Annotated in this window: 425 protein-coding genes, 1 tRNA gene, 6 pseudogenes and 2 riboswitches (2 of these 434 only partly in view); of the genes and pseudogenes, 218 read left to right on the top strand and 214 right to left on the bottom strand. The window is 66.1% G+C overall.

What is annotated here, in order from left to right:
* On the bottom strand, window positions 1–48 hold the 5' end (the start) of the coding sequence (locus tag OHA42_RS03355; RefSeq protein ID WP_406234465.1) for an aldehyde dehydrogenase. 1398 nt of this gene lie to the left of the window's left edge; only the first 48 of its 1446 coding nucleotides appear in the window; its start codon is at window positions 46–48; its stop codon lies off the left edge, out of view.
* On the opposite strand from OHA42_RS03355, the gene OHA42_RS03350 reads away from it, so the two are divergent.
* Window positions 47–565: a hypothetical protein gene (locus OHA42_RS03350; protein ID WP_406234464.1), complete on the top strand. Its 519-nt coding sequence runs from the start codon at window positions 47–49 to the stop codon at window positions 563–565. The genes OHA42_RS03355 and OHA42_RS03350 overlap by 2 nt on opposite strands.
* On the opposite strand, the gene OHA42_RS03345 is transcribed toward OHA42_RS03350, so the two are convergent.
* A complete protein-coding gene (locus OHA42_RS03345; protein ID WP_406234462.1) occupies window positions 562–1275 on the bottom strand; it encodes a class I SAM-dependent methyltransferase in 714 nt (237 codons plus the stop codon). The genes OHA42_RS03350 and OHA42_RS03345 overlap by 4 nt on opposite strands.
* A 277-nt stretch (window positions 1276–1552) precedes the next feature.
* On the opposite strand from OHA42_RS03345, the gene OHA42_RS03340 reads away from it, so the two are divergent.
* Entirely contained in the window at window positions 1553–2719 is a 1167-nt protein-coding gene (locus OHA42_RS03340; RefSeq protein ID WP_406234460.1) for a glycosyltransferase family 4 protein, read from the top strand.
* A 325-nt stretch (window positions 2720–3044) separates the two neighbouring features.
* On the opposite strand, the gene OHA42_RS03335 is transcribed toward OHA42_RS03340, so the two are convergent.
* Entirely contained in the window at window positions 3045–5237 is a 2193-nt protein-coding gene (locus OHA42_RS03335; RefSeq protein ID WP_406234459.1) for a hypothetical protein, read from the bottom strand.
* 350 nt (window positions 5238–5587) lie between these two features.
* Between OHA42_RS03335 and OHA42_RS03330 the strand changes: the two genes are divergently transcribed.
* Window positions 5588–6835, top strand: coding sequence for a polysaccharide biosynthesis protein (locus tag OHA42_RS03330; RefSeq protein ID WP_406234457.1), 1248 nt, complete (start codon window positions 5588–5590; stop codon window positions 6833–6835).
* Between the two features lie 38 nt (window positions 6836–6873).
* Window positions 6874–7239, top strand: coding sequence for a VOC family protein (locus OHA42_RS03325; RefSeq protein ID WP_406234455.1), 366 nt, complete (start codon window positions 6874–6876; stop codon window positions 7237–7239).
* 74 nt (window positions 7240–7313) lie between these two features.
* On the opposite strand, the gene OHA42_RS03320 is transcribed toward OHA42_RS03325, so the two are convergent.
* Window positions 7314–8489: a DUF3068 domain-containing protein gene (locus tag OHA42_RS03320; RefSeq protein WP_406234454.1), complete on the bottom strand. Its 1176-nt coding sequence runs from the start codon at window positions 8487–8489 to the stop codon at window positions 7314–7316.
* A gap of 205 nt (window positions 8490–8694) precedes the next feature.
* On the opposite strand from OHA42_RS03320, the gene OHA42_RS03315 reads away from it, so the two are divergent.
* Complete coding sequence (locus OHA42_RS03315) at window positions 8695–9885, top strand: acyltransferase family protein (RefSeq protein WP_406234452.1); 1191 nt, start codon at window positions 8695–8697, stop codon at window positions 9883–9885.
* Here the strand turns inward: OHA42_RS03315 and OHA42_RS03310 are convergent.
* From OHA42_RS03310 to OHA42_RS03290, 5 genes are all read right to left on the bottom strand, one after another.
* Window positions 9870–10328, bottom strand: a complete 459-nt coding sequence (locus OHA42_RS03310) for a DinB family protein (RefSeq protein WP_406239046.1) — start codon at window positions 10326–10328, stop codon at window positions 9870–9872. The genes OHA42_RS03315 and OHA42_RS03310 overlap by 16 nt on opposite strands.
* A 297-nt stretch (window positions 10329–10625) precedes the next feature.
* The gene (locus OHA42_RS03305) at window positions 10626–15374 is read right to left on the bottom strand and encodes an alpha-(1->3)-arabinofuranosyltransferase (RefSeq protein WP_406239044.1); all 4749 of its coding nucleotides are present in this window, start codon (window positions 15372–15374) and stop codon (window positions 10626–10628) included.
* An 83-nt stretch (window positions 15375–15457) separates the two neighbouring features.
* Complete coding sequence (locus OHA42_RS03300) at window positions 15458–15628, bottom strand: DUF2613 domain-containing protein (protein ID WP_328407234.1); 171 nt, start codon at window positions 15626–15628, stop codon at window positions 15458–15460.
* Between the two features lie 299 nt (window positions 15629–15927).
* Complete coding sequence (locus OHA42_RS03295; protein ID WP_406234450.1) at window positions 15928–17022, bottom strand: isochorismate synthase MenF; 1095 nt, start codon at window positions 17020–17022, stop codon at window positions 15928–15930.
* Between the two features lie 314 nt (window positions 17023–17336).
* Window positions 17337–17816: a universal stress protein gene (locus OHA42_RS03290; protein WP_379059578.1), complete on the bottom strand. Its 480-nt coding sequence runs from the start codon at window positions 17814–17816 to the stop codon at window positions 17337–17339.
* Between the two features lie 307 nt (window positions 17817–18123).
* Here OHA42_RS03290 and OHA42_RS03285 point away from each other — a divergent pair, with 307 nt between their 5' ends.
* The 3 genes from OHA42_RS03285 (at window position 18124) to OHA42_RS03275 (ending at window position 21491) form a co-directional block, all read left to right on the top strand.
* Entirely contained in the window at window positions 18124–19293 is a 1170-nt protein-coding gene (locus tag OHA42_RS03285) for a glycoside hydrolase family 3 N-terminal domain-containing protein (protein WP_406234448.1), read from the top strand.
* Between the two features lie 300 nt (window positions 19294–19593).
* On the top strand, window positions 19594–20193 hold the full coding sequence (locus tag OHA42_RS03280) for a TetR/AcrR family transcriptional regulator (RefSeq protein ID WP_328407226.1): 600 nt from the start codon (window positions 19594–19596) through the stop codon (window positions 20191–20193).
* 131 nt (window positions 20194–20324) lie between these two features.
* Window positions 20325–21491, top strand: a complete 1167-nt coding sequence (locus tag OHA42_RS03275; protein ID WP_406234446.1) for a DUF5685 family protein — start codon at window positions 20325–20327, stop codon at window positions 21489–21491.
* A gap of 76 nt (window positions 21492–21567) precedes the next feature.
* Here OHA42_RS03275 and OHA42_RS03270 read toward each other — a convergent pair whose 3' ends face one another.
* Window positions 21568–22461, bottom strand: coding sequence for a MaoC/PaaZ C-terminal domain-containing protein (locus tag OHA42_RS03270; protein ID WP_406239042.1), 894 nt, complete (start codon window positions 22459–22461; stop codon window positions 21568–21570).
* Entirely contained in the window at window positions 22461–23819 is a 1359-nt protein-coding gene (locus OHA42_RS03265) for a 3-oxoacyl-ACP reductase (protein WP_406234444.1), read from the bottom strand. The genes OHA42_RS03270 and OHA42_RS03265 overlap by 1 nt, the downstream gene beginning before the upstream one ends.
* 242 nt (window positions 23820–24061) lie before the next feature.
* On the opposite strand from OHA42_RS03265, the gene OHA42_RS03260 reads away from it, so the two are divergent.
* From OHA42_RS03260 to OHA42_RS03250, 3 genes are all read left to right on the top strand, one after another.
* Window positions 24062–25378: an acetyl-CoA C-acetyltransferase gene (locus OHA42_RS03260; protein ID WP_406234442.1), complete on the top strand. Its 1317-nt coding sequence runs from the start codon at window positions 24062–24064 to the stop codon at window positions 25376–25378.
* A 320-nt stretch (window positions 25379–25698) separates the two neighbouring features.
* Window positions 25699–27120 carry an SMI1/KNR4 family protein gene (locus tag OHA42_RS03255; protein WP_406234440.1) on the top strand — a complete coding sequence of 474 codons (1422 nt, stop codon included), beginning with the start codon at window positions 25699–25701 and terminating at the stop codon, window positions 27118–27120.
* A gap of 4 nt (window positions 27121–27124) precedes the next feature.
* The gene (locus OHA42_RS03250) at window positions 27125–27295 is read left to right on the top strand and encodes a hypothetical protein (protein ID WP_406234438.1); all 171 of its coding nucleotides are present in this window, start codon (window positions 27125–27127) and stop codon (window positions 27293–27295) included.
* Window positions 27296–27491: 196 nt separating this feature from the next.
* Here the strand turns inward: OHA42_RS03250 and OHA42_RS03245 are convergent, their stop codons facing one another.
* The 6 genes and pseudogenes from OHA42_RS03245 to gnd form a co-directional block, all read right to left on the bottom strand.
* The gene (locus OHA42_RS03245; protein WP_406234436.1) at window positions 27492–27824 is read right to left on the bottom strand and encodes a hypothetical protein; all 333 of its coding nucleotides are present in this window, start codon (window positions 27822–27824) and stop codon (window positions 27492–27494) included.
* Window positions 27825–27972: 148 nt separating this feature from the next.
* A pseudogene (locus tag OHA42_RS03240) lies at window positions 27973–28236 on the bottom strand (NUDIX hydrolase); the annotation flags it as partial.
* Between the two features lie 270 nt (window positions 28237–28506).
* The gene (locus OHA42_RS03235; RefSeq protein WP_406239040.1) at window positions 28507–28740 is read right to left on the bottom strand and encodes a carbohydrate-binding module family 14 protein; all 234 of its coding nucleotides are present in this window, start codon (window positions 28738–28740) and stop codon (window positions 28507–28509) included.
* A gap of 286 nt (window positions 28741–29026) precedes the next feature.
* The gene (locus OHA42_RS03230) at window positions 29027–29227 is read right to left on the bottom strand and encodes a helix-turn-helix transcriptional regulator (RefSeq protein WP_406234434.1); all 201 of its coding nucleotides are present in this window, start codon (window positions 29225–29227) and stop codon (window positions 29027–29029) included.
* A 253-nt stretch (window positions 29228–29480) separates the two neighbouring features.
* The gene (locus OHA42_RS03225) at window positions 29481–31235 is read right to left on the bottom strand and encodes an SDR family oxidoreductase (RefSeq protein WP_406234432.1); all 1755 of its coding nucleotides are present in this window, start codon (window positions 31233–31235) and stop codon (window positions 29481–29483) included.
* A 233-nt stretch (window positions 31236–31468) separates the two neighbouring features.
* Window positions 31469–32500 carry a phosphogluconate dehydrogenase (NAD(+)-dependent, decarboxylating) gene (gene gnd, locus OHA42_RS03220; RefSeq protein WP_406239038.1) on the bottom strand — a complete coding sequence of 344 codons (1032 nt, stop codon included), beginning with the start codon at window positions 32498–32500 and terminating at the stop codon, window positions 31469–31471.
* A 318-nt stretch (window positions 32501–32818) separates the two neighbouring features.
* Between gnd and OHA42_RS03215 the strand changes: the two genes are divergently transcribed.
* The 3 genes from OHA42_RS03215 (at window position 32819) to OHA42_RS03205 (ending at window position 36192) form a co-directional block, all read left to right on the top strand.
* Entirely contained in the window at window positions 32819–34756 is a 1938-nt protein-coding gene (locus OHA42_RS03215) for a VanW family protein (protein WP_406234430.1), read from the top strand.
* Between the two features lie 653 nt (window positions 34757–35409).
* On the top strand, window positions 35410–35640 hold the full coding sequence (locus tag OHA42_RS03210; protein ID WP_406234428.1) for a hypothetical protein: 231 nt from the start codon (window positions 35410–35412) through the stop codon (window positions 35638–35640).
* 351 nt (window positions 35641–35991) lie between these two features.
* Window positions 35992–36192 (top strand): hypothetical protein, encoded by a 201-nt coding sequence (locus tag OHA42_RS03205; RefSeq protein ID WP_406234426.1) that lies wholly within the window; start codon window positions 35992–35994, stop codon window positions 36190–36192.
* Between the two features lie 73 nt (window positions 36193–36265).
* Here OHA42_RS03205 and OHA42_RS03200 read toward each other — a convergent pair whose 3' ends face one another.
* Window positions 36266–37354: a DUF4185 domain-containing protein gene (locus OHA42_RS03200; protein ID WP_406234424.1), complete on the bottom strand. Its 1089-nt coding sequence runs from the start codon at window positions 37352–37354 to the stop codon at window positions 36266–36268.
* Window positions 37355–37471: 117 nt separating this feature from the next.
* Between OHA42_RS03200 and OHA42_RS03195 the strand changes: the two genes are divergently transcribed.
* Window positions 37472–37675: a hypothetical protein gene (locus tag OHA42_RS03195; protein WP_406234422.1), complete on the top strand. Its 204-nt coding sequence runs from the start codon at window positions 37472–37474 to the stop codon at window positions 37673–37675.
* 84 nt (window positions 37676–37759) lie between these two features.
* Here OHA42_RS03195 and OHA42_RS03190 read toward each other — a convergent pair whose 3' ends face one another.
* Window positions 37760–39595, bottom strand: a complete 1836-nt coding sequence (locus OHA42_RS03190) for an acyl-CoA dehydrogenase (protein WP_406234421.1) — start codon at window positions 39593–39595, stop codon at window positions 37760–37762.
* Between the two features lie 301 nt (window positions 39596–39896).
* On the opposite strand from OHA42_RS03190, the gene OHA42_RS03185 reads away from it, so the two are divergent.
* Complete coding sequence (locus OHA42_RS03185; RefSeq protein WP_406234419.1) at window positions 39897–40502, top strand: alpha/beta family hydrolase; 606 nt, start codon at window positions 39897–39899, stop codon at window positions 40500–40502.
* A gap of 216 nt (window positions 40503–40718) precedes the next feature.
* Here the strand turns inward: OHA42_RS03185 and OHA42_RS03180 are convergent, their stop codons facing one another.
* The 4 genes from OHA42_RS03180 to OHA42_RS03165 form a co-directional block, all read right to left on the bottom strand.
* A complete protein-coding gene (locus OHA42_RS03180) occupies window positions 40719–41423 on the bottom strand; it encodes a class I SAM-dependent methyltransferase (protein WP_406234417.1) in 705 nt (234 codons plus the stop codon).
* A gap of 58 nt (window positions 41424–41481) precedes the next feature.
* Complete coding sequence (locus OHA42_RS03175) at window positions 41482–42738, bottom strand: erythromycin esterase family protein (protein ID WP_406234415.1); 1257 nt, start codon at window positions 42736–42738, stop codon at window positions 41482–41484.
* Window positions 42739–42866: 128 nt separating this feature from the next.
* The gene (locus OHA42_RS03170) at window positions 42867–43973 is read right to left on the bottom strand and encodes a DUF4185 domain-containing protein (protein ID WP_406234413.1); all 1107 of its coding nucleotides are present in this window, start codon (window positions 43971–43973) and stop codon (window positions 42867–42869) included.
* Window positions 43974–44136: 163 nt separating this feature from the next.
* On the bottom strand, window positions 44137–44886 hold the full coding sequence (locus OHA42_RS03165) for a crotonase/enoyl-CoA hydratase family protein (protein ID WP_406239036.1): 750 nt from the start codon (window positions 44884–44886) through the stop codon (window positions 44137–44139).
* A gap of 139 nt (window positions 44887–45025) precedes the next feature.
* Here OHA42_RS03165 and OHA42_RS03160 point away from each other — a divergent pair, with 139 nt between their 5' ends.
* From OHA42_RS03160 to OHA42_RS03150, 3 genes are read left to right on the top strand one after another with little or no spacing between them, the layout of a single operon-like run.
* Window positions 45026–46558, top strand: coding sequence for a thiolase C-terminal domain-containing protein (locus tag OHA42_RS03160; protein ID WP_406234411.1), 1533 nt, complete (start codon window positions 45026–45028; stop codon window positions 46556–46558).
* Complete coding sequence (locus tag OHA42_RS03155) at window positions 46555–47319, top strand: crotonase/enoyl-CoA hydratase family protein (RefSeq protein WP_406234409.1); 765 nt, start codon at window positions 46555–46557, stop codon at window positions 47317–47319. Before OHA42_RS03160 ends, OHA42_RS03155 begins: the two co-directional genes overlap by 4 nt.
* A 4-nt stretch (window positions 47320–47323) precedes the next feature.
* Window positions 47324–47968 carry a TetR/AcrR family transcriptional regulator gene (locus tag OHA42_RS03150; protein WP_406234407.1) on the top strand — a complete coding sequence of 215 codons (645 nt, stop codon included), beginning with the start codon at window positions 47324–47326 and terminating at the stop codon, window positions 47966–47968.
* Window positions 47969–47972: 4 nt separating this feature from the next.
* Here the strand turns inward: OHA42_RS03150 and OHA42_RS03145 are convergent, their stop codons facing one another.
* Window positions 47973–48761: an alpha/beta fold hydrolase gene (locus OHA42_RS03145; protein ID WP_406234405.1), complete on the bottom strand. Its 789-nt coding sequence runs from the start codon at window positions 48759–48761 to the stop codon at window positions 47973–47975.
* Between the two features lie 162 nt (window positions 48762–48923).
* On the opposite strand from OHA42_RS03145, the gene OHA42_RS03140 reads away from it, so the two are divergent.
* The 3 genes from OHA42_RS03140 (at window position 48924) to OHA42_RS03130 (ending at window position 49889) form a co-directional block, all read left to right on the top strand.
* Complete coding sequence (locus tag OHA42_RS03140) at window positions 48924–49148, top strand: hypothetical protein (protein WP_328407184.1); 225 nt, start codon at window positions 48924–48926, stop codon at window positions 49146–49148.
* Window positions 49135–49434 carry a hypothetical protein gene (locus OHA42_RS03135; RefSeq protein ID WP_379059607.1) on the top strand — a complete coding sequence of 100 codons (300 nt, stop codon included), beginning with the start codon at window positions 49135–49137 and terminating at the stop codon, window positions 49432–49434. The genes OHA42_RS03140 and OHA42_RS03135 overlap by 14 nt, the downstream gene beginning before the upstream one ends.
* Window positions 49435–49556: 122 nt before the next feature.
* A complete protein-coding gene (locus tag OHA42_RS03130) occupies window positions 49557–49889 on the top strand; it encodes a hypothetical protein (protein ID WP_406234403.1) in 333 nt (110 codons plus the stop codon).
* Between the two features lie 29 nt (window positions 49890–49918).
* Here the strand turns inward: OHA42_RS03130 and OHA42_RS03125 are convergent, their stop codons facing one another.
* The 3 genes from OHA42_RS03125 to OHA42_RS03115 all read right to left on the bottom strand — a co-directional run bounded on the left by OHA42_RS03125 (window position 49919) and on the right by OHA42_RS03115 (window position 52356).
* On the bottom strand, window positions 49919–50221 hold the full coding sequence (locus tag OHA42_RS03125) for a DUF1905 domain-containing protein (protein ID WP_328407178.1): 303 nt from the start codon (window positions 50219–50221) through the stop codon (window positions 49919–49921).
* A gap of 267 nt (window positions 50222–50488) precedes the next feature.
* The gene (locus OHA42_RS03120; protein WP_406234401.1) at window positions 50489–51781 is read right to left on the bottom strand and encodes an alpha/beta hydrolase; all 1293 of its coding nucleotides are present in this window, start codon (window positions 51779–51781) and stop codon (window positions 50489–50491) included.
* Window positions 51782–52282: 501 nt separating this feature from the next.
* A tRNA-Gly gene (locus tag OHA42_RS03115) sits at window positions 52283–52356 on the bottom strand.
* 462 nt (window positions 52357–52818) lie between these two features.
* Here OHA42_RS03115 and OHA42_RS03110 point away from each other — a divergent pair.
* A complete protein-coding gene (locus OHA42_RS03110; protein WP_406234399.1) occupies window positions 52819–53160 on the top strand; it encodes a hypothetical protein in 342 nt (113 codons plus the stop codon).
* A 29-nt stretch (window positions 53161–53189) separates the two neighbouring features.
* Here OHA42_RS03110 and OHA42_RS03105 read toward each other — a convergent pair whose 3' ends face one another.
* Window positions 53190–54518 carry a cytochrome P450 gene (locus OHA42_RS03105; RefSeq protein ID WP_406234398.1) on the bottom strand — a complete coding sequence of 443 codons (1329 nt, stop codon included), beginning with the start codon at window positions 54516–54518 and terminating at the stop codon, window positions 53190–53192.
* A 297-nt stretch (window positions 54519–54815) separates the two neighbouring features.
* Between OHA42_RS03105 and OHA42_RS03100 the strand changes: the two genes are divergently transcribed.
* From OHA42_RS03100 to dcd, 3 genes are all read left to right on the top strand, one after another.
* Window positions 54816–55598, top strand: coding sequence for a helix-turn-helix domain-containing protein (locus tag OHA42_RS03100; RefSeq protein WP_406234396.1), 783 nt, complete (start codon window positions 54816–54818; stop codon window positions 55596–55598).
* 294 nt (window positions 55599–55892) lie between these two features.
* Entirely contained in the window at window positions 55893–56663 is a 771-nt protein-coding gene (locus OHA42_RS03095; protein ID WP_406234394.1) for an alpha/beta fold hydrolase, read from the top strand.
* 181 nt (window positions 56664–56844) lie between these two features.
* On the top strand, window positions 56845–57417 hold the full coding sequence (dcd, locus tag OHA42_RS03090) for a dCTP deaminase (RefSeq protein ID WP_406234393.1): 573 nt from the start codon (window positions 56845–56847) through the stop codon (window positions 57415–57417).
* Window positions 57418–57629: 212 nt separating this feature from the next.
* Here the strand turns inward: dcd and OHA42_RS03085 are convergent, their stop codons facing one another.
* Both OHA42_RS03085 and OHA42_RS03080 read right to left on the bottom strand, forming a co-directional pair.
* Window positions 57630–58085, bottom strand: a complete 456-nt coding sequence (locus OHA42_RS03085) for a hypothetical protein (protein WP_328412497.1) — start codon at window positions 58083–58085, stop codon at window positions 57630–57632.
* A 222-nt stretch (window positions 58086–58307) separates the two neighbouring features.
* Window positions 58308–58562: a hypothetical protein gene (locus OHA42_RS03080; protein ID WP_406234391.1), complete on the bottom strand. Its 255-nt coding sequence runs from the start codon at window positions 58560–58562 to the stop codon at window positions 58308–58310.
* Between the two features lie 114 nt (window positions 58563–58676).
* Between OHA42_RS03080 and OHA42_RS03075 the strand changes: the two genes are divergently transcribed.
* From OHA42_RS03075 to OHA42_RS03065, 3 genes are all read left to right on the top strand, one after another.
* Complete coding sequence (locus tag OHA42_RS03075) at window positions 58677–59687, top strand: XRE family transcriptional regulator (RefSeq protein WP_406234389.1); 1011 nt, start codon at window positions 58677–58679, stop codon at window positions 59685–59687.
* A gap of 107 nt (window positions 59688–59794) precedes the next feature.
* Complete coding sequence (locus OHA42_RS03070) at window positions 59795–61051, top strand: pyridoxal phosphate-dependent aminotransferase (RefSeq protein ID WP_406239033.1); 1257 nt, start codon at window positions 59795–59797, stop codon at window positions 61049–61051.
* A 436-nt stretch (window positions 61052–61487) separates the two neighbouring features.
* A complete protein-coding gene (locus tag OHA42_RS03065; protein ID WP_406234387.1) occupies window positions 61488–62768 on the top strand; it encodes a YibE/F family protein in 1281 nt (426 codons plus the stop codon).
* A gap of 15 nt (window positions 62769–62783) precedes the next feature.
* Here the strand turns inward: OHA42_RS03065 and OHA42_RS03060 are convergent, their stop codons facing one another.
* Both OHA42_RS03060 and OHA42_RS03055 read right to left on the bottom strand, forming a co-directional pair.
* The gene (locus tag OHA42_RS03060; RefSeq protein WP_406234385.1) at window positions 62784–64094 is read right to left on the bottom strand and encodes an Hsp70 family protein; all 1311 of its coding nucleotides are present in this window, start codon (window positions 64092–64094) and stop codon (window positions 62784–62786) included.
* Between the two features lie 151 nt (window positions 64095–64245).
* Window positions 64246–65568, bottom strand: coding sequence for a UDP-glucose dehydrogenase family protein (locus OHA42_RS03055; RefSeq protein ID WP_406234384.1), 1323 nt, complete (start codon window positions 65566–65568; stop codon window positions 64246–64248).
* A gap of 149 nt (window positions 65569–65717) precedes the next feature.
* Here OHA42_RS03055 and OHA42_RS03050 point away from each other — a divergent pair, with 149 nt between their 5' ends.
* The 8 genes from OHA42_RS03050 (at window position 65718) to OHA42_RS03015 (ending at window position 71236) form a co-directional block, all read left to right on the top strand.
* Entirely contained in the window at window positions 65718–66254 is a 537-nt protein-coding gene (locus OHA42_RS03050; protein ID WP_406234382.1) for a YdcF family protein, read from the top strand.
* A 216-nt stretch (window positions 66255–66470) separates the two neighbouring features.
* Window positions 66471–67700 (top strand): acyl-CoA dehydrogenase family protein, encoded by a 1230-nt coding sequence (locus OHA42_RS03045; protein WP_406234381.1) that lies wholly within the window; start codon window positions 66471–66473, stop codon window positions 67698–67700.
* Window positions 67700–68854, top strand: coding sequence for an acyl-CoA dehydrogenase family protein (locus OHA42_RS03040; protein WP_406234379.1), 1155 nt, complete (start codon window positions 67700–67702; stop codon window positions 68852–68854). The genes OHA42_RS03045 and OHA42_RS03040 overlap by 1 nt, the downstream gene beginning before the upstream one ends.
* Before the next feature lie 2 nt (window positions 68855–68856).
* The gene (locus OHA42_RS03035; protein ID WP_406234377.1) at window positions 68857–69483 is read left to right on the top strand and encodes a QsdR family transcriptional regulator; all 627 of its coding nucleotides are present in this window, start codon (window positions 68857–68859) and stop codon (window positions 69481–69483) included.
* A 50-nt stretch (window positions 69484–69533) separates the two neighbouring features.
* On the top strand, window positions 69534–70358 hold the full coding sequence (locus tag OHA42_RS03030) for an enoyl-CoA hydratase-related protein (RefSeq protein ID WP_406234375.1): 825 nt from the start codon (window positions 69534–69536) through the stop codon (window positions 70356–70358).
* Between the two features lie 92 nt (window positions 70359–70450).
* A complete protein-coding gene (locus OHA42_RS03025) occupies window positions 70451–70723 on the top strand; it encodes a type II toxin-antitoxin system Phd/YefM family antitoxin (protein ID WP_406234373.1) in 273 nt (90 codons plus the stop codon).
* 14 nt (window positions 70724–70737) lie between these two features.
* Complete coding sequence (locus OHA42_RS03020) at window positions 70738–70974, top strand: hypothetical protein (protein ID WP_406234371.1); 237 nt, start codon at window positions 70738–70740, stop codon at window positions 70972–70974.
* Window positions 70967–71236, top strand: coding sequence for a Txe/YoeB family addiction module toxin (locus OHA42_RS03015; protein ID WP_328407121.1), 270 nt, complete (start codon window positions 70967–70969; stop codon window positions 71234–71236). The genes OHA42_RS03020 and OHA42_RS03015 overlap by 8 nt, the downstream gene beginning before the upstream one ends.
* Window positions 71237–71346: 110 nt before the next feature.
* Here the strand turns inward: OHA42_RS03015 and OHA42_RS03010 are convergent, their stop codons facing one another.
* Window positions 71347–74439: a (Fe-S)-binding protein gene (locus OHA42_RS03010; protein WP_406234368.1), complete on the bottom strand. Its 3093-nt coding sequence runs from the start codon at window positions 74437–74439 to the stop codon at window positions 71347–71349.
* Between the two features lie 470 nt (window positions 74440–74909).
* On the opposite strand from OHA42_RS03010, the gene OHA42_RS03005 reads away from it, so the two are divergent.
* On the top strand, window positions 74910–75644 hold the full coding sequence (locus OHA42_RS03005; RefSeq protein WP_406234367.1) for a hypothetical protein: 735 nt from the start codon (window positions 74910–74912) through the stop codon (window positions 75642–75644).
* Window positions 75645–75698: 54 nt separating this feature from the next.
* Here OHA42_RS03005 and OHA42_RS03000 read toward each other — a convergent pair whose 3' ends face one another.
* From OHA42_RS03000 to OHA42_RS02975, 6 genes are all read right to left on the bottom strand, one after another.
* Window positions 75699–76592 (bottom strand): NRDE family protein, encoded by an 894-nt coding sequence (locus tag OHA42_RS03000; protein ID WP_406234365.1) that lies wholly within the window; start codon window positions 76590–76592, stop codon window positions 75699–75701.
* Between the two features lie 128 nt (window positions 76593–76720).
* Entirely contained in the window at window positions 76721–78049 is a 1329-nt protein-coding gene (locus OHA42_RS02995; protein WP_406234363.1) for a S1 family peptidase, read from the bottom strand.
* 278 nt (window positions 78050–78327) lie between these two features.
* Window positions 78328–79683 carry a S1 family peptidase gene (locus OHA42_RS02990; RefSeq protein ID WP_406234361.1) on the bottom strand — a complete coding sequence of 452 codons (1356 nt, stop codon included), beginning with the start codon at window positions 79681–79683 and terminating at the stop codon, window positions 78328–78330.
* 167 nt (window positions 79684–79850) lie between these two features.
* On the bottom strand, window positions 79851–81002 hold the full coding sequence (locus OHA42_RS02985) for a hypothetical protein (RefSeq protein ID WP_406234359.1): 1152 nt from the start codon (window positions 81000–81002) through the stop codon (window positions 79851–79853).
* 35 nt (window positions 81003–81037) lie between these two features.
* Window positions 81038–83701 (bottom strand): LuxR C-terminal-related transcriptional regulator, encoded by a 2664-nt coding sequence (locus OHA42_RS02980; RefSeq protein ID WP_406234357.1) that lies wholly within the window; start codon window positions 83699–83701, stop codon window positions 81038–81040.
* The gene (locus OHA42_RS02975; protein ID WP_406234356.1) at window positions 83694–85514 is read right to left on the bottom strand and encodes an Hsp70 family protein; all 1821 of its coding nucleotides are present in this window, start codon (window positions 85512–85514) and stop codon (window positions 83694–83696) included. Before OHA42_RS02975 ends, OHA42_RS02980 begins: the two co-directional genes overlap by 8 nt.
* Before the next feature lie 301 nt (window positions 85515–85815).
* Between OHA42_RS02975 and OHA42_RS02970 the strand changes: the two genes are divergently transcribed.
* From OHA42_RS02970 to OHA42_RS02945, 6 genes are all read left to right on the top strand, one after another.
* Window positions 85816–87537, top strand: a complete 1722-nt coding sequence (locus OHA42_RS02970; protein ID WP_406234354.1) for an IniB N-terminal domain-containing protein — start codon at window positions 85816–85818, stop codon at window positions 87535–87537.
* Between the two features lie 17 nt (window positions 87538–87554).
* A complete protein-coding gene (locus OHA42_RS02965) occupies window positions 87555–89432 on the top strand; it encodes a dynamin family protein (RefSeq protein ID WP_406234352.1) in 1878 nt (625 codons plus the stop codon).
* 14 nt (window positions 89433–89446) lie between these two features.
* The gene (locus tag OHA42_RS02960; protein WP_406239031.1) at window positions 89447–90973 is read left to right on the top strand and encodes a dynamin family protein; all 1527 of its coding nucleotides are present in this window, start codon (window positions 89447–89449) and stop codon (window positions 90971–90973) included.
* 107 nt (window positions 90974–91080) lie between these two features.
* Window positions 91081–91407, top strand: coding sequence for a hypothetical protein (locus OHA42_RS02955; protein ID WP_406234351.1), 327 nt, complete (start codon window positions 91081–91083; stop codon window positions 91405–91407).
* 380 nt (window positions 91408–91787) lie between these two features.
* A complete protein-coding gene (locus OHA42_RS02950; RefSeq protein WP_406234349.1) occupies window positions 91788–92321 on the top strand; it encodes an NUDIX domain-containing protein in 534 nt (177 codons plus the stop codon).
* Between the two features lie 122 nt (window positions 92322–92443).
* Complete coding sequence (locus OHA42_RS02945; protein ID WP_406239029.1) at window positions 92444–93634, top strand: IS701 family transposase; 1191 nt, start codon at window positions 92444–92446, stop codon at window positions 93632–93634.
* A 229-nt stretch (window positions 93635–93863) separates the two neighbouring features.
* On the opposite strand, the gene OHA42_RS02940 is transcribed toward OHA42_RS02945, so the two are convergent.
* The 3 genes from OHA42_RS02940 to OHA42_RS02930 form a co-directional block, all read right to left on the bottom strand.
* Window positions 93864–94226 (bottom strand): hypothetical protein, encoded by a 363-nt coding sequence (locus OHA42_RS02940; protein ID WP_406234347.1) that lies wholly within the window; start codon window positions 94224–94226, stop codon window positions 93864–93866.
* A 150-nt stretch (window positions 94227–94376) separates the two neighbouring features.
* The gene (locus tag OHA42_RS02935; RefSeq protein ID WP_406234345.1) at window positions 94377–94652 is read right to left on the bottom strand and encodes a hypothetical protein; all 276 of its coding nucleotides are present in this window, start codon (window positions 94650–94652) and stop codon (window positions 94377–94379) included.
* Complete coding sequence (locus OHA42_RS02930) at window positions 94649–95092, bottom strand: winged helix-turn-helix transcriptional regulator (protein WP_378686947.1); 444 nt, start codon at window positions 95090–95092, stop codon at window positions 94649–94651. Before OHA42_RS02930 ends, OHA42_RS02935 begins: the two co-directional genes overlap by 4 nt.
* 87 nt (window positions 95093–95179) lie before the next feature.
* Here OHA42_RS02930 and OHA42_RS02925 point away from each other — a divergent pair, with 87 nt between their 5' ends.
* The 3 genes from OHA42_RS02925 to OHA42_RS02915 all read left to right on the top strand — a co-directional run bounded on the left by OHA42_RS02925 (window position 95180) and on the right by OHA42_RS02915 (window position 98174).
* A complete protein-coding gene (locus OHA42_RS02925; protein WP_406234342.1) occupies window positions 95180–96625 on the top strand; it encodes an MFS transporter in 1446 nt (481 codons plus the stop codon).
* A 14-nt stretch (window positions 96626–96639) separates the two neighbouring features.
* A complete protein-coding gene (locus OHA42_RS02920; protein WP_406234340.1) occupies window positions 96640–97131 on the top strand; it encodes a pyridoxamine 5'-phosphate oxidase family protein in 492 nt (163 codons plus the stop codon).
* 416 nt (window positions 97132–97547) lie between these two features.
* Window positions 97548–98174 (top strand): hypothetical protein, encoded by a 627-nt coding sequence (locus OHA42_RS02915; protein ID WP_406234338.1) that lies wholly within the window; start codon window positions 97548–97550, stop codon window positions 98172–98174.
* 145 nt (window positions 98175–98319) lie between these two features.
* On the opposite strand, the gene OHA42_RS02910 is transcribed toward OHA42_RS02915, so the two are convergent.
* Entirely contained in the window at window positions 98320–98613 is a 294-nt protein-coding gene (locus tag OHA42_RS02910; RefSeq protein ID WP_406234336.1) for a hypothetical protein, read from the bottom strand.
* A 1-nt stretch (window position 98614) separates the two neighbouring features.
* Window positions 98615–100330 (bottom strand): MFS transporter, encoded by a 1716-nt coding sequence (locus OHA42_RS02905; RefSeq protein ID WP_406234335.1) that lies wholly within the window; start codon window positions 100328–100330, stop codon window positions 98615–98617.
* Between the two features lie 111 nt (window positions 100331–100441).
* Between OHA42_RS02905 and OHA42_RS02900 the strand changes: the two genes are divergently transcribed.
* Both OHA42_RS02900 and OHA42_RS02895 read left to right on the top strand, forming a co-directional pair.
* The gene (locus tag OHA42_RS02900; RefSeq protein WP_406234333.1) at window positions 100442–100930 is read left to right on the top strand and encodes a MarR family winged helix-turn-helix transcriptional regulator; all 489 of its coding nucleotides are present in this window, start codon (window positions 100442–100444) and stop codon (window positions 100928–100930) included.
* Window positions 100931–101281: 351 nt separating this feature from the next.
* On the top strand, window positions 101282–102223 hold the full coding sequence (locus tag OHA42_RS02895; protein ID WP_406234331.1) for an acyl-ACP desaturase: 942 nt from the start codon (window positions 101282–101284) through the stop codon (window positions 102221–102223).
* 150 nt (window positions 102224–102373) lie between these two features.
* Here OHA42_RS02895 and OHA42_RS02890 read toward each other — a convergent pair whose 3' ends face one another.
* Both OHA42_RS02890 and OHA42_RS02885 read right to left on the bottom strand, forming a co-directional pair.
* The gene (locus tag OHA42_RS02890) at window positions 102374–104005 is read right to left on the bottom strand and encodes an FAD-binding oxidoreductase (protein ID WP_406239027.1); all 1632 of its coding nucleotides are present in this window, start codon (window positions 104003–104005) and stop codon (window positions 102374–102376) included.
* A 374-nt stretch (window positions 104006–104379) separates the two neighbouring features.
* The gene (locus OHA42_RS02885) at window positions 104380–104859 is read right to left on the bottom strand and encodes a MarR family winged helix-turn-helix transcriptional regulator (RefSeq protein ID WP_406234329.1); all 480 of its coding nucleotides are present in this window, start codon (window positions 104857–104859) and stop codon (window positions 104380–104382) included.
* 91 nt (window positions 104860–104950) lie between these two features.
* Between OHA42_RS02885 and OHA42_RS02880 the strand changes: the two genes are divergently transcribed.
* A complete protein-coding gene (locus OHA42_RS02880) occupies window positions 104951–106558 on the top strand; it encodes an MFS transporter (protein WP_406234327.1) in 1608 nt (535 codons plus the stop codon).
* Between the two features lie 148 nt (window positions 106559–106706).
* Window positions 106707–107366 carry a hypothetical protein gene (locus OHA42_RS02875; RefSeq protein ID WP_406234325.1) on the top strand — a complete coding sequence of 220 codons (660 nt, stop codon included), beginning with the start codon at window positions 106707–106709 and terminating at the stop codon, window positions 107364–107366.
* Window positions 107367–107540: 174 nt separating this feature from the next.
* Here the strand turns inward: OHA42_RS02875 and OHA42_RS02870 are convergent, their stop codons facing one another.
* Window positions 107541–108191 (bottom strand): hypothetical protein, encoded by a 651-nt coding sequence (locus tag OHA42_RS02870; protein ID WP_406234323.1) that lies wholly within the window; start codon window positions 108189–108191, stop codon window positions 107541–107543.
* A gap of 146 nt (window positions 108192–108337) precedes the next feature.
* Here OHA42_RS02870 and OHA42_RS02865 point away from each other — a divergent pair, with 146 nt between their 5' ends.
* Entirely contained in the window at window positions 108338–108502 is a 165-nt protein-coding gene (locus tag OHA42_RS02865) for a hypothetical protein (protein WP_406234321.1), read from the top strand.
* Here the strand turns inward: OHA42_RS02865 and OHA42_RS02860 are convergent.
* Window positions 108481–108852 (bottom strand): hypothetical protein, encoded by a 372-nt coding sequence (locus tag OHA42_RS02860; RefSeq protein WP_406234320.1) that lies wholly within the window; start codon window positions 108850–108852, stop codon window positions 108481–108483. The genes OHA42_RS02865 and OHA42_RS02860 overlap by 22 nt on opposite strands.
* Before the next feature lie 379 nt (window positions 108853–109231).
* Between OHA42_RS02860 and OHA42_RS02855 the strand changes: the two genes are divergently transcribed.
* Window positions 109232–109543, top strand: coding sequence for a hypothetical protein (locus OHA42_RS02855; RefSeq protein ID WP_406234318.1), 312 nt, complete (start codon window positions 109232–109234; stop codon window positions 109541–109543).
* 85 nt (window positions 109544–109628) lie between these two features.
* Here OHA42_RS02855 and OHA42_RS02850 read toward each other — a convergent pair whose 3' ends face one another.
* Both OHA42_RS02850 and OHA42_RS02845 read right to left on the bottom strand, forming a co-directional pair.
* Window positions 109629–109823, bottom strand: a complete 195-nt coding sequence (locus OHA42_RS02850; RefSeq protein WP_406234317.1) for a cytochrome P450 — start codon at window positions 109821–109823, stop codon at window positions 109629–109631.
* Between the two features lie 88 nt (window positions 109824–109911).
* Window positions 109912–110160 (bottom strand): hypothetical protein, encoded by a 249-nt coding sequence (locus tag OHA42_RS02845; protein ID WP_406239025.1) that lies wholly within the window; start codon window positions 110158–110160, stop codon window positions 109912–109914.
* Window positions 110161–110538: 378 nt separating this feature from the next.
* Between OHA42_RS02845 and OHA42_RS02840 the strand changes: the two genes are divergently transcribed.
* Together OHA42_RS02840 and OHA42_RS02835 are read left to right on the top strand one after the other, a co-directional pair.
* Window positions 110539–110745 (top strand): hypothetical protein, encoded by a 207-nt coding sequence (locus OHA42_RS02840; protein ID WP_406234315.1) that lies wholly within the window; start codon window positions 110539–110541, stop codon window positions 110743–110745.
* Between the two features lie 9 nt (window positions 110746–110754).
* Window positions 110755–118296 carry a nucleotidyl transferase AbiEii/AbiGii toxin family protein gene (locus OHA42_RS02835; RefSeq protein ID WP_406234313.1) on the top strand — a complete coding sequence of 2514 codons (7542 nt, stop codon included), beginning with the start codon at window positions 110755–110757 and terminating at the stop codon, window positions 118294–118296.
* 11 nt (window positions 118297–118307) lie between these two features.
* Here OHA42_RS02835 and OHA42_RS02830 read toward each other — a convergent pair whose 3' ends face one another.
* Window positions 118308–119066: a hypothetical protein gene (locus OHA42_RS02830; RefSeq protein WP_406234312.1), complete on the bottom strand. Its 759-nt coding sequence runs from the start codon at window positions 119064–119066 to the stop codon at window positions 118308–118310.
* 505 nt (window positions 119067–119571) lie between these two features.
* Here OHA42_RS02830 and OHA42_RS02825 point away from each other — a divergent pair.
* Window positions 119572–120522, top strand: a pseudogene (locus tag OHA42_RS02825) (IS481 family transposase); the annotation flags it as partial.
* A gap of 93 nt (window positions 120523–120615) precedes the next feature.
* Here the strand turns inward: OHA42_RS02825 and OHA42_RS02820 are convergent.
* Window positions 120616–120780: a hypothetical protein gene (locus tag OHA42_RS02820; RefSeq protein ID WP_406239937.1), complete on the bottom strand. Its 165-nt coding sequence runs from the start codon at window positions 120778–120780 to the stop codon at window positions 120616–120618.
* A gap of 715 nt (window positions 120781–121495) precedes the next feature.
* Here OHA42_RS02820 and OHA42_RS02815 point away from each other — a divergent pair.
* Window positions 121496–122737, top strand: a complete 1242-nt coding sequence (locus OHA42_RS02815; protein ID WP_406234311.1) for a lipase family protein — start codon at window positions 121496–121498, stop codon at window positions 122735–122737.
* A 581-nt stretch (window positions 122738–123318) separates the two neighbouring features.
* Here OHA42_RS02815 and OHA42_RS02810 read toward each other — a convergent pair.
* The 5 genes from OHA42_RS02810 to OHA42_RS02790 form a co-directional block, all read right to left on the bottom strand.
* A complete protein-coding gene (locus OHA42_RS02810) occupies window positions 123319–124545 on the bottom strand; it encodes a cytochrome P450 (RefSeq protein ID WP_406234309.1) in 1227 nt (408 codons plus the stop codon).
* A 10-nt stretch (window positions 124546–124555) separates the two neighbouring features.
* Window positions 124556–125788 (bottom strand): cytochrome P450, encoded by a 1233-nt coding sequence (locus OHA42_RS02805; protein ID WP_406234307.1) that lies wholly within the window; start codon window positions 125786–125788, stop codon window positions 124556–124558.
* A gap of 451 nt (window positions 125789–126239) precedes the next feature.
* On the bottom strand, window positions 126240–126587 hold the full coding sequence (locus OHA42_RS02800; RefSeq protein ID WP_406234306.1) for a DUF397 domain-containing protein: 348 nt from the start codon (window positions 126585–126587) through the stop codon (window positions 126240–126242).
* Between the two features lie 56 nt (window positions 126588–126643).
* The gene (locus tag OHA42_RS02795; protein ID WP_406234305.1) at window positions 126644–126850 is read right to left on the bottom strand and encodes a DUF397 domain-containing protein; all 207 of its coding nucleotides are present in this window, start codon (window positions 126848–126850) and stop codon (window positions 126644–126646) included.
* Window positions 126847–127731 (bottom strand): helix-turn-helix domain-containing protein, encoded by an 885-nt coding sequence (locus tag OHA42_RS02790; protein WP_406234304.1) that lies wholly within the window; start codon window positions 127729–127731, stop codon window positions 126847–126849. Before OHA42_RS02790 ends, OHA42_RS02795 begins: the two co-directional genes overlap by 4 nt.
* 261 nt (window positions 127732–127992) lie before the next feature.
* Here OHA42_RS02790 and OHA42_RS02785 point away from each other — a divergent pair, with 261 nt between their 5' ends.
* From OHA42_RS02785 to OHA42_RS02755, 7 genes are all read left to right on the top strand, one after another.
* Complete coding sequence (locus tag OHA42_RS02785; protein ID WP_406234303.1) at window positions 127993–128454, top strand: DNA-directed RNA polymerase subunit beta; 462 nt, start codon at window positions 127993–127995, stop codon at window positions 128452–128454.
* A complete protein-coding gene (locus OHA42_RS02780; protein ID WP_406234302.1) occupies window positions 128451–128882 on the top strand; it encodes a DUF4254 domain-containing protein in 432 nt (143 codons plus the stop codon). Before OHA42_RS02785 ends, OHA42_RS02780 begins: the two co-directional genes overlap by 4 nt.
* A gap of 376 nt (window positions 128883–129258) precedes the next feature.
* Complete coding sequence (locus OHA42_RS02775) at window positions 129259–129840, top strand: DUF3558 domain-containing protein (RefSeq protein ID WP_406234301.1); 582 nt, start codon at window positions 129259–129261, stop codon at window positions 129838–129840.
* Between the two features lie 8 nt (window positions 129841–129848).
* A complete protein-coding gene (locus OHA42_RS02770; protein WP_406234300.1) occupies window positions 129849–130229 on the top strand; it encodes a hypothetical protein in 381 nt (126 codons plus the stop codon).
* Window positions 130226–131536 (top strand): hypothetical protein, encoded by a 1311-nt coding sequence (locus tag OHA42_RS02765; protein WP_406234299.1) that lies wholly within the window; start codon window positions 130226–130228, stop codon window positions 131534–131536. Before OHA42_RS02770 ends, OHA42_RS02765 begins: the two co-directional genes overlap by 4 nt.
* On the top strand, window positions 131529–132308 hold the full coding sequence (locus OHA42_RS02760) for an ESX secretion-associated protein EspG (RefSeq protein WP_406234298.1): 780 nt from the start codon (window positions 131529–131531) through the stop codon (window positions 132306–132308). The genes OHA42_RS02765 and OHA42_RS02760 overlap by 8 nt, the downstream gene beginning before the upstream one ends.
* Window positions 132309–132674: 366 nt before the next feature.
* Window positions 132675–133910, top strand: a complete 1236-nt coding sequence (locus tag OHA42_RS02755; RefSeq protein ID WP_406230349.1) for an IS256 family transposase — start codon at window positions 132675–132677, stop codon at window positions 133908–133910.
* A 906-nt stretch (window positions 133911–134816) separates the two neighbouring features.
* On the opposite strand, the gene OHA42_RS02750 is transcribed toward OHA42_RS02755, so the two are convergent.
* On the bottom strand, window positions 134817–135740 hold the full coding sequence (locus tag OHA42_RS02750) for an AMP-binding protein (RefSeq protein WP_406234296.1): 924 nt from the start codon (window positions 135738–135740) through the stop codon (window positions 134817–134819).
* A gap of 173 nt (window positions 135741–135913) precedes the next feature.
* Between OHA42_RS02750 and OHA42_RS02745 the strand changes: the two genes are divergently transcribed.
* Window positions 135914–137203, top strand: a complete 1290-nt coding sequence (locus OHA42_RS02745; RefSeq protein ID WP_406234294.1) for a PucR family transcriptional regulator — start codon at window positions 135914–135916, stop codon at window positions 137201–137203.
* 350 nt (window positions 137204–137553) lie between these two features.
* Here the strand turns inward: OHA42_RS02745 and OHA42_RS02740 are convergent, their stop codons facing one another.
* The 3 genes from OHA42_RS02740 to OHA42_RS02730 form a co-directional block, all read right to left on the bottom strand.
* A complete protein-coding gene (locus OHA42_RS02740; RefSeq protein ID WP_406234293.1) occupies window positions 137554–139692 on the bottom strand; it encodes a hypothetical protein in 2139 nt (712 codons plus the stop codon).
* A gap of 579 nt (window positions 139693–140271) precedes the next feature.
* Window positions 140272–140856 (bottom strand): TetR/AcrR family transcriptional regulator, encoded by a 585-nt coding sequence (locus tag OHA42_RS02735; protein WP_406234291.1) that lies wholly within the window; start codon window positions 140854–140856, stop codon window positions 140272–140274.
* Complete coding sequence (locus OHA42_RS02730; RefSeq protein WP_406234289.1) at window positions 140844–142361, bottom strand: FAD-dependent oxidoreductase; 1518 nt, start codon at window positions 142359–142361, stop codon at window positions 140844–140846. Before OHA42_RS02730 ends, OHA42_RS02735 begins: the two co-directional genes overlap by 13 nt.
* Window positions 142362–142839: 478 nt before the next feature.
* Here OHA42_RS02730 and dnaK point away from each other — a divergent pair, with 478 nt between their 5' ends.
* The 5 genes from dnaK (at window position 142840) to OHA42_RS02705 (ending at window position 148734) form a co-directional block, all read left to right on the top strand.
* Window positions 142840–144687 carry a molecular chaperone DnaK gene (gene dnaK, locus OHA42_RS02725; protein ID WP_406234287.1) on the top strand — a complete coding sequence of 616 codons (1848 nt, stop codon included), beginning with the start codon at window positions 142840–142842 and terminating at the stop codon, window positions 144685–144687.
* On the top strand, window positions 144684–145355 hold the full coding sequence (gene grpE / locus OHA42_RS02720; RefSeq protein ID WP_406234285.1) for a nucleotide exchange factor GrpE: 672 nt from the start codon (window positions 144684–144686) through the stop codon (window positions 145353–145355). The genes dnaK and grpE overlap by 4 nt, the downstream gene beginning before the upstream one ends.
* 93 nt (window positions 145356–145448) lie before the next feature.
* Complete coding sequence (gene dnaJ / locus OHA42_RS02715) at window positions 145449–146621, top strand: molecular chaperone DnaJ (protein ID WP_406234284.1); 1173 nt, start codon at window positions 145449–145451, stop codon at window positions 146619–146621.
* Window positions 146621–147034: a heat shock protein transcriptional repressor HspR gene (locus OHA42_RS02710; RefSeq protein WP_406234282.1), complete on the top strand. Its 414-nt coding sequence runs from the start codon at window positions 146621–146623 to the stop codon at window positions 147032–147034. Before dnaJ ends, OHA42_RS02710 begins: the two co-directional genes overlap by 1 nt.
* 530 nt (window positions 147035–147564) lie before the next feature.
* Window positions 147565–148734: an FAD-binding oxidoreductase gene (locus OHA42_RS02705; protein WP_406234280.1), complete on the top strand. Its 1170-nt coding sequence runs from the start codon at window positions 147565–147567 to the stop codon at window positions 148732–148734.
* A 273-nt stretch (window positions 148735–149007) separates the two neighbouring features.
* On the opposite strand, the gene OHA42_RS02700 is transcribed toward OHA42_RS02705, so the two are convergent.
* The 3 genes from OHA42_RS02700 to OHA42_RS02690 all read right to left on the bottom strand — a co-directional run bounded on the left by OHA42_RS02700 (window position 149008) and on the right by OHA42_RS02690 (window position 152233).
* Complete coding sequence (locus OHA42_RS02700) at window positions 149008–149709, bottom strand: FAD-binding oxidoreductase (protein WP_406239023.1); 702 nt, start codon at window positions 149707–149709, stop codon at window positions 149008–149010.
* A gap of 117 nt (window positions 149710–149826) precedes the next feature.
* Window positions 149827–150990 carry an FAD-binding oxidoreductase gene (locus OHA42_RS02695; protein WP_406234279.1) on the bottom strand — a complete coding sequence of 388 codons (1164 nt, stop codon included), beginning with the start codon at window positions 150988–150990 and terminating at the stop codon, window positions 149827–149829.
* A gap of 307 nt (window positions 150991–151297) precedes the next feature.
* Entirely contained in the window at window positions 151298–152233 is a 936-nt protein-coding gene (locus OHA42_RS02690) for an NADP-dependent oxidoreductase (protein WP_406234277.1), read from the bottom strand.
* A gap of 284 nt (window positions 152234–152517) precedes the next feature.
* Between OHA42_RS02690 and clpB the strand changes: the two genes are divergently transcribed.
* The gene (gene clpB / locus OHA42_RS02685; RefSeq protein ID WP_406234275.1) at window positions 152518–155073 is read left to right on the top strand and encodes an ATP-dependent chaperone ClpB; all 2556 of its coding nucleotides are present in this window, start codon (window positions 152518–152520) and stop codon (window positions 155071–155073) included.
* 22 nt (window positions 155074–155095) lie between these two features.
* Here clpB and OHA42_RS02680 read toward each other — a convergent pair whose 3' ends face one another.
* The 4 genes from OHA42_RS02680 to OHA42_RS02665 all read right to left on the bottom strand — a co-directional run bounded on the left by OHA42_RS02680 (window position 155096) and on the right by OHA42_RS02665 (window position 160902).
* A complete protein-coding gene (locus tag OHA42_RS02680) occupies window positions 155096–156334 on the bottom strand; it encodes an MFS transporter (protein WP_406234273.1) in 1239 nt (412 codons plus the stop codon).
* A gap of 10 nt (window positions 156335–156344) precedes the next feature.
* Entirely contained in the window at window positions 156345–157556 is a 1212-nt protein-coding gene (locus OHA42_RS02675) for an FxsB family cyclophane-forming radical SAM/SPASM peptide maturase (RefSeq protein ID WP_406234271.1), read from the bottom strand.
* A gap of 104 nt (window positions 157557–157660) precedes the next feature.
* The gene (locus tag OHA42_RS02670; protein ID WP_406234269.1) at window positions 157661–158098 is read right to left on the bottom strand and encodes a hypothetical protein; all 438 of its coding nucleotides are present in this window, start codon (window positions 158096–158098) and stop codon (window positions 157661–157663) included.
* A gap of 209 nt (window positions 158099–158307) precedes the next feature.
* Complete coding sequence (locus OHA42_RS02665; protein ID WP_406234267.1) at window positions 158308–160902, bottom strand: LuxR C-terminal-related transcriptional regulator; 2595 nt, start codon at window positions 160900–160902, stop codon at window positions 158308–158310.
* Between the two features lie 160 nt (window positions 160903–161062).
* Between OHA42_RS02665 and OHA42_RS02660 the strand changes: the two genes are divergently transcribed.
* The 6 genes from OHA42_RS02660 to OHA42_RS02635 all read left to right on the top strand — a co-directional run bounded on the left by OHA42_RS02660 (window position 161063) and on the right by OHA42_RS02635 (window position 166496).
* A complete protein-coding gene (locus OHA42_RS02660; RefSeq protein WP_406234265.1) occupies window positions 161063–161863 on the top strand; it encodes a DUF5666 domain-containing protein in 801 nt (266 codons plus the stop codon).
* A gap of 95 nt (window positions 161864–161958) precedes the next feature.
* Window positions 161959–163050 carry a hypothetical protein gene (locus OHA42_RS02655; RefSeq protein WP_406234263.1) on the top strand — a complete coding sequence of 364 codons (1092 nt, stop codon included), beginning with the start codon at window positions 161959–161961 and terminating at the stop codon, window positions 163048–163050.
* 24 nt (window positions 163051–163074) lie between these two features.
* The gene (locus OHA42_RS02650) at window positions 163075–163887 is read left to right on the top strand and encodes an SDR family NAD(P)-dependent oxidoreductase (RefSeq protein WP_406234261.1); all 813 of its coding nucleotides are present in this window, start codon (window positions 163075–163077) and stop codon (window positions 163885–163887) included.
* Window positions 163888–163966: 79 nt separating this feature from the next.
* Window positions 163967–164545: an orotate phosphoribosyltransferase gene (pyrE, locus tag OHA42_RS02645; protein WP_406234260.1), complete on the top strand. Its 579-nt coding sequence runs from the start codon at window positions 163967–163969 to the stop codon at window positions 164543–164545.
* A gap of 147 nt (window positions 164546–164692) precedes the next feature.
* Window positions 164693–165757: a beta-ketoacyl-ACP synthase 3 gene (locus tag OHA42_RS02640; RefSeq protein ID WP_406234259.1), complete on the top strand. Its 1065-nt coding sequence runs from the start codon at window positions 164693–164695 to the stop codon at window positions 165755–165757.
* Between the two features lie 31 nt (window positions 165758–165788).
* Window positions 165789–166496, top strand: coding sequence for a lysoplasmalogenase family protein (locus OHA42_RS02635; RefSeq protein ID WP_406239021.1), 708 nt, complete (start codon window positions 165789–165791; stop codon window positions 166494–166496).
* 1 nt (window position 166497) lies between these two features.
* On the opposite strand, the gene OHA42_RS02630 is transcribed toward OHA42_RS02635, so the two are convergent.
* The 3 genes from OHA42_RS02630 to OHA42_RS02620 all read right to left on the bottom strand — a co-directional run bounded on the left by OHA42_RS02630 (window position 166498) and on the right by OHA42_RS02620 (window position 169205).
* Window positions 166498–166944: a hypothetical protein gene (locus tag OHA42_RS02630; RefSeq protein WP_406234257.1), complete on the bottom strand. Its 447-nt coding sequence runs from the start codon at window positions 166942–166944 to the stop codon at window positions 166498–166500.
* A 219-nt stretch (window positions 166945–167163) separates the two neighbouring features.
* Window positions 167164–167832 (bottom strand): LuxR C-terminal-related transcriptional regulator, encoded by a 669-nt coding sequence (locus OHA42_RS02625; protein ID WP_406234256.1) that lies wholly within the window; start codon window positions 167830–167832, stop codon window positions 167164–167166.
* Window positions 167829–169205: a sensor histidine kinase gene (locus OHA42_RS02620; protein ID WP_406234254.1), complete on the bottom strand. Its 1377-nt coding sequence runs from the start codon at window positions 169203–169205 to the stop codon at window positions 167829–167831. The genes OHA42_RS02625 and OHA42_RS02620 overlap by 4 nt, the downstream gene beginning before the upstream one ends.
* A 90-nt stretch (window positions 169206–169295) precedes the next feature.
* On the opposite strand from OHA42_RS02620, the gene OHA42_RS02615 reads away from it, so the two are divergent.
* The 3 genes from OHA42_RS02615 (at window position 169296) to OHA42_RS02605 (ending at window position 171600) form a co-directional block, all read left to right on the top strand.
* Window positions 169296–169631, top strand: a complete 336-nt coding sequence (locus OHA42_RS02615; RefSeq protein ID WP_406234252.1) for a DUF4190 domain-containing protein — start codon at window positions 169296–169298, stop codon at window positions 169629–169631.
* Window positions 169632–169692: 61 nt separating this feature from the next.
* On the top strand, window positions 169693–170379 hold the full coding sequence (locus OHA42_RS02610; RefSeq protein ID WP_406234251.1) for a TrmH family RNA methyltransferase: 687 nt from the start codon (window positions 169693–169695) through the stop codon (window positions 170377–170379).
* A 132-nt stretch (window positions 170380–170511) separates the two neighbouring features.
* Complete coding sequence (locus OHA42_RS02605) at window positions 170512–171600, top strand: glycoside hydrolase family 76 protein (RefSeq protein ID WP_406239019.1); 1089 nt, start codon at window positions 170512–170514, stop codon at window positions 171598–171600.
* Between the two features lie 52 nt (window positions 171601–171652).
* On the opposite strand, the gene OHA42_RS02600 is transcribed toward OHA42_RS02605, so the two are convergent.
* On the bottom strand, window positions 171653–172336 hold the full coding sequence (locus OHA42_RS02600; protein ID WP_406239017.1) for a DedA family protein: 684 nt from the start codon (window positions 172334–172336) through the stop codon (window positions 171653–171655).
* 19 nt (window positions 172337–172355) lie between these two features.
* A complete protein-coding gene (locus OHA42_RS02595) occupies window positions 172356–173006 on the bottom strand; it encodes a DedA family protein (RefSeq protein ID WP_406239015.1) in 651 nt (216 codons plus the stop codon).
* Window positions 173007–173562: 556 nt separating this feature from the next.
* Between OHA42_RS02595 and fbaA the strand changes: the two genes are divergently transcribed.
* Window positions 173563–174597 (top strand): class II fructose-bisphosphate aldolase, encoded by a 1035-nt coding sequence (gene fbaA / locus OHA42_RS02590; RefSeq protein ID WP_406239013.1) that lies wholly within the window; start codon window positions 173563–173565, stop codon window positions 174595–174597.
* 30 nt (window positions 174598–174627) lie between these two features.
* Complete coding sequence (locus OHA42_RS02585) at window positions 174628–175746, top strand: BTAD domain-containing putative transcriptional regulator (protein ID WP_406234249.1); 1119 nt, start codon at window positions 174628–174630, stop codon at window positions 175744–175746.
* Here the strand turns inward: OHA42_RS02585 and OHA42_RS02580 are convergent.
* The gene (locus tag OHA42_RS02580; protein WP_406234248.1) at window positions 175740–176075 is read right to left on the bottom strand and encodes an excalibur calcium-binding domain-containing protein; all 336 of its coding nucleotides are present in this window, start codon (window positions 176073–176075) and stop codon (window positions 175740–175742) included. The genes OHA42_RS02585 and OHA42_RS02580 overlap by 7 nt on opposite strands.
* Window positions 176076–176210: 135 nt before the next feature.
* The gene (locus OHA42_RS02575) at window positions 176211–176666 is read right to left on the bottom strand and encodes a MarR family winged helix-turn-helix transcriptional regulator (protein WP_406234246.1); all 456 of its coding nucleotides are present in this window, start codon (window positions 176664–176666) and stop codon (window positions 176211–176213) included.
* 88 nt (window positions 176667–176754) lie between these two features.
* On the opposite strand from OHA42_RS02575, the gene OHA42_RS02570 reads away from it, so the two are divergent.
* A complete protein-coding gene (locus tag OHA42_RS02570) occupies window positions 176755–177702 on the top strand; it encodes a zinc-binding alcohol dehydrogenase family protein (RefSeq protein WP_406234244.1) in 948 nt (315 codons plus the stop codon).
* 175 nt (window positions 177703–177877) lie between these two features.
* Window positions 177878–179335, top strand: a complete 1458-nt coding sequence (locus OHA42_RS02565) for a DUF4185 domain-containing protein (protein ID WP_406234243.1) — start codon at window positions 177878–177880, stop codon at window positions 179333–179335.
* Between the two features lie 22 nt (window positions 179336–179357).
* Here the strand turns inward: OHA42_RS02565 and OHA42_RS02560 are convergent, their stop codons facing one another.
* Together OHA42_RS02560 and OHA42_RS02555 are read right to left on the bottom strand one after the other, a co-directional pair.
* Window positions 179358–180419 (bottom strand): fused (3R)-hydroxyacyl-ACP dehydratase subunits HadA/HadB, encoded by a 1062-nt coding sequence (locus OHA42_RS02560; RefSeq protein ID WP_406234241.1) that lies wholly within the window; start codon window positions 180417–180419, stop codon window positions 179358–179360.
* A 78-nt stretch (window positions 180420–180497) separates the two neighbouring features.
* Complete coding sequence (locus OHA42_RS02555; RefSeq protein WP_406234239.1) at window positions 180498–181958, bottom strand: hypothetical protein; 1461 nt, start codon at window positions 181956–181958, stop codon at window positions 180498–180500.
* Here OHA42_RS02555 and OHA42_RS02550 point away from each other — a divergent pair.
* From OHA42_RS02550 to OHA42_RS02535, 4 genes are all read left to right on the top strand, one after another.
* Window positions 181939–182358 carry a hypothetical protein gene (locus OHA42_RS02550; RefSeq protein ID WP_406234237.1) on the top strand — a complete coding sequence of 140 codons (420 nt, stop codon included), beginning with the start codon at window positions 181939–181941 and terminating at the stop codon, window positions 182356–182358. The genes OHA42_RS02555 and OHA42_RS02550 overlap by 20 nt on opposite strands.
* 186 nt (window positions 182359–182544) lie before the next feature.
* On the top strand, window positions 182545–182886 hold the full coding sequence (locus OHA42_RS02545) for a hypothetical protein (protein WP_406234235.1): 342 nt from the start codon (window positions 182545–182547) through the stop codon (window positions 182884–182886).
* Between the two features lie 152 nt (window positions 182887–183038).
* A complete protein-coding gene (locus tag OHA42_RS02540) occupies window positions 183039–183488 on the top strand; it encodes a DUF3151 domain-containing protein (protein ID WP_328406975.1) in 450 nt (149 codons plus the stop codon).
* 43 nt (window positions 183489–183531) lie between these two features.
* The gene (locus OHA42_RS02535; protein WP_406234233.1) at window positions 183532–184644 is read left to right on the top strand and encodes an FUSC family protein; all 1113 of its coding nucleotides are present in this window, start codon (window positions 183532–183534) and stop codon (window positions 184642–184644) included.
* A gap of 315 nt (window positions 184645–184959) precedes the next feature.
* Here the strand turns inward: OHA42_RS02535 and OHA42_RS02530 are convergent, their stop codons facing one another.
* Both OHA42_RS02530 and OHA42_RS02525 read right to left on the bottom strand, forming a co-directional pair.
* Window positions 184960–185748, bottom strand: coding sequence for a site-2 protease family protein (locus OHA42_RS02530; protein WP_406234231.1), 789 nt, complete (start codon window positions 185746–185748; stop codon window positions 184960–184962).
* Window positions 185745–186404, bottom strand: a complete 660-nt coding sequence (locus OHA42_RS02525; protein WP_406234229.1) for a hypothetical protein — start codon at window positions 186402–186404, stop codon at window positions 185745–185747. Before OHA42_RS02525 ends, OHA42_RS02530 begins: the two co-directional genes overlap by 4 nt.
* Window positions 186405–186691: 287 nt before the next feature.
* On the opposite strand from OHA42_RS02525, the gene OHA42_RS02520 reads away from it, so the two are divergent.
* A complete protein-coding gene (locus OHA42_RS02520; protein WP_406234227.1) occupies window positions 186692–187981 on the top strand; it encodes an adenylosuccinate synthase in 1290 nt (429 codons plus the stop codon).
* A 147-nt stretch (window positions 187982–188128) separates the two neighbouring features.
* Entirely contained in the window at window positions 188129–190732 is a 2604-nt protein-coding gene (locus tag OHA42_RS02515; RefSeq protein WP_406234225.1) for a LuxR C-terminal-related transcriptional regulator, read from the top strand.
* A 231-nt stretch (window positions 190733–190963) separates the two neighbouring features.
* Here the strand turns inward: OHA42_RS02515 and OHA42_RS02510 are convergent, their stop codons facing one another.
* Window positions 190964–191398: a MarR family winged helix-turn-helix transcriptional regulator gene (locus OHA42_RS02510; RefSeq protein ID WP_406234223.1), complete on the bottom strand. Its 435-nt coding sequence runs from the start codon at window positions 191396–191398 to the stop codon at window positions 190964–190966.
* A gap of 82 nt (window positions 191399–191480) precedes the next feature.
* On the opposite strand from OHA42_RS02510, the gene OHA42_RS02505 reads away from it, so the two are divergent.
* Window positions 191481–192650 (top strand): MFS transporter, encoded by a 1170-nt coding sequence (locus tag OHA42_RS02505; protein ID WP_406234221.1) that lies wholly within the window; start codon window positions 191481–191483, stop codon window positions 192648–192650.
* Between the two features lie 46 nt (window positions 192651–192696).
* Here the strand turns inward: OHA42_RS02505 and OHA42_RS02500 are convergent, their stop codons facing one another.
* From OHA42_RS02500 to OHA42_RS02490, 3 genes are all read right to left on the bottom strand, one after another.
* Complete coding sequence (locus OHA42_RS02500) at window positions 192697–193530, bottom strand: alpha/beta fold hydrolase (RefSeq protein WP_406234219.1); 834 nt, start codon at window positions 193528–193530, stop codon at window positions 192697–192699.
* Between the two features lie 78 nt (window positions 193531–193608).
* On the bottom strand, window positions 193609–194178 hold the full coding sequence (locus OHA42_RS02495; protein WP_406234217.1) for a methylated-DNA--[protein]-cysteine S-methyltransferase: 570 nt from the start codon (window positions 194176–194178) through the stop codon (window positions 193609–193611).
* On the bottom strand, window positions 194175–194525 hold the full coding sequence (locus OHA42_RS02490) for a hypothetical protein (RefSeq protein ID WP_406234215.1): 351 nt from the start codon (window positions 194523–194525) through the stop codon (window positions 194175–194177). Before OHA42_RS02490 ends, OHA42_RS02495 begins: the two co-directional genes overlap by 4 nt.
* A gap of 62 nt (window positions 194526–194587) precedes the next feature.
* Here OHA42_RS02490 and OHA42_RS02485 point away from each other — a divergent pair, with 62 nt between their 5' ends.
* Both OHA42_RS02485 and OHA42_RS02480 read left to right on the top strand, forming a co-directional pair.
* Complete coding sequence (locus OHA42_RS02485; RefSeq protein ID WP_406234213.1) at window positions 194588–196093, top strand: PLP-dependent aminotransferase family protein; 1506 nt, start codon at window positions 194588–194590, stop codon at window positions 196091–196093.
* A 401-nt stretch (window positions 196094–196494) separates the two neighbouring features.
* A complete protein-coding gene (locus OHA42_RS02480) occupies window positions 196495–197310 on the top strand; it encodes a hypothetical protein (protein ID WP_406234211.1) in 816 nt (271 codons plus the stop codon).
* A 263-nt stretch (window positions 197311–197573) separates the two neighbouring features.
* Here OHA42_RS02480 and OHA42_RS02475 read toward each other — a convergent pair whose 3' ends face one another.
* From OHA42_RS02475 to OHA42_RS02465, 3 genes are all read right to left on the bottom strand, one after another.
* The gene (locus tag OHA42_RS02475) at window positions 197574–198260 is read right to left on the bottom strand and encodes a DUF3558 domain-containing protein (RefSeq protein ID WP_406234209.1); all 687 of its coding nucleotides are present in this window, start codon (window positions 198258–198260) and stop codon (window positions 197574–197576) included.
* Between the two features lie 343 nt (window positions 198261–198603).
* The gene (locus OHA42_RS02470) at window positions 198604–199527 is read right to left on the bottom strand and encodes an NADP-dependent oxidoreductase (protein ID WP_406234207.1); all 924 of its coding nucleotides are present in this window, start codon (window positions 199525–199527) and stop codon (window positions 198604–198606) included.
* Window positions 199528–199599: 72 nt separating this feature from the next.
* Entirely contained in the window at window positions 199600–200325 is a 726-nt protein-coding gene (locus OHA42_RS02465) for an SDR family oxidoreductase (protein ID WP_406234205.1), read from the bottom strand.
* Between the two features lie 105 nt (window positions 200326–200430).
* On the opposite strand from OHA42_RS02465, the gene OHA42_RS02460 reads away from it, so the two are divergent.
* The 3 genes from OHA42_RS02460 (at window position 200431) to OHA42_RS02450 (ending at window position 204537) form a co-directional block, all read left to right on the top strand.
* Window positions 200431–201270, top strand: a complete 840-nt coding sequence (locus OHA42_RS02460) for a LysR family transcriptional regulator (protein WP_406234203.1) — start codon at window positions 200431–200433, stop codon at window positions 201268–201270.
* A gap of 648 nt (window positions 201271–201918) precedes the next feature.
* Window positions 201919–203946 carry a DNA topoisomerase (ATP-hydrolyzing) subunit B gene (gene gyrB / locus OHA42_RS02455; protein ID WP_406234201.1) on the top strand — a complete coding sequence of 676 codons (2028 nt, stop codon included), beginning with the start codon at window positions 201919–201921 and terminating at the stop codon, window positions 203944–203946.
* A gap of 294 nt (window positions 203947–204240) precedes the next feature.
* Window positions 204241–204537 carry a hypothetical protein gene (locus OHA42_RS02450; protein WP_406234199.1) on the top strand — a complete coding sequence of 99 codons (297 nt, stop codon included), beginning with the start codon at window positions 204241–204243 and terminating at the stop codon, window positions 204535–204537.
* Here OHA42_RS02450 and OHA42_RS02445 read toward each other — a convergent pair.
* Complete coding sequence (locus tag OHA42_RS02445) at window positions 204512–205096, bottom strand: TetR/AcrR family transcriptional regulator (RefSeq protein WP_406234197.1); 585 nt, start codon at window positions 205094–205096, stop codon at window positions 204512–204514. The two genes, OHA42_RS02450 and OHA42_RS02445, sit on opposite strands and share 26 nt — an antisense overlap.
* 132 nt (window positions 205097–205228) lie before the next feature.
* Between OHA42_RS02445 and OHA42_RS02440 the strand changes: the two genes are divergently transcribed.
* Window positions 205229–206047, top strand: coding sequence for an SDR family NAD(P)-dependent oxidoreductase (locus OHA42_RS02440; protein WP_406234195.1), 819 nt, complete (start codon window positions 205229–205231; stop codon window positions 206045–206047).
* 361 nt (window positions 206048–206408) lie between these two features.
* Entirely contained in the window at window positions 206409–207113 is a 705-nt protein-coding gene (locus OHA42_RS02435) for an NUDIX hydrolase (protein ID WP_406234193.1), read from the top strand.
* Window positions 207114–207512: 399 nt separating this feature from the next.
* Here the strand turns inward: OHA42_RS02435 and OHA42_RS02430 are convergent, their stop codons facing one another.
* A complete protein-coding gene (locus tag OHA42_RS02430) occupies window positions 207513–208613 on the bottom strand; it encodes a CaiB/BaiF CoA transferase family protein (RefSeq protein WP_406234191.1) in 1101 nt (366 codons plus the stop codon).
* Window positions 208614–208966: 353 nt separating this feature from the next.
* A complete protein-coding gene (locus OHA42_RS02425; protein WP_406234189.1) occupies window positions 208967–209908 on the bottom strand; it encodes a hypothetical protein in 942 nt (313 codons plus the stop codon).
* Between the two features lie 98 nt (window positions 209909–210006).
* Between OHA42_RS02425 and OHA42_RS02420 the strand changes: the two genes are divergently transcribed.
* Together OHA42_RS02420 and OHA42_RS02415 are read left to right on the top strand one after the other, a co-directional pair.
* Window positions 210007–210180 carry a hypothetical protein gene (locus OHA42_RS02420; RefSeq protein ID WP_406234187.1) on the top strand — a complete coding sequence of 58 codons (174 nt, stop codon included), beginning with the start codon at window positions 210007–210009 and terminating at the stop codon, window positions 210178–210180.
* 211 nt (window positions 210181–210391) lie between these two features.
* Window positions 210392–210955, top strand: a complete 564-nt coding sequence (locus tag OHA42_RS02415; RefSeq protein WP_406234185.1) for a hypothetical protein — start codon at window positions 210392–210394, stop codon at window positions 210953–210955.
* A gap of 40 nt (window positions 210956–210995) precedes the next feature.
* Here OHA42_RS02415 and OHA42_RS02410 read toward each other — a convergent pair.
* Window positions 210996–211413, bottom strand: a pseudogene (locus OHA42_RS02410) (transposase); the annotation flags it as partial.
* 379 nt (window positions 211414–211792) lie between these two features.
* Between OHA42_RS02410 and OHA42_RS02405 the strand changes: the two are divergent.
* On the top strand, window positions 211793–212290 hold the full coding sequence (locus tag OHA42_RS02405; RefSeq protein WP_406234183.1) for a DUF456 domain-containing protein: 498 nt from the start codon (window positions 211793–211795) through the stop codon (window positions 212288–212290).
* Between the two features lie 189 nt (window positions 212291–212479).
* Here OHA42_RS02405 and OHA42_RS02400 read toward each other — a convergent pair whose 3' ends face one another.
* Window positions 212480–213673, bottom strand: a complete 1194-nt coding sequence (locus tag OHA42_RS02400) for a helix-turn-helix domain-containing protein (protein WP_406234181.1) — start codon at window positions 213671–213673, stop codon at window positions 212480–212482.
* Between the two features lie 257 nt (window positions 213674–213930).
* Here OHA42_RS02400 and OHA42_RS02395 point away from each other — a divergent pair, with 257 nt between their 5' ends.
* The gene (locus OHA42_RS02395) at window positions 213931–214263 is read left to right on the top strand and encodes a hypothetical protein (protein ID WP_406234179.1); all 333 of its coding nucleotides are present in this window, start codon (window positions 213931–213933) and stop codon (window positions 214261–214263) included.
* 556 nt (window positions 214264–214819) lie between these two features.
* On the opposite strand, the gene OHA42_RS02390 is transcribed toward OHA42_RS02395, so the two are convergent.
* Both OHA42_RS02390 and OHA42_RS02385 read right to left on the bottom strand, forming a co-directional pair.
* A complete protein-coding gene (locus OHA42_RS02390) occupies window positions 214820–214990 on the bottom strand; it encodes a hypothetical protein (RefSeq protein WP_406234177.1) in 171 nt (56 codons plus the stop codon).
* Window positions 214991–215261: 271 nt separating this feature from the next.
* Window positions 215262–216284 (bottom strand): YncE family protein, encoded by a 1023-nt coding sequence (locus OHA42_RS02385; protein ID WP_406234175.1) that lies wholly within the window; start codon window positions 216282–216284, stop codon window positions 215262–215264.
* Window positions 216285–216808: 524 nt separating this feature from the next.
* On the opposite strand from OHA42_RS02385, the gene OHA42_RS02380 reads away from it, so the two are divergent.
* The gene (locus tag OHA42_RS02380; RefSeq protein ID WP_406234173.1) at window positions 216809–217174 is read left to right on the top strand and encodes a DUF6188 family protein; all 366 of its coding nucleotides are present in this window, start codon (window positions 216809–216811) and stop codon (window positions 217172–217174) included.
* A gap of 92 nt (window positions 217175–217266) precedes the next feature.
* On the opposite strand, the gene OHA42_RS02375 is transcribed toward OHA42_RS02380, so the two are convergent.
* The 3 genes from OHA42_RS02375 to OHA42_RS02365 form a co-directional block, all read right to left on the bottom strand.
* Window positions 217267–217872 carry an SMI1/KNR4 family protein gene (locus tag OHA42_RS02375; protein ID WP_406234171.1) on the bottom strand — a complete coding sequence of 202 codons (606 nt, stop codon included), beginning with the start codon at window positions 217870–217872 and terminating at the stop codon, window positions 217267–217269.
* A gap of 169 nt (window positions 217873–218041) precedes the next feature.
* On the bottom strand, window positions 218042–218929 hold the full coding sequence (locus OHA42_RS02370) for an amidohydrolase family protein (RefSeq protein WP_406234169.1): 888 nt from the start codon (window positions 218927–218929) through the stop codon (window positions 218042–218044).
* A 101-nt stretch (window positions 218930–219030) separates the two neighbouring features.
* Window positions 219031–220419: an FAD-dependent oxidoreductase gene (locus OHA42_RS02365; RefSeq protein ID WP_406234167.1), complete on the bottom strand. Its 1389-nt coding sequence runs from the start codon at window positions 220417–220419 to the stop codon at window positions 219031–219033.
* Between the two features lie 340 nt (window positions 220420–220759).
* On the opposite strand from OHA42_RS02365, the gene OHA42_RS02360 reads away from it, so the two are divergent.
* The 6 genes from OHA42_RS02360 (at window position 220760) to OHA42_RS02335 (ending at window position 225018) form a co-directional block, all read left to right on the top strand.
* On the top strand, window positions 220760–221215 hold the full coding sequence (locus tag OHA42_RS02360; protein ID WP_328406942.1) for a hypothetical protein: 456 nt from the start codon (window positions 220760–220762) through the stop codon (window positions 221213–221215).
* Between the two features lie 62 nt (window positions 221216–221277).
* Window positions 221278–221394, top strand: a riboswitch (SAM riboswitch).
* A gap of 14 nt (window positions 221395–221408) precedes the next feature.
* Complete coding sequence (locus OHA42_RS02355) at window positions 221409–221825, top strand: rhodanese-like domain-containing protein (RefSeq protein ID WP_406234165.1); 417 nt, start codon at window positions 221409–221411, stop codon at window positions 221823–221825.
* On the top strand, window positions 221822–223036 hold the full coding sequence (locus tag OHA42_RS02350) for an O-succinylhomoserine sulfhydrylase (protein ID WP_406239011.1): 1215 nt from the start codon (window positions 221822–221824) through the stop codon (window positions 223034–223036). Before OHA42_RS02355 ends, OHA42_RS02350 begins: the two co-directional genes overlap by 4 nt.
* A 95-nt stretch (window positions 223037–223131) precedes the next feature.
* Window positions 223132–223578 carry an RpiB/LacA/LacB family sugar-phosphate isomerase gene (locus OHA42_RS02345; RefSeq protein ID WP_406234164.1) on the top strand — a complete coding sequence of 149 codons (447 nt, stop codon included), beginning with the start codon at window positions 223132–223134 and terminating at the stop codon, window positions 223576–223578.
* A 234-nt stretch (window positions 223579–223812) separates the two neighbouring features.
* Window positions 223813–224454 (top strand): type 1 glutamine amidotransferase family protein, encoded by a 642-nt coding sequence (locus OHA42_RS02340; RefSeq protein WP_406234162.1) that lies wholly within the window; start codon window positions 223813–223815, stop codon window positions 224452–224454.
* Window positions 224455–224562: 108 nt separating this feature from the next.
* Window positions 224563–225018 carry a MarR family winged helix-turn-helix transcriptional regulator gene (locus OHA42_RS02335; protein WP_406234160.1) on the top strand — a complete coding sequence of 152 codons (456 nt, stop codon included), beginning with the start codon at window positions 224563–224565 and terminating at the stop codon, window positions 225016–225018.
* A 306-nt stretch (window positions 225019–225324) separates the two neighbouring features.
* On the opposite strand, the gene OHA42_RS02330 is transcribed toward OHA42_RS02335, so the two are convergent.
* Window positions 225325–226083, bottom strand: coding sequence for an HAD-IIA family hydrolase (locus OHA42_RS02330; protein WP_406239009.1), 759 nt, complete (start codon window positions 226081–226083; stop codon window positions 225325–225327).
* 440 nt (window positions 226084–226523) lie between these two features.
* Here OHA42_RS02330 and fgd point away from each other — a divergent pair, with 440 nt between their 5' ends.
* Both fgd and OHA42_RS02320 read left to right on the top strand, forming a co-directional pair.
* Window positions 226524–227534, top strand: coding sequence for a glucose-6-phosphate dehydrogenase (coenzyme-F420) (gene fgd / locus OHA42_RS02325; protein WP_406234158.1), 1011 nt, complete (start codon window positions 226524–226526; stop codon window positions 227532–227534).
* A 147-nt stretch (window positions 227535–227681) separates the two neighbouring features.
* A complete protein-coding gene (locus OHA42_RS02320) occupies window positions 227682–228101 on the top strand; it encodes a hypothetical protein (RefSeq protein ID WP_406234156.1) in 420 nt (139 codons plus the stop codon).
* 99 nt (window positions 228102–228200) lie between these two features.
* Here OHA42_RS02320 and OHA42_RS02315 read toward each other — a convergent pair whose 3' ends face one another.
* Window positions 228201–228707, bottom strand: coding sequence for a nitroreductase family deazaflavin-dependent oxidoreductase (locus tag OHA42_RS02315; protein WP_406234154.1), 507 nt, complete (start codon window positions 228705–228707; stop codon window positions 228201–228203).
* Between the two features lie 82 nt (window positions 228708–228789).
* Between OHA42_RS02315 and pta the strand changes: the two genes are divergently transcribed.
* The 4 genes from pta to OHA42_RS02295 all read left to right on the top strand — a co-directional run bounded on the left by pta (window position 228790) and on the right by OHA42_RS02295 (window position 234788).
* On the top strand, window positions 228790–230862 hold the full coding sequence (gene pta / locus OHA42_RS02310) for a phosphate acetyltransferase (RefSeq protein WP_406234152.1): 2073 nt from the start codon (window positions 228790–228792) through the stop codon (window positions 230860–230862).
* A gap of 126 nt (window positions 230863–230988) precedes the next feature.
* Window positions 230989–232206, top strand: a complete 1218-nt coding sequence (locus tag OHA42_RS02305) for an acetate kinase (protein WP_406234150.1) — start codon at window positions 230989–230991, stop codon at window positions 232204–232206.
* Window positions 232207–232558: 352 nt separating this feature from the next.
* Window positions 232559–233425, top strand: coding sequence for an alpha/beta fold hydrolase (locus tag OHA42_RS02300; protein ID WP_406234148.1), 867 nt, complete (start codon window positions 232559–232561; stop codon window positions 233423–233425).
* Between the two features lie 343 nt (window positions 233426–233768).
* Window positions 233769–234788: an AraC family transcriptional regulator gene (locus OHA42_RS02295; RefSeq protein WP_406234146.1), complete on the top strand. Its 1020-nt coding sequence runs from the start codon at window positions 233769–233771 to the stop codon at window positions 234786–234788.
* Here OHA42_RS02295 and OHA42_RS02290 read toward each other — a convergent pair.
* The 4 genes from OHA42_RS02290 to OHA42_RS02275 all read right to left on the bottom strand — a co-directional run bounded on the left by OHA42_RS02290 (window position 234785) and on the right by OHA42_RS02275 (window position 241258).
* Window positions 234785–235984, bottom strand: coding sequence for a cytochrome P450 (locus OHA42_RS02290; protein ID WP_406234144.1), 1200 nt, complete (start codon window positions 235982–235984; stop codon window positions 234785–234787). The genes OHA42_RS02295 and OHA42_RS02290 overlap by 4 nt on opposite strands.
* 307 nt (window positions 235985–236291) lie before the next feature.
* Window positions 236292–238910 (bottom strand): tetratricopeptide repeat protein, encoded by a 2619-nt coding sequence (locus tag OHA42_RS02285; RefSeq protein ID WP_406234142.1) that lies wholly within the window; start codon window positions 238908–238910, stop codon window positions 236292–236294.
* Window positions 238911–238916: 6 nt separating this feature from the next.
* A complete protein-coding gene (locus tag OHA42_RS02280; protein ID WP_406234140.1) occupies window positions 238917–239894 on the bottom strand; it encodes a glutamate ABC transporter substrate-binding protein in 978 nt (325 codons plus the stop codon).
* Window positions 239891–241258 carry a hypothetical protein gene (locus OHA42_RS02275; RefSeq protein ID WP_406234138.1) on the bottom strand — a complete coding sequence of 456 codons (1368 nt, stop codon included), beginning with the start codon at window positions 241256–241258 and terminating at the stop codon, window positions 239891–239893. Before OHA42_RS02275 ends, OHA42_RS02280 begins: the two co-directional genes overlap by 4 nt.
* Window positions 241259–241375: 117 nt before the next feature.
* On the opposite strand from OHA42_RS02275, the gene OHA42_RS02270 reads away from it, so the two are divergent.
* A complete protein-coding gene (locus OHA42_RS02270) occupies window positions 241376–242098 on the top strand; it encodes an NUDIX hydrolase (RefSeq protein ID WP_406234136.1) in 723 nt (240 codons plus the stop codon).
* Window positions 242099–242206: 108 nt separating this feature from the next.
* Here the strand turns inward: OHA42_RS02270 and thiE are convergent, their stop codons facing one another.
* The gene (gene thiE / locus OHA42_RS02265; RefSeq protein ID WP_406234134.1) at window positions 242207–242905 is read right to left on the bottom strand and encodes a thiamine phosphate synthase; all 699 of its coding nucleotides are present in this window, start codon (window positions 242903–242905) and stop codon (window positions 242207–242209) included.
* Window positions 242906–242961: 56 nt separating this feature from the next.
* Between thiE and thiO the strand changes: the two genes are divergently transcribed.
* From thiO to OHA42_RS02235, 6 genes are all read left to right on the top strand, one after another.
* A complete protein-coding gene (gene thiO / locus OHA42_RS02260) occupies window positions 242962–244059 on the top strand; it encodes a glycine oxidase ThiO (protein ID WP_406234132.1) in 1098 nt (365 codons plus the stop codon).
* Complete coding sequence (thiS, locus tag OHA42_RS02255; RefSeq protein WP_406234131.1) at window positions 244056–244268, top strand: sulfur carrier protein ThiS; 213 nt, start codon at window positions 244056–244058, stop codon at window positions 244266–244268. Before thiO ends, thiS begins: the two co-directional genes overlap by 4 nt.
* Before the next feature lie 43 nt (window positions 244269–244311).
* Window positions 244312–245016, top strand: a complete 705-nt coding sequence (locus OHA42_RS02250; RefSeq protein ID WP_406239007.1) for a thiazole synthase — start codon at window positions 244312–244314, stop codon at window positions 245014–245016.
* Window positions 245017–245121: 105 nt separating this feature from the next.
* Window positions 245122–246066, top strand: a complete 945-nt coding sequence (locus OHA42_RS02245; protein WP_406234129.1) for an ABC transporter ATP-binding protein — start codon at window positions 245122–245124, stop codon at window positions 246064–246066.
* Window positions 246066–246827, top strand: a complete 762-nt coding sequence (locus tag OHA42_RS02240; protein ID WP_406234127.1) for an ABC transporter permease — start codon at window positions 246066–246068, stop codon at window positions 246825–246827. The genes OHA42_RS02245 and OHA42_RS02240 overlap by 1 nt, the downstream gene beginning before the upstream one ends.
* Before the next feature lie 533 nt (window positions 246828–247360).
* The gene (locus OHA42_RS02235) at window positions 247361–248119 is read left to right on the top strand and encodes an adenylate/guanylate cyclase domain-containing protein (RefSeq protein WP_406239005.1); all 759 of its coding nucleotides are present in this window, start codon (window positions 247361–247363) and stop codon (window positions 248117–248119) included.
* Between the two features lie 361 nt (window positions 248120–248480).
* Here OHA42_RS02235 and OHA42_RS02230 read toward each other — a convergent pair whose 3' ends face one another.
* Window positions 248481–248624, bottom strand: a complete 144-nt coding sequence (locus OHA42_RS02230) for a hypothetical protein (protein WP_406234125.1) — start codon at window positions 248622–248624, stop codon at window positions 248481–248483.
* 177 nt (window positions 248625–248801) lie between these two features.
* On the opposite strand from OHA42_RS02230, the gene OHA42_RS02225 reads away from it, so the two are divergent.
* From OHA42_RS02225 to OHA42_RS02195, 7 genes are all read left to right on the top strand, one after another.
* The gene (locus OHA42_RS02225; protein WP_406234123.1) at window positions 248802–250517 is read left to right on the top strand and encodes an acyclic terpene utilization AtuA family protein; all 1716 of its coding nucleotides are present in this window, start codon (window positions 248802–248804) and stop codon (window positions 250515–250517) included.
* Between the two features lie 79 nt (window positions 250518–250596).
* Window positions 250597–251745 (top strand): acyl-CoA dehydrogenase family protein, encoded by a 1149-nt coding sequence (locus tag OHA42_RS02220; protein WP_406239003.1) that lies wholly within the window; start codon window positions 250597–250599, stop codon window positions 251743–251745.
* Complete coding sequence (locus OHA42_RS02215) at window positions 251742–253340, top strand: carboxyl transferase domain-containing protein (RefSeq protein WP_328406910.1); 1599 nt, start codon at window positions 251742–251744, stop codon at window positions 253338–253340. The genes OHA42_RS02220 and OHA42_RS02215 overlap by 4 nt, the downstream gene beginning before the upstream one ends.
* 8 nt (window positions 253341–253348) lie before the next feature.
* Window positions 253349–255352: an acetyl/propionyl/methylcrotonyl-CoA carboxylase subunit alpha gene (locus OHA42_RS02210; protein ID WP_406234121.1), complete on the top strand. Its 2004-nt coding sequence runs from the start codon at window positions 253349–253351 to the stop codon at window positions 255350–255352.
* Between the two features lie 222 nt (window positions 255353–255574).
* Entirely contained in the window at window positions 255575–256735 is a 1161-nt protein-coding gene (locus tag OHA42_RS02205; RefSeq protein ID WP_406234119.1) for an acyl-CoA dehydrogenase family protein, read from the top strand.
* A 162-nt stretch (window positions 256736–256897) separates the two neighbouring features.
* Window positions 256898–257680, top strand: a complete 783-nt coding sequence (locus OHA42_RS02200) for an enoyl-CoA hydratase family protein (protein ID WP_406234117.1) — start codon at window positions 256898–256900, stop codon at window positions 257678–257680.
* Window positions 257681–257684: 4 nt separating this feature from the next.
* Entirely contained in the window at window positions 257685–258299 is a 615-nt protein-coding gene (locus tag OHA42_RS02195; protein WP_406234115.1) for a TetR/AcrR family transcriptional regulator, read from the top strand.
* A 42-nt stretch (window positions 258300–258341) separates the two neighbouring features.
* Here the strand turns inward: OHA42_RS02195 and OHA42_RS02190 are convergent, their stop codons facing one another.
* On the bottom strand, window positions 258342–259370 hold the full coding sequence (locus OHA42_RS02190; RefSeq protein WP_406234113.1) for a hypothetical protein: 1029 nt from the start codon (window positions 259368–259370) through the stop codon (window positions 258342–258344).
* A 212-nt stretch (window positions 259371–259582) separates the two neighbouring features.
* Between OHA42_RS02190 and OHA42_RS02185 the strand changes: the two genes are divergently transcribed.
* Complete coding sequence (locus tag OHA42_RS02185) at window positions 259583–260365, top strand: SDR family oxidoreductase (protein WP_406234111.1); 783 nt, start codon at window positions 259583–259585, stop codon at window positions 260363–260365.
* Window positions 260366–260520: 155 nt separating this feature from the next.
* Here the strand turns inward: OHA42_RS02185 and OHA42_RS02180 are convergent, their stop codons facing one another.
* The 4 genes from OHA42_RS02180 to OHA42_RS02165 form a co-directional block, all read right to left on the bottom strand.
* Complete coding sequence (locus OHA42_RS02180) at window positions 260521–260886, bottom strand: hypothetical protein (protein ID WP_406234109.1); 366 nt, start codon at window positions 260884–260886, stop codon at window positions 260521–260523.
* Window positions 260887–261081: 195 nt separating this feature from the next.
* A complete protein-coding gene (locus OHA42_RS02175) occupies window positions 261082–261249 on the bottom strand; it encodes a DUF397 domain-containing protein (protein ID WP_406239001.1) in 168 nt (55 codons plus the stop codon).
* Window positions 261250–261365: 116 nt separating this feature from the next.
* Window positions 261366–261572, bottom strand: a complete 207-nt coding sequence (locus OHA42_RS02170) for a DUF397 domain-containing protein (RefSeq protein WP_406234108.1) — start codon at window positions 261570–261572, stop codon at window positions 261366–261368.
* Complete coding sequence (locus tag OHA42_RS02165) at window positions 261569–262447, bottom strand: helix-turn-helix transcriptional regulator (protein ID WP_328406897.1); 879 nt, start codon at window positions 262445–262447, stop codon at window positions 261569–261571. Before OHA42_RS02165 ends, OHA42_RS02170 begins: the two co-directional genes overlap by 4 nt.
* A gap of 489 nt (window positions 262448–262936) precedes the next feature.
* Between OHA42_RS02165 and OHA42_RS02160 the strand changes: the two genes are divergently transcribed.
* From OHA42_RS02160 to OHA42_RS02150, 3 genes are all read left to right on the top strand, one after another.
* Window positions 262937–263404, top strand: a complete 468-nt coding sequence (locus OHA42_RS02160; RefSeq protein ID WP_406234106.1) for a DNA-directed RNA polymerase subunit beta — start codon at window positions 262937–262939, stop codon at window positions 263402–263404.
* Window positions 263405–263670: 266 nt separating this feature from the next.
* Complete coding sequence (locus OHA42_RS02155) at window positions 263671–263925, top strand: hypothetical protein (protein ID WP_406234104.1); 255 nt, start codon at window positions 263671–263673, stop codon at window positions 263923–263925.
* Window positions 263922–264152: a hypothetical protein gene (locus OHA42_RS02150; protein ID WP_406234102.1), complete on the top strand. Its 231-nt coding sequence runs from the start codon at window positions 263922–263924 to the stop codon at window positions 264150–264152. The genes OHA42_RS02155 and OHA42_RS02150 overlap by 4 nt, the downstream gene beginning before the upstream one ends.
* A 348-nt stretch (window positions 264153–264500) precedes the next feature.
* On the opposite strand, the gene OHA42_RS02145 is transcribed toward OHA42_RS02150, so the two are convergent.
* Both OHA42_RS02145 and OHA42_RS02140 read right to left on the bottom strand, forming a co-directional pair.
* Window positions 264501–264845 (bottom strand): hypothetical protein, encoded by a 345-nt coding sequence (locus OHA42_RS02145; protein ID WP_406234100.1) that lies wholly within the window; start codon window positions 264843–264845, stop codon window positions 264501–264503.
* On the bottom strand, window positions 264838–265347 hold the full coding sequence (locus OHA42_RS02140) for a hypothetical protein (protein ID WP_406234099.1): 510 nt from the start codon (window positions 265345–265347) through the stop codon (window positions 264838–264840). The genes OHA42_RS02145 and OHA42_RS02140 overlap by 8 nt, the downstream gene beginning before the upstream one ends.
* A 191-nt stretch (window positions 265348–265538) precedes the next feature.
* Between OHA42_RS02140 and OHA42_RS02135 the strand changes: the two genes are divergently transcribed.
* Window positions 265539–266618, top strand: a complete 1080-nt coding sequence (locus OHA42_RS02135; protein ID WP_406234097.1) for a hypothetical protein — start codon at window positions 265539–265541, stop codon at window positions 266616–266618.
* A gap of 173 nt (window positions 266619–266791) precedes the next feature.
* Here the strand turns inward: OHA42_RS02135 and OHA42_RS02130 are convergent, their stop codons facing one another.
* Entirely contained in the window at window positions 266792–267667 is an 876-nt protein-coding gene (locus tag OHA42_RS02130; RefSeq protein ID WP_406234095.1) for a helix-turn-helix domain-containing protein, read from the bottom strand.
* Between the two features lie 215 nt (window positions 267668–267882).
* Between OHA42_RS02130 and OHA42_RS02125 the strand changes: the two genes are divergently transcribed.
* The 3 genes and pseudogenes from OHA42_RS02125 (at window position 267883) to OHA42_RS02115 (ending at window position 269679) form a co-directional block, all read left to right on the top strand.
* Window positions 267883–268941, top strand: coding sequence for a serine hydrolase domain-containing protein (locus tag OHA42_RS02125; RefSeq protein ID WP_406234094.1), 1059 nt, complete (start codon window positions 267883–267885; stop codon window positions 268939–268941).
* A gap of 77 nt (window positions 268942–269018) precedes the next feature.
* Window positions 269019–269117, top strand: a pseudogene (locus OHA42_RS02120) (TetR/AcrR family transcriptional regulator); the annotation flags it as partial.
* 52 nt (window positions 269118–269169) lie between these two features.
* Window positions 269170–269679 carry a TetR/AcrR family transcriptional regulator C-terminal domain-containing protein gene (locus OHA42_RS02115; protein WP_406234092.1) on the top strand — a complete coding sequence of 170 codons (510 nt, stop codon included), beginning with the start codon at window positions 269170–269172 and terminating at the stop codon, window positions 269677–269679.
* Window positions 269680–269815: 136 nt separating this feature from the next.
* On the opposite strand, the gene OHA42_RS02110 is transcribed toward OHA42_RS02115, so the two are convergent.
* Window positions 269816–270244: an IPT/TIG domain-containing protein gene (locus OHA42_RS02110; RefSeq protein WP_406234090.1), complete on the bottom strand. Its 429-nt coding sequence runs from the start codon at window positions 270242–270244 to the stop codon at window positions 269816–269818.
* A gap of 209 nt (window positions 270245–270453) precedes the next feature.
* Window positions 270454–271089, bottom strand: coding sequence for a histidine phosphatase family protein (locus OHA42_RS02105; RefSeq protein ID WP_406234088.1), 636 nt, complete (start codon window positions 271087–271089; stop codon window positions 270454–270456).
* Between the two features lie 164 nt (window positions 271090–271253).
* On the opposite strand from OHA42_RS02105, the gene OHA42_RS02100 reads away from it, so the two are divergent.
* The 4 genes and pseudogenes from OHA42_RS02100 to OHA42_RS02085 all read left to right on the top strand — a co-directional run bounded on the left by OHA42_RS02100 (window position 271254) and on the right by OHA42_RS02085 (window position 274250).
* Window positions 271254–272126: an SDR family oxidoreductase gene (locus OHA42_RS02100; protein ID WP_406234086.1), complete on the top strand. Its 873-nt coding sequence runs from the start codon at window positions 271254–271256 to the stop codon at window positions 272124–272126.
* Window positions 272127–272519: 393 nt separating this feature from the next.
* A complete protein-coding gene (locus OHA42_RS02095) occupies window positions 272520–272924 on the top strand; it encodes a hypothetical protein (RefSeq protein WP_406234084.1) in 405 nt (134 codons plus the stop codon).
* Between the two features lie 146 nt (window positions 272925–273070).
* Window positions 273071–273358: pseudogene (locus OHA42_RS02090) on the top strand (hypothetical protein); the annotation flags it as partial.
* Window positions 273359–273854: 496 nt separating this feature from the next.
* On the top strand, window positions 273855–274250 hold the full coding sequence (locus tag OHA42_RS02085) for a hypothetical protein (protein ID WP_406234082.1): 396 nt from the start codon (window positions 273855–273857) through the stop codon (window positions 274248–274250).
* A 113-nt stretch (window positions 274251–274363) separates the two neighbouring features.
* Here the strand turns inward: OHA42_RS02085 and OHA42_RS02080 are convergent, their stop codons facing one another.
* The 4 genes from OHA42_RS02080 to OHA42_RS02065 form a co-directional block, all read right to left on the bottom strand.
* Window positions 274364–275278: a D-alanyl-D-alanine carboxypeptidase family protein gene (locus OHA42_RS02080; RefSeq protein ID WP_406234080.1), complete on the bottom strand. Its 915-nt coding sequence runs from the start codon at window positions 275276–275278 to the stop codon at window positions 274364–274366.
* Between the two features lie 1467 nt (window positions 275279–276745).
* Entirely contained in the window at window positions 276746–278956 is a 2211-nt protein-coding gene (locus OHA42_RS02075) for a glycosyltransferase family 39 protein (protein WP_406238999.1), read from the bottom strand.
* Window positions 278956–280221, bottom strand: a complete 1266-nt coding sequence (locus tag OHA42_RS02070) for a glycosyltransferase (protein ID WP_406234078.1) — start codon at window positions 280219–280221, stop codon at window positions 278956–278958. Before OHA42_RS02070 ends, OHA42_RS02075 begins: the two co-directional genes overlap by 1 nt.
* 71 nt (window positions 280222–280292) lie before the next feature.
* Window positions 280293–280943: an SAM-dependent methyltransferase gene (locus OHA42_RS02065; RefSeq protein WP_406234076.1), complete on the bottom strand. Its 651-nt coding sequence runs from the start codon at window positions 280941–280943 to the stop codon at window positions 280293–280295.
* 237 nt (window positions 280944–281180) lie between these two features.
* Here OHA42_RS02065 and OHA42_RS02060 point away from each other — a divergent pair, with 237 nt between their 5' ends.
* Window positions 281181–281942 (top strand): SDR family oxidoreductase, encoded by a 762-nt coding sequence (locus tag OHA42_RS02060; protein WP_406234074.1) that lies wholly within the window; start codon window positions 281181–281183, stop codon window positions 281940–281942.
* 97 nt (window positions 281943–282039) lie between these two features.
* Entirely contained in the window at window positions 282040–282174 is a 135-nt protein-coding gene (locus OHA42_RS02055; RefSeq protein ID WP_328406876.1) for a hypothetical protein, read from the top strand.
* A gap of 22 nt (window positions 282175–282196) precedes the next feature.
* Here OHA42_RS02055 and OHA42_RS02050 read toward each other — a convergent pair.
* The 4 genes and pseudogenes from OHA42_RS02050 to OHA42_RS02035 form a co-directional block, all read right to left on the bottom strand.
* Window positions 282197–282718: pseudogene (locus OHA42_RS02050) on the bottom strand (flavin reductase family protein); the annotation flags it as partial.
* 43 nt (window positions 282719–282761) lie between these two features.
* Window positions 282762–283610 (bottom strand): SDR family NAD(P)-dependent oxidoreductase, encoded by an 849-nt coding sequence (locus OHA42_RS02045; protein WP_406234072.1) that lies wholly within the window; start codon window positions 283608–283610, stop codon window positions 282762–282764.
* A 14-nt stretch (window positions 283611–283624) separates the two neighbouring features.
* Window positions 283625–285172: a flavin-containing monooxygenase gene (locus tag OHA42_RS02040; RefSeq protein ID WP_406238997.1), complete on the bottom strand. Its 1548-nt coding sequence runs from the start codon at window positions 285170–285172 to the stop codon at window positions 283625–283627.
* A 2-nt stretch (window positions 285173–285174) separates the two neighbouring features.
* On the bottom strand, window positions 285175–285504 hold the full coding sequence (locus tag OHA42_RS02035) for a diiron oxygenase (RefSeq protein ID WP_406234070.1): 330 nt from the start codon (window positions 285502–285504) through the stop codon (window positions 285175–285177).
* 229 nt (window positions 285505–285733) lie between these two features.
* On the opposite strand from OHA42_RS02035, the gene OHA42_RS02030 reads away from it, so the two are divergent.
* Window positions 285734–286069, top strand: coding sequence for a DUF4873 domain-containing protein (locus OHA42_RS02030; RefSeq protein WP_406234068.1), 336 nt, complete (start codon window positions 285734–285736; stop codon window positions 286067–286069).
* A 21-nt stretch (window positions 286070–286090) separates the two neighbouring features.
* Window positions 286091–286816 carry a TetR family transcriptional regulator gene (locus OHA42_RS02025; protein ID WP_406234066.1) on the top strand — a complete coding sequence of 242 codons (726 nt, stop codon included), beginning with the start codon at window positions 286091–286093 and terminating at the stop codon, window positions 286814–286816.
* A gap of 284 nt (window positions 286817–287100) precedes the next feature.
* Here the strand turns inward: OHA42_RS02025 and OHA42_RS02020 are convergent, their stop codons facing one another.
* A complete protein-coding gene (locus OHA42_RS02020; RefSeq protein WP_406234064.1) occupies window positions 287101–287625 on the bottom strand; it encodes an RICIN domain-containing protein in 525 nt (174 codons plus the stop codon).
* Window positions 287626–287988: 363 nt separating this feature from the next.
* Between OHA42_RS02020 and OHA42_RS02015 the strand changes: the two genes are divergently transcribed.
* A complete protein-coding gene (locus OHA42_RS02015) occupies window positions 287989–288675 on the top strand; it encodes a formylglycine-generating enzyme family protein (RefSeq protein WP_406234062.1) in 687 nt (228 codons plus the stop codon).
* Between the two features lie 27 nt (window positions 288676–288702).
* Here the strand turns inward: OHA42_RS02015 and thiD are convergent, their stop codons facing one another.
* Window positions 288703–289548: a bifunctional hydroxymethylpyrimidine kinase/phosphomethylpyrimidine kinase gene (gene thiD, locus OHA42_RS02010; RefSeq protein WP_406234060.1), complete on the bottom strand. Its 846-nt coding sequence runs from the start codon at window positions 289546–289548 to the stop codon at window positions 288703–288705.
* A 79-nt stretch (window positions 289549–289627) separates the two neighbouring features.
* Here thiD and OHA42_RS02005 point away from each other — a divergent pair, with 79 nt between their 5' ends.
* Window positions 289628–290776, top strand: coding sequence for a GTP-binding protein (locus OHA42_RS02005; RefSeq protein ID WP_406234058.1), 1149 nt, complete (start codon window positions 289628–289630; stop codon window positions 290774–290776).
* Between the two features lie 317 nt (window positions 290777–291093).
* Here the strand turns inward: OHA42_RS02005 and OHA42_RS02000 are convergent, their stop codons facing one another.
* The 3 genes from OHA42_RS02000 to OHA42_RS01990 all read right to left on the bottom strand — a co-directional run bounded on the left by OHA42_RS02000 (window position 291094) and on the right by OHA42_RS01990 (window position 294170).
* Entirely contained in the window at window positions 291094–292107 is a 1014-nt protein-coding gene (locus OHA42_RS02000; RefSeq protein ID WP_406234056.1) for an alpha/beta fold hydrolase, read from the bottom strand.
* A gap of 124 nt (window positions 292108–292231) precedes the next feature.
* Window positions 292232–292855: an NAD(P)-dependent oxidoreductase gene (locus OHA42_RS01995; protein ID WP_406234055.1), complete on the bottom strand. Its 624-nt coding sequence runs from the start codon at window positions 292853–292855 to the stop codon at window positions 292232–292234.
* A gap of 178 nt (window positions 292856–293033) precedes the next feature.
* Window positions 293034–294170 carry an epoxide hydrolase family protein gene (locus tag OHA42_RS01990; protein ID WP_406234053.1) on the bottom strand — a complete coding sequence of 379 codons (1137 nt, stop codon included), beginning with the start codon at window positions 294168–294170 and terminating at the stop codon, window positions 293034–293036.
* A gap of 86 nt (window positions 294171–294256) precedes the next feature.
* Here OHA42_RS01990 and OHA42_RS01985 point away from each other — a divergent pair, with 86 nt between their 5' ends.
* Together OHA42_RS01985 and OHA42_RS01980 are read left to right on the top strand one after the other, a co-directional pair.
* Window positions 294257–294904, top strand: coding sequence for a TetR/AcrR family transcriptional regulator (locus OHA42_RS01985; protein ID WP_406234051.1), 648 nt, complete (start codon window positions 294257–294259; stop codon window positions 294902–294904).
* An 86-nt stretch (window positions 294905–294990) separates the two neighbouring features.
* The gene (locus tag OHA42_RS01980) at window positions 294991–295398 is read left to right on the top strand and encodes a VOC family protein (protein ID WP_406234049.1); all 408 of its coding nucleotides are present in this window, start codon (window positions 294991–294993) and stop codon (window positions 295396–295398) included.
* Here OHA42_RS01980 and OHA42_RS01975 read toward each other — a convergent pair.
* From OHA42_RS01975 to OHA42_RS01965, 3 genes are all read right to left on the bottom strand, one after another.
* The gene (locus OHA42_RS01975; protein WP_406234047.1) at window positions 295395–296561 is read right to left on the bottom strand and encodes a serine hydrolase domain-containing protein; all 1167 of its coding nucleotides are present in this window, start codon (window positions 296559–296561) and stop codon (window positions 295395–295397) included. The genes OHA42_RS01980 and OHA42_RS01975 overlap by 4 nt on opposite strands.
* Before the next feature lie 430 nt (window positions 296562–296991).
* Window positions 296992–297786, bottom strand: coding sequence for a thioesterase family protein (locus OHA42_RS01970; protein ID WP_406234045.1), 795 nt, complete (start codon window positions 297784–297786; stop codon window positions 296992–296994).
* Window positions 297787–297891: 105 nt separating this feature from the next.
* The gene (locus tag OHA42_RS01965; protein ID WP_406234043.1) at window positions 297892–299148 is read right to left on the bottom strand and encodes a KasA/KasB family beta-ketoacyl-ACP synthase; all 1257 of its coding nucleotides are present in this window, start codon (window positions 299146–299148) and stop codon (window positions 297892–297894) included.
* A gap of 39 nt (window positions 299149–299187) precedes the next feature.
* Between OHA42_RS01965 and OHA42_RS01960 the strand changes: the two genes are divergently transcribed.
* Entirely contained in the window at window positions 299188–299745 is a 558-nt protein-coding gene (locus tag OHA42_RS01960) for a TetR family transcriptional regulator (protein WP_406234041.1), read from the top strand.
* Between the two features lie 381 nt (window positions 299746–300126).
* Here OHA42_RS01960 and OHA42_RS01955 read toward each other — a convergent pair whose 3' ends face one another.
* Complete coding sequence (locus OHA42_RS01955) at window positions 300127–300603, bottom strand: DUF1772 domain-containing protein (RefSeq protein ID WP_406234039.1); 477 nt, start codon at window positions 300601–300603, stop codon at window positions 300127–300129.
* A 347-nt stretch (window positions 300604–300950) separates the two neighbouring features.
* Window positions 300951–301526, bottom strand: a complete 576-nt coding sequence (locus OHA42_RS01950; protein WP_406234037.1) for a TetR/AcrR family transcriptional regulator — start codon at window positions 301524–301526, stop codon at window positions 300951–300953.
* A 109-nt stretch (window positions 301527–301635) separates the two neighbouring features.
* Between OHA42_RS01950 and OHA42_RS01945 the strand changes: the two genes are divergently transcribed.
* Complete coding sequence (locus tag OHA42_RS01945) at window positions 301636–303123, top strand: MDR family MFS transporter (RefSeq protein ID WP_406234035.1); 1488 nt, start codon at window positions 301636–301638, stop codon at window positions 303121–303123.
* A 28-nt stretch (window positions 303124–303151) separates the two neighbouring features.
* On the opposite strand, the gene OHA42_RS01940 is transcribed toward OHA42_RS01945, so the two are convergent.
* Window positions 303152–304072, bottom strand: coding sequence for an NAD-dependent epimerase/dehydratase family protein (locus tag OHA42_RS01940; protein ID WP_406234033.1), 921 nt, complete (start codon window positions 304070–304072; stop codon window positions 303152–303154).
* 211 nt (window positions 304073–304283) lie between these two features.
* Window positions 304284–305912 carry a phosphomethylpyrimidine synthase ThiC gene (gene thiC, locus OHA42_RS01935; protein WP_328406849.1) on the bottom strand — a complete coding sequence of 543 codons (1629 nt, stop codon included), beginning with the start codon at window positions 305910–305912 and terminating at the stop codon, window positions 304284–304286.
* A riboswitch (TPP riboswitch) is annotated at window positions 305904–306028 on the bottom strand. It overlaps the preceding gene by 9 nt.
* A 110-nt stretch (window positions 306029–306138) precedes the next feature.
* On the opposite strand from thiC, the gene OHA42_RS01930 reads away from it, so the two are divergent.
* Window positions 306139–306333: a hypothetical protein gene (locus tag OHA42_RS01930; protein ID WP_406234031.1), complete on the top strand. Its 195-nt coding sequence runs from the start codon at window positions 306139–306141 to the stop codon at window positions 306331–306333.
* Here OHA42_RS01930 and OHA42_RS01925 read toward each other — a convergent pair.
* Complete coding sequence (locus OHA42_RS01925; RefSeq protein ID WP_406234029.1) at window positions 306330–306806, bottom strand: VOC family protein; 477 nt, start codon at window positions 306804–306806, stop codon at window positions 306330–306332. The genes OHA42_RS01930 and OHA42_RS01925 overlap by 4 nt on opposite strands.
* 135 nt (window positions 306807–306941) lie before the next feature.
* Window positions 306942–308351, bottom strand: a complete 1410-nt coding sequence (locus OHA42_RS01920; protein ID WP_406234027.1) for a lipase family protein — start codon at window positions 308349–308351, stop codon at window positions 306942–306944.
* A gap of 96 nt (window positions 308352–308447) precedes the next feature.
* On the opposite strand from OHA42_RS01920, the gene OHA42_RS01915 reads away from it, so the two are divergent.
* Complete coding sequence (locus tag OHA42_RS01915; protein WP_406234025.1) at window positions 308448–309131, top strand: TetR/AcrR family transcriptional regulator; 684 nt, start codon at window positions 308448–308450, stop codon at window positions 309129–309131.
* A gap of 452 nt (window positions 309132–309583) precedes the next feature.
* Here OHA42_RS01915 and fahA read toward each other — a convergent pair whose 3' ends face one another.
* The 3 genes from fahA to OHA42_RS01900 all read right to left on the bottom strand — a co-directional run bounded on the left by fahA (window position 309584) and on the right by OHA42_RS01900 (window position 312806).
* Entirely contained in the window at window positions 309584–310762 is a 1179-nt protein-coding gene (gene fahA / locus OHA42_RS01910; RefSeq protein WP_406234023.1) for a fumarylacetoacetase, read from the bottom strand.
* Window positions 310759–311958, bottom strand: coding sequence for a homogentisate 1,2-dioxygenase (locus tag OHA42_RS01905; protein WP_406234021.1), 1200 nt, complete (start codon window positions 311956–311958; stop codon window positions 310759–310761). Before OHA42_RS01905 ends, fahA begins: the two co-directional genes overlap by 4 nt.
* A gap of 221 nt (window positions 311959–312179) precedes the next feature.
* A complete protein-coding gene (locus OHA42_RS01900; protein WP_406234019.1) occupies window positions 312180–312806 on the bottom strand; it encodes a TetR/AcrR family transcriptional regulator in 627 nt (208 codons plus the stop codon).
* 129 nt (window positions 312807–312935) lie between these two features.
* On the opposite strand from OHA42_RS01900, the gene OHA42_RS01895 reads away from it, so the two are divergent.
* Both OHA42_RS01895 and OHA42_RS01890 read left to right on the top strand, forming a co-directional pair.
* A complete protein-coding gene (locus OHA42_RS01895; protein ID WP_406234017.1) occupies window positions 312936–314858 on the top strand; it encodes an acyl-CoA dehydrogenase family protein in 1923 nt (640 codons plus the stop codon).
* Window positions 314859–315101: 243 nt separating this feature from the next.
* On the top strand, window positions 315102–315683 hold the full coding sequence (locus tag OHA42_RS01890; protein WP_406234015.1) for a Uma2 family endonuclease: 582 nt from the start codon (window positions 315102–315104) through the stop codon (window positions 315681–315683).
* Between the two features lie 13 nt (window positions 315684–315696).
* Here the strand turns inward: OHA42_RS01890 and OHA42_RS01885 are convergent, their stop codons facing one another.
* Genes OHA42_RS01885 through OHA42_RS01875 form a run of 3 tightly spaced genes read right to left on the bottom strand, consistent with a single transcriptional unit; the run spans window position 315697 to window position 318131 of the window.
* Complete coding sequence (locus tag OHA42_RS01885) at window positions 315697–316512, bottom strand: exodeoxyribonuclease III (RefSeq protein ID WP_406234013.1); 816 nt, start codon at window positions 316510–316512, stop codon at window positions 315697–315699.
* 55 nt (window positions 316513–316567) lie between these two features.
* A complete protein-coding gene (locus OHA42_RS01880; RefSeq protein ID WP_406234011.1) occupies window positions 316568–317548 on the bottom strand; it encodes a GNAT family N-acetyltransferase in 981 nt (326 codons plus the stop codon).
* Window positions 317541–318131: a peptide deformylase gene (locus tag OHA42_RS01875; RefSeq protein ID WP_406234009.1), complete on the bottom strand. Its 591-nt coding sequence runs from the start codon at window positions 318129–318131 to the stop codon at window positions 317541–317543. Before OHA42_RS01875 ends, OHA42_RS01880 begins: the two co-directional genes overlap by 8 nt.
* 187 nt (window positions 318132–318318) lie before the next feature.
* On the opposite strand from OHA42_RS01875, the gene OHA42_RS01870 reads away from it, so the two are divergent.
* The 5 genes from OHA42_RS01870 (at window position 318319) to OHA42_RS01850 (ending at window position 322709) form a co-directional block, all read left to right on the top strand.
* A complete protein-coding gene (locus OHA42_RS01870; RefSeq protein ID WP_328406834.1) occupies window positions 318319–318675 on the top strand; it encodes a DUF3263 domain-containing protein in 357 nt (118 codons plus the stop codon).
* Window positions 318676–318709: 34 nt separating this feature from the next.
* The gene (locus OHA42_RS01865) at window positions 318710–319300 is read left to right on the top strand and encodes a LytR C-terminal domain-containing protein (protein WP_406234007.1); all 591 of its coding nucleotides are present in this window, start codon (window positions 318710–318712) and stop codon (window positions 319298–319300) included.
* A 129-nt stretch (window positions 319301–319429) separates the two neighbouring features.
* A complete protein-coding gene (gene sodC, locus OHA42_RS01860; RefSeq protein WP_406234005.1) occupies window positions 319430–320113 on the top strand; it encodes a superoxide dismutase[Cu-Zn] in 684 nt (227 codons plus the stop codon).
* An 11-nt stretch (window positions 320114–320124) separates the two neighbouring features.
* The gene (locus tag OHA42_RS01855; RefSeq protein ID WP_406234003.1) at window positions 320125–321270 is read left to right on the top strand and encodes a glutamate--cysteine ligase; all 1146 of its coding nucleotides are present in this window, start codon (window positions 320125–320127) and stop codon (window positions 321268–321270) included.
* A gap of 146 nt (window positions 321271–321416) precedes the next feature.
* On the top strand, window positions 321417–322709 hold the full coding sequence (locus tag OHA42_RS01850) for a DUF5933 domain-containing protein (RefSeq protein WP_406238995.1): 1293 nt from the start codon (window positions 321417–321419) through the stop codon (window positions 322707–322709).
* Between the two features lie 46 nt (window positions 322710–322755).
* Here the strand turns inward: OHA42_RS01850 and mnhG are convergent, their stop codons facing one another.
* From mnhG to OHA42_RS01810, 8 genes are all read right to left on the bottom strand, one after another.
* Window positions 322756–323094, bottom strand: coding sequence for a monovalent cation/H(+) antiporter subunit G (gene mnhG, locus OHA42_RS01845; protein ID WP_406234001.1), 339 nt, complete (start codon window positions 323092–323094; stop codon window positions 322756–322758).
* 19 nt (window positions 323095–323113) lie between these two features.
* Entirely contained in the window at window positions 323114–323374 is a 261-nt protein-coding gene (locus OHA42_RS01840; protein ID WP_406233999.1) for a monovalent cation/H+ antiporter complex subunit F, read from the bottom strand.
* A complete protein-coding gene (locus OHA42_RS01835; protein WP_406238993.1) occupies window positions 323371–323910 on the bottom strand; it encodes a Na+/H+ antiporter subunit E in 540 nt (179 codons plus the stop codon). The genes OHA42_RS01840 and OHA42_RS01835 overlap by 4 nt, the downstream gene beginning before the upstream one ends.
* A 17-nt stretch (window positions 323911–323927) precedes the next feature.
* Entirely contained in the window at window positions 323928–325544 is a 1617-nt protein-coding gene (locus OHA42_RS01830) for a Na+/H+ antiporter subunit D (RefSeq protein ID WP_406233997.1), read from the bottom strand.
* On the bottom strand, window positions 325541–325936 hold the full coding sequence (locus tag OHA42_RS01825; protein WP_406233995.1) for a Na(+)/H(+) antiporter subunit C: 396 nt from the start codon (window positions 325934–325936) through the stop codon (window positions 325541–325543). The genes OHA42_RS01830 and OHA42_RS01825 overlap by 4 nt, the downstream gene beginning before the upstream one ends.
* Window positions 325933–328818, bottom strand: coding sequence for a Na+/H+ antiporter subunit A (locus tag OHA42_RS01820; RefSeq protein WP_406233994.1), 2886 nt, complete (start codon window positions 328816–328818; stop codon window positions 325933–325935). Before OHA42_RS01820 ends, OHA42_RS01825 begins: the two co-directional genes overlap by 4 nt.
* 111 nt (window positions 328819–328929) lie before the next feature.
* Window positions 328930–330219, bottom strand: coding sequence for a hypothetical protein (locus OHA42_RS01815; protein ID WP_406233992.1), 1290 nt, complete (start codon window positions 330217–330219; stop codon window positions 328930–328932).
* Between the two features lie 127 nt (window positions 330220–330346).
* The gene (locus tag OHA42_RS01810; RefSeq protein WP_406233990.1) at window positions 330347–332614 is read right to left on the bottom strand and encodes an AAA family ATPase; all 2268 of its coding nucleotides are present in this window, start codon (window positions 332612–332614) and stop codon (window positions 330347–330349) included.
* A 465-nt stretch (window positions 332615–333079) separates the two neighbouring features.
* On the opposite strand from OHA42_RS01810, the gene OHA42_RS01805 reads away from it, so the two are divergent.
* On the top strand, window positions 333080–333688 hold the full coding sequence (locus OHA42_RS01805; RefSeq protein WP_328406823.1) for a hypothetical protein: 609 nt from the start codon (window positions 333080–333082) through the stop codon (window positions 333686–333688).
* Between the two features lie 75 nt (window positions 333689–333763).
* Here the strand turns inward: OHA42_RS01805 and OHA42_RS01800 are convergent, their stop codons facing one another.
* The 5 genes from OHA42_RS01800 to OHA42_RS01780 all read right to left on the bottom strand — a co-directional run bounded on the left by OHA42_RS01800 (window position 333764) and on the right by OHA42_RS01780 (window position 338161).
* Entirely contained in the window at window positions 333764–334204 is a 441-nt protein-coding gene (locus OHA42_RS01800; protein WP_406233988.1) for a hypothetical protein, read from the bottom strand.
* A 182-nt stretch (window positions 334205–334386) separates the two neighbouring features.
* Entirely contained in the window at window positions 334387–334743 is a 357-nt protein-coding gene (locus tag OHA42_RS01795) for a UBP-type zinc finger domain-containing protein (protein WP_406233987.1), read from the bottom strand.
* Window positions 334740–336266, bottom strand: coding sequence for an ATP-binding protein (locus tag OHA42_RS01790; RefSeq protein WP_406233985.1), 1527 nt, complete (start codon window positions 336264–336266; stop codon window positions 334740–334742). Before OHA42_RS01790 ends, OHA42_RS01795 begins: the two co-directional genes overlap by 4 nt.
* Window positions 336267–336279: 13 nt before the next feature.
* The gene (locus OHA42_RS01785) at window positions 336280–337947 is read right to left on the bottom strand and encodes an FAD-dependent oxidoreductase (RefSeq protein ID WP_406233983.1); all 1668 of its coding nucleotides are present in this window, start codon (window positions 337945–337947) and stop codon (window positions 336280–336282) included.
* 52 nt (window positions 337948–337999) lie between these two features.
* Window positions 338000–338161: a hypothetical protein gene (locus tag OHA42_RS01780; protein WP_406233981.1), complete on the bottom strand. Its 162-nt coding sequence runs from the start codon at window positions 338159–338161 to the stop codon at window positions 338000–338002.
* A 381-nt stretch (window positions 338162–338542) separates the two neighbouring features.
* On the opposite strand from OHA42_RS01780, the gene OHA42_RS01775 reads away from it, so the two are divergent.
* A complete protein-coding gene (locus OHA42_RS01775) occupies window positions 338543–338998 on the top strand; it encodes an SRPBCC family protein (RefSeq protein ID WP_406233979.1) in 456 nt (151 codons plus the stop codon).
* Between the two features lie 11 nt (window positions 338999–339009).
* Window positions 339010–339720, top strand: a complete 711-nt coding sequence (locus OHA42_RS01770; RefSeq protein ID WP_406233978.1) for an SIMPL domain-containing protein — start codon at window positions 339010–339012, stop codon at window positions 339718–339720.
* A gap of 12 nt (window positions 339721–339732) precedes the next feature.
* Here the strand turns inward: OHA42_RS01770 and OHA42_RS01765 are convergent, their stop codons facing one another.
* The gene (locus tag OHA42_RS01765; protein ID WP_328406816.1) at window positions 339733–340761 is read right to left on the bottom strand and encodes a beta-ketoacyl-ACP synthase III; all 1029 of its coding nucleotides are present in this window, start codon (window positions 340759–340761) and stop codon (window positions 339733–339735) included.
* A 225-nt stretch (window positions 340762–340986) separates the two neighbouring features.
* On the opposite strand from OHA42_RS01765, the gene OHA42_RS01760 reads away from it, so the two are divergent.
* The 6 genes from OHA42_RS01760 to OHA42_RS01735 all read left to right on the top strand — a co-directional run bounded on the left by OHA42_RS01760 (window position 340987) and on the right by OHA42_RS01735 (window position 345377).
* A complete protein-coding gene (locus OHA42_RS01760; RefSeq protein ID WP_406233976.1) occupies window positions 340987–341253 on the top strand; it encodes a GlsB/YeaQ/YmgE family stress response membrane protein in 267 nt (88 codons plus the stop codon).
* 173 nt (window positions 341254–341426) lie between these two features.
* On the top strand, window positions 341427–342158 hold the full coding sequence (locus tag OHA42_RS01755; protein ID WP_406233975.1) for a phosphatidylserine decarboxylase: 732 nt from the start codon (window positions 341427–341429) through the stop codon (window positions 342156–342158).
* Window positions 342158–343057: a CDP-alcohol phosphatidyltransferase family protein gene (locus OHA42_RS01750; protein WP_406238991.1), complete on the top strand. Its 900-nt coding sequence runs from the start codon at window positions 342158–342160 to the stop codon at window positions 343055–343057. The genes OHA42_RS01755 and OHA42_RS01750 overlap by 1 nt, the downstream gene beginning before the upstream one ends.
* A gap of 66 nt (window positions 343058–343123) precedes the next feature.
* Window positions 343124–344167, top strand: a complete 1044-nt coding sequence (locus OHA42_RS01745) for an RNA polymerase sigma-70 factor (RefSeq protein ID WP_406233973.1) — start codon at window positions 343124–343126, stop codon at window positions 344165–344167.
* 25 nt (window positions 344168–344192) lie between these two features.
* Window positions 344193–344540, top strand: coding sequence for a hypothetical protein (locus OHA42_RS01740; RefSeq protein ID WP_406233971.1), 348 nt, complete (start codon window positions 344193–344195; stop codon window positions 344538–344540).
* A gap of 108 nt (window positions 344541–344648) precedes the next feature.
* A complete protein-coding gene (locus tag OHA42_RS01735; RefSeq protein WP_406233969.1) occupies window positions 344649–345377 on the top strand; it encodes a Clp protease N-terminal domain-containing protein in 729 nt (242 codons plus the stop codon).
* Between the two features lie 267 nt (window positions 345378–345644).
* Here the strand turns inward: OHA42_RS01735 and OHA42_RS01730 are convergent, their stop codons facing one another.
* A complete protein-coding gene (locus OHA42_RS01730; RefSeq protein ID WP_406233967.1) occupies window positions 345645–347708 on the bottom strand; it encodes an NAD(+) synthase in 2064 nt (687 codons plus the stop codon).
* Window positions 347709–347776: 68 nt separating this feature from the next.
* Window positions 347777–348451, bottom strand: coding sequence for a suppressor of fused domain protein (locus OHA42_RS01725; RefSeq protein ID WP_406233965.1), 675 nt, complete (start codon window positions 348449–348451; stop codon window positions 347777–347779).
* Window positions 348452–348648: 197 nt separating this feature from the next.
* Here OHA42_RS01725 and OHA42_RS01720 point away from each other — a divergent pair, with 197 nt between their 5' ends.
* Both OHA42_RS01720 and groL read left to right on the top strand, forming a co-directional pair.
* Window positions 348649–348942, top strand: coding sequence for a hypothetical protein (locus tag OHA42_RS01720; RefSeq protein ID WP_328406807.1), 294 nt, complete (start codon window positions 348649–348651; stop codon window positions 348940–348942).
* A 220-nt stretch (window positions 348943–349162) separates the two neighbouring features.
* A complete protein-coding gene (groL, locus tag OHA42_RS01715; protein ID WP_328406806.1) occupies window positions 349163–350788 on the top strand; it encodes a chaperonin GroEL in 1626 nt (541 codons plus the stop codon).
* 107 nt (window positions 350789–350895) lie between these two features.
* Here the strand turns inward: groL and OHA42_RS01710 are convergent, their stop codons facing one another.
* From OHA42_RS01710 to OHA42_RS01700, 3 genes are all read right to left on the bottom strand, one after another.
* Complete coding sequence (locus tag OHA42_RS01710; RefSeq protein ID WP_406233962.1) at window positions 350896–352026, bottom strand: DUF6585 family protein; 1131 nt, start codon at window positions 352024–352026, stop codon at window positions 350896–350898.
* Window positions 352027–352122: 96 nt separating this feature from the next.
* A complete protein-coding gene (locus tag OHA42_RS01705; RefSeq protein ID WP_406233960.1) occupies window positions 352123–353424 on the bottom strand; it encodes a PepSY-associated TM helix domain-containing protein in 1302 nt (433 codons plus the stop codon).
* Between the two features lie 132 nt (window positions 353425–353556).
* Window positions 353557–354582 carry an SMP-30/gluconolactonase/LRE family protein gene (locus OHA42_RS01700; RefSeq protein ID WP_406233958.1) on the bottom strand — a complete coding sequence of 342 codons (1026 nt, stop codon included), beginning with the start codon at window positions 354580–354582 and terminating at the stop codon, window positions 353557–353559.
* A 124-nt stretch (window positions 354583–354706) separates the two neighbouring features.
* On the opposite strand from OHA42_RS01700, the gene OHA42_RS01695 reads away from it, so the two are divergent.
* Entirely contained in the window at window positions 354707–355150 is a 444-nt protein-coding gene (locus tag OHA42_RS01695) for a MarR family winged helix-turn-helix transcriptional regulator (protein ID WP_406233957.1), read from the top strand.
* A 30-nt stretch (window positions 355151–355180) separates the two neighbouring features.
* Here OHA42_RS01695 and OHA42_RS01690 read toward each other — a convergent pair whose 3' ends face one another.
* Window positions 355181–355342 carry a hypothetical protein gene (locus OHA42_RS01690; protein ID WP_406233956.1) on the bottom strand — a complete coding sequence of 54 codons (162 nt, stop codon included), beginning with the start codon at window positions 355340–355342 and terminating at the stop codon, window positions 355181–355183.
* Window positions 355343–355486: 144 nt separating this feature from the next.
* Here OHA42_RS01690 and OHA42_RS01685 point away from each other — a divergent pair, with 144 nt between their 5' ends.
* The gene (locus tag OHA42_RS01685; protein ID WP_406233954.1) at window positions 355487–358297 is read left to right on the top strand and encodes an ATP-binding protein; all 2811 of its coding nucleotides are present in this window, start codon (window positions 355487–355489) and stop codon (window positions 358295–358297) included.
* Window positions 358298–358556: 259 nt separating this feature from the next.
* Here the strand turns inward: OHA42_RS01685 and OHA42_RS01680 are convergent, their stop codons facing one another.
* The gene (locus tag OHA42_RS01680; RefSeq protein ID WP_406233952.1) at window positions 358557–359735 is read right to left on the bottom strand and encodes an MFS transporter; all 1179 of its coding nucleotides are present in this window, start codon (window positions 359733–359735) and stop codon (window positions 358557–358559) included.
* Between the two features lie 46 nt (window positions 359736–359781).
* Here OHA42_RS01680 and OHA42_RS01675 point away from each other — a divergent pair, with 46 nt between their 5' ends.
* The 3 genes from OHA42_RS01675 to OHA42_RS01665 all read left to right on the top strand — a co-directional run bounded on the left by OHA42_RS01675 (window position 359782) and on the right by OHA42_RS01665 (window position 362217).
* Entirely contained in the window at window positions 359782–360102 is a 321-nt protein-coding gene (locus OHA42_RS01675) for an ArsR/SmtB family transcription factor (protein ID WP_406233950.1), read from the top strand.
* A gap of 573 nt (window positions 360103–360675) precedes the next feature.
* On the top strand, window positions 360676–361308 hold the full coding sequence (locus OHA42_RS01670; RefSeq protein WP_328406798.1) for a TetR/AcrR family transcriptional regulator: 633 nt from the start codon (window positions 360676–360678) through the stop codon (window positions 361306–361308).
* Between the two features lie 48 nt (window positions 361309–361356).
* Window positions 361357–362217, top strand: coding sequence for an alpha/beta fold hydrolase (locus OHA42_RS01665; protein ID WP_406233947.1), 861 nt, complete (start codon window positions 361357–361359; stop codon window positions 362215–362217).
* Here the strand turns inward: OHA42_RS01665 and OHA42_RS01660 are convergent.
* The 4 genes from OHA42_RS01660 to OHA42_RS01645 form a co-directional block, all read right to left on the bottom strand.
* Window positions 362214–362651: a nitroreductase family deazaflavin-dependent oxidoreductase gene (locus tag OHA42_RS01660; protein ID WP_406233945.1), complete on the bottom strand. Its 438-nt coding sequence runs from the start codon at window positions 362649–362651 to the stop codon at window positions 362214–362216. The two genes, OHA42_RS01665 and OHA42_RS01660, sit on opposite strands and share 4 nt — an antisense overlap.
* 54 nt (window positions 362652–362705) lie before the next feature.
* Window positions 362706–363341, bottom strand: a complete 636-nt coding sequence (locus OHA42_RS01655; protein WP_406233943.1) for a TetR/AcrR family transcriptional regulator C-terminal domain-containing protein — start codon at window positions 363339–363341, stop codon at window positions 362706–362708.
* 168 nt (window positions 363342–363509) lie between these two features.
* The gene (locus OHA42_RS01650) at window positions 363510–365573 is read right to left on the bottom strand and encodes a prolyl oligopeptidase family protein (RefSeq protein ID WP_406233941.1); all 2064 of its coding nucleotides are present in this window, start codon (window positions 365571–365573) and stop codon (window positions 363510–363512) included.
* A gap of 41 nt (window positions 365574–365614) precedes the next feature.
* Window positions 365615–366028: a hypothetical protein gene (locus tag OHA42_RS01645; RefSeq protein ID WP_406233939.1), complete on the bottom strand. Its 414-nt coding sequence runs from the start codon at window positions 366026–366028 to the stop codon at window positions 365615–365617.
* 278 nt (window positions 366029–366306) lie between these two features.
* On the opposite strand from OHA42_RS01645, the gene OHA42_RS01640 reads away from it, so the two are divergent.
* A complete protein-coding gene (locus OHA42_RS01640) occupies window positions 366307–367284 on the top strand; it encodes a dipeptidase (RefSeq protein WP_406233937.1) in 978 nt (325 codons plus the stop codon).
* Window positions 367285–367346: 62 nt separating this feature from the next.
* Here OHA42_RS01640 and OHA42_RS01635 read toward each other — a convergent pair whose 3' ends face one another.
* Together OHA42_RS01635 and OHA42_RS01630 are read right to left on the bottom strand one after the other, a co-directional pair.
* Window positions 367347–368384, bottom strand: coding sequence for an NADP-dependent oxidoreductase (locus OHA42_RS01635; RefSeq protein ID WP_406233935.1), 1038 nt, complete (start codon window positions 368382–368384; stop codon window positions 367347–367349).
* Window positions 368385–368534: 150 nt separating this feature from the next.
* Window positions 368535–369617: an AraC family transcriptional regulator ligand-binding domain-containing protein gene (locus tag OHA42_RS01630; RefSeq protein ID WP_406233933.1), complete on the bottom strand. Its 1083-nt coding sequence runs from the start codon at window positions 369615–369617 to the stop codon at window positions 368535–368537.
* Window positions 369618–369802: 185 nt separating this feature from the next.
* On the opposite strand from OHA42_RS01630, the gene lpdA reads away from it, so the two are divergent.
* The gene (gene lpdA / locus OHA42_RS01625; protein WP_406233931.1) at window positions 369803–371203 is read left to right on the top strand and encodes a dihydrolipoyl dehydrogenase; all 1401 of its coding nucleotides are present in this window, start codon (window positions 369803–369805) and stop codon (window positions 371201–371203) included.
* Window positions 371204–371341: 138 nt separating this feature from the next.
* On the opposite strand, the gene OHA42_RS01620 is transcribed toward lpdA, so the two are convergent.
* The 4 genes from OHA42_RS01620 to OHA42_RS01605 all read right to left on the bottom strand — a co-directional run bounded on the left by OHA42_RS01620 (window position 371342) and on the right by OHA42_RS01605 (window position 373114).
* On the bottom strand, window positions 371342–371494 hold the full coding sequence (locus OHA42_RS01620) for a hypothetical protein (protein ID WP_406233929.1): 153 nt from the start codon (window positions 371492–371494) through the stop codon (window positions 371342–371344).
* Between the two features lie 201 nt (window positions 371495–371695).
* Window positions 371696–372163 carry a hypothetical protein gene (locus OHA42_RS01615; protein WP_406233927.1) on the bottom strand — a complete coding sequence of 156 codons (468 nt, stop codon included), beginning with the start codon at window positions 372161–372163 and terminating at the stop codon, window positions 371696–371698.
* Between the two features lie 43 nt (window positions 372164–372206).
* Window positions 372207–372623: a PPOX class F420-dependent oxidoreductase gene (locus tag OHA42_RS01610; protein ID WP_406233925.1), complete on the bottom strand. Its 417-nt coding sequence runs from the start codon at window positions 372621–372623 to the stop codon at window positions 372207–372209.
* Window positions 372624–372715: 92 nt separating this feature from the next.
* Complete coding sequence (locus OHA42_RS01605; RefSeq protein WP_406233923.1) at window positions 372716–373114, bottom strand: winged helix-turn-helix transcriptional regulator; 399 nt, start codon at window positions 373112–373114, stop codon at window positions 372716–372718.
* A 99-nt stretch (window positions 373115–373213) separates the two neighbouring features.
* Between OHA42_RS01605 and OHA42_RS01600 the strand changes: the two genes are divergently transcribed.
* Window positions 373214–374065, top strand: coding sequence for an SDR family oxidoreductase (locus tag OHA42_RS01600; protein ID WP_406233921.1), 852 nt, complete (start codon window positions 373214–373216; stop codon window positions 374063–374065).
* A 98-nt stretch (window positions 374066–374163) separates the two neighbouring features.
* Here the strand turns inward: OHA42_RS01600 and OHA42_RS01595 are convergent, their stop codons facing one another.
* Complete coding sequence (locus OHA42_RS01595) at window positions 374164–374541, bottom strand: VOC family protein (RefSeq protein WP_406233919.1); 378 nt, start codon at window positions 374539–374541, stop codon at window positions 374164–374166.
* A gap of 143 nt (window positions 374542–374684) precedes the next feature.
* On the opposite strand from OHA42_RS01595, the gene OHA42_RS01590 reads away from it, so the two are divergent.
* Complete coding sequence (locus OHA42_RS01590; RefSeq protein WP_406233917.1) at window positions 374685–375461, top strand: TetR/AcrR family transcriptional regulator C-terminal domain-containing protein; 777 nt, start codon at window positions 374685–374687, stop codon at window positions 375459–375461.
* Between the two features lie 54 nt (window positions 375462–375515).
* Here the strand turns inward: OHA42_RS01590 and OHA42_RS01585 are convergent, their stop codons facing one another.
* Complete coding sequence (locus OHA42_RS01585; RefSeq protein ID WP_406233915.1) at window positions 375516–376061, bottom strand: carboxymuconolactone decarboxylase family protein; 546 nt, start codon at window positions 376059–376061, stop codon at window positions 375516–375518.
* 349 nt (window positions 376062–376410) lie between these two features.
* On the opposite strand from OHA42_RS01585, the gene OHA42_RS01580 reads away from it, so the two are divergent.
* Complete coding sequence (locus tag OHA42_RS01580; RefSeq protein WP_406233914.1) at window positions 376411–377298, top strand: nuclease-related domain-containing protein; 888 nt, start codon at window positions 376411–376413, stop codon at window positions 377296–377298.
* Between the two features lie 35 nt (window positions 377299–377333).
* On the opposite strand, the gene OHA42_RS01575 is transcribed toward OHA42_RS01580, so the two are convergent.
* The 6 genes from OHA42_RS01575 to urtA form a co-directional block, all read right to left on the bottom strand.
* On the bottom strand, window positions 377334–378065 hold the full coding sequence (locus tag OHA42_RS01575) for a GntR family transcriptional regulator (RefSeq protein WP_406233912.1): 732 nt from the start codon (window positions 378063–378065) through the stop codon (window positions 377334–377336).
* 10 nt (window positions 378066–378075) lie between these two features.
* Window positions 378076–378768, bottom strand: a complete 693-nt coding sequence (urtE, locus tag OHA42_RS01570; protein ID WP_406233911.1) for an urea ABC transporter ATP-binding subunit UrtE — start codon at window positions 378766–378768, stop codon at window positions 378076–378078.
* Window positions 378761–379606, bottom strand: coding sequence for an urea ABC transporter ATP-binding protein UrtD (gene urtD / locus OHA42_RS01565; RefSeq protein ID WP_406233910.1), 846 nt, complete (start codon window positions 379604–379606; stop codon window positions 378761–378763). The genes urtE and urtD overlap by 8 nt, the downstream gene beginning before the upstream one ends.
* Window positions 379606–380769, bottom strand: a complete 1164-nt coding sequence (gene urtC, locus OHA42_RS01560; RefSeq protein ID WP_406233909.1) for an urea ABC transporter permease subunit UrtC — start codon at window positions 380767–380769, stop codon at window positions 379606–379608. Before urtC ends, urtD begins: the two co-directional genes overlap by 1 nt.
* A complete protein-coding gene (urtB, locus tag OHA42_RS01555) occupies window positions 380766–381650 on the bottom strand; it encodes an urea ABC transporter permease subunit UrtB (RefSeq protein WP_379060190.1) in 885 nt (294 codons plus the stop codon). Before urtB ends, urtC begins: the two co-directional genes overlap by 4 nt.
* A gap of 70 nt (window positions 381651–381720) precedes the next feature.
* Window positions 381721–383001 carry an urea ABC transporter substrate-binding protein gene (urtA, locus tag OHA42_RS01550; RefSeq protein ID WP_406233906.1) on the bottom strand — a complete coding sequence of 427 codons (1281 nt, stop codon included), beginning with the start codon at window positions 382999–383001 and terminating at the stop codon, window positions 381721–381723.
* 356 nt (window positions 383002–383357) lie between these two features.
* On the opposite strand from urtA, the gene OHA42_RS01545 reads away from it, so the two are divergent.
* On the top strand, window positions 383358–385187 hold the full coding sequence (locus tag OHA42_RS01545) for an acyl-CoA dehydrogenase (protein ID WP_406233904.1): 1830 nt from the start codon (window positions 383358–383360) through the stop codon (window positions 385185–385187).
* Window positions 385188–385245: 58 nt separating this feature from the next.
* Here OHA42_RS01545 and OHA42_RS01540 read toward each other — a convergent pair whose 3' ends face one another.
* On the bottom strand, window positions 385246–386172 hold the full coding sequence (locus tag OHA42_RS01540) for a TetR/AcrR family transcriptional regulator (protein WP_406233902.1): 927 nt from the start codon (window positions 386170–386172) through the stop codon (window positions 385246–385248).
* A gap of 74 nt (window positions 386173–386246) precedes the next feature.
* Here OHA42_RS01540 and OHA42_RS01535 point away from each other — a divergent pair, with 74 nt between their 5' ends.
* The 4 genes from OHA42_RS01535 to OHA42_RS01520 all read left to right on the top strand — a co-directional run bounded on the left by OHA42_RS01535 (window position 386247) and on the right by OHA42_RS01520 (window position 391106).
* Window positions 386247–387509 carry an MFS transporter gene (locus OHA42_RS01535; protein ID WP_406233900.1) on the top strand — a complete coding sequence of 421 codons (1263 nt, stop codon included), beginning with the start codon at window positions 386247–386249 and terminating at the stop codon, window positions 387507–387509.
* Between the two features lie 756 nt (window positions 387510–388265).
* Window positions 388266–389258: a substrate-binding domain-containing protein gene (locus OHA42_RS01530; RefSeq protein WP_406233898.1), complete on the top strand. Its 993-nt coding sequence runs from the start codon at window positions 388266–388268 to the stop codon at window positions 389256–389258.
* A 19-nt stretch (window positions 389259–389277) separates the two neighbouring features.
* Window positions 389278–390330 (top strand): ABC transporter permease, encoded by a 1053-nt coding sequence (locus tag OHA42_RS01525; protein ID WP_406233896.1) that lies wholly within the window; start codon window positions 389278–389280, stop codon window positions 390328–390330.
* Window positions 390327–391106 carry an ATP-binding cassette domain-containing protein gene (locus tag OHA42_RS01520; RefSeq protein ID WP_406233894.1) on the top strand — a complete coding sequence of 260 codons (780 nt, stop codon included), beginning with the start codon at window positions 390327–390329 and terminating at the stop codon, window positions 391104–391106. The genes OHA42_RS01525 and OHA42_RS01520 overlap by 4 nt, the downstream gene beginning before the upstream one ends.
* 143 nt (window positions 391107–391249) lie before the next feature.
* Here OHA42_RS01520 and OHA42_RS01515 read toward each other — a convergent pair whose 3' ends face one another.
* Window positions 391250–391918: a class I SAM-dependent methyltransferase gene (locus tag OHA42_RS01515; RefSeq protein ID WP_406233892.1), complete on the bottom strand. Its 669-nt coding sequence runs from the start codon at window positions 391916–391918 to the stop codon at window positions 391250–391252.
* Between the two features lie 165 nt (window positions 391919–392083).
* Window positions 392084–393490 carry an acetate metabolism transcriptional regulator RamB gene (gene ramB / locus OHA42_RS01510; RefSeq protein WP_328406762.1) on the bottom strand — a complete coding sequence of 469 codons (1407 nt, stop codon included), beginning with the start codon at window positions 393488–393490 and terminating at the stop codon, window positions 392084–392086.
* 93 nt (window positions 393491–393583) lie between these two features.
* Between ramB and OHA42_RS01505 the strand changes: the two genes are divergently transcribed.
* The 6 genes from OHA42_RS01505 to OHA42_RS01480 all read left to right on the top strand — a co-directional run bounded on the left by OHA42_RS01505 (window position 393584) and on the right by OHA42_RS01480 (window position 398381).
* A complete protein-coding gene (locus OHA42_RS01505) occupies window positions 393584–395095 on the top strand; it encodes an ATP-dependent DNA ligase (protein ID WP_406233889.1) in 1512 nt (503 codons plus the stop codon).
* Window positions 395096–395283: 188 nt separating this feature from the next.
* Window positions 395284–396672 (top strand): anion permease, encoded by a 1389-nt coding sequence (locus tag OHA42_RS01500; protein WP_406233887.1) that lies wholly within the window; start codon window positions 395284–395286, stop codon window positions 396670–396672.
* Between the two features lie 112 nt (window positions 396673–396784).
* A complete protein-coding gene (locus OHA42_RS01495) occupies window positions 396785–397069 on the top strand; it encodes a hypothetical protein (RefSeq protein WP_328406759.1) in 285 nt (94 codons plus the stop codon).
* Window positions 397070–397080: 11 nt separating this feature from the next.
* The gene (locus tag OHA42_RS01490) at window positions 397081–397416 is read left to right on the top strand and encodes a DUF3349 domain-containing protein (RefSeq protein WP_406233885.1); all 336 of its coding nucleotides are present in this window, start codon (window positions 397081–397083) and stop codon (window positions 397414–397416) included.
* 10 nt (window positions 397417–397426) lie between these two features.
* Entirely contained in the window at window positions 397427–397720 is a 294-nt protein-coding gene (locus OHA42_RS01485) for a DUF3349 domain-containing protein (RefSeq protein WP_406233883.1), read from the top strand.
* A 202-nt stretch (window positions 397721–397922) separates the two neighbouring features.
* Complete coding sequence (locus OHA42_RS01480) at window positions 397923–398381, top strand: hypothetical protein (protein WP_406233882.1); 459 nt, start codon at window positions 397923–397925, stop codon at window positions 398379–398381.
* Here the strand turns inward: OHA42_RS01480 and OHA42_RS01475 are convergent.
* Window positions 398366–398824, bottom strand: coding sequence for a DUF4254 domain-containing protein (locus tag OHA42_RS01475; RefSeq protein WP_406233881.1), 459 nt, complete (start codon window positions 398822–398824; stop codon window positions 398366–398368). The genes OHA42_RS01480 and OHA42_RS01475 overlap by 16 nt on opposite strands.
* Before the next feature lie 556 nt (window positions 398825–399380).
* Here OHA42_RS01475 and OHA42_RS01470 point away from each other — a divergent pair.
* From OHA42_RS01470 to OHA42_RS01460, 3 genes are all read left to right on the top strand, one after another.
* A complete protein-coding gene (locus tag OHA42_RS01470) occupies window positions 399381–400241 on the top strand; it encodes a helix-turn-helix domain-containing protein (RefSeq protein WP_406233879.1) in 861 nt (286 codons plus the stop codon).
* Window positions 400242–400252: 11 nt separating this feature from the next.
* Entirely contained in the window at window positions 400253–400453 is a 201-nt protein-coding gene (locus OHA42_RS01465) for a DUF397 domain-containing protein (protein ID WP_406233878.1), read from the top strand.
* Window positions 400454–400574: 121 nt separating this feature from the next.
* A complete protein-coding gene (locus OHA42_RS01460; RefSeq protein WP_406233876.1) occupies window positions 400575–400718 on the top strand; it encodes a hypothetical protein in 144 nt (47 codons plus the stop codon).
* 9 nt (window positions 400719–400727) lie between these two features.
* Here the strand turns inward: OHA42_RS01460 and OHA42_RS01455 are convergent, their stop codons facing one another.
* From OHA42_RS01455 to OHA42_RS01445, 3 genes are read right to left on the bottom strand one after another with little or no spacing between them, the layout of a single operon-like run.
* Window positions 400728–401249 carry a hypothetical protein gene (locus OHA42_RS01455; protein ID WP_406233875.1) on the bottom strand — a complete coding sequence of 174 codons (522 nt, stop codon included), beginning with the start codon at window positions 401247–401249 and terminating at the stop codon, window positions 400728–400730.
* Between the two features lie 35 nt (window positions 401250–401284).
* Window positions 401285–401476: a hypothetical protein gene (locus OHA42_RS01450; RefSeq protein WP_406233873.1), complete on the bottom strand. Its 192-nt coding sequence runs from the start codon at window positions 401474–401476 to the stop codon at window positions 401285–401287.
* Complete coding sequence (locus tag OHA42_RS01445) at window positions 401473–401790, bottom strand: hypothetical protein (protein ID WP_406233871.1); 318 nt, start codon at window positions 401788–401790, stop codon at window positions 401473–401475. The genes OHA42_RS01450 and OHA42_RS01445 overlap by 4 nt, the downstream gene beginning before the upstream one ends.
* A gap of 1359 nt (window positions 401791–403149) precedes the next feature.
* Here OHA42_RS01445 and OHA42_RS01440 point away from each other — a divergent pair.
* Entirely contained in the window at window positions 403150–404166 is a 1017-nt protein-coding gene (locus OHA42_RS01440) for a hypothetical protein (protein WP_406233870.1), read from the top strand.
* Between the two features lie 17 nt (window positions 404167–404183).
* Here the strand turns inward: OHA42_RS01440 and OHA42_RS01435 are convergent, their stop codons facing one another.
* The 8 genes from OHA42_RS01435 to OHA42_RS01400 all read right to left on the bottom strand — a co-directional run bounded on the left by OHA42_RS01435 (window position 404184) and on the right by OHA42_RS01400 (window position 413433).
* Complete coding sequence (locus OHA42_RS01435; protein WP_406233869.1) at window positions 404184–404693, bottom strand: putative immunity protein; 510 nt, start codon at window positions 404691–404693, stop codon at window positions 404184–404186.
* Window positions 404690–405301 carry a putative immunity protein gene (locus OHA42_RS01430; protein WP_406233867.1) on the bottom strand — a complete coding sequence of 204 codons (612 nt, stop codon included), beginning with the start codon at window positions 405299–405301 and terminating at the stop codon, window positions 404690–404692. Before OHA42_RS01430 ends, OHA42_RS01435 begins: the two co-directional genes overlap by 4 nt.
* Window positions 405302–406340: 1039 nt before the next feature.
* Window positions 406341–407642, bottom strand: coding sequence for a glycosyltransferase 87 family protein (locus tag OHA42_RS01425; RefSeq protein ID WP_406233865.1), 1302 nt, complete (start codon window positions 407640–407642; stop codon window positions 406341–406343).
* A gap of 341 nt (window positions 407643–407983) precedes the next feature.
* Window positions 407984–408811, bottom strand: a complete 828-nt coding sequence (locus tag OHA42_RS01420) for a class II fructose-bisphosphate aldolase (RefSeq protein ID WP_406233863.1) — start codon at window positions 408809–408811, stop codon at window positions 407984–407986.
* A gap of 271 nt (window positions 408812–409082) precedes the next feature.
* On the bottom strand, window positions 409083–410036 hold the full coding sequence (locus OHA42_RS01415; protein WP_406233861.1) for a 1-phosphofructokinase family hexose kinase: 954 nt from the start codon (window positions 410034–410036) through the stop codon (window positions 409083–409085).
* Complete coding sequence (locus OHA42_RS01410; protein ID WP_406233859.1) at window positions 410033–411202, bottom strand: N-acetylglucosamine-6-phosphate deacetylase; 1170 nt, start codon at window positions 411200–411202, stop codon at window positions 410033–410035. The genes OHA42_RS01415 and OHA42_RS01410 overlap by 4 nt, the downstream gene beginning before the upstream one ends.
* Before the next feature lie 127 nt (window positions 411203–411329).
* Window positions 411330–412475: an ROK family protein gene (locus OHA42_RS01405; protein WP_406233857.1), complete on the bottom strand. Its 1146-nt coding sequence runs from the start codon at window positions 412473–412475 to the stop codon at window positions 411330–411332.
* 13 nt (window positions 412476–412488) lie between these two features.
* Window positions 412489–413433 carry an SIS domain-containing protein gene (locus tag OHA42_RS01400; RefSeq protein WP_406233855.1) on the bottom strand — a complete coding sequence of 315 codons (945 nt, stop codon included), beginning with the start codon at window positions 413431–413433 and terminating at the stop codon, window positions 412489–412491.
* 126 nt (window positions 413434–413559) lie between these two features.
* Here OHA42_RS01400 and OHA42_RS01395 point away from each other — a divergent pair, with 126 nt between their 5' ends.
* From OHA42_RS01395 to OHA42_RS01380, 4 genes are all read left to right on the top strand, one after another.
* Window positions 413560–414810 (top strand): extracellular solute-binding protein, encoded by a 1251-nt coding sequence (locus tag OHA42_RS01395; protein WP_406233853.1) that lies wholly within the window; start codon window positions 413560–413562, stop codon window positions 414808–414810.
* A 22-nt stretch (window positions 414811–414832) separates the two neighbouring features.
* On the top strand, window positions 414833–415720 hold the full coding sequence (locus tag OHA42_RS01390; RefSeq protein ID WP_406233851.1) for a carbohydrate ABC transporter permease: 888 nt from the start codon (window positions 414833–414835) through the stop codon (window positions 415718–415720).
* Window positions 415721–415752: 32 nt separating this feature from the next.
* A complete protein-coding gene (locus OHA42_RS01385) occupies window positions 415753–416652 on the top strand; it encodes a carbohydrate ABC transporter permease (RefSeq protein WP_406233850.1) in 900 nt (299 codons plus the stop codon).
* A 112-nt stretch (window positions 416653–416764) separates the two neighbouring features.
* Entirely contained in the window at window positions 416765–417193 is a 429-nt protein-coding gene (locus tag OHA42_RS01380; protein ID WP_406233848.1) for a glyoxalase, read from the top strand.
* Window positions 417194–417445: 252 nt separating this feature from the next.
* Here the strand turns inward: OHA42_RS01380 and OHA42_RS01375 are convergent, their stop codons facing one another.
* The 3 genes from OHA42_RS01375 to OHA42_RS01365 all read right to left on the bottom strand — a co-directional run bounded on the left by OHA42_RS01375 (window position 417446) and on the right by OHA42_RS01365 (window position 419879).
* Window positions 417446–417673, bottom strand: a complete 228-nt coding sequence (locus OHA42_RS01375) for a hypothetical protein (RefSeq protein ID WP_406233846.1) — start codon at window positions 417671–417673, stop codon at window positions 417446–417448.
* 179 nt (window positions 417674–417852) lie between these two features.
* Window positions 417853–419454, bottom strand: coding sequence for an SMI1/KNR4 family protein (locus OHA42_RS01370; RefSeq protein WP_406233845.1), 1602 nt, complete (start codon window positions 419452–419454; stop codon window positions 417853–417855).
* Between the two features lie 71 nt (window positions 419455–419525).
* Window positions 419526–419879: a winged helix-turn-helix transcriptional regulator gene (locus tag OHA42_RS01365; protein WP_406233843.1), complete on the bottom strand. Its 354-nt coding sequence runs from the start codon at window positions 419877–419879 to the stop codon at window positions 419526–419528.
* Window positions 419880–419962: 83 nt separating this feature from the next.
* Here OHA42_RS01365 and OHA42_RS01360 point away from each other — a divergent pair, with 83 nt between their 5' ends.
* Genes OHA42_RS01360 through OHA42_RS01350 form a run of 3 tightly spaced genes read left to right on the top strand, consistent with a single transcriptional unit; the run spans window position 419963 to window position 422271 of the window.
* Window positions 419963–420547: a carboxymuconolactone decarboxylase family protein gene (locus OHA42_RS01360; protein ID WP_406233841.1), complete on the top strand. Its 585-nt coding sequence runs from the start codon at window positions 419963–419965 to the stop codon at window positions 420545–420547.
* Window positions 420544–421941, top strand: a complete 1398-nt coding sequence (locus OHA42_RS01355; protein ID WP_406233839.1) for an MFS transporter — start codon at window positions 420544–420546, stop codon at window positions 421939–421941. The genes OHA42_RS01360 and OHA42_RS01355 overlap by 4 nt, the downstream gene beginning before the upstream one ends.
* A 33-nt stretch (window positions 421942–421974) precedes the next feature.
* Window positions 421975–422271: a DUF1330 domain-containing protein gene (locus OHA42_RS01350; protein WP_406233837.1), complete on the top strand. Its 297-nt coding sequence runs from the start codon at window positions 421975–421977 to the stop codon at window positions 422269–422271.
* Window positions 422272–422544: 273 nt separating this feature from the next.
* Here OHA42_RS01350 and OHA42_RS01345 read toward each other — a convergent pair whose 3' ends face one another.
* The 4 genes from OHA42_RS01345 to OHA42_RS01330 all read right to left on the bottom strand — a co-directional run bounded on the left by OHA42_RS01345 (window position 422545) and on the right by OHA42_RS01330 (window position 427612).
* Window positions 422545–425064, bottom strand: a complete 2520-nt coding sequence (locus OHA42_RS01345) for a hypothetical protein (protein ID WP_406233835.1) — start codon at window positions 425062–425064, stop codon at window positions 422545–422547.
* Entirely contained in the window at window positions 425061–425357 is a 297-nt protein-coding gene (locus OHA42_RS01340; protein ID WP_406238989.1) for a helix-turn-helix domain-containing protein, read from the bottom strand. The genes OHA42_RS01345 and OHA42_RS01340 overlap by 4 nt, the downstream gene beginning before the upstream one ends.
* Before the next feature lie 38 nt (window positions 425358–425395).
* Window positions 425396–426418 (bottom strand): tyrosine-type recombinase/integrase, encoded by a 1023-nt coding sequence (locus tag OHA42_RS01335; protein WP_406238987.1) that lies wholly within the window; start codon window positions 426416–426418, stop codon window positions 425396–425398.
* Between the two features lie 606 nt (window positions 426419–427024).
* Complete coding sequence (locus tag OHA42_RS01330; protein WP_406233834.1) at window positions 427025–427612, bottom strand: TetR/AcrR family transcriptional regulator; 588 nt, start codon at window positions 427610–427612, stop codon at window positions 427025–427027.
* 114 nt (window positions 427613–427726) lie between these two features.
* On the opposite strand from OHA42_RS01330, the gene OHA42_RS01325 reads away from it, so the two are divergent.
* A complete protein-coding gene (locus OHA42_RS01325) occupies window positions 427727–428806 on the top strand; it encodes a Gfo/Idh/MocA family protein (protein WP_406233832.1) in 1080 nt (359 codons plus the stop codon).
* A gap of 10 nt (window positions 428807–428816) precedes the next feature.
* Here the strand turns inward: OHA42_RS01325 and OHA42_RS01320 are convergent, their stop codons facing one another.
* Window positions 428817–429263 carry a dihydrofolate reductase family protein gene (locus OHA42_RS01320; protein ID WP_406233830.1) on the bottom strand — a complete coding sequence of 149 codons (447 nt, stop codon included), beginning with the start codon at window positions 429261–429263 and terminating at the stop codon, window positions 428817–428819.
* 270 nt (window positions 429264–429533) lie between these two features.
* On the opposite strand from OHA42_RS01320, the gene OHA42_RS01315 reads away from it, so the two are divergent.
* Window positions 429534–430256 (top strand): TetR/AcrR family transcriptional regulator, encoded by a 723-nt coding sequence (locus OHA42_RS01315; protein WP_406233829.1) that lies wholly within the window; start codon window positions 429534–429536, stop codon window positions 430254–430256.
* Between the two features lie 17 nt (window positions 430257–430273).
* On the opposite strand, the gene OHA42_RS01310 is transcribed toward OHA42_RS01315, so the two are convergent.
* A complete protein-coding gene (locus OHA42_RS01310; RefSeq protein WP_406233827.1) occupies window positions 430274–431422 on the bottom strand; it encodes an FAD-dependent monooxygenase in 1149 nt (382 codons plus the stop codon).
* 88 nt (window positions 431423–431510) lie between these two features.
* Between OHA42_RS01310 and OHA42_RS01305 the strand changes: the two genes are divergently transcribed.
* Together OHA42_RS01305 and OHA42_RS01300 are read left to right on the top strand one after the other, a co-directional pair.
* The gene (locus tag OHA42_RS01305; protein WP_406233826.1) at window positions 431511–432095 is read left to right on the top strand and encodes a TetR/AcrR family transcriptional regulator; all 585 of its coding nucleotides are present in this window, start codon (window positions 431511–431513) and stop codon (window positions 432093–432095) included.
* A gap of 133 nt (window positions 432096–432228) precedes the next feature.
* The gene (locus OHA42_RS01300) at window positions 432229–433020 is read left to right on the top strand and encodes a DeoR/GlpR family DNA-binding transcription regulator (RefSeq protein WP_406233825.1); all 792 of its coding nucleotides are present in this window, start codon (window positions 432229–432231) and stop codon (window positions 433018–433020) included.
* A gap of 342 nt (window positions 433021–433362) precedes the next feature.
* Here the strand turns inward: OHA42_RS01300 and OHA42_RS01295 are convergent, their stop codons facing one another.
* The 3 genes from OHA42_RS01295 to OHA42_RS01285 all read right to left on the bottom strand — a co-directional run bounded on the left by OHA42_RS01295 (window position 433363) and on the right by OHA42_RS01285 (window position 435522).
* Complete coding sequence (locus OHA42_RS01295) at window positions 433363–434484, bottom strand: hypothetical protein (RefSeq protein WP_406233824.1); 1122 nt, start codon at window positions 434482–434484, stop codon at window positions 433363–433365.
* 26 nt (window positions 434485–434510) lie between these two features.
* Complete coding sequence (locus OHA42_RS01290; RefSeq protein WP_406233822.1) at window positions 434511–434987, bottom strand: hypothetical protein; 477 nt, start codon at window positions 434985–434987, stop codon at window positions 434511–434513.
* Window positions 434988–435204: 217 nt separating this feature from the next.
* Window positions 435205–435522 (bottom strand): hypothetical protein, encoded by a 318-nt coding sequence (locus OHA42_RS01285; RefSeq protein WP_328406723.1) that lies wholly within the window; start codon window positions 435520–435522, stop codon window positions 435205–435207.
* 1356 nt (window positions 435523–436878) lie between these two features.
* On the opposite strand from OHA42_RS01285, the gene OHA42_RS01280 reads away from it, so the two are divergent.
* The gene (locus OHA42_RS01280; RefSeq protein ID WP_328406720.1) at window positions 436879–438228 is read left to right on the top strand and encodes a hypothetical protein; all 1350 of its coding nucleotides are present in this window, start codon (window positions 436879–436881) and stop codon (window positions 438226–438228) included.
* Here OHA42_RS01280 and OHA42_RS01275 read toward each other — a convergent pair.
* The 4 genes from OHA42_RS01275 to OHA42_RS01260 all read right to left on the bottom strand — a co-directional run bounded on the left by OHA42_RS01275 (window position 438201) and on the right by OHA42_RS01260 (window position 442353).
* Window positions 438201–438761, bottom strand: coding sequence for a GNAT family N-acetyltransferase (locus OHA42_RS01275; RefSeq protein WP_328406719.1), 561 nt, complete (start codon window positions 438759–438761; stop codon window positions 438201–438203). The two genes, OHA42_RS01280 and OHA42_RS01275, sit on opposite strands and share 28 nt — an antisense overlap.
* A gap of 289 nt (window positions 438762–439050) precedes the next feature.
* Complete coding sequence (locus OHA42_RS01270; RefSeq protein ID WP_406233820.1) at window positions 439051–440016, bottom strand: sigma-70 family RNA polymerase sigma factor; 966 nt, start codon at window positions 440014–440016, stop codon at window positions 439051–439053.
* Between the two features lie 50 nt (window positions 440017–440066).
* Window positions 440067–441545, bottom strand: a complete 1479-nt coding sequence (locus tag OHA42_RS01265; RefSeq protein WP_406233818.1) for an MFS transporter — start codon at window positions 441543–441545, stop codon at window positions 440067–440069.
* Window positions 441546–441654: 109 nt separating this feature from the next.
* A complete protein-coding gene (locus tag OHA42_RS01260) occupies window positions 441655–442353 on the bottom strand; it encodes a nicotinamide riboside transporter PnuC (protein WP_406238985.1) in 699 nt (232 codons plus the stop codon).
* 163 nt (window positions 442354–442516) lie between these two features.
* Here OHA42_RS01260 and OHA42_RS01255 point away from each other — a divergent pair, with 163 nt between their 5' ends.
* The 4 genes from OHA42_RS01255 (at window position 442517) to OHA42_RS01240 (ending at window position 446141) form a co-directional block, all read left to right on the top strand.
* Window positions 442517–443335 carry an ABC transporter ATP-binding protein gene (locus OHA42_RS01255; RefSeq protein ID WP_406233816.1) on the top strand — a complete coding sequence of 273 codons (819 nt, stop codon included), beginning with the start codon at window positions 442517–442519 and terminating at the stop codon, window positions 443333–443335.
* Entirely contained in the window at window positions 443332–444078 is a 747-nt protein-coding gene (locus tag OHA42_RS01250; RefSeq protein WP_406233814.1) for an ABC transporter permease, read from the top strand. Before OHA42_RS01255 ends, OHA42_RS01250 begins: the two co-directional genes overlap by 4 nt.
* Window positions 444079–444173: 95 nt before the next feature.
* Window positions 444174–444971: an ABC transporter permease gene (locus OHA42_RS01245; RefSeq protein WP_406238983.1), complete on the top strand. Its 798-nt coding sequence runs from the start codon at window positions 444174–444176 to the stop codon at window positions 444969–444971.
* 75 nt (window positions 444972–445046) lie between these two features.
* Window positions 445047–446141, top strand: coding sequence for an ABC transporter substrate-binding protein (locus OHA42_RS01240; RefSeq protein WP_406233813.1), 1095 nt, complete (start codon window positions 445047–445049; stop codon window positions 446139–446141).
* 404 nt (window positions 446142–446545) lie between these two features.
* On the opposite strand, the gene OHA42_RS01235 is transcribed toward OHA42_RS01240, so the two are convergent.
* Window positions 446546–447565 (bottom strand): XdhC family protein, encoded by a 1020-nt coding sequence (locus tag OHA42_RS01235; protein WP_406233811.1) that lies wholly within the window; start codon window positions 447563–447565, stop codon window positions 446546–446548.
* 13 nt (window positions 447566–447578) lie between these two features.
* Window positions 447579–448097, bottom strand: coding sequence for an NTP transferase domain-containing protein (locus tag OHA42_RS01230; protein WP_406238981.1), 519 nt, complete (start codon window positions 448095–448097; stop codon window positions 447579–447581).
* Window positions 448098–448373: 276 nt separating this feature from the next.
* On the opposite strand from OHA42_RS01230, the gene uraD reads away from it, so the two are divergent.
* The 6 genes from uraD to OHA42_RS01200 all read left to right on the top strand — a co-directional run.
* Complete coding sequence (gene uraD / locus OHA42_RS01225) at window positions 448374–448877, top strand: 2-oxo-4-hydroxy-4-carboxy-5-ureidoimidazoline decarboxylase (RefSeq protein ID WP_406233809.1); 504 nt, start codon at window positions 448374–448376, stop codon at window positions 448875–448877.
* Entirely contained in the window at window positions 448874–449191 is a 318-nt protein-coding gene (gene uraH, locus OHA42_RS01220; protein WP_406233807.1) for a hydroxyisourate hydrolase, read from the top strand. Before uraD ends, uraH begins: the two co-directional genes overlap by 4 nt.
* A gap of 7 nt (window positions 449192–449198) precedes the next feature.
* A complete protein-coding gene (pucL, locus tag OHA42_RS01215) occupies window positions 449199–450104 on the top strand; it encodes a factor-independent urate hydroxylase (protein WP_406233805.1) in 906 nt (301 codons plus the stop codon).
* Window positions 450101–451462 (top strand): 8-oxoguanine deaminase, encoded by a 1362-nt coding sequence (locus OHA42_RS01210; protein WP_406233803.1) that lies wholly within the window; start codon window positions 450101–450103, stop codon window positions 451460–451462. Before pucL ends, OHA42_RS01210 begins: the two co-directional genes overlap by 4 nt.
* Before the next feature lie 976 nt (window positions 451463–452438).
* A complete protein-coding gene (locus OHA42_RS01205; protein ID WP_406233802.1) occupies window positions 452439–453272 on the top strand; it encodes an FAD binding domain-containing protein in 834 nt (277 codons plus the stop codon).
* Window positions 453269–455539: the 5' portion of a molybdopterin-dependent oxidoreductase gene (locus OHA42_RS01200; RefSeq protein WP_406233800.1), read on the top strand. Its footprint extends 606 nt past the window's final position; only the first 2271 of its 2877 coding nucleotides appear in the window; it begins with the start codon at window positions 453269–453271; the stop codon falls past the right edge of the window. Before OHA42_RS01205 ends, OHA42_RS01200 begins: the two co-directional genes overlap by 4 nt.

Genomic DNA, 455539 nt, shown 5'->3' with positions numbered 1-455539 from the left:
GGCTGGCGCGGTCCATTGGCCGCCGATGAACAAGCTGTCGTAGTGCATGAGAACACGTTACAGTTTTGTGGCTCACTTGTCTGTAACCTGTTCCAGTTTTCTCGTCGACCATCGCGCTGAGCAGCGCGAATTCCAACCTGTCGGTTCGCTTTTCAGAGAACGCACTATTGCGTTCTGTTGCTGGAAAGAGGATGCTTTAGCTACTGATCAGCTCGCTCGATTCATGAACCGATATCGCAGTTGGGGAGTCAGAGCCATGGCGGTGCAAGTGATCGGGCGGTCGCTGATGACGAGCGATCAAACCGAGCATCAAGCTAAAAGCGTCGGTGCAGGTGGCTGGGTCGTTTCGTTCCTGCCGGGCCGCACGCTGACAATCGAACAGGCCACCGCGGCCATACAGGCGGCGGAGGCGGTGGCAACTGTGGAGATGCTGGCCGACCTACTCGCGCTCACCACGCTGGAGACTGTCGGCCTCGCCATTCAGGAATCGCCCTGGGTCGAGTCGTCGTACGGAACCTGCGGCAGGCGCAGCTGGCGGCGCGGCTGGCTGGAGCGGCAGCCTTAGCGGCTCTTGGTGGCGACGACCACCAGGTTGCTCACCAACAGCTCGCGCAGCAACGGTATGCGGACCAGCCACCAGGCCCAGCGCGGGTGATAGCGCGGGAAGATCGTCCGGACGTCGGCGGGAGTGCTTGCCGCCCAACGTAATCCGTCCACGGCTGGGACGGCGAACATCGACTTGCCGAATCGATTCTTCGGCTCCCGCCGGTGCTTGCGCCGATACCGGCGTGCCGCGTACTCCCCACCCAGGTAGTGCCACGGTCCGGTCTCGTGCCCACCGAACGGTCCGAGCCACACCGTGTAGGAGAGCACGATCAACCCGCCGGGCCGGGTCACCCGCACCATTTCGTCGGCCATCACCCACGGGTGCGGCACATGCTCGGCCACATTCGAGGAAAAGCAGATGTCCACCGCGTCATCGCGAAACGGCAGCGCCATCCCCGAACCGCGGACCGCACCCGGCACCGACAACCCGGCGGCGTGCATCTCCGACGGATCCGGCTCTACCGGGATGTACCGCGCGCCGGTCTTGATGAACTCGTCGGCGAAATAGCCGGGACCGCCGCCCACATCGAGAATGGTCGCGTCCTGCAACCCGCGTCCGGTGACGTCGGCATAGAAGTCGCCGATCATCGCCGCACTGTCAGCGGCCAGCTCGCCGTAGAACAGCGCGGGATCGCTCTGCTCGAACCGGAAGCTGCTGAGTAACCGCATGGACCGCCGCAATGTTGCCCGCCGCGCAAACCGGGATATGGCCCGCCCGGCCTGCCGCGGCGAGCCTGCCGCCGCGGCTTCCGCTGGCGTACTTTCAGCTCTCGGCACGGCGGTGAGTCTCGCATAACGCCCGCAATTCGCTCCAACCACTGCCACCGGAGGAGGCAATACGCGATACCAGGGCCGGTGGGCAGGATGTGGACGCCTGCACAGGTTAGGGTGTTGGGCGATATCCGACGTCCCCGATCGGGACCTGCCGACCGAGAGAAGCTCTACAGTGCGCGAAGTCCTCCTGCTGTGCTGGCGTGACACCGGGCACCCGCAGGGCGGCGGCAGCGAACGGTATCTGGAGCAGGTCGGCGCGCAGCTGGCCGCGCGCGGAGTCAAGGTCACATTGCGAACCGCCCGTTATCCCGGAGCGCCGAAGCGGGAACGCATCGACGGCATCGACATCAGTCGGGCCGGTGGGCGCTACTCCGTGTATCCGCGGGCCCTGGCCGCCATCGCGCTCGGCAGGCTCGGTGTCGGGTCGCTGCGCGGGCTGCGACCCGACGCGGTGATCGACACCCAGAACGGAATCCCGTTCTTCGCGGCCGCCGCGACCAACGCGCCGTCGGTTGTGCTCGTCCATCACGGGCATCGCGAGCAATGGCCGGTTGCCGGTCGCCTTGTCGGCCGGATCGGTTGGTTCATCGAGTCGCGGCTGTCTCCGCGGGCGCATCGTCGCAACCAATACCTGACCGTCTCGCTGCCTTCGGCCGAGGAACTCGCCACGCTCGGGGTCGACCGGTCGCGCATCGCGGTGGTCCGCAACGGCGCCGAGCCCGTCCCCGCGGACGCGCCGACCGGTGTCGCGGCGACACGCACCCCGAACCCCCGCATCGTGGTGCTCTCCCGCCTGGTGCCGCACAAACAGATCGAAGACGCGTTGGCCGTCGTCGCCCGGCTGCGCACCCGCATTCCCGGCCTGCACCTGGACGTGATCGGCGACGGCTGGTGGGCCGACAACCTGAAGACCAACGCCGCTGACCTCGGCATCGCCGACGCGGTCACCTTCCACGGCCACGTCGACGAACGCCGCAAGCACGAGCTGCTCGCCCACGCCTGGGTGCATGTCCTGCCCTCCCGCAAAGAAGGTTGGGGCCTGGCCGTCATCGAAGCCGCCCAACACGGCGTCCCCACCATCGGCTACCGCAGCTCCCGCGGCCTCACCGACTCCATCGTCGATGGCGTGACCGGTCTGCTCGTCGACGACGTCGCCCAACTCGCCGACTCCGTCGGTGACCTCATCGACGACACCGAAGCCCGCACCGTCATGGGCGAAAAAGCCCGCGCCCGCGCCAACGAATTCTCCTGGGAACAAACAGGAAACGGCGTCTACCAAGTCCTCGCCGCGGCCGCGAGAGGTCAACACACCTCCGGCCTCTTCCCGCCTGGTCCCTAACCGTCCAGCTGGTCGCCGACAGTCTTGTGGACCGTGACTGTCCCGCTCGGCCTGGCCGCGCCTCGGGCTGAACGCTTGGCCTGACGTCAGATCTTCGGCGTGCTGGTTCCCGCTCCAACCCTGATTTCCCCAGGCGGCCGGTGTTCTGGCTCATCCCATTCTCGGGCGACGCCCATCGGTGAGCGGCACAAGGGCGGTGGCGATGCGCTGAGAAGCGCCTCCAAGGTGTGCCACTCATCGAGTCTCGCCGGGTAGTTCGATGTGACTCGAAGGTATGGCCTGTCGAGGTGCATCTCGTCGGATGACGCGGGTGATGCCGGGTCGGCTACTGGTGCTGTGGTGTTCGAGGTGACCGGGATGCGAGGAGCAGGCCGCCGATGAGTAAGGCGGCCCACAAGAGGTGAGCGGCCGCAGAGATGGTGCGGCGTGTGGAGTGGGATTCGGTGTCCCGGTCGGCGGCTTCGGGCACTCGGTACAGCGCGAGATGGGTGTCGCTGTAGACCGGATCGAGCTGGGCAAGAGCGTTTTTCGACTCGCCGAGCGGGCCGGGGGTGGTGCGCTCCAGCAAGACCCAGCCGACGCCCAGTTTTGCCAGTTCTGTTGCTGTCCCGCCGTGCAGCAGCACACTTTCCACCTCCCGCGCGCGTGCACCTTCGCCCGCGACGGTGCGGCCGTGCACCGGAAGCTCGCCGGTTTGCAGGACATCGTGGGGCAGCATCCGTGGCGCCGGATCCAAAACCGGTGCGCGACCGCTATACGGAAACCGGCGGAACATGCCGCCGGGCAGCACCGCGACATCGCCGGACCCAACGATCCGCTCCGCGACCCGCTGCCACCCGATCGGATAGTGCACGGGCCGGATCGCGCCACTCACGCCCCATCCGAGGTCGAACATCGGCAGGGTCAGCAGCGCGATGAATATCATTGCGGTCAGCGATATTACGGCCGCAGTCTTGCGCCCTTCCGGCGACCTCGTCACCGTGCTCGTCGATGCTGGTTCCGATGCTGGTTCCGATGCTGGTTCCGATGCTGGTTCCGATGCTGGTTCCGATGCTGGTTCCGATGCTGGTTCCGATGCTGGTTCCGATGCTGGTTCCGATGCTGGTTCCGATGCTGGTTCCGTCCGAGATACCGCTACGGCTGTAGTTGAGGAGCGCAGCAGGGATGCGGCCCTTGGCATCTCATCCGTTGACTGGCAATACGGCTGTGCCAGTGTGGTATTCGTCGATGCGCGGTCTTTCGATGCGAACAACTGGGTGACGGCATTGCATCCGGCCGCCGCGCACAGCGCGTATGCGGGCATCGCGAGCGCTACGTATTTCTGGGTGTCGCGAAGCAGACCCGCGCCGGGGACCGAGGTGACGAGCCACTCCAGCACATCCCTGCCCCACGCTGTCGCGCCCAACGCGGGCAGCGCGATGGCGACGGCGGCCAGGACCAGCAGTCGCCGCCGCGTTTGTAAGCTTGCGCGTTGGCTGTCGGCGATGAAATAGATTCCCGCAGAGGTATTTCCGGCAACAACGGCGCGGATGCCCGTCGCGACAACTGCGAGCAGGAAAAAGGTGCCGACGAGGGCGAGCAGTGTGGTGCGGGAGTTCGGAACGGCATCCGAGTTCCAGATGCCGCCGAGCCCGGCCAAGCTGCCGAGTGTGCCGAGGCCTGGTTCGGCGCGGGCGGCGAAGGCGGCAATGCCTGCCGGGTCGGAGGGTTCGGAACCGGCCGCGGACAGCGCTGTCGCCGTCAACCATGGCGCGGACGCGGCCAGCAGCAGCACCACCGTTCCCACTATGTTTCGGCGCCCAACCAGCACAAGTGCCACGAACCCGGCCAGCAACGCGCCCGTCGGTGTGAGTCCAGCAGCGGCGAGGCACGCGGCCAACGCCCCCCAGTGCCCGAACGCCGTTCGCCCTCCGCCCTCTGCCAGGCGAACCCCCGCAGCATCGCCGTGGCCATTGGAATCGTGTGGGAGATCGCCTTCAGGATGATGGGTCGGGAGTTCGAGGCCGTCGGGTCGGCGGGTGCCGCGCGCTCGGCGGAGATGCGTGGATGACCGAATCCGGTAGGCGGCCAACGCTGTCCAAGGGAGTGCCGCGTATCCGGCCAGCAGACTCCAGTGACCCTGCAGCAGGCGTTCGGCTACGAAGGGGTTCCACAGCGCGACGGTGGTCGCCACCAGTTGCGGGCCCGTGGTCACCTGCAGCAGCTCGCGGGCCAGGATCGCAGCGCCGTATCCGGCGGCCCACAGCGCGACGAGCAGTATTGCCTTGACGATCAGGCCGCCGTCGACGATCGGTGACAGCACCGCGATCAGCGCGTCCTGCGGAACGGCCCGCGGAGCGGCGTCGCCGAGACCGAGAGCGGAGTCCGTCGGATAGGAGCGCGGCGTGCTCACCGCATCGCGCAGCAGCAGATAGCCGGAGCCGAGCAGCGGACCGGTGATGAGCAGCGCCAATATCGCGCTGTAGCCGGCGGGGACCAACCATGCCCACCGGTCGTGCCGAGCCTGCCCGTCACTCACGGTTGTCGACCCTACGTCCCGGTCGCGAACTCCGGCGTTGCCGGGGCAAGTCCATGTACGGGCAGCGTTGTGGACGGACTGTGGTGAACTGCCCACGACTGGCTGACGCTGACGGTGTGTGTCGTTGTGGCTGAGGGTGTGGGCGTGTGGCTGAGGGTGTGGGCGTGTGGCTGAGGGCGTGTGTCGTTGTGGCTGAGGGTGGCTGTGGCTGTGGCTGCGAGTGCCGAGTGCGAGGGCTCGGGCAGGTGTGGGCTGGGGGCCGATGCTTCGCCACCGCCGAGTTGGGTGTGTGGGTGGCGACGACCGGGGCGGGGCGGACGTGATGGCCGGTGAAATGGGACGATGGCTGCGTGCCTGATGTCCGTCGCCTACCCGTTGTGGCGGATCTGACGTTGGTGACAGCGGGAGCGATGACCGCCAATGTGGCGGGGTATCTGCTGCAGCTGCTGGCCGGGCGGTGGCTGGGGGTTACCGGCTACAGCGAGTTCGCGAGTCTGCTCGCGGTGCAGTTGTTGTGTGCGGTGCCTGCGCTGGCTTTGCAGAATGTGGTGGCACGAGAGTTGGTGCGGGGCGCGAGTGTCGCGGCGCTGCGCGGATTGCAGTGGCGCTGCGCGGTGATCGTTGCGGTCGTCGCTGCGGTGCTGGTGCCGTTGGTGACGGTGGCACTGAGTGTCGGAGTCGCGGCGTCGGCCGCCGCGCTCGGTGCGGCGCCCGCGTTGGTGGTGCTGTCCGGTGAGCAAGGCATGCTGCAGGGCGGCAGGCGGTTTCGGGCGTTGGCTGTCGTCCTCGGCACGGCAGGCGTGGCACGGGTCGCACCCGCGCTCGCGGTGCTCGGGTTGGGTGGCGGTGCGGCTGCTGCCTTGTGCGCGGCGGCGCTCGGGATCGCCACGGCGGCGGTTTTCGCGCGGTGTGTAGTCGGATCACCGCCCGCGCCGTCGGGTACCGACCGCGAGGCACTCGACGCTGTCGACCGCGGTCCGAGCTTCGTCGGCGTACTCCCGGTGCTGCGGGCCGCGCAGGCGCAGGCGGCATTGATGGCGCTGTCGTCGGCCGATCTGATCGTTGCGCGGATCGTCCTGGGCGAGGAGGACGCCAGCCGATACGCCCTGGGCGCCATCGCAGCGAAGATCGCCTTCTGGTTGCCGCAGGCGGTCGGTGTGGTGCTGTACCCGCGGATGGCGCAGCCGACGCATTCGGCGCGTGCGATCCGGGATGCGCTCGCGGTGCTGTCCGGCATCGGGGTGGTCGCGGTGCTCGGCGCGGCCGTCGCGGCACCGCTGGCACCGTTGTTCGCGGGGCAGGACTATGCGCCGATCGAGGGCCTGCTGTGGGTTTTCGCACTGCAAGGCGCCATCCTCGCGGTGCTGCAAGGAGCGCTGTTGTCGGCGATCGCGGTGGACCGCACCTCGCTTGCCGCGGCGACCTGGGTCGGTCTCGCGGTCGAGGTGACGCTCATGCTGTCGCTGGCGCGCTCGGTGCCGTCGCTGATCACCATCGCCGTGTGCATCGCGGTCGCAACGACACTCGTTGTCGCTCTGGTCGTCTTGCGCACCGCCGATCATCCGGGGCCGGCCGAGCCGCAGCACCTCGCTGGTTGAGCCACGGACACCGGCCGCGCTCACCTACGATCAGCCCCATGATCACCGCTGTGCACACCCTGGTCTACGCGGAAGATCCCGACGCGGCACGCGCGTTCTTCCGCGATGTGCTGCGCTGGCCGAATGTCGATGCCAACGCTGGCTGGCTCATCTTCGGAACCGGGCCGAGTGAGCTGGGGGTGCATCCGGCCGATGGCCCACCCACGCACGAGATTTCGCTCATGTGCGACGACCTGGACCGCACCATTGCCGAATTGGCGGAGCGCGGAGCGCAATTCGAGGGCGATATCGCGGAGCGGGCCTTCGGCCGCTGCATCGACATGCGCATTCCAGGCGCCGGGACGATGCTGCTCTATCAACCCCGGCACCCGGTCGCCTATCCCTTGGGTGCGCCGCTGCCCTGAACGGAAACGAACTCGGCCCCCGGCGGGAAGCCGGGGGCCGAGTTCGACAATGCTTGCTGTCAGCGCTTTCGCTGTCAGGGGCGCTTGTTGATATTGATCTGCTCGGTGGGTGCGTCGTCCGCGCCGCGATGCGGGTGCACAGCGGTCGCCGCGGCATCGTCGCCACGCTGGGCCGGAGTGCCACCGCGCGGAGCCTGGGTGCCGCCGCGCGGAGCGGTGGCGGGGCTCGCGCCGCCGCGGATGCCGAGGACGATACCGGCGATCAGGGCGATCGCACCGAGAACACCGAAGATGATCGGCAAAATGCGGCCGAACAGCGACAGCTTGTCGATGTTCTCCTTGGCCACCGAGATCTGCGACTCGACGGTGTTCTCATCGAAGATCAGGTTCGACTTCAGCGCGGTGACCTCGGGCTTGTCGCCGCTGCGCGCGTAGAACAGGTGCGGCTGCTCGCCACCCTTGATCACGGTGCCGGTGTCGGGCTCGATCCACAGGTCGCGGATGTTGGTGTACCACCGGGTCATGGTGACCGGGGTTTCGCCACCTTCGACGCCCCACTTGGCGGCGGGCAGGCTCAGCCTGTTGGTCGGCGCCTGCACCACGTCCCACATGCTCGTCACCGGGACGTGCTGCTGGAAGTGGTAGACCTTCATGCTGTTGATCTCGGTCTCTTCGACGAAGTTGGCGTCGTAGGACTTGCGCGCGTTGATGTCGAAGTACGGGTAGGTCTTCTTCTCGGTGCCGATGGGGAATCGGTACTGCAGACCGGTGTGCTGAACCGGGTCCGCGATGCTCTGGCCCTCCTTGTTCACCGAGACCGCGATGGAGCCATTGGGATCCTTGTCGACCGGCATGCCGTTCTTGCGGTCGATGGTGACCCGGTCGACGGTCGCGGTGAGCAGCCCGGTGTCGGCCTGCTTATCGATGCGGCGCAGCGTCTGACCAGCCTGGATGGTCATCTCGCTGGCATCGGAGGGATCTTCGACCGTGAGGAACCGCTGCGAAACCAGCGGCACATTGGTGTCGACCTTGGCCGAGCCTTCGGGTGCCGTGAGCGACTTGGAGTCGAGCACAAGGCTTTCCGAGCCGGGCTGGCTGGTGGCGATGGTCGTGATCTCGAGGTCGAGCGGAGTCTTTGCCAGTTTGCTGACGGTGTACGTCGGGATCATCACCGCTGCGACAATCAGCAACGCGCCGAGACCCACGAGCAGGCAGGCCACCGTCCTTCTGGTTCCGGCACTCAGTGCCATGCAAACTCTCCTCGTCGTAGAACACCGGTCATTCCGGCGAGTACTGCGGGCACGCCACGGCACTCGTGAGCCCCGACACTAACAGTCCGGTGTCGTACCATGCGGTGTCGAGGCCGGAATCGACCCTGAAATCGCCCGAGTTTAGCGTGAAGTGTGAAACGGGGGGTTCTCACCTGGGCGAGTGCACAAGGCAGACTGGAGCTCGATGACCGCAACCAAGCCCGCGCCGACCGCCGCAGCCACTGCGACGGCCGCACCCGCCCGACCCCGCGGCTTCCTGCCCGCGCTGGAAGGCATGCGCGGCATGGCGGCGCTCGGCGTCGTCGTCACCCACGTCGCCTTCCAGACCGGTGCCGCGGGAACGCCGGTGCTCGGCCGGATCTGGGAACGCTTCGATATGGCAGTCGCGATTTTCTTCGCGCTCTCCGGTTTTCTGCTCTGGCGTCCGCATGCCGCGGCGGCGCGCGGCCACGGCGACGCGTCCACCGTCGGCTACTACCTGCGGCATCGCGCGGCGCGCATTCTGCCCGCGTACTGGGTGGTGGTGTGCGTGGCATTGCTGCTGCTGCCCAGTGCGGCAAGCACTGCAGGCCTGCGGGTGTGGGTGGCGAACCTCGGTTTGTTGCAGGTCTTCGTGCCATTGACGCTCACCGACGGGCTCACGCAGATGTGGAGCCTGTCGGTCGAGGTGGCCTTCTATCTTGTGTTGCCGCTGCTGGCGTTCGCGTTGGTCCGGTTGCGCGGCGCCGCCGCCCGCTGGCGCATCCCCGCGATCCTCACCTTGGCGGTGGTGACGCTCAGCTGGAACTTCATTCCGGTGCCGACTCCCGACGCGATTCACTCCGACAACTGGCTGCCCGGTTATCTGCCGTGGTTCGCGGCAGGCATGCTGCTCGCCGAGCTCGTCGATAATGCAGATTCGCTATCGCGCTGGCGTCGGATCGCGGGCAACAAACCGATGATGTGGACCGTCGCGCTCGCCGCTTTCCTGTTCTCCGCCACCGATCTCGGCGGCCCCGCCGGCCTGACCCGCGCCGAACCCTGGCAGTACGCGGCGAAAATGGGCCTCGGCACCATCATCGGCTTCGCCCTGCTCGCGCCCTTGGTGCTGCGACCGCCGACCGCACGACCACACCGGTGGCTGGAATCTTCCGTCGCCGCGACTATCGGCCGCTGGTCCTACGGCATTTTCCTCTGGCATCTCGTCGTGCTGTCGGTCGTCTTCCCGGTCTTCGGAATCCTCCCGTTCCACGGCAATTTCGCCTACGTCCTTGCACTCACCGTCGCCCTCACGCTGCCTGTCGCCGCGGCCGGCTACGCCCTCGTCGAGGAACCGGCACGCCGTTTCGCTCGCCGCCGCGATCGCGCTCGATCGGCCGGTCAGTTCTCGAGTTGACGGCGCATGTCGAGCAGGTGGTGGCGTAGTTCGTGCAGTGTGTGCACGGCGACCCAGCGCACCGAACGTTCCTGCGGTTCGGGGAAAAGGTAGATGATCGTGCGATCCCAGTCCACAGGCGCCAACCGGTCGAGCACGTTGGCGAACAGCAGGGCCGCGTCGCCGAGTTGACGGGCCACGTCCGCCGGTTGCTGTTCGGCGTACCCCTCGTGCTCGACGCGCGCGTCCCGGCCCATGTTCTGTGCCGTCGGCGTGTCCTCTCGGCGGGTGAGCAGCACCCGCTCACGTTGTGCGAGCAGAACATCCCGCATGTGGCAGGCGTATTCCAGCGGTGACCACACCTCCGGCCGCGATCGTCGTCGCAGTTCCTCGTGGTCGCCGCGCAGCAGGGTCGCGTACTCCGCGGCATGGCCGCGAGCCAATTCCGGTACCGCGCGGGCCATGGCGAGGTCGTACACGAAGCCGCATTCCGCACAGTCGGTCACGCCCTCGAACCTAGCAACTGCGTCGCCCGGCCACTCGAAACGCACAACGACGCCGGAATAGTCGGCAGGCTACCGGAACGTCGATGGTGCCGGGGTGGCCAGTGGTGGTCCCTCGATTCCGCTCGGCAGCAGCCGGGCGCACCGAACTCATGGCCCTGCCAACGGCGCTCGACAGATCGAGGTAGCGCACGTCGAATCAGTCGCAGCGTCGGATTCGTTCGTTCGTACGCGGCGCGGCAGCGGCCTGTCCGTGTGTCAGTCGTTCTTACGCGGTGTGAGCGCGGCGACTCCCACCGCGATCACGGCGATCAGCGCGGGCACCTGCACCCACAGCGAGCCGCCCATGTATCCGCCGGGGGCACGCCACGGTCCGGTGGACAGCGCCGCTGCGGCGACAGCGGTCCCCAGACCAGCCACGGCGGCAAGGCTTTTCGGCACCACCCGGGGGGCGAATCGGGCCCCTGCGATACCCGCGATCGTCAAAACGGTTCCGACCGGTCCTGCGATCACGGTGATGGCGGCGCTCAGCCCGATCTCCCCGAGCAGGCGATTGCTCCGGTTGACAGCAGTGGACCGATCCTCGGTGCCAGGGGTCTGGCCCGTGGCGAAGCTGGAGTGCGCGGCGTCCGAAGCGGTGGGGTTTTTGCTGGATTCGGCGTTTTCGCCGGTGTGGTTGTCGCGCAAGTCGGTGAGGTTGACGTTCGCTGTGGTGTGGTTGTCGTTCGAGCCGGTGGGATCGACGTCCGAGGCGGCGTGGTCGGCGTGCGAGTCCGTGCGGTCGATATCCGAGCAGTTGCGTGCCACGTCCGAGTCCGTGGGGACGGCCGCATCAGGTGATGTCCCGATGGCGATCGGCTTCCGATGCTTGCGTGGTCGAAGCGGGATCGCGAGTGCGACAAGGGGGATCAGGAGCAGCAGCCCACCGAAGATGCCGAGCCGGTACCAGCGATCTGCGGGGAACTCGATGGTGAACGGGCCCTTGGCAGCTGCGGGAACAAGCCAGGCCTGCTGCCAGCCGTCGACGATGACAGGGTCGAGGATGCGGCCGTCCGCTGTTTGCGCCCGCCAGCCGACGTTGTTGCTGAGCGGCAGCACCAGCAGTCGGGTGCCGGGCGTCGAATCTTCTCGACGCTGCGTGTCGGCCTCGGACTCGGGTAACTGCTGGGCGGCCGGCTCGAGCGGGGCATTCGAGCCGGTCTGTGCCGGGTTTTCGGCGTCGGTCCTCGCCTCGGTGGTGAGGTCGGTTCGGTCCAGGCGTAGTCGGTCGACGAAGAAGAGATCGGTGGGTGCGACGGTGACGTCCGCTCGGCCGGGTGCGACGGCGATGTCGGAACTCTCGGAATCAGGCTGGGGTAGTTCGGAATTCGGGCAGACCCGGGCGGCGATCGGTGCGCCGGAGCGTAGCTCGTCGACGGTCGCGGTGAGAGTGGTGTGGACGAAGCGTCCGCGGAGGGCGATCGTGGGTCCATCCGTGCACGCAATCGTGATCTGCTGATCGAGCGCGGCCGGTGCGGGGTAGTCCGGCCCCAGCACCGTGACCTCTGCGAGCCCGGGCGGCTGGGTGACGACGAAGCCGAGCGCGGTGCGGTCGAGCACGTCTTGCCACGTCTGCACACTGAGTTCGATGCGGTCGGTGACGCTGGGGTGTAGCGAGATTCGGACGGGTGCGCCCGGCTCTCGCCGCTCGATTTCACGCACCTGCGGCCCGTCACCCAGATTGACCACCACCGCGGTGGGTGCGGCGGGCAGTCCGCCCGCGGAGGAGGTCAGTTCCAGCCCGGTCACGAGGGCAGGCTCCGGCAGCTCGATCGTCAGTGTCGGCTTGCCGCCGGTGAGGTTGCGGACCGAACCCTCCGGTGCGGTCCAGCTGGTGCGCGGATCGCCGTCGGTGGCCGCGAACGCGGAGCCGCGCAGATCACCGACATCGGCTCGGCCGCGGGCCACCGGTCGGGTGTGGTCGGTGAGCAGTGCCGCCAAAGCGGGACCTTGCCTGGTGCGGACGGTCAGCTGCGGGGTGACCGTCACAGGTGCGGGAACCGAGATCGTGCGTTCGAAAGTGCCGGGTTCCTCCGGGGCGAGGGCGAGCCCCTTGCTGCACCGCACTCGATCCGGCGCGTCGAAACAGGCACTGCGGCCGGGGAATTCCTGCCCGAGATCCCATGCCTGCACCTGGGCGCCGGACGGCGGCGGCGGCAGCACGGTCTGATGCCGGATGTCGACGCGCACCGGTTTGTCACGGACGGTGTAGTCGTCCAGTGTGAGTTCACTGATGCCGAACTGTCCACCCCGCGTGCCGGTTTCGGTTCGGATGGCGGTGATGGACAGCCAGTTCGTCCGTCCGGCGGGCAGCGAGATGGACACCGGCGCACCGGGTTCGGATATCCGGGCCGAGACGCTGCCGTTCGCGGTGCGCACCTCCACCCATTTCACCGGGTCCCCGATCGCGGCGGCACTGGTGGACAGGTGCAGCAGTCCGGAGCTGATCGGCTGGTCGAGGTCGAGTCGAAGCCATTGTCCGAGTGCGCGTTCGATGCCGTTGCTGATCCACGCGGTCGACGGGTCGTCGTCGACCACCGCCGCGGTGGAGCTGCCCGGTGCCGCGCCGCCGAGCTGGGTGGCATCGCCCGCCGAGCTGGACGCGGTGATCGTCGCTCCCGACCATTCCCCGCGCACCAACTCAGCACCGGGCACCGGGTAGTCCGGCACCAGATTGTGGGTGCGGCGGGCGTCGTCGGCGGCGCGCAGCGCGGAATTATGGTTGTCGACCCTGCCGAAATCGGCCTCTCGGTCCATCGGGGTATCAGTCACGGTCAACGGACCGATCGGCAGCCCGGCTTTGCTCGCGTCGGACGCGAGAAGTACCGGTGTATCGGCCTTTCCACGGTCGCGCCGCAGCCGTTCCAGCACTTCGGGCCCGCCTTGGACCACCGGCACCGTCGCCAGCGGCACGGTGTAGGCGCCGGGAAAAGATTTCGGGGCACCCGGCCCGCTGCGGACGTCGGCGGGAGTTCCCGGCGGCGGCACGTCGACCCGGTAGATCTCGATGGCCGGGTACGCGGGTCGCAGGTCGCCATCCGCGACCAGGTCCTCGGCGATGACGGCCGTCTCGATGGGAGCGCCGAATTCGGTCACCTTCGTCAGCCCCGGCGAGCCGTCGAGCGCCTGGTGTGCCAGCATCGGCCGGGTCGAGCGGGAGGTTTCCGGGTCGAGATCGTTGCGCAGCACCAGGATTCCGATGCCCTGATCGGCGAGTGTCGCGGCGAGTCCGGTCGATGGCCTGCCGTCGGCGATCAGCCGCTGCACCGAATCCATCGCGCGGATGGTGCCGGGCGGGTTCAGCGGCACAGCGTCCCGTACCGCCCACGGCGTGCTCGCGAGCGCCTGCAGCGGTTCGTCGCGGGTCAGACCCCATACCTGACTGCCGAACGGTGCGCCGGGCACGATCAGCGCGCGGGTATCGGAGGCGTTGTGCACCAGCCAGTCCGCGGTGTGCTGCCAATACTCGGGGACGTGCTCGTAGGAACCACGTGGCGCCAACTTCCCTGTCCACGCCAGCGAGGTGGACAGCACCAGCGCAGTGAGAATCAGCGCGGCCACCGCCACCGACCGATCCCGCTCCGGATGCGCGAACGCACTGCGCCATACCGGCATCGGCACCGCAGCGGGCAGCGGCACCCTGGCAAGCAGATGCGCGAGGCCGAGCACAAGCGGAAGCCGGATCAACGGCTCCAGCTTGTGCACATTGCGCAGTGGTGCACCGCCGGAATCCAGGAAGGTCCGCACCGACTCCGCGAACGGTCCGCTCAACTCGCCCGCGTAACCAGCGCAAATCCCGACAAGGCCGACGATCAGAATGAGTGCGAGCCGGCCCCGAAACGGCATCGACCGCATGGCAAGCCCTGCCATCCCCGCCGCCGCGAGCAGCCCGGTCGCGAGTACGGCCGCGGGCTGGGTGACCAGCACCGCGCCCGCGATGCGTTCCGGTGACACGAACGGCGTCCAGCTGTCGGTGCCGCGCAGCACCTCACCGAGCGACGCCCACTGCGTGGTCACCCCCGAGGATTCGATGTAATCCAAAAATGGCGGGCTCACCTTGCCGAGCAGCAGCAGTGGCACCGCCCACCAGAACGTGGCGAGCATGAGCAGTGGAATCCACGCCCGGGTGAACCGCCACCAGTCGCGATTCGCCTGATGGGGCGCCGAACGAGCACGCTCGATGCCAGTTCCGCCCGGGTGTTGCGCTTGCCTGGGTAGCGGTGCGCCGCTCGTCGCTGATGCGCTGCCGGGCCGGGTTCGGTCCGAGCTTTGCGCCGGAGCTGAGGTAGCCGCTGCTGATGCGCTGCCCGGTGTGCTCCGCCGAGACGTGCGTGCCGGGTTGAACAGTGGCGAGGCAGCCGCCCACCACAACAGTGCGGGCAGGAAGGCGGCGACGGTCGCCACCGCGTTGACCGAACCCATCAGCGCGAGCGCGAGCGCGCTGCCTGCGGGGGAGGTCGCGCCGCGGCGGCGGTATGCGGTGCCCAGCGCGGCGGGACCGAGCAGGACCCACGGTGCGAGCATCATCGGCAGCGTCTCCGAGGAGATCGAGCCGAGGGTGGTCAGTACGCGCGGCGACAGCGCGAAGGCGACGGCCGCGATAATGCGTGACCCGCGGCTGCCGATGCCGAGTGTCTCGCAGAGCCGGATGATGCCCCAGAACCCGGCGAGCAGCAGCAATGCCCACCAGATCCGTTGTGTCACCCAGGCGGGCAGACCGAGCACATGCCCTGCGGAGAAGAACGCGCCGTGCGGAAAGAAGTACCCGTACGCCTGGTTCTGCACCTGGCCCATCGGGGCCTGACTGCTCCACAGGTGGGCGGCGCGTTCGAGGAAACCCAGCGGATTCTGCGCCAGGTCGTACTTGGTGTCGGCGACCGTGTGGCCGGGCGCCTGCAGAAACGTCAGCAGGAACGCCGCGACCACGGTCCCGACGAACCACCGTCTACCGAGCGGGGCGGCGCCGATCTCGCGACCCGAGCCGTGCGGCCCGCCGTCTCGGCTGGGCGCCGCTGCGGAGGAGCCGAGCGAGTCGGCGGATGAAGCGGAGGTCAGCGGCTGCCGTACTCGACGCTGTTGAGCAGCGAGGAGTCGGAATCACCGGTGTGGTCGATGTCCGGACGCGTGTTCTGCTGCACAGCCACGGTGATGATCAACACCGCGATCGCGCCCAGCACGGCGCCGGCGACCGCACTCGCAACACCAGGGACAGCAAACTTCATCGCGGCACTCCAATACATCGATGCAGGCACATTCCGGGTCAACCTAGCAGTAACACTGCGCTTCGCGTGCGTTCAGCCCGTCGGTAACCGACATCAACCGGCACAGCCGCTGACATCCACCGATTGCGACCGCTCGACAAACGATCCATCCGGCGCGGTTACGGCCCGGAGCCGATGGGCAAGCTTGTCGATCTGCACGGCGCTGTACTCCGTCATGGATGTCGCCGTGGTAGCTGTGACTCCGGGTCGAACGAGCACGTTCTCGGGCCGCCGTCAGCGGACCGCTTGTTGGAACCGGATCAGCCTTCCGGGATCGCGCAGTGCAGGCTGCCGAGCAGGGTGCGGAGTTTGGCGGTGGTCTCGTCGAGTTCGGCGTGTGGATCGGAGGCGGCGACGATGCCGCCGCCCGCGAAGGCGCGCACCGAGCGGCCGTCGGCCGAGAGTTCCGCACAGCGGATGGCGACAACCCACTCGCCATCGCCGTACTCGTCGCACCAGCCCACCGCGCCGCCGTAGAAGCCGCGGTCCTCTTCCATGTGAGTGATCGTGTCGAGCGCCAAGTCGGTCGGCGTCCCGCAGACCGCCGGTGTGGGATGCAGCAGCAGCGCCAGATCCAGGGCGGTGGTCGCGGGGTCGCGCAGTCGGCCGGTGATGGGCGTCGCGAGGTGCCAGACCTCGTGGGTGTTGATCAGCTCCGGACCGTCGGGGACGCTCAGCTCCGCGCAGACCGGGGTGAGTTTCTCCCGGATCCAGTCGACGACGAAGGCATGCTCGTCACGATTCTTGTTGCTGGCCAACAATTCGCGTGCCTGCGCCGCGTCCGCCTCGGGATCGGCGAGCCGTGGCAGCGTGCCTGCGAGCGGCCGCAGCGTGACGGTGGTGCCATGGCGCGCGACCAGAACTTCCGGCGTAGCGCCGACCAGCGTGACATCTGCTCGTCCCGCGGGTGTCAGGTCGACCGCGAACACATTGGCGTGCGGATGCCTGGTGAGCAGATGTCCGGCCACCAACTCCGGATCGAGTACATCCTGTGCCTGCGCCAGTACCGATCTGGCGGCAACGACCTTGCGCAGCCGCTGCCCCGGATCCTGCAACTGCTCGACCAGCTTCGTCACCCGCGCGACATGCTCTGCCGGACTGGGTATCTCGGTGACCACAGCCACCGCGGGTAGCTCGGGCAGGGCGGCGGGCCGCCATGGTCCCGCAGTGTGCTGTGCCCGTTCCGGGACGCTCAGCGCGGCGGGCCGCCGCGGATCGAACGGCAGCGCGCCGACCACCAGCTTCGCGGTGCCGTCGCGCAGTGCCGCCACCGCTCGCGTGGGTTCGTCGAACGCGATCCGCCTACCGGACGCGCGAACAACACCACCTGGCTGAGCGAGCAGAAAACCGTCCATGATCCCTCGACCCTAATAGCACTGCCGGACGGAGTCCGTCGCCAGTCGCGCCGGTCCGAGCGAGGCGAGGCAGCCGCAGTAGCGCCGGGCCGAGCGAAGGCGACGCAGCCGCAGTAGCGCCGGGCCGAGCGAAGGCGACGCAGCCGCAGTAGCGCCGGGCCGAGCGAAGGCGAGGCAGCCGCCTAACGCCGCCACCCCGCACGCACCGCCCCTCAGCGACCCATATCTCACCGCTGCGGTCGCGCCGCCGAGTCGGTGGCGCATGGCCGCTGCGCCATGCCGCGGAGTCTCTCCACGAGGTGCCACTCGTCGGGCTAGCGGCGGGGCTCCTTGCCCGGCGGCACCATCAGGACGGGCCGGTGGCAGTGCTTGAGGACGGCGTCGGCGACGCTGCTATGCAGCAGGGCGCGGATGCCGGTGGCGCCACGAGTGCCTGCGACGATGATGTCGACGTCGAGGTCGTCGGCGCATTCGACAATGGCGTTCCAGATCGTCGTGGTGCATTCGGCGGTGCGCGCCTCGGCATTCAGGCCGGCGAGCTTGGCCAGCCGGACGCCCTCGGTGTTCACGTTGCGGGCGTCGACGTAGGCGATGTCCTCGACCTCTTCGTCGGGCACCCATTCCGGCTGCATCACTCCGGACAGGCCGGACAGGCGCGCGGCTTGGCGCACCATCGGTTCCCATGCGGTCAGCACCACGGCTCGGTTCGCGGAAAGGAACCGTCCGGCGTATTCGATGGCCCGCTTGGCATTCTCGGAGCCGTCATAAGCAATGAGCATCAGATCGCAGGGCACGATGACCTCCTGGTCGGAGTCACATGGCTACGCAATCAGGCTACTCCGGGAGGTCACTGTGGCGGCCGCGCCGCGCGCGGGCAATCGGCCGCACGAAATGGGTGAATGGACGATGTAGGCCGGCGTCCGGCGCCCCGATTGCTGGAATACTGTTCGGGGCCAAGCGAATCCCTGCACCGGACCGACCAGCTGCGCGATCGGTCGCCCAACACCACAGCTGGTCACCGTAAACGTAGGGCGCTCGTCCGCTGCGGCGGATCGCACCCAGACGCATCAGGGTTCTGCGCTGCGATTACCGTTGGCACTCATGCGGAAGACGCCTCTCGTTCTGCTCGCTATCCTCGCCGCCGTCGCGACCTCGTGCTCGAGCGGTGACACCACTACCGCCACGACAACCTCGCGGGCGCAGCCGACCGACGCGCTGCCGGGATCCGCGTCGGGGGTACCCGGCACTGCATCGGCAAAACCGGATTGCGCGGCCGACTATCTCGCGCGATTCACGCCACGTCAGAAGCTGGCGCAGCTGTTGACCGTCGGGGTCACCGGCGCCGCCGATGCCACGAATGTGGTGCGCACCGAACAGGTGGGCGGCATCTTCGTCGGCGGCTGGACGGAGCAGGCACTGCTGGCCGACGGTCAAATCGGCCAGGTCACGGCCGCGGCCAAGGTCCCGCTGATGGTGACCATCGATGAGGAAGGCGGCCGCGTCTCTCGAGTCAAGGACTTGATCGGCGTTGCGCCCTCGGCACGGGTGACCGCGCAGACCATGACGCCCGAACAGTTCTACGACGCCACGCTGACCAGGGGCAAGGCGTTGAAGGACCTCGGCGTGACGGTGGATTTCGCGCCCGACGTGGACGTGAGCAGCCAGCCCGACGATTCCGTCATCGGTGACCGTTCGTTCTCCGACGATCCGGCCGTGGTGACCCGCTACGCGGACGCCTACATCCGCGCCATGCGCGAGGTCGGTGTCGGCACGGTGATGAAGCACTTCCCGGGCCACGGCTCCGGCTCCGGTGACTCCCACACCGGCGCGGTTCGCACCCCGCCGCTGGACCAACTGCAGACCGTCGACCTCGCTCCGTTCCGCGCCCTGATCAACTCCGGTGCTGCGGTCATGGTCGGTCACCTCGACGTGCCCGGCCTCACCACCCCCGGCATCCCCGCCAGTATCAGTCCCGAGGTCATGTCGCTGCTGCGGGACGGCACCGGATACGGCGCCGCGCCTTTCCCCGGCGTCATCTTCACCGACGATCTCGGCGGCATGGCCGCGATCACCAGCCGGATGAGTATCGAGGAGGCGGTCGAGGCGGCGTTGGTCGCGGGCGCCGACAACGCCCTGTGGATAACCACCGACGCGGTACCGCAGGTGCTTGATCGTCTCGAGGAGGCGGTGTCGAGCGGTCGCCTGCCTGCCGCCCGCGTCGATGCCTCTGTGCTGCGTATTGCGCGCTACAAGGGCGCGCTGACCTGCTGAGCTGACGCTCGAGCCTTTTTTGTCGGAGGCCGCCGCTCACAGTGATCGGCGACGGCGGTTGTCGTGTGTGCGGAGCTGGCTCGATCCGTGATCGCCCGGCGTTCCCAGCGATGTACAGAGTCAGGTGACGGGACGCGTCGAGTCCGGCATGATCACCGGGCCGATCAACTCCGGGTCGGCGGATCGTCCCTGGCGTTGTGACATCTCATCACCGCGATATCGGGCGACTGGTGAGCAAATCCAACCCACGGAACTTACCTAGGAGTAATATAGGAACTTCACCATGCGGTAGGAGAGTGGATGGCTGGCGGGACGAAGCGACTTCCTCGGGCGGTTCGTGAGCAGCAGATGCTCGACGCCGCGGTCGAGGTTTTCTCGCGCAAAGGCTTCCACGACACCTCGATGGATGCGATCGCCGCCGAGGCCAAGATCTCCAAGCCGATGCTGTATCTGTACTACGGCTCCAAGGACGAGTTGTTCCGCGCCTGTATCCAGCGCGAGGGGCTGCGATTCATCGAGTCGGTGGCACCGGCAGGCAACCCGCAGTTGTCCCCGCACGAGCAGGTCCGTACGGCGCTGGAGGGTTTCCTCGGTTTCGTCGACAGCAACCGTCGCTCCTGGCAGGTCCTCTACCGCCAGGCGATCGGGCAGCAAGCCTTCGCCTCGGAGATCGAGAACGCCCGCGAGCGTGTCATCGAGCTCACCGCCAAACTGCTCGAGTCCAGCGCCAAGCACGCCGAGCCGGGCACCAACTTCGACGTGGTGGCCGTAGCGGTCATCGGCGCGGGCGAAGCGATCGCCGACCGCGTGGCCGCCGGAGGGATCGAAGTCGGCGAAGCCGTAGACCTCCTCGACGACCTCGCCTGGCGCGGCCTCGCAGGTCGCAAGAAAGCCGAGTAGCTCGGCCCTAGCGAGATGATTGCCGCTCGGCTTGCCACGTCGTCGACGGGCTGACAGAGTGCGGGAGTTCATCGAGTAAGGACCGGCTGATTCGGTGGCAGCCGGGGAGGGACGGGGCGGAATTGTTCGGGATGTTGCGGCCGTGTTCGCATGGCGCAGAGAAGTACGGCATCGACACGACGGAGTGGCGCACCCATATGTGTGGGCTGTGTCTGGGATTGCGCGACGGGCACGGGCAGTTGGCGCGGACGGCGACCAATACCGATGCGATCGTGCTGAGCGTGCTGACCGAGGCTCAGCTCTCCGGGCCGATGGCGCGGACCGCCGCGGGGCCGTGCGCGTTGCGCGGCATGCAGCGGGCCACGGTTGCCGCTGCCGACTCGCCGGGGGTGCTGCTGGCATCGACGGCATCACTGTTGTTGGGCGCGGCCAAGATTCGCGATCATGTCCAGGACGGTGACAGTTCGGCGCTGACCAGACGGCCGATGGCCAAGGTTTCCGGCCGGTGGGCCGAGCGGGCACGTTCGCAGGCGAGCCTGATCGGTCTGAACGTGGAACCTCTTGTCGCTGCGATAGATTCGCAGGTCGAACTCGAACGGCGGGCGGGCGGTGCGCAGTCGATGCGCGCACGGCCGACCCTGGATCAGCTGACCGCGCCGACCCAGATCTGTGCCTCGGAATTGTTCGGGCACACCGCGGTGCTGGCCGACCGTCCGGAGAACATCGCCGCATTGCGTGAGGCGGGTAGACATTTCGGCCGTATCGCGCATCTCGCCGACGCTGTCGAGGATTTCGATGCGGACAGCACGCGCGGTCGCTTCAACCCGCTCGCGGCCACCGGAACGACCATGCCGGAGGCCTATGACCTACTGCGGCAATCGGATTCGCAGGTCCGCTCGGCCGTCTCCGCGGCCGGGCTGGATCAGGTGCCAACCGTCCGCTGGATGCTGCTGGACCCGCTGCACGCCCTGGTGCGCAAGGTGGGCCGCGGCGTCGGCGCAACTGCTAACGCCTGCAACGCATCCCGCGACAAGGTGACCTTGCAGTACCCCGGTCCGCCCAACACCGGGCACCGCCCGCCGACGCGCCGCCCCGGCCTAGGCGAAGCTCTCGCCTTGGTTCTCGGTGTCTACTGCACCGGCTACGCCTGCTGCGCCGACCACACCAGCCCGTGCTCCGGCCAGCGCAAAGATGCCTGGATCAAGAATTGCGACTGCGGTAGCTGCTGCGATTGTGGTGACTGCTGTGGCAATTGCTGTGACTGCGGCAATTGCTGTGACTGCGGCTGCGACTGCTGAGACACTTCGTCGACAGCGTGCCGGAAAAGCCGGAGCCGCACCTGCATTCGAGGTGCGGCTCCGGCTCCAGCTTTGTTCAGCGCAACGTGGCAGTCAGGTGCGGGTAACCCTTCTTCGGGTTGCGCAACGCCAGATCCCAGCCACCGTCGACCTGATCCGCGTACACGTTCACCGTGGAAGGCAGCAGAATCGGCTTGCCGAACTTGACCGCGTAGGTCGTCTGCTCCGGAATGCGGCCCTCGATATTGCCGAGGATGTTCGCTGCCGACCACATGCCATGCGCGATCGCCTTCGGGAAGCCGAAAGCCTTGGCGCCCAACGCGGAAGTGTGGATCGGATTGTGATCACCGGACGCGGACGCGTACCGGGTGATCGTCTTCTGATCCACCCGCATCGTGCGCAGCGGCGGCGGCGGAACCTCGTCCGGCTTCGGCTCCGGCTTCGGTCCACCCGACAGCGAGGTGCGCTGCTGGTGCAGGAAGGTGGTGACCTGACGCCACACCAGCTCCCTGCCGACGTTGACCTCGGTCACCGCATCGACGAGCAGCCCCTTCGGGTGCTCGCGCAGGTTCTCGATGTGCGTCGTGAAGTCCAGCGGCTCACTCACCGAGATCTCGCGGGTGCGCTCGATCAGGTTCTGCGCGTGCACCGCACCCACCGCGACGAACGGAAAGTCGCGCGCCACCACCAGCTGCATGGCAAGCGGGAAGCTCAGGATGAACGGGTAGGTCAGCGGCAGCGAGTCGTTGAACCGCAGTCCGGTCGCCCGGCAGTACGCGGCAAGGTGGTCCGGGTCCACCTTGAAGCCCTCGAGCCGGACGGTCCGATCCGGCAGGGTGGACTTGCGTGCCGAGCCCAGCGGCACCGGGACCGCGCCGAGCGCGGCCTTGACGAACAGGCTGCTGTTCTTCGGAGGTTCGGTAAGTGTGATCAACTGCGTCTTCTCCCGACCTGTTCCGGCCCGCGCCATCATGCTCCGATCAGGCTCTGTCCGCAGACCCGAACCACGTTGCCGCTCACCGCGTTCGACGCCGGGCTCGCAAAGTAGGCGATGGTCTCGGCCACATCGACGGTCTCGCCGCCCTGCAACAGCGAGCTCATCAGGCGGCCCGCCTCACGGGTCGCCAGCGGGATGGCGGCGGTCATCGCGGTCTCGATGAAGCCGGGCGCGACCGCATTGATGGTGATGCCCTTCTCAGCCAGCTTCGGCGCCTCGGCGTTGACCATGCCGATGACACCGGCCTTGGAGGCGCCGTAGTTGGTCTGACCGCGGTTGCCCGCGATGCCCGCGATGGAGGACACGTCGATCACGCGGCCACCTTCCTTCAGCGCGCCGCGGGCGACCAGGCCCTCGGTAATGCGGTGCGGCGCAGCGAGGTTCACGTTGATGACCGAGTTCCAGCGGCCCTCGTCCATATTGGCGAGCAGCTTGTCACGGGTAATGCCCGCGTTGTGCACGACGATGTCGATGCCGCCGAAACGCTCGGTGGCGAATTCGGCCAGCTTTTCCGCGGCATCGGGCGCGGTGACATCCAGTGCGAGCGCGGTGCCGCCGACCTTGTTGGCGGTGGCCGAGAGCGCCTCGCCCGCGGCCGGGATGTCGGCGACGATCACGGTGGCGCCGTCACGGGCGAACACCTCGGCGATGGTCGCGCCGATGCCGCGGGCCGCGCCGGTGACCACGGCGACCTTGCCCTCGAGCGGGCGATCCCAGCTGGCGGGCGCGGCCGCGTCGTCCTTGCCGACCCGGATGACCTGGCCGTCGACGAACGCCGACTTGGCCGAAAGCAGAAAGCGCAGGGTGGATTCCAGGCCGGTCGCGGTCGGGGCCGCCTCCGGGTGCAGGTACACCAGTTGGGCGGTGGCGCCGCGCAGCAGTTCCTTCGCGACGCTGCGGGTGAAGCCTTCCAGCGCGCGCTGGGCGATCTGCTCGTCGACGCTCGCGGTGAGCTCGGGGGTGGTGCCGATCACCACGATGCGGCCCGACGCGGCAACACTGCGCATGGCGGGCTGGAAGAACTCGTACAGCTGCGAAAGGTCCTCGATCGAGCCGATGCCGGTGGCGTCGAAGACCAGCGCGCCGTACTTCGCGCCCTGGCTCGGTGCATCGGCGAAGGTGTAGTCCGACAGCAGGGTGCGCACCGGCTCTGCAACGCGGCCCTTGCCGCCGAGCAGCACCGGGCCGGGCAGCGGCGGCTCGCCCTTGGTGTAGCGGCGCAGGGTCTGCGGCTGCGGCAGGCCCAGCTTGCTCGCCAGGAACTGTCCGGGGGCAGAGTGTACGAACGATCCGTAGAGGTTGGGAGCACCCTTGCTCTTGTTCGCTGCCACTGTTTCTCCCTTTTCTGTGTCGTGTGTGTGCTCGACTCGCCGGTGGCTGCCGGCCGACCGGTGCTGCTCGTTCACTGCACGTCCCCAGGCGAAATTACGCACTTGCGCGGGGTACGGTGTCGACAACAAACTTACTCCAGAGTAAGTTTAAAGTAAACCAACGCGACGGTGCGCCGATCCGCGCGGAATTTCCGTGCGAGCACCGGGGCGCCGGCCAACCCCGACGAGACCTGGAGACTCGAGTGACAACCAAAGCCCGTTCGGCGAAGAGCACGGCCAAGAAGGCTCCCCGCCCGGTTGCGATCGTGGGCGGCAACCGGATTCCGTTCGCCCGCTCCGACAAGGCCTACGCCCACGCCTCCAACCAGGACATGTTCACTGCCGCGCTCGACGGCCTTGTCAGCCGGTTCAACCTGCAGGGCGAGCGCCTCGGCATGGTTGCCGGCGGCGCGGTGCTCAAGCGCGTCGGCGAGCACGGCATGATCCGCGAGAGCGTGCTCGGCAGCAAGCTCAGCCCCTACACCCCGGCCCACGACCTGCAGCTCGCCTGCGGTACCGGCCTGCAGGCGATCGTCACCGTCGGTGATGCGATCGCGGCCGGTCGCATCGACGCGGGTGTCGGCGGCGGCACCGACACCACCTCCGACGCTCCGATCGGCGTCAGCGAAGGCATGCGCGAGTGGATGCTCGACGCCAACCGCGCCAAGAGCAACAAGGACCGGCTCAAGCTGGTCGGCCAGCTGCGTCCGGGCATGCTCGGCATCGAGATCCCGCGCAACGCCGAGCCGCGCACCGGGCTGTCCATGGGTGAGCACGCCGCCATCACCGCCAAGGAGTTCGGCGTCGCCCGCGAGGCGCAGGACGAGCTGGCCTACCTGTCGCACAAGAACATGGCGGCCGCCTACGACCGTGGCTTCTTCGACGACCTGATCACCCCGTTCCTCGGCCTGACCCGCGACGACAACCTGCGCCCCGGCTCGACCGTCGAGAAGCTGGCCACCCTGAAGCCGGTCTTCGGTGTGAAGGCGGGCGAGGCCACCATGACCGCGGGCAACTCCACCCCGCTGACCGACGGCGCCTCCGCGGTGCTGTTGTCCAGCGATGAATGGGCCGCCGAGCGCAACCTGCCGGTACTCGCGCACCTGGTGGACAGCGAGGTCGCCGCCGTCGATTACATCCACGGCCCCGACGGCCTGCTGATGGCCCCGACCTACGCGGTGCCCCGCATGCTGGCCCGCAACGGCCTGACTCTGCAGGACTTCGACTACTACGAAATCCACGAGGCCTTCGCCTCCGTGGTGCTCGCGACCCTGCAGGCCTGGGAGTCCGACGCCTACTGCAAGGAGCGCCTCGGCCTCGACGGCGCGCTCGGCTCGATCGACCGCAGCAAGCTCAATGTCAACGGCTCCTCGCTCGCCGCGGGCCACCCGTTCGCCGCCACCGGCGGCCGCATCGTCGCCTCCGCCGCGAAGATGCTGGCGGAGAAGGGATCCGGCCGCGCGCTGATCTCCATCTGCGCTGCGGGCGGCCAGGGCGTTGTCGCCATCCTGGAGCGCTGAATAATCCTCAGCTGAGCCCTGGAGGCGCGAAAGCGGCTGATAAAGGGTGGCATTCGGTCGAGTGCCACCCTTATCGCAGGTCTGATGACAGCGGGATCCTGTCGATTCCGCGGCGATCCAGCCGAACCCACCGGAGGCCGGCGGAGCAAGAACGCGAAGAGTGAGCAGCCCAAATCCGCAGGCGCACAACAGCTTCTGGCGTTACGGTGCGGCATGGACCTCACCTTAAACGCCCAGGCAGTTCGGCACGGCTGTCGGTGACGGCCGGTACGGTCTTTCGGACGGCCACCCATAACCGCCGCACCGTTTGGAGGACGCCTGTGCCCGCAATCCACGACTTCGCCACCTGGGAGCCACTACTGACGCTCCTTGGGGCCGAGCACCCCGACCGGCTCGTCGCCGATACCGGCCACGTGGCGGGAAGCATAAGTTCGACGGGGTGGAGCCTGCCCCTGAGTCATCGGCTCCCACCGCGGGGGCAGTCGATCGTGCCCCATGACCAGCAGGCCGTTACTCGGGCCGCAGCGCCAGTGCAGCGCGCGCTCGCGGAGGCAGGCATCCGCGAGGTGCTGTTTGCAGCGGACGTCTCGCCGAACGGGCAAACGGTACTGCACGTGTTCGGCACCAGCCCCGCCGTAGAGTCCGCGTCGGGCTTTCAGAGCCCGAGCCCAGGCACGCTCGTCCTGGTTGACGGCGTCGTCGCCGAACCCTGGCGGCGCCTGCCCGAACCGGTGCCCGGGGCAGTGGTGGCGCCGTCCTCGGACCCGGCCCTGCTGGAACGGACGCTCCGCGAGAGGCTCCCCGACGCCGTCGGCGCGACCGAGGAGGAGATCGCCGCCGCCGAGGAACGGCTCGGCGTCACACTGACCGAGGAGCTCAAAGCGCTCTACCGTGCGACCAGGGTGGGTCCGGCCGGACCGGACGGATCGGGGGACTGGGAGGCCGACTTCGCGGAGCTGCAGGCCGCCGAGTCCGCAGTCGGCTGCGAACTCGCCTCCCTGGACGGGCTGTTCGTAGCCGACGCGTCCCGGCGACCGTGCCCGTGGCAGTACGCGGCGACCGAGGCGGTCGTCACCCCGTCCGACGCCGCCGTCCAGGGCCTGGTCGGCTCGCCCGGTTGGATCGCCTTCGGCAGCAACGGCGGTGACACTTTTGCCATCGACCTGACGCCCGGACCGCGGGGCCACCTTGGCCAGGTCATTCTCATCGATCACGAGCAGAGCATCGGCGCCGAACTGTACGGCGAATCCCTGACGGAGCTGGTCCTGAACCTCTTCGAGAGCAGCGACCGCGCCAGCCGCCAAACGCAGCGGTTGCCGGTCACGGCTCGGGTCGGCGACGGGCACGACCTGGTCGACGTCGCGTCCGCTGTACACCCCGATCTGGAGGTCGTGCGGATCTTCCGTCGGAGCGGCACACCCCTCAGCCTTGCCCCCATCGCCGGGCTGCCGCGGGTACGCACCCTCACCGCGCACCCCGGCACGCTCGCCGACCCGATGGAGATCACCGGCTTGACCGGGCTGGAATATCTTGCGCTCGGGCCGGACGAGTGGCGTGTCCTCCTCGACGCCGGGGCGGTCCCGCGGGGGCTGTTCGCCGCCTGCGTTGAGGTGCGGGGTGACGAGCACCCGCTGGCGGTCGTGGACGTGGCCAACGACCTCCTCGCTCTCTGGGACCGCCCGCTGATCGCCCACACCACCGTCACGGGGCACATCGGCCACTCAGGACTGTCTGATAGTTGATCGTGTGGGTTTCCGAGAGTGGTTGGTGCGCAAGGACAACGGAATCCAGATGGACGAGGATGTCGCGCGGTTCATCGACCCATACGACGACGCCGACAGGATCGAAGACGCAGGAGCCGTCGCGGTGGATGTGGGTGCGGTGCTGGACAAGACCAGGTGGTCATGGAACGCATAGAGATGGCGCGTCGGAGGAAGCTCCGGCTCGACAGCATCACCAGCGTGGAGACCTGGTACGCGGTCGTACAGGCCGGGCTCGCGCCGATGGTGGTCTCCCACATCGCCAGGGCTTCTTCAGGTACCGACAGCAGTAGTCCCGCCCACTCAGGGGCGGGACCGAGTAGTCCATTCAGCTGTGTGGTTCGTTGATGGGGCTAGGACTCTGCGAGACAGGATCGAATGATCTTTCCGGCGATCTGGTCGAGAAGCTCCGTGGGAACAGCGTCGGGGAGCGCTCGGAGCCAGTCATCGCTCGGTTTTGACGGCATGACCTTGGCACCGTTCAACAGCGAATTCAGTTTGGTTTGTTGATCAGACGGCAGGATCAGCGGCGCGGTCGGCAGCAAAGGGTCTACGACGTTCTTGATCTCCGCCCAGTGCGTCTTGGCGCACTGCAGCGTGCTGTCGCTTTGCCAGTGGATATCTTGCGCGGCAGCTGTCCCCCCGCCACACCACAGCCCCGCGCACACCATCACCGTTACCAACACCCCACCTAGTGCACGACCATGAACTCCCACTACGGGTTTCCTCCTATCGCGACGGCAACGACTAGGAACTTTTGGCTGGTAGACACACTATCCGCTCCACGTCCCTGCTCGTGGCACCAACACCACGCCCTTCTGCGCGGGCCGCAGTTCAGGGCGTCGCGGGGTCGATGTCGGGCTCGGACGACCCACGCAATGCCCAGTCGAGACGCTTGCGCTGGCTGGGGTCCATCTTCAACGTCGGGAGCTTGCCGAGCGGCACCCATTCGACGTGTGTGCTTTCGCTGCTCGGTGTCGGCTCGCCGCCGATCGGCTCGGCGCGATAGATGATGGTGAACTCTTGGCGCACTTCGTCGTTGCTTGTGTAGTGGATGACGTGGGTGGGGTCGGTGAAGATTCCGACGATGCCGGTTAGTCGTACGTCGACGCCGGTTTCTTCTTGTGTCTCCCGGACGGTGGTGCGACTGAGTGATTCGCGAGATCACAGCAAGGCAGATGGAAAACGGTTCGACGCAGGGCGATCTCGTGCAGATCGGGGTTTCGAGGCCGCGACCGGCAACGAGATCGCCAGCACGCCGATGGCGCGCGCCAGACCGGGTTCAAGCACTACCCACGCAAGCAGGATCTGCTCCGGGCTCGAGTCGAACAGCGCGCTCCGTTGGTCTCTCCACGGATATCGCGACGCTCATTCTCGGCGAGCCGCCGCACCCGCGCTGGTAGGCCAGTCGCAGTACCCGCCAGTGCGATTCCAGATCAGGCCCGAAGAACATGATCGAATGGTTGCGGTATTGCCCCTGCACTCAATGTATTTGCTTCGATCGTTCGGATACTCGAAGGACCCGTCCGGCTTGGGGCAGGTGTAATCTGCAACGCTGTCTGCATACCTTTCGGCCTGAGCCGGAGATGCTGCGGCAAGCATCAACCCCGAACCGGCCAGCAACGTCGCAGCGGGCAAAACGAGGACACGCACGAATCTCACGATCGTCTCCTTCGGTTGTTGTCGCAGACCTTGCATCATGACATAGGGGCCGCCCGATCATGATCCGCTCAGTCGATTCGACGTAGCGCGCGAATCGCAAGCAGTGCGTCCTCGCGGTCCTTGTGTGACCGGACCCGGGTGCCGCGCCGCTGGCGTCAGGGCACCAGACTGCCGTGCGCGGCGGCGAACCGTACCAGACCCGGGGCGATGGGGTCTTCGAAGCTGGTCAACTGATGACCCCCAGTGTGAGACCCACGGCGTCCGCCACTGCGACAACGGTTGCGATGCTTGTCGGTCCGCTCCCGTGCTCGATCTCGCGGACTGTCCGAGTCGACGTGCCTACGAGTTCCGCGAGTTGCTCCTGAGTCAATCGGTGCCGGCGTCTTGCTGTTCGGATCGCCCGCCCGATGCTGATGGTCGCTGCCATCCAGCCTCCGATGGCGGCAGGATTCTGCCGATTCTGTAGTGATGCGGCCGACGCTACCGGAGGTCGAAAGAATTCGGCAGAATCTCGTCGGTTGGAATGCCGAACCGGCGATCTGGTGTGATGAGTTAGCGGAATCGGCAAAATCATGCCGGTTTAGTCGGCGCCCCGGCGCCTCTCCGCGCCTGCCTGCTGTACTTGCTTGGGTGCCGCGATGGTGGCGTTGGTCCGTCGGTGTTATTCGAACCCCGTGGTGTCAGCGCACCAGCCTGACGCGGGCGGCGGCGAAGCGGACCAGGCCGGGAGCGAGTCGTCCGATGATGTACTGCAACCGTGCTTCTGGCGTCACCGGAACGACTTGCCGGTCCTTCTGCACCGCTCGCACGATCTGCCGGGCCACTTTCTCCGGCCCGTAGCCGCGCCGTTGGTAGAGGCGGTCGTAGCGCTGCTGCCTGCGTGCCTCCTCTTCGGGCGAGACGCCCGACATCCTGGTGTTGCGCACGATATTGGTGTGCACGATGCCGGGGCAGATGGTGCTGACGCCGATGCTGTGCTTTGCCAGTTCGGCGCGTAGGCAGTCGGAGAACATGAAAACGGCTGCCTTGCTTGTGGAGTAGGCGGTGAATCCCTGCTGTGGCATATAACCGGCCATGCTGGAGAGGTTCACGATGTGTCCGCCGAGTCCGCGCTCGATCATGTGGCCGGCGAAGGCGCGGCAGCCGTTGACTACTCCGTTGAGGTTCACATTCAGCACGCGCTGGAAATCCTCGGTGGAGGTGTCGAGGAAGCGTCCGGCCTGGCCGATGCCCGCATTGTTGATCAACACATCCGGCACGCCGTGCTCGGCGATCACACCCTCGGCATGTTTGCCCACCGCCGCCTCATCGGAGACATCCAGTTCATAGGCGTGGCCGCGCCCGCCCGACCGGGATATCAGCGCGACCGTCGCCTCGGCGGCGGTGAGGTCGATATCCGACACCACGATCTCCGCGCCGTCCTCGGCGAAGGCGAGTGCGGTTTCCCGCCCGATCCCGCTGCCACCACCGGTGATCACCACGAGTTGGTCCTCGAACCGCTTGCGCGGCACACCCATTCGCGTGCGCCGAAAGGTGCGCGACTGCGGCCCGCCTGCCACCGCGTCGATCAATTCGACGGCCGCCGAGGCGAGCAGTCGCGGATGGGAGAACGGCAGCCAATGCCCGCCCCGCACCACGCGCAACCACACCGCGTCGACCCAGTGGTCCTCATCGGAGTAACTCGACTGCCGCACCGCGGGATCGCGGGTGCCGACAATGATCTGCACCGGAACCGAGGTGTGCTGCGCGCGGGCAGCCAGTGGATTGGTGGCCCAGGTCGATCGATAGATGCGCAGGCCGCTCGCCATGTCCTGCTTGAACGTGGGGGCCAGGTGGATCTGGTCGGGGGCCGCTCCCTCCGCGCGGGAAAGCCAAGTCCGCCAACGCTCTTCGCTCACCCCCGCCGCGATCACCGCTTGCGGAAGCACCGGCAGTGAGAAAACGCCCGAATAGGCGAACGAGCCCAGTTGTGCCAGCGGGAGCGCGATATTGCGCGGCGTCGGCCTGGCCAGTCTGCTGCGGGCCCAGCTCGCGGTGTGCGCGAGGCTGGGGCCGGAGACCGAGGTGAACGACGCGACAAGTCGATGCGCGTCGGGCCGCGCGACCACCTCCCACATCGCTATGCTGCCCCAGTCGTGCGCGAGGACGTGGACAGGCTCACCCTTGCCCAGCGCCTCGATCACCGTGACGTAGTCCGCGGCGAAATTCGCCACCGAAATGGCCTTGGTGCCCGGCGGGTTGGATGACTCGCCGTGCCCGCGGTTGTCCACGCTCAGCACCCGGAACCGCTCGGTGAGTTCCGGCACGATGTTGTTCCACAGGTGGTGGGTGTCGGGCCAGCCGTGCAGCAACAGGACCGTCGGGCCCGCCGGATTGCCCTGCTCGAAGACGGCGATATCCACTCCGTCGTTGCGCACCACATGTTTCTCGACCATGGAGTAGACCCACCCTTCCGGACCGTTGGCAGCGGGCGTCGCCGTCGGATCCATTGTGTCTGAGACGGCGAGTTTCGGGTAGCCCCTCGGTGCCGGCGACATTGCCGCCGGTCCGGCATTACGGCCTTGTGAGTTATGCCATCGGCGCTGTTACGCGCTTTTTGGCCGATGTCTGTGCCGAATTGACCGGCTGGAGATGGCGCTGGACTCGACGCTGAACCCGGCCGGGCTCGCTAGTTCTCCGGCAGCTCGTTGTGCCCGCCGAAAGCCTGGCGCATAGCCGAAAGCATCTTGTCCGCGTACAGCGATTCGCCGCGCGAGGAGAATCGCGCGAACAGCGACGCCGCGAGGACGGGCGCGGGGACTCCGGTGTCGATCGCGGCGTCGAGGGTCCACCGGCCCTCGCCCGAATCCGAGACCCGGCCGTCGAACGAATCGAGGTTCGGATCGGCGTAGAGCGCGCCCGCGGTCAGGTCCAGCAACCAGGAGGCGACTACCGAGCCGCGCCGCCACACCTCGGTGACCTCGGGGATATCGATCGCGTACCGGTAGTACTCGGGATGCTCGAGCGGCGTCTCCTCGGCGGAGAACCGAGCGTCGTGGTCCGCGCCGATATTCGCCTTGTGCAGGATGTTCAGCCCCTCGGCATAGGCCTGCATGGCGCCGTACTCGATGCCGTTGTGCACCATCTTCACGAAGTGGCCCGCACCGGCCGGGCCGCAGTGCAGGTAGCCCTGCTCGGCCGCGGACGGTTCGCCGGTGCGTCCCGGTGTCCGCTCGGCGGCCTCGACACCGGGAGCGATGGATTTCAGGAGTGGATCGAGGTACTTCACCTGTTCGGCCTCGCCGCCGATCATCAGGCAGAAGCCGCGCTCGAGGCCGAAGACGCCCCCCGAGGTGCCGATGTCCACGTAGTGAATTCCCTTGGGCCGCAACTGCTCGGCGCGTACGAGGTCCTCGTGGTAGCGGCTGTTGCCGCCGTCGATGATGATGTCGCCCGGTTCGAGCACCTCGGCCAGTTGATCGATGACCGCACCGGTGGCGCCTGCAGGGATCATCACCCAGACCACGCGCGGTGTCTCCAGCTTGCCGACGAAGTCCGCAAGTTCGGTGGCGCCCTGGAATTTCACAGTGCCCAGCTCGGCCGTCAGTTCGTCGATGCGCTTGGGCTTGCGTTCGTAGCCGACGGCGGTGTGCCCGTCCTTGACGATGCGACGCACGATATTGCCGCCCATCCGGCCTAGACCGATCATTCCCAGCTGCATACCCATCCATCTCCCTCGTGTATTCGAGCCCTGATAGCGAGAGTCGTGTCCTCGATTGTCCCGCGCCGGTCGGCCACGGTCGCGTCCAGCCGGTGTAACGGTCTGGTTCGGGGCGGCGATATTCCAATCGGCTCCGCGTAGTTGCCAGACCCCCGACCCGGCAACTACGCGGGGCCCTTCCATGTTCTACGCGGGCCCTTTGCGCAAGGTTTGCTGCAGATCTGTGCTCTGCGGACCATGTCGGTAGCGGCCACTATGGTTGGCGGAGACTCGCAACCGTGCGAGGTCCCTTTTCATCTCGAGCGGGGAGGACGGTTCGTGACGAGCGAATCGAGCGCCGGGCGTGACGGTCACGGCAGACACGAAAACGGCGAAGTCGGACTGCGTCAGCTCCTCGAATCGACCCGTTCTCCGGTACCGGACGCGTCCACCGGCTGGGCTGACGACTCGACGCCCACCCAACCCCTGCGGACGACCGCCGGGGTGCAGCCACCCCGTCACCCTCCGGTCAGCGAAGCCGCTACCGAGCGCTGGTCTCGGCGCCAGGAACCGCAGCCGCCGTCGCAACCCGAGGTGAGCGGGTCACCGAAGGCGCCCCTCGTCAAGAAGATCGGCATCGGGATCGGCGCCTTCATCGCGGTGGCCGGATCTGTCTATGTGGCTGACCTGCTGTTGTCCGCTGGGGAAGTGCCGCGCGGCGTCGAGGTCGCCGGCGTCAGCGTGGGCGGCCTCGACACCGCCACCGCGGACACCAGGCTGCGTGCCGTGCTCGGCCCGCGTTCCGGGCACGAACTGCCCGTGCAGATCGCCGACATGCAGACCAAGCTGCTGCCGAGCACCGCGGGGCTGGAAGTGGACTGGGCGACCACCTGGGAACGTATCGGCTCGCAGCCGCTGAATCCGGTCACCCGGCTGACATCACTGTTCACCACCCGCGCGGTGCCGATCGCCAGTGTGGTCGACAACTCGGCGCTGGATCGCCAGCTCACCGCCTTGCGGGTGCACGACCGGCCGACGGTCGAAGGCACCATCAGATTCGAGGGTGGCAGACCGGTAGCTGTGCCGCCGGTGCCAGGGCGGGTGCTCGACGAGCCCGCGGCGCGCGCAGCGCTGATCGACAACTGGATCTACGGCACGCTGATCGATCTGCCGGAGACGGCCGCGCCCATGACCGTCCGTCCCGAAGCGGTCGATCAGGCGTTGCGTGAGGTCGCGGAGCCCGCGGTGCGCGCACCGATCACCTTTACGGGCAAGGGTGCACCGGCCAAGCTGGAGCCGGAGCAGATCGCGACCATCTTGTCTTTCGCGCCCGATGGGAATGGCGGACTCGCTGCGACCTTCAACCAGGAGGTCGCGACCGGTTTGCTGGCGCCCCAGCTCGCCACCTCCGAAGTGGAGGCGAAGGACGCGACATTCAGTCTGGCCGGTGGCGCGGCGAAGGTCGTTCCGGCGATTGTCGGCGACAAGATCAACTGGCCGAAGACGCTCGAGCAGTTGCCGAATCTCGTTGCCATGCCACAAGGACGTACCGCTGAGGCTGTCTACGAGAAGGTCGAGCCCAAGCTCACCACCGAGGCCGCACAGGGCCTCGGCGTCACCGATGTCATGGGCCAATTCACCACCAACGGCTTCAGCGGCCCCTCCGGGGTGAATATCCGGGTGGTCGCGCGGAAGGTGAACGGCGCCATCGTCAAACCTGGAGATACGTTCTCGCTCAACGACTTCACCGGCCCGCGCGGCACGGCCGAAGGCTACGTCGAATCCGGCATCATCGATCACGGTCGACCGAGCACCGCCGTCGGCGGCGGAATCAGCCAATTCGCCACCACCCTCTACAACGCCTCCTACTTCGCGGGCCTCGAGGACGCGGGCCACACCGAGCACAGCTACTACATCTCGCGCTACCCCGCCGCTCGCGAGGCCACCGTCTTCGACGGCGCCATCGACCTGCGCTTCCGCAACAACACCCCCAACGGCGTGTACATCGAGACTCTCACCACCGACTCCGACGTCACCGTCCGGCTCTGGGGCACCAAGACCGTCGATGTCGAGTCCATCACCGGCGAACGAGACAAGCCGACCGAACCCAAGACGGTCACCCTCCCGAAGGGCAAGGACTGCATCGCCTCCGAGGGCGCCCCCGGGTTCACCGTGTCCGATACCCGCGTCATCACCGATCACAAAACCGGCCGGGAAGTCTCGCGTGCGACTCGGACCGTGAAGTACGACCCGATCCCTGTCGTCAAGTGCGAGTAGGTCGGGCTTCGCGCGTCAGCACCGGGGGAGTTGCCGAGGAACCCGCGGAGGCCGCCTCGAGCCCGCTTTCCCGCCCGGACGAGATCTGAGGTTGCGGTCGGCGGCGCTACCCGTACAGTTCCGGAGGCGGGGCTGTACGGGAATGGTCTGCCGATCACCAAGTGCGCGTTTGCTGTTCGGCTCGAGCGGATAAAGGCGAATCACCTCACCATCTCCGCGAGCTCGGAAATGTTACAGATAATTCCTGTGAAATACTTCTCAACATAACTTGTGGGTAGCTGGGTACACCACAGTTCTATGGGCTTGCCTCTCGGTTCTCTCGAGATTCGCCCAATTGACCCATTGTGCAAGGTCATTGGTGTGATCTCGACGTGTGCTCGATGCTGTGCGGCCATCGTGCCAGCTACAGCCTCGCCGGATGACTTGTCGGCGGTGAAGTTTATGAGGGCGGGTGCGGGGCGGGCCGCCCGGTAGCTCGGCTCGAGTCCGATTCCCGTGGATTTCATTTCGAATGACTCGCAACGGTCCGGCAACTTCTTGCCGGCGGAAGGGTCGCGTAGCTGCTCGCTGGCAGTTGAAGCGTTGTGATAGAACATCTTTCGTTGATAACAAACGTGTTATCGGCGACAGACATTTCTAGGGGTAGATATTCAATGAGCAAGCTTCGCGTGTTCGGTGTCGTCTTTATCGCTGCTGCTGCTGTGATCGGCGCGGGCTCGGGCCTGGCGTCCGCCACCGTCGACCAGGGCATCGTCCTGCAGGAAATCGACACCATCGCCCCCGGTGAGCCGGCCCCGGGCGGCACCGGCTCGGCAGCGCTGCTTCCGGCACTTCTCAAGGCGCTGGCGTCCGGCTCGGCGGCCACCACTCCCACGACCCCGTAATTCGCGATACCGAAATTGCCCCACCTCGCATGAGGTGGGGCAATTCTTGTTTCTTGCCTTCGACACCTGCTGCTGCGCAACGGTTCCCGAGCGGCCGATGACTTAATCGGCGCGGGGCCGGTTCGCATATCACGAGCCACGAGGCGGTGGCCAGCATTCTTCCGCCGCTGATTATTTGTTCCGACGGCGAGCTGCGTCTCCTCGCAGCGAACTACCAGGTCGTGTGCAGAACTGGTAACTATCCGTTTGCATGGTGTTCATAGTCACGACCCTGATCGAAAATCTACCGTGATAGAAATGCGCAGGCGATCGCAAACGCGGTCGGATGAGGAATAAGGAAGAAGAGTTTTCATGCGCAAGATTCGTCTGTTCGGTGCCGCCGTCGCCGCTGCCGGTATCGTCCTCGCTGGTTCGGGTATCGCCGCCGCCGAGACCCCCGCCCCCGTCCCGGCTCCCACCGGCTCGGGCAACCTCGCCGCCGGCCTTGCGAAGCTGCTGGCGACCGGTTCGGGTGGCGTCAAGCCGCTGCCGACCGCCGCCACGGCAGGCTGATAAGCGCTCGACTGCGCGTCGATCCACAAGCGGCCCGGAGAAATCCGGGCCGCTTGTGTTGTATCGCCGCCCGTCACAATGGAGTTCGCAGCAGGATCACGTTGTACTGGGTGTGCACGGTCAGCATGAAGTAGAGGTCCCGCCCGGTCTGGTACGGAAAGATCATGGGCGCGTAGGCAGTCGGTAATGAGGGCCCGGTGACGAGCACCTGCGGATCGCCCCAGGGGCCCTCTGGAGCCGACGCGGTGCGCATGACAACGGAATTGGCCGGGTCGGTGGTGAGCATGACGAACTTGCCGAGATAGTTGTTCCACATCACCGACAGCTCGGCGACATCGCCGACGATCGGCGCTGCGGTCTTCGCGTCACCGGGCTGCCATGCGCCGCCGTCCCAATACTCATAAGCCTCGATATTCGCGATATCGGCTTCTTTTGCCCTGGAGACGAATCCGGGGTTGTTGCGGCCACCGGGCGTGCCGTAGCGGTAGATATATCCCGCGTCCTTCAAGAAGGCGTTCTGCTGAAACTTTTCGTGGCCGTCGACATTCGCGCGCCGGGTGTTGGTCAACTGAGCCCAGGTCTGACCGCCGTCGCCGGAGGCCGCGAGGGTGGCGAAGTTGGTGGCCCACTTGCCGTGGTCGCCCCATTCGCGCACCGACATCATGCTCATGAACTGCACGCCGCCCACCGAGATGCCCGCGGTCGGAATGAAGCTGATCTCGATGCCCGGAATCTTCGGGCTCGGCAGCGGGTTGGGCACCGCGCTGTCGAAGATGATGCCGTTGGCCGGATCCTTGGTGGTGCTGCGGAACAGGACGTTGCTGTTCCAAGCCCAGATGCTGCCCGCGAGCAGGTTGGGCACGCCGAGCCCGGCGCTGTCACCGAAGGCGGTGATCATCCGGCCGCCGCCGTCGTCCCACATGATGCCGAGATCGGTGCCGAGCACGTTGACGTTCTGGGTGTGATTGGGGCTATCGATTCCGGTCACCTGGAAGATCGCCTGGGCCGGCCCCGGCAGCCGCGGTAGTCCGCGCGGCTGGCCGTTGAGCCCGGGAATCGGATTGACATTGTTCGGATCGGCGCAGGCCGGACCCGCGAACGCGACAGCGAAAGCGACGGCGAGTACGCCGATTCTGGCAAGAGCGGGCAGCGAGCGGTTCATCCAAACGGTCCCTTCGTCGGCACACGCGCGGCTTGCCCGATCATTGTGCCCGCTGTCGCGTCGGATGTCCGGCGGCCGGTGTTGTGCCGGCGGACCACACCGGATAACGGCAGCGAAATGCGGCCCCACGTGCCGCATCGCCTCCCCCTTCGAGGCGATCCGGCACGCGGCGCCCGCAGAGAATCGTTGCTTTACGCGCTGACCGAGCGCGGCCAGAGCCTGTCCCTCCCGATCTTCGGGCTGGTCGAATGGTCACGCGATAACCACGACGCAATCCTGCGCTCGCAGGCCGAATTCGACGCCGAGCACCGGATCGACTAGCGCACACAGCGAAAAGCACAGCGGCCCGGAGAATCTCCGGGCCGCTGTGTTGTGTTCGGTGTGTGATAGCAGTCAGCTACCGCATCAGAACGCCGCTTCGTCGAGCTCCATGATGTCGTTGTCCAGGTTCGCCAGGATGGCGCGGGTGGCGGTCAGCTCCGGCAGCACGTTGCGGGCGAAGAACTGCGCGACACCGACCTTGCCGGTGTAGAACGCCTCGTCGGCACCGGTGGCGCCATTGTCGAGGGCCTTGATGGCAACCTCGGCGTGACGCAGCAGCTGCCAGCCGATGAGCAGGTCACCGACGGCGAGCAGGAAGCGCACCGAGCCGAGACCGACCTTGTAGAGCTCCTTCTGGTCGGCCTGCGCGCCCATCAGGTGGCCGGTGAGCGTGGCGGCCATGGCCTGCACGTCCTCCAGCGCGGTGGCGAGCAGCTTGCGCTCGGCCTTCAGACGACCGTTGCCTGCCTCCGACTCGATGAACTTCTGCACCTGGCCGGCCACGTGGGCCAGCGCGACGCCGCGGTCACGGGCGATCTTGCGGAAGAAGAAGTCCTGCGCCTGGATGGCGGTGGTGCCCTCGTACAGCGAGTCGATCTTGGCGTCGCGGATGTACTGCTCGATCGGGTAGTCCTGCAGGAAGCCGGAGCCACCGAAGGTCTGCAGCGATTCGGTCAGGTACTGGTAGGCCCGCTCGGAGCCGACACCCTTGACGATCGGCAGCAGCAGATCGTTGACGCGGAAGGCCACGTCCTCGTCGGCGCCGGAAACCAGCTGCGCGATATCGGCATCCTGGTGCGCGGCGGTGTAGAGGTAGATGGCGCGCAGGCCCTCGGCGTATGCCTTCTGCAGGGCCAGCGAACGACGCACGTCCGGGTGGTGGGTGATGGTGACGCGGGGAGCGGCCTTGTCGGTCATCTGGGTCAGGTCCGCACCCTGGACGCGCTGCTTGGCGTAGTCGAGCGCGTTGAGGTAACCGGTCGAGAGGGTCGCGATGGCCTTGGTGCCCACCATCATGCGCGCGTTCTCGATGACGTCGAACATCTGCGCGATGCCGTTGTGCACCTCGCCGACCAGCCAGCCCTTGGCGGGGATGCCGTGGCCGCCGAAGGTGACCTCACAGGTGGCCGAAACCTTGATGCCCATCTTGTGCTCGACATTGGTGACGAAGGCACCGTTGCGGTCGCCGATGGTCTCGGTCTCGAAGTCGAAGTGGAACTTCGGCACGTAGAACAGCGAAAGACCCTTGGTGCCCGGCCCTGCGCCCTCGGGGCGGGCCAGCACCAGGTGCATGATGTTCTCGAACAGGTCGTCGGAGTCACCCGAGGTGATGAAGCGCTTGACGCCCTCGATGTGCCAGGTGCCGTCTTCCTGCTTGATCGCCTTGGTGCGGCCGGCGCCGACGTCGGAGCCGGCATCCGGCTCGGTCAGCACCATGGTGGCGCCCCAGTTACGGTCGGCGATGATCTGAGCCCACTTCTTCTGCTCATCGGTGCCGTTGTTGTAGAAGACCTGCGCGAAGCCCGCGCCCGCTGCGTACATCTGGGCAGGCGGGTTGGCGCCGAGGATCATTTCGCTCAGCGCCCAGGTGACGGCGCTCGGCGCGCCGAGACCGCCCAGCTCCTCACGGACGCCGACCTTGGCCCAGCCCGCGTCTTCGAGCGCGCGGTAGGACTTCTTGAAAGGCTCGGGGAGAGTGACGGTGTGGGTCTCGGGGTCGAAGGTCGGCGGGTTGCGGTCACCGTCGACGAACGAGTCGGCCAGCGGACCTTCGGCCAGGCGGCGCACCTCGTTGAGCATCTCCTTGACGGTCTCGGAGTCGAGATCGCCGTATGCTTCGCCGTCGAGGAGCGCACCGAGGCCGAGTACCTCGAAGAGGTTGAACTCCAGGTCGCGGACGTTGCTCTTGTAGTGGCCCATGTCTGTCTACTCACTCTCCGTTGAGTTGGTGCGGTCGGTTGCTTGCCGTTCCCGCCCGTTGTCGCCACCGGGTAGCCATCCGGGTTTCCGCATGCTACTCGCGGGTAACTTATGAAACATATTACCGGCCGGTAATGGGGAGGCAAAGGCTCGAGCGGGCAATGTGACGCGGAAAACACCGGAAGGCGTTGCCGCGCCGCCGCGGCTCGAGTAAGAGGCGGGTTGCCGACCTGGCTCGACTGCCGAACGAAAGCCCTGTTGCGCTCGATGTTTCCTGGTTGCTGGAGCGCTACCGTTGGGTGTGCGAATCGAGACGAGCGCAGGGCCTGCCGAGATCGAGCTCGACAAGCCGCGTGCTCCTGCCTTCCTGCTGCTGCTCACGCACGGCTCTGGTGGTGGCGTCGACGCGAAAGACCTGCTCACGGTGCGCGATCGTGCGCTCGAGCTCGGCGGCGCGGTGGCCAGGGTCGTGCAGCCCTATCGGGTCGCGGGGCGACGCGCGCCGGGCTCGGCGGTGAAGCAGGACGAAGCCTGGCTCGAGATCGTCGCGGACCTGCGTAAGCGGGTCGCGAAGGTCCCGTTGATCCAGGGTGGTCGCAGCAATGGCGCCCGGGTGGCCTGCCGCACCGCGACCGCCGCAGGGGCAAGCGGGGTGATCGCACTGTCCTTTCCGCTGCATCCCCCGGGAAAGCCGGAGAACACCCGCGTCGAGGAGCTGCGGTCGACCGGCGATATCGAGGTGGTGGTGATCAACGGTGCGCGCGACCCGTTCGGCGTGCCCGATGCCGCCGACGCGACGCTGGTGGAAACCATTGCTGGACAACCGCATTCGTTCCGCAGCGGCTTCGCCGAGATCGCCGACATCGTGACGCCGCCGCTGCGGCGATGGGCCGGACTCGCAGTCTGATAACCACTGCTTCTGGTTCTGAGCAGAACTATCTGTTGGACTTCTGATTTTGGCTCGATGACGCTGAAAAGCGCTCGAGTCGATGTCGGTAGTGCGCTTGCCTGCCGATCGACGCCGTGACCGCACCGGACGGGCTGCCGGCAATTCTGCTCGCGGACGGGTGAGCCGAGCGGAGCGGAACCGGGTCTGCTCGGCGCGGCGCAGGCGGATCGTCGGTCACTCGACGGTCTGGGACTCGAGTGCTGGCTGGTCGGGTACTGCTGCCGATCTGGTCGCGACGACCAGTGCATCGATGGCATCGCGGTCTTCGGTGGGGCGCAGGACGCGGTCGGCGATGCGGACCTGGAGGTGTTCGGATTTCGGGCCGAGGTCGGCGACGATGTCGTCGGGGGTGAAGAGGATGGACGGGTCCTGAGGACCGCCGTAACCGTCGGTGAGATTGGTGGTGTCGTGTCCGAGGATCAGCAGGGTGCCCTCGGGGGCGAGCAGGTCCGCACAGCGACGGAGCAGGGTGCGGCGCTGCTCGGCGGGCAGGTGCAGGAAGACCAGCAGGACCAGCTCGTACGGGCCGGTGATACCCGCCGCGTCGAGGTCGGTGACATCGGCGCACTGCCAGGTGATGCGGCTGCGCACGGAGCGCGACAAGCGGGTCGCGACGGTGCGGCCCTTGTCGACCCCCACCTGTGAGTAGTCGACCGCGTGCACCTGCCAGCCGTGCGTTGCCAGCCACAATGCGTTTCGACCCTCGCCGCAGGCGAGGTCGAGGGCGCGCGGCAGCCTCGGCACACCGCCGTCCGGGGTGTCGTGCTGCGGGGTGCGCCGCTCCAGCCCGTAGACGTGCTCGACCACCGTGCTGTTCGGCGGTGCGCCCCAGACCAATTCACCTTGCGCATACCGCGCGTCCCAATCGGCCGCCTCCATACCCGTCAGTCTATGGACCGGCCGCGGCCGCATCGCAGCGCTGTGCCCGCGGGCCGGGTCATGTCGACGGTGCGAACTCCGGCAGCCAGCGCAGCGGCGTGGTTTCCCGAATGTGGATCAGCACGTCGAACGCATCGATCAACGAGCCGACCAGCATGTTCGCGTCGGCGTCCTGCGTTGGGTCGTAGATCCCGCTGATGGTGCGCAGCTTCGCCGGTGCGAGTCGCCACCGGAGCACCGAGTCGGGGGCCGCCGCGTGCAGGTCGACGGCGAAGGCGGGCAGGTTCACCGCGCCGAGCGTTGCGTCGATGAGATCGGGCGCGGGATCAGGGGCTATCGCCATGCCCAGGTCGCCGTGATGGAAGCCGATAGCCACCGACGCGTAGTCCGTGCCGAAGTGGCGGCGCAGGTGGCTGCCCGCACCGCGGAATGTGCTCTGCTCGGGTTGGGCACCGAGGGCGAGCGCCGAGGTGTGGGCGATGCCGTCCCAATAGGCGATCCTGGCGCCGGTCGCACGGTGCCATTCGATGACGCGGTCGGCCGACGGCTGCTCGTTGCGGTCGAAACTGCCTTGTCCCGCAACGCTATTCGAATGGAAAGAAAGGATGAGGCGCGCGTGGGCGAGTGCGGTCGAGCGCTCGGTCGATTCGGGGAGTCCGTCGAGCAATGCGAGCGCGTCGCGTGCCTCGTCGACGAAGGGGCGACCAGGGTGAATGCCCTGGTGACGCTGGACGTGTTCGTCCACCTGGTGCGCGGTCCTGATGAGAGTGAGATGAGATTCGAGCGCCGTGAGCCGTTGCGGCGCCGCGTGCCGGATGTAGTCGAGCACCACGTCGTAATCGGCGGGTTCGGCATGCGGCGGCTCGACGCCGAAGATACGAACCTGATCATCCGGATGTTCCTGATTGAAAGCCCGAATCCAGGTCAGCGCTTCGGCGGTCTCGGCGCTGCGCCACGGTCGCCACGCACCCGCGAGCACGGATTCGGGATCGCCCACCCCGATCCGGACGTAATCGTCCCAGCGCTCACCGGAACGTGCGCTGTCCTGAATCGCCAGTGCACGGAAGCCGTGCCGCTCGACCAGCGTGCGGAAGATGCGCGAGCGCACGCCGAAGGTCTGCCGGGAGAAGCGGGTCGATTCGCCGAGCCCGACCACTGTCGCGGCAGCCAGCCGGTCGGTCAATGGTTCGAGGTCGGTGCCGAGGTAGTCGGCGTCGGTGCTGGTCACCGGATGGGCATTGGCGCGCAACCAGTCACGCACTGCGGAAGTCTCGGCGGATGCGCTGGCATCGGATGCGGGAGCGGTAGTAGTCATGCCGCAAGCCTCATACGTGAAGTCCACTCGAGGTCAAGGCGCGCACTGAGGGCTGTGTGACAGCGAAGCCGGGATCCATTGCTGGACCCCGGCTGCTGTCGAGCGCTGCGTCCGAGCGCGGGCCGTGGTCACAACGTGGTGCGCATCAGGATCACGTTGTACTGGCTGTGGACCGTCGTGAGGAAGTACAGGTCACGACCGGTCTGGTACGGGAAGATCGACGGCGCGTATGCGGAGGGCAGTTCCCTGGTGTCGATCAACACCTCGGGATCGCTCCACGGACCAGACGGTGAGGGTGCGCGGCGCATCACCACGGAATTGAACGGATCGGTCGTCAGCGCGACGTACTGGCCGAGGTACTGGTTGTACATGACCGACAGCTCGCCGACGCCGAACATGATCGGCGCGGCCGCGTTGACGTCGTCCTTCTTCCACCGCTCGCCGTCCCAGTACTCGTATTCGGCGATGTTGGCGATGTCGTTGGCCCGCACGCGGGCGACGAACGCCGCACGGTTGCGCCCGGAGCGAGTGCCGTATTCGTAGACATACCCGCCGTCTTTCATGAAGGCGTTCATCTGGAAGTTGGCGTTGGCCCCTTCATTGGGCCTGCGGGTCTCCGGCAGCTCGGCCCACGTCTCGCCATTGTCGCCGGAGGCGGCGAGGCCGGAGTAGTTCGTGGTCCACTGCCCGACGTCATCCCAGCTGTGCACCGACATGAGGCTCATGTACTGGACGCCATTGACCGCGATGCCCGCGGTGGGGATGCGGCTTATCTCGATGAAAGGAATCTTCGGGCTGGGGATAAGGTCGCGCGCCTGCCCGAATACATCGCGCACGACACTGTCGAAGAATATGCCGTTGGCCGGGTCCTGAGTATGGCTGCGCACGAGAATATTGCTGCGCCACGCCCACACGCTACCGGCGAGCAAATTGGGGAAACCGAGTCCGGCAGTGTCGCCGAACGCGGTCAGCATTTCGCCGCTTCCGTTATCCCACATGATGCCGAGATCGGTGCCGAGTACGTTGTAGCTCTGGGTGTTGTTCGGGCTGGCCATGCCGGTCACCTGGAAAACGGCCTGGGTCCGTCCAGTCAGGTTGGGTAGCCCATTTGAGCCGTTCAGCACGGGAAACGGGTTGATTGCGTTTGGGTTTGCCGAGGCTGGGGTAGTCGCTGTGAGGAGCAAGGCCGTGGCACCCGCCAGCGCGGACAGCAGGATGGATCCGGTTTTGGTCAAAGTCTTTGAGCCCTCCGGTTTCTCGCCGAAGCGTGCTCGATCCACCGCCCCCTGGTCGTGTGTTTCGAGGCACATTTCGACTGGCTGGCAAATCGTTGGAAATGCTAACAGCCAATCCGGAGGAATTGGTGGGGTTGCGCCATTGATTGGTGAAAGTTGACTACTACTTCGGTGGTTTGTTGGCCCGGGAGGTCGCCTTCCGCACGATCAGCGGCAGCTGAATGGCCCGCTCGATCGCGAAGGTGCGGCGCGCGGAAGCCTGCCAGGACCGATCGAACAGCCGCTTGGCTCCTGCGACGGCGTGCGGGGAGCGGGTCGCGATGCGGTCGGCGAGTTCTTCCGCGGTCGCCACCGGGTCCGCGGTGACCTCGGTGATCAGGCCGATGCGCTCGGCATAGGCGGCGTCGACGAGGTCGGCGGTCATGGTCAGCAGCAGCGCCTTGTCGATGCCGATCAGGCGCGACAGCGTCGCGGCGCCGGTCATGTCCGGCACCAGGCCGTGCTTGGTTTCCATCACCGAGAATTCCGCGTCCGGCGTGGCGAATCGGACGTCCGCGGCCAATGCGAGCTGTAGGCCGCCGCCGTAGCAGCGACCGTGCACCGCCGCGATCACCGGGACCTGGAGTCGACGCCACGCCCAGCAGGCTTGCTGGAAGGTGTTGGTGCCGCGCCAGGGCCGCGGGACGAAGCCGCGCACGACGGCCAGTGGGTCGCTGGTGGCCTCGGCGACATCGAGGCCGCTGCTGAAGCTCGGGCCGTTGCCGGACAGGATGACCGCCCGGAGGTCTTTGCGGTCGGCGATGGTGTGTGCGGCATCGGCCAGCCCGCGCAGCATCTCGAGGGTGAGGCCGTTGTGCTTGTCGGGTCGGTCCAGCGTGACGTAGGCGCGGTCGCCGGCGAACCGCAGCGCGATGTTAGTGCCCATTCTCGAATCTTACCCGTGGGTCAGTTCGCGCCATCGGCCATTGCCTGCCCGGGGTGCCACCTGTTCTAATCGGAACTGTAGTTACCGTCAATGTTGACGGTAACTGGAGCACGATGCGGAGGAACACATGCTGCCAGCGGGAATGGACCCACGAACGCCGGTGCTCGTCGGCGCCGGGCAGATCGTGCACCGGGCGGGCGAGCCCGGACTGCCCGGACCTGTCGAACTCGCCGCCGAATCCCTGCGTCGAGCGGGATCCGACAGCGGCACGGGCGACCGACTGCTCCGAGCGGCCGACCTGATCGCCACGGCGGCACCGGTCAGTCGTCCCTACCCGGACCTCGGCGCACTCGTCGCCGCGGAACTCGGCGCTGCCCCGAAGCGGACGGTGCAATCCGCACGGTTCGGTGGCGACGCACCGCTACGGCTGCTCAACTTCGTCGCGCAGGCGATCGCCGAGGGGAACTCCGACGTCGCGCTGCTCACCGGCGCAGAGGCGGTCGCCTCCTGGAACGTCGCGACCCGCGGCGGTGGCACGCTCGACTGGCCCGAGCAGCCGGAAGGTGCGCGACCGACCGACGTCATCGGCTCCGAGCGCGGACCCAACACCGAAATGGAGACCGCGGCCGGACTGTGGGGCCCGGTCTATTTCTATGCACTGATGGAAACTGCCCTGCGCGGACGGCTCGGCCTGAGCGAACAGGAACATCGGGAGCGGATCGGCGGGCTGTGGTCGCGGCTGTCCGGGGTGGCGGCGCGAAACCCGTATGCCTGGCAGCCCACCGAGCGTTCGATCGCGGAGTTGGTGACGCCGAGCCCGGCCAACCGGCTGGTGTCGACCCCGTATCCGAAGCTGCTCGTCGCGAATCTGTCCGTGGATCAGGGCGCCGGTCTGATCGTGTGCAGCGCCGCCGCTGCCGACGCGGCGGGCGTCCCGCACGACCGCTGGGTCTTCCCGCACGGTGGTGCGACGGCCACCGATGAATGGTTCGTCTCGGAGCGGACGGATCTGGCCGCCTCGCCGGCCATCGCCGCTGCCGGGCAGGCCGCATTGGCGGCCGCAGGCATCGCCATCGACGAGGTGGCGCACCTCGACCTGTACTCCTGCTTCCCGGTTGCGGTGCAGGTCGCGGCCGAGGCGCTCGGCCTGCCGATCGATGATCCCGCCCGGCCGCTCTCGGTCACCGGCGGACTCACCTTCGGCGGCGGGCCGGGCAACAACTACACCACCCATGCCCTCGCGACACTGGTCGGCCTGCTGCGCGCGGACTCCGGGTCCTACGGTCTGGCGACCGCTCTGGGCTGGTACATCACCAAACACGGTGTCGGCGTGTACTCGGCGCGCCCGCCCGCGCAACTGTTTCGGGCCGTCGAGGCAGAAGTGCCTGTCGCACGGCGTGATACAGCGCCCGGCTACACCGGGCCCGCCATCGTCGAGTCCTACACCGTCGCTTATCGCAAGGGCAGCGGGCCCGACCGTGCCGATGAACCGGAGGCCGTGGTGATCAGCGCGCTCAACCCGAACGGCGCACGCATACTGTTGCGGGTGTCCGATGCCGAGACCATCGCGGCGTTCACCGACGGCGATCCGCTCGGTGGCGCCGTCGACATCACAGCCGCAGACCAGCTCACCCTGCTCACCGAGAGGACCGCCCGATGACCGACCTGATCCTTGTCGAACGGCGCGACGCCATCACGCTGCTGACCGTCAACCGTCCCGAGGCCCGCAACGCCATCAACCTGGCCACCGCGCAGGCCATCGAGGCCGCCGTCGACGAGTTCGAAGCCGACGATTCCGCCCGCGTGCTCGTGCTCACCGGTGCGGGCGGAACATTCAGTGCCGGAATGGATCTCGTTGCGGCCGCCAAGGGCGAGATGCCGATGACGCAGCGCCGCGGTCCGCTCGGCATCGCCGCGAAACCACCTGTCAAACCGATGATTTCGGCGGTCGAGGGGTTCGCGCTCGCCGGTGGTTTCGAGTTGGCGCTCGCCGGTGATCTGATTGTCGCGGCGAGCGACGCGCAGTTCGGCATTCCGGAGGTGAAGCGCGGCCTTGTCGCCGCGGGTGGCGGTGTGCTGCGCCTGACCCAGCGCCTGCCGCGGCCGATGGCCGCCGAGCTCGCGTTGACCGGCGGCCGGATCGGCGCCGAGCGGCTCTACCAGCTCGGGCTGGTCAACCGGGTCACCGAACCCGGTGGCGCGTTGGCGGGTGCGTTGGCGTTGGCGGCAGAAATTGTTGCGGCCGCACCGCTCTCGGTCGCCGCGAGCAAGCGGATCATCGACGAGTCGCCGGACTGGAGCCTTGCGGAGGGTTTCGCCAAGCAGGGCGAAATCGCTTTGCCCGCACTGTTTTCCAAGGATGCTGCCGAGGGTGCACTGGCCTTCGCGCAGAAGCGTGAACCGCAGTGGCAGGGACGCTGACACCATGACCGAACGCGTCCGGGAGACGCAGGCGCAGCGCAGGGCACGCATGCGCACCCGCCTCCTGGACGCGGCGGTGGAGAGCCTGGTCGCGGTCGGCTATGCGGGCACGACCACACTCGAAGTGCAGAAGCGGGCCGGTGTCCCGCGCGGCACGCTGCAGCACTATTTTCCGACCAGGGCGGATCTGCTCGCCGGTGCTGTCGAGCATGTTGCCCAACGTCGATTCCTCCAGCTGACAAGGGAATTCGAGGCGATACCCGCAGAATCCGATCGGCTGGAGACGGCGGTCGAGCTGACCATGCGGATGCTCAGCGGCCCGACCTTCCTGGCCGCGCTGGAAATGTGGGTCGGCGCCCGCACCGATCCGGAACTGCTCGCGGCCTTCCTGCCGCTGGAGCACCGCCTGTTCGATCTGATGCACAACAGCATTCGCGACCTCTTCCGCGCGGAGTTCCCCGACGATCCCCGGGTGCCGACGATTACCGAATTCACCATCGAGATCATGACCGGGCTCGCGCTGCGCGCGCTGCTGACCGGTGATCTCGATCGGAACCGAATCATCCAGCATCGCTGGCGAAATGCGGTGCGCATCCTGCTCGGTACCGCGGAGCCGAGCACCCTCACCGCACCACGGTCGGACCGATAGGGCGCTACGGGCAACCGGCGATCGTGCCCCGCAGCACCTTCGCGCAGGCGGCCGGGTCGTCGTAGAACGGGGTGTGCCCGCTGCCGTGCAGGGTGACGTGCCCGGCGTTCGGCAATGCAGCGCGGGCGCGGCGGCTCTGCGTGGCGTAGGTCAGCAGGATATCGCGATTGCCCCACGCGATCGTGACGGGAATGTCTGCGAGACTGCCGATTTCGTGCAGTCGCGCCTCGGCGAAGGAGGCGAGTGCGTCGTCGAAGGCGGGGGCGTCGACCGCACCGCCCGCGGTGTCGATGGCGATCTGAGCGGACACCGCCCACGGCTTGCCGAAGACGAGGCCGAGAAAGGCGGTCCGGCCTGCGGCGGTCCCGAGGATCGTCGGCAACGCGGATCCGAGCGGGCCCGCCAACGCTTTGGACTTGCCGAGTGACTGCTGGCACCAGACACGGCCCGCGGTCTCCCAGAATCCGATCGGGGAGAAGGCGGTCACCGATCGAGCAAGCCCGCGGGCGCCGAGGTTCAGCGTGATGAGCCCGCCCATCGAGTTGCCGGCGAGGTGCGGCCGTTGGATGCCTTCGGCGGCGAGGAAATCGGCCAGCGCATCGGTGAGTGTGTCGACGGTGGTGTGTGCCAGCGGCGCGGAACCGGCGAACCCGGGCAGGTCGACGGCGATGACCTCGAAAGATTCGGCGAGGTTGTCGATGATCGGTTCCCACACCTGCCACCTGCTGCCGATCCCGTGCACGAGGACCAGCGGTTCCCCGGCGCCGACCCGGTGATGATTCAGCGCCGTCATCCTCGTGATCCCCAGTTCTTCGCGATCGGCCGAATGCGATCACACTAACAGCAGTCACCAGCCATCAGTTTGTATCGGCGTCGCCATAGGATCCCGGTTGCAGCGCAAACTGCACTCGTCGATGACGAGCCGAAACGGGCTCGGGTCGGTACGATAAAAGGTATGGCAACGCGTAAGGTCACCCTTTCGCTGGACGAGGCCGCCTGGTCATTCGCCGAACAGGCCGCGGCCAGAGCTGGTATGTCGCCCTCGGCATGGATATCGAAGGCAGCGCGCCGCGAAGCCGTTCGCACCGGAGTCGGTCCGGTGCTGGATGTGACGGCCGATGCTGCGGCGGACGAGGCGGAGCTGGCCGCCGCCGAGGAGGCGATGCGTGCGCAGGGGTGAACTGTGGACCTACTACCCCCATGGTTCGCCGCCGCGGCGCCGCACCGTTGTGCTCATCAGCAGCGATGGCATCAACGAGTCGACCAGGCAGTGGCTGATCGCCGCCGAGATACTCGATCAGGATCCGCAGGACATCCTCGCGGTGCCGGTATCGCGGCACGGGTGGGTGCACGCGGGCAATATCGGTCGCATCTACCGTGGCTGGCTCGCCGAGCGAGTCGATGAAATGGAAACCGAAGAGCTCGAACGGCTGGACACCGCATTGCGGGCGGCCATGGATCTGTGACTGCTTCCCCGGGCCGGGAATTTCGGCTCGAGCAGCCACCGGGGCCTCGGTGCGGCATTATCGTTGCGGCGTCTACCAAGTGGCCGCCCTAATGTCACAAGCTTACTGAGAAGAGGAGTCAGGTGCGGATTTTCCTGATCGCCGCGGCCGCTGTCGCGCTGCCGATGCTGGCGGCGTGCGGTAACGACACGGACGCGGCGCCGCCCGCGATAACCCAGGCGGATCTCTCGAAGTCGCTGCAGGACAAGGGCCTGCAGGACCCGAAGCTTGCCGAATGCGCGGCGAAGCTCTATGTGGAGCAGGGTATTTCGCAGGAGGGCCTGCGCAAGATGACAGGCAGCGAGTACGACACCAAGGTTGTCGACCCGACAACCCTCGGTATGAGCAAGGAAGACGCCGACAAGGCCCGCCAGGCCACCGGCAAGATCGTCAGCGAATGCCTCGCACAGCACTGACCCGATCATGAGTCGAGCCGGTGCGCGGATCAGAGGATGACGACGAGTTCGATGTGCGCCTCGGATCCGGCCGAGAGCTGCTCGGCAATCCGCACCGGCTTCTTCACCGGAAGCACGTAGGTGGCCCGGGACTTGTCCGGGAACAGCGAGGTCGACCAACGGCTACCGCCGATGGTCACCTCCACCTTCACCGCGCCGAACCCACCGGCCCGGTGCGAATACCTCTCCTCGATCTCATCGGCGATGCTCTCGGGCAGATTCACGAAATGCCACGACCCCTGCCCACTGTGTTCCCAGACCTCCGCCGAGAACGAGTACCGCGCTACCGCCACCGCGTGACTGTAGCGAGCGGCGCCGACAACTGGCCGATCGATCGTTGGGCCGTACCCCGCGCCCGCGTTCTGTTGCCGACCCGAGAAGCGAACTTCAGTCCCTACGACGGGGGCGGGGAACGCGGTCGAATTCGCTGAGTTCAGCCAACGCCATGACCACGATCTGCTCGCTCGGGCCGCCGCCGTCCGGGACGAACGCGAACCGATTCGAGTCTCCGATTCGTGTCTGCGATATCGGACTGGACGAAGTCCGCGGTATGTACCAGGTCAGGCGGGCGCGCAACTAGGTGTACTCGGCAGTGTCAGGGTGGTCAGGAATTGGTCGGCCGCGGTGGTGGTGCAGGGGGTGCGGTTGTAGACGCCGTGGCCCCAGCCGGTGTAGGTCAGGAGAGTTGCGCGTGGGGTTCGGGCGGCTACTTGGGTTGCCCATTCGTGGGGGGTTGCGGGGTCGTGCAGGGAGTTGACGATCAGGATCGGTGGGCCGTCTTCGATCTGCGGGCGGTGTTGCGGGTTCTGCGGTGAGGTCGGCCAGCCGGAGCAGAGAGTGCCTGCGGCCCAGGCGAAATGGGCGCGCAGGGTGGGGGCGTTGGCATTCTGTTCGCGCCAGAGGCCCAGCCAGTCGTTGTGATCGGTGATGTCGAAGCGCCAGTCGGAGCACAGGATGATTTCCGGCATTGTCGTCGGCTTGCCGGACCGCTCGGTCGGGGCAGTCGGCATCGGGAGGCCGGCCGGTTGGTCGGTCAGTGTTCGAAGTTCGGCCGCCAGGCGCGGCCATTCGGGCGCATAGAGTCGCTGGGTGACCGTGCGGCTCAATTCGAGTGGGCCCAGCGGGGTTTCGGGCTTTTCCGCATCTCGCAGCTCGCCGCGCTCGGCGCTGGCGAACAGTTCGCCATAAACGCGATGGGTGTCGGCGCCGTGCAGGACGCACTGCTCGTCCCGCATACACCAGGATGCGAATTCATTGAAAGTGTCCTGGCCCGCACGTGCTTCGCTGGCCAGGAACCCGCGACCGTCCAGGCTGTGATCGTCCACGCTGTCCATCAGCGAGGCACGCAATCGCTTCGGGAACAGCTCCGCGTACGCCTGCGCGGGCATGGTGCCGTAGGAGCGGCTGTAGAGCGTTAGCTGATCCTCGCCGAGCGCCGACCGCAGCGCCTCGACATCCCGCGCGACGCTCACCGCATCGAGGTGGTCGATCAGCGGCCCGGTGTACTGGCGGCAGCTTTCCGCGAGATCTCGTGTGTACGAATGAATATCGTCGAACCGCCCGCCGGTGTCCGGCACCATGTTCGGGCGGCTCGCTGCGAGTCCGGAATCGCACTGCACCGAATGGCTGCGCTTGACCCCGCGCGGATCAATGCTGACGATGTCGAACCGCGACTGCAGCTCCGGCGAGAACTTTCCGCCCCGCAGGATCTCGTCCACCCCCGAAGAGCCGGGCCCACCAGGTAGCGAAACCAGCGTTCCGATCTTCCCTGCCGCATCGTCGGCCCGATCCCGCACCACGGCAATGTCGATTGTCGAACCATTTCGGTCCGACCAGTCGATGGGCACAGTCACTGTCGCACAGTCGAATTCGGCCTTTTCGGCACAAGGTTGCCAGTGCAGTGCTTGCGCTGGACTCGCGGCGGAAGTGCAGGCGGTCGATGCCACCGCGGTCAGTGCGGAAGCCAAGGTAACACCGAGTATCTTGCGACGGAAGTGCATACGGATGATCGTCGCCGCGACCCTCGACCGACCACATCACTCCAGCGAGCGATCCCGCCTCACCCTCCGGTACTGCCGCGCGGCACACATCTGCGAACGGCCGGATCTCTCCAGCCAACCGCGTTGGCATCGATAACACTCGCCAGTGAGGTCGCTACCGTCGATGCCCATCCCCGCGCAGGACGACGCTGATACAGGAACCCTGTTCTGGTAGGAAAGCATGGGGTGCTGGTGGTATCGCGACGACGGCCAGGAATTGCGGAAGGAGTGGGATTGGCTGCACTTTTGGCTGCACCGCAGAACGGGGCCAATCGGCCTGAAAACGAAATGTCCTGGTAATCGGGCCTTTTCGTGTGGAGCCGATGACGGGAATCGAACCCGCGCTGTCTGCTTGGGAAGCAGAAGTTCTACCATTGAACTACATCGGCGAACCCCGAAGGGTACTTCCGAGACTGTAGCAGAAGCGGCACCCAGGCGGGAAAACTCCTGGTAGATGCCTCTGACCTGCATCGATGCCACATCTAGTTGCCGGTAGGACGTGCTGGCGTGGTCCAGCCCAACCCAGACGTTCGGGCGCATTCAGTGGCGTTCGGGAGCGCTCAACGCTCAAAACCCTGCCAGAATCCTGCCAAAAATCCTGCCAAAACGAGGCCGCGGTCAAAGATGAGCGGGACAAGACGGTTCACTACCGGAGCAGCCAAGTGGGAGAGTCCTACGGGTGACACGCCTAACCTGCGTGGTCGTCGCCCGTCAGAGGGGCAAATGCACTCCTGTCCAATCAACAGCGCCCCACCAGAGCGGCACACGTCGAGCGGACCGCATGTGCGCCCGCTGCTTGTAGCTTCAAGATAAAGTAGATGCGGATGCGAGACCGCACCTTTGGAGGGGCCTTGACTTTCACCAGGACACATGGGCAAACGATCCACACCGACCACCACACCCCGATGTTGCTGGAGACCGGCCATACATCGGATGGGAGCCTGGCTGTGCGGGTGAAGCGGATGGACGGCACGGTTGTGCCGTTTACGCGCGAACAGGCACGGCGTGCGCTACAGGCCATCGATGAAATTCAGCACGCGGCCGAGAAGGCGAAATACAACGCTGTGATGCAGATCATTGGCGACGAACATGCTGTCAGCGAAAGCGAAGAGGCCCTGCTCGATGCGCTCGATCGACTGCCACCAGGCGCGGCGGTGTTTACCTGGGGACAGGAGATCTCGCCCGACCATTGACCGGGTCGGTGAGCTGTTCGGTGCTGCAGCTACACCCGACGTCGATACCTCACGATGCATTGGCCGGCGGGGTATTTCGCTGCGAAGCCGTCGGAGGGTCGGGGAGTGCCGATCAGTTGCATGTCGTAGGTGGTGGCCAGATGTGCCACCACAATCTGCATGACGATCGTGGCGAAGTTTTGGCCGAGGCAGCGATGCGTGCCGGAGCCGAACCCGATCAGCGCCTGGTACAGCGGTTTCGCGGCCGGGCCGAGGAATCGGGTCGGCTGATAGGTGTCCGGCCTGACGAAAATGTTCGGATCTCTCTGGGATATTGCTGGGGAGGCGAGGACTTGCGCGCCCTGCGGAATGGTGTATTCGCCAACCTTGAAATCGGTAGTGACGCTGCGGCTGAGCATGTGTGCGGGGGCGCGCAGTCGTCCGGTCTCCTGGATGCAGGCGGTGGTTCGTGACATGCGCTGTAGCCCGCCTAGGCTGACGCCCTCGCTGATGACCCGCTCGGACTCTTCGCGGACGAGGGCCATTTCGTCGGGATGCCCGAGCAGGTCGACGAGCAGCCAAGCAAGGTGCGCGGTGGTGGTGTCCTGACCGGACCAGATGAGCAGGAGAATCAGGCCGACAAGCTCGTGATCGGGGACGGGATCACCATTGAGGTCTCGATGGTCGACGAGGCTTTGCAGGAAGTCTGAGTCCTCGGCCCGTTCTTCGGCGCGCCGCTTTCGGATCAAGGTCATCAACGCATTCCGGAGGCGTTCGCGGGCACGCCTGGATCGGATGACGACCGGCAGCGGCAACCACGCGGGCAGGCTGAAGCCGACTCCACCGGAAAGGATGTCGAGGTCGGCGAGAAGTTCGGCGGGCAACGATCTGGTGAAGGCATCGCCAACGAAGCATCGGGCACTTATCCGTCTGATCATCGGCCCGAGTGGTGCCATGAGTTCGAAATCGCCGCTGGCGCCGAGCTGCTGGACTAGTTGCTGCGCCTCGTCGTTGATCACGGAGACGTAGGTGGCCAGCTGGCGACCTGCGAAGCGGGGATGAACGAAACCTTTCTGCCGCAGATAGTCTTCGTGGGGCGCAAGAAAGTAGACGCGGTCGCCGAGTATGCGAGGCAAAAAGGTGTATCCGCCGCGGATACTCAGCTCGGACGCCTTGAAGAATTGTTTGGTGTGCTCGCCGAGTAACACCACTGTCGTAGGCGTAGCTGGCATCTTGAACCGGAAGATCTCGCCGCACTCGTCGTATCCCCGTTGGATCAATCGATTGTGGTCCCGCTTGAACTCCAAGAGGTGACCGATCACCGGCGCGGCTCCGGATACCAGCGGTGGCAGGGGTTGGGTAGGGTGGGCCGTCGTCATCACGTCCTCTAGTTGGCGGATCCGTGTGCAACGCCGAATAGACTTGAGGGAGAGGACAATTGGGAGGACGGGCAGAACGACTTGTGACGACAGGTGCGGCGGCCCGCGCAGGTGCAGCTGCACTGCTGCACTGCGCCGGCCGCCGCTGGCCGCCTCCCCCGTACCGGTGTGCCACTCGGTCCCCTCCGGGCATCCATATTCAATCAACGGCACGTCGGCTGTACAACATGACCAGCTAGCCCAGATTGGTGATAGTCGGGCGAGATGGCTATGACCTTGCGACAGAGAGAGATTGGGATGGGATTGCGTAACAGCGATCGACCGCGACTACCGTCTATCGGAGAGTTCGTCAAGTCTCGGCGGCTGCGTCTGATCGACCCGAACACTCAGAAGCCGTGGACGCAAGTTGAGCTTGGAAGCGCGATCAACCTCTACCCCAATACGTATGCCCGTCTCGAGCGGAACAAGTATCAGCCGGGGCCGCAGGTGCTCGACGCCCTTGCCAGGGTGTTCGACCTTACGGCCGACGAGCGGGCACACATGGGTGTTCTCGCCGGCAGGGAGGTTCCGACTGCGGCCGTCTTTCAGTTGCCTGCCGAGCTGGAGCAAGCTGTGCTGTCAGCCTTCGAATCACGTACGCCGGCGGCCTGGGTCGAGGACTGGCGAATTGTCGCTGCGAACCTTCGTTTTCGGGAGCTCTGGCCAGGTTTGGCGGACTCTGACAACATCATTCGCTGGTGGCTCACCTCTGAGCACGCCAGGAAGGTGACTCCGAATCACGAGGAAGAGGCTCGGATTCAGGTCAGTCAGTTCAGGGCCTTCGCAGCTGATGAGTCCAACCGTGAGCGTGCCCTCGAAATGCTCGAGCAGCTTGGCGATGAGCCTGAGTTCTCGAGGTTGTGGAATTCCGGAACGGTGCAGTTGGGTCGGCCAGGTCCGCGTTATGTCTGGTGTCCGCGGGAGGACAGATTCATCGAATTGGCTGATGTGTTGGTTCTCGCCGGGAGTGCAAGCATGTGGGGGCGTGGACTCTACATCGGGCTGCCGGGCGCGCCGACGCTTTCCCCGCCGTCGGACTAGTTCCGCTATCACCATATTGGGCTGGTCGATCATGTTGTCCCAGTTACGACTCTACGAGACCCGGGGGACATCGGGGTCTCCAACCAGACCGGGACGGTTCAGAACGCGTACACACAGTCCTCGACCGACGCCCTGCATCATCCGTAACTCCTGTCGAAATCCCTTGTGGCACAACACTCATCGAGGTCCGGCATTCGCGTTTGCGTCGAGCGATAGTGGCCGGGCTACTGGGTTAGACAATTGTCTTATACATATGTGTTGCACAAACGTCTAAATCTCTGTAGTGTTTCGTGCATGCACAGAAACGAACTCACCATCGATGGCCGCCGGATCTCCTATCTCGATGCCGGCGGGGACGGCAAGCCACTGCTTGCCATGCACGGCCACCTCGAAGAGGCGGCGACCTGGGCGCAGCTCGCCGCCGATCTCGCGCCGCAGTGGCGGGTCATCGCGCCTGATCAGCGTGGGCACGGCGACTCCGATCGCGGACCCGACTACTCGCTGGAGGGATATGTGGCAGACGCTGTCGCGGTGATCGAGCACCTAGGAGTCGGCCCCGTCGCGATTCTCGGCCACTCGGGCCGCGGGATCACGGCCATGCGCGTGGCCGCCCAACGTCCGGACCTGGTCTCCGCGCTGATCGTCGAGGAGATCGGCGCGGTCCATGTGAGCACCGGTGCGCTCGATTTCGTACTCGGCTGGCCGCAGCAGGCGCCGACCAGGCAGGAACTGCTCGATGCGCTCGGGTTCGCGGCACCGATGTTCGCCGAGGTGCTGCGTGAGAATCCGGACGGCAGCTGGCGGCTGCCGTTCGTCCCGCAGGACATGGTCGACTCCGAAAACCTTGTCACCGGGGACTATTGGGCCGACTGGCTCGGCAGCACGTGCCCGGCCCTGCTCATCGTCGGCAACAAGCGGCCATGCGTCGATCCGGCGCTCGCTCAGGCGATGGTCACCAAAGGTGCGAACACAACGCTGGTTACCCTCGATACCGACCACTTCGCGCACAAGGGCGATCCGGCCGGATTCGCAGCGGCCGTACGCAATTTTCTCCAGGCGCAGTAGTTCGACTGCCGTTATCGACGGTAGTCAAATGGCGGTTGATCTGTGGTTTTGAGCCGCCATTCGACGGCGCTCGGTTGGTGGGGCGCCATGTGGACTGCGCTCGGGGGGTGCTGTTTCTGTGGTTGCGGTGGGTGGTGTGTGCGGCTGAAGGGGGAGATCTGGGAGGCAGTAGTCTCGTCGCGTGCTGCTTTCCGATCGTGACATCCGTGCGGAGATCGCCGCTGGGCGTCTCGGCGTCGAGCCGCTCCTGGAAACCCTGATCCAGCCGTCGAGCATCGACGTGCGACTGGATCGGATGTTCCGGGTGTTCGATAACACCCGCTACACCCATATCGATCCGGCGCAGCGTCAGGACGAGCTGACCAGTCTGGTCGAGCCCGGCCAGGGCGAGCCGTTCGTGCTGCACCCGGGTGAGTTCGTGCTCGGCTCCACCCTCGAGGTGTGCACGCTGCCCGACGACCTGGCCGGACGACTGGAAGGCAAGTCGAGCCTCGGCAGGCTCGGCCTGTTGACGCATTCGACGGCGGGCTTCATCGATCCGGGTTTCAGCGGCCACATCACCCTCGAGCTGTCCAACGTGGCGAACCTGCCGATCACGCTGTGGCCCGGCATGAAGATCGGTCAGCTGTGCCTGCTCCGGCTGACGAGCCCGGCCGAAAACCCTTATGGCAGTGCGAGCACCGGGTCGAAATATCAGGGTCAGCGCGGTCCGACACCGTCGAAGTCCTACCTGAACTTCCCGCTGCCGACCTAGGGCTGCTCGGCGAGCCTTCCTCGATGCGTCGCCGAGCATTGCGCCCTAGTCGAAGCCGAATGCCTTCGGCTCCAGCCGGATTCCGCCGCGGGTGTCACGGCTCGTACTTCGATGTCTCGGCCCCGGGCCGGGTCCACCCCTGTCGACTGCCGGAAATAGGGGTGGGCCCGGCCCGGGTCGGCGCCGGCGACAGCGGGGATTGATGACGCAAATCAATCCCCGCCGCCCGCTCCGACCGCGAGTGCCGTCGTGATGATGACGGAAAGCGGTGGGAGCGTGTCGCCCCGATTCGGCAGGCTGACCCAGAAGCACCCTTCCCGGGTCCAGCGGCCGAGTCCGGTCGGCAACATCACGGCGCTGCCGATGGCAGGTATGCCTATGTCGAGACGGTTCAACACCTCCAATACCTGTGTCCCCGGCCGGCTGTCCGGCTCGGCAAGGAAGCTCCATCGGATCTGCCTGGCCAGCATGGGGCCCCTCGTCCCCTGCTGTTCCAAAGCCGCCATGACCTTTTCGGCCCTTGCGGTCGGCAGATGTACGACGCACACTCGCCCGGTGATCGGCAGCATCACGAACCCGCCTCGCTCACTGACCGGTAGCCCGAACTCGTGCCGGTAGTAGGCCACCCAATCGTCGACTGTTCTGATCCTGTCCACGTTCACGGCCATACTCCTCGCCTCCTGCTTCAAGGGTCGCGGCAACGGCGGCGGTTCGGTATTGCCCGCGCGCCCGCCTTCCACTGCCATTCCGCTGCCCCTCACGCGGCTGCTCCGGCGCCGATTGCCTTGTCTGATAGCGAATTGCCTTTGACTGTGGCCGCACTCACAAACCCCTCGTACCCTGGATAGGAGTTGTTCGTTCGAAGGGATGACATCGTGGTCCGGCAATGGTCAGGTAAAGAGGCCCGTGCCCTTCGCGATGCCAAGCGGATGAGTCTCCGGGAGTTCGCGGCGCATCTGGGTGTGCACGAACGCCTGGTGTCGAAGTGGGAGGCCGGCGGCGCCCGGGTACACCCACGTCCGATCAATCAAGCCGCTCTCGATACGTCCCTGGCCAGGTCCGACGACGTTGTGCGGGCGAGGTTTGCGGCGCTGATCGATCAACCCCTTGTTGATCGTGCTGCCGCGCCAGGATTCGATGCGCATGCCGACGCCGCGGCGCGCGCCAATTATTCGAGCGACGCGGACCTGCTGGCTCTCATAGATGCCGGTGCGATGAGAGGTGATGCGTTAGCAGCGATTTCGGAGAGGGATCTGATCATGGCGGCTGCCCATGAGGCCAGCGAGCACGCTGGCCAGGCCGAGAGCACCAATGTGGGTGCAACCACTTTGGAACAGCTCGACGCCGATGTCACGCGCATCGCGAACGACTATGTGCACATTCCGCCGGTTCCGATGATGGTGGAGATGCTGCGGGTGCGTCGCCGGGTGTACCGACTACTGGAGGGCCATCAGCGGCCCGCCGACACCAGTCACCTATATCTGTTGGCAGGCACTCTCTCTGGTCTGCTCGCCAACGCGAGCACCGACCTCGGCTACTACGACGCGGCCGGTGAACAGGCCAGAGCCGCATGGGCCTATTCGGAACTGTGCGGCCACAACGGGTTACGTGCCTGGACCCGCGGCATGCACGCGCTCATCGAATACTGGTCGGAGCGGCCGCGCCGCGCGGTGCTGCTCGCGCAGAGCGGGCAGGAGTTCGCGGAGTCGGCCACCGCCCGGGTGCGCCTGCTCAATATCGAGGCCAGGATCTGGTCTCGGCTCGGCAGCGCCGCCGATACCGATCGGTGCATCCGTGCCGCGGACGATGCGCGCGAGACCGGCGAGACCGACACGTTGCACGATGAGATCGGCGGCGTATTCGGCTTCAACGAGGCGAAGGCCAGCTACTACGCGGGCGCCACCTATATCCACCTCGGCCAGGCGGCCCCCGCGTTGGCCGCCACCGAGCGAACCATCGAGCTGTATGCGAACGGTCCGACCGAGCAGCGCTCCTACGGCGCCGAATCCCTGGCCCGGGTGGACAGCGCCGCGGCGCACCTGATCAACGGCAGCCTGGACGGTGCGGCCGAGGCCCTGCATCCGGTGCTCGGTTTGGCCGAGGACAAGCGCATCGCCCAATTGGAGGAGCGACTCACCGGTGTACGGCGGCGCATCGCCGGTCCCGCCTTCCGTGATGCGGTGGAGGCGCGGTTCCTCGACGAACGCATCGAGGAATTCTGCGGCATCACCGCCGCCAAAGGCATTCCGCCGGGCAATTCGTCGGCCTGAGCCCGCGACCTCGGTTTTCTCCTGCATCCTTGCGCGTGCCGGGTTGGTAGTGGCGCAGGTCTCCTCGCGCCGATAAGGCCGATAAGTGCTTGCGGCGGGATGGCACCATTGGACAGGTGAGCCCGAGTCATCTACCGCATCATCCGCCGCGCGTTCTGGAACAGTCGACAAAGCTGCAGGACGTTCTCTATGAAATTCGTGGTCCGGTACATGCGCACGCGGCACGGCTCGAGGCGGAGGGTCACCGGATCCTCAAACTCAATATCGGCAATCCCGCGCCGTTCGGCTTCGAGGCTCCCGATGTGATCATGCGTGACATCATCGCCGCGCTGCCGTATGCCCAGGGCTATTCGGAATCGAAGGGCATCCTGTCGGCGCGGCGCGCCATCGTCACCCGCTACGAGCTGGTCGCGGGCTTCCCCGAGCTCGATGTCGACGACGTGTATCTCGGCAACGGCGTCTCCGAGCTGATCACCATCACCATGCAGGCGCTGCTCGACAATGGCGACGAGGTGCTGATCCCGGCGCCCGACTATCCGCTGTGGACGGCGATGACCAGCCTCGCCGGTGGCACCCCGGTGCATTACCTGTGTGACGAGTCCAACGGCTGGCAGCCCGATATCGCCGATATCGAGTCGAAGATCACCGACAAGACCAAGGCCCTGTTGGTGATCAACCCGAACAACCCGACCGGCGCGGTGTACTCCGCCGAGGTTTTGCAGCAGCTGGTCGATATCGCGCGTAAGCATCGGCTGCTGCTGCTCGCCGACGAGATCTACGACAAGATTCTCTACGACGACGCCAAGCACATTTCGCTGGCGACGCTCGCGCCCGACCTGCTGTGTCTGACGTTCAACGGATTGTCCAAGGCCTACCGGGTCGCGGGCTACCGGTCGGGCTGGCTGGCGATCACCGGGCCGAAGGAACATGCCGCGGGCTTCCTGGAGGGCATCGACCTGCTCGCCTCGACGCGGCTGTGCCCGAATGTGCCTGCGCAGCATGCGATTCAGGTGGCGCTCGGGGGGCACCAGAGCATCGAGGATTTGATCCTGCCCGGCGGGCGGCTGCTCGAGCAGCGCGATGTCGCGTGGGAGCGGCTCAACATGATCCCCGGCGTCTCGTGTGTGAAACCGAAGGGTGCGCTGTACGCGTTCCCGCGGCTGGATCCGAACGTCTATGAGATCCACGATGATTCGAAGCTGATCTTGGATCTGTTGTTGCAGGAGAAGATCCTGATGGTGCAGGGCACCGGCTTCAACTGGCCCGATCACGATCATCTGCGGATCGTGACGCTGCCGTGGGCCCGGGATCTCGCGGTGGCCATCGAGCGCTTCGGCAATTTCCTGTCCAGCTACCGTCAGTGAGTGGCTGATTAGGGACTCAGCGTGTTCGGGGCAACCAAACCGCCCCGCTTACGCGGTAAAAAACCGACTCACCGTATGGATATTGGCGAGTTTTCAAGACTAGCTAGCGCAAAAGAAGACCTTTTGTGTACAGTGGCTCTTGGCACTTTAGAGTGCCCGGTCGGGTTGTCTACCCCCCCTGGACGATCCGACCTCGAGTTCGGCCGCCTACCCCCCTGGGCGCCAGCTCGCGGGCGGCGGAGACATCCCCCTGCTCTCCGCCGCCCCCTCCCACTTTCTCCGTTCCGGATTTCGCCTCGAACGTCGCTCCGGTCCGTCGCGCCGACTTGAAAATGAAATCCTTTAAGCTCGGCACCGGACAAGCACACGTCCGACAGGCAGGAGCCCGGTAAGTGAGCGCAGCAAGCGCACCGTCACCACAGCGCACGGTGGTGTCATGACCGACCACCATCACCACCACCACGACCATTCCGAACCGATCGCGATCGGCACCAATGCCGCCCGCGTCGTGATCGGGCTACTCACCGCCATCGGTGTGCTGGTCGTGATCGCCGCGATCGTCCTGTGGCCGAGCGCCCAGCACGTCGACATCCCGCTGCCGATGCAGAATGCGGGCGGCGGCGCGGTGGAGACCGAGGCCGGGACGGTGGTGCTACAGGACGTCGGCGCGTGCGGCAGCCCCTCGATCGGCAAGGTCTTCGTCGACAAGCCGGAAGCACCACGCAATAACGCCTACACCTGCCAGCGCAGTCTGATCACCATCGACTCCGGGCCGCACAAGGGCAATCACACGCTGCTCGAAATCGCGCCGGGCCCAGGACAACCCGACCTGCGCGCCGGTGACCACATCCGGCTGGTCCGGCAGACCGATCCGAACGGCACGCCGATGTACTCCTTCGAGGACTACTCGCGCGGGCTGCCGCTGACGCTGATCGTGCTCGCCTTCGTGGTGGTGATCATCGTGGTGGCGCGCTGGCGCGGGCTGCGCGCGCTGGTCGGGCTGGTGTTCGCCTTCGCTGTGCTGGTGATGTTCCTGCTGCCCGCGCTGTTGGACGGAAAACCCGCGATCCCCGTCGCGCTTGTCTCGGGGGCGCTGATTCTCTATGCCGTGCTGTATCTCGCACACGGGGTGAACCTGCGGACCAGCTCGGCGCTGCTCGGCACACTGACATCGATGGTGCTCGCCGCGGTGCTGTCCTGGGTCGCGATCGAGACGACGCACCTGACCGGGCTGTCGGAGGAACAGAACACCAACGTCGCCACCTACATTCAGCACGTCAGCATTACCGGACTGTTGTTGGCCGGCTTCATCATCGGCTCGCTCGGTGTGCTCAACGATGTCACCATCACCCAGGCCTCCACTGCGTTCGAACTGGCCGCCCTCGACGAATCGGCGTCGCGCCGCGAGGTTTTCGCTGCCGCTATGCGAGTGGGCCGCGACCACATCGCCAGCACCGTCTACACCCTGGTGCTCGCCTACGCCGGTGGCGCGCTGCCGTTGTTGCTGCTGTTCAGCGTCGCGGGCCGCTCCATCCGCGATGTGCTGACCGGCGACGCGGTGGCCATCGAGATCGCGCGCTCGGCGGTCGGCGGCATCGCGCTCGCGCTGTCGGTTCCGCTGACGACCGCAATCGCGGTCATGCTCGCGCGCCCGTTCGGCGGCAAGCAGCAGGCGCCGTCTGCGCCTTCGCGTCGTGCGCGGCACGCGAAGAACTGAGGGTGGGCTCGACGGTTACCGCGGTGGCGGCGGGAACGGGAAGACCTCGGTCGGAATTGTCGGCAGCACGATCGTCGGAAGCCCCGGCACGACAATCGTATTCGGGCCCGGCGTCGTGGTCGGTGGCGTCGTTGTCGTCTGCCGTCGTGGTGGCGGTGCGGCGACCGATTCCTCGGTCTCGGTCGTCGTGCCAGGGGCGACCGCGATCTGTGGGTCGAGCGTGGTGGTGCGCGGCGCGCTGGTCGGGGAGACCGAGGTGGGCCGCTCGCTGCTCTGCGAATCGCGTTCGAGCACCTGCGGTCCGTAACCCAGTCCGAGACCGATCGCGGCGACAACCGCCAGCGCGCTGACGGTCAGGACCGCGCCGTTGATCTCACGCTTGCGACGACGCTTGGGCGGCGCGGATAACCAGGCGGGCGACAGCTCATCGTCGAGCATCCTGCCGGGGGGAGTGGAAGCCCGGATCGGACGGACCGGACGGGCCAGCAGTGCCGCCCCGCGGGTGATCACCGTTTCCGGGCTGTCCGGCACGATCACCGGCACACCCATCCACCGCTCGAGCACCTTGGCTATCAGCGGAATTCGCGCGCAACCACCGATCAGCAGCACACCGTGTACCGGGCGATCGGACCGCACGATCACATCGCGCGCCATCCGCGCCGACGATTCGATCGCCAGCATGATCAGCGATTCGAAGTTTTCCTGGGCCAGCAGCACCAGACCCTGTTCGCTCGGCAGGGCGACAGCGGTGTTCGAGGACAGCTGTTCCTTGGCCTCGCGACATAGCGCGTCGAGTGCGGCCAAGCCCGCCGGATCCGCAGGGTGCGCGATCCGACCCGAGGCGATCTGCTGCTCGCGGATGAGTGAGTCGAGGTAGTCGCCGCTGATATCGCTGGTGCGTTCGCTGTGGCGGACCTCACGGGTCTGGGCATCGACGACGCTGACCGAAAGTCCCGAGCTGCCGAGGTCGTAGACCACCAGCGAGGAGATGCCGCGAATATCGCCGGTGGAGTGGGCGAATTCGAGCGCGGCGATGATCTCGGGCACGAGTTCGTAATTGGTGAGCTGCTGACGGGCCATCGACGCGCGGATCGCCCTGGCGTGCTGTTCGCTGCGGTAGGCGATTGCAGTGGCTTCGATACCCGGGGTCGCTTCCAGCGTCACGCCGATCGCCTCGGCGGCCAGCTCTTCCACCTGATACTCGCCGACCGGGATGGACTGCAGGTCGAACGAGTGTGGCGCGATGTGTCCGTGAGGGCTTGCGGCGTGCGGCCGCGCCATACGGACTGCGCCGGCCCCCACCGAAACTCCCAGAACCGAACTCATCAGCTACCCATCTCGTTCACACTCCACGACATGCGAGCCTTGTGCCGCCCGCCGGTGGATAGGCCGCTCATGCCGACCCTACCGCCGACGATCGGCAATGACTAAGGCAGGACTGGTTGTCCGACAGTCGCTCCCGCCTCGCCAGGCAACTCTACGGTGTGCCGAGTCCGGCGTACACCCATCCGGCGGCTCTCCAGATGGCACGATTGAGACAGTTCCTGCCGTCGATGATCGAGCGGCCGCGGACCACCGGGTCCAGATCTTGCGGTCGCAATGCGACGAACTCATCCCATTCGGTGAGGACGAGTACCACATCGGCGCGCTCGCACGCCTCGGCGACCGAGGTCGCGTAGTTCAGCGTGGGGAACACGCGTCGCGAATTCTCCAGTGCCTTGGGGTCATACACCGTCACCACCGCGCCGTGCAGCTGGATCATGCCCGCCACATTCAATGCGGGGGAGTCGCGCACGTCGTCGGATTCGGGTTTGAACGCCGCGCCGAGCACCGCCACATTGGCGCCGAGCAGCGAACCGCCGCAGGCCCGCGCGGCCATGTCCACCATCTTGGTGCGACGGCGCATATTGATGTTGTCGACCTCGCGGAGGAAGGCGACGGCATGATCGGCGCCGAGCTCACCGGCGCGGGCCATGAACGCGCGAATGTCCTTCGGCAGACAGCCGCCACCGAAACCTAGTCCGGCATTGAGGAATCGGCGGCCGATGCGGGCGTCGTAGCCGAGCGCGTCGGCGAGCATGGTCACGTCGGCGCCCGTCGCCTCGCAGACTTCCGAGACCGCGTTGATGAATGAAATCTTTGTTGCGAGAAAGGCGTTCGCCGATACTTTGACCAGCTCGGCGGTGGCCAGATCGGTCAGCAGGAACGGCACATCGGCCGCGATCAGATCGGCGTAGATTTCCCGCACCAGGTCCTCGACCCAGGCCGCGGCGTCGCGCTGGTTGTCGACCCCGAGCACCAGCCGGTCCGGGCGTAGCGTGTCCTTCACCGCGAAGCCCTCGCGTAGGAACTCCGGATTCCAGGCCACCTCGACCGCGGTGTCGGTGAGCTTGCGGGCCCGCGCCCCCAATGCCGCCGCGGTCCCGACCGGCACCGTCGACTTTCCGATGATCACCGAGGGCCGCTCCAGCATCGGTGCGAGCGTATCGACCACGGCGTGAACGTATTTCAGGTCGGCGGCGTACTCACCCTTCTTCTGCGGTGTCCCGACGCCGAGGAAATGCATGTCCGCGTGCGCCGCCGCTTCCGCGTAGGAAGTGGTGAACCGCAGCCTGCCCGCATCCAGATTCCGCCGCAGCACCTCCTCCAAGCCCGGCTCGTAGAACGGCACGACCCCATCGGACAGCTTCGCGACCTTGCCGGGGTCGACGTCCACCCCGATCACGTCATGCCCGAGTTCGGCCATGCACGCTGCGTGCGTGGCCCCGAGGTACCCGGTTCCGAAGACTGTGCATCGCATGATCGATTGATAGGCCTCGCCCATGGCCACGCCACGTCAGCGAGGCAAGAGTCGCGGCAACAGCAGGTGTACAGGTGGCGACATGAATCCCGAATATTGCGCTGACCTGCAAATTTCTTGTCCGCGACACCCCAGCTACCATCGACCGGGTGCGCCGCCGAAGAATACTTTGGTTCCTGTCGAGCCTTGTCGCGGCCGTCGTCGTCCTGACTGCCGCGCTCTGGCCGGTGTACGTCGACCCCCGCACCGATCAGCCGGGAAAAGCCGACGCCATCCTTGTTCTCGGCGGCGCCCACGACGGCCGCGAACAACTGGCCCTACGCCTGGCCCACGAAGGCTACGCGCCCCGAGTCTTTTTCTCCGACCCCTACGAAAACAGCCCCCTGATCAACCGAATCTGCCACGGCGGCTACAGCTTCGAAGTCATCTGCTTCGACCCGTCCCCCCGTACCACCCGAGGTGAGGGCCGCGAACTGGCTGCGCTGGCCCGCGCCGAGAACTGGCGCCGAGTCATCGTCATAACCTTCACCCCCCACCTCTCGCGAGCCCGCCACATCCTCGAAAAGTGCTGGGACGGAGACCTCCTCTTCCTGGACCCCCGCCCCCGCCTATCGCTCGCCCGCTGGGCCTATAACTACGTCTACCAATCCGCCGGCTATCTCAAAGCCGTCATCGAACCCTGCTGACTCTTCCGAATTCACCCGACTGTCGGCGAGCGGTACATAGCCGAGTCGAACGTCGAGCAGACCTCTCCGCCCTGTACCGCCTATTGCGCGGGTCGTCCGAATTGAAACTGCTGGCGGGTGGCTTCAGTTTGATTCGGCCGTGAGACAGACGTATGTTGTGTCTCGTGGGCCTAGTGGCTCGCGGTGCGGCAATGACGCATACCTCTGGGAGGGCAGATGGAATACGACTGGTCAGCGGCGGATCTGGCCTTTCGCGACGAGGTGCGGGAATTCCTCGACGCGAAGCTGACGCCCGAACTGCGCAAGGCCGGGCGCTTGGCGACGAGTGTCTATCCGGACCACGAGGCGAGCATGCAGTGGCAGCGCATCCTGCATGAGCGAGGGTGGGCGGCGCCGGCATGGCCGGTCGAGCACGGTGGGTGCGACTGGAGCCTGACCCAGCACTACATCTTCAACCGGGAGGCGACGCTGGCGGGCGCGCCGACGCTGTCGCCGATGGGGATCAGGATGGTGGCGCCCGCGATCGTCGCATTCGGCACCCCGCAGCAGCAGGCGTTCTATCTGCCGCGCATCCTGACCGGCGAAATCTTCTTCTGCCAAGGGTATTCGGAGCCCGAGGCCGGGTCCGACCTGGCCTCGCTCACCATGGCGGCGGTTGAAGACGGCGAAGACTTCCTCTGCACCGGCAGCAAGATCTGGACCACCCATGCGACCGAGGCCAATTGGATCTTCTGCCTCGTGCACACCTCGCGCGCGGGAAAGAAGCAGCAGGGCATCACATTCCTGCTGATCGATATGACCACGCCGGGCATCGAGGTGCGCCCGCTGGTGATGACCTCCGGTGAGGAGGTGCAGAACCAGGTCTTCTTCGACAATGTGCGGGTGCCCAAGGGCAACGTGCTCGGCCAGATCGACGACGGCTGGACGGTGGCGAAGTACCTGCTCGTGCACGAACGCGGCGGCGCGGCGTCACCGTGGCTGCAGGTGATGGCGCAGGATGTGGCCAACGTGGCGGCGAATCAGCCTGGGCCGGACGGCAATCCGCTGATCGACGACGCGGCGTTCGCGGCGAAGCTGGCCGACGCGCGGATTCGCACCGAAGTGCTCGAGATCCTGGAATACCGAACCCTTTCCGCGATGGCGCAGGGCAAGAACCCCGGCCCCGCCTCGTCCATGCTCAAGGTGCTCGGCACCGAGCTGAGCCAGCGGATCACCGAACTCGCGCTGGAGGCGGCGGGGCCGCGCGGCCGTGTCTATCAGCCGCACGCCACCAAGCCCGGCGGACCGATCGCCGAATTCACCCCGCCCACAGACGGTTACCGCAGCGGCCAGGACTGGCAGGCCGTCGCACCACTGCGCTACTTCAACGACCGTGCGGGCTCGATCTATGCGGGCAGCAACGAAATTCAGCGAAACATCCTCGCCAAGGCAGCATTGGGGCTCTGATGGACTTCACACTCACCAAAGAGCAGGAACTCCTGCGCGACGCGGTCGCCGGATTCCTCGGCGCCCGCTACGAACTGGAGAAGAGCCGCAACGCCGCCAAATCGGATGCGGGCTGGCAGCCTGCGCTCTGGCGAGGCTTCGCCGACGAGCTCGGCATCCTCGGCGCGACACTGCCGGAGCGGGTCGACGGCATGGGCGGCGGCCCTATCGAGCTGATGGTGATCACCGAGGAGCTCGGCCGCGCGCTGGTTGTCGAACCGTATGTCGACACGGTTGTTGTCGGCGGCGGTCTGCTGGCGCGTTCCGGCGGCGAGCGGGCCGAGGAAGTATTGCGGCAGATCGTGTCCGGCGCTGCCCGCACCGCCTTCGCCGCGCTGGAACCGACGTCGGGCCCGACCTTCCACGACGTGTCGACCAGCGCGCGCAGGGATAGGGATGGCGACGGGTGGGTGCTCGACGGTGCGAAAATCGTGGTGACCAGCGCGCCGCTGGCCACTCATCTGCTCATCACTGCCCGCACCTCGGGCGACCGGCGCGACAAAGCCGGTGTGTCGCTGTTCCTCACGGAATTCGACGCGGCCAACCCGCCCGCCGGTGTCGAGGTGCACTCCTATCGGACCATCGATGACAGGGTCGGCTCCGACCTCACCTTCACCGGTCTCCGGCTGCCGGGCGACGCGTTGCTCGGTACCGAAGGCGCGGCCTGGGACGACATCGAAGCGACCGTCGACGAAGCGACGACGGCCATCGCGTCCGAGGCCGTCGGCTGTATGCGAAAAGTGCTCGCGGACACCGTCGAATACGCCAAGCAGCGCCAACAGTTCGGTGTGCCGATCGGCAGCTTCCAGGTGCTGCAGCACCGCATGGTCGACATGTATATGGAACTGGAGCAGGCCGTCGCCGCGGTGTTCCTCGCGGTCTATTCGCTCGGCGCTTCCGCTGCCGACCGCGCGCGGTCGGTGTCGGCAGCGAAGGTCACCATCGGTCGCGCGGCACGGTTCATCGGTCAGAACGCGGTGCAGCTGCACGGCGCCATGGGCATGACCGAAGAGCTCGCGATCGGCCATTACTTCAAGCGGCTGACCGTGATCGAGCGCGAATTCGGCTCCAGCGAGCAGCATCTCGCTCGGTACGCAGCACTCACGAGGCCGTAACCGTGTCCCGCGGCGGGGCGGAGTCGGTGCAGGAGGAGTCGCTACCGGCTGCCGCGCAACCACCCGATGTCCGGTCGAAGCCGAGGCGCGAGGAGGTCATCGATCTCGCGCATCGGTGGTTTCTCGACGGCCGTCGCATTGATATGCAACAGCTGGCCCGCGAGCTCGGCATCGGTCGCGCGACGCTGTACCGCTGGTGGGGCAGTAGGGAAGTGGTGATCGGCGAGGTGGTCTGGCGGATCATCTCCGACGCGATCACCCGGGTCGAAGCGCGCGGGTACGGCGGTCCCCTCGACCGCTTCGTCCGTAATTTCGGCAGGCTCGCCGACACCGTGCGCACCTTCGAACCGCTCTCACGATTTGTCGCCGACGACCCCGAATACGGTCTGCGGGTGCTCACCTCGGGCTACACCGTTGTGCAGAGCCGGATGATCGACTGGGCCGCATCCCGATTGACCGATCTGCCCGACCTCGATCCGCGCATCGAGATACGCGATCTCGCCTACGCCATCGTCCGCATCGGCGAAGCTTTCGTCTGGAGCGACGTCATCACCGGTGACCCGCCCCGATCCGACAAGGCGACGGCCATGGTCGAACTGCTCGTTACCGCCGCATCCGGCAAGCGCTGACCCACCGCTGGCGACTGCTTGCAGGTCGCTCGAATCGATCAGGAGTCGAATTGTCCTACAACACCATCATCTACAGCGTCGCCGATGCCGTCGCGACGATCACGCTCAACCGCCCGGATGCCCGCAACGGCTTCACCACCGAGATGGCCGATGAGCTCGGCGCGGCCTTCACCGCCGCCGACCGTGACGACCAGGTCCGCGCGGTCGTCTTCGCCGCCACCGGCAAGGACTTCTGCGTCGGCATGGACCTGACCGCGGGCGCCTCCGACGAGGACGTCACCGCGCCGGGGTGGGTCGAGTGGTCCACCAGGGTGGTGCGCCCGATGACCGACCTGAACAAACCTGTCATCGTCGCGATGCAGGGCGCGGCGGTCGGTGTCGGCCTTTCCATGACCCTGGCGGCGGATTTCCGTCTCGCCGCACAGGAATCACGCTTCGGTTTCGTCTTCGCCCGCCGCGGCCTCTTCCCCGAGGGCGGCTCCCTCTGGTTCCTGCCCCGCATCGTCGGCCTGGCTCGCGCCAAGGAATGGATGCTCACCGGCCGAATCTTCGGCGCCGAAGAAGCACTGGCCGCAGGCCTGGTGACCAGCCTGCACGCCCTCGAAGACCTGCTCCCGGCCGCCCGATCCCTCGCCGCCGAACTCGCCACGCAGGTCGCGCCGGTCTCGGTCGCGGCAATCCGTCGCGGGCTGGTCGCCATGTCCGGCGACAAAACCCCCGAAGACGTGTTCACCCTCGACGCCCGCCTGATCTCCTACGCCTTCTCCAGCGCCGACCTCCGCGAAGGCGTCATGTCCTTCCTCCAGAAGCGCCCACCCCAGTTCACCGGCAAGGTCGAGACCGAACTCCCCGACCTCGACGACTGGTTGTCTTAGATGGCTGCAGACGTCCTCGCTCACATAGTCGTACAACTTCCCGCACAAGTGTGACGTACGATATGTTGTACGACTTTTTCCAGGAGGTGGAGATGTCCGCGCTACCGATTTCGAAGGTTCGCCAAAACCTATTCGGACTGGTCCAGCAGGTCAACGACGATCATGATCCGTTGACAGTGGTCACCAAGTCCGGCGAGAACGCCGTGCTGGTCGCCGAGTCCGATTGGAACTCACTGATGGAGACGCTGTACGTACTCCAGACCCACGGAGGCGTGGAACTGCTGAAGTCCGCGCAAGATGCCCGCGACGGTCGTACCCAGGCTCACGCTCTCATCGACCCTGACGGGGAAGCAGAGGATGTGTAGCAGCCGCCACGAATATGACGAGTGCGCTGGGCGAAGCCTCGACGCGAATCCGCACACTGTTCGCTCAGCTGCGCACCACCGACGATCGCACGGTCCGCCGCGACCTGCTCGACGAGTTGTACCAGTACAAGTCCGCACTCGATTCCGTGCCAGTGTCGGTGTGGGTGGATCGTCCAGCAGGTGGCGGACTGCCGGCGGACCTGTCAGACCTGCGCGAAAGGGCTGTGCCGCCGGGGGAGCGAAGTGCCTGATCGGAAAGTGACCTTCACCGACCAGGGGTGGCGCAGCTATTCGGCGTGGCTGGCCCGGGACCGTGCGGTGCTGAAGGCGGCGAACAAGATGATCGAGGCCGCGCTGCTCGACCCTTTCGCAGGGATAGGTAAGCCCGAGCCGCTGCGCCATCAGTTGGCAGGTCATTGGTCGCGGCGGATCACCCAAGAGCATCGCCTGATCTACTACGTCACCGACACGGAGGTCGTGGTTGTACAGGTAGGCGGGCACTACGACGACTGACCAGGGCTGGGCGGTCAGAATTGACAGTTGAGGCCGGGCGACCAGGCCGCCGATCACACGCCGGCCCGGGTCCCTGTGGACCCGGGCCGATCGCGTTCAGTTGTTGCCGGTCAGTTCTTGCGCCCCGGCGCCTTTGCTCCGGACTTGAAGCCCAGGCCGCCCGGCTTGGCGGCCGGGGGAGTGGCTTCGGGGGTCCCGTTGCCGTTGGTCGGCTGCTCGGGTTCCGGAGCTGATTCCACCGGTGTCTCGGCAGTCGGTGCCGCCGCGGGGGCGGATTCGGCGGGAGCCGGTGCAGCTGCGGTGCCCGGTGCCTTGGGGCCGGGACGCTTGAAGCCGGACTTCATGGCGAGGCCCTTGACCGGTGCCGTCGGCTTGGTTTCAGTGGGTTCCGAAACCGGTTCGGCGGCCGCTGTTTCCGGAGCTTCGGCGGGCGCCGGTGCTTCGGCAGGTGCGTGTGCCGCGGGAGCCTTGGCGCCTGGTGCCTTGGCCGCGCCCTTCATAGCGAGGCCGGGGGCCTTGCCGCCGCCCTTCATCGCCAGGCCCTTCACCGGTGCTGCGGGTGCCTCGGGCGCTTCGGCCGCGGGGGCAGCCTCGGCGGCCGGAGCCGATTCGGCCTTGGCGCCGGGCGCTTTTGCCGCGCCCTTCATGGCCAAGCCCTTGCCGCCGGGTGCCTTGGCCGGGCCCTTCATGGCCAGGCCCTTGGCCGGTGCGGCGGGCGCCGCGGTGGCTGCCTCGGCCGGTGCCTCGTCGGGTGCCTTGGCGCCAGGTGCCTTGGCCGCACCCTTCATGGACAGGCCACCACCGGGTGCCTTCGCGGCGCCCTTCATGCCCAGTCCACCTGGTGCTTTCGCCGGGCCCTTCATCGCCAAGCCGCCACCCGCGGGCGCGGCCTTGGCCGCCGCAGGGGTCTGCGCGACAGGGGCCGGTTCCGGCTCGACCTCGGGAACTTCCTCGACGACGGGAGCCTTCGGTTCCTGCACCACCGTCAGGTTCTCGGTCAACGTGCCCGCGTCGACGCGGTCGATGGAGTCGAGCATGAGCTGCGCGACGTCGACGACCTCGACGCCTTCGCCCTGGCCTTGCTCCTGGCGCGCGGTGACACCGTCGGTGAGCATCACCCGGCAGAACGGGCAACCGGTCGCGATCTTGGCAGGCGAGGTGGACAGCGCTTCGTCGACGCGGTCGATATTGATGCGCTTGCCGAGCTGTTCCTCCATCCACATGCGGGCGCCACCGGCGCCACAGCACATGGAACGTTCGCCGTGGCGTGGCATTTCGACGAGGGTGGAGCCGGAGGCTTCCATCAGTTCACGCGGTGCGTCGTAGACCTTGTTGTGGCGGCCCAGGTAGCAGGGGTCGTGGTAGGTGACGTTCTGCGACACCGAGGCGACCGGGATCAGCTGCTTGGCCCGCACCAGCCGGTTCAGCAGCTGTGTGTGGTGCACGACCTCGTAGTTGCCGCCGACCTGGGGGTATTCGTTGTTCAGCGCATTGAAGCAGTGCGCACAGGTGACGACGATCTTCTTGCGGCTCTGTTCCACGCCCTCGAAGACCGAGTTCAACACCTCAATGTTCTGCGCGGCCAACTGCTGGAACAGGAATTCGTTTCCCGCGCGGCGTGCCGAGTCACCGGTGCAGGTTTCCTCCGCACCGAGCACCATGAACTTCACCCCGGCGGTGGCAAGCAGTTCGGCCACGGCCTTGGTGGTCTTCTTCGCGCGGTCCTCGTAGGCGCCTGCGCAGCCGACCCAGAACAGGTACTCGTAGCCGTCGAAGCTGTCGGCGTCTTTACCGAAGACCGGGATCTGGAAGTCCATCTCGTTGATCCAGTTGAGCCGGTCCTTGGAGTTCTGACCCCACGGGTTGCCTTTGTTCTCCAGGTTCTTGAACAACCCGGCCAGCTCGGAGGGGAACTCCGACTCGATCAGCACCTGGTAGCGGCGCATATCGATGATGTGATCGACATGCTCGATATCGACCGGGCATTGCTCGACGCACGCACCGCAGGTGGTGCACGACCACAGCACCTCCGGATCGATGATGCCGCCCGCTTCGATGTCTCCGACCAGGGGCCGCTCGGCCTCGGCCTTGGCCGCCGCCGAAATCTTCGCCAGCGCGCCCTCGTTCGGGTTGCCCTCGGCGTCGACGAGACCGACCTCGTCGCCACCCATATCCTTGCGGCCGCCGGCCAGCAGGTAGGGGGCCTTCGCGTAGCCGTGGTCACGCAGCGACATGATCAACAGCTTCGGCGACAGCGGTTTGCCGGTGTTCCAGGCCGGGCACTGGGACTGGCAGCGACCGCACTCGGTGCAGGTGGTGAAGTCCAGCCAGCCCTTCCACGAGAAGTCCTCGATCCGACCCGCGCCGAAGGTGTCGTTGTCCGGATCGGCCGACTCCATGTCGACCGGCTGCCCCTTGGACATCATCGGCTTGGCCGCACCCAGCGCGACGCCGCCGTCATCTTCACGCTTGAAGTAGATGTTCGGGAACGCCGAGAACCGGTGCCACGCGACACCCCATGTGGTGTTGCGGCCGACCAGGTACAGGAATGCCATGCCGGACATCAGCTTCACGAACGCGAACAGCGCGACCATGGTGGTGCTCGCGGGCAGCAGCTCGGCCACCTGCCTGGTGAAGAAGTCGGTGGCCGGATTCGAGTGGCCGTAGGCGGCGATCTTGCCCGCCTTCACGAAGATCATGCCCAGGCCCTCGAGCAGCACGATCGATTCGATCACGTAGGCGGGTGCGAACTTCGAGCCGGTGAAGCGAGCCAGCCGCTCGGGCACCCTGGGGTGGTTGAGCTGACGGATGATGATCAACGCCGAGATGCCGACCACGGTGCCGATACCGAGGATCTCGTCCCACAGGTGGTAGATCGCCCAGCCGCCGATGATCGGCCAGTGGAATTCCGGATCGAAGGTCTGGCCGTATGCCTCGAACCACAGCATGAAGCCGCCGAGGAAGCCGACCATCACCAGCCAGTGCGCCCAGCCGACGGTGCGGAATTTGTTCATGCGGGTGTGCGCGATGAACTCCACGAGCATCTGCTTGAAGCGAGGGAAGAACGGTCGCCAACGGTCCGGCGCGCCTTGGCCGATCATGATGGCGCGGACGATATTCCGCACGCCGCCGAAGAACGACGCCCAACACAGGAGGCTGAGCGTCGCCCCAATCGTGCCCAGCGTCACTGTCAGGGCATTCATGTCGCGACCTTTCTTTAGAGGCAACACGAGTGTCGAGGGCGGCCATGCGCCGCCTCGGTTGGCTCGTATCCTAACCGCCGGTAAGTTACCCGTCAGTAACAACTGGTGTCCATCGTACGATCGCCGGCCGGGTGGAACCCCCTCATGCAGGGGCTCGAGCCCAAATTTGCGTGTGAAGAATGTCACACAAACGCGGCCAATCCTACGGTGTCTACTACCGACCACCACCGTAAACGTCTACCCAAACGTTCCTGCAGGTAAGGACAGGCTTAGTCCTCCGTGTTCCCAGGGCTAGTAATGCATCTCGCATCTTCATGGCGGTTCGATTAATCTCACGTCCGTTCTATTTGCTGTGCCTTTCTTCACGCCGCTCGGGGAGAACCCGAAGGTCAGACCGCCATTGGGTTGAATGAGCTCTCGCGTGTTGGAGAAGGCATCAGGAACACCCGTGATGATGGATTGGAATCTGAATGAATCTCCGCAGAACTACTGCGGCTTCGGCGTTGGTCATCGGTGCGATGACCATCGGCCTCGGCACCGCACATGCCGAGCCTGCACCTGCGGCGCCGCAGCCTCTCAGCTACTCCGTCAAGCTGGTTGACAAGGTCGTTGTAGCAACCCTCAAGGGTGGAACCTTCTCGCTGACCGAGGAGCCCGGCGCCACTGTCGACGACCCGAAGACCACGGTCGCCAACGTGCGTGACGGCAAGGGCAACACCCTCGTCTCCTTCCCGCTGAACGTGGATGTCGACGGCAAGCTCGTGCCGGTCAAAGCGGATATGAAGAACAACGACACCGTGCTCGAGGTCACCCCGGAAAAGCCCGCGGATCTCGCGGTGTCGAACAAGCCGGTCGTCGCGAAGCCGGTTGTCGCCAAGGAAGTCGCGTCGCCGATCGAAAACCAGCGCGCGCAGAACGAATTCGCTAGCAACTTCGGCATCGCGACCGCCGTCGGCGGGTTCATCGGTACCGCGATCGGTGCGATCGCCGGCTGCATCATCACCATTCCGCTCGGCTGCCTTCCGGGTCTGGTGACGGGTGCGGGCATCGGCGGCATCCTCGGCACCATCGCCGTCGGCGGTCCGACGCTGGTTGCTGCGGGCCTCGAGCTGCTCAACACCATCCAGGCTCCGGATGGCACCTCGAAGTGGGCCGAGAAGCCGGTGGCGGCGCCCGCGGCCGCGCCGGTTCAAACGCCGAACTAACTCGAACCGAACAACAATCGGCCCGCTCTCGTAGAGAGCGGGCCGATTGTGTTTTCAGACCTGGCGCTCGCGCAAATCCAAGCTGCCGCTGAACGATTCCTCGCCCTTACCGCGCCCGAACCGCTCGAACGAACGCTCGGCCATCTCGAACGTCCCGTCCTCGCGCACCAGCAGCACCGTGCTCGCCCGGGTGCCGTGCAGGAGGTGCGCGACGAATCTGGCGGACACCGCCCGCTCCAGCGACAGCGGAATGCCGGTGTGCGGCAATTGATCGTCCGGCGCCTGGGTGCGGTCGGCGAGCACCTCGAAATATCGGTCGATATTGCCGGGATCGGTCTCGACGACGGCGCGCAGGCCGAGGACGCCGTCGCGCATTTTGGGCCAGATGGGTTGCGGCGCTTCCAATGCCGTCGCGGATCCCGGCGCCGTCGAGGCCAGGAAGGTCCCGTTGGACAGACCGTGGAAGCCCGGCGTCAGCTCGCGCGGCGGGGTCGTACTGCGGTTGGAATGCCACCAGAGCGATTCGAGGTCCGAGACCACCAAGTTGTACCCGTTGTAGTCATCCGGTGCCGCAGCGACGTCGAGAACGTACTTTTCGGGGCCGGGGAATCTGCCGCTGGGATGGCGGTCGTCGGCGCCGCGCAGAAAATCCATCAGCAGCGCCCCGCGCGAACGGGCGTCGCCGCGTTCGCTGTCCGGGTTGCGGACATTCGTCACGGTGGCGAAGCGGTTGCGTCCCTGCGCCTCTCGCGTCAGGCCGAGCCAGGTGCCCGGGGGGTCACCCGCCGCCTTGCCGGTGGCCCCGAGATCGCGTCCGGCCAGCAGGCCGGTCACCTCCGGCCACCACCGCATCGATTCGGTCGGCCTGGTGTAGAACTCGTCGCGGTTGGCCGCGACGATCAACCGGTACTCCGGATGTGCACGCCAGCCGATCAAAACCAAACACATGTAATCCAGGATGCCGGAACCTACCGGCCGCTGACAGCGCATTCATCCCCGGACGGCCGGGAGAACAGCGCAGTGACAGCAAAAAGGCCGACAGCGACCCGCTGCCGGCCTTTTCGGTGACCCGAGGATCAGTTGGTGCGAATCCGCAGACCCGGGTTGTCCGAGAGGACCACGCTGACCGGCTGCGCGAACAGCTGCGGCACATTGCCGGTGAGGGCGCCGATCAGGTTGGGGATCTCGCAGATCGGGAAGTCGGCCACCGAGGACGCGCTGGAGATGCCCAGTGCCATCCGGCCGGTCACGATCGGGCCGCCGCTGTCGCCGGGCAGCGCGCAGATGTTGGCCGAGAAGCTCTGGGTGAGCTCACGATCGCCGACCAGCACGGTCTGATCGACGGCATTGACGACGCCGCAGCTGAAGCCGGTGCGCGAACCGGACTTGCAGACCGGCGCACCGACGACCGGCGTGGCGACGCCGTCGATCGGGATCGGCGCCCGTCCGGGCACCCGCACGCCGTTGTTCTCGAAGCGGCCCTTGGCCTGGTCGTTGATCCGAACGATCGAGTAGTCCTGCGCACCGAGCACCGACTTCTGGAACGTGCCGAGCTGCGCGCCCGCGCGATCGCCGTGCAGCTCGAAAACGCCTGCCGCATTGCCGTTGCCCGCCGAGGGAATGTCGGGGTTGCAGTGGCCCGCGGTGATGTTCACGGTGTTGCCGGACCGGTCGGTGCCATTGAAGCCGAACGAGCAACGCAGCGACGTATCACCGCCGATCGAGGCGAAACCGTCGCCGCCCGACAGCGCGCCACGCGCCTCACCGGCGATCTCGCCGGCCCGCGGCAGGTTCGCGGGCTCGCTCGCCACCGGCGGAGCCATCACCATGACCCGCATCGGATCGATGAAGCTCGGCATCGGCAGACCCGGCTTGTCGACCCGCACCGCGACGCTGTTGTTGACGGTGTCGATCACCGCGCCGCGCACCAGCGCGGACACCGCCTCGGGCTGCCCGTCGAGCCACCGCTCGAACGCGGTCTTCTCACCGCGCAGCGCAGCCTCGCTCTTGGCGACGTTGCGGACTTCGAATCCGGCCGAATCGGCGGCCTTGCGCGCCTCATCGTTGCCGGATCCCGGCGCGAGCGCCACCACGACGCGGCCCGCCTCGTCGAGCCACGAACCGGCGAAAACCTGGGGGTACTGACGCTGTGCGGTAGTGGCGAAGGCCGCGGCCTGCTGGGCCAGGTCGGCGCGGTGCAGGTACTCCTCCGGCGAGATCTTCAGATCGCGTGCCACGGCCGCTGCCAGCTCGGGGGAAAGTCCGGCATTCGGGTCGGGTTGCGCCGTCGCTACTGCTGCTGTGGGACCGAACAGCAGAATCGCCGCCGAGGCGGCGATTACTGTTTTTCGGACCCGGGTCTGTCGCGCAGCTGATCGGAGCTGACCTATACGTGGCAGGAGCATTCCCAGACTATATGGGCTCCGGCCCGGGGGTGCCTACTTATCACGGGCGACGATTCGGTCGCTGTGTACGTAACCGACGCCACGTCCGGTGTGAGCAGGCTCTGACACACCTGATGGCACTGTCGGACGGCAGTCCGCCGACAGCCGCGCCGGTCGAGCGAAGCCGCAGCCGCAGCCGCGCCGGGTCGAGCGAAGGCGAGGCAGCCGCAGTCGCGCCGGGTCGAGCGAAGGCGAGGCAGCCGCAGTCGCGCCGGGTCGAGCGAAGGCGAGGCAGCCGCCTAGCCGGCCGCCTGCTTGGTGCGCAACTCGACACCGCTGCCGAGTCCGCCGCCCGAGGATGCGTCGATATCGGCGAGGATCGCACGGATCGGAATGCCGAGCGAGGCGGTGCCGCCGTACTGTGCCAGGCCGACATTTGCGTCGTTGCAATTCGGTGCGTCGGCCGCGTTGGAGCCGCTGGTGATGCCGAGCGCGAGGGTGCCGGTGAAGATCGCGCCACCGCTGTCGCCGCCCAGGGTGCACGCCGAGCTGGCGAAGCCGCGCACGGTCTTGCTCACGCCCTCCGCGGTGAACAGCTGGGTCTCGACCCGATCTGCCACCACGAACCCACAGGTGAAGGTGGACGACTGCCCCGACTTGCACACCGGTGCACCGGTCACCGGGTCGGCGGTGCCGGTGATGGTCAGTGTGGTGCCGTTGGAGCCGCGCACCGATGGCTGGTCCATGCCGGCCTTGACCGCGCGCTCGTTCAGCTTGATGACCGAATAGTCCAATGCGGTCGGTCCGCCGAGCTTCGCCTGCATGAAGGTGCCGACCTCGGGGCTGTTCGGAATGTCTTTGACGTTGGGCAGGTAGACCCCTGCCTGCTGGTCGCCCTTGCCGAGATTCGGATCGCAGTGGCCCGCGCTGATATTGAGCGCATTGCCCGCGGCGTCCACGCCGTTGAAGCCGAACGAGCACACATCGACGCTGCGCAACTCGGCATCGTGCAGCGAGGTGGGGGCGCTGATGTAGGTGTCGCCGCCCATCGGGCGGCGCTCGATCGGGCCGCCGCTGCCCGGCGACAGGATGACCTTCACGTTGGCGATGAGCGTCGGCAGGTTCAGCACATGGCCGGCCGGAGTGTTCGCGACGGTGAGGACCAACTGGCTGTTGAGGAAGTCGACGGCGACGGAGTTGATCGTGGTGGACAGCTCACGCGGCAGGGTGTTGATCCACTGATTCAGTTGCATCAGGGAGTTTTCCAGTGCGTTCGCCGAGACCGGAGCGAGGTGGGTCTGGTAGCCGGCGGCCGAGGCGATCTTGGCGGCATCCATCGAGGTGACCGCGACGAACGGCCTGCCGTCCGCGCCGATCCACGCGCCTGCGAAGGAATCGGGACGTTCGGACCGGAAGTCACGCGCGTATTCGCTGAGCTCCTGGGCGCGGGCGGACCGTTCCAGATACTCCGCGGGCGTCATCTTCAGATCGCGCGAAATGGCCTGCACCAATTCGGCGGGCAGATTTTCGGCGGTCAGCTGTGTCGGGGTGGCCGATGCAGAGGTGATACCGAGAAATGGAGCGAGGAAAACGGTCGCGGCGCATCCGACGGCTGCTGCCTTGACCGCGGCGCTGCGCGCCACCAACTTGCGCATGAAGTCCCTTCGTCGGCACGGGGCGTGCCAGCTACATCCGTGGGCCACAGGCTGAATCCGTTGGCGCACAGTCCTCGTCCAGCAACAGACCGGTCGTCGGAAAGTTTTCCGGCAACACCGGTCAGCGGATCACTTTAGGGCACAAACCGGGGTTGGGCTCTACTAAATCAGCGAGGACGTGTGATCTCCGAGGTGGGCCGCCACTGCCGCGGTGTTGGCACCTCGATATGGAAGGGGCTGGTCGTTCGAGTCGGCCGCGAATTGGTCGTTCGTCGGGCGGTCGTGGTCGGTGGCTCGGTGGTGGTTTCCGGTGGCTCGGTGGTCGTGGGGACCGGTGGCTCGGTCGTTTCCGGCTCGACCGTGCGGGTGATGACCACCGGCGGTTCCGTGGTCGGCGGGGGCGTCGTGATGGGCACGGTGGGGAACTCCACCGGTGGCGCCGGTGGCGTCGGGGTCACCGTCACCGGATCGGACTTGGCGTCCCGCACCGTCGGCACCGGGGTCTTTCCGGTATCGCGGAACAGCACCGACACGCCGAAACCGCCGAGCACCAACCCGATCACTACCGCCGCCGCGATCAGCAGCGGGGTGGTGCGGCCGGGCTGCGCGGTGGCCCTCGGCGCGATGGTCTTCGGCGCGGCAGGCGACTCCGCTACCGCTGCGGTCGGCAGCTGCGCGAGGATCGGGTCGGCGATCGGCAGCGCCGCCGAGTAGGCCTGCATTTGTTGCGACCCGGGGGCAGGCACCGCGGGAATCACGTCGGTGACCACGGTCGAGTTCTCGGCGTCGCTCGGATCGGGCGGGGTGCTGCCCGCCGGTGTCGCCAGCACCGAGGCCAGCGCCGCGCGGGCGGCGTCGTAGGCCAACGCTGCCTCCGGGTCGCCGATATCGGTGCCGGGCAGGTCGCCCTCGCTGACCAGCACCACCGAGCGCAGGCCGAGATAGTCGAGCGAATCGCGCAAGGCTTGGACGTATAGCGGCGGCCAGTCGGTCGGATGGGTCGCATAGAACTCGGCCGGGCCGTTCAAATAGTCGGCCGCCAGATTGATCAGGCAGAACAGTGCGGTCGCAACCAGATCCTCGGCCCGGTAAGCCTCGCCGGCATCGACCGGGATACCTGCCGGATCGCCGACCCGGGAGACGAACTCGGTGATGGAGTGCGAGTGATCGGCCGGCGCCGGTCCGCCGAGGACGGTGTCGCCGTCGTCGGACATGTGCAGAATCGACTCGCGGATGATGAATTGCGGTTCACCGGCGTCGGTGACAATCGCCGCGGTGCAATTGTTCTCGGCGATGCGCAGACCGACGCCTGTGGCCATCCTCGTTACCTCGCTTCGGATCAGTCCGCGACCCGTCACACCAGCAGCGAGCCGTGTCCCATCGCGCGGAGCATAGACAAAAGCTCCGAGCGGGACCTGGCACCGATACGGCGCCGGATGCGGGCGACGTGATGCTCTACCGTCTTCGCGGAAATGTACAGGCGTGCGCCGATCTCCCGATAGGTCAAACCTAGCAGTACGAGTTCGGCGACTTCCCGTTCGCGTTCGCTGAGGATCGCCGTCGCCTGCGCCGCCGGTGCAGACGCGGCAAGCTCCCGACCGTTCGGCGCCGCGGCATGCGCGGGCGGACGAACTGCGGGTTCCTGTGGACGCGCATCGGAGCGAACCGTGCGAGCCAGCTTGAGCAGTGCGGTCGCGGTCGTGGAGTCGCCCGCGGCGAGCGCGGCCTCACTGGCGAGTCGGGCGGCATCCCAGGTCAGGCCGATCTCGCTGAGACCGGCGACGGCCACCTGCACCTGCGCGACCTCGACCTGTCCGCGCAGCACGAGCACCCAGGTGCGGCCGGCGTCGACGAGCACGGCGGCATGCCGGTCGCCCGCCTCGGCCGCGGTCTTGAGCAGTCGAGCGTGCGGCAGCAGCTCTGCGGGACTCTCGTGTGCGATCGCGGCCTGCACGCCGTACCAGTGGAAGGCATTCGCCCAGGCCGGCGGTTGATCGAGGCGTCGGAGCAAGGTGAGGGAGGCGTCCACCAGCGGCGTAATCCGGCGCTCGTCGCGCAGCCGGATGCCGGCGAGCCACAGTTCGCCGATCGGCAGCAAGGTGAGCAGATCGGCGTCCACGTCGTCGAACAGTGGATAGGCAGCCTGCCAGGCCTTGGCGAGTGCGGCGTGATCGCCGCTGCGCCGTGCCAGGCCGACGGCGACGCCGTGGGCGAGCAGTTGGTCGCGGGTATCGAGCGAACCCGGTTGCAATGCTGCGACTGTCGCCGCGGCTGCCTGCTCGTCGCCGCCGAGCATCGCGGCCCACGCCTGCAGCACCTGGAGTTGATGACAACGCAGGCCGCTTGCGGTGGCTCTGCGCACGGCATCCCCTGCACGGTCGGGTTCACCGGTGCCGAGGCACAGCAGAGTCGCGATGGACACCGCGGTGCACGGCAGGAACCTGTCGACTCCCGAATCGGCCTGCGCCGCCTGGATGAGCGCGGAAACTGCTGCGGTGGTACCGGTTTCGTGCTCGACAATGGTCTGTGCGAGCGCCGTGGCGATGAGCCGGGCGTGCGCGTTGGTCTCGGTCGGTGGCCACTGTGTCGCCGAATGCGACATCTCCGCGGCGGCGCGTACATCGCCCGCGAGGTATAAGACAGTCGCGCCGACCGCCCAATCCGCGCCGATGCGATGGGATCCGAGCCAGGAGTACAGCTGCGCCGCCCGCCCGACCAGACCGCGTCGGGTCAGCACGGCCGCGCAAATCCGCACGGCCGCGGCGAGTTCCGGTGCACTGACACCCGAGCGGACCAGCACCGGCTCGGCTAGACGCATCGCTGTCTCGCCGTCGCCGATGCAGGCGGCCGCCTCGGCCCAGCGCACCGCGATGATGTCCGGGTCGGCGCCTGCCGCGGCGGCCGCGGCGTAATAGCGCACCGCATCGCGGCCCGCCTTTGCCGCGGCGGCACACAGGAATTCGGCAAGTCGCTGATCGCGCACGCCGGACTCGGCCAGCTGCAGCGCGGTGTGGTCGCGCATCAGGCCCGCGTCCAAACGCGCGGTCAGCAGCCTGCGCTGGACGGCGACGAACCGTCGGTCGCCGAGCACCGTGCGCAGTGGTGCGATGGCGGGACCGAGCAGCAGGTCGGCATCGGTCACCAGGGCGCTTGCCCGGGCCCTGTCGATGAGATCCTGCGCCGCGGCCGTGTCGATGCCGAGCACCTCGGCCAGTTCGGTCGCATCGAGTCCGGTGCCGGTGGTTGCCACGACCATGGTCTCGAGCAGGTCGGGCGCCACGGTGTCCAGCATGGCGCGCGCCCAGCCTGCGACCGCCTCGTCGACGGCACCGATACCGGCGTCGAGCCGCGCCGAACAGGCCGCGGTGAGTGCGGCGACCACGCCACTGCGGATGCCCGCGGTCTGCTGGTGGATGTGCTGGGCCACCGGGCGCGGCACCGCCATGCCGAGCTCGCGGGCGAACGGCGCGATATCGCTCACGCCGAGGGCGCGGAGGTCGACCACCCGGCCGCGGCGCGCCACAGTGTCGGCGAGCTTGCGCAGGGACGGGTCGTGCGGGCGGGGCTGGGCCGCGATCACCATCGTGTAGCGGCCGGATTCGACGGTTGCGCACAGGTTTTCGAGCTCGGCGTGGCTCAGGGTCTCGGCGTTGTCGATGATCAGGGCGGGCCGTGCCTGCGTGGTTTCGGCGCGGGACTGCGTGGTGTCGGCGGCGGGCACGATACGGGACGTACGGCGCCCATTGCCTGCTGCGGCACCGAATGCGCTACGCGCGCCGGCCATCGCATGGACGGCATCGCCGGAGCCGACCTCGAGCGCAGTCGCAGACAGCGCGGGGTGATCCTGCAGTGCGATCCCGCGAGCCTGCAGCCGGGCGCGGATAACCGAAAGCAACATGGATTTACCGGTGCCGGAGCGGCCTCGGATGAGATACACGACCGGTCGCTGACCGGCGGCATCCAGTTCGCGGAAGATCTCGCGGGCGCACGGGAGGGTATCGAACGCGATGTCAGCCACCAGAGCCTCCGATGATCTGGCCGGGCGCGTGCAGAATGCCGCCGACGCCGTCGACTACCCCGTCGACGCCATCGACGACCCCGTCGAGGGTGTTGTCCAGTGCGCCGCCCGGCGACTGGGTGGGCGGTTTGGGCGAAGGTGCAGGCGCTGGTGCGGGGGCCGGAGCGGGCGCAGGCGCTGGTGACTGTGGGGCTGGTTGGGATGCTCCGGGCGTCACAGGCGCGGGGTTGGCCGGTGCGGGCGCTTGTTGACTCGCCACGGCCTGGTCGGGCGCGGGCGCGTTGTTCACCGCCTCCACCGACGTCGCGCCCGGCGCTGCGGAGCCGGGTTGTCCTGCTTCGGGTTTCGGGTCGGTACCGGTCGGGTCTGCCACCGATGCGACTGTTCCGGGAACCAGTGCGTTGCCGGTTCCCGCACTGGTGGTCGCCGCCGCGTCGGACGTGCCGGCGGTGGCCTGTTCGGTGGATGCGGGACGGCTCGGCTCGGGTTGGGCCCCGGTGCTGATCGCGACGGTACCGGTCGCCAGCAGCCCGATGACGACCACCGCGCCCGCGACGACGGCTGCCCGCTGCCGGCCGGTCAGGTTGCGGACACGTGAGCCGGGCAGCGCCCCGGCCTTCGGCGGCGATTTGTCCTGCCACGACACCGCGGGTAGCTCTTCAGTCTTCGCCGAGGCATTCGTCACAACCGCCGCCGCGGCCACGAGCGGCGCGCGATCGACGGTGGCGGCCAGCAGATCCGTGGCCAGCACGGCGGCACCGCGAGCGCTGGTGTGTCCGGGCTCCGCCGCGGCGACGACCGGAAGGCCGAACTCGGTCGAGATCAGCTCGGCAACCAGTGGAATCGCGCCGCCGCCACCGGTGAGCAGCACGCGGCCGATATCGCCGATGTCGAGCCCGGCGCGCTGCACCGCATCCCGGACCAGTTCGATCGAGCTCAGCAGCGGTCCGCGCAGCAGATCCTCCAGCTCGCCGCGGACCAGCCGGATGTTGTCGGTGCGCCGATCGTTGGGATCCAAGCGCACCGGAACCACGGTCGCGGTATTTATGGAAAGCTCTTCTTTCGCATTTCTGCAGCGGTCGCGCAATACCGACAATTCACGCTCGACGACCGGGTCGAACGGATCGAATTCATTTCCGCGTAGCGCGTTAGCCAGGACGTAGCGCATGGTCAGCAGGTCGAATTCGGCGCCTGCCACGTCGGTGCTACGCAGCGGTGTGCCGAGCAAGGCCGCCTGTTCGCCGGTGCGGACCACCGAGACGGTCAGCCCGGTGGCGCCGAAGTCGTAGACGACCACCGCGCTGTCGCCGAGCGGGCCGTGTGCGGCTTCGAGCCAGCGCACCGCGGCGGTCGGTTCCGGAACCAGGGTCACCTCACGTAGGCCCGCCCGATCCAGCGCGGCGCGTTGCATATCGACGGTGTGCCGCGACCACCACGCCGGATGGCACGCGACCGTGGCCGAGCCGTCTTGCGTTGTCTCTGTATCGATTTCGTCGATCAGGCACCTGACGGCCGTGGCCATCAGGTCCGCGGCGGCATGGCTCGTGCCGTCCTCGGCCAGGATGCCGACCGGATCGCCGACCCGGTCGAGGAAGCCTTCGAGCACCACGTCGCTGGAATGCCTGCCGGTGGCGCGGGCGTCCGTCCCGAAGGCCGGCGCGCTGTCCGCGGCCAGGCGCAGGACGCTCGGGTGGGTCAAAACAGCGCCGCTACCTGCGGGTCCGTCAACCCCATCGCTGATATCCCCGGTCGCCGCCACGGCGACCGAATTAGACGCTCCGACTGTGATGCCGAGCGCCAGACGCTCTGTCATTCGAGAACCCCGTTCGAAAAACTGTTCGGTCCGATGGCGCTGTTGGTTAGTCCCGCCGCTGCGGAAAAGGGTTGCGTGGATCTTGTGGATCCGTCAGTTCTGTCGGTTGCTGGCGGTCCGCCGTTACTGAATCGGGGCATGTTCGGGGAAATTCCCCTAATGGTCTTCGGGTCCCTAACGGGTATCGACGGCGGACAGTAGGGGTCCGCCCCGTTTCGAAGTAACGCGTGGGGTCCTTAGCGTGAAATGCATTCCAACGACCGCGGATCGCGAGGGTCCGCTCATCCAGGAGATGATTTCGATGACACCCAACGCGATTCTGGAGTTCATTCTCAATCTGCTACGCCACCACGACGCCGCGGTGGCCTACTGCGCCAACCCCGGCCAGGCGCTGGTCGCGGCCGGTCTACCCGATGTGACGCCCGAGGACATCGCCGCCGTCGCCCCGATGGTCGCGGAATCGGCGCTGGTCAGCGGTGGCTCGCAACTGTCGGCGATCGTCGCGGCCGGTTCGCAGGCCGCCGGGAACGCAGGCGCTGCCGCTGCCGTCACCACCGGAGCGGCCGTCGCCGCCGACGCGGGCCTGAATCTCGGCGGCGGCTTGCAGAACGACATCGACCTCGGCCTGCAAGCCGGAACCGGAGTCGACCTCGATCTGACCTCTGGCCTGGACACCGCGATCGGCGCGGGCCTGCAGCTCGGTGCCGACATCGGCGCCGGGGTTTCCGCAGGTCTCGATGGCCTCGCCAATGCGGGCGCCGACCTGACGGCCGGCCTCGGCGGTGCACTGGACACCGACCTCGGCGCAGTCATCGGCGCCGGCGCGCAGGTTGTCGCGGACCTCGGTGCCGGGTTGTCCAACGGCCTGCACGGCGCTGTCGATGGCGGTGCTGGTCTCGGCGGAAATGTCGCGACCGATCTGAGCGGTGTGCTGGACGCGGGCGCGCAGGCCGCGGCGGGGCTCGAAACCGGGCTCGGTGCCACTCTCGGCGCCGGCGCGCAGCTGGGAACGGATGTGGGCGCTGGTGTCACCACCGGCCTCGAAGGTGTGCTCGATGCGGGTGCCCAGCTCGGGACGGGTTTGGAGGCGGGTTTGTCCACCGGTCTCGGCGGTGTACTCGGCGCGGGCGCGCAGGTGGGTGCTGATTTGGGGGCGGGTGTTTCGGCTGGTCTCGATGGTGTTCTGGATGCGGGCGCGAATCTCGGGACCGGTGTTGGGGGTGCCGCGCTCGGTGCCGGTGCTGATCTGGGTGCTGACCTTGCCACCGGTCTCGGTGGTGCGGTGGACCTCGGCACGGGCTTGGAAACGGGGTTGACCACCGGAATCGGTGGTGTCCTCGACGCCGGTGCCCAAGCGTCGACCGACCTCGGCGGGGGTGCGCAGGCCGGAGCGGATCTGGGAGCGGGGTTGTCCACCGGCTTGCAGGGTGCTGTTGACGCGGGTGCGGGTCTGGGTGGTGCTGTCGATGCTGGTGCGCACGCAGGCACTGACCTGACCGCCGGCCTCGGTGGTGCTGTTGGCGCCGGTGCGCAGGCGGCGACCGGGTTCGAGACGGGACTTTCGACAGGAATCGGCGCTGCTGCCGATACCGGCCTGTCGGCTGGTGTCGGTGGCACTGCGGACGTGGGGACACACCTGGGCACGGGCCTCGAGACAGGGCTCGGCGGCGCGATCAACGGTGGACTGTCGACGGGGATCGACACGGCCGCCGATCTTGGCGGCGGGTTGTCCACGGGTGTTGGTGGAACTGTGCATTCCGGGCTGGAAACGGCTGCGGGAGTGGGTGGTTCGGCGGGGACCGGAGCGCATGGTGCGGCGGATCTCGGCGGCAGTGTCGGGTCGACTGCTGCTTCGACCGCGAATACCTGGTCGTCACTGGATGTTTCGAGTGCGTTCGGCTCGGGCCTGGAGAGTTCGGTCGACGCACACGGCGACTCCAGCCTGTTCTCCGACACACATGCGGGTGCCGACGTCGCCGGAAACGGTGGCGGGGACCTGCACGACGATATGTTCCTGCACTGAGGGAGAGCGATAACGCGATGGGGACACCCGCACCACAGGCAAAACCACCGGCGGTACCGCTGCTTTCGGTACTCGGTGAAACCATCGCCGCGGCGCGCGCCGCGGGTCGCACCGACCTGGTCGGCCGCCTGGAAGTGGCGGCCGATCGGGTCCGTGATCCGCGGCGGCGCATCGTCATTGCCGGACAGCTCGGTCAGGGCAAGAGTCGGTTCGTCAACGCACTGTTGAACCTCGATATCTGCCCGGTGGGCGATGATGCGACCACCGCGGTGACGACCGTCCTTTCCCACGGGCCCGAACCACGTGCCGAGCTGGTCGTCACAGGTCACAGCGGTGGGCAGGAGGCACGAATCCCGGTGCCGGTCGACGAGATCGGCACGATCACCGCACGATCACCGCTGGCCGAGGGACGCCGGATTCTCCGTCTGGAGATTCAAGTGCCGAACCCGCTGCTCGCCGACGGCATCGTGCTGGTGGACACCCCCGGGGTCGGCGGGCACGGAAGTTCTTATGCGGCAAGTGTGCTCGGCATGGTGCCCGCCGCCGACGCGGTGCTGGTGCTCTCGGACGCCTCGACCGAGCTGACCGAGCCGGAGCTCGCCTTTGTGCGTCAGGTGCGCGAACTGTGCCCGACGGTCGCGCTCCTGCTCACCAAAACCGACCTGTACCCGCATTGGCGGCAGGTGCACGAGGCCGACCTTCGCCACCTGGAGTCGGCACGGCTCGACGTGCCGATGATCCCGGTCTCCGCGGTGCTGCGCAGCCACGCCATGCGGTTGCAGGATCAGCAGCTCGGCATCGAATCCGGCTTCGGCGTGCTCTATCGGTTCCTGCGTGAGCAGGTGGTTGCCCGCGATGTGGCCGCGACCCGCCTCGCGGTAGCGCGCGACATCCAGTCGGCCGCAGAACATTTGGCGCTCGCGCTGGGCAGCGAACTGGTCGCACTGCGCGATCCCGAGCAGGGCGCTGCGGCCGTGCGCGAATTGCAGTCGGCCAGGACTGCGGCCGAGGACCTGCACCGCCGCACCGCGGCATGGCAGCTGACACTCGCCGACGGAATCACCGACCTGGCCGGCGATGTCGATCATGATCTGCGTGATCGGTTGCGCACTATCGCCAGAACCGGTGAGGAGTGGATCGACGCCCATGATCCCGGCAGACATTGGGGCCGGATCGCCGAATGGCTCACGGGCACCATCGATACCGCACTCGGAGACAACCTGCTGTGGACGCATGCCCGCGCGGTGCAACTCGCCGAGCAGGTCGCCGAACATTTCACCGAAATCGGTGCCGTCGACCTGCCCGACGTGCACCCCGGCCTCAACACCGACGAGAGCCGCGCCGGATCGGGCACCCTCGCCGACCTGGAGCCCGACATCGGCCTCGGCAGCAAACTGCTCGTCGGAATGCGCGGCTCCTATGGCGGTGTGCTGATGGTCGGTCTCGCCAGCACCTTCGCCGGGCTTGCGTTGCTCAACCCGCTCTCGCTCGGCGCGGGTCTGCTGGTCGGCGGCAAGGCTTTCCGTGATGACAAGCAGGCCAGGATGGCGCGCAGGCGGAACGAGGCGAAGATCGCGGTCCGGCGGTTCGTCGACGATGTCGCCTTCCAGGCAGGCAAGGAATCCAAGGACCGGCTGCACCGCATCCATCGGGCCCTGCGCGACCACTACACCGGCGTCGCCGAGCGCAGCCTGCGCTCGATCGACGATTCGCTGCGCGCGGCGCAGGAGGCGGCGACGATGGAAACCACGCGGCGCGCCGAGCGGTGCACGGTGCTCGAGCGGCAGCTGCGGGTGGTCGCGGAGCTGCGGCGCTATGCGGATGCCATGCAGACCATACGGGTGATCGAGCGTGTCGCGCCGTTGGAAGGGCAGGTCGGTACGGTGGGCCGATGAGAATCGATGCCCGGATGGCCCCCGGGATCGTCGCCGAGGCCCGTCAGCTGGTCGGCGCGGCCCGTCAGGCGTTCGCCGGTGAACCGCACCCGCGCGCGTTGCTCGCCGACTGCGCGCGCCGACTGGATCAGCCATTGCGTGTCGCGCTGGCGGGCTCGCTGAAAGCGGGCAAGTCGACGCTGCTCAATTCCCTTGTCGGACAGGACATCGCGCCGACCGATGCCACCGAGTGCACGCGGGTGGTCACCTGGTATCGGTACGGCTCGACACCGAGTGTGACCGCGCATGCCTCCGATGGCGCCCGGGCGAATGTGGTGGTGCGGCGCGGCGGTGGAGCCCACGGGCTGACCTTCGACCTGGACCGCTTGACCTGGAACGCGCCCGCGCCGCGGGAGGTGGACCATCTCGAGGTCGAATGGCCCTCGGCTGCGCTCGCGCACACCACGATCATCGATACGCCGGGCACTTCGTCGTTGTCGCGGGAGGTGTCGCAGCGGACCGCGCGGCTGCTGACGCCGGGCGACGCCGGGCTGGACACCCCGGAGAACATCGCCATTCCCGGTGCGGATGCGGTGGTGTATCTGCTGCGCAGGCTCGATGCCGCCGATATTCGGTTCCTCGAGCAGGTCGGAGCTGGTGCGGCGGGCGATTCGGGAGTGTCCGGTCCGCTCGGCGTTGTCGGCGTCGTCTCGCGGGCCGATGAGATCGGGGCGGGCCGGATCGATGCATTGCATTCCGCCCGCGATGTCGCGGTGCGCTTCGCCGGCGAGCTGGAGCGAACCGGCTTGTGCCAGGCGGTGATTCCGGTCGCCGGACTGCTTGCGTTCGCCGCCGCGACGCTGCGTCAGCAGGACTTCGCGGCCTTCGACGCGTTGGCGGGTGTTCCGGTCGACGAGTTGAGCGCCGCGCTGCTCTCGGCGGATCGCTTCGCGCGCGCCGATATCGCGCTTCCGGTGTCACCGGGGCTGCGCGCGCAACTGGCCGAGCGGTTCGGCATGTTCGGAATCCGGATGGCCATCACCCTGATTCGGCTCGGCGTCCGTGATTCGACGACGCTGGCAGCGGAATTGACCAGCCGCAGTGGCGTCGATGAATTGCGTTCGGTGCTGGACGTCCAATTCGGCCAGCGCGCCGACCAACTCAAGGCGCATTCCGCCCTGACCGTCTTGGCTCGCGTACTCACCGCCTACCCCGGCGTCGCGGCCGAACAGCTGCTGCCCCGAGTGCGCACCCTACTCGCCGACGTGCACGGCTTCGCCGAGCTGCGTCTCCTCGGCCGCCTGCGCACCGACGAATTGACCCTTCCCGCAGACGATCTCGCCGAACTCCATCGACTGATCGGTGGATCCGGCGTCGCACCGCACCTGCGCCTCGGTCTCCCGATCGACACCTCGCTGGAGCAGCAGCGCGCGCACGCCGTCGCGGCCGTCCGCAAATGGCGCACCCGAGCCAAGCATCCACTCGCCGATCAGTTGACCATCACGGCCTGCCTCACCGTGGCCCGCAGCGCGGAGGGCATTCTCGACCTTCTGTCGAGCTGAATGGCTACCGTCGTCACACTGAACCCGCAGGTCCTCGGCCAGGCGGAGAACGCACACCGCGCGATGCTCGACGAAATTCTGCGGAGCCCCGGCATGACCTACCACCAGTGGGTCGGCCTCACGTCGCCACCACGGCGGGCGACCAGGTTCCGCTCGAGCAGCTCATCGGTCGGCTGACCGGCGCTCTGAAGACCGATATCGACACGGTCCGAACCACCCTCGCCGAACTGACCGTCGAGGGTCTGATCGACCAGGACTCGACGACTGTTCGTGTCACCGATCTCGGTCGCCTCCGCTTCGGCGCGGTCCGCTCGGATATCGAGGCCGCGATGCAACAGGCCTACGCCGACATCCCGGCCGCGGATCTGGACACCGCGGGCCGAGTCCTGGCCCAGGTCACCGCCCAGTTGAACGCGGTGCTCGCGGCCGCGTGAGGATCCATGAGACGGCGCGTGAGGTGTAGACGCCCGCGCCCGCCGTGGTCGCCGCGGGTCCGGACAGTGCGTACTGGGTCCTGCTCAGGTAGCTGGTCCCGTTGAACGGCTGAATGAGAACCACGGGATGGTAGGTGAGCTGTGGATGGTCGCGCCCGCCGTGGGTGGCCGTCGGACGTTGCGTATCGGGACCTGCTCAGGTAGCTGGTCCGGTTGAACGGTTGCATGAGAACCACGGGATGGCAGGTGAGCTGTGGATGCCCTCGCCCGCCCTCGTGGATGCGGACTCCTGATGGCTGTTCTCTGTACGACCGGTTGGCGGCGGTGTAGAAGTGGAAGGGTCGTGCCCGTCCCGGTCCGCAACCGAAGGTCGTGAGTCGATGATGGACAGCGTCGAGGATTCATTTGCCCAGGTGCGGCTGGCCGCGGGCGGCCTGTTCGTGCGCGGCGAGGAAGTGTTGCTCGTGCACACCACCGACGGCGGTGGCTGGCAGATTCCTGGCGGCTATGTCGAGTCCGGCGAATCGCCCGCCGCCGCGTGCCGCCGCGAGATTCGCGAAGAACTCGGCATCGACCGCCCCGCACAGCGACTCCTCGTGCACGACTGGGCGCCGAGTGCCGACGACGGCGACAAGATTGTCTACATATTCGACTGCGGCGTCCTCGGCGACGAGAAGGCGGTCGAGTTGCAGCCGGGCGAGTTCGACCGTTGGCAATGGGTTCGCGTGGACACCCTCGACGACTTCGTCGTGCCCCGGCTGGCGCGCCGGCTGTGGCACGCCTTCCGTGCCCGCCTGGAGGACCGCCCGCTCTACCTCGAACACGGCCGAACAGCCCTGGCATATCCCAGCGCCGACGCCGCGCCCGCGTCCTGGCTCGACCGCCAGGCCGACCGTGACCGCCACCTCGGCTGAGCGAGTCGACCGAGTCGACTCCGCTGAGCTGCGTTAGCTCGAGTCGGCTCGGTTGGGTCGCTTCGGCCTAGTACTCCAGCAGCACTTAGTTATATTGTGCGGTAACCTCTTTCGTTGTGGTGATCGATGAGGATCTGGCTGCGTGGGTGGCTGGGCTGGATGATCTGTTCGGGCGGGTGGCGGGGCGGTTTTATCGGGCCGAGCCGAGGTTGCGGGCGCGGGCGTATGTGCGGGGGCTGCTGGCGCCGTTGGCGGGTAAGAATGGGTGGACGTTGGCCGAAGCCGCTGGTGACGGGACTCCGGACGGGATGCAGCGGCTGCTGAACAGAGCGGCGTGGGATGTCGGCGGGGTGCGTGATGATGTGCGCGCGTATGCCGTCGAGCACCTCGGCGATCGGGATGGCGTGCTAGTCGTGGACGAGACGGGTTTCCTCAAGAAGGGCGTGAAATCGGTTGGGGTGCAACGCCAATACTCCGGAACGGCAGGGCGGATCGAGAACTGTCAGCTGGGTGTGTTCTGTGCTTACACCACCGGAAAAGGGCGCACGCTGATCGACGGGGAGTTGTATCTGCCCAAGTCGTGGACCGAGGACCGGCAACGCTGCCGTACGGCCGGCGTACCCGACGAAGTCGAGTTCGCCACCAAGGCAACATTGGCGAAGCAGATGCTCGCTCGCGCGCTCGATGCCGGGGTGCCGGCGCGGTGGGTGACCGCCGATGAGGCATACGGCGGGGACTCGAAGTTCCGGTCCTGGCTCGAAAACCGCCGCATCGGCTATGTGGTGGCGGTGCCGTGCAGTCAGACCATCCCCGTCACCGCGGGCAGCACGCGCGCGGATTACCTTGTCGCACAAGCACCTTCACAGGCGTGGAAACGCCGAAGCTGCGGCGAGGGCGCCAAGGGGCCACGCCTGTTCGACTGGGCCGTGGCCACCCTTCCCACCTACCACGACACCACCGCGCCGGGCTGGAGCCGCTGGGTGCTGGCGCGGCGCGCCTTGACACCGAACACTAAAGGTGAGCTGGAAATCGCCTACCACCTGTGCTGCGCACCTACCGGCACCACCGACGACGAACTGATCCGAGTGGCCGGGGCACGTTGGGCCGTGGAGGACTGCTTCCAAACCGCCAAGACCGAGGTCGGGCTCGACCAATACCAGGTCCGCCGCTACGACGCCTGGTACCGCCACGTCACCCTCGCGATGCTCGCCCACACCTACCTCGCAGTCACCGCCGCTATCTCCCCAAAAGTGTTGGCAGCGGCCTCATCTCACTCACATTCGGTGAAGTCCGACGTCTTCTGGCACACCTGATCACCACTACCAAGACCCTCGAACAGATCTGGCACTGGTCGATCTGGCGCCGACGCCACCAATACCGGGCCAAACAAGCCCACTACCAGCGACGACACTCCTTATATAACTAAGTGCTGCTGGAGTACTAGGCCGTGTCCTGCAAGTCATCGCAGTCATAGGATGAGGGCGGCGATGGTGAGTTCGCCTGGTAGTACCGGAGTGAACTCCCTCTACGGCCTCAACACCACTAGCCGCGATAGATCTCGACGTAAGCGTTGGTGGTCACGGCGATGACGCCGGGACCCATACCCGTGCAGCCCGTGGTGATGCGCTGGCCTGCCGGTGTGAAGGGGTAGCTGAGTACAGGATAGGAACCGACACCGTAGAGGGGGAACGGCCCGCTGGCATAGAGGCCGAAGCAGTCGACGTGCAAGACGTAGCTGCTTCCTCCGTCGGGTTGGCACGTCGCCGACGCACCGGAAAGATCTCGCTCGACGATGCAATCCTGCGGCGCCGCTTGGGCAGCGCCGGAGCCGATAATTGCTACAGCGGCCAGACCCGAAAAGCCAGCGGTCGCGACTCGTGCGGCGGCAACAACAGTCTTCTTCATGGAACCTCCTTCAGTGTCAGGTGATCTTCGGGTGAGAGCCGCTGAATGTTACGTTCCGTACAGCATGGCGTTGGTGGCATTGGGTGCTGTCGCGAAGGTCATTGCCTAGGTGAGCGCGTGGACAGTGTCCATACCGAACACCGACAACGACTACGCGCGAAAGCGGCGGTGCTGCGGTGAGGATCTGGTCGATGATGCCGGGGACGCCGACGCATGCCGCGCCCGCTGTTTCAACAGTGCACGCGATTCCCGCTGCACATCGCCGCCGATCAACAGCGTGGTGACCTCACGCGCATCCAGCACGGTGACGGTTTCGTCGTCCGTGATCACGCCGTGCGCGGTGAAACCGAGCGATCGAAGCTGTTTGGTGGCAGTGTCCACAGTGCGTCGGCTGCGGCCGATGATCAGGATATCGAGGCCGGTCACACGGTTTGCAGGGCTTCCTCTTCGGCACTGCGGCGGTCGTAAGCATCACGGGCGGAAGCGATTTCGTTCTGGTGGCCCTCCGTCCAGACGACCAGAGCCTTGATGGTGGCGTGCAGGCTGACGCCCAACGGGGTCAGGGCGTAGTCCACCCGTGGCGGGACCGTCGGATAGACCGTCCGCTCGACAAGTCCGTCGCGTTCCAGATGCCGCAGCGTGCGGGTGAGCATGCGCTGGCTGACGCCGTCGATCTTGCGCTTCAATTCGGTGAAACGCAGGCTGCGCTGGTCGAGCAGGGCGATCACCAGCAGCGACCATTTGTCGGCCACGCGGTCGAGGATCTGCCTGACCTCGCAGTCGACGCGAGTGTCCCACTGGAGAACGTCGTAGTCCTCCTCGGTATCCCCGCAGTAACCGGGTGACTTCAAAGTGCCGTCTTCCATGGTTACCGATTCTGCCGAAGACTCATGGTCGGTATCAAGAGGGAACCGACCTCACTATCGGTAACCGCGTCTGTTGGGAGTCGTTCGATGTTGGAATCGAGACCCGCCGAGGTCTTCACCGAGATGTCCGGCCGTACCTGGGCAGTGCTCGCGGTGCTGTGCGGCGCGATCTTCTTGGAGGGCATCGACGTGGCGATGCTCAATGTGGCGTTGCCGTCGATCCGGTCCGATCTCGGCCTGTCCACCGGGATGCTGAGCGGGGTCGTCTCCGCGTACGTCCTCGGTTACGGCGGGTTCATGCTGCTCGGCGGCCGCGCCGCCGATCTGCTCGGGCGGCGGCGCATGTTCCTGTTCTGGCTGACGGTGTTCCTGCTGTTCTCCGGACTCGGCGGCTTCGCAACCGAGGGCTGGATGCTGCTGACGGCACGCTTCGTGACCGGAGTGGCCGCCGCGTTCATGGCGCCTGCCGGACTGTCGCTGATCACCACCAACTTCGCCGAGGGACCTGCGCGGAACAAGGCGCTGCTGGTGTATGCGGGTATCGCGGCGGGCGGCTTCTCGCTCGGCATGGTCGTCGGCGGGCTGCTCACCGCGCTCGGCTGGCGCTGGGTGTTCTTCGCACCGGTTGTGCTGTCCGCGTTGATCCTGGCGGCGGCGATTCCGCTGGTGTGGGATTCCGGTGTGCCGGAACGGGTTCGGGGCGGATTCGATCTGCTCGGCGCGTTCAGCGTCACCGGCGCGATGCTGTTGCTCGTCTACGGTGTGGTCCGGCTGGAGCATCCCGGTGACGGCCCGGCGCTGACCGCCATGGTTTTCGCGGCAGGGCTGCTGTTGCTCGCGCTGTTCGTGGTCAACGAGCGTCGCACCGCGAACCCGCTGGTTCGGCTCGGCATCCTGCGTTCGGGAGCCCTGGTGCGCACCAATGTGGTCGCGCTGCTGTTCGTCGGTTCCTTCGCGGGCTTCCAGTTCCTCGCCACGCTGTACTTCCAGGAACTGCGCGGCTGGTCGACGGTGCAGACCGGTCTCGCCATGGCGGTGATCGGCGTCGACGCGGTGCTCGCGCCGGTGCTGACACCACGCCTGGTGGACCGATTCGGCAATGCGCGAGTGGTTTTCGGCGGTGTCGTGCTCGCCGCGATCGCCTACGCCTTCTTCCTGCCGACCGATATCGACCGGGCCTACGCGGCCATGTTCCCGGCCATGCTGCTGCTCGGCGTTGCCTTCGCTCTCGTCTACGGTCCGCTCACCATCGCGGGCACCGACGGCATCGCGGAGGAGGACCAGGGGCTGGCAAGTGGCCTGCTGTACACCGCATTCCAGTTCGGTTTCGCGCTCGGTATCTCGGCGGTGACGGCGGTCGAGGTCGCGGCCGTCACGGCGGGTCAGTCCGGAATCGAGGCGGTGCGAACAGCATTGATCGTGCCGGTGGTCGCCGCGGCCGTCGCCGGGCTGGTCGCCGCATTCGGTCTGCGTCGTAACGCCGCCGACGAACCGGCCACGTATTCCGCATCAACCCAACTCGCACAGGTCTGAAGGGAGCTTTCGAAATGACCACCTCGGTGAAGTCTTTCCACGAAATCCGCGACGAGTTCGAGACCTACATCGGCGACATCGTCTACGCCACCATGGTCACCGTCGACGGCAAGGGCCGCCCACGTTCCAGGGTCCTGATCCCGGTGTGGGAGATCGTCGACGGGAACCCCGTCGGCTGGCTGGCCACCTACCGGACGCCGGTCAAGGAGGCGCACTTGGCCGCCAACCCGCACACGACCTTCGCGTACTGGACCAGGAAGCAGAATCAGGTGCATGCCGATGCCCTGGCCGACTGGGTGCCGCTCGACGACCTCGCGACCAGGCAGCACGTCTGGGACCTGTACGAGCAAACCAGCCCGAAAGGCGCAGGCTACCCGCTCGGCAACTTCTGGCAGGGCATCGATGACCCGAAGCTGCACATACTTCGGCTGTCACCGTGGCGAATTCAGGTCGTCCGCGGCCGTGACCTGCGCAGCAAGATGTGGAAGGCCGCAGTCGAAAGCTGAAGAGCTGCAAAACAATGCCCGACGTCTCCCTGTCGGTAAGGGAGGACGTCGGGCATTTGTGCGTCAGCACTGCCTCGTCGGATCGGACGGCTCCCGACTCGAGGCGTGGCATGTGGCCGACATGGCCGTGGTCTTGATATCAGGCGCCGACATCGTCTCGCACTTCTATTACGACGGCATCTTTCTGCGCATCTGCCCAGCGGCCTCGAAGATGGCCGGCGAGTGTTGTCCTGACTAGGTGCCGTCGAGCTGCCGGTAGGCCGCCGCGATCGCTTCGAGATCCATAGTTGAGTAGGCTTCTTTCACGGGTGATCGGAGCGCGCATGGCGGCGCGCCCGCTGCGTCGCGGATGCCCTTAGGTATCGGCCAGGGCTGTCGGCCGTCATGATGGCTATAGTTCGGTCGTGTCGATGATCATGCATACACTTCCTGTAGACCTCGAGTCGGTGCGCGTGATGGTCCGTCTCGCGAGTTGCTGGGACGAACAAGAGATGTTCGAAAATGCCTTGGTCGAAAACGGCTGGGCGCATCGTTGGAGCAACGGCGAGCTGAACTTCGAATGGGGTGGAGTCGACAAACCACACTGGTTTATCCCCCACTCGCCCAAGTTGTACCACGACCCTCCGGTATGGCGGCTCGAGCTCGACTACCCCCCGCAACCCGGCCAGGAGTCCTACGTCCAACTGCTATGCGCCCTGAAGTGGCCGTCATACGGCAGGGACCCAGAACCCGGCGAGGAGTACGACGACGAAGATTGCTACTTCGACGATCCCTGGACCACGCAGCTGGATGTGACTCACGCTGATTGGGACGGCGAGTTCGACCGGCTCGCGGCGCTCGTCCGCCAAGAACTCGGCGACCCGGTCCGCACCATCCCCGCCGGCGAAGACAGATCTCGGCTCCAGGCATGGAACATGGGTGCCATGGCAGTTGTCCTGGCGTCCGGAGTCGACCTCGGCGACGCGGAGGACTATCACGACGGCATCTTCCTGCGTATCTGTCCGGTCACATCAAGTATCGCTCAAAAGTGTTGGCCTGAATGACTATCAGGAAACCACGTCGACAGCGCGCGACACGGACATTTCCATGTCGGAAAGCCTCTGATAGGCAGTACTTTTGATTGTCGACCCACATAATCAACGATCCGGCCACATCGACTTCCTCCCGGTCCCAGCTCAGTCGATTCCGTCACCTATGCAGTGACGGAAGCACCACCTCTTCGAGGTAACCCTCGATGCCGCGCCCATTGCGTACGGCTTCGTGCACGGTGACGCCATGCGCGGCCGCATGCTTCTTCAGCTCCTCTCGCGAATCGGGCTCCACCCCACCGCCGATGATCAGGTGGGTGATCTCGTCGGTGCCGAGTGCATCGAGTGCTTCGTCATCGGCGATGGTCCCGACGGCCGCGTAGCCGTGAGACTGGAACACCGCGACCGCCGTGTTCACCACGTCCTGTCCGCGTCCGATGGCCAGTATTTTCATGTCAGACTCCTGCCGGTGTGAGATCCGTTGATTCGGTATCGAGTTCGTGCTGCTTCAGCCGAGCGTCCTTGGGTAGGGCGAAGAAGCCGAGGCACATCAGGGCCAAGATGGCGATGCCGTACCAGAGCGTGTATTCGAAGGTGTTGGCGAAGTTCACCGCGTTGGCCTCCACTCCGGCTCGGGTGAGTACTTGTGTCACGCCGTCATTGCCCGGTGCGGAGCCGCTGCGGCAGCTGTCGGGAACCACAGTCGGATCGACCTCGGCAGACCGATCCTGCACGCAGGCCAGGAAATTGGCGAGAATCTCGTCCTGCGCCGGCTGCGGCAATCCCATCGTGCCGAGCTCGGCGCGCACCTGCGGAGTGACTGCCTCGACTCCGCGCGCCGAATCATGGTCCAGCTGACCGAAGAACACCACGCCGACCAGTGCGACGCCGAGGGCGGTGCCGAGCTGCTGGCCGGTATTGAGCAGACCCGACGCCGAGCCCGCCTCGCGCGCAGGCACCTGGCCGAGCAGTAGATCGATCGTGGGCGCGACCACCATCCCGAACCCGATACCGATGATGATCAGTGGAATCACCATCTGCCATGAGGTAATCGACGCACCGTAGTGCGCGGCCATCCCTCCGTAGAGCCCGAATCCACCGGCATTGACCAGACCGCCGGCGATGAGCGCCCGGCGCCCGAATCGCGGTGCGAGCACACCCACGCCGACGCCGACGCCGGTGCCTGCGCCGACTGCGAAGCACACCGCCGTCAATCCGGCCCGCATCGGCGACCAGCCGAGGCCCGCCTGCATGAACAGCGTCCACACCAGGAAGAAGCCGCCGAGTCCGATCCAGAACAGCAGCCAGCTCGCGAGGCCGATGGCGAACGGACGTGACCGGAACAGCTCGAGATCGATCAGCGGCGATCCGACGGTCCGCGCCCGCCGCCGCTCGTAGGCGACGAATAGCCCGAAGACCACCGCCGCCGCACCCATCATGACGAAAGTCCAAGCAGGCCAATTCAACTGACGTCCTTCGGTCAGCGGGTAGGCGAGTAGCAGTACTGCGGAGATGGCGAGCGCCATCCCGACCAGATCGAGCCGCGGCGGGGTGGCGGAGCGGGAATCCCGCATGACAACGCTCGCCGCGACCAGCGCGGCAATGCCGACCGGGATGTTGACCAGGAAGATGGGCCGCCAGGCCAGATCGAAGACGTCCCACTGCACCAGCAGCCCGCCGAGTGAGAGGCCGACCGCCGACGCCGATCCGCCGACGCCGCTGTATACCGCGATCGCCTTGGCGCGTTCGTGTTCCGGGAAGGTGGCTCGGATGATCGCGAGGATCTGCGGCACCATCAGCCCTGCCATCGCGCCCTGCACGAATCGCGAGGTGATGAGCATGGTCGGGTCCGAGCTGAGCCCGCAGGCGGCCGAGGCCAGGGTGAATCCGGCCATGCCGATCAGGAAGATGCGTTTGCGGCCGTAGATGTCGCCGAGGCGCCCGCCGGTGATGAGTACGGCGGCGAAAGCCAGGACGTAGGCCGCGATGATCCATTCGATGTGCGAGTACTCCGCCCTGAGATCGGTCTGGATGCTCGGCGCGGCGACGTTGACGATGGTGACGTCCAGCAGATCCATGAACCCCGCGGCCAGCACGACGGCGAAGGCGATCCAGCGGCGTGGGTCGAGGGTCGGTGGGGAGTCTGCGTCGGGGGAGATGTCGGTGTCCATGGGAGCTCTCTTCTTCGGTGCGGGTGCGCTCCCCAAACTATGCACCTGAAGTGATTATCAATCAATAGGGCAATCAATCTGGGTGCCTTAATTGCCGTTTATGCTTGGTTGGTGACTGACGCCGATCCGATCCTCGTGCCGATGTCCGAGCACCCTGCGTTCCTGCTCGGACAGCTCGGATTCCATGTCACCAACCGGTACACCGAACTCCTGGCCCCCCTCGGCATCAGCCCGCGGCACTCCGGCATGCTGCGCATGCTCAGCGCGAACGACGGCCAGTCGCAGCAACAGCTCTGCGAGGTGCTGCACATTCACCGCAACGTGATGGTCGGCCTGGTCGACGAGCTGGAGAAGCGTGGCCTCGTCGAGCGGCGCAAGCATCCGACAGACCGCCGGGCCCACGCGGTGTACCTACAGCCGGCCGGACACAAGGTGATCGCACAGGCCGAGCGGATCGTCGCCGCACTGGACGCCGAAATCCTGCGTGCACTCGACCCGGCCCAGCGCGCGACGCTGACCGAGCTCCTGCAACAGACTTCGGTGGCGAACGGCCTCCAGCCCGGAGTTCATCCTGGTCTCGGTCCAGCTCACCGCGACTAACTCACCCGCCAGGGTCCAGCTGCGCAGAACGCACCCCGGCGGTAAACCTGTGCGGCGGGCGAGGATGTGCGGTCATGCCATCGACCATCACGGCGGGCGCTTGCGTCGCCCTTGCGCACCACATCGAGCCACCGCACTACCCATGGCGACGAGATGCGGATCGTGGCACGAGTGGATGTTTGATTCCGAGCTAGGCGCTCCCTTCGGTCGGTCACTCGATAAATGGGGCCGGATCTGACGCAGCAAACCGATCGCGACGTCTAGGGTGTGGGTGCGGCGAGGCCGCACAGTTAGTTATGCGTGAACAGCGGTACGTTCCGTGGTCATTTCCACCGAATCGAAAGGCGCTGCATGGCAAAGGATTTGACGCAACTCGAGCTTCTGACGGAGCTGGAGCCGACTGTCGCGGCCAATGTTGACCGGCATTTGGCCACCGCCAAGGACTGGCATCCGCATGATTTTGTTCCCTGGGACGAGGGCCGCAACTTCGCAGCAATGGGTGGTCACGATTGGGATCCCGAGCAGTCACGGCTTTCGGAGGTCGCCAAAGTCGCGATGATCACGAATCTGCTCACCGAGGACAACTTGCCTTCCTACCACCGTGTGATCGCCGAGAACTTCGCTCGCAGCGGTGCGTGGGGCACCTGGGTCGGCCGCTGGACCGCCGAGGAAAACCGCCACGCCATCGCCATGCGTGACTACCTCGTGTGCACCCGCGCAGTCGATCCCGTCGCCTTGGAGAACGACCGGATGGTGCATTTGACCCGCGGTGTACACGCGCCGGAGGACTTCCGCGGTGTGCTCGATCAGGTCGCGTATGTAACTTTCCAGGAGTTGGCCACCCGGGTCAGCCACCGCAGCACCGGACGAGTCTGCGACGATCCGATCGCCGAAGGGATGCTCAAACGCATTGCCGCCGACGAGAATCTGCACATGATGTTCTACCGCAACATCACCGGTGCCGCATTCGACATCGCACCTGATCAGACAATGGAATCGGTGACCAAGATCGTGAAGACGTTCGTTATGCCCGGCGCCGGCATGCCGAACTGGCGTCGCAATGGCGTGTTGATGGTGAAGCACGGGATCTACGACCTGCGCCAGCACCAGGACGAGGTCGTGCTACCGGTCCTGAAAATATGGAACGTCCTCGAGCGCACCGACTTCACCGCACGCGGCGAACGCAGCTGCGAAGAACTCGGCGAATACCTCGAAAAACTCGCTCGCGACGTCATCCGGTTCGAAGAACAACGCGCCCGCATCCTCGCCCGCGAGACGGCGCGGGTCGGATAGGGCACCCTGGATGTCACAGTCGCACGCGAACAGCCAGACGAGTGTGATGTCCAGCCCGGTGCAGGTCACCCGACTGGCGAGCGCTGCCCGGTAAGTCCTTGGAAGGCAGCGGAATTGGGTGGTCGTTCGACGTGCGCGCTCGGTGATGTGTCAGATAAGCACGCCTGGATTGAGGATGCCTGCGGGGTCCAGCGCGGACTTGGCTGCCCGCAAGGCATGCGCGAACGGGTCGGGGCGTTGCCGGTCGTACCAGGGGCGGTGATCGCGGCCGACCGCGTGGTGATGGGTGATGGTGCCGCCTGTGGCTGAGAGTGCTTCGGAGACAGCGGATTTGATGTCATCCCATTGGGCGAGGGTGCTGCCCCAGCGTCCTGCGGCGTAGATGCCGAAATACGGCGCGGGACCGTCCGGGTATACGTGGGTGAAGCGGCAGGTCACCACGCCGGTCGCGCCGACGGATCGGATGGCTTCGTTGGCTGCCTCGGTTACCGTTGTCTTCAGGTTGTCGAATTTGTCCCAGGTACAGGCGGTTTCGAAGGTTTCGGTGATCATCGACTGGGCGGCGAGCGCGTCGCGCTGGTAGGGCATCCGCAGGAACGACGAGCGCCAGGTGTCCGCCGCGGCCGCCCCGTCCTGATGGCCCGTCGACTCGGTGTAGCGCGCGGGCTCGGGGAGCGTGCCGCCGTGGTCGGCGACCAGTTCCAGCGCGCGTTCCATCCAGGTTCGCGTGGGGTGATCGGCGGATTCGAAGCCGAGCACCAGTACTCCGCCGCTGGTCGCCGCGCCCGCGTTGAGGAATGCTTCGGCCGGGTCGAGCAACCGGCAATTGGTGGGATACAGACCGGACTGGGCGATCGCGCGGGTGGCGGCGACCGCGGCGCCGTAGTCGTCGAAGTGCACCGAAGCCGTTGCACGCCACCGCGGCCGGTCTTGCAGACGCATCCATGCCTCGGTGATGACGCCGAGCGAGCCTTCGGATCCGAGGAACATCCGATCGGGGGACGGGCCCGCACCCGAGCCCGGCAGCCGCCGCGATTCGCTGATGCCCGACGGCGTCACCACCCGCATCGACTCGGTCAGGTCGTCGATGTGGGTGTAGAGGGTCGCGAAATGTCCACCGGCCCTGGTGGCCAGCCAGCCGCCGAGTGTCGAGAACTCGAAGGACTGCGGAAAGTGTCGCAGCGTCAGATCCGCGCCGCGTAGCTGATCCTCCAACGCCGGACCGAAGACCCCCGCCTGGATCCGCGCGGCCCGGCTGGTGCGATCGATCTCGAGTACCTGATCGAGTGCGGCGAGGTCGAGGCTGATCGCACCGGCGAAGTCGTGATCGCCGTTCGTCCCGACGCTCCGGCCGTGGTCGCCGATCCTCGGCTCCACCCCGCCGACCACAGAAGTACCGCCGCCGAAGGGGATGACCGCGACATTTGCTCGCGACGCCCAGTCGAGCACGTCGACGATATCGGCCTCATTGCGTGGTCGAACCACCACATCGGGTGGGTTCTGCACATCGCCCATCAGATTGCGCACCACATCACGAAACGCCTGCCCGTGTGCGTGCGCCGCGCGGTCGGCGTGGTCTGTCGAGGCGAGCCCGGCGAGCGAATCGGGCACTGCGACGCGCGGTTCGGGCAGCTCCAGCGATTCGACCGAGGGCGGCTCGTGCACGGTGAGATCGGTCCCGGGCAGGATCGCCGCGACCCGCTTCGTCAGCGCCTCCCGCTCCGCGCCGACGACGGCATCCTCGACATTCCCCCAACCCCACCACGACCGCGTCTTCGCCACCACGACCACTCCTCTCGGCGGTTCGATCGGCCGCACCGCCGCCCGCCATCCTCGTGGAGCGGAGATCGCCAGGCAAGCACCCGCTGCGGGCAACAAACGCCGCGCAGGCTCCTCGCTCCCGACGTCAGCTATCCATCTCCACCAGGTTTCGTCAGCGTGTCGGTAGCACCCGCTGCAGGAATTCCAGACTCGTATCGAATGCGGCGATGGTGATGCCGGTGTGGTCGGTTTCGAAGGTCATGAACTCGTATTCTGTTCCTGCGGAATCGAATTGACCGAGCAGCGTCGGCGTCAGTGGCTGCGGCTATTCGGCCTACTCGCCCTGGGGCTACCTTGTCGTCGAGGTGACCGGCGGCGCGGGACTGGGTGAGGCCCTACGACTCCGGCGGCGCGAGCTGGACGTCCATCGTGCCGCGCAGCGCGGCGAGGACCGTATCGAACTGCTCGAGGAGTTCGGGTGGGTACGCGGCCAGGATGGCGTCCTGCTCGGCGTTCACGGGCCCGAAGAATTGGTCGGCGTGCTGCCTGGCCTGTGGGCTGCAGCGCAGCGTGACAATCCGTCGGTCGGTGTGCTCGCGGCTGCGGATGACGCAGCCGGCCTGTTCCAGCCGATTCAGCAGGGCGGTCATCGCTCCCGAGGACAGTGCGATGCGCTTGCCGAGCAGTGCGGGCGACAGGGGTGCGCCGGCCTCTTCGGCGGCGGCGATGTCCATGAGTGCAAAGGCGTCGGTGGTGTGCACGCCGAGGGCTTCGGCGAAGCGGCGGCCCAGTTCGGTGAAGCTCGCGCCATAGGCCATCAGCCCTTCCGCGAGCCGTTGCCGTTGCGACGCAATGTCGCCGGACGTCTGCCCCATGCGCCTACCTCCGTTTCTGCCGGTCCTGGATTGACAACCTACCCTCATCGAAAGTAACTTCACCATAAAGTTACTTCATGATGGAGGTAAATTGCCCACCGAAACCGTCACCCCTCCGCTGCGCCTGTGGTTGGGCCTGGTCGCCGTATCGCTCGGCGTCGCTCTGATCGTCGTCGACCTCACGATCGTGAACGTGATCCTCGCCCCGATCATCGAAGACCTCTCGATCACCTCGATCGAGGCCCAGTGGATCCAGGAGTCCTACGCGATTGTTTTCGCCGCCCTGCTGCTGCTCACCGGACGACTGTCCGATCTGTACGGGGCCCGGAAGCTTTTCCTCATCGGCCTGCTCATATTTGGTGTGACGAGCCTGTTCGCTGCCGCCGCACCGAATGGCGAGCTGCTCATCCTGGCGCGGTTTCTCCAGGGCATCGGCGGGGCAATGATCCTGCCGACGTCATTGGCCCTGGTGAACTCGACGTTCACCGGGAAGGCGCGCGGCCAGGCCTTCGCGATCTGGGGGTCCACCATCGGCGCGGCCGCCGCGGTCGGCCCGCTGCTCGGCGGTTGGCTCGCGGACTTCAGCTGGCGTTGGGCATTCGGCATCAATATCCCGATGGTGGTGCTGATCATGGCGGGCGTCGTGGTGTATCTGCCTGCGTCGCAACGCATGCGCGGTCGAGTCGATTGGCCCGGCGCGGCGCTCTCGGCCATCGGACTCGGCCTGATTGCCTTCGCGCTGATAGAGGGTCGGGCCTATGGCTGGCTCGTCGTCACCGAACCGCTGACCATCGGTGGATTTGCCTGGCGCACAGGTCCTTCGCCTGTTCTCGTCGCCTTTGTCGCCGCGGCGCTCACGCTGTTCGTGTTCTGGCGTAGGCAGGTCGCGCTTGCTCGCGCGGGCTCCGAACCGCTCATGCACACGAGCCTTTTCGCGATCGGCTCGTTCCGCAGAGGAAATGTGGTGACGCTGATCGTCGGGCTCGGGGAGTTCGGCATCATCGCCGTGCTGCCGTTGTGGTTGCAGTTCACCCTGAACTACAGCGCTCTGCAAACGGGCCTCGCACTGGTGCCGCTCGCCATGGGTAGCTTCTGTGCAAGCGGCGCGAGTTTTTCGATGACGAATGCGATTTCGGCACTGGGGCAGGTGCGAATCGGCCTGCTGCTCGAGGCCGCCGGGCTGGTGCTGCTCGGGTGGTGGGCCGCTGCCGACAGCAGCTGGTGGTCGATTGCTGTCGCGCTGTTCGTCTACGGCATCGGTGTCGGATTCGCGACGGCGCAGGTCACCAATGTCGTGCTTGCCGACGTCCCGGTCGAGTTCTCCGGTCAGGGTTCCGGAATACAGAGCACGGCAAGGGAACTGGGTTCGGCACTCGGCATCGCCGCGCTGACCACCCTGTTCCTCGGAACGTTCGGATCCGGCCTGCGCGACCGCCTCGGCGATGCCGGAGTGCCGGGCCCGGATGCCGATCGGCTCAGCGCGGCCGTGACCGAGAGTGCGGGATCAGCGATCCCCACACTCGCGGCCGATCCGGCGACCGCCGGCGTCGCCGAAGCCGCCCGCGCGGCGATGTCGAGTGGCATCGCCATCTCGAGCTATGTCTGCGCCGGGTTACTCGTGCTCGCCTTCGCAACAACGGCATTCGTCGCTCGGAGTGCTGCGGCTGTCGCAGAGTTGGTGCATGAGCCCCGGTTGTAGCGGCGGGGCTTCGTTGCCCGGGGAAGGTGAGCGCGCGGCGGCGGCCTGACATCGCGACCTCGGCCGCACGCCCCAGGTTTCGATAAGGTGGCGGCGGGGGATGCTTCGATCACCCCGCATCAGTGTCGGCAGGCAAGGAGTTCCCACTGTGTCCATCCCGCCCCCGCCCGACCCGTATCGCGGCTACGCCCAGCCGGCCCCGCACCCGCAACCCCCTCAACTCCAAGGCAATCCAGCGATGGGCGTGCCCAACCCGTACGCCGCGCCCCCCGCCTACCCGCCGACCAACCCGTACTCCCAGGGCCCCGGTTACACACGGCCCGACAGCCCTGCGGGGGCGAGTATCGACCGGGTGGCCGGGATACTGATTCTGCTGGCCGGCCTCATCACCGGAGGGTGGCGGCTGGCGGCAACCTACGGATTCCACTGGACCGATGCTCTGTTCGCGATCATGATCATCGTCGCGATCGGCGCATCGGTCGCCGTGCTCACCGGGGCGGGCGCTCGAACCCCCGCCTTACGAGCCCTTGCCACCGTCGGTGCGGGCATGCTGCTGACGACCACTTCCTTCGAGTTGGTATCCCGGTTGGAACTGTCGTTTCTCTTCGAGGACCAGGGATGGCTGCTCATCCCCGCGACGATCGCCGCGCTGGCGGCCACGATCACCGTGGTACTTGCGGCGAACTCGACTCGAGCCCCAGCTGCGCCACTGGCCCAATTTCCCGCCCAGTGGCAGTACCCGACGTCCGGGTCTCCGCAGCCGCCGGTAAACCCTTACCCGCCCCAAAACCCTTGGCCGCCGCAGTAGTCGAGTTAGCAGGCCATCCACTCTGTGCGTATCGCAGCCTTGATGTAAGAAGCCGCCCCGGTTCGTCCGAGGCGGCTTCTTGCCTGTCGAGCTCAGTGGCGGTTGACCTCGCCATCCGGGACGCCTGAGGGCTTCCGCTGGGGTGAAGTCCAGCGACCGCAGGCGTACCAGCGGCTACTTCGCCGTTGTGGTGACCGTCGTCTCGGCAGCAGACGAAGTGGTCACTGTGGTCGTTGGCGCGGCTGACGTGGTCGCGGTCGTCTGCGGCGCGGCCGAAGTGGTGGCCGTGGGCGGAATCGGGTCGGGGCACTTGCCGAGATTCATCTCACCCAGGGCGTTGATCTCGGCGTTCGACCGTGGATCGCCCGCATAGTTGATCCGGTCCGTGCACTTCGGTAATTCGCCGCATACGACCGTGCTGTCGCAGTGGTCGATGCCGCCGACCGGGGGGGCGCCGCATACGACTGTGCTGTCGCAGTTGTCGGTGCCGCCGACCGGGGGGACGCCACATTGGACTGTGCTGTCGCAGTCATCCGTGCCGGGCGCGGCTCCTGGCTGGGATCCGCCTGCGCCTTGCGATCCGCCTGCGCCTTGCGATCCGCCCGCGCCTTGCGACCCGCCCGGATTTCCTTGTGCAGCACCGGCGCCCGCACTCGTCGGCGTCACCACTTTCGCTCCGGTGGTCGATGTTTTGGCCACTGTGCTCGACGTCGGCGCCCCGGAGTCGGACTCTTTGGTCGTACACGCTGACAGCACCAGCACCAGCGCCGCCAGACCTAGCAATAGACCCACGGCCGCACGCAGCCGACTACCCATCCGCACCATTTACTGTCTTTCTCCTCCGGCTGCTATCGCAGCCCACCACTACCCGGTTCGAGCCTAAGCGGGTACGGCTACCGGAAGGTATCGGACGTCTTACCTATGGTGGGTATTCCGACCGAAGTTCGTGCTCATGGTGTGAGTTCGCCACGTTGCGGTACTTCGCGCTGGGCGGCACCGACCACCGCAGCCACGACGAACAGGACGCTGCTATCGGCGGTTACATCCGCTGGCGCAACCAGCACGCCGGACCCATCCGCGACTTCGCCGCCGGCTCCAAGATCCGGCACGCGAATTACCTACCGAAGGTTGCCTGACCGGGCACACTATGCTCCCAGCGCAGGATCCATCCTGTCCTGCCGAATCCATACCCGAACAGCACCCCGAGCAGCACCCCGGCGGCCGCGCCGAGCGCAGCCAGCACTTCGGTGTCGGGCAGTTTACGTTCCTGCCACGGCTTCGGATCTTCGAAGGCGATGGCCACCATGTCGCCAGGCTGATCGCAGACTTCCTCGGAGGTCCACTGCGGCGGCACTACGAGCACTGGTCGAGTCGGGCTCGGGGAGGTCGAGGCGGCAGCATGCTCGGCTACCAACGCGACCGCGGCGGCGCTGCCCGAGCCCACCAGAGCTCCGAAAACCGCTAACACCAGTATCAGCATGCGCATCGTGAGATTGTGCCGGACTTGGCACATGCCGTGCTGTTGCAGGGCAGCGCGCTGCCACAGCGCGGGCTACTGCGCTCTGTCAAGCAACAATCAACCCGAGACCCGAACTACTGCAGCAACCTACCTGAACGAGGCACCAGCGCCGCTATCGTGCAACGGTGACAGATTCTGTGCAGCGTCCACTGCTCTTCCTTGATGTCGACGGACCACTCATCCGTTCGGAGCGACGCCGCAGCAGTATCCGGACGGGTATCCGAGACATCAGCTGCACCTCGAAACATGGCAGGTCACGTCGAACCCGCTTCTGGTGAGACTCGATCCCGAGCACGGGCCTCAATTGGCATCGCTGCCATGCGATTTGGTGTGGGCAACGACATGGATGACCGACGCGAACGAATGGATCTCACCGCTGATCGGCTTGCCTGAGCTACCAGTGGTGATCTGGCCGGAGTCCTGTGATGAGGACGGGGACGACCGGCTGCACTGGAAGACCCGTGCCCTGGTCGATTGGGCAGCTGGGCGCTCATTCGTGTGGGTCGACGATGAGATCACCGACCCCGATCGCGCTTGGGTGTCCACGCATCATCAAGGACAAGCCCTACTTCATCGCGTCGATCCCCGCCATGGCCTCACCGCCGCGGACTTCGCCACCCTCGACGAATGGCTGCACGCGACCCACGACCCCGGCTGACGCAACCAGTCGCCGACACCTCCCCGAAGGACACTTGGGCGAACTTCAGCCGCAGACCACGGACTCTCGTCTCCCGTCGTTCCGCTCAACGGCTTCTCAGGTACACCGGCAGTGTTTCATGTCCGTTCGAGATGAAGCTGTTCACGGTATTCAACTCCGACGGGTCCACGGCCAGCCGCATGTTCGGAAAGCGCTCGAAGATGGCGGGCAGCGCGACGGTGGCCTCCAGCCGGGCAAGCGGGGCACCCAAGCAGTGGTGGGCGCCGTAGCCGAAGGACAAGTGCTCCTTGGAGGCTCGGGTGACGTCGAAGGTGTCCGCGGTGTCCCCGTGCAGCTTCGGGTGACGGTTCGCACCGGCGTCGGACGTCTTACCTATGGTGGGTATTCCGACCGAAGTTCGTGATCATGGTGTGAGTTGTGATCGTCGCTGGTAGTGACCGGTTCGAGCGCGGTGTTGCCGTCGCGACGCCAGTTCGACCAGTGCGGCCTGTGCGGCCTGTGCGCGAGGATACGGGCGGGAGTGCGGGCGAGAACGCCGAATAGGTGTGCGCTGCGCGGTCCTCGATCCCAACGTGGCCTCCATCGAGGAACGCGACCTCTACACAGTCCTTGCCCATTGAGCTGCGTTTGCTCTTGAACCACTTCGCCTCGGCTAGATCAGCGTTCACGCTCGTACTCCCTTGCTTCCTGCTGAAGCAGGTTCCTGAGTGAACGGGATTCTGTCGTGCCACTCCCAAACGGCCGGTAAGGCGAAGACCGTCATTGTTCGAGCGCGTCGACACCAGACAGGTATGAAGTCGTCCCGCCATAGGGGCTCTCCGGCAAGCAGGTGCGTCCTCGATCATGACCTATCTGGTACATGACCGCACCGACTATTGATGGTGTGGTGGGTGCAGCTACTTGATGCGGTGGAGGCACTCATGGTAAATCACTGCGCCCTCGGTGCCAGCAGATACATCGCGTCGATGGGGAAGTCTGATCACTCGAGGTCGAAGGTGAAGCAGTCGCCGAAGGTCGAGACCGACCCGGCGGCCGTGACGGCAGTGCGGGCACTTGCCACCCGGCGCAATCTGCGGAACCGGTTCCCACCCCGCGCGGCGTTGGTCGAAGCGTTCACTGAGGTCGAGTTGCGCGGTGACAGTGCCTGCGGACCGGCGAAAATCCTGCACCAGCTGGTTGTCGAGAACGTGCGAGGGCGCTAGGTCCCTCTGGTGGCTGAGCAACTGCTGCCCGGGGTCCCTCCGGACGTGCAGATCGCGATGTTCGGGTACGTGCCCGACGCGAAGATCGAAGGAATGCGGCGCGCTGCGGACGCGTGGTCGGACTCGGCGAACAGACTTGCCGGGGTACTGCACGGCATCGAGGCTTCGCAGCAGCGGGCGGTGGCGGCGGCAGCGAACGGTTTTACCGCTGAGGCGATACGCAAGCAATATTCGGAGCTCGCCGAAGGCACGCGCCGGCTGATGAAATACAGCGACAGCATGGCCGAGCAGTTGTACGAGGCTGCTACCGAGTTCGAGCTCGAGAAGTACATGGTGATCGGGATCGCGTCGGTGTTGGCGGCGCAATTGACGTGGGACTTGGCGATGGGGTTCGCCGGGGTTGCGCCGGCCGCGGCGCATCGGGCCGCTGCGGGTGCGGCGATGAGCGTGGCGTGGCGCGATCTGATGGTGGCGATGGCCGTGCGGGGTGCGGTGATCGGTGGGTTGATGATGGGTGGGGTTCGTGCGGTCGCCGAGGGTATTCAGGTCGCGCATGGGGACCGCGAGGCGGTGGATTGGAAAGCGGTGAGGATCGCCGCCACCGCCGGCGCGGTCGGTGGGGGGTTCGGTGGGGCGGTCGGTAGCGTCGTCGCGCCCGCGGTGAGCCGCTTGGGGGCGAACGCGGTGTCGAAGACTGCACAAAATGGTTGGCGGGTGGCTGCGGTGGTGGCGGCGGGGGTCTCCGGTGGTGCGGTGGGTGGGTTGACGGGTGGTTTGACCGCGGGATATTTGACGGGCAATTACGGGAATCTGGCCGACATGGTGTTGATGGGGGTCGGTGGCGGGTTGGTCGGTGGTCTCGGTGCCGGATACCGGAGTGTGAGGACTGCGGGCTACACAGGTGCGTCGGCGACTGGAGATAGTCGCAACCGAGCGGTGTCGGACCTCGGAGGTATCGAGCACACCCCCTCGCACGCAAGGGAACCCGTCACCGGGGCCGATGAGGGACAAGTAGCTCGCGCCGACGGGCTGACCCCGGAAATGATGGCCGCGGGTAAAGAGGCCGAAGCAGTTGTTGTCCGCGACCTCACCCCCGAGAACATCGCGAACATGAAACCACGAGAAGCCCGCGCCGCTGGCGAGTTCATGAAGAATCGCGCCGAAGCACCCGGCGCACGTCGGTTCGAGCCCATAGACAAGGCGACACTCCCGCAAAAGGCCGAAGCCGAAGCCCGAGCCGCGCTCGACAGACTGAACCTCGGCGAAATAAGGCTGCCCCCCGACGCCCCAGGCAGACCACCAAGTCGCGGTACCCCACCCGCCGTGCTCGGACACAGCAACATCCATCCCCCACAAATAACCAGCCCCCACCCTCCACCACCAGCGGGCGGCGCCCAACCCTCACCCGGAGCGCGGAACGCGACCGCCACCGTATTCGCACCAGCCGAAGGCGGGTTGGGCAGGCCGACCGCTTCGACTGGGCAGGTCAGCGCCCCGGAGGCCGCCGTACGCACCGGCCAGGACACACCGGGGCCAGGTGCGGTCGCGGACGCGCCAGCGAATCAGCGCCGAGTCGCGGAAGCCGCGCTCCCGGAAACCGGGACTCGGGTCGAGAACGAAGGCAAGGTTGCCGGGAAGCCCGAGGAAAGCGGCCACGTATCCACCACAGAGGAGGTCGCTGCCCCGGATATCGAACAGACCCTGACAGCCGAATCGACCAGCTTGCCGGATGATTCGGTACATCACGGGCAGGATGCTGCCGGGAAACCCACCGAGAGCCTCAACGGCGAGACGCCGCCGGTCGCGGGCGACGGTGGTGGGGGGTTCGTGCCCGCACATGAAGTAGGCGCAAGCCAGCGGAACTGTGCCCCGGAAGCCGCGTCGTACATCAAGGAACAAACCGGGAACGATGCCATCGATCTGTCGGTGATCGGCGATCGACCTGCCGGAGCCAAGGGGGTAAGCGGCGACCAGGTCGCGAGAGGCTTAGGGGCGGATTGGCTGACCTACGAGTCACCGAACGCATTGGTCGAGCACGCTCAACGCGCCAAAGGGTCAATTTTTGGCGGCGTGCAGTTCAGAGATGCCGGTGCGCACGCGTTCGGGGTCGGCAAGAACGCGCAGGGGCATACCGAGATACACGAGCAGGTCGGCAACACGATCCGCAAAATATCCGGCAACAAGGTCGAAGAATGGATCGTCGACGCGCAGGGGCAGCGGGTCGGCGAGATACGCACCAAATACGTGGAAAATGCTGTCGAGCAATGGGTTCAAGAAATCACGCCGCATGTGGAGAGCACGCACGGTGCCGCCTTCGATGCCAAAGGTAAGGCAGTGTTGGGGCTCGAGCCCGGGCAAGCGCCGAGAGGGCACGGTCCACGCGACGAGATGGGGCACCGACCGGCCGGTGGTGCTGACGTTCTCGAGCGGCCGGCATCCGAGCTGGAGTTCCGTCAGTCCATGGATGCATTCGATGCGGCGCTGGCGGAGATCCTGGGCGAGGGAACGTCGGAGGCCGCACCATCGGCCACCCCGAGTCCTCCGCTCGACACGAACAGCCCTGGCGTGCTGGCAACCTCGCCGGAGACGGTTCCAGATCTCACACCCTCGACAACATACCAGGGCCCTGACGCGAACGTCGCTACGCCACAAGGCAATCCACCGAAGACAGGCCTCGACGCCTCGGCGGGGCCGGCGCGGCCGACCCCCGATGCGAATACCCCTCCAGCACAGTCGGTTACACCGAAGATAGGGCCTGGCCTCACACCACCAGCGACACCACGACTGTTCTCCGAACCGAACGGCCCCGCCGACCGAGCGGGCACCTCGAGATCTGTTCAGGACCACACCTCATCGGTGCCGCTAGGCCCCGTCCCCAACACACACGATTCTACGGTACAGGCCACGCCGTGGACTTCTCCGGATCGCACACCCTCGCGGCAGGCGCGGTTCTCCGTAGATGCGAATAGCTCAGCGCCACAGGCGAATACATTGAGCGCCACTCTCGATGTCGCACCACCGACGTCTCAGTACCCCGCCTCTGACCCACACAACCTTGCCGCACAGTCGGTTACGCTGAAAACGATACCGGAGCCCGGTTCGCCGACGCGGATCCCGCAGGTGCATCCAGTCGCCGCCGAGGCTCCGGACGGTTCACCGAACCTGCTCGGCGCGATGAGCGTTCGGCAGGACGTCGAGGACGAAGAGCCCGAGGAGGTGCCGCTCATCTTCCCGGGGCCCCACCACCAAGGTAGCGTTCCGAATCCGTATGTTCGACCGGAGCCAAACTTTCCGGAGGAATTGCCCCAGGAGCAAACCCTTTCGAAGCCGGACTACGTGCCACTACCAGGTGTTCCAGATCCACCGGAGGAGGAACGGCCCGAGGACATCACGCCGCTGATCCCGCATCTGCCCGCTCAATCCCCTGCGGATTTACCTGCCAAACCGGCCCCCATCACGTCACCATTCAATGTCCCCGCCGAGCCGGAAGAACCGAACAGCCCGGTCTCCCCATGGACCGGCACGAAAGCCCCTCTGGAGGACACGCCTCCGAATCACAGCCAAGACCCCCTTTTGGCCCGGTTGCCTGCCACGACGGAAATACCCGCCGAGGCTCCCCGCTACACGATTCTTTCGGATCCGGAACCCCCAGGCGCGCCGTTCGAATCGCCCCATATCGGCGGGCCGCCACCCCGACAATTCGCGGCACCGGCCGAGCCGGTAGAGCGACGCCGTCTGAACCCATGGGCCAAGGCGACAATGGGCGACCAGCCTGATGATCGCCGGAAGCGTCGCCCTAAACAACCGGACTCGCCGCCTGCGCTGCCCCCACCGGATCCGGCAGGCCCTCCTGCGTCGGCGTCGGCACCTGCCGCGTCCGAGTCAGCGCCGTCACCATGGCGACGGACGACTCCGTTCGAGCCGCGCACGGAGAACGAAGCGGGCGATCCGAGCCCGGCTTCGCAGTCGGTACGTCTCGGTGAAAGCCGGGGATCGACGGATTACGCCGACACGCGTGCAGTGATCGCGTTCCACAATGAGCTCCTCGACGCGGCGAAAGTTGCGTGCGAAGGTACCGGCAGGGGACCTCTCGAAGAGGTTCAGCAGTTCACACTGCAGCGTGTTTTGTCTCGCATCTTCACCGTCAACCCGCACGACTGGGTGCTGAAGGGTGGGCAATCGATGCTTGCCCGCATCCCCGATGCTCGTCCGAGCACGGATATCGATCTCGTCCGGATCAACGGTGCCGACCGGGAGACGATGGTGCGCGACTACACCGCGGCCCTGGAGCGCGACCACGGCGACTACTTGAGATTCGAGCTCGACTCCGAGGTGGATCTGGACAGCGGTGGCGTCCGCATGTTCCATAAAGCCTTCATCGGTGACAGAGAAGTGATGACAGTCGGCATCGACCTCAACGGCAAGCGTGCCATCCCGATGCACTCCGCCCCTGAGATCGTCGGCTTTCCGGAACAGATTTTGCGTACCGACAACATGGGGCCAGAGCCGGAACTACGCCTGCTCTCCGTCCAGGATGCGTTGGCGCACAAAGTCGCCGGAATGTACACCTACGGATATCCGGCGAAGGAATGCCCGGACTGTATATTCATCGACGCCATTGAAAAGTGGAAATGCCAGAAGGCGGGTAGCGAGCTGCCGTACCGGCCACAGGACATGGCGGATGTCCTTGTGCTTGCGCTGCATTCTTCGTTCGACGGCGAGACCATGCAGCAATATCTGCGCACGGAGATCACCTGGCGGCAGGGAAGCGGCGTCAGAGTGCCCGTGCCCGACAGGTTCGAACTGCCGAACGAGGATTGGGCCCACTGGTTCGGTGAGAATCTCAAAGCAACCGATGCGCTCCCGTTTCGGACGCTGCACGAGGCTTTGCCGTTGGCGGATGAATTTCTCTCGCCGCTGTTCAGTCGCGATCCGCTACAAGGACAGTGGGATCCGCAGCAGCGACTATGGAGCACCGAAGCCGCAGCGTCCGCGATCGATTCGCCGTCGCGCGCCGACACTGCGGGCGCACACCCGGCGGTCGCCCCCGCGGCGGCAGCCCCTGCGGAGGTAGCCACAGCAAGGAACCCAGCGCACTCGGAGGGTGTTCGCCGAATCGAGGGGACCGGCGCAGCCCCACCGTCGCCGGTTGTCGTCGGACCGGAGCGAATCGCGGAGTTGGATCAGCTTGCGGGACATTCGGACCCGGCCCTCAGCCTGGATTCCTACCTCGACCGGACGGCGGCCGCCGACACGAAGTCCATCGAGGACAGAGTGTTCATGGTAAAACGCGAGCTGATAAGAATCGGTGAAACACCGTCGGACGTCGCAAGCCTGGATGACAAGCACCTGCGCTTCTACACACATCAAAGTGGCGAGGAATACATCCACAGCTTGGCGCTGATAGCCAACGGAGGGACCACGGTCGAAATCGCCTACCAGGCGATTCGTGATTTCGATGCGAGCCGGTCCAACGCGCACCAATCCCATATCGGCTATCTCGGTGAGCTTCCCGAAGGAATGTCCGCTGATCAGGCCAATGCCGTGGCATTTTCGCGATGGGCGCGCGGCCTGGAGGCCCACAACGTCCCGCATACCGAGCTGGTCAAGGACCTGCTCAGATTGCAGGCGGATCCACTGCGTGCGGCGCTGCGGATTCGAGACCGCCTCATCCAGGACTACGGCATCGATCCGAGCCGCATCCAGGTGGTGCGCGGCGAGGAGGGCCGCGATACCGCCTACCCTTCGTCTCGCTGGCTGCGCGCGCACTTGTTCACGCTGAGCGAGATCCGAGAGCGTCCCATCGAAACGCGCCAGATCATTGTCGATGCCATGCGTGGCGAGGGGAAAGTCGCGGAAAACCACGATGCGCGTGTGGGATTCGTCTTGGATCGACTGTTCGCCGCGCATGAAGGTGACAATGCGGGTGCGAAGAAGTACACGCTGGTGTGGGTCCGCGACTCGCGGCCGTTCGGGCAGCGCGGACCCCAGCTGGACTCCCGGCCGCAGCATATTCGCCAGATGATCGAGATGCTGAGCACAAAGCAACCCGACCGACAGATCGTGCTGATCGGGGACGATCTCTTCGATGGACGGCCCGAACTGCGCGAGGAATGGCGTCACGCTGGGGTTTTGGACGTCGTCGATACGAGCACACTTGTCAAGTTCTGGGAGCAGGAAGGTCTGACGCGCGCCGAGCAAGCGCTGTTCTTCCACCGGCTCGGCACCGAGCGCAACGTGGTACAGATCGGCATGGAGAGCGGGTCGTTGGAGACGCCCACCGTCCTCGGTGTACCGACGGTGTACACCTCGGCAACGGAATACGGTGGTAACAAGGCCAACCGCTGGCTGCACTACTCCGAACCGTGGGAGTACGGCCGCCGCGTTGCGGTGACCGACGCAGGCAAACCCGTCTACGATCCGCACACCGGAGCGCCGAAGACGGAGTTCCATCCGGAGGGCGAGCAGTTGCCGGCACCGCTCCACACGATCGAACGCGTGCCGGTCGGTCCGGACCTACCCGATCCGACGAATCGGCGCGGTCAACCCGTCGCCCTCTATCGGCCTGCCAAGGTTTCGGTGACCGCCAGCCGAATTATCAGCCTGATCGACACTGGCGAGTTGGGTCGCTGGTCGCAGCGGCTCGGGCGTTCGGCGGGGCTCATGAGCAAGGAGTGGGAGGCATGGAGCGACCGGGACTGGCACAACAGCCAAAAGTATGCGGAACAATTGAATCGTTGGCTGCACACCGAAGAGACCACGCCCGAGCGGATCGCCACCAAGTGGGACGCCATCCGGCTGGCGCTGAAAGGCGTTGTCGAGCCGGGCTATACCGCCGATGAGACCTACGGCGGCCCCTCGGTCGTGCACCCGTATTTCACGCTGTACAACGAAAACGAGGCGCCCGCCCACACCACAAACCGGATCGCCACGGCGTACACCGTCGCGCCGGAAGCCCGTGCCAGGGCCGTCGTCGATGCGCTCGCAGAGACGTTCGACGCCGCGTGCCTTCGTGATCAGGCTGCGAAAGACCTTTCGGTCTTCCGACTGGAGCCGTCCGAGCTAGCGCATTTGCACGAAGCGATCGACCGTGTCGTCTCGCGCAACCCCATCCACCGGATCGAGCCATACGACGCGCCGCCCGGCGGTTCCGCGTGGAATGCCCCAGGAGCGGCAACGCATTCCAAGTTCCCGCCGCTGGAACGGCTTTCGATACCCGACTACTACCTCACACTCATCTTGGATGGTGATACGGGCGGTGGGCATCGCTACGGAACAGGCACTCCGGGGACGACGGAGTTCCCCGAGCGCTGGGATGACGCCACCGCCGTTCGGTATATCAAGGAGATCGCCGCCGCGCCGGACCGGGCGCTGTTCCAAGCCAATGGGTATTGGAACGTCATCGGCGTCCGCGACGGCGTGACGGTGACCGTGATCGTCGGTTCGGACGGCCGTATTCGCGCGGCCTGGCCCGAATACGGCCGGGGTGTGTTCCGGAATCCGTTGCCCGGATCGTCGGCGGGACGTATAGAGGTAACAGGGCCTCGGTGACCGACAGAGCCTCAGTGCCGCGGGCGGGCTCCGTCGATTCGCCCGACGATCTCCGCAGCGACATCCGTGCTGATCCGTTCATCGCCCTTTGCAGCCGAATCGGGGGATCCGCCGCGCAATTCGAGCAGAATTCGATCGACGTGCGGGCGAACCTCGGCAACCTTGTCGGGAAACATCAGCTCGGCGTAAGTGCGCAGATTCCGCGGCGACAACAATTCCGGACGCAATTCCGGCATGAAATAGTCGACGAAATGCGCACCACCAGTAGGGAGCCCGTACTCGTCGGCGATATATGTCAGATCCTCGAACAATGCGCGCAGATTCACCAGGTCTCGCCGCACCGCATCGGTGCAGACTCTGCTGATGTCGTCTCGGGCGGTCCATTCCGCGACGAGGTCGAGAATGGTGCGATGTGGTGTGGTGACCGGCACGCCGTTGTGGACCATGACGCCATCGGGAGTCAGCGGCACGGCAGTGATTCGCACCGCGCGTGGCGTAGCACGTTCCGTTGGCGCGGTGAACCGCACACCGATCGATTTCACGGCACCGATACCGATAAGGGCGCAGGCGGACTCGTGCGACAGCACCGCGTCCTCGTGGAGTCTTTCGGGTCGCTCCCAGCGGAAGGTCTCGGGCGAAATCGCGAGCCAGGCAGCGTAGGGGTAGGCGAACCTGGGGCTGTAGGAGCTTCCTGAAATTTGGTAAACGGACCAGTCGAGCTCGCGGATCAGGCCGAATTCCTTGAATCGGTCGAGCATTGCGTCGTCCACGCCCACCCGTCTCGTTTGCGCCGCCGTGATCAGGCCGTTTTGGCGCGCTGCCGTGATCGACAATTGGTAAAAGTTCTCTTCCCACATCGAATCCTCCAGGCACACGAGCGATATCGGCAGCGCTGCCAACAGTACTGTGGAGTCGGCTGTGGTGTGCGCATGTGGACGAGCCGAGCACGACGGATACCTGCCTGGTACCAGCGCCACCGTCAGCTCCGCTGTGTGGGGAGCTCAGCGGCAAGGAGATGGGAACAGCCCGCTTCTGGATCCTGAGTCATCGGCTCGTCCGACCCTCAGTGACGGTTACGCCACGGCGACGGCCTTGGATTATGGAACTCGGCCGAGCTTCGAGGAATGACTGGGTACGATCCGCAACCGTGCGTCTATGCTCTGACCTAGGTGTACTGACCATGGACGTTGGTAACGGCGTGGCGAGCTGACATGGCGAAGACCTCCGAGTGAGATGCGAGCTGTCTAGGAACGCATTCACCTTCCGGAGGTCTTCGTGTCTCACCGTAACGCTCCGTTGTCGGAGTTGGGCCGGTTGCGTCTTGCTCGTTGTGTCGTCGATGAAGGGTGGCCGCTCCGAAGAGCGGCCGAACGATTCCAAGTCTCGGCGACCACAGCGTCGCGGTAGGCGGGTCGCTACCCGGCTTCTCGGTGTTGCCGGCATGGCTGATCGGTCCTCGCGGCCCCACCGCAGCCCACACCGGACACCGACACGCACCGAACGCCGCATCATCAAAGTCCGTGTCCTGCGCCGATCGGGACCCGCCCGCATCGCCTACCTACTCGGCTTGCATCCCTCGACCGTGCACCGGGTCCTGACCCGCTACCGGCTGGCCCGGCTGCGCTGGCTCGACCGCGCCATCAGCCAACCAGTGCGCCGCTATGAACACGACCACCCCGGGGATCTGGTCCATGTCGATGTCAAAAGCTCGGCAAGATCCCCGACGGCGCCGGTTGGCGCAAACTCGGACGCACCATTGGCAAACGAAACTCCCAGGCGCACAAAACCATCGGGGTCAACAATGCTCACGGCAACCCGATGCGCGGCTACCACTACCTACGCACTGCCTTGGATGATCATTCCCGGCTCGCCTACACCGAACTGCTCGCCGATGAACGCAAAGACACCGCCGCCGCGTTCGGGGCCCGCGCCAACGCCTGGTTCACCGCCACCGGCAGAACCATCCGAAAAGTGTTGACCGACAATGGTTCCTGCTACAGATCCCGCACCTTCATCGATGCCCTCGGACCGGTCGTCCACAAACGCACACGTCCCTACCGGCCACAAACCAACGGCAAGGTCGAAGGGACTGCCCCCGGTTCCATTCCGTGCCAGGGTGGGCATGGCCGTGTGTGGCGATCGGATTCGCCACAGGCTTCGCGACATCAACGAATCAAACTTGGCCACAAACCGATTCACGCTCCGCAGCCCGCGCAGTCGGACCCGTGTCGGATTTCGCGCACAGCGCCGTGGTGTCGATCGGGAGCTGAACGGGATTCTGTCATGCCACCCCAAACGGCCGGTAAGGCGAAGACCGTCTCAGATATTGAGCGACATCAGGGCGATGTTGATGGCTCCGGCGATGAGTTCAAGCGTCTGCACGCAGTAGAAAGCAGCGCCGAAGTTCTCGTGTGAGGCAAGGATATCGAGGCTGATAGCGGAGGGGATGAGGATAAGCAGGCCGTTGGCCGCGATGAACGGCATGCGCCGTCTCTTGCTGCGATGGACGGTAGGTTCGACCCCCGGCGGTCCGTACTCCGCTCGCTCCGGCGAAAGCCAGGGCGAGCACCAGCACCGGCAGCCCCCAGGGGATTGCCTGTTTGACCACCGTAATGGCATGTCTGGAGCCGGAGATCTCGGTGGTGATGGTGGAGATCCAAAACGTCAGAATGGTTAACAGGCCGACTGTGCCTGCAATCGGATGGAGGCGTCTGAACATTGCGAATCGCCTTTCGCCTGATGGTGTCAGCCGTCGTTCGCGCGGTCGCTTTCGAAGTTGTCGACCACCTGTGAGAGCGTGCGCATGAAGGCTGCGATCTGCGCATCGGACAGGCCGTGGGTCGCTGCCGCGTTCACTTCGCCTGCTGCCTGTAGCAGCACGGGCTGTAGGTCGCGGGCGCGCTATATAGGTCGCTATAAGTAACCAGAGCTTGCGCTGGGATACGCGCAGTACCTCGGGCTAACAGGCGCAGTGGCAACACCTTCAGCATCCACCCGAATATCGCGGTCCGCCAACGCCCCAGCCGCCTGACCACCGACATCCCCACTCCTACAGTCAACTCACCCCATTCGGGTTAGACTCGTATCCACAGCTACCGGTCCGGGATGATCTGTCCCCGATGCGGACGCGGCGTGTGAATGCGCGTCACCGCTTTCTCCTCTCTGTTTCGGATGAAACTCATACGGCAAGGAGCGGTACATGACTGCACGATCCACGACGATCAGTGAGCCGACTCTGCAAGACAAGATCACATACCAGCTGTGCGAGTACGCGAATCTGGTCAACAGCATCAGCAAAGAAGACAGTGACCTGGAGGGGACGCTCTATCAGAAGATCCAGCAGTATCTCGACACCAACCAGGAGGTCATCGGGGGGTGGGAGATCGTATGGGGTCCGGGGGTCGCGCTGTTCGACACCGACTTGTACGCGGTCAACGCCCTGTACATGGTGCGAAGCACCGAGGATCGCTCCCGGTACGTGATCGCCATGGCCGGCAGCAGCGACGCACTGGTGTTCGACTGGCTCGTCGAGGACTCCTTCATTCTCCAGACGCCGTGGTTCGCGAATAGCGCCGCCTTGCACACGATCGGCACGGCCATCGGGGTGAAAACCCTCATAAGTCTCAAACCCTCCGGCCCCCGTCCCGGCGCCGGTCACACCTTGCCCGAGTTCCTGAGCACGCTCGGCGACAAGGCGATCGACCTCACCGTCACCGGCCACAGTCTCGGCGGTGCCCTATCACCCACGCTGGCCCTGTTCCTGCGCGACACCCAATGGCTATGGGACAATTCCGAGAAAGCCAGGATCAGCGTGCTCTCGACCGCCGGACCGAGTTTCTGCAATCAGGAATTCGTCAACTACACCACCCAACGCCTGCAACGAGTGCAGCGCTACGCCAACGACCTCGACATCGTCCCGCACATGTGGAACCCGCCCGACATCGATGGCGCCAAGGCTCTCTACTCCAAGAACAACCAGCCTGCTCCCGACGGTATGAAGGCTGTGTTCGACTTGCTCGAGATGCAGGCGTCCGTGTCGGGCCAGTATGCACACTTCGAACCCACCAGCGGCGTGTTCCAAGGCACGTTCAACGATGAGATAAATCAAACGCAAGGCTCGACGCCAGACGATTTGTACTTGCAACAGGTCGGGTACCAGCACATAGGCGGCTACCATGAGTTCTTCGAAATCAAAGGCGTCCAGTGGCCGCAGGGCGTCGTAGCCCTCCCGCCAGTCGGCGCCGACACCGTGGTGGGCCGCATCCTGGCCTCTGCCGGTGTACCGCTCGGCAACGGTGCCGGGAAGGTATTGGCGAACCGTCGGCCGGTAACCGTCCCGATCAACGGACAGCCCGTGGAGCTGCCCACCGACCACGACAGCCCCGAAGCCAAGAAACTCGTGGACCGCGTCACCGCCGAGTTCGACCCCACCGCCGCATGAACTGATGCCCCGGGCCCCCGCCGCCATGGTGTGGCGGGGGTGGGTGGGGTCATCGCCGCAGGCGACCGCCAGCACGCGGAACGTCTGCATTGCACCTCAACCGCAACCACTGGACCAGCCTGCTCGAGGCACGCGTGGTCATCGGTGACTTCAAGACCGATCACAACCGACACCACCGGCATGCCGGCTCGGGTCCTGTAGGGCAGTCGAGCGCGAGTGGCCAAGGCTTGACGTCAGCGAAAGACCCCACGTCACACTGCATTACTGCTTCCTGCATACGGTCCTGCGAGGCCCTCGGGAGCCTGCGCAGGGGCCTTCATACCTGCGCCCATGAGATTTCAGTGGAATCTGCTCGGTACAACCGTACGGAGGACGTCGCGAAGCCTGGCCATTCGATGTTCAGAACAACCAGGTTCCGGCATTGCACGGCAAGCTGCCCGCGGAAATACTGTCACGGCGCGTGCCCGGTAATCGCAAGGGGACAAGCTAATTCACGCCACGAATCGAATGCAGATACAAGTTGCCGCTTGGTGTCCGTGTTCGCGACGGAGTCGCGAACACGGACAGGTCAGTAGGGCTGTCTATTCGCTTGTCAGGTACACCGGCAGTGTTTCATGTCCGTTCGAGATGAAGCTGTTCACGGTATTCAACTCCGACGGGTCCACGGCCAGCCGCATGTTCGGAAAGCGCTCGAAGATGGCGGGCAGCGCGACGGTGGCCTCCAGCCGGGCAAGCGGGGCACCCAAGCAGTGGTGGGCGCCGTAGCCGAAGGACAAGTGCTCCTTGGAGGCTCGGGTGACGTCGAAGGTGTCCGCGGTGTCACCGTGCAGCTTCGGGTGACGGTTCGCACCGGCGTAGGAGGCGAGGATTGCATCGCCCTTGGAGATATGGACGTCGTCGATGTCGATGTCGTCCACGGCGTATCGCAGCGGTAGGTGCGCTACCGGGGCTTGGAACCGCAATGATTCCTCGACGACGTCCGACCAAGCCGCCCGGCCCTCTACTACCGCGGCGAGTTGCTCGGGGTGGGTCAGCAACGCGAAGATGGCCTGGTCGAGCAGATTGACCGTCGTCTCGTGGCCAGCGCTGATGACAAGCAGCAGCGTGTCGATGAGTTCCTGCTCGGTGAGCCGCGAGCCGTCCTCCTCGTCCACGTGCGAGATCAGCAGGCTCGTCATGTCATCGCCGGGTTTGTCACGACGGAACTTGACCAGCTCGCCGAGAATCCGGTACATCTCCATGTAATTGGCGTGCGATTCCTCTGGGCCGAGGGAAGTGTCGAAGATTCCGTCGACACACGCGCGCAGGCCGCTGTTCAGCGACTCCGGAACACCCATCAGCTCGCTGATGACCTGGATCGGCAGTGGATAGGCGAAACTCTCACGCAGGTCGACCGCCTCACCTGGAGGGGTCTGTTCGAGCTTGTCCAGAAGGTTCGCGGTGATGCGGTCGATGAGCGGGCGCATCGCTTTGGTGCGGCGATCGGTGAACGCGGGTGCGACCAGTTTGCGCAATCGCTTATGGTCGGCTCCATACGCGGTGAACATATTGTCCGCTACCACCCACAGAAGAAGCGACCAGGTCTGCGGTACTTCACCATTGATGAGTGCTGGCCAATGCTGGCGGGCGTCCTTGGACACTCTCTTGTCGATGAGCAGGCGCATGAGTAACTCGGGATCGGTAACCGACCACGCTTTGACACCGCCGGGCAGCTCAACCAAGACGGCAGGTCCAAGCGCTCGAAGGTCCGCGGACTCCCTTTGGATGTCAGTCCCTGTCGGGTTGAGGACGATCAATTGTTGGTCCATCGTTATCTCCTTAGAACACTGGCAACGGCAACGGCAACGGCGACGATCCAGGGAAGACGACAGGCAGTGCGGCCAGTGCCCGATGGAAAGGTCCTGGTCGCCACGCCAGGTCTTCGGCGGCGCCGGCCAGTCGCAGTTCAGGCAGCGCGTCGAGCAATTGGTCGATGGCCTCCTGCACGATCAGGTAGGCGATCGACCTCGCGGGACAGGCATGCGGCCCGAGACCCCACGCCAGATGCGAGCGATTATCGGTGTATTCACCGCTGCCGATGTCCGGATCGTTGTTGCAGCCGGCCATGCTGATCACGACCGGCTGGTTCGCGGGCAGCCACACTCCGTCGATCAGGATCGGCTGGCGGGGGTAGGACACGCAGTAATTCGCCAACGGCGGGTCGGTGAACAAGACCTCATCGAGGGCGTCACGAGTGGACAGTGTGCCACCGTGCACACTGTCCGCGAACCGGTCGTCGGTCATCATCAGCAGCAGCGTGTTGACGATCAAATTCAGCTGTGGCTCGATACCCGCGCCGTAGAGAGTGACCAGTTGGTGGATCATTTCCTCGTCATCGAGCGCGGCTGGATCTTCGATCAGCCGCGTGGTGACATCGCTGCCAGGTTCTTGTCGCTTCAAGCGGACCAATTCCACCAGGCCTTCGGTGAGCATCGCATTGCCCTCGGCCGCGTTGATGCCCTCGAAGATCGCGGCCATGCCGGTGGCGACCTTCTGCCCGATCTCTGGTGTGCAGCCGAGGATCGTATTGAGGACTTCGAAGACGAGCGGATACGCGTACTGACTGATCAAATCAGCGGCACCGTCTTCGCAGAACGTGTTCACCAGCCGGATGGCGTGCTTCTCGACAATGGCGTGGAGCGCGTGCCCGTCGATCTCGGCGATGCCCGCCGTGTTCGCCTGCCGGTAGCGCTGATGGTCGAGGCCAGTGTTGCGCAGCGCGTTCGGCCGCCATCCCAGCATCGGCAGAATCGGGCACTCACTCGGCACATTCTTCTCCCAGCCGCGCGGATCAGCGGGGAAGTGATCCGGATCGTTGAGAATCCTTACGGCGGTGCGATATCCGATCACCAGGGTGGCTGGGATGCCCGGCGACAGTTCGATCGGCACCAAGGAGCCGTAGTTACGACGCATAGCGCGGTAGGCGCTGTGTGGATCTCTCGCGAACGCCTCGGAATGGAGCGAGACGCGGGGCCCACCGGCATCGATCGGCGAGCTGTGTGTGCCGGGCATTTCCACAGATGATCTCCCAACGGTGACATTGAAAAGACGACAGTGCCAGACATGCTCTGTGACCGCGCGTTGGAACGGGCAGGCAGCAGAGCGTCCCCAAGCCGTGTCTGTGGAATGCCTCTCCGGCAGTCACGAATTCGCAAGACAACGCACACTACGGGTGTGGTTGTCGAGGGCTGATCCCTCGGCAGGTCGGGTGCGCGCAAAACGGTAGGGCTAACGAGCACCAGCGTGGGTCAGTTCAGTGCATCTTCATGATGCTGAGCCGTTTCCTGCCGGCTAGTGGAGATACCGAACCGCGCGGGCAGTAGGAATTCCGGCATCCACTCAACTCTCGTTGGACCCACCCGAAGCCCCGTAGTGATGTGACAGTCAAGTTCCCTTCGGGTGTGTGCCGGGTGTCAAACCTGTTGTCCCAGAGCGGTGTTTGAGTGACAGCACTCGATACTACTCACAGGCGCAAGGTCCTCGACAGTGAAACTCCTCCCGGACATCGGGCACGCCGTACTCGGCCAGACCGGCGCAGTACTGGACTTCCTGCGCCGATGATCGACCGCGCGGACCGCGGTAGATCGCGGTCCGCCAAGGCTCGGTCAAGAGATAGTCGCTCGCCGTCGTGGATGCCGCCGGTGAAGGCGTCCCATTCGCTGGGGGTGAAGACGAGCGCGGGGCCGGTCGGGTTCTTGGAGTCGCGCACGCCGACGTGGCCTTCATCGAGGAACGCGACTTCTACGCAGTCCTTGCCCATTGAGCTGCGGCTGCTCTTGAACCATCGAGCTCGGGACAGATCAGACGTCATGTCTCGCTTCTTTTGCGGGTCCGGTCGACGGAGGCGGCTTCTTCGCGTTCCCAGACTTACGCGCGGTTGAACTCGCCGTCCTGTACTCCGGCGGTGAACGCGTCCCACTCGCCGGGGGTGAAGACGAGCGCGGGGCCGGTCGGGTTCTTGGAGTCGCGCACGCCAACGACGCCGCCTTCGAGGAAGGCGACCTCGACGCAATCGGCTTGAGCGGCGCTGCGGCTGCTCTTGAACCATTGAGCTCGGGACAGATCAGCAGTCATGTCTCTTGTAACTCCTTTGCCACCTGCCGAAGCAGGCTCCTGCTTGCTGCCACATCCAGCGAATGTTGCTGAAGACTCTGGTGCACCCGATCGTACAGTTGCACGTCAACGGTCTTCTCTAGGTAAATGCATCCGACGAAGGTCTCCAAGTAGACGACCTGGGGCCAGACCGGCTTCCCCTTCCCATCCTTGCCGAACTCGAGGATGGCGAATTGTCCAACGGCATGGCCGATCGGTGCTCCGGCCGAGAAGGGCAGCACCCGAACCGTCACGTTGGACAGCTTTCCTATCTCGGCTAAGTATCGAAGTTGTGCTGCCATGACATTGGGACCACCCACGGTGCTCCGGAGGACTGATTCGTGGAGTACCACGTCGAGCGCGATCGGCTGATGCTTCCTGGTGACGATTGTTTGACGCTTCGTCCTGAGCTCGATCCGCCGATCGTGCTCAGCACTGTCCTCTGCTGGGTAGCCCATCTGCATGAGAGCCCGGGCATAGTCGGCAGTCTGGAGCAACCCAGGTATCAGTGACGGCTGGTACGTGTTCAGCCTCCGTGCCGCGGTTTCGAGCCCGACGTACACATCGAATGTGGCTGGGATCAGATTGCCGTATTCGTGCCACCAGCTCTTCTCGGCTCCTTGGCGCAATAGTCCGACCATGGCGGTGGTCATCTCGTCGGACATCTCCAAGACATCGCAAACTGCCTGTAGGTCACGGACTTTCAGCCGTGTTGCTTCCCCCTTTTCCAGTCGTTGCAAGACAGATGAACTCAGGTCTGCGAGCTCTGCCAGCTTCTCCTGCGACAGGTTCAGCGCAGTGCGCGCCTCATGCAGGTAGCTGCCGAGCTGCCGCCTCGGCAAGGTCGAACCGGTGTCGGTCAAAGTGCCCTTTCTGTTGTGGCGCTCGCCCGTTCTGGGTGAAGGGAGCCACCTGCGCGGGGATTGCTCTGCACTTTCGGGTTAGTTCAACTGGGTTACCCAGTTTATGACACTTCCCGCAGGTCGGAGGTGTTTTGCTCTAGTTATGCGCCTGGCAGGTAGCCCAAATCTGCTTCGCTTCCAAGCTTTCCATCCTGGCTACACCACAGTCCGCCCAGGACATGGGCGCCCCAATCCATCACCGATGCGACTCGAGGTCTCCGTATGGACCACATAGCTTTTGGCGACACGCCCGTGTCCCGCTGCCGGTACTACCGGCTGGTGTGCGATCTCCCCGCGATCGTTGACCCGCCGCAACTCGGACGGATCATTGTCAAAGCGGGGATTGTGTGGGCGGTGATGATGCCCACCGATCTCGGGCATGCAGTGCGACGGGAAATGCAACGCAGGCAACAAGATACCGGACCCATCATGTCGCATCCCCGGTCGAGCCGATGGAGTTACCTGGTGCGTCCAGACCTGCCCAACGACGACAGTCTGTTCGCCGAGATGTTCCGTCTCAACGTCTCGATAGTGCGAGCGGGCGGGGCGATCGCACTGCCTTCCCCTACCGATCGGTGCCCGCAATTCCGACGCTGGATCGAGCCGCCGCGCTGTGCATTCCGTCCTTCCGGGCTGGTGGTCATCGCGTCAGTACGCGCGACTGCTCAGGTGCGTGAACGATGATGCTCGATGCACCGTTGCCTGGAAAAAACCTGATGTTGGCCGCATGTCGCGGCGATGTGCACAACGATCACCCGCTACTGCATTCGGCCAAGGAACTTGCCGAACTACACGAGCGGCGACTCTGTGCCTGCCGCGAGCAAGCCGATGAGATCGACCACGAACGTGCACGCCTGGTCCGCGAAATCGACTACTGGGTCTGCGTGCACCTCCCGCCGTCACTCGGTGCGGCACGTGTGCACACAGAAACCATCGGTGCGGTGGTCGACCGGCTCGGCCAGTTCACCGCCTGCGCATTCGCGGCATTGGCAAGCGGTTCGAAAGGGGAGCTCGGTGACGCGTGGGAGAGGCTCGCTGAGCTGGCGATCGGCTACGAAGATCTGAAAGATGAAGTGTCCGTCGGGCGCCGCCGCCTACCAGGCGGGCCCTAGGCGCGGTGCGAAGCACGGTGCTCGACATGACGGTGTCGACGGGCAATCGCTCCTAACTCCCGAGCTGACGATAGCCCGCCCCAACTAACGAAACACGGCGCCTCATCCCCAACGTGCGCTCCTCAAGTCTTCGTGCCCTATCTCTGGACCGGCACTTTGTGTCTGGACCTGCACCCCCCTGCAATACCCAGAGTTGGTGCCTATCACAGGAAGTGTGCGGTTCTGAGGTGTCTTCTGGCCAGAAAGACCAGCATCAACCGCCGAGTTCGCTTGCACCGCCGGTTGACCGGCCAGTACCGTCAACAGAGAGCTGACAGGGGGCGGAAAAGCCGGTCCGGCCCTACCGACATGGCGGTCCACCGGCGGCGAGGAACCTATGACGAGCAGGGGGAATGTGCTGCGCGGTGTTGCCCTCGCGATCGGCACTGTGCTGTTCTTGGCTGGGTGTGAGGACTCCGCCAGCCCAGTTGCGACCACAACGGGTGCGGCGAGTACGACGTCGACGGCTGCGGCGACGAAATCTGCTGATCCCGATGCGGCGCTGTGGAATCCGTGTGATCTGCCGGAGTCGGCAATATCTGCCACTAGGCTCGACCCAGCAAGCAAGAAAAAGGATGTCGCGGGTGTCGACTTCGACGGCTGGAAAGTGTGCAGTTGGCGCGCGTCGGCGCGGTGGTACGAGTTGGCGATCTACTCGGGGACACCAACGCTGAATGACTTCAAGAAACGCCGTGACTTCGAGGCTTTCACACCTCGGACTATCGGCTCGCGCCAGGCGGTCGACTTCCTCCGTGTCGGCGACACCAAGCGGCTAACGTGCGGCACTGCAATCGAGGTGCCGCAAGGAACGGTGTCCTTCGAAGTCTCCACTCGATACGAGATCGGCAAACAGGGTGAACCGTGTGTCGAGGCGCGTCGGCATATCGACGATCTGGTCAGATATCTGCCCGGGAGTTGAGGGGAACCATGGAGTTCGGTGTTGATCCGGCGGAGTGGCGTCGGGTACTCGATTTAGCCAATGCTGGCGAGATATCACTGCATCCCGATGTCGGCAACGGACTGGACAAGGTGTGCGACGAATTCCTCACCCAACTCGGCGATATTCTCCAGTTGACTCGCGGCGTGACGTTCGTCACTGGGTTCGGCCCGTTTCCGTCAAGCAAGGCTCTCGAAGAAAAGTTCAGCTTGAAGGCCACCGGTACCGAGCAGTCCATAGACACCGTGCTCCAGCAACACATAGATACCGTCAAAATGGCGAAAGAAGTTGTAGCCAAAGCAATCTCGAACTTCGTGGAGATCGACCAAACTCGCGCCGATCAACTCACCGGAGTGGACATCCCGCAATGACCTCCTACGACGACTACCGCGCCCGCATCATCGCCGCGCAGGAGCAATGGAACCGCGATCGGGAAGCGATCTACACCAGCACGAACTCGTTGACCGGCAACTTCACGGGCGAGTTCGATCCGCCCAAAATCCCCGGTCCGGACAACTACGACAGCATGACGCTGGCGCAGATGGTCGAGGCCGTCGACGCGATGCGGCCGAGTGCCGCCCGGCAGGCCGGGGAGGCGTGGCTGAGAATCGGGGCGCAGCTCACTGCCGCGACAACGTTGTTCAACCAGCACTTCGCCCACACCGTCAACGGTGATGGCGGGCACGGCGGGTGGACGGGGCAGTCCGGTGCGGCGGCGGCCGCTGCGGTGAACAACTATGCCAAGAAGTCCGAAAACCTCTCCGGGGCAGCGGCATTAGTGAGTTTCAAACTGCTCGAGTTGCAAACCGGGCTGGAGCAAACCCAAGCCTTGATGCCGCAGGCCACGCAACGCCCGGACCTCCACGGCAAGACGCTGCCGCAAGAAGGCGTGATGAAGAGCGGCGACTACACCGAGGAGGAGGCCACCCAGGAGGCGCGCCGGGTGCTGCGCACAGTCTTCGGTCAGGTGGTGAACCAGACCGACCACGGCGTTCCTGTCCTGCCCGCCGCGCCGCCGATCGTCGACGACCCGGCGCAACCGCCTGTCGCACCGCCCGGTGGCACATCCCCTGGCCCGACCGGTTCCGGCGAACCCGGAAAACCGAGCGAAGTTCCCGAAGGCACCGGAAACCCGGGCTCCGAAGAGCCGGGTGGCAGCCCCGAACAGCCACTCGTCACCGACCCGGCCGCGACGACACCACAATCGGTAAACCCGGCCAGCGCGACGCAACAGCCTGCTTCGCCTGCGAACACGCCTGGCACCCCGGCGAACACACCGAGCGGCACCGGCACCTCGAGTCCGACAACACCGAGTCCGACCACCCCGGCCCCAACGATTCCACCGCGCTCCACCGGCGCACCCAGCACACCCGGAAGGCCGAGCGGCCCAGGCATTCCAGGCACTCCTGGCACCCCGGCCCCGGGCCGCAGCATTCCCGGCGTGCCTCAGCAATCCGGCGCGAACCCGCTCGCGGCGTCCGCGGGCACCGGCAACCGGCCGGGCACCGCCGGCACGTCCGGTGTCGCGCCAGGCGCGGCAGGCAAGGGCAAGGACGACGACCGTGAGACCTCCGGCACGAAGGACTACCTGATCAACAGACAGAATGGCGAGGAGGTAACCGGCCTGGATTCGCTGCCGAAATCGGTACCGCCGGTTATCGGTGGGGACCATGGTTGATTGGCGCTTCACCGGCCAAGAGTTCGAGATCCTCTGGGCCGCCTACGGTCGTGACCGGCTGCCCTATCCGCTCCAATTCCGGCCCGAGGAAATGGATTTCAGCGCGTTGAAAAGGCAGCGCGAGGCTGCGGTCGACGCCCTGCTCGGCAAGTACGCAGTCGATCTGGAGCGGGCACTGGACATACTGCTGGAACCTGACACCCGGATCGAGTCGAAAGGTTTCGACAACCGAGACCCCTTGGCCGTCTACCGATTTCACGGCGCGGTGCGCGGCAAAGCGGGTGCGACCCTGGTCCAGCTGCCGGGCGCGGCTCTCGATACCGGTGCCGACGTAATCGTAAGTTATTGCTCCGCAAAGAAAGTTGCCGAACAAGCGGTAGCGGCCCTGCCGAAGATGCGCGCCGGAACCAGTAAACCACTAGAGGTGCGCCGCGAAACGCTCGCGGCCGATCGAGACCGCGCGGTCCGCGCACCCTACGAAATCAGCCTCGTCGAACAGCTGGACCGCCTCTTCAAACGCCCCCGGCTCGCCATCGGCGAAATCACCGTATTCTCCGGCCCGGCCCTCGACGCCCGCCCCGGCTTCGGCCGCGGCTTCTGGTGGATGGACTACGAAGACGGCCGCTACTACGTTAAAACCGGCGACCCCATCATCGCCAAACCCCTTGCTCCCCATGCCATGGCAGCCGAAATCCATCGCCTCATGACTCTCACCCAGCGCTACTACCGCGAAGACCTCGAACACGACGAGTACCTGCGTCAGCGCCGGTAGGCGGGCTCTGGCGAGGCATGGCCCCATGCCCTGAGAACGGAGCGGAAACCGGCAGCACGACTAAGTACTGCCACTGCACTCCAGGGGAGAAGCGGGGTTACCGTTTGTGCTCGTCATGAGATGTTGGCGGTCTGGTCGGATTCCGCGTTGAGCCACATGGTGTCCCAGCAGTGAGCATACGGCCATAGGCAGCGGCAGTTCAGGACGCATGTGGCCGGGCTTCGAGCACACATCGGTTGAGTCCATCAAGATGGTGTACGAACTGAACGCCCTTGCAGCGCAAGGGTGTGTCGTAACCGTGAATGGGATGGTCACCGCGTGATCCTTCAGAAGACCTACCAAGTCATGAGAAGGAAGTTTCACGCGATGACCTCTGTCCAGCCTATCGACCCGGGCAAGATGCTGTCCGACCAACTCGCTGTCACCAGCCCTGACCTGCTGCGGAACATGCTCTCGACGTTCATCCAGACACTGATGGGCGCCGAAGCCGACGCTGTGTGCGGTGCCGGCTACGGCGAACGCAGCGAGAATCGGGTCAACCACCGCAACGGCTACCGCCACCGCGACTTCGACACTCGGGTCGGCACGATCGACGTGGCGGTCCCGAAACTGCGCCAGGGCACGTATTTCCCGGACTGGCTGCTCGAACGCCGCAAACGCGCCGAACGGGCCCTGACCTCTGTGGTGGCGACCTGCTATCTGCTCGGTGTGTCCACCCGACGGATGGAGCGCCTTGTCGAATCACTCGGTGTCACAAAGCTTTCCAAATCACAGGTCTCGATCATGGCCGCCGACTTGGACGCGCAGGTCGAGGCGTTCCGCACCCGCCCGCTCGACCAGGGGCCCTACACGTTCGTCGCTGCCGATGCCCTGGTGTTGAAGGTCCGCGAGAACGGCCGCGTGGTCAATGTCCACACCCTGGTCGCGACTGGCGTCAACGCCGATGGCTACCGCGAAATCCTGGGCATCCAGGTCACCAGCGGCGAAGACGGCGCGGGCTGGTTGGCGTTCTTCCGCGACCTGGTCGCCCGCGGCCTGTCCGGGGTCAGCCTCGTCACCAGCGACGCCCACGCCGGACTGGTGGCCGCGATCGGCGCCACCCTTCCCGGCGCCTCCTGGCAGCGCTGCCGCACCCACTACACGGTCAATCTCATGTCGATCACACCGAAGGCATCGTGGCCCTGGGTTCGCACGTTGCTGCATTCAGTCTTCGATCAAGCCGACCCGGAATCGGTTGCCGCACAATATGATCGGATGCTCGACGCCTTGACCGAAAAACTGCCGAAGGTGGCCGGTCACCTCGATGCGGCCCGCGCCGACCTGCTTGCGTTCACCAGCTTCCCCAAACAGATCTGGCGCCAGATCTGGTCGAACAATCCTCAAGAACGGTTGAACAAGGAAATCCGGCGCCGCACCGACGTCGTCGGCATCTTCCCCGACCGCACCGCCATCATCCGTCTCGTCGGGGCCGTCCTGGCCGAACAGCACGACGAATGGATCGAAGGCCGCCGCTACCTCGGACTCGATGTCCTGGCCCGCTCACGTGACACCACCGACCCCACCGAACAGGAGGAGACCACCCCCGCAGCTCTCACCGCCTAATGAAAGCCGGATCACCGGTGACCATCCCCGCTACACCACGCGTTTGGGCTTGACCCACACATCTCCGGCCGCTGCGGCTACCGCCGCCAAGGGTGACACGCCCGGTTGAAGTAGCCCTCACATGTTCCTCGTACTCCTCCGTAGGATCTATCCCGCCAGCCCCCAGGTCGAATTGATCGGACCGGCACTGGTTGTAGTGGTTCTTGCTTGTCATTCCGGCGATGGAGTCTGAGAAGGAGGATTGCGGGGTGAACATCCCACGTTGGGAGATAATGGTTGGTGTCGCTACCGTGCTGGGGGTCCTAATAGCGCTGCTGGCTTGGTTGTATCCTCGCGATCCGGGTAACGATGGGGACGGAAGAGGAGCCGGTATCTCTACTTCTCAACCACCATTGAACTCCAATAAAACAGTCACGACGAAGCCGAGCCCTTCGTCTCAAACCTCGACGCCCCTGGCTAGCGCAACATTGGTGGCACCGCAGGGACTCACGACGGTCTATGTCTTTCAGAAGCCCACGGTCGACAGCTCGAAAGTTGATTACCTGCCCACTAATACGCACGTAATAATAGTCTGCTGGGTGAACGGTCCCGACATGAGCGGTACCTATGGGGTTTCCGCAAGATGGCTGAAAATCCAAGGGCCTAAAGGAGGATCGGGATACGGCTATGTGAACGAATCCTATGCGCAGCTTTCCTCCGGCAGCTCGCTCCCTGGCCGCTGCTGAGACTACAGCGACAGCTCAGGGCTGCGGCGAAAGCCCGTCACCCATCGGGAGATCCAACGGGCTACGGGGCGTCCGGATCCAGCAATGCCCGAATGCGTCCAGTGCCTGTGCCAGTGCGGGTTCGGGATCACCGGTGAGTCGCCACCATGCCGCGGCGGCATTAGGTCTAACCGACGTATGCCTACAGATGAGCCAGTCGACGCCGGTTAGCGGTTGAACGTGTTCGCCCAGGAATGTTGGTCAGCCCGTGACTGTCGATGATCGGTATGCCGTAGCGGTGTTCGAACTTGGTCCGCTGTTCGAGGTTGGCCCGCACCGCGCCGCCGATAGCGAACCGCACCGACGAGGTGTTCGGCCGTATCTGGGCGGGCAGATCGGACAGCGCCGTGTACATGGTCGGGTCCGCGGAGAAGTAGGTGGCATGACTGCGTTCGATCCGGTCGAAGAACGACGTGGGGCTGAACCGGCCGGCTATGGTGGCGCGGCCACCGGCGAGTAGCGGCGACAAGGTGCCCACCACGATGCCGTTGGTATGGAACAGCGGCTGGATCAACAGGCTGTGGTCGGCGTCGTTGAGTGCGAATGCCTCGATCGCCAATCGGCACATTGCGTCGAGGTTCATGTGGTCGAGGATCACGCGGTTCGGCCCGATGGTGCTCCCGCTGGTGTGGATGATCAGCGCCGGTGCGTCGTCGCTGGGCCACGCCGCTTCCAGGACGGCGGGGTCTGCCGTGGTGAGTTCGTCGGCGGATATGACGGCTTGGACCGGAGCGTCGAAGGCGGGCCGCTGCGCGGCGACCAGCACCTTGGCGCCCGCCTCGGCCATCTGGTAGCTGGCCTCCGGGGCGGTCAGCGATGGGTCGATCGGGGCGGCCGTGGCACCCAAACGCCATGTGGCGAACAGGGATACGACGAGGGCTGCGGTATCGGGCAGCATGATCGCGACTACATCGTCCGTCGAAACGCCCGCGGCGCGCAGGGAGGCGGCGGCCCGTCGCACGGCGGCCAGAAATTCGGTGTTGTTCAGGTCGATGTTGTCGTCGGTGATGGCGGGTGCGTGCGGCGCGGCGGCGGCGCGACGGTCCGGGAGGGTCGAAAGAATCAAGGGCGGTCCTCGAAGAGGAGGTGTGGTGCGAGGAATGACCACAACGGTAGAAATATCGGTGCTGCTCGTCATCGTCGTGCGTTGACGAAATTCGTCGCGTGATTTGTCGCCGGAGAACAAGTCGACCTCGTATTCGTCGCCGCGGGTCGCTGCGATGTAACTACCATTGGGTGGTGACGACTTTTCGTCGCGACGGTGATGTCGATGTGAGCCGCTGTATCGCGAAGATCGCCGCCCGCATGAACGAGCGGGTGACGAACGTCAACGTGGGTATCTCGCGCGTAGTCGAGGACGAGATACCTGAGTTGCGTGCCGACGTCCACACCATCGAACTGCTCGGGGCCAGCGTGCAGGCCAATATCAACACACTGCTGCACGCGTTGGAGCACGACATCCCGGCGGCGCGGATCCACGCGCCCGTGGCGGCCATCGAGTACAGCAGGCGCTTGGCCCAGCACGAGGTCCCGCTCAATGCCCTGGTTCGCGCTTACCATGTCGGCCAGCGGCGTCTGACCAAGATGGTTTTCGCCGATCTGCTGGCCAGTGATATCGCGCCGGTGGATCAGGTCATCGTCGTGGAGGCGATCAGCACCAGGCTGTTCGAATACCTCGACCAGATCATCCAGCAGGTCGTCGCCGCCTACGAAGGCGAGCGCGAGCAGTGGCTGGACGACCGCAACAGCGCCCGTGCGCTTCGGGTCCGCGAAGTGCTGGCGGGTAAGAGGACCGTCGATATCGATGCCGCCACCGAATCGATCCGTTACCCACTGCATTGGTTCCATCTGGCACTTATCGTTTGGTACCCGGGCGCCGGCGCCCATGTTGACGAGCTCGCCGGGCTGCAACGATTCGTCCGCGAATCGGCCGAGGTGGCAGATGCCGCCGCCCGCCCGCTGTTCGTCGCCGACGATCGGATGAGCGCCTGGGCATGGCTGCCGTATCGGTCGGCGCAGCCCGACGCTGTCGCCAAGGTCCGTGGTTTCGCGGCCGCGTATCCGGATGCGCCGCGGGTGGCGATCGGCACGGTGGCCTCCGGAGTGTCGGGGTTCCGCCGGTCGCATCGGCTCGCCCAAGGTGTGCGCTCGGTCGCGCTGGCGCGTGGAGACGCGGAATCGAGCATCATCGCAGCCGGCGACCCGGGATTGTCGGTGGCGGCGGCCCTGCTCGGCGGCGGGATCGCGGAGGTCAGGGAATGGGTTTGCGAGGTGCTCGGCGACTTGGCCACCGACAATAAGAACGACGCATGGCTGCGCGAGACATTACGGGTGTTCCTACGCGCCGGGTCCAGCTACAAGGCGGCCGCCACAGAACTCGATCTGCACTCCAATACGGTGAAATACCGGGTCGGGCGGGCGGTATCGCGGCGCGGCAGGCCTATCACCGAGGACAGGCTCGACGTCGAGCTCGCGCTGCTGGTCTGCCAGTGGTACGGAGCGCCGGTGCTGTGCCCGGATACGGCCTAACTGCCCAACCGGGCGACCCTTCCGGGTTGAACCGGGCCTCGATCGGATGCAACTAGGACGCGGCGGCCGGGGACGAATTCGGGCGGCTTGTTCGCCGAGAGGTTGTCGCAGATCACGCAGACCAGCCCGGTGACAACGATCGCCTTGTCACTCCCCGACCAGCTACGTGCTGATCACAACTGGCGCACAGTCCTGGCCTGCGATGACACGGCTGTCGAGGTTGAATCCAAGGTCCCGACTGTTACGTGACTCTGCATTGTCTGAAGCGCCTGACACCCTTGCACGCTACGAGCGCTAAAAGAGGAGCTGTCCATCTTGATCTGGCGTGGAACTACCGACGCTGGTTCGGATCAGATGGCGAAGATGCTGTCCAACGCGCGTCGGAAGGCGCGGCAGAGGTTGTTGTCGTGGCTCGCGCTGGTATCGCGGCGGCGGGGATGGGCCAGCTCGGTCGCCAGCAGTGGAGCGGCTGCTGCGGCGGCGGGTCCGATCTCTGCGAAACAATCGGCCGCGTCGATCAGCCAGTCGTCGGTGAAATCTCTGGCGGACGCGCGCTCAGCGTCCGATTTAGGGAGGGCGGTGGTGCTGTGCTCCAGGAGTGTGGTCACTGTCGGCCCCGGCTCCCCGGTGATGCGCCACAGCGCTATTGCGGCATGGGATGCCTCCCTCCGCTCCGGGCTGTCGATCAGGCGTCGCAGGTGCGGCACGCATGCGGCTGCGGCAGGTCCCAGGTTTCCGGCGATCTCGGTAGCACGGAACGAGAAGGCGTCTGCCCTGAATGCGTCCAGTGCCAGTACCAGTGCAGGTTCAGGATCGCCGGTGAGTCGCCACCATGCCGCGGCGGCATCCCAGCGCACTCGCGGCTCGGAGTGGGCCAGGAAGGGCCGCACGGCCGGGGCGGTGGCACCTGCCGCTGGGCCGAAGCGCCCGAGCACCTCGACTAGGATCCGGGAATCGCTCGGCAGGATCGCGACCACATCCTCGGCGGCTGCTGCCGCCGCCGCGCCGAGCCGACCGAGCCCTCGCGCCAATGCCATTGCCGGCCGATAGTAATCGTCGAGCGGGGTGCGTGGATACAGTTCGTGCAGCTCGAGCATGCGACGACGGATCAGCGGCAACAACTCCAGAGCAGGCGCACCCAGCGCCGCCAGCGCATCGTCGAGTCCGAATGGCGGGGTATCGAGTTCCAATGCCCACCGCAGCGCCTGGACAGCCCTCGGATCGCCGGATTGCGCGGCCAATCCCAGCAGTGGGCCGACGCGGGGCGGGTGATTGGAGTGCAGCTCGAGCCACCGCATCGGTATCCAGCGGTCTTGTAGCCGCTGCGGGATTTCGCGCAGCTCGGTGATCCGCGGGTATTGATCGAGTACAGCGAAGATGTGGTCGGCTGCGGGTGCGATCGCCGATCCCAGGTGCGATAGCTCTTCTGCTGCTGTCTTCCAGACGTCGGTGTCTGCCAGTTGTGTTGCCACGCTGGTGATCAACGTCGAGTGATCGCCGCGCCAGGTGTTTATCAGCCGCCTGGCCATGTGGCATGACTTGCGTCGAATCTCCGGCTGCGGTGCGGTGAAAAGTCCACGCAATAACTTGGTCTGTTCCTCCGGCCGGTTATCCAGTTCGTCGCACATGCTGTGGATCAGGTAGGCCATCCACTCGTTCGTGGTGCCGTACATCCAGGCGTCGCTACCGGACAACTCCGGTAACTCGACCTCCGACAGTCGATGCACCGCACCCACCACAGCCCTGTCCACTCCGCCCGGCAAAGCCGCCGAATTCACTTGCAAGACGGTGACCGCGGCGATCAGTTGACCGACCGGATCGCCGTCGTCGCCGAGTAACTCGACCAGCTTCGCCGGAATGCCGAAGTCGGCCGCTGGATCGGGCCAGCCCTTCGCAATCGAACCCAGGACGGTGACGACCCTCAACTTCACGTTCGGATCGGACTCCGCCTCGACACGTTCCAGCAGGGCCGGGATCACGGTGTGCCATTGCTCGGCGCAGGGCGCCAGCACCAGTGGCGTCGCCCGCCGGACGTCCGCGTCGGGATCGGCCAGAAGCCACATCAGGTCCGGTACCGCACGGCCGACCGCCGAACGGGCGCTCTGCCGATGCCGCAACACGGGCATCGTGGCCATCTCGTCGTCTCGCCACAGGCGGAACGGCTGGGTCTCGTCGTGTTCGTTCACACCCATGATGGCGGCGATCATCTTCAGAATCGTCGATCGCATGCTGTGCAGCGGGTTCAATGCCAGCTCGAGCAGGAACGGTGTGGAAATCGCTGCCAGCCGCGGCCCATCGATCCCGTCGATGGGGTTGTAGTCGTAGCCGAAGGTACTCACGTGGAGCCAATCCGCCAGTTGGCAGAGTGCTAAATCGCTCTGTTGCGGATCGTCGGACGCTGCCTCGCGCAGCAACTCGGGCACCGTCCGCGCCGAGTCGAACCCGCTGTCCATCGCGTCCCAGTCGATCTCGTCCAGCCCCTCGAACACCTACCTGCTCCTCCACGTACGGACCGGAAATTCTTGTCCGGGCTGGCCTTTCGTACTCGACTCGACCGCTGCCACCGCCGTTTCGGGATCGAACCCGCCCCTAGGCCCAACATTTCGCTGCGGTTGAACGTTTCGCGGATCGGGTTCTGCCCAAGGCCGACTCCGCCCTCTTTACGGCCACTCTACGAATGTAGAGTATCGACTCAAAAAATGCAGAGCGATTCGTTCGCGCGGCTCCGGATCGAGGACATTACGAGCGGTACCTGTCGGTCAAGCATCGCGACACGGCGCGAGGCTGCGGCATCGCCGCCCTGGCCGGGGATGTGGCGCGCGCCGACAGCCCGCTGCGTGGCGCACACGTCGACGGCTCCGCAATATGATCGGCAAGCTGGACGAATTCGGTGAGCGCGCCGCCGACGACGAGCGCGAAGGCTCATCGAGCTGTCGGGCCCTGATGCTCGCCAGGGCCAACGCAGGCGAGCATCTCTCGGAACAGATCCTCCACGCCGCCAGGGTTTTCTGGTCGGCGAATGAACAACCTCGCCGTGTCGTCTACGCCGTGTTGTCAACAGCTCCGGATCAGTCGGACTGTTCGCGATAGCCTATGTGGCGCAACAGGGTCCAGAGTCGGTGGGCAATGTGGTCAGCGGTTGCGGTCTCGCCGCTGAGGAGAGTGATCGCGATCGAGGCGGCCAGGATGTCCTGCACGGCGTTCGGGTCGGTGCCAGCTGGGAATCGTCCTGCATCGATGGCCTGTTGAGCGGTGTCGGTCAGTGATGTCAGCCGGGGCAGTAGATATCGCCGGGTGTAGGTGTTCACCAGTTCCGGATAGTCGACGGAGGCGCCGATTACTCGTGCCATCAGCGCGCGGAAGCGTGGTCGGCCCAATGTCTTGGCGATGAAGTCGACCAGTTCTTCGATGGTTTGTCCGGTTTCGGGCGCCTCCGAGTCAGGATTGCGGCCGTGTTCCAGGGCGGCCATCAGGAGTTCTTCCTTGGACTGCCAGCGCCGGTAGACGGTCAGTTTCGCGACACCCGCGCTGCGAGCGACCGCTTCGATGCTCGTCCCGGCGGCACCGCGCTCGATCAGTAGATCGAGCGCGGCGTCCAATATGGCGGTGTCGTTGCCAGGGTTGCGCGGGCGACCGCGGTCTACACCGGCCACAGGACCTCGTTCAGCCATGCCGATAGTTTCTCTGGTGCCGGGCGGCCGCGCCAAGCGAGGTGCCCGTCGGGACGGATCAGCAAAACATCGCGCACGGTGGTCCGTACCGGCACGAGGGTGTGGACCATATCAACGCCGAGTTGCATCGCTACCGCGTCGGCGTGCCGAGTGGCTTCGTCGTGGTCTGCCGCAACCACCACCCAGCATCCGGATATCGCCGCGTGGAGGGTGATTTCGGTCCCGTCGTGGCGTTGGCACCTCAGATCCGGCATGCGATCACCTGGACGTGGGCGGCGGCCCCACCAGCGCGATCCAGGCGCAAGCGGTCCACCGCGGTAACTGATGCCCAGTTGGGACGCAACCAGCCACAGCCGCCGCTGCACGACGGACAGGCGCAGTAGCGGCATGACCAGCCGATCGCGCACCCATCGCTTCCAGCGGTTGTTGGGCAACATGATGTCCACGGCGGTGCTGGTTGCGGTCAGCACGTTGCGTGCCAGCGGCCGTCGCTCACCTTCATAGGTGTCGAGGAATTGTTGGTCGGCCTGCCCGCGCGCCACCAGTGTCAACTTCCAAGCCAGGTTTTCCGCATCGCCCAGGCCGGTGTTCTGGCCTTGTCCCCCGGTCGGGCTTTGAATATGAGCTGAGTCACCGGCCAGTAGAATCCGCCCGCGGCGATAGGTCTCGGCGAGCCGACGGTGAATGCGAAATTCCGAAGCCCACGCAATCTCGGTAACCGTATCCAGGCTCATTCCGCTGCGGCGGGAGAACTCATCCAGCACGCGATCGGAGATTTCGTTGTCGGATAATTGATCGGGCAAGCCGGCCGGCGGCTCGGTGAACACGCGCCACATGTTGTCCGGCATGGCGGTGACCGACAGCATATGACCTGCGTCCATCCAGGTAGTGCTGCCGTTCTGGTCGTAGGGCCAGTGGGCGCGCACGTCGACCATCAGAAGTCGTTCGATGAGTTTCTGCCCCGGAAAACCAATTCCGGCGATCTTGCGCACGGTGCTGTGAGCGCCGTCGCAGCCGATGAGCCATTCGGTATCGACGTGCTGCTCGGTCTGGCCGCTGCTGCACAGGGTGACGGTGACACGGTCGGTGTGCTGTTGCGCCCCGACCAGCTTCATTGACCATTCGACCTTGCCGCCGAGCTCATGGAACCGTTGCCGCAGCGACTCCTCGACTTCGGCCTGTGAGATCAGTAGCGCCTGTTTCGGCAGCGCAGCGGCGGCTCGGCCGACCTGCAGGCGCAGTTTCGTCCGTGGTCCTTCGTTGTAGTACATGTTCAGCAGTGAGCGCGATCGCTCCGGTAGGTCGCCGAGCGCGCCGATACGTTCCAGCACCTCGACGCCTCGCGGTTGTAGGCCGAGCGCTCGCGACGTGGTGGCCGGGCCGTCGGCAGCGTCGACAACGCGGACATCGATGTCACGCAATGCCAGATGGACGGCCAACGCCAGCCCGGTGGGGCCAGCACCTGCGATGAGTACCGTGTTCGTCATTTAATAAACGGTACGGTACCGATTATTAAATTGTCCAGCCTCGCCTCTGCCTTCGGTGGTGATGCTGAGTTATGCGGGCCACGCGCGTGAAGCGAGTCGTCGAACGCACCGAAGGGGGTGGTCAGCCGGAGTGACCGGTCGACATCCGTGGGTGGCAATCGTCACAGGTGGCGCACATCCCTGACCTCCCCTGTCCGGCCGGCGAGAATGCCGAGCGGCAACCCGTTCATCCGGGTTCGGGAATACATCGCGCGGGCCGCCGGTTGAGCTGTTCGGCAATGTTGAGTATGTCTGGCTCAAGTTTGAGTTGACTCCCGACCGCAAACCGGTGCAGGATTGAGCCGACCACGCTCAGCGTTGCTGAGACCGTGCTCCGTGAGGTGCTGGGGGCGAGGTCTCGCGGCACAGGACAACTGGCCGCAGGGCGATCGTTCGCCCAGCACCGACACAAATAGTTACGTCAACTAGGAGGAAAACCATGGCTCGTGCGGTCGGAATCGACCTCGGGACCACGAACTCGGTCGTCGCCGTTCTCGAAGGCGGAGAGCCGGTCGTCGTCGCCAACTCGGAAGGATCGCGCACCACCCCCTCGATCGTTGCTTTTGCGAAGAACGGCGAGGTATTGGTCGGACAGCCGGCCAAGAACCAGGCGGTCACGAACGTCGACCGCACCATCCGCTCGGTCAAGCGCCACATCGGCACCGAGTGGAGCGTCGAGATCGACGGCAAGAAGTACACGCCGCAGGAGATCAGCGCGCGCACGCTGATGAAGTTGAAGCGCGACGCCGAGGCCTACCTCGGTGAGGAGATCACCGACGCGGTCATCACCGTCCCCGCCTACTTCGAGGACGCACAGCGCCAGGCCACCAAGGAAGCCGGCCAGATCGCCGGCCTCAACGTGCTGCGCATCGTCAACGAGCCCACCGCGGCCGCGCTCGCCTACGGCCTGGACAAGGGCGACAAGGAACAGACCATCCTGGTCTTCGACCTCGGTGGCGGCACCTTCGACGTCTCGCTGCTGGAAATCGGCGAGGGCGTCGTCGAGGTCCGCGCGACCTCCGGTGACAACCACCTCGGTGGTGACGACTGGGACGAGCGCGTTGTCACCTGGCTGGTCGACAAGTTCAAGGCCAGTGCGGGCATCGACCTGACCAAGGACAAGATGGCGCTGCAGCGGCTGCGTGAGGCCGCCGAGAAGGCCAAGATCGAGCTGAGCTCCTCGCAGAGCACCTCGATCAACCTGCCCTACATCACCGTCGACGCGGACAAGAACCCGCTGTTCCTCGATGAGCAGCTGACCCGCGCCGAGTTCCAGAAGATCACCTCGGACCTGCTCGACCGCACCCGTGCGCCGTTCCAGTCCGTGATCAAGGACGCCGGCATCTCGGTCAAGGACATCGACCACGTCGTGCTCGTCGGTGGCTCCACCCGTATGCCTGCCGTCACCGAACTGGTCAAGGAACTGACCGGTGGCCAGGAGCCCAACAAGGGCGTGAACCCGGACGAGGTCGTCGCCGTCGGCGCCGCGCTGCAGGCCGGTGTGCTCAAGGGCGAGGTCAAGGACGTCCTGCTGCTCGATGTCACCCCGCTGTCGCTGGGCATCGAGACCAAGGGTGGCGTGATGACCAAGCTCATCGAGCGCAACACCACCATTCCGACCAAGCGTTCGGAGACCTTCACCACGGCCGATGACAACCAGCCGTCGGTGCAGATCCAGGTGTTCCAGGGTGAGCGCGAGATTGCCTCGCACAACAAGCTGCTCGGTTCCTTCGAGCTGACCGGCATCCCGCCGGCCCCGCGTGGCGTGCCGCAGATCGAGGTCACCTTCGACATCGACGCCAACGGCATCGTGCACGTGACCGCGAAGGACAAGGGCACCGGCAAGGAAAACACGATCAAGATCCAGGACGGCTCCGGCCTGTCCAAGGAAGAGATCGACCGGATGGTCAAGGACGCCGAGGCGCACGCCGCCGAGGACAAGGCCCGCCGCGAGGAGGCCGAGACCCGCAACCAGGCCGAGTCGCTGGTGCACCAGACCGAGAAGTTCATCAAGGAGAACGAGGACAAGGTCCCCGGCGACGTCAAGGAGAAGGTCGAGGCGGCCATCGCCGAGGCCAACGAGGCGCTCAAGGGCACCGACATCGCCGCGGTGAAGTCGGCTGTGGAGAAGCTGGCGACCGAGTCGCAGGCGCTGGGCCAGGCCATCTACGAGGCGTCGGCGGCGGAGTCCGCGGCCTCGAGCAACGGTGCGTCGAGCTCTGCCGACGATGACCAGGTCGTGGATGCCGAAGTTGTGGACGAGCCGGTCGACACGGAGAAGAAGTGACCCAGGGAAATTCGGGGGAGCGTAACCCCGAACAAGAGCCGATCACCTTCGTCGACAACCGCAAAGTTGATCCGGAGACCGGCGAGATTCGGGAACCGGCCGCAGCAGACGCTGCCGCGGCCGGCCCGGATGGGAGCAACGGTGCCGACGCCGTGCTCGCAGCCGACGAGGGGGCCGCGATTCTGGCCGAAAGCATCAGCGGCGAGTTGGCCGAGCGCACTGCCGACCTGCAGCGGTTGACCGCGGAATACGCCAACTACCGGCGCCGGGTCGAGCGGGACCGTAAGGCGACCATCGACGCCGCGAAGGCCGCGGTGGTCACCGAATTGCTCGGCGTGCTCGACGATCTCGATCGGGCCCGTGCGCACGGCGACCTGGAGACCGGACCGCTCAAGGCGGTCGCCGACAAGCTGTCCGACGCGCTGACAAAGCAGGGCCTCGAGGAATTCGGTTCGGAGGGTGAGCCTTTCGACCCGACCCTGCACGAGGCCGTGCAGCACGAAGGTTCCGGGCACGACCCGGTGATCGGTGTGGTCATGCGCAAGGGCTATCGGTTCGGCGATCGGGTGCTTCGGCACGCGCTGGTCGGGGTAACCGATGGCGTGGCCGATCTACCGGTGAATGAAGCATCGAACGCTGGTTCCGATGCCGGCATACCCAACCAATAAGGACGCGAAGGGCCCGGAAGCGGTAGCGCGCCGTGACCACGGAGGGCCCCGGGAGCGCCGCAGGTCAAGCACAGTGAGAGGAGGAGATGCCCGGTGAGTCAACGGGAGTGGATCGAAAAGGACTTCTACAAGGAGCTGGGCGTTTCCTCCAGCGCCTCCCAGGACGAGATCAAGAAGGCGTATCGCAAGCTCGCTCGTGACCTGCACCCGGATGCCAATCCCGGTGACACCAAGGCCGAGGAGCGCTTCAAGTCCGTCAGCGAGGCGCATGCCGTGCTGTCCGATCCGGCCAAACGCAAGGAATACGACGAAACGCGAAAGCTTTTCGCCGGTGGCGGTGCGTATGGCCGGGGCGGCGGGTTCACACCCGGTACGGGCGGTGGGTTCTCCCAGGACTTCAATATCGGCGACATCTTCGGTCAGGCGAATGCGGGCGACGGTGGCCTCGGCGACCTCCTCGGTGGCCTGTTCAACCGAGGTGGCACCCGGACCACGGGCAGTCGCCCACGCCGTGGCGCCGATGTGGAGACCGAGACCACGCTCGGCTTCCGTGAAGCCGCGCAAGGTGTCACCGTTCCGCTGCGGATGACAAGTCCGTCACCGTGTACGACGTGTCACGGCAGTGGCGCGAAGCCGGGGACAAGTCCCCGAGTGTGCCCTATCTGCAATGGAAACGGCGTCATCAGCCGCAACCAGGGCGCGTTCGGTTTCAGTGAACCCTGCGACGAATGCCGTGGCACCGGCTCGATCATCGACGACCCGTGCGTCGACTGCCACGGCAGTGGCATCCAGAACCGGACCCGCACCATCACGGTGCGGATCCCGCCGGGTGTCAGTGACGGACAGAAGATTCGGCTGGCCGGACAGGGCGAGGCGGGGCTGCGTGGTGCGCCTTCGGGCGACCTCTTCGTCACCGTGCACGTCAGCCAGGACAAGGTCTTCGGCCGCAACGGCGACGACCTGACCCTGGTGCTTCCGGTCAGTTACAGTGAATTGGTATTGGGCACAACCGTTTCGGTGCCCACGCTGGAAGGGCGCGTCGGCGTCAAGGTGCCTCCGGGCACTGCGGACGGCCGCATCCTACGGGTGCGTGGTCGTGGCGTGCCGAAGCGCGGCCCCGGCGGCGGTGCCGGTGATCTGCTGGTCACCGTCAAGGTCGCCGTGCCGCAGAAGCTGGACGACAATGCTTCCGAGGCGCTGCGGCGCTACGCGGATGCGGAGAAGACCAGCGGGTTCGATCCACGTGCGGGATGGGCAGGTGCGTGATGTCCGGTGATCCGAAGAATGCGTCAGGTGGGCCCAACCCGGGCCGTACCGAGGCTCAGGTCTTCATGATCTCGGTGGCCGCACAGTTGGCGGGCATGCACGCGCAGACACTGCGCACCTATGACCGCCTCGGACTGGTTACGCCACAACGGACTTCGGGCGGCGGTAGGCGCTACTCGGCCCGGGATGTCGAGCTGCTGCGCGAGGTGCAGCGGCTGTCCCAGGACGAGGGCGTCAATCTCGCAGGCATCAAGCGCATTATCGAACTCACCAATCAGGTGGCGGAATTGCAGCAGCACGTCGCCGATTTGGCGGCCGAAGTGGAGCGGCTGCGCGCGGGCTATCGCCCGGATCTTTCACCGCCACAACGCAGTACCGCATTGGTGGTGTGGCAGCCCCGGCATCGGCGCTGACACTTCCTGGCAACCATCGGGCCCCGGTGTTTCGGTTCATCACGCGTGAACCGAAACCCGGGGCCCGATGTCGTCGAGGCACGGCGATAGCCGGAGGGATGCCGGATCCATTGGCGCGCACGACGGCCCGCGTGACGTATCGGTCGAGCGGTCGTCTCGCGATTTCCGGTCGGTCGCCGGGCGGCCGGGTGCGTAAAGGTTGCTGACCCTAGGTAATCGGCAACATTTCGGAGTTGCCGTGTGATCGCTCGGTGTGCTGGATCAGGATGAACCTTGCAAAATGGATCTCACAAATTCAGTGAGTCTGTGACTGATTTCACCCAAATTATCGATCCCCCAGTCGGTTTCTGCGGCGTTTCGCGTTTCGGGTCCTCGTTTCAGGAGAATTTCACGCGTGATGTTTTCACGGATGATTCCGTTGCTGGCAAACCTCACCTACACTCGGTTGCGTCGGCTGCTGTCGAGTGTCCCGCAGCACCTCACTCGCCGGCTCGGTTTGTGTACGAGGGCGAAATGGGGTTGTGACACAAATGGATTCGCGGACTGTCGCTTTGATAAGAACGACGTTCAAGGCGGTTGCTGCGGAGGAAGGTGGGTCCGCGAGACTGGCAAGTTCGTTTTACGCGATCTTGTTCACGGATTACCCGCACGCTCGCGAATTCTTCCCGGCAGCAATGGATGCACAGCGTGACCGATTGGTCAAAGCCATCGCCTACGCGCTGGACCGGCTCGAGGAGCCGAACAAGTTACTACCGTTCCTGGCCCAACTCGGCCGCGATCACCGCAAATACGGTGTGCAGCCCGAGCATTACGTCGCGGTGGCCAACTCGTTGAAGGCCGCGATGCGGATTTTCGCAGGCACCGAGATGTGGACCGATGAAGTGGAGCGGGCCTGGGACGAAGGCCTGACCATCATCGGCGAAACCATGATCGGCGCAGCGGAGAAGGAGACCACGCCCGCGGTGTGGACCGGGACCGTGGTCGAGCGCCGCGACGTGCTGCGCAACCTGACCGTCGTGCGGTTGCAGCTGGACCAGCCGATGCAGTTCGCCGCAGGCCAGTACATCAGTGTGCAGATACCGTCCCGGCCGCGGATGTGGCGCTATCTGTCGCCCGCCGTGCCCGCGAACGCCAACGGCGAGATCGAATTCCACATCCGTAGCGTGCTGGGCGGCTGGGTCAGCCCGGCGATGGTCGGCCACACGAACATCGGCGACAAGTGGCTACTCGGGTCCCCCCTCGGCGGGCTCGGCATCCCACGCAACAGCAAGCGCAAGATGCTGATGGTCGGCTGCGGCACCGGTCTCGCCCCACTACGCGCCCAGCTCATGGCGATGGCGCAGCGGCGGATCAATCCCCGCGTGCACCTATTCGTCGGCGGGCATCACCCCTGCGACCTCTACGATCTCGAAACGCTCAGCGCGCTCGCCGTGGCCAATAAGTGGCTCACCGTGACTCCGGTGACCGAGAGCGACGAAAACCCGTGGTGGCACGTGGACTCCGGTGAACCGGAGCGCACCTGGCCCGGGCTGGAACCACGAATGACCGGACAGATCGGCAAGGTCGTCGCCAGCTACGGGTCATGGGCCGACCGCGACGTCCAGATCGTCGGATCGCCATCCATGGTGCAGACCACCAAGTTCCGCCTGATGGCAGCGGGCACCCAGACCAAGAACATCCGCCACGACCCGCTGTTTTGATTTGGCAGCGCCTGCGGCGCTGCGTGTTCGCGGCCCCTTGGTCTCGCTTCCGAGCCGTCGAGACTCGCGACTTCGTCGCATGCGCTTCGACGGCTCGGAAGCGAGACGGGCCGCGAACTCTAGTGCTCGGTCTCGCTTCGCTCGGAAGGTGTCATCGTGCCGAGTGGGGGCGTTGGTGGGAAGCTTGCGACTTTGTTGGATGCGCCGGTGCTGCGTGTGAAGCGGCCCGGAGCGGCGTGTCGCTGGACGAACTGCTCCGGGCGGGTCTGTTGGTCAGATTCCCTCGAATTGGATTCTCTCGGCGGGGGTTCCGGTTGAGATGAGTCGGTCGACCGTTGCGCGGGTCATGGCGGGGGAGCCGCAGACGAGCACCTGGTGGTTGGCGAAAGCGCCGTGTGAGCCGACCACGTCGGCGAGGGTGCCGTGGAGCATGTCGTCGGGCGGGAAGCCGATGTCTACGCGGGACTGTTCGTACCAGTCGTCGACCCAGCCGGGATCGTCCGGGGTTTCTACCACCGGGATGACGGTGAGCCAGGGCAATTCGCCGGTCAGCAGGTAGAGCATGTCGGCGGCGTATAGGTCGCGGGGGGAGCTGCCGCCGATGAACAGGTAGGTGGGCGGCGGGTCTTCGTGCCTGGCCAGGTCGAGGATCTGGGCGCGCATCGGGGCAAGGCCCGTGCCGCCCGCGATCATCACCACCTCGTCGCCGTCGGGATCGACGGCGAACGTGCCTGCCGGGGCGGTGATCTGCCATTGGTCACCCGGTGCGGTGTCGGCGACGATGGAGCCGCTGCACCAGCCGCCCGGCACGGTTCGAACATGGAATTCGAGCTTGCCGTCCAGCGAAGGCGGCAGGGCGGGGGAGAATCTTCGCCGCATGCTCGGCTGCTGCGGCACCCGCACCTCGACGGACTGGCCCGCGGTGAACGGCACGAACTCGCCGATCAGCCGGATCACCGCGAGGTCGTGGCGCAGCCGATGATGGCCGACGACGGTCGCCTTCCATTCGGGCGGGGCGTCGAAATCGGGCGGTGTGCGGTGATCGGGCGAAGCACCGTTGCCGTGCAAGTCCCCCAACGGAGCCTCCTCGTTCTACACAGGGTCGGAGCTGATAATCGACTCCGGGGTACCCACTGCTATCAGCGCGCGGCGGGTGTCGGCGATCATCCGCGCCGATCCGGCGATCTGGATCTGCCGATCCGCCCACGCACCGAAGCTCGCGACCACTGCACCGAGATTACCGATCAGCGTCCGGTGCATGCCGTAGGGCGCATCCGCGGGCGGATGCGGGTACCACCACGGGTTGGTCTTCTGTTCGCAGACCGGGACGATGGTGAGCCACGGATTGCTCTGCGAGAGCTGCCACATGTTATCCACGTCGTACAACTCGCACGGGTAGCGGCCGCCGATGAAGAAGTGCACGCGCGGGTTGATGCCGCGCTGGCCCATTTCGATGAGCTGCGCGCGCAGCGGGGCGATACCGGTGCCCGAGCCGATCAGCAGCACGTCGCGGCCGCTGTCCCGGTCGACGTGCAGCCCGCCGAGCGGGTTGGCGATCGTCCACTTGTCGCCGACGCGGGTTTCGTTCACGATCGCGGGGCTCACCCAGCCGCCGCGGATCTTGCGGACGTGGAATTCGATCTCGCCGTAGGGATTTGCCGGAATCGCGGGCGAGAGATAGCGCCACATCTTCGGTCGCTGCGGCACCACGATCGGCACGTACTGTCCGGCCTGATACGGGATCGGGCTCTCGGACTGCAGCCGCACGATCGCCAAGTCCTCCAGCACCCGGCGATGGCCGACGACCGTCGCTTCCCAGGACGGGCGCGATTTGTCGGAGTTGGCGCCGATGGCCATGGAGGCGGAGATGAGGATGGTGATGTCGCGCCAGCCCTCCTCGAGCGTGCGATTCCAGACGCCGTTGTTGTAGTTGAAGCTACGACAGGCGGCCAGCAGCGCCCGGCCTGCGGCATCGTAGTGTCCGGGCAATACGCCGTACTTGCGATGGTCGCGAGCCAGCTGCTCGAGAAACTTCTGCGCGCGCTCCCAGTCCTCCAGATGGTCGAGCACATACTGGATGGCCGTCACCAGCCGTTTTGCCTGCATATCCATGGCAGGCGGAAACAGCTCGCGCAGTTGGGGGTTTTCCGCGAAGAGGTGACCATAGAACGCACTGATCAACCGCTCGGATCCGTTGGGTGACTCGATCACCGAACGGAAGTTGGCGCGGACCAGCGCAGCCGAACGCGCATCCACGACGTCGAGCTTCCTTTCCCTCTGATTGCTGCCCGAGGACATACCCGTAACCGGCGGTCCTCCGCGGTCAAGTATCCCCGAAAATCCCGTGGTCGTGTGGGTATGGCCCATCACGGCTCGGCCAACGGTAATCGGTGGGCAAACACTGTGCGCGGCGGGCCTGTCTCACCAGTTGTAGCAGGCGTTATTCACCGACGTTTGTGCGGACCGCGGGCGCGACCGGTTCGGCATTTCGGTGGATCTGTTCGACCGTCCTTCGAACGACCGGCACGCTATCGCCGGCTGCTGGGTGCGCACACCACACGCTTCAGATGGTCAGCACTGTCTTGCCGCGCGCGCCCGTGGCGCCGATCACCGACGCGGCCTCGGCCAACGGTACGGTCGTGTCGATCGGCACGACCACATCGCCCTCGGCGACGCGTTTCATCAGGCGAGTCAATTCCGGTGCGCCGCCGGAGGATTCGATATTGCCGCCCTTGATGCCGCGCTTGCGCAGCGCCGCCTCGTCGGCGGACCAGATGGTGGAATAGACGGTGCCGCCGTCGCGGACCAGCGTGGTCAGTTCGGCGAGTGCTTCGGGCGGGCTCACCACGTCGAACAGCACGTCGATGCCGGCGGGATGGGCGGCCGCGACCTGCGCGGTAACCGAGCCCTGGGTGTAGTCGACGGTTTCGGCCGCGCCGAGGCGGGTCGTCTGATCGGCCGCATCGCCGCGTGCGGTGGCGATGACGTGGGCGCCTGCCATATTCGCCAGTTGCACGAGGAAGGAGCCGACGCCGCCGGTCGCGCCGACCACCAGCACCGTCTGGCCCGGCTGGATCCGGGTGGCGTCCACAATGTCCTGTGCGGTGACGCCCGCGGTCGGCAGTGCCGCGGCCGCGCCGGTCGGGATGCCGTCCGGGATCCGCGCGAGCGCGCCGGTCTCGGGCAACACCGCGTACTCGGCGAAGCTGCCGTGGCCCGCCGGGGACGTGAGGAACTTGCCGACCACGCGGTCGCCGACGGCGAACTTGCTGACGCCCGGCCCGACCGCGGACACCGTGCCCGCGCCGTCGACGCCGAGGATCATCGGAAAGTCGTGCGGCATCTTCCCGTCCAGGTATCCGGTGGCCATCCGCTGATCGAACGGGTTGACCCCGGCCGCCTCCAACTGCACGCGGACCTTGCCTGCGCCGGGCTCGGGCACCGGCATGTCGGTCAACTCGGGTGTTGCTCCGAAATTCCGTACCACGATCGCGCGCATCTGTTCGCTCCTTGTAATTGGGAGAAGAGGTGACGCATCCAACGGCAACCGCCGTCGTAGGTATCCATACACCACCGACGTCGTGATTCATCGCATTCGACGGTGTCGCGGCGTAGCGTTTGTCAAGAGCCGAGAGGCTGAAAGAATTTTCAAAGTTGAGCGGAACAGACTCAACCTTTCCAACGTTGAACGGTGAGGAACGGCAGCGAGCCGCGCGACCCATCGTGCGTCGAGCGGAATGCGAACCCTCGGTGCCGTGCACATCGACTAGTAGGAAGGTGACCGTGGACTCGTTCAATCCCACCACCAAGACCCAGGCGGCGTTGACCGCCGCGCTGCAAGCGGCGTCCGCCGCGGGTAATCCGGAGATTCGTCCGGCGCACTTGCTGGTGGCGTTGCTGGATCAAACCGACGGCATCGCCGCCCCCTTGCTCAAGGCTGTCGCGGTAGATCCGGCAACGGTCCGTCGCGAAGCGCAGGACATCGTCGACCGGCTGCCGAGGGCGACCGGCGCGACCACGACCCCGCAACTCGGCCGCGAAGCCCTGGCCGCCATCACGGCCGCCCAGCGCCTGGCCACCGAGCTGGGCGATGAATACGTCTCCACCGAGCATGTCCTGGTCGGCCTGGCCGCCGGCGACTCGGACGTGACGATGCTGCTCATCAAATACGGCGCCACCGCCGACGCGCTGCGCGAGGCATTCACCACGGTGCGCGGCAGTGCCAGGGTGACCAGCCCGGACCCCGAGGGCAGCTACCAGGCGTTGGAGAAGTACTCCACCAACCTCACCGAGGCGGCCCGCGCGGGCAAGCTCGACCCGGTGATCGGCCGTGACAACGAAATCCGCCGCGTCGTGCAGGTGCTGAGCCGTCGCACCAAGAACAACCCGGTGCTCATCGGCGAACCGGGCGTCGGCAAGACCGCGATCGTGGAGGGCCTCGCCCAGCGCATCGTGGCGGGTGATGTGCCGGAGTCGTTGCGCGGCAAGTCCGTTGTCTCGCTCGATCTCGGCGCGATGGTTGCGGGCGCGAAGTACCGCGGCGAGTTCGAGGAGCGGCTCAAGGCCGTGCTCGAGGACATCAAGAACAGTGCGGGACAGATCATCACCTTCATCGATGAGCTGCACACCATTGTCGGCGCGGGCGCGACCGGTGAATCCGCGATGGACGCGGGCAACATGATCAAGCCCATGCTCGCCCGCGGTGAGCTGCGGATGGTCGGCGCCACCACACTGGATGAGTACCGCAAGCACATCGAAAAGGACGCCGCACTGGAGCGCCGCTTCCAGCAGGTGCTGGTCGGTGAGCCGTCGGTGGAGGACACCATCGGCATCCTGCGCGGCATCAAGGAGCGCTACGAGGTGCACCACGGCGTGCGCATCACCGACTCCGCGCTCGTCGCCGCGGCCACCCTCAGCGACCGCTACATCACCTCCCGGTTCCTGCCCGACAAGGCAATCGACCTCGTCGACGAGTCGGCATCGCGGCTGCGCATGGAAATCGATTCCCGCCCTGTCGAAATCGATGAGGTCGAGCGCGCGGTGCGGCGGCTGGAGATCGAGGAAGTCGCGCTGAGCAAGGAAACCGACGATGCCTCCAAGCAGCGTCTGGAGAAACTGCGCCAGGAGCTCGCCGACGATCGGGAGAAGCTCAACCAGCTGATGACCCGCTGGCAGAACGAGAAGAGCGCGATCGACCAGGTCCGGGTCCTCAAGGAGGAACTGGAAACCCTGCGTGGTGAATCCGAGCGCGCCGAGCGCGACGGTGACCTCGGCAAGGCCGCCGAGCTGCGCTACGGTCGGATCCCGGCGCTGGAGAAGCAGCTCGCCGAGGCCGAAAAGGCTTCTGCCGCAGCCGGTGACGGCGAGGTGATGCTCAAGGAAGAGGTCGGTCCCGATGACATCGCCGAGGTGGTGGCGGCCTGGACCGGCATCCCGGTCGGCAGGCTGATGGAAGGGGAAACCCAGAAGCTGCTCCGGATGGAGGACGAGCTCGGCAAGCGCGTTGTCGGCCAGCCGGAGGCGGTGCAGGCAGTGTCGGACGCGGTACGACGGGCGCGCGCGGGCGTCGCCGACCCGAACCGCCCGACCGGCTCGTTCCTGTTCGTCGGCCCGACCGGCGTCGGTAAGACGGAGCTGGCAAAGGCGTTGGCGGACTTCCTGTTCGACGACGAACGCGCCATGGTCCGCATCGACATGAGCGAGTACAGCGAGAAGCACGCGGTGGCCAGGCTCGTCGGTGCGCCGCCCGGCTATATCGGTTACGACCAGGGCGGCCAGCTCACCGAGGCGGTGCGGCGCAGGCCCTACACCGTGGTGCTGTTCGACGAGATCGAGAAGGCGCACCCGGATGTCTTCGACATCCTGCTCGCCGTGCTCGACGAGGGTCGGCTGACCGACGGCCAAGGCCGCACGGTCGACTTCCGCAACACCATCCTGATCCTCACCTCGAACCTCGGTGCGGGCGGCGATCGGGAGTTCGTGATGAACGCGGTGCGTGCGGCGTTCAAGCCGGAGTTCCTCAACCGCCTCGACGATGTGGTCATGTTCCACCCGCTCGACGAGGAACAGCTGGAATCCATCGTCGACATCCAGCTCGACCAGCTGCAGCAGCGGCTGTCGCAGCGCAGGCTGAAGCTGGATGTCAGCGATTCGGCACGGTTCTGGCTTGCGGTACGCGGCTACGACCCGGTCTACGGTGCGCGGCCGCTGCGCAGGCTGATCCAGCAGGCCATCGGCGACACCCTGGCGAAGGAGCTGCTGGCCGGTGAGATCACCGACGGCGACACGGTCAAGGTGAGCGTGACACCGAACGGCGAGAGCCTCATCGTCGGCAAGTAAGCGCGGCGTCGCTCGCCGAGGATCACTCGACCCGTGCGGGTGTCTCGGCGAGCGGAGCTTCGCGGCTGCGGCCGACGAGGCTGCCGCAGATCGCGAGGACGAGCATGGCGCCGACCAGCACCCATCCGGTGGTGGCGGCGCCGAGCGCGGTCAGCACATAGCCCGCGAGCAGTGCACCGAGCGCGACGGCGCCGTCGGTCACGATATTGCCGGCGCCGACCGTTCTGCCGAGCGTGTCTTCGGGGATAACGCGTACCCGAAAGAGTGTCAGCGCCACATTCACTACGGCCCCGACCCCACCGATGCCGCACCACGACACCGCCATGATCGCGGGGTTCGAGCTGATGGCGATCAGCAGTAGGAGCGCTGTCCATGCCCACAGCGAACCGCGATACACCGCGTGCGCACTGAATCGGGTGGTGAGCCGTGCCGCCGCGAACGAGCCGAGAATGCCGCCGATACCAGCCGCACCGAGCACCACGCCGACCGTCCACACCGGCCGGCCACTGGTGCCGATCTCGAAGATCAGCAACAGGATGACGACCTGGATGACCATGTTCGACAGCCCGCTGATTGCCGTCGAGGCACGGAGGAACGGCTCGGTCCATACGATCCGCACGCCCTCCCACGCGACGCTCCAGCGTCCGCCGCTGGGCAGCTCGCCGTCCGGCTTTCGCGCCGCGAAGTCGCCACGAATCATCGTCAGTGTCGCCAGGCACAACAGGCACGAGACAGCATCGATGACGAACGGCAACCACCGTGCCATTCCATAGGCAGCCGCGCCCAACGCGCGGCCGAGCACGGAGCCGATGGGCTGCTCCGCCTGGAAGAACGAGAACGCCGCAGGGCGCTGCTCGCTGTCGACGATGTCACGGATCGCACCCAATTCACTGAGGGTGAAGAAGACGTGGGCGGTGCCCTCGACGAAGGCCGCGACGATGAGGAACGGGCCCGGGTTCGGTGCGTCCAGAACGACAACCAGGGCTGCGACACAGGCCGCGGTCAATCCGGACAGCTGGCAGATCAGCAGGGTACGCCGCCGATCCGAATAGTCCGCCGCTATGCCCGCCGGAATCTGAAAGATCAGGCTCGGCACTGTGATCACGAACCCCGCCCAGCCCATGAGTGTCACGGAACCGGTGACCGAAAGCACCAGCAGCGGGTAGGCGATGCGAATGCCGAAGAATCCGGTCAGCGAAACAACATTGCCGGACCACAGCAATACGAACGCCTTGTTCGTGTGAATTCCCTTGCTGTTCAATCGAACACTGTCATCCGACTGCTGCTGCCGTGATGTCGGCCCTGATGCTGGATTCGATGTGGCGGATCAACTTCACGAGATCGGCGCAATAGATCGAGGGATTCCGGAAGCCGGTGTCCTCGCGATACCGGTGCACGTAGTGTCCGCCGCCGCAGACATTGTGGAGGGGGCAGGCCCGGCAGGTGTCGCTCAATGCCTCGATACCGATCTGCCGAGCGATCACATGCGGATCCCACAGCGCTTCATCGAGCGGGTTGCCGGTCGCTGCCTGCTCGATCTTGGTGGCGCCCGCGAAAGCCGACTTCAACTCGTCGACCTGTTCCAGGGTCCCGTCGGTCTCGAACACCGCGAGGCGGACCGGTGCCAGACCCACCGCCTCCGTCGAGGCGTTGCGACCGAGCAGCAGTTTTATCACCACATCGAAGAGCCGGACCCTGGTCTCTACCTCGGGAGCGGCGTACCAGCGGTCGAAGATCGGGATCAGCCAGTCGGCGTACGGCGTAGTGGTGGCGTCGGCAGTCTTGGCCGGTGGCGGCGTAGTCCAGTTGCCGTGGGGCAAAAGGAAATCCAACGCGGGCGGGCCGAATTGTACGAGCGCCTCATAGGTTTCGATCGGATCGTTCTCGACATCGACCGTGCACAGGAGCCCGGAGTACAGATGTCGATGGTCGCCGTCGATGAGCAGCTCCAGCCCTTTGGCGACATCGTCGAAGCTGCCCGTGCCACGGCGATACTTCCGGTGGCGATCATTGGCCTCGCGGTCACCGTCGAGGCTGACGCCGACTTGGATGCCCCAACGGTCGCAGATCCGAAGGAACTCCTTATCGATCAGCACGCCGTTGGTCTGGATTCCTAAGCGCACCTTGGTGATCGGCTCCAGCAGCTCGCGCGCGGACCGGGCAAAATACTCCAGCTTCTCGTGTCCGACGAGTAGCGGTTCGCCGCCGTGCATCACCAGATTCACCGCAGGCAACGCGAAGCGACGCGCGTGCTCGGCGATTGTCTTGCAGGAGTCGGTGAATACCCGATCGTCCATGTTCTTGGGTTGGTCGCGCCAGCTCTGGTCGGCCATTTCATAGACGTAGCAGTAGTCGCACGCCAGGTTGCAGCGACTGTGGATCTTCATGACGTACTCGACGAAAGGAAGCGGCTGCCAACCGATTCGGCGCAACCCTTCGACGTCCAGTCCGACCGTAGGCCACGATGCGCCCTCGGGATTCATCTTCTTCGCCTCCTGGCGATGTCCGGTCGAATCCTCCGGTGGACCCCAGTGCGACGAAACGGACGCGCCGGGGTCCACCGGAGTTTCGGCCTGTTGCTTCGGACCTACAGGGTCAGGGTGATGGCCGAGTTGAAGGCGTGGTCGTCGTTGGTGATGGCCGAGTTGAACGCGTGATCGGGGTTGGTGATGGCCGAGTTGAACGCGTGATCGGGGTTGGTGATGGCCGAGTTGAACGCGTGATCGGGGTTGGTGATGGCCGAGTTGAACGCGTGATCGTCGTTGGTGATGGCCGAGTTGAACGCGTGGTCGTCGTTGGTGATGGCCGAGTTGAACGCGTGATCGTCGTTGGTGATGGCCGAGTTGAACGCGTGGTCGTCGTTGGTGATCGCCGAGTTGAACGCGTGAACTTCGCCGTCGATGAGCGGAGTCAGATGACGCTGCAGCGCGGGATGCACAGCGGACCCGGTCGACAGCTTTCCGACCAGTTCGGCAAGACCGATTCCGGCCGCGGCGCCGGTCGGAGCGGTGAGTGTTGTTGTCATGGCGATTCCTTACCAACAAAGGTGATCGGCCGACCTCGACTTGTAGTCGGCCGGCTTGGGGCTGCATGCCCGGATAGCGTGTGACAGCACGTTTCTCACGGATGCTTCGGCTGTTGCCGGCAGTCCCAGGCAGGACGCTACGTCCACGAAACCAGCTGCGGTATCAGACAACGTTCGGACATGTGACCGACCAGCAACCAGAGACCTCATCAGGCTTCGTTGGAAGCGCCGCTCCCGAAATCGACTCGGGCCAGCCCGTTCCTGCTGGTGACACCCAGCTTGGGAAAGGCTCGATAGAGATGGTGCGCAACAGTTTTGGGGCTCAGTAACAGCCGAGCGCCGATCTCTTTGTTCGTCGCGCCCGCCGCCGCGAGTCGCACCACCTGGAGTTCCTGCGGTGTGAGCAGCGCGGCCAGATCGCACCCGGTCGGCACGGTCGCCTCGCCGGCAGCGCGCAGCTCGGTGCGGGCCCGTTCGGCCCAGGGCCAGGCATAGAGCCGCTCGAAGGTGCTCACCGCGCCGCGCAGCACCGAACGCGCCTTGGTCTTGGAGCGGTCGCGCCGTAGCCATTCGCCGTACAGCAGCGCGGTGCGGGCGTGATCGAACCAGCGTTGTTCGGCGGCGTGCAGTTCCAGTGCGCGCGCGTATGCCTCGCCGTTGCCGTCGAGCATCCCGCGACAGCGCAGTAGATGCGCCTGGATCCACGGTGAATGTGTTGCCGCGAACCACTGTTCGAGCGCGGCCATCGGTTCGACCGCGCGTTCCGGGCTGCGCAGTCGAACCGCCGCCTCGACGCGATCGCTCATGAGATGAATCCATTGACCGAGGGCGCGGTCCGGTCGCTCCCACAGCGCCTCGAACCGATCGATCGACGCCTCGTAGCGACCGTAGGCGAGGTCGAGCAGTCCGAGCGCCCACTCGGTGTGTGCGATATCGATGGCGTTGAAATCGGTACTGGCTTGGCGCAAGGCCTGTTTGGTGAGCCTGCGGCAGTCTTCTTCCTCGCCGCTGATAGCGGCGATAACAGCCAGAATGGATTCCGCCTGGCCGATCCGGTTCGGTTGGTTCACCTCCTGCGCGATGCGCATACCCTCGCTCAGCGCCACCTCCGCTTCCCGGAAGTGGCCGAGCAGCATCTCGACGGTCCCGAGGGCGCCGTTGACAGCGGGCAGCGAGCCGTCCATCGCGAGCTCCCTGCACGTCCGAGACAGCTCGACCAAGATGTCGCGGGCATCATCGAGATCACCTGCGGCAGTAGCCTGGTTTGCCACCGCGACCAGTGTCGTCGGCGCGCTGGCGCGCACGGATCTGATGCGTCGCACGCTCGTCCGAATGAGCCGCACCCCAGCGGGACGATCACTGGATTGCAGCGCGAGCAAGCCGTCCACCGCGGCGAGGCAAGGCGCATGCTGCTCTTCGAGGTCGAGCTCGGCCATTGCTATCCGGGCGGCGGCCACCGCCGACAGATCTCCCGTGGTCCATGCCGCGGTGGCGGCGCCGATCAGCAGCCGTGCCGCGTGCTGTGGTTGCACGGACGCGAGGTCCGCGGCGCCATCGACAAGCAGCCGGTGTGCGGCGCGCAGCGAGCCGCGGTCGAATTCGTTACGGGCTCGGACGATGGCCAACCGGGCCCGATCCTCCGGCCCCGCGTCCATCGAGTGGACCGTCTCATCCGCCAACTGGAGAGCTCGCTGGTGTTGGCCGGCGTCGAGGGCCGCTTCGGCGGCGGCGACCAGGCGGCAGGCCCGGTCGGCCGGGTCGGGGCTGAGCCGGGCTGCTCGCTCCCATGCTGTTGCCGCGCGGGCGTATCCGGTGCTGGTGCGTGCGCGCCGTGCGACCGCCTCCAACGCGGCGGCCGCTGTTTCGTCGGGCCCGGTGGCTGCCGCGGCGAGGTGCCAGGCCCGACGGTCGGGTTGGTCGGTGAGCGCCGCGGCCAGTGCCGCATGCACCGCGAGTCGCTGCGTGAATGGTGCGTTGCGGTAAGCGGCCGCGCGCTCGATTGGATTCGGAAAATTGACCGATTGGTTCATCACGATCACCACGCCGGACCGTTCGGCAGCCTCCAACGCGTCGACCGTCAAACCGAGATCGGCGAGGACCCGCAACACCAAATCCAGATCACCGGTTTCCTCGGTGGCCGCAACCAGTACCGCCATTCGGGCGCAATCGGGCCTGTCGACTATGTGGTTGCGACGACCGATCGGCGGCGCGGTCGAGCGGTCGCGTTGCTCTGTCGTCCGTGCTGCCGCCAGCGTTCGCCGAGCCGCGCCACGCAGCGATTGCAATCGCATCTCGGGCAGGCCGTGTCCGGAGAACTCCGGCCGTCCCGCAAACAGGAGCGCGATCCGCTCGGGCCCGAGGCGCCCCGCGGCGAACAGCAGCACCTCGGTGGATGGCTGGTCGAGCCAGTGCGCATCGTCGACCAGGCACAGCACCGGTTGGGTGCTGGAGAGCTCCGCAAGCAGCGACACCGTGGCGACGGCGGCCTGCGTGCGATCGGCCGCGTGTGGCATGTCGAGCACCTCGAGTGCCGCACGTTGTTGCCCCGGCAGTCTGTCGATGTGGCCGAGCGCGGGCGCGAGTAGCAGCCGCAGCCCGCCGAACGGCGATTCCGGTGCGTTCTCGATGCCCGCGCAGCGCAACACCAGCCAGGAATTGCCCGCCATTCTGGCCGCGAGATCCAGCAACACGGACTTTCCGGCGCCCGAGTCGGCGACAATCAGCAATGCGGCACTTTGTCCCGCCGCAGCGCCGTTCAGCAATGCCCGGATCCGTAACTGTTCTTCGACCCGGCCATATAACACGTTGTCCAAAGTAGCTGGCCCGCAACATTTCTGAACCCCCAAATCTGGTGGCAAACCTAAGAATGAGTAAAGGTTTCCGAACGCCGTCGCGGGAGCGACCCGCGCGCCGGATGGCCAGGTCTGACTGCCTGCCGGCTCGACCCGGCTTACCCTGGAGGCCATGACGAACCGGGACGATCCGTGGGCGCAGCGGCCGGAGGATGCTCCGACCGAGCATCTGGGTAGTCCGGACAAGTCCGGATTCGAGCAGCCTGCGCACACGACGGAGTACACCGAGGCATACGGTCATGGCGCGGGCCCGGCGTACCCGGCCACCGAGCAGTTCGAGGCATGGCCGCCGCCGCTGAACGCCACGCGCGAGTTTCCGCCCCACGACAACCAGTGGGGTGCTTACGAGAGCCCCTACGGCCAGCAGTGGGCCGATCCGACCCTGCAGGACGCAGGCGCGATGCCGGGCCGGGGTGGCATGGTCCCGCCCGGCCCACCGCAGCCACCCAAACGGAACACGGGACTGTGGGTCGCGCTCACGCTCGGCGTCGTCGCGCTGGTCGCGGTGGTCGGTGTCGTCGCCGGGCTGATGCTCGGGGGTGACGACTCGGCGTCGAGCGCCGCGAGTACCTCGACGCTAGCCGGCCCGGCCAGAGTGACGGGCACGCCGAGGTCGGGTCAGTCCACCGCGACGATCCCCAGCATCCCCGGGCTCGGCAATATCGACGAACTCGGCGCGACCATGGGCACTATCAGCGCCAACAACGGCGGCACCCTGACCCTGAATACGATGACGGGCGGCTCGGTCACCGTGCACACCGACGCCACCACTCAGGTGATCTCGCTGTCTGCGATCAAGGCCGCCGATCTGCCCGTCGGCGACATGGTCGTCATCCAAGGCGACAAGGCCGCGGACGGGTCGGTCCAGGCCAGAGTCATCATCAGCACCTCGTTGCCGGGAGGACCGAGATGAGCGACCCGACATCCGGCGAGTTCCTCGCCTTCGCTCGGCCCGGCGCGGGCCCAATGTCGGACTCCGTCCGGCACGGACGATTAGGCTAGACACCGATGACGGCATTGTGGTTCGGGTTGGCGGCGATCGCGCTGGTAGGTGCGATCGTGCTGCTGTATTTCGATCGGGTCCAACGACAGCGGACCGGTCATGCGCGCCAGGTCTGGGCGAAATCCCAGGGATACACGTACGTGTCGGTGGAACCGGCACTTGCGTCGACTTGGCGCCGCGGTGCGTTGGCCAAGCTCGGCTACCTCTCCGCGGTGGATGTGGTGTCCGGTATCCGCAAGGGCGAGAAGTTCGTGCTCTTCGATCTGGAAGACGCGGCGACGCTGGTCGCGGTGCGGCGGCAGATCGGCTCGGATATCGACGTCGACATGCGGCTCAAGACCGCGTCACCGCCCAAGGACGCCGACCTGGAACTACTCGGCGCCATCGGTGACCGGGTGGTTTTCGCGACCAATCCGGAAATCGCCAGGCACGCCGTCGACCAGCGGATGGTCGCCTTCATCGAGACGCTGCCCGACACGGTGCAGATGTTGTGGAGCGAGGGCAACTGGACACTCGGCATGCTGAATGTCGGCACCATCGCGCGGGATTGGGAAACCACCATCGACGCGGTGCTGCGGCTTTCCGGTCTGCTGCACGTGTTGCCGCCGGTCAGCGATGTGCTGGGAATGGACTCCGGTGACCACGACCCAGGCCGCCCGCATCCGCGCAGCCGCACGCGTCATGACGAGCCCGACGAGCGCGGTGAGCCGGATGGTCCGATCGGGGCCGGCCGGGTGGCGTCGCCGGAAGATGATTCCGAGTACGACGATTCCGAGTACGAGCAGACAGGCTTCGACAAGTCCGGATACAAGAAGCCGAGCTATACCGCTGCCGCTTACGACGATCCGGACGAGGAGCCCGAGCAGCGCGCACCGTCGGCGGCGGCCGTCCAGGACCCGCCGCGCAGGCCGTCGCTCGCGGTGGTGCCCGACGCTCGTTCCCGGCCACGCGCGGACCGCTGGTCGGCCGACGACGAGTCGCCGCACGTCACCGCCGAGGCGGACGACGCATGGCCACCGATCGATGAAGCGCCGAAGCAGCCCGGTGGCCCCTTCCATCCGGGATTCCGCCCATACCAGGGACCTGTACCGCAGTGAGCGGCTGTCACAGATTGCGCAGACATGACCGATAGTTCTGTTCCCGCGCGCCTGCCCGGCGCGACCCGTCCTGTCGCATTGATCACCGGACCGACCTCCGGTATCGGGCACGGGTACGCGGTGCGACTTGCCTCACTCGGCTATGACCTGGTGCTCGTCGCCCGCGACGAACAGCGCCTTGCCGGGCTCGCGGCGGAGCTGGATCGGAAGTTCGCCACCCGTTCGGAGGTGCTCGCCGCCGACCTGGCCGCTGCCGCGGATCGTGAGCGGGTCGCGGCGCGAGCGGCCGAGGGTGTCGAATTCCTGGTCAACAACGCCGGATTCGCGCATTCCGGGGAGTTCTGGACGTTGGCGCCGGAGCAGCTACAGGCGCAGTTGGATGTCAACGTCACCGCGGTGCTGCAGCTCACCAGGGCCGCGCTGCCGCCGATGATCGCCGCGGCGAAGGGGTCGATCGTCAACGTGGCCAGCGTCGCCGGTCTGATCCCGGGACGCGGGTCGACGTATTCGGCGTCGAAGGCCTACGTCGTATCCTTCACCGAAGGGTTGGCGGGCGGACTGGCCGGAACCGGTGTTCGGATCCAGGCCTTGTGCCCGGGGTTCGTGCGCACCGAATTTCATGAGCGAGCCGGCATCGAGATGTCTTCGCTGCCGAAACCGTTGTGGCTGAGCGTCGATCAGGTTGTCGCCGGTTCGCTGCGTGATCTGGAGAAGGACCGGGTGCTCAGCGTGCCCGGCGTGCAGTACAAAGCACTCACCACCGTCGCCGGAATGATCCCGCGAACCCTGGCGGCCCGAATGAATCGCGGCCTGTTCAACGCACGCGGAAGAACGTAGGCATGGGCGGTCAGGCCCGGAGGCGGCAGCGCACGCGTAACCACGGAGGGCCCCGCCCATGCGAGAAAGGAACACAGACATGATCGACCAGGCAACAAGCAATGACGCGGTTACCACGGACGCCGGGTCCGACCGAGACAGGTTGGCCGCGCTGGTGCGCGAGCTGGCGGTCGTGCACGGCCGCGTGACCTTGTCTTCGGGCAAGGAGGCCGATTACTACGTCGACCTGCGCCGCGCCACCCTGCACCACAGCGCGGGACCGCTGATCGGCAAGCTGCTGCGCGAGCTGGTCGCCGACTGGGACTTCGAATCCGTCGGCGGACTGACCATGGGCGCCGACCCGGTCGCGCTGGCCGTGATGCATGCGCCGGGGCGTCCGATCGACGCCTTCGTCGTGCGCAAGGCCGCCAAGACGCACGGCATGCAGCGTCAGATCGAGGGCCCGGACATCGTCGGCAAGCGGGTACTGGTTGTCGAAGACACAACCACTACCGGAAACTCCCCGCTCACCGCCGTGCGTGCGCTGCGCGACGCCGGTGCCACGGTGGTCGGGGTTGCGACGGTCGTCGACCGCGAAACCGGGGCCGATCAGATCATCGCCGCCGAGGGGCTGGAGTACCGGTCTATCCTCGGATTGAAGGATCTTGCCCTCGGTTAAGCTGCGTTTGCGGGCCCGGGTCGGGTTCGGACTCGAGATGGGAGCGACGAGCGACCGATAACGAGGCAACGCCGCGACCCGATATACGGAACGCATACCGAGCGCAGCGAGGCGGTCGGAGACAGTGAAGGGTCGTGTGGGTTACCTGTGGTCAGCCTTGCAGTCAACAACAGTCGTGAGAACGTCGCGATGCTCGGAATCGGTGCTTATCGCCCCCAACGCGTGGTCAGCAACGAAGAGGTGTGCGAGGTCCTCGACTCGACCCCCGAGTGGATCTATGAGCGCACCGGCGTCCGCAATCGCCGCTGGATCAGCGGTGACGAGACCCTGCAGTCGATCGCAGCAGCAGCGGGCGAGCGCGCGATCGTCAACAGCGGTATCGATCGTTCGAAGATCGGCGCCTTGATCTTTGCTACCTCCAGCTGGCTGACGCTGACCCCGCACGGCGCCCCGAAGGTCGCCAACGACCTGGGGATGAACGGGATCGCGGCCTTCGACCTGACCTCCGGATGCGGTGGTTTCGGCTACGGCCTCGGTGTCGCCGCCGACCTTATCCGCGCTGGTTCGGCCGACTACGTGCTGCTGATCGGGGCCGAGACGATGACCGTCGGACTCGATCCGACCGACCGCGGCACCGCGATGATCTTCGGTGACGGCGCGGGCGCGGTGGTGGTCGGTCCGAGCGAGGAGAACGGCATCTCCCCGACGGTGTGGGGCAGCGACGGCGAGAACGCGGCCGCGATCGCGCAGGACGTCGATTTTCTCGAGTACATGCAGCGGGCGCAGGCCTTGCAGGGCACCGACCCGGCTGTCGAGCCGGTTGGCCGGATGTCGCTGCGGATGGAGGGCCCGCGGGTATTCCGTTGGGCGGCAGTCACTTTGCCGCGTGCGCTGTCCACCGCACTGGAGATATCCGGTGTCGCCAAGGAGGACATCGAGGTGTTCATCCCGCACCAGGCCAACGCCCGCATCAATGAACTGATGAAGAAGAACCTCGGGCTCGCCGACGACATCCCGGTGGCCAACGACATCGAGAACACGGGGAACACCTCCGCCGCGTCGATCCCGCTCGCGATGGAAGAGATGTTGGTGACCGGTAAGGCCAAGGGCGGCCAGACGGCCCTGCTGCTCGGCTTCGGTGCCGGCCTGAGCTACGCGGGCCAGGTGGTCACGCTGCCGCCCGCTCCGACCGAGCCGAGCTTTAGTGTCTGATCGGCTACCGCCGCCGGGCCCGTCGTGGGTTGTGCGGCCGTTCCGGGCCGGCTTCCTCGTAGCGGCGGCGGTCACCGTGTACGGGGCTGTCACCGGCCGCGAGAAGCTCCAATGGCTCGCCAAACCGTTGCTGATGCCGCTGCTCGCGGTGGACGTCGCGCTCGACGGTGCGGAGCTGGACCCTACCGACCGGGCCCTGTTGCTCGGGTCGCTGGCCGCCGCGACGGTCGGGGACGTCCTGTTGATCGATCCGGACAACGATCGTCGGCTGATCGCGGGTGCTTCGTCGTTCGCGGTGATGCAGACCGGGTATTCGGCACTGTGGTGGCGGCGCGGTGGGCGACCGCACGCCGCGGTGGCCGTGCCGCGTCTTGTTGCCTGGCTCGGTGCGGGCGCGCTGCTGCGGGCCAAAGCGCCCGGTGTCGCCGCGCCGCTGGCGGCCTATGGCGCGACCTTGGGGACCGCGGCCGTGCTCGCCTCCGATCCCGATGTGGCACCGCACGCGAAAACCGTTGCCGGAGTGAATGTCCCCGGTGCCGACCCGCGCAGCCGACTCGGTGTCGGTGCGCTGCTGTTCACCGTTTCCGACGGGTTGATCGTGCTGCGCCGTCTCTTCGCGCGCGGCGAGCGATCTCGTCGCGTCACCGAGGGCGTCATTCTGTCCACCTATGCCGCCGCGCAGTACCTGCTCGCTGACCCGAGGGCGCACGCGAAAGTGGCTGTCGCAGTATCGGAATGAGTCACAGGACCAGAATGATGCGGTCCCGGTTCGCTGGATCGACTCGGATCGAGATGGTCTCGCCGACCGCGAGCCGCGGCTTGTCGGCCGGTGTGACGTCGAAAACAATGGTCCCGCGGTAACTTTCGGAACCGGGCACGGTGAGTTCCAGATCGAATTCGGTGAGCTCGGTGTGGTGATCGGTGGGGCGTAGCGCATGCGCCCCCTCGATCGTCGCCCAGCCCTCCAGGCCGTGCCGCCACAGCCGCCGATCCGCCCGCGACGGCCGCACGGCCAGCATCATCCCGATGCCGACGCACGATCCGAACAGGCCGACGAGCGCGATGATCTGATAGGGCTCGGTTCCGGGCGGGGTGTGCGGCAATAGCCAGCCCAGCCACAGCCCGAGCAAAATCAGGTACCCGGCGGTTACCCCGAGCACCGTGCGAAAGATGCGCGCGTGGTCCATACCAGCCTCCACCCGACTGTCCTGCCACCTCCAGGATAGGACGCCGCGCTCGGCTGTGAACGCGCCTCGGCAAGACTCGGCGGATGGTCGGGCGAGGGCGGCGGCGCCTCGATGGTGGTGCCCTTGTCGCTCCCTGATCTGCGGTCCGGCCAGGTCCGGTGGGCCCGATCCGTACGCGTTCGGCGGGCCCTGCCGAGTTTTTCGGCGTCTCCCGGTCAATCAGCCCTTCAAGCGCAATACCGCGAGTACGCGGCGGTGATGAGTATCCGACGGCGGCAGATCGAGTTTGGTGAAGATATTGCCGATATGCTTTTCCACGGCACGCTCGGTGACCGTCAGCGTCCCGGCGATCGCATTATTGGACAGGCCCTGCGCCATCAGTTCGAGGACCTCCCGTTCCCGTGGCGTGAGCCTGGCCAGCGAATCCTGCTGCCTGGATGCGCCCATCAACTGACTCACCACCTCGGGGTCGAGGGCGGTGCCACCGGTCGCCACCCGGTTCAATGCGTCGATGAAGTCGCGTACATCGGCGACCCGATCCTTGAGCAGATAGCCGACACCACTGGCACCGCCCGCGAGAAGTTCGGTGGCGTAGCGGGTTTCGATCCATTGGGAGAAAACCAGCACCCCGGTCATCGGGTACTTCCTGCGCAGCTCGATCGCGGCCAGCAGGCCCTCGTCGGTGAAGGACGGTGGCATACGCACGTCCACCACGGCGACATCGGGATTGTGTGTGCCGACCACGTCGCTCAGCGTGCTCGCGTCACCGACCATGGCGACCACTTCGTGGCCGCGCTCGGTGAGCAGGCCCGCGAGTCCGTCACGCAGGATCGCGCTGTCTTCGGCGATCACGATGCGCAATGGCGTGCTGGACGGTGGCATGGTCATTGGGGCCCGGCTTTCGGTAGCAGGATGGTCACCACGGTGGGTCCGCCCGCCGGGCTCTGCACGGTGAGAGTGCCGTCGACGGCGCGCGCTCGCGCCGCCAGGCCCGCGAGTCCGCTGCCCGCGGTGTGTTCGCCCGCCACGGGTAGCAGTACGCCGCCGATTCCGTTGTCGCGCACGGTGACCGTGATGGTTCGAATGTCGGTCGGCACCACCGACACCCAGATGCGGTCGGCATGGGCATGTTTGATCACATTGGTGAGCAGTTCGGCAACGGAGAAGTAGGCGATCGCCTCGATGGCAGGGTGCGGCCGTTGCGGCAGATGAACTCGCAGCTCCACCGGAACCGCGCAGCGCGCCGCCAGAGTTTCCAGGGCCGGCGCCAACCCGAGTTCCAGTGCGGGCGGATGGATTCCGCGTACGAGCTCGCGCAGTTCGGTCAACGCCTCTTTGGAACTGGCATGCGCGTCGGCGATCAGATCGGCGGGGTCGCCGCCCATGGTCAGCCGCTCCTCGGCCCGCCCGAGCGCCATGGCGATGGTGACCAAGCGTGCCTGGGTGCCGTCGTGCAGATCCCGCTCCACCCGGCGCAGCGTGTCCGCCGCATTCTCGACCGCGGCCTTCCGGCTCGCCTGTAGTTCGGCGACCTGGGTATCGCGCGCCGTCGCGGCAAGCAGCGTGACCGTGAGCGCGCGGTGCAGCAAACAGGTGCCACGCAACAGCCACGGCAAAGCGAAGCAACCGAGGATGCCGATCGCCGAGAACAGCAGCACCTTGGGCCAGGTGTCGATATAGAAAGAACCGAACTGCGCGAGCGAATGATGCTCGACGCCGTTGTCGTCGACATTCGTCGGGTGGAACAGCACCCACGGAATCGGCGAGATCGCCGTGAACAGCACCACGGCTATCGCGATGAGCACGAAATAGCCGACGACGACGCCGAGCACGGCTTGGGCGAAGAGGAAGAGGATGGCCCGCCAGCAGGCCCGATCAGTGAACGCGCTCTTCAAGAATCCGAACGGCCCCGGCTGCGGCGCAAAGCGCGGCGGTGCGACGACCGGTGTGCCGAGCAGGTCCTTGCATAGTGCGCGATAGACCCGGCCCCAGGTCCTCCCGCCCAGGAATACCAGTGCGAGCACCCACAACCCGATGATGAAGATCGAGGCGAACAGCCCGCCGAGGAAGCCGAAGAACACATAGGCGATGGCGACGCAGCCGAGCACGAAAACCGTGAATACGTAGGCGAATTCCTTCCAGGTCCGTGCCTCGATCGGCGCCCGTAGCACCGCGCGAAGCACTTTCTGGGCGGCGGATCGGCCGGGTGGCGCGGTCGGCACGTTCAGCACGAGGGTCGGATCGGCGTCTGTCTCGGTCATGGCTCCATGGTTGTCGTCGCGGCCGTGGGATTCGATGGAGCTGTCCGCCGAATCTGTGGTGTAGCCAGCTACACCTATTACCATCCACGCATGAGCTACCCGCCACCACCGCCGCCGCAATACGGCTATTCACCCTATGGCTATGGCCCGCCGCAGGAACACCCGCAGGCCACCCTGATCTTGATTCTCGGCATCCTCGGTCTGGCGTTCTGCCAGGTGCTCGGACCGTTCGCGTGGGTGATGGGCAAGAAGGCGCTCAACGAGATCGACGCGTCGGGCGGCGCGATGGGCGGCCGCAGCAATGTCATGGTCGGCTACGTGTGCGGCATCATCGGTTCGGTGATGATCATCGTCAGCTTGCTTGTCGTGGTGTTTGTCGTGGTTCTCGGTGTTGCCGGCGCGCTCGACTCCAGTTCGAGCTATTGAGCCCGCGTGCGTATCCGCCTCGTGTGACGGCGGTGCCGCGACCGGAATTAGCATCATCCGAGTGAATGACCCAGTGTCGGGCACCTCGGAGCAGGAGCCGCCAGGACCCACCGAGTGGGGCGAGCATCCGCACGGTGTCGGCCCGTGGGCCGACGAGCACACCGAACCGCCGCCGGAGGATCCGCGCTTCGACAAGGAGTTGCTCGCGGGCGGTGACCGTCGCAATGTGGTCGACGCCTACCGCTATTGGACGCGCGAGGCCATCATCGCCGATATCGACCGGCGCAGGCACCCTTTCCATGTGGCCATCGAAAACTTCGGGCACGACGCGAATATCGGCACCGTGGTGCGCACCGCGAACGCCTTCGCCGCGGCCGCTGTGCACATTGTCGGCCGGCGGCGGTGGAATCGCCGCGGCGCCATGGTCACCGACCGCTACCAGCACATCGAGCATCACACCGATGTGGCCGAGCTGCTCGCCTACGCCGCGCGCGCGGATCTCACCGTGGTCGCGGTGGACAACACGCCTGGCTCGGTGCCGCTGGAAACCGCGGTGCTGCCGCGCCGCTGCCTGCTGCTTTTCGGGCAGGAAGGCCCCGGCGTCACCCAGCATGCGAAGGACGCGGCGGTCATGACGGTGTCGATCGCCCAGTTCGGTTCGACCCGCAGTATCAATGCCGGCGTCGCGGCGGGAATCGCCATGCATGCGTGGATTTGTCAACATGCCGATTTGGCCTCAGCTTGGTAACGAAAACAGGCGTAAAAACCGGCGTCGAGCTGGCACCATTGATCTATGACATCGCGGAGCCCGCATATCGGGCAGGGCACGGGTGGGGACAGAGCGGCACCGACGTCCGCGGTGTGGTCGGAGCGCGCCGACATGGCGGAGTCCGCGATTGTCTCTCGGCACTTGCGCGCACTGTGGGCTTGTCCCGGAACGGAATTGGGTGTGGTCGGCTGGCCTGCGACCATGCGTGAGCGCACCTTCGTCTCCTGGCACTACTGGTGGCAGGCGCATCTGATCGACTGCGCGACGGACGCGGCCAACCGGGTGCCGACCCCGGCGCGCCGTCAACGTATCGGTGCGATCACGCGCTCCCACCGCATCCGTAACATCACCGGCTGGACCAATAACTATTACGACGACATGGCCTGGCTCGCCATCGCCCTGGAACGCGCCGAGCGCACCCAGGGCATCACCGAGGCGCGCCGCGCGCTCGTGGCGCTGGAGAAGGAGCTGTACGGCGCGTGGGATCCGGCCCGCGGCGGCGGTATCCCGTGGCGCAAGCGATCGGACTACTTCAACGCACCGGCCAACGGCCCCGCGGGTATCGCGCTGCTGCGCCTGGGCAGGCACGCGCGGGCCCAGGAGATGGCCGACTGGCTCGACGAGATGCTGCGCGATCCGGAGACCGGCCTGATCCTCGACGGAATCCATTTGCCCGCCGGCGAAATCGAGCGCCCGGTGTTCAGCTATTGCCAGGGCGTGGTGCTCGGTTTGGAGACCGAGCTTGCGGTGCACACCGGCGAGCCGAGGCACGCCGAACGCGTGCACCGGCTGCTCACCGCGGTCGAGGAGCACATGACCACCCGCGGTGTGATCAACGGTGGCGGTGGCGGTGACGGCGGGCTGTTCAACGGGATTCTGGCCCGTTACCTCGCGGTGGTCGCGCTGATGTTGCCCGGCGACGATCGTGAGCAGGTCGCCGCTCGACGTGACGCGGCCGCGATCGTGCTGGCCTCGGCCGCCGCGGCCTGGGCGAACCGGCTCGATGTCGAGGGGGAGCCGCTGTTCGGTCACGACTGGAGCAAACCGGCCCAGTTGCCCGGTGGCAGCTCCGGTGCCGGGCATTTCACCATGGGTGGTTCGGTGACCTCGTCGCGGGTCCCCGAGCGGGATATGTCGGTGCAGCTATCGGGATGGTTGTTGATGGAGGCCGCCTACCAGGTCAGCGCTGCCGGGCTCTAGACGGCTGCCTTGTCTGCGGCTCGGCCGGGCGCAGGGCTGCTCCGATCGGAGCTCAGCCCTCGGACTCGAGCATGCACGCGGGAGCGGATTCGAGATCGAAGTCCTCGGCGGGCTTGCGCATCTCCTGCCGGTAGTGCCGGATACCGAGCACCGTCCCGATGATCAACCCGACCACGAGCGTGCCGATGACGCCGGGCATCAACCACGGCACCCGCTCCAGGAAACTGCCCGCGTAATAGCCGATGAGCAGCAATACCGGCGCCCAGATGATCGCGCCGATCGTGCTCGCCGCGGTGTATTTGCGGTGGTTCATCCCGGCCGCGCCCGCGACCATCGGGCACAGCGTGCGGACCCACGGAATCCAGCGGGCGATCAGCACCGCGAGGAACCCGTGCTTCTGCAACAACTCGGTGACCCGTTGCAGATTGCGGGTGTTGATGTACCTGCCGTTCTTCCGCGCGACCAAATGGTGGCCGGTGCGGTGCCCGATGACATAACCCACCTGGTTCCCTGCGATGGCGGCGAGCATGGTGCCCACCGAGAGCGCCCACACTTGGGTCTCGCCGGAGGCGTGCCCCGCCATCACGATGCCCGCGGTGATCAGCATCGAGTCGCCGGGCAGGAACAGCCCGATGATCACCGCGCACTCGATGAAAACGAAGGTCAGCACCACCGTCCAGACGAGCGCGGGGCCCGCCGAGGTCAGCGGATCGAAATTGCCCACTGCTAGGGGCAACGGTGCAATGGACACCGGCTCAGTGGGTTGGCTCGTTCGCCGAGGCAGCCAACTCGGTGTCGGGCCGGGGCGCCTCGTCCTTGTTCAGCAGTCGCTTCGCCACCGCGAAGATGCCGGGCAGTACCGAGATCAGCACGATGAGCAGGAAGATCGCCTCGACGTGGTCCTTGATGACGCCGACATTGCCCAGGAAGTAGCCGAGCACCGTCACGCCGCCGCCCCACAGGATGGCGCCGACGATGTCGAAGGCGACGTACTTGCGGTAGTCCATCTTGGAAACGCCCGCCAGCACCGGCATGAAAGTACGAACGATCGGCACGAACCGCGCGAGGATGATCGTCTTGGGCCCGTGCTTCTCGAAGAATTCATGCGTCTGCGTGACGTAGTGCTTCTTGAAGAATCGGCTGTCTTCCTTCTGGAACAGCGCGGGACCGATGGCCCGGCCTATCCAGTAGGCGCACTGATCACCCGCAAACGCGGTGATCGCAACGGCGGGCACCAGGACCCAGATCGATACCGGATTCGGTGTCTGCGCGGCGAGCAGACCGCCGGTGAACAGCAGCGAATCGCCGGGCAGGATCGGGAACAGCAGCCCGGTCTCGATGAAGACGATGACCAGAATTGCTGGAAGAACCGCGTTCTTCAGCCACGTCTCGGTGAGCAGATGCATCGGATCCAACAGCTGGGTCAGCGCAACATTGCTTACCGATTCTGTCGCTGCGAGCAGAATCACGCGGCCTCCTGTCCGGGTACGGCTGGCCAACTTGCTAATCGTCACGCGGGTTGTGTCACCGCGTCGGTAGCTGCCAGCGCAATTACGCGGCCCACAGTACCGGGTTCAACTGAGAATGCTGTATCGAATCTGCAGCACCTGCGGCGCTGCGTGTTCGCGGCCCCCTTGGTCTCGCGGCCGAGCGGCCGAGACTCGCGCCTGCGGCGCATGCACTTCGGCCACTCGGCCGCGAGACGGGCCGCGAACGGTCGCTCGTAAGACTCGCTCCGTGGTGGTGGGGATCGAATCTGCGGCGCCTGCGGCGCATGCACTTCGGCCACTCGGCCGCGAGACGGGCCGCGAACGGTCGCTCGTAAGACTCGCTCCGTGGTGGTGGGGCGGGAACGGGCCTTCCGGACGCATTGTCTTGCCCGTGAAACACCGCGAAACGTCGCTGGCCTACGCTGTGGCCTGACAGAATTGTCTATTGCCGCACAACACGGAGGTCTTCACAGTGCCCATCGCGACTCCGGAGGTCTACGCCGAGATGCTCGGTCGGGCCAAAGCGAACTCCTTTGCCTTCCCCGCCATCAACTGCACCTCCTCCGAGACCGTCAACGCGGCCATCAAGGGCTTCGCCGACGCGGGTAGTGACGGCATCATCCAGTTCTCCACCGGTGGTGCGGAATTCGCCTCCGGCCAGGGTGTCAAGGACATGGTCGTCGGTGCGGTCGCGCTGGCCGAGTTCGCGCACGTGATCGCTGCGCGTTACGACGTGACCATCGCGCTGCACACCGACCACTGCCCCAAGGACAAGCTGGACACCTTCGTGCGCCCGCTGATCGCCATCTCCCAGGAGCGGGTGAACGCGGGGCAGAACCCGCTGTTCCAGTCGCACATGTGGGACGGTTCCGCGATCCCGATCGACGAGAACCTGGAGATCGCCAAGGAGCTGCTCAAAGCGTGCGCCCAGGCGAACATCATCCTCGAGGCGGAGATCGGCGTCGTCGGCGGCGAAGAAGACGGTGTCGAAGCCGAGATCAACGACAAGCTCTACACCTCGCCCGAAGACTTCCAGAAGACTATCGACGCGCTCGGCGCGGGCGAGAACGGCAAGTACATGCTCGCCGCGACCTTCGGCAATGTGCACGGTGTCTACAAGCCGGGCAACGTGGTGCTCAAGCCCGAGGTGCTGGCCGAGGGCCAGCGGGTGGCCGCCGCCAAGCTCGGTCTCGCCGCCGACGCGCAGCCCTTCGACTTCGTCTTCCACGGCGGATCGGGCTCGCTGAAGTCGGAGATCGACGACTCGCTGCGGTACGGCGTCGTCAAGATGAACGTCGACACCGACACCCAGTACGCCTTCACCCGTCCGGTCGCCGGTCACATGTTCGCCAACTACGACGGTGTGCTCAAGATCGACGGCGAGGTCGGCAACAAGAAGGTCTACGACCCGCGCAGCTACCTGAAGAAGGGCGAGTCCGCCATGGCGGCGCGCGTTCTCGAGGCGTGCAATGATCTGAAGTCCGCGGGACGGTCGATCAGCGCCTGACCCGCTCGACCCCCCGGGGGCTCCCAGCTCATGAGTCTTGATGTGCGTGTGCTCGGGCCTGTTCGGCTGCTCGTCGGTGGTGAGCCGGTGGCAGTCGGCGGGCCCAAGCCGCGGGCGCTGCTTGCCGCGCTCACTGTGAATCGGCGGCGCGCGGTGGCCTCTGCCGCGTTGGCCGACATGGTGTGGAACGAGGATCCGCCCGATTCCTACGCCGCGAGCCTGCAGGTGTTCGTCTCGAATATCCGTAAGGCACTGCGTAATTCGGGTGTGGATCCGGCCACGGTGTTGCGCACCGAATCATCGGGCTATCGCCTCGAAATCGCTGAGGACGCCTGCGATCTCGGCCGTTTCGAGGCGGCACGGGATGCGGGTGCACGCTGTGCGGAGGTCGGCGATCACACCGGCGCCGCGCAGTTGTTCGGCACCGCGCTGCGTGAGTGGAGTGGTCGCGCGCTGGCCGATCTGGCCGGGCTGCAGTTCGCCGACGGTTTCGCCACCGCGATGGACGAGGAGCGGCTGCAGGCCGCCGCGGCACGCATCGATGCCGAAATCGCCTGTGGACGTGCTTCTTCGGTGATCGGTGAGCTGGTTGCCATGACGACGGAGCATCCGTTGCGGGAGCCGCTGTGGGGGCAGTTGATCACCGCGCTGTACCTGTCCGGTCGGCAGGCCGACGCGCTCGACGCCTGCCGCCGGGTGCGCGCGGTGCTGGCCGAGGAGCTCGGTATCGATCCCGGCCCGATGGTGGTCGATCTCGAGCAGCGGGTGTTGCGTCAGGAACCGCTCAGCACGGCCGAACTCAAGCGCACGGAGCGAATGGCCGCAGCGATGACCGAGACGGTCACCGAGATGCCGCGTGCGGTGCGCAGCGGCCAGCTGCGGATAGCCGACGGCCGGGTGCTCGCGATCGGCCACGGCGGTTTGCGGATCGGCCGGATGACCGACAACGACCTGGTGCTCGAGGACCCCAAGGCCAGCCGCTACCACGCGCACATCATGCCGAGCCGGGCCGGCCTGCTGATCAAGGACCTGCATTCGGCCAACGGCGTCTTCGTCAACGACGAGCCGATCGAGACCGGCGCCCTGCTGGCCGATGCCGACATCATCCGAATCGGCACCACCCTCCTGGTCTTCCAGGCCGTTCAGTAGTCGCAGGCGACCCCGTCGCCGTCCGGGTCGAGATACGGCGCATACCCCGGCATCCCCCGATACAACGGCAGCCTGCCCTCGGCCCGCGCCTGATCGCAGTTCGCGTAGTACCAGGGTTCCTCCGGCGCCGGCTCCTTCGGCGGTGGCACATTGTTCCCTTTCGGCCCCGGCCGATAGCTCGGTATCGGATGCGAATCATCCGGCCCGGATATGGCGGCGGCCTGCGGTGGATCGGCAGCGGCGGTCGGCATGAACGCCGACCCGGCGGCCAGCAGACAGGCAACGCCGAATGTGGCGAGCCCGTGGCGGTGGATCAGTGAGATGTTCACGCCTTCCATCCTGCGCTGAACGCGGTGTCTGCGCCTGATGATTCGGTCGGGGTATCAGTGGCCGGGTAGGTCTTCGGAGTTCTCACACGCTGGCGGACAGCGGATTTCCCCACAGGTCCGTGGCGGGTGGGATTGTCAGTTGGTGTGGGCTGTGGGTGTCTGCTCGATCAGGGCGGCGGTGGCGCGGTCGAGGAATTCGCAGAACAGCTTGTGCTCGTCGGAGGTGAATCGGTCGGTCAGCGCGCGTTCGAGCACGATGACCTCCTGGTAGGCGTGATCGAGCAGGTCGAGGCCGGCCGGGGTGAGACTGGCGATCATGACTTTCGCATGCAGGGGAGACGGTTTGCGATCGATGACCCCCTTGTTCTGCATCCCGGTCAACACGGTGGCCATGCTCTGCTGGGTGACTCCGCACGCGCGGGCCAGCTGGGCGCCGGACATGCTGTCCTCCCGGGACAGGGTCAGTAGCACCGTGTACTGGGTCATGGTCAGCCCGTAGCCGCGCAGCACCGCTTCGTGGTGGGCCATCAGCGCCTGCTCGGCGCGACGGATCCGGGTGCACACGTATTCCCCGACGGGCACGTCCACCATGTCACAACTCCCTAAGTTGACTCAGTTACCTGACAATGCTTTAGTTCTGAGTATCAGGATACTGAGTTGACACAGAAGGTTGAATGTGATGAAGGCTGTTGTTCTGGGCGCCGATGACCAATTCCGCATCTCCGAGGTGGCTGAGCCGGTGCCCGGGCCGGGCGAGGTCGCGATCCGGGTCGCCTACGCGGGGGTGCAGTACGGTGATGTGCTGGTCCGGGCGGGGCATTTCCCGATCCCGCGCCCGTTCGTGCCGGGCTTCGAAGCGGCTGGTTTGATCGTCGCGGTCGGCGACGGCGTGGACGAGACGCGGATCGGCGAGCAGGTGATCGCGCTGATCGGCGGGGGCGGTTACGCCGAGGTGGTGATCGCGCCGGCCGTGCTGGCGATCAACGCCGCCGGGGTCGGCCTGCGCGATGCCGCGGGGTTCGGGTGGGTCGCGCCGACCGCCTACGACCTGATCAACTCGGTTGCCGGGGTGCGGGCCGGGGACAGTGTCCTGATCCATGCCGCCGCCGGTGGTGTCGGCTCGCTGGCCGGGCAGTTCGCCGCGCTCGCGGGTGCGGAGCGGATCGTCGGGGTGGTCGGCAATGCCGGACAGGTCGATTACGCGCGCCAGTTCGGCTACCACGAGGTGCTTGTGCGGGAAGAGTTCCCCGATGCGCTGGGCGAGGAGAAGTTCGATGCGATCCTCGATCCGATCGGCGGCGCAACTCGGGTCGCAAATCTGGCGCGGTTGGCGCCGCACGGCCGGATCGTGGTTTACGGCAACATCGCCACCTTCGAACCGGTCACGGTGTCGGCCAATGACCTGCTGATGCAGGGCCAGTCGCTGCTGACCTACAACAGCAACCTGGCCAGCCAGATCAACCCGAAGCGGTTGGCCGACAGCGCCGCCCGCGCCATGACCCTGGTCGCCGACGGGGCGGTGCGCATCGACATCACCGCCGAATACGCCCTCGCCGATGTCGAGACCGCGATCGCCCACCTGGAAGATGGAGCGACCCGAGGCAAGAGCATCGTCCACATCGGGTGAGTCCCGGTCGCCGATCCGGCCGGGACTCCCCGTCGCGTGTCCCGCGCTGGATCGGTAACTGCGCTGCCTGGCGCAAATACCTTCGGTGATCGGAAAGTCGCGCATGTCCAATCGGGTGTGGCGGGTATGGTCGTTCGCTGGTGGCGGGTACTCCGAGGGATGTCGAGGGGTGGCTATGGCTGGGCGACTGGTGGCTGTACTCGGTGCTGTCGTTGTGGGGGCGGGGGTGTTGGTGTGCGCTGAGCGGGCTGCTGTGGCGGTGCCCGAGGCGAATGCGGTGGGAGTCGGGCCGTGCGTGGGCGATCCGGTGGCCACCCATGAGCCGCTGGTGCCGAAGACGATCGAGGTGCCGATTCCATATCCGGTGGTCACTGTGCTTCCGCCGCAGCTGCCGGAGCCTGCGCCCAAGCGGGTCGTGATGGAACTGCCCGCCGATCCGTGCACCAACCCGTGTCCGGATCTCACCGACGGGCCGGTGCCGCCACCCGGTCTGGCCAGTCGGCTCGGGATTCCGGAAGTTCTGTTGAGCCTCAAGCCTTTCCACTTCGCGGTTCCCGGACCAGGAGCGCAACCGGGGTCCGTGCAGCCGCGGCCCGCTCGGGTCGATCCGCCGACCGAACCCGCCGCGCAAACACCGCAGCGTCGTGCGCCACGAGTCGGTGCGGTGCGCGAGGTGGCCAAGGAGACCGGTGCGAACTCGGTCAACCGCACCGACAAGCGGTGGCAGGTGGACGGGACCGACCTCGGCATCATGTGGGAGAGCGCACCGGGGGAGATCGCGACCGCCTTCGGTGACACGGTCGGGCGCGGGTTCCACCCGCCCGGCGGGATGGGCACGGACTGGCGCAGTAATGTGCTGGCCTTCAGCACCGATCGGGATCTCTCCGACGGTATGACATACGACCGGATGGTGACCGACGATCGTTGCCACGCAGCCGAAGTACTGTCCAGTCGCAAGCTCGACAATGTCGAGGTGACCACGATTCCGACCTCCGGATTCGCCATCGGTGACCGGCAGTACCTGAGCTACATGGCAATTCGCACCTGGAACAGCATCCCGGGCACCTTCTTCACCAACTACGGCGGCATCGCCTACTCCGACGATCACGGCCAAACCTGGACCAAGGACCCGTACGCGCGCTGGGACAATATCTTCGGCCTCGCGAACTTCCAGGTCAGTGCGATGGTGCCGCACGGCGACCACGTCTACGTGTTCGGCACGCCCAACACCCGCCTCGGCGCGGTCGGCCTGGCCAGGGTGCCGAAGGACCAGATCCTCAACACCACCGCGTATCAGTATTGGCGTGACGGACAGTGGACGCCGGTCGGTGGATTCGCCGCCGCCACTCCGATTGTCGATGCGCCGGCCGGTGAGTTGTCGGTCCGCTTCGACGCGGCACGAAATATCTGGCAGATGAGCTATCTCGAGACGGCGAAGGCGGCCGTTGTTATCCGCGAATCGGATTCACCGCAGGGGGAGTGGTCCGAGAGCACGCCGACGGTGACGGCGCGGGCCTACCCGGAGCTCTACGGCGGCTTCATCCACCCGTGGTCCTCGGGTTCGGACTTGTACCTCAATATTTCGACCTGGAGCGACTATAATGTCTATCTGATGCACGCCACGGTGGAGTGATTCGCGCGAAAAGTCCTGCTTCTCAGGCGAATCGGATCTCGGCAATGGCGCGCCCGAAGAGCTTGCGCCCCTCCGAGGTGCCCGCCATCATGACCGTCGCGGTCCGCCGCGCCGGATTCAAGGACTTGATCTTGCCGGTGAATTCGATCGTGCTCGGCGCATCGCTCGTCACCGGAACAAACCCCGAGAACCGCACGCTGAACTTCTCGATCGCGGTCGGATCACCGACCCACGAGGTCAGGTAGCCGGAGGCAAGACCCATGGTGAGCATCCCGTGCGCCACCACGGTCGGCAGCCCGGCCAGCGTTGCGGCCTGCTCGCTGAAGTGGATCGGGTTGGGATCACCCGAGACGCCTGCATAGTTGGCCAGGTCGCCACGAGTCACCTCGGCGCTACCGGCCGGGAGCTGATCGCCGACCGACAGCTGGTCGAAGTCGGGCAGGCTGAGCACGAGTGCGCTCGGCGGCGAGAGGCGCGCAGGCTCGGCGTCGTCGGTGTCGAGGGAGATGAGTGAGCTCTTGGCTGCCGCGGGGGTGGTCAGCGGGACGGCGTGCATCACGATGCTCTCCACCGTCTCGGCGATATTCGTGTCGACCTCGACGCCGCGGCGCGCGACGATCGTGGTCGATCCGGTCTGCACGACCGCGCCGTGCTGGTCGGTCAGCGCGAAGCCGACCAGGATGAAATCGTTGTCACCGAACTGCCGGATCGATTCGATCACGATCTCGGTGGTGAGCCGGTCGCCCGCGAGGATCGGCCGCACGATCTCGAAGACCTGGTCGGTCTGCAGGATCTGGGAGAGGTCGTACTCGGTGAGTACCGAATCGAGCAGCGCGCGTGTCGCGGTGATGCCGATGACCGAGGAGAAGGTCGGCGGCGCGATGATGCCGTCATAGCCCAGCTTGCGCGCATCGGGCTCCCGCAGGTGCGCGCCGTGCTGGGCCTGGACGGCGCGCGCGAACTCGCGGACCTTCTCCCGGCCCACTACGTAATGGTCGCGGCTGCGGAATCGTCGTCCAGCCTGCGTCGGTGTCTGCGCCACAACATCCGATTCCGGGTGTGCGATTGTCTGTTCCGTGCCCATGATCCGGGCCATGCTACTGGCCAACCGGTCCCTTGACCAGGTCAATGTGACGTCCGGCACCGCCTTGGTGTGGCCCTGCTACGGCGTCGCGGTCGGTGGATCGCAGACCTTCCAGCCAGCGTCGGTGCGTTCCAGATCGAAGGTCCGCGCCGACCGCTTGGCGCGATCGCCCTCGGTATAGACGGTGGCCTGCGCGATCGCGGTGTTGTCGGTGATCCGGATCGCGTCGACGCTGTCCACCACCGGAATGTTCTTGCGCTCCACCGACAATTGGTGCACACCCTCGAATTGATCGGTCGGGATGTTCTTGTAGAACTCGTGCAGCGGACCGCATGTGGTGTCCTGCAGCGTTGTCAGGTCGCCGGTCTTCAAGGCCTGGGTGTAATCGGAGATGGCGCTGCGGACCTTGGCCTCCGGGGTGTTGTTGCGGGAATTGCTGATGAGCACCACCGCCAACGTGATGAGCGCCACGACGACGAGCGCCGCCGCGGCAAGCATCGAGGTGGGCCAACGCTTCGAGCGTCCGGCCGGCGCTACGGGCTCGGCGGCAGCCGGCTGCGGCTGAGCGGGTGGCGTGATGCGCTGCGGCGGGGCGATCTGGCGCGGCTGCGGCGGGCGCGGGGCCGCGGGCGGGCCGGACAGCGATTGCCCCGGGCGGGTCACCTGCATATCCGCCGGTGACGGCGCCGAGTTGACCCGTCGAGGGGTGGCGATCGGACGCGGTGGCGACGGTTGGGTCTGCTCGGTCGGCGGCGTGCCGGGTGCGTTCTGCGGTGGTGCCGAAGAACCTTGCGCTGCGGGTTGTTTCGGGCCGGACGCGGGCCGAGGCGTGCTCGGCGGCCTGGTGATCGGGGCCGGACGGCCGGATGGCGACGTGACACGGTCGGTGCCGGGCTTTCTACCGGCTCCGGGAGTCTGCATCCGCTGGGTCGCGTCGCTGTCGGCGCGCTTCTGGATCGGTATCGCCGTGGTCTTGGCGTCGTCTGCCGGGTTGGGGACGATCCGCATCGCGACGGTCTGCGCGTCGGCGCCCGCGATATTCGGCTCGTCGGGACCGGCCTCCTGTGGTTTGTCGGTCGCCGATTTGTCGGCTGCCGGGGTCGCCGTCGGCAAGGAGACGGTCTTGGCATCGGCGGCCGCGATATCCGCGGGTGCGTCGGAGGACGCGTCGCCATCAGCGGGCTTGTTTGCCGGGGTCGCCCTGCGCATCACGACGGTCGCCGCGCTGGAATCGGCCAGTTCTGCCGCAGCGGCCGCGCGTTGTGCCTCATCGGTTGTCTCGGCATCGGACCCTGATCGACTCGCCGAGGCGTCACGCTTGATCACCGCGGTTTCCGCATCGGGGCCGGCGGCTGGAGCGGCGGCGTCGGCCGGCGTCCGGCTCGCCGAGCTGTCGCCTCGGATAACGGTGGTTCGGTCGTCACCGCCGCCGGCACTGCCACCGCTGGCGGCCTCGGAGGTGGACTTCGTGGCGCCTGCTGTGGCGGGGCCGGCGGCTTCGGCGGACGCTGCGGTGTTCGTGCCTGCGGTAGCGGACACGGATTGGATCGGACGGCCGGGAATCGTCTCCGCGTCGGGTGCGCCCGATGCCGCTGTGCCCGACGCTGCACCAGAAGACGCAGTGCTGGACGCGGGTTTGCTCGCGGCTTTGCCGGAAGTGGATTCGTCTGCGGTCTTCTCCGACGCGGATTCGCTCGCCGCCTGGCCCGACGCCGATTCGCCCGACTTGATCGGTGTCGTTTCCGGCTCGGATTTCGGGTTCGCGTCCGCAGACTTGCTGGAAGCAGACGGGATGGGTGTGGTTTCCGGAGTTGGGTCGGCAGGCTTGCCGGGCCCGCCCGGCGTCGGAGTGTCAGGCCGGTCGGACGTTGCAGCGGCCGGTGTGGCCGGTGTCGCAGCGGACGGCACGGACGGTGTCTCAACAGTTGGTGCGGATTGAGTTGGTGCGGATTGCGTTCCGGCGGGCGGCACGGACGGTGTTGCGGGGGTTGGTGCGGATTTCGTTCCGGCGGGCGGCACGGACGGTGTTGCGGGGGTTGGTGCGGATTTCGTTCCGGCGGGCGGCACGGACGGTGTTGCGGGGGTTGGTGCGGATTTCGTTCCGGCGGACGGCACAGATGGTGTCGTGGGGGTTGGTGCCGCCGGTGTCCCAACGGTCGGCGCAGACGTTGCCGTGGCGGCCGATGTCGTGGCGGCGACGGCGTCCTTCCCACCATCGGATTCTTCGGACGTGCCGGACTTGCCCGACGTACCGGAGGTATCCGTTCGAGCCGAGGTTCCCGACTGCTTCTCGGCAGCCTTGGTGGACAGGGGCTGGGTCGGTGCGGCGGCTGTGCCGCTCTGCGCGGTATCCGAGGCGGATGTCCGTTCCGCGGGCGCGTCCGGGCGCGCGGCGTCCGCGGCCTGGTCGGCGGCACCGGCGCTACCTTGCGCCGGATTCTTCTTGTCGTTCGGGTCGGACAACTGATACCCCTCGCTCACGCGGAACTGTTGAACTCGACGGTCAGCCTAATAGGCGCACCCGGAGGTAGTCCGTCTTTACTGGTCCGTCGGCTTCTGCCCGTCGCTGGTGATTCCCCTGTCGCCGCACTTCGCCCCACCGGGTGCACAATGATCCACATGACCTCGTTCGGTGACCTGCTCGGACCGCAACCGGTACTCCTGCCCGAAAACTCCGAAGCGGAGGAGGCCTTGCTCGACAAGGTCGACCCCGTACAGGTCGCGGCCGCCCATCCCGCGGCCTCGATCGCGTGGGCCCACCTCGCGGAGGCCGCGCTGGCCCGGGGTGGCAGCGACGACGCCGCGGCGGTGGTCAATCACGACATCGTTGCCGCGTACGCCTTCGCCCGCACCGGCTACCACCGCGGCCTCGACCTGTTGCGTCGCAACGGGTGGAAGGGTTTCGGTCCGGTGCCGTGGAGCCACGAACCCAACCAGGGCTTCCTGCGGTGCGTCGGCGCGCTGGCCAAGGCGGCGCGTGCGATCGGCGAGACCGAGGAATACGCTCGCTGCCTGGATCTGCTGGAGGACTGTGACCCACGTGCCGCGTCCGAGCTCGGCCTGGACTGAGTCGTAGTTGTTCGACCTGAACTCCCGCGTGGACGTTGCGCGGATGAGCAGTATGGACCGGCTGCGCAGCTCCTGGCGGCGGCTACGACTGTCCGCGCTGCCGATCGTCCAGTGTGCTGTCGGCGCGGCGCTTGCCTGGTTTATCGCGCACAACGTCATCGGCCATAAAATTCCGTTCTTCGCACCGACCGCGGCCGTGGTGTCGATCGGCATCTCCTTCGGCGCCCGGCTGCGCCGGTCGGTGGAGTTGGTGGTCGGCGTCGCGGTCGGCATCGGCATCGGCGATCTGTTCATCACCCGCGCGGGCACCGGGGTCTGGCAGATCGCTCTGGTGGTGGCCGTCGCGATGGCGGCGACGGTGTTTCTCGACGGTGGCTCGATCATCTCCATGCAGGCCGCCAGCTCCGCTGTGCTGGTCGCGACATTGCTGCCGCCATCGGCAGGCGGTGGTTTCTCGCGCATGATCGACGCGTTGGTCGGCGGGCTGGTCGGTGTGGTCGTCGTTGCGTCGATTCCTTTGCATCCGGTGCGCAGGGCCCGAGAGCAGGCCGCGGAAGTTCTTGCGGTGATGGGCAAATCGCTCACCGAATGCGCGGACGGCCTGCTCGAGCAGGACGCGGACAAGATCCGCGCGGTACTGGACTCGGCCCGCGCGACGCAGCCGCAGATCGATGGTCTGCGCTCAACCCTGGAGGGCGGCAGGGAGATCAGCAGGATCTCGCCGCTGTACTGGAATTCGCGCACGCGCCTGGAACGCATCCGGGCCACCGCCGACCCGCTGGACAACGCGATCCGCAACACCAGGGTGCTGCTGCGCCGTTCGCTCACGCTGGTGCAGGACGACGAAATCCTCGACCCGCGGCTGATCGACCTGGTCGAGCGACTCGCGCAGGCCGTCGATGTGGTGCGTCGGATGATGCTCGCCGACCCGGGCGATCAGCCCGACCAGGCCGAGGCGGCGCGGGTGCTGCGCTCGGTCGCCAAGAGTGCGCGGCCGGAACTCGTTGCGGGCGCTGGGCTTTCGGCACACGTGGTGTTCGCGCAGGTGCGTTCGATGGTGGTCGACCTGATGCAGGTGTGCGGCATGCAGCGTATTTCCGCCATGGCGCTGCTGCCGCCGACGGTGCCGCATCCGCACGTGCCGCCGGCGGAATGACCGGACTACTCAGCGGATTTCGGACATTCGATCGATCTGCGAGCGTGCCGCACCACCCGCCTGTGTCCGAATGCTGAGCTTGGAGTAGTCCGCTACTCGTGTTCCCGCGCACTGCCGGTCATAGCGTGTAGTGGTAACCGCAGTACGAGGGGTGTTGCGGTGCACCACTTCGCACGACTGTGCACGCTCAACCGGCCATTCGGTGTGGTGGCCGGCCGGGCGCGCCGCGATCGGCGGGGATCGGTCGCCCGGTCCTGGCATTCGGACCGGGCGACCTGCGCGGTCGATCGCGGGGCGCATGCTCGGCCCCGAGCGTCAGGTCCAGAAGCGAGTCAGGAAACTGCCGAAACGCGACCAGTCGGACGGGACGCCGGACAATTCGTACAAGGCATAGACCGCGTCGAAGAACACCCTGTTGATTTCAGGCGTGAAAAGCAGCGCGAACAGGATCAGCATGCCGAACGGCTTGAACTGGTCGAGCGAACGCCGGGTTTGATAGCTCAGCGACGGCTCGAGAATCCCGTAGCCGTCGGTTCCCGGGATCGGCAGGATGTTCAAAAGCGCTGCGGTGACTTGCAGGAACGCCAGGAAGCTGAGCCCGTACCAGAACGCGGGATGGGACTGCGCGCTGCCGAGCAGGCGCACTATCGCCAGCAGCACGACCGCGCAGAACGCGTTCGTCGCAGGCCCTGCGCCGCTGATGAGTCGCTGGGTGCGTGGGCTGAAGTCGGCTGCTCGCACGTAGACCGCGCCACCGGGCAGGCCGATGCCGCCGAGTGCGATGAACACCATCGGCAGCACGATCGACAGCAGCGGGTGGCTGTATTTGAGTGGATTCAGCGTGAGGTAGCCGCGCAGCTCGACCTCGTTGTCGCCCGCCCGCCATGCCGTGAAGGCGTGTGCGAACTCGTGCAGGCAGACGGTGATGATCCAGCCGAACAGCACCAACACGAACACGCCGAACTTTGCCCGCGTCGAATCGAGCTCGGCGCCCCAGGCCAAGACGCCGCCTGCCACGGTGATCGCGACGACGAGCAGGAAGATAGGGCTCGGCCGGACTGCGCCGAGACCGGAGCGCCGACCCTTGGGGAACGAACGGTTCATCGGACCAATAGCCAGGGTTCGTGATGTCGATAGAACGTCGAGCGCGGTACGACGCGGTCGTTGGCGATGCCGTCACGGGTCACCACCGCACCGGGGGTGCCGAGCTGTGCGGCACGGCCCGCCACCCAGCGGCGCTTGCGTATGCCCTTCCGGACGGCAGCGCGAACGCCGGGCATCTCCAGCGTCGGCGAAATGTGCATGGCCTTCACTGTGCCGGAAAACAGCAAGGTGTCGTCCACGTAGGCCTCGCCCTCCAGCTTGTCGCCGCCGGGGCCGGTGATCGTCGCCCGCCCGACCAGCACGGTGCCGGTGTCGTCGCGGATCAGCGGCGTTTCCTTGGCCCTACCCCCCAGTGCCCGCTTGGCCGCCGCATTGCCGGTGCCGGTCTGGTAGGCGCGGGAGCCGTAGGTCTTGTCGACCGGCACGTAACCGATCTCCACGTGCAACCGTTCGGTCCGCATCAAGTGGGTCAGTACTGCGGCAAGTGCGGCATCGGCGCCGAGCACGATCAGTCGGGGCAGGCTGTCGGCGGCGAGCACGGGCAGCAGCGCATCGATGTGGCCGGTATCCGGAATGGCAGAGGTCTGGGAGTTCGGTAACGATGCGAGAGCGATGGGTACCGGTGCGCCGTCGCAACGGAGAACGTGGGTACTCAAACTGCGGTACACCCTCCTGGTCCGGCCGACGACCGTCGGTTTCCGCGAACCCCCTGCTTTTGGTCCGCTTCGGGTGTCACCCTAGCCGCGTACGGCTTTGGTGACACGGTCGCCAAGCCTACGGGCTGAACCGGTTCGCTGCCGCTGTCGGTGCTTCGGCTAGACTGTGCTTCCGGCCACCGCCTCAATACGGCAGGTAGCTGCAACACAGGGCTTTTCCCGCCCCGCCGACTCCGTCGGCTGCCATCCCCCGGGGTGTTGCGCGTCGAACCGTAGGAGACGAGACAATGCCGGCAATCGTCCTGATCGGCGCCCAATGGGGCGACGAGGGTAAGGGCAAAGCAACCGATCTGCTCGGTGGCAGGTTGCAATGGGTGGTCCGGTACCAGGGCGGCAATAACGCCGGCCATACCGTGGTGTTGCCCAACGGCGACAAGTTCGCGCTGCACCTGATTCCCTCCGGCATCCTCACCCCTGGCGTGACCAACGTCATCGGCAACGGCGTCGTCGTCGATCCCGGCGTGCTGCTCGCGGAGCTGGCCGGACTGGAGGAGCGCGGCGTCGACACCTCGGGTCTGCTGCTCTCGGCCGACGCGCACCTGATCATGCCGTACCACGTGGCCATCGATAAGGTCACCGAGCGCTTCCTCGGCAACAAGAAGATAGGCACCACCGGTCGCGGCATCGGCCCGTGCTATCAGGACAAGGTTGCGAGGGTCGGCGTCCGGGTCGCCGATGTGCTCGACGAGAAGATCCTCACCCAGAAGGTCGAAGCGGCCCTGGAGTTCAAGAACCAGGTTCTTGTGAAGATCTACAACCGTCGCGCCCTCGATCCGCAGCAGGTCGTCGACGAGGTGCTGGAGCAGGCGGAGAGCTTCAAGCATCGCATCGCCGACACCCGACTGCAGTTGAATCTAGCCCTGGAGCGGGGTGAGACCGTGCTGCTCGAGGGCTCGCAGGGCACTCTGCTCGATGTCGATCACGGCACTTACCCGTACGTGACCTCGTCCAACCCGACCTCCGGCGGCGCTGCCGTCGGCGCGGGCGTCGGGCCCAACAAGATCAACACGGTGCTCGGCATCCTCAAGTGCTACACCACCCGCGTCGGCTCGGGCCCGTTCCCGACCGAGCTGTTCGACAACTACGGTGAGTTCCTGGCCAAGCAGGGCGGCGAGGTCGGCGTGACCACCGGCCGGGCCCGCCGTTGCGGCTGGTTCGATGCGGTCATCGCCCGCTACGCGACCCGGGTCAACGGCGTCACCGACTACTTCCTCACCAAGCTCGATGTGCTCTCCAGCCTGGAGACCGTGCCGATCTGCGTCGCCTATGAGATCGACGGCGAGCGGGTCGAACAGATGCCGACCACGCAGACCGAATTCCATCACGCCAAGCCGATTTACGAAGAAATGCCCGGCTGGTGGGAAGATATTTCGCAGGCCAAAACTTTCGAGGAACTGCCCGCCAACGCGCAGGCATACGTGCTACGGCTGGAGGAACTCTCCGGTGCACGTATTTCGTGCATCGGTGTCGGCCCGGGCCGTGATCAGACAATTGTCCGCCACGACGTGTTGGCCTGAGCGGCTGACCGGTCTGTACTCGGTTCGGCGCGGTGTGGGCTGACTCTGTCCGCCCGCGCCAACCAGGGACGAAAACCGTCTGAATTGCTGTGGCAGTTCATCGTTCGTTGGCTTCGATCATGATCGGTGAACAACTACAGTTAGAGCATGGCTCGGAATTGGCCGATGGTCGAGCGCGAGACCGAGTTCGAGGCGATCCGCGCAGCGCTCAGTGGTACCGACTATGTCGGCACGGTGCTCACCGGCGACGCCGGGGTGGGCAAGACAACGCTGGCGAGACAGGCGACGGCCGCCATCGGCGGCAATGTTCGATGGGTGGCGGGCACCGAATCGGCACGGAGCATCCCGCTGGGCGTCTTTGCGCACATGGTCGGGGTCTACACAGCCCGTGACCCGGTGACGTTCATGTCCGCGGCGCGGGAAGCGCTGCTCGCGGACGGGCACACGATCATCGGCGTCGACGACGCACACCTGCTCGACCAACTGTCGGCCACGCTGCTGCTGCAGCTTGCCATCGACAAGGCCGCTCATATCGTGGCGACGGTCCGCAGCGGGGTGCCGGTTCCCGACGCGGTCACCTCGCTGTGGAAAGACGGCCACCTGCTGCGCATCGACCTGAGCCCGTTCACCCAGCGCCAGAGTGTCGACCTGGTCGAGTCCATGCTCGGTGGGCAGTTGGAGGGCTTCACCGCCAACCTCATGTGGGAGTCCTCCGGCGGAAATGCCCTGTTTCTCAGGCATTTGGTGGAGGGCGCGATCGAGGCGGGCACGCTGCGTCAGGTCAACGGGGTGTGGCAGCTGCGCGGCCGGGCCGCGGTCACCTCGGAATTGGCCGCGCTACTGGAGGATCGGGTCGAGCAACTGCCGGAGCCGGTGCTACGGGTGCTCGAGTTGCTCACCTTCTGTGAGCCGATCGACCTCGATGTGCTTGCCGAGCTGGCCGGCGAGGAAGCCGTCGAGGCGGCCGAAAACCGTGGTGTGATCAGGGTTGTCCAGAACTCGCACCAATTGATCGTGCGCTACAACCACCCGCTGTTCGGCGAGGTGATCCGGCGCAGGCTGGGCATCGCCTCGGCCCGCAGGCTGCGTGGACGGCTGTACTCCTCGCTCAAGGAGCGGCGCATCAATTCCGCCGCCGACCGCATCCGGCTGGCCGAATTGGCTTTGGACAGCGACAAATCCGCCGATCTCGAGCTGTTCGAGGCGGCGGCGGCGGATGCGATCGGGCTGGCGAACCTGCCGCTCGGTGAGCGTTTTGCCAGGGCGGCGGTGGAACGTCAGGGCGGTGTCGAGGCGGCGGATCTGCTCGCGCGGGCGCTGCTCTGGCAGGGCCACCGCATCGAGGCCGAGCGCACTCTTGCCACATTCGACCCCGATCAGCTGAACGAAGTGCAGCTGGCGCGTTGGGGCAGCACTCGGGTCTCGAATCTGCTGTGGGCCGTTGGTGATGCCGATCGCGCCGACGAGGTGCTCGCATCGATCCGGGCCAGGGCGAAGCATCCGAAAATCGTGGCTACGCTCACCGGACTCGCCTCGGCGTGCGCAGTCAACGAGAACCGGCTCGACGATGCGTTCACCGATGCCGAATCCGTGATGTCGGCCGCAGGATCGCCGCCGTGGGCGGTGTGGTGGGCGTCGTTCGGCGGCGGACTTGCCCTGGCGCTGATGGGCAAAGGTGAGGCCGCCCGACAGTACGTGACGCGCGGGCACCAGGTGGAATCCCACATCGATGGGCTCAACCGGTTCATTTCGACGCACGCCGAGGTGCTCGCGCTGACCTTGACCGGCGACCTGGAAGCCGCTCGGCGTTGCGCCGCAGCATATTTCGGCTATTCCGCGCCGGGCCAGTATCTGGCGTGGGGTATGTCGAAGATTCTGCAGGGCACCGTCGACGTGGCCAAAGGTCAATTCCTGGACGGCATCGAGCATCTCGAACAGGCGGTGGCTGCCCTCTCGATGGAGGGCGCGGCGGCCTGGATGATCCCCGCGAGAATCCGCTTGGCGGAGGCGTATTCGGCGCTCGGCCGCACCGCCGAGGCCGCCGAGACCATTGCCGAGGTCACCGCGCGCAGTGGCAGGCACAGCGCGGTGTACGACCCGCAGCTGGAGATCGCCAAGGCCTGCATGGCCGCCGCCGAAGGCACTGTCACCCCGGCCATCCGATCGGCGATGGGCGCGGCCGACTCCGCCGCCCGGTCGCATCAGTACGCCATCGAGGCGATGGCGCTGCACGTGGCTGCCCGGTTCGGCGATCATTCGGTCGCGGGCAGACTCGCCGATCTGGCAGCCAAAATCGACGGCAGGCTGGTGCAGGCACAGGCCAAGCACGCGGTCGCGCTCGCCGCCCACGACGGGCCGGGGCTCGATGCGGCGTCGGCCGAATTCGAGCAGATCGGCGCGCTGCTCTCGGCCGCGGACGCTGCCGCCCAAGCCGCCTCCGCGCACGAACGTGGCGGCGATCGCCGCCGTCTGCTGGAGTCCGCCGCGGCGGCAAACCGACTGTCCGCCGCCTGCGGTGGTGCGAGCACCCCGGCGCTGCGCCAGGCCGCCCAGCCGCTGCCACTCACCTCTCGGGAACGCGAAATCGCGAATCTCGTTGCGGCAGGCCTGTCCAACCGGCAAATCGCCGACCGCCTCACCGTCTCGGTGCGCACCGTCGAAGGCCATCTCTATCGCGCCTGCATCAAGATGGACGTCACCGACCGGGAGTCGCTGGGCGCGCTGATGCGAGGCGACTCGGGCTCCGCCTGACGCGGTATACGCCACGGCCGGCGATGGTCGCTTTCGCGGAACGGAGGAGGCGGTCACTTCATTAGCGTCGAGCCGCTCTTTTCCGGTCTGACGACATCCGGACAACGGCTATGGTGCGTGCGCATGTGCAGAGGCCGCACTGCCTGACCTGAAGCCTGGTCGGCGCCATCCTCGGTGGCACTGCGGTCGCCGGTTTCGGCGCGACCAGCCACCCCCACAATCACGCCGCCGCTAGTGCGGCGCGACCAGCCGTTGCAGTAGATCGCGCAGGGTTTCCTGCTCGGCTGTCGTCAGCGGCGACAGCGGTGAGTCGGTGTGCAGGCCGACCAGTACCTCGGCGCGGCGGTCGTGACCGGTCTTGGTGAGCACAATCTGTTTCGCCCTGCGGTCGGTCGGGTGCGGGTGCCGTTCGATCAGTCCCTGCTGTTCGAGTCGATCGAGGACGAATGTCGCGTTGGACGGTTCGCAGAAGATTCGGGCCGCGAGTTCTCGTGCGGTGATCGGTTCGGAGAGCTCACGCAGCATGACGACCTGAGTCGGCGTCAGGCCGAGCTCGTCGGCAACGCGACGCGCGTTGGTGTCGAGCTGGTGCGCGAATTGGTGCACCAGCCTGCACATATCCCGGTCGATCTTGCTGTCCGCGGACGTGTCCGGCCGTCTTGCCATGGCTCGAGTCTAGCGCTGATGATTCGAACTGTGATAGTTCTAGTTCAAATCATTACAGTTAGAACTATTTTGGAGGGCGTGGATGCCACTTTCGTTGCTTTCGCTCATGCTCGTCGTCTTCAGCCTCACCACAGGCGAATTCGTGATCGCGGGCATTCTCCCGGACGTCGCCGCCGATCTGTCGGTGTCCGTTTCGGCGGCCGGTCTGCTGGTTACCGCCTATGCCGTCGGCATGATCGTCGGCGGGCCGGTCATCACCATCGCGACCGCGCGGCTGGCTCGTAAGCCACTGATCATCGGTCTCATCGCGGTGGCAGTACTGGCGAATCTCGGCTCGGCGGTCGCTCCGAACTACGCGGTGCTGCTGATCACGCGAGGTGCCGCGGGACTCGTCGTGGCCACATTTTTCGCCGTCGCGATCGCGACAGCCGTGTCGACCGCACCGCCGGATCGACAGTCCGCCGCGGTGGCGAAAGTGGCACTCGGCATGAATCTGGGCATCATTCTCGGCACCCCGATCGGCACCCCGATCGGCACGCTCATCGGCCAAAGCTTCGGCTGGCGAGCAACATTCGCGACGGTGGGGGTCTTCGCGGCCGGCGCAGTGCTGATGGTGCTGCGGTTCGTTCCGGTGCTGCCGGTGCACGCGACCGGGCCGGTGCTGCCGGAACTGCGGGTCTTCGCCAACCGTGATGTCCAGATGGCGATCGCGCTGACGGCCGTCGGCAATGTCGGGCTGGTCATGGTCTTCAGCTACATCGCGCCTTTGCTCACCGAGGTCGCCGGATTCGCCGACGGCGCGGTGCCCATCCTGCTGCTGGTGTACGGCGTCGGCGCGGTCATCGGGAACTTTCTCGGTGGCTGGTTGGCGGACAAATCCTTGCTGCCCTCGGTTGCCGGGTTGCTCGGCTGCCTCGCCGCCGCGCTGATGGTGATGTGGGCGGTCGGCGCGGATGCGGCGCCGGTGGCCGCATCGATATTCGTGATCGGCGTGTTCGGATTCGCGATCATTCCCGGGATGCAGACTCGCGTGATGGCAACCGCCAGTGCCGCACCGACACTGGCCATTGCGGTGAACGCCTCCGGATTCCAGCTGGCCGCCGCGTTCGCGGGGTGGCTCGGCGGGCGGGTCGGCGACAGTGCCTGGGGCCTGCGGTCGATCTATCTCGTCGGCGCGCTGCTGACCTTCGCGGGGTTGGTGATCGCGGTGTACATGGTGCACCGCGATCGCCGACCAGTGCTGACCGTGTGATCGCAGCAGACCTGTGGCGGTTCGGTCGCCGCCGCAGGCCGGGCGGTCAAGCGTCGGATCCGGCCCGGGTGAGGAATTCGGCGGCGGCGGGGGCCAGGATCTCGATGGACGGGTTATGGCTGAGTTTCGCGAGCTCCGTGTGCTCGGCATCGGGCAGCACGGCGGCAATGGCCTTGGCGCCCTTGCGGAGCAACGGGATGCTCTTGGTACCGGAGATCACCCGCGTCGGCACGGTGACGTGTGACCAGTCTTCGGCGCGCAAGGCCTCGCCACGCATGAACGGTTCCACCACCGCCCAGTCGTGCGCAATCGAGTACGCGGTGGCGAGCAGGCCCTTCCAGTACGGGGTAAATCGCATGACCGCCACCATGGCGCGCGGCATGCCCATGGCCTTGCTCATATAGAACCGCACGGTCTCCGCGCGGCGATCCGCGGCTATCAGCGCATGCAGTTCGGTGGTCAAATCTGCGGGCGGTACGTGGTTTTCGTGATCGACGACGAACGGCGGCTCGAACGCGACGATGCGCGAGATGCCAGGCACCCGGCCGGATTCCGCGGCTCGCAGCGCGAGCATGGCACCCGATGACCAGCCGAACAGGGCGGCCGACCCGCCGACTGCCTCGATCAGCGCGGCAATATCGTCGATTTCGTTCTCGACGTTGTACTCGCCCGGCGTATCGGTGCTGTCGCCACGGCCTCGGCGGTCGTAGTTGACGACCGTCAGGCCGTACTGCTGGGCGAGGGTCTCGGAAATCTCGACCATCTTGGGGAACTTGCGGAAGCTGAATGCGCCCCCGATCAGAATCACTGTTCCGGCGTCGCCTCCGACGTGCCGGTCGAATGCGATGACGGTGCCGTCGGCCGAGGTGACAGTCTCCATGGTCGTTCTTCTCCTGATAGTGCGTGCGTTGCTTCAAGAGATAAGACGGCGTGGGAGTGGCGAACTAATCGGTGGGATTCAAAACAGTGTCGGCTCGCCGAAGCCGGGGGTGCGTTCGATCTCCAGGAGATGCTGTTTGGTGGTGATGCCGCCCGGGGCCGAGAAACCGGTCAGGGCGTTGTCGGCGGCCAGTACCCGGTGGCACGGGATGATGAGGGGAATCGGGTTGCGGCCCAACGCTTGTCCGACGGCCTGGGCCGCGCCGGGGGCATTGATGCGGTCGGCGACCTGCCCGTAGGTGAGAGTGTGGCCCGGGTCGATGGCTCGGGTCACCTCGTACACGGCGCGGTGGAAGCTGGGAATCGTGCTGGTGTCCAAGGGAATCCAGCGCAGGTCGTCGAGGCTGCCGTCGAGGTGGGCGCGAATGCCTGCGATCGCTTCCGCGATCGGACCGGGCGGCGTCTGCTCGGGAATCTCGGCGCTGTCGGCACTGCTGCGGCGGCGGGTGATCCGTGCCCGGGTGGCCGCGGGGCTGGACTCGGGCAGCTGGAAGCGAATGACGGCGCCCTCGTTCCAGGCGATCGCGCAGATCCCGATCGCGGTGTCGAAGAGCGCCGCCCCGGTGGACGCGCGAGCGGATTCACTCATACCGTCAGTGTGCCTCCCGCGGCCGACAGATTTCGGCAGACAAGTCCAGTTTTGCGTAACTGGACTGGACTGCCTTTGGTGATCGGTCCGGATTCCGCCCGCTGCGCGGCGACGGCCGGTCGCGCCGTGCTCCCCAGGTCGGGATCCGGCATGTCGCTGCGTCCGTAGATCGCGGCGAGATCCGAGTATCGGCGCTGGTCTTCGTAGTACGACGGAGACCAGTCGGTCAGCGGGCCCGGTGCGCGGAACCGGTCGAGCCGGAAGATCTCCTCCGCCCGCTTCGGCGCGTAGTGGTAGGAGAGGTAAACGAAGAATCCGAGGACGAGCACCGTCACGATTGCGGTCATAACGGACAGCGTGCGCCGACTGGCCTTGCCAAGAAATATCCACTTGGTCGATACTGGACTTTATGTCGACAAGAGTGATTGGTGCCGCCAGCTTGACTCGGGACCTGGGGCAGTGGCGCAGTGCGGACGAGGGCGCGGAATCCGGTGAGTCCCGCAGGTCCGCGCGCCCGGCCTACCTGGCCCTTGCCGAGGGCATCCGGCTGCTCATCCACGACGGCAGGGCCCCACTCGGCGTGGCCCTGCCCAGCGAACGCGATCTCGCCGCCACCATCGGCGTCAGCCGCACGACCATCACCTCCACCTACGCGTTGTTGCGCGAGCACGGTTACCTGATCAGTCGGCAGGGCTCCCGCAGCACCGTGGCCCTGCCGCCTGCCATCCAGCACGACGGCGCCAAGCCTGCGCGCAGCATTCTGGCGCTGATGGCGCAGCCGGAATTGCCAACCATCGACATGACCTATGCCGCCATGGCCGCGCCACTGGAAATGCAGGACGCGTATTCGACAGCGCTGCATGGCCTTCCGCCCTACCTCATGACCCACGGCATGGACCCGGTCGGCGTGCTCGCGCTGCGCGAGGCGGTGGCCCGCCGCTACACCGAGCGTGGCCTGCCCACCGGAGCAGACCAGATCCTGATCACCCTCGGCGCCCAGCACGGCTTGCGGCTGCTGCTCAATGTGCTCACCGCTCCGGCGGCGCGGGTGTTGATCGACCACCCCACCTATCCGAACGCCATCGAGGCGATCCGCGATGTCGGCGCCCGCCCGGTGCCGGTGCCGCTGCGTCCCGAGACCCCGGGTTCGGGCTGGGATCTCGATGGAATCCGCAGTGCCGCACGGCAAACCGCGGCAACGCTGGCCTACCTGGTGCCCGACTTCAACAACCCGACCGGCCTGCTGCTGGACGCCGAGGGCCGCGCGGAACTGGCTGCCATCGCCCGCGACACCCGCATGACCGTGGTGATCGACGAGTCCATGATGGACCTGCACCTGACCGATGCCACCCCGCCACCGCCCGTCGCCGCCTTCGCCAAGGGCACCGAGATCGTCACCATCGGCTCGGCCTCGAAGTCCTTCTGGGGCGGCCTGCGCGTCGGCTGGATCCGCACCAACCAAGCGCTCATCACCAAGCTGCTCGGCATCCGCTCCACCGTCGACCTCGGCACCCCCGTGATGGACCAGCTGGCCACCACCTATCTGCTGGAGAATGCCGAGGCCATCCTCGACCGCCGCCGTGGTCAACTGCTCTCTCAGCGTGCCGCTCTGCTGGCGGCGCTCACCGAAGAACTACCCGATTGGCGCGTCACCACCGGTGCCGGTGGCATGTCCGTCTGGGCTCAACTTCCGGCCCCGGTCTCCACGGCCCTGGCGGCCACCGCCCCCAACCACGGCGTATTGCTCGCCGCTGGACCGAGATTCGGCGTACAGGGCGCTTTCGAGCGCTTCCTGCGCCTGCCGTTCACCCATCCGGAACCCGAACTCCGACTCGCGGTCAAGTCGATTGCCGCCGCTTATCAAGCGCTGACCCCGCGCGCGGCCGACCCGCTCCAGCCGCTGACCTGCTACTGAGACCTGTTCGGCCCAAAGGGTTTCGGGATGCACAGCCATGCGCTGGGCGCATACCGTCACTGTCTCGACGCGCAGTCGCGGGTGCTGTACTCAGCTGCTTGAACAGCCCCGTCAAAGTAGTGGTTGCATTGGAGGCGATGTCTGCGGGTGTGCGTCCACAACCTGCATGTGACGACAGGTCTTATTTGTCACCAGCCGTAGCCGCCGACTATGGCGTTCGGTGAGTGTTGCAGGCGACGGTTGTCACCGATCACAGGTTGTTTCCGTCACCGAGACGGGACGAAGCACGCTGCCCCCGTTACCTCGAACGTCTATGCCGATTATCGAGTGGTAGACGCTGATCAGCTCTGGGATCATCGGGGTCGGTGTTCGACATCGGTGCCGGTGGGAGGAAATCGCGGATGACCACGGTGCGGCGGTTCTGGATCGAATTCGACCCGCAGGAGTGCTCCGACGCCCGGTTCCGGCAGGGCGTCGGTGTGACCGGCTTCGATGTGCGGGATTGCTTGTCGATGGTTGCGGATCTGGTCCCCGACGGACTGTTGCCACCTGTGCACCGAATTACCGTCGACATCTCGCTGGCCGAGCCACTGCCGGTGAATCCCCGCCATCTCGGAGTCCCGGTGTGGCGCGGCGTGTGGTATCCACCCGTGAACCTTGAAACCGGACCGACCCTCAGCATCGACCGAAGAGGCGCGCCCTGCGACTACCCGACACCTGTCACACAATCACCCCCAAGGCGCGCTAGTGAGACCATGCGCACGAAGGCCACGTGGTGGGATGAAATCCCGCATATCGATGGCCTGCTGTGGCCGCCGGTGATCATGCACCGCGCCGAGTACGGCCGCGGAATGCGGCTGAGCGCCCCGGCGTTGCGCGACGTCTGCGCCACGGATTCAACCTATGGGGATATGGTGCGCGAAGCGCTCGACTTCATGATCGCGTGGCGCCCGACACCGGACGAGTGGTTCGATCCGACCGAAACCAGGTTCGCCGATCAGCGGGACCTGGACGAGTATCTGCGAGCCTTCCGCGCCTACTTGTTCGGAACTCGCCCGGAGCCGATCTATCCTCCCGGCAGCGAACCGCTTTCACCCGAGGACGCGTGGCTGGAAGCCATCGGCCGTTTGGTCGTCACTCGCCCGGGGCCGATCGACGCTCCCGGCAGCGAACGGCTTTCACCCGACGCGCAACCACGACTTCCCGAGGACGCGTGAAACCCTCCGGGGTCCAGGACGTCCCGCGATTGCCGCTGGGTGCGCGACTGGGCAGTGCGGAACGCGCCGCGGCTCGAGACATCCGGTAATGCCGCTGGGCGCGTGGTCGTGAACGTCCGTATCTGCTGATGAGCGGTCGAATCGGCCCCTTGATCCCTGGGTTCACGCAGCAGAACTGGCACTGGCAGGGGCGTGGGTCGGTGTGTCCGAGAATAGGCTTCGGCCAAAGATGAGCAGGACCATTGCACCCGAGCGTTAGTGCGTCAGGGTATGTGGTTGACCAGGGAGTTGGCGATGCGCTGGGCATCGTCGCAGGAGTTGAATCCGTCGGTGCCGCCCTGAGGGTTCCAGATTCGTGACGCCAAGAGCAAAATGTCACCACCGAAAGACGCTGGTACCGCGATGTAGCACCCGAGCTTGTGAGTGTCTTGCGCCGCACGGAATTGCTGAGATTTACGGCCGGCCACCGTGACCGAACTGAAGTCGACGTACTTACCGGTCTGGCGCAGCTCACCTACCGGCATGCCGTAGGCCATGACGTAGAACTCGAGCGCGTTGTCGGCGGTCTTCCATTTGCAGGACTTCTCGGTGGGGAAACCGGGATTCGAGATCGGTTGCTCGCTGGCGACGTTCAAGCCCGCACTCGCGAGCGCGGAATCGGGAGTGTCACAAGGGTTCCAGCTGCCGGCGGGCCGATCCGTGTCGGTGCCCGGCGCCGCCGTCGTGGACTCGGACGCGACGGTCGTCGCCGGGGCGTCGGTGACCGGCGCCGCGGTCGTGGACTCGGACGCGACGGTCGTCGCCGGGGCTGGAACCGATGTCGGCGCCGCTGTGGTCGCGGTGACTGCATTGGCCGAGGTGACCGTGTTGTTCGGGGTGCTCGGCGCGGACGTGCTGTCGTTCGAGGCGGGACCACATCCGGCAAGCAGCAGTGCGGCACCGAGTGCCATCGTTGCGACGCTGATCGATCGCGTTGTCGTACGACTCATGAATGCATATTCGCGCCTCGGAACAGTTTGTTACACAGGATCATTGCAGAGCTGAAGACATCAGAAAGTCAGCGGTCCACGTGTTCCGCCGCCCAAAGGTGCTGATCAGCTCCGATTAGCCGGCTATCTGCGCGCCGCTTACGGGTCGAGCCGAGCAGATCGGACCGCGGCCTGCCGAGCGCACGCGAATGCCGAATATCGGATGTGTCGTCGGGTTGCGGCGGTCCCCAGGGTGGCCGACTGGACAGTCCCGACGGGATTCATCCTGCGGTTCTTGGAGCGGGCTGCATTGTGTTGGTACAGGTTAGGGCTCGAGCACGATTTTGCCGTGGGTGTGTCGGCGTTCGAGTTCGGTGTAGGCCCGGCGGACCTGTGTCAACGGGTAGACGTTCGCGATAGGAACTTCGAGGTGTCCCTCGGCGATCAGGGCGGCCAATTCGGCGAGTACCTCGGCGCCCGGCCTGGCGTTGGTTCCGGGTTCGGTCATGACTCCGTACTTCGCGGCCGCTTCGAAATCGGCGATGGTGTCGATCCGCTCGACCGCGACGCCAAGAGCAAGGGCCAGTTCGACGTACCCGCCGCCGTGGGCGTCGATAAAGGCATCGATGCCGCCCGGTGCGGCGGCCTTGATCCGGTCGATGACGCGGTCACCGTATGCGACCGGGATCACGCCGTGGCTTTGCAGCCACTCGTGGTTGTGATGGCTCGCCAGGCCGATGACCGTGGCTCCGGCACGGCGAGCGAGCTGAACGGCGAGCGAGCCGACTCCTCCGGCTGCTGCCGAGACGACAACGGTCTCCCCCTTGTCGAGTTGCACGGAATGTACTGCCCCCCAAGCGGTCACCCCGGCGACGTACAGGCCGCCAGCCACCTCCCAAGGGACGCCGTTCGGTTTGGGTGTGAGGTTGTCGACGTCGACCAGGACCAACTCGGCCTGGGCGGCTCGCTTCTCGGAGAACCCGATTACCTTGTCGCCGACCGAGAATCGGTCGACTCCGACGCCGACCTCGGCGACAACCCCGGCGAGATCGCTGCCTTGCCCGGACGGAAACGTCGAGGGAAAGATGCCGGCCATCGCGCCGGTTCGAATGGCCGCCTCACCGGGGTTGATGCCAGCCGCCTTTACCCGAACCAGGACCTGCCCGTCGTCAGGTACGGGGCGATCGACATCGTCGACCCGCAAGACCTCGATTCCGCCGAACTCGTCGTATCTGACTGCCTTTGCCATGGTCTTTCTTGTCCTCCGATGTGTGACGCGCGGCTGATCTCGAGAACGGGAATGGTGGCGCCGGTGTGCCCGTCACCAGGGCACCGTTCCGGCGTCGTCGAAGAATTCGCCGGTCGGGCCGTCGTCGGGCAGGGTCGCGAGGCGAATCGCGATGGCCGCACCCTGTTGCGGTGTACGGATGCCGCGAAAGCCGTTGAGGTCGGTGGCGGTGAAACCGGGACAGCCGGAGTTGATCAGGATGTTGGTATCACCCAGTTCCTTGACGTATTGGATAGTGAGGGCGTTGAGGAAGGTCTTCGAGGCCAAGTAGGCGGCGGGAACCGGGCCCATGTCGACGCCGGGTGTGGTTTGCAGGGCGAGCGAGCCGACGCTGCTGGACATGTTGACGATTCGCGGTGAGGCCGAAGCGCGCAGCATCGGCAGCATCGCGTTGGTGACCCGGATGACCCCGATCACGTTGGTTTCCACGACAGCTCGCACGGTCGCGGGATCGACCGTGGTCGGTGTCTGCGGCATACCGCCGGTGATCGCGGCGTTGTTGACCAGAACATCGAGCCCTCCGGCATGGTCGGCGATCAATTCGGCCGCCGCGGCCACACTTGCGTCGTCGGTCACGTCGAGCGGCACACCGAACGCATCGGTCCCGGCCGCGCGCAGCTTCTCCACCGCGGTGTCGCGGCGTTGCCGATCGCGCGCGCCCACACCGATTCGCCAGCCGAGCGCGCCCAAGCCAGCGGCGATCTCGTATCCGATTCCCTTGTTCGCGCCGGTCACCAGCGCAATCGCCTGTTCACTCACACCTCCGATCCTGCTGCGGCTCCGGGTGCAGCGTCCAAGACCGATCGGGTGGGCGGCGATACCGCACGGGTATTGGTCGCGGTCATCGCCGGATACCATGACCTGGTGGAGACGCGGGAGATGCGATACTTCGTCGCCGTCGCCGAGGAGTTGCACTTCGGGCGGGCGGCACAACGGCTCGCGATCGCGCAACCACCACTATCGCGAGCCATCCAGCAGCTCGAACGGCGGCTCGGAGTCGTCCTGCTGCACCGCACCGCTCGCGCCATCGCCTTAACCGAGGCCGGGGCGGTGCTGCTGCGGGAGGCCCGGACCGCGCTCGACGCGGTCGAAGCCGCCGAGCGGCGAACCCGCCGTGCCGCGGCCGACCAGCCCGGTGTGGTGCTGGCCACCAAGGCCGGAGCGTCCAGCGAACTGTTGTCGAAGCTGCTGCACGCCTACGCCGCCGAACCGGGCGCCGTGGCGGTCGAGGTGATGCTGTGCGGGCCAGGCCAGCCGGAAAGTCTGCTGCGCAACGGGCGTGCCGACGTTGCTCTGCTCCACCGGCCTTACGACACGACAGCCGGATTCGACACCGAGGATCTGCACACCGAACAGCAGGTCGTGGTCCTGCCTGCGGGTCATCCCCTCGCCAACCGGACGCATGTGCCGTTGGCCGAGGTCAACACCCTGACGAACCTGCCCCTGCCGCGCTGGCCTGGACGGGATGGCAGCTATCCGGACGGCCCCGGCCCGCAGGTGCGCGACCATACCCAACTATTCCAACTGATCGCGCTCGGACTGGCCTGCGCGGTCGTGCCCGAGTCGCTGCGAACCCAGCTACGCGACGATCATGCCGTCGTGCCCGTGCCAGACGCACCGGCCGTCACGACCGTCATCGCTTGGCCACCACACAGCAGATCCAAAGCCGTTGCCGACCTCGTCCACACCGCGACACGCCTCTAACCGACACCACTGTTCGCCGGCCCCGTATCGAGCATCAGTCTGCCGACCGCCGAATCCGGAGCGAGCGCGTTGGTCGCCGAGAAGCCTGCCCCGCACTGCTATTCGGTGACGACGCGGTGTACGCGTCGGCTCGTGGTAGCCCTCGCACTGCCTATCGATGGGGTAACGGGATTGATCGGAAGGCAACGATTGGTCAGCCGCGGCTGAACCTCCGGACGCCGGTAATGCCCGTTCATTCTGTGGGTCACTACCAACTCGTTGTCGATGAGCGAGCAGGAACTTCGGCGGTCCTGGATCGAGTATCGGGAGCAGCATCACGTGCCCGGATAGGGCCGCAGTGGGGTGTCGCGGCTCGGGTGGTCGGCCGATTTTGGCACTGCCGTCTGACGTGCCCGCTGAACGGCGATCGCTTGCATTCATGTAGGGGGGATAGAGACACCGGGTCAAACTAGCATCACGATGCCGATGGCCGCCTTTAAGAGGTGCTGTACGGCTCTGTTAGGTAGTATCGAGAGGTAATCAGCGGCGAACCCTTCGGCGCGTTGCGCGCAGCACGCGCGAGGACCCGTATCTCTCGACCACACCGACTCGGGCCATCTGTGTGTCGTCGCGCTGCGTCGGGGAGCAAGTAAGGAGAGCTACCGAGCAGTGGCTGCCAATAAGAAGCGCACCTCGAGTAAGAAGGCGACCAAGCAGGACTACGGTGCTTCCTCGATTACGGTCCTGGAGGGTCTGGACGCGGTTCGCAAGCGTCCGAGCATGTACATCGGCTCGACCGGTGAGCGCGGATTACATCATCTGATCTGGGAGGTCGTCGACAATTCGATCGATGAGGTGATGGCGGGCGCGGCCACGCGGGTGGATGTCACGGTGCTCGCCGACGGTGGCATCGAGGTGGCCGATGACGGCCGCGGTATCCCGGTGGAGATGCACGAGAAGGGCATTCCGACCGTCGAGGTCGTCATGACCCAACTGCACGCGGGCGGCAAGTTCGACTCCGACACCTATGCGGTCTCCGGCGGTCTGCACGGCGTCGGCATCTCCGTTGTCAACGCGCTGTCGACCCGGGTGGAGTTGGAGATCGACCGTGACGGCCACCACTGGACCCAGAACTACCGCTATGCGAAGCCCGAGAAACTGGTCCGCGGTGCGCCGACCGAGCGGACGGGCAACACCACCCGATTCTGGCCCGACGCAGCGATTTTCGAGACCATCGACTTCGACTTCGAGACGATCGCCCGCCGCTTGCAGGAGATGGCGTTCCTGAACAAGGGCGTCACCATCGTCCTCAACGATGAACGCGTCACCGATGCCCAGCTCACCGATGAAATGGTCAGTGGAACCGCCGAAGCGCCGGCGTCGGGTGCGCCGGTCGAGCACAAGGTCAAGACTCGGACCTACCACTATCCCGGTGGGCTGGTGGATTTCGTCCGGCATATCAACCGCACCAAGCAGGCGATCCACAATTCGGTTGTCGGGTTCACCGGTAAGGGCACCGGCCACGAACTCGAGGTCGCGATGCAGTGGAACTCCGGCTATTCCGAGTCGGTGCACACCTTCGCGAACGCCATCAACACCCATGAGGGCGGTACCCACGAAGAGGGTTTCCGCGCGGCACTGACCACGGTGGTCAACAAGTACGCCAAGGACAAGAAGCTGCTCAAGGACAAAGACGGCAATCTGACCGGTGATGACATTCGCGAGGGCTTGGCCGCGATCGTCAGCGTGAAAATTGGTGAGCCGCAGTTCGAGGGCCAGACCAAGACCAAGCTCGGCAACACCGAGGTGAAGTCGTTCGTCCAACGCACCTGCAACGAACATTTGGCCAACTGGTTCGAAGCCAATCCGGCCGACGCCAAAATTATTGTCAACAAGGCGGTTTCCTCAGCGCATGCGCGTCTTGCCGCCCGCAAAGCGCGAGAGTTGGTGCGGCGTAAGAGCGCCAATGATCTGGGTGGACTGCCGGGTAAGTTGGCAGATTGCCGGTCCAAGGACCCGAAGAAGTCCGAGATCTACATCGTGGAGGGTGACTCCGCCGGTGGGTCGGCCAAGTCCGGGCGTGATTCGATGTATCAGGCGATCCTGCCGTTGCGCGGCAAGATCATCAACGTCGAGAAGGCCCGTATCGACCGGGTACTCAAGAACAACGAAGTCCAGTCGATCATCACCGCGTTCGGTACCGGTATCCACGACGAGTTCGATATCGGCAAGCTGCGCTACCACAAGATCGTGCTGATGGCCGACGCCGATGTCGACGGTCAGCACATCTCGACACTGCTGCTGACGTTGCTGTTCCGGTTCATGCGTCCGCTCGTCGAGCACGGTCACGTGTATCTGGCGCAGCCGCCGCTGTACAAGTTGAAGTGGCAGCGGTCGGATCCGGAGTTCGCTTACTCCGACCGGGAGCGCGACGGGTTGCTCGAGGCGGGTCTCGCCGCGGGCAAGAAGATCAACAAAGACGATGGTGTGCAGCGCTACAAGGGGCTCGGCGAGATGAACGCCAAGGAGTTGTGGGAGACCACGATGGATCCTGCGGTGCGGGTGCTGCGTCAGGTCACTCTGGATGATGCTGCCGCGGCTGATGAGCTGTTCTCCATCCTGATGGGTGAGGATGTCGAGGCGCGTCGCAGCTTCATTACCCGCAATGCCAAGGACGTTCGCTTCCTCGACGTGTAATCCGCGGAGCGCCATCGACAATCTCTCGGGAGGTCGCCGGCAACTAGTTTGGTGCATCGCGTGGGTGAGGGCGTCGGGTGCTGCGTCGCCGATGAGGCCGCGGCATGCCTGTGAGGTGTCGAAGACGAAGGGGACGTCGAGGCCGTGTGCGGCGCCGTGCCGTGGTGATCGCCATGCGAATTCGTAGACGTAGGTGGGGCCCGGGTGGCGGCGCGCGGTGCGGCGGCTCGGTGACCGGAACATCAGGTCCGTGTAGGCGGCTGTGAGTGCTTGCGCGGGGGTGACGGCCGGGTCGTGGAGACCGTGTCGTTCCAGGAGCACTTCGGCATCGGGGTAGGTGGCGGCCAGCTCGGCTACGGCGTCATGCGCGTCGAAGGCGGCGAACTCCTCGGCACCGAAACCGAGGTTGGCTTCCTCGAGTGTTGTGCCGATCAACAGGCCGATGCCGCGCGAGTGTGTGCTCGGGACTCCGACCGGGTCGGGGAGGACGTCGTCACCCGTGGTGGGGAGGAACAGGGCACGGCTGGGTTGACGCGCGGGGTGGACTGCGGGCCGCTTCGGTCGACTACCGCCCGCGTCCGACGCCGCTGAGGAGGGTGTCGATGACGCGGCTCGCGAGGGTGTCCGGGTCTGTCGTCGTGTCCAATTCGGTTGCGCCGTGCACGGTTTCGGTGATCAGTGCCAGATAGACGCGGCGCACCCAGGTGAGGTCGGCGTCGGGTGCAATGACGCCTTCGGTTTGCGCCCGGGCAAACGCCGCATCGCATTTCGCGAAGACGTCTGCCTGGATCCTGGCGACTTCGGGGTCGGTCACGTCGATGCGATCGAGGGCGTATGCAGCTCCGTATTTGATCTGGATGACATTGGTCGTCGCCTGGTGTAGCGCGACGAGCGGCGGTGCGGTCTGTGGGCGGGCCGCATCGACCGCCGCGTCCATTCGCCGCCATGCGGTGATCGCCATGGTGCGCACCAGATCTTCGCGGTTGGCGAAGCGGCGGTGCACGGTGGTCCGCGCGACGCCCGCGACTTCCGCGATCTGTTCCAGCGTCGCGTTCGGGTTGTCGCTCAGTACCCGCTCGGCCGCGTCGAGGATGGCGCGCACGGTGCGTTCGGCGTCGGCGCGCAGCGGGCGTGCGGATGTGGACGGCATGGGCTCCTCTTCGCTGCTATCTGCTGGACATAGTACATGCGGTATTCACTTCCAGATTTAGATGCGACACCGATGTTGCAGTTTGTGGAAATATGGCTACTGTTGTGTTGCATCCGATCGAAGGAGTTAGACATGACCCGCTCTGGAAAAACCGCCCTCGTCACCGGCGCCTCCTCCGGCATCGGCGCCGAGTTCGCCGCCGCCCTCGCCGCCCGCGGCCACGATCTTGTCCTGGTCGCCCGCTCACTGGACCGCCTGGAATCCCTTGCCGCCGAACTGCGCGACCGCCACGGCGTCCGAGTCGAAGTTATCGGCCAGGACCTCGCCGAGCCCGACGCCGCCGCTCGCATCGCGAACGAGCTTGCCGCCCGCCGACTTTCGGTCGACACCCTCGTCAACAACGCGGGCTTCGGCAGCGCGGGCCGTTTCGAGGAACTCGCCGCCGATCGTGAACACGACCAGTTGATGGTCAACGTCGTAGCGCTGGCCGGCCTCACCCGCCGTCTGCTGCCCGGCATGCTCGAACGCGGTAGCGGCGAAATCGTCAACGTCGCCTCGACCGCCGCCTTCCAACCCGCGCCCTACTTCGCCACCTACGCCTCGGGTAAGGCCTTCGTTCTCAACTTCAGCCTGTCGCTGTGGAGCGAATACCGCGACCGCGGCATCAAGGTCCTCGCTGTCTGCCCCGGCCCGACGGAGACCGAGTTCTTCGACGTGGTCGGCACTCGAAAAGCCGCCATCGGTGCACCCTTCGGCAGCGCTGAGGGGGTGGTGGGTTCCGCCTTGCGCGCGCTCGAACGCAACAAGGGCTACGTCGTCCCCGGTGCCGCGAACTTCGCCTCAGCCCACCTGATGCCCCGCCGCCCACGCACTTTCGTGGCGCGAATCGCAAAGCTGGTCACCCGTGGAGTTGCCGACGCCGCCAGCCCGGCCGCCGCTACGGCTGCATAGGGTGGTCCGGCCCGCGCCGAACCGCGTCCAGCCCCAGAGTGCAAGGGCGCTCGCGAAGGGGCAGGTGTCGCCCGTGGTTGCCGCAGTCGCCGCGGTGCGGCGTCGTCGAAAGCGATCGTGTCGCCCAGCCGCATGGAAGCCCGGGAAAGGGCGCGCTCGGTCGCCCGGAACCGAACATCCGACGATGCCCTGCAGGGTGCCCGCCGAGGGGACGGCATGTGCCAAGAAACCCGCTCCCTCACGTCTCGTTCGACGGAATTCGTGCGTGCGGTTGGGCCGCTCTGCGTCGTCGACCGGACTGATGGGCGGCAGGGGCGGGAGGTGAACCGTCACCGGAACGGGTGGGGCAGTATCGACGGGTATGGGCTCCACCACGGGACCGCGGGTCCCCGAGAACGTCGATGATTTCCGTGTGCTCGCAAACGCACGACTGAGCGAGTACCCGCACAGCGAAGTCCCGGACGCCCCTGGCATCCGTCGTGCTGCCGTGTTGTTGTGCGTGGTGGAACAAGCCGACGGGCGACCATCGGTGATCGTCATCAAGCGGGCCTACCGAGGCCGCAATGCCGGGCAGTGGGGGCTGCCCGGCGGCCGACTGGACGACGGCGAAACCGCCGAGCAGGCCGCATTGCGAGAGTTGCACGAGGAACTCGGCCTGACCGCGACTCCCGCCGACCTGCTCGGCAGGCTCGACGATTTCCCTGCCGCATCGGGATTCGTGATCACCCCGTTCGTGGCGGCCCTCGCCGATACGACCGACCTGACGCCGAGCCCCGCCGAGATCCATTCCGTCCACCTGGTGGATCTCGCTCGACTGGCCGCCGACGACACACCGCGATGGGTCCACCCTCGGGAGGCCGTGCGGCAATCCGCACTCGGTGACAACACGCCGGCACCTGTCACCGAAGGCCGAGGCCTGCTGCAGATGCGACTCAGCAGTGACATGACGATCCACGCCCCGACCGGCGCGATGCTCTGGCAGTTCCGCGAGATCGTCCTGCTCGGTCGGGACCCGTCCGAAGCTCGAATAGCCGACTTCGTTCAGCCCGACTGGACACGCCGGTAGCTGCTGAGTGCCAGCGTCTGAGCCGGGGTCGCGTACCCGCGATGCGGTACTACGTTGCGGCGGTGAAAGTTTCGAGCGACAGTCCGCTCGGCCGCTCCACTCCGCAAGTCTCGTCCGCTCGGAAGCGAGACGGGCCGCCGACAACTCAGCGATGTGCTGCAATCGGTCCGGAGGTCGAACTGGTATGAAAACCACAGTGCGGCAAGCTATTCCGTGACGGGTGACGGGTGACGGGTGACGGGTGACGGGTGACGGGTGACGGGTGACGGGTGACGGGTGACGGGCGAAGCGTGACGGCGGGTGCGTCGGTCGCGCGGGAATGCCGCCCTCCGATACCCGAACGGCACGCTCGATGACGTGTGGTCATCCAACGTGCCGTTCGCGTAGTGCGGTGAATGTCTAGTCGGCCCAGACGGATTCGAACGGGGTCGCCTCCGTCGGCGGCGGTGTGGGGGTGGCGCTGGGGGTGCGGGAGAAGCGCGGAGCGGGTGCGTGCTGGACGACGCCGTCGAGCTCGATCAGGCCGGTGCGGGCGACGATGTGCGGGTTCTGCTCGGCCTCGGTGAAGGTGAGGACGGGGGTGGTGCAGGCATCGGTGCCGTCGAAGATCTCGGCCCACTCGTCGCGGGTTTTGGTCTTGAACTTCTCGGTGAACAGCTTCTTCAACTGGTCCTGACCATTGGGGTCGATCTGCATCGGCAGGCCATCGGGATCGATCTCGAGGCCCTTCAGCAGCTCGGCGTAGAACTGCGGCTCGATCGCGCCGACGGCCATGTACTTGCCGTCGGAGGTCTCATAGGTGTCGTAGAAGGCCATGCCGGTGTCGAGCAGGTTGGTGCCGCGCTCGTCGGACCACAGGCCCATGCCGCGCATGCCCCAGATCATGTGCGAAAGGGCAAGGGCCCCATCGATCATCGCCGCGTCGATCACCTGGCCCTTGCCGGAGCTCTGTCGCTCCACCAGCGCGGCGAGGATACCGAACACCAGGAACATCGAGCCGCCGCCGAAGTCGCCGACCATGTTCAGCGGCGGCACCGGACGCTCACCCTTGCGGCCGATCGCGTTCAGCACACCGGTCAGCGAGATGTAGTTGATGTCGTGGCCCGCGCGGTCGGCGAGCGGGCCGTCTTGTCCCCATCCGGTCATCCGGCCATAGACAAGGCGGGGGTTGCGCGCCAGCGCGGCATCCGGCCCGAGGCCCATACGCTCGGTGACACCGGGGCGGAAGCCCTCGATCAGCACATCGGCCTTCTCGACAAGTCCGAGGACCTTCTCGATATCGGCCGGATCCTTCAGATTCGCCTCGACAATGGCGCGCCCGCGCCACTGTGGCCGTTCCATGAAGCCGGGGAGCAGGTTGGGCCGCTGCACCCGCACCACGTCTGCGCCGAGATCGGCCAGCAGCAGCGCCGCATGCGGACCCGGACCGATACCGGCCAGCTCGATGACCTTGATGCCCGCGAGCGGGCCCTGCTTGGTGGCGGTGGTTGGTGTGCTCACGCCCTACCTCGGTTCGTCGTTGATCCAGTGCACCGGCGACGCGGTGCGTCCGCCCCGGGAGCGGCCCGGGGGTGTATTGACAGTATGACAATAACGTCGGATCGCCCGTCCGGAACCTCTCTGTGCTCGGAACCAGCCGAATCGGTTGACCACCATGAGCCTGTGGAGCGTGGTCTTGAAGTGCGCCTCCGGCGTCACCCGAGCATGGTCGGCATTGTGATCGACCGATCTGACACTGGCCGAGGAAGTCATCGACCCGCCGAAAGATCGAGGTCAGGCGTCACCACAGCGAGCTCAGGACGCATTCTGCGTGCGCTGTTCCCGCTCGACATCGTCGTAGCTGACAGGTCCTCTCAGCGGTTCGGGTTGAATGGTTCGGTGCCGAGGACCAGCGAGAGTCCCGAGATGCCGGAATGTGCTCGGGCGTAAGTAAGTTCGCGGCTTATGTCACCGATGTTGTTGACGATCGGCAAACCGATGTTCAGAGTCGACAGCGTGCCGAGGGCATAGCCGTTGCGGTCCAGGAAGGCGCCGCCGCTGTCGCCGGGTATCCCCGGCATGGGCACGGTCAGCGCGTGGGTCCAACCGGCGGTAACAAGCCCGTCGGCCTTGCTCTGGCCGGTCCGAGGGGACAGTTCGGCGATTCCGAACCGCAGGCCGGAGTTGCCGTAGCCGTAAACGCGGTCACCGGTGCCGGTTCCGGTGGTGTTGATGCCGACGGGACCACCCCAGTACGGCACGCTCGGGTTGACCTTGCCGAGGTCCTCGGGGGCGATCTTCACCAACGCGAAATCGTTGTAGGCGCAGGTATTACGGTCCTGCTCGCCGTCCCGCTGCATCGTCAGCCAGCTGCTATAGACAAGATGACCGGTGCCGACGACCTCACCCGGGAACATCAGTAGGCCGCCACGGTTGAAGGTGACCGCGGTGCCGAGAGGGAGACTGTCGGCGGTGCAGCCGTCGGGGTCTGCCAGGTCGCCGATACCCGTACCCGCGCAGTGTGCGGCCTGTCCGAGGTACACGTTGCCGGCATCGTCGACGAAGGTGTAGTTCGCGGTGCACTGTCTCGCACCCTGGGTGTTGGTCTGCACCCCGGGCGTTACGGTGGCGGACGCGGCGGACGCCCATCGGTGCCCCGACTTGTCTGCGGCAAGGATGAACTGCTCGGCGCTACCGCTACCGGGCCACGGCTGTGACGACGCAGTGCCGTATCCGGCAATGAGATGCGCGCCGGTGGCTGCGACGACGGCGCTCACGGTGACCGCGAGCGCGCGGTAGAGAGTGGATCGCTGCATAGGATCTTTCCCTTTCACTGTGATGTTCGACCGCTCTACTGCGCCGTGGCCTCCTGGCGTGGCATCCATGGCGATACTAGTAGCTGATCTTTAGCTGAATGTCAGGAATCGAGACCTGCAACGCGGGCAAGGACCCCGAGTTCGCCGATAAAACGGCTCGGGAGACCACCTGCCTGCTGGCCGCCCTCGACACCGACGAACGGGCCGCCTTCATCCGCGACTTCGCGGGGATGGTGCGCCACATAACGACGCCACCACCACTAGGGGCTTAGGCCGCCGACGGCGGGGTGAAGATAGCTAATAGATTGCCTGAAGTGCCCACGAGGTGAGCGAAGACTAAGAGGTCGCGCAAATTGGGCTCGGAGTCGAACCGGGATGCGGTGCAGGCACTCCCAACCAGGCCGCTTCATCGAGCCTGCGCCCGCCTGACCGATCCACTCAAATTCGTTGGCGCTTCTGCGTGGAGCTGGTGATGATTGGTGGGTGGATCTCACCACCTCGGACAGCGGTTCCTGGCGAATCGGAACTGACGCGGAGACCGCATGGATCGCCGACAATACGTCGGTCGGCCTGACCATCGCCTCCGCGATCCCGCCGGTCTTCGACAGGTACGCCACGATCGTCGTGCCGGAAGACGACGACGCGGCCTGGGAAGCGCTGGACCGAGCGCTGGTGTCGGTCCTGCGCGTTGAGTCAGCGAACCAGCGTTGGTGGTTGGGATACCTCGATAACGGCGCCGACGACATCGTCTTCCCCGAAGCTCCCCGGGTGACCTTGTACGCCGGCTGGCACTATGTGTTGGTCGAGGCGGGGCCGGAGCAGGCGCTCACCTGGCGCAAGCTGACTTGGCGTCAACGTCGTAGCCTGCCCGACCTAATTTTTCCGTCCGACCGCTGCTGGCTGGTGTCGCGGCTGTTCGACGACGACTGGATCTGTGTCGGCGGGCCTACCGGACTGGTACACAAGCTTCTTCGCCATCCCGACCTCGAGACACGTCAAGTGGAACTCGGGCAGGACGCGACTCCCCCCGGCCACATCGCCATGTAGCCACGGATTCAGGGTAAGAGGTCGCATGGATTGGTGACCTTCATGGGCGTTTCCGGGGTCGGGTGTCCCAGCGGTAGAGGGGCCAGGCTCGGCGGATCAGTGCACGGACCGTGATGATCGCGTCGGCGAGGTCGAGGAATGCGTCGATGACGACCTTGCGGCGCTCGTAGCAGCGTTGGAGGCGGTTGAACGCGTTGTGCCAGGCGTTCGTGCGCTCGATATGCCAGCGCTGGCTGGCTTGGATGGGTGCTTTCTCGCCTTTGTGGGCGATCTGTGCGTGTAGGCCGCGGGTGGACAGTTCGTCGCGGGTCTTGCCGGAGTCGTAGCCGGAGTCCGGGTGCACGGTGACCTCGCCAGGTAGCGGACCGAGATCGTTCAACTGGTCCACGGTGGGCGCTAGGAGTGGCGAGTCGTGGCGGTTCGCGCCGGGCCGGTACCCGGCCCAGGGGGATGCCGTAGCGGCAGGAGCCCGTCCTACTGGTCTCCAATGACGATGACGACGGACTGTGGCAGCTCATCGGGCCCACCGCTGCCCGCGACGAGGGCCGGATCGGGCACCTCAGCCATGCCATCGATGAGGATCCGACATTGATCGATGTGTTGGACCTCGAACGGGGCTTCAAGGCCACGCGCTCCGCTGTCGGCGGGTCGTGGACGAGCCACCGCGCGGCTACCTGAAGACGGAGCGACGGCAGTCCGGCTCGATTGTTCGCAACCACAGGTCACGAACTGCGACTGGCGTGTCGAGGCCCCGCGTTGCTGCTCGACTTTCCGGGGACCGGCAGTCGCCGACGCCTCTGAGTCGCCCGCCGTTGGATGGGGCTTTAGGCTTCACCTGTGGAAACCTACGCCCATCAGTGGTGGTTTTTAGTACTTGTCGGCCTGGTAATTCTGGTGGGGCTGTTGGGGATAATCGTCCCGATACTCCCCGGCGTCATCCTGATCTTCGGTGCGATCGCGGTCTGGGCGTTCGTCGAGGGCGGCGCTACCGCGTGGACCGTTTTCGCCGTCAGCACCGCGTTCCTCGTGCTGTCCGGCATCATCAAATACACCTGGCCCGGCCGAAAGATGAAGGACGCGGGTGTCTCCAACCGGGCGCTGTTCGTCGGGGCGGTCCTGGGCATCGTCGGCTTCTTCGTGATCCCGGTGATCGGCCTGTTCGTGGGTTTCGTTCTCGGCGTTTACCTTTCGGAACTTCAGCGCCTGCGCGAAAACCAACAGGCTTGGCAGACCACAGTTCACGCGCTCAAGGGTGTCGGCCTTTCGATGCTGATCGAGTTGTTCGGGGCGCTGCTGGCGACGGGAGTCTGGGTCATCGGCGCGATAGTGGCATAGCCGAATTCATCCGACCGCCAGAAGGCTGCGACTCGACGCGAATACATGGGGCACCCTTCTCGAAGGCTGCGAAAGGCACTTGTCTTCGAAGGTAGTGGGCGTCTGCATTGCAGATTTCACCGGAGTAGCCTTTGCGCGGAAAAGCCCATATGGCCCGCGATGGCGCCACTTTCCTGCGTTCGGGGAGGATCAGTACGGAACGTTCACGAAATCGGCCAACTCCCTGATCTCCGGCGTCAGCGTTCGCCGCTTCTCGATTATCCCCACAAGGATGTCACGTGCAAACCGTTGCTTCACAAGCCATTCGGGCAGTTCTTGCCGAATCTGCTGAAGCACTGCTAACGCTTCGGGATACTGTCGCATGGCAGCGTGCGCGGCGGCAACATCGAGCCGGTGTCTTTGCCATGGCCACGGCAACGGATATTTCACCCCCGTCAATTTCGTACCGATCGCCAGCGTTGCTTCCGGCTTGTCGATAACCATCGCGTTCTCGGCGGCAAGCATCTGAACAGTCACCGGTCCGAACGCGTGCAACAGGCCATCTTTCGAGTCATGCTCACCATGGCGTATAGCCATGCCGGCCACGCGGGCAAACGCTAGCGCGTCCTCGGCTTCACCAGGCCGGTTATCGCGAATTGCGGCTGTCGAAACCCGTTGCAACATAAGCCCCCACGATGCGAGGTCTTCGCGGGACGCCTTGGATATCCGGCGTGGCTCCAGGTCGTCGGCCCATCGGGTTGCCACTTCCCGCGCCTTTGCAAGATCTCCCTGCCGAATCCAGCGCCAGCAGTCGGCGTCGGCGAGTGGCGCGGCCGTCCGAATGTCCGGTGCATCATCGAGGGCTAGGGCGATAGCGTGGTCGGCTGCATCGAACTGCCATGTAAGGCACATCTGCCACGCCACCATTTGTCGTATGCGAGACCGCAGCCGACGGGCGTCAGTGTTGCCCGAATCTGATACAGACACAAGGTAATCGGCGTCGCGAAGCATCGGTACAAGTGTCGGCGCAAGGTCGATGAATTGCCCGCCGCGGAACAGTGGCTTCGCTTCCGCGAACGTGGCGTTGACACCCGCGACGGTCGGCGGTTCGGTGAACTCGTCGGCGGGATAGATACCGGCCAACGCCTGTCGCACTTCGGCCCACAGCTCCACATCGGTGGTCTCTGGGGCGGCGCTGTCGGGCTTGACGATTAAGGCCGAGGTCTCGACACGTAGCGCGGTCGCCAACTTGCGTGCGGTCTCGGTACGGGTCGTCTCCTGCCCGCCTTGTTCGAGCAGTTGAATCAGTTGCACCGATACGCCGGATCGGTCCGCAAGCTCCCGCTGTGTAAGCCCGCGCCGCTTGCGAATATTGCGCAGGCGATCCCCTAGCTGTGCGCCCATAAAGACACGGTACGCGGCGCCATTCACACCTGTGAGTCCTCAAAATTAGTAGTTTGCAACATAGCTGGTCGGGACTCTCATTGTGACCTTCGCCAGGGCTTGTGAGGCTGGTTCCAGCGCACCCGGCCGCTGGGTTGAAGCCTCGCCCGCGATCCCTCTCTCGACAAGGGCACCCATCGGGCGAAGTGAGTCCGTCGCGGTGGTCCCCGGCGGCCGGTATGTGCCCAAGGGGTGAACAAGACCATGGAGGCCAGTCGATGACCTGGGATGAACTGAAACACGCTCGTGCACGGCTCGAGACCTACGAGATGAAGACAGAGGATCTGATTCGGCTGCGTGACGCGCTTGTGGAACTTTCGGAGGCGATCGAGGACAACGCCGACGTACCGACCCAGTGGGCATGCAACAACGACGGCACATGGAGCCCAGTGTTTCCGGACGGGCGAACGGGTGGGGAGTTCACGTGGGCTCAAATGCTTGCTGCCCGTGGCGAGGACATAGGTGACGTTATCGAATCCCTGATCGACGCGGGGCTAATCACTGCGGTTCAAGAGGTCGGGATTGACGTGTTCGAGCGCGGTAGGGGATGACGGTGGGGTTCCACTGGCGGCGGGAAGACCTTTCGGGCAGCACATCAGTGCAGGAGATCGTGGACCGCGTTCAGGCCGAGTGGAGAGCCGAGAATCGACGAATTCAGGCCATGCAAGAACGGCCAGCGCAGGCGGGCTTCTGGCCTTCCGGGTGGCCGCATGATGCGCCTGAGCGCCCGCTGAGTGTGGATGAAGCGCACATGACGATGCAACGGCATGGCGGGTGTCGCGGAGACGAATGCCCGCGAAAGTCTGCGGCCCGGCAAGCCCTGATCGACGCCGGCCGGATGAAGCCGGATACCTCACGGGAGCCGCGATGAGGTTCGTCGGCGGACGCACGCTCGGAGACGCGACCGATGACGCTGCCGAACTACCCGATCGCCCTGAAAACGCCTCAACCTCGAGCCCTGGTCGCCCTCGCGTCGACCGGCCGCACTCTCCGACCGGAACCCAACGGTGCGCCATGATTGGTACAGCGAATACCATTGCCCACCAAGAGAAATCGCATGCCATGTATATCGATGTGGCCGCGAACGACGACGGCCACGAGAAAGGTCTACTCGTCCACCGCGCCCTTGCTCGCGTACCCGACTCCGACCCGCATGTCATCGAGATCGGCCCCGGGTGTCGGCCTTTCGATGTTGATCGAGTTGTTCGGGGCGCTGCTGGCGACGGGGGTCTGGGTTATCGGCGCGATAGTGGCGTAGGGGAATTCATTCCAACGCAAGGGGCTGCGACACGACGCGAAATCCATTCGCTCTCAGGGGGCGCCCTTTCGGCCGGGCCGATGGCGGTGGCGTCGAGGGCTGCCTCGAGGCTCTTGGCCAGCTGCGCGGGGTCGCCCATGGCGTGGATGTGGGTCTACCAGATCGGTGGGGACTGTTCGAGCAGGTGCTTGGGTAGGGCGGTCTGTTCGATCCCGTTGGCGTGCAAGGCGTCGGTGAGCTTGGGCAGCTCCTTTGGTTGTTGTCTCCACCGGTTGGTGTGACGCTTCGGATTCAGCCGGTGGGTTCGAATTCCCACAGCACCGGTCCGCCGCCCGGACCTTTCGGTATGGGGACGTAGCTGCGGTGGGTGTCTGGGTCGAGTGCCAGCGAATGCGCGCCGTCGGCCAGATGTGTTGATCCGACCGCGACGGTTGTCGCGTCACGCCGGTCGAACAGGCTGACCCAGCCGCTTTCGGCTGCAACGTACAGCCGGTGCGCTCCGGCGTCGTAGGCCAGTACGTCGGGGGTGTCGCCGACCTTGTAGTGGCCGGTGACGGCGCGGTGGGCCAGATCGACGGTGACCATAGCGGCATTGGCCTCGCAGCCGACGAACATCACCTGTCCGGCGACGTCCAGGGCTTGACCGTGAGGACTGGCGCAGCCGGGGGTGGGAATCCGCTCGCTGACCGTGTGTCCCGCCGGATCGATCAGCGCGAGTTCCCCGCGAGCCTGCACAGCCACCACCATCCGGTCCGCGGCCGGGTCATAGACGACGTTGCCGACCTCACCGCCCAAAGCCACGGTGGCGCGGACATCTCCGGTGTCAGCGTCGACGACAGTCTCGGTGCCGGCATGCTCATTGGTCGTCCAGACCGCGTTGCGAACCGGGTCGTAGACCAGGCCGTCGGGATAGATACCGGTCGGTGCGGTGAACAGCACTGCACCACTGTCCTCGTCGAGGGCGACCAGTTGATTGCGGCCGGTGGCCGTGGCAAAGACACGATGCTTGTCGGGGACCACGATCACGCCATGAACGTCAGGCAGATCCGGGATCGTGCGGACCACCTGGTGTCTGTGCACATCGACTTCGACGAGTTCGCCTACACCCATGTGCGCGATGAACAGCAGGCCACGCCCCGGGTCGAGACTGGTGTAGTCGAACCGCGCCGGACCACCGGTCAACACCACCTCACCGACCCTGCGCCAGGGCAGTTCACCGGCATTCGACGGTGGCGACTGCGACGAGTGGGTGCACCCGCTCGCCACCACGGCAACGATCCCCAACAGCGCAGCAAGCCTGCGCGCGAGCCGCATCCTGCACCTCCATGGCCGATGTAAACCGTAGTCGCCGACCAGCCCCCTGGTCTACGATCTCACTCGGCGCCGCCCGCTCCCAGGTCGAGCCGGGTTTCAGGTTTGGTGATGGTTAAGAATCGCCTGACCCGCTAGCTCATCGCCAATGAGAGCGTGTCCGCTCGCTCCAGGTTCGCGGGCGCACCCTCGATGTCACGACACCGGGAGTTGCTGCCGCGCCCCTCCGGGGCTTGCCCCCGATGCGCGTTCACTCCTCGAGCAGCCGCACCGGTCAGCGATGTCCGGGCATGAACCCGGCGAACCTTCGCGAATTGCGATCGCTGGCTTCAGCGTTGCTGTCGATCGAAATTCGTCGGCGCGTCCGCTCGGGACACGTCGACGTGGACGGAATGGGTCGAATCTGCCCGAACAGTCGCTGTCGCACTGCGTGAGCCGGTCGATCTCGCAGGCAAGCCGGGCCCAAAGACCACAACACATATTTCGATAAACCCAGATGGAACTTTCCCCAAGCCCCAAGGATGGTAATGGAACTGCCGATAACCGGGCAGCACGTCTCGGTCGTAGCCAGCGAGTACATGGTCGAGGTCTCGACCGGCGGCGGATTCGAACTCCAGATCGAGGGAGGTATGGAGATCGAATCCAGCCGAGGCGACCGATGGTCTGTTGCGCTCGCGAACGGTTCGCAGAGTGATCTCGAACCCGTCCTTCGCGGCGCGATCACTTCCGCTGTCGTGAATTCTTCGGGAACTCTGACCATCGACTTGGACTCCGGGAATCGGCTCGTGGTCCCGCCAGATGCGGAATACGAGGCATGGACACTCGTAGGTCCGAACGGTTATCGGGTCGTATGCATGCCGAATAGTGAGCTGGCAATTTGGACGGCCGACTGATCGGCTGCCCGATGTACGACGCCGACGACTTGCCAGCCGCCACACATAACCAACACGGCAGCGTGACGAGAACATCGGGTTCCCGAGTGCGCCTAGAGATTCGGCCGCCGTGGAAGTCGGTCTGGGAGTACAATTTTCGGAGCTCGAGCTCCAGCGTGAACTTCAGCGGCCAGGGCGTCGGCGGTCGATACAGCGAGCTGATCATCTGTCGAGAACTGTTCGGACGAGGTCAGCCCCTCGACGAACGACTCGAAATCAGATGCGAGATAGACGACTTCCGGCCCATCGGAGTCGATTTCCACGACCGATGGTTCGCCTGTCGGGCCGCAGGCGCGATAGTCCAGCGCGACCCACCAGTGCCCGTCGCCGTGCAGGAGCACGACCGGTGCGGGAAGTTCCCACTCCTGCACCATGTCCGGCGTATCCAGGAGTGTGAATTCATCCTCGTCGCGGATGCCGTTGAGGTAGTCGAAGCACGCGTAATGCTCCGACCACCCCGACCCCTCGACGGGAAAGGCGTCCCAGCGGTCGGAGACGATGCCGCCGTTGCGTACCCGGAGCAGGCGCAGCAGCGAGGCGGGAAGTCGCACACCGAGTTTTTGCTCGGCGTCTCGGATCGCCGCGTCGGTCAACGCCACATGGTCGTCGTCGGTCGGGTACCGCCAGAAGGATGAGAGGACTTCTTCGAACTTCGCCACGGCCGAAACGATAGGGGTGCAATGGATTTCGAAACTTCCGTAGGTGGGAAGTGCGGAACGCGTCGGCTGAGCTGCGCCCAGGCGTTCCCGTCCCAGCTGCTGGCACGTACCGTGCACCACCGGGCTCCACGAGAGCATCACAGCGTGGTTTCGGCCGTCTCCGGCGAGGCTACCGACGTCGCTTCTCGATCGCCGGGAACGGGATGGTGTCCGCCACCGCTTCGAGTTTCGGAAGTTCGTCGCGGCGCAACGGCAACGTCGGCTGTTCCGCGCGGAACATAGGGGTGGTCCGGTTGGGATCGGCGGGGATCGCGCGCGCCCGGGCCGGGAGCCGGTAGAAGGCGCGGGCGTTGTCTTCGAGGACCTTGACCATGTCGGTGCCGACGACGTCGCAGATCAGGTCCACATCCGAGTCCTTGAACGGGCGGCCTGCGCGGGTACCGGGCAGGTCGGAGCCGAACATGAGGGCTTCGGGGTTCACCGCGTGGATGCGGCGCAACGTTTTGGCGACATTCGAGGCGACGCGGCCGAAACCTGTTGCCTTCACGCGGGCGCCGCGGTCGACCAGGTCGAGGAGGTAGGGCAGGCCCTCGTCCGACATGCCGAGATGGTCGATGGACAAGGCGGGAAGTTTGGAGATGACCGGCTGCAGCGAGCCGAGCATCTGGCCGTCGATGTAGACCTCGACATGCCAACCGACCAGCTCGTGGGCGCGCAGCGCCTGCAGGGTCATGCCGGTGATGTCGGCGGCGGCGCGCTTGAGGTTGAAGCGCAGCGCGCGGACGCCGATCCGGTCCAGTTCGATGATCTCGTCGTCGGTGGCGTCGAGATCGAGGCGGGTCACCCCGACCCAGCCCTCGCCCAATTCGGCGAGTGCCGCCTTGAGATAGGTCTGATCGTTGCCTTGGAAAGAGCCGCTGACCACGGCACCACCGCCGATATCGAAGCGCGACATGCGCTTTCGATAGTCGGCGATGGTGAACGGGTCGGGCAGGTAACCCTCGTTCTCGGCCAGCGGGAACCGCGGGTCGAAGATATGGACATGGGCATCGAACACTTGTACAGAATGCCTCAGTGTCGGAGTTTTCGCTGCCGCAGACGTGACAGTACTTCCGCTCCCCGCACGGACGGATCCGGTGCGATCACATCGAGCGGGGCTCAGACCTTGTGCGGCTCGCTGGCACGCAGCATGTCTTCACGCTCGACCACCTTGACGCGTTCGCGACCCTCCGGCTCGCCGAGGGCGCGCTCGTGCGCGTCCAGGCGGTACCAGCCCTGCCAGGTGGTGAACGGGATGCCCTTGCTCTCCAGGAAGGCGGTCACTGCGTCCAGCTCCGGCTGGGCAGCCGGGGTGAAGTTCGTGCTGTCGTCGAGCAGGCAGGCCACGGTTTCGTTGGCGTCGCCCTTGGTGTGGCCGATGAGGCCGACGGGGCCGCGCTTGATCCAGCCGGTGACGTAGGTGGCGGGCAGGTAGCGGTCGGCGCCGTCCGCGTTCTCGTCACCGATCACGCGACCGGCCTCGTTGGGCACGGTGCCTGCCTGATCGTCGAAGGGCAGGTTGGTGAGGTTCTGTGACAGGTAGCCGACAGCGCGGTACACGGCCTGGACGTCCCAGTTCCGGTACACCCCGGTGCCCTTGACGTTTCCGGTGCCGTCGAGCTGGGTTCGCTCGGTGCGCAAGCCGACGACCTGGCCGTTCTCGCCGATGATCTCCGAAGGGGACTCGAAGAAGTGCAGGAACAGCTTGTGCGGGCGGTTGCCCGCGTCGCGGATGGCCCACTGCTCGAGGGTGTTGGCGATCATGTCGACCTGCTTGGAGTGCCGGCGCGCGGCCTCGGAGCCCTCGTCGTAGTCGATGTCTTCCGGATCGACGATGACCTCGATGGTCGGGGAGTGGTCCAGCTCGCGCAGCTCCAGCGGGGTGAACTTCGCCTGGGCGGGGCCGCGGCGGCCGAACACGTGGACCTCGACCGCCTTGTTGGCCTTGAGGCCCTGGTAGACGTTCGGCGGAATCTCGGTGGGCAGCAATTCGTCGCCGGTCTTGGCGAGCACCCGTGCCACGTCGAGCGCCACATTGCCGACACCGAGGACGGCGACCTTCTCGGCTTCCAGCGGCCAGGTGCGCGGCACATCGGGGTGTCCGTCGTACCAGGACACGAAGTCCGCCGCGCCGTAGCTGCCGTCGAGACCGATGCCGGGGATGTCCAGGGCGCGGTCGGCGTTGGCGCCGGTGGAGAAGATGACCGCGTCATAGAAGGTGCGCAGGTCGTCGAGGGTGATGTCGGTGCCGTAGTCGATGTTGCCGAGCAGGCGCACCTGCGGCTTGTCGAGCACCTTGTGCAGGGCGGTGATGATGCCCTTGATGCGCGGATGGTCGGGCGCGACGCCGTAGCGGATCAGCCCGAACGGAGCAGGCATGCGCTCGAACAAGTCGATCGACACTTGCGCATCGGACTTCATCAATGCGTCGGCGGCGTAGATGCCGGCCGGCCCTGCGCCCACGATCGCGATGCGGAGCGGGCGGGTCGCTGCACTCTGTTCGGTCATCTCTTACGCGCACCCTTAAGGTCGAAAACAATTAATGGCGTCGGTCTTAGCCTAGGCTAACTCGACGCGCCGCTGTGGTTGCACCTGATGTGCGGACACTGGTGCCGACTCGCTGTCATATCAGCTATGACAGCAGGCCGCAGTCTCGCGATTCTATCGGTGGTCCGCGTGGCAGCCCGCGCCGGTGCGGTGACCGGCTTGCGGCCACGACGGCCTGCCTCCCACTGCTTACCCACGGTGTGCCCCGAGGTAACCGATGTGCGCACGGATCCTCCGCGGCGTGTCGCCGAGTTCGGGGGTGGGCGCTCGATAACCCCGCCGACCAGGGATCATCGTGAACATGACCGATCAGCAAGACACCGACGGCGACGCCGTAATCGAGGTCGACCAGACCGACTCCCGCACCCCGTGGCCGTTCATCGCGGCGGCGGTGGTCGCGGTCATCGTGGTCGTCGGGATCGTGCTCGGCGGGCTGCTGTCACCGGCTGAGAAAAATGTCACAGAAGCAGACCGGATCGCGGCGGCGGTCCGCAACTACGCCGAGGCTCGCGGTCGCAGCGACGTCACGCCGCCGCCGGGTGTGGCGTGCGACGGATTCGACGAGCGCAAGTCGTCGCTGGCCACCCAGCTCGGCGGCCTCGAAACCGGAAAGACCGTCGAGATAACAAAAATCGAGAATCCGATGGTCGACGGTGACCGGGCGAAGGCGACGGTCACCACGGAGGTCGACGGCAAGGCAGCCACGGCGACCTGGAATCTGACGCGATCGGGCGACCGCTGGCTCATCTGCGGTTGACCATCCCGCGTCGTGAACTGGGGTTTGACAGGGTGACCCCCGCCCAGGCAATCTCAGAACCAGGTCATGAGAACCAGCGTCAAGCCCCGGCTTGCTGGTCGGCAACCCTCCTCCGCGGCGGGGTGCTCCGGGTGACGACCTGGCCGCGCACCGAAACCCAGGTGCGGCAAGAGCGGATTCACAGGAGGTCCACATGAGTTATGCCGGTGACATCACCCCGCAGCAGGCGTGGGAATTACTGCGGGACAACCCCGAAGCCGTCCTGGTGGACGTGCGTACCGAAGCCGAATGGCGCTTCGTCGGAGTTCCCGACACCACATCGATCGAGCGCCCGACGGTGCTGATCGAGTGGGTCGACGGCACCGGCACCCGCAATGGTGCGTTCGTCGAGCAGCTGACCCAGGCGCTCGACGGCCGCAACCCGGAGGCCCCCGTCGTGTTCCTGTGTCGCTCCGGCCAGCGTTCCGCGCATGCCGCGAACATCGCGACCGGGGTCGGGATCGGACCGTCCTACAACGTGCTGGATGGCTTCGAGGGCGGCCTCGACGCGACCGGTCATCGTGGCGGCTCCGGCTGGCGGGCCATCGGCCTCCCGTGGCGGCAGTCGTGATCACCGGCGGCTCCTTCGACAAGCCACTGCCCGATGGCGTCGGTCCGGCGACCCTCGGCGTGCGCGGTGGCTTGCGACGCTCCGGTTTCGAGGAGACGGCCGAAGCGCTGTATCTGACCTCCGGCTTCGTCTACGAGAGCGCCGAGGCCGCCGAGGCCGCGTTCACCGGCGATGTCGAACATTTCGTCTACTCCCGCTACGGCAACCCGACGGTCGCCATGTTCGAGGAGCGGCTGCGGCTGATGGATGGCGCCGACGCCTGCTTCGCCACGGCGAGCGGCATGTCCGCCGTCTTCACCGCGCTCGGCGCGCTGCTCGGCGCCGGTGACCGACTGGTGGCCGCACGCAGCCTGTTCGGCTCCTGCTTCGTGGTGTGCAACGAGATTCTGCCGCGCTGGGGGATCGAAACCGTCTTCGTCGACGGTGACGACCTGGATCAGTGGGAGCAGGCATTGTCGGTGCCCACCCAGGCGGTGTTCTTCGAGACGCCTGCCAACCCGATGCAGACGCTGGTGGACGTGCGCCGGGTCACCGAACTCGCACACGCCGCGGGCGCGAAGGTGGTGCTGGACAACGTCTTCGCCACGCCGCTGCTGCAGCGTGGTTTCGAACTCGGCGCCGACGTCCTGGTGTATTCCGGTACCAAGCACATCGACGGCCAGGGCCGGGTGCTCGGCGGCGCGATTCTCGGTGCGCAGGACTACATCGATGGCCCGGTGAAGAATCTGATGCGCCACACCGGTCCCGCCTTGAGCCCGTTCAATGCGTGGACGCTGCTCAAGGGCTTGGAGACGATGCCGCTGCGGGTGCGTCATTCCACGGAATCCGCGCTGCGCATCGCTCAGTTCCTCGAGGGCAACAAGTCTGTCGGCTGGGTGAAATACCCCTTCCTGGAATCACATCCGCAGCACGCACTGGCCGTGAGCCAGATGAGCGGCGGCGGCACGGTGGTCACCTTCGAGCTGAACGCGCCTGCGGATGAGGGCAAGAAGCGCGCCTTCGAGGTGCTCAATCGCTTGCGCATCGTCGACATCTCCAACAACCTCGGCGACTCCAAGACCCTCATCACCCACCCGGCCACCACCACCCACCGCGCCATGGGCCCGGAAGGTCGCGCGACCATCGGCCTCACCGACGGCGTCGTCCGCATCTCGGTGGGTCTCGAAGACGTCGAAGACCTTCTCGACGACCTCGACCACGCTCTCAGCTAGAGCGTCCGCGCCGCGAGCGGGACATCGTCGAGTAACCAGCACGGTGATGTCCCGTTCGGCGACCTGCGGCGCCGCCGGGTGCCTACCCTGGACGTATGCGGATCTCGGTGGCGGCAGACGAGCGTGTCGGGGTGGCGAAGGAACTGATCGAGGAGCTGCATCGGCGCGGGCTGGAGACGCTCGCGCACGGGGCGCTTTCCGAGGTGGAGCGCGACGACTGGGCCTGGGCCAGTGCGGCGGCGGCGCGTGATGTCGCCGAGGGGCGAGCCGAGCAAGCCATCGTTTGCTGCTGGACCGGAACCGGTGCGTCGATCGCCGCGAACAAGGTGGCCGGTATCCGGGCCGCGCTGTGTGGTGATGCCGCCACCGCGGCCGGTGCGCGCAAGTGGAATGACGCGAATGTCCTTGCGCTGAGCCTGCGGACGACCTCGAGTGCCCTGCTGACGGAGATCCTCGACGCCTGGTTCGTGACGGAGCCGAGCACGGACTCGGACGATCGAGCCAATATCGCGCACCTCTCGAAGCTCGAGCGCACCCACTGAACGAATCGGGTCGGCCCGTTCCTGCACCGATCCGCAGGTCGCGCGCCCTTTGCCCCGTACCGTCGAGCGCCTGAACCCGTGGTGTCGCGGTGTGCCCGGTGATAGGGGCGGGCGTAGTCGAATGGTTGCTCTGCCTTCGTAACCAACCGCCATTTCGCTACCGTCGATGACCTCCCGAGATCGGCCTCGCTTGCAGTGTTGACAGGATGCTGTCAAATATGACAGGATACTGTCATGTCCACGCAAACAGTTCACATGGCCGTTTATGACACTCTCGCCGACTGGGAGGTTGGTGCTGCCACTGCGCACATCAACAAGCACGACTGGCATAAAGAGCCCGGAAAGTTCCAGGTCAAGACGGTCGGGCTGACCACGGATCCGATCACCACGATGGGTGGGGTGCGGATTGTGCCGGATGTGGCGATCGCCGACCTCGCCCCGGCCGACAGCGCGATGCTGATCCTGCCCGGCGCCGATACGTGGGTTACGGGTGAACTTGCCCCGTTCGCGCGGCTGGCCGGGGCGTTCCTCGATGCGGGTGTGCCGGTCGCGGGCATCTGTGGCGCCACCTTCGGGCTGGCGAAGGAGGGTCTGCTCGACACTCGCGCGCACACCAGTAATGTCGCGGAATTCCTTGCCTACAGCGGATATTCGGGCGGCGACCGCTACGTGAACGAGCCTGCGGTGACCGACGGCGATCTGATCACCGCGAGCGGGACCGCACCCTTCGAGTTCGCCCGCGAGGTGCTGGGCAGGCTCGGTGTGTACGAGCCGCACGTGCTCGACGGCTGGTACCGGCTCTATGCGCACAGTGATCCGGCAGGCTATGCCGTGCTCGCCGAATACGAGGCGCAGATGGCGGGAACCTCCCACTGAGGGACAATCCACGGCGATCCGATCGAACGGTCGGATCGCCGACGATCCACATCGAGGAGGTGGCATGCCCGGCACCGAAAGCCGTGCGGCACAGGAGGACTGCTCGGCATGAGTGACACACCTGAACAGGAGCTCTTCAGCACCGCCGCCATCACCTCGTTCCGGCTCAATGGCCAATTCCTCACGATCGCAGAAGAACTCGCCCAGCCCGGGGGCATTACTGCGGCTTGGTGGCAAGTGCTCGGCGGGGTGCTGCGCGAACCGCTTCCGGTGGCGGGCATCGCGAGGGCGATGGGCATTACCCGTCAGAGCGTGCAGCGCATCGCGGATCTGTTGGTGGACAAGGGACTTGCCGAATACCGCCCGAACCCCGCCCACCGCCGCGCGAAATTGGTGGCGCCCACCGACGCCGGTCGCGACGCCATCAAGCGCATCAACCCCCATCACGCCGTGATGGCACAGCGACTGGCGGCCGAACTCGGCCCAGAACAGCTTGCCCGCACTGTGGACGTACTGACCAAGCTGTCGGCGGCGCTGGACGCGATTGCCGACGAACGAACCTGAACGCCACCCAGATCGCCGTCACAAGCTCGCCGGACACGCGCTGATCGGTGGGCGCCGCCGCAGTGCCGGGTCTCTGCTCGGTCATTGCCCTGAGACCGCAGGGACCGCTCAGTCACCGAGACTTCCCGCACGGAACTGCCGGGCTGACAATGCACCTCTGCTGTGCGCCATTGTCGGTGTGGGGACCGCTGGTCATAGCACTCACGATCGCCTATACCCGCCGCCGTCGCGCAGGGAGCCCTGCCGGATCCACGAAGACCGGTGCAGTGCAGCGTGTTCGACCCGACTGCGGTCGTCTTCGAACGGTCAGTCGGTGAACGGTGTCCGGGTACGGCCGACGAGGTCCGCGACCGAATCGACGACCAGGGTCGGACGGTAGGGGAATTGCTCTACCGAGGCGCGGGTGGAGATGCCGGTGGTGACGAGGATGGTTCGCATACCCGCCTCGAGTCCGGAGATGACGTCGGTGTCCATTCGGTCGCCGATCATCACGGTGGACTGGGAGTGGGCGCCGATGCGGCGCAGGGCCGACCGCATCATCAGCGAGTTCGGCTTGCCGACGTAGTAGGGGTCGCGGCCGGTCGCGCGGGTGATCAGGGCGGCGACCGAGCCGGTGGCAGGCAGCAGGCCGTCGCGGGAAGGACCGGTCGGGTCCGGGTTGGTGGCGATGAACCGGGCGCCGCGGTCGACGAGGCGGATGGCGGTGGTGATCGCCTCGAAGGAGTACGTGCGGGTCTCGCCGAGCACGACATAGTCGGGATCGCTGTCGGTCAGCACGTAGCCGATCTCGTGCAGCGCCGTGGTGAGCCCGGATTCGCCGACGACATAGGCGGTTCCGTTCGGGCGCTGGTCATTGAGGAAGGTGGCGGTGGCCAGGGCGGAGGTCCAGATGGCCTCTTCCGGAATGTCCAATCCGGTGTGGCGCAGCCGGGCCTGCAGGTCGCGCGGGGTGCGGATCGAGTTGTTGGTGAGCACCAGGAACGGGATCTCGTTGGACCGCAGCTCTGCCAGGAACTTGTCCGCCCCCGGGATCATGTGGTCCTCGTGCACCAGCACGCCGTCCATGTCGGTGAGATAGGAGAGGATGGGCTCGTCAATGGCGGTCACCGGCCAATTGTCCACTATGGCGCAGCCGGACGAAGTCCGTCGCCGACCTGCGCCGGGCTGAGCGTGGGCGGAGCGGCCCGTTTGCGCTGGGCTGAGCGTGGGCGGAGCAGCCGTTTGCGCTGGGCTGAGCGAAGGCGAAGCAGCCGTTTGCGCCGGGCTGAGCGAAGGCGCAGCAGCCGCCGATTCCAGGTGATCGTGGGCAGGGGATCGACTCGGTGCGACCCTTCACACATCAAGGTCAGTCGCTGACTATGGTCGAGGACGGCCGTCTGAAACGCGGAGGACCGTCGTGCCGCGACGCGGACTATCGCGACACGATGAAGCGTTGATACGGCCGAAACGTGATGCGGGAACGCCCGCACACGAACCGTGGCAGCTAAGCGACAGGAGTGGCGCACATGGGTGAGCTCAAGCTCGGGTACAAGGCATCGGCTGAGCAGTTCGGACCTCGGGAGTTGGTCGAGATCGCGGTGCTCGCCGAGGAACACGGGCTCGACAGCGCCACCGTGAGCGACCACTTCCAGCCGTGGCGCCACAAGGGCGGGCATGCGCCGTTCTCGCTGGCCTGGATGGCCGCGGTCGGCGAGCGCACCGAGCGCATCCAGCTCGGCACCTCGGTGCTCACCCCGACCTTCCGCTACAACCCCGCGGTGATCGCGCAGGCCTTCGCCACCATGGGCTGTCTGTATCCGGACCGGATCATGCTCGGCGTCGGCTCCGGTGAGGCGCTCAACGAGATCGCCACCGGGTTCACCGGCGAATGGCCGGAATTCAAGGAGCGTTTCGCCCGTCTGCGCGAATCGGTCGACCTGATGCGCGCACTGTGGACCGGCGAGCGCACCGACTTCGACGGTCAGTACTACCGCACTGTCGGCGCCTCGATCTACGACGTCCCCAAGGGCGGTATCCCGGTCTACATCGCTGCGGGCGGTCCATTGGTGGCCCGGTACGCGGGCCGCGCCGGTGACGGTTTCATCTGCACCTCCGGCAAGGGCATGGATCTCTACACCGATAAGCTGATGCCCGCCGTCGCCGAGGGTGCCGCGAAGGCAGGCCGCACCGTCGACGACATCGACCGAATGATCGAGATCAAGATCTCCTACGACACCGATCCCGAACTGGCCCTGGAGAACACCCGCTTCTGGGCCCCGCTGTCGCTGACCCCCGAGCAGAAGCACAGCATCACCGACCCGATCGAAATGGAGGCCGCCGCCGACGCCCTCCCCATCGACCAGATCGCCAAGCGCTGGATCGTTGCGAGCGACCCCGACCAGGCCGTCGACCTCATCAAGCCCTACTTGGACGCGGGCCTCAACCACCTGGTCTTCCACGCGCCCGGCCACGACCAGCGTCGCTTCCTCGACCTCTTCCAGCGCGACCTGGCCCCGCGCCTGCGCGCGCTCGGCTGACAATCGAACATGGCCACGCGGCGCTCGTGACAGTCGCCGCGGCCATGTCCCACCGCCTGCGCGGTGTGTGTTCTAGCGGGTATCCCCAGCTCTGGCAGCGAATTTTGTTGTGCTGAAAGCTGTTCCAGGGAATGATCCGGTCATGTGATGAACCGACGAATTCATGGAGCCGTCCTCCTTGCCGCCTCCGCGGCGGCCGTACTGTTCGCCCCCACTACCGCAGCGCCCGCCAGCGCCGCGACGCCGTTCAAGGCCCCTGACGTCACCTTCGCGGGCACCGGACCGGGAACGGTGACCGCGACGCTGCACAATCCGAACGACCAGGGTCAGTGCTGGGCAGAGGCCGGCGTCGGACCCGACAACAACCATGTGTTCTTCGGCGGTTCTCGCCCGGAGTCGCTGGCCAACCCCGGCCAGACGATCAAGACGACGCTGGAAGGTCTCGAGCCGGGGACGACGATCACGGCCAGGGGAGGCTGCGCGGGCGACGCGGGATACCAGTTGTCTGAGCTGGTCACGGTCACGGTCCCGGCCGCCAAGCCCGCAACCGGTAGCTTCGGGGGCTAGATCGACGGTGTGGTGGCGGCCATCGCACGGGTCGCCGCCACCACATCATCGAGTCCTTCGAGGGACTGCGGCAGGCGAAAGACCAGTCGTGAGCACATCTCAGGCCCGGGTGAGTGCGAAGATGCGCAGGTCGCGGGTGGTGCGGGAGCGGTAGGCGTCGTAGGCGCCGGTGATTTCGACGAAGCGGGCGAAGACGGCGTCCTTGTCGGCCTCGGCGACCAGGGTGGCCTGGACGGGGATGCGTTCACCCGCGATGGCGACGGTGGCCTGCGGGTTCGCCAGCAGATTGGCGGTCCAGGCCGGGTGCTTGGCCTGACCGAAGTTGCTGCCGATCACGTACAACGTGTCACCGTCGTGCACATAGAGCAGCGGCTGGGTCCGCGGCTCGCCGGACTTGCGGCCGATGCTGGTCAGCAGGATGACGGGCGCACCGATCGGGCCGAGCACGGTGTACTTGGCGTCGGTGCGCTCGAGCAGTGCGCGATCCAGTGGTGTGATCTTCCGAATGAACCACGAACCGGGCTTGGTAGCCGCGAGCTTATTCGCTGCGCGGGAAAGAACATTGGTGCGCGAACCCCATTGCCGGTCCGGGAACTGCTCAGCCATGCCCGGACTATACGGCGTTGCGAGAAGCTTCCTGAAGACTCGGGAAGGCGGGGAGTTGCCATCCGTTTACTAAGCTTCGACCATGGCCGAATCTGCTCCATCCGCTGTGTACATCGCGTCTCCGGAGGGTGACACCGGAAAATCGACGGTGGCGCTCGGGATGCTCCAGATGCTGTGCGCGACCACCGCTCGGGTCGGGGTGTTCCGGCCGATCACCCGCTCGACCACCGAGCCGGATTACATTCTCGAACTGCTGCTCGAACACAGCACAGCCGATATCGATTACGCGCAGGCCATCGGCGTCACCTACGACCAGGTGCACGCCGATCCCGATGCCGCGATCAGCGAGATCGTGATGCGCTTCCACGAGGTCGCCAAGGTGTGCGATGCGGTGGTGATCGTCGGCAGCGACTACACCGACGTGGCCAGCCCCAGCGAGCTGCGTTTCAACGCCAGGATCGCGGTGAACCTCGGCGCACCGGTGCTGTTGGTGGTGCGCGGCTCCGGCCGCACCCCGGAGGAGGTGCGGCAGCTGGCCGAGCTGTGCGCGAGCGAACTGGCCCTCGAGCACGCGCAGCTGGTCGCGATCATCGCCAACCGCTGCGATCCGGACCAGCTCGACGAGGTGTGCTCGGCCTTGCAGGGCTTCGATGTGCCGTCCTGGACGCTGCCGGAAGTGCCGTTGCTGATTGCGCCCACCATGGCCGAGCTGTGCACCGCGATCGACGGCGAAATGTACAGCGGCGACCAGGAATTGCTGCATCGCGAGGCGCGGGAGATCATGGTCGGCGGCATGACGGCCGAACACATTCTGGAGCGGCTTGTCGACGGCGTCGTGGTCATCGCGCCGGGCGACCGCTCGGACGTGCTGCTCAGCGTGGTGAATGCGCATGAGGCGGAAGGCTTTCCGTCGCTGTCGGGCATCATCATGAACGGCGGCATGCTCCCGCATCCCGCGGTCGCGCGACTGATGACCGGTCTCAAACCGAAGCTGCCGATCCTCACCACCGAGCTCGGCACCTACGACACGGCCAGCGCCGCCTACCGTACCCGCGGCCGGATGTCGGCGGGTAGCCCGCGCAAGGTCGACACCGCTCTCGCGCTGATGGAGCAGCGGGTCGACGACGCGGAGTTGTTGCGGCGCATCGACGTTCCGCGCAGCTCGGTGGTGACCCCGCAGATGTTCGAGTACCAGCTCATCGAGCGGGCGCGCGCGGACCGCAAGCGCATTGTGCTGCCCGAGGGCGACGACGACCGCATCCTGCGTGCCGCGGGTCGGGTGCTGCAGCGCAAGATCGCCGACCTGGTCATTCTCGGTGACGAGGGGTCCATCCGGGCCCGGGCCGCCGAACTGGGCGTCGATATCGCCGCCGCGAAGGTACTCGATCCCGCCACTTCGGGATATCTTGATGATTTCGCCGCGGAGTACGCGGAGCTGCGCGCGCACAAGGGCATGACCGTCGAGCACGCCCGCGAAACCATGACCGACATCTCGTATTTCGGCACCATGATGGTTCACAAGGGCATTGCCGACGGCATGGTGTCCGGTGCCGCGCACACCACCGCGCACACCATCCGGCCGTCGTTCGAGATCATCAAGACCACGCCCGGCGTCGCCACGGTGTCCAGTGTGTTCCTGATGTGCCTTGCCGACCGGGTGCTCGCCTATGGCGACTGCGCGGTGGTCCCCGATCCGACGTCGGAGCAGCTGGCCGATATCGCGATCTCCTCGGCGGGCACCGCGGCCAGGTTCGGCATCGAGCCGCGGGTGGCCATGCTGTCGTACTCGACCGGTGAATCGGGTAGCGGCGCCGATGTGGACAAGGTACGGGTGGCGACCAAGCTGGTCCGCGAGCGTGCGCCGGAACTGCTGGTGGAGGGCCCGATTCAATACGACGCGGCGATCGAGCCGACCGTCGCCACCACCAAGCTGCCGGATTCCGAGGTGGCAGGCCGCGCAACGGTGTTCGTGTTTCCCGATCTCAATACCGGCAACAACACCTACAAGGCAGTGCAGCGCAGTGCGGGCGCGATCGCCATCGGCCCGGTGCTGCAGGGGCTGCGCAAGCCGGTCAACGATCTGTCCCGCGGCGCTCTGGTCGCCGACATCGTCAACACCGTGGCGATCACCGCGATTCAGGCGCACGGAGAGTGACGGGGGTGTCCCGCGGCACAGGGACAATGTGGAACATTCGCGTCGTGATCGCGGTTGCTGAACGTGTGCGAGAGCACCGCAGGACCCTGGAGGCGATGTGAACTCTCGCGGGACACAGGAGACGTCATGAGCAGCGAACGTGCCGATGGTCTGGTGCTGGTGATCAATTCCGGCTCGTCGTCGATCAAATACCAGCTGCTGGACCCGGAGTCGAGCACTGTCGCGGCTTCGGGCATGGTCGACCGGATCGGCGAGGCGAACGCCGGGATCGAGCATCGTGCCGAGGGGCTGACCGTCGAGCGTCATGAGCCGGTCGCTGATCACACCGCCGGACTGCGGCTGGTCTTCGAGATGTTTGCCGAGACCGGACGTGATCTGGCGAGCGAGGGGGTGCACGCGGTCGGGCATCGAGTGGTGCACGGCGGCGAGGTGTTCTACCGGCCGACGCTGATCGACGATGCCGTGGTCACCGCGATTTCGGAGCTGTCTTCGCTTGCGCCGCTGCACAATCCGGCCAATGTTGCGGGCATCGAGAGTGCCAGGAAGCTATTGCCGGGCGTACCGCAGGTCGCGGTGTTCGACACCGCGTTCTTCCACAGCCTGCCCGATGCCGCGAAGACCTACGCGATCGATGCGAAGGTCGCTGCCGCGCAGGGCATTCGGAAATACGGTTTTCACGGCACTTCGCACGAATACGTCTCCGGGCGGGTCGCGGAGCTGCTCGATCGCGATCCCGCCGACCTGAATCAGATTGTCTTCCACCTGGGTAACGGCGCTTCGGCCTCGGCGATCAAGGGCGGTCACCCGGTCGACACGACAATGGGTCTGACCCCACTGGAGGGCTTGGTGATGGGCACCAGGTCCGGCGATCTCGACCCGGGCATCGTGCCGCACCTCATGCGCTCGGCCGATCTGAATATCGACCAGGTCGACGAGCTTCTGAACCGGAACTCGGGCCTGAAGGGGCTGTCGGGAGTCAACGATTTCCGTGAGCTGCAACGGCTCATCGATCAGGGCGACGCCGCGGCGAAGCTCGCCTACGACGTATATATCCACCGACTGCGCCGCTACCTCGGCGCGTACATGGTGGAGCTGGGTCGCCTCGACGCCATCACCTTCACCGCGGGTGTCGGAGAGAACAGCCCACAGGTTCGCGCCGACGCCCTCGCCGAGCTCTCCCGCTTCGGCATTGCGGTCGACCCCGCGCTCAACACCGCGAAAGACCGCACGGCCCGGCATATTTCGGCACCGGGAGCCGAAGTGGCCGTGCTGGTCGTTCCGACCAATGAGGAACTGGCCATCGCCCGCGCGGCGCAGCGCGTGGTAGCCGCCGAACAGGTCTAGAAACCCTCACGAAATCCTCATGGTCGATACGCCAGTATTGGTATCGGATCAAGTTCGCCGGCCCACCGAGATCCCGGGCAACCCGATCCGCGTGCTCTCGGGTCAGCGATGCCCTCGCCCCTCCCGAATTGCTCGCTCCGGCTGCCCCCGGAGCTCGCTGGGTGCACGCGGCTCCCGGGGTTTCGGTGTGCCGGCTGTTCCGACAGATCCGACCCGGCCGGTCTTCCCTTCCGGCCGGGTTTTTTCTTAGTGCCTGTGAACAAACTGCTCACGTGGCTGCTGCGGATAGACCGATGAGTTTCAACGCTCCCGTTCGTCTGTACGAACAACCAACAAAGAAGGAGCGACCACCATGACCGAGCTGAAGACCTACACCGTCGAAACCCCCGGCGCCGAAATCGCCTACGACGTACGCCAAGCCGAGCAGGCCCACGACGAGCCGATCCTGATGATGATCGGCTCGCCCATGGACGCCAGTGGATTCGTCAGCCTGGCCGCCCGCTTCCCCGATCGCACGGTCGTCACCTACGACCCGCGCGGCACCGGCCGCAGCGAAAAGACCGACCCCACCAGCGAATCCAACCCTGACCTGCACGCGGACGATCTGCGTCGCGTCATCGACGCGGTCGGCGGCGGCCCGATCGACCTCTTCGCCAGCAGCGGCGGCGCGGTCAATGCCCTCGCCCTGGTCGCCAAGCATCCCGACCACGTCCGCACCCTCGTCGCACACGAGCCCCCCGCCGTCCGCTACCTCCCCGACAGCGAGCACGCACTGGCGGCCACCCTGCACATCCACGACACCTATCTCAGCGACGGCTTCGGCCTCGCCATGGCCAAATTCATTACCCTGATCAGCCTCAAAGGCGAAATCCCCGCCGAGTTCCCCGCCTTCCCGGTCGATCCCAGCATGTTCGGCCTCCCGACCGAGGACGACGGCTCCCGCAACGACGCACTCGTCGGCCAGAACATCGTCCCGACCACCCACTACATCCACGATTTCGAGGCACTGCGCGCCGTCGCCACCCGCATCGTCGTCGCCATCGGCGTGGAATCGGAAGGAGAACTGGCCTACCGGGCCGGCGTAGCCGTCGCCGAACAGCTGGGCTCGACGCCGGTGGATTTCCCCAGCAACCACGGCGGCTTCCTCGGCGGCGAGTTCGGCCAGCAGGGTGACCCGGACGGCTTCGCCACCAAGCTGCGTGAGGTGCTGGCGGGGTAGGAAATCAACCGGACCCGGTGGCTGTAATGTGCAGCCACCGGCACGGGCCGGGGCATCTGGTAGCTCCCAGGGTTTCGGCGTGCCGACTGTTCCGACAGATCCGACCCAGCCGGTCTTCCTCAGCCGGGTTTTTCTTGGTGAGCGTCCGAAACTATCGTCAGCCGTAGCTGGTGGTGAGTTGCCTGCGGATCGGCCATGTTGGGCTGGATCGACGAATGTGGTTGCGGGTGAATGAGGTTCGCGGCCGCAAACGGCGACCAGCTGGCCGGGCGTAATCGTGGTGCAGACGTGTTGTGCTGGTGCACAATACGATATCTGTGAGCCGACGGCGAGGGTGTTCACTATGAAGTGCTATCGCGTGACTGCGAGCGATTCGCAGTCGTGGACGACGGTCGCCAACAGCTTCGTCGGGATGGACTATCAGTACCGCGACCCCGAGCGCTGGCATTCGGGGCTGACGGTTCAGGAGTCGACCGTCTATCGGTTGTTGCGCTGGGAGCAGCGTGGAACCAGCACCTCCTACCGAACACGAACGCACATCCGCCGAGGTCCCTGCGACGACTTCTACTGGGTCGTCCTCCCAGAACAGGGTTTGTACTCGGTCCGATATCGGGATGAGGTGACGTGGACGCATCCCGGCCATGCCGCGTTGACCGCCCTCGATGACGTGTGCCAGCTACACATTCCGGAACTGTCGGCATACGCGTTCCAGGTGCCACGCACCGAGATCGACCATCGAGCAGGGTCTTCCGGCCCAGGCGCCAGGGTGCTCGACCTGAACTCCGGCCTCGGCCGCATCACACAGGCCATGATCCGTAGTGCCCACGCCGAACAGTCGAACCTGTCCGACCGTGAGTTCAATGCGGTCTGCGATCGAATCGCCGAGCTGCTGTCCTTGATCTCGCTCGGAGACACCCATCCGCAGCAGGCTCATCATGCGCAGATTGCCGAGCATATTCGGCGATATGTGCGGGCGAACGTCGGCCACGGTGACGTGCGATTGCCCGCAGTGGCACATGCGCTGGGCTGGTCTCCACGGCTGTTGCGAACGGTCCTGCAGCAGTCGGGCACCACGTTCCGTGATGTGCGTCGGGACGAGGCACTGCGCGCCGCCCGCGACCTACTCGAGGACCCGACAAGGCAGGCAGTGCCCATCCGCGACCTGGCCATCCGCAGTGGCTTCACCCCCGCCTGGTTCTCCACGGCGTTCAAAGCGCGGTTCGGCGAGACGCCACGCGATTTCCGGCACCGCAGGCTGGCCGAACTCACCGAGCGCGGCGGTGTGCCGGAGTCGGTGGCGGCGCGCCGACCGGAGCCGCTCGGGCCCGATAGCGGAAGCCCGCATCCGGCCGACATCGTCTAGGTGGCGGAATCGAGCCGCACCGGAAGCACGAGTGGTCCGTTGGTGCTGATCTGCGGGGCGTACTCGATATCCGCCGGATCACCCGCGAGGCTCAACCGCGGAAAGCGATTGAACAGCATGGAAAGTGCGATGCGGCTCTCCAGTCGGGCCAGCGGCGCACCGAGACAGAAGTGCGGGCCGCGACCGAACGCCAACTGGTCCCGGTGGTCGTGGTCGATATCGAACGTACCGGCGTCCGGGTAGTGCCGCGCGTCCCTGCCTACTCCGCCGTACCACATCATCATGCTGCCCGCGGGAATGTCGACTCCCGCCACCGTCACATCATGGCGTGCGTATCGCATGAGGGCACCGACCACAGATGACTTGTACCGCAGCACTTCCTCGACGACATCGGACCATCGGTCCTCGACGAGCGCCTTGGCGCGTTGTTCGGGATGGGTGCACAGCGTGACGACGGCGTTGCCCAGCAGGTGCACAGTGGTCTCGTGTCCGGCCACGATCACTATCCAGAGCATGTTGCACAGCTCGTCGTCGGTCAGCTCGTTCTCTGCGTTGGCTTGCAGCAGTGCGGTGGTGAGATCGTCACCCGGCTCCCGCCGTTTACTCTCCAGCAATTCGGCGAAGTAGCCGAGCATGCCCGCCATCGCGTTCTGCGCCTGTTCGCCGGTACTGGTATGCGAGATGAGCGTGGTGGTCCAGTCTTTGAGCTGCGGCTGTACCGCTGTCGGCACGCCGAACAGTTCACAGATCACCCGGACCGGGAACGGCGTGGTGAAGGCCGAGACCAGATCGATCCGGTCGCCACTGGGAAAGTTTGCGATCAGGTTCGCGGCGATCTTCTCTATGCGCGGTTCGAGCGCGGCGACCCTGGCTGGGGTGAACGCCTGGCTGATGGTCTTGCGCAGCCGCCGGTGGTCGAGGCCGTCCTTGTTGAGCATGTGGTCGATATCGGTGAGCGCGCGCATCGGCCAATCGGCCGGAATGGTGCCGTCGTGCAGGGCCGGACACTGCGCGGCACTCTTGCTGAACAGTTTGTCATCCAGGACTGCACTGATGGCCTGGTAGCTGGTCGCGATCCAGGCGGGGACCCCGCCTGGCAATTCGATAGGAACGACCTCGCCGCGCTCACGAATTCGGTCATAGGTGTCGTAGGTGGACTCTCCCGCAGTGGGCAGCTGGATCGCGTGCTCGGTCATGCTGTCTCCCAACAAATTTCGGATTGCTGAGGAGATTCTCGGTCGTCCGTACGTGCGGGGCGCGCGATACGCGCGTTTCCGGCCTCAGACCGGAACCGGAAGAAACCAAAACAAAAGTGAGCGTCCGAGAACTCGGGCAGATCTGGTCCCGGTGCCTATAACGTCGATGAGCCGTTGGTATTGCTGGTGTACGCATCATCGAATAGGTCCCAGCCATTGCGGCGGCCGACTGTGCGTGCCTCGGCCATCCAGCCCGCGTCGACGGCCGCGTCGGCGAACGCGCGGACCACTCCGGACTTGTTCAGGTTTAGATCCAGGTCTTGGCTCGAATGGCGTTCGCCAGGTCGACCAAGGCGTAGCGATGGTTTCGGCCCGGCGCGCTGCGGGCCAGGGCCCGCAGGCTGGCTTCGGTGCCTTCGCGCAGGTCGCGGTCGGTGAAGGGGGCGCCGAACAGGGTGGCGTCCTGTCGTTTCGGCGTATTGCCCGCCTGCAGCCAGGCCAGGGCCGCGCCGAGCACAAGGACGCGCATCTGAACCGCGCGGCCCTCGCCTTTCGGTATGACAAGCATTCGGGAGGCCGCGATGTGCAGCGTCGCTTCCTCGAGTTCGCCCACCGGCGCGCAGGTCAGCAGCAGCAGCACGGCGGTCAGGCGTGCTGTGGTGTAGTGCCGCGACGCGACGGGGACCTCGTCGAGCGCACGCACCGCATCGGTGACCCGGCCCGCCGTGGCCAGCTGCCTGGCCAGGCCGAAGGCTGCGCTCACCACCGCGCGGTCGGTGCGCCACACCGTGTCGTAGAACTTCTCGGCGTAGGCCCGCCACTGCTCCGGATCGTCGGAATCCCAGTGCTGCAATATCAGTTCCGCCGTGGCCGCCAGCGCCAGCTTCGGCGCGATTTCGCCCGGCAGCACCTGCAGCACCGCATCGAAACTGGCGAAAGCCTTTTCGTAGTCCTGTTCCAGCAGCTGGGCCTGACCGGTGTGCCAATCGATACGCCAATCGTGATCGGCGGGTATGCGCGACAGCATATCCAGCACAGTGGCCGACTCGCCGAGATCGAGGTACGCCCGCGCCTCCGCGAGCGTCAGCTCCAGATCCATGGTCTCGGGAACATTCTCGGGATCGGATTCGGCGCGCTCGCGTGCTTCGCGCAGTGCTTCCAGTGCCTGCTGCGGGTCGTGGTGCACGGCGGCGGCGGCGAGCAGCGGCGCGGAAGGATCCGCCGGATCGATGAGCGGAACAGGAAGGGCCGCAGCGACTTCCCGTGCCGGGAGCCGAGTGCTGCGGCCGATGCCGTCGGCGTAGGCATCGGTCTGACTGATCAGCTCCTCGGTGCCGAAACTGGCGCGCTGCGGGCTGAACACCGTGGACAGCTGGGGATGCTCGGTCCCGGTCTGCAAGGCCAGGATTTCGCGCAGCACGCCCGCCATCTGGGCGGACATGGCGCGAGCGGAGGGGAAGCGCCGCTGCGGGTCGGGGTCGGTCGCCGACAACAGCAACCGATGGAAGAACTCGTTGCGCTCGAGCACGGGATGTGCTGCGGGGTCTGGAATTCCATCCAGATAACGGCCCTGCTCCATCGGCATGCTCAATGTAAGCACGGCGAGCGTCCGCCCGACGGTGTAGATGTCCGACGCCACAGTCGGCCCCGTCCGTGCTATCTCCGGTGCCTGGAACCCGCGGGTGCCGTAGAGATTTCCGTACGCTTCGATAATGGCGACGGCACCGAGGTCGATCAGTTTCACCTGGTCCTCGGTGATCATGATGTTGTCGGGCTTGAGATCGTTGTAGGTCAATCCGACGGAATGCAGGTAGTCCAGCGCGGGCAGGATCTCCAGCAGATAGGCGATGGCCTCGGCTACCGGCATCCGATGTGGCCGCGGATAGGTGTCGAGGATGTCGCGCAGCGATTTGCCGCCGACATATTCCATGACGATATACCCGACCGGCTCGCCGTCCTGGACGGTGTACTCGACGAAATTGTGGATCTTGACGATGCTGGGATGGGCCACTTCGGCAAGGAATTGGCGCTCGGCCACGGCCACCGCCTGTGCCTCGGCATCACCCGTGTGCAGCAGGCCCTTGAGCACCACCCAGCGGTCGCTGACATTGCGGTCGATCGCCAGGTAGATCCAGCCGAGTCCACCGTGTGCGATGCAGCCCTGGATCTCGTACTGGTTCGAGACCAGGTCGCCCGGGAACAGCAAGGGCCGGAAGTCGTAGTTGGCGCCGCAGGTTTGGCAGGTCCCCACGGTCATCGCAGGCCGGACCGCGGTGGCCCGGCCGACCGGGCTCCCGCAACGCCAGCAGAAGCGCTTGCCTTCGGAGACGACCGGATCGGTGAGCACCGCGTCGCGCGGATCGGCGGGCACGATGGTCGGGATGGGCACCAGTCCCCCGCCGAGCTTGCGCACCGTCGGGCGTGAGCGGATGGTGCGCGTGCTACGCACGCTGCGGCCGGAGGTCCGCATCGTGGCATTCGAATTCGGCTCCGACTGCGGACGCCGCGTGCCGACGGTGAAGCCGGCGGCGGTTGTGCCCGGCCCAGCGGCTTCGGATGCGGTGGTGCCTGGTCCGACAGCTTTGGCGGCGGAAGTGCCCGGGGCGATGTTTTCGTCAGCTGTGGGGCCGGGTGCGACGGTTATGTTGTCCGGCGCGATGTTTTTGTCAGCGGTGGTGCCCGGTCCGACGGTTTCGGCGGCGGTGGTGCCCGGTCCGACGGTTTCGGCGGCGGTGGTGCCTGGTGCGACGGTTTCGGCGGCGATGGTGTCAGGTCCGATGTTCTCCTCGGCCGCGGGTCTGTGCCCAGGTCGGACCGCCTGGGTGCCCGCTAGATCGTTGTCGGCCGAATCCTCCTGCGGCGCAGGCGAACCATTCCCTCCGGAACGGGCGGAATTGTCAGGGTCGGCGCCGTGCTGGCTCGTCATCGGCGGTCAGTCCAGGTAGGTCGGTTCCGGCGGCACCGGTGGGGGGCCGAGCACGGAAAGCCACTGTCGATAGATTCTGGTCCAGGTGCCGTCGGTCCGGATCCGCTCCAGCGTCCCGTTGACGAAACGCACCAGATCGTCGTTGCCTTTGGGGATACCGATGCCGTAGGGCTCGAAGCTGATGCTGCCGCCCACCAGTTGGGTGTAGTAGGGATCCTGCGCGGCGAGGCCGGCCAGGATGGCGTCGTCGGTGCTTACCGCGTCGACCTGGCGCTGTTGCAGAACCACCAAGCAATCTGCCCAGGTCGGCACCGCAAGGATGGTGGCGCCCGGCTGTTCGTGGCGGATCCGCTCCAGTGAGGTGGTGCCGGGCACCACGCACACCCGCCTGCCCGCGAGGTCGGCGAGGCCGTTGATGCCGGAATTCTTCACCGCGAGCACGCGCTGGTAGGCGCGCAGGTACACCGTGGAGAACGTCACCTTCTGCCGTCGTTCACAGTTGATCGTCATGGTCTTGGCGACCAGGTCGACGGTGTGATTTTGCAGCGCCCGCTCGCGGTCGGCGGAGCCGAGACTGCGGTATTCGATCAGGTCCGGGCTGCCGAGCAGGTCGCGTGCGACCTCCCTGGCGATGTCGGCGTCGAAGCCGACGACGGCGCCGCTGACCGGATCACGGAAGCTGAACAGGTTGCTGCCGGTGTCAAGTCCGACCACCAGTCGGCCACGGGCGCGGATGGCGTCGATGGTCGGCCCACCGACCGCCGAGCCCGTCGGCCGCAGGCTGGCGGTCGGATCGCCGCATTGCGGGTCGACCAGTGGCGTGATCGGTGTATTCGGCAGTACCGGAACGGCTTTGGCCGGCAGCGGCGGTTCGTCGTATCGGATGATCTTGGCCGGCGCGCTCGAGAGCGAGTCGCTGGCACAACCGCCGGCACAGGCGACGGCGAGCAGGGTGGCGGCCAGGATGCCGCGTGTGGTTTTCATCGGTACTCCCGCAGTCGGGGCCAGAGACCGAGGCCGACCAAACTCGCGGCGAGGATGCTGAGCACCATCGCGCCGGGAGCAAGGAAGTCGAGCACTCGGGCGCTCTGGGAGATCTTGCCGCGCAGAGTGTCCCTTGTCTTCGCGAGCGCCGCGCCGAGCGACCTGTCCAGCGCATCCACCTGGGCGGCGGCGTCCGCGGTGCCGGGTCCGGTCGCGACCGCTGCCGCGCCGTCGAAGTCGCCGTGGGCGAGAGTTTCGTTCATTCGCTGATGCGCGGCGCGCCAACGGGCGAGTGCGGTACGGGCATTCGCCACGTCCCCAGCTGCGGGCGCGCGCGTCGGGTAGCCGTCGAGCAGTTCGGTCAGCCGGGCGATGCTGTAATCATAGGTGCGGTCGTAGTCGCCGGTCGCGTCGCGTCGCACCAGTTTCAAAGTTTCGGCGGAACGCGCCTGCTGGGTCACGATTCGGCTCTCGGTCAACCGGGAGGCGGGCACCGCCGCGCCGTCGCGGCCGCTGATCATCGACACGGCCGAGATCGACCCGGCGACCACGGTCCAGGCCAACAGGGTCACCATCGCGGCGGAGGCGAGCAGCAGTCCGGGATTGACCACGCGGTGCCAGCGCTTGGCCAGCTCGATTTGCGCCCAGACCAAAAACGCCAAGGCGAGTATCAGCAGCACGATGGCGGGCCACGGTGGCCGCGCATGGTGGCGCTGGGCCGCGTCGACCGCGCCCGATCGATGATCCTGTAGTTCCTGAGCCATCGGCAGCAGCGTCTGCTGCATCTGATTCGATGCCTCGCTCAAATACGCTGCGCCGACCGGATATCCGCTGCGATTGTTCGCTCGAGCCGTCTCGATGAGACCCGAATACACGGGCAGGCCGGTGGCGATCCCTGTCCGTAGCCGGGTGTCGGGGTCGGCAGACGCCATGGGCCCGGACTGGGTCACCAGCTCCGCGGACGCCTCGCCGAGCGCCTGACTGTATCGGTCGCGCACGGCCTCGGGTTCCAGGCCGCCCGCGATGAATGCGGTGCTCGCCGCGGCGTCCGCGATGGACAGCGTGGTGTAGAGCCGCTGTGCGGATTGCGCGTCCGGCTCGGTGTCGTCGAGCAGGATGTCGAGCGCCTGCTGACGTTCGCTCACCGTCACCGCGGAAACGACGCCCGCTGCAAGGCATAGGCCGATGAGGACCAGGCCGATCGCGATGAGCCGTCCCGGTGAGGACTGCGCGAATGATCGCAGATTGGCCGGGTCGAGATGCTCACGCACCGCCGAGTTGCGCGCGGCACCGAGATGCTTGCGCGCGGGCTCGGTAACGACCGACGGCGGCTGCGCAGCCGTCGCCTGCTCGGTGCGAGCCATCTCCACCTCCCCGGTTTTGTGGCGCACGTACGCGCCGTGTCGGAGTTTATTGTGGTCTTACCGGTGCCGTGGCGTGTGAAACACCCCTGCCACGGCTGGATGAGGATGGTTTGGCAGATGCGTGGTGACGGTGACGGTTGGTCGGATGACCCCGACGGCTTGCGGCACTGGGGCCGCTTCGGCGCGGCCGGTCTGCTGCTGCGCGCTCCGCTGGCCGGCGGTGGTTCCGCGGTGTTGCTGCAGCATCGCGCGCTCTGGAGTCATCAGGGCGGCACCTGGGCATTGCCGGGCGGCGCGCGCGACAGCCACGAGACGCCCGTGCACGCCGCAGTACGCGAGGCATGGGAGGAGGCGGGTATCAATCCCGCCGACGTCCGGGTGCGCGGGGAGCGGGTCACAGCCACCTCATCGAGCGGTTGGACCTATACGACCGTGGTCGCCGATGCCGTGATGACTCTGCCGACCAGCCGCAACCGCGAGAGCGCCGCGTTGGCCTGGGTGCCGGAAGACGAGGTCGAGGCCCGTCCGCTGCACCCCGGCTTCGCCGCCTCCTGGCCGTTGCTGCGTGCCGCGCCCGCTCGCGTCTGCTTGGCCGATGTAGTGGACGCCCCCGCCGTCGCGGCCGCGCTACCGCGCACCGTCGATTTGGCCGACGAAGGGTTCGTCTGGCTGCATTCGGATCCGGATGGCCCCGGTGGTTACGTCAGAATCGTCGACCCGGCCGTGGTTGCCGCGCGCGAGGCCGGCGCTAGGACGGCAGCATCGGATTCGACCTCGGTCGCCGATACCGCGATGCCCGACCCGGTCCTTTCGCTCACCCGCGTCCAAGTCATGTCCTAGTCGGCACTGGGTGTTCAGCCCTCTTCGACTCGGGCTGCGAGCTGGTAAAAGCCGCCGGCCGGGACCGCATCCTCGCGGACCGGAGATGCCGGGCCGGGGCGCTGCGGCCTACGCGTTTTCGAGCAGCGCGGCCTTGAGTTCTCGGGCCGCGGCCTCCGGATCACGGGCTTCGGTGATCGCTCGCACCACGACAATGCGGTCGGCCCCGGCTGCCAGCAGCTCCGGCAAGCGAGGGCTGTCCACACCGCCGATCGCGAACCAGGGCCGGGTCGGGTGGGCGTCGGCGGTGGAGCGCACCAGATCCAGTCCGGCGGCCTGGCGGCCGGGTTTGGTCGGGGTCGTCCACACCGGACCGGTGCAGAAGTAATCGATGTGCTCGTCGATAGCGGCAAGTCCGGCCTGCGCGCGATTGTGGGTGGAGCGCCCGATCACCACTTCGGGTCCGAGGATGCGCCGGGCGTACCAGGGCGGCAGGTCGCCCTGTCCGAGGTGCAGCACATCGGCGCCGGACGCGAGTGCGATATCGGCGCGGTCGTTCACCGCGACCAACGCATCGTGTCTGCGGGCCGCGGCCTTGAGTTCGGCGAGCGCGCCGAGCTCGGCCTTGGCCTCCATCGGACCGAACTTCGCCTCGCCGGGCGAGCCCTTGTCTCTGAGCTGAATGATGTCGACGCCGCCTGCGAGGGCGGCTTCGGCGAACTTGGCCAGATCGCCCTTCTCTCGGCGAGCGTCGGTGCAGAGATAGAGCCGCGCGGTTGCCAGACGCTCCCTGGGCGGTAGGGACCGGTAGGGGTGGGAGGGTTGCACGCCCTCGACCGTAGCCGCGCTACCGTGGGGATGCGAATAGAAGGCAGGTGGAACGGATGCGGACTTTGGCTGTCGTCGGTGGCGGCGCCATCGGACTCGCCGTGGCCTGGCGGGCCGCACAGGCGGGCTGGACGGTCACAAACTTCGACCCCGCCGTCGGATCCGGCGCCTCATGGGTTGCGGGGGGCATGCTGGCACCGCTGTCGGAAGGCTGGCCGGGGGAGGATCGCGTCCTCGAATTCGGCGCCGCCTCACTGGCCCGCTGGCCGGATTTCGCCGGGCGAGTCGAGGCCGCCACCGGAGTGCATGTCTTCGTCGCCGATCAGACATTGACCGTCGCGCTCGACGGAGCCGATGCCGCTGACCTGCGTACGGTGGCCGACTGGGTGGGTGGTCGCGGTAACGAGCTGCACCTGCTGGATCGGGCAGGCGTGCGTGCGTGCGAGCCGGCACTGGCACGCACGGTGCGTGCCGGTCTGCTCGCACCCGCCGAGCCCGCCATCGACAACCGGCGTCTGCTCGATGCTTTGCGGCAGGCCTGCGTGGCCGAGGGAGTCGAGTTCCGCGCCGAATCGGTCGCCGCACTCGACGCACTACCGCACGATCAGATCGTGCTCGCGGCGGGCGCGGCCTCCGCCGGCTTGTGGCCGCAGCTACCGGTCCGTCCCGTCAAGGGGGAGATCCTGCGCCTACGGCATCGGCCTGGCGCGACACCGCCGCCGACGCGGGTGATCCGCGCCCGAGTGCACGGCAGGCCGGTCTATCTGGTGCCGCGCGCGGACGGAATCGTCGTTGGCGCAACGCAATACGAGGCAGGCTTCGACACTGCGGTGACCGTGGCCGGTGTCCGTGACCTGATCGCGGACGCCGAGGCGGTGCTGCCCGGCATCGGCGAGTACGAATTGGCCGAGGCCAGTGCGGGTTCGCGGCCGGGCACCCCGGACAATCTGCCGCTGATCGGCCGGCTCACCGACCGGATCGTCGCCGCGACCGGACACGGCCGCAACGGCATGCTCGCCGTCCCGCTCACCGCCGACGCGGTGCTGAGCGTGCTCGACGGCACAGTGCTCGCGGCAGCGGAAGCCGCCGATCCGCAACGCTTTTCGGCGCCCCGTGCGCCGTCCCTATCGTCGTCCGCAGGAGGAATTCGATGACGTCAATCCCCATCGGTGTCACCGTGAACGGCGCCGACCACGAGTTCGCCGAAGCACTGACCGTGCGTGAGCTGCTCGACCGACTCGGGCTGCCCAATCAGGGCGTCGCGCTCGCGGTGGACGGTGCGGTGTTCCCGAAATCCCGCTGGGGCGAGCCGGTCGGGCGCGGCTGGCAGATCGAGGTACTCACGGCGGTCCAGGGTGGCTGACGCACTGGAGATCGCGGGCAAGCAGTTCGGCTCCCGGCTGATCATGGGCACCGGCGGCGCGGACAACCTCGCCGTGCTCGAGGAGGCATTGCTCGCCTCCGGTACCGAACTCACCACGGTCGCGATGCGCCGCGTGGACGCCGTCGGCGGCACGGGGGTGCTCGATTTGCTGAAACGCCTGGACATTACGGCGCTGCCCAATACGGCGGGCTGTCGCACCGCCGCCGAAGCAGTGCTCACCGCACAGCTGGCCGCCGAGGCGCTCGACACCAACTGGGTCAAGCTGGAGGTGATCGCCGATGAGCGAACCCTGCTTCCCGACCCCATCGAATTGCTCACCGCCGCAGAACAACTGGTCGATGCGGGTTTCGTGGTGCTGCCCTACACCACCGACGACCCCATCCTGGCCCGCAGGCTGGAAGACGCGGGCTGCGCCGCGGTCATGCCGCTCGGCGCCCCGATCGGCACCGGCCTCGGCATCGGCAACCCGCACAACATCGAGATGATCGTGGCCGGGGCTGGGGTTCCCGTCATCCTCGACGCGGGCATCGGCACCGCGAGCGACGCCGCCCTCGCCATGGAACTCGGCTGCTCGGCCGTCCTGCTCGCCACCGCTGTGACGAGGGCCCAACGCCCTGCACTGATGGCCGCCGCCATGGCGGACGCTGTCCGCGCGGGCCATCTGGCTCGCCGGGCCGGCCGCATCCCCAAGCGTTTCTGGGCTCAGGCGTCCTCGCCCGCGCTCTAGGGGAATATCCGCAGACCCCTCGGGGTGGAGATCATCCTCGAGGATGATCCGACGCGACACTTTCTGGTGACGCGCTCGGCCCGCTTTTGCGGAATGCTGGTACTCATGATCGAGCTGAGGGGCCTGACCAAGCACTACGGGCAGACCGTCGCGGTTCAGGATCTGTCCTTCACCGTCCGACCTGGACAGGTGACAGGCTTCCTTGGACCCAACGGCGCCGGTAAATCGACCACTATGCGGATGATCCTCGGGCTGGACAAGCCCACCGCGGGAACCGCACTGATCAACGGAAAGCCGTACCACGATCTCGACCATCCGCTGCGCGCCGTCGGCGCGCTGCTCGATGCGAAGTGGGTGCATCCGAATCGTTCGGCGCGCGCACACCTGCAGTGGATGGCCGCCTCCAACGACATCGCTTCCTCCCGCGTCGACGAGGTGTTGCGCCTGGTCGGCCTGTCCGAGGTGGCGGGCAAGACCGCCGGTGGCTTCTCGCTCGGCATGTCGCAGCGGCTCGGCCTGGCGGGCGCACTGCTCGGCGATCCGCAGGTGCTGCTGTTCGACGAGCCGGTCAACGGCCTCGATCCCGAGGGCATTCTCTGGATCCGCCGGTTCATGCAGCGGCTCGCCGCGGAGGGCCGCACCGTGCTGGTGTCGAGCCACCTGCTCTCGGAGATGGCGCAGACCGCCGAGCACCTGGTCGTGATCGGTAAGGGTCAGTTGATCTCCGATACGACCACTCAGGAATTCATCGAACGCGCCTCGGAAGCATCGGTGCGGGTGCGCAGCCCGCAGCTCGAACAGCTGCGCAGTGTGCTCACCTCCAACGGCATGACCGTGCGCGAAGACGGTGAGAGCACCGACGGTCCCGCGCTGGTTGTGGCGGGCGTGACCAGCGACGACGTCGGCAAGCTCGCGGGCGCGAACGACATCACGTTGTTCGAACTCGCGCCGCAGCGGGCCTCGCTGGAAGAGGCATTCATGCGGATGACCGGCGGCGCGGTGCAGTACCACGGCGAAGGCTTCGATCAGGTGATGGGAGGTGCGCTCTGATGGGCGTGCTGGCAGCAGAACGAATCAAGCTCACCTCGACCAGGTCGCCTTGGTGGTGCTCGGCCATCATCGTGATCCTCGGCATCGGATTGTCGGCGCTGTTCGCGCTGGTCGTGCGTTCCGCGGGTGACAACCCCGACCAGGGGACGCCGACGCTGGACATCGGCACCGCGACCGCGGGCGTCACCGGATTCGGCATCATGGTCCTGATGATCATGGCCGCATTGACGGTGACCAGCGAATATCGCTTCGGCGTCATCCGGACGACGTTCCAGGCCGTACCCCATCGGACGAAGGTCCTGGTGACCAAGACCGCGTTGGTCGGCGGCTTCGGGGCGGTGCTCACCACGATCATCGCGCTGATCGCCATCGCCGTCGCCAAGGTGGTCGGCGGCTCGAAGGCCGCCGCCGATATGGTGCTCGAGGACCATTGGCGCTCGGTGTACGGCATTCCGATCTACGCGTTCTTCGCCGTCGCGCTCGCTATCGGCATCGGTGTGCTCGTTCGGCAGTCGGCCGCGGCGATCTCCCTGGTTGTGTTGTGGTCCTTGCTGATCGAGCCGCTGCTGAGCGCTTTCGGCAGCTTCGGCCGCAATGTCGCGCCGTTCCTGCCCTTCCAGAACATCACGCGCTTCGTGAGCTCCTCGGAGTCCACCGCGAACTGGCACTGGGGCGTATGGGGCAGCCTCGCCTACTTCATTGCTTTCGTGGCGGTCATCTTCGGCGCGGCGCTGGTCGCGGTGAACCAGCGCGACGCCTGATCAAGGAGCTACCCGAGTAGCCCTCCCTCGCCGCTCGGGTGTGGGGTGCGTGACCTTGTCGGGAGGAATCGCGCGCTCTTTTTCACCGCCTGCCACTGCCCGGTGGACGGTGCGATCGCCGGTCTGGTGTGTGAATCCCCTTCCACACCGGACCGGCGGTCTCGTTTCCGACCGCTGCCGACCGCGTGTGAACATCGCGGAAACTGTGAAATAGGACGCTTCCCTCTGCAATGCATGCTGGGTAGCATCGGCTCCAGCAACTATCACGTTATCTATCGGCGGCCCCAATGCTGTGCCCGCTCCGTTTGATCGTGAGGTGGCACATGGCGATAATAAGTAACCCGCCGACGGTAGGTCGGCTGAGATACGCTCGGGGCGTGAGCGAAACACCTTCCGGCGGTGCTGAGCCCGGGTCGACGCCGGAGGAGACCGGCATTCCGTCCGAGGTAGTCATACCGCTGGTGCCTGTCGACGAGGACGGTTCGCCGCATCGTCCGGGTTCGGGGCTTCGCCGGGGGCAGCTTTCCGCACTGATGAATGCGACGAATCAGCGACCGGATCTGATCGGCGCGCTGCGCAAGGCGCGTGAGCAGCTGCCAGGTGATCCGGCTTTCGGTGACCCACTGTCGGTTTCGGGTCCCGGCGGCGCTCGCGCGGTCGCCCGCGCGGCGGACAAACTGGTCGGTGACGCACCGAGCGCGGCCCGTGAGATCGGCTTCGGAGCGCTGCAGGTCTGGCAGGCCGTGTTGGAGCGAGTCGGCCGCGGCAGAGGTAGCCAAGAAGTAACTGTGATGTTCACCGATCTGGTGGCGTTCTCCAGTTGGTCGCTGTCGGCGGGCGACGAAGCAACCCTCGAACTCCTGCGGGTGGTAGCCACGGCCATCGAGCCGCCGATCTCCGACCGTGGCGGTCAAGTCGTCAAGCGCATGGGTGATGGCGTGATGGCCGTGTTCACCTCGGCCGACCGTGCGGTGCGCGCCGCGACCCAGGCCAAGCGCAACCTGGCCCAGGTCGAGGTCCACGGCTACCGGCCGCAGATGCGCGTCGGGCTGCACACCGGTTCACCGCGGGAGATCGGTGGTGACTGGCTCGGTGTGGACGTCACCATCGCCGCGCGAGTGATGGAAGCGGGCGGCAACGGCAACATGATGTTGTCGGGGGCGACGCTGGATTCGCTTCGGCCGGAGACGTTGGAGGAATTGGGGTACACAGTTAAGCCGTATCGGCGGAGTTTTTTTGCGGCACCGTTGAGTGGGGTGCCCGAGGATTTGCGGATCTTTCGGCTGAACTGAATTGGCTGCCCTGTGTTTTTTGGCAGCGCCTGCGGCGCTGCGTGTTCGCGGCCCCCTTGGTCTCGCGTCCGAGCGGCCGATGCTCGCGACTGCGTCGCAATCGCATCGGCCGCTCGGACGCGAGACGGGCCGCGAACTTTAGTGCGCGGTCTCGCTGCGCTCGGAAGGTGTCATCGTGCCGAGTGAGGGCGTTGGTAGCGGGGCTTGCGACTTTGGTGGATGCGGCTGCATGAGGGGCGTGAACGGCCGTGAACTTTAGTGCTGGGTCTCGCTGCGCTCGGCCGGTGTCATCGTGGCGAGTGGGTGCGTAGGGATTGTCGCGACCTTGTTGGATACGCGTCAGCTTGTGCGGGGTGTTGTTCTAGTTCATCCAGGCGATCGCGCCTGCCACCGCCAGGGCGGCGCATACGCCCAGTGCGATCGACAGGGGGCGGAGGGTCTTCCAGGTGGAGTAGGCGCCGCCGAGGAGGAATCCGGCGAGGGCGAGTAGGAGGATGGAGGACACGGCGGGGAGCTTACTCGCAGGTTGCGGGGGGGTTAGGTGGGTGTGCGCGATTAACAAGCACGCGTGCTTGCTTTTTTCTGGATCGGATGTGATGCTGGTCTCTGGTACGCGGACTTCACCGGTGCGGCAATGCGGCGGCGCCGGGACGGTTCGCCGCAGAGGAGGGCCTCCCAGCTGATGCGTATGCTGGCCGCCGATTCGGATGTGATCCGGATCGGCAACTGTTCCGGGTTCTACGGTGATCGGCTCAGTGCTATGCGCGAGATGCTCGAAGGCGGGCAGCTCGATGTGCTCACCGGTGACTATCTCGCCGAACTGACCATGCTGATTCTCGGCCGTGACCGGATGAAGGATCCGAGCCTCGGCTACGCCAAGACGTTCGTGCGGCAGATCGAGGACTGCCTCGGGCTCGCGCTCGAGCGCAACGTCCAGATCGTCACGAATGCGGGCGGCCTCAACCCGGCCGGCCTCGCGGAGAAACTGCGCAAGGTTGCCGCGGATCTGGGTCTGGATGCCAAGGTCGCCCATGTCGAGGGTGACGACCTGCTCGGGAGGGCGGATGAACTCGGCCTCGGCGCGCCGCTGACCGCCAATGCCTACCTCGGTGCCTGGGGCATCGTCGAATGCCTGAGCGCGGGCGCGGACATCGTGGTCACCGGACGGGTCACCGACGCCTCGGTGATCGTCGGCCCGGCCGCCGCCCACTTCGGTTGGGGGCGAACCGATTACGACCAGCTGGCCGGTGCGGTCATCGCGGGTCACGTGATCGAATGCAGTACCCAGGCCACCGGCGGCAATTTCGCATTCTTCAAGGAACTGGCCGATCTCGGCCGCCCGGGCTTCCCGATCGCCGAGGTGCGCAGGGACGGCAGCAGCGTCATCACCAAGCATCACGGCACCGGCGGCGCGGTCACTGTGGATACCGTCGAGGCGCAGCTGATGTACGAGATCCAGGGCGCGCGCTACGCGGGACCGGATGTCACCGCGCGACTGGACACCATCCGGCTCGACCAGGACGGCCCCGACCGCGTGCAGATCAGCGGCGTGACCGGTGAAGCGCCACCGCCGCAGCTCAAGGTCTCGCTGAACACGCTCGGCGGCTTCCGCAACGAGATGGAGTTCATCCTCACCGGGCTGGATATCGAGGCGAAAGCCGAACTGGCGCAACGCCAGCTGGAGTCCTGGCTGCCCGTGCGGCCCGCCGAACTGAGCTGGACGCTGGCTCGCCTCGACCGGCCGGACGCCGACACCGAGGAGCAGGCCAGCGCGCTGCTGCGCTGCGTGGTTCGTGATCCCGACCCCAACAAGGTCGGCCGTGGCTTCTCCAACGTGGCGGTCGAGCTGGCGCTGGCCAGCTACCCGGGCACCAGCTTCACCAGCCTGCCCGGCAACGGTTCCCCGTACGGCGTGTACACACCGGGATTCGTCGATGCCACCGAGGTGCCGCACGCGGCGGTGCTGCCGGAGGGCACCAGGGTCGAGATCGCGCCCGCGTCGGACACGCTGGAACTGGCCGACGTTGCCGAACCCGAACTTCCACAACCGTTGCCCGCCGGCGAAACCCGCCGGGAACCACTCGGCACGATCGCATTGGCGCGCAGCGGCGACAAGGGTGGCAACGCCAATATCGGCGTCTGGGTGCGCACCGACGAGCAGTGGCGGTGGCTCGTGCACACGCTCACTGTCGAGCGGATCAAGGAGTTGCTGCCCGAAGCCGCCGCGCTGACCGTCACCCGGCATGTCCTGCCGAATCTGCGCGCCGTGAACTTCATCATCGAAGGCCTGCTCGGGAAGGGCGTGGCCTACCAGGCCCGATTCGACCCGCAGGCCAAGGGGCTCGGCGAATGGCTGCGCTCGCGTCATATCGATATCCCAGTGGAGCTGTTGCCATGAGTGAGCACTACGCGCCGAGCGCACCCTCGTCTCGAGCCGTCGAAAGAAAGCGGGAGGTGACGGGGCTGTGAGTGTTGCCGTGAGCCCGTGGAACACCCCCGAGCGGCGCGAATTGCGCGCCACCGTACGCGGTTTCGCCGAGCGCGAGGTCCTCCCGTATCTCGACGACTGGGAGCGCAACGGCGAGATCCCGCGCGAATTGCACAAGAAGGCGGGCGAGCTAGGCCTGCTCGGCATCCAATTCCCCGAATCCGTGGGCGGTTCCGGCGGTGACGGCATCGACGCGATGATCGTCTGCGAGGAACTGCACCAGGCCGGCGGTTCCGGCGGCCTGTTTGCCTCGCTGTTCACCTGCGGCATCGCGGTGCCGCACATCATCGCCTCCGGTAACGAAGACCTGATCGAACGATTCGCGCGCCCGACGCTGGCCGGGGAGAAGATCGGCTCGCTTGCCATCACCGAGCCGGGCGGCGGCTCCGACGTCGGCCACCTCACCACCACCGCACGCCGCGACGGCGACCACTACATCGTCAACGGCGCGAAGACCTACATCACTTCGGGCGTCCGTGCCGACTTCGTTGTCACCGCGGTGCGCACGGGCGGCCCTGGCGCCGCTGGGATTTCACTGCTCGTGGTGGAGAAGGGCACACCGGGGTTCACGGTCAGCCGCAAGCTGGAGAAGATGGGCTGGCTCGCCTCCGACACTGCCGAGCTGTCCTACGTGGATGTCCGGGTGCCGGTGGAGAATCTGGTCGGTGCCGAGAACTCCGGCTTCTATCAGATCGCGGGCGCGTTCGTCAGCGAGCGTGTCGGCCTTGCGGTGCAGGCATATTCGCAGGCCCAGCGCTGCTTGGACCTCACCCTGGAATGGGTGCGCAACCGGGAGACCTTCGGCCGCCCGCTGATCAGCAGGCAGTCGGTGCAGAACACGGTGACCGAAATGGCGCGCCGCATCGACGTGGCCAGGGTCTACACCCGAGATGTGGCGCAGCGCAGCGCGAACGGCGAAACCGATCTGATCGCCGAGGTGTGCTTCGCCAAGAACACCGCCGTCGAGGCGGGCGAGTGGGTGGCCAACCAGGCCGTGCAGTTGTTCGGCGGGCTGGGCTACATGCGCGAATCCGAGGTGGAACGGCAGTACCGCGATATCCGCATCATCGGCATCGGCGGCGGCACCACCGAAATCCTGACCGGTCTGGCGGCGAAACGATTGGGGTACCAGTCTTGACGACACTACGCACCACCCTCGACACGGGATCGCCGGAGTACACGGCGGCCGCCGAGGCGATGACCGCCAAGCTCACCGAGGTGGAGGCCGAGTTCGCCAAGGCGATCGCCGGCGGCGGCCCGGACAAGCTGGCCAGGCATCGCAAGCGCGGCAAGATGACCGCGCGCGAACGCATCGAGCTGCTCCTGGATGAGGACTCCCCGTTCCTGGAGCTGTGTGCGCTCGCCGGATGGGGCAGCGAATTCCACGTCGGCGCGAGCACCATCGCCGGCATCGGCATCGTCGAGGGTGTCGAGTGCATGATCGTCGCGCCCGATCCGACGGTGCGCGGCGGCACCTCCAATCCGTGGACGCTGCGAAAGACGTTGCGCATCAACGACATCGTGCGCGAGAACCGGCTGCCGGTGATCTCGCTGGTCGAATCCGGTGGCGCGGATCTGCCGACGCAGAAGGAAGTTTTCGTTCCCGGCGGCCGGATGTTCCGCGACCTCACCCAGGCCTCTGCCGCGGGTATCCCCACCATTGCACTGGTTTTCGGCAACTCGACCGCCGGTGGCGCCTACATCCCCGGCATGTCCGACCACGTGGTGATGATCAAGGAGCGCTCCAAGGTGTTCCTCGGCGGGCCGCCGCTGGTCAAGATGGCCACCGGTGAGGAGTCCGACGACGAGTCGCTCGGCGGCGCGGACATGCACGCGCGGGTCTCAGGTCTCGCGGACTACTACGCGCTCGACGAGCAGGACGCGATCCGCATCGGACGCGCCATCGTCAAGCGGCTCAACTGGAAAAAGCAAGGGCCCGCACCGCGTGCCGCGGTGATCGATCCGCTGTACGACCCGGCCGATTTGCTCGGCATCGTCCCGCCGGATCTGAAGATTCCGTTCGATCCGCGCGAGGTGATCGCCCGCATTGTCGACGGTTCCGACTTCGACGAGTTCAAGCCGCTCTACGGCAGCAGCTTGGTCACCGGCTGGGCCGAGCTGCACGGCTATCCGGTCGGCATCCTCGCCAACGCGCGCGGCGTACTCTTCTCCGAGGAATCGCAGAAGGCCACCCAGTTCATCCAGCTGGCCAACAAGTCGAACACGCCACTGCTGTTCCTGCACAACACCACCGGCTACATGGTCGGCAAGGAGTACGAGCAGAAGGGCATCATCAAGCACGGCGCGATGATGATCAATGCCGTCTCCAACTCGAAGGTCCCGCACATCTCGGTGCTGATGGGATCCTCCTACGGTGCGGGGCACTACGGCATGTGCGGGCGTGCCTACGATCCGCGCTTCGTCTTCGCTTGGCCGAGTGCGAAATCCGCTGTCATGGGCGGTGCACAGCTGGCGGGTGTGATCTCCATCGTCGGCCGCGCCGCCGCGGAGGCGAAGGGGCTGCCGTTCGACGAGAACGCCGACGCCGGGATGCGCGCCATGATCGAGGCCCAGATCGAGGCCGAGTCGCTGGCGATGTTCATGTCCGGTCGGCTCTACGACGACGGCGTCATCGATCCCCGCGATACCCGCACGGTGTTGGGAATGTCCTTGTCGGCCATTCACAACGCTCCGATCAAGGGCGCCGATGGCTTCGGCGTCTTCCGAATGTGAGGCCCGCGATGCAGATCACGAATGTCCTGGTTGCCAACCGCGGCGAGATTGCGCGGCGTGTGTTCGCCACCTGCCGCAGCATGGGTATCGGCACGGTCGCGGTCTACTCCGACGCGGATGCCGCCGCACCGCATGTCGCCGAGGCCGACGCCGCGGTGCGGCTGCCGGGTAACACCCCCGCGGAAACCTATCTGCGCAGTGAGCTCATTATCGAGGCCGCGTTGGCCACCGGCGCGGACGCCATCCACCCGGGCTACGGATTCCTCTCCGAGAACGCCGAATTCGCGCGTACCGTGTTGGCCGCCGGGCTCGTGTGGATCGGCCCGCCCGTCGAAGCCATCGAACAGATGGGTTCGAAGGTCGCCGCCAAGAAGATGATGGATGCCGCAGGCGTGCCCGTGCTCGCCGAACTCGATCCCGCCGAGGTCACCGAGCAGCACCTGCCGGTGCTCATCAAGGCGTCCGCCGGTGGCGGCGGTCGCGGGATGCGCGTGGTGCGCGCCCTCGCCGAGCTGGAGCCGCAGATCGCTGCGGCGCGCCGCGAAGCCGAGTCCGCGTTCGGTGATCCCACCGTGTTCTGCGAGCGGTATCTCGAAACGGGCAGGCACATCGAAGTGCAGGTCATGGCGGACACCCAGGGCACCATCTGGGCGGTCGGTGAGCGCGAATGCTCCATTCAGCGTCGCCACCAGAAGGTGATCGAGGAGGCCCCCTCCCCGTTGGTCGAACGGACCGAGGGAATGCGGGAGCGGCTGTTCGAGGCGGCCCGTCTTGCCGCGGGTGCGATCGGGTACACCGGTGCGGGCACCGTGGAGTTCCTGGCCGACGAGGCGGGCGAGTTCTTCTTCCTGGAGATGAATACCCGGCTGCAGGTGGAACATCCGGTCACCGAATGCACCACCGGACTGGATCTCGTGCGATCGCAACTGGAGGTCGCGGCGGGCGGTGAGCTCGCCGCGTCGGCTCCCGCGATGCGCGGACACTCGATCGAGGTCCGGCTGTACGCCGAGGATCCTGCACACGACTGGCAGCCGCAGAGTGGCACGGTGCACCGCATCCATATCCCTTCGGTGACAACCGAATTCGGTGTTCTCGATCGGCCGGGTGTGCGCCTCGACACCGGTGTCGTCGACGGCTCGGTCGTCGGTGTGTACTACGACCCGATGCTGGCCAAGGTCATCTCCTACGCCGACACCCGCGCCGAGGCGGCACGGTTGCTGGCTACGGCATTGCACCGCGCGAAGATTCACGGTCTGGTGACCAACCGCGATCTGCTGGTGCGTGTGCTGCGGCACCAGGCTTTCCTCGCCGGTGACACCGATACCGCGTTCTTCACCACCCATGGACTGGAGGCGCTCTCCGCGCCCTTGGCGTCCGAGGCCGACGAAGCGCTGTCGATCGTCGCGGCCGCGCTGGCGGATGCGGCAGCCAATCGTCGCTCCGCACGGGTCGGCGGCGGTTTTCCCGCGGGCTGGCGCAACCTGCCCTCGCAATCGCAGCGCAAGTCCTACGAGAGCCGGACCACCGGGATCCACGACATCGGCTACCTCTGCACCCGCGAGGGCGTGACGGTGGACGGTCACGACGGTCTCGAACTGGTCGAGGCAACGCCGGATCGGGTCGTGCTCGCGGTGCCCGGCGAACGTGGCCTCGTGCGTAGGCAATTCGCGGTCGCGCGCTATGGCGATCTGGTGTGCATCGATTCGCCGTTGGGCCCGGTGAGCGTGCGCAGGCTGCCGCGGTTCAGCGACCCGGCCGACCAGGTGGCCACCGGTTCGCTGCTCGCGCCGATGCCGGGCAGCGTGATTCGGCTCGGTGCGGAGGTCGGCAGCCTGGTGGAACAGGGCCAGCCGATCCTGTGGCTGGAGGCGATGAAGATGGAGCACACCATCTCCGCCCCGGCCGCCGGGGTGCTCAGCGCCCTCAACGTCGCCGTCGGCCAGCAGGTCGATGTGGGCGCCGTGCTCGCCGTCGTGGATCCAGTCGTCGAAGACAACCAGGAGGCCCGATGAGAAGCCATCGCGCAGCGATCATCGAGGCCGACCGGGTGCGGGTTTACCGCATGACAAAGGAGATTTGAATGAGAGAGCGAAGCGAACGAATCATGTGCCAGTGTGCGGAACGCATGCCGGAGCCGAGCGTCAGCGAGGCGGAGGCATGAGAGAGCGAAGCGAACGAATCATGTGCCAGTGTGCGGAACGCATGCCGGAGCCGAGCGTCAGCGAGGCGGAGGCATGAGTTTCATCGAAACCGAAGAGCAGAAGGCGCTGCGGGCGGCGGTCGCCGCGCTCGCGTCGAAGTACAACTACCGCGACTACGTGCTCCCGAAGGCGCGCAAGAACGAGCCGCTCACCGAATTGTGGGACGAGGCAGGCAAACTCGGCTTTCTCGGGGTGAACCTGCCGGAGGAGTACGGCGGCGGTGGCGCGGGCATGTACGAGCTGTCGCTGGTGATGGAGGAGCTCGCCGCCCAGGGCGCGGGTCTACTGCTGATGGTGGTGTCACCGGCCATCTGCGGCACCATTATCAGCAAATTCGGCACCGACGCGCAGAAGCAGGAATGGCTGACCAAGCTCGCCGACGGCAGCGGCAAGATGGTTTTCGGCATCACCGAACCGGATGCCGGGTCGAACTCGCACCAGATCACCACCACCGCGCGCCGCGACGGCGAGGACTGGATCCTCAACGGCCGCAAGATCTTCATCTCCGGTGTGGACCAGGCCGAGGCGGTGCTCATCGTGTCGCGCACCGAGGACCACAAGACCGGCAAGCTCAAGCCCGCGCTGTTCATCGTGCCGACCGATGCCGAAGGCTTCCACAAGACGCCGCAGGAAATGGACATCATCGAGCCGGACCACCAGTTCACGCTGTTCCTCGATGACGTGCGGCTGCCCGCGACCGCCCTGGTCGGGAGCGCGGACGCGGCGCTGATGCAGCTGTTCTCCGGGCTCAACCCGGAACGCATCATGGGTGCTGCGATGGCCGTGGGTATGGGCCGCTACGCCATCGAGCGGGCGGTCGAATACGCCAAGGAACGCACGGTGTGGAAGTCGCCGATCGGTGCGCACCAAGGCATTTCGCATCCGCTGGCCCAGGTGAAGGTCGAGCTGGAGCTGGCCAAGCTGATGATGCAGAAGGCCGCGACGCTCTACGACGCGGGCGACGAGATGGGCGCGGCCGAGGCCGCGAACATGGCGAAATACGCTGCGGCAGAGGCGAGTATCAAGGCGCTCGATCAGGCCATCCAGACCCATGGTGGTGCGGGACTGACCAAGGAGTACGGCCTCGCCGCCATGCTCGCCGCAGCGCGGATCGGCCGCATCGCGCCGGTCAGCCGCGAAATGATCCTGAACTTCGTCGCCCAGTACTCCCTCGGCCTGCCGAAATCGTACTGATGCCCATGTCGTCCCGATCGACATCGCCTTCCGGAGCGGTTTCGTGGATCCCGGCCAGTGCCGGGATCCACGGAATGCCTCGGTCTGCGCGACATGACCGGGTAGCTGCCGGGGCGGCGGGCACCGCATGACCGGCAGCATCTCAGAGACACAGGAGACTCGATGACCGAGACATCCACCGCGCCGTACGTGCGCTACGAGGTCCGTAACGGCTTCGCGGTACTCACCCTCGATTCACCGCACAACCGCAACGCGCTGTCCTCGAAGCTGGTCGCCGAGCTGCTGAAGGGCCTCGACGACGCGGCGGCCGATCCGGCGGTGCGGGGAATCGTGCTTGCCCACACCGGCAATACCTTCTGCGCAGGTGCCGACCTGACCGAGGCGAGCAACGTCGATCCGGCCGTGGCCGCCGACGAGCGCACCCGGGTGATGATCGGTGTGCTGCGCGGAATCGTCGAAATTCCGAAGCCGGTGATCGCGCAGATCGACGGCAATGTGCGTGCCGGTGGTATGGGCATCGTCGCCGCCTGCGACATCGTGGTCGCCGGTCCCGACAGTAGTTTCGCCCTCACCGAGGTGCGAATCGGGTTGGCGCCGTTCATGATTTCGCTGACCCTGCTGCCCAGGCTCAGCCCACGCGCGGCCGGCCGCTACTACCTCACCGGTGAGAAGTTCGGCGCCGACGTCGCCGAGCAGATCGGTTTGGTCACCGTCACCGCCGCGGATCCGGCGGCCGAGGTGGCGCGGCTGTGCGCGGAGCTGCGCAAGGGGTCCCCGCAGGGCCTCGCCGAGGCCAAGCGGCTGGTGAACGCGGCCATCCTGGCCGAGTTCGATGTGTCGGCCGAGGAGCTCGCCAAACGTTCCGCGAGCTTCTTCGGCACCCCCGAGGTGCACGAGGGCATGACGGCCTTCCTGCAGCGCCGCCCACCGAGCTGGGCAGAATAAGCCCATGGCGACACCCCACGAACCCAAGCAGGACCGCAGCCGGGCCACCCGGCAGCGGCTGCTGGAGGCGACTATCGACTGCCTTGCCGAAACCGGCTGGGTCGCCGCCACCGTTGCGGTGGTTGCCGAACGGGCCGGGGTGTCGCGTGGTGCGGCACAGCACCATTTTCCGACCCGGGAAGACCTGATCACCGCCGCACTCGAGTACATGTTCGACACCCGGACCGACCAGGCTCGAGCGGAAGCCGAGACGGTCGCCGCCGTCGCCGACGGCGTCGCCCGCACCGAAGCCGTGGTCGCCGGTCTGGTCGAGTCCTACACGAGTCCGCTGTTCAAAGCCGCACTTCAGGTGTGGACCCACGCCGCGGCCGACCCGGCTCTGCGCGAGCGAATCGTCCCTCTGGAAGCCAAATTCGGCCGTATCTCCCACCGCCGCGCGGTGGCGGCCCTCGGCGTCGACGACACCGACCCCGTCGCCCACCATCTGGTGCAGGCAACCCTCGACCTGGCCCGCGGCCTCGGCCTGGCCGACGTCCTCACCGACGACTCCGCGCGCCGCAAGGAAATCGTCCATCAGTGGTCGGCGACCCTGCATGCCGCCTTGAACGCGCCCCGCTGACGCAGGCCGACCATCTAATTTGGCCGGGCAGCTAATTCAGATCTACCGCTCGCCGGGCCGCACATGCGCGAACCACGTGGCGCACTCTGTCGGGCTCAGTGCCCGATCCAGCTCGAGCTCGGCGACCATGCTCGGGAAGTACCGCAGTGCCGGGAAATGATGTGGATACGGCATCTCGTCGAGCACCAGCAATCGGGCGCCGTCGATGACCGGGATATCGGACGGTGTGCCCTCGTTCCAGATCCGTGTCCCGTCGGGGGCGTGGAACATGAATGAGCCGACGGTCGGTACCCGGCCGTCGCTATCGCGCGAGACCGCGACTGCCTCGGCCGACGGCGGCTCTCCAGCGAGATATCCGCCACCGACGAGGGCGTCCCCGAGCAGCGTCTGCAATTGGAAGTTGTCGGCGATCCCGCTCATGCGCAGTCGGTAGCCGGTGCCGGTGTCACGGTCCAGGGCGATCAGCGGCTCGTCGTCCAACACCAGCAACGCGTAGTCGATGTCCTTGCCGTTCGAGCCGGACGCCTCGAGGTAGGTCTGATAACGCTGTGTCAGCAGCTCGCGGATGGGGCCGAGGCGCTTGCGAACCGCCTTGCGCTGCAGCATGGACAGCGATGCCGTCACCCACGGCGACAGCGTCAACCAGGACAGGGTGGCCTGCGGGCCGAACGCCTCGAACATCGGCCCCAATAGTTCGCTCTCCTCGTCGATATCCTCGGGGGCCGGCAGTTCCAGGTCCATGGCGGCCGACCACTGCTCGATCAATTCCGTTGCGCCATCCAGTGCTTTCGCGAGATTCGCGAGCACCGGGGGTGCGCACGAGACCGGGTCGGCGCCGACCTCGACGCAGTAGCCGATCATGGCCGCGATATCCGCTCGGCCGCCGAGCGGCACATCCTCCAGCACGGCGGCCAGCCGGGGACCGGCCTGTGTCAGCGCCGCCGGATTCGCGTCGCCGATCAGGTGGCGCAGTTCGCCGTGCGCCTGCGCCATGTCCTGCGGCTCGTCTCCTTGCACCGCACGCTCGAAGTCCGCGACGGCATCCAGCAATTGATCGTTTCCTCCAGTCACCCCAGCACGCTATCGACCGGTATTTCGCTTGTCGACCCGCGCAGAGGGAGCGCTGTGCACGGTATTTCGAGGAATCCACCGCGCGAGCAACCAGTTCCCCCGTGATCACGGGCGATGTCTTTCGGTCGGTGTTCGTGGTGATGTCACACTCGCCCGGGCTGTGTCGTCCTCTCGATGAACGCGGAATACCGCAGCTGAACGCAGGAGGAATCATGTCGAACACCAAGAAGATCGCAGTGGTCGGAGCGACCGGACGGCTGGGCCGCCACGTGGTGGATGTGCTGACCGAGCAGGGCCACGAGGTTGTCGCGTTCTCCCGGAAGAATGGGGTCGATATCGAGACCGGCGCGGGGCTGGTCGAGGCGCTCGACGGGGTCGAGGTGGTCATCGACGCGTCCAGCACGCCGTCCCCCGACAAGGACATCGCGACGGAGTTCTTCCGCGCCGCTGCCAAGAACTTGCACGAGGCGGGGCAGAAGGCCGGCGTCGAGCGATTGGTCGTGGTGTCCATCATCGGCATCGATGGTTCCGTCGCGGGCTACAACGCCGCCAAGCTCGCCCATGAGGCGGCGCTGCTGGAAGGGCCGCTGCCGGTGCAGATCCTGCGGGCCGCGCAGTTCCACGAGCTGGTCGAGGTCATGACCCAGTGGGGAACCCAGGGCGAGGTGGCGTACCTGCCGAACATGCGCACCCAGCTGGTTGCCGCCCGCACGGTCGCGGAGGCCCTCGTCGAGCTGGCCGTCAACCCGGCACCAGAATCGACCGACGGACCGTTCCCCGAGGTCGCGGGCCCGCAGCCGGAGACGATGGCAGGCGCCGCCGCAACGCTGGCCGCCCGTGTCGGCCACCCGGCCCAGATCCAAGAGAGCAGCGACTCGGCCAACCCGGACCGCGAGCAGTTCGAAAACGGCGGCCTGCTGCCCGGTGCGCACGCCAAGCTGGCGGGCCCCAGCTTCGCCGAGTGGGTCGAGGCCAACTACGCGGCGGCCAACTGACGGCCGTAATACGCTCCACCGAAACACAGTTCGCCCGGCGACGAGTCGCCGGGCGAACTGCTTTCGTGCTCATCAGCATCAAGCATCAAGCCTGCGGCACAACACTTTTCGCGGGATTGTTCGGAGCCTGCACGTGGCTCAGTCTCTGCTGACGGCTAGCAGAGTCCTTGTTGCTGGAGGTGCGCGGCATCGATCGCGTAAGACGTGGAACCGATGAATACGCCGAGGAGCCCGCCGATGATCGCTCCGGGGATAGCGCCGATGAAGAACAGTGGCAGGCCCACGATTCCACCGAGGACGGCGCCTATCGCCGCGCCCACCGCCGTTCTGATTTCGATGGTGTCACCCATCAACAGGCACTTTTCGATCTCGGTCGCATGCGGGGTCGGCTCGGATGCGGCGGCAATCGGATCGGTCGACTCCGCTGGTGCGGCTGATGCGGTGGACGCGAATCCGATGGTGAGTGCGATCGCGACCAGTGCGCCGACAACGGTTACGGCGAGTCTCGTAATGGTTCTCACGATTTTCCCTGATTGTTCGGTGTTGGCACGTGACCTGATGGTGGCTGCGGGCCCCGACTGGCGTCGTCACGCTCGGGACAATCATTGCTGGAGTCCGCTGCCCGCGACGGGTTTTCGGGATGAAAGCCTCAGATATAGGAATGCGGTGCGAGACCGCATCCCACTCAGAATGCAAGAAGTCCTGCACCTCAACGATCAACCGAGGTGCAGGGCTGCGAGCTTTCGGGCTACTGGCGAGTGAACTCGCCGTCTTGCACGCCCTGCGGTGAATGCTTCCCACTCGCCAGGAGTGAAGACCAACGCCTGGCCAGTCGGGTTTTTCGAGTCGCGCACCCCCACCATGCCTTCTCCGAGCCAGGCCACTTCAACGCACTCCGAGCCTCCCTGGCTACGGCTGCTCTTGAACCACTCGGCCCCGGACAGATCAACGTTCACGTTGCACACTCCCTGGCTACCTGGCGCAGGCTGTTGCTTTTGGGCTAGTGGCGGTCGAACTCGCCGTCATGCACTCCAGAGGTGAATGCTTCCCACTCACCCGGCGTGAACACCAGCGCTGGGCCCGTGGGATTCTTGGAGTCACGCACCCCGATCTTGCCGCCATCGAGGAACGCGACCTCTACGCACTCTGCGTTAGCCGAACTCCGGCTGCTCTTGAACCATCGTGCTCCCGACAGATCGACACTCACCGGGTCAACTCCTCTGCAATCTCGTGGATGAGCTGTCGGCTTTCGCCCTCATCCAGCGCTACGCCCTGGATCCCAGCATAGGCGTCTCGGTATTGATCGACCTCGTCTGCCTTTTCGAGGTAGAGAGAGCCTGTGATTCCCTGGATGTAGATCACGGGAGGCTCGGTGAGCTGCGCGGTTGGGTGACGCGGGAACTCGAGGAGGATGAAGGAGCCCGTACTCGCACCCTTGTGTAATCCGGCTGCCAGTGGCACAACTCGGACCGAGACGTTCGGCAATCGGTCTGCCTTCGCAAGGTGGGCGAGCTGAGCGGCCATGATTTCCGGTGAGCCCGCCAAGCGACGCAATACTGACTCATCGATCAGTACGTTTACCTCGAGCGGGTTGGACCGGCTCTCCAGGCGCTCCAGCCTGCGGGTGTGGATTTCGATGCGCCGCTCGACCTCGTTGGTCGGCATCGACGGATATTCGGTCCAGATCACCGCTCGGCGGTATTCGGCCGTTTGCAGCAGTCCGGGAAGCAGCGTCGCCTGATACGCGCTGAACCGTTTTGCGGCATCTTCAAGGCCGACGTAGAGGTCGAAGTGTTTCGGGATCGTGTCTCCGTAGGCGTGCCACCACCCCTTGCCTTGCGATTCCTCGGTCAGCCCCAGGAACACGTCCGTCGTCCTGTCATCGACGCCGTACATCTGGGCAAGGTGCGTGATGAACAGCGGATTGATCCTGGTCGGTTGCCCGGTCTCCATCCTCCAGAACGTCTGTTTCGATACGCCGATCGCTCGACGAGCGGCATCCGGGCCGATTCCTGCCGCTTCCCGCTTTTCCTTGAGCAGGCGGGCAAGTATCCGTCGCGGGAGGGTCGAACTAGTGGTCATAGTGTCGGCTCCAAAGGTTCGCTAACGACTCTCGTTCGTCTGGGAACCAGTCTGGGCGTCGCATAGGAAATTGGGATACTCATTGGCGAAAATATGCCGGGGAATGTTCCAAATCTGCGGTAGCAGTGTTGAACTGGATGAGCGCCCGGTAGAGAGGTCCTCCCTTCGCTCAATTCCTCTCTTGCGCCCAGACAGGCATCGAGATGCCGCGGGGTTGGGCGCGCCTAAGCCGTAGTAGTCGATGCCCCGGAGGTCGGCAGATGCCGAACAACGAGCTTCCGCAACGAGAACCGCTTGGCGGTCCGTCGGTCGCCTATGTGGGCGCACGAGCCGATGTAGTCGCGAGCTTCGCAACCGCGTTGCGCGAGTGGGCAGGCCCACCCGTGGCCACAGAACCGCCCTGTGCTGCCGGGTATGTCGAGTCCCCGCCACAGGGCGCGCCTAATCCACCGTCGATATGAGCAGAGGTCAAACCCAATGGACCACATTATGTTTGGTGATACCCCGGTATCCCGATGCATCTTCTATCGCCGGGTATGCGACCTGCCCGCGAACATCGACCCGCCGAGTCTGGGCCGCATCATCATGAAGGCAACGCACGTCTGGGCGTTGACGATGCCCACACCACTCGTGCAAGCCGTCAAACACGACATGGGTCGTCGCGGCGCCGCTGTCGGGCCGATCGTGGCGCACCCACGGTCGAACAGGTGGACATACTTGATCCGGCCCGACGTGCCCGACGATGTGCCGTTGTTCGCCGATCTGTTCCGGCACAACGTCTCCGTCATCCGCGAAGGCGGAACGGTGGCCTTGCCGTCGCCCACTCCCCAGTCGGGGGCCATCCGGCAGTGGATCGAGCCACCGCGTGACACGTTCCGCCCCTCCGGGCTTGTCGTCATCGCATCGATTCGCGCGTGTGTCACACCGCGCAGAATGCGGGCGGTGTCGCATGTTTGAAGGCGATGGCAGCCAGGGGATGAAACGGTTCTATTGCGGCAGTGCAGGATTCGATCTGGAGGGCGCACTGATTCAGGTACGGTGCCCGCGTCACTACTGGCTGAAATGCGTGTCGCTGATCGGGGGTCGGATCGAGATACACACGGATGGTGATCCGCTGGCCGGCTGTACCTGGTCAGGTGTTCGGGTCGTCGATAGCCGTGACGCGCTGGGGATCGCCTGGCCTATCAGCACCCGATCCGACACCACGGCGAGAGCGTGAACCGATGTCCGACATGATCCGATACCTGCCGCCCGGCGAGATCGCCCCTCATGTGCGGGCGCTACTCGCGGTCTTCCACGAGGACACCGCCCACAAACTCGCGATCGCCCCCAACGACAGTCGGCCCATCGTCCACAGGTCCGACGGCACTCTCTGTGCCGTCGACGAGAACGGCTGGCCCGAACTGCACGACAACCTCGACGAGCTCGAAGCGATCCCGGTACGCCCCACCAGCGTTCGAGACACGGAAACGCCATGAGCCCCAACGCCTCCCCGAGGCCGGACGAGGCAGATGTCCACCTGAGCGTGTTCCTGCATGGTGTGCGGTTGGACTTCACCGCATGCGTCACTGCGGCCTCGAGGTTCATGGAAGAACACCGATCACGCCACTACGTGGATGCGGTGAACGTGATCCCCGGCGACACCAGCGGGTTGGCGCGACTACCTAATGAGCGATTGTTTCTGGAACCCGACCGTCGACCCTGAGTAGGGTTCGACGGCGAGTCTGTCGGGTTTCGAAGTCGCCGCAGCCAGTTCGGCGTGACCCGATCCGAGCACACGAGCTGCGGCGCTAGTGTCCTGCGCCAGAAGTGGAACGCACACCCCCGCCCGTTTCTCTGGACCAAGACTGCCGAGGAGATCCTGGAGTCCCTGGCTCGATATTGTTGCCGCATTTCCGGCGCAGGAAACTAGGCCACCAAACTCACCCGCCTGCGCCTGATTCAACCGGGACTGTTCCGCTGCCACCGGATGCGGCGGTCTCGGTGGAATGCCGTCGGCCACTGCATGTCTCGATCTTTTTGCTCGCAATCGGGATATCAGCAAAGAATATTCTCAGCCGAACCAGATCAGGAGCATTGAGCCGACTTCTAACGTGAGCACAATGGCGCCCAGGGTAATGCCTAAGGACGCCACTCGTTTTCCAGTTCCGGTCCCCCTCCGCACTTTGACCCGCGCGCCGATGCCGAGGATCACGGCGAAGAACCCGAGCAGCACCCCCGCGCAAGACACCGGTGCGATCGATATCAAGGTTATCCAGAAGTACCACTCATCGTCGCTGAAGACGACAAACACAAAAGCCGCGACCATCAGACAAAACGACAGCACAGCAAGGATTCCCAAGGTCCGCGAGAGTTCAGCAAACGCCCTGCTCTTATCGCGCTGCGCTTCCTCAGCCATGGCGGGCCTCCTCTTTCTCGCAACGACCGTAACTTCCCATGCTGCCAGTTGACAAAAACCGCACTGGTGTCCTGCGCCGGAAATTCGTTACTGAAGTGTCGACTTCCTGGATGACACGGACTGGCAAGATCCTGGAGTCTTTTACGGTGTCGTACAGGACAAGTTCGCCGTCCGCACCCGGCCGCCACTCGCCTACGAAGTAAAAGGCAGGCTCGTCGGCAAGCGGCGCGTCCCAGTCGACCGCAGCGACTTCAGCCCACGTGGCATACGTATGGCCGTGCTGGCAGTCGTCGGCAGCGCTCTCCCGCACCGGATCCGAGACGTCGTTCGGCAACCCTCTGTGGGAGAAGAGCGGACGCACATCCTCCGCCCCGCGGACGTCGAAGAGGCAGTTCCATGCGTTGTAGTCCCGCCCGAGCTGGAAGTCCAGCAGGTCGACCGCAACCTCCCAACACCCGTCGGGCGAGCGGCTCTCGATGACACCATCGATGTCTGTTCCCATCAGGACAATGCTCTCAGCATGCCGACGGTGGGGATGTGTGCATGGCCGCAGTTTCTCGCAGCCGGCCCGCGGCGAGTGCGTTGTATCGAGCTTCTGGTGCCGATCACGCGTGGCATACGGCCGCAGCCGATTCTCGTCGAGTGTGCTACTCAAGGTGGGGATCTCATCGACAGCATCTGAGGATGTACATCGTGCACGAGCATGACCAGACCGAGGCGTACATGGCCGAGGACCGCGTGACCATGACCGAGGCGGCACGCGTCTTTCTGGACCGATGGTTGGCCACCATGGGAAGTGCGCTGGAGCAGTGGCGCCGTTGCTACCTGTCCGCAGATTTTCCTTTCGACTTCACGCTCGACTCCCTGGACGCACTGGAACCGATTGTGCTGGAGCGCTATCCGGACCAGGCTGCGATCGGCATCGAGGACAACGCGGAGTTCACCACCGGCACGGTGCGATACATCGGTGAAGTCCTGTTACGTGTCGCGCCGGCCCGATGGGGTTATCAGGATCGTGAAGATGACGACCTCAACCCCTACAACCGCACCACGGTCATCCGCTCCAACACCCCGGCCGAGTTCAGGGCAGGTGTGATCCCGGAATTCTATCTGCGCCAGCTGGTCCGAGATCGAGAACGGGGCACCCTGCGGAAATCCGCCCACCCGCTGCTGGGCGCCTGCAAGGAGGCCGAACGTGCGGTGGTGCCCGACGACCCGTGTGGACCAGACGGTACGGTCCCCTCTTGGTGTGAATTCTTCACACCCGACGAGTACCGCAGCTTCGCCAGCGAGGTGGAGTCCGCGTTGGGTTGCTTCGGCGCCGACGATCAGGACATCTATAACGGCTATGTCACCTTGGCTGTGGGCACTCCGGATTCCGAACTGCACGAGTTCGACATCGAAGGACTGGCCGCGCAGTGCCGCGCAAGCGATGTCGAAGAATGGTCGACTCTCTGCTTCTCCATGATCGACTACTTCTCCACGGAGGGGCCACAACGAGAATGGCTCACCCGAGCCTCTTTTACCCAAGTCGAAGACCTGCTCGAGCCGTGGCTCGCCGCTGAGCCCGAGTTGTCGTTCGACTCCGAGCCCGACCATCCCGATCAACCCTTCTCGACCCGGCTGGAAGATGGCAGCTATCTCCACTTTCTCGCCACGGTCCCAGAACTGGACGAAATCCCGGAGATCACGACGTTGGTTCCCAACTCGGCGGTACGGGCATGGGACATGCCTGTGGAAAAGCTCGTGCAGTGGGGGATTCAATGCATGTGAGCCGAGTGGACGCAGACACGCGGCGCTGTCTACTCCGTGGACAGCGCCGGACCGCTACAACTGAACAGGCTCCTCCTACATTCGAATGAAGTCGTCCCAGAGGACATCCGCCAGGAGGCGATGCGTCACATGAATCACGTCGGTGACTGCCGCTCCCACGACCTCCTTGCGGTCTACGACGCATTCCGGGCAAGCCGTCGCCGCTGGGCGGTGGTGAGGCGATCGGGCCGTGCGACCACGTAGTAGGCCCCGGCCTCGTTGCCGCGGACTGCGACCGGGTCCGCGAGGTCGGGGTGGCGTTCGCCGTCGTGCAGCGCCGAACTCACCCGGTCGAGTGGCCAATCCAGCGCGGCGGCAAGCTGTTCCGGGGTGAGCGGCGTGCCCGCCTGCACGAGCGCGGCGATGGCGGTGAGCGCGTGCTCGCCCGCCGCGGTATCCACGGGACCGCCCGCGATATCGCGTCCGAGCCGGGCGAAAAACAGGCCCATATGCTCGAGTCGCGCACCGACCGGTGTTGTCGCGCCGAAGATTTCGGCTCCACGCTCAGCGGCCTGCGCCCACTGGTTGGTCGTGCGGGCGCTATCGGACCAGGCCTCGAACCACACGTTGTCGTCGACGGCGTAGCGTTCGCGCCGCCCCTCCCGGGCACGGCGGATCACCTCCAGCCCGTCGAGGTAGGCGACGGCCTTCGAAATCGACGCGGGACTCACCTGCAACCGCCGGGCGAGTTCGGCCGCCGTTGCGCTGCCCGAATCGGTGGTGAATAGCGACGCCAGCACGCGGGCCGCCATCCGCGGTAAGCCGGAATCGACCATCAATGCCGCGAACTGTTCAGCGAATTCGCGCACTGTTTCCTCGTCACGCCCTCGAGTGGCTCGCTGCGCAAGGTCGGCCCGGTAGCCGCCCGGTCCGCCGTTGCGCGCCACTTCGCGGGTGACGGTCGACGTGGGTCTGCCTACCCGCCGGGCGATCTGGGCGTAATCGAGCCCGGCCGCGAGTCCGGAGGCGATATGCCTGCGGTCCTCCTCGGTCAGCCTGCCTCCGGGCATGAGTGCGTCCTTTCCTTCCGGATCGGGGTCGGGTTCAGTGTGCGTTAACCCTCCCGGTCATTGCAACGAATCGTTGCGTTTCTCGGCATCGCTATTGCAATGATTTGCAAATCATTGCAGGTGAAATGGCATCAACCCACTCGCGCATAGTTGATGACCTACGAAACGCGACGTAGCTTTCGTGGCGGTACGCAGACGAACGAGAAGGAATGGATATGACGAAAACGACGGCTCCCAACGCGATCCAAAATGTGCTCGATCGGGCGGTGACCGAGGGCGGCGTGCCCGGGATCCTGATCGAGGTGCGCGACGGTGAACGGCAATGGTTCGGTACGGCGGGTGTCGCCGACACCGCCGCCGAACGGCCGCGGCTGCCGCAGCACCGATTTCGTATCGGCAGCACCACCAAGACCTTCGTGGCCACCGTGCTGCTGCGACTCGCGGGTGAGGGCCTCCTGGGCCTCGACGATACGGTGCACCGGTGGCTGCCGAATGTGGTGCGAGGCAACGGCAATGACGGTGGCGCGATCACGGTGCGGCAGTTGCTGAACCACACCAGCGGCCTGTTCAATTACACCGACGACCGAGAAGCGTTGAACCGCTACGAAACCCACTCCCCGGCGGTGCTCGTCGATATCGCCGTCGCGCACCCGCCCACCTTCGCGGTGGGTATGGACTGGGGTTACAGCAACACCAACTACATACTCGCGGGAATGCTCATCGAGGCGGCGACAGGCGCGTCTCTACACGACGAGCTCCGCCGCCACATCATCGAGCCGCTCGGCCTCACCGCGACCTCCCTGCCCCACGGCAGCGACCCCGCGATCGAGGGACCCCACTCCCGCCACTACACGAAGCTGTTCGACTCGAGCCCCGACGCCACGATCCACGACGCGACCGAGCTGGACGTCTCCATGTTCGGCGCCGCGGGCGGCATGATCTCCACCCTCGGTGACCTGCACCGCTTCTTCGCAGCCCTGCTCGGCGGCCAGTTGCTTCGCCCCGCCGAACAGGCCGAGATGTTCCGAATCATCCCCACCAAGAATTGGATCACGCACACCGGCTACGGCCTCGGCATCTCCTCGGTGACCCTGCCCTCCGGCGTCGCGCTGTGGGGTATGGGCGGGGCGCTGTTCGGTTCGTGGACATACACATACGGCACCCGCGACGGCCGCCACATCCTCGTCACCAATGTCAACGCCGACTGGGCTCACGGCGACTGGGATGATCCGATCGGCGTGTTCACCGATCTGCTCCGGGCCGAATTCGACTGACCCCGTCGGACGCGGGCCTACTCGGCGTTGCGGACCATTACTGGTTGGACGCTCGGCGGCTGGTCCGGCATCTTCGGATGTCCCGGCGGGCCCCATCGCCAGGACGTCCTGAACCCGCAGCCTTCGCCGTCGCCGACGCCGAGGGACTCGACGCGGTCACCATGCGCCGCCTGGCCACCGAACTCGGCGTCGCCCCCATGGCCGCGTACCGCTACGTCACCGGCAAGGATGGCTGGCGCGCGACCATGCGGTCCGTCCGTCGCCCTGCGCATAAAGGAGGTCCTGCTCCGGCACTCGTGGGTGACGCGGGCGGCGTGCGGCGCGGCGACCCCGAACCAGCTGGCCATGCCGGAGGCGGCCCTCGTCGCACTCGACGGCCTCGGGCTCGACGTGGACACCGCCATGGCGGTCTACAGCACTGTCACCGCCTATGTACACGGCGCGGTCGACTCGGAGGTCAGGCTGAGTCAGATGCTCCACGTGCGCGGCTGGTCCACTCGCGAGGAGGCCCGCGCGGGACTGGCCACACAGATGACCTGGCTCATGAACACGGGCCGTTACCCGATGTACGCACGCTATATCCACGAGCCCGCCGGAAGGACGACGTGCAGTGGCAGTTCGAGATCGGTCTTGACTCTGTCTTCGACGGCATCGCGGCGCGCCTGGCGATCTGAGGACATCTCGGGGACCGGTCGGCGCAGAAGAGACCGCCGGCCCGCTGCAGAGAAACACACGTAGCACGGTCTTGGCTAGTCCCACTAGGGGTCCCGGACCGGTGGGATCGCGTATTCAACCTTGCCGGTGCCGGGTGCTCGGGAACCGACCGATTCTCGACGCATGCGGCGCTGCCTACCCCGTGGACGGCCCCGGACCACTACAAACTGAACGGCTCCTGCTGCGCCCGAATGAAGTCGTCCCAGAGGATATCCGCCAGGAGGCGATCCCTCACATAAATCTCAGCGGCGCGGCTGGGAACCATCGTTCGGGTGACTCCGAATGTTCGCGTGCTGCGCATACCGTCACCGTCAGGGACCACGCCGTGAACCTTCGAAACCGTGGACTCTTTCCCGCCGACGACGAAGATGTCGAACTTGCCGGTCGTGCCCTTTGTGTCAGGACTGACCAGCGTGATGCGGCTATCACTGTCCACCGTGTACTTCTGCACGTCGTATTGCTTCGAGTTCTGATCTTCGAAGAACACCCGGCTGGCTCCTTGGAAACCCCACCCGGTCACGATGACCTCGGTACCGCCACTTACCAGGGCCTCGTCAGTGCTCAGTTTGGTGATTTCAAGCATCGACATGTCCTCCTCGTATCACGAGCTGCTCGGTGCGGTAGCAACTAGCGTGACAGTCCTGTGGAGGCCAGCGCATACGATTGGCCCAAAACCCACGGCGAGCTGCGGATTCGAGTACGGCGTGCCCGGCCTGCGTCGTCTCATTCGGACCCCAAGGTTTCGGGACTGATCGACTGGCCGGATACGGTCGGGTGATCAGCCCGTTTCGTCGCCGTTCAGGTCTGATCGGTGTTCAGGTGGGAGGTGTCGGCGAGGCTGAGCAGGGCTCGGTTGCGCCAGTAGTCGTCCAGGCGCAGGTGAGTGATCGCGCCCGGTGTTGTCGCGAAGGATGCGAATCCGACTGTGTCGACGGGGATCTGCATCCATGTGGTGATAACGAACGTCAGCGCGTATCCGTGAGTGACCACGACGTGGTCATGAACGGTGTCGGTCATCAGTTCGCGTATGCATGCCCCGACCCGGGTTGCGACTTCGCGCCGGGTCTCGGCACCGAGGATGGGGCCGCGGTGGTCGAGCCGGTTGTCCTCGGGTGCAGGCACCTGCCGCTGTGCGAGCCAGTCGTTCGGTCGGCCTTCGGCCTCGCCGAAGCTGATCTCGCGAAGCCGGGGGTCTGCGGTGACGGGGGCGGCGAGTGTGGTGGCGAGAATCGTGGCGGTTTCGGCGCATCGGGCAAGGTCGGAGGTTGTGATGCGGATCGGCCGTGATGTGTCGCGGCGGCGGTTCAACTCTTCGGCAACCAGGTGCGCATCGCGTCGGCCACGCGCAGTCAGATGCGAGTCGTGCCACCCGCCAACAAGATTGAGTTGGGTGTGCTCCGCGTGCGGGTGGCTCACCACGTAGACATCCTGCATGAACTCTCCTGATTCGTCTGGTCGGTGTTGCGCTATCGCTTCGCCGTCACTGGTCCGAAGAAAGTATTCCGGGACGTGGAGCTTCATCCCGCCGACTATCGGCCCGTAGAAATAACGAACTCTCGTGATGTGGCGACATGGTCTTTATCGGAAGTATTCATGTCATGAGCAGCACAGAGGTTCGCCCCTCCCGCCCGACCGTTCTCGTCACCGGCGCGACCGGCGCCGTCGGCCGCCACCTCGTCACCACCCTCCTCGCCCGCGGTGCCGCAGTCCGCGCCCTGACCCGCAAACCCGAGGACGCGAACCTGCCCGAGGCGGTCGAAGTCGTCGCGGGCGACCTCGCCGACGCCTCGACCCTCGGCCAGCATGTGTTCCAGGGCGTCGATCGCGCCTTCATCTTCCCGGCACGCGGCATCGACGTTTTCCTAGACGCGGCCGTCGCCGCCGGCGTGCACCGCTTCACGGTCCTGTCCTCGCTGGCCGCGGCGATGGAATTTCCCCGTGACCGCGGCTCGGCAAGCCAGCTGCACCACAGCGCAGTCGAAGCCGCCGTCACCGATCGCACCGACGCGTGGACGATCCTGCGCCCCGGCACTTTCGCCAACAACCTGCTCGAATGGCGGTGGCAGATCAGCTCGGGCGCACCCATCCGCGCACCGTACCTGGCATCCGCGCAAGCACCGATCCACGAATACGACGTCGCCGATGCCGCCGCCGAAACGCTGCTGTCCGACGACCACATCGGCCAGATCATCCCGATCACCGGCCCGCAGGCGCTCACCCGCACCGAGCAGGTCGCCACGATCAGTGCCGCACTCGGCCGAGAGCTCCCGCTGACCGAGATCACCCCCGACGAATTCCGCGCCGAGACCGCGCAATTCATCCCCCAGCCGATCATGAAGATGCTGCTCGACTACTGGAGCGACACCCTCACCACCCCCGACCAGGTACGTCCCGCCACCGCCGTGACCGGCAAGCCCGGACGCACCCTGGCTGAGTGGGCCACCGACCACCGCGCCGACTTCGGCGCCTGACCACTCCACCGACCGTGCGGCCCAGCCACCCAGACCAGGCCGCACGGTGTAGTCATGCCGGTCCAAGGAAGGGATCGGTCGCGACACCAAGGGCTGAACCCGAGTCACCATCCGACGCACCGCCGCGACACCACTCGACCGACACACCGGTCGGGTGGTGTCGAAATTTTGCGACCAGAAACGGGCCGCAAGCGGCCTGAATGATGCCCGAATTCGCGATCAACCGACTCCCGAATTCACCGAAGCCAGATGGCCGATCGCGTGTCAGTGAAGGTGTCAGGTGTGTGTCAGGTCGGCGTCAGCCAGCCCGGCGACAGTGTGTACATCGAACAAAACGACCGGCACCGACACGGTTCGGGTCGGTGCCACAACCGATTTCGAGGAGTACACGACATGTCCATCACCATCACCCTGACCGACCAGGACAAGAGCACCCTGCGCACCGCCGCCTACGGCGCGGTGTCGCTGCTGGCCGCCGCCGGTGCGCCGCACAAGGGCATCACGCACGCCTCCATCGCCCTGACCTCGGCGACCGGGCTGGTCGGGCACGTGCTTGCCGCCAAGTCCAAAGACATCCACCTGCAAGGCAAGTCCGTCGCCGAACTCGCCGACCAGGTGCTGCCGAGCTTGACCGCAGCGATGAGCCTGCTCGGCGCACAGCATCCGGGCGAGGCCGACAACTTCCGCGACACCGTCCTGGTCGCCGTCGAAGCCGCCGTCGGGCCTCGCAAGGGTGAGCCCGGCCCCGCCGTGGCTGCGATGGCCCGCAAGATCACCGCGGCCCTCGACGCCGCCTGACCGGTGCGGGTCGGCGCAGCACAGTTGGTAGCTGATCGCGGGGTCCTCTCCGGACCCCGCGACCAGCTACCGACCGATTCCGCGCCGACAGCAAGGAGGCGCTCGCCGGATCCGACAGTTCAGGAGACAAGGGCTGCCGTTGGCAGTCCCTCATGGGCAAGTCCGAAATGACGATCGTGTCGAGCCGGAATACGGTCCAGGACTTTATGCAGAGCGGGCGCTACGTGGATTTCAATGCACTGTCGGTCGGCGACCGAGCGGCCTACCAATATCGTGCTGCCCAGGACACGAATAAAATCGGCTGCTACATCGACATTACGGTGCCGGGCAGCCTCGTCGCATTCGTCACACGGAATCTTCAGCCCGATGCGCCCCAAGAACCATGTGTCGCGGCGCGTCGTGTCAGCGGTGCGCTGGTCGGGTATCTCCCCTGAGCGCCTCGGAGGGCAACGATGGTAGCTGGAATACGGTGCGCGACAACGACCGTCAGCTGACCTCGGACGGTGACATCAACCTCATGAGATGGCACAGGTGGCGACAGGTTCCTCAGAAATATCCAAATTCACTATGACACAACGTATTACATGACTATTTCGTGGTGCCTATGGGTAGGGAAGAGCCACCCGGGCTGCCCTCGATATCTTCGAGTGACGCGAGGCTTGGACTGGAGAGGAACCGTGGCCACAGCGACTGAACCGGGCACAGTCCCGGGCCGATTCGCGCTCGGGGTAGATCGTGGCTCGGGTTGTCACGAATGTGGACGCCCACCTAGAGCGGCAGGCGCGGCCGAATTGGTCGCGCCTAGCACGCACCTGAAAGCACTTACACGGTAGGAAGATTCGCTATCGGCAAGTTGGACCATGAACCAGGTAATGTCGGACTTACCGATCGACGGCTATGGGCCGAGGTCCGAAAATGGGTGGGGAACCTGTGAAGAATATGCTGCTGGTCGTATTCGCCTGTGCCGTAGCGCTGATGGGGGGCGCGGGTCCGGCCGCGGCGGATCCGGATCCCCCGTACGGCTTCTTCAACAACTCTGGAAGTTGTTCCGGCTCAGCCGAGAACTGGGGGAGCTTCTACGCGTGGACGTCCTCACAGGTGTTCATTTACTCCGACGGACGCGTCGAGGATACGAGCCATAATTTCAGCTTCGACGGGTTTCTCGACGGTGCGGAGAACGCCGCCATGCTTTACAGCAAGGACTACACCTGGCTGGTCTTCCGAGCCGGTGACTTCGACATCGCGGTTCCCTATGTGAAAGGCGCGGGCCTGTGGGCCCAGGACAACCGCTACGGCGGTGGCTGGACCAAGCTCTGCAGTTATTGATCTGATGCAGTTTCATGGCATCGGACCCTCCAGTGCGGCAAGGCGTTCAGCGACGGGCGCGCACATCCAGATGATGCAATAACCAATAGTGCCCAGAACTGCCGCATTCGGCGCTAGCCGATCGGCAACGCGCTCAGGATCGGGTTGTAGGCCCAGTTCAGCATGAGCTCGGCGTCGTTCTTTGCGGCGACGTCGCTGTCGGGTGAGCTGTGCAGGACCACACCGATCAGCGGTATTCCTGCCCTGACCGTCTCGAACAGCAGGCAGGTTCCCGCAGCGTCGGTGTATCCGGTTTTGATGCCGACAGTGCCGGGATAGTCGCGCAGCATCCTGTTCGTGGTCTGCCAGAGATGATCGCGGTTGCCCGGGCCAGCGGGCAGGTGATAGCTCTGCGACCCGGCGATGTCGCGGAACACCGGCAGGCTCATCGCGCGCAGGCCGAGGGCCACCAGGTCCGCCGGTGTGGAGTAGGTGGAGTGGTCGGTGGGGGCGGGCAGCCCGCTGGGATCGGTGAAATATGTTCCCGCCAGGCCCATTTGATGCGCGGTGTCGTTCATTTTGGCGATGAAGCCGTCTTGGCCGGGCCCGTAGGCCTCGGCAAGGGTATAGGCGGCGTCGCAGCCGGAGGGCAGCATCATCGCGTACAGGAGCTGTCGCGCGGTGAGCACCTCGCCGGGGACCAGGCCCGCGTTGCTTCCGTCGTACTTGGTGCCGTAGGCGATGATTTCTTGCGGCACGGTAATGGTCCGGTCGAGGTCGCCGGCGTTGATCACGACCAGTGCCGTCATCACCTTCGCGATGCTGGCTATCGGGACCGGAGTGTTCGGCTGTCGCGACCACAGCATCGTGCCGGTGAATCCGTCTGCCAGCGCTGCTCCCGACGCCTGCACTGCAGCCGGCTCAGGAGTCAGCCAGGGCAACTGAATATGGGCTTCGCTCGCGGCGGGAGCGGCCGCGACGCCATGACCGGCTACCACGACCAGCGCCCCGGCGACGGCAGTCTGCAACAATCGAGCAAATGTCCGCATGGCCGCATTCTGCCGTGCGTACCCGTCAATCAGTGGGATTTCACCGACCGAATTACCGCGCCGCTCCGATGTCAGCACGCAATCGGCTAATCCGCAGGTCCAGGAGGACTGAGCCAGCATCAGCACACCGAAGTCGCTGATCGCGAGTTCAGCGAGCGTCTACGACGGCTGCGGCGGTGTCACAACGCAGTATGTGCGCCGCGTGTTGAACACGGGCACATCGAAATTCGATCCGATCACCGCACGGAGTCGCCCGGCCACCGCATTCCCCCGGGTGGTTCGAGGTTGACGGCTACGGCGACTTTGTCAGGCCGTGGACGTGTGGCGATGCCTTGGCAAGTGCGAGTAGCTGGTGCAGCTCCGCGGTGAGGTCCCGTGCCCCCGGTTGGACCTTGTGCCGGGGCGTGAACCCTCCGGAGCATTGTCGCGGAAGTGGATTGTTGCGCAAGCTTTCTCGTATCCGCCGTCGGCGGATCGGCCGCAACATCATCGGCCTCGATTCGCTCATTACTCGAGCCAGCTCTTGCCCTGGTCGTACTGATCCATCTCCTCTTTCTCCTCCGCTTCAGCCGGATTCGGCGATCGACGCTGAGAATGCGGGAGGTTCGGCCGATATGGGAGTACGAGAAGCTACGCCAGAAAGGCGACCCTGCCGTAGGTTGCGGAACCTGTGCCTGGGAAGAAAATGGGGGAGCCCCAGGCGCATGAATTGCTTCAGAGGCGGCACTGGGGCGTTCACACATAGGGTGGCAACTGCGAGTGATGGGGGACTATGTCGCAACTGATGTGGGACGTGCTCTGGGAGCGGAGGCTCGATCCGTTTCTGAAGGCTGCCGGTAGTGATCGTGACGCGTACGCGTGGTTCAGTCGAACTGCTGCAGCGTCTTTCGAGGTGTTCGGTCACCTCGAGGTGCTGTTGCGGAACGCCCCCGACCGTCAGAAGAAGTAGGCGGACCCCGATGAACTCCCAGTCCCGTAACCCATGCTCACAAGCCAATTCCGAAAGGCGATCAGTGCTCCGCCGACCGGCCCCGGGTCGCTGCACGAACCGCCGACGGAAGAGAAGGTGCAACCGTCATTCGCCACCGGCGACAGACCGACATGGCTGATGACGACCTGTCCGCTATCGGCCGAAGCCGTGGCCGACCCGGACAGCACACCCGCAACTACCGCACCGGCCAACACCAGTCCACTGATTCCGCGTTTCCACTGCACACTGCTATTCGATGTCGACATGGGTGCGAAACTACCGCGCTTGCGGTGGAACCCGTGTCTCGCAGTGCCGCCAAGTCTGGGGGCTCGGGGTATGCGAAGGCTGGTAGCGCTGCCGCGCGCCGAGCTTCGGTCGATCGGGTGCCCAGCGCCGGAGAGCGGAGTGTGGCGGCGGCGCGAATGGATCGCGCCGCCGCCCATGCCGCGACCGCAGAATCGGGCGAATCACCTTGTCTGCAACAGGATCTCAGTCTTTCATTGTCCGACTGTCAGGTCATACATCGTGACGCCGTCTACATCGACAGCAGTGAAGTTCTCCTGCACCCACTGCGCGATCTGGGCGCTGGTCGAGGTGCCGGAGGAACCCGGCCCGCGGCCGCCACCGATGAAGTAGTGGATCTTTCCTTCGGCCACATACTGCTGGAACTGGTCGAGAGTGGGTGAGGGGTCGCTGCCGTTGAAGCCGCCGATCGGCATTACCGGCAGTTCGGTGGACAGCTGGAACCCGGCCGCGCTATTGGAGCCGACCGCGGCGGCGACCCAGGTGTAGTCGCTTCCGTTCTGTTTCAGCTTCGCGACCACCTGATCGCTCGGCTTGCTGGTCATGAGCATATTGCCGGGCCCACCGTCCTGGCCTCGGCCACCCTGCATGCCGGGTGTGCCGCCGCCACCTGGTGTGTTGCCAATGGGAGCGCTGCCACCTGGTGTGCTGCCGCCGGGTGTGCCGCCGCCACTGTGCAGACCGCCACCGGGTGTGCCGCCGCTGGGTGCGGTGCCGCCGGGTGCGCCACCACCCGGAGTAATGCCGCCCCCACGCATTCCCGGTGGGCCGTTCGGTCCGGCCGCAGATCCGCCGTCCGTCCGCCCACCACCATTCGGAATCCGGCTGTTGGGCTGTGAGTTTCGCCCGTCCACGCCCGGCATCACACCGCCGGGTCCGCTGTCCGGACCATTCATCCCGAACGCGCCCTCACCCCACGGCGGACGATGCCCGCCACCGACATTCGGCCCCGCGGAGGGAATCGCCCCCGCATGCCCCGTCGCAATGGTGTCGACGGTGTAGGCGACGGGCCCGGCCAGCCCGACGAACGCGACAGCCAATGCCGACCCGATCGCAAGCTTTCGGGGCGCAGGGAACGCAACGGCGACCGTCGCGATCACACCGACGACCAGCACGGCCCACCGCAGCCACGGCACGAAGCTTGCACTGCGCGACAACAATATCCACGCAGTCGCTGTGGTGAGTCCAACGGCGAGCGCTAACGCCAATCGCACCCACAATCGGTGCCGACCTCGCCACAGCAGCACCGCGCCGGCGCCGGCCAACACGGCGACGGCTGGAGCGAGGGCCACTGTGTAGTACTGATGGAAGATCCCCGCCATGAAGCTGAAGACCAGCCCGGTCACCAGCAGCCACCCACCCCAGAGGACGAGCGCCGCGCGCTGCTGGTCGGTGCGAGCAGCTTTGCCGCGCAGCAGAATTCCAGCGACAAGTGCGACAAGCGCGGCCGGGATGAGCCAGGCGATCTGACCACCCTGGGCGGGCTCGAACATGCGGGTGATTCCGGTACTACCCCACATTCCGTTGCCGCCCGTAGGCAGTTCACCACCGGGGCCGACGCTGCCGCGCTCATTGCCGTTCAATCGGCCGAGGCCGTTGTAGCCGAGGGTCAGGTCGAGGATCGAATTAGTGTGCGAGCCACCGATCCATGGTCGTGATGAGGCAGGCCAGAGTTCCACGATCAGCAGCCACCAGCCGGCACCGGCGATCATCGCCGCGCCCGCGGCGAGCAGCTGCCAGATCCGCTTGCCGAGCTTCGGTGGACCTGCGATCAGATAGGTCAGCGCCAGCGCGGGCACTACGAGCAGCACCTGCAATTGCTTGGTGAGGAACCCGAATCCGATCAGCACGCCGGTGAGTACCAGCCAGCGGGTGCGCCCGTCCGCCACCGCACGCGTCATCGCCCATGCCGCCGCGACCATCAAGAACGCCAGCAGCGCATCCGGATTGTTGAACCGGAACATCAGCGCCGCAACGGGAGTCACCGCGAGTGCCAGTCCGGCGAGCAGTCCGGCGGCCGGGCCGAAGGGCCTGCGGACCGTCGCCCACAGCAGCGCCACCGAAGCGACGCCGAGCAGTACTTCCGGAACGAGAATGCTCCAGCTGTTGAGGCCGAACGCACGCACCGACAGTTCCATCAACCACAGTGAGGCGGGCGGTTTGTCGACAGTGATCGAGTTCGCGGCGTCCGAGGAGCCGAAGAAGAACGCCTTCCACGACACCGAACCGGCCTGTGCCGCGGCCGAATAGAACGAGTTGGCCCAGCCGCTCGAGCTGAGATTGCACAGATAGGCGACAGCGGTGCCGATCAGCAGCACGGCCAATGCCGGGTATTCCCAACGGATGTCGCGCTTGCCAGGCGTTTCGGGAACCGTCGCCGTCGGCGGAGCGATCAGTGTGGTCATCATCGGCCTCCTTCCGCACGAGGTGCCGCGGCATCCGGGGCCGGTCGATCGGCAGGGTTCCGGAAAACCCAACGCAACCCGACGAATCGGGTCAGCGTGGCGATCAGATTGGCCATCACCAGCACGAACAGCTCGAGATGGACCGGCGCATCCGGGGCCCAATGATGCAGCGTGAACAGCGATCCGCTGGTCAACGCCAGGCCGATTCCGAAGATCACCAAACCCTGGAACTGGTGCGACACTGCCCCGCGCGACCCGCGCACCCCGAAGGTGAAGGCACGGTTGGCGGCCGTATTGCCGACCGCGGTGATCAACAGCGCGAGGAAGTTGGCGGGCTGCGCACCGATGAGCGATTGCAGGACAACGTAAAGCAGCAGGTAAGCGAGAGTGCTCGACACCCCGACAATGGCGAAGCGCACCAACTGCCCGACCATGCCGAGCGGCACGCCCGCCACCAGCGGCTCGCGCCCGATTGCCCGGCGCAACTCCTCCAGTGGCAGCGCGCCGGTGGCCAGCGCCCGACCGAGTCTGGCGATGCCGAGCAGGTCTTTGCGCGCCGTGTCGACGATGTCGACGCGGCTGTCGGGGTCATCGATCCAGTCGACCGGCACTTCGTGAATGCGCAGCCCGGCCCGCTCCGCCAGCACGAGCAACTCGGTGTCGAAGAACCACTCACCGTCCCGTACCAGCGGCAGCAACCGACGTGCGACCTCGGTGCGCATCGCCTTGAACCCGCACTGCGCATCCGAGAAGTGCGCCTGCAGTGAGGCTTTCAGCAGCAGGTTGTAGCAGCGGGAAATGATCTCGCGCTTGGGGCCGCGCACTACGCGTGACGACGCGCTCAATCGGGTGCCGATCGCGAGATCGGAATGCCCGGTGATCAGTGGGGCGACCAGGGGGAGCAGGGCATTGAGGTCGGTGGACAGGTCGACGTCCATGTAGGCGACCACCTGGGCGTCGGACTGCTCCCACACCGTTCGCAGCGCTCCGCCCCGTCCTTTGGCGTCCAGATGCACTACTTGCACGTCGTCGAGCTCGTCGGCGAGTAGCTGTGCGACCTGCATGGTGTCGTCGGTGCTCGCATTGTCGGCAATGGTGATGCGCGCCGGGAACGGAAATCCGGCGCGCAGGTACTCGTGTAGCCGACGCACGCATACCCCGAGGTCGGTCTCCTCGTTGTAGACGGGGATCACCACATCCAGCACGGGGGTGATCACCGCTTCGGTCGGCTCCGCCCGGTGCACGGCGGTCGCGGTTTCGGTCATGTCGACTACCTTCGACACCCGCGCTGGTGTGGAGCTGGGCCCCAGCTGTGAGGTTGCTGGGTAGCCGGGTCCTACCGGAGGCGTCGAATGCGTACGACAGTGTCGGCCCGGTGCCCGCTCTGACCGTCGGGCCCGGTCACCTCGCGCTGGACTTCATCGGTTGTCTCGACCTGCCAGGCCGTTGTGTCGAGGCCGAGTCCGTCGATGACCTCCGGGATCGTCGGGAAGTGCACGTCGAAGGGCGCGTCGTGCTCGTGCACGAACGACGGCCACCCGGCGTGACCGGCGATCAGCAACACCCCACCGGGCGATACCGCCGCCGCGGCCCGCCGCAGCACGTCGGTCCGCTCATCGGCCTGCGCGACCGGCGAGTGGAAGAACTGCGCGGTCACCAGATCGAACGACCCGTCCGGAAACGATTGCGCCAGATCGTGTTCGGCCCAGACGATCCGGTCCCCGACGCCCGCATCCTGTGCATGCCCTGCGGCGCGCCGCAAGGCGGTCGCGGACACATCGACCGCGGTGACCCGCCAACCATGTCCGGCCAGCCAGATGGCGTCGCCGCCTTCGCCGCAGCCGAGGTCGAGCGCACTTCCCGGTGTCAGGTCGGCAACTTCACGTACCAGCAGCGGGTTGGGATTCCCGGACCAGACCTGGTCGCGGTCTCGGTAGAACTCCTCCCAGAACTCCTGGGTGGCGTTCGATTCAGAGGTCTCGGTCATGGGTTGTGCTCCTGTCGGGGTCGCAGGCGTGTGTTGTCCACCGTCATCGAATGATGGCCGCGCGGTGCTTTCCCGGGCCACTTTCTTTGCTATTTCGGCAAATCATGGCGAGGGTGACGCGGCACACTATGGACCCGTTGTCACACTCCGGCCGTCTGCGCAGTCATCTAGGCAGAACCACCGAATGCCAACGAAGCGATTGGGATGACTCCCAGTCCGCCATGATCGGAGAGACCAATGACCTCGACCATCCTGCTCACCGGCGGCACCGGCACTCTCGGCGGCCACGTCACGCCGCTGCTGCGGGAGGCCGGCTACCGGATTCGGCTGCTGAGCCGTAGCACCCGCGAGGCCACCGAGGGCATCGAATACGTGACCGGTGACCTCCTGAAAGGCGAAGGCATCGATGCGGCGGTAGCCGGTGTCGACACCATCGTGCACCTTGCGGGCGGCCCGAAGGGCGATGACATCGCCACGCAGAACCTGGTGCAGGCCGCTGCGGCCGCGGGCGTGCAGCACTTCGTGCACATCTCGGTCATCGGCGCGGACACCATCCCGCTCGGGTACTTCAAGGCCAAGCTCGGCGCAGAGCGCGCCATCGTCGAGTCCGGCCTGCCGTACACGATCCTGCGGGCCGCCCAGTTCCACGACCTGGCGCTGAAGACGGTGCAGGCGATGGCGAAGATGCCGATCGTCCCGGCTCCCCACGCGATCCGGTGGCAGCCGGTCGATTCGCGTGAGGTGGCGGCCCGCCTGGTCGAGCTGGCGAACGGCGCCCCGGCCGGTCTGGTGACGGATCTGGCCGGCCCCACGGTATACACGCTGCCAGAGCTGATCCGCAGTTACTTGACGGCCGTCGGCAAGCGCCGCCCGTTCCTGCCGATCCGGGTGCCGGGCAAGGCGGGCAAGGCTTACCGTGCGGGCGTCAATCTCAATCTCGACAACGCTCGAATCGGCAAGCGCACGTGGGAAGACTTCCTCACCGAACAGCTGGGCTGAAAATCCGCTCTCCAGCGGAAAGCCGGACTCCGAGCCCTCCGCCGTAGCGTACGGTCGGGGGATCGGGACCGTTCAGGTCTCCAATCGAAGGACCACGATGTCCGATAAATCTCCGCGCAGTGGCATGACGAAGAAGTCCGGCAAGTCTCTCAAGGAAAAGCGAGCGGAGAAGAAGGCCAAGTCGGCCGGTGATGCGAGCACCGAGGCCACCTTCCTGCCCAAGAAGCGCTGACCGCGGGATCGTCCTCGGCCGGTTAGTCGAAATCGATCTCGACGTGGTCGGTCAGCGGCACCGACTGGCAAGCGAGAGTGAGGCCGAGGGCGGCGTCGACGAGAGTTTCGTTGCGCCGCATGCTGACCTCGCCCGCGCGCACCGTGCAGGCGCAGGCGCTGCATTCGCCCGCACGGCAGGAATACGGGGCGTCGTAGCCATCGGCGAGCAGGGTGGCAGTCCGCGGCTACGACAATTCGATCGACCTGCTGTCCAGACGTACGGTGGCGGTCGCGGCGACGTCGGCCTGCCACTGGCTCGGCGCGGCCGCGGCCACCACCTCGATATCGGCGAACGGGTCGCCGGTGAGCGACTGGAATTTCTCGTGGTGAATGTGGCTGTCCGGCATGCCGATTGCGTGCAGGGCGTCCGCACACGCGGTCATGAAGGGGGCCGGACCGCACAGGAACGCTTCGTGGCGTGGGTAGGGTACGAGCAGATCACGTAGTTCGTCCGACGACGGCAGGCCGCGTTCGGACTCCAGCCAGTGCAGCACGGTGCAGCGACGATTTCCAGGGTGTGCACGTGCGAATTTGCCATCGCCCCGCCTACAGCTGGATGCCGAAACGTCCAGCGGCACGGCGGCCCAGCCGGTATAGGGGTACGCCGAGGTCCTCGTAGCGCGGGCCGAGAATCCGGGGAATCAGGTCGAAGCCGCGTGCGTCCACGCCGATCAGCACCCTGGCCTTGTTTCGCTGCACGCCGCGCAGAATGATCTTGGCCGCCGAGCTCGGCCTGGTCATCGTGATGGATTCGAAGCCGCGCCGCACCACGTCGATGTCGATGCCATCGGGAATGCCGCGCGCGTTCACCGCGATATTCGTCTTGACCCCGCCGGGGTGCACGCAGGTCACGCCGACCGGGTGCCCAGCGATCCGCATCTCCTGCCGCAACGCCTCGGTGAAGCCGCGCACCGCGAATTTCGCGGCGTTATAGGCACTTTGGGTCGGCACGCCGATGAGACCGAACACCGACGACACATTGACGATATGTCCGTCTCCCGACGCGATGACATCCGGCAGGAAAGCCTTGGTGCCGTGCGCGACGCCCCAGAAATTGATGTTCATCAACCAATCGAAGTCCGACCACTCCATGTCTTCGACTTTGGCGCCCAGCGCAACACCGGCATTGTTGATCACCAGATTCACGCCGCCGAACTCGCCGCGCACATCGTCGGCATGGGCGTAGACCGCCGCTCGATGCGCGACATCGAGTTCATAGGGAATGGCTGTCGCGCCCAGCTTTTCGCAACGACCCGCCGTATCGGCCACCGCGCCGGTATCGATATCCGATAGCGCGAGCCGCGCGCCCCGCCGCGCAAGTTCCAGCGCGAGTGCGCGGCCGATCCCGGAGCCGGCACCGGTGATGACGGCAACTTTATTCTCGAAGCTCTTCATGACCTGTCCTCGCGCTATGACGTGATCGAAGTGGGGAACGACTGTGCGGGAAGGTCTTCCAGCACAATGGTCGGGCGAACGATGGGACTCGAGCTCGGACCGAAGAATTCGTATTCCGCGGGGTCGATTCGTCGCGTCTGCCGCCAGTACTCCCAGGTGAAGCCCGACCACAGCGTCCGGTTGTTGCCGTGCTCGTCCAGATACCAGCTCTTGCAGCCACCGGTGTTCCACACCGAGCGGGCCAACCGTTGCTGTAGCCGCGCGTTGAAGCGGTCCTGTGCCGAGCGGTGCGGCGCCAGCGCCACTGCGCCCTGCTCGCGCAGCTGCCGCATCGCCTGCAGCACATAGTGGATCTGTGACTCGATCATGAAGATGATCGAGTTGTGGCCGAGCCCGGTATTGGGGCCGAGCAGGAAGAAGGCATTGGGCATATCGGCCACCGTGATACCGCGATGGGCCTGCACGCCTTCCTCGGTCCACCGCTGCGCCAGGTCGACGCCACCGCGTCCGGTGATCGAGAGGTTCATGAACGAATCGATGACGTGGAATCCGGTGCCGTAGATGATCACATCGGCCGGGCGCTCGATGCCATCGGCGGTGACGAGGCCCGCTGCGGTCAGGTGGTCGATGCGCTCGGTCACCAACTCCGTCTTGGGATCGGCCAGCGCCGGATAGTAGGTGTCAGAGCCGAGCAGGCGCTTGCAACCGGCCCGATAATCCGGCGTCACGTGGGCGCGCAGCGCCGGATCGGCGATCTGACGGTTGATGAGCCGCTTGCCGACCCACTCCACGGCCCGCAGTAGATCCGGCCGCCGGTTCATCGCATAAGCAGCGACCTCGGCGGTCCAGTAGATCCCGTTGCGCACCGCGAAACGCAGTCCGGGCACCCGGCGCAGTGCCCGCCGGAACCCTTCGGAGAAGACCACATCCGACCGCGGCAGCACCCACGGCGCAGTGCGCTGATACACCGTCAGCGCGGCCACCTCGCCGACGATCTCGGGCACGAATTGGATGGCGCTCGCGCCGGTTCCGATCACCGCGACCCGCTTGCCGGCCAATGAGACATCGTGGTTCCACTGCGCGGAATGGAAAGCCGCGCCGGCGAATTCCGCGCTGCCCGCGATCTCCGGAATGCTCGGCACATGCAGCGCACCGATCGCGGAGACGATGAACTGTGCGACGTACTCCTGGCCGTCGACGCTGAACGCGTGCCACCGCTGCTCGGTGTCGTCCCAATAGCTGCGATCCATGTGCTGGTGGAACCGAATGTGCTCGCGCAGACCGTACTTGTCGGCGACCTCCTTCAGATAGTCGAAGATCTCCTGCTGCTGAGAGAACAGCCGCCGCCAGTCCGTGCGCGGTTCGAACGAGTAGGAGTACAGGTGGGTCGGCACATCGCAGGCGCATCCGGGATAGGTGTTGTCGCGCCAGGTTCCGCCGATCTCGCCGGCTTTCTCCACGATGAGGTAGTCGCCGATCCCGGCCTTGTCCAGCGCGATGGCCATGCCGAGCCCGGAAAAGCCGCTGCCGATGATCAGCACTCTGGTGTGCACGGGCGCCATGTTCACGCCGCTTTTCTATCGAGCTCGTCGACGAGTTCGCCGCACTCGACTACGTCGCGGAACATCAGCATCGACAGCATGGACTGGGCGTAGATGCCCATGCTCACCAGCTCGTGTTTGCCGAGTTCCGTGCGCTGTTCGGCGTTGAGCCATCGCCAGAGCCAGGTGCCGTACAGCGATATGCGCTCATCGGGTAGCCAGCTCTTGGCGGGGTCCGGCGCCGCGTCCCAGTCGATGTCGAGATTTGGGCCGTAGGCGCTCTCCGCCGTTGCGGCGAGCAGCAATCGCCGTGCGGTGGCCTGCCGATCGCCGAAGCGGCGGCGTCGGTGCACGGCAGCACCGGACGGAGTAGTGGCAGGTCGGAAACTGTAATCGTGGCCGGACGACATTGTCCCCACCAGCTCTCTCTGCTGATTTTGCGGAATCGTAATATCTAATACCTGAGGTACCCAATACCGACAGTTCCGTGTACATTTACGAGTGTGTCGCACGTCTCATCCGATGTCAACGCGGGGGTGTGCGTTCGGTTTTCACCTTCGGCGGGATCCGGAAGGAGTCGAGATGAGCAGCGGTTTCGCCGGCAGCCCACATGCCGGATCGGACTACATCGGGCCCGCAACGATCGTCGTGCACGACCCGGAAACCCCGGTCCTGGTCGAGCTGCGCGGTTACCGCGAGCCGATCGACGGAATCTTCCGCTGGTTCGGCCGTATTCGGCCGAGCGCCGAACTCTCCTCCGCCCTCGGCGACGAAGCACGGACCAAAGTGGCCATCCGCACCGAGCACAGCGCGCGCGAGGGTTTCCTCGGCGATCCCGACCCGTGGCGCCGCTTCCAGATCATGGGCAAGAGCACGCCGCCCTTCCATGTTCCTACCGAGTTATCCGAGGTGGAGTAGGTGGTTGGTACGGTCGATTTCGTGACGCAACGCGGCCCGGATACAGATGAAGCGCCGCCCAAGCGCGCCGATGCTCGCACCGAGCGGTGGCGTGAGCATCGCAAGAAGGTGCGTGACGAGTTCGTGGACGCGGCATTCCGCGCGTTGGACAAGTTCGGCCCCGAAGTCAGCATGGGTGACATCGCCAAGGAGGCAGGTGCGGCGAAACCCAAGCTGTACCGGCATTTCGAGGACAAAACCGATCTCTACAACGCCATCGTCGACCGGGTGCGCGACATGCTGTGGGAACGAATTATTTCCAGCATCGACCTGACCCACGATTCGGCCCGCGAATTGGTTCGCCGCGGCGCAGCCGAATACGTGCTCGTGGTGACCGAGCATCCGAACGTCTTCCGCTTCATGCTGCACAGCCACTTCACTCAACAGGCCGACGAATCCGAGCGCGCCTTGCAGTCCGCCCGCCAATCGGCCAAGCGCGCCGCCGAGCTCTTCGCCGGAATGCTGACGGACAAGTCCGTCGAGGTGGCCAGCGTGGAGCTGGTCAACTACTCGATCTTCGGCGCCGCCGCCTCGGCCACCGACTGGTGGCTCGGCGCGAACCGCCTACAGGCGAACGCGATGCCGATCGAGAAGTTCGTCGCCTACCTGGCCGAGATCATCTCGGCCCTCGCCGAGGCGAACGCCCGTCTCAACGGGATCGTCATCAACGCCGATCTACCGTTGCACCAAGCATTTTCGAGTGTATAAGCCGTAGTGAACACCGGTGGCGCCGGCCGCGAGCGCGCTATGACGGCCGGCTGCCGCATCCACGCGGAACCACTTTGTTCCTGTTGGGCCGCGCCATTGAGGTCAACTGTGTTTGCGACATCGTCAGTATGAACCGACCCACCGACAAGAAACGGTCGCCGGAGCCGGGGGCCGTGGGGTTCGTGGCAGCCGTCCGCCACGACCTGCCGAGGATCGCAGCCTCGAATGGCGGAAGGCTGCCCTCCGTCGGGAGGACAGCCTTTCCGGTTCACGGGGGTCGGTTACTACGAGATTTCGAGCATCCATTCCTGCCGGGGGTCGTTCATCTGGGCCGTATCGACCACGACCTCGGTACCGGGCGCGAAGTTGCCGTCTCGGGCGGAGAGGGTCACCTTGGGGTCGTAAGGCATCAGCATTCTCCGGTTGTATGCCCACAGTTGGTTCAGGCTCTCCGGCCGTTCCCGCCTGAGGGCTTGAGCTACGGGTGTACCAGGCGCGATACTGCCGCCGCCCTCGTATCCGACGACTTCCAGGACCAGTCCACTGTTCTTGTTGACGAGGAACCCGTCGTCGTATTTCCACAGTTGGTTGGCGCTACTACTGGACTTCTGGTGCCAGACAATCGCCTGGGTACCCTCCGCGGTGCTGCCGTCTTCGATGTCCACCACAAGGCCGCTGTAGACGCTTCGGATGTAGAAGAAGCCTTCGGGAAAGCTATCTTGGGCGGCGGTGGTGGGCGCCACGGCTACGGCGGACAGCAGCAAGGTTGCGATAGCACCTATCAAGACCATCAGACGCGAACTGGGCATTCATCCTCCACGGAGTCGATGGATCTGTGGTCGGGACACCTTCCGCGCGTCGACCGCGCGAACTCACTCGCGCATCATTCCTCACCCCTGACACTGCAAATGGATTCCGGCCAGCCACACCAGCGTGTCGGCCGAGCCCCGTGCGGCATCACCAGCCTGCTCGGCCCCGACCACGCTCGTCGGTAGCGCCCTCAACACCGACCAGCGGTTCTGCTTGTGTCGATCCCCATGCCCTCGGAACCGACCACTAACCCCGAACGCCGAAACCTTTACCCGGACAGGACAACGGGATTGCGGCAGACCGCGTGCGTCGACTCGCGACGATAAGATCACCTCCTCGTGGATGTGAATACGGAAAACGGGATGGTTGCCATCCCCGCCGGGCGGGTGACGCTGTCGGATCGACGGACACAGCGCAGCTGGTCGGTCGAGGTGGAGCCGTATTCGATATCGCGGTTTCCGGTTACTCAATCGCAGTACGCGCACGTCACCGGTCAACGCCCGAGCGCCGCGCACGGCGACCGAATGCCGGTCGAGACCGTCTCGTGGTGGGACGCGGTCCGATTCTGCAACGCGCTGTCCCGAAGCGAGGGGTTGTCACCGGCATATCGCATCGGTGCCGATGGCGATGCGAACGCCGGTGCGGATGGCGATGCCGATGGCGGCAGTATCGTGTGGATCGCTTCTGCTGACGGGTACCGGTTGCCGACGGAAGCCGAGTGGGAGCATGCGTGCCGCGCGGGGACGACCGGTCCGCGCTATGGCGAACTCGATGAGATCGCTTGGTACCGAGGCAATTCCGAGGGTCGAATGCACGAGGTCGGCGGCAAGCGGCCCAATGCGTTCGGTCTGTACGACATGCTCGGCAATATGTGGGACTGGTGCTGGGACGTCTACGACGCCGAGGTGTACGGCGCCTACCGGGTGCTGCGTGGCGGCGGGTGGTTCGACGAGCACTGGAGCTGCCGCGCCTCGGTACGCCGTCGCAGTCATCCGAGCTTTCGGCCCGACGACGTCGGCTTCCGTGTTGTTCGTTCGGTGTCGCTCTGAGCGCGACTCAGTCGCCCTGAGCGCGGCCTACGGGTGGCTCAATCGCCACAGCGGCGATACCGGCCCATGCCCGGCGCCGAGGTTGTAGGACGCGGCGAGGCAGCGGTAGGTCCACTCCTTGGCGAAGGCCACCGCGTCGGGGACCGAATAGCCGTTGGCGAGGGCGCAGGCAATCGCGGCGGCCAGGGTGTCGCCGCCGCCGTGGTCGTTGCCGGTGCTGATGCGCGGCGCGGTGAATTCCAGGAACTGCTCGCCGTCGAACAGCAGATCGGTGCTGAATTCGGACGAGCGCAGGTGCCCGCCCTTGACGATCGCCCACTGTGCGCCGAGTGTGTGCAGCGCCTCGGCGGCGCGGCGGGCGCTCGGGTCGTCGGTGACGTCGATGCCGGTGATCAGCCGGACCTCGTCGAGGTTCGGTGTCACCACGGTCGCGAGGGGAATCAGCGTGTGCCGCACCGCGTCCAGCGCCTCCTCGTGCAGCAGCGGATCGCCGTGCATAGACGCCGCGACGGGGTCGACCACCAGCGGAATCGTCCCGTTGCGTCCGATGCCTACCTCGTGACAGACCCCCGCGACGGCCTCGATGATGGCGGTCGAGGCCAGCATCCCGGTCTTGGCGGCGCCGATCCCGATATCGCTGACGACTGTGCGCACCTGATCGGCCACGATCTGCGGCGGAATCTCGTGAAAGCCGCTGACGCCCACCGAGTTCTGCACCGTCACTGCCGCCACCGCGACGCACGCGTGCACCCCGCACAGCGCCATGGTGCGCGAGTCGGCCTGAATTCCGGCACCCCCACCCGAGTCGGTGCCCGCGATGGTGAGTGCGCGGACCGGAGTCTGTCCCTCGGCGGGAAGAGGCAGCAATTTCACACCCAAGACCCTACGACCTGCCACGCCGGGAAGCCGCCCCGGAATCCCCAACGCAAATGAAAACCATTATCATTAATGGATGACCACTTCATCGACCACCGACCTGCTGCCCGTCACCGTGCTGTCCGGCTTCCTCGGCGCGGGCAAGACCACGCTGCTCAACCACATCCTGGCCAATCGGGACGGCCGCCGCGTCGCGGTCATCGTCAACGACATGAGCGAGGTGAATATCGACGCCGCGCTCGTCGCCGGCCAGGGTCACCTGGACCGGACCGAGGAGAAGCTGGTCGAGCTCACCAATGGCTGCATCTGCTGCACGCTGCGCGAGGACCTGATCGAAGCGGTCGGCCGCCTGGCACGGGACGGCCGGTTCGATCAGCTGGTCATCGAATCCACCGGCATCTCCGAGCCCATGCCGGTGGCCGCCACCTTCGACTGGGAATTCGAGGACGGTTTCACACTCGGCGATATCGCGCGGCTGGACACCATGGTGACGGTGGTCGACGCATCGACCTTTCTCACCGAGGTGGCCCGCGGGCAAGCTCTTGCCGAACGCAATCTGCAAGCGGCGGAAGGGGATGCGCGCACTATCGCCGACTTGCTGGTGGATCAGGTGGAATTCGCCGACGTCCTGCTCGTCAACAAGACAGATCTGGTGAGCGACGCCGTTGCCGGTGCGGTGGAAGCCACTGTGCGCAGGCTGAATCCGCGCGCCGAAGTGCTGCGCACACAGCAGGGCATCGTGGACTTGGCCGAGGTGCTCGGCACCGGACGCTACAACCCGGTCGTCGCCGCCGAGGCTGCGGGCTGGGAGGACGAACTCGCGGGCGGACACATCCCGGAGACCGAGGAATACGGCATCCGCAGCCTGACCTACATCGCTGACCGCCCGTTCCACCCGACCCGCCTCTCCGATGCACTCGATCAGATGCGAGGACTGTTGCGCAGCAAGGGTTTCTGCTGGATCGCCAGCCGGGCAGGGTTGGCGGCGGTCTGGTCGCAGGCGGGCCCGAACCTGGTATTCGAACCGGCCGCCCGGTGGACGTCGCTGGAGGTGCCGCCCGGACAGGAGATCGTCTTCATCGGCGTAAATCTCGACCGCGACCGGGTACGCGACATGCTGGATGCCGCATTGCTCACCAACGCCGAACTCGCTGTGGGACCGCTGGAATGGGCCGAATATCCCGATCCGTTCCCCGCTTGGGGTGAACTGCACGAACATGCGTGAGCTGGCGCCAGAGCGCGGCGGTCTGCGAGCGGGCCGGTGGTTCGGCCGGGTCAAAACGCCACTGGTTCAGGAGATCTCGTCCAGTGGTGGTCGGCGGCGGTTGCCTTCCGGAGTGAAGTGGAAGCGCGAACGGTCCGGAGCCGTATCGAACGGCCAGCAGGACCGACTCCGCGTATTTCGGCGGCCAGGTCGGGCCGGAGCGCGACACATTCCGCTGGGTCTTGGCGCGCTCGGTTCGGATGTTGTCGCACAGTCGGCGTCACCGGGGTGACACCTCGGGTTCGAGTCGTGGCCGAATGTCGACCGTGTGATGGCCTTCAGCGCGCCAGTAGCTCCCGCAGTGCGTTATCGATGAACACCGCTCCCTCCGGGTCGCTCCCGCCACCGGTGAGATGTCCCCAGATGCCGGGCACCACAATCAGTTTCGCGTCCCGCATGTGACCGACGGCCCACGCCTCGTCCTCCGGAGGGAAGTAGAGATCCTTCAGGGCGGGCAGGGCTACGGTCTTCGCCGTGATGGCGGCCAATGCCGCCTCGGTGTCGCCGTCGAAACCCGGTGTCAGGCCGATGTCGGCGTGCTTCCAGGTCCAGATCTGGGCGAGTAGATCGTTGGCGTCCGCCGTCGCGAAGATCGGCTCCCATAGGTTGGTGAGGAAGTCGTCGAGGGTAGCGAAGCCGACTTTCTCGTACACCCGTTCCCAATAGAACGCCTGCGACAGCGCCCAACCCGCGAGCACGCGGGCGAATGCGCGCAGGCCGAGGCGCGGCGGTTCCAGGTAGTCGCCGTCGGCGAAGGCCGCATCGGCGGTCAGGGCGTATCGCAGGCCGTCGAGGAAGACCTTGTTGTGCGGGCTGGTGTGTGACGAGCCGGTGATCGGCGCCAGGCGTTCCACCATGTCCGGGTACCTGACCGCCCACTGATACGCCTGCGCCGCGCCCATCGAGGCGCCGGTGACGAGGGCCAGTCGGGTGATGCCGAAATGCTCGGTGATCAAGCGGTGTTGGGCGGTGACATTGTCGAGAATGGTGACGTTCGGGAACCGCGCGTGGTCGTAGGGCGCCGGGGTATTGCTCGGCGAGCTGGAAAGCCCGTTGCCGAACAGATTCGGCACGATCACGAAGTAGCGGGTGGTATCCAGCGCCTTGCCCGGGCCGATCAACCACTCGTTGTGCATGTGGGTCCCCGCGAACCAGGTCGGGAAGAGAATGGCGTTCGACTTGTCGTCCGCGAGCTCGCCGTAGGTCTGGTACGCCAGCCGGGCGTCGGGCACGGTTCCACCGGCAAAGGCGAATTCGCCGAGCTCGAAGATTTCGTGATCGGTCACACTCATTTCAAGCACTTGTGACGCCGAGGTATTCCACAACCGCGCCCCACACACCCCGGGTCGGAGTGTGGGGCGCGGTCGGGCGGGCCGGTGACATGCGCCGGTCCAACGGCGCGGCATGGCTCCTGCCTCAGTTCGAGATGCCGGGAGCCTGCTGGAGGTAGGACGTGTCGGTCAGCTGCTCGAGCATGAAGTCCGCGATATCGGCGCGGGCGATCTTCAGCGCGAGTCCGGTCTCGTCGGCGGGGAATCCGCGGCGGTAGCTGCCGGTGCGCGGGCCGTCGGTGAAGGCGCTCGGGCGCACGATGGTCCAGTCCAGATCGCTGGCGCGGACGTACGCCTCCTGCTGCACGTGGTCGGCGTACGCCTGGCGCAGCAGCATGCCGAACATGACGTATTTCCACAGGAAGTTCAGGTTGCCGCGGCTGTCGCCGACGCCGAGGGTGGTCTGCGCGATCAGCCGCTTCACCCCGGTCCGGTTCATCGCCTCGATGACCGCGCGCGTGCCCTCGGCCCGGATGACGCCCTTGCGGCCGGCACCGAGCGAGACAAGCACGGCGTCCTGGCCCACGACGGCCCGCTCCACCGACGCGGTGTCGAGCACGTCGCCCTCGATGATGTGCAGGCGCTCGTGCCGCTGCTCGACTCCGGCCGCGTTGCGGGTGAAGGCCGTCACCTCGTGACCCTGCGCGAGCGCCTGCTCGACGACCTGACGACCGACGGTGCTGGTGGCTCCGAAGACTGCGATTTTCACGATCTTCTCCTTGTTCTCGAAAGCTGTTGAGCTGTTGGTGAATCCAGTACATCAGCGCCGAGTCCGGTGAACCATGGCCGCGCGTCTCGATGACATAAGAGAGTGTCTCGGGCCTGCGAATGCACCACGGCCCGTGCTCCGGAACGCCGGGCACGGGCCGTCGAGTGGCGAAGAATACTCAGCTGAGCTGGGCGAAGAAGCCGCGGATATCGGCGACCAACACCTCGGGCGCCTCGTGTGCGGCATAGTGCCCTGCCGCGTCGTTGGCGCCGCCCTGCACGGATCCGACGTCATAGGAGTTCCAGCTGACGATATTGCGGTGATCGCGCTCGGCGAAGCGGCGGATCGACTGGAAATCACCCTTGAACATCGCGAGCCCGGTCGGCGTCTCGGTCGGCGCGGCCGGCTGCTGCGCGACGTGCGCATCCTCGTAATAGAAGCGAATCGACGAGCCCGCGGTGCCGGTCAGCCAGTAGATGGCCACATTGCCGATCACGAAGTCGTCGTCGAGGCTCTCACCGAACAGCTGCGCATTCCAGCCGAGCAGGCCCACCGGCGAATCGCTCAGCGCGAAGGCCAGGGTCTGCGGCTGCTGGCTGTGCAGGGTGTTGAAGGACATCTTGTTGTCGTGGAACCACTGCAGGTGTGCCAGCGCGGCCATGTCGTCCTCGGACAGGCCCTCGAATTCCGCCGGGTCGCCGGACGGGAACGAAAAGAGCTGCGTGACATGGACACCGACGACGCGCTCCGGATCGATGCGGCCGATCTCGGGCGAGATCATCGAGCCGCCGTCGTTGCCGATCGCGCCGTAGCGCTGGTAGCCGAGCCTGCTCATCAGCTCCACCCATGCCTTGGCGGTGCGGTCGCGGCCCCAGCCGGTGCTGCGGGTGGGACCGGAGAATCCGAATCCCGGCAGCGAGGGGATGACCAGGTGGAAGGCCGGGGCATCGGCGGACTCCGGCTCGGTGAGCGGGGCGATGACGTCGAGGTATTCCAGGATCGAGCCCGGCCAGCCGTGGCTGAGGATCACCGGGAGTGCGTCGGCCCGGGAGGACTTGATGTGCAGGAAGTGGATGTCCTCGCCGTCGATCTCGGTAACGAACTGCGGGTAAGCGTTCAGCCTGGCCTCCAGCGCCCGCCAATCGAAACGGTCGAGCCAGTACTCGGCGAGGGCGCGCACCCGCTCGTTCGGCACGCCGTAGGAGTCGGCGACGCCGCTGAGCTCGTTCGGCCAGATGGCCCGCTGCAGCCGGTTGGCCAGGTCGTCGAGCTGGGACTGCGGGATGTCGATGGTGAAGGGGCGGATGGCGGTCATGGTGTTCTCCTTTTGAAACGGAATGCTTTGTTCTGTTTGAACCATAGCAGAACGGATCATTCCGTTTCAAGTGCTACGCTGAAGTCATGCCGAAAACATCCGAGACCCCAGCTCCGAAGGCCCTGCCCGGCCGCAAGGCGCAGGCCGCCCGCAACGACGGGCTGATCATGGAGGCCGCGCGGGCAGTTTTCCTCGCCGACGCCAACGCCCCGATCGCCGCCGTCGCCGAACGCGCCGGAGTCGGGATCAGCGCGCTCTATCGCCGCTATCCGAGCAAGGAAGACCTCTTGCGCACCCTGTGCCACCAGGGCCTGCGCCGCTACAACGTGGAAGCCGATGCCGCGCTGGAGGACCCCGACGGCTGGCACGGCTTCGTCGGATTCCTGGAGCGGGTGGTCGATGCCGACGTGCACTCACTGACGGTGCATCTGGCAGGCACCTTCACGCCGGACGAATCGATGCTGCCCGACGTTGTGCACGCGGGAGAAGTGGCCGAGGAGTTGGTGCGCCGCGCCCACGCCTCCGGGCGATTGCGTCCCGACGTCACCAGCCTGGATCTCGGTCTCGCCCTGGAAGCCTGCGCCGCCATTTCGATGCCCGACGAGAAACGCACCGCCGAGCTGCGGCGTCGCGTGCTCGCGCTGCTCATCGCGGGCCTGACGGTCGAGGGCGAACTGCCGGGTCCGCCGCCGGAGGCCGGTGAATTCGCCTGGCGTTGGCAGCGGCGCCCGTGACCGACGGCCCGACCGATGATTTCGCCGACGGCCGAGCGTCTGCACTGGTAGGAATATCCCTGTCCGCAGCAGCGAAAGGACTCGCTATGAACTGGACACTCGAGGTCGTGATCGTGCCGGTGTCGGACATCGACCGGGCCAAGGACTTCTACTCGAAGCAGCTGGGCTTCGCGGTCGACCACGACACCGAAATCGGCGAGGGCGTCCGGTTGGTGCAGCTGACCCCACCGGGCTCCGGCTGCTCCATCGTCATCGGCGAGGGCGCGGTCCCCAAGATGGAACCCGGCTCGCTGCAGGGTTTACAGCTGGTGGTCCCAGACATCCGAAAAGCCCACGCCGAGTTGGTCGAACGCGGCGTCGAGGTCAGTGATGTCCAAGTCCTCGGCCAGAGCCCGACCCAAATGCCCGATCCCCTGGACAACGTCGGTTTCCTCTTCTTCACCGACCCCGACGGCAACGGCTGGGCCGTCCAGCAGATCTCCACCCGCCATTAGGCGCGGGCCTGATCCAGCGCCTCGACCAGGCTGCGGGCCCGCAGATCCACCGCACCTTCGATGATGTAGTTGGTGACGTACGCGAACGCGATGCCACGCGACGGGTCGGCATAGGCCAGCGAACCGCCGCGACCGGGATGGCCGAAGGAGGTGGCGCCGCCGAGCGGAAAGCCCTCGGCGGGCAGCATGTAGCCGGTGCCGTAGCGATCGGGCAGCATGACTACACGGTCGATGCCATCGGCCTGCACCCGGGTGGCGTCGGCGACCGTTTCCGGGGTGAGCAGTCGGATGCCGTCGACCTCTCCGATGAGCGAGGCGTACAGCCGCGCCAGCCCGCGCGCGCTACCGATGCCATTGCTCGACGGGATCTCCGCGGCATGTACGGCGGGGGAGTTGAAGTCGATGTCGGCCGGGTCGGTGACCTGGAACGCACGGGTGGCCAGTGACTCCGGATCTCGAAGGGCCGCAACCATATCGTGCAGTTCGGCCGGAATCGCATCCATCGGGACGGTCGCCAGATCGACGGCGGGCGCGAATACCAATCGGCTGACCCGGTGGCGTTCGGCCTCGGGCAACCCGATGTAGAAGTCGATCCCGAGCGGCCCGGCGATCTCCTCGGCCACGAACTGCCCGACGCTGCGGCCACTGACCCGCCGGATCACCTCGCCGACCAGCCAGCCGAAGGTGCGGCCGTGATACCCGTGCGCGGTGCCCGGAACCCAGTTCGGCGCCTGTGCGGCAAGCGCTTCCACCATCGGCTGCCAGGCCAGTGCGTCCGCCAGCGGTACCGGCTTGTCCACCGCGGCGAGCCCTGCCTGGTGGCTCAACAACCAGCGCACCGGAATCTCGCCCTTGCCCGCGGCCGCAAACTCCGGCCAGTACTGCGCCACCGGCGCGTCGAGGTCGAGGTGGCCACGCTGCGCGAGCAGGTGCGCGGCGGTCGCGGTGACGCCTTTGGTCGCCGAATAGACCAGCTGGATGGTATCCCGATCCCAGGTGCGATCGGTCTCGGGATCGGCAGATCCGCCCCACAGGTCGACCACCGGCCGCCCGTCCCGATACACGCATACCGCGGCGCCCACATCACCCCGGTCGGCGAAGTTCGCGGCGAATGCCGCCCGCACCGTTTCGTATCCGTCCGCAACCCGCCCGTCGATCACCATGTGGGCCAGCATGTCATGACCGAAAAGCGAAAGTCTTGCGGCGATGATGTAGCAGGACGGTCAGCGGCTGTGACGTTCCCGATGGGCGGCGCCACCGGGGCGCCGACGACCCCGAAGAACGGTCATGAAGTAGACCGAGCGCATCGGCCGTGCCGAGCAGGCCATCAGGGATGGCGGCGTCCCTTTGCCCCGCCCCTGGCCGCGGACCGGGATGCCCGCCCTTGGCCGCGGACCGGGATGCGCGGCCGGCCGCCACGCTGTACCGGATCTGCACCGAGGGGTACGCGCCACCTCGGGTCCGAACCTCTACACGTCGAATTGCCCACGGAGGCAATCCGGCTCACCCGGCTGGTGCACCGGCCGCGGCCCGACAAGTTGCACATGGCTGCCGCGAACGTCCAGAGGCGCACCCGTCATGTGCTACTCGACGCTATCCACGAGAGGCGAGGAGGAGGGCTTGGGTGCTGCGGCCGAGGGGGCCTTTCTCGTCGAAGAGGGCGGATTCGGCCAGGCCGATGCCATGTGGTTGGGGGTAAGTGGCGGCGTCGAGGCAGATCCATTCGCCAACGGGCATGCGGTGCAGGGTGACGGTGAGGTCGGTGTTGATGAACAGATAGCGCGACCAGTCCAGGACCGAGCTCACACCGTTGCCGGAGTCTGCGGCGGCCAGGGTGCGTTCCAGTGGGCTCGGGGTGGTGCCCGCGACGATCGGATATTTCAGCCGGATCCAACAGATCGCGGGACCGGGTTCGGCGAATGATCCTGTGATGAACCGGTATTCGATACCGGTGTGGAAACCGACCGGCTGGGTGGCCGGAAACGGCGACGAGACCGCATGCTCGGGTCCCGGACGGACGCCGGAGGGGATGATCTGCGCGGGCAGGTCCAGTTCGGGGTCGGCCAGTGTGAAGCGCCAGGCGTTGGCCTTCATGACCGGCCCGCGATCGGTCGAGAGCGTTGCCTCGATGAGCTCGACGCTGCGGCCGGGCCGAGTAACGCGCGCCTCGACGGTCAGCGGCGCCAGCGGAACCGGACCGAGAATCTCGACTGCGACCCTGCCGACCTGGAAACCCTCCCGTGGTGCGCAGCGTTCGATCGCGTAGCCGAGCAGCGCGGACGGCGGCCCGGCGTGTTGGGCGTCCGGCGACCAGGGGCCGCGGGTGAGTTCGGTCGAGACGAACCGATTCGGGTCCGCCGGATCCGGCAGGTAGAAGGCATCGGCCACGTCGTTGTCCGTCCCACCGGGCCGGCAGCGTCGCCGGTCGGAAAGTTGTTCGTTCGGTTAACGATTTCTCTGGGAACGGTACTCCGGCGGCAGCGCCGGTCGGGTCTAGGGCCGGCCGAACGCGAGGGCGACGTTGTGCCCACCGAAACCGAACGAGTTGTTGAGCGCATAGTCGATCCGTTGGGTGCGCGGTGCCCCCGCGACGATATCGAGGTCGATTTCCGGCCCGCGATTGTCGAGATTCAGTGTGGGCGGGACGATCTGGTCGCGCAGGGTCAGCATGGTCAGGATCGATTCGAGGGCGCCGACCGCGCCGATCGAGTGTCCGAGCGCGGATTTCGGCGCGTAGACCGAGGCATCGGGCACGACGGCCGCGATCGCGTTGGCTTCGGACGCGTCACCGACGGACGTCGATGTGGCGTGTGCATTGACGTGTTGGATATCCGAAACCTGCAGTCCTGCAGTACTTATCGCCTTGCGCATGGCTCGCGCCGCGCCGATGCCGCCGGGGTCGGATGCGACGATGTGGTAGGCGTCCGAGGTGATTCCCGCGCCGAGCACCCTGCCGTGGATCTGCGCGCCCCGCGCCCGCGCGTGCCGCTCGGATTCGAGCACCAGTAGGGCCCCGGCCTCGCCGAAGACAAAGCCGTCGCGGTCCCGGTCGAACGGCCGCGACGCGAGCTGCGGTTCGTCGTTGCGCGTGCTCATCGCGCGCATCATGGCGAAGCTCGCGATCGGCACCGCGTGGATGTGGCCCTCGACGCCGCCCGCGACGACGATGTCGGCCTCGCCGGTGCGGATCAGCCGCCAGGCGTGCGCGATTGCCTCGGAACCCGACGAGCACGCCGAGACCGGCGCGAAAACGCCTGCCTGGGCACCGATTTCGAGTCCAATGGTGGCGGCGGGCCCATTGGGCATCACCATCGGAACCGACATCGGCGACACCTTCCGGTAGCCGCCCTCGCGCATGGCGTCCACCGCGTTGATGAGCGCGTCGCCGCCGCCGAGGCCGGTGCCGATCGCGACGGCCAGCCGTTCCCGGTCCACCGCAGGCGCGCCTGCATTGCTCCAGACTCGGCGGCCGAGCACCAGTGCCATCTGTTCGACATAGGACAGCCGCCGCTGCTCGATCCGAGTCAACTGCTCGCCGGGTTGTGACTTCAGCTTGCCGCCGATCCGCACGGGCAGGTCGTATTCGGTGACGAAATCATCCTCGAGCATCCCGATGCCGCTGTGGCAGGCCAGCAGCTCCGACCAGGTGGTATCGGCGTCGTCGGCGAGCGAGGTGGTCGCGGCGTAGGCGGTGACCACGACCGAGTCGCGAGCAGCGCCGAGAGTTTCTGAAGCGATTGTTACAGTCACAGGGTCATGAATACCTGTACCACTCGCTACAGTCAACTCATGGCCCGCCCACTCGACCAAGCAAAACGCGCCGAACTCCTCGCCGACGTGGTGCAATACATCGCCGATCACGGCCTCGCGGACCTGTCGCTGCGCCCACTCGCGGCCGAACTCGGCACCAGCTCCCGCATGCTGATCTACTACTTCGACACCAAAGAGGAGATGCTCGTCCAGGCGCTCACCACCCAGCGCCCCGACATCGCGGCACTGTTCGCGGACGTCGGCGACGCGGCCGAACTCCGGCAGCGACTGAGCGATTTCTATACCGCGAGCCTGTCGGGCGCGGGTGCGACCAGCGTGCGGGTCCTGTTGCAGGTGCTCGGCACGGCCTGCGCCCCGCACAGCCCGTACGCCGCCTACGCCAACGCCGCGATCGCCACCTTCGTCGCGGCCCTCACCGACGCCCTCCGTCGAATCGCGTCGATCGAAGATCCGGAAGCCGTTGCCACGCTCTTGATTTCCGGCCTGCGCGGCGTCATCCAAGACCGCCTGATCACCGGCGACATCGACCGCGCCGACCGCGCGGCCCACCGCCTGATCGAGCAGAACCTGTGCTGATGGCCTGATCGATCGTTCCCTGCGCCACGGGTGCGGAAGCCATTGCGGTGCTGAGGGTTTCCTGCCTGTGCTGCCTGATTCGAGACTGGTCACCGTCGGCACCGCCCGCGCTATCTGTTGCCTTGTCGAGCGGAGTCTGCGCCGGCGGGTCATCGGCCGAAGCGTCGTCGGTGTGGAAGCTGTTGCTGCTGTCGGTTTCCGGCTCGCATCGGCGCAATTCGAGATCGGCACGAGTGGCATTTGCTCTGCCGTCTGTCGCCTCGTCGAGCAGGGCAGCTGCGCTGCGGGGCTTGTGGGGCTGTCGCCACCACGTCGAACGAGTGTGAGCCGTGCATCCGATGGCGGATGCACGGCTCACACTCGGCTGTGGTCGAGGTGCCGTCATGCAAGGGCGATGGCGGCGCACAGGGCGGTGATGGCGGCGAACTGAAGGGCGACGCGACCGTTGACGACACTGTCCCACTTCTCCTGCAGTGCGCGGGCATTCGGCGGGATGATCCCGGTCTGCGCGGCGGTGGTCTGCACGGCATTGATCGGCTTGGCGACCCGCACATAGACGCCGAGCCACGACACGAGTGCCAGTACGGCGATACCGGCTGCGATGGCGGCCGCGAAGTGTCCGCCGATGGCCGCGATGAGTGTGGTCGCCACCGCGGTCACCACGCCGCTGATACCGACCATCGGCATCCGCTTGTCGGCGTAGTAGTGACCCCATCCCGCGGTGATGGTCATGGTGCGGTCGTCCAGTTCGGCGTGGACCGACCGCATGACCAGTGCGGCGAGGGTGTCGGTGCCGTAGACGACCGCGTTGGCGAGGACCGCGACGATGGCGAGGAGCTGGATGACCGTGGTGAGCATGGCGACTTCCGTTCTCTTATTCTAGCTGCGGTAGAGAATCTAGCACGGCTAGATTTAGAAGCAAGTCGAAGTTCGGCAAGGTCGCGCCCGGCTCGGTAGCTTGCTGTTTGCTTATGCGCAGTAGATGTTGGCTGGGGTTCGTTCGGGCGAGCGAAGGAGCGCGATGTCTGTGGAGTTACCTGCAGTAGGTCTGCCGCGATCGGATCCGAGGGGTGGCTGATGCTCGCCGCACGGCACGCGTTCGACCTCGCACTCACGACGACGTCTTGCGTGTCGGCAGCCATCATGGTCGTCGTCGCGGTACTGGCAGTGTGGTTGGTGCCGAGCGGTTTTCGGGTGACCGGCAGTCACTGAGCGTGGCCCCAGCCATGTTCGAGCAGGTCGAAGAGCTCGCGCAGGGCGCGCGGCGGGTCCTCGCGGTCACCAGCGATTTGGGTGCTCTCCAAGGCGAAATGGGCGAGCCCGGCGGCGGCGAGGTCGTCTTCGGGTGCGCCGGTAGCCTCGGCGATCACGGCGGCCAGCGCGGTCTCGTGCCGTAGCCACATTCGGTGCGCGTACTCGCGCAGTGCGGGTGTCGAGTTCACCAAATCGTGGAACGCCGCGATGTCTGGATCGGTACCGGATCTGGTGCGGTTGAGCACCAAATAGTCGCGGATGGCGTGCAGCACCGACTGGCCCGGTGCTCGGTCGCGGACCGCGGCAACCATGGCCGCTTCCAACTCCTCGTCCAGATCGAAGACCAGAGCCTCTTTGCTGGGGAAGTGCTTGAACAGCGTGCTGAGTGAGACGTCCGCCGCTTCGGCGACGTCGCGGACGCCGACGTTGTCGAAGCCGCGTTCCAGGAACAGTCGCGTCGCGGCGTCCGCAAGCGTCTGCCGGGTCTGGGCCTTCTTGCGCTCGCGGCGCCCTGTCGTCGCGGTCATGTCGACGACTCTACTCCGATTAGCTATCGACTTCAAAGTCGGAGCAGTTGTACTTTTGTAGCCGATATGCTTTTCTGGCGGTGTTCGAAAATCGAGGAGGTGAGCGGCCATGTCCGCAACAAAGATCGAGACGCAGACCGCACCGCAACGGTCGATCCGGCTGGTCCTGGCCGGGGTGATGCTCGCGATGCTGTTGGCAATGCTCGACAACGCGATCGTCGGCACCGCGATGCCGACGATCGTCGGTGAGCTCGGCGGCCTGAGCCAGGTCGCCTGGGTGGTGACCGCCTATGCGCTGCTGTCGGCGATATCGACACCCGTGTGGGCGAAGCTCGGCGACCTGTTCAGCCGCAAACCGGTGTTCCTGACGGCCATAGGGGTGTTCATCGTCGGGTCGGTGCTCGCGGGCGCGGCCTGGTCGATGCCCGCGCTGATCGGGTTCCGTGCGCTACAGGGCCTCGGTGCGGGCGGTATCGCCGTCAGCGCATTCGCGCTCATCGGCGCGCTGGTGCCGCCGCGCGAACGCGGCAAATACCAGGGCATGACCGCGACGACCATGGCGATCGGCACCATCGGCGGACCGCTGCTCGGTGGCGTGATCACCGACGGCCTCAACTGGCGATGGGCGTTCTACCTCAACATTCCACTCGGCCTGCTGGCCTTCGCCTGGTCGTTCTGGATGCTGGACCTTCCTGTCGCTCGCAAGAAGGTCACCATCGACTACGCGGGCATCGTCGCCCTGGCGACCGCTATTGCCGCCCTAGTGCTGGTCGCGACGTGGGGTGGCGTCGAGTATTCCTGGCTCTCGGTGCCGATCCTCGGACTGATCGCACTGGCCGTCGCGGCGGTGAGTGCCTTTCTCGCCATCGAACGGAAAGCCGTCGACCCGGTGATTCCACTGGAGATCTTCCGCAGCCGCAATCTCGTCGTCTCCGCGCTGACGGCACTGGTCGGCGGTGTGGTGATGTTCGGAGCGATCCTCTATCTGCCGCTGTTCCAGCAGACGGTCCAAGGCGCCTCTGCCGCGAATTCCGGACTGTTGTTGCTGCCGATGATGATTCCGCTGCTGATCGTTTCCCAGATCGTCGGCAAGCGGATGAGCGCCACCGGCAAATACAAGATCTACTTCATCCTCGGCGGCGGATTTCTCACCGCGGGGACCGCGCTGCTGACCATGGTGGACGCCGGAACAGGGCGCCTGGCAACAGGTTTCGCGATGGCATTGATCGGTGCCGGACTCGGCTTCGCAATGCAGCTGTCCACCGCGATCGCCCAGAACAGCGTGGATATGAAGCACATCGGCGCCGCTTCGGGCGCAACCACCCTGTTCCGCACCCTCGGCGGCTCCCTCGGTGTGGCCGCCTTCGGCTCGCTGTTCACCAGGGCGTTGCACGGGCGGGTGCCCGCCGACGGTCATGGCTACCTCGAGGCGTTTGCTGCAGGCACCGGTTACGTATTCGTGGCCGTAACCGTCATCTGCGCCTTGGGATTCATTGTCTCGTGGTTCATCGAGGAGGTCCCGCTGCGCGGCAAAGCGCCCGCACCGGCGGTGCGGGTGGGAACTACCGCTGAGGCGGAGCCCGAGACCGCATCCTGATTCGATTCCAGACGGCCGGAGTGGAAATTCACTCCGGCCGTTCGTTTGTCGTCGGTCGGCACGACCACGCCTCGCGGACAATGCTCCCGATCTCGGAAGTTGTTGCAGTCCAGCCGAGCTCGAGCCGCGCCCGACCACTGTCGCTGACGAGTCGCGGTGGTTCCGCGACCGCCGGGCGGTGCTCGATCGGGATTTCGCGCCCCGTCACCCGTGAGGCGACGTCGATCATTTGCCGCACGCTGGTGCCGACTCCGCTGCCGATGTTGTAGCGCACGCACATCCCATGGCTCGGCATCATGGACATCGCCGCGCCGAAAGCCCTTGCAGCATCAGTGATGTGCACGTAGTCGCGGACGGAACTGCCGTCGCCGTTGAGAGTCAGGGCGGGGCTGTCGCCGGCGGCTGCCGCGAGGATGCGCGGCAGGATTCGAGTGCTGTCCGGGTCGGGTCCGCCCGCGATGTTGAACAGTCGCAGGATCACTGCGGCGAGTCGCCCGGTACGGGATTCGGCTTCGATGGCCTGTTCGGCGGCTTGTTTGCTCGCGGCATACGGGTGGGGTGGGTTGTCGGGCAGGTCTTCGTGCATCGGCTGCTGTTCGGGTGCGCCGTAGATCGCGGCGGTGGACGCGAAAACCATGGCGCCGACACCCTCGGACTCCATAGCCCGCAGCAATGCCACTGTCCCTGCGGCATTGACATCGAAATACCGCTCGGGATCGGTGAAAGACTCGCGAACGCGGGTGAGCCCGGCGAGGTGGCAGACCACATCCATGCCGTGCACTGCTGCACGTAGCGAGCCCGGGTCGAGTAGGTCGGCGGACCGGACAGGCATGCCGTCCGGTACCCGTGAACGGTCCCTGTGGATAAGTCCGACAACGTCATACCCGCTGTCACGCAATACTGCCGCGACGGCTGCGCCGAGGTAGCCGTTTGCTCCTGTCACGAGCATCCGCACAGCTCACCTCGGTTCGTGGGTCGGGCCCTCGGCTATCGAGTGGTTGGTCCGCGTAGGCCAGGGCCGGGGCGGAGACCGATTTGCCTTCGGAATCCACCCCAGTCCACGGCGCTCGGCACTTCGAGTAGCGGACGTTATGGCTGCGGGGACATCCCACGCGACCCGCCGGGTCCGAAGGCAAACCCGGCGGGTGCGGTGAATCAGGCTAGGAGACCACCGGCAAGTAGACCTTGCCGCCCGCATCGGCGAACTCTGCGGACTTCTCCGCCATGCCCGCCTCCAACGCCGCGGCGTCGTCGAGCCCCTGACGTGCCGCGTACTCCCTGACATCAGCCGAGATCCGCATCGAGCAGAACTTCGGGCCGCACATCGAGCAGAAGTGTGCGGTCTTGGCAGGTTCGGCGGGCAGGGTTTCGTCGTGGTACTCGCGGGCGGTATCCGGATCCAGCGAGAGGGCGAACTGGTCGCGCCAGCGGAATTCGAAACGGGCCTTGGACAATTCGTTGTCCCGGTCCTGGGCGTGCGGGTGGCCCTTGGCGAGGTCGGCGGCGTGGGCGGCGATCTTGTAGGTGATCACGCCGACCTTGACGTCGTCGCGGTTGGGCAGGCCGAGGTGCTCCTTGGGCGTTACGTAGCAGAGCATCGCGGTGCCCGCCTGCGCGATGATCGCGGCGCCGATGGCCGAGGTGATGTGGTCGTAGGCCGGTGCGATATCGGTGGCGAGCGGGCCGAGAGTGTAGAACGGCGCCTCCTCGCACAGCTCCTCTTCGAGCTTCACGTTCTCCACGATCTTGTGCATCGGCACATGGCCGGGGCCCTCGATCATCACCTGCACGCCATAGGATTTCGCGATCTTCGTCAGCTCGCCGAGGGTACGCAGCTCGGCGAACTGGGCCTCGTCATTCGCATCGGCGATAGAGCCGGGCCGCAGACCGTCGCCGAGGGAGAAGGTGACGTCGTACTTCGCCAGGATCTCGCAGAGCTCGGCAAAGTTGGTGTACAGGAACGATTCCTGGTGATGAGCCAGACACCAGGCGGCCATGATGGAACCGCCGCGCGAGACGATGCCGGTGACCCGCTTGGCGGTCAGCGGCACGTAACGCAGCAGCACGCCTGCGTGCACGGTCATGTAGTCGACGCCCTGCTCGCACTGCTCGATCACGGTGTCGCGGTAGATCTCCCAGGTGAGCGCGGTCGGGTCGCCGTTCACCTTTTCCAGCGCCTGGTAGATCGGGACGGTGCCGACCGGGACGGGGGAATTGCGCAGGATCCACTCGCGCGTCTCGTGGATGTTCTTGCCGGTGGACAGGTCCATGATGGTGTCGGCGCCCCAGCGAGTGGCCCACACCATTTTCTCGACTTCCTCCGCAATGGAAGAGGACACGGCCGAGTTGCCGATATTCGCGTTGATCTTCACCAGGAACTTCTTGCCGATGATCGTCGGCTCCAGCTCCGGGTGCTTGTGATTGGCGGGGATCACTGCACGGCCGGCGGCCACCTCCTCGCGCACCAGCTCCGGCGCCACGCCCTCGCGGGCCGCGATGAATCGCATTTCCGGGGTGATGATGCCCTGGCGCGCCCACGCGAGCTGGGTGGGCGGACCGGCGACCTCCGGCTTGGTCCAGGCGTCACGCAACTTCGGTAGACCGGCCTCGACGTCGATGGTGGCCGCGTCATCGGTGTACGGGCCCGAGGTGTCGTAGACGTCGAAATGTTCGCCGTTGGTCAGGTTGATGCGGCGCACCGGAATGCGCAGGTCATCGACCTCGTGGTAGTGCTTGACGCTGCCCTCGATAGGACCCGTTGTCACGGTCTCGACAGGTGTCGTCGTCATGGAATTCCTCCCTACGCCGGCATTACCCGGTCAGGTTCATACGGTCGACAGCCCTGACGCCCGAATGGGCTAGCTGTCCTCTCAGCCCGCTGGTGCGAGCCCCCGTTGGCGATGTGAATTTTTCCCGGCCGACCCTACCCGTACCCCCCGATGCCCCGCGCAATGATCGGACGAACATCCAGTCACTGCCGCCGCCGATCACCGCGGCACCGGTAGATTCGCCAGCGTGAAATTCACCCTGGAAGTGGACCTGGATGCCCTGCCCGACGGCATGTCGGCACCCGCCGACCTCGCCGAGGAGCTAGGCCGCATCCTGCGCTACTGGGGCGGAAACATGAAGCACTACCAACTGGTCGACGGCGACGCCTCCGATATCTACAACTCTGCCTACCACCAGGTCGGCGCCTGGCGCATCGACTAGGGGGTGTTGTAGGCGTCGCGCATGGCTTGGAGGTCGATCTTTTTCATGCCGAGCATGGCGGCTACCGCGCGGTTGACTGCGGCAGGGTCGGAGCCGGTCAGGAGTTGGTCGGCTTCCGATGGCCAGATTTGCCAGGGGACCCCGTATTTGTCGTTGAGCCAACCGCATTCGATTTCGTGGCCGCCGTCGGCGAGTAGAGCGCTCCAGAGGCGGTCGACCTCTGCTTGGCTGTCGCAATTGACCAGCAGTGACATGGCGTGGGTGTAGTGGTAGTCGCCGCCGCCGTTGATGGCGGTGAACTTCTGGCCGTTGAGCTCGAAGTCGACGAGCATAGTCGTGCCCGCCTCGCGCGGACCCGCCTCGGTGTAAGGCACGACGTTGGTGACCTTCGAGTCTTCGAACAGTGAACAGTAGAACTCGGCTGCCTGCTCGGCCTCGGTGTCGTACCAGAGGTTGGTGACGATTTTCTGCATGACGATCCTCCCGAGTGAAGTTGCGTGCATCAATGCAGACGGTACGGGGGTCAGGAACTCATCGTGGACGGACGACAAAGCTCGCCCCCGACCGGTCCGATATCCGGTCGGAGACGAGCGGCCAGGAGGTGTCGATCAGCGCTCGCGCGGGCCGATGGGGAATCCGAGGGCGCCGAAGGTGGCGTTGAGATTGATCTCGATCTGCGACAGCAGCGCGTTGGTGTCGGCCAGCATGGACACGACGTTGTCGGTGCGGCAGCCGACCTGCTCGGGGGCGTTCGGCGCGAGCCGTGACTTCAGCCAGTTGAAGGTCTGTCCCATGCCCAGCGACGGCAGTGTCAGATGCTCGCTGAGATGATCGCGGGTGTAGACGACGGACGCGCCGCCCGCGCAGTACTGCTGGGCCAGCCGGTCGTTGGTCCACCAGGGGACCGCCTCGTCGAAGACGCCCTGGTAGAGGAATATCGGCGTGGTGGGGATATTGCGGCCCAGTACGGTGGCGTCGAAGACCTCCTTGATTTCCGGAACCGCGAGGAAATCCGCGATCGGAATGGTCAGCAGCCGCTGGTAGTCGATGAACATCATGGTCAGCGCGTTGCGTGGTAGGCACTGACGCTCGGTCCGGTCCATCAGCGCCCGGCCTTCGGGGGTCAGGAACCGGTCGGCGGCTTCCTTGAAGCTCGGGTACGCCTTGCGCAGCGAGGAGATGCCGATGCCGATGAGGCTCGCGAACATCGACCCGTTGACATGCAGCAGCGAAACCACATCGGAGGTCGGCGCACCGAGCGCGACGCCCTTGACGTTCAGCTCCGGCGCGTAGGTCGGCTGCATTTCGGCCGCCCACCCGCTGCCCATGCCGCCGCCCGAGTAACCCCACATGGCCACCGGTGTGTTCGCGCCGTCCAGGCCGAGCGGCTCGAATCGTTCCGCCGCGCGAATGCCGTCGAGGGTCATATATCCGGGTTCTTCGGCGACCGCGAGATGGCCGTCGAGGCCCTCGTAGTCCGGGATCGAGATCGCCCAGCCCTGGCTGATCAGCGCTGCCAGTGCGATCAGCTCGCTCTGCGAATGGATGCCCTCGGCGCCCGCGAGTCCGCTGCCCTGTTGCAGCACGAACGACGGTGCGCAGTCGGGGCTTGCGCTGTCGTAGTAGAACTGCAGCGAGACCAGCGGCCGGGTCCGGTTCGGATCGGCGCCCGCGGGCAGCACCACCGTCGTGACGGCCGCGGTGGGCTTCCCGAACAGGTCGGTGGTGCGGTACAGCAGCTGCCACGAACGCACATTCAGCGGCAGCAGGGTCAGCACGGCCAGCTTCACCTCCCGCGACCGCAGGATGGTGCCCGGTTCCTGCGATTCGAATCCCGCGGTCGGCCGATAGAACGAATCATGTTGCGGCAGTGGCGGTGCCGCGGCCGCCGGGGTGGCGGTAAGGCCACCGGCCAGTAGTGCGCTGGTCAGCGCGACGGCCATGGTCACTGCCGCCGCAACGGCGCGTGCCGCGGCCCGGCGTCTGCTGTCGGTCCGATCTCCATTGATCACTGACACGTCAGTCCTTCCCTCATCAACGTGCCAGTGATTACAACATGAACTCCAATTACCAACAAGAACTCTTGTTGAAATTGCTCCGGCTATGGTCGAGAGATGACCCGCAGCACATCTGCCGCGCGGCCCGAACCGGAATCGGTGCGGCGTCGGATCCGCGGCCTCGATGCCGAACAGCGCAGCGCGCAGCGACGCAATCAGTTGCTCGACGCCGCCACCGAACTGTTTGCCGAGCAGAGCTTTTCGGGGACATCGATCGAGCAGATCTGCCAGCACGCCTATGTCGGCACCAAGGGTTTCTACGATCATTTCGACAGCAAGGAAGCCTGCTACGTCGCACTGCTGGTGAAGCTCACCGAGCAGATCCAACAACGGGTCATCGAGGGCGCGGCCGCGGCCGCGGGACTGGACTGGCCGCAGCGCGCCGCCGCCGTCATCGCCGCGTTCGTGCATGCGATCGCCGATGATCCGCGGCTGGCTCGGGTGACCTTCGGTGAGTCGGGCGGCATTTCGACGGCCGTAGAAAAGCAGCGGCGGATCAATCGGCGCTGGGCCGCGGCCTTCCTCGACGAACAGTGGTCAAGGAAGCCCGCCGCGGACGCCGCCGACGAACATCGTCGACTCGCGCTGGCGCTGGCCACCATCGGCGGCATGTTCGAGCTGGTCACCGACTGGTTGCACCACCACGACGATGGCGGTGCACCCGATGTGGTCGACACCCTGATCGTCGATCTCACCCGCTTCCTCAACGCGGTGGACGCGGGCCGAGCGGCCGCCGGTTAGGTCGGACGATGTCGGGCTGCACTGCGGCCGTGGATATTTCGCGAGCTATCAGCTCCGGAAGGTCAGCCGGCGCCCACCCCGTCCGTGAGCGGGGGTGGGCGCCGGTCGGCATGATGGCGAATTCGCCTACTTGGTCCCGGCGTTCGCCGAACCGGTGGTCAGCGCGCTGAGCAAACCTATGATCACGCCAACCACCGGTGAACTGCACGTCGGGGGCTGGCTAGAGGTGCATCCGCCGGATCCGGAATCCGCTACCGCGGTGGGCGCACTCGCGGCGGAGGCCGAGGCCGCGGAGGCCAGTTGGCCGGGAATGAGCACAGCCGCAGCGACGACGACTGCGGCAATGGAACGCTTCATCAAGTCCTTCATTTCTATCTACCCCGGCGGATGCCTCCTCCGGCCCGAACGCTACCGACCGGAATTGCCGAGTCGTAGCCCTCGATTCCAGGGGGTCAACGCTGCGCGGCGGGCAGGATGCGGCCCCGGACCTCGCCGAGTCCGAGGCGTGTGCCCGCTGGGCCGGGGGCGGTGGCGGTGATGACCACCTCGTCGCCGTCTTCTAGGAAGGTGCGCAGTTGCCCGTTGACGGGCACCGGTTCGCTACCGCCCCAGGACAATTCGATGAACGAGCCGCGCTGTTGCTGTGCTGGTCCGGAAATGGTGCCCGACGCGTAGAGGTCGCCGGTGCGGGTGGCGGCGCCGTTCGCCGTGAGATGGGCCAGCATCTGCGCCGGGGACCAGTACATGCGGCTGTAGGGTGGGTAGGACACCGGCTGACCGTTCCAGGTGATGGCGAGATCGATATCGAGGCCCCACTTCTCGGTCTCCCGGAGGTAGGGCAGCGGCTCGGGGGTTTGTTCGGGCAGCGGGACGCGGGCGGACTCCAGCGCCGCCAGTGGGGTCACCCAGGGTGACAGCGAGGTTGCGAACGATTTGCCGAGGAAGGGGCCGAGCGGCTGATACTCCCAAGCCTGGATGTCCCGTGCGGACCAGTCGTTGACCAGCGCGACACCGAAGACGTGCTCGGGGAACTCGTCCGCGCCGATCGGCGTGCCGAGCTCGGAGCCGACCCCGACGAGGAAGCCGAGCTCGGCCTCGATATCCAGCCGCCGGGTCGGGCCGAAATCGGGTGTGCCCGAATCGGTTCGACGCTGACCGTAGGGTCGGGTGATGCCGGTGCCGGATACGATGACGGTGCCAGATCGGCCGTGGTACCCGACCGGTAGGTGCCGCCAATTGGGCAGTAGCGGTTCGGAATCCGGGCGGAACAGGCGGCCGAGGTTCGTGGCGTGATCGATGCTGGCGTAGAAGTCGACGTAGTCGCCGATCTGCACCGGCAGCGCCAAGGTCACCTCGGCCAGCAGATGCACTGCGTCGGTGGGGATTTCGCCATCGACCAGCGTGCGGAGCCGGTCGCGCACCGCATGCCAGCGGCGCGGGCCCTGCGCCATGAACGCATTGAGACTCGGCTGCGCGAAGACCGGATCATCGAGTGCCACGGCGAGATCGATGACCGAATCGGCCAGTCGAGCGCCGACGTGATAGTCGCCCTGGGCGGGCGCGAACACGCAGTAGGGCAGGTTGTCGGGTCCGTAGAGCGAGCCGGGACGGACCTCGATGCGCTTCTTCACTGCTGTGGACCCCGATTCGACCAGGTCCAGGCGTAGCCGGGATCCTCACACGCCAACGCGCCCTCGCCGAGTTCCAGCGGCCGGAAGGTATCGACCATGACGGCCAATTCGTCGAAGAAGTCGATGCCGATGCTGCGCTCATAGGCCCCCGGCTGCGGTCCGTGCGCGTAACCGCCGGGGTGCACCGACACCGAGCCCTGGCCGATGCCGGAACCCTTGCGCGCCTCGTAGTTTCCGCCGCAGTAGAACATGATCTCGTCGGAGTCGACATTCGAGTGGTAGTACGGCACCGGGATCGACAGCGGGTGGTAGTCGACCTTGCGCGGCACAAAATTGCACACCACGAAGTTGATGCCCTCGAACGCCTGATGGGCGGGTGGCGGCTGGTGCACGCGTCCGGTGATCGGCTCGAAGTCGGCGATGTTGAAGGTGAGCGGGTAGAGGCAGCCGTCCCAGCCGACCACGTCGAACGGGTGCGTCGCGTAGATCATTCTGGTGCCGACGACGCGGCCGCCCGGGCGGTGCTTCACCAGGACCTCGATATCGGTGCCCGTCTCTGTCAACGGCTCGGTCGGTCCGTGCAGATCGCGCTCGCAGTACGGCGAATGTTCCAGCAGCTGGCCGAATTTCGACAAGTAGCGCTTCGGCGGTGTGATGTGACCGGCCGCCTCGATCACGTACGCGCGCAGCGGATCGGGCCCGCTGGGCAGCCAGCGGTGTGTTGTCGCCCTCGGAATGAGCACCTGATCGCCCTGTCGTGCGGCGATCGCGCCGAAGACCGTCTCCAGCACCGCGGCACCCGATTCCACATACACCAGTTCGTCGCCGATGGCATTGCGGTACAGCGGCGAGCCGCCCTTGGCGACCACGTAGGAGATCCGAACATCGGCGTTGCCGAGCAGCAGTCGCCGACCGGTGACGGGATCGGTCTCGGCGGGGGTGTCACCGGGGAACAGGTTGTGTAGACGGAGGTGTCGATGGCGCAGTGGATGATTCGGTGTCGTGGACTGGTCGGGCAGTTCCCAGACCGTGGAGTCGACGATCGCGGGCGGCAGGCCGCGGTGATAGAGCAATGACGAGTCGCCGGAGAAGCCCTCCTCGCCCATCAGCTCCTCGTAATAGAGTCGCCCACTCTCGTCCCGGTGCTGGGTGTGCCGCTTCGGCGGCACCGATCCCACCTGCCGATAGAACGCCATGACCGCACCTCCGGCCGCTGGTCGGATATTTGCTACCCATGGTAGTGAGCGGTGTTGCCGAATGGTGGCAAAATCGGCCCGATCGGTGCGCATTCTGTCGGGACATCACCGCGTTGCCGAGCATTTCGCCTAGCGATGCGGCTTACCTGCTGCACAATTGTTGAGCTGCGCAGTGGCCGGCGCGGGCATGGGTGTGCTGCCGGGATCGGGCGGCGATGAGGTCAGGCGTGGCGCAGCGCGCGATACACCGCAGCGCCGACGAAGGCGCCGAGGCTCTGCGGATCCCAGTCGCCCTCGCCCGCGAGCAAGGTGCGCACCGCACCCTCGCCCGTCGACACCCACAGCTCCACCAGAGCAGGCAGCTTCCGGTCGGCGTCCTCGGTGTCCCATGCGCGCAGGGTGGGGCGCAGCAGGGTGGTGCAGCGCTCGACCGCGAGCTTGCGGCCACGCCCGAACGAATCCGCAACCGCGGGATCGGGATTGCCGTACAGCAGCCGCCACGCATCGGGACGATCGGCCGCCTGCTCCAGCAGCGCACGGAAGCCCTCGATGAACACGGTCTCGCCCGCGTCGACATCGCGCGCGGGCAGCACCTCGAGCAGTCCGCCGACGAGATAGCTCTCCTCGCGCTGGATGAGGGCCTCGATCAGTTCGACACGATCGGCGAAGCACGCGTAGACCACGGGCCTTGTCACATTCATGCGCTCGGCGATGGCGGCCATGGTAACCGCCGCGATGCCGTTCTCCACGGCAATCGCCAGTGCGGTGTCCAGTACCTGGGGGCGGCGGCGCTCGGGGCCCAAATGCTGTGCCCGCTGCCGTGGCTGCACGGCCGACTCGCTACCCATGAAGACCAACGATATCAGTGCGATTGCCACGGTTCGCCCTGGTCCTACGCGTAAAATCAGCTTCCTACGTTGACGAACAATAATGCTACAGTCGCGAATGAAGTCGCCGACCACGCCGAGGAGTCATCGATGACCACAACTCTGTTCAACCCGAAGGCCAGCGAGTTCGCCGAGTTCGACGCGGAGACCCGCAGGTTGTTGCGCGCCACGGTCGATTGGTTCGAATCCCGCGGTAAGGCGGTGCTCAAGAGCGATGATCGGGATCGGATCTGGTACTCCGACTTCCTCGATTTCGTGAAGCGCGAGCGGGTGTTCGCCACCTTCCTCACGCCCGCCGCCGAGGCGAACGGTGATCCGAACAAGCGCTGGGACACCGGACGGATTGCGATGCTGAGCAAGATTCTCGGCTTCTACGGCATGTCCTACTGGTACGTCTGGCAGGTCACCATCCTCGGGCTCGGCCCGATCTGGCAGAGCGACAACAAAGCCGCCAAGCAGAAGGCCGCCGCACTGCTGGATTCCGGTGAGATCTTCGCCTTCGGCCTCTCCGAGAAGGATCACGGCGCCGACGTCTACTCCACCGATATGGTGCTCGCGCCCGAGCTCGGCGGCGGGTACACCGCCACCGGCAGCAAGCACTACATCGGCAACGGCAACCTGGCGGCCATGGTGTCGGTATTCGGCCGCCGCGCCGACAAGCCGATCATCGACAGCTCCAAGGCGCTGGAAAGCAAGCCGACGCAGGAAGATTACGAGGGGTATCTGTTCTTCGTCGCCGACAGCAAGCACAAGAACTACAAGCTGCGCCGCAATGTCGTCGACAGTCAGATGTATGTCGCCGCCTTCGATCTGGAGAAGTATCCGGTCGCCGAGGCGGACATCCTGCACCGCGGCGAAGACGCCTTCCATGCCGCGATGAACACCGTGAACGTCGGCAAGTTCAACCTCGGCTTCGGCGCGGTCGGCGCGTGCGAACACGCTTACTACGAGGCGATTACGCATGCGGAGAACCGAATACTGTTCGGCCATCGGGTAACCGAGTTCCCGCAGGTGCAGTCGTTGCTGACCGACTCGTACGCGCGACTGATCGGCATGAAGCTCTACAGCGAGCGGGCCATCGATTACCTGCGCTGCGCGTCGCCGGACGACCGCCGCTACCTGCTGTTCAATGCGATTGAGAAGATGACCGTCACCCGCCAGGGCCAGCGGATCGTCGAGGACTTCGCGGATGTGATCGCCGCCCGCGGTTTCGAGAACGACATGTACTTCCCGATGGCGATGCTCGGCCTCTTCGGGCTGCCGCGTCTCGAGGGCACGGTGCACGTGAACATGGCGTTGTCGCTGAAGTTTATGGCCAACTACATGTTCCATCCCGCCGATGCCGGACTTGCCGCGCTGCGCTTCCTGCCCGGTGCGGGGGTGGCGCCCAAGGGCACGGTGCGCGCGGTCTCCACGGCGTTGAGCTGGTCGAGCAGGCGGCTCGCCCCGCACGCGGGGGCGGCGGTGCCGAAGCTGCGCGCGGAGCTCACCGGCGCGAGTTACCCGACGGTGCCGACGCGGCGCGACGCGGCCGACGACGAGTTCCTGTTCCGGCAGGGTCCGAGCAGCGGTCTCGGCCGCATCCGCTTCCGTGACTGGCGTCCGGTCTTCGAAAAGTTCACGCACATACCGAATGTCGCGGTATTCCTCGAACAGGCCCTCGCCTTCCAGACTCTGCTGGCCGCCGCCGCGCCGACCGGTGCCCAACAGCGCGACGTCGACTTCCTCTTCGCGCTCGGCGAACTGTTCACCGCGGTGCCCTACGCGCAGCTGATCCTGGAGCAGGCCGAGATCGAGGGCACCGGTGCGGACGTGCTGGACCAGATCTTCGACGGTTTCGTGCGCGAATTCTCCAAGAACGCACTGACTCTGCACACCAAGCCTGCCGCGACCAAGGCCCAACAAACACGAGCACTCGACCTGGTCCGTCGTCCCGTCGCCGATCGAGCGCGGTTCGAGCAGGTGCTGAGTCAGGCTCGAGCGCACGCCGGGGTCTATGAAATGAACCCGTAGTTCACCTACGCCGGGACCTGCGTCCTTGTGGGTCCCGGATCGGGTTCCCGGTGCGGCCGATTTAGGGCGACGCCGAGTAATGCATAATTGCTATGCTACGGCCGCGCCGCTCAGCAGGCGGCGTCGGCAGGCTGCGGCTCGCCGGATCGCCGTCGGAGCCCGACTCGCCGATCCGGCGGCGATATCCTGACGCTGTCCTGCGCTGATCGGCCTTTGATCGGTTGCGCCCCGTATCGTTAGGACATGACCGCCGTGCATGAGTCATTCATGACGACCGAGGAGTTCGAAGAACTCGCCCGGGCGGCCGATCGTATTGCGGAGGGTGTGCGACTCGAGTTCATCGACGGACAACTGGGGGCCAAGGCAATGCCGGATGGGGATCACGGTCGGATCATGCAGTGGTTGATCCGAACGTTCATGATGTTCCGTCCCGAGTTGTTTCTGACCCCGGAGCAAGGGCTGCGGGTCGACCGCTACCGGAAAGGTCGCGCCCGGCCGGACGGTGCCCTCGCTGCCGCCGATGCCTTTGTCGGGCAAGGGGAGTGGGCCGACCCCGGGCCGGTTCTCCTTGTTGTCGAAGTGACATCCGATGACCAGGGCACCGACCGGCGCGATCAGCAGGAAAAGCCACTGGCCTACGCAGACACCGGCATACCTGTGTATCTACTGATTGATCGAGATTCGTGTGAGGTGACCATCCATAGTGAGCCGCACGGCAGTCGGTACGAACGGATTCTGACCGTGCCATTCGGGGCCACCGTACGGTTGCCGAAACCGGTGGATGTGGAACTGAACACCGAACCATTGAAAGACTGGGTGCGCTGAGCGCACCTATTCCTCAGTCGGTGAATTCCGCGATGACGGGGGCGTGGTCGCTGGCGCCCTTGCCTTTTCGTTCCTCGCGGTCGACGACGGCGTCCTTGGTCCGGGCGGCGAGGGTAGGGGAGGCGAGGATGAAATCGATGCGCATGCCCTCTTTGCGGGGGAAGCGCAGCTGGGTGTAGTCCCAGTAGGTGTAGACGCCGGGGCCGGGGGCGAAGGGGCGCATGACGTCGGCGAAGCCGGTGTCGACGATGGCGGTGAAGGCGTCGCGTTCGGGCTGGGAGATGTGGGTCTTGTCGGCGAAGTATTCGACCGACCAGACGTCGTCGTCGGTCGGGGCGATATTCCAGTCGCCGACCAGGGCGATCTGGGCTTCGGGGTCGTCGGCGAGCCACTTCGCGCCGTTGTCACGCAGGGCGGCGAGCCATTCCAGCTTGTAGGTGTAGTGCGGGTCGGTCAGGGTGCGGCCGTTGGGGACGTACAGACTCCAGACGCGCACGCCGCCGCAGGTGGCGCCGAGCGCGCGTGATTCCACCACCGGGGTGCTGATCAGCGATTCGCCCGCGTCCTTGTCGAAGCCGGGCTGCTCGGGGAAGGCGAGTTCCACGTTCTCCAGTCCGACCCGGGAGGCGATCGCGACACCGTTCCACTGGTTCACGCCGAGGTGGGCCACCTCGTAGCCGAGTTCGTCGAAGCGCTCGAACGGGAACTGGTCGTCGCGGCACTTGGTTTCCTGCATCGCGAGCACGTCGATGTCCTGGCGATCGAGAAAGTCCGCGACCCGATCGAGACGGGAGCGGATCGAATTGACGTTCCAGGTCGCGAGACGCACGGATGCCTTCCTTACGCAGTGGGTTGTAGGACCGTTCTACCGCAGGCCGCTCGGTTCAGCGAGTGGCCTCCGGCGCGGCGTATCGGTACGCGTGGTGCTCGACGAAGCCCATATCGTGGTACATCGCCATGGCCGCGGCATTGTCGGCTTCGACCTGAATGTAGGCATGGGTGGCGCCACGAGTGTGTCCCCAGCGGATCAGCTCGGCGCACACCAGCGAACCGAGCCCGTGCCTGCGATGCGGCGCGACGACCGCGACACAGGTCAGCCCCACCCAGCATCTCCCGTCCGGCGCGGTGGTGAGCGCGCCGCGGCCGATCGCGATCGGTTGCGGCAGGCCGAGCGACGCGAACCCGAGCTCGCCGTCCTGCACCGCGGTCAGCACGTCGAGCTCCGGTACCGGCCGCGAAACACCCGGTGCTGCAGGGTCTTCGCCCTTGAACCGGTGCAGGTCCACCCAGGCCGGGTCGGGTGCGGGCGCCACCCGGACCATCGAAGGTCCCTGCGGCAGTACGACAGTGTCGATATCGATGCCGAGCACCACGGTCTCGCTCCAGGTGCGCCAACCCGGCGGCACGGGAGCGAGGCGATCGGGTAGTTGCAGTAGCAACGGCAGCCCGTGCGCGGTGAACCACTCGCCGATGCGGTGCAGCGTTTCCGCGCCCAGCTCCGCTGGTCCCGCGGAATTGCCCAGCGGCACCGCCGAATTGGCACGACCGGTGTAACCGCGACCGGCACGCACCAGCCAGCCGTCGATCCAGGCGTGCTCGATCCCCGGCCACCCGTTGGCCGCGGCGGCCTCCAGCGCCCGGATCTCTTTGGTGCGAATAGGTCTCGGCCCCAACGCTTTCAGCGCGACGACCCGGTCCGGCGCCACCGCGACCACCTGTCCGTCCACAGCGCGCACCGTCGGCGGATTCAGCGAGACGAGCTCGCCGATCACATCGGTCAGCGATTGTGGATAACCGGCAGGCAGCTGGTAGCGAAGCACCACGCGCCTGCCCAGCGGAATATCGGGCAGCGCAGGGTCAGTCATCGTGGCCGAACGGATCGGGCACGGTGCCGGGAATCCAGCTCGACCCGGGCGTGCCCCAGCCGTTTCGCTTGATCGCCTTCTTCGCCGCGCGGGCGTTGCGTCCGATCAGCACATCGACGTAGAGGAACCCGTCGAGATGACCGACCTCGTGCTGCAACATGCGCGCGAAGAAGCCCTTGCCCTCGATGTCGACGGGTTCACCGTGCTCATCGATGCCGGTGACCCGAGCCCACTCGGCCCGACCGGTGGGGAACTGCTCGCCGGGCACCGAGAGGCAGCCCTCTTCGTCGTCGTCGGGGTCGGGCATGACCTCGGGGATCTCCGAGGTCTCCAGCACCGGGTTGATCACCGCGCCCTTGCGTCGTTTCGCCTTGCCGTCGGCGCCGATGTCGGGGCAGTCGTAGATGAACAGCCGCAGCGGCACGCCCACCTGGTTGGCGGCCAGGCCGACGCCGTTGGCGGCGTCCAGGGTCTCGTACATGTCCGCGATCAGCTCCGCGAGCTCCTCCGGTGTTTGGGTGACCCGTTCGGTCGGGTTGTGCAGAACGGGGTCGCCGACGATCACGATGGGGAGGATTGCCATAGGGCAATTATTGCGGGGGCGGCCGGATGGTGCGCCGTGAGGGTGTGAACACCCCGGTGACACGCGTTACCCAGGGGTAGCGAACACGCCGCGACGGGGATGCGGCATTCCCATCGGCCCGTGGTTGAATGATCCGCGACGTACAAGCATCATTTTTCGTCTGGTGGTTACTCGGCGAGGGAGCGAGATGGACGGCGCAGCGGCACGGAATCTTTCCGCGATCCAGGGCAGCCCTTCTGCGAGCGACGATGTCACGGTTGAGGTCTCGACACAGACCGATGACAGTGACACCGACGGTTTGAGCCGTCGTGAGCGCGACATTCTGGACTTCGAACGTAAGTGGTGGAAGTACGCGGGCGCCAAAGAAGAGGCCATCCGCGAACTGTTCGGTATGTCGCCGACCAGGTACTACCAGGTCCTGAACGCGGTCGTGGACCGTCAGGAGGCGCTCGCCGCCGACCCGATGCTGGTGAAGCGCCTGCGCAGGCTGCGGGCGAGCAGGCAGAAGGCCAGGGCCGCACGGCGGCTCGGTTTCCAGGTATGACCTGTTGCTGTGAATTGAGACTAGGGTCGAGCAGGTGAGCTACCCGAATCCCACCTCCGGGGGACCGCCGTTGCGCGCGCTGGCGATGGTGTTGATCGCGCTGGCCATTGTTTTTGCAGGCCTCGGTGCGATGTCGCTGTCGAGTTCCGATACCGACAGCGCAGGCGAGTCGGAGGCGGTATCGCCCGCGTCACAGGTTCAGGCGACTTCCGTCGTCGTTCGCACCTCGGCCGCGACGTCGACATCGGAGGCGGCCACCACCACCGTGACGCCGACCACGACTAAGCCACCGACCACGACTAAGCCACCGACCACGACGACGCCACCGACCACGACGCCCGCCCTGAGTCGCGCGGTTCCGGTGCGGGTTCTGAACAACGGCCTGATCGCCGGATTGGCTTCGCGCACCGCGAGCGAACTCAGCGCCAGTGGCTGGAACGTCGTCGAAGTCGGTAACTATCCCGGTGAGAATGTCGCGAAAACGACTGTGTTCTACGGAAATACGCCGGGCGAGCGGGAAGCGGCCGCGGCGATCGCCGCGGAACTCGGCGCCACCGCCGTACCGCGCAGTACCGGAGCCGGTGATTCGGGTTCGGGTGTGACCGTCGTCGTCACCGGTAACTGAGGTCCGCGGCCCGCCGCGACACGGCCCGGTCACTCCCGCGACACGACGGGCGTGGCATCATCTTGTCCGGTAACGAACGTGTCCACCCAGCTTTACTCGTAAACTCGGTACTCGTAAAGGAGTTCTCCGATGGCCCCGTACACAACTCGTCGCCCGTCCTGGCGGACTGTGACCCCGGTGCTTGCGGTCGCGGTCTTCGGCCTCGCTGCCTGTTCCAACAGTCAGGAGTCGAGTGATGTCAAGGGAACGACGCCTCCGGTGTGGACCGGCGCGTCCGCTCCGGCCGGCGAATCCGGTACCGAGCACGGCAACGCCGACGCCAACAGTGGCGTGAAGGTCGAGCTGAAGGACCCCGCGGGCGCCTCCGTCGGCACCGCGAACTTCGTCAAAGACGGCAAACACCTGCAGGTCACGGTCGAGGGCCACGGCCTGAAGCCCGGATTCCACGGGCTGCACGTCCACCAGGTCGGCAAGTGCGAGGCCAACTCGGTCGCGCCCACCGGCGGCCCGGCGGGCGCCTTCCTCTCGGCGGGCGGCCACCTGCAGGTCGGCAGCGCCAACGCGCACCCGGCCAGCGGCGACCTGACCTCGCTCGAGGTCCGCGAAGACGGCATGGCGAAACTGGTCACGACCACCGATGCGGTGACCCTGGAAGAGATCAAGGGCAAGGCCCTGATCATCCACGCCGACGCCGACAACTTCGGCAACATCCCCAACCGTTATGTCCGGGCCGACGGCGTTGCCGGCCCGGACGACACCAGTCTGGCAACCGGCGACGCGGGTGGCCGCGTCGCCTGCGGTGTCATCCAGTAGCAAGGTTTGATATGGCCGGGGCAGGAATCGAGCGGGTTCCCTTCCAAGGTTCGCCCCGGCCGACGATCGGTGTCGAGTGGGAGATCGCGCTGGTCGACAAGGTCACTCGGGACCTGTCGAATACGGCTGCGGCAGTGTTCGATTCGGTGGGTGACCTGCGTGCGCACGACGGCACCCCACAGGTCACCAAGGAGTTGCTACGCAACACCGTCGAGTTGGTCACCGGGGTGCACAACACCGTCGGTGAGGCCGTCGACGATCTGAGCGGCACCATGGAAACCGTGCGGCGCGCCGCCGACCCGTTGGGCGTCGACCTGTTCTGCGCGGGCACCCATCCGTTCGCCCAGTGGTCGGCGCAGCAGCTCACCCGTTCGGTGCACTACGACGAACTGATCGAGCGCACCCAGTGGTGGGGCCGCCAGATGATGATCTGGGGCGTGCACGTGCACGTCGGGGTCTCCCACCGCGACAAGGTCTTTCCGATTCTGAACTCGATGCTGCTGTCGTATCCGCATCTGCTCGCGCTGTCCGCGTCCTCGCCGATGTGGGCCGGTTCGGACACCGGATATGCGAGCAATCGGACGCTGATGTTCCAGCAGCTGCCCACCGCCGGGTTGCCGTTCCAGTTCGAAAACTGGACAGAGTTCGAGCATTTCGTGCACGACCAGATGAAGACCGGGGTGTTCGAGCAGCTCGGCGGCATGCACTGGGACATCAGGCCCGCGCCCAAGTGGGGCACGATCGAGGTGCGCATCTGCGACGGCATCTCCACGCGCGCGGAGCTAGCGGCGATGGCGTCGTTTATTCACTGCTTGATCGTGGATCTCGATCAGCGGGTCGAGAACGGCGAACAGCTGCCGACGCTGCCGCCGTGGCATGTGCAGGAGAACAAATGGCGGGCCGCCCGCTACGGCCTCGACGCGATCGTCATCGTGGATGCCGCCAGCAACGAGCGGTTGGTCACCGATGATCTGATGGATGTACTCAACCGGTTGGAGCCGACGGCCAAACGGCTCGGGTGTGCCGACGAGCTGCGATTGGTCGCCGAGATTCCGGAGCGTGGCGCGTCGTATCAGCGGCAACGCAAAGTCGCCGCGGCTGCCCAGGGTGATCTGATCGCGGTGGTCGACTCGCTGGTCAAAGAGCTGGACCAGTAGGTCTGCCCACTGTTTCGGTCGACTGACGTTCAGTCGGCCAGTGGGGTGGCGTTCATCCCCCGTTTACTATGGTCGACGTGCTTGTCGAAGATCCGGGTTCCAGAGTGGGAAGTGTGGCTGCGCGGGTGCGCGTGCCGCATGCCCGGGTGTGGGTGGGGGCCGCTGTCGCCGCCGTGCCGATCCTGCTGATCGCCCTGCAGATCGTGGCCGTGGAGCAGGGCTTCGAGGGTCCGCTGGAAAGCGTGTGGCACGACTATGTCGGCACGCCCAAGTCCATGTCGGTGCCGTGGGCCGGGCTGGTGCTCGCCCTCGTCGGTGTCTCGATGCGGCGTCGGATCATCGCGCTCGGCGCGGCCGTCGCCATCGACCTGGTCGGTGCGGGCGGGCGCCTGCTCGCGGGCGATCCGGTGACCGTCGGCAACGGGCCGGTGATCGTGCTCACCGGGCTCGCCGTGCTCGCGTGGCTGCGTTGGCGCGGCGTCGAACGGCGCAATGCGCTGCATGCCGCGGCGTTGGGCGCGTTGCTCATGCTGGCGACCAAGGTCGGCGATGTCTGGCTGCACGTCACGGTGATCACCCGGCCGACGGTGCTCGACGAGTACGTCATGCTCGCCGACCATGCCCTTGGCGACCCGTCGTGGGTGATGGGTCGGGTGCTCGACACCCTCGGTCCCGGGGTCTACGCGGTGCTGCACTGGGTGTACATCGAATTGCCGGTCGCGGCGATCGTCGTCGCGGTGTGGCAGCTGCGTCGGGTGGTCCCCACCGGTCAGTGGCCGAGCCACTATCTGGTGCGGACGTTCTTGGTGCTCGGCCTGCTCGGGCCGGTCATCTATGTGATCTTCCCGGTGGTCGGCCCGATGTTCGCGTTCGGGCCGGACGGTCACGGGCTGCAGGTCGGCAATTTCTGGCCGGGGGTGCTGCCGCCGGTCGACCACAGTCCAGCGCCACTGCCGTTCGATGCCGCAACCCCGCGTAACTGCATGCCGTCCATGCACACGGCGTGGGCGCTGTCGGTGTTCCTGCACACTCGCCGCGACACCAACGGCGACCGTGCCCCGCTCTGGCTGCGCTGGGGCGGCACGTTCTGGCTGCTCGCCACCCTGACCGCGACACTCGGCTTCGGCTACCACTACGGCGTCGACCTGGTCGCGGGCGCGGTGCTCTGTCTGACGGTGGAGTCGGTGCTGCGTGAACCCGAACGCGGCTGGGGTCTGTTCCGCGTCCGGGTGGTCGCCTTCGGCGCGGCAATCCTGACGACGCTGCTGATCTCCTACCGTTACCTCGCGGTCTCGATGGCCGAATACCCGGTGTTGGCAGGCACAGTCGTGCTTGCGCTGCTCGCGGCAATGGCCGCTGCCTTCCACGCCACCTGGTTCGCCCGGCGCCCCGGAGTCGCGGCGAAGGATCAGGCGCTCACCGCGCCGTCCATCGCGTGATCTGTCGGCGAGGCCGGGGACGCAGCACTGTCAGCGCGTGCCGGAGTCAGGGCGCGTCGATGTCGTCGCCGAGCTCGTTGACTCGGAACAAGCCGTCGCGGTGGCGCTGTTCGCGATAGGCGGTGCGGCCGATCAAGTGTGCGATGACCGGTGCGGTGAGCAGGGTGAATAAGCCGACGAGGACGAGCAGCCAGACACTACCGTGGCCGCGCAGTGGGATCGCCGCGCCCTCCAGTACCAGGATCAGCCCGATCACCTGCGGTTTGGTGGCGGCGTGCATGCGCGTCATGGTGTCGGGGAAGCGCACGATCGCGATTGCCGCGGTCAGTGCGAGCACGGCCCCGGACAGGATCAGGACGGCGGAAATCCAGTGCCACAGTGTCATCGGTCGTCCTCGCCGCGCGTCATTGGTCGTCCCTGACCCGGAATCGGGCGACGGCTGCCGAGCCGAGGAACCCGACGAGCGCCAGCGCGACGATCGCGGGGAGCACGGTGGTGTCGTCGCTGTAGGCCGCCCAGACCGCGAGCCCCGAGGCGGCGATCGCCATCAGCGAGTCGATGCCGACGACTCGGTCCAAGGTGCTCGGTCCGGCAAGGACGCGGTAGCTGGTGATCACGGCCGCTGCCGTCAAAAGCACGGCGGCGACAATGGCGACGACGGTCATCTGCTGACCTCCGGTGGTTCGGTGAGATGCCATTCGGCGGGGCGCTCGAACGAGGCGATCAGCAGTCGTTCCAGCCGCCGGGTGGTCCGATAGAATTTGTCGACGGCCGCGTCGCTGCCCACGTCGAGCACGTGTACGAAGACGACGCGGCGTTCCTTCTCGATCTCGAGCACCATGGTTCCCGGAATCAGATTGAGCAGGTCCGCGCACAATGCGAGCACCAGATCGGATTTGATCTCCATGCGCAGTCGCAGCACACCGGAGACCGGTGGCGGTGCGGGCCGGATCGCGAACCAGGCGACCTGGAGGCTGGATTCGAGGGCGTAGTACACGCTCACCACGATGAGTTCGGCCAGCGACAGCGGGTGCAGTCGTCCGGCGACCGGCACCCGGGGTAGCGGCAGTGTCAGCATGATCAGCGCGGCGACGGCAAGCCCGGCCAGCAGATTGGCGACGCTCAGGTCACCCCACAGGGCCATGTAGACGGCGGTCAGCCACACCAGAATGCCGACGCGGACCGCCCGCTCCCGGTTGATCGCCGCGCTACCGAGGCTCATCGGACTGCTCCCGGCGCTGCCATCTGCGAATTGCCGAGCACCGCACGGGTATACACGGTGGGATCGCGCAGATCCGTTGCGGCGCGCTCGGCGATGCCGAGGATGGGCCCGGCCAGCACGGTGAGGCTGAGGCCCACCGCGACAAGCGTGGTCGTCGATAGCACCATCAGCACCGGCATGCGGCCCGGGTCGGTGCGTTCGTCGTAGAGCACGTCGGTCGAATCCTCGATCAGCGTCGGCGGTTTAGCGGCCGTGAGATGGCCCTCCGGAGCCTCCGACCGCGGCCGCCAGAAGGCCTTGCTCCACACCCGCGCGACGACATACAGCGTCAGCAGGCTGGTGACCACCGACCCCGCCACCAGCACCCAGGCCAGCACACTGCCGTCTGCCGCACCCGCCTGCAGCAGCGTGACCTTGCCGATGAACCCCGAGAACGGGGGAATCCCTGCGAGATTGAGCGCCGGGACCAGGAACAGCACGGCAAGCAGTGGACTCGCCGCGGCCAGGCCACCGAGCCTGCGCAGCGTCACCGAACCGGCCTGACGCTCGATCAGACCGACCACCAGGAACAGTGTGGTCTGCACCAGGATGTGGTGCGCCACGTAGAAAACCGCGCCCGTCAGCCCGGCCGTGGTGGCGAGCCCGACGCCGAACACCATGTAGCCGATATGGCTGACCAGCGTGAACGACAGCAGGCGGCGAATATCGTTCTGTGCGATCGCACCGAAAATGCCGACCAGCATGGTGAGCAGACCACAGACCAGCAGCACCGAATCGAAACCACCGTCGGAAAACAGCAGCGTGTGCGTTCGAATGATCGCGTAGACACCGACCTTCGTCAGCAGCCCGGCGAACACCGCGGTCACCGGTGCGGGTGCGGTGGGGTAGGAGTCGGGCAGCCAGTTCGACAGCGGGAAGACCGCCGCCTTGATACCGAACGCCACCAGCAGCACCGCATAGATGGCGGTGCGCGTGCCATGGGGCACCTCTCCCATCCGGATGGCCAGCTGTGCCAGGTTCAGCGTTCCGGTGGCCGCATAGGCCAGCCCGATGCCGGTCAGGAAGATCAGCGACGACAGCATCGAGACCATCACATACGCGACGCCCGCGCGGATCCGGTCCGCGGTCGCGCCGACGGTCAGCAGCACGAACGAGGCGGCCAGCAGGATCTCGAAGCCGACGAACAGATTGAACAGGTCACCGGCGAGGAATGCCGCCGAAACCCCCGCGGTCAGCACCAGATAGGTGGGCCGGTAGATCGAGGTCGGCTGCCGCTCGTCGCCGTCGCGGATGTTCTGGCCCGCACCGTAGAGGGAGACGACGAGCAGCACGATGGACGAGACCAGCAGCATCGCTGCAGAGAGCCGGTCCACCACCAGCGTGATGCCGATCGGCGTTTCCCAGCCGCCGACCTGGACCGCGGTGGTCCCGTCCCGGTCGGCCAGATACAGCAGCAGTCCGCAGATCACGACGACCGACGCCAGCGCGAGCACCATGATCGACCGCTGGATGCGTGGCTTGCGGCCGAACACCAGGGTCGCCGCGGCACCGAGCAACGGGACCAGCACCGGCAGCGGCGCCAGCACGAGCAATAGATCCGGCGACGGGCTCAATGCTCTGGGTCCTCTCGCTCGCGCCGTGCGGCGATGTCGACGTCTTCCCGGTCATTCTGGACATCCTCTGTGGTGGTGAGGCTGTAGGACCGGTAGGCGAGCGCGAGGACGAATGCCGCGAGGCCCATGGTGATCACGATCGCGGTGAGCACCATCGCCTGGGACAAGGGATCGGCCGTCTGTTCGTGCGCGTTATCGGCCGCTTTGTCGGTATCGCCGCGAATTGGTGGCCTGCCGCCGGGGCCGCCGACAGTGAGGATCAGCAGGTTCACCGCGTTGCCGAACAGGATCATGCCGAGCAGCATCTTCGACACGGCACGTTCGAGGATCAGGTACACCCCGCAGGCGACAAGCACCCCGACGAGGACCAGCAGCGTCAGGTTTGCCGTCATGACCACACACCGCCCTTCGCCGAGCCGGTTTTGTCGGATGCCAACTCGTTGTCCAGGCGCGCGCCGAGGCTGCGCAGCACATCGAGGACAAGGCCGACCACGATCAGATAGACGCCGAGATCGAAGAACAAGGCGGTGACCAGCTTGATGTGCCCGAGCACCGGCAGCGTCACCTCCAGGATCGCCGAGGACAGCGGCGGCGCGCCGAGCAGCAGTGAGCCTGCCGCCGTCCCGGCGGCCAGTGCCAGCCCGGCGCCGAGCACGTGGCCCGCGTCGACAGGGAGTGCCTCACCGAGTTCGTACCGGCCGCCCGCGAGATAACGCAGGGTCAGCGCGAGTCCGGCGGTGAGCCCGCCCGCGAAACCGCCGCCGGGCGCATTGTGGCCGGAGAAGAAGAAGTACACCGACAGCACCATGATGGTCGGGAAGACCAGGCGGGTGGTGATCTGCAGGACCATGGATCGGTCCCGCCGCGCGACGAGCCGGCCCGCGGGCAACCAGCTCACCAGGTCCGGGTCGTAGTTCGGTGCGTCGGCGGCGCGCGGCGCGGTGCCGAAACGCCTGCTGCGGAACACCAGTGAGGCCACCCCGGTCGCGGCGACGACGAGTACCGAGATCTCGCCGAGGGTGTCCCACGCGCGGATATCCACGAGTAGGACGTTGACCGCGTTCTTGCCGCCGCCGAATGTGTAGGCGGCGTCGGGGATCAGGTGCCAGATCGGTTCGGTGCTGCGGGCCGCGGTGGCGAAGGCTGCGAGCGTCGCGACTGTGGCGCCGACCCCGGTGGCGAGCACCGCCCTGCGCATCTTGAAGGCGGCCGTGCGGCTGTCCTCGATCTCGGCGGGGAAGGCGCGCAACACCAGCACGAAGATCACCAATGTGAGTGTCTCGACGAGGAATTGGGTGAGCGCGAGATCCGGAGCGCCGTGCAGCGCGAAGATCACGCCACACCCGTAGCCGGTGACGCCGACGACCAGGACGCTGGCCAACCGGTTGCGCAGCAGCGTTGCGGCCAGCGCCATCGCGGCCATGATCGCCCCGATGGCCAGTTGCAACGGTGAATCCCATAGGCGCAGTTCGACTCCCGTGCGAGTGCCGCTCGCCAGTAACACCGTCGGCAGGATGATCAGCGTGCCGAGAATGGTCGCCTGGCTCAACGGCAGCGAACCGCGCTGCACGGCGCCGGTCATCCGTAGCGACAGTCGATCCATCGCCGCAAGGGTGGCGTCGTAGGCACGGTCGGCATTGCCGAGCTTGGGGCGCGGGGATTCGCCGATGCGGGCGCGCAGCCGGAACAGCGCGACGCCTACCGCGATGATCAGGATGGTCAGCGCGAGTGGTTCATTGAATCCGTGCCACAGCGCCAGATGCGAATCGAGCGTCCCCGGCAGGGTTTTCGCGTACGGACTCAGCAGCTCGTCGAGCCAGGGTGCGGCGACTCCCGCGGCCAGGCTCGCCACCGCCAGCACCGCGGGAGCTGTAAGGAACAACGCACCCGGCGCATGCCAGTGATCCTCCGCCACACCATGCGTGCCCTGATCCTGCCTGCCCCGCCACTCGCTGTCGTTCGTGCCGGCCGAGCGCCCCGACTTGTCCGCGAACGCACCCCACACGAAGCGAATGCTGTAGCCGACCGTCAGCATCGACCCGAGCACCACGCCGGCGGCGACGGTGGCCTTGGCGGGCGCGGCGAGCGTATCGGTGTCCAGGATGGCGGCCAGCGCGCTTTCCTTGCCGACGAAGCCGAGCAGCGGCGGGATCCCGGCCATGCTGAGCGCGGCCAGCATCGCGACTGCGCACAGCACGGGTGCGCGGCGGCCGAGACCGGAGAGTCGCCGTAGATCCCGCGTGCCTGCCCCGTGGTCGATGATGCCGACCACCATGAATAGACAGCCCTTGAAGAACGCGTGCGCGACGATGAGCGTCACACCGGCCAGCGCCGCGTCCGGAGTACCGAGGCCGACCATCAGGATCAGGAAGCCGAGCTGGCTCACCGTGCCGAATGCCAGCACCAATTTAAGGTCGTGCACCTGGATCGACCGCAACCCGGCCAGCAGCATCGACGCCACCCCGAGGGTCAGGATCACCGGGTGCCACGGCGGGCTGCTCGCGAACACCGGCGCCAGCCGAGCCACCAGGTATACGCCCGCTTTCACCATGGCGGCGGCGTGCAGGTACGCGCTGACCGGAGTCGGCGCGGCCATCGCACCGGGCAGCCAGAAGTGCAGCGGCACGATCGCAGACTTGCTCAACGCCCCGACGAGCAGCAGCACCACGGCGACATTCGCCGCGGTGCCCGCCGGCGGGTCCGCCCGCGTCAGCAGGTCCGACAGCAGGTAACTGCCGCTGGCCTCGCCGAGGATGGTGATGCCGACGAGCATCGCGAGTCCGCCCGCGCCGGTCACCAGCAGCGCCTGGATCGCCGCCCTTCGGCTGACCGCCTGCTCGGCGTTGTGCCCGACGAGCAGAAACGACAACACCGTGGTTGTTTCCCAGAATACGAAGAGCAGCAGCATGTTGTCGCTGGTGACCAGACCGAACATGGCCCCGGCAAAGCCGACCATCTCGGCCGCGAACACACCGAGCCGCGGCTGATCGTCCTCGAAATATCCGGCGCAGTAGATCAGGATCAGCGTGCCGATGCCGAGGACCAGCGCCGACATGACGGCGGCGAGCGAATCGAAACGCAGATCGATGTTCATATCGATGCTCGGCGCCCACTCGACCCGAACCTGCTGTGTGCTATCCCAATTCGCAATCACCCAGCCGAGGCCGCCCAACGGGACCAGAGCAAGGACATAGAACGCATTGCGGCCCAACACCCGCACGCACAGCGGTGCCGCGAGCGCGGCCATGGCATGCGCGAGCAGGATTACGAGCAAACTGCACTCCGTCGGGTCGGGGCGGCGGCGTGATGCGGGTAAATCCTACGCGGAGCGCGTGTTTTCAGCGGCTGGAGCCGGTATGGCGTCGGCCATGTCGGAGCGGATCGGCTATATGTCCGCTAATGTTTCGCCCTCGGCGGGTTTGTCCGATTGCGGCCGGCCGCGCGGCCGGAAGAAGTACAGCACGGCAATTCCGACGGCCGAACAGGCCACGATCGCGAGTGCAGTGCCCCCCGGTGTCGACGCCTTGGTCGCGCCGTCGGGCCGGAGTTCGACCGCTGTGATGATCGATGGCAGGTAGAGGGCCGCGATCGCGAGCACGCCGCTCGGCGCGTAGCGAGGGCGTGCCGTGCCACAGCAGTAGCCTGTCGTCAATGCGAGGCCGGCGCTGCCCGCTGCGTCCACGACGTTGATATCGCTGCTCCCGTTGTATATGGCGAAAACGGCGAGTCCGGCGATCATCGTGATCGCGATGAACGCCGACGGCAGTCGGGTCCCGATGAACAGCCCAACGGCGGTAATTACCAGTAGCGCAAGCACGCCCCAGCCCGGCCGTGCGGCGTAGCCGAGGGCAGTGAAGACCGGAACCAGACTCACCGCCAGGTACACGCCGACGCCATCGCGCCCCGGCAGCAGCATCGCGGCGGCCATTGCGGCGAGCGCAGTCGCGGTGACCGCGAGTCCGATATCGACCGCATGACTGACGTTGGGCGCGTCCTGATACTGGCGGTTCAACCATTCGGTGACCATGAGGACGACAAGGGCCAGCACCATGGCCGCGAGAATCGGCGTCACCGGAAGTTCCACGGCCAGCCGCGGTGACCGCTCGGCCATCGGCCGCGACCGGTTGTGGTAGGTGCTGAGCAACAGCAACCCCACCGCCGCCGCGATCAGCCACCGTGGCGGTGTTTCCAGAACCTCGAGCGGATCCTGCGCGGTGATGTTCAGTAAGTCGGCCAGGTTGCCGGCGACGAAGGAGCCCGCGCCACCCAGCGCGAATCCGATCGCTGGACCCGGCCTGCGCAGCACTGCCGCGCCGAGTGCGCCGAGCAGGATGCCGGCGCACACCGAGTCCAGATAGTTCTGTGTGGTCAGCATGTCGGGCGAGGAAACGTGGCGTCCGGCAAAGTGATTGACGAACATGCCGAGCGCGCCGCCGAGCGCCGTCGCCCACGCCGCCACCGGACGGGTGAAGGTGGTCACCAGCACGGCGACGGCGACCGCGACGATCACCCCGATCGCGGCGCCGCGCGGCACGCTGTTGATGAGGCTGGTCAGTCGATACTGCGTGCTCTGGCCCGTCCAGGTGAAGGTGATCGGCAGCAGTAGCGACACACCGGCGACCGCGGCCCCCAGGAAAGCCGTGGTCGTGTCGACCGCATTGCCGATCCTTCGCACGATGCGAACATACCTGTGCGCGACGGTTGACCTTGTGATTACTGGAACATTGCCCGGTCAGGTGCAACTTAGGGAAAGTCCAGTAAAGCCTGGATTACGGCGAGTTTGCCTCGGTGGCTGTGAACGGCTAACCGCGGGTGTCGGCGTAGCGACGTAGCGACTCGACCTGATCGGGATCGAGCGAGGGCCGCACCACCGCCCGTGCCGCCGCGACGTCCTCGGCCGTGACGTCGGCGGCGTCCATATCCCGCCGCATGGCTGTCAGCGCGGCCTCACGCAGCAGGGCCGCGCAATCCGCAGCGGAGTACCCGTCCAGGTCGGCAGCGAGTGCGGCGAGGTCGACGTCGTCGGCCAGCGGCACCGACCGGCCCGCGGTGCGCAGAATCTCCAGCCTGGCGTCGGCGTCCGGCGGCGGCACGAACACCAGGCGCTCCAGCCTGCCCGGGCGCAGCAGTGCGGGATCGATCAGCTCCGGGCGGTTCGTCGCGCCGAGCACCACCACATCGCGCAGTGGCTCCACACCGTCGAGTTCGGTCAGCAGCGCGGCGACCACCCGGTCGCCGACGCCGGAGTCGCCGCTCTGACCGCGTCGTGGCGCGAGTGCGTCCACCTCGTCGAGGAAGATCAGCGAGGGCGCGGAATCGCGTGCGCGCTGGAACAGTTCGCGCACCGCTCGCTCGGAGGCCCCGACCCATTTGTCCATCAGCTCAGCACCCTTCACCGCGTGCACGCTGAGCTGGCCGGTGCCCGCCAGCGCGCGAACCAGGAAAGTCTTGCCGCAGCCGGGCGGACCATAGAGCAAAAGCCCGCGCGGCGGATGGATGCCCAAGCGGGCGAAGGAATCCGGGTGGCGCAGCGGCCAGAGCACGGTCTCGGTGAGCGCCTGCTTGGTCTCGACCATATCGCCGACGTCGTCGAGACCGAGGCTGCCGATCGCGAGTTCGTCGACGCCGGAACGCGAAAGTGGCCGGATCACCTCCAGTGCGCCGAGCAGATCGGCCTGGGCCAGCACCGGGTCCGAATGTTGTTTGCTCGCACGGGATGCCGCGCGCAGCGCCGCCTCCCGGCACAGGGCCGCCAGATCCGACACCACGAATCCGGGTGTCCGCGCGGCGATGTCGTCCAGCTTCAGTTCGTCGGTCGGCACCTTGCGCAGCAACTGCTCCAGCAGTGCCTTGCGCACCGCGGCCGTCGGCAGCGCGAGGGCGAGTTCGCGATCGCACAGATCGGGAGCGCGCAGCCGTGGGTCGATATCGGCGGGATGTGCGGTGGTCGCGAGGAACGCGACGGAGGGCTCGGCGATCGCCGCCCGCAACTGGTCGAGGATGAGGGTGGCGACCGGTTCGGCCTGCGCAGGCAGCAGTGCGTCGATATCGGTGATGAGCAGGATCCCGCCCCGACCGGAGCCGGTCTCGGCGACCGCGGCGGCGACCTCACGCAACCGGGTGCCGCTCTCGGCGGCCCCGACGGTCGGGCCATCCAGCTCGATGATGCGCCGCGGCGCGGTCACCGAACGAGCCAGGGTGGCCTTGCCGACACCGGCGGGGCCGGTGATCAGCACGCCGAGATGCGGTGTGGCACCCAGGGTTTTGAGCAACTCCGGTTCGTCGAGCGCGAGGCTGAGCCACTCGTCGAGTTTCGCGGCCTGGCTGTGCACACCTGCCAGCTCCTCGACGGGGATCGCGGCGCGACCGCTCCCGGTGACCCAGCCCGTTACCTCACCGTTCGTCGCAGCCATGGCCGCCAGCTCGCCTGCTGCGGCTGCTGCCTGCGATTGCGCGCCCACCGGGATCGGTGCCCCGGCCGCCGCGCGGTCGGCGGCCTCGCGTGCGGCGACCACGCCCGCACCCCAGAAGACGGCGGTGTTCGGCTGCACACTCACCGGGCCGCGTCCGGGATCGATGGCGGTCACCGTGAGCAGCTCGGTGGTCCACGCGATACCGAACGTGCGGGAAAGCGCCTGGGTGGCAGCCGAAGAACTGATGTCGGGGCCCAGATCGCGCGGCAGCAGCGAGACCGCGTCACCGACGGTCACGACCTTGCCGAGCAGCGCCTGTCGCAGGGTCGCCGCCGGAATGGTCCTGGTGGCGTGCACCGACCCGCTGACCGAGACCTGTTTTGCGCCGTACACCGTCGCGGGGGCGACGACCACGGTCGCGTCCTCGCGCAGCCCCGCATTCGACAGTGTGACGTCGTCGAGCAGCGCAACTCCCGTCGGTGTATCCGCGGGCGCCACCCCGACGACGGCCGCGGTTCGCCGCGACCCGACCATCGAGATGCCGTCCCACTCACGCAGCCCGAGCGCGGTCAGCGCCTCCGGGTGTAGCCGCACCACGCCGCGGCGGGCATCGGCGGCGGACGGGTTCAAGCGAGCGGTGAGAGCCAGTTCTGCCACTGTGCCATTCTGCCCGGGTGCGGGCGTGTTCGCCGAAAAAACACCGTCGTGGGCGACTCGTCCTGCTATTCGCAGCTCGCAAACGTAATTGTGAATGTTTTCACGGAACCGGATGTGGCCGGGTTTCGTCGTCGGCGGCATCGTGGCCGCGCACCAGTGGTCGCCCGCCGACCTACTCGGTTCCAGCCGTTGCCGCAGCAATCAATGAACGGCGGCGATCCACGCTGTCGCGTACATATCCATTTCACTGTTCGCAATGACTATTACGTGGTTCGCCACGCACTGGCGTGATGCGACAACTCCATTTCAGTTATGTTCCGGCGAACCAACTATTTCGGTGGAGAACAACCCGGGGAGTCGGTCGACATCAGCGCTAATCCCTTGTGTGCCAGTCACTTGCGGACGCTGTAACGTCGCCGACGGTCGATCCGATCGGACGGCCGTCTTTTGGAGGGGATTCAAAGAATGAAGTTCGGAAAGTTCAGCGCGACCGCATTTCTGGCCATCGCGGCGGTGGGAATCACTGCGGGCGCCGCGAACGCGCAACCGGTGGCCGTCGAGCAGGCAGTGTCCACTTCGGGCATCGAGCAGGGAATCGGCTACAACACAGCGCTTTCCCGTGATGCAAAGGTTGTGACCACCACGCTCGACGCGGGCAAATTCGCCCTCAGCGGTAACGGCGCAGCGGTGGCGGTACAGGGCGAGAACGGCGCGGTCGTCGCCGAGGTGCCGCTGACGTTCGAGGTCGCCGGGCACGCCATTCCGGTCGCCTACAAGATCGACGACAGCGGCCGAAGCCTCACACTCACACCGGAAGTGAGCCCGAAGGATATCGCCGATCTGAAGGACATCAGCTCCTTCGACAACTTCGTGCAGCAAGCGAGCCAGAACATTGTCGGCATGATTCTCGGCGGCATGCTCGGCGGGTTCATCGGTGGCCTGCTCGGCTTCGGCATCTTCAGCCTCATCACCGGGCCGACCGGGATCGTCGTCGGCGCGCTCGCGGGCGGTGCGGCCATGGGCGGTCAGCCGTTCATCGATGCTCTGACGGCGCTCGCCACCGGCCAGCCCTGAGCAGTGACGGTATGAAAAAACGCGCGTGCGCAGCCGGTAGGCTGCGCACGCGCGCTGTCTCAGCGAGACACTGTCCTACCTGACGATCCCGGCGGCAGTGGCGACCGGGGTATCGGCATTGCTCGGCGCGAGGCAGACCAGCTTCGCGGTACCGAGCGCGACGTTCGGGCTGCCTGCGAAGGAGCTGTTCGGGTTCTCCGCCAGTATCTGCTCGATCAGCGCCTTCTCCGCCACGCTGTCGAGCCCTTTGAATTCACCACAGGTCGTGCGCGACGCCGGGCCGAGCGACGGGTCGACCGTCTTGGCGGGGGTTGTCGCAGCGCCGCCACCGGTGGTCGGCGGGTTGCCGGTGCCGGTGGTCGGCGGGTTGCCGGTCGGCTGGGGTACCGACGAACTGGTGCCGGTCGTGCCCTTGCGCAGACCGTTGGCCTCGGCGGATTCATCCGATCCGCCGCAGCCTGCCAGCAGCAGAACCACCGCCCCTGCGGCGAGGGCGATGGCGGAAGTTCGCTTCATCACGTGCATTTCCCGGTGACTAGAGGCGCCGGAGCCTCCGGCGCGTTCGGTGCAGCGTACCGGGTGCGATCGGGTCGTCGTCAGGGGAGGCTCCGCAGCGGTTCGGGCGCCGGGTCTGGCTCCGGCGCTGTCGCTCCACTGTGCGGTGGGCGACATATGATCGCCCAATCGATCACTGAACGTCAGTGAATATGCTCCTGCCAATCGGCGGGAACACGCCCGTGCGGGCCCGGTACCGGCTGGTCGGCCGGGTGACTGGTCGGCGCGGCCAGCTCCGGTCCGCCGCTGTACATCTCCTCGGTGCGGAAGTCCCAGAACCAATCCTCGCCCGGCTCGAAGCTCTGGATGAACGGGTGACTGGTTTCCTCGGCGTGCTTGGACGCATGCTGCGCGGGCGAGGTGTCACAACAGCCGACGTGGCCGCATTGGGCACAGCGGCGCAGATGCACCCACCAGCCCTGTGCCGCTTCGCATTCGACGCAGCCGGTTCCGCTCGGTGCGACGCTCGGGTCGATCCCTTCCAGGTCTTGCTGCGTCATCGTTGTCCTCCTGCATTGGATTCCGGTTCGCCTCGATTGTCGTCGGCCGAGTTCGCTTCGGCCGGGTTTTCCTCGGCGCGGTGCAGCGGCAGCCAGACGGTGAAGCGCGTATTGCCCGGCTCCGAATCGAGCTGGATATCGCCGTTGTGTTTATTCACCACGATCCGGAAGGAGATGTCCAGGCCGAGGCCGGTGCCCTCGCCGACCGGTTTGGTGGTGAAGAACGGTTCGAAGATTCGGCTACGCACCTCGGCGGGTACGCCGGGACCGGTGTCGCCGATTTCGACGACGGCACAGTCGTTTTCGTGCCTGGTCCGAATCGTCAGGGTGCCCTGGCCGTTCATTGCGTACACCGCGTTGTCGATCAGGTTGGTCCACACCTGATTCAATTCCGCTGCATAGCAAGGCACCTGCGGCAAAGTGCGGTCGTACTCCTTGACCACCTGCACCCCGTCGCCGATCTTGCGACTGAGCATGACCAGCGTGCTGTCGAGCAGTTCGTGGATGTCGATCACCTGGAACGGCGCCCGGTCCATCTGCGAATACTGTTTGGCCGCACCCACAAGCGAGGAGATTCGCGTGGTCGAGTCGGCGATCTCGTTCATCAGCAGCTCGGTCTCGATGGTGTAGTTCAGCCACCGGATCGCGCCCTGGAACACCTGGTCGGGGCAGTCGTCGAGAGTGGCGGCCACGCGCTCGAGCCAATCGACGTCGAAGCCTGCCTGGACGAAATTCGGCGCGAGATTCCAGGCGTCGCCGATGCCGTGGTCCTCGAGCCATTCGCCGAGCAGGTCCTCGCGATCGGCGGCTTCCATCGGCGTCAACTCCGGCGCCTTGGCGACCTGCGCCGCCGCCTCCTCCTGCAGGCGCACCAGCGAAACGAGCGATTCCGTGTCGAACTTGCCTTCGGCCATCATCGCCAGCTTGTGCCGCATCCCGGCGATCCGTTCCCGCAGCCCCGAGGTAGCGCGGACCGCGGCGGCGGCGGGGTTGTTCAGCTCATGGGTCAGGCCCGCCGACAGCGACCCGAGCGCGAGCAGCCGCTCCCGCTGGGCGATGCGTTCGTTGGAGTTGCGGTTGCCGAAGAACGCGCCCTCCAGCATGTGCACCGCCATGGGGAACCACTCGTGCATCATCCTGGCGAAGGCGCCGGCGTCGAGCACGAAGAACCGCGACGGCCGCGGCACGGACATCGAGCCGTTGTAGGTCTGGTCGACCTTGTCGCCCATGTAGGCCATCCAGGCGCCCGCATATGCGCCCTTGTGATCGGTGCGGACCATTTCGATCTCGGTGCCGCTGGAGAGCTTGGTGAGGACCACCTCGCCGTCCATCAGTACATAGAAGCAGGTCGCCGGATCGCCCTCACGGAAAACCAAACCGGGTTCGATGGTTTCCACCCGCCCGTCCGCGCACAGCCATTCGAGCTGTTGGTCGTCGAGCTTCTCGAAGAGAAAAAGCTTGCGCAATTCCGCGGGATCGCAAACCAGGCGGCTGCTGCGCGCGGCGGTATCTTTCGAATTCATGTCAGCCTCCTGATTACGCGAGATACCGGTGCACGAGCATGACGGCCATAGCACCCTCACCGACTGCCGAAGCCACGCGTTTGGCCGAGTCGGCATGCACATCACCGGCCACGAAGACGCCGGGCACACTTGTTTCCAAGTGGTGTGGGGGCCGCGGTAATTCCCAACCGGCCGGTCTGGCGCCGTCGACGAGCAGATCGGGTCCGGCCAGCACGTATCCGGCCTGATCCCGTTTGATGACTCCGCTGAGCCAGTCGGTCTGCGGCGCCGCGCCGATGAACAGGAACAGTCGCTCGGCCTCGGCCTTCTCCTCGACGCCGGTTTCGTTATTGCGCAGCACGATCTGCTGCAAGTGGTCGTCGCCGTCTGCGGAGATCACCTCGGTGCGAGTGTGCACCTTGATGTTCGGTATCTGCCCGATCTGCTGGATCAGATAGTGCGACATGGACTTGTCCAGCGAGTCCGCGCGGATGACCAGGTGCACGGTGCGGGCGTTGCGGGACAGGAAGACCGCGGCCTGGCCCGCCGAATTCGCCCCGCCGACGATGTAGACGTCGTGATCGGAGCATTCGGATGCCTCGGTCATCGCCGAGCCGTAGTAGACACCGCGCCCGGTGAAGTTGTCGACGCCGGGAGCGGTGTGGCGGCGATAGTCGACGCCGGTCGCGATGATCACCGTGTGCGCGCAGAGCCGTCCGCCGTCGGCGAACCGCACGGTGCGCGCGGACCCGTTCACCTCGAGACCGACCACCTCGCGGGTGGTGATCACCTCGGCGCCGAACTTGGCCGCCTGCCGCCGGGCCCGATCCGCGAGCTGCGATCCGGACACACCATCCGGGAAACCGAGATAGTTCTCGATGCGCGAACTCTGTCCGGCCTGGCCGCCGGTTGCCGTGCGCTCGACGAGCACCGTGCGCAGGCCCTCGGAGGCGCCGTAGACCGCCGCGCCCAGACCCGCGGGACCACCACCGACCACGATGAGGTCATAGAAGTCGCCGGTCGGATTCGTGCTCAGCCCGACACTCTGGGCCAACTCGCCGTCGCTCGGCTGCACCAGCGTCTGCCCGGCTTCGGTGATGACGACGGGACATCGCTCCGGATCGGCGCCCGCCGCCTCCAGCAGCCGCGCGCCTTCGGGCTCGTCGGCGATATACCAGCGGTAGGGCAGTTGGTTGCGGGCGAGGAACTCGCGTACCTCCGACGACCGTGGCGACCAGCGGTTGCCGACCACCTTGGTCTCGGTCACCGGCCGCTGCTCGCTGCTGCGCCAGGCCTCCAACAGCCCGTCGAGCACCGGATACAGCTTCTCCTCCGGCGGATCCCACGGCTTGAGCAGATAGTGGTCGAGATCGACGACATTGATCGCGTCGATCGCGGCGCTGGTGTCGGCGTAGGCGGTCAGCAGCACGCGGCGGGCGTAGGGGTGCAGGTCCATCGCCTGCTCGAGGAATTCGATGCCGTCCATGCCCGGCATCCGGTAGTCGGCGATCAGTACCGCGACCGGCTGGCCGCGCAGTTTCATCTCACGAAGCGCGTCGAGCGCGGTGGCGCCCGATTCCGCGCGCAGAATCCGGTACTCGGCGCCATAGCGGCGGCGCAGGTCGCGCACGACCGCGCGGGAGACCCCTGGGTCGTCGTCGACGCTGAGGATGGCCGGCTTCGTAGCAGCGGGTGAAGTCACCTAACGAGTATGGATCCTCGCCGGGTCTGCTGTCGTCGGCGTTTGCCCGCCATCACACCCGGTGCTTGCGCACCATGTCGAGTTCGCCCGGTGTGAGCAGGCGCTCGAGCAGTTCTTCCTGAGCAATCATGCGGGCTGCGAGCGAGGAGGGCGAGCCACGAGCCGCGGATCCATCGGAGGATTCGACAGCGGGTAGCAGCGGAAGCTGTTCCACGTGCCGACGGTGTAAAAGCGAGCGCAGTTTCACGGCCGATCACCTCACGCTGGACGGAAAAGTTGGTGGCAGTGTCTGATGCTTCGTCTATCCGTGATTGTGCGCTGGCCATTACACGGGCAGGTGAACAAATCTCGAAAACGTGATGTGTTTGTCTTCCAACTGCCGCCGATTCGGCGGCTGCCTCGCCTGCGCTCGGCCCGGCGCGGTTATCGACGGACTTCGTCCGACTGTGCATATGCGGCTGCCTCGCCTGCGCTCGGCCCGGCGCGATATCGACGGACTTCGTCCGACTGTGCACATTAAGATGCGAGATAATCGTCAAATCGTGCTAGCCGGACCGAAATAGGTCCGGTCGCCGCAGTTCTCCCGGAGGCAGTGTTGCCGAAAAACCTCGAAGTCACGATCGACATCGCCGCACCCCCGGAACAGGTGTGGGCCGTTATCGGCGACCTGAAGCGGATGCCGGAGTTCAGCCCGCAGTGCGTCAGGATGCTCGCGCTCGGCACGCCGAAGGCGGGCACCTGGACGTTCAACCTCAATACTGACGGCAAGAAGTACTGGCCGACCACCGCGCGGATCGTGCGCTATGAACCCAACCAGGCCTTCGCGTTCCGGATCAACGAGAACCGCAGCATCTGGAGCTACACGCTGGAGCCGACCGCGACCGGCACCAGGCTGATCGAACGCCGCGATGTCCCCAACGGCACCACCTGGTTCTCCCGCAAGGCCATCAACGCCGCGCTCGGTGGCGAGCAGCCGTTCGAAGAGGAACTCGTACGCGGCATGAACGAGACGCTCGGCAAGATCAAGACAGCGGTCGAGGCGCAGGCGTAGTTTTTCGTCGTATGCGACGAAACACGCGCTTTACGGCGGCTATTGCGGCTGCGGCGGGGACGGCTGTGCTGCTGTCCGGTTGTGGTAAATCCGATTCGGGACCCGACCGCGAGGTCACCGTGGTCGGGTCCGGTCAGGTGCGCGGTGCCCCGGACACCCTGAATGCGGATCTCGGGGTGGAGGTGAACGCCGACAACGTGTCCGCGGCGATCAACGGTGCCAACGACAAGGCCAAGGCGATGTCCGACGCCATGGTGGCCGTGGGTCTGGCCCGCGAGGACGTGCGCACCACCGAGATCTCCATCCAACCGCAATACGCCAGCAGCCCGAACGGCGGCAATCAGGCCATCATCGGCTACCGGGCGACCAACTCCGTGCACATTGTGGTCCGTGACTTGTCGAAGGCCTCAGCGATCCTGGACAGCGGGGTCAAGGCGGGCGGCAACGAAACTCGACTGCGCGGTGTCTCTTTCGCACTCGATGACGATTCGCGATTGCTCGCCGACGCGCGCTCGCGTGCCTTCGCCGACGCGAAGTCGCGGGCCGAGCAGTACGCGGTGCTTGCCGGGTTGAAACTGACGGACGTCATCACCATCAACGAGGCAAGCAGCCGCGACGACAACCCGAAGGCCCTGCGCGACGGGGCGCCGGAGTCCTTCGCCTTGGAGCCGGGCACCCAGACGGTGACTTTCACGGTGAAAGTCACCTGGGGCCTCGGCTGAATTACCCGGTGGCTACTGCCATTTCGGCAGTGTGACCACCTGGGCGGCGTAGGAAAGCCCCGCGCCGAAGGCGATGAGCAGCGCGGTATCGCCCGGCTTCGACTCACCAGTGCGCAGCAGTGCCTCCATGGCAAGCGGAATCGAGGCGGCCGACGTATTGCCGGTCTCCTCGATGTCGTTGGCCAGCGCGCAGTGTTCCGGCAGTTTCAGCACGCGGGCCATGATCTCGATGATCCGGCCGTTGGCCTGGTGCGGAATCATCGCGTCCAGATCGTCGGTGGACAGCCCCGCCCGATCGATGGCGTCGCGGCAGACCTTCTCCAAGGAATGCGCCGCCCAGCGGAACACCGCGGTGCCTTCCATCGCCATGTAGGGGCGGACCGCGTCGAGCCCCTTCTCCTCGATCTCGGCGAAGAACTCCATCCAGTCCTTGTCCTGCCGGATCGCGTGATGCTGGGTGCCGTCCGAACCCCACACCGTCGGGCCGATCCCGACGGTGTCCGACGGCCCGACCACTACGGCGCCCGCACCGTCGGCGAACAGGAATGCGGTGGAGCGGTCGGTCGGATTGACGGTGTTGGTCAGCTTCTCGACACCGATCACCAGCACGTGGTTCGCGGTGCCGCCGCGCACCAGATCCGAAGCGAGCGCCAGCCCGTGACAGAAGCCTGCGCAACCGGCGGAGACGTCGAAGGCCGCCGCGCCGTTCATGCCGAGCTCGGTGGCGATGCGCGGCGCGGCCGCCGGGGTGAGCAGCAGATGGGTGGACGTAGCAACGATCACGCAGTCGACATGGTCGATCTCGACCCCTGCGGATTCGAGCGCGTCGCGGGCGGCCGCGACGCTCATGCTCTGGATCGTTTCCGTTTCCGAAGCGAACCGTCGGGTCTTGATGCCCGACCTGGTCCTGATCCACTCGTCGCTCGAGTCGATCGGACCCGCCACCTCATCGTTCGTGACGATCCGGGCGGGGCGGTATACGCCGAGCCCGAGGATCGCCGTGTGCTCTGCCCCGGTGTACTGGGCGATTCGAGCAGCCATTATGCGTCTCCTATGTACCTGCGGCCTCGCCGTCGGGTTGTACCCCGAAGCATGTAAATGAGTCCCTCATCGGTCAACTACCTACGTGCCCGTAGACATGAGGCCCCCTCATATTAGCCCTAGGATCGCTGCGCGCCAGTGCGTATTCTCACATTCCGCGGGTATACCCTCTGAGCACGCCTTTTGCTGTTGGCGGCAGGCCCCAACTAGTGATTCGAGGACAACATGCTGGGACTCGGGATTATCGGCTGGATCATCATCGGCGGACTCGCCGGCTGGATCGCCAGCAAGATCATGAAGACGGATGCTCAGCAGGGCATCCTCCTCAACATCGTGGTCGGAATCGTCGGAGGTCTACTCGGTGGATTCCTGCTGAAGCTGCTCGGCGTCGACGTCGAGGGTGGCGGCCTCTGGTTCAGCTTCTTCACTTGCCTGGGCGGTGCGGCCATTCTGTTGTTCTTGGTGAAGCTGTTCACCGGCCGTCGAGCCTGATACCGGCAACACCTGCCACAGGCTCCTATGCTCGATAGTGCCTCGCCTTCGCTGGGCCCGGTGTGGGCTGTGGCCGGACGATGTCCGGCTACGTCGATTAGGGTGTGATCGCTTGCGCTCGACCTATTGTTGAGGGGCGCATTCCATCTGTATCGAGCACGAAAGAGGAGCCTGTGGCACGCCGCCCCACCCCGCCCGGCACGCCCGAAACCACCGGAGTCGGCCATGTCGTCGATCTGGTTCGGGCCGCGATTCCCCCGCTGCACCCCGCCGGCCTGCCGTTTGTGGCCGCGCCGTTAGCGGTGGCGGTCCTCGGTGGGCGTCGCAAATGGGTGCGCCGGAGCGGACTATTCGCCGCGGCGGCCTGCGCCACCTTCTTCCGGCATCCGAACCGGGTACCGCCGAATCGGGCGGGCGTCGTCGTCGCACCCGCCGACGGTGAGGTCGCGCTCGTCGACACCGCTTCTCCGCCACCGGAGTTGGGCCTCGGCGACCAGCCGCTGCCCCGGGTGAGCATCTTCCTCTCGGTGCTCGACGTGCACGTGCAGCGCACGCCGATCTCCGGCATCGTGCGCGCCGTTTCGCATCAGCCCGGCCAGTTCCGCTCGGCCGATCTGCCCGAGGCCAGCTCGGTGAACGAGCGCAACAGCATGGTCTTGGAGACCCCCGACGGCCAGCAGGTCGTCGTGGTCCAGATCGCCGGGCTGCTCGCCCGCCGCATCGTCTGTGACGCGAAGGTCGGTGACGTGCTGACCATCGGCGATACCTACGGGCTGATCCGCTTCGGCTCGCGCGTCGACACCTACTTCCCGGCGGGCACCGAGCTACTTGTCGAGCCGGGACAGCGCACCATCGGGGCCGAAACCGTCCTGGCGGTGTTGGGCTCATCATCCGCCGAGTCATGATGGAGCACGCCGTGTCCAAGCCCCGGCGTAGCCGCTCGATCCGGCTGCTGCCGAGCATTGTGACGATCCTGGCGCTGTGTGCCGGATTGTCCGCGGTGAAATTCGCCCTGGACGGCAAGCTCAACATCTCGCTCGCAATGGTCGGCGCCGCGGCGGTGCTCGATACTCTCGACGGTCGGCTGGCGCGCATGCTCGACGCCACCAGCAAGATGGGCGCGGAGCTCGATTCGCTGTCGGACGCCATCTCGTTCGGCGTCGCGCCCGCCCTTGTGCTGTACATCGCGCTACTGGACAGCAATAGCGCAGGCTGGATCGTCGCGCTGATGTACGCGGTGAGCATCGTGCTGAGGCTGGCCCGGTTCAACACCCTGATGGACGACGACACCCGCCCGGATTGGTCGCGCGAATACTTCGTCGGCGTGCCCGCGCCTGCGGGCGCGCTCATCGCGTTGGTGCCGATCGCGTTGTTCGTGCAGTTCGGTGACGGCTGGTGGGTCGGCTTCTACGAGGTCGCGCTGTGGACCCTGTGCGCCGCCGCGCTGTCGGTCAGCACCATCCCCACGCTGGCAATGAAGTCGGTGTCGGTGGCACCGCAGGCCGCCGCGGGCCTGCTCGTGTTGGTCGCGGTCGCCGCGGCGGCGCTGGTCACCTACCCGATTGTGCTGCTGCTGGTGTTGGTCGCGCTGTACCTCGGTCATATCCCGTTCGCCTGGCACTCGCAGCGCTGGGTCGCCGCGCGACCGGAGACCTGGGAGCACAAGCCGGCCGAGCGCCGTGCTCAGCGGCGTGCTCAACGGCGCATGCCCGCGATCCGCCGCCCGGCCATCCGCGTGTCCAGCGCTCGCTTACGCCTGCGCAGGCCGGGCGGCAGGCAGCGGCAAGACGACGTGTCACGCTGATCGTTACGGCGGTCCGCAGGTTTCCGACAAGGATTCCTCGAGCCTCGGCGCGCAGGCTGCCGAGGTATGAGCACTCGCGCTGCGCACCGCACCGGCGACCACGCCCGGCTCGTGCGTTTCCGGCGGCGGTCACCCACCACTGGCGGTGAGCGCTCTCGGGTCGGGTCGGGCACAAGCGGTAGCGTCTTCCCGGACGGCAAAGCGCGGAAGCAGGTGTGGGTGGAACCGGATGGATTGCGCCAATTCCAGGCGCATCGACCGCGGCTGTTCGCGCTCGCCTATCGAATGCTCGGATCGGCGAGCGAGGCCGAGGACGCGGTGCAGGAGATCTACCTGCGCTGGGATGGCACCGATCGCAACGCCATTCGGTCCGCGGAGGCCTGGTTGACCACCGCGGTCGTGAATCTGTGCCGCAGCTGGCTGCTTTCGGCGCGGGCGCGCCGGGAGAGCTATGTCGGGCCGTGGCTGCCCGAACCGGTGCCGACTGCCGCCGGTGAGCTGGGTCCGCTGGAATCGGTGGAGGAGCGCGAGCTGGTTTCGCTGGCGTTGCTGACCGCGATGGAGCGGTTGAGCCCGGTCGAGCGGGCGGTATTCGTACTGCGCGAGGCGTTCGGCTATGCCCACCGAGAGATCGCCGACATGCTCACGCTGACCGAGACCAATTCGCAGCAAATCTTCCGGCGGGCCGGCCTGCGAGTGCGGGAAGGACGGCCGCGCTTCGATGTGCCCTCCGACCAGGCCCGCGAGCTGATCGAGCGATTCCTGAAGGCCGCACGCAACGGCGATGTCGAGGCACTGGAGCGGATGCTCACCGCCGACGCCACCTCGACGGCCGACGGCGGCGGCGTCGTCAACACGGCACGGCGTCCGATCGTCGGCGCGAACAATGTCGCGCGCTACCTGATCGGGCTGTTCCGCTGGGAGGTGCCAGGTTTGGAGATCGCGGTGCAGGAGCTCAACGGTTCGCCCGCGGTCGTCGCCTGGGTGGCGGACAACCCGCTGCTCGTCGTCGATGTGGAAACGGTGGGCGATTGGGTGACCGCGCTGCGGTTGATCGTGAATCCCGAGAAACTCGCCTATCTCGGTCGCGTTGGCGGTTCGCCCGCCTGAGACCGGAGGATCTGGGACCACGTCAGTGACCGACCCGACGCTGCGCTCGGTCTCGCATCCGGATATCTATGCGGCGGGCGACAGTGCGGTCGTCGCCGGCCCCGGCGATCGAGAGCTGCGCATGGCCTGCGCGACCGCGTTGCCGACCGGCAAGTACGCGGCGGATGCCGTGGTCGCGAGGATGCGGGGTCGCGACCCGCGAAAACTGCGGTTCCGCTATGTGTTCCAGTGCCTCAGCCTCGGCCGCCGCGACGGACTCATCCAGTTCCTGCACGCCGATGACACCCCAGGACGCACCATGCTGACCGGTCGCACGGCCGCGTGGTTCAAGGAACAGATCGTGCGGGGCGCCGGTCGGGCAGCCCGCCCCTGAACATCGCTGGCGCGCTCGATATTCCGGTGCAGTGTGGTGGCGCCACCCGCCGGGCGGCATCGTCAACGAAGGGTTGACGATGCGCAGTCGTCAACCTATGGTTGACGCATGGCAAACAACATACGGCTCGACGATCTGATCGACGGCATCAAGAAAGCGCGTCCCGACGATGTGCTGGAACAACTCTCCGACGCGGTGGTCGCCGCGGGACACCTCGGCGAAGTGGCCGACCACCTGATCGGCCACTTCGTCGACCAAGCCCGCCGCTCCGGCGCGTCATGGACAGATATCGGCGCCAGCATGGGCGTTACCAAGCAGGCCGCCCAGAAGCGGTTCGTGCCCAAGGCGCCCGGTGCGGCGGAGGACGCCGCCGCCATGGACCCCAACGCCGGCTTCGCCAAATTCACCCCGCGGGCGCGGGCGGTCGTGATGGCCTCGCAGGAAGCCGCACGCACAGCGGGCAATGCCCAGATCGGCATCGAACACCTGATTCTCGGGCTGCTGTCGGAACCCGAGGGACTCGGTGCGAAGGAGATCATCGTGCAGGGCGGTTCGTTGGAAACCGTCCGCGAGGTCGCGACGGCGGGCCTACCGGCTCGGGTGGACGAGGTGCCCCCGCTGATCCCGTTCGGCTCGGAGGCGAAGAAGGTGCTCGAACTGACCTTCCGCGAGGCACTGCGCCTCGGCCACAACTACATCGGCACCGAGCACATCCTGCTCGCACTGCTGGAGCAGGAAAACGGTCTCGGCCTGTTCGCCGGTGTCGGCGTCTACAAGCCCCAGGTGGAAACCCATCTGGTCGAACTGCTTTCGGTGATCGCCACCGAGCAGCCATGACAAGAGGATGGGCGGACATCCACGGCGACCGGATGACCGTCCGTCCGGCGCAGGTTCGGTGTCGCAGCCGAATCCGGCAGGTGCTGGCGGGATTTCGTGCCGCCTTTGCCGCCCGTGCCAGGCAGACACGAGTTCGGCGCAGGTCGTCGGCTCGGCGGTGTCGAGCGGCCGCCGTGTACGAGCTATCGCGGCGCGGGCGGTCGAACGGTCTCCCGAACGTCCCTCAGCGCAACACCGTCGGCACGCATCTACGGGCCGGCTGAGGTATCACCGATCGGGCACGTTGCGGGCGAGTTCGTCGAGCCAGGCGGCGGCCGAGGCGTCGCTGGGAGCGCGCCAGTCACCGCGCGGCGACAGTGAGCCGCCGGAGCCGACCTTGGGGGCGTTCGGCAGCGTCGAGCGTTTGAACTGGCTGGTCTGGATGAAGCGGCGCAGGAATTCCGCGAGCCAGCGTTTGATGGTCGGCAGGTCGTAGACATTGCGCTGGTCGGCGGGGATGAGATCGGGCCAGCTGCCGCGGGCGGTGTCCGACCAGGCCTGCCACGCCAGGTAGGCGATGCGGCTCGGGCGGTAGCCGAAGCGCAGCAGGTTGTAGAGGTGGAGGTCCTGCAACTCGTACGGGCCGACGGTGGCCTCGGAACTCTGACCGGGCCCGGTCGCGTCGGAATCGGTGGTGGGAATCAATTCCGGCGAGATTTCGGTCTGCAGGATCGACGCGAGCACCTCGCCCGCATCCGCACCGAACTGATCGGTGTCCACTGCCCAGGCGATCAGGTATTTGATCAGCGTCTTCGGCACCGAGGCGTTCACGCTGTAATGCGCCATATGATCGCCGACGCCGAAAGTGCACCAGCCGAGCGCGAGTTCGCTGAGATCACCGGTGCCGACGACGAGCGCATTGTGCTGATTGGCCAGCCGGAACAGATGTGCGGTCCGCTCGCCGGCCTGCACATTCTCGTAGGTGATGTCGTATTGCCGAACACCGTCGGCGGCAGGGTGATTCAGGTCGCGCAGCATCTGGGTGGCCGAGGGCCGGATGTCGATCTCCTGTGCGCTCACTCCGAGTGCGCGCATCAACCGGTGTGCGTCGTTGCGAGTGCGCGCCCCGGTCGCGAAGCCTGGCATGGTGTAGGCGAGCACATTGGTCCGCGGCAAGCCGAGCCGGTCCATGGTCTTGGCCGCCACGATCAGCGCCTGAGTGGAGTCGAGCCCGCCGGAGACCCCGATGACGACACGCTGGATTCCGGTGGCCCGCAACCGGGTGCTCAGGCCCTCCACCTGGATGTGGTGCACCTCGGCACAGCGCTCGTTGCGTGCGGCCGGGTCGGCGGGAACGTAAGGGAAGCGCGGAATTTCGCGTCGTAGCTCGACGGTGGTGGTCGGCACCGGCAACTCGATCTCGATGCGCCGCAGCCGAACCAGATGGTCGCGGTGGTCGTGCACATTGTCGGCGAAACTGGTGGTGCGCAATCGATCCGCGGCCAGGCGCGGTAGGTCGAGGTCGGCGGTGATCAATTGTGGATGATCGGCGAACCGCTCACCTTCGGCAAGGAGATCGCCGTTCTCGCAGATCAGGGCCTGTCCGTCCCACGCCATATCGGTCGTCGATTCGCCGTGTCCCGCAGCCGAATACAGGTAGGCGGCCAGATAGCGCGCCGAATGCGAAGTGCACAGCGCCCGCCGATAGTCGGCCTTGCCGATGACGATATTGCTGGCCGAGAGGTTGACGAGCACGGTCGCACCGGCAAGTGCGGCGAATCCGCTCGGCGGTAGCGGCACCCAGCCGTCCTCGCAGATCTCCAGATGAAAGACGAAGCCGTCGAGATTGGTCGCGGTGAACAGTAGATCGGCTCCGAACGGCACCCGCCGACCCGCGATCGTGATCTGGTCTGCCAAGTTCTCCCGCGCCGCCGCGAACTGCCGCTTCTCGTAGAACTCGCGATAATTCGGCAGGTAGCTCTTGGGTGCGGCGCCGAGTACAACGCCCCCGCTCACCGCAATCGCGCAGTTGAACAGCCTGCCCTGGGCCCGGACCGGTGCCCCGACCACCAGCACCGTGTCGATGTCCGCACTCGCCGCGACCAGGCGTCCCAGCGCCGCCTCCACCGCGTCGGCCAGCGCATCCTGATGGAACAGATCGTCGGAGGTATAGGAGGACAGCCCGAGCTCGGGAAACACCGTCAGTACCGCGCCGGCGTCAGCCGCCTGGCGGGCCAGCAGCAGCGTCTCCTCGACGTTGTAGGCAGGGTCGGCGACCCGCACCCGTGGCACCGCGACCGCCACCCGCGCGAACCCGTGCCGGTAGAGCGATTCGAACGCCAGGTCGGGCATCGCCGTCCCCCTTCGGGATCGAGTCGAACGAGATCATGCTCCGCCGCGAAATCTACCCCCGGCCGGGGCTACTGCCTGCCGCGCAGCCCGCCGCCCCAACGCGGCCAGTCCACCTTCGGCGGCGGTTCGGCGATCAGCGATTCGCGCTCGACATCGGTGACGAACAGCGGCAGCCGCGGCTCGAGCTCGGCAAGCAGGGTGAGCAGGTTCCCGCCCTGCGCGGCCCGGTACTCGGGCATGGTCAGACCGACGATCTGCAGGAACTGGAGGCTGCCGTTCGGGGTGTCGATGCCGCCGAGTTCCGGGTCGACGGCGAATCCGACGGCGTGGACGGTCGCGTCCGCGCGGTCGGCGGCGATGGGCCCGTTCGCCTTGATGGTGTGGCCGGGCTCGAACCACTTGCCCGACTGGAAGACGTAGCGGGCGAGGTTCTGCATGAAGTTGCCGGGCCACGCCGGTGGCACGGTATCGGTGGGCAGGCGTACCAGCCGGAAGGTGAATTCGAATCCCCAGCCCGATTCGGCGGGGTTGTCCCACTCCTTCTCGTACAGCTCGCTCATGCCATAGCCGAGGTAGTGCCAGTGCGGGACCGGGTCGGTGCGCGGATACACGCTGATGCCGTCGAGTGGATCGGGACCGCCGAGCGACCAGGGCAGCTCCGGCGCCCAATGGGTGGGTTCGACGCCGTCGTACAACTGTGCGAGGGCGCCGTCGATGGCGTCCCGGCCCGGTGCTTCACTCACGTCGCCACTCTAGTTCCGTGTCGTCCACCCGGCGCGTCGCACGGAATCGTAAGACGTCGGCGGACAGCGGTTTGTAGTCGACTCTGAACGGCGGGCCGGGCGACCTGGGCTTTCCTACCTGCTCCCGGGCTCTGGCGCGGCGCGCCGACGCACGATCTCCGGCAGCGGTCAAGATCGACGGCCGCTAAGCTATAGCAATGGCGGATGACACGGATTCCGACCTAGTGGCAGGGGAGCGGCGCGCTGACCTGATACATGCGCTGTCCTACGTGTCCACGGAGTCGGGGCCGGACGGCGAGTACATCGTCAACGGCGATCTTCCCCCGGAGGTGGCACCGCCATTCATTCGAGCTGTCATGCGGGTCGAGGCAGAGTTGCTGTTGCACGATGCCGAGCTCGTCACGGTCGAGGGTGGGGAGCCGCGCACGCCCGAGGAGCGTCGTACCGACGCCTTCGTGGCATTGGTGCTGCGCGTCGACGACCGAGACTGAGTGGGCGCGGTGTCGCCGTACCTTGCACTCGACACCCCTGAGTGCTAAAAAGGGCTTTGGCACTCTCTACCTGTGAGTGCCAGGTCGGGACGGTGAGACCGGGTTCCATCGACACCCCCGGTCGTCCGTCGCGGGCACCGAACCTGGCCAGCGTAAATGGGGCGATCCGACAAGCGGTCGCCCTGCGTGTCAGCCTCATTACTTGGAGGATCACTTCGCAATGGCCAAGATGATTGCGTTCGACGAAGAGGCCCGCCGCGGTCTCGAGCGGGGCCTCAACGCCCTCGCCGACGCGGTAAAGGTGACGCTGGGCCCCAAGGGTCGCAACGTCGTTCTGGAGAAGAAGTGGGGCGCCCCCACGATCACCAACGATGGTGTTTCCATCGCCAAGGAGATCGAGCTGGAGGACCCGTACGAGAAGATCGGCGCCGAGCTGGTCAAGGAAGTCGCCAAGAAGACCGATGACGTCGCCGGCGACGGCACCACCACCGCCACCGTGCTCGCCCAGGCGCTGGTGCGCGAGGGCCTGCGCAACGTCGCGGCCGGTGCCAACCCCCTCGGCCTGAAGCGTGGCATCGAGAAGGCCGTCGAGGCCGTCACCGTGCGCCTGCTCGACACCGCCAAGGAGATCGACACCAAGGAGCAGATCGCTGCTACCGCTGGTATCTCTGCAGGCGACTCGTCCATCGGTGAGCTGATCGCCGAGGCCATGGACAAGGTCGGCAAGGAAGGCGTCATCACCGTCGAGGAGAGCAACACCTTCGGTCTCCAGCTGGAGCTCACCGAGGGCATGCGCTTCGACAAGGGCTACATCTCGGGTTACTTCGTCACCGACCCGGAGCGTCAGGAAGCGGTCCTCGAGGATCCGTACATCCTGCTCGTCGGCTCGAAGATCTCGACCGTCAAGGACCTGCTGCCGCTGCTGGAGAAGGTCATCCAGGCCGGCAAGCCGCTGCTGATCATCGCCGAGGATGTCGAGGGCGAAGCCCTGTCGACCCTGGTGGTCAACAAGATCCGCGGCACCTTCAAGTCCGTCGCCGTCAAGGCGCCCGGCTTCGGTGACCGTCGCAAGGCTCAGCTCGCCGACATCGCCATCCTCACCGGTGGCGAGGTCATCAGCGAAGAGGTCGGCCTCTCGCTGGAGACCGCTGGCATCGAGCTGCTCGGCCAGGCCCGCAAGGTCGTCATCACCAAGGACGAGACCACCATCGTCGAGGGCGCGGGCGACGCGGAGGCCATCAAGGGCCGCGTTGCGCAGATCCGCACCGAGATCGAGAACTCGGACTCGGACTACGACCGTGAGAAGCTGCAGGAGCGTCTGGCCAAGCTGGCCGGCGGTGTTGCGGTCATCAAGGCCGGTGCCGCGACCGAGGTCGAGCTCAAGGAGCGCAAGCACCGCATCGAAGATGCCGTGCGCAACGCCAAGGCTGCCGTCGAAGAGGGCATCGTCGCCGGTGGTGGCGTGGCTCTGCTGCAGTCGGCTCCTGCTCTCGACGACCTGAAGCTCGAGGGCGACGAGGCGACCGGTGCGAACATCGTGCGTGTCGCGCTGTCGGCTCCGCTGAAGCAGATCGCCTTCAACGCCGGCCTCGAGCCCGGCGTTGTCGCCGAGAAGGTTTCCAACCTGCCCGCAGGCCATGGCCTCAACGCCGACTCCGGCGTGTACGAGGACCTGCTTGCTGCCGGTGTCGCCGACCCGGTGAAGGTCACCCGCTCCGCGCTGCAGAATGCGGCGTCCATCGCGGCTCTGTTCCTCACCACCGAGGCCGTCGTCGCCGACAAGCCGGAGAAGGCCGCCGCTCCCGCCGGCGACCCGACCGGTGGCATGGGTGGCATGGACTTCTGAGTCCAGCCTCCCGGCAACACCTGCAGAAACCGGAAGCCGGCCACCCTCGGGTGGCCGGCTTCCGGCGTTTCGGTATCGGTCGGTGTGGCGGAGCGGTTGGGTGTGCGTCAGTTGGACGCGGTGCTCAGGTCTACCGGGTTCAGGTTGTCGCGCGCGGTGCCTGTTGTGGACTTCTTCTTGCCCTTGTTCGGATTGTTCACCGAGCCGGTGACATCGGGCTCTTCGTCGTCGGTGATCTCCGGGCTGCGGGGTGGTTGCTGCTCGGCAACAGGCGCAGCATCGGTCGGTTCGACTTGCACAGCGGCAGTGGACGGGTCGACTTGCGCAGCGGCAGTGGGCGGTTCGACTTGCGCGGCTGTGGCATCCGCGCTCGGAGCGGCGGCGGCCTCGGCCGGTTCCGCAGCGATCGATCCTCTTGCCGCTAATTCTTCGGCGGCAGCCTGGCGCAGTCGTTCGGCGATTTCGTTGAAGATGTAGAAGTTCGGGATCCTGCCGACGGGGGTGAGCGATACCCAGCTGCCGTCGACCTTCATCCGGACCAATCCGCTACGGGCGTCGATCAATTGGATCTGCTCCCACGCGAAGATCTTGTCGCGGAAGATGAGTGCCCCCAGGTGCAGGCTGATCTCGCCGAAATTCACGGTCGCACCCTCGTCGATGGCGATGACCGCGCGGGGCAATTGGGTTGCGGTGATTGCCGACTGGATCGCCTTGGCCCACTCGCGCGCGTCGTCGAACAGTCCGTCGTCGAATGCGGCCGCGGCGTCGCCAGGGCCGCTCATCTCGAACGAGTAGTCCGACGGCGCAGTGCTCTGGAACGGAATCACCTGCTGGCGTACTTCGGCGCTGTCCCAGCGGAATCCGGCGATCTGCTCGCCGGATCGGTACACGGTCATACCGGATTCGAAGAGGTCGAGGCGCGCGGCGCGGTTGTGCCGGTTGCGCCTGCCCCAGACGAATGCCATCGATGCGGGTACGAGGGCAAGCAGGCTGACCGCAACGCTGCCCGGGTACGCGCCGACCACCGCGCAGATCGCGCCAACCGTGGCAAACCCGCCCGCCACGATGCCGCAGCCGCGCACGAAGTTATCTCGCGCAGGCGCCGCCGGTCGAAATGTCTGACGGTGCGTGCCGAGTTTTTGGTATTCGGCCATCAAGTGGATCAGCTGCGTCAGTGGAACCTTTTGCGCCAGGCTGGTTCCGGCTTCGCCTTGCGTCACCGTGCTCGGAGTGGTCAATTGTCCCTCCATGAGGCGGTTTTCCTCCGCGGCGAAGCGTATGTCACTCGACCACCGGCCGCCACCCCAGTTTCGCTTGCCTGCGATCGGCCGAGCTTACGTCACCGCGGCGCTGCTGGCACGGAGGGTGCGGGCGTTTCGTCGGGTTCGTCGTTTGACCAGCCAGGTGGAGATGCCGGTAACGGCGAGGGCCGCGGGCGTCAGACCGAGCAGCAGCCAGATAATGCGCCACCAGCCGTTGACCAGCCACCCGAAGTGGGCGGGTCGGAAGACTTTGTCGTAGAACGTATTGGCCACCGGCCGGTCGTGACTGGAATCGACCACCTTGATATCGGCGCTGTCTCTGGCGTTGATGTAGACCAGGACATCGCCGCTGTAGAAGGCGCGGTGTGCGTAGGGTGAATAGGCGCCTGCTATCGAGGCTCGGTAGTAGTCGGCTTTTTCGCCGGGCAGTTTCAGATAGGCGAGTCGGCCCGGTACCTGCTGGAGTGCGATAGTGCTCGCCTCGCCGATGGACACCGGTGGGCGCTGTGGTGCGGTCGGCCGCGGAGTGAAGGTGTCGTTGGGCATCTCGGTGACGGCGTTGCCGCCGGTGACGGCGAGCCAGGCCTGCTCCACGGCGGGAAATTCGAAGGCGATGCCGGTGATCCCCCACATGAGCAGGAAGGGGACGCCGAGGATGCCGATGACATTGTGCAGATCGCGGTCCCTGGCGAAACGGCCTTTGTTCGTCCGGACGCGAAAACCGTGGCGTATGCGCTTCAGCGAAGGCCACCACACGACAGCACCGGATACCGCGAGCAGGACGAGCAGGACTCCGAGGGCGCCGAGAATCAGGTAGGCCCACGTCGCGTCGAGAATCGGCGCCTTGCCGTTCACGGCGGGGACCGCGCCCACATAGCGGAGGCAGCCGAATGCGCAGTCGTGCAGGTTGACCAGCCAGCCGAGCACACCGTCGGTGAGCCCGGCGCGGGCGTTGATCCGGCCGGTGCCGGGGTCCACCGCGTAGGCGGCGGTGGAGCCGCGGTTGCCGACGGCGATCACGCCGCCGTCGGAGCCGACCCAGCCGACATCGAAGTCCGGGTCGGCGGCGCGTACGAGGTCGACGGCCTGTTCGGTCGTGACGATCGGCGCGGCATCGGTCCGTTGATAGAACGATCCATGGCTCGCTCGGAAGAGTTCGCTGTGGTAGAGCAGGACCGCCCCGGTCGTGCATTGGATAACCAGCAGTAGGCCGAGTGTCAGTGCGGACCAGCGATGGGTACGGATCAGCACTTGGCGAATCGGCTTTCGCCTGCGCCGACGCGGTCGGTTCGCGGGCGCGACCCGGGCGGACGGCTTCGAACGATCGCCGGTTGCCTCGAGGGCACTCGCGCTGCGCGAATCCACTCCTGTCATGCAGGGCAGGCTAACCTAAATTTTGGTGTCGGGTAACCGGCGGGTGTTCCTGGCGATGGTGAGCTCGCGAGGCGCGAGAAATGACCGAAGGCCGGCCCGCGCAGTAGCGGACCGGCCCTCGATGGGTGGTGATCAGATTCCGTCGACGGTCAGGACGGCGAACGGCGTAGTGGGGGTGCCCGGGCCCATCGGCCCGCCCTTGTCGAATTGTGAGGAGACGACCAGGGTCTGATTGCCTGCGCGCACCAGGGTGGTCGGGATGTGCAGGGATTCGTCGGTGATGGACTGCTCCAGGGTGGCCCTAGCGCCGTCGTCGGTGATCTTCCAACGGGTGATGGTGTTGGTGACGTTCTGCGCGGCCCACAGCGTGTCGCCGTGCAGTTCCAGGCCGTCGCCGTACTTCAGATCGCCGCCGTGCATGGCGACCTTGCGGATCGGATCGGGTGAATTCGGTGCTGTTGCGATGCGGAACAGGTCGCCTGCGGTCATATCGACGACCAGCAGGTAGCGGCCCGAGTCGTCGGACACGATGCCGTTGAGGGTGAAGGAGCCGGCTTTCTGCGGTGCGATGGTGGAATTCATATCGAATTGTGCTGTCAGTTCAGCTTTTCCGCCGTGTGCCACGGCATCGGCCAGTTGGGCTTCGGTGACACGGTAGACGACGGCGGACAGGCTGTCGGTCAGGTAGGCGGTGCCGTCCTGGGTAATCGCGACGTCGTTGACCATGTGCGGGCCGACAGCCGAAACGTCGAAGCGGGCGATCAAGGCTCGGGTTCCGGTGTCGTAGATCGCGACGCCCATGGTCGAGTCGATTACCCACAGGCGTCCGGCTCGATCGACCTTCAAGCCATTGGCGGTCTTGCGGCCGTCGGTGCCCTCGGCCAGGAAGATTTCGGCCCGGCGGGCGCCCGGCGCGGCGCGGTAGATCGCCCCGTTGGTGTATGAGCCGACATAGGTGTCGCCATTGCGGGTGTCGACCGCGATGCCCTCGGGATACGCGCGATCACTCGGCAATTCGTAGGCGGTGCTGATTCGGGAGGCGGCGGCCTGGTCGGTGGCTTTCGCGGCATCCGTGGTCGTGCCGCAGGCGGCGACGGCGGTCAGTGCGACGGCGGTGGCGATGGTCGAAAAGTGGCGGCGGCGGATCGTGCGGGACATGGTCGTGCCTCTCATCGGGTCTATCAATCGGATGTATCGACATCCAAGAGTGAGCACGAATGTATATTAGAACTCTAATGATCGTCAAGGCACTAATGAGAGAACGGGCGGATACGATGCAGCCATGACGTCTATGCCCGCATCGGAGCGCATCGGATCCCCGATCAAGCGGGCTGAGCAGGCGCTCAGTGCGGCCAAGAACGCGGCATTGAAGCCCGCTGGCGTGACCGTGCCGCAGTACGCGGCCCTGTTGTTCCTGGCGGAGAACCCGGGTATCTCGGCCGCCGCGCTCGCTCGCCTCTGCGGCGTCACCCCGCCGACTATGAATACGGTGCTGACCAACCTGCAGGACCGCGGCCTCGTGGAGCGGACGCCACACGAATGGCACAAGAACGTGCTCGAGACTCGCCTCACCGAGAAGGGCGCGACGGTCATGCGGGATGCGGACGCCAGAGCGGTGCGAGTCGAGCGCGCGCTGGCCGCCGGCTTCACGACGCACGAGCGGGCAACCCTGATGGAGTTGCTCGATCGCTGCGCGGATCTGCTCGATTCGATACGACCGGAGTAGTCGGACCCGCCGCCGAGCGGGCCCGGCTGCCTATCCTGCTGCGGCTGGGCGCGCAGCAGCACACTCAGATCGATCGGCGATCAGTCGGTCGATCATGAATTGTGTTGTGTGGATACCGATCTCGCGCCGGTCGAGCACCGCCTCGGCGACCAGTCGAACGCTGTCGTCGGCGCCGAGGATCAATCGCGTCACCGTCCAGACGAGACGAACCTGCGCATCCGCGCACCTCGGCGCTGCCGGCAACGCGCCACTCACCGGTGCCGGCGGTGTCGTCGGCGTCGAAGGTCATCCGCAGACTCCGGCGCATGCCACCGGAGGCGGGGGATACTGCTGGTTATGCAGGCTGCGTTCGTCGGTCGCCATCGCGAGGTCGCCGGGCTGCGGGCCGCGGTGCTGTCCGCGGCAGGCGGCGCGGGCCGGTTGGTCCTGATCGACGGTCCCGCTGGGATCGGTAAGTCTCGGCTTGCGGATCGAACGGTGGAACTGGCCGCCGAATGCGGTATGCGGGTCGGGCGGGGATTCGCGGTGGACGATGCGGGGATGCCGCCACTGTGGCCGTGGCTTCGGTTGATCCGCGACATTCCGGAACTCGCCGAACCGCTGTCGGTCGACCTCTCAGACGGTCCGACCATGGATATCGCGGCTCGGCGGTTCCGGATGTTCACCGCCGTCACGGACGTCCTCGAGCAGTTGGCCGAGCCCGCCGGGCTCGCACTGATCCTGGAGGACCTGCACTGGGCGGACCGGACCTCGCTGCTGCTGTTGCGGTATCTCGCGGCCGAGTTGCCCAGGCTGCGGCTCGTGGTGGTGACCACCGCGCGCGATCCCGCCACCGCGGTCTATCTCGAGCAGCTGCCGTGGTTGCTTCGGATGCCGCACACCCGGTCGATGGTGCTGGCCGGCTTGTCGGTCGGGGAGATCCGCTATTGGCTGGACCAGGCGTGTCCGACTCCGGGCCATGCCGACGTGGATCGGCTGCACGCGCGAACCGGCGGGAATCCGCTGTATATCCGGCTGCTCATCGAATCCGATTCCAGCACAGCAGGTTCCGATGTCACGCCGCTGGATCCGATGTCACATCCCGGCTTTCGCCGACTGGCACTCGTTCCGGTGGATCGGCTGGATCCGGCGAGCCGAGCGGTGCTCGGTGCGGCAAGTGTGCTCGGCGAGCGGATCGAACCCGAACTGCTTCGGCTCGTCGTCGGCGCCGATGTCGATGCGGCCCTGGATGCGGCCATCGGTGCGGGCGTGGTTCGACAACTCGACGAAGGTGGGTTCACCTTCGTGCACGCGCTGATCCGCGACGCCGTCTACGCCGAACTGGTCCCGTCGGAGCGCATGGCGCTGCACAGAGCTGCCGCCGAACTGCTTGCCGTGCACGCCGACGGCAATCCCGCCGCGGCGGGTCCGATCGCGACGCACTGGCGCAAGGCAAGCGGCCGGGACGCCGGTGTCAACTGTGCGTATTGGGCCGGGATGGCCGCCGCGGCCGCGCGCGCAAGTCTGGCCTATGACGAGGCAATTCGATTCCAGCAGTGGGTCATCGATGGGGTCGGCCGGATCACCCCGGCAGCAACGCTCGCCGAGTTGTGGCTCGACCTTGCGCGCAGCGAGTTCGCGGCGGGGCGGATCGATGACAGCGTGGCGCACTCCGTGCGCGCGGGCGAACTCGCCGATCAGGCGGACCGCCCCGATCTCATCGGTGCGGCAGGGCTCGTGGTCACCGGCATCACGACCCCGCGGGCGATGGCAAGCGTAGATCGGCTGTGCGTCAACGCCTTACGGCAACTCTCGCCCGACGCGGACACCGCATTGCGGGCCCGGCTGCTGGCACAGCGCTCCATGTCCGCCGCCGATATGGCCGAATGCGAACGGGCAAGGGAGCTTTCCGCGACGGCGATGGTCGAGGCCGAGCGCAGCGGCGACCCCGATGCGCTGCTGGACGCGATCCACGCCAGGCACCTGTCGCTGTCGGCGCCGCCCTACCTTGCCGAACGCCGCGTCCTCGCGGACCGCGCCATCGACATCGGCTCTCGCGCACAGCAACCCCTTGCTCAACTATGGGGACACCTGTGGACAACCGACGTGGGGTTTCAACTCGGTGACCTCGGCATGGTCGACAGATCACTCGACCAGATCGAACAGGTGGCGGACTCCCGGCGACTGCCGGTGGCGCGCTGGCACCTGTATCGACTCCGCGCGACGCGCGCGGCCCTGGTGGGCGACCTCGCCACCGCCGCGGACAGTGACGCGGCCGCCCACGCGCTTGCCCTGCGAATCGGCGACTATTCGCTGATCGGCCTGCACTACGCCTTCCACGGCCAATTCTGCACAATGCAGGGATATCTCGACGCGGCCGAGATCGCCGAGCATCTCGACGCGTTCGGTTTCGCACCGAAAATTCCACTGGTCCGGGTGTATTCGCCGATGCTGCACGCGCTGGCCGGTGACATGGCCGAGGCGCGGGCCGGATTCGAGGAGTTCCGGACCCTGCCCGACACGCTCGAAGTCGGGCCCCGATGGCTCGGTCTGCTCTACCTGATCGGCGTTGTCGCTGTGCTGCTGGAGGACAGGGATACCGCCGACCGTGTCTACCGGGTGCTCGGCGTCGCCGACGATTACTACATGGGCGACGGCAGTGGCGCGGTGTTCTGTGCCGGTTCGATCGCCCGTCCGATCGCCGACCTGGCCCGCACCGCGGGACGCAACGACACGGCGATCGACCACTACCGGCATGCGATCGACATGGACGCCCGTATCGGGGCGCGCCCCTTCCTCGCCCTCGGCAGGCTCGGGCTGGCCGGGGCCCTGCTCGACCGCGGCACCGAGGCCGACCTGCACGAGGCCCGAACTGCGGCGACCCGAGCGGCACAGGAGTTCCGGCGGCTCGGCCTGGACTATCGGCTGCGATCGGCGGACACGTTGCTTGCCGACATCGATCGTGCGGGCCGTAGCGCGAACCCGCTGACCACACGCGAGACCGAAGTCGCCGAACTGGTCGCGAGCGGCTACTCCAACCGTCACATCGCGGAGCGTCTGGTGCTGTCGGAGCGCACCGTGGAGACCCATGTGCGCAGTGTCCTCGGCAAGCTCGGTGCCCAGAATCGCACGGAGATCGCCACCTGGCTGCTTCGACACCGTGCCTGATCGACACCGCACCTCAGTGGCGCCGCGCTCGAATGCCGCCCGCCGCACAGGCTGCCACGCCCCGGTGGCCCGCAGGCGACGGGAAGGTCGTTTCGGTCGCGGCCGACGCCGAATCCGGTCCGGAGTCGGAAGCTGCGCCGGTGCCGCAGGTGGACGACCTGACCGTGATGTATCGAGGTCGTGGTGGGGCCGGCGGGACTGAACAGAGTGGTGGCCGATCCAGCGTCGGTGGTGGATCGGCCGATCGGAGGCGGGCAGTTCAGATCGTTGCGGGCGCCGCGGCCCTTGCCGGCCGGGGCGTGCGGTCTGCGACAGTCATCGCCAACGCGGCACACGCGATGAGCGCGGAGACGAACGGCAGCCAGAACGCGCCGAACGAATCCAGCACCGCGCCACCGACTATGGAGCCGATCCCGCTGCCGAGGTAGATGGCGGAGCCATTGAGGCCGAGGGCGACGGTGGGCGCGTCGGCGGCGATGCCGAAGAGACGGGTCTGCTGGGGAACCATGATGGTGGCGCCGAACAGGCCGATGATCGCCAGCACCGCGAAGACGGTCCATGCGGCGTTGATGGCGGGACCGAACAGGATCAACCCGACCGCGGTGCCGATGATGCCGAAGATCAGCGTGCGCTGTGGCCCGTAGCGGTCGACGGCGCGGCCGGCCTGCGCATTGCCGATGACCTGCCCGATACCCATGGTGAGCAGTAGCCACGCGAGCAGCTGCTGGGATACTGACGGCGCGACCACAACAGGCAGATAGACGAACGTAGTGAACGTTGCCGTCGTGGCAGCCGTGGTGACCATCAGCACCCGCAGCACCGGTCGGCGCACGAGCACACGGATGCGTTCTCGCAGACCGGTTTTCGGGAGCGTGACCCGCGGCAGCAACAACACGAGCACCGCCGCGACGGCGCCCGCCGCGGCGATCGCCCACAGCACGCCACGCCAGCCGATCCAGCGTTCGACGAAGATGCCGATCGGCACGCCCGCGACACTGGACAGGGTGAGCCCGGTGGCGACCACCGACAGCGCCTTACCGCGGTTGGTGTCATCGGCGACCACGCCTGCGACGGCGAAGGCGTTGGCCTGGAACGCCGCCGCGCCCAACGCGGCCACGATGCGCGCGGCCGCCATGATCGCGAACGTCTCGCCCGCGGCTTGGCCGATCATGCCGAGCACGAAAAGCACTGCACCGCCGCCCAATAGCCAGCGCCGATCCCAAGATCCGGTGGCGGTCGCGATGAGTGGCGATGCGACGGCGTAGGTCCAGGAGAACATCGTGGTCAGCTGGCCCGCGGTGGCGACGGAGACGTTCAGGTCGGCGGCGATGAGCGGCAGCATGCCGTTGAGCACGAACAGGTCGGTGCCGAGCACGAAGGTGCCCACAGCGAGTGGAATGAGAGACCGAACCAGATTGTTCGATGATTGTCGAAGCATCTTAGTATGCTGAGATATGATTCGATTGTTGTCAAACGATCGGGGAATGGATTTGCGCCAGCTACCGCAGCCGAGCACCGCCGACCTGGACCTGGTCCGGGTGCTGAGCGCGCTCGCCGATCCGGTGCGGCTGGAGCTGGTCCGGGCGCTTGCGGGGGTGCGCGAACCGCTCAGCTGCAGCGTCGACAAGTTCGATGTCGAGATCACCGCCGCGACGCTGTCGCACCACTGGAAAGTGCTGCGGGACTCGGGCGTCACAACGACCTTCGCGTCCGGGCGTAACCGGCTCGTCGAACTCCGGCGCGACGACCTCGCGGAGCGTTTCCCCGGTCTGCTGGACGCGGTACTCGCCGACACGGCACGCTGAGGCCGATCCGGCGGCGGCAGCTGACGTGACGCCGGAGTAACCGCGAAAGATACGGTTCGACAAGGCTTTCCGGCACCGGCGTCGATATTGTTCGGGTCGAACGTATTTCGCACTGGGGTAGTCGTGGCGCGGAATTGCGCCACGGCGACAGTCGGTGCTCGCGCCTTCGACGCCGTTCGGGTTGCGAGTCGGCTTCGATCATGTGAGGTTTGGCAGGCGAATCAGTCGCCGCGGAGAGCGCCGATCCGGGCGCGAAGATCCGGCAGCGAACCGCCGGAAAATATTCTAGAAAATTCCTGCAAAATACTTCCCCTGGCGCGGTGTGCTCTGTATCGTCCTTTTCGGCAAACAGCTAGTGACCGAGTGGTCACTACGGTGAGATCGGAGCAATACCTTGAGCTTTTTCCTATCCTTTGGCCCCCTACTGCAGCTGATTGCCACTGGTTCGGCGAGCCTGTCGGCGCATTAGCAACGAAGCCGCCAACTTTCGGCTAACGCGCGGTCGCGCGTAGGTTTTCCAGAAGGGCCCGATCCATGACGAGGGGATCGGGCCCTTAGGTATTGTCTGCCCCAATGTCACAGGATGCGAATACGGGACGAATGTATGCCGGGCAACCCGTAGAGGACCGGCAACGTCAGCGGCGTGCGCGTTTTCTGGAATCGGGCCTGACGGTCTTTGCGCGCGACGGCTACGCCAATAGCTCGGTCGGCGCTATCTGTAAGGACGCCGGACTATCGTCACGGCAGTTCTACGAGGAGTTCACCGGTCGCGAATCCCTACTACTCGAGCTCTACCAGCAGATCGATAGAGAGTCGCGCGACGCGGTCACCGCCGCACTGGACAAGAAAGCCGACGCGACCGCACTCGAGATCATCGACGCGTCGGTCCGCGCCTATGTCGAGGCTATCGGGTCCGATCCGCGCAAGGCGCGCGTGGCGCTGGTCGAAGTGGTCGGCGCGGGGCCGAAGGTGGAAAAGTTCCGGCTCGAATTGCGCCGGGTCTGGGGTTCGCTGCTGGCCAGTGCCGCGGAGGACGCGGCCATGCATGGCGAAATCCCCACGGGCGACTACGAGATGCGCGTGCTGGCGATCATCGGCGCGGTCAACTACGTGGTCGACTCCTGGAGCGGCGCGGATCCGCGGCCACCGCTCGACGACGTGATCAGAGTGCTCAGCCGGGTGATCATGGGCGCGGTCGGCGCGTAGCGCCTTGCCGGAGACGGCGATGCGGCCTCGGCGCGGTAGCGTCGCGGCATGGAGACAGTTCCCATCCAGATGCCGGACGGCAGCGTCGTTCCGGTGCGCCTGATCCCGGCGAGCGGTGCGCACAGCCATCCGGTGACCCCGGATGCGCCGCGCCCGGTCGTGGTGATGGTCCCGGGGCTCGGTGTCCCGGCCGGATACTACGAACTGTTCGCCGCCGGATTGGCCGAGCGCGGGTTCGATGTGGCAATCGGGGAGATGCGCGGCCAGGGCGACAGCAGGCCGCGGCCGAGCTCGTCGAGCACCTACGGCTATCACGAGTTGGCATCCGTCGATTTCCCGGCGATCTTCGAGGTTGTGCGCGACCGCTTCCCGGCAAGCACGCCGTACCTGCTCGGCCACAGTATGGGTGGCCAGCTAGCCGTGCTGTATGCCTCGCGGATCCGCGGGAGGCTCGGCGGGCTGATCCTGGTCGCCTCCGGATCTCCGTATCACCGTGGCTTCCGTGGACTTTCGGGACCCGGGATGCTCATGGGCACCACGGCGATCTCGCTGACCGCCAACATCGCGGGCTTCTGGCCGGGTGACCGGATCTCGGTCGGAGGCTTCGGCAGGCAGTCGAAGGTGCTGATCTCCGACTGGGCCCGTCTGTCGCGCACCGGCTGCTTCGTTCCGGTCGGCGCGGATATCGACTACGAGGAGCGGATCGGCAGGCTGAAGCTGCCGATCCTGTCCATCACGATGACCGGCGACGACCTCGCGCCGCCGAGCTCCGCCGCGCACCTGCTGGAGAAGATGCCCAAGGCCGACGTGACGACCTGGCATCAGCCGGAGTCACTGGGGCACAACGGCTGGATTCGTCAGTACCGCAGTACCGTCGATCAGATCGAGAAGTGGCTGCGCGATCGTTAGCCTGCCGCGCTGCCGTTGGCCGGGGTGAGCGCCAAGACCGGAATCTCCCACGGCACCGCGTTCTGGAAGTCGGCAAGGAACGGCGCAACCTCCAACTCGCTGTCCCACAACCGCTTCCGCTCCGCGCCTTCGACGATCGACGCGACTACCGGCCAGGATTCGGTGCCGACCTCGATGGTGGCCTCGGGGTTTGCCACGAGATTGTGATACCAGCCCGGCTTGTTCGACCGCCCGCCGTTGGCCGCGAAAATCACCACCCGGTCGCCGTCGCGCAGGTAACCCAGCGGCCAGGTGCGCTGCTCGCCGGTGCGTGCGCCGGTCGTGGTCAGCAGCAGCAAACTCATGTTCGCGAACTGCCCTCCGACGACACCGCCATTTGCGCGGAATTCCGCGATGATTTCCCGATTCAGTTGCTGCCGTTGCTCATTGGACACACACCTCATGCTATTCGCGTGCCGGCGTTCCCGCGCTCCGAGCGACGCTGCGGTCTAATCGAGGTGTTTGCCGAAGCCGTCGAGCATGGCGGTGAGGCCGATCTCGAAATGATCGGTGTTCGTGACCGCGTCGGCGGCCGCGATGCGCACGTGGTGGCCGGCGGAATCCGCAGCGGGTGTGCGACTGCGTTGGGCTGCCACGGTGGCCACCGTATGGCTGAGGATGTGGCCGATCACGTACTCGCGCAGGCATCGGGTCAGCTGTAGGGCGATGGCCGCCGGAAAGCCGACACCCTGCAGGCGTTCCAGCATCCAGTTGCCGGTCTCGACCGACGTGGCGCTGCGGACCGGTCGAGTTGCGAAGATGGGTACCGCATTAGGGTGCCGACGCAATGTCGAGCGCAGTCGATACGCGTAGGTGCGCATCAACTCGGGCCAATCCTCTTGCCAGGGCAGGGTTTCCATCTCCAGCTCGGCGAACATCGCGGCGGCGATGGCGTCGAACAGGTCCTGCTGGTCGGTGAAGTGGCGGTAGGCGGCCATCGGGTCCGCGCCGAGTGCGGCTCCCAGTTTCCGCATGGTGAAACCGTCTAGGCCCGCCTCATCGATGACGGTCAGTGCGACCGTGGCGATGTAGTTGCGGTTCAACGTGGTCCGGCCGCTCGGCGCCGGCCGCTTCCGGTCGCTCATGCGCCCGGCCTATAGACGGCATCCAGCAGCCGAGCCGCAGAGTGCGATCGGTGGGCCACGCCTGCTCCTCTGCTCATTTTGTCTACAAAGTAGATGTCATCTACATCGTAGATAGGAAACGGCCACCGCCTGCCGGGTCCGGGCCGACCGGCGGTGGCCGAGTGTCCGTCAGCGGGATCCGCCCTGTTCCATCAGCATCTGGGTGAAGAACTCGTAGATGAGTCCGGCCTGGAACGCCGACTGCTTGTTGTCGGCGGCGCCGCCGTGGCCGCCTTCGATGTTCTCGTGGTACCAGAAGGTGTGGCCCTGTTCCTCCAGCAGTGCGGCCATCTTGCGGGCATGGCCGGGATGCACGCGGTCGTCGCGGGTGGACGTGGTCAGCAGGATCGGCGGATAGGTGACCTCCGCGCGGGCGTTCTGGTACGGCGAGTACTTGCTGATGTACTCCCATTCCTCCGGCTGGTCCGGGTCGCCGTATTCGGCCATCCACGAGGCGCCTGCCAGCAGCAGGTGATAGCGCCTCATGTCCAGCAGCGGCACCTGGCAGACGATGGCGCCGAACAGTTCCGGGTAGCGGGTCAGCATCACGCCCATGAGCAGGCCGCCATTGCTGCCGCCCACCGCGCCGAGCTGGTCGGCGGTGGTGATGCCGCGGGCGACCAGATCCTTTGCGATGGCGGCGAAGTCCTCGTACACCTTGTGCCGGTTGGCCTTCTGCACGGAGGTGTGCCACTCGGGGCCGTATTCACCGCCACCGCGGATATTCGTCATCACCCAGGTGCCGCCGCGCTCCAGCCAGCCCATGCCGGAGGCCCCGCTGTAGGCGGGGGTGCGCGACACCTCGAAGCCGCCGTAGCCGGACATCACCGTCGGGCCGGGGCTGTCCTTGCGGTCCCGGTGACGGATGACGAAGTACGGCACCATGGTGCCGTCGTCGGACTCGGCGAAGAATTGCTCGGTCTCGATGCCGGAGGCATCGAAGAAGCCCGGTTCCTGCTTGAGTTGTTCGGTCCGGCCACCGACGGCGCTGGCGAGCAATGTCGTGGGATTGGTGAATCCGCTGGTGGTCAGCATGAACTCGTCGCCACCCTCCAGCGGGTCCAGGTTCATCACACTGGTGGTGGCCATGGGCGGGGTGTCGGCCAGCGGCTCTCGGGTCCAGCCGTCGGGGCCGGGGGTGAGGACATAGAGCTTGGTCTGCACGTCCTCGAGGGTGATCAGCAGCAAGTGGTTCTCGGTCCAGCCGTAACCGTGCAGCGAGGTGTGTGCGTCCGGGGTGAATATCACCTCGAATTCTCTTGCGCCGGAAAGGAATTTCTCGAAGTCGATGGCCAGCAGCGCGCCCGCGGGGTAGCTCGCGTTGCCCACCTCCCACGGTGACTTCAGCCGGATCAGCAGCCAATCCTTGTACCAGGATTCGCTGGCATCGGTGGGCACGTCGAGGTGACGCAGGCTGCCGTCGTCTTCGATCAGGTAGACCTCTTCGTTGAAGAAGTCGGTGGCCCGCCCGACGAAATGCCGTTCGTAGCCGGGCGTGCGGTCGTAACCCGCCGACACCGCGACATCGCCCGCTTCACCTTCGAACACCGTTTCCGCCTCGGCGAGCGGGGTGCCGCGCCGCCAGCGTTTGGCGATTCGCGGGTATCCGGAATCGGTCAATGAGCCGGGCCCGAAATCGGTGCCCACGTACACCGAATCGATGTCGATCCAGCGCAGTTCCGATTTCGCCTCGGGCAGCTGGAAACCGCCGTCGGCGGGGTCGATGAATTCCCGCTTCTCGATATCGAATTCGCGCACGACTTTCGCGTCGGCGCCGCCACGCGACAGGCTGATGAGGGCGCGTGACTGTTCCGGCCGAAGCACCGCGGCGCCGCCCCACACCCAGTTCTCGTCCTCGGCGGTGGCCAGCGCGTCCAGGTCGATCAGCACCTCCCAGTCCGGTGCGTCCTTGGCGTACTCGGCGAACGTGGTGCGCCGCCACAGCCCACGCGGGTGGGCGGCGTCCCGCCAGTAGTTGTAGAGCCAGGGGCCGCGCCGCCCGGGATAGGCGATCTTGGTGTCGGTGTCGAGCATGTCGAGGATGCGGCGTTCGAGATCGGTGAACCGTTCGGACGCGGCAAAGCGCGCCACGACCACATCGTTGTGCGCGCGGGCCCAGTCCAGGGCCCGCTCATCGGTCACTTCTTCGAGCCACAGATACGGATCGTTCACACTCTGCTCAACACCGCTCATGTCCACATTGTTGCCGAGCGGTGCGGCGGTGGGTGGTCCGGTTACCAGAAGTGGGCGACGTCGAGCACGACTCGCGACCCGCTACCTGGGCCTTCGAGGATGAATATCCGGAAGGGCAGTCGCGTGCGGACCCCGAGCCCGACGGTTGTCTGTCCCTCGAACGAGCCCGCCCACGCGGCCTGGCGGAAGGTGCGGTAGCCGGTCAGATCGACGAGTTCGCCGCGGTTCGACGGGCGGTAGGTGCTGTTGCCCGTGGTGTCGTTGGCGGGCGCGAGGACGACGATGTGCAGGAATGCGCCACCGCGCAGGGGAACCGGTGTGCCCGACGCGTCCATCACGACTTCGTCGACGTAGCCGACTCGATAGCCGATGGCCGAGCCTGCGAGATCGAATATCAGTCGGTCGTAGCAGTCGTGCCGACCGGAGCGGATGTCGGTGAGCGGGGCAGCGGACATGGCGGGGTTCTCTTTATCGAGCGAACCCCAGACAAATCCGCAGTAGGCAGTCGCAGCAGCCGGTCTCGGAATGATCCAGAGGCCTACACAAGTCGCGACCGAGGCAATCAGGAGCACTATGCGACGCATGGCCGCACCGCCTTCGGCAGTTGGGGTAGATATTTTCGATAAATCGGTCGAATCGGACATGTTGTTACGCGGTGGTCGGGCGATGGGTATGCACCCGATTGCGCTCCGTAGTATCGGCATTTCCGCGCCGAGCGAACAGGAGCCCGAGCTTGTCTCCATTTCTGTGGGAACAGCATTGCTGTCTGCCGCTGCTGCCCTCGGCGCGAATCGAGGAGTTGGCCAGGTACCCGCGCGGTTCCTATCTGTCGGTGAATATCGGATACTCCAGGCAGTCGACCGCGGATTCGCTGGCGCTCGCACGGCAGTTTCGCCGGGATGCCTTGGCGGATGGCCGATTTCGCCTCGTACAGGGATATGACGATGTCGCCGCCGATGCGGAAACCATTGCGCTGGCCTTCGACCTGGAAGACGCGGGTCCGCTCGGCGGGCAGCTCGACAATGTCGAAGTGTTCTACGACCTCGGCGTCCGCTCGCTGCTGCCGGCTTACAACCACGCCAACGAGGCGGCCTGCGGGTGCCTGGACACCGAGGACACCGGACTCACCGCCTACGGCCGTGATCTGGTGCGCACGCTCAACGCGGTCGGCATGTTCGTCGACGGCGCACACTGCTCTCGGCGCACCGGCCTGGATCTGGCCTCGCGCACCGAAGCGCCGATGATCTACAGCCACGCCAACTTCGACGCGCTGTGGGAACACCCGCGCAATATCACCGACGAACAGGCCGCGGCCTGCGCAAGTACCGGCGGGGTGATCGGCATCAACGGCGTGGGAATCTTCCTCGGGCACAACGGTCCCGAGGAACGCGCACAGCGGATGGAAGCAATGGCCGCGCATATCGAATACGGCGTCGAGCTGGTCGGCATCGACCACATCGGCATCGGTTCGGATTATTCGTTCGACGCCGCGGACTTCAACCACGAACTGCTGAACAACCCGGAGGCGTTCTCCGACGCCTACACCAAATGGGGTCCACTGCAATGGGTTCCGCCCGAGGACTTGCTCGGGCGCAGCGATCTGCCCGGACTCGACGAGCTGTTGTCGCGCCGTGGTTTCGGCGCCGCCGACCGAGCCGCGATCTTCGGCGGCAACTTTGCCCGCGCCGCACAGCAGGTCTGGCAGGACTGACCCCACAGCCGGGTGTGGCGCGACCGTAGAACGGTCGCGCCACACATCCCCCGCGGTCCTCCTCAGCCGAGGCGGACGAGCATCTTGCCGGTATTGGCGCCGGACAGGACGCCGAGCAAAGCGGCGGGAGCCTGCTCGAGCCCCTCGTAGACGGTCTCCCTGGTGCGGATGGTGCCGTCGGCCAGCCAGCCCGCCGCCTTGCCGATGTACTCGCCGAAGATCGGGAAGTAGCTGTTCACCAGCATGCCGCGCAGCGAAACCTCTTTGGTCGCGGCCTTGTACAGGTCGGGCCCCGCTTCGGCGGCTTCGCCGTTGTAGCCACTGATGGCGCCGACGAGCGCGATCCGGCCCTTGGGCCGCATGGCATCCACCGCGACCCGCAGGTGCTCGCCGCCCACGCTGTCGAGATATACATCGATGCCCTCGGGCGCCGCCGCCGCGAGCTGTCCGGCCAGGTCGCCCGCCCGGTAATCGATGGCGGCGTCGAAGCCGAATTCGTCGAGCAGCAGCGTGGTCTTGGCGGGTCCGCCCGCGGAGCCGATCACCCGTGCGGCGCCGAGCGCCTTGGCGATTTGTCCTGCGACGCTGCCCACCGCGCCGGCAGCGGCGGAAATGAACACGGTGTCGCCGGGCCGGATCGGCGCCACATCGGTCAGCGCCGCGTATGCGGTGAGGCCGGTGGTGCCGAGCGCGCCCAAGAAGTGATGCGTCGCAGCCAGTTCCGGCGCGATCGGGGTCGCGGTCGCGGCATCGAGCACCGCGTACTCACGCCAGCCCGCGAAGTGCGAGACCGTCGCACCGACGGGGATCTCCGGGCTGCGGGAGGCGATCACCTCGCCGAGCGCCGAACCCTCGAGTGCCGCGTCGAGCTGGAACGGCGGGATGTAGGACGGACGATCGTCCATCCGGCCGCGCATGTAGGGGTCGACCGACATCCATGTGTTGCGCACCAGGATCTGCCCGTCGGCCAGCTCCGGAACCGGCCGCTGCACCAGCGCGAAGTGCTCCGCCGTCGGGGCGCCGGTCGGCCGCGCGGCCAGCTGGATCTCCCGGGAGGTGCGAGGGAGGGTCGTGACGTCGTCTTCGGTGATGGTCTGCATGACGCTGCCTTTTCTTCGGTAGATCCGAACCGTGTCGATCCGGTACCGAAGACGTTATGGACTCGCGGACCGGGTTCCCAGGTCCTGCGATGCCACCAACCGGTCCATCCGCGCCAGCCTTGTGACCTGGCAAAAAAGGCGGTTCGGCGGCTAAAGCGGGCCCGAGGTCCGCAGCTGTGACGGCGACGAACCGGCCCACCGCTGGAAAGCCTTGCGCAGCGCGCGATCATCGGTGAATCCGAGCCGCCCCGCGATGGCCGCGGTGGTCAAACGGCCTTCTCCCAGTAGGGTTTTCGCCTGCTCGTAGCGCACCAGGTCGAATTCGTGCCGCCAGGTGGTGCCCTGCTCGGACAGCTGGCGTTGCAGAGTGCGCGGGCTGACCGCCAGCCTGCGCGCGATCGCGGCAAGCGACGCATCGCCGTCGGCGACGGCGGCCGCCACCGCGATGCGGAACGCATCGAGCGGACCGGTGATCGGGCGAGCTGTCGCCAGCACCAGATCGGCGTGGCTGCGCAGTAGGTCGGCGAGCAAGGGGTCCGCGCGCGACAAGGGGGCGGTGGCGTCGGCGGCGTTGAAGGTGATGGTGTCGGCGGGTGCGTCGAATTCGATGCGGTCGGTGCCGAAGGCGTCGGTGAGCGCCGTGTGATCGCGTGGCGCGGCATGACCGAAGGTGACCGAGGTCGGGATGACGGCGCGGCCGGTAGCCTCACGGGCCCGCCGCAGATAGTAGGCGAGCACATACTCGTTGACCATGGCCGCGACCGCCGGATCGCCTGCGGTGGTGCGGAAGCCCACGGTGAGGTCGCCGTCGTGATGCAGATCGAAGCCTTCGGCCGCCGCAGTCACCAGGCGGTGATACGGCTGGGCCGAGCGCAGCGCATCGGCGAGCGTCGACCCCGTGGTGACGAGGTAATCCCAGGTGGTGAGGGTGCCGAGTGGAGCGGCATCGGCCACGGCGATACCGCCGCCCGGCCCCGGCCGCGCGGCGGCCAGCAACTCCCACAGCCGGATCAGCGAACGCAGCGGAATTCGATTGAGCTCCCCGGCGAGGGCGGCGGCGTCGATGCCGTGCACCGTCGCGAGTTGTTCGGCGCCGACACCCGCGCGCCGTGCTTGCGCGAGGACCAACCGGATCAAATGGGTCGACGCGGTCTCGTCCAACGGGTCGAGCGCCAACGGCACCGATCGCTGTGCGGTGCGCGGATCGTCGACACCTGCTCCGCGATCAGCCACCCGTTCACAGTAATGAGCAGGCATCGGCCGGGTCGCGCGCGCGGTGCGGCCAGGCGCCGGTGACCACCCCTCTTGATCCGTTCATTTTGTTCACGCCGACGATCTGCCAGGTCGATGCGTCGCGCTTCTCACTGTTGCGGGGGACCGGTGGGTGAAGTCCTGGCGGCGGAGTTAGGCTCGGTAACGTGACTTCCCATTACGACGTTGTCGTTCTCGGTGCCGGTCCTGGCGGTTATGTCGCTGCCATCCGTGCGGCACAACTTGGCCTCCGTACCGCGATCGTCGAGCAGAAGTATTGGGGCGGCGTCTGCCTCAATGTCGGCTGTATCCCCTCCAAGGCACTGTTGCGCAATGCCGAACTGGCGCACATCTTCACCAAGGAGGCCAAGACCTTCGGCATCTCCGGTGAGGTGAGCTTCGACTTCGGCGTCGCGTTCGATCGCAGCCGCAAGGTCGCCGACGGCCGCGTCAAGGGCGTTCACTTCCTGATGAAGAAGAACAAGATCGACGAGTTCGACGGGAAGGGCACCTTCACCGACGCGAACACGCTCTCGGTCGCGCTGTCCAACGGCGGCACCGAGACGATCACCTTCGGCAACGCGATCATCGCCACGGGCACCGTCACCAAGCTGCTGCCCGGCACCTCGCTGAGCGCGAACGTCGTCACCTACGAGGAGCAGATCCTCACCAAGGAACTGCCCGGCTCGATCCTGATCGTCGGCGCGGGCGCGATCGGCATGGAGTTCGGCTACGTCCTGAAGAACTACGGCGTCGACGTGCGCATCGTGGAGTTCCTGGACCGCGCGCTGCCGAACGAGGACGTGGACGTCTCCAAGGAGATCACCAAGCAGTACAAGAAGCTCGGCATCACCATCTCCACCGGTGCGGCCGTGCAGTCCATCGATGACGACGGATCGAAGGTGACCGTCAGCATCAAGGACAACAAGAGCGGCTCGATCGAGACCGTCACCGTCGACAAGGTGCTGCAGGCCGTCGGCTTCGCGCCCAGGGTCGAGGGTTACGGCTTGGAGAACACCGGTGTCGCGCTCGAGCGTGGCGCCATCGTCATCGACGACAACATGCGCACCAATGTGCCGCATATCTACGCCATCGGTGACGTGACCGCGAAGCTCCAGCTCGCCCACGTCGCGGAGGCGCAGGGCGTCGTCGCCGCCGAAACCATCGCGGGCGCGCCGACCGTCACCCTCGGCGACTACCGCATGATGCCGCGTGCCACCTTCTGCCAGCCGCAGGTCGCCAGCTTCGGCCTCACCGAGCAGCAGGCCCGTGACGAAGGCTACGACGTGAAGGTCGCGACCTTCCCGTTCACCGCCAACGGCAAGGCCCACGGCCTCGGCGACCCGACCGGTTTCGTCAAGCTGGTCTCCGATGCCAAGTACGGCGAACTCCTCGGCGGCCACCTCATCGGCCCGGACGTCTCCGAGTTGCTGCCGGAACTCACCCTCGCCCAGAAGTGGGACCTCACGGTCAATGAGCTGACCCGCAACGTCCACACCCACCCGACGTTGAGCGAGGCACTGCAGGAAGCATTCCACGGCCTCGGCGGCCACATGATCAACTTCTGATCGGGTTCACCCGCGCCTCGACGGTGGCCGGTTCGCTGCGGCGGACCGGCCATCGCCGTTTTCAGCGCATCTGCGGTTGCTGGTAGGGCGGCTACTCCGCTCTGCCTGATACCGTCTCGAACTTGCTCGCTGATCCGGTCAGCGGCGCCGCTTGTCTGTCTCGCGTGGGTGACCGGTCCCGGCTTGGGTGATCCACAGCGTTCGGCGCTCGTCGTCGATCGCATACCAGATCCGACCGCCACTGGTGACCTCGTATTGCCACTGGTCCAGTTCGACTCCGTCGACAGTCACGCGTTTCAAGCTGAGTCTGAGGGGGTGCTGTCGTGCAGGTTCGTCACAGCAGCGTGGGTCGGAGGTGATTGCGACCCACGCGCGATCCAGGTTCTCAGAGGCCTGCGCAGCCAGCGCTGCCCATCCCACGGCGGCTTGGCGGTCACGGCGCGCACTACCCAACCTGTCGGCCTCCTGACTTCATCGCCTCGCCCCAGCTTTTCACTCATCGGTACCGCCCGGCTGCGGCACCTCGACAGAATCGGTTGTGTCGAAAGGTCCGCTCAGCCGACGGGCTAGCTCGGGATCGGAGTAGATCTCGGCGGTGGATTGCCATTCCCTCAGGGCACGGGCGAATGGGAGTAGTAGTCCTGTCGACGCCCCTGCAAGCAGGTGGTTCAGAAGTTCGGTTACACACTCCGGGCGCGCATTGGCCGGCAGCCATGTCAGCCACGGCAGCTCTTCTGCAAAGACTTCCTCGGCGAGGCTCCGGTTCGCTTTTGCGACTATCGCGAGAGATCGAGCAGCGAGCCCCAGCCCTTTGACCATGGCCTCGAACCGCTCGGATCGCATCAGCACCAGATTCTCTGCATCTCGTCGCTCGAGAATCACATCGGCGTCCTCCAGCGCAGGAAATACGCTGGTCTGCTTATTGATCAGCGTGGAGAACGGGAAGGTGTGAGTAGCCATGACTTCATGATAGAGGGGAAGTTCGAAACTAGTTCAGTTATATTCAGAGCATGCCGTAGGCGTGGGTGGGGGTCAGGCGGACCAGAGCGCGGCGGTCGGTGACCATGGCTCGGCGGTATTCGTCCCAGTCGGCGTGTTCGCCGGAGCCTGCGCGGTAATAGGCGATCAGTTCGTCGACGGTGGGGTCGTCGGGGGCGGCGGCGACGGGGGTGAGTTCGACGGTGCCTTCGAGGACGGCGTAGGCGAAGAAGTCGGGGCGGGTCACGTGGATCGCGGCCCATGGGTCGCGGACGAGGTTGTGATATTTGGCGCGGTCGGCGGTGATGGAGATACGGATGATCCCGTCGTCGCCGACGACGTGCAGGACGTTGGACAGCTGGGGGCGGCCGTTGCGGCGGATGGTGGTGAGCACGGATCGCTTGGTCGCGCGCGCGAAATCGAGTGCGGAGGACAGTTCCATGACCAGGTCAACCGGTCACCCTCGACGGTGCTTCCCCTGCGTGTCGGCCGCGGCCCGATCCGCGAGTCGTCGACCGATCGCGGGTCCGCCGGTTATGTGCGGTGGTAGGCCGCCTGGGCATCGCGGACCCGTGGCATGTTCGTTTCGAGCACCTGGATCAAGGATTCCAGGCGGTCGGCGACGTCGGCGCCGAGATCGGTGAGGGTGTATTCGACGCGCGGCGGGATGGTCTCGTGGACCTCGCGGTGCACCATGCCGTCGCGTTCGAGGGCCTGCAGGGTCTGCGACAGCATGCGCTCGCTGACGCCGTCGACGCGTCTGCGCAGCGCGCTGAATCGGTACGGCCCTTCGCGCAATGCGACGAGGGCCAGGATGCCCCAGCGGCTGGCCACGTTTTGCAAAACCGGACGTGACGTGCAGTTTCTAGCGAAAACATCGGCTTCCAGCGCGGGATCGTCGGTCTCCGCTGACTGGATGCGCTGTGTACTCATGGATTCGATGGTACCCAACTTGACCTTAGTGGTGTAGGAATGCATAGTACTTACTATTAGTTAGTGCTTACAGATCAGTTCATACATATGGAGGTAGTCATGACTGTGGCAGTCACCGGAGCAAGTGGGCACCTGGGCCGTCTCGTGGTGGAGGCGCTGTTGCGCGACGGGTCGACGCCGGTCGTCGCGATCGTGCGTGACCCACAGAAGATCGCCGACCTGGCCGAGCGCGGCGTCGATGTCCGGCAGGCCGGCTACGACGACCCGGACGCGCTCGACCGCGCGCTCGACGGCGTCGACCGCGTGCTGCTCATCTCCGGAAATCAGTTCGGCGAACGAGTCGCCCAGCACACCAACGTCATTCGGGCCGCAGAGCGGGCCGGTGTGAAACTGCTTGCCTACACCAGCATTCCGCGCGCCACCGAAAACCCGTTGATCCTGGCGCAGGAGCACAAGGGCACCGAAGCTGTACTCGCGGAATCGACGGTCCCGCATGCCGTGCTGCGCAACAGCTGGTACTGGGAAAACTACTTCGGTGGGCTCGGCCACGCTGTCGAAACCGGGGTGCTGCACGGCGCCGCGGGCGCAGGTCGAGTGGCGGCCGCCGCACGTGCCGACTACGCCGAGGCGGCCGCGCGCGTGCTCACCACCGATGGGCACGAGGGCAAGATTTATGAACTCGGCGGCGACGAGCGTCTCACCTATGCCGAACTGGCGCAGGTGATCTCGGAGGCATCGGGCAAGCCGGTGCGCTACGAGAACCTCTCGCAGGCGGACTACAGCGCGGCGCTGCAGCAGGCGGGTCTGGATGCCGGCTACGCCGCGGTGCTGGCCGACGCGGACACCGGAATCGCCTCCGGGATTCTCGATGTGGACAGCGGTGACCTGCAGAAGCTGATCGGCCGCGCCTCGACGCCTGCGGTCGAGGTGTTCCGCGCGGGTCTCGCCTGACCGGCGCGGGCGAACACCCTCGCGGGTGGTAGTGGACTTCCACTGCTCACTCGCGAGGGTGTCCGTCTATCGGGTACTGCGCCGGCTGTTCGGATCGGTCACACCCACTGAACCAACTGCAGAATGATCCCGTTCGGATCGCTCATCTGGAAGTAGCGCTCACCCCACTCCTCGGTCTCGATAGGTGTCACGATCGGCACGCCTTCGGCTTGCAGCCGCGCATACTCCGCGTCGATGTCGTCGACGACGAACACGACGAGCAAGCCGTCACCGGCGTGACCCGCCGCGCTCTTCGGCTTGAAGGTTTCCAGTCCGGTCCGCAGGAAGATCAGGTTCAAGCCTGCGTCCGGCCGATCCAGCGAAACGAATCCGTCGGCCGACATCTTCTCGATGAAACCGAGGTGGTCGACGACGAACTTCGCCGACGCCTGCGGGTCGGCGACATTGAGCGAGATGGCGGAAGCGGTGATGTTCATGGCTCTCCTCTGGGCTGCACTCAATCTCTGTACTAAGTACGCTATATTTTGTAGAGAGATCTACGCCGTGCTGCCCTATGACCTACGTCACGCCGATGCCATCGGGAGCTCGGGCAGTGGGGCCGCACGGCCCAGGAGAAGGTGTGGCGGACAAGCAGTCGAAGGAACGCAGCGGCGCGGGCGATCCCGTGCGAACTCTGGAGTTGCTCTGGCGCGTGCCCGGAGACCAGGGCGCGGTGCGTGGACCGAAGCAGCGCAGCAGCGTCGACGCCGTGGTTGCCGCGGCCATCGCGATTGCCGACGCGGACGGGATCGGCGCACTCACCATGCGCGCCGTCGCCAACCGGCTCGGCCGCACGCCGATGGCCACCTACACCTATGTGCCCGGCAAGGCGGAGCTGATCGACCTGATGCTGGACACGGTCTATGGCGAGATGTCGCGCACGGATCTGCCCGACCTGCCCTGGCGTGACCGGGTCACCACGATCGCTGCGGAGAACCGTGCGCTGCTTGCCCGGCATCCGTGGGTGGCCTACTTGCCGACTACTCGTCCGCCGCTCGGCCCCGGTCTCGCCGCCAAGTACGACCACGAACTGCAGGCCTTCGACGGCCTCGGCCTCGGTGACGTCGAGATGGATGCCGCACTCACCTTCGTGCTCGGCTTCGTCACCTCGGTCGCCCGCATCGCCATCGACACCGCCCGCGCGGCGGCCGACAGCGCCATGACGGACCTCGAATGGTGGGCGCGGGCCGCACCGGTCCTGGCGCAGGTCTTCGACGCCGACCGCTACCCACTCGCCGCCCGCATCGGCGCCGCCGCGGGCCGGGCCCACGACGCCGCCTACAGCGCCGACCACGCCTACGAATTCGGGCTGACCCGGGTCTTGGACGGTTTGGCGACGTTGATCGAAAGCCGTTGAGCAACAACGCCGTACGCTCGTCAGGCGCCGGCGAAAGCGGACCGATCGGCGGTGCTATACCGCGTCGCGCTGGATGCGCAGGGCGGTGATGGTGGCGGCCAGGCCCTCGTATTGGTTGACGAGCAGGACGATTTCGATGAGGCGACGCTCGTCGTAATGCTCGGCCAGGGTCGACCAGGCGGCATCGTCGATATCGCGAGATTCCACCAATTGGTCGACAGCGCAGAGCAGCGCGCGGTGCTTGTCCGACCATTCGGGCGCGGACGGTCCGGTGCGGAGACGGTCCAAAATTTCGAACGTGACGCCGGCGCGTTTGCCGAGGCGGATGTGGTGGTCCATCTCGTATTCGCAAGCACGCAGGTGCGCGACGCGCAGAATCACGAGTTCCGACTCGTGCCGCGGCAGCCTGCCGCCCGGCATGAGCTTGCCCGAGTAGTGCAGCCAACCCCGGAACAGGCCCTTGGTGCGACCGAGAGTGCTGAACAGATGGGCATCGTCGGTCCCCGCGGCGCGGGAGAGCGCCTGCCAGACAACCCAATTGATGGGACCCAGCTCTCGGAGCCGACCAGGTGAAACCCGTGGTTGCAACGCTGAAACCATGCTTGCGCCTCCTCCTCCGCGATCTCCGGGTAGCGCGCCTGCGCTGCGCGGATTCTGATTACGGGGCCCGAGGTGGGACGGGCCGACCCGAGCGTACTAAACCGTTCCTCCCGGGCCGGTGAGGTCCGGAAAGTCCGCTCCGAAGTGTCGGTCCACCGTGCCGCGAGCCGGGGCGGGCAAGTCCGTTACGGGTCAACAAGGCGACCGGCCGGTCTGGATCAAGGTGTTGTTCTTGCCGCTCTAGGGTTTTCGGTGGTCTTCGGGGTGATAGGGCGTCATCATCAGTACCGGCGCGGTAGTACGGCGGGAGGACCGCGTCGATCCGAAAAGAGGCGGGCAGGAAAACGTAATGCTGGTGAAGATCAAGACCGGAGCGACTCTTTCCGGGGCCGAACAGGAGTTCGTCGAGTCCTTGCGGCTGTTCCCGACGACGTGCCTGGCGGTGGTCGACCTGGACGTGGGCGACAACGGAACCCGGCAGGTCGACGCGGTGCTCTTCACCGCACGCGGCATCACGGTGATCGAGGTCAGGGGTTTCCGGCGCCGCCAGAGCGGCATTCTCAATATCTCTGCCGACGGGCCGTGGACGATCAGCGATGCGCGGGCCGACTTGGACGACGACGGCGTGGTCAGTCCGTCTGATCAGCTGGAACACGCCGTGTACGCGGTGAAGAGCCGGCTGGAGCGGGCGCTGCTCGACCCGGGCCATGTGTGCGGTGCGGTGGTGCTCGTCCCGTTTCACGGCGTCGTGGTGCGCCCGGCGCGCACCACCCTGCGCCCCGGTATCGACGTCCTCGCCGCCAATGCTCGCGACGCGACCGAACTGCGCATCTACCTGGAAGGCTTCTCCGCGGGCCCGCGCAACTGGACCGCCGACCGCGTATTCGCCGCCTACCGAGCACTCGGTTCGGACAACGGCCCCTCACGCGCCGAACTCATCGCCGACGGGTTCGACGCGGTACTTCCCGACCCGAACCCGATCGGCTTGCCGGAGGCCGGACCGCCGCGGGTCGCGCCGATCCCCGGCGAGCCGACGCGACGTCAGAGCATTGCCTCCTGGGTTGTCGTCGCCCTCGCGGTCATCGGGATTTTCGTTGTCATCGGCGTGATCATCAGCGGCCTCGCGCACGATTCCGGCCGTGCGCACCCCGAACCGGGCAGTGGGATGACGAGCTCGACACCCACACCACCGCCGTATCATCCGGTCGAATGCTGGCCCCTCCAGCCGGATTGCTGAGTACTCGAGTCCGACCGGATCGGCTCCGCCGAGCGTCAATCACGCACGGCACGAGCGAGTTTGGTCAGATCGAGGGCCTGCTGGGCACGCGAAAGAACGTGGGATCGTGAACTGTCGATATGGGCGGTGAGGGTGCCGAGGGCTCGATCGGGGTTGCCGGACAAGAGTTGTTCGGCGATGGCGATGTGTTCGGCGGTCATGGTGGCAATGCGGTCGGGGGTCGGCAGATCCAAGGTGCGGACCGGGCGCACCCGGACGTAGACACCGGTGAGCGCATCAGCCAGCGCCGTATTACCCGCCGCGGCAAGCAGTGTCGTATGGAACTGCTCGTCGGCGGCGACCAGTGCCGGGCCCGGCTCGGGCGGATCTTCGAGCATCCGGCGCCAAGTGTCGAGTTCTGCACGCACCAGTGCCAGATCGTGTGCGGGTGCCGGATCGAACCTGCTTGCCTCGCGTTCAGCGGCCTGCGCGACGTCGATAGTGCGCTGAATCCCCCTGGTTTCCAACACGATCCGCAGCTCGTACAAGTTGTCCAATTCTTCGAGGCGCGGCCGGTACGGGTACAGCCCGTCGCTGTGCCGCTCGACGAGGCCGTCGGCCTGCAACCGGGCCAGCGCCTCCCGCACCGGGGTGCGGGACACACCGTAGATCTCGGCGAGACGCTCCTCGCCGAGCCGTTCGGTCGGCACGATCGCTCCCGTGGCCAGGTCTCGCCGCAGCGAGTGATACACCCTCTCGCTCAGCGGGACTCGCCCCCTGCGCGTCACGGCGGCCAGCTCAGATCGCCATCGCCGAGCGAACCGCGGTCTCCGCACTCGCACCGCCCGCGCCATCGGAGCCAACGCGCCCGGATTGCAGGATGTAGTAGTGCTGCGCGGCTTGCAGCGCGAAACCGATGTGCTGTTCGACGAGCAGCACACTCAGTCCGCCGCGCCGGGTGAGATCGATGATGGTGCGCTCGATTTCGGCGACCACCGACGGCTGGATACCCTCGGTCGGCTCGTCCAGGATGAGCAGCTTCGGCTCGGTGATCAGGGCCCGCGCGATCGCCAGCTGTTGCCGCTGGCCGCCGGAGAGCAGGCCGGCCTTGCGGGTCAGCAGCTCGCGCAGGGCCGGAAACAGGTCGAGCGACTCATCGATCAGCGCCTTGCCGCGCTTGCGGCCGTCGGCAACCACCTGGAGGTTCTCCGCGGCGGTCAGCTGCGGGAAACTCTGTTGTCCCTGCGGCACATACGCGATGCCGCGCCGCACCCGGCGCGACGGTGACATCTTGGTGATCGTCTCGCCGTCGAACTCGATGCGGCCCGATTTGGCACCGATCAGGCCGACGGCGGTGCGCAGCAGGGTGGTTTTGCCCGCGCCGTTGTGTCCCATGATCGCCACGACGCTGTCGTCCGGGACGGTCACCGAAACACCGTGGATCACCTCGGTCCGGCCGTAGCCGGAGTGAATATCGACGAGTTCAAGCATCGGCGGCCTCCTTGTTCGCTGCGGTGGAGCTCTCTTTGATGGCCCCGTCCAGCCCGATGGCTGCCGCGGTGCCGAGGTAGACCTCCTGTACCTTCGGATCGGCCTGCACCTGCTCGACCGTGCCTTCGCTGAGCACCTTGCCCGCGGCGAGCACCGTCACCGAGGTGGCGAAGGCGCGCATGAAATCCATATCGTGCTCGACCACGATGACGATGCGTTCGCCGCCGATGCGGCGCAACAGGTTTCCGGTTTCCTCGCGTTCTTCGGCGCTCATGCCGGCAACCGGTTCGTCGAGCAGCAGCACCGAAGCGTTCTGCACCAGCAGCATGCCGATCTCCAGCCACTGTTTCTGTCCGTGGGCGAGCACACCGGCAGGCTTGTCGCGCAGCGCACCGAGGCCGGTGATCTCGAGGGCCTCTTCGATACTCGGCAGCACCGATGTGCGCCGCCGCAGCATGGTCAGCGCCGAGCGGCCCGCGCCCGCCGCGATATCTAGGTTCTGTAGGACGCTGAGCTGTTCGAAAACGCTTGCCGTCTGGAAGGTTCGGCCGATGCCGAGGCGCGCGATCTGGTGCACCTTCTTGCCGAGCAATTCGACGCCGGACTTCTGTGCCGACCCGGTGGCGGGCACCAGCCCGGTGATTGCATCGATGAGCGTGGTCTTGCCTGCGCCGTTGGGGCCGATCAGGAAGCGCAGATCACCCTGCAGCACAGTGAGATCCACGTCGGTGACGGCCTTGAAGCCGTCGAAACTCACCGAAAGGCCACGGATTTCGAGGTACTCGCTCGACATGCCCGCATTGCCGCCGAGCTTCGGTTCGTGTGTTGTCTCGGTCATCAGGACGTCACCTTCTCCTCGACCAGTGCGTCATCGGGCAGTGCGGCACTTGCGACGACCGGTGCCGCAGCGGCGGGCGTTGTCGGTGCGGTTCGCCGGAATCTGCCCTCCAGCACGCCCTTCGCCATCGGCCAGACACCGGCCAGGCCGGCCGGAATGAACCCGACGACCACGATGAACAGCACGCCCTGCAGGTAGGTCCAGCTGGACGGGAATTCCTCCGAAAGCGCGGTCTGCGCCCACGCGACGCCGATGGCGCCGAGCACCGGCCCCAGCAGAGTGGTCCGGCCGCCGATCGCGACGCCGATGATGAAGGCGATAGAGGGCACCACACCGATATCGGCGGGTGAAATGATGCCGACGATGGGGGTGAACAGCGCGCCCGCGATGCCCGCGAAGAAGGCCGCGACGACATAGGCGACGATTTTGACGTTGGCCGGGTCGTAGCCGAGGAAGCGCACCCGCTCCTCTTGATCACGCACGGCCACAAGCAGTTCGCCGTAGCGGCTGCGCATCAGCTGGCGGACCAGCGCGACAACCACGAGCAGCGTGCCCGCCGCGATGAAGAACAGCATCTGCCGGTTGGTCGGATCCGACAGCTTGAACCCGAAGAAGGCGCGGAAGTCCGAAAGGCCGGTGAAGCCGCCGATCTTCTGCTGACCGGTGAGCAGGATGGCCAGCGCGGCGGCCAGCGCCTGGCTCAAGATGGCGAAGTAGGTGCCCTTGACCCGGCGCTTGAACACGCCGTACCCGAGCGCCGCCGCAACGAGCGCGGGCAGCACCAGAATGCCGATCAGCGCGACCGGGCCCGAGGCGAAAGGCTGCCAGAACGAGGGCAATTCGCGAATACCCGCGATCTCCATGAACTCCGGCACGTCGTTGTGCAGCCGGGCCGCGTCGGCCATCTGCAGGTGCATCGCCATGATGTAGGCGCCGATGCCGAAGAACACGCCCTGACCGAGGGTGAGCATTCCGCCACGGCCCCAGGCCAATCCGATGCCCGCCGCGACGATGGCGAAGCACAGGAACTTGGCGAGCAGGTTCAGCCGGAAGTCGCTGAGCATGGCGGGCGCGACCGCGAACAACAGGATCGCGGCGACCGCGAACCCGCCGAGCGTGGTCAGCGAGGAGTGTGCGCGCCACCGTTGCACAAGTGTGGTCATGCGAGGCTCCTAGTTCGGACCGTGAACAGGCCCTGCGGCCGGACCTGCAGGAAGATCACGATGATGACGAAGACGATCACCTTGGCGATGGATGCGGTGGTCGAGTATTCGATGTAGGAATTGAGCAGGCCGAGCGCGAACGCCGCGATGACGGTGCCCTTGATCTGCCCGAGGCCGCCGATCACCACCACGAGGAACGCGTCGATGAGATAGCTCTGTCCGATGGTGGGGCTGGTCGAACCGATCAGGGTGAGTGCGACACCCGCGACACCGGCCAGGCCGGAGCCGATGAAGAACGTGCTGATATCGGTGACGCGACTGGAAACGCCGCTGGTCTCGGCCAATCCGCGGTTCTGCACCACCGCGCGGATGCGGCGGCCGAGTGGCGTCGTCTTGAGCACCGTGGCCAGCGTGGTCACCGCGACGACCGCGAGCACCAGGATGAAGATGCGTGTCTTCGGCACCACCGCGCCCATGATGGTGATGCCGCCGCCGAGCCATTCGGGGACGAGCACATTCTTGGCCGGTGCGCCGAAGATGTCGCGGGCCAGCTGTTGCAGCACCAAGCCGACACCGAAGGTGACGAGCAGGGTGTCCAGCGGCCGGTCGTACATCCAGCGAATCAGGCCCATTTCGAGCGCAGCGCCGAGTAGGCCGCCGACGAGGAATCCGATGAGCAGCGACACCACCAGTGAGACACCGGCCGACGAGAACACCTTCTGCACAACGTAAGTCGTGTAGCAGCCGGCCATGATGAACTCGCCGTGCGCCATGTTGATCACGCCCATCTGACCGAAGGTCAGCGAAAGGCCGAGCGCGGCGAGCAACAGAATCGATCCCAGACTCAGCCCGGTGAAGAGCTGGCCGATCAGCACGTCCATAAAGGTTCCTAACGGTGTCGGCCGGTGCGGGCCCGGTCCCCTCGACGAGACCCGCACCGGCGCTGATCGACTACTTCAGGCCCTTGGCCCAGTCGTAGGACTTCAGGTAGGGGTCCGGAGTGACGGCCTTGCCCGAGTCCCACACCGTGTAAATGAGTCCGTCCGGCCGGATTTCACCGATGCGGGCGGTCTTGGTGATGTGGTGGTTGGAGCCGTCGAGGGTGACCAGACCCTCGGGTGCCTCGAAGCTCACGCCGTCGGCTGCGGCCTGAATGTCGGCCACTGCGAAGGATTTCGCCTTCTCGACGGTGTTTTTCCAGAGGTAGACCGAGGCGTAGGCGGCTTCCATCGGGTCCGAGGTCGGCTTGTCGGCGCCGAAGGCGGCCTTGTAATCCGTGACGAACTTCTTGTTCACCGGGGTATCGACGGTCTGGTAGTAGTTCCACGCCGTCAGCTGCCCCGCGATGTTCTGCGCGCCGATGCCCGCGACCTCTTCCTCGGCGATGGACACCGAAACGACCGGCATCTCAGCGGCTTTCAGGCCCGCATTGGTGTACTCGCGGAAGAACGCGACGTTGGAGTCGCCGTTGAGGGTGTTGAACACCGCACCCGCCTTGGCGGTGCGCACCTTGTTCACGATGGTGGAGAAGTCGGTCGAGCCGAGCGGGGTGTAGTCCTCGCCCTTGATCTCGATGCCGTTGGCCTTCGCGTATTCCTTGATCTCGCGGTTGGCGGTCTGCGGGAAAACGTAGTCGCTGCCGACCAGATAGAGGGAGGTGATGCCCTTCTGCTTCAGGTAGTCCAGCGCGGGAATGATCTGCTGATTGGTGGTCGCGCCGGTGTAGAAGATGTTCTTGCTGTCTTCCAGGCCCTCGTACTGGACTGGGTAGTAGAGCAGCGAGTTCAGGCTCTCGAACTTCGGCTTCATGGCCTTGCGGCTCGAGGAGGTCCAGCCGCCGAACACCGCGGCGACGCAGTCGGAGCTGATGAGCTTTTCGGCCTTCTCGGCGAAGGTCTTCGGGTCGGAGGCGCCGTCCTCGAGCACCAGGTCGATTTTCTTGCCGAGAACGCCGCCCGCGGCGTTGATCTGGTCGACAGCGAGCTTGGTGGAGTTGGCGACGGTGACCTCGGAAATGGCCATCGTGCCCGACAGTGAGTGCAGGGAACCGACCTTGATCGAATCCTTCGACGTGTCGACGCAGGACGCCGCGTTGGAGCCGCTGGTCGAGTCGTCGTCCTTGGCGCCGCAGGCGGTCAGCAACAGACCGGCAAGTACGACTGCCGTCGGGGCGACCAGCGCTTTTGCCGCGCGATGCATGCGTGGCCGATGGATGTCACGGGAATCTGGCATGGGGCAGGACCCTTCTCACTTCATCAGGTGTTCGGCGGCGCTGCGTGCGCCGCGGGCGAATACACGCGCCTTTGCACCGGTCAGGTGGGTCGACCGGGATGTATACAGCGGCTGTATTCGTGGTGCGAACACTAGACAGAAGTTGTTGCGCCGGAATGACTCCCGATGACGAGTCCGTTGCCTGTGTTTCCGCCGTGTGAACCTTTGTGGTAACCGCTTGGTAAACGACGGTGAGGCTTCCCAATGGCTACGGTTGCGTAGCGTCGTCGCGGTACGGCAGGCTTCATTTGTACATCGTCAGAAAGCCGATCCCGTGGCTCGCCTGGCCACGGAGTTGTCAGTCGAGGAGGACCACGGTGGGTCACTACAAGGCGAACGTGCGCGACATCGAATTCAATTTGTTCGAGGTGTTGCAGCTGGACAAGCTGCTGGATACGGGTGCCTACGGTGATCTCGACTCCGACACCGTGCGCGAGATCCTGACCGAGGTGAAGCGTCTCGCCGAGGGCCCGGTCGCGGAATCGTTCGCCGCGGCGGATCGCGATCCGGTGGTCTACGACCAGGCCACCTACTCCATCTCCGTGCCGGAGCCGCTGCGCAAGACCATCGCGGCCGTGCGCGAGGCCGATTGGAGCAGGCTCGGCATGCCGGAGGGGATGGGCGGCACGCCCGCGCCCGCTGCGGTCATCTGGGCGGTCAACGAGATGCTCACCTCGGCAAACCCGTCGGCGAGCTTCTTCAATATGGGTCCGGTGATGGCCTCGGTGCTCTACAACGTCGGCACCGATGAGCAGAAGGCATGGGCCACCAAGGGCTACGACCGTGGCTGGCAGGGCACCATGGTGCTGACCGAGCCGGATGCCGGCTCGGATGTCGGCGCTGGGCGCACCAAGGCCGTCCAGCAGGAGGACGGCTCCTGGCACATCGAGGGCGTCAAGCGTTTCATCTCCGGCGGCGATGTCGGTGAGACCGCGGAGAACGTCTTCCACCTCGTGCTGGCTCGACCCGAGGGCGCGGGACCCGGCACCAAGGGCCTCTCGCTGTTCTATGTGCCCAAGTTCCTCTTCGATCACCAGACGCTCGAGCTGGGCGACCGCAACGGTGTGTATGTGACCGGTGTCGAGCACAAGATGGGCCTGAAGTCCTCGCCCACCTGTGAGGTGACCTTCGGTGGCACGGACGTTCCCGCCAAGGGCTGGCTGGTCGGCGAGGTGCACAACGGCATCGCGCAGATGTTCCAGGTGATCGAGAACGCGCGCATGGTGGTCGGCATCAAGTCCACCGGCACGCTGTCCACCGGATACCTGAATGCGCTCGACTACGCCAAGCAGCGCGTCCAGGGCGCGGATCTGACCCGGATGTCGGACAAGGAGGCACCGCGCGTCACCATCACCAACCACCCGGATGTGCGGCGCAGCCTCGCCATGCAGAAGGCCTATGCCGAAGGTCTGCGTGCGGTGTATCTGTACACCGCGGCACATCAGAATACCGATGTGGCCGAGCTGGTTTCGGGTGCCGATGCCGAATTGGCGCACCGGGTGGACGATTTGCTGCTGCCGATCGTCAAGGGTGTCGGCTCCGAGCGGGCCTACCGGTACCTCACCGAATCGCTCCAGACACTGGGTGGTTCGGGATACCTGCAGGACTACCCGATCGAGCAGTACATCCGCGACGCCAAGATCGACTCGCTGTATGAGGGCACCACGGCGATCCAGGCGCAGGACTTCTTCTTCCGCAAGATCATTCGCGACAAGGGCGTCGCCATCGCGCACGTCACCGGGCAGATCTCCGCGTTCCTGGAGGTGAAGACCGGTCGCTTCGAGTCCGAAAGGGCGCTGCTTGCCACGGCGCTCGCCGACGTGCAGGCGATGGCGGCCACGCTGACCGGATACCTGATGGCCGCGCAGCAGGATCCGGCCGAGCTGTACAAGGTCGGCCTGGGTTCGGTCCGTTTCCTGTTCGCCGTCGGCGACCTGCTGATCGGCTGGCGGCTGCTGGTGCAGGCCGAAATCGCCGCGACCGCACTGACAGCGGAACCGGCGGCGAAGGACCGGCCGTTCTATGCCGGAAAGGTCGCTGTCGCAAGCTTCTTCGTGAAGAACGTGCTACCGGAGTTGGCCGCGGTCAAGGGCATTCTGGCGGCGATCGACAATGACATCATGGAGATGGACGAGGCCGCGTTTTAGGCGCAGCCGTGTTCTGACGCGGGTGAGGGCCCGCGACTTGCGGCCGGTGCCGGCGGAGTCAGTCGGCCAGCAGCTTGAGCACTACCGGGCGGGAAAGTGTGCCCGCGACTCGGCGGGCCAACTGGTTGGCCCCCGCGCCTGCTGCGTGGGCCGCCCGCAGGGCTTCGGCCAGTTCGTCGCGGGCGGCTTCGGCGGCTGCCTGTGCGTCGCGTAGCCGCTGCGCGGCCCGGTCCACGTTGTCGCAGGAGTTCTCCGGGCCGGTGTGCGCGGGCGGCTCCGCCGCGGCATTGTCATTCGCTCCGGCGATCGCCTCCACCGGAGTCTCGGTCGCCGCGGTACGGAGCGTCCCGGTCGGCGCGGCGGCCGCCGTCCGGGTGGTCAACTCATTGACCGATGAATCGTCTCGGGGCTCACGCCGCATGGCTGCCCTGGCGAACTCCTGCATGAACCGTTTGGTTGTTTCGTAGTCCTCGGCGGCGGCGCCGAGTAGCAGGCGGGTGGTCTGTGGGACCGCGTATGTCCAGTTGGCGACGCCGCACAGAGCAAGGAGAACGAGTCCGGCCTGCTGTTCGTCGACGCCGAATTGCTCTCGGGCCCGGTCGAATTTCTGCACGTAGTGCTCGGCTCGCCAGCCGTCGATGTCGTGGGCGTCGGCCCCGCGATGGAGTGATTCCCAGAGCAGCAGTCGCAACAGTTGGGGGTTGTCGCGGTGGTAGTCGAAGAGCTTGCCGACGTAATCGCCCGGTTCGGTGTCGGCCATCGGCTGCACGACGTCGATGAACTCGCGCAGTGTGTCGATGAGGATGACGTCGAACAGCTTGTCCTTGCTGCCGAACAGGCCGTAGATGCGTTCCTTGTTGACTCCTGCCGCCTCGGCGATGCGGTCGACTCGACCTCCCGCAAGGCCGTATTCGGCGAATTCGTCCCGGGCGGCGCGCAGCAGCGCCTGCTTGGTCGCGTCGCTGCGCTTCATCGTGACGGTCATGGCCTGGACTTTACCATTTCATTAAACCAACTATTTGGTTGACAGAGTTTGATGACCGTCGTACTGTCAGCGCTATGGCAACGCCGACACTTCAGCTTCCAGCCGGTACTCCGGCTGCCGCACGCACCCGGAGCGTGTCGCCACGCGCGCACACCGGGCGCACACTGCCCGTCTTCGTCTTGTCCGCCCTGCTGGCCACCGGCCAGATGTACATCCCGATTCCGCTGTTCACGGCCATGAAAGCCGATTGGAACGTCGGCTCGGGGGTGATGACCTGGATCATCAGTGCCTTCGCATTCGGCTATGCGGGCGGCTTCGTGCTCTTCGGCCCGCTGTCGGATCGCTTCGGCCACCGGCGGGTGCTGATCACCGGCATGATCGCCGCTGCAATGGTCACCCTGTTGACCGGTCTGGCGTTCAGTGCGCCGCTCGCGGTCGGGCTGCGGATCGTGCAGGGTCTGGTCGTCGGTTCAATCCCACCGGCGATCATGGCCTACGTCGCCACTCGCATCGCGCCCGCGCACCGGCCTGTCGTCACCATGTCGGTGGCCACCTCGTTCCTTGCTGCGACGGTGCTCGCGCAGATCGTCTCGCAGGCGGTGGTTGCCGCGTTCCCCTGGCGGACCATGTTCGTCGGTTCGGCCGTCGTCTTCACGGCACTGGCGCTCGCCCTGCGTGCTGTCATGCTCGATGACGCGCCGACCGGCCGGGACAAGCCGCTGCTGCACAGCTACGCGGCGATTCCTGCGGTGCTGCGGATCAAACCGCTGCTGCCGATGCTTGCCGCCGGTGCGTTGAGCATGGCGGTGATGGTCGGGGTTTACACCGGCATCGAACTCACCGGCATCGTCGAGGGATCGGGCGAACTGCTCGCCCTGCGGGCCGGTGCGCTCCCGGTGATGGTCGCGCTGCCGTTGCTCGCGATGCCGCTTGCGCGGCTGTCGAAGCCGGGCCAGATCGTGCTCGGCGTGCTCGTCGCCGCTGCCGCGATGGTGCTCGCCACCTTCGAAGGCGGACACCTCGGGGTGTTGACCGTGCTGCTCGCCGTGCTCGTCGGCGGCCTCGGCATCATCGCCCCCGCCGTCCTGCAGAGCGCAGGCGAGCTGGGCGGGGAAGCCAGGGCCGCGGCCTCTTCGGTCGCCATGTTCAGCTTCTACGTCGGTGCGACCGTCGGCCCGATCGTAGCGGCGGCCGCTGCACCACACGGCTTTTCGATGCTCGCCTGGACACTGGCCATCCTGTTGGTCACCGCACTCGGGCTGACCATGCTCGGTATGCGGTTCCAGCGCACGGCCGCAGCCGTGGTGCCGGACCTGGCCGGCGCACAACCTGCGTGAGCAAATAACTGGCCGGGCGACATCAGTTTTCGCTGATGTCGCCCGGCTTTGTCGTAGCGGGCTGCCGCACCGCCTGCCGAATAGCCATGAGTTCGAACATTCCGGCCTCGGCTGTGCTGGGCCGACCCGTCCGACCGCGCTACGACCGATGTGTGTTCTGTTGCTTCCGGATACGACAACCATGTGCCGTCGAGGTGCTCGACCCGACTGTGCAATGGGCCGCACTGCTATTACTGGGTGTGGGCGACGCTCGCGTCGACCGATGCGGGGCGGGTCGAATGCGTGTGCAACGAGTTGGGGTCGCCGTATCGGCGGAAAATACAACGGAAATACTGGTCAAGTCAGGTTTATGGCGTATGCCGGTCCCGTCCCATGACGAGCCGGAGGAGGCCGGGCGGGCTGGCCCCAGGTTCGTTTGGTTCTCAGCCGATGGGTTGGCGGGCCGGCAAGAGGAGGCCGTGGCCCGCCAGTGCCGAGCGTGCTCTGGACCGGGCGGTCCTGTTGCTCGATGTACTGCCGCAGCACCGAGATCGGTGCTGCGCCGACCGACCCGGCGAAGTACATGGATGTAGATAGGTTCGCGGGCGAGCTGTGGCGGAAAGTCTTGCGGGACAAGCGGAACCGGGAATTCTGGCCCGCCGGCCGTGGTGGCCTTCCCACTGCTTGTTGCAGTCCAGATTGTATATCTGACGTCAGTCGGCTTACGTACCGCGTTGGCGGGCCGTACATTTCGGCCCGACAGGCAGATTGGACGTGATGACGATGATCTCGCAAACGATACAGCGGCGGCGTGTCCTGCCTTGGCTTGTCGCGGGCCCTGTGCTGGCCGCGTGCAGCGCGCCGGGCACCGGCGGCTCCGCGCAGACCCGCACCCCGGCCGCTGCGGGCACGTTGCGCTCGGTTGCGGTGGTCACCCAGAGCAGCCCGAGTGACGCTTTCTGGAGTGTGGTGAAGAACGGTGCCTTGGCGGCGGGCAAACAGCTCGGCATACGCGTCGACTACTACTCTGCCGAGGATCCCAACGCGCAGGCCAAACTCATCGACAATGCCGTCGCGCAGCGTGTCGACGGCCTGGTCGTCTCGATGGCCTACCCGCAGCCGCTGGGCCCCTCCATCCGACGCGCCGTGGCGGCCGGCATCCCGGTGGTGACGACCAACTCCGGCGAAGCCGAAAGCGCCGGCCTCGGCGCCATCGGCCACGTCGGCCAGAGCGAGCGGCCTGCCGCGGTGGCCGTGGGTAAACGCCTGCGCGATGCCGGAAAGACCAAGCTGCTGTTGGTGAACCACATGGCCGGCCAGGTCAGCGCCGACAATCTTGCCAGCGGTGCCGCGGAGGGCTTCGGTAATGCCACCACGACGGTGGTGGTCGACATCAACAACCCGACAGATGTTCAGTCTCGGATCAAGGCCGCGCTCCAGGCCGACCGGTCGATCGACGCAGTGCTGTCCTACAACGCGCAGATCGCCGCCCGCTCGGTCGCCGCGGCACAAGAAGCCAACTCCACCGCAGCGATTGCCACCTTCACCCTCAACACCGAGGTGCTCGACGCCATCCGAACGGGCAAACTGTTGTTCGCCGCCGACCCGCAGCAGTACGAACAAGGGTATCTGCCCATCGTGCTGCTGCAGCTCTACCGGTCGAACCTCGATACCGTCGGCGGTGGCCTGCCGATCCAGACGGGCCCCAGCTTCGTCGACAAGTCCAATGTCGATGCGATCGCCCAGCTGGTGGCGCAGGGAACGCGTTGAGACCGGCTGGAAGTGTGAAGTGACTGTTCGTGCCGAAGTGTCCGCCTCGGTACCGCGTCCGCTGAAAGGGCGCGCACCGCTGGTGCAGCGGTTGATCGTGCGTCCGGAGACCGGTGCGGCGCTGGGTGCGGCCGCGGTGTTCGTGTTCTTCTCGGTCGTCACCGATAAGTTCCTGAGCCCGTTGGGTATCTCGACGTGGCTGGACGCCGCGTCGCCGATCGGCATCATGGCTATCGCCGTGGCTTTGCTGATGATCGGCGGTGAGTTCGATCTGTCGGCCGGTGTGATGACCGGGTCCACCGCGCTGGTCACCGCGCTGCTCGCAGTGCACGCCGGGTGGAACGTGTGGTCGGCGCTGCTTGTCTCACTGATGTTCGCGCTGGCCGTGGGCGCGCTCAACGGCTGGCTCGTGGTACGGACCGGGTTGCCGAGTTTCATCGTCACTCTCGGCACATTCCTTGCGCTGCAAGGCCTCAACCTCGGTGTGACGCGCCTGGTCACCGGCACTGTGCAACTGTCGGGCATCCACAACGCGGGCGGCTACTCGTCGGCGAGTGCGGTGTTCGCCTCCACGACCGGAATCGCTGACGCTCGCATACAGGCGTCGACCCTGTGGTGGATCGTGCTCACGATAATCGCCGCAGTCGTGCTGGTGCGCACCCGATTCGGGAACTGGGTCTTGGCTCTCGGCGGCTCGCAGGTGGGCGCACGAGCGGTCGGCGTGCCCGTCGGGCGCACCAAGATCATACTGTTCATGACCACCTCAGCCGCCGGCTGGGTGGTCGGCTCGTGCGACATTCTGCGATTCGACAGCGTCCAGGCGAGCCAGGGTGTCGGATCGGAGTTTCAGTACCTCATCGCCGCGGTCGTGGGCGGATGTCTGCTGAGCGGTGGTTTCGGGTCCGTGGTCGGCGCTGCGATCGGTGCGCTGACCTTCGGCATGGCCCAGCAGGGAATCGTGTTCGCGCGCTGGAACAGCGACTGGTTCATGCTGTTCCTCGGCATCCTGCTGCTATCGGCAGTGCTGGTGAACACCCAGTTCTCCAAGCGCGCGGAAAGGGCACGCCGATGACTGCGCTGATCGAAACACTCACTGTCGGAAAGAGTTACGGCAGTGTGGTGGCGCTGTGGGACGTCTCGATGGTTGTCAACGCGGGCGAGGTCACCTGCGTACTGGGCGACAACGGCGCCGGCAAATCCACCCTCATCAAGATCCTCTCCGGCGTACACCAGCACGACAGCGGCGAGGTGCGGATCGAAGGCGAGCCGACCCGGCTCTCCTCACCGCGTGCCGCCATGGACCACGGTATCGCCGCTGTGTACCAGGATTTCGGACTGATACCGCTGATGAGCGTGTGGCGCAACTTCGTCCTCGGCTGCGAACCCACCACCGGATTCGGGCCGCTGCGGCTGCTGGACCGGCGCAAAGCGCAGCAGATCGCACGTATTGCCTTGTCCGACATGGGAATCGATATTCAGGATCTGGAACAGCCCGTCGGCACGCTGTCCGGCGGGCAGCGGCAGTGCTTGGCCATCGCGCGGGCGGTGCACTACGGCGCCAAGGTGCTGATTCTCGACGAACCGACCGCCGCGCTGGGCGTGAAACAGGCGGGCGCGGTCCTGCGGTATGTCGTGCAAGCTCGCGACCGCGGGCTCGGCGTCATCCTCATCACCCATAACCCCCACCACGCCTACCTGGTCGGTGACCGGTTTCTACTGCTCGAGCGAGGCGCCGTGCTCGGCTCCTACGAGAAGCTCGACATCGGGCTGCCGGAGCTCACCCAGCAGATGGCCGGTGGCGCAGAACTGAACGCACTACAGCACGAATTGCAGCGAGTCGTGACGTGACCGACCTGAAAGCCATGACGTCGTGTCCGGCCTGAATAGCGGCTACGGTCATATCCGCCCCAAAATTCAGCGAAGTTCTACCGGAACCTCCCGACCTTGTTCGACAGCGCAGCGTGAAACGAGTTCAGGGGCACTCGAGAGTGTCAGCCACCGCTTTTGGTGGCCACGCCCGTGATCAGCGGTCGAATAATCGGGGGCATTGCCCGCCACGACGCTTCCTGTACCTCTCCGAGCTCCAGCCCGCAGGTCCGGATCAGCTCGAGGGTGGCACGGTTGCAGTGGCAGCCCTCCGCGAACCGGCGCCACGGGCCGGCGAGGCGATCCTGCCAATGGGCAAGTCGCGGCGACTGGGAACGGACATGCTCGAGGAACAGCAGCTGGCCTCCGGGGCGTAGCACGCGCCCAATCTCCCGCAACACCGGATCGGCTGCGTCGACGGTGCACAACACGAGAGTTGAGACGACGGTGTCCACGGTTCCATCCGCGAATGGCAGCTGTTCCGCTGATGCGTCGAGCACACGCGCCCGACGTCGACTGCGATGCAGCCTCCGCGCCAACCGCGCACGCATTGCGGCCTCGGGTTCGGTCAGGATCAGCTCGTCGAGGTCGTCAGGGTAGTACCGCAGGTTCAGACCCGTACCGCTGCCCAGCTCGACCGTCCGCCCCCTCGCACGGCCGAGCAAATCCCGTCGACGAACGCCCATGCCCGCCTTCTCGCCCACCCATAGGAGCGGGTCGTACAGGGCCGAGAACGCCCGCGCCCACAGGTCCGAGCCCTCCACAGCTGCCGCCGGTACGGCGCCACTGTTCACACACTCGACCGTACGCCGCTCGAACGCCTTTCAACACTGAGCCTGTTGGCTCGTCGGCGGCCCAACGGTTTTTTGCGTCGTTACTACTGGAACCCCGAGTTCCAGGACGGACGTGCGGGCGAAGTCATCAGATCCATATAGCAGCGGCGAACCACATGTATCGGCCTACTTGAGAACGTACGGTGACACCGAGCTGCGGTGCTCGCTGATATCGAGCACCTTGCCCAGCGGCGGAAACGCGCGCTGCGGGCAATTGGCGCGTTCGCAGACCCGGCAGCCCGCGCCGATCGGGGTGGCCTTCGCCTCGTCGAGATCTATCCCGTCGGCGTAGACGACCCGGCTCGCATGCCGCAGTTCACAACCGAGCCCGATGGCGAATGTCTTGCTGGCCTGGCCGTATCGGGTTGCTCGCCGCTCCACGGTGCGGGCGACCCACAGGTATTTGCGGCCGTCGGGCATCTGGGCGATCTGGGTCATGATCTTGCCGGGGTAGGCGAAGGTCTCGTAGACATTCCACAGCGGGCAGGTGCCGCCGCTGGCGGAGAAGTGGAAACCGGTGGCGGACTGGCGTTTCGACATATTGCCTGCTCGGTCGACGCGGACGAACGAGAAGGGCACGCCGCGCAGCTTGGGACGTTGCAGAGTCGAAAGCCGGTGGCAGATGGTCTCGTAGCTTTGGGTGAAGAAGGCCGAGAGTCGCTCGATGTCGTAGCGGAAGTCCTCGGCGACCTCGAGGAAATGCGTGTAGGGCAGCACGGTGGCCGCGGCGAAATAGTTCGCCAGGCCGAGCATGGCCAGTTTGCGGGTGTCCTCGGAGACGAAATTGCCCTCCTCGACCAGCTTTTCGAGCAGTTCGCCGCATTCGAAATAAGCCAATTCGGCGGCGAGTTTGAAGGTGCGCTGTCCGCCGGACAGGTGCGGGGCGATTTCCAGTCGCTGGGTGTCCGGGTCGTACCGGTGCAGCACCCCCTCGCCGAGGTCGATGCGTTCGACGATCCGCACATCGTGCGCGCGCAGCCTGCGCGCGATCTCGTTGTTGATGTCACCGCCGTGGAATCGGATGCGGGCGGTGAGTTCCTCTGCGGCGGTATCCAATTCGTGGATGTAGTTCTGTCGCTGATAGAAGAAGTCGCGCACTTCCTCATGTGGCTTGCTGATCGTCGCGCTGCCGGAGCCGTCGGCGAATCGGTCCTCGGTGGCGGCGGCCAGCTGCGCGGAGGTGTTGCGGTAGCGGTTGTGCATATTGACCAGTGCGCGCGCCATGCTCGGGTGCGCGGAGACCATGTCGGCGATCTCCTGGGTGTCGGCCTCGATGCCGAGCTCCTGGTCCATCACGACCTCTTGGAGTTCGGCGATGAGCCGGGTGTCGTCCTGTGAGGAGAAGAAGGTGGCGTCGACGCCGAAAACCTCGCTGATCCGCAGCAGCACCGGCACGGTGAGCGGGCGCACATCGTGTTCGATCTGGTTGAGGTAGCTCGCCGAGATCTCCAGCTTCTGGGCGAGTGAGACCTGGCTCAGCCCTCGTTCGGCCCGCAGCTGACGAAGCCGCGCCCCGACGTAAGTCTTGGCCATCTGTCCAGTTTATGGCTGGTTTCACAGCCCTGCCAAGAGTGAATTAGCAGCAGGGCTGAGCGATGTGTCACACCCCCGGGTTACCGTCAGGTGGTGCTGTTCTCGGATGTCGTGCGGACCTCGGAGACCGTCCGCGCGACGCGGTCCCGTAAGACCAAGATCGCCGCGCTGGCCGGGCTGTTGTCCGATGCCGCGCCGGACGAGCTGGCCCCGGTGGTCGCCTGGGTTTCCGGCGAGCTACGGCAGGGGCGTATCGGCACCGGCTGGCGCACGCTCACCGCGATGGACGGTGCGCCGAGCGGCACTGCGACACTTGCGGTTTCGGATGTCGATGGCGCACTCGGCGAGTTGGCGGGCATCGCGGGCGCGGGTTCGGCGAACCGGCGCAAGGAACTGCTCACGGCGTTGTGGACCGCGGCGACCGCCGATGAACAGGTGTTCCTACTCCGGCTGCTGACCGGTGAGCTGCGCCAGGGTGCGCTGACCGCGCTCGTCGGCGAGGCGGTTGCCGTCGCGGCGCAGGTGCCGGTGGATCTGGTTCGCCGGGCCTACATGCTGTCGGGGCAACTGCCGGTCACCGCCATTGCCGCGCTGACCGGCGGAGTGGACGCGCTCACCGAGTTCCGGCTGGAGCTGGGTCGCCCCATCCAGCCGATGCTCGCCTCGCCCGGCGCTTCGCTGGAGGAGGCCATGGCCGAATTCGACGGCGAGGTGACCGTCGAGCACAAAATGGACGGCGCCCGGATACAGGTGCATCGCGACGGATCGCGGGTGTGGGTGTTCACCAGGACGCTGCGCGATATCACCGCGAGCGTGCCCGAGCTGGTCGATCTGGTTTCCCGGTTGCACTGCACCAGCGTGGTGCTGGACGGGGAAACTCTCGCGCTGACCGATTCGGGTCGGCCGCGCCCGTTCCAGGAGACGATGAGCCGCTTCGCCGAGGTGAGCTCGACCAGGGAACTGTTGCTGCACCCGTACTTCTTCGACTGCCTGCACCTCGACGGCCAGGACCTGCTGGACGCCCCGCTGTACGAGCGCCGCACGGCGCTGACGAAAGTCGCTGTCGAACACAGTATTCCGGCTATCCTGCGGCCGGATCCGGAGGCGGCCGCCGAGTACTTCGACGGCGCGCTCGCCTCCGGGCACGAGGGCGTGATGATCAAATCGTTGAACGCGCCGTACGCGGCCGGTCGACGCGGCCGCGCCTGGCAGAAGATCAAGCCGACCCACACCCTCGACCTGCTGGTGCTCGGCGCCGAGTGGGGGTACGGCCGCCGCACCGGTTACCTGTCGAACCTGCATCTCGGAGCCCGCGATCCGAAAACCGGCGAACCGGTGATGGTCGGCAAGACGTTCAAGGGCCTCACCGACGCGCTACTGCACTGGCAGACCGCCGAATTTCCGCGCCACCAGCGCGCCCGCGACGACCAGACCGTGTATTTGCGGCCGGTACTCGTCGTCGAGATCGCGCTCGACGGCGTCCAGGTGAGTCCGCGCTATCCCGGCGGTGTCGCCCTGCGCTTCGCCCGTGTCGTTCGCTATCGCCCGGACAAGGAACCCGCGGACGCCGACACCATCGAGACAGTTCGCGCCCTGCTGCCGTGAGCAGTCGGTCACCGTTCAGCGATGCGGGAGCGTGGATCGATGATCGCTTTGCGAGCCGCCCCTCCTTCGCCGAGGGCTGCTCGCGCGTCGGCAGGTAGAGGCCAGGTCTACGGTAGCCGATCGAAATCGAGTCCCGGCAGACGGCAACCGCATCGCAATTCAGATGGCCGGTACTTCACACTGGAGAGGTGACCGTCGAATTACTGGTTCTTCTGATCGTCATCGTCACGGCACTCGCATTCGATTTCACCAACGGTTTCCACGACACTGCGAACGCGATGGCGACCTCGATCGCCACCGGCGCACTGCGGCCGCGCGTGGCGGTCGCACTGTCTGCGTTGCTCAACCTCATCGGTGCGTTCCTGTCGGTGGCGGTCGCCGCGACGGTGGCCAAGGGCATCGTCCGGCTCGAGGGCGTCGACGGGCAGGACCTGTTGATCATCGTGTTCGCCGGCCTGGTCGGCGGCATTCTGTGGAATCTGCTGACCTGGCTGTTCGGCCTGCCGTCGAGTTCATCGCATGCGCTGTTCGGCGGCCTGATCGGTGCCACCATCGCCGCGCTCGGCTGGAGCGGAGTGATCTGGGCCTCCGGTTCGGACGGCGTGCTCACCAAGATCGTGCTGCCTGCTGTGCTCGCGCCGATCGTCGCGGCGCTGGTTTCGGCGATCGGCACCTGGGGGGTTTATCGGATCACCAAGAAGTCGGATCCGAACAAAGTCGACCAGGGTTTCCGCTGGGGCCAGATCGGCTCCGCCTCGCTTGTCTCGCTGGCGCACGGCACCAATGACGCACAGAAGACGATGGGTGTCATCTTCCTGGCGCTCGTCGCGCACGGCACCCTCACCAAGAACGACGAGATGCCGCTGTGGGTTATGGCGGCCTGTGCCGTCGCCATCGCGGCGGGCACCTACCTGGGTGGTTGGCGCATCATCCGCACCCTCGGCAAGGGCCTCGTCGAGATCGACTCTCCGCAGGGGCTGGCCGCCGAATCCTCGTCGGCCGCGATCATTCTCACCTCGGCCCATTTCGGTCTGCCGCTGTCCACCACCCAGACCGCCACCGGCTCGATCCTCGGCACCGGGCTCGGCAAGGGCGCTGAGGTCCGCTGGAGCGTGATGGGTCGAATGACCGTGGCGTGGCTGCTCACGCTGCCGCTCGCGGGTGTGGCGGGGGCTATCTGCTGGGCCATCGCGCACGTCATCGGCGGGCTTGCCGGCGTGCTCGTCGTGTTCGCGATTCTCATTGCGCTGTCGGCCGTCATGTACCTGCGCTCGCGGCACGACCCCGTCGACACCAGCAATGTCAACGAATGGCCCGGCGAGACACCGGACGCAGTCGAGCCGGTCGAGCCGCCGGGCCGTGCGCAGGCGGCGGCCGACACGCCGGACGCCGATTCCGGCATTGCGAAGGACGCTGCTACTGCGAAGGACGCTTCGGCGTCCGCCGCTGCGGCGGGTGCTCCGTCGTCGGCCGAGGGCAGTCCGGGCGGCGTGACCGCGGACGGTTTGTCGCCACCCTCCGGCACGTCCTCCTCGGAGGGCCCCGGTACCAAATCCAACCGTTCCGCCCAGGTGTGAAGCGTGTCGAACAACGCGCTGTATCCCACCCCGTTCAGGCGTCGCATGCGAGCAGTCGCACCGGTGGATCGTTCCCGGTGCGTTGTCCACAGTAGGCACTAGGAGGAGCACCGTGCACACGCTCATCACGAATCTGAACTCGCTGTGGAAGGTGACCGCGGCCGGCCTGGTGCTCGGCGCGGGCTTGCCGATCATCTTCGCCGTCGGAGTGCGGTTCTGGTCGGCGGCCGATTCGGTCACCGCGGATGGCCGTGCAGTCCAACGCAATTACCCGGCGCTGGCCGGGGCTCTGGTGTGCTTCGGGTTGATCATCGCCGCGATCATCACCGGAATCCTCTACACCGCCAAGGCATTCCTCGCCGCCAAATTCGGTATCCATCTGTTCGGACAGGCCTGAAGGGCGGCATCGTGACAGAGCAACCGAAATCCACGCAGGGGCGCCCGAATGTGCTCAGCCGGGTCATCGGCTGGCTGCGCGCCGGATACCCGCAGGGGATCCCCAGCTCCGACTATGTCGCCCTGTTCGCCGTGTTGCACCGGCACCTGACCGATTTCGAGGTGGTCGCGATCGCCGAGGTACTGGTGAGCGAAAACCCGGACACCGAGATCAGTCAGGCCGATATCGAGACGGCGATCACGCGGTTCGCGATGGAGCAGCCGGACGAACACGACGTCGCCCGCGTGGCCTCGCATCTCGCCGCAGGCGGTTGGCCACTGGCTACCCCCTTCCCCGACGCCGATTGAACCCAGCCTGATGCCGCCGTTTCTCCATGCGATCATCGACTGGCTGCGGGCCGGATATCCCGACGGTGTCCCGGAATCCGACTACGTCCCGCTGCTCGCCCTCCTGCGCCGCCGCCTCTCCGACGACGAGGTCCGCCAGATAGCCGCCGAATTGGCAGCCACCGGTGACCTCCCCGCTGACAAGACCGACATCCAGGTGATGATTACCAAGACCACCAACGAAATGCCCTCGGAAACAGACGCCGCCCGGGTCCGGTCCCGCCTGGAAGCCCACGCCTGGCCCGACCCGGCCTCCGGCGAATAGCAACCGGCCCGGAGCTGCTCGAATCCGGCTCGCGCCAACAGCTCTGCGGTACACCAGCGCGTTTCCCGCCCGATTGCCTCGTTGACGAACGGGACTCGGCTGCGGCGTGTGGCGGGTGGGATCTCGCTGATGCCCTGTTCGGTGGACTGGTCCGGGGCGTTGCACAGGGCAGGTGGGCCGAGCGACTTTGGCCGAGGGGCGAATGTCCGTCGGCGGCAGCGCACTTGGTGGGGACCAAAGTTTTGCGGCGATGTTTGGGTATTGCCAGTATGGGGAACTGGTTAGGGTCGGCGGGGTGATGGATGCGGCGTTGCGGGTGGAGACGGCGAGCGGGGAAGCGCGGGAAAACCCTTCTGCGGACTTGTTGTTCGACCTGCTGAGTGAGATGAATCTGCAGCATCGGTTCGTGATCGTGGATCGGTTGGATGCCGAGCCTGTCGGGCAGCACTACATGCAGATCTATCTCAACGACAACATGAGTTGTCAGATCGAGTTCCGTGAGGGTGGCTCCGACCGGCACTTCGCGGCGCGCGTGGCCGGCCCGTTCGATATATCGGGACACGAGACCGTGGCAAAAGTGTTGCAGGGCTGGGCCTTCGGGCAACCTGGGTGGCGGGAGGCGCTGCCGTGGGCTCGGGTGGTGGTTCAGAGCCAGCCCTGACCGGAGCTGTAGGGCCGGTGGCCGCCGAGGTCGGGCAGGCGGCGGATGCCGGCGGAGACCTCGAAGGCGAGATCCTGGTAGCCGAGGGCGAGCTCGGCCAAACGTTGCCAGGCGTCGTGCACGATCCAGTCCGGTGCGGTGCGCAGGGCTGCATAGGCGCAGATGGAGAATTGGGCCATTCTGTCGATCACGGTGCCGACCGTCTCGGTGTGCATGTGCGCGCCACCATGCGGAAGCGGAACTTCGGTGGCAATCCAGCGATCGATGGTGAGTACGAAATGGGCTCGCCGCTCGTCGATGTCGGCCGTCGAGCCCAGCGCGCAGTACCTGCGCTGTTCGTGCAGTCCCGCCAGTTGGTGCGCGGATGTCAGGATCGGATGATCGCCGCGCGGCAGGCTGCGGCAGGCTTCCAAGATCATTTCCTTCGGCGGCAGTGGTTCCATGCCGATTACCCCTCGTTCGAATGATGCTGCTGGACAACGACCTACCTGTACAAAAGTCGGCAATCCTCAACGCCGGTGCCGCCCACGGAGTTTGGCAAAGCGATGCCGTGACGGCGGTGTCTCCCACGGGGTTTCATTGACCGCAAGCCCCAAAGCTTCCAACGCGGTGAGCCCCATCCGCGCCGCAAGCTCATCCATCACCGCAACAAACTCCGCCGCCTGAATCGCAGCCGTCGCCTGCTCGGTAGTAAGCATCCGTCCCCGCAAATACGAGACCACCCACGCGTCATCACTGACCCGCCGCGCCTGATGCGCAGTCCGATCCCCAACCATCCACGCCCGACCGACAACATGCACAGCCATGCGCCCCCCTCGATCCCGCGCCGTGCGGGCCCGGCTGGAACGCTCCCGCCTGTGATCTGAGACACATGGAGCCTAGGGTTTAGTCCATCGATAAGTCAAGTTGACCTATCGATCTCACTGCTGATTGATCTAGTCTGCTGGGAGGTACGGTCATCTCCACGCATCGTTAGAGCTGGAAGGACACCATCCCCCGATGGCACCACTCTCGCCAACGGTCGCCCGCTGGGAACTCATGCTCCGAATCAAGCGCAGGCGCAGCGAGTTCGACGTCAGCGCGTCGGTCATCGCCAAGGAACTCGGCTTCACGCTGTCGTACTGGTCGAAGGTCGAGAAGGAACGCATCCTGGCCGAGGACAAGCTGAAGCGGCTGATGTCGCTGCTCGAGTTCGACCCCGCCGAACGCGACGAGATGCTGCGGTTGCGCGAGATCGCCAAGCAGCGCGGGTGGTGGTCGAGCTATGCCGGATTGCTGTCGGATGAAGTCTCGCGGCTATATGGGCTCGAGTACGGAGCGCACAACATTCGGAGCTATGCGAGCGTCCTGATCCCCGGACTGTTGCAAACCGAGGACTACGCCCGTGCGGTGATCGCCAACGACACTGCCCGCGTTCGGCAGGTCGAGATCGATCGATGGGTCGAGGTACGCATGCGGCGTCAGCAGCGGCTGACCGGCACGGAACCGCTGTATTTCACCGCACTTGTCGGCGAGGCCGCCCTGACACAGCGAACGGGTGGTACCGAGGTCTTGAAAGGCCAGCTACGCCATCTGGTCTCGATCGTCGACGAGCACCGCGATTCGGTGGACATTCGCGTCATCCCGTTCGATGCGCCCGGCGGTGCGCTGCTGGCAGGCGCATCGTTCCACCTGCTCGGATTCGAGAACATGCTGCTACCCGACGTGGGGTGGACCGAGACATTGGTGCACCTCGGAGTGATCGAAGACGCCGAGCCGGTAAGGCATCTCAGCACCATGTACGCCAACACCATCGCCGATCATGCCCTGCCACGGGACGATTCGATAACGTTGATCGAGCGCAAACTCGGTGAGCTGTAGGCTCGGCCGATATGGATGGCGTGCCGGGCTGGTTCAAGTCGTCGTATTCGAACGACAGCACTGCGTGCGTAGAAGTCCGGTTCGAAGGCGACCGAATTCTTGTCCGCGACAGCAAGTATCGGGGACTCCCTGACGCCCGTCCAACTCTCGAGTTCGGGCAAGCCGAGTGGGCTGCCTTTACCGCAGCCGTTCGAAGGTCGCCGCCCGTATGATCGGCCGAAGTCACTTCGCGGTCTCACGGGTTAGCGCCAAACCCTTCTACCGAGCTTCGCGCCCAAAGGTGCGCTGACGTTCTCGCTCCTCGACGCGTCCGCGTTCCCTGGCTTCGTTGTGATGACGATTGGCGTCGGCAACTGCCCGATCCGCCGGTTCCGGCCGCCGTACTTCTCCGGGCTGATCCCATCCGAGTTGGGCGACGCGTATGGCGTCGAGCGGGATTCCCGCTCGTATCGCGCGTTCGCGTTGCTTCTCTCGTAAACTGTGGGGCTACACGCCCTCACCTGACGACGCATATTCGTCCGCGAATTCGCGCAGCATGTCTGCCATACCGGAGAACATGCCACCGCCGTCGTCCGGGTCATAATCATCGATCATGAGTTTCATCAACCCGTAGGCGGTGTCACCGTCGGCGTCGAACCTATATTCGAGCACTGGATTGACGTGATCGTAGAATGAATTCTCACGACCGAACCATTCGTAATCTTCCCAATGTGCCCCTGCGAACCTGATGAAGCATTCACCTAAAAAGCAGATGAACGCATCTGCCATGTCGGCGTTCTCGGGAGCCATCGCGGTAGCCATATTCGGGAACAGTTCCGCGACAATAGAATCGAGCCGTTTTACCTCCGCCGACCCTTCGGGCCACGGCTCCGAAGGGAAGCGGCTTATGCCTGCATGGTCCATGAACTTCTGGACTTGCGCCTTGCGGCGATCGGGGTCTATCCATTTCCCCCATGCGGTCTGCTCGACCAGCACACCGAGGTCCATCGTCAACTGTTCGTCGTCCACTGGCCGGGCCTTCCCCTCGTGCTGGCTGTCTGGTTTCACGGTGCATCGAATCTAGTCGGCTTGTCGGTGTCGCAGCGGTGAGACGCCGCCTTTTGCAGGCGGGCCGCTGCCGCGTTGTACGCATCCGCGAGTGGCCCGGTTGGGGGAAGACCTGCGTCATGAAACGCATCCGAGGCGCGCCGGAATTCGGCAAGGGCGGTTGGGTATTCGTCGTCTGGTGTGCTCATGACATGCCTCCTCGTCGGTCAGGGGATGTGCAGAGGATCCGGTGGGTCGGGGTGATCAGGTCGCACACGACTGCGATAGCCCGGGCGTTGTGCTTGATGTGGTCGGCGCTCGGCGCGATAACTGCGGAGGCGCCCATATTGTGTGCTGTGGTGACGATCAGGACGGTGGGCATGAACGTGTCGTGCGCGATCGTGACCAGCCGCATCAGGGTGTAGCCGTGCTGGTCGGCCAACTCGGTGATGACGCGTTCGTCTCGTAACACGTGCGGGCCGCTGACATCGAGTAATAGCATCCCGATTGCTTTGACATTCATTGGGGTTCGCTGTTCGGCGGGTCGGCGGTTTTGCTGTCGTATCCGGCCATATCGCGCATCGACACCGTGATCCAAGGGCCGCAACCACATTCAGGCATGCGACACCTCCCGCACCTTGCCCGGTCCCAAACAAGCCCGCACCACATCGATCACGGCAAGCCCAGACGGCCGGAACGTGTCTCGTGGTGGCTCGACCCAGTACCGTACTTCGCTCGACCTGGCGGTGGGTGACGGCAACGCGATCGTGCCACCGTCACGGATAATTGACACGTTGTTCCGAAACAACTCCGCGAACAGCGACATATCCTCGGGGACGTCCGCGCACGATCAGATCCATCCACTGGTCCGACCGTGGCAACGCCAGGATCGGACCGACAGCCGCACCTCGACGGCCCATATCGTGTCTGACCGCTTGCCCGAGCGGCACAGGCATTCTGACCGCCTGGACGTGTGTTGCTTTCATGATGATGCGACCCAAGCTCGGTGGGTCGACGGTTGCGGGCAGATCGCATACCCGCCGATAGAAGATGCAACGCGACATCGGGGTGTCGCCAAACGGTATGTGTTCCATCGGGTTAAACCTCGGCTTGCATCGACGGCAGTGTGGTACGCCCGATGGCGGGGGGTCGACACCCCGCCACCGAGACGATTCCGTGGAGGCAGGCCGAGGACCTGCCCACTCCCGAAGCGCGGCCACGAAGACTCCGAAAAGATCGGTAGCTGGTTCGCCTGTGCACGCGGTGTCGCCCACGTAGATGGTGGGTCCTGTGTAGGCGGTTGGTGGCCCGGTGAACGGGTCTCGTTGTGGAAGCTCGTTGTTCGGCATCGGCCGACCTCCGGGGCATCGACTGCGGTTTGGGTGCGCCCGGCCCCTGAGAAAACCGTCCTCGATGAGGGAAGTAGGAGAGTCGTCTCTCCGGGCGCTAGAACCGAGTCTGGTTGCTCCGACCTGCCATGAGCAGGTTGCTCGGGGTGTTGAATGGTGGTGAATTCGCCACCACCACTAGACCAACGGGTGATCAGGATGAAGAGTCCGGACATGCATCTTGAAGAGTGGCTGACCCGTTCCGGGTGGAGCCGTGGCGAGTTGGCACGACGAGTCCGGACCCTCGCCTTCGAATGGGGTGAGCATCACGTCCGGCCCGACACGTCCAGTGTGCGGCGCTGGATAGATGAAGGGGAACGCCCTCGGCCCCCTGTTCCGGCGATCCTGGCGGACCTGTTCTCCGCACGGTTCGGATACCGCGTGACGACGTACGACCTCGGTTTGGGTGCTGCCCCAGCGGTTGACCGGTCCCTCACCTACAGCCCATCGTTGACCGAGACGGTGGAAGCCGTTGCCGACCTAGGAAGGCAGACGTGGACCGCAGGAAGTTGCTCACGGCCGCACCCTTTGCAGCAGTCGCGGCCATCGGACCGTCCCGTGACTGGCTACTCAACACCCTCGACCAGTTGCCGGACGGCCGGCAACGCGTACGGCTCGAAGACGTTACGGCCGTGAAGAACATGTTCGGCACGTTCCAAGAGATGGACATCTTCCAAGGGGGAGGATCAGGCCGTCTGGTTCTGGCTGCCTACATGAACGAGCACGTCTATCCGCTGCTTCGGCGTACTCACACCGCGGAAGTACGCCGGGCGCTGTGCGGAGCTGCATCCGAACAGACCTACCTACTGGGATGGATGGCGTTCGACAACGGCGAGCATGGGACCGCTCAGCGGTACTTGATTCAGGCTCTCCGCCTGGCAGAGGAGTCAAAAGATTCGGCGCTCGGCGCTCACGTCCTCGCTGGGCTGGCAGATCAGGCAACGCTGCTCGGACACCCGCACGAGGGTCGTCGCCTCGCTCAGGCGGGCCGGCAGGGCCTTGCCAAAGCCAACTCTGCTGCATGCCTAGCCGACCTGTGGACCCTCGAAGCGCGGGCGCTCGCGGCTACTGGCGACAAGGTCGGTACCGCACAAGCTGTCAACGCAGCCGAGCGCGCCTTCGAGCGGATAGAGCCGGAGCAGGAACCGGAGTGGGCGAAGTTCATCGATGAGGCGTACATCTGTGGCGAGTGGGCGAACGCGTTTCGGGATCTGGGGCAGCCGGATGAGGCTGCCCTGCACGCGCGGCGGTCAATTGCTTACGCCCGCAGCCAGAACCGGGCGCGGCGCGGTGCGCTGTCCCATGCGGCGTTGGCAGTGGCCCACATTCAGAATCGAGATCTTGAAGCGGCCCATGCTGCGAGCGTTCGAACTGTGAACCTGTCCAGCAAGGTCAAGTCCTCTCGGTCTGTGGAAGCCGTTCGGGATATCCAGCAGCGCATGGTCGCGTTCGGTCCACACCCGTTGGTAGCGGACTTCAACGAGCGGGCTCGGGCGCTGCTCGTGGCATAGCGCAGCAGCTGCGGATCTCAGTCGGAGAAGACCGACCAGCAGATGCTGTTGCGCCGGATCTGGTCTTCGAGGACAAGCCTGCGGACCGGGTCAGGGAGTTGCTTACGCTGCCAGTCACGCTCGATTCGCTCCGCCCGAGAATTGCCAGGGTGCGCGCTTCGAGCGGCCTTGATCGCGTATGCAGCGGCGCCGAGATCGTGTTCGGCGACATGTCCGACGCATGCGGCTTGTCCGGCTGCGTAGGCGGCGAATCGGGCCGCGCCGACGAGCGGCCTGGCTGCGCCCATCGAGTGACCACCTGCTGCGCGGGCCTGCATCATCGGCATGTCGCCCCGCGCCCACGCTCTCGCGGCCGCGACTGCGTCCCGTGGCCGTGGATCGTCGGGCAGTTCACGCTCGAAGTAGTCGAGAACATGCTCGGCGCAATCGGCTGCCCACAGCGCGAGCAACCGATGATCGGCGTCGGTCAGCGAGCCACCCCGACGGATCGTCACCATTCGGGGATCTCGGATCTTGGGCAGAATCATCGCTGCTCCGACACTCGGTCGGGTGACCTGGGCGGGGTTCGCGACTGGTCTCGCAGACGGTCGTCGAGCTCGTGCACCAGCTGACTGACCCGGTTCGTTCCGGCGCCGATCCTTGGGTAGCGGCAGAGGACGTCGATCAACAGCGGCGTCGCGAGGTAAACGATGCGCTCGACAGGGTTACCTGCGGCCTCTTCCTCGCTGGTGGGGCACAGCTCGAACACCCGGATGGTGTGCGCAGATGCGCGCAAAATGTGGTTGACCTGGACAGCATCTGCCAGCGGATGCAGGTATGCCGACGCCGCGGCATCGCCTGCGGCCATCGCGGCGTGGAACGAGACCGGCGACGCCGCTTCCTTTGCAGCACGGTGGGCCGCCGGTGCTGCTACACGTTGGGTGCGGGAGCGGCGGTCTCCCTGTGCGAACGCGACGGCGGCGGCGAGTGCTTCGCGGGGTCTGCCGTCGTCGGGGTGATGCGCCTGGAAAAGCGGGAGCACCTGCTCAGCCGAGGCCACGGCAAAGGCGGTCACTGCCCTGAGCTCGTTCAAGGTCAAGGTGAAGTCTGGAGTGCGCAGCTCGCGCAGGGTGGGAGGCTCTGGCTGGATGTTCATGCTCACTGATCGTAACTTTGAACCCTCGCTTGAAGGTATGACCAGGTTTTCCTCGTTAGAGCGAGTGAAAACCTTCAAAGGAGGGCCGCCCACACGGGCGACGATCGTCAGCGGCAGGGTCGTTTCGGAGTGGTCGACCTTGATGATGAATGAGTGGCGACCCCGCTTGCTGGAACACGATCGGAAGGCGTAGAGGCCAGAAGTTGTTCTCCCCGCCTCGGAACTCGGCTGACATGGTCTCTGTCAACCTGGTGACGGTGTTTCCATCCGGGTCGGTCAGCGAAAAGAAATTGGCCGCCGTCATCCACGGAGACACGCATCGGTGGCCGAAGGCGAATAGCGCGCGGTGCGCAACGGTTGATGCCGAGCCGCCGGCGCTCGGCTACCCCAGCGCCAGAGTTCCCAGCCGACTCACAGCCCGATCGTGGTAACCCTCGAGGTCTCCCGAGCAGGCTTACCCCGTCGGTAACGGAAGCGGCCCGCCTCACCCAACGGCCCAACCCACCCTTCCGTCCGACGGTGGTGGCTCACTGCCCTGACCCACCGCCCGCCGGCCGGTGGCGCGGGACCCTCGCCCGCGCCGCCGGCCGGCATCGGAGGTCACTCCTTGTCGGCACCCGGCTTTTCCTCGTCGTACGGCTGGTTCATGGTGTTCTGACTTGATCGCAGCGGCAATACCAACGGGGACACCGAGCACTCCGGCGCCGACGATGGCGCCCAATCCGCCGAGCACACCGGCGCCGGCCAGGCAGCCTGCGATAAGGGTGAGGCCTCCGGCATCGAGGATGGGCGCGCCGAAGCGTGTGGTGGTGCTGTACACGACTGCCGTCTGCGGTGCCGATTTCAGCCTTGACCTGGCATTCCTGCGGGCGACGCCAGCGAATTCGCGGCCGTGCTCCGGGCTCTGAAAGGGCTCTTTTTCGGAGCTCGATGGCTTCCCGTCAGTGAAAATTCCCCGCGGCATCTACCAGTAGCGGGCATGTCTCACCCTCACCCGATCGTGTCTGCTGTTCGCGCGGGTGATGTCGGGGCGACGGTGTTATCGAGAGGCTTCGGGGCCTCGGGGGAGCAGATAGACGATTGCCGCCAGCAGGGCTGCGGTGGCCAGCAGGGTGTAGGAGTTGCCCAGGAGGAATTGGGGGAGGGTCCAGTGGAATTCGCGGCCGAGGGTTTGCGGGACGAACCAGATCAGTCCCTGAGGGAGGAGGGGGAGATCTGGGTCCCAGGAGCCGATGCGGTCGACCTGCATCGGCCACGCGAAGGTGAAGAGGTAGATGGCGGCGGGTACGGCTATTCGGATGCTGCGCGGGCGGTTGCGCAGTGCGTGGAAAATCCACATCACGGCGGGCACGATCCAGACCCAGTAGTGGGTCCAGGAGATCGGGGAGGCGAGCAGCATGACGGTGGCCGCGAGGAGGGCGCCGAGTAGTTCGTCGCCGCGCAGGTAAGCGACGCGAGCGGCGGCTATTCCGGCGATCGCGAGCAGGCCTGCGCCGACGAGCCAGGCTTCGCTGCTATCCCATGTCGTCCATTGCAGGCGACCGAAAAGGCCGTTGATCGACTGATTCTGTACGTAGGCGAAGCCGATTCGGTTCTGCGAGGACGTGGTCGTGGTCCAGAACTCGAACGCCTGGGTCGGGCGATACCAGAAGCCGATCGCGACGGTGGTGGCGAAGGTCCCGGTGGCTACGGCGGCGGCTTTGAACTGGCGTGTGATGAGCAGGTAGACGATGAACACCGCGGGGGTCAGCTTGAGGCCGGTTGCGATGCCGATCAGGATGCCCCGATACCGGCGATCCTTGGGGATGGCGAGGTCCGCGAGCACCAACGCCATGAGAATCACGCTGAGCTGACCGAACTGAAATGCCTGCTGCACCGGCTCGATCCAGATCGCGGCGGCGCTGACCGCGATTGTCATCGCGACCATGCCGGCTCCGCGCCGATGCCGCTGGAGTGCGGCGGTGCTCCACACGCTCACATACAGCGATGCCATGGTGAGGACCACGATGCCGGTCCCGATGTAATTGATCGAGAACCGTGACAGCTCGGCGCAGATCCACGCGGCGAAGACGGGGTAGAGGAAGGGTAGGCCCATCGGTCCGCGGCCGTCGTAGAGCAGCTCGGGGTGCATCGCCACGGTCGAACCGCCCCACATATAGACCTGTAGGTCGATCTGGTGCCAGTACATCTCCCAATTCGGCCGCAGGAATTCCAGCCAGACGCCGACGGATAGGGCAGCGAAAGCTATTGCGGCACAAAGGGCCTTCAATGTGTGCGGGGACCGGGACGGCTCGACCGTCCTGGCAGCGCGCTGTTCTCCCATTTGCAGGATGGCAGCCATGTAGTTGTGTTTCCTTCATCAGGTGAGACAGCACAGGCGAAACGAGCAAATAGTTAGCTAAACTAAGGGCAATTCACCCTATCATCTCCACGTGTGCACGCCCTGCCCATGCTTTCCCGGGCATGGGGAGGTGCCGCCCCCGCTGGTTCCGGCTGGATACGTCACCTGAGCTGTGACGATGCACTGCCTCGGGTGGGTTGGTCAACGGAGTGATCGAAGGCGCGCGCACGTCGTGGTCTCGGAGCCGAGTGTGGTTTCCGGTTGCGCGGTGCTTGCCCAAGGCGGCTGCCGCACCGGTGAAAGCTGGTGTGGAGGGGCTCTGGCAGGCGGGTGGATGTGGGCTACGCGGCCAGCAGGTGCAGGAGGTGTTCGACCTCTGACTGGACAGCGGCGCGTGCGGGCTTCAGATACTTGCGCGGATCGGACAGGTCGGAACTCCCGGCCAGGGTGGCCCGGATTGCTTCCGTGGCAAGGACATTCAGGCGGGTGGCGATGTTGATTTTGGTCATGCCGTGTTCGACGGCGGCGCGCAGACCTTCGTCGGGGACGCCGGAGGAGCCGTGCAGTACAAGGGGGACAGGCACTTTCGCGGCGAGTCGAGAGATGAGGTCGTTGTCGAGTTCGGCGGTGCGGGTGTGCATGGCGTGCGAGGAGCCGACTGCCACGGCCAAGGCGTCGACGCCTGTCGTTGCGACGAACTCGACCGCCTCGTCGGGATCGGTGCGGACGCCCGGCGCGTGCGCGCCGTCTTTGCCGCCGACCTCACCCAATTCGGCCTCGACGAAGACGCCGTGATCATGACACCAGCGGGCCACTTCCGCGGTGGTCGCGACATTGGCGGTGTAGTCGAGGGTGGAGCCGTCGTACATAACCGACCGGATGCCGAGATCGACGGCAGCTCTGACGAGGTCGAACGACGTGGCGTGGTCGAGATGCACGGCGATGGCCGCGGTGCTGTCCGCGGCGATCCGCAGACACGCGAGCGCGATAGGGGCTATGCTGCCGTGGTAGTTGACCGTGTTCTCCGAAAGTTGCAGCATCACTGGAAGTTTCGCTGATTCAGCCGCACCCGCGATGGCCTCGGCATGCTCCAGAGTGATCACATTGAACGCACCGAGACCGCCGGGGCGTGCGGTAGTGATCAGTTCGGAGACGGGCATCAGAGTCATGGTCGGGTCTCCTGGAGCTCGGGTCGGCCGCTGGAAGCAAGCACGGCCTGAAATGCATAAGCAGTGCGCTCATCTTCTGATGAGGCGAGGTCGGGTTTTCGGAACACCCCGCAGCCGACTGCACAGCGGGCTGGTGAATCAGCTTGCTGTCGGGCGTGATCGGTTGGTCCGGCGGTATGGTCTCCGGGATGCTTCGCATGACCAGCTCTTCGTTGAGCGCAGTCCGGGCGATGTGCAGTGCCGGTCATCATGGGAGCCTGGTGTTTCGCGCTCATGGTGAGGAGTCCTGCGGGCTGGGTTCGGCTAGTTTTTCGAGGCGGACGGTGGGGGCGAGCCGGGTACGGGCGCAGCGATCTATTTCGCCTGCCACTGGGATCAGTACTGCTGCGGCGGCGGTGGCGACTGCATCGACGAGGATGGCCGGCCAGTCGGGTTCGGGGCCTTCCGAGAGGGCGGAGATGACGGCTGCGGCTGCGGAATCGCCTGCGCCGGTGGGGTTTCCGGACATCGGTTCGGGGAGGTTCGCGAACCAGGAGCCTGCCTCGGTGATCGCGATCATGCCGTCGGTGCCGCGGGTGGCGATAATGGCGCGCACTCCTCGATCGACGAGTGGGCGCGCGGCGGTCGCGACCTCGTCGGGTGTGAGCGGGACTCGGCCGGTGAGGCGTTCGAGTTCTTCGGTGTTCGGCATGAGAATGACACCGGGGATCTGGGCGGCAAGGCGTAGGGATTCGCCGTCGACGTCGCAGATAGTCGGAACGCCTGCGGCGATGGCCGTGCGCGCGAGGTCGGCGGGGAGGCTGGGCGAGACGCCGCCGGGCAGCGATCCGGAAATCACCAGTCCATTGATATCGGGTAGTAGGCCGGCTACTCGCACGGCGAGCTGTTCGACGGCATGGGGATTCGACACCCGCGCACCGGGTTCCCACAATGCGGTGGCGGTGCCGTCCTCGGATTCGCTGATCACCACCGTGCGCCGGACCCACGGCAGCGCGTGCACGAAGTCCACCGACATCTCCAGTTCGGCGGCGGCCGCGAAGGCATGGTCGGAAAAACCCGTTGCCCGGGAGTATTTTCCGAGCTGGTTGAGCACTCGCGTCACGTTGATGCCTTTGCCGCCGATGCGTTGCTCGACGGACCTGACCCGATGCGCCTGGCCGCGTTCGAAACGCTCGACGCGATAGGTCATGTCGTAGGCAGGATTCATTGTTACGGTGAGGATCACGTCAACCACTGTCCATGTCTGAGCACCCGGCGCAACTGTAGATTGTCATCAACTATCAACAGGTCCGCGAACTGGTCGGTCGAGATATCGCCCAGATCGGCCAATCCGGCCGAACGGGCCGGGATAGAAGTGGCGGCAATCACAGCATCGCGTAGTGGGACGCCGCAATCGCGCACGGCCCAGGCCAGACACTGCAGCAGGTGAGCGGTACCCCCTGCGATGGATCCACTTGCCACTCGGGCGACGCCATCGGTAACCCGCACCGCCTGCGGACCGAGCTGGTAGTCGCCGTCCGGCATACCCGCCGCTTGCATCGCATCGGTGATCAGCGCGACCTGTCCCGGCGCGGTCGCGAAAGCCAGTGCGGCGAAACCGGAGTCGACATGAACCCCATCGCCGATCAGTTCGACGACCACATCACCGGTCGCCGCAGCGACCAGTGCGGCGGCAACCGGACCGGGCTTGCGATGATGCAGCGGCGGCATACCGTTCGCCAGGTGGGTGACCAGACTTCCGAAACCTTTGGGGCGCAATGACGTACGAAACTCGTCGAAGGTGGCGTCGCTGTGCCCGAGAGATACCGCCACATGGTTGTCGGACAGCCGTTCGGCGACTGCCCGATATCCCGGAAGTTCCGGCGCGATCGTCATCACGCGCAGGTGTCCGCCGGCGGCAGTCAGTAGTCGATCGGTCAGTTCGAGGTCGGGATCGCGCAGGTAGCGCGGATCCTGGGCGCCGCAGCGGGCCGACGACAGAAATGGTCCCTCGGCATGAATTCCGCCGATCATTCCGGTCTCGGCGAGCCCGGCCAGCATGGTCGTCTGCGCCACCATGTCCGCCGCGGCCCCGGTGACAACGCTCGCCAACACCGTGGTCGACCCGCGCGAATGATGAAACTCGGCCGCCGCGCGCGCCTCCGCGTCGTCGACGGTGTCGAACCGATGTCCGAACCCGCCGTGATTATGGATGTCGACCAGCCCGGGCAACATCGTGCCGCTGAATGTCGGCATAGCCGAATCGGGATGCGCCGCAGCCCATTCCGTCACCGACTGCACCGCGTGGATCCGCTCGCCGCGAACCGAGACCACCCCGTCGTCGAGCACCTGCGCCGCGGAAACAATCTGCCCGCGAACGTGGAACTCGGCTGCCCGCGTCTGCCGCTTCATGCGCCGGCCCCGTTCCTGAGCATGGCGCAATCATGCAGTGCCGCAATGCTTTCGGCAGGTGGTGGCACGGCTCCTGTGCGGCCTTGCTCTCCTGCTGTCGGCGGCGTCACGGGTGCGTTGTCGTACTTCATGTCAAAGCCCCGCGGCGGGCGAACAGCGCCGCGCCGGCCAGGCCTGCTCGTGCGCCGAATTCGCCGAGGACCACCCGCGGTGCGGGGACTATGCGGAGTCGTTCGTCGATGGTGCGGTGCAGGGGTTCGGTGAGGGCGGCGCCGGCGCCGGCCAGTCCGCCGCCGAGGACGATGAGTTGGGGGCAGGCGGCATGGATGATGCCGAGTAGACCGTCGGCGAGGGCGCTGATGGCGTCGTCGACTACGGCCTTGGCGTCGCGGTCGGTATCGAGGAGTGCGAAAACTTCTGCCGCGCTGTCTGTTTCGGTGCCGGTACGGCGGGAGTACGCACGGGCGATGGACGCGCCGGATGCCACCGTCTCGACGCAGCCGATGTTGCCGCACGGACAGCGCAGGCCATCTGCGTGGCGAACCGGGATGTGGCCGTACTCGCCGGTCTGGCCGTATTCGCTGCGCACGAGTCGGCCACCGACGGACAGGGTTCCGCTGATACCGGTGCCGAGAATGACCACGCACACGTTGTCGTGGTCGCGCCCGGCTCCGTACCGCCATTCGGCCCAACCTGCCACGGCGACATCGTGCTCGATCAACACCGGCATATTCCAGCGTTCGATGAACCGGTCGCCGATGTGTACATCCCGCCAGCCGACATTGCTGCTGAATACGGCAATCGACCGGACATGGTCCACGATCCCCGGCAACAGCACCGCGGCCCGCGCCACCCGGCCGCGCTGTTGCGCCGTGAGCTCGGCCAGCAGCCGATCCCCGAGCGCACCCATGGCCTCGAACGCCGCCTCGCCCTGCGGCGTGGCAGTGACGGCAGCGGTCAGCACCGTGCCGGCCGCGTCGGTGATCTCACCTTTCATGGTGGTCCCACCGACATCCATGCCGAGTACCAGGGCATCGTCGGGAAGCGCGGGCACCGGCGTCAGCGTGTCGTCGGGAAATGCGGCATCCGGTGTGGCGCCCCTCGGGTCGACCGCCACGCCGGACGCGACAGCCGGCGGGCCGGGCCGGGGGGACCCGGCGTCCGGTCGCGGTGATCCTGCTGCGGACTGCGCCGTTCCCATCTCGGTCAGGGTAACCACTTCTGGTGGTGTGAGCAGCGCAGATCCGCGGGCCGGGGTCGGGGAGTCGGTCATGGTGGCGCCAGGGTCACTGGTCGAGGACTACCGAGCGGTTGAGGTTGCGCGGATGGTCGGGGTCCAGGCCGTGGTCGGCGGCGCGCAGGACACAGAGTTGGTGGACTCGGACCAGGTCGGCCATCGGGTCGATATCGCGGTGTTCGAAGTGGGCGCCGGTGACGGTGACGTCGGCTTCGAATTGCGGGACCAGCGGGCCGAAGGCCCAGACCGCGCGACCAGGGGTGGAGATGCTGATCGGGCCGTGGCGGTATTCGGTCTGCAGGTAGGCCTCGGTCCAGGACTGGCAGGACTCGCGGAGTTTGAGGCCCGCTTCTTCGGCGATGGCGGCTGCGAAGCCCATGCCGACGAAGCTGATCTGTTCGGCGTGCCGGACTTCGGCAAGTGCCGTCGCGGGATCCTCGGCGAGGATGGCGCGGGCCTGGGCGATCGCGGGGTTCAGGTCCTCGCCGAGATGCCAGCGCAGGATGGCGAGCGTGGTGGTGGCGAAGCGGGTCTGCACCACCGATTGCTCGTCGACCTCGTCGATCAGGATTGCATCGCCCAGCTCGAGCACGGGGGTGCCCGGGCTGCTGCAGATCACGGTGCGCGGAATGTGGGTCGGGATCTCCCGCATGGCGTTGACCACCTCGGTGGTGGTGCCGGAGCGGCAGATGACGAGGTAGCGGTCGTATTCGCGACCGCTGCGGACTTCGCTGGCGGGCCAGGCATCGGTAATGCCCTGGCCGGAGCCCTCGCGCAGCGCCGCGATGGCCCGGGACATGAACAGTGAAGTGCCGCAGCCGATGACGGCGACGCGCTCGCCCGGTTGGGGCAGTACGGCGCGATGTTCGGCAGCGATGGTTTCGGCGCGCGCCCAGTCGTCCGGCTGGGTGGCGACCTCGGTGGCCAGATGGGTCACGGGGGTGGGGTGAGCGGAGATCGGCACCACAACAGAATCGACCTGATGATCGTTCATGTCAAATTTACGATCAAAACAGTCACATATGATCACTCTGAGGTCTAGATTGTTGGTCAGTCGATACGTTCGCTCCATCATCGGCGGTCCGCTGGCGCCGGGTGTGAAAATTGAAAGGTTCTGCTCGTGAAAAGACCACTCCACGGCGTGCTCGCGGGGATCGCGATGGCCACCGGCCTCGCCCTCGCCGTCTCGTCCTGTGGGTTCGGCTCGAAAGACTCGGCCGACTCCGACTCCACGATCAACTTCCTGGCTCCCGTCTACAGCGACGGCGCTACCGGCACGAAGGCGCTGTGGGACGGCATCATCGCCGACTTCGAAAAGGCCAATCCCGGCCTCACGGTGAACCTGCAGATGGAGTCGTGGAACTCGATCAACGACGTGGTGCGGACCAAGCTGCAATCCAAGTCCACAACCCCGGACATCCTGAACATCGACGCCTATGCGAGCTTCGCCGGTGACGGCATGCTCTACGGGGCGTCGGAGGTCGTCTCCCCGAATGTGCTGTCGGATATCCAGCCCGGCTTCGCCAAGAACGCGTCGCTCAACGGCCAGCAGTTCGCGCTGCCACTGTTCGCCTCGACCCGCACCCTTTTCTACAACACCGACCTGTTCGCCAAGGCAGGCGTCGCCGCGCCGCCGAAGACCTGGGCCGAACTCACCGAAGCGGCCAAGAAGATCCAGGCGCTCGGCGGCGGCGTCTCCGGCTACGGTCTGCCCCTCGGCAGTGAGGAGGCCCAGGGCGAGACCTCCATCTGGACCTTCGGCGCGGGCGGCAACTGGGCCGATGGCGACAAGGTCACCGTGGACACCCCGCAGAACCTCGAGGGCGTCCGTGCCATGCGCGAACTCATCGATGCCGGTGCGACCCAACCCAATCCGGGCGCCACCGACCGCAAAGACGTCATCAACGCCTTCATTCAGGGCAAGATCGGCATGATCGAGGGTCTGCCGCCCACCATCGGCCAGATCGCGTCGAAGAACGCGGGCCTGCAGTACGCGACCGCGCCCTCGCCGACCAAGTCCGGCGAACCGGTCACCCTCGGCGTCGCCGATCATCTGATGGCGTTCAAGAAGGACGGCAAGAAGACCGAGTCGATCAAGAAGTTCCTCGACTTCTTCTACGGTGCGGACACCTACGCGAACTTCGTGCAGCACGAGGGCTTCATCCCGATCACCAACAGCGCGGCCGCCAAGCTCGCGGGTGACCCGGTGACGAAGGCGTTCGGTGCGACGCTGCCGGTGGCCAAGTTCTACCCGAGCAACAACCCGAAATGGGCTGCGGCGCAGGGCGCCATCCGTCAGCAGATGGGCACCATCGCGCAGGGCGCGGACCCGGCGCAGGTGCTGGCGCGCATCCAGGAAGCCGCGAAATAGCGTGGGGCGCAAAGGAACCCGGGTGCCGTCCGGGCGGGCGAGCGCGCTGCGGGCGATTCCGTGGCTCGGGCCTTCCCTAGTGTTGATCGCGGCTATTGTTGCCTTCCCGGTCTGCTCCATGGTCTGGACGAGCACCAGGGACCTGAGCGCCTACGGCCAGGATCGCGGCTCCGCCGGGCTGGCCAACTACCGCAATCTGTTCGACATCAGTGAACTGGGCTCGGTGCTGCTGCACACGGTGATCTGGGTGGTCTGCGTCGTGCTGATCACCCTGGTGCTCTCGGCGGCGCTGGCTCAGTTCCTGAACAAGGACTTTCCGGGGCGCACCGCGGTGCGGATGGCGATCCTGGTGCCGTGGGCGGCCTCGGTGGTGATGACGACGACGATCTTCTACTACATGCTCGACCCCGACGTCGGCATCGCCAACCGCTTCCTCGTCGACATCGGGCTGCTCGACCGGGGTTACGGCTTCACCAAACAACCGATCCCGGCCTTCCTGGTGGCGATGGGCGTCGCGGTATTCGTCTCGATTCCGTTCACCACTTACACAATTCTTGCCGGGCTGCAGGGGATTCCAGCGGAGATCGGCGAGGCGGGTCGGGTCGACGGCGCAAGTCCGTGGCAGCGCTACCGGTATCTCACACTGCCGCAACTGCGTCCGGCGATCGCGGTGGCCACCATCATCAACATCATCAATGTGTTCAATTCGCTGCCGATTCTGCAGGTGATCACCGGCAGCATCGCAGGCTTCTCCGCCGACACCACGACCACGTTGACGTTCAAGCTGATTCGGCAAAACCAGCAGATCGACACCGCCGCCGCGATGAGCGTGCTCAACTTCGCGCTGATCGTGGTGATCATCGCGATCTACGTGAAGGTCGTCAAACCGACGCAGCAGGTCGACGGATGAGCGCGCAGCAGCACCGAGGGCAGGGCGAGGCGATGACGACACCAGACGATATCCGTATCGATGGCATCCCGCCCACGGCAGCAGCTCGGGAAACAACGCCCGGGCGCGGCAAGCGGCGACGCTGGGAGCTCACCGCGGTCGGGGTGCTGGTGGCCGCGATCTTCCTGATCCCGTTCCTCGTCATGGTGCTCGGGTCGCTGAAGAGCAGAGCCGAAATCCTACGCATCCCACCGACGTACCTGCCGGAGTCCTGGCATCCGGACAACTACAGCACGATGTGGGACACGCCGGAGACGCCGCTGCCGTTCAATATGGTCAGCACGATCGTCATCTCGGTCTGCGCCACTGTGTTGGTGCTGGTCGTGGCCGTTCCGGCCGCGTATTACACCGCCCGGCATCGCTTTCCCGGTCGGGCGGCATTTCTCGGGCTGGTGCTCATCACCCAGATGCTGCAGCCGACCGTGCTGGTGACCGGCCTGATCCGGCAGTTCTTCACCCTCGGCATCAACGACACCTGGCTGGCGATGATCCTGGTGAATGCCGCATTCAACCTGTCGTTCGCGGTGTGGATTCTGCACAGCTTCTTCGCCGCGATTCCGGTGGAGATCGAGGAGGCCGCGCAGCTCGACGGCCTGAACCGGTGGCAGATCCTGACCAGGGTGAGCCTGCCGCTGGTGTGGCCGGGCATCGTCACCGCGACGATCTTCACCGTGGTCGCCTGCTGGAACGAGTTCGCGGCCAGTCTGGTTGTGCTCACCACCCCGGAGAATCAGCCGCTGTCGGTGGCGCTGACGAAGTTCGTGGGGCAGTACGACACCGCATGGCAGTACGTCTTCTCCATCTCCACCGTCGGCATCATTCCGGTGGTCATCTTGTTCGCGTTCATCGAGAAGCGGCTGGTGGCGGGCCTGACCGCGGGCAGCGTCAAGTAGCGGATCGCACCACGAATCGCTGGCCGGGTCGAGCGATTGGTGGTTGCAGAAATGCGAGCAGGATGTCGGGGGTGCGGAAAAGTCTGCGCGGAGTAGCGCTGAAGATGGATGCATGCATGCTGCGACGAATGATCGGCCGCTGGTCCACCACGTCGAGTTATGGATGGACGACTTGGCCCTCGCCGAACAACAGTGGGGGCCGGTACTGACTGCCCTCGGCTGCACACCGTTTCAGCGTTGGGCGAACGGCCGCAGCTGGCGGCTGGGTGGCAGCTATGTGGTGATCGAGCAGTCGCCCGCGCTCCGGCCAGGTGGCCACGACCGGCTCCGGGCCGGGATCAACCACTTGGCGCTGCGGACCTCCGAGCCGGCACAGGGCGCCGAATTGCGTTCGGTGGCACTGACGGCCGGCTGGCAGGAGCGGACCGACACCGGGCGGGCACTGCACCTGGTCGACGGCCAGGGTTTCGAACTCGAGCTCGTTTACGACGAATCCGAGCCCCCCGCCCCGACATCCGCGCTCGTGAATCCCGCCGGATAGCGGCAAACAGCCACCTCGGACTGACGAGGCGGCAACGACAGCTCCTACAGACAGGGTCCTGGCCCTGCAGTGAGCACCAGAACGTTGCGCCGCAACCGATGCTGGTAATGCGAGATGTCAGAACCTGGCGAATAGGTCGACCTCTCGCACGGGCATCTGGTGGGCTTCATGGTGTCTCAGCCCGCGCGATATGCGGCAGATCAGTGCGTTCGATCTGGGTCGGTTTCGTGCTTCGCGCATCGTGAGCCCGCCCTATCTTTGTTGGAACGCGCGCATCACCTTCTGGCGGACAAGCTTACGAAGATGGTTGTCCTCATTCGGATCCATGCCCTCGGCGACGAAGACAGCATCGGTAAACGAGTCGACGTCCATAGGCGGCGACGCGCACAACCTGCTCTTTTCATCCAATGGCAGACAAAAACCGAGTTCGACGCACAGGTTGTCGAGCAGGAATGCCACACCTACGTCATCAGCACTCATACGCGGAAGTCTGCCAGAGATGGTCTCTGCCAGCCGATCTCCAACCAACCCCGCAGTCGACACGCTCATCGGCTATGAGCGGACATGTCACTACTCGTCGAACTGCCGCCGTCAAGCCGCTGTTCGGCCGGGCTTCTTCAGAGCATTTCTCCCGTCACCGCTCTCGGAGGAACAACTCGTCACAGTGTGCCGCGCACGACCGGCAGCGAAGCGGTGACGGGGTCGCCGCCGAAACCTGCGGCCCAGGTGATTTCGTCGTCGAAGGCGGCGTCGCCCACCAGCTCTGCGGCAGCCAGTCCGGCCGGCACCGCGTCCCGGTCGCGCAGCAACTGCCACTGCGGCGTGGTGGCCACCAACACCCGCAAGGTCGGCAGCGCGGCGACTGCCTCGAGGTCGCAGACCTCGATCGCCGAGATGTCCAGGCGTTGCAGCGACGGCAGTGTGGCCAAGGGGCCGATGTGAACCGGCTCGGTCGCTCCGGACAGGGTGAGGCCCCACAGGGTCGGGTGGCCCGCCAGCGGCTCCAGCTCGATGCGCGGCGCGTGGAGGTGCAGCTGTTCCAGCGGAACCGTGTGCGGCACGGACAGCCGCACTGATTCGGTACCGCGCACTCGCAGCTCCCGCAGCGTTGGCAGCGACGCCAGTTCCGCGGCGTCGAACGAGTCACGGTCGTCGACCGTGAGCGCCTGAACGGCGATCGCACCGGGCAGATCCGCGACCGATTCACCCACCCCGCGCAGGTACGCCTGATGCCGCGGATGGTCCTCGATTTGGGCGTTGTAGTAGTCCAGCGCCGACTCGCCCGCGCGCAGCGCCTCGACTGTCCGCCGCAGCACTGCGAGAACGGAGTCGTCCTGCCGGAAGGGGGCGTACCACCCGTCGGGTTCGAATCTGATCACCTGCCCGCACACGCCGATCGGGCCGGGGTCAAGGTCGACGGCGGTCACATCGCGGTCGCTGGTGCCGATGATCACCCACTTCGGGCTGCGCGAGATTCGGCGCACCACGCCGTGAGGCCAGGATTCGAAGACCGTGCAATCGATGCCGGCGAACAGCGAGTCCTTCCATGCCCCGATGGTGCCGTGGCCGTATTCCAGCTCCGCCGTCTCGGTGTCGTCGTTGAGGTGGGCCGCGGCGACAGTAGCCAAAGACAGCAGCGCGGTGAACGCCAGCAGACCCCGATCGTCGTACTCATAGCCCACCACCCGATACAGCGCACGCAGCTCCTCCGGCAACCGGAAACCGATCCGCGCCTCGGCTGCGGCGATCTCCGCTTCGGTGTTCCCGGTGCCCAACTGCGGTGCGTCGCCCTCTTGCCGAGTACACAGCTCCACGTACTCGCGGACCAGGTCGGCCGCAGTCTCGACCAACTCCGGATCGGTGGGCCGGTCATCGGGGTCGGCATCGGTGAACGGGACCGGAATAGCATGGCCGGGATAGCGGTAAGAGGGGTCAAGGACCACCTGTCGGGCCGACTCCCACTCGAACCAGTCAGGGTAATGCCTTGGCGCGCAGCGGTATTGGAACTCGTAGCTGTCGCCCAGCACCCGCAGCCGCAACTGCGCCATGTCGTCCGCGCCCGCGCCCAGTTCAGCACGCATGGCCGCCGATATAGCCGCGGTGTCCGGCCACCCCGGCGCCGGCGCGCCAACCACCACCACGTCGCGAAACCGCGTGCCGTAGCCGCCCATACCGTTGTGCAGCTCCAATGTTCCCGATGTCGCGCCGATCGCCGCGAGCTCTCGTACCAGCTTCTCGACCTGTTTGATCAATTCAGTCATGTGGCTCACCCATTGCCCATCGTGTCGTGCTCGTGGCCACCGTAACCACCCACACCGACGTTTAGTAACCTTCATGCCTCAGCAGGGTTGTGATCGTTCTGCTCTTGCGCTTGCGCCCAAATGGTCGCCCACTCGTCGAGCGGCCGGAGGGCATGAATGAGTGCTGTCCCCAGCTCAGTGAGTTCGTAGCCATCGGCTGAGGGGGCGATGATCCCGCTCGATGCGAGTTCGCGAAGCCGCTGGTAGAGGACGCTGGAGGACAGACCCGTGCACCGTGTCAGCAGCGTGCGCGCACCGACCGGGCCCGCACGCAGTTCCCAGAGAATTCGCAGCGCCCACCGACGGCCGAACAGGTCCAGCGCGGCCATGATCGGACGGCCGGTAGTCGATCCACGAACCGGCGTTCCGGGGCGTGGTGTCGGCATGATCCTCCTTGCGTTTCGTTTTTCGAAACACTAGCATTTCGTCCCGTGTTTCTATTTCCGAAACAGCCTCGACGGGAGCTCCGATGTCGCGAATAGCCCTGCTGGAACCGCCGTACACCGACCAGGCCGGCGCGCTACTCGCGCGCATGATGCCCGGGGACATGCCGCCGATCGGGCTGTTCCGGCTCTTCGCCAGAAACCTCCCGATGGCCGGCGCGATGCACGAATGGGGGCGCTATGAGCTGGGCCGGGAACTAACCCTGACCATGAGGGAGCGCGAGATCGCCATCGACCGGACATGCGTGCTCTGCAGCTGCGAGTACGAATGGGGCGTGCACATGATGATGTTCGCCGAACGGGTCGGGCTCACCGGCGAACAGGCGACATCCCTGGTGCACGGCGGTCCCGCCGACGAGTGCTGGACCTCCGAGCGAGAACAGCTGCTCATCCACGCCGTCGACACCCTGCACGAGCGTTCCGACATCGATGACGCGCTGTGGGCACGGCTCTCGTCGGCCTTCGGCGAACTCGAGCTGCTCGATCTGCTGCTGCTGTGCGGGTGGTACCACGCCGTCAGCTTCGCCGCGCGCGCCGCCCGCGTCCCGCACGAGCCTGGCGCGCCTCGCTTCGCCGACTTCGATCCGATCATCACCGAAACCAACCGATGAGCACTACCCGCGAGCACTCCGAGGTCCGACTGGTCCCCGCCCTGGTGTTCATCGCTCTGGTCGTGGCGGCGGTCGGCAGCCTCGGGGCGCCGCTCATCACCAGCGTGGCGACCTCGTTCCACGTCTCGCTCGGCAGCGCGCAGTGGACGCTGACCGTCGCGCTGCTCAGCGGCGCCGTCGCCACGCCGGTCCTGGGCCGGCTCGGAGCCGGCCCGCATCGGCGGGCCACGATCCTCGCCACGCTGGCGGTCGTCGTCGCCGGCAGCGCGCTCACCGTGCTGCCGCTGCCGTTCGCGTGGCTGCTGGCCGGCAGGGCGGCCCAGGGCGTCGGGCTCGGGCTGACGGCGCTGATGATGGGCGTGGCCCGGGACCACCTCCCCGAGGAGCGCAGCGCGGCTGTGATCGCCCTGATCTCGGTGGTCTCGATCATCGGGGCCGGCGTCGGCTACCCGCTGGCCGCACTGCTCGCCGAGCTCGGCGGGGTACGGGCCGCCTACAGCCTCGGCCTGGTCGTCACCGCCGCCGCCCTCCTGACCGCGTGGCGCTCCATGCCCGAAGCCCCCGAAGGCCGCTCCGCGCACGTGGATGTGGCAGGCGCGGTCGTCCTGGCCGCTGCGCTGCTCCTGGTGCTGTTCCTCGCCGGCGAACGGAATCTGTGGAGCCGGCACCTCGCCGTGGCGGCGGGTCTCGCCGTCGTCGCGGTGGTGCTGCTCTGCGTCTGGGCCGTCATCGAGCTGCGCAGCACGACGCCCCTGGTCGATGTGCGGGCGGTGTGGCACCCGGCGGTCGCCGGGGCGAACCTCGCCATGTTCGTCGGCGGAATCGGCATGTACCTCCTGCTCACGCTCATCACCCGGTACGCGCAGACGCCGCACGGCGCCGGCTACGGCTTCGGGCTGACGACCTTCGTCGCCGGGCTGGTCCTCATCCCGTTCTCGGTGCTGGGGTTCGTCGCCGGCAAGCTCACGCCGCGGGTCCGGACGCGGATCGCCGACCCCCTGCTCCTGGCCGGCAGCGCCGTCGTGGTCGGCGGCGGGTTCGCCCTGTTCGCGGCGGCCCGGTCGGATCTGGCCGAACTGTTCGCGGCGATGGGCGTGCTCGGCTTCGGCGTCGGCGGCTTCTCGGCCGCGATGCCCGGCGTCATCCTGGCCGTCACCCCCAAGAGCGAGACGTCGAGCGCCATGAGCTTCAACTACGTCGTCCGCAGCGTCGGGTACTCCCTGGGCAGCGCCATCGGCGGCCTGATCCTCGCCGCGGGCACCGGCCCCGGCCACCTCTTCCCCGACGACAACGCCTACACCACCGCGGCACTGGTCGGCATCGGCGCCATGGCGATCACGACGCTGACAAGCCTCGCTCTCGCCCGTCGGCGCTCGTCCGAGACCAATCCGTAAGTCAGATGTACTCATCCCAACACTGGAGGTTTCATGCCCAAGGGCTACTGGGTCAGCGTCTACCCCACCATCGAGGACCCCCGAAGGCTTGATGTCTACAACAAACTGGCCGGTCTAGCCGTCAAGGCCGCGGGCGGGCGCCGGCTCGCCGGCATCGGCAGCCGGGTTGACGCACACGAAGCCGCAATCGCCGAGCGCGTAGTCCTGATCGAGTTCGACAGCTTCGAACAGGCGGTCGCCGCACGCGCGAGCGCGGCCTACCAGAAGGCGCTGGCCGAACTCCCCCACGGCTTCCAGCGCGACTTCCGCATTGTCGAAGGCATCGACTGACCAGGGTCCAGTCGGATCTTCACTGAAGATCCGGCCCGACCGTTGCGATGTGAGCGGCGCTCATCTGCCTGATTGGCGTCGCCATCATGTACGTTCCGCGCCCCGCCTGACGACACATAATCGGCATTTGCGGACGTTCTGGACGCGCGGGCTGTGACTTGCTGAGCACTAGCTGGCCTGGCGCGGACCAGTAGGGCGTCGAATGCGGGAATCGACCAACTGACCTTTGGGCGGCAGCGTTCGGGTGCTTAGGAGCCCCCGACCGCTGTCTGGCTATGTCCTACGCCGCGCCACCTCAGCGGCGTAGGCATCGGTGGGGGCACCTGCCAGGTTGGTCCACCGCACCGCGGAGGTGACCGAAATCCCGAGCAGGTCGGCCAGTGCTTTGGCTGGCATGGTGGCAGCGTTTTCCATCAGTGCGGTGTTGCGTCCGGCACGCACTGGGATGTCGAGATCGCGCAGGCGCTTGGCCAACGCGTCCGGATGTAGTGCGGCGCCGGGCCAGCCGCCGGGAAACAGCCACTGATGGTTGTCGGTGTGGCCGAGGGAGGCTTTACCGCGCCGGGTCGCGACCAGTTCGAGGAGCATTCCGTCGAGTGGGCTGGGAATGTGCAGGGGGTGTCGTCCCAGCCGCAGCTTGACCTGATCTTCGGCGCGGAGGACGTCGTCGGTGGTGAGCGCGACGATTCTGGTGGCGCTCTGCCCGTAGAGCAGCACCAGCAGGCCGGCGACGCGATCGATGGTCGTCAGGGTCTTGTCGTGGAGCAGACGCCGGGTCAGCTCCCAGCGCTGTTCGTCGTGGTTCAGTATTTCGCGGCGATCCGATTGCCGTGGCGTCGCGATCGCGAGGTCACCGAGGTGCCCGCGATCGGCGCACCAGGCCACGAACGAACGGGCTCGATAGGGTGCACGCCCACCGCGCATGCACCATTCGTCCAGGTCGGCTTGCGTGCATTCGCGCCAGTCCCGTCCTCGACTACCCAGCCACGCCAGCAGTTTGATCGCGCTCTTGACCTCACCGCGAATGCTGGCGGCCGCATATGGGGTCGTGAACGTGGCCGAACGCCGCAGCCGGGCCAGATGCGTCCAGGTCAGGTAGCCGCGCAAAAGGCGCCGCGCTTCGGGGTCTTCGACCTCGGCCAGCTTGATGTCGAACCATCGGGTCAGGTTGTGCAGCTGGAGATCTCGGGACGGCAGCACACCGTGTGCCATCAGCAACTGGCGCAGAAAGCGAGCGGAACCGGCCGGCTCGAGGCCGTCGAAAGTGTCGTGGGTGATCGGCCCGTCCGCGGCCGCCAACCTGGACAGCATCGCCGAGCCGCGTCGCCGCACCACCCACTCCACCAGGGTCGCGGGGTTACTGGCGGCCAAGGCGTGGCGCACCGGCAGCAGATCCTCGCGCACGCCACCTTCGGGTCCGGCCAAAGCCGCATCAAGTAGTTTCGGCGCACGGCAGTCAGTGCATAGCCCGTGGCGGCGCCACGCGAGGGTTCCGCAGTCCAGGCAGGGATTCCAGTAGGCCGGTTCGGTCTTGATGCAGGTCCAGCACAACGCTCCATCGGCGATCTGGCCACTGACCTGACGCACCCGTCCGCATCGACAGCAGGGTTCTCGGCGACAGGCGCAGTTGCCGCACAACGGATTTCCTGCCGCGTCGCGCCCACCGATGCGCCGGGTTCGGCTACAGCGGGCACACTGCGCGGTTCGCACGCGCTGGCAGCAGTTCGGACACCGAGGCGTCGCGGTGTCAGCGCCGTAGCAGGGTTTGTAGTCTCCGCACACTGAACACCACGCCATGGGTATCTCACGACAGTCCGAGCACAACGGAGTTCCACCGCGGCGGGTGATGATCGCGGTGAATCGGCCGCAGTCCGAGCACACGCCCTTGTTGAACTCGGCCTGGCGAGTGCAGCTCCAGCACAACGGTTTCCCGTCATGGTCTCGCGCGGCGATCGGCTGCACTTGACCGCAGTGCGTGCACCGAGTCGCCCGAGCGTTCTGGTAGCAGGAGTTGCAGCACGCCTGCCCTTGTGATCGGCAGTTGAGCTCGCGTGTCATGCCGCAGAGCGGACACTGCGGGACCACCACGCCATCGACCTTGTGTGCGGCCAGCATCGCAACCAGCCGTCGGATTATGGGCGACCCGGATGCCGCGGCCCCGGTCAACAGGTCCGGCCGATCCTGCAGATCCCATGCCACCTGGCGCCGGCGGGCAGCTTGGCGCACAGTGCTCGTGACCAGCCCACGCAACAGCACGGGATCGGCGGCGGGGCTGACCACGACGATCGCGTCGACGATCACCTCGACGTGATCGACTCCGGGGTCCGGCGGGCACTGCCCACAGCGTGGACGGCCCTGCCGGTCATAGGCTTGTGGCCTCAGAACCCGCCCGCAGCTCGCGCAGGGACGCGCGGTGAAGATGCCCCTGGCGTTGTTGTCGCAGGTGACGCAGCGGCGCAGCCCGTTCTCGTCACGGGTGCTCATCTGCTTGGCGGGTTTGCCGCAGCCCGGGCAACACGGCGCCACCACCTCGACCGCGCCGTGCTCGAGCAGGATTCGAACCAGCGTGTCCACCAACGGTGGCCCCTCGGTGCGCCCGCAGGTCAGCAGTGAGGGCTTCTCGACGAGCGCTCGGGCCAGCCGGCGTCGAGCCGTCCGGCTCCTGGTCACCTCCTGCACTGCTGCGGCGATGACCGCCGAGTCGAGATGGGGCTCGACCTCGCCGATGATCTCGGTGATCACCGAGACCGGGTCGGTCATAAACCGTGGTGCCGCAACGGGTTCGGTGGTCACTGTTCGTCGGAGACGATCCGCGCGCGCCGTGGCCGGAAGGTGCCGACAGCGGTGTCCTGCACGTCCGCACCGACGGCTTTGCGCTGTCGCGGCGCTGTCGCCGCGGCTACCGGTTCGACCAGGTCCTCCATCGAGCAGCCGAGGATATCCATCAGCGCCACCAGGGTTTTCACACTCAGCCGCTCCGGCTTGTCGACCACTAGCCGATAAACCTGACTGTCGGACAGCTCGATCCCGCGCTCGGCGAGCTTCGGGCGCAACTGTGTGGTCTGGAACATCCCGGCCCGAGCCATCAGCTCACGCAGGTTCCACTTGTAGTCCAGTTTCGCGCTCACCAGGTCTCCATCTGTTCGGCCGCGAACGCCTTGTCCAGGGCCTTGACCATCATCGTGTTCATGAAATCGCCGCTGACTCCGGTATAGATCGCTGTAGTCGAGGCAAAGCGGTGACCGACCTGTTCCTGTACGAACCTCGGATCCACTCCGTCTTCGATCTGATGAGTGACGTGGCTGTGGCGCAGGCAATGCGGCACCAAGGTCTGCTCGAGGCCCAACGCGGTGCGGTAGTCGGCAAAGCGCTGCTCGATATGGCGCGGGGTCACCCGCCCGCCGCGCTCGGTCAGCCACATTGCCGGGTGATCGTCGAAGCCGTAGCAGGGGCGGATGTTGAGCTGATAGTCCTGCACCCCCTCCACGATCCAGGGCATCACCGTGTGCACCGTGCGCCGTCGCGGCGGGCTGCCCTTGGACGCCTTGCCCCACCGAACCTCGAGGTTGCCGTATCGGCCCAGTTCGGGGGCTTTGGGATTGCGGTACCAGTCGGTCACATCCAGGCGCGCTGCTTCACGGGCACGAAGCCCATAGGCGTAGATCACCTTGAACAACGTCGCGTCCCGATAGGCCGCCAACGCCCCCTTGCGCCGGCGGCGCATCGCGAACTCCACCTGGTCATCGGCATAGTCGAAAAACCTCTGCAACTCCTGGCGCGTCATCGGCCGCCGCTCGGCGGCGCCCTCGTAGTCGACCAGGTGCGCCAAGGTGTTCCATTCGAAACAGACCTGCACCGGATGCGTGCCGAACCGCTCCTCACACTCGACCGCCCACCCATACTCCGGTCGAATCAAGAACTCGCAGAACAACTTCACCGCATCCTGATAGTTGCGGATCGTGGACTTGGCCCTGTTGCATCTGCTGACCAGATCCACCATCCACTCGTCCACGTGCGCTGGTGTCCAATGCCACGGGTACTCGTTGGTGTAGGCCACAAATCGCCGCACCACATTCAGCCGGTCCCGCACGCACGACCGTCCAAGACCGCGGCCGCCGATCTGCTGAGCCTCCCACCCCCGCAACATCGCTTGCAGCACAGCATCTTCGGGGCGCAACAGCGCCACACCGTCGACCAGCTCCAACCGTGCCGATCCCAGCGGCACACCACCTCGGTCGAGCATCCGCCTCCCGTCACAGGACGAGAGAATCATGCAACAGATGGTCGATTCTTGGCAAGGATGCTGGTCAATACCCATCCCAAGGAACAGGTCCGCCTACGGTAGTCACCACTGCATCAAGCGATTTGGGCGCTGCGATCGTGCATCCGCTGCAATTCTGCGCAGAACCACCATCCGACCACGGTGACGTCAAAATTCGTCTGCACCAACATCTTCAGATCAAGGGCGGTGCCCAGATACCCCGGTAAGTGGTGTCGAAGATGACACTGTGCAACCACCCAGGACTACCCGGTCCGCGACGAAGACGCCGCCCGGCTCGCACCGTTCGTACGCGCTCACATCGGGCTGGACGGCCACTACGCCTTCCATCTGCCCGACTTGGCCATCGGCCATCGGCCGTTGCGCGATCCAGACGCCCCGGACGACTGAATCTCGTTGATACTCAGCGCTTGTCGCCGGTCACGGGATACGGGTGGTCGGGCAGGGTGATCCCGATCTCGTTTGCGGCGTGGTCTACCTGTCGTCGTCCAGGAGGGCACGCAGCGCCAAGTTGCCGACCTGCCGCAGCTCGTCGCGGCTGCGCCCGGCCGCGGCCTGGACGGCGATGCCGTCCGAGATCGTGTGGACGAGTGCGGCCAGGGCGGCTGGTTCGTGGCGAGGCGGCAGGTCGGTGGCCTGCTCGAGCCGCCTGCGCAGCGCCGCCTCGCTGGCTTTGCGTACCGTGACGGCGTCCTGGCGTACAGCGTGCGCGTCGGTGCCGCAGGCTTGAACGGTCTTGACGCACAGGCAACCGTGGGGTGTGTTCTCGCCTGCGGTCAGGTCGACGGCCCCGCGGATCAGCCGTTCGACGACCTCGCGGCCGGTGGATGCGTTCAGCGCGTCGGCGGCGTAGGCGCCGGGGCCGTTGAGGTAGCGGGCGAGGACCTTGCCGAACAGTTCCTCCTTGTTCCCGAAGGCGGCATAGAGGCTGGGCTTGTTGATGCCCATCGCGGTGGTCAGGTCGGCCAGCGAGGTGCCCTCATAGCCGTGCCGCCAGAACACCTCCAGCGCGCGGTCGAGTGCGGTGTCTGCGTCGAACGAGCGTGGGCGTCCGCCAGGCATGCCGTCCTCCGTGCTCTCTGCATGTTTTTTACCTATCGGTACGTTACCTCTTGCGCGAGAGCGCGTCGCCACCTAGTTTCATACCGAAACGTACATAATTAAGGAGCGACACACATGATCCGAGTCGGAGTTATCGGGGCCAGCGGTTGGGCGGACAGCTCGCACCTGCCCGCGCTCGCAGCGCTCGAGGAGTTCGACGTGACCGCGGTCGCGACGACCAACCAGGCCAGCGCGGACCGGGCGGCCGCCGCCCACGGCGCACGACACGCCTTCGCCGACGCAAGCGAACTCATCGCGCACCCTGAGGTCGACTTGGTCGTCGTCTCCGTGAAGGCCTCCGGGCATGCCGCCGTGACCAGGGCAGCACTCGACGCCGGCAAGCACGTCGTGTCCGAGTGGCCGCTGGGCGTCGACGCCGACGAAGCGGGCGAGCTGACCGAGGCCGCCACCGCCGCAGGTGTCGTGCACGCGGTCGTCCTCCAGGGCCACCACTCCCCGAGCGCCCGCTTCGCCGCGGACCTCCTGGCCGACGGCCGGATCGGCACGCTCGAATCGGTCGCGCTGGTGGCAGATGGCGCCCCCTGGGGCGGCAGTCGAATATGGCCGAACCTGGTATTCGGCCTCGACCCTTCGGAGGGAACCAACATCCTGACCATCATGGCCGGTCACTTCCTGGCCGCACTCGAACGGGTGACGGGCCCACTCACCGAAGTCTCCGCACGGCTGCCCCGCACACACGACCGCGTGCTCGTCGCCGGGACGGAGCAGACCGTGCCCAACGCCACGCCCAGCCACGTGCTGCTGCACGGACTGCTGGCCGGCGGCGCCACCGCCTCCGCCGCCGTGCACGGCGGCAACGGGCCCGCCCGGGAGGGGTTCTTCCTCAAGCTCGTCGGCAGCGACGGAACGTTGACCGCCACCCCAGCCCAGCCCGGGACATTCATCCACTGGGGCGACTGGGATATCCGGGTCGGCGACCAGGCCGTGGCCATGCCCGACACCTATCGCACCGTCCCAGCCAGCGTCCGGTCCGGCCCACCGGCCAACATCGCGGCCCTCTACCAGGAGGTCGCCCAGGCCATCGCCGAAGGCCGGCAACCGCATCCCAGCTTCGAGACCGCCCTGCGCCACCACCGGCTCCTCGCCGCCATCGAACAGTCCGCGGCCGATGGAATTGTTCGGGACATCTCGTAGCCGACATCGGTTATGCCGGAACCTCGGTGGATCGCGGGGCCCAGGTGCGGTCGAACCAGGTGACTTGCGCGCCGCTGCTGAACTCCTGGCGCGTGGTGACCCTGAACTGCGTCGGTTGGAAGTTGCCGGTGAAGGCCTGCACGCCGTCGCTTGCGATCACGGGGTAGCTCTTGATGATCAGCTGGTCGATCTCGTCGATGAGCTGTCCGGCCAGGTTTCCACCACCGCAGAGCCAGATGTTCAGGCCCTCTTCCTTTTTCAACCGCCGCACCAGCTCGACCGGATCGGTGTCGACGATCTCCACCTGCGGGTTGTCGACGGTTTCCAGGGTGGTGGAGAAGACGTACTGCTTCAGATGGTTGAACGGGGCTGGTGATCCCGATCTCGAGGCCGGGTTCGTAGGTGCCGCGGCCCATGACCAGCGTGTCCCATTCCCGTTGGGCGTATCGAGCGGCATGCCGACCGACGACTTCTTCCAGCCGTCAGCCGGCGTTGACGCGCAGGCGCATCTGGGTGAGATCGTGCGGGCTCGTCAGGTCCGGTCAGCGCCGTGACCGAGCCGCAGTTCGTATGGGGCTCTCAGATCTGTTGCCGCCCATGGCCCAAGCCCTTGTCGGGCAGGCCATCGGGCAGCAGCGGTAGCCGGTCCGCACCCCTCGGCGTCGACCCGGTCATCCGGATGTCCGCGCCGGGGTTGGGGGCCGCGCTCGCTCGGTAGCATCGAAGCGTGGCACGGCAGGATGACGAGCAAAGAGACGGTCGCAGTTACGGCGGCTTGTCCAAGGAGCAGCGGGTAGCGCAGCGGCAGCAGCGGCTCGTCGATGCCGCACTGGAGTTGTTCGGCACCCATGGTTATGCCGCGACCTCGATCGAGCGGTTGTGCACCACTGCCAACGTTTCCACCCGCAGCTTCTACGAAGATATGGGTAGCCGCGAAGCTTTGTTGATCGCGCTGGTCAATCGCATTACCTCGCATGCGGTCGAGCGAACATTGGAAGTATTGGAAAAGACGCAGGGCGAGCCGTTTTCGACAAGGGTGGTCGACGGTGTCCGTGCCTACTTGGAAGTGACCTGCCAGGATCAGCGCTCCGCGCGGGTCCTTTATGTCGAGGTGGTCGGAGTCAGTCCGGCCGTGGAGGATTGGCGCAGGCGGCAGCGCCGCCTGCTTTCGGCGCTGCTGGTCAGCGAAGCGGAACGCGCGGTCGAACGAGGCGAAACCAAGCCGCGGCGTTTCGATCTGTTCGCGCTCGCGGTGATCGGCGCGGTGAACTCGCTTGCGCAGGAGCTGGTGCAGCACACACTGTCCGGGGAAGTCTCACTAGATGAGATGTGTGATGAGATAGCGTATTTCGTCAATTCCGGACTTGCGTCTACGGCATTCAGCGAAACTCGAACGCCCGCATCGTTCCTGACGATCCCGTTGGCGGGAGCCTCCGAGCGGCACGGCTGATGGCCGCGCCGGTTTCGTCACGCCGCCGGTCGCAGTAGACCGCGGACCGCGGTGACCGCGGGTACCACCCGAGTGGCCGCATTGCGGATCGCGATCCCGGCTCTCGTCGCGGGGATCAGTAGGGCCGCGGCGGCGGTGACGCCATTGAGCTTGGGCTCCACCACCATTCGGTGCTGCCGCTCGTAGTTCCGGAATGCCGCTTCGTGATCGTCGGGATCGGCCGTGAGTGCTTCCGCCAAAGTGTAGGCACCGGCGATGGCGAGCGTGGTGCCGTCGCCGAACAGCGATACGCAGGAGGCGGCGTCGCCGAGCAGCGCGATACGGCCGTCGGACCATTGCGGCAGCTCGCCCTTGCTGACGGAGTCGAAGAACAGGTCGTCGGTGTCGCGGACCCGGTCCAGCATTTCGGGCACTCGCCAGCCCTGGTCGGTGAACGCTTCGATGAGCGTCCGCTTGTGCTGCGCGGTGTCGCGGTGGTCGTAGCCGGGAATGCCCTTGTGGCGGAACATGAATGCGGCAACCGCTTGGCCACGCGTCGGATGCACCGCAAGCGCCCGCCCCGGGGTGTTGTAGATGAGGACTTCCCTGTCGCTGCCGAAGGGTTCGGCGATCCGCAGTGTCGCGACGTAGATCCCCTGGTGCGTGAGGAATGCGGTCTCCTCACCGAAGACCGAGCGCCTCACCGCGGAATGCAGTCCGTCTGCGCCGATGACGAGGTCGAATCGGCGCGGCGGCGCGGCGGCGAAGGTGACGTCCACTCCGGCGGAGTCTTGGGCGAGATCGGTAATCGTGTCGTTCCACAGGAACTCATACTGTTCGCGGCCCGCGTCGAGCAGGATATTCGCGAGATCGGCCCTGGGTACCTCGACTTCGCGCGCACCGGCCGACCCCTGGAAGGCCTTCAGATCGACGTGCGCGACCTGCCTGCCGCGGCTGTCGACAAAGCTCATCCGGGAGACATCGGATCCCGCCGCGCGCAGTTGCGGCATGACACCCATCTGTTCGACCACGTCGACCGCGGGCCCTTTGACATCGACGGGATTGCCGCTGGAGCGCGCTCCCGCGGCCCGTTCGACCACTGTGACCTCGAAACCCCGGCGGGCCAGCCAGAACGCGAGCGTCGAGCCGCCGATGCCTGCGCCCGAGATCAGAACCGTTTTGTTCATGGCAACGCCTTCCGTATAAGTGGACGAATTTCGTCCGTTTAGAAAAGGGTACGGTAAGCGGAAGGATTTCGTCCACTTAATGTGGGAGGTGAGTGCCACGACCCCGGCGAAGAGGGCAGATGCCAGGAACAATCGCGAACAGATCATCGCAGCGACCCTGGTGACATTCCGTGAACAAGGCATCGACGTATCCATGAAAGAGATCGCCGACCGCGCGGGCGTCGGCGTCGGCACGCTGTATCGGCACTTCCCCGACCGCGACGCGCTGATTGCCGCGACTGCCCACTCCTACCTCGCCGACCTGGCGCAGACTGCCGCCACTTCCTGGCAGGAGGAGGTCGACGCGTGGCCCGCGCTGCGCCGATTCCTGCACGAATGCGCCGAACGAAAGGTGGGCGGACTTGCCGCGGCCATCGAGCCGGCGCTGCACGTGCAGATCCAGGCCGACCCGAGGCTCCGTGAAGTGCGTGGCAAGGTCGTCGACCTCGTCGAGCGAATGACCGAGCAGGCCAAGGCATCCGGAGCCGTGCGTGCGGATATTCGGACGGAGGATGTGGCCGCACTGATGACGTTGCAGATCTACACCCGATCGAACGAGTCGTATGCCGAGGCCGTCCATCGGGTGGTCGAGATCGTGCTGGACGGGCTGCGGGCCACGCCGGGAAAGGGATGAGGGTGGCCGAGCGGTTGTCACCAGGCTTGGCAATACCCGTCCGGAATCTCTACGGTCGGCAGCGTGCCTGTGGTCATATTGTTCGCGTGCCTGGAAAAACAGCAGGTCGTCCGCTCGACTGGGAACGGGTGAGATGACCGGACCGACTGATCGGCCGCAGCGGTGGAATCGGCTGCTCGAGCTGCTCGCCGACTCGGGGCGGCTTTCGGTGGAGGAAGCCGCCGAACGTCTCGGCGTATCACCGGCGACGGTGCGCCGCGACTTCACCGCGCTCGCCCAACAGCAGCTGGCCACCAGGACGCATGGTGGGGTCGTCGCGACCACCGTGGCCTACGACCTGCCCGCCCGCTATCGGCAGACCGGCGGCGAGGCCAAGCAGCGGATCGCCGAACATGCTGCGACACTTGTCAATCCGAGCGCGGTGGTCGGCATGAACGGCGGCACCACCACCACGGCGGTGGCGCGGGCATTGGCGGGGCGCGTCGATCTGGCGAATGCCGGCGGCGATCAGCTCACGATCGTCACCAACGCATTGAATATCGCGGGCGAGATGGTGCTGCGTCCGCATCTGCGCACCATCTGCCTCGGTGGGGTGGCGCGCCGAGAGTCTTATGAGCTGCACGGCCCGCTGGCCGAGCGCGCCCTGGCCGAGCTGCGCTTGGATGCGCTGATCCTCGGGGTGAATGCGATCTCGGCCGAGGGTGGCGCGCAATGCCGGCATATCGACGAGGCCGGGGTGACGACCGAGATGGTGCGCCGTTCCGGCTACGTCATGGTGGTTGCCACCGCCGACAAGCTGGAACGATCCGCGCTGGCCCGGATCTGTGGCATCGAGCAGATCGACGTGCTCGTCACGGATTCCGATGCCGATCCCGCGGCCATCGCGACGATCCGCGCCGCAGGCGTGCGGGTGGACGTCGTGTAGCGCGGTTCCGGACGGCTTTCGATTTCTTCGGCACAGCCCCGGCAGCCATACGGTCGCCGGGCTGTTGGTACATGTTCGCAGGCCACGCTGGTGAACTCGGCTACCACTTCGACCGCTCGGCCAATGTCGCCGCCGTTCTCGGTGAGCTCTTCTCCGACACCGCCGCGCACCATCCCGATCACTGGCAACCGCACCCCCTGTCGGAATCCGCACTCCTCCTGGCGTCTGCGGCGGAGGTAATCCCGAGAAAGCGTGCGGCCTTCGACGCCGCGGGGACGACTGCGGCAGGTGGTCAGCGATGCTCTAGGGGCTTCGCCGTCTCAGGGGGCAACACCAACCCTTCTAGCCAGGTTCGCGCCCAAGGGTGCGCTGGCGTTCTCGCTCCTCGACACGCTCACGTTCCCTGGCTTCGTTGTGATGACGATTGGCGTCGGCAACTGCCCGATCCACCGGTTCCGGCTGACGCTGTTCCCCCGGCTGATTCCACTGGAGTTGCACAACGCGTACCGAATCCAAGATGCTCGCCCGCTCGGCACGATCGCGTTGCGCCGCAAAGGCTTCCCGGTGTAGATGGATCCGCTCCGCCGCTTCGGCTGCCTCCCGTGCCCTGTCAGGTTGCTCCCGAGCCTTCTCGGCCACCTCACGCTCAGCCCGTGCCTTGTCGTGTACACCTTCCCCGCCGTCGGTGGCTTCCCGCCCGAAGAGCTGGCTGGGTACCGGGAATTCACGCGCCGCCCGTTCAGCGGCCTCGCGTTCAACCCTTGCACGTTCGGTTTCCGGTACGTCCCGCGCCTTGGCACGCGTGGCCTGCTCTCGCACTTGTCGGTCGCGCTCAGCCCGCTCAGGGGCATCCGCCCTACCGCGTGCGGCAGCTTCACGGAACTGCTGCATGCGCTGGAATTTCTCGGCTCTCTCGCGGGCCTTCTCGTCACGCACCCGAACAATTTCACGTATCTTCTCTAGCCGTTGACGAGCACGCTCGGCCCGTTGCAACTCATATGGTCGGACTAATTCGAGTTGCCTACCCGCCAGGGATTGGCCGAGCTGTATTGCCCGCAATGCATCGGCGCGGGAAATGATCTCGTGCTGAAACCGGCCTGGGAAGTCTCGACCCATCTGCTGCATATAGCTGAGAACAGCGCGCGGCATCTTCTCGCCAGCAACGGTCTCCCACTGACTACGCGTCAACTGGCCGGAAACAAGTAATTCCCGTTCAGTCTTTAGTTGCCTCAGCGTTTCCCGTTCGTTGACCCGGCCCGATTTGCGCTCTGTACCTCGAGTGCCCTTCCCTTCAGTCCGTGCCGAATCCAGCACACGAATGTTTTTACCAATCTTGAGTGTGAATTGGCGAACCCACCCTCGGTCACGGGTTTCGCCCCGCTCATGTGCCCGGCCGAGCTCGAAGTATAGGCCCTTTTCATAGTTGGACAGTCTTCGACGGAAATCGTCGTATTCGTCGGGCACAACGCCCCCCCGTTTTTATCTCTCAGTCAGGCAGGCTTTCCTGCCATGCGAATGCTGTATTCGACTCCTTTGGGGCCGAAGTGCTCCTCGAACAATTCGCTCGCCAGCGGCATCAGCTCGCAGCCAAGGCCGCTGTCGGCGAAGTGTGCTGCGGGGCCGAAATCGGTATACAGCGGTGCGCCTGACCCAGGACTGTTCGTCCATGTCATACCGGCACGTCGCCGTATGCAGCATTCCCCAAGAAACCGAATCAAGCCATCAGCGAGTTCACGATTTTCAGGTGCTAGAAATCCAGCCCAGTCGCTGAACAACTGCGCCGACGTCTCCATGATTTGAGTCGACAGCGGCGGCTTCCACCACTGCGAATCATCGCTCAAATCTGGAGCGACCCTAGCGAGGAAAGCTTGCACTTCCGATTCCATGCGTTCTGGAGCAACCCAATCCAAAAACGCTTCGGTTTTTTCGTCGAATTCGATATCGAAACCGATTTGCTCGTCGTCCACTGGCTTCCCCTCGTCCTGGCTGTCCGATGTCATGGCGCATCGAATCTAGTCGGCTCGTCGGTGTCGCAGCGGTGAGACGCCACCCCTTTCAAGCGTGCCGCAGCCGCGTTGTACGCATCCGCGAGTGGCCCGGTCGGGGGAAGCCCCCCGTCATGAAACGCATCCGAGGCGCGCCGGAACTCTCTGAGGGCAGCTTTGTATTCACCATCTGGTGTGCTCATGACATGCCTCCTCGTCGGTCAGGGGATGTGCAGGGGATGCGGTGGGTCGGGGTGATGAGGTCGCACGCTATGGCGATGGCGCGGGCGTTGTGCTTGATGTGGTCGACGCTCGGCGCGATGATCGTCGACGCACCGTTGCGGCACGCTGTCGCGACGATAAGTGTCGTCGGCATGAACGTGTCGTGAGCGATGGTGACCAGCCCGGCCAGGGTGTAGCCGCGCTGGTCGGCCAAATCGGTGATGACCCGTTCGTCTCGCAACAGGTGCGGGCCGCTGACATCGAGAACTAACAGCCCGATCGCTTTAGCAGTCACGGGGTTCGCTGTTCGACAGGTCGGTGGTGACGTCTGGTTCGGTGGCGGCTTGTGCTGGTGGTTGACGGGCTCTATCCGGCCATGCGATCACTAACACCTCACGGTCATCTTTCACCCGGACATCTGTCCATCGGCACCGTTGCAGCGGATCGCCCCCGGTGTGCATCTCGATGCGGCCATCGAGCAGCGACACCCACTTCCGGCACGAGTGCTGAGGGCATATCACCTTGATCAGTGCGCCGTCGGCGCTGAAACCGCTTCCGCCGCAATGGGACAGGCTGACCCATGGGCCGCAATCACATTCAGACATGCGCCACCTCACGCGCCCGGCCCGGTCCCACGCACGCGCGAACCGATTCGATGACGAGAAGTCCGGAGGGTCGGAAGGTGTCATGTGGTGGTTCGATCCATTGCCTGATGGCCCCGGATTGCGTGGTCGGCGACGGCAACGCCACTGTTCCGCCGTCGCGGATGACAGATATGTTGTGGCGGAACAGATCAGCGAACAGTGGCACATCGTCGGGTATGTCGGGTCGGATCAAGAATGTCCATCTGTTGGACCGTGGATGCGAGAGGATCGGGCCGATAGCGGCTCCGCGTCGGCCCATGTCGTGTTTGACCGATTGGCCCAGCGGTGCGGGCATCGTGAGCCCTCCGACGTGGCTGGCTTTCATGATGATGCGACCCAAGCTCGGTGGATCGATGGTTGCGGGCAGATCGCATACCCGCCGGTAGAAGAGGCAACGGGACACGGGGGTATCCCCAAAAGGTATGTGCTCCATTGAGTTCAATCCCTTGGGTCGTGGTCGGTGCTGTGGCCGATGGCTGAGACCTGGGCATCGGCATGTTGAGGCAGTGCGCCGGGATCCCATTCGCGTGAGCCGTCCGCGACGAGTTCGATGAGTTCGACAGACAAGGTTCATTGCACCGCCTCGGCTGGAGTCAGTGGCACCGGTGGCAGGGGACCTGACACCCCGCCACCGGGCCGCATTGGGTTTGCCCATTCGGCGAGTGCGTGGCCGATGCTGACCATTTCATCGCTGGGCAGTTCACAGGAGACAGGGTCGGGCGTGGCGGCCCAATTGGTGAGGGCGTCGCGGTAGCGGGCGATCGCCTGGCCTGGCAGGTCACAGAAGACTGGGCGGGGTGGGCCCTTCGAGCGCGGTGGTCCGCTTCGGCAATTCTTTCGTGGTCAACAACTTTGACCCCCTGGTCACGGTTTCCGGCTTGGAAGCACTCCGGCGACGGGTGCTCGTTCAGCATCGGTTCCCCATGACCGGCGATACAGGTACGCAACCGGCAATTTGGTCCTACTCTTTCGGTATTCGACACGCCGAGTTGGGGGGTGGACCAGCGATGATCGAGAAATGGACGGGTACCGATGTGAAGGCACTTCGCGATGCGATGCGCCTGTCTCAGGCGGAGTTCGCTGCGGTGTGTCAGCGTGGTGTGCGCACGGTCGGAAAGTGGGAGCAGGAAGGCGCGGCAGCGTTGCTGAGTCCGCGGTCGGCGGACGTGATGGATACGTTGCTGGACAGTCTGACTCGCGAGCAGGCTCACCGGTTCCACAAAGCCGAGCCATCGTCGGCGCTCGCGGTAGTTGTCGCGGCGGCACCGGACCGTGCGGGCCTACACTCGCCATTGGATGACGATTTGCGGATGTGGGTCGAAATGAATCGACGGGAGCTTTTGCAACTGTTCGGCGGTGTCGCAGGCGGCCTGCCTGCCGTCGCTGCAATCCTGGCGGGCCTGGATGTCAATGAACAACGGCGCGTTGGTGAGGTGCTGATCCGGCCCGAGCGGGTGGATGATGCGAGCATCGCCCATATCGAAGACGCACTGAATATCGCACTGACACAAAATGATGTGTACGGCCCGCAAGCTGTACTGCCGATGGTGACCGCGCAGCAGGCTATTGCGCGGGCGCTGCTGGCCCAGGCACCCGAGCGGTTGAAGCCTCGGTTGTTGACCGTGCATTCGCAGTTGGCGCAGCTGGCTGGGTGGATGCATTTCGATCTGCGTGCGTTCGATCTTGCCAATGCGAGCTATGAGGCGGCCCGCGAGTCCGCGCACGAGGCGGGCAACGACGAGCTGGTCGCGCTGGTGTTGTGCAATCTGAGCTACCTGTCGACCTGGCGGGGGTCTCCGCGGACCGGTATCGATCATGCTGTGGCAGCGCAGGTGTGGGCGCGCAGCGTCGACGACAGCCTGTTGAGGTCCTATGCGGAAGTGATCGCGGCGTTCGCGTACGCGTCCAGCGGACGGGCCAACGCGTGTCTCGCGGCGTTGGACACGGCGGACGATGCGCTCGTCGACGGTATCGGGACGGAGGCGAGCGTCGCCTATTTCCACGGGCCGGGGCTGTCGCTGTCGTTCCGTAGCGACTGCATGTATCGGATCGGGCGAGCGGCCGACGCGCATCAGGCGGCCCTATCTTCGCTGGAGCTGATCGGCGAGGGATACACCCGCAACCGGGCAATGGCCTACGTCGATCTGGCGCACGCCCACATCGAGGGACGCGAGATCGATGAGGCGGCGCAGGTGATCGGGGAAGCGGCCGTGCTGGCTGCGGCGTGCCGCTCGGACCGGCTGTCGGGGATCATCGCGGGCGTACGGGCGGATTTGACGCCGTGGGCGGACGCTTTGTGTGTCCGCCATTTGGATGACCTGATGAACGACTACGGCCTGTCCAATTCCCGGATGTAGATATCAAATTCGGGGGACAGCATTCCGGGTGTGTCTTGGCGTCCGATCAGGTGCCATCCGCCGAGCGCCCGGTAGAAGGCGTGGCTGGCATCGGCCTGCGGTTGTACCGCCAGCGTCGCGCGTTCCTCGGTACGGTTGCCGAGCAGGGTGTCGAGCAGGCGGCGTCCGATACCGTGCCTTCGCGCTGCGGCGTCGACGGCGAGGTCTATGACGGCGAAGGTGCGGGCAGGCCACTCGGTCGTCACCTCGGCGGGTACCGGCTGCTGGAATCCCTTCCACCATCCGGTGGTGGTCGATAGCGTTGTTCCGTAGACGAATCCGATCAGGGCGTCCGCGGCGTCGGTGGCTACCGCGATCCCGAAGTTCGGTGACCCGATCATGCCGGTCAGTAGTTCCCGGTGGTGCTGCGACTCGGTGTCCGGCCATACGAACGGCGGTTGCGAGAACGCGGCGTCGTAGAGCTGGCAGATCGCGTCGAAGTGTCGTCGTGCGTCGGCGGCGGTCCCGAGTCGCACTGATACTTCGTCATCCATAGATCCGACCATAGTGGCGATTTGTGGGCATCGGCTGCGGGTGGGGAATTCGCTTGTCCTGCACCCTGTCTACTCGCCGGGCTTCGCCCGCGATCGACCGTGGACACGCTCCAGATCGCCGGAGAACGCACGGACAGTCCGGCCCACCTCCGGCTCCTCTGACCAGACGCTGAACGCCGCGCAATCCGCCCTGCTTCCGGGCTTCGTGTGTTCGGGTCTGCGGCGCGAACAACGCACGGGCCGCGTGGCCCGCTACGTCGATCGCCGCTGCGATCGCTGACCTCGGTGGTCAGACGACCGCGGGAAGGCCGAAGCGGGGGAAGAGGGTTGGGTCCACGAAGACGGTGATTCGATGGATCACTGAGTCCTTCAGCGTGAAGGTGTGGATGGAATGTGGACGGTAGCAACCGGTTTCGTCGCGGAGGTAGTAGGCGATGGCGGGTTGGGTGTTGGCTGCGGTCGGGATGGCGCGCCATTGGGTCGGGTCCGTTGCGCACCTGGCGGCGTAGAACTCGACGACATGGGTGCGGCCGGCGAACCAGACCAGGGCGGGTGGCATTTCGAGCCTCACGTCGTCGCGCAATAGCTTGGCGAATTCGTCCATGTCGGCATTGCCGAAGGTGGACATGTAGCGATCGACCATCGCGCGTTCGTTCGGACTCAGGGATTCCGACATTCGATCGAGCATCGGGGCATCCTTGTCGAGTTGGGCGTGTGCGCGTTGCAGCGCGCTGTTGACTGCGGCGGGGGAGGTTTCGAGGAGGTCGGCCACCTCGGCCGCCGACCAGGCGAGTACGTCACGAAGGATCAGTACGGCACGCTGCCGGGCAGGTAGATATTGCAGAGCCGCGATGAACGCGAGCCGGATGCCGCTGCGTGCGGCCACCACGGTCGCCGGGTCGTCGGCCGACGTGCCGAGCAGCGCATCGGGAATCGGCTCCAGCCAAGAGATCTCGGGGTGCTTCTCGGGGCGGTTCGGCATCTGCGCGCTCGGTCCGACCAGCCCGGTGGGCAGTGCCCGCCTGCCGCGCTGCTCGAGCGCGGTCAGGCAGGCATTTGTCGCGATTCGGTACAGCCAGGTGCGCATCGAGGCGCGCTGTTCGTCGAAGCGGTCCGCGGCCCGCCAGGCGCGCAACATGGTTTCCTGCACCAGATCCTCGGCGTCGTGGATCGAGCCGAGCATGCGATAGCAGTGCGCCAGCAGCTCCGGGCGGTAGGGCATCGTCCGCGCCGCGAAATCCGCACCGATCGTCATAGGTGCACAACCTACCGAGCCGGAGCTCGGTTCCCGTCGGTCGATGCGGGTCATGCGGTGGTCCCCGTGCTATCAGCGGGGACCGGCGAGTTCGCGGCCAACGGGCCACCCGCGGCGGCCGGCGCGCCTACCGAATTCGATGATTCGGCCAGACCCGGCGCCACCGGCGCACCTCCGGGAATCAGCAGGCCGATCACCGCACCTGCGAGCGAGAGGAGCGCCGCCGTTCCGATCGCCGCGGCGAATCCATCGCTGAACGCCTGCACCGATCCGAACCCGCCCGCTGCCGCAAAGACCGCTGCGGGCACGGCAATGCCGAAAGCGCCGCCGAGCTGGCGCACAGTGTTGAAGGTGCCCGACGCGGCCCCGACCGCAGACATCGGCACGGCACGCAGCACCGCACTCTGCGCCGCAGGTATCGCCATGGACACGCCGATACCCATGATCACGAACGGCGCGATCATGGCCGGATAGCGCAGATCGGGGTCGGCGACGAGCGCGATCCAGCCGAAACCGACACCCTGCATGAGCAATCCGGTGACGATGAGGGGGCGTTCGCCGAACCTGTTGATCTGCTTACCCGCCACCGGCGCGACGAGGAACAGCGTCACCGTCCACGGCGCCAACCGGACGCCTGCACCGAGCGGACCCTGCTGCTGAACCACCTGTAGGAACTGGGCGAAGAAGAACGCGCCACTGAAGACCGTGGCAAACAGTAAGAACCCCACCGCATTTCCTGCGGAGAAGGCTCGGGACGAGAAGAACTGCATCGGTATCAGCGGTGTGCCGGTGCGCAACTCCCAGCGGACGAACCCGAACAGCCCCACCGCGCCGACGACGAACGCACCGACTACTTCGGCGCTGACCCAACCGGACTCGTTGCCCCGAATCAGGCCCCACACCAGGCCGAGTGCGGCGACGCTCACCAGCGCGATTCCGAGGTAGTCCAGTGTGCGTGCGGTGCCGAAACTTTCGGAAAGCCGCGTGCGCACCAGCGGGACGAGCACCGCAACGATCGGGACGTTCAGCCAGAAGATCCATTGCCAGGCCAAGCCCTGCACCACCGCTCCGCCGACCAGTGGGCCGCCGAGGGTGGCCAATCCGGTGACGGCGGCAAACAATCCGAGCGCACGCGTCCGCTGCTCCGGCCGGAACGTGGCCGACAGCAACGCCATGGCCACCGGCAGCACGGCTGCGGCGCCTGCGCCCTGCGCGGCTCGCGCGGCGATCAGCCAGCCCAGGCTCGGTGCCAGTGCACACCCGGCAGAGGCCACGCTGAATACGATCAGTCCGGCCGCGAGCACCCGCCTGCGGCCCAAGCGGTCTCCGAGTGCCGCGCCTGCCATCAGCAGCACTGCGAAACTCAGGGTGTAGGCGTTCATCGTCCATTCCAGCTCGGCGATCGACGCGTGCAAATCGAGCTGGATCGCATGCAGCGCCGTGGTGACGATCAGGGAATCGAGCGTGATCATCAATGCGGAAAGCGAGGTCAGCGCCAGTACCCAGCGCTGACCGACGGTCATGTTCATCGCGAAGTTCCTCCTCCGAAGGGGTTTCGCGAGTACTTACCTGCGCCGGCGTGCAGACTCATCGGAGTTGGAGAAGAAATTTTCGGCGGGTCCGGCGAAGCTCCTGCGGCTACGGAGAAGACGTGAGCGGCTCCGCGTCATGCGGGTGCGTCGGCTCGACGACAGGACGCAACGTTCGCGCCCAGACGACGAAGCCCCAGGCAACGAAGCCCGCATAGACCAGGTACAGCGAGGCCGACGGGTAGTAGCCGGCCTTCAGCAGCAGTGGCACCCCGACCAGGTCGACGGCGATCCAGATGAGCCAGAATTCGGCGAGGCCACGGGCCATGCCGTAGGTGGCGAGCACCGAGCCGGTGAAGATCCACGCTTCGGCCCACGGCCCATAGGAGCCGATCAGGGCGAAGAGCTGCGCGAAGACGGCGGTGCCGATCAGCATGGCCGCGACGAGCAGCCAGCGCTCCCGCGTGCTCGCCCACCGCGGATCGACGCCGCGATGCTCCAGCCCGGTTTCGATGCGGGCATGGCGGTACCAGCTCCACCAGCCGTAGACGCTGACCGCGACGAACATCAGCTGGCGGCCGGCCTGGCCCGCCATATTCAAGTGCTGGGGTGTGTTGAAAATGCCGCCGACGAAAACCGTGAACAACAGCGTGTTGCCCGCGATCCCGATGGGCCAGGCCCAGACCCGCCGCCGCATGCCACCGATCGCCGAGGCCAAACCGAAGCCGTTGCCGATCACCTCGCGCCACAGGATCTCCGAGCCTGCGATATGCAGCTTGGCGTCGAGCAGCGCATAAATCGGGTTCACGACCGGTGTAACCGTCGCCGGGCGGTTTCTCATCCGCACGGCGGTATTCCGTTCAGCCGGATTCGAACGAACAACAGCCCGAACGCGCCGCGCGTAACGATTGTGCAATCTGGGGTGGCGATTCGCAATATCCGTGCAACGACCTGCTCCTAGGGTTTGTTATATGAGCACGGCGAGCGATACCGGCGAGCAGGAGCCCAGCGGCGGGACGGGCATCCATATCAGCGGGTTGACGAAGACCTTCCGCGTCGGTAGACGCACGGTGCACGCATTGGATTCGGTGGACCTGCATACCGAGCAGGGTGCGTTTCTTTCGCTGCTCGGGCCGTCGGGGTGCGGCAAGTCGACGGTGTTGCGCATCCTGGCCGGATTGGAGACGCCGACGGCGGGCAAGGCGCTTATCGATGGTGAGACGCCCGCCGAGTTGCGCGGTCACCACGAGCTCGGCATCGCCTTCCAGGATTCGGCGCTGCTGCCGTGGCGCTCGGTGGAGTCCAATATCAAGCTGCCCATGCAGGTCGCGGGTCTCAAACCCGATCCGGACCAGATCGCCGACCTGGTCCGGCTGGTCGGGTTGGAGGGCTTCGAGAAGGCCAAGCCCGCGCAGCTGTCCGGCGGTATGCGGCAACGAGTCTCGATCGCGAGGGCGCTGGTGGTGAAGCCGACGGTGCTGCTGCTGGACGAGCCGTTCGGCGCGCTGGACGACATGACCAGGCAGCGCCTCAATCTGGAGTTGCTGCGGATCTGGACCGAGAAGCCCGCGACCACGCTGATGGTCACGCACGGCATCGCGGAGGCGGTATTCCTCTCCGATGTGGTCGCGGTGATGAGCCCGCGGCCGGGTCGCGTGCTCGAGCTGGTGAAAATCGATCTGCCGCGCCCGCGCACCCCCGAGATGATGCGGAGCCCCGAGTTCCACAAGTTGCACGACTATCTCTCGGAGCTGTTGTTCGGGAAGTCGGGTAAGGGTGGCGTCGCATGAAACACGCGGGCGGTCTGCTCGGCATCGTCGGGCTGATCGCGATCTGGTGGCTGCTCGCGGCGCTCGATGTCGCGGGCGGCACCATTCCGAGCCCCTGGCACGTGCTGGACACCATGTACAACGACGGCTGGGCGCTCTACGGCCCCAACTTCCGGATCACGGCATGGGGTGCGCTGAAAGGCTTCGTATGGGGTAATGCGCTCGCCATCGGGCTGGCCATCCTGATCATGCTGATTCCGCCGATCGAACCGCTGGCCACTCAGTTGGCCATCCTCAGCTACTGCACGCCGCTGCTCGCGCTCGGACCGATCATCCTGGTGGTCTTCGGCGGTCGCACCCCGACGGTGTTCCTCGCCGCGATGTATTGCTTCTTCACCACCATGGTCGGAACGGTGACCGGTCTGCGCTCGGCCGACCAGACCAGCCTCGACCTGGTGCGTGCCTACGGCGGCGGGCGCTGGCAACAGTTGTATCGGGTGCAGGCGATCGCCGCGCTGCCGAATACGTTCGCGGCGTTGAAGATCGCCGCGCCCTCCGCAGTGCTCGGCGCGATCATCGGTGAATACCTCGGTGGGGTGGACAGCGGCATCGGAGTCGCGCTGACCGCCGCCCAAACCGCCTACAACGTGCCGCGCACCTGGGGTATGGCACTCGCGGCCGCGGCATTGGCCGGACTCGGCTACGCGATCGTCGCGTTGGCCGCCCGGCTGGTCGCGCCGTGGACGACACAGGAGGCCCGATGAGTGACCGAGCCGACGACCGGAACCCGACCGTGGCGCCTGCCCCGGCGGTCACCGCCGACACCAGCGCGGCGCGGCCGAGCGCTGCCGCGGGAACCATCGACGTGCTGCGGCGGATCGGGCGCTTCCTGTTCCCGCTGTTCACCTCGCTGCTGCTGATGCTCGCCATCTGGTACGTCTTCCTGAAGGCCTTCCCGCAGGTCGGGCCGCGGGTCGGCAAGACGCCGAGCGATATTTGGAAATACCTCGTCACCTCGGATAACGCTGGAACGGCGCGGCAGGCGATCTTCGACGATCTGCAGATCACGCTGCGTGATGCGGCCATCGGGTTCGGGCTCGGGATGGGGGCGGCGCTGGTGGTCGCCGCGCTGTTCGTGTCGTTCGCGGCGGTCGAGCAGACCTTCCTGCCGGTCGCGATGCTGCTGCGGTCGGTACCGCTGGTGGCGCTCACCCCGATCATCGTGCTGGTGTTCGGGCGTGGGCTCGCCGGTGTCACGGTGATGGCCGCGATCGTGGTGTTCTTTCCGGCGCTGGTGATGATCATGGCGGGATTGCGCAACGCGCCACAGCATGCGATGGACCTGGTGACCGCCTACGGCGGCTCGCGCTGGACCGGGTTGCGGATGGTCGCGGTCCCGGCCGCGCTGCCCTCGGTGTTCGCCGCGGCCCGAATCTCGGTGCCCGGCGCACTGATCGGCGCGCTACTGGGTGAATGGCTCGGCAGCGGCACCGGTCTCGGTGCGAGCCTGATCCGCGCCATCCCGACATTCCAGTACAACAAGCTGTGGGCGTCGATCGTCATCGTCACCATCGTGTCGGTGATCCTGTACGCGATCGTCGGCGTGATCGAAAATCTCGTGCTCGCCCGATTCGGGCCGGAAGCCGGTCGCCGTTGATCGCAAATTCGGGCAAATCAACGCTCGGAACCTCAAAGTAAAGAAATCGAAACGGAATCGACCTAGATTCGGCGCATGACACCCGCGCAACGCTCCTCGTTCGGGCCGCAGCACCTGGACCGCCGTTCGTTCCTCCGCTACTCCGCACTGGCGGGAGCCGTGCTGGGCGGCACCGGGCTGCTGGCCGCCTGTGGCTCCGATTCCACCAGCTCATCGGGCGGCTCGATCGACGACGGTTCCAAATACGGCACCGTCGCGATCCAGCTCTCCTGGTTGAAGAACATCGAATTCGCCGGTGAATACTTCGCCGATTCGAAGGGCTATTACAAGGACGCCGGTTTCGGGTCGGTCAACTTGATCGCGGGCGGCGCCGCGAGTACCTCGGTGGAGGCCGGGCTCGACACCGGAAAGGTGTGGCTCGGCACCTCGGCCCCGCAGACCACCGCGCCCGCGATCCTGGAGGGCCTGCCCGCGAAGATCGTCGCGACCACCTATCAGAAGAACCCGTTCGCGATCGTCAGCTCCGCAGCCAAGCCGATCAAGACGCCGCAGGACATGAAGGGTCGCAAGATCGGTGTGCAGGACACCAACCAGCTCATCTTCGGTGCGCTGCTGACCGCCAACGGTATGAAGCCGAGCGATGTCACTATCGTGCCCGCGCAATTCGATCCGACCCCGCTGGCCAACGGCGAGGTCGACGGCTGGGTCAGCTATGTGACCAACGAGCCGATCACCTTGGCCGCCAAGGGATTCGAGAACAACCACTTCTTGTTCGCCGATTACAACCTGCCGCTGGTCGCCGAGACGTTGACGGTCAAGCAGTCCACCATCGACAAGGAGCGCGACAAGCTCAAGGCTTTCCTGATCGCCGAGATCAAGGGCTGGAAGGACGCCATCGGGAACCCGGAGGAATCGGCCCGACTGGCCGTCGAGGTGTACGGCAAGGATCAGAAGCTCGATCTTGCCGAGCAGACCAAGGAGGCGATCGCGCAGAACGGTCTGGTGATTTCGCAGGACACGACGGCCAACGGGCTGCTGAGCATGACCGATCACCTGATCGAGCAGAACATTGCCGCGCTGCGCAACGCCAAGATCGACATCAAGGCCGATCAGCTGTTCGATCTGTCCGTGCTGCGCGAGGTGTACGCCGAGAATCCGGGCCTGAAGTAGGCGTACCTCCGCCTTCGCTCCGGCCATGCGCGGTTTGGGGACGGACTTCGTCCGACTGTGCTTATTGGGCGTACCTGCGCCTTCGCTGCGGCCGTGCGCGGTCTGGGGACGGACTTCGTCCGACTGTGCTTATTGGGCGTACCTGCGCCTTCGCTGCGGCCGTGTGCGGTTTGGGGACGGGCTTTGTCCGGCTGCGCCTGTTGGGCGTACGTGCGCCTTCGCTCCGGCCGTGCGCGGTCTGGGGACGGACTTCGTCCGGCTGCGCCTATTAGGCGTAACTCCGCCTTCGCTCTGGCCGTGCGCGGTCTGGGGACGGACTTCGTCCGGCTGCGCCTATTAGGCGTACCTCCGCCTTCGCTCCGGCCGTGCGCGGTCTGGGGACGGACTTCGTCCGGCTGCGCCTATTAGGCGAACGCCTGCTCGGTATGCAGGGCGTCGCTGCTTTCGGATAGGTGCCGTCCGGTCCGACCGGACCGGGCGGCTAGCAGTTGCGCGGCGATCGAGACCGCGACCTCGGCGGCGGTCCGTGCGCCGACGTCGAGTCCGGCGGGGGAGTGCAGGCGGGCCAGGGTGGCATTGTCGAAGCCGCCCGCCTGGAGGTCTTCGATGCGCCGAACGTGGGCAGCCCTCGAGCCGATCGCTCCGAGATAGCCCAGCTCGGGTAGTCGCAATGCCACTGTCAGCAGCGGGATCTCGAACTTCGGATCGTGCGAGAGCACGACGATCCCGGTGCTGCTGTCGATTTCACCCGCCGCCGACAGGGTGTTGAGATAGCGGTGCGGCCAGTCGACGACCACCTCGGCGCCCGGGAAGGCATCGGGGGTGGCGGCGGTGTCACGCGAGTCGCAGATGGTGACGCGGTAGCCGAGCAGGTTTGCCTGCACGGTGAGCGCCGCGGCGAAGGCGTTGGCGCCGAAGATGAGCAATCGCGGCGGTGGCGGGAACGAGGCGACGAACAGATCCGATTCGGGCAGCGCGACCAACTCGGTGGCGTGCCGCTTGTCGGTGACCAGATGCTGGCCGATCAGGTCCGCGTCCGGATTCCACACCACCGTGAATACGGTGACCCGGCGCTGGGCCGCGATTTCGGCTGCGACAGTGGGGAATTCGGGAAAATCCCGGCGGGAGAACGGTTCGATGAACACATCGATCATGCCACCGGAGTCCAGGCCCGCCTCACCGATGGGAACGCCGAAACGGTGCAGCCCGCGCCTGCCCGTGCGGGCGGCCTCGACGGCGGCGTCGTAGATGGTCGATTCGACGGAGCCGCCGAGCACCGAGCCGTAGATGGAGCCGTTCGCGTCGACCAGGATCGCAGCACCCACCGGCAGCGAACCGGAACCGATGGTGCGCACGATGGTGGCCAGCCCTCCGGTACGTCCGGAATGCCATAGTCGCAGTAAATCTTCGACAATGTCACGCATCTGTTAGCTCCGATCACCGTGCGGCCGAGGCTGGGTAATCACGATCGTTCCCCGTCGCCAAATCGTCGCACGTGACGCACACCATATCGTTCTTACCGGACAAATAGGTGCGTGCGCCCGAATCTCCTACGGCTTGCTTCCACGCCGTGGTCCAGTGCTTGCGCGCGAGCACAACGGGGTGTCCCGGTGTGTCGTGGAACACAGCACGGGCCAGGCCGCTCGGTGCCGCGAAGGCGGCGGCGGTGACCCTGGCGACGACATCGGCTCCGACATCGGGGGTGTCCACCGGCATGATCGCCGCGTACCCGGCGGCGGTGTCCGCCGCGGCGATCAGCCCGGACCGGAACGAGGCGCCGAGTCCGGTGGCCCAGTCCGCCGCCCACACGTGGCGCACGCCAGGGGGCAGGTCGACGATGTCCGGCGACGGGCCCGTCGCGCCGAGTACCACGATGATCGGATCGCAGCCGCCATCGCGCAGTGCCGTCACTGCCGCACGCAGCCAGGCGCCGTCTTCGGCGAGCGCCTTCGGCATTCCGTAGCGCGTTCCCGCGCCCGCGGCGAGCACGATGCCGACGCACTCGGCGGTGCCTGCCCGGCCCGCATCACGTGCTGGTTCGGCGCCGTGTTCGGTGCCGGCGCCGTGGTTGGGAACACCCATAGAGAGAACGGTAGTCCGCGACCGTTGCCAGCAGGTTTCCCACAGGTGGTATGCAGCTGTCGAACCATCTCGGCGCGTCTACGCGACACGCCGGACGCGATCTCTGTCGTTCGAGTGGCAGCCGGGCTGTTCGTATTCGATGCTGGACCGATGACACAGGACGGGGAGGGCCTCGCGCCGTTCAACGCGCTGCCCGAGACGGACGCCGTCGCGGCATTGCTCGATTGTTGCTCGGCGCCCGGGTGGGCCCGTGCGGTGGCTTCCGGGCGACCGTATGCCACCGTCGAAGTTCTCCTCGAAACGGCCGATACGGTACTGGCCGAACTGTCCGAATCTGAGATCGACCGCGCACTCGACGGGCACCCCAGGATCGGGGACCGGCCGGACACCGCGGCGTCGGCGCGCGAGCAGGCCGCCGTGGCCACCGCCGCGGATTCGATACGGGCCGCGCTCGCCGAGGGCAACCGCGCCTACGAGCAGCGGTTCGGTCACATCTACCTGGTGTGTGCGACCGGCAAATCCGGTGCCGAGCTGCTCGAACTGCTGCACGCCAGGCTCGGCAACGATCCGCAGACCGAAAGGCGCGTGATGCGAACAGAATTGGCAAAGATCAATCGAATCCGATTGCGCCGCCTGCTCGGCGCCGCCGCATGAGCACGCTGAGCACCCATGTGCTCGACGCGGTTCGTGGTGCGCCTGCGGCAGGCGTCGCGGTGGCGCTGCACGGCGGCCGGGAGCAGCTCGATGCGGGCGTGACCGATGCCGACGGGCGGATCGGCGCACTCGGCGGGACCCTCGCCGCAGGCACCTATCGGCTGGTGTTCGATACCGGATCCTATTTTGCGCGGCTGCGGGTCGATTCGTTCTTTCCCGAGGTCTCGATCACATTCGTCGTCACCGAGGAGCGGCACTACCACGTCCCGTTGTTGCTGTCGCCCTTCGCTTTTTCCACCTATCGAGGGAGCTGATCCATTCATGGAACTGACCGGGCCGATCGTGCTGTCCGACAACCGGTACGGCAAGGCCGAGAACCGCGTCGTCCGGATCTACCGCGACCAGGCACGCCACGAGATCCGCGACCTGAACGTATCCACGGTGCTGCGTGGTGATTTCGCCGACGCCTACATCAGCGGTGACCAGTCGAAGGTGCTGCCCACCGACACCCAGAAGCACACGGCGTACGCGTATGCGAAGCAGCCGGGGATCCAGACCATCGAGGATTATGCGCTCGCGTTGGCCCGGCACTTCGTCGACGACATCGAGCCCGTCGACAGTGCGCGCATCGAGGTCGAAGAGTATGCCTGGCAGCGGGTTTCGGTCGACGGCAGCGAGCACGACCACACCTGGACCAGATCGGGCCCCGAGGTGCGCACGGCAACGGTCACCGTCGCGGGCAAAGGCGGCGACCAGCGCGCCTGGGTGATCGGCGGCGTGCAGGACCTGGTGATCCTGAAGTCGACCGGCTCCGAGTTCGCCGACTTCCTCGCCGACGAATTCACCGTGCTCGCACCGACCCACGACCGCATGCTGGCCACCTCGCTCGTTGCGCAGTGGCGTTTTGCGACCACCGTCGGCGTCGATTGGGACGCGGTGTACACCGGTGTCCGCGCCCGGTTGGTCGAGGCGTTCGCGACACTGCATTCGAAGGCATTGCAGCAGACGCTGTTCGCCATGGGGTGGGCCGCGCTGGAGGCCTATCCGGTGCTCGCCGAGATCCGGCTCGCCGCGCCGAACAAACACCACTTCGACTACGACCTCGGCAGATTCGGGATCGACACGCACGGTGAGGTGTTCCATGCCGACGATCGGCCCTACGGGCTGATCCACGCCACGGTGTCACGCGAAGACGCGCCTGATGGGGGGCCGGCATGGCAGGCATGAGCGAACCGACGCTGGTCATCGACGGGTGTGCTGTCGCGACGGTCGATGCGGCGGGCACGGAGTTCCGCCGCGGCTATGTGACAGTGCACGGCAACAGGATCGGCGCGGTCGCCGCAGGTGACGCCCCCGATTTCGGTGGCGTGCCACACATCGATGGGCGTGGTTGCCTGCTGACTCCCGGCCTCGTGAACACCCATCACCATCTCTACCAGTGGATCACCCGGGGTTTGGCGGCGGACAACACCCTGTTCGAGTGGCTCACCACGCTCTACCCGATCTGGGCGGGCATCGACGAGCACGCAGTGCGGGTCGCGGCGACCGGAGCGTTGTCGGCGCTGGCGCGCACCGGCTGCACCACCACGGCCGACCACCACTACGTCTTTCCGCACGAGGGCGGTGATCTGCTCGGCGCGGAAATCGCGGCCGCCGAGGAGGTCGGGCTGCGCTTCCACCCGTGCCGCGGTTCGATGGACCTCGGCGCGAGTTCCGGTGGGCTGCCACCGGATCGCGTGGTGGAATCGCTGGACACCGTGCTGGCCGCGAGCGCGGAGGCAATCGCCCGCTGGCATGATCCGTCGTTCGATTCGATGCTGCGCATCGCGCTCGCCCCTTGCTCGCCGTTCTCGGTCACCGCGGACCTCATGCGGGAATCCGCCGCGCTCGCCCGCGATTCCGGGGTGCGCCTGCACACCCATTTGGCCGAGACCGTCGACGAGCAGGATTTCTGCGCGACGCAGTTCGGTTGCACCCCAGCGGAATACATGGAACAGCTCGGCTGGATCGGTCCCGACGTCTGGTTCGCACACGCCGTGCACCTCGACGATGCGGCCATCACCTCGATTGCGCGGTCCGGCACCGGCATCGCGCACTGCCCTACCTCCAACAGCCGCCTCGGCGCCGGCATCGCCCGCACTGCGGACCTGGTCGCCGCGGGCGCGGCCGTCGGCCTCGGTGTGGACGGCGCGGCCAGCAACGAGTCCAGCTCGATGATCGAGGAGCCACGCAACGCCCTCCTCTACGCCCGCGCCGTCGGCGGCCCGCGCGCACTGAGCGTCCGAACAGCCTTGGCGCTGGCCACCATCGGCGGCGCCCGAGTACTCGGCCGCGATACCGAGATCGGCTCGATCGAACCGGGCAAGCTCGCCGACCTGGCCCTGTGGCGGCTCGACACCCCCGCGCACGCGGGCATCGACGACCCGGTCACCGCACTGATCCTCGGCTCGGCCCCACCGCTCGCCGCACTGATCGTGAACGGACGCGAGGTCGTTCGTGACGGCGAGGTCCGGACCGTCGACGAGCCGACCGTCGGAGCCCAGGTAGCCCGGGCACAGGCGGCGTTGGTCGCGAAGGCGGGCTGATCCGACCCGGTTGCGCGGGAGCGATGACGTTCAGGGTGGATACGACTCGATGCGGTGGCGGGCCGAATCCGCGGCCGGATAGCCCGGGTACCGGCGGCATCCGTCGCGAATACGGGCTCGAGGCAGACGCAGTCTGTGCACTGCAGACGTTCATTGTGGATGGGATGTGGCCGGATCGGCGTTGTCGACACCGTGGTACGACTGACCGGTCGACGAGGGCGAATCGGAGCTATCGGCGCAGGTCGGATGGTCGGAGCGAGCGTGCCCGGGTTCACGTCGAGGTGCGATTCGGCGTGGGACTGCGGCGATCGAAGCTATCTGGATTCTGCGGACTGGCAGGAGGGCCGAGTCGGCGTTTGCGCCGGATGGATTCGGCGTGGCGCATCGGCGTCGTCGGCTTTGGGGAGTGCCCATGCGAGCAGGTTGCGCCGACGTCGGTGACAGGGTGGGATTCGACGTCGGATCGGCCTCGATGCGACCGCCCGGGGCGAGCATGTCGACGTTTGTGGAGTGCCGGCGCTGGCATGCCGAGCGAATCGAAAGGGTCGGCCGGCTGGGATCGGCGCGGGCGACCACATCGTTCAGTCGGATTCGGAACGTGGCCGAGACAAGGGTCAGGTGGGAGGCTGGATGATGGCCGGTTCGGGCGGTCGGCTTGGTTGCACTGTGGTGATCCCGGACGGTCGAAAAAGGTATAGCGGCAGCACGGTGGGGTGAGCTGGTGAATGGGCCGATGCTGGTCGGGAGCTGGGAGCTGGGAGCTGGGAGCTGGGAGCTGGGAGCTGGGAGCTGGGAGCTGGGAGCTGGGAGCTGGGAGCTGGGAGCCAGGAGCGGGGGGCGGGGGGCGGTGGCGCCGCGGTAACGATGGCGCAATGTGGAGCGGGTGTCGTGCAACATCGCGGCAACTCTCGGCTTCTACTGTGGCGGCAGAGGTAGTGGAGTGAGGTGAGACGTGGACCTGGATACGATCCGGGCAGTGACGGTGGCGCGGGAGCGGGCTGACCTCGGGGTGGTGGGCGGCTCGTGCGGGGTTCTGGCCGGCGGCACTTTCCTGTTCTCCGAGCCGCAGGAGCGGCTGGAGCGGCTTGTCGACATCACCGCGCTCGGCTGGACCGCGTTGTCGGAGACGCCGGAAGGCTTGGAGATCGCGGCTACCTGCACATTGGCCGAATTCGCCGGTGCGGGGCCCGGCCGTGAACTCGGCTTGCCGATGCTGCGTCACGAGTGGCCGGGGACGGCGCTGTTCGCGCAGGGCTGCCGGGCGCTGCTCGCCTCCCACAAGATCTGGCGGACCGCGACCGTCGGCGGGAATGTGTGCTTGGCATTGCCCGCGGGTGGGGTACTCGGTGCGGTGACCGCACTCGACGGAGTCGCACTGGTGTGGTCGCCGGACGGAACCGATCGACGTATCCCATTGCGGGAGTTCGTTATCGGCCCGGGCGTCCAGGCATTGCGGCCCGGTGAGGTGCTGCGATCGATCACCATCCCGATGCGAAGCCTGCTGTCGCGCACTGCTTTCCGGAAAATCGCATTGTCGCCGCTGGGTCGCTCCGGGGCGGTGGTGATGGGTCGGCGCGAGCCAGGCGATCGGTGCGCGCTCACCATCACCGCGGCAACCAGCCGCCCGATTGTGCTGGATTTCGCCGAACCACCGAGCTCTGCTCAGGTGCACACAGCCATCGAGTCGATCGATCCGGCGCTCTGGTTCGACGACCCGCACGGCGCACCGGACTGGCGCTGCCACGTCACCGGCCGTCTGGCCGCGCAGGTCGCCGCGGAGCTGTGCCCCGAAATGGGTGAGCCACAATGAAATTCGAGGTCGACGGCAAGCTCGTGCAGGCGGACCCCCGCCCCGGCCAGTGCCTGCGCACCCTGCTCCGCGAAACCGGCAACCTGGCCGTGAAGAAGGGCTGCGACGCGGGCGACTGCGGCGCCTGCTCGGTGCAACTCGACGGCATGACCGTCCACTCCTGCATCATCCCCGCCTACCGCGCCGCCGACCGCACCATCACCACGGCCTCCGGCCTCGGCACCACCACCGACCTACACCCCGTGCAACAGCAATTCATCGACGCGGCGGCTTTCCAATGCGGCTTCTGCACCGCAGGCATGGTGGTCACCGCCGCGGGCCTCGGCTGCGGCAGCCCATCGACAACGCCCGACACCGCCGACCTACCCGAGCTGATGAAGGGAAACCTCTGCCGCTGCACGGGATATCGCGCCATCACCGATGCACTGACCGCCGCATCCGCGAAACCCGAGCCGGCCGCACATGTGGTGCCTGCGGAAGCTGGATCCGATGCTCGCGCCCAGCACCAGGTCGACCCCGGCGCGGCCGCTGACCTGTGCGCACCCGCTGCCACCGGTACATCTCCTGACCGCGGCTCGGGGCAGATCGGGACGGGAGCCGCCGCACCGGCGTCCGCTCGTGTCGTGACCGGTACGGAAGCATTTACCTTCGACGTTCGCGCCCTCGATGCCGACCCCACGGCCGACCCGGCGATGGCCCCGCCGGCCGCGCCACTGCATATCGCGGTGCTGCCGAGCCCGCACCCACATGCGCGGATCGTCTCGATCAATACCTCGGCCGCCGAAGCCCTCCCCGGCGTGCATGCGGTGCTCACCTGGGCCGACGCGCCGGATGTCGCGTTTTCGACTGCGCGCCACGAGTTCCGGATGGACGATCCCGATGACACCTATGTGCTGGACCGGACGATGCGCTTCGTCGGGCAGCGAGTGGCCGCTGTCGTCGCCGACAGCGTGGATATTGCCAGGGCGGCGTGCCGGGCATTGCTGGTGGAGTACGAGCTGCTGCCCGCGGTATTCGAACCGGCGCAGGCGCTCAGCCCGCGGGCACCGAAACTGCATGGTGATAAACCGAATTCGGCTCGGATCGCGGATGCGCAGCGAAATCTGGTCGCCGAGGTGCACGGCGAGGTGGGTGATGTGGCTGCGGGGCTGTACGCGGCCGCCCATGTGGTGCACGGGGTATGGCATTCGCCGCGCGCCCAGCATGTGCATTTGGAGACCCACGGTGGCATCGGCTGGTTGGACGAGCAGAGCAGGCTGGTGATCAGGTGCAGCACACAGGTGCCGTTCTTGGTGCGGGACGAATTGTGTGAAGTCTTCGGTCTGCCTCGGGAACGGGTGCGGGTGTTCGCGACCCGGGTCGGCGGCGGTTTCGGCGCCAAGCAGGAGATGCTGGCCGAGGATCTCATTGCCCTGGCGGTGCTGCGCACCGGGCGGCCGGTCCAGTACGAGTTCACCAGGTCCGACGAGTTCACCGCGGCGACGAGCAGGCATCCGATGCGCGTCGAGGTGACGGCCGGCGCCGACGCCGACGGCACGTTGACCGCCCTTGCTGTCGATGTGCTCTCCGATGCGGGCGCTTACGGCAATCACAGCGTGGGCGTGATGTTCCACGGTGTGGGCGAGTCGGTGGAGGTCTACCGCTGCGCCAACAAACGGGTCGACGCGCAGGCGGTGTACACCAACAACATTCCGTCGGGCGCGTTTCGCGGGTACGGCCTGGGGCAGATCATCTTCGGGGTCGAGTCGGCGCTGGACGAGCTCGCGCGGGCCACCGGTATCGACCCGTTCGAGTTCCGCCGCCGCAACGTGGTGGTGCCAGGAGATCGGCTCGTCGGTGCGGAAGTCGACGACAGCGATCTGATGATCGGCAGCTACGGCCTGGACCAGTGCATCGACCTCACCCAGCGAGCACTGCTGCGCGGCAACGATATTGCGGCTCCCGGCCCGGACTGGCGCGTCGGCGAGGGCATGGCGCTGTCCATGATCGCCACCATCCCGCCGCGCGGACATCGCTCCGAAGCAACGGCCACCCTGCTGGCCGACGGGCGCTACGAGATCCGGGTCGGCACTGCAGAATTCGGCAATGGCACCACCACGGTGCACGCCCAGCTCGCAGCCACCGCGCTGAATGCCGATGTGCGGCAGGTGGTGATCCGGCAGTCGGACACCGATCTGGTCGGACATGACACCGGCGCGTTCGGATCGACCGGAATCACAGTGGCGGGCAAAGCCTGCTACTCGGCGGCGCTGTCGCTGCGTGACCGG

It is taken from the genome of Nocardia sp. NBC_01009, from assembly GCF_045208035.1.
In the GTDB taxonomy this organism is placed as follows: Bacteria; Actinomycetota; Actinomycetes; order Mycobacteriales; family Mycobacteriaceae; genus Nocardia.
This window is presented reverse-complemented; position numbering and strand designations above follow the sequence as displayed.

Excerpts from the sequence above, each read along its gene's own strand:
- OHA42_RS03350 (WP_406234464.1), top strand. The coding sequence starts at position 47 with ATGAGAACACGTTACAGTTTTGTGGCTCACTTGTCTGTAACCTGTTCC.
- OHA42_RS03345 (WP_406234462.1), bottom strand. The coding sequence starts at position 1,275 with ATGCGGTTACTCAGCAGCTTCCGGTTCGAGCAGAGCGATCCCGCGCTG.
- OHA42_RS03325 (WP_406234455.1), top strand. The coding sequence starts at position 6,874 with ATGATCACCGCTGTGCACACCCTGGTCTACGCGGAAGATCCCGACGCG.
- OHA42_RS03320 (WP_406234454.1), bottom strand. The coding sequence starts at position 8,489 with ATGGCACTGAGTGCCGGAACCAGAAGGACGGTGGCCTGCCTGCTCGTG.
- OHA42_RS03315 (WP_406234452.1), top strand. The coding sequence starts at position 8,695 with ATGACCGCAACCAAGCCCGCGCCGACCGCCGCAGCCACTGCGACGGCC.
- OHA42_RS03310 (WP_406239046.1), bottom strand. The coding sequence starts at position 10,328 with ATGGCCCGCGCGGTACCGGAATTGGCTCGCGGCCATGCCGCGGAGTAC.
- OHA42_RS03300 (WP_328407234.1), bottom strand. The coding sequence starts at position 15,628 with ATGAAGTTTGCTGTCCCTGGTGTTGCGAGTGCGGTCGCCGGCGCCGTG.
- OHA42_RS03295 (WP_406234450.1), bottom strand. The coding sequence starts at position 17,022 with ATGGACGGTTTTCTGCTCGCTCAGCCAGGTGGTGTTGTTCGCGCGTCC.
- OHA42_RS03285 (WP_406234448.1), top strand. The coding sequence starts at position 18,124 with ATGCGGAAGACGCCTCTCGTTCTGCTCGCTATCCTCGCCGCCGTCGCG.
- OHA42_RS03280 (WP_328407226.1), top strand. The coding sequence starts at position 19,594 with ATGGCTGGCGGGACGAAGCGACTTCCTCGGGCGGTTCGTGAGCAGCAG.
- OHA42_RS03275 (WP_406234446.1), top strand. The coding sequence starts at position 20,325 with ATGTTGCGGCCGTGTTCGCATGGCGCAGAGAAGTACGGCATCGACACG.
- OHA42_RS03270 (WP_406239042.1), bottom strand. The coding sequence starts at position 22,461 with ATGGCGCGGGCCGGAACAGGTCGGGAGAAGACGCAGTTGATCACACTT.
- OHA42_RS03235 (WP_406239040.1), bottom strand. The coding sequence starts at position 28,740 with ATGCTTGCCGCAGCATCTCCGGCTCAGGCCGAAAGGTATGCAGACAGC.
- OHA42_RS03230 (WP_406234434.1), bottom strand. The coding sequence starts at position 29,227 with ATGGCAGCGACCATCAGCATCGGGCGGGCGATCCGAACAGCAAGACGC.
- OHA42_RS03225 (WP_406234432.1), bottom strand. The coding sequence starts at position 31,235 with ATGGTCGAGAAACATGTGGTGCGCAACGACGGAGTGGATATCGCCGTC.
- gnd (WP_406239038.1), bottom strand. The coding sequence starts at position 32,500 with ATGCAGCTGGGAATGATCGGTCTAGGCCGGATGGGCGGCAATATCGTG.
- OHA42_RS03210 (WP_406234428.1), top strand. The coding sequence starts at position 35,410 with ATGAGCAAGCTTCGCGTGTTCGGTGTCGTCTTTATCGCTGCTGCTGCT.
- OHA42_RS03205 (WP_406234426.1), top strand. The coding sequence starts at position 35,992 with ATGCGCAAGATTCGTCTGTTCGGTGCCGCCGTCGCCGCTGCCGGTATC.
- OHA42_RS03200 (WP_406234424.1), bottom strand. The coding sequence starts at position 37,354 with ATGAACCGCTCGCTGCCCGCTCTTGCCAGAATCGGCGTACTCGCCGTC.
- OHA42_RS03195 (WP_406234422.1), top strand. The coding sequence starts at position 37,472 with ATGCGGCCCCACGTGCCGCATCGCCTCCCCCTTCGAGGCGATCCGGCA.
- OHA42_RS03190 (WP_406234421.1), bottom strand. The coding sequence starts at position 39,595 with ATGGGCCACTACAAGAGCAACGTCCGCGACCTGGAGTTCAACCTCTTC.
- OHA42_RS03180 (WP_406234417.1), bottom strand. The coding sequence starts at position 41,423 with ATGGAGGCGGCCGATTGGGACGCGCGGTATGCGCAAGGTGAATTGGTC.
- OHA42_RS03175 (WP_406234415.1), bottom strand. The coding sequence starts at position 42,738 with ATGACTACTACCGCTCCCGCATCCGATGCCAGCGCATCCGCCGAGACT.
- OHA42_RS03160 (WP_406234411.1), top strand. The coding sequence starts at position 45,026 with ATGCTGCCAGCGGGAATGGACCCACGAACGCCGGTGCTCGTCGGCGCC.
- OHA42_RS03155 (WP_406234409.1), top strand. The coding sequence starts at position 46,555 with ATGACCGACCTGATCCTTGTCGAACGGCGCGACGCCATCACGCTGCTG.
- OHA42_RS03150 (WP_406234407.1), top strand. The coding sequence starts at position 47,324 with ATGACCGAACGCGTCCGGGAGACGCAGGCGCAGCGCAGGGCACGCATG.
- OHA42_RS03145 (WP_406234405.1), bottom strand. The coding sequence starts at position 48,761 with ATGACGGCGCTGAATCATCACCGGGTCGGCGCCGGGGAACCGCTGGTC.
- OHA42_RS03140 (WP_328407184.1), top strand. The coding sequence starts at position 48,924 with ATGGCAACGCGTAAGGTCACCCTTTCGCTGGACGAGGCCGCCTGGTCA.
- OHA42_RS03105 (WP_406234398.1), bottom strand. The coding sequence starts at position 54,518 with ATGACGACGGCCCACCCTACCCAACCCCTGCCACCGCTGGTATCCGGA.
- OHA42_RS03100 (WP_406234396.1), top strand. The coding sequence starts at position 54,816 with ATGGGATTGCGTAACAGCGATCGACCGCGACTACCGTCTATCGGAGAG.
- OHA42_RS03095 (WP_406234394.1), top strand. The coding sequence starts at position 55,893 with ATGCACAGAAACGAACTCACCATCGATGGCCGCCGGATCTCCTATCTC.
- OHA42_RS03085 (WP_328412497.1), bottom strand. The coding sequence starts at position 58,085 with ATGGCCGTGAACGTGGACAGGATCAGAACAGTCGACGATTGGGTGGCC.
- OHA42_RS03080 (WP_406234391.1), bottom strand. The coding sequence starts at position 58,562 with ATGCGCATCGAATCCTGGCGCGGCAGCACGATCAACAAGGGGTTGATC.
- OHA42_RS03075 (WP_406234389.1), top strand. The coding sequence starts at position 58,677 with ATGGCGGCTGCCCATGAGGCCAGCGAGCACGCTGGCCAGGCCGAGAGC.
- OHA42_RS03065 (WP_406234387.1), top strand. The coding sequence starts at position 61,488 with ATGACCGACCACCATCACCACCACCACGACCATTCCGAACCGATCGCG.
- OHA42_RS03060 (WP_406234385.1), bottom strand. The coding sequence starts at position 64,094 with ATGAGTTCGGTTCTGGGAGTTTCGGTGGGGGCCGGCGCAGTCCGTATG.
- OHA42_RS03055 (WP_406234384.1), bottom strand. The coding sequence starts at position 65,568 with ATGCGATGCACAGTCTTCGGAACCGGGTACCTCGGGGCCACGCACGCA.
- OHA42_RS03045 (WP_406234381.1), top strand. The coding sequence starts at position 66,471 with ATGGAATACGACTGGTCAGCGGCGGATCTGGCCTTTCGCGACGAGGTG.
- OHA42_RS03040 (WP_406234379.1), top strand. The coding sequence starts at position 67,700 with ATGGACTTCACACTCACCAAAGAGCAGGAACTCCTGCGCGACGCGGTC.
- OHA42_RS03025 (WP_406234373.1), top strand. The coding sequence starts at position 70,451 with ATGTCCGCGCTACCGATTTCGAAGGTTCGCCAAAACCTATTCGGACTG.
- OHA42_RS03020 (WP_406234371.1), top strand. The coding sequence starts at position 70,738 with ATGACGAGTGCGCTGGGCGAAGCCTCGACGCGAATCCGCACACTGTTC.
- OHA42_RS03010 (WP_406234368.1), bottom strand. The coding sequence starts at position 74,439 with ATGAATGCCCTGACAGTGACGCTGGGCACGATTGGGGCGACGCTCAGC.
- OHA42_RS03005 (WP_406234367.1), top strand. The coding sequence starts at position 74,910 with ATGAATCTCCGCAGAACTACTGCGGCTTCGGCGTTGGTCATCGGTGCG.
- OHA42_RS03000 (WP_406234365.1), bottom strand. The coding sequence starts at position 76,592 with ATGTGTTTGGTTTTGATCGGCTGGCGTGCACATCCGGAGTACCGGTTG.
- OHA42_RS02995 (WP_406234363.1), bottom strand. The coding sequence starts at position 78,049 with ATGCTCCTGCCACGTATAGGTCAGCTCCGATCAGCTGCGCGACAGACC.
- OHA42_RS02990 (WP_406234361.1), bottom strand. The coding sequence starts at position 79,683 with ATGCGCAAGTTGGTGGCGCGCAGCGCCGCGGTCAAGGCAGCAGCCGTC.
- OHA42_RS02985 (WP_406234359.1), bottom strand. The coding sequence starts at position 81,002 with ATGGCCACAGGCGTCGGTCTGCGCATCGCCGAGAACAATTGCACCGCG.
- OHA42_RS02975 (WP_406234356.1), bottom strand. The coding sequence starts at position 85,514 with ATGACAGAGCGTCTGGCGCTCGGCATCACAGTCGGAGCGTCTAATTCG.
- OHA42_RS02970 (WP_406234354.1), top strand. The coding sequence starts at position 85,816 with ATGACACCCAACGCGATTCTGGAGTTCATTCTCAATCTGCTACGCCAC.
- OHA42_RS02965 (WP_406234352.1), top strand. The coding sequence starts at position 87,555 with ATGGGGACACCCGCACCACAGGCAAAACCACCGGCGGTACCGCTGCTT.
- OHA42_RS02960 (WP_406239031.1), top strand. The coding sequence starts at position 89,447 with ATGGCCCCCGGGATCGTCGCCGAGGCCCGTCAGCTGGTCGGCGCGGCC.
- OHA42_RS02950 (WP_406234349.1), top strand. The coding sequence starts at position 91,788 with ATGATGGACAGCGTCGAGGATTCATTTGCCCAGGTGCGGCTGGCCGCG.
- OHA42_RS02940 (WP_406234347.1), bottom strand. The coding sequence starts at position 94,226 with ATGAAGAAGACTGTTGTTGCCGCCGCACGAGTCGCGACCGCTGGCTTT.
- OHA42_RS02930 (WP_378686947.1), bottom strand. The coding sequence starts at position 95,092 with ATGGAAGACGGCACTTTGAAGTCACCCGGTTACTGCGGGGATACCGAG.
- OHA42_RS02925 (WP_406234342.1), top strand. The coding sequence starts at position 95,180 with ATGTTGGAATCGAGACCCGCCGAGGTCTTCACCGAGATGTCCGGCCGT.
- OHA42_RS02920 (WP_406234340.1), top strand. The coding sequence starts at position 96,640 with ATGACCACCTCGGTGAAGTCTTTCCACGAAATCCGCGACGAGTTCGAG.
- OHA42_RS02915 (WP_406234338.1), top strand. The coding sequence starts at position 97,548 with ATGCATACACTTCCTGTAGACCTCGAGTCGGTGCGCGTGATGGTCCGT.
- OHA42_RS02910 (WP_406234336.1), bottom strand. The coding sequence starts at position 98,613 with ATGAAAATACTGGCCATCGGACGCGGACAGGACGTGGTGAACACGGCG.
- OHA42_RS02905 (WP_406234335.1), bottom strand. The coding sequence starts at position 100,330 with ATGGACACCGACATCTCCCCCGACGCAGACTCCCCACCGACCCTCGAC.
- OHA42_RS02895 (WP_406234331.1), top strand. The coding sequence starts at position 101,282 with ATGGCAAAGGATTTGACGCAACTCGAGCTTCTGACGGAGCTGGAGCCG.
- OHA42_RS02885 (WP_406234329.1), bottom strand. The coding sequence starts at position 104,859 with ATGGGGCAGACGTCCGGCGACATTGCGTCGCAACGGCAACGGCTCGCG.
- OHA42_RS02870 (WP_406234323.1), bottom strand. The coding sequence starts at position 108,191 with ATGGTGCGGATGGGTAGTCGGCTGCGTGCGGCCGTGGGTCTATTGCTA.
- OHA42_RS02860 (WP_406234320.1), bottom strand. The coding sequence starts at position 108,852 with ATGCGCATGCTGATACTGGTGTTAGCGGTTTTCGGAGCTCTGGTGGGC.
- OHA42_RS02855 (WP_406234318.1), top strand. The coding sequence starts at position 109,232 with ATGACCGACGCGAACGAATGGATCTCACCGCTGATCGGCTTGCCTGAG.
- OHA42_RS02845 (WP_406239025.1), bottom strand. The coding sequence starts at position 110,160 with ATGGGCAAGGACTGTGTAGAGGTCGCGTTCCTCGATGGAGGCCACGTT.
- OHA42_RS02820 (WP_406239937.1), bottom strand. The coding sequence starts at position 120,780 with ATGCCGTTCATCGCGGCCAACGGCCTGCTTATCCTCATCCCCTCCGCT.
- OHA42_RS02815 (WP_406234311.1), top strand. The coding sequence starts at position 121,496 with ATGACTGCACGATCCACGACGATCAGTGAGCCGACTCTGCAAGACAAG.
- OHA42_RS02810 (WP_406234309.1), bottom strand. The coding sequence starts at position 124,545 with ATGGACCAACAATTGATCGTCCTCAACCCGACAGGGACTGACATCCAA.
- OHA42_RS02805 (WP_406234307.1), bottom strand. The coding sequence starts at position 125,788 with ATGCCCGGCACACACAGCTCGCCGATCGATGCCGGTGGGCCCCGCGTC.
- OHA42_RS02800 (WP_406234306.1), bottom strand. The coding sequence starts at position 126,587 with ATGACGTCTGATCTGTCCCGAGCTCGATGGTTCAAGAGCAGCCGCAGC.
- OHA42_RS02795 (WP_406234305.1), bottom strand. The coding sequence starts at position 126,850 with ATGACTGCTGATCTGTCCCGAGCTCAATGGTTCAAGAGCAGCCGCAGC.
- OHA42_RS02785 (WP_406234303.1), top strand. The coding sequence starts at position 127,993 with ATGGACCACATAGCTTTTGGCGACACGCCCGTGTCCCGCTGCCGGTAC.
- OHA42_RS02780 (WP_406234302.1), top strand. The coding sequence starts at position 128,451 with ATGATGCTCGATGCACCGTTGCCTGGAAAAAACCTGATGTTGGCCGCA.
- OHA42_RS02775 (WP_406234301.1), top strand. The coding sequence starts at position 129,259 with ATGACGAGCAGGGGGAATGTGCTGCGCGGTGTTGCCCTCGCGATCGGC.
- OHA42_RS02770 (WP_406234300.1), top strand. The coding sequence starts at position 129,849 with ATGGAGTTCGGTGTTGATCCGGCGGAGTGGCGTCGGGTACTCGATTTA.
- OHA42_RS02765 (WP_406234299.1), top strand. The coding sequence starts at position 130,226 with ATGACCTCCTACGACGACTACCGCGCCCGCATCATCGCCGCGCAGGAG.
- OHA42_RS02760 (WP_406234298.1), top strand. The coding sequence starts at position 131,529 with ATGGTTGATTGGCGCTTCACCGGCCAAGAGTTCGAGATCCTCTGGGCC.
- OHA42_RS02755 (WP_406230349.1), top strand. The coding sequence starts at position 132,675 with ATGACCTCTGTCCAGCCTATCGACCCGGGCAAGATGCTGTCCGACCAA.
- OHA42_RS02730 (WP_406234289.1), bottom strand. The coding sequence starts at position 142,361 with ATGACGAACACGGTACTCATCGCAGGTGCTGGCCCCACCGGGCTGGCG.
- dnaK (WP_406234287.1), top strand. The coding sequence starts at position 142,840 with ATGGCTCGTGCGGTCGGAATCGACCTCGGGACCACGAACTCGGTCGTC.
- OHA42_RS02710 (WP_406234282.1), top strand. The coding sequence starts at position 146,621 with ATGTCCGGTGATCCGAAGAATGCGTCAGGTGGGCCCAACCCGGGCCGT.
- OHA42_RS02705 (WP_406234280.1), top strand. The coding sequence starts at position 147,565 with ATGGATTCGCGGACTGTCGCTTTGATAAGAACGACGTTCAAGGCGGTT.
- OHA42_RS02690 (WP_406234277.1), bottom strand. The coding sequence starts at position 152,233 with ATGCGCGCGATCGTGGTACGGAATTTCGGAGCAACACCCGAGTTGACC.
- OHA42_RS02675 (WP_406234271.1), bottom strand. The coding sequence starts at position 157,556 with ATGAATCCCGAGGGCGCATCGTGGCCTACGGTCGGACTGGACGTCGAA.
- OHA42_RS02670 (WP_406234269.1), bottom strand. The coding sequence starts at position 158,098 with ATGACAACAACACTCACCGCTCCGACCGGCGCCGCGGCCGGAATCGGT.
- OHA42_RS02660 (WP_406234265.1), top strand. The coding sequence starts at position 161,063 with ATGACGAACCGGGACGATCCGTGGGCGCAGCGGCCGGAGGATGCTCCG.
- OHA42_RS02655 (WP_406234263.1), top strand. The coding sequence starts at position 161,959 with ATGACGGCATTGTGGTTCGGGTTGGCGGCGATCGCGCTGGTAGGTGCG.
- OHA42_RS02650 (WP_406234261.1), top strand. The coding sequence starts at position 163,075 with ATGACCGATAGTTCTGTTCCCGCGCGCCTGCCCGGCGCGACCCGTCCT.
- pyrE (WP_406234260.1), top strand. The coding sequence starts at position 163,967 with ATGATCGACCAGGCAACAAGCAATGACGCGGTTACCACGGACGCCGGG.
- OHA42_RS02630 (WP_406234257.1), bottom strand. The coding sequence starts at position 166,944 with ATGGACCACGCGCGCATCTTTCGCACGGTGCTCGGGGTAACCGCCGGG.
- OHA42_RS02625 (WP_406234256.1), bottom strand. The coding sequence starts at position 167,832 with ATGACCATGCCACCGTCCAGCACGCCATTGCGCATCGTGATCGCCGAA.
- OHA42_RS02620 (WP_406234254.1), bottom strand. The coding sequence starts at position 169,205 with ATGACCGAGACAGACGCCGATCCGACCCTCGTGCTGAACGTGCCGACC.
- OHA42_RS02615 (WP_406234252.1), top strand. The coding sequence starts at position 169,296 with ATGAGCTACCCGCCACCACCGCCGCCGCAATACGGCTATTCACCCTAT.
- OHA42_RS02605 (WP_406239019.1), top strand. The coding sequence starts at position 170,512 with ATGGCGGAGTCCGCGATTGTCTCTCGGCACTTGCGCGCACTGTGGGCT.
- OHA42_RS02595 (WP_406239015.1), bottom strand. The coding sequence starts at position 173,006 with ATGCATCTGCTCACCGAGACGTGGCTGAAGAACGCGGTTCTTCCAGCA.
- OHA42_RS02585 (WP_406234249.1), top strand. The coding sequence starts at position 174,628 with ATGAGTCTTGATGTGCGTGTGCTCGGGCCTGTTCGGCTGCTCGTCGGT.
- OHA42_RS02575 (WP_406234246.1), bottom strand. The coding sequence starts at position 176,666 with ATGGTGGACGTGCCCGTCGGGGAATACGTGTGCACCCGGATCCGTCGC.
- OHA42_RS02570 (WP_406234244.1), top strand. The coding sequence starts at position 176,755 with ATGAAGGCTGTTGTTCTGGGCGCCGATGACCAATTCCGCATCTCCGAG.
- OHA42_RS02565 (WP_406234243.1), top strand. The coding sequence starts at position 177,878 with ATGGCTGGGCGACTGGTGGCTGTACTCGGTGCTGTCGTTGTGGGGGCG.
- OHA42_RS02560 (WP_406234241.1), bottom strand. The coding sequence starts at position 180,419 with ATGGGCACGGAACAGACAATCGCACACCCGGAATCGGATGTTGTGGCG.
- OHA42_RS02540 (WP_328406975.1), top strand. The coding sequence starts at position 183,039 with ATGACCTCGTTCGGTGACCTGCTCGGACCGCAACCGGTACTCCTGCCC.
- OHA42_RS02535 (WP_406234233.1), top strand. The coding sequence starts at position 183,532 with ATGAGCAGTATGGACCGGCTGCGCAGCTCCTGGCGGCGGCTACGACTG.
- OHA42_RS02530 (WP_406234231.1), bottom strand. The coding sequence starts at position 185,748 with ATGAACCGTTCGTTCCCCAAGGGTCGGCGCTCCGGTCTCGGCGCAGTC.
- OHA42_RS02520 (WP_406234227.1), top strand. The coding sequence starts at position 186,692 with ATGCCGGCAATCGTCCTGATCGGCGCCCAATGGGGCGACGAGGGTAAG.
- OHA42_RS02515 (WP_406234225.1), top strand. The coding sequence starts at position 188,129 with ATGGCTCGGAATTGGCCGATGGTCGAGCGCGAGACCGAGTTCGAGGCG.
- OHA42_RS02510 (WP_406234223.1), bottom strand. The coding sequence starts at position 191,398 with ATGGCAAGACGGCCGGACACGTCCGCGGACAGCAAGATCGACCGGGAT.
- OHA42_RS02505 (WP_406234221.1), top strand. The coding sequence starts at position 191,481 with ATGCCACTTTCGTTGCTTTCGCTCATGCTCGTCGTCTTCAGCCTCACC.
- OHA42_RS02500 (WP_406234219.1), bottom strand. The coding sequence starts at position 193,530 with ATGGAGACTGTCACCTCGGCCGACGGCACCGTCATCGCATTCGACCGG.
- OHA42_RS02495 (WP_406234217.1), bottom strand. The coding sequence starts at position 194,178 with ATGAGTGAATCCGCTCGCGCGTCCACCGGGGCGGCGCTCTTCGACACC.
- OHA42_RS02490 (WP_406234215.1), bottom strand. The coding sequence starts at position 194,525 with ATGACCGCAATCGTGACGGTGCTCGTCCTCGGATTCTTCGTTTACCTC.
- OHA42_RS02485 (WP_406234213.1), top strand. The coding sequence starts at position 194,588 with ATGTCGACAAGAGTGATTGGTGCCGCCAGCTTGACTCGGGACCTGGGG.
- OHA42_RS02480 (WP_406234211.1), top strand. The coding sequence starts at position 196,495 with ATGACCACGGTGCGGCGGTTCTGGATCGAATTCGACCCGCAGGAGTGC.
- OHA42_RS02475 (WP_406234209.1), bottom strand. The coding sequence starts at position 198,260 with ATGGCACTCGGTGCCGCACTGCTGCTTGCCGGATGTGGTCCCGCCTCG.
- OHA42_RS02470 (WP_406234207.1), bottom strand. The coding sequence starts at position 199,527 with ATGGCAAAGGCAGTCAGATACGACGAGTTCGGCGGAATCGAGGTCTTG.
- OHA42_RS02445 (WP_406234197.1), bottom strand. The coding sequence starts at position 205,096 with ATGCCGTCCACATCCGCACGCCCGCTGCGCGCCGACGCCGAACGCACC.
- OHA42_RS02440 (WP_406234195.1), top strand. The coding sequence starts at position 205,229 with ATGACCCGCTCTGGAAAAACCGCCCTCGTCACCGGCGCCTCCTCCGGC.
- OHA42_RS02435 (WP_406234193.1), top strand. The coding sequence starts at position 206,409 with ATGGGCTCCACCACGGGACCGCGGGTCCCCGAGAACGTCGATGATTTC.
- OHA42_RS02425 (WP_406234189.1), bottom strand. The coding sequence starts at position 209,908 with ATGCAGCGATCCACTCTCTACCGCGCGCTCGCGGTCACCGTGAGCGCC.
- OHA42_RS02420 (WP_406234187.1), top strand. The coding sequence starts at position 210,007 with ATGTCAGGAATCGAGACCTGCAACGCGGGCAAGGACCCCGAGTTCGCC.
- OHA42_RS02400 (WP_406234181.1), bottom strand. The coding sequence starts at position 213,673 with ATGGGCGCACAGCTAGGGGATCGCCTGCGCAATATTCGCAAGCGGCGC.
- OHA42_RS02395 (WP_406234179.1), top strand. The coding sequence starts at position 213,931 with ATGACCTGGGATGAACTGAAACACGCTCGTGCACGGCTCGAGACCTAC.
- OHA42_RS02385 (WP_406234175.1), bottom strand. The coding sequence starts at position 216,284 with ATGCGGCTCGCGCGCAGGCTTGCTGCGCTGTTGGGGATCGTTGCCGTG.
- OHA42_RS02380 (WP_406234173.1), top strand. The coding sequence starts at position 216,809 with ATGGAACTGCCGATAACCGGGCAGCACGTCTCGGTCGTAGCCAGCGAG.
- OHA42_RS02365 (WP_406234167.1), bottom strand. The coding sequence starts at position 220,419 with ATGACCGAACAGAGTGCAGCGACCCGCCCGCTCCGCATCGCGATCGTG.
- OHA42_RS02360 (WP_328406942.1), top strand. The coding sequence starts at position 220,760 with ATGACCGATCAGCAAGACACCGACGGCGACGCCGTAATCGAGGTCGAC.
- OHA42_RS02355 (WP_406234165.1), top strand. The coding sequence starts at position 221,409 with ATGAGTTATGCCGGTGACATCACCCCGCAGCAGGCGTGGGAATTACTG.
- OHA42_RS02345 (WP_406234164.1), top strand. The coding sequence starts at position 223,132 with ATGCGGATCTCGGTGGCGGCAGACGAGCGTGTCGGGGTGGCGAAGGAA.
- OHA42_RS02340 (WP_406234162.1), top strand. The coding sequence starts at position 223,813 with ATGTCCACGCAAACAGTTCACATGGCCGTTTATGACACTCTCGCCGAC.
- OHA42_RS02335 (WP_406234160.1), top strand. The coding sequence starts at position 224,563 with ATGAGTGACACACCTGAACAGGAGCTCTTCAGCACCGCCGCCATCACC.
- OHA42_RS02330 (WP_406239009.1), bottom strand. The coding sequence starts at position 226,083 with ATGGACGGCGTGCTGGTGCACGAGGACCACATGATCCCGGGGGCGGAC.
- fgd (WP_406234158.1), top strand. The coding sequence starts at position 226,524 with ATGGGTGAGCTCAAGCTCGGGTACAAGGCATCGGCTGAGCAGTTCGGA.
- OHA42_RS02320 (WP_406234156.1), top strand. The coding sequence starts at position 227,682 with ATGAACCGACGAATTCATGGAGCCGTCCTCCTTGCCGCCTCCGCGGCG.
- OHA42_RS02315 (WP_406234154.1), bottom strand. The coding sequence starts at position 228,707 with ATGGCTGAGCAGTTCCCGGACCGGCAATGGGGTTCGCGCACCAATGTT.
- pta (WP_406234152.1), top strand. The coding sequence starts at position 228,790 with ATGGCCGAATCTGCTCCATCCGCTGTGTACATCGCGTCTCCGGAGGGT.
- OHA42_RS02305 (WP_406234150.1), top strand. The coding sequence starts at position 230,989 with ATGAGCAGCGAACGTGCCGATGGTCTGGTGCTGGTGATCAATTCCGGC.
- OHA42_RS02300 (WP_406234148.1), top strand. The coding sequence starts at position 232,559 with ATGACCGAGCTGAAGACCTACACCGTCGAAACCCCCGGCGCCGAAATC.
- OHA42_RS02295 (WP_406234146.1), top strand. The coding sequence starts at position 233,769 with ATGAAGTGCTATCGCGTGACTGCGAGCGATTCGCAGTCGTGGACGACG.
- OHA42_RS02290 (WP_406234144.1), bottom strand. The coding sequence starts at position 235,984 with ATGACCGAGCACGCGATCCAGCTGCCCACTGCGGGAGAGTCCACCTAC.
- OHA42_RS02285 (WP_406234142.1), bottom strand. The coding sequence starts at position 238,910 with ATGACGAGCCAGCACGGCGCCGACCCTGACAATTCCGCCCGTTCCGGA.
- OHA42_RS02280 (WP_406234140.1), bottom strand. The coding sequence starts at position 239,894 with ATGAAAACCACACGCGGCATCCTGGCCGCCACCCTGCTCGCCGTCGCC.
- OHA42_RS02275 (WP_406234138.1), bottom strand. The coding sequence starts at position 241,258 with ATGGCTCGCACCGAGCAGGCGACGGCTGCGCAGCCGCCGTCGGTCGTT.
- OHA42_RS02270 (WP_406234136.1), top strand. The coding sequence starts at position 241,376 with ATGCGTGGTGACGGTGACGGTTGGTCGGATGACCCCGACGGCTTGCGG.
- thiO (WP_406234132.1), top strand. The coding sequence starts at position 242,962 with ATGCGGACTTTGGCTGTCGTCGGTGGCGGCGCCATCGGACTCGCCGTG.
- thiS (WP_406234131.1), top strand. The coding sequence starts at position 244,056 with ATGACGTCAATCCCCATCGGTGTCACCGTGAACGGCGCCGACCACGAG.
- OHA42_RS02250 (WP_406239007.1), top strand. The coding sequence starts at position 244,312 with ATGGGCACCGGCGGCGCGGACAACCTCGCCGTGCTCGAGGAGGCATTG.
- OHA42_RS02245 (WP_406234129.1), top strand. The coding sequence starts at position 245,122 with ATGATCGAGCTGAGGGGCCTGACCAAGCACTACGGGCAGACCGTCGCG.
- OHA42_RS02240 (WP_406234127.1), top strand. The coding sequence starts at position 246,066 with ATGGGCGTGCTGGCAGCAGAACGAATCAAGCTCACCTCGACCAGGTCG.
- OHA42_RS02235 (WP_406239005.1), top strand. The coding sequence starts at position 247,361 with ATGAATGCGACGAATCAGCGACCGGATCTGATCGGCGCGCTGCGCAAG.
- OHA42_RS02225 (WP_406234123.1), top strand. The coding sequence starts at position 248,802 with ATGCGTATGCTGGCCGCCGATTCGGATGTGATCCGGATCGGCAACTGT.
- OHA42_RS02210 (WP_406234121.1), top strand. The coding sequence starts at position 253,349 with ATGCAGATCACGAATGTCCTGGTTGCCAACCGCGGCGAGATTGCGCGG.
- OHA42_RS02205 (WP_406234119.1), top strand. The coding sequence starts at position 255,575 with ATGAGTTTCATCGAAACCGAAGAGCAGAAGGCGCTGCGGGCGGCGGTC.
- OHA42_RS02200 (WP_406234117.1), top strand. The coding sequence starts at position 256,898 with ATGACCGAGACATCCACCGCGCCGTACGTGCGCTACGAGGTCCGTAAC.
- OHA42_RS02195 (WP_406234115.1), top strand. The coding sequence starts at position 257,685 with ATGGCGACACCCCACGAACCCAAGCAGGACCGCAGCCGGGCCACCCGG.
- OHA42_RS02185 (WP_406234111.1), top strand. The coding sequence starts at position 259,583 with ATGTCGAACACCAAGAAGATCGCAGTGGTCGGAGCGACCGGACGGCTG.
- OHA42_RS02165 (WP_328406897.1), bottom strand. The coding sequence starts at position 262,447 with ATGACCACTAGTTCGACCCTCCCGCGACGGATACTTGCCCGCCTGCTC.
- OHA42_RS02160 (WP_406234106.1), top strand. The coding sequence starts at position 262,937 with ATGTTTGGTGATACCCCGGTATCCCGATGCATCTTCTATCGCCGGGTA.
- OHA42_RS02155 (WP_406234104.1), top strand. The coding sequence starts at position 263,671 with ATGTCCGACATGATCCGATACCTGCCGCCCGGCGAGATCGCCCCTCAT.
- OHA42_RS02150 (WP_406234102.1), top strand. The coding sequence starts at position 263,922 with ATGAGCCCCAACGCCTCCCCGAGGCCGGACGAGGCAGATGTCCACCTG.
- OHA42_RS02145 (WP_406234100.1), bottom strand. The coding sequence starts at position 264,845 with ATGGCTGAGGAAGCGCAGCGCGATAAGAGCAGGGCGTTTGCTGAACTC.
- OHA42_RS02140 (WP_406234099.1), bottom strand. The coding sequence starts at position 265,347 with ATGGGAACAGACATCGATGGTGTCATCGAGAGCCGCTCGCCCGACGGG.
- OHA42_RS02130 (WP_406234095.1), bottom strand. The coding sequence starts at position 267,667 with ATGCCCGGAGGCAGGCTGACCGAGGAGGACCGCAGGCATATCGCCTCC.
- OHA42_RS02125 (WP_406234094.1), top strand. The coding sequence starts at position 267,883 with ATGACGAAAACGACGGCTCCCAACGCGATCCAAAATGTGCTCGATCGG.
- OHA42_RS02115 (WP_406234092.1), top strand. The coding sequence starts at position 269,170 with ATGGCTGGCGCGCGACCATGCGGTCCGTCCGTCGCCCTGCGCATAAAG.
- OHA42_RS02110 (WP_406234090.1), bottom strand. The coding sequence starts at position 270,244 with ATGTCGATGCTTGAAATCACCAAACTGAGCACTGACGAGGCCCTGGTA.
- OHA42_RS02105 (WP_406234088.1), bottom strand. The coding sequence starts at position 271,089 with ATGCAGGATGTCTACGTGGTGAGCCACCCGCACGCGGAGCACACCCAA.
- OHA42_RS02100 (WP_406234086.1), top strand. The coding sequence starts at position 271,254 with ATGAGCAGCACAGAGGTTCGCCCCTCCCGCCCGACCGTTCTCGTCACC.
- OHA42_RS02095 (WP_406234084.1), top strand. The coding sequence starts at position 272,520 with ATGTCCATCACCATCACCCTGACCGACCAGGACAAGAGCACCCTGCGC.
- OHA42_RS02080 (WP_406234080.1), bottom strand. The coding sequence starts at position 275,278 with ATGCGGACATTTGCTCGATTGTTGCAGACTGCCGTCGCCGGGGCGCTG.
- OHA42_RS02075 (WP_406238999.1), bottom strand. The coding sequence starts at position 278,956 with ATGACCACACTGATCGCTCCGCCGACGGCGACGGTTCCCGAAACGCCT.
- OHA42_RS02070 (WP_406234078.1), bottom strand. The coding sequence starts at position 280,221 with ATGACCGAAACCGCGACCGCCGTGCACCGGGCGGAGCCGACCGAAGCG.
- OHA42_RS02065 (WP_406234076.1), bottom strand. The coding sequence starts at position 280,943 with ATGACCGAGACCTCTGAATCGAACGCCACCCAGGAGTTCTGGGAGGAG.
- OHA42_RS02060 (WP_406234074.1), top strand. The coding sequence starts at position 281,181 with ATGACCTCGACCATCCTGCTCACCGGCGGCACCGGCACTCTCGGCGGC.
- OHA42_RS02055 (WP_328406876.1), top strand. The coding sequence starts at position 282,040 with ATGTCCGATAAATCTCCGCGCAGTGGCATGACGAAGAAGTCCGGCAAG.
- OHA42_RS02045 (WP_406234072.1), bottom strand. The coding sequence starts at position 283,610 with ATGAAGAGCTTCGAGAATAAAGTTGCCGTCATCACCGGTGCCGGCTCC.
- OHA42_RS02040 (WP_406238997.1), bottom strand. The coding sequence starts at position 285,172 with ATGGCGCCCGTGCACACCAGAGTGCTGATCATCGGCAGCGGCTTTTCC.
- OHA42_RS02030 (WP_406234068.1), top strand. The coding sequence starts at position 285,734 with ATGAGCAGCGGTTTCGCCGGCAGCCCACATGCCGGATCGGACTACATC.
- OHA42_RS02020 (WP_406234064.1), bottom strand. The coding sequence starts at position 287,625 with ATGCCCAGTTCGCGTCTGATGGTCTTGATAGGTGCTATCGCAACCTTG.
- OHA42_RS02015 (WP_406234062.1), top strand. The coding sequence starts at position 287,989 with ATGGTTGCCATCCCCGCCGGGCGGGTGACGCTGTCGGATCGACGGACA.
- OHA42_RS02005 (WP_406234058.1), top strand. The coding sequence starts at position 289,628 with ATGACCACTTCATCGACCACCGACCTGCTGCCCGTCACCGTGCTGTCC.
- OHA42_RS02000 (WP_406234056.1), bottom strand. The coding sequence starts at position 292,107 with ATGAGTGTGACCGATCACGAAATCTTCGAGCTCGGCGAATTCGCCTTT.
- OHA42_RS01990 (WP_406234053.1), bottom strand. The coding sequence starts at position 294,170 with ATGACCGCCATCCGCCCCTTCACCATCGACATCCCGCAGTCCCAGCTC.
- OHA42_RS01985 (WP_406234051.1), top strand. The coding sequence starts at position 294,257 with ATGCCGAAAACATCCGAGACCCCAGCTCCGAAGGCCCTGCCCGGCCGC.
- OHA42_RS01980 (WP_406234049.1), top strand. The coding sequence starts at position 294,991 with ATGAACTGGACACTCGAGGTCGTGATCGTGCCGGTGTCGGACATCGAC.
- OHA42_RS01975 (WP_406234047.1), bottom strand. The coding sequence starts at position 296,561 with ATGGTGATCGACGGGCGGGTTGCGGACGGATACGAAACGGTGCGGGCG.
- OHA42_RS01960 (WP_406234041.1), top strand. The coding sequence starts at position 299,188 with ATGGCCCGCCCACTCGACCAAGCAAAACGCGCCGAACTCCTCGCCGAC.
- OHA42_RS01955 (WP_406234039.1), bottom strand. The coding sequence starts at position 300,603 with ATGCTCACCACGGTCATCCAGCTCCTCGCCATCGTCGCGGTCCTCGCC.
- OHA42_RS01950 (WP_406234037.1), bottom strand. The coding sequence starts at position 301,526 with ATGACCGCGACGACAGGGCGCCGCGAGCGCAAGAAGGCCCAGACCCGG.
- OHA42_RS01945 (WP_406234035.1), top strand. The coding sequence starts at position 301,636 with ATGTCCGCAACAAAGATCGAGACGCAGACCGCACCGCAACGGTCGATC.
- OHA42_RS01940 (WP_406234033.1), bottom strand. The coding sequence starts at position 304,072 with ATGCTCGTGACAGGAGCAAACGGCTACCTCGGCGCAGCCGTCGCGGCA.
- thiC (WP_328406849.1), bottom strand. The coding sequence starts at position 305,912 with ATGACGACGACACCTGTCGAGACCGTGACAACGGGTCCTATCGAGGGC.
- OHA42_RS01925 (WP_406234029.1), bottom strand. The coding sequence starts at position 306,806 with ATGCAGAAAATCGTCACCAACCTCTGGTACGACACCGAGGCCGAGCAG.
- OHA42_RS01915 (WP_406234025.1), top strand. The coding sequence starts at position 308,448 with ATGACCCGCAGCACATCTGCCGCGCGGCCCGAACCGGAATCGGTGCGG.
- OHA42_RS01905 (WP_406234021.1), bottom strand. The coding sequence starts at position 311,958 with ATGGCGTTCTATCGGCAGGTGGGATCGGTGCCGCCGAAGCGGCACACC.
- OHA42_RS01900 (WP_406234019.1), bottom strand. The coding sequence starts at position 312,806 with ATGGGTAGCGAGTCGGCCGTGCAGCCACGGCAGCGGGCACAGCATTTG.
- OHA42_RS01895 (WP_406234017.1), top strand. The coding sequence starts at position 312,936 with ATGACCACAACTCTGTTCAACCCGAAGGCCAGCGAGTTCGCCGAGTTC.
- OHA42_RS01890 (WP_406234015.1), top strand. The coding sequence starts at position 315,102 with ATGACCGCCGTGCATGAGTCATTCATGACGACCGAGGAGTTCGAAGAA.
- OHA42_RS01880 (WP_406234011.1), bottom strand. The coding sequence starts at position 317,548 with ATGACTGACCCTGCGCTGCCCGATATTCCGCTGGGCAGGCGCGTGGTG.
- OHA42_RS01875 (WP_406234009.1), bottom strand. The coding sequence starts at position 318,131 with ATGGCAATCCTCCCCATCGTGATCGTCGGCGACCCCGTTCTGCACAAC.
- OHA42_RS01870 (WP_328406834.1), top strand. The coding sequence starts at position 318,319 with ATGGACGGCGCAGCGGCACGGAATCTTTCCGCGATCCAGGGCAGCCCT.
- sodC (WP_406234005.1), top strand. The coding sequence starts at position 319,430 with ATGGCCCCGTACACAACTCGTCGCCCGTCCTGGCGGACTGTGACCCCG.
- OHA42_RS01855 (WP_406234003.1), top strand. The coding sequence starts at position 320,125 with ATGGCCGGGGCAGGAATCGAGCGGGTTCCCTTCCAAGGTTCGCCCCGG.
- mnhG (WP_406234001.1), bottom strand. The coding sequence starts at position 323,094 with ATGACACTGTGGCACTGGATTTCCGCCGTCCTGATCCTGTCCGGGGCC.
- OHA42_RS01840 (WP_406233999.1), bottom strand. The coding sequence starts at position 323,374 with ATGACCGTCGTCGCCATTGTCGCCGCCGTGCTTTTGACGGCAGCGGCC.
- OHA42_RS01825 (WP_406233995.1), bottom strand. The coding sequence starts at position 325,936 with ATGACGGCAAACCTGACGCTGCTGGTCCTCGTCGGGGTGCTTGTCGCC.
- OHA42_RS01805 (WP_328406823.1), top strand. The coding sequence starts at position 333,080 with ATGAAGTTCGGAAAGTTCAGCGCGACCGCATTTCTGGCCATCGCGGCG.
- OHA42_RS01800 (WP_406233988.1), bottom strand. The coding sequence starts at position 334,204 with ATGAAGCGAACTTCCGCCATCGCCCTCGCCGCAGGGGCGGTGGTTCTG.
- OHA42_RS01795 (WP_406233987.1), bottom strand. The coding sequence starts at position 334,743 with ATGACGCAGCAAGACCTGGAAGGGATCGACCCGAGCGTCGCACCGAGC.
- OHA42_RS01790 (WP_406233985.1), bottom strand. The coding sequence starts at position 336,266 with ATGAATTCGAAAGATACCGCCGCGCGCAGCAGCCGCCTGGTTTGCGAT.
- OHA42_RS01770 (WP_406233978.1), top strand. The coding sequence starts at position 339,010 with ATGCGACGAAACACGCGCTTTACGGCGGCTATTGCGGCTGCGGCGGGG.
- OHA42_RS01765 (WP_328406816.1), bottom strand. The coding sequence starts at position 340,761 with ATGGCTGCTCGAATCGCCCAGTACACCGGGGCAGAGCACACGGCGATC.
- OHA42_RS01760 (WP_406233976.1), top strand. The coding sequence starts at position 340,987 with ATGCTGGGACTCGGGATTATCGGCTGGATCATCATCGGCGGACTCGCC.
- OHA42_RS01750 (WP_406238991.1), top strand. The coding sequence starts at position 342,158 with ATGGAGCACGCCGTGTCCAAGCCCCGGCGTAGCCGCTCGATCCGGCTG.
- OHA42_RS01745 (WP_406233973.1), top strand. The coding sequence starts at position 343,124 with ATGAGCACTCGCGCTGCGCACCGCACCGGCGACCACGCCCGGCTCGTG.
- OHA42_RS01735 (WP_406233969.1), top strand. The coding sequence starts at position 344,649 with ATGGCAAACAACATACGGCTCGACGATCTGATCGACGGCATCAAGAAA.
- OHA42_RS01730 (WP_406233967.1), bottom strand. The coding sequence starts at position 347,708 with ATGCCCGACCTGGCGTTCGAATCGCTCTACCGGCACGGGTTCGCGCGG.
- OHA42_RS01720 (WP_328406807.1), top strand. The coding sequence starts at position 348,649 with ATGGCGGATGACACGGATTCCGACCTAGTGGCAGGGGAGCGGCGCGCT.
- groL (WP_328406806.1), top strand. The coding sequence starts at position 349,163 with ATGGCCAAGATGATTGCGTTCGACGAAGAGGCCCGCCGCGGTCTCGAG.
- OHA42_RS01705 (WP_406233960.1), bottom strand. The coding sequence starts at position 353,424 with ATGACAGGAGTGGATTCGCGCAGCGCGAGTGCCCTCGAGGCAACCGGC.
- OHA42_RS01700 (WP_406233958.1), bottom strand. The coding sequence starts at position 354,582 with ATGTCCCGCACGATCCGCCGCCGCCACTTTTCGACCATCGCCACCGCC.
- OHA42_RS01695 (WP_406233957.1), top strand. The coding sequence starts at position 354,707 with ATGACGTCTATGCCCGCATCGGAGCGCATCGGATCCCCGATCAAGCGG.
- OHA42_RS01685 (WP_406233954.1), top strand. The coding sequence starts at position 355,487 with ATGCAGGCTGCGTTCGTCGGTCGCCATCGCGAGGTCGCCGGGCTGCGG.
- OHA42_RS01680 (WP_406233952.1), bottom strand. The coding sequence starts at position 359,735 with ATGCTTCGACAATCATCGAACAATCTGGTTCGGTCTCTCATTCCACTC.
- OHA42_RS01675 (WP_406233950.1), top strand. The coding sequence starts at position 359,782 with ATGGATTTGCGCCAGCTACCGCAGCCGAGCACCGCCGACCTGGACCTG.
- OHA42_RS01670 (WP_328406798.1), top strand. The coding sequence starts at position 360,676 with ATGTCACAGGATGCGAATACGGGACGAATGTATGCCGGGCAACCCGTA.
- OHA42_RS01665 (WP_406233947.1), top strand. The coding sequence starts at position 361,357 with ATGGAGACAGTTCCCATCCAGATGCCGGACGGCAGCGTCGTTCCGGTG.
- OHA42_RS01655 (WP_406233943.1), bottom strand. The coding sequence starts at position 363,341 with ATGAGCGACCGGAAGCGGCCGGCGCCGAGCGGCCGGACCACGTTGAAC.
- OHA42_RS01650 (WP_406233941.1), bottom strand. The coding sequence starts at position 365,573 with ATGAGCGGTGTTGAGCAGAGTGTGAACGATCCGTATCTGTGGCTCGAA.
- OHA42_RS01645 (WP_406233939.1), bottom strand. The coding sequence starts at position 366,028 with ATGTCCGCTGCCCCGCTCACCGACATCCGCTCCGGTCGGCACGACTGC.
- OHA42_RS01635 (WP_406233935.1), bottom strand. The coding sequence starts at position 368,384 with ATGCAGACCATCACCGAAGACGACGTCACGACCCTCCCTCGCACCTCC.
- OHA42_RS01615 (WP_406233927.1), bottom strand. The coding sequence starts at position 372,163 with ATGGCTACTCACACCTTCCCGTTCTCCACGCTGATCAATAAGCAGACC.
- OHA42_RS01610 (WP_406233925.1), bottom strand. The coding sequence starts at position 372,623 with ATGGAACTGTCCTCCGCACTCGATTTCGCGCGCGCGACCAAGCGATCC.
- OHA42_RS01605 (WP_406233923.1), bottom strand. The coding sequence starts at position 373,114 with ATGAGTACACAGCGCATCCAGTCAGCGGAGACCGACGATCCCGCGCTG.
- OHA42_RS01600 (WP_406233921.1), top strand. The coding sequence starts at position 373,214 with ATGACTGTGGCAGTCACCGGAGCAAGTGGGCACCTGGGCCGTCTCGTG.
- OHA42_RS01595 (WP_406233919.1), bottom strand. The coding sequence starts at position 374,541 with ATGAACATCACCGCTTCCGCCATCTCGCTCAATGTCGCCGACCCGCAG.
- OHA42_RS01585 (WP_406233915.1), bottom strand. The coding sequence starts at position 376,061 with ATGGTTTCAGCGTTGCAACCACGGGTTTCACCTGGTCGGCTCCGAGAG.
- OHA42_RS01580 (WP_406233914.1), top strand. The coding sequence starts at position 376,411 with ATGCTGGTGAAGATCAAGACCGGAGCGACTCTTTCCGGGGCCGAACAG.
- urtE (WP_406233911.1), bottom strand. The coding sequence starts at position 378,768 with ATGCTTGAACTCGTCGATATTCACTCCGGCTACGGCCGGACCGAGGTG.
- urtD (WP_406233910.1), bottom strand. The coding sequence starts at position 379,606 with ATGACCGAGACAACACACGAACCGAAGCTCGGCGGCAATGCGGGCATG.
- urtC (WP_406233909.1), bottom strand. The coding sequence starts at position 380,769 with ATGACCACACTTGTGCAACGGTGGCGCGCACACTCCTCGCTGACCACG.
- urtB (WP_379060190.1), bottom strand. The coding sequence starts at position 381,650 with ATGGACGTGCTGATCGGCCAGCTCTTCACCGGGCTGAGTCTGGGATCG.
- urtA (WP_406233906.1), bottom strand. The coding sequence starts at position 383,001 with ATGCCAGATTCCCGTGACATCCATCGGCCACGCATGCATCGCGCGGCA.
- OHA42_RS01540 (WP_406233902.1), bottom strand. The coding sequence starts at position 386,172 with ATGACCGTCACGATGAAGCGCAGCGACGCGACCAAGCAGGCGCTGCTG.
- OHA42_RS01535 (WP_406233900.1), top strand. The coding sequence starts at position 386,247 with ATGGCAACGCCGACACTTCAGCTTCCAGCCGGTACTCCGGCTGCCGCA.
- OHA42_RS01530 (WP_406233898.1), top strand. The coding sequence starts at position 388,266 with ATGACGATGATCTCGCAAACGATACAGCGGCGGCGTGTCCTGCCTTGG.
- OHA42_RS01520 (WP_406233894.1), top strand. The coding sequence starts at position 390,327 with ATGACTGCGCTGATCGAAACACTCACTGTCGGAAAGAGTTACGGCAGT.
- ramB (WP_328406762.1), bottom strand. The coding sequence starts at position 393,490 with ATGGCCAAGACTTACGTCGGGGCGCGGCTTCGTCAGCTGCGGGCCGAA.
- OHA42_RS01485 (WP_406233883.1), top strand. The coding sequence starts at position 397,427 with ATGCCGCCGTTTCTCCATGCGATCATCGACTGGCTGCGGGCCGGATAT.
- OHA42_RS01480 (WP_406233882.1), top strand. The coding sequence starts at position 397,923 with ATGTCCGTCGGCGGCAGCGCACTTGGTGGGGACCAAAGTTTTGCGGCG.
- OHA42_RS01475 (WP_406233881.1), bottom strand. The coding sequence starts at position 398,824 with ATGGAACCACTGCCGCCGAAGGAAATGATCTTGGAAGCCTGCCGCAGC.
- OHA42_RS01470 (WP_406233879.1), top strand. The coding sequence starts at position 399,381 with ATGGCACCACTCTCGCCAACGGTCGCCCGCTGGGAACTCATGCTCCGA.
- OHA42_RS01465 (WP_406233878.1), top strand. The coding sequence starts at position 400,253 with ATGGATGGCGTGCCGGGCTGGTTCAAGTCGTCGTATTCGAACGACAGC.
- OHA42_RS01460 (WP_406233876.1), top strand. The coding sequence starts at position 400,575 with ATGACGATTGGCGTCGGCAACTGCCCGATCCGCCGGTTCCGGCCGCCG.
- OHA42_RS01450 (WP_406233873.1), bottom strand. The coding sequence starts at position 401,476 with ATGAGCACACCAGACGACGAATACCCAACCGCCCTTGCCGAATTCCGG.
- OHA42_RS01445 (WP_406233871.1), bottom strand. The coding sequence starts at position 401,790 with ATGAATGTCAAAGCAATCGGGATGCTATTACTCGATGTCAGCGGCCCG.
- OHA42_RS01435 (WP_406233869.1), bottom strand. The coding sequence starts at position 404,693 with ATGATTCTGCCCAAGATCCGAGATCCCCGAATGGTGACGATCCGTCGG.
- OHA42_RS01430 (WP_406233867.1), bottom strand. The coding sequence starts at position 405,301 with ATGAACATCCAGCCAGAGCCTCCCACCCTGCGCGAGCTGCGCACTCCA.
- OHA42_RS01425 (WP_406233865.1), bottom strand. The coding sequence starts at position 407,642 with ATGGCTGCCATCCTGCAAATGGGAGAACAGCGCGCTGCCAGGACGGTC.
- OHA42_RS01420 (WP_406233863.1), bottom strand. The coding sequence starts at position 408,811 with ATGACTCTGATGCCCGTCTCCGAACTGATCACTACCGCACGCCCCGGC.
- OHA42_RS01410 (WP_406233859.1), bottom strand. The coding sequence starts at position 411,202 with ATGAAGCGGCAGACGCGGGCAGCCGAGTTCCACGTTCGCGGGCAGATT.
- OHA42_RS01405 (WP_406233857.1), bottom strand. The coding sequence starts at position 412,475 with ATGACCGACTCCCCGACCCCGGCCCGCGGATCTGCGCTGCTCACACCA.
- OHA42_RS01400 (WP_406233855.1), bottom strand. The coding sequence starts at position 413,433 with ATGAACGATCATCAGGTCGATTCTGTTGTGGTGCCGATCTCCGCTCAC.
- OHA42_RS01385 (WP_406233850.1), top strand. The coding sequence starts at position 415,753 with ATGACGACACCAGACGATATCCGTATCGATGGCATCCCGCCCACGGCA.
- OHA42_RS01380 (WP_406233848.1), top strand. The coding sequence starts at position 416,765 with ATGCATGCTGCGACGAATGATCGGCCGCTGGTCCACCACGTCGAGTTA.
- OHA42_RS01375 (WP_406233846.1), bottom strand. The coding sequence starts at position 417,673 with ATGAGTGCTGATGACGTAGGTGTGGCATTCCTGCTCGACAACCTGTGC.
- OHA42_RS01370 (WP_406233845.1), bottom strand. The coding sequence starts at position 419,454 with ATGACTGAATTGATCAAACAGGTCGAGAAGCTGGTACGAGAGCTCGCG.
- OHA42_RS01365 (WP_406233843.1), bottom strand. The coding sequence starts at position 419,879 with ATGCCGACACCACGCCCCGGAACGCCGGTTCGTGGATCGACTACCGGC.
- OHA42_RS01360 (WP_406233841.1), top strand. The coding sequence starts at position 419,963 with ATGTCGCGAATAGCCCTGCTGGAACCGCCGTACACCGACCAGGCCGGC.
- OHA42_RS01355 (WP_406233839.1), top strand. The coding sequence starts at position 420,544 with ATGAGCACTACCCGCGAGCACTCCGAGGTCCGACTGGTCCCCGCCCTG.
- OHA42_RS01350 (WP_406233837.1), top strand. The coding sequence starts at position 421,975 with ATGCCCAAGGGCTACTGGGTCAGCGTCTACCCCACCATCGAGGACCCC.
- OHA42_RS01340 (WP_406238989.1), bottom strand. The coding sequence starts at position 425,357 with ATGGCTCGGGCCGGGATGTTCCAGACCACACAGTTGCGCCCGAAGCTC.
- OHA42_RS01335 (WP_406238987.1), bottom strand. The coding sequence starts at position 426,418 with ATGTTGCGGGGGTGGGAGGCTCAGCAGATCGGCGGCCGCGGTCTTGGA.
- OHA42_RS01330 (WP_406233834.1), bottom strand. The coding sequence starts at position 427,612 with ATGCCTGGCGGACGCCCACGCTCGTTCGACGCAGACACCGCACTCGAC.
- OHA42_RS01325 (WP_406233832.1), top strand. The coding sequence starts at position 427,727 with ATGATCCGAGTCGGAGTTATCGGGGCCAGCGGTTGGGCGGACAGCTCG.
- OHA42_RS01320 (WP_406233830.1), bottom strand. The coding sequence starts at position 429,263 with ATGCCGCTCGATACGCCCAACGGGAATGGGACACGCTGGTCATGGGCC.
- OHA42_RS01310 (WP_406233827.1), bottom strand. The coding sequence starts at position 431,422 with ATGAACAAAACGGTTCTGATCTCGGGCGCAGGCATCGGCGGCTCGACG.
- OHA42_RS01300 (WP_406233825.1), top strand. The coding sequence starts at position 432,229 with ATGACCGGACCGACTGATCGGCCGCAGCGGTGGAATCGGCTGCTCGAG.
- OHA42_RS01280 (WP_328406720.1), top strand. The coding sequence starts at position 436,879 with ATGATCGAGAAATGGACGGGTACCGATGTGAAGGCACTTCGCGATGCG.
- OHA42_RS01275 (WP_328406719.1), bottom strand. The coding sequence starts at position 438,761 with ATGGATGACGAAGTATCAGTGCGACTCGGGACCGCCGCCGACGCACGA.
- OHA42_RS01270 (WP_406233820.1), bottom strand. The coding sequence starts at position 440,016 with ATGACGATCGGTGCGGATTTCGCGGCGCGGACGATGCCCTACCGCCCG.
- OHA42_RS01265 (WP_406233818.1), bottom strand. The coding sequence starts at position 441,545 with ATGAACATGACCGTCGGTCAGCGCTGGGTACTGGCGCTGACCTCGCTT.
- OHA42_RS01255 (WP_406233816.1), top strand. The coding sequence starts at position 442,517 with ATGAGCACGGCGAGCGATACCGGCGAGCAGGAGCCCAGCGGCGGGACG.
- OHA42_RS01250 (WP_406233814.1), top strand. The coding sequence starts at position 443,332 with ATGAAACACGCGGGCGGTCTGCTCGGCATCGTCGGGCTGATCGCGATC.
- OHA42_RS01240 (WP_406233813.1), top strand. The coding sequence starts at position 445,047 with ATGACACCCGCGCAACGCTCCTCGTTCGGGCCGCAGCACCTGGACCGC.
- OHA42_RS01235 (WP_406233811.1), bottom strand. The coding sequence starts at position 447,565 with ATGCGTGACATTGTCGAAGATTTACTGCGACTATGGCATTCCGGACGT.
- OHA42_RS01230 (WP_406238981.1), bottom strand. The coding sequence starts at position 448,097 with ATGCCGAAGGCGCTCGCCGAAGACGGCGCCTGGCTGCGTGCGGCAGTG.
- uraD (WP_406233809.1), top strand. The coding sequence starts at position 448,374 with ATGACACAGGACGGGGAGGGCCTCGCGCCGTTCAACGCGCTGCCCGAG.
- uraH (WP_406233807.1), top strand. The coding sequence starts at position 448,874 with ATGAGCACGCTGAGCACCCATGTGCTCGACGCGGTTCGTGGTGCGCCT.
- pucL (WP_406233805.1), top strand. The coding sequence starts at position 449,199 with ATGGAACTGACCGGGCCGATCGTGCTGTCCGACAACCGGTACGGCAAG.
- OHA42_RS01210 (WP_406233803.1), top strand. The coding sequence starts at position 450,101 with ATGAGCGAACCGACGCTGGTCATCGACGGGTGTGCTGTCGCGACGGTC.